This window comes from Microbulbifer sp. GL-2 (assembly GCF_007183175.1).
GTDB lineage: Bacteria > Pseudomonadota > Gammaproteobacteria > Pseudomonadales > Cellvibrionaceae > Microbulbifer.
Genome location: NZ_AP019807.1, coordinates 57,672 through 519,044, shown reverse-complemented (window position 1 = coordinate 519,044; position 461,373 = coordinate 57,672). Strand labels below are relative to the sequence as shown.

At 49.3% G+C, this 461,373-nt stretch carries 387 protein-coding genes, 2 tRNA genes, 11 pseudogenes and 1 other annotated feature (2 of these 401 running past the window's edge); of the genes and pseudogenes, 242 read left to right on the top strand and 158 right to left on the bottom strand.

The genetic code is table 11. The features are described 5' to 3' along the window. The 12 genes from GL2_RS02240 to GL2_RS02185 form a co-directional block, all read left to right on the top strand. Positions 1–182, top strand: the final stretch of a protein-coding gene (locus GL2_RS02240; protein WP_143729100.1) for a hypothetical protein. It extends 949 nt beyond the left edge of the window; the window shows 182 of its 1,131 coding nt (coding positions 950–1,131); its start codon lies beyond the left edge, outside the window; the stop codon is at positions 180–182. Beyond that, the gene (locus tag GL2_RS02235) at positions 179–571 is read left to right on the top strand and encodes an adenylyltransferase/cytidyltransferase family protein (RefSeq protein WP_143729099.1); all 393 of its coding nucleotides are present in this window, start codon (positions 179–181) and stop codon (positions 569–571) included. Before GL2_RS02240 ends, GL2_RS02235 begins: the two co-directional genes overlap by 4 nt. 60 nt (positions 572–631) lie before the next feature. Beyond that, positions 632–1,567, top strand: coding sequence for a UTP--glucose-1-phosphate uridylyltransferase GalU (gene galU, locus GL2_RS02230; protein ID WP_143729098.1), 936 nt, complete (start codon positions 632–634; stop codon positions 1,565–1,567). A gap of 17 nt (positions 1,568–1,584) precedes the next feature. Further along, a complete protein-coding gene (gene galE, locus GL2_RS02225) occupies positions 1,585–2,622 on the top strand; it encodes a UDP-glucose 4-epimerase GalE (protein WP_143729097.1) in 1,038 nt (345 codons plus the stop codon). Positions 2,623–2,808: 186 nt separating this feature from the next. Then, complete coding sequence (locus GL2_RS02220) at positions 2,809–3,369, top strand: sulfotransferase (protein ID WP_143729096.1); 561 nt, start codon at positions 2,809–2,811, stop codon at positions 3,367–3,369. Between the two features lie 154 nt (positions 3,370–3,523). Then, a complete protein-coding gene (locus GL2_RS02215) occupies positions 3,524–4,672 on the top strand; it encodes a glycosyltransferase family 2 protein (protein WP_143729095.1) in 1,149 nt (382 codons plus the stop codon). 184 nt (positions 4,673–4,856) lie between these two features. Further along, entirely contained in the window at positions 4,857–7,046 is a 2,190-nt protein-coding gene (locus GL2_RS02210; protein WP_143729094.1) for a glycosyltransferase, read from the top strand. A gap of 222 nt (positions 7,047–7,268) precedes the next feature. Beyond that, positions 7,269–8,957, top strand: coding sequence for an SLC13 family permease (locus tag GL2_RS02205; RefSeq protein WP_232053740.1), 1,689 nt, complete (start codon positions 7,269–7,271; stop codon positions 8,955–8,957). Between the two features lie 49 nt (positions 8,958–9,006). Beyond that, on the top strand, positions 9,007–9,939 hold the full coding sequence (locus GL2_RS02200) for a glycosyltransferase family 1 protein (protein ID WP_232053739.1): 933 nt from the start codon (positions 9,007–9,009) through the stop codon (positions 9,937–9,939). Between the two features lie 104 nt (positions 9,940–10,043). Continuing rightward, complete coding sequence (locus GL2_RS02195) at positions 10,044–11,981, top strand: capsular polysaccharide biosynthesis protein (RefSeq protein ID WP_370452092.1); 1,938 nt, start codon at positions 10,044–10,046, stop codon at positions 11,979–11,981. Positions 11,982–13,135: 1,154 nt separating this feature from the next. Continuing rightward, positions 13,136–14,380, top strand: a complete 1,245-nt coding sequence (locus GL2_RS02190) for a capsule biosynthesis protein (protein ID WP_143729091.1) — start codon at positions 13,136–13,138, stop codon at positions 14,378–14,380. A 205-nt stretch (positions 14,381–14,585) separates the two neighbouring features. Continuing rightward, complete coding sequence (locus GL2_RS02185; protein ID WP_143729090.1) at positions 14,586–16,349, top strand: DEAD/DEAH box helicase; 1,764 nt, start codon at positions 14,586–14,588, stop codon at positions 16,347–16,349. An 89-nt stretch (positions 16,350–16,438) separates the two neighbouring features. Here GL2_RS02185 and GL2_RS02180 read toward each other — a convergent pair whose 3' ends face one another. Together GL2_RS02180 and GL2_RS02175 are read right to left on the bottom strand one after the other, a co-directional pair. Beyond that, the gene (locus tag GL2_RS02180) at positions 16,439–16,978 is read right to left on the bottom strand and encodes a cytochrome b (protein ID WP_143729089.1); all 540 of its coding nucleotides are present in this window, start codon (positions 16,976–16,978) and stop codon (positions 16,439–16,441) included. Positions 16,979–17,051: 73 nt separating this feature from the next. Continuing rightward, positions 17,052–18,020 (bottom strand): LysR family transcriptional regulator, encoded by a 969-nt coding sequence (locus GL2_RS02175; RefSeq protein ID WP_143729088.1) that lies wholly within the window; start codon positions 18,018–18,020, stop codon positions 17,052–17,054. A gap of 152 nt (positions 18,021–18,172) precedes the next feature. Here GL2_RS02175 and metE point away from each other — a divergent pair, with 152 nt between their 5' ends. Beyond that, positions 18,173–20,407: a 5-methyltetrahydropteroyltriglutamate--homocysteine S-methyltransferase gene (gene metE / locus GL2_RS02170; RefSeq protein WP_143732763.1), complete on the top strand. Its 2,235-nt coding sequence runs from the start codon at positions 18,173–18,175 to the stop codon at positions 20,405–20,407. Positions 20,408–20,499: 92 nt separating this feature from the next. Here metE and GL2_RS02165 read toward each other — a convergent pair whose 3' ends face one another. Both GL2_RS02165 and pepQ read right to left on the bottom strand, forming a co-directional pair. Then, positions 20,500–22,548, bottom strand: coding sequence for an amidohydrolase family protein (locus tag GL2_RS02165; RefSeq protein WP_143729087.1), 2,049 nt, complete (start codon positions 22,546–22,548; stop codon positions 20,500–20,502). A 188-nt stretch (positions 22,549–22,736) separates the two neighbouring features. Beyond that, entirely contained in the window at positions 22,737–24,050 is a 1,314-nt protein-coding gene (gene pepQ, locus GL2_RS02160) for a Xaa-Pro dipeptidase (RefSeq protein WP_143729086.1), read from the bottom strand. An 83-nt stretch (positions 24,051–24,133) separates the two neighbouring features. Between pepQ and purU the strand changes: the two genes are divergently transcribed. From purU to GL2_RS21640, 7 genes are all read left to right on the top strand, one after another. After that, a complete protein-coding gene (purU, locus tag GL2_RS02155; RefSeq protein ID WP_143729085.1) occupies positions 24,134–24,970 on the top strand; it encodes a formyltetrahydrofolate deformylase in 837 nt (278 codons plus the stop codon). A 74-nt stretch (positions 24,971–25,044) separates the two neighbouring features. Then, positions 25,045–25,455, top strand: coding sequence for a hypothetical protein (locus GL2_RS02150; protein ID WP_143729084.1), 411 nt, complete (start codon positions 25,045–25,047; stop codon positions 25,453–25,455). 118 nt (positions 25,456–25,573) lie between these two features. Then, positions 25,574–26,305 (top strand): AraC family transcriptional regulator, encoded by a 732-nt coding sequence (locus GL2_RS02145; protein ID WP_143729083.1) that lies wholly within the window; start codon positions 25,574–25,576, stop codon positions 26,303–26,305. Positions 26,306–26,701: 396 nt separating this feature from the next. Beyond that, the gene (locus tag GL2_RS02140; protein ID WP_172621029.1) at positions 26,702–27,214 is read left to right on the top strand and encodes a TonB-dependent receptor plug domain-containing protein; all 513 of its coding nucleotides are present in this window, start codon (positions 26,702–26,704) and stop codon (positions 27,212–27,214) included. Between the two features lie 38 nt (positions 27,215–27,252). Continuing rightward, on the top strand, positions 27,253–28,818 hold the full coding sequence (locus GL2_RS22090) for a TonB-dependent receptor domain-containing protein (protein ID WP_143729081.1): 1,566 nt from the start codon (positions 27,253–27,255) through the stop codon (positions 28,816–28,818). Positions 28,819–28,886: 68 nt separating this feature from the next. After that, positions 28,887–29,522: a TonB-dependent receptor domain-containing protein gene (locus GL2_RS22085; RefSeq protein WP_143729080.1), complete on the top strand. Its 636-nt coding sequence runs from the start codon at positions 28,887–28,889 to the stop codon at positions 29,520–29,522. 207 nt (positions 29,523–29,729) lie between these two features. Beyond that, positions 29,730–31,205 carry a glycosyl hydrolase family 18 protein gene (locus GL2_RS21640; RefSeq protein ID WP_197736512.1) on the top strand — a complete coding sequence of 492 codons (1,476 nt, stop codon included), beginning with the start codon at positions 29,730–29,732 and terminating at the stop codon, positions 31,203–31,205. Positions 31,206–31,787: 582 nt separating this feature from the next. Here the strand turns inward: GL2_RS21640 and gcvP are convergent. From gcvP to GL2_RS02105, 3 genes are all read right to left on the bottom strand, one after another. After that, positions 31,788–34,679 carry an aminomethyl-transferring glycine dehydrogenase gene (gcvP, locus tag GL2_RS02115; protein WP_143729079.1) on the bottom strand — a complete coding sequence of 964 codons (2,892 nt, stop codon included), beginning with the start codon at positions 34,677–34,679 and terminating at the stop codon, positions 31,788–31,790. A 1,924-nt stretch (positions 34,680–36,603) separates the two neighbouring features. Then, on the bottom strand, positions 36,604–36,960 hold the full coding sequence (locus GL2_RS02110) for a hypothetical protein (protein ID WP_143729078.1): 357 nt from the start codon (positions 36,958–36,960) through the stop codon (positions 36,604–36,606). Between the two features lie 3 nt (positions 36,961–36,963). Continuing rightward, positions 36,964–37,539 (bottom strand): hypothetical protein, encoded by a 576-nt coding sequence (locus GL2_RS02105; protein WP_143729077.1) that lies wholly within the window; start codon positions 37,537–37,539, stop codon positions 36,964–36,966. A 311-nt stretch (positions 37,540–37,850) separates the two neighbouring features. On the opposite strand from GL2_RS02105, the gene GL2_RS02100 reads away from it, so the two are divergent. The 28 genes from GL2_RS02100 (at position 37,851) to GL2_RS01965 (ending at position 81,628) form a co-directional block, all read left to right on the top strand. Next, on the top strand, positions 37,851–58,079 hold the full coding sequence (locus GL2_RS02100; RefSeq protein WP_143729076.1) for an RHS repeat protein: 20,229 nt from the start codon (positions 37,851–37,853) through the stop codon (positions 58,077–58,079). Then, positions 58,076–58,573: a hypothetical protein gene (locus tag GL2_RS02095; RefSeq protein WP_143729075.1), complete on the top strand. Its 498-nt coding sequence runs from the start codon at positions 58,076–58,078 to the stop codon at positions 58,571–58,573. The genes GL2_RS02100 and GL2_RS02095 overlap by 4 nt, the downstream gene beginning before the upstream one ends. Positions 58,574–60,112: 1,539 nt before the next feature. Then, positions 60,113–61,255, top strand: coding sequence for a tetratricopeptide repeat protein (locus GL2_RS02090; RefSeq protein ID WP_143729074.1), 1,143 nt, complete (start codon positions 60,113–60,115; stop codon positions 61,253–61,255). A 46-nt stretch (positions 61,256–61,301) separates the two neighbouring features. Then, positions 61,302–61,568 carry a flagellar biosynthesis protein FliQ gene (fliQ, locus tag GL2_RS02085; RefSeq protein ID WP_143729073.1) on the top strand — a complete coding sequence of 89 codons (267 nt, stop codon included), beginning with the start codon at positions 61,302–61,304 and terminating at the stop codon, positions 61,566–61,568. Further along, positions 61,568–62,332 (top strand): flagellar biosynthetic protein FliR, encoded by a 765-nt coding sequence (locus tag GL2_RS02080; protein ID WP_143729072.1) that lies wholly within the window; start codon positions 61,568–61,570, stop codon positions 62,330–62,332. The genes fliQ and GL2_RS02080 overlap by 1 nt, the downstream gene beginning before the upstream one ends. After that, the gene (gene flhB, locus GL2_RS02075; protein ID WP_143729071.1) at positions 62,332–63,441 is read left to right on the top strand and encodes a flagellar biosynthesis protein FlhB; all 1,110 of its coding nucleotides are present in this window, start codon (positions 62,332–62,334) and stop codon (positions 63,439–63,441) included. Before GL2_RS02080 ends, flhB begins: the two co-directional genes overlap by 1 nt. Next, on the top strand, positions 63,434–65,509 hold the full coding sequence (locus GL2_RS02070; RefSeq protein ID WP_197736511.1) for a flagellar biosynthesis protein FlhA: 2,076 nt from the start codon (positions 63,434–63,436) through the stop codon (positions 65,507–65,509). Before flhB ends, GL2_RS02070 begins: the two co-directional genes overlap by 8 nt. After that, positions 65,509–66,225, top strand: coding sequence for a flagellar hook-basal body protein (locus GL2_RS02065; RefSeq protein WP_143729069.1), 717 nt, complete (start codon positions 65,509–65,511; stop codon positions 66,223–66,225). Before GL2_RS02070 ends, GL2_RS02065 begins: the two co-directional genes overlap by 1 nt. Before the next feature lie 32 nt (positions 66,226–66,257). Then, a complete protein-coding gene (locus GL2_RS02060) occupies positions 66,258–67,022 on the top strand; it encodes a flagellar hook-basal body protein (RefSeq protein WP_143729068.1) in 765 nt (254 codons plus the stop codon). An 8-nt stretch (positions 67,023–67,030) separates the two neighbouring features. After that, positions 67,031–67,978 carry a flagellar basal body P-ring formation chaperone FlgA gene (flgA, locus tag GL2_RS02055; protein ID WP_143729067.1) on the top strand — a complete coding sequence of 316 codons (948 nt, stop codon included), beginning with the start codon at positions 67,031–67,033 and terminating at the stop codon, positions 67,976–67,978. Beyond that, positions 67,975–68,643: a flagellar basal body L-ring protein FlgH gene (locus tag GL2_RS02050; protein WP_143729066.1), complete on the top strand. Its 669-nt coding sequence runs from the start codon at positions 67,975–67,977 to the stop codon at positions 68,641–68,643. Before flgA ends, GL2_RS02050 begins: the two co-directional genes overlap by 4 nt. A gap of 10 nt (positions 68,644–68,653) precedes the next feature. Continuing rightward, entirely contained in the window at positions 68,654–69,805 is a 1,152-nt protein-coding gene (locus tag GL2_RS02045; protein ID WP_143729065.1) for a flagellar basal body P-ring protein FlgI, read from the top strand. 15 nt (positions 69,806–69,820) lie between these two features. Beyond that, a complete protein-coding gene (locus GL2_RS02040; protein WP_172621028.1) occupies positions 69,821–70,195 on the top strand; it encodes a flagellar basal body protein in 375 nt (124 codons plus the stop codon). A gap of 2 nt (positions 70,196–70,197) precedes the next feature. Continuing rightward, on the top strand, positions 70,198–70,596 hold the full coding sequence (gene flgC, locus GL2_RS02035) for a flagellar basal body rod protein FlgC (protein ID WP_143729063.1): 399 nt from the start codon (positions 70,198–70,200) through the stop codon (positions 70,594–70,596). After that, positions 70,596–70,889, top strand: coding sequence for a flagellar hook-basal body complex protein FliE (fliE, locus tag GL2_RS02030; protein WP_143729062.1), 294 nt, complete (start codon positions 70,596–70,598; stop codon positions 70,887–70,889). Before flgC ends, fliE begins: the two co-directional genes overlap by 1 nt. A 13-nt stretch (positions 70,890–70,902) precedes the next feature. After that, positions 70,903–72,327 carry a flagellar basal-body MS-ring/collar protein FliF gene (gene fliF / locus GL2_RS02025; RefSeq protein WP_143729061.1) on the top strand — a complete coding sequence of 475 codons (1,425 nt, stop codon included), beginning with the start codon at positions 70,903–70,905 and terminating at the stop codon, positions 72,325–72,327. Positions 72,328–72,678: 351 nt separating this feature from the next. After that, positions 72,679–73,473 carry a FliH/SctL family protein gene (locus GL2_RS02020; RefSeq protein WP_143729060.1) on the top strand — a complete coding sequence of 265 codons (795 nt, stop codon included), beginning with the start codon at positions 72,679–72,681 and terminating at the stop codon, positions 73,471–73,473. Beyond that, complete coding sequence (locus GL2_RS02015) at positions 73,474–74,805, top strand: FliI/YscN family ATPase (protein ID WP_143729059.1); 1,332 nt, start codon at positions 73,474–73,476, stop codon at positions 74,803–74,805. A 38-nt stretch (positions 74,806–74,843) separates the two neighbouring features. Next, positions 74,844–75,299 carry a hypothetical protein gene (locus GL2_RS02010; RefSeq protein ID WP_143729058.1) on the top strand — a complete coding sequence of 152 codons (456 nt, stop codon included), beginning with the start codon at positions 74,844–74,846 and terminating at the stop codon, positions 75,297–75,299. 1 nt (position 75,300) lies between these two features. Next, complete coding sequence (locus GL2_RS02005) at positions 75,301–75,924, top strand: hypothetical protein (RefSeq protein ID WP_143729057.1); 624 nt, start codon at positions 75,301–75,303, stop codon at positions 75,922–75,924. A 2-nt stretch (positions 75,925–75,926) separates the two neighbouring features. Further along, entirely contained in the window at positions 75,927–76,337 is a 411-nt protein-coding gene (locus tag GL2_RS02000; RefSeq protein WP_143729056.1) for a flagellar hook capping FlgD N-terminal domain-containing protein, read from the top strand. A 5-nt stretch (positions 76,338–76,342) separates the two neighbouring features. Continuing rightward, positions 76,343–77,524, top strand: a complete 1,182-nt coding sequence (locus GL2_RS01995; RefSeq protein ID WP_172621027.1) for a flagellar hook-basal body complex protein — start codon at positions 76,343–76,345, stop codon at positions 77,522–77,524. A 33-nt stretch (positions 77,525–77,557) separates the two neighbouring features. Beyond that, entirely contained in the window at positions 77,558–78,277 is a 720-nt protein-coding gene (locus tag GL2_RS01990; protein ID WP_172621026.1) for a FliM/FliN family flagellar motor switch protein, read from the top strand. A gap of 18 nt (positions 78,278–78,295) precedes the next feature. Next, a complete protein-coding gene (locus GL2_RS01985) occupies positions 78,296–78,607 on the top strand; it encodes a FliM/FliN family flagellar motor C-terminal domain-containing protein (protein ID WP_143729053.1) in 312 nt (103 codons plus the stop codon). Next, positions 78,604–79,023: a hypothetical protein gene (locus GL2_RS01980; protein WP_143729052.1), complete on the top strand. Its 420-nt coding sequence runs from the start codon at positions 78,604–78,606 to the stop codon at positions 79,021–79,023. Before GL2_RS01985 ends, GL2_RS01980 begins: the two co-directional genes overlap by 4 nt. Beyond that, on the top strand, positions 79,013–79,774 hold the full coding sequence (gene fliP / locus GL2_RS01975) for a flagellar type III secretion system pore protein FliP (RefSeq protein ID WP_197736510.1): 762 nt from the start codon (positions 79,013–79,015) through the stop codon (positions 79,772–79,774). Before GL2_RS01980 ends, fliP begins: the two co-directional genes overlap by 11 nt. An 11-nt stretch (positions 79,775–79,785) precedes the next feature. Further along, positions 79,786–80,496 carry a sigma-70 family RNA polymerase sigma factor gene (locus GL2_RS01970; RefSeq protein WP_143729050.1) on the top strand — a complete coding sequence of 237 codons (711 nt, stop codon included), beginning with the start codon at positions 79,786–79,788 and terminating at the stop codon, positions 80,494–80,496. Between the two features lie 163 nt (positions 80,497–80,659). Next, positions 80,660–81,628, top strand: coding sequence for an IS30 family transposase (locus GL2_RS01965; RefSeq protein ID WP_143729049.1), 969 nt, complete (start codon positions 80,660–80,662; stop codon positions 81,626–81,628). 310 nt (positions 81,629–81,938) lie between these two features. Here the strand turns inward: GL2_RS01965 and GL2_RS01960 are convergent, their stop codons facing one another. The 3 genes from GL2_RS01960 to argS all read right to left on the bottom strand — a co-directional run bounded on the left by GL2_RS01960 (position 81,939) and on the right by argS (position 86,380). Beyond that, positions 81,939–83,411 carry a nucleoside hydrolase gene (locus GL2_RS01960; RefSeq protein ID WP_143729048.1) on the bottom strand — a complete coding sequence of 491 codons (1,473 nt, stop codon included), beginning with the start codon at positions 83,409–83,411 and terminating at the stop codon, positions 81,939–81,941. Positions 83,412–83,592: 181 nt separating this feature from the next. Beyond that, positions 83,593–84,480, bottom strand: coding sequence for an SDR family oxidoreductase (locus GL2_RS01955; protein WP_143729047.1), 888 nt, complete (start codon positions 84,478–84,480; stop codon positions 83,593–83,595). A 163-nt stretch (positions 84,481–84,643) separates the two neighbouring features. Continuing rightward, positions 84,644–86,380: an arginine--tRNA ligase gene (gene argS, locus GL2_RS01950; RefSeq protein ID WP_143729046.1), complete on the bottom strand. Its 1,737-nt coding sequence runs from the start codon at positions 86,378–86,380 to the stop codon at positions 84,644–84,646. Between the two features lie 146 nt (positions 86,381–86,526). Between argS and sbcB the strand changes: the two genes are divergently transcribed. The 4 genes from sbcB (at position 86,527) to GL2_RS01930 (ending at position 91,493) form a co-directional block, all read left to right on the top strand. Further along, positions 86,527–87,978: an exodeoxyribonuclease I gene (gene sbcB, locus GL2_RS01945; protein ID WP_172621234.1), complete on the top strand. Its 1,452-nt coding sequence runs from the start codon at positions 86,527–86,529 to the stop codon at positions 87,976–87,978. A gap of 111 nt (positions 87,979–88,089) precedes the next feature. After that, positions 88,090–89,106, top strand: coding sequence for an aspartate carbamoyltransferase (locus tag GL2_RS01940; RefSeq protein ID WP_143729044.1), 1,017 nt, complete (start codon positions 88,090–88,092; stop codon positions 89,104–89,106). Positions 89,107–89,225: 119 nt separating this feature from the next. Next, positions 89,226–90,650 carry a nodulation protein NfeD gene (locus GL2_RS01935; RefSeq protein ID WP_143729043.1) on the top strand — a complete coding sequence of 475 codons (1,425 nt, stop codon included), beginning with the start codon at positions 89,226–89,228 and terminating at the stop codon, positions 90,648–90,650. A gap of 78 nt (positions 90,651–90,728) precedes the next feature. Next, complete coding sequence (locus GL2_RS01930; protein WP_143729042.1) at positions 90,729–91,493, top strand: slipin family protein; 765 nt, start codon at positions 90,729–90,731, stop codon at positions 91,491–91,493. Between the two features lie 171 nt (positions 91,494–91,664). On the opposite strand, the gene pgi is transcribed toward GL2_RS01930, so the two are convergent. From pgi to nhaC, 4 genes are all read right to left on the bottom strand, one after another. Beyond that, positions 91,665–93,287, bottom strand: a complete 1,623-nt coding sequence (pgi, locus tag GL2_RS01925) for a glucose-6-phosphate isomerase (protein WP_143729041.1) — start codon at positions 93,285–93,287, stop codon at positions 91,665–91,667. A gap of 316 nt (positions 93,288–93,603) precedes the next feature. Next, complete coding sequence (locus GL2_RS21375; protein WP_157533369.1) at positions 93,604–93,798, bottom strand: hypothetical protein; 195 nt, start codon at positions 93,796–93,798, stop codon at positions 93,604–93,606. Positions 93,799–94,295: 497 nt separating this feature from the next. Beyond that, complete coding sequence (locus GL2_RS01920; RefSeq protein WP_143729040.1) at positions 94,296–95,342, bottom strand: DUF3549 family protein; 1,047 nt, start codon at positions 95,340–95,342, stop codon at positions 94,296–94,298. Between the two features lie 21 nt (positions 95,343–95,363). Further along, positions 95,364–96,830 carry a Na+/H+ antiporter NhaC gene (gene nhaC, locus GL2_RS01915; RefSeq protein ID WP_143729039.1) on the bottom strand — a complete coding sequence of 489 codons (1,467 nt, stop codon included), beginning with the start codon at positions 96,828–96,830 and terminating at the stop codon, positions 95,364–95,366. Between the two features lie 323 nt (positions 96,831–97,153). Between nhaC and GL2_RS01910 the strand changes: the two genes are divergently transcribed. The 6 genes from GL2_RS01910 (at position 97,154) to GL2_RS01885 (ending at position 104,579) form a co-directional block, all read left to right on the top strand. Further along, complete coding sequence (locus GL2_RS01910; RefSeq protein WP_143729038.1) at positions 97,154–98,323, top strand: 1-acyl-sn-glycerol-3-phosphate acyltransferase; 1,170 nt, start codon at positions 97,154–97,156, stop codon at positions 98,321–98,323. A 97-nt stretch (positions 98,324–98,420) separates the two neighbouring features. After that, positions 98,421–100,559 carry an ATP-dependent DNA helicase DinG gene (gene dinG / locus GL2_RS01905; RefSeq protein WP_143729037.1) on the top strand — a complete coding sequence of 713 codons (2,139 nt, stop codon included), beginning with the start codon at positions 98,421–98,423 and terminating at the stop codon, positions 100,557–100,559. An 8-nt stretch (positions 100,560–100,567) separates the two neighbouring features. After that, positions 100,568–100,984 (top strand): YqcC family protein, encoded by a 417-nt coding sequence (locus GL2_RS01900; protein WP_232053738.1) that lies wholly within the window; start codon positions 100,568–100,570, stop codon positions 100,982–100,984. Positions 100,985–101,285: 301 nt separating this feature from the next. Continuing rightward, the gene (locus GL2_RS01895; protein ID WP_172621025.1) at positions 101,286–101,978 is read left to right on the top strand and encodes a RimK/LysX family protein; all 693 of its coding nucleotides are present in this window, start codon (positions 101,286–101,288) and stop codon (positions 101,976–101,978) included. A gap of 54 nt (positions 101,979–102,032) precedes the next feature. Next, entirely contained in the window at positions 102,033–103,565 is a 1,533-nt protein-coding gene (locus tag GL2_RS01890) for an inactive transglutaminase family protein (protein WP_143729034.1), read from the top strand. Between the two features lie 9 nt (positions 103,566–103,574). Continuing rightward, on the top strand, positions 103,575–104,579 hold the full coding sequence (locus tag GL2_RS01885) for an alpha-L-glutamate ligase-like protein (RefSeq protein WP_143729033.1): 1,005 nt from the start codon (positions 103,575–103,577) through the stop codon (positions 104,577–104,579). Positions 104,580–104,643: 64 nt separating this feature from the next. On the opposite strand, the gene GL2_RS01880 is transcribed toward GL2_RS01885, so the two are convergent. After that, positions 104,644–105,804: a fatty acid desaturase gene (locus GL2_RS01880; protein WP_143729032.1), complete on the bottom strand. Its 1,161-nt coding sequence runs from the start codon at positions 105,802–105,804 to the stop codon at positions 104,644–104,646. Between the two features lie 1,325 nt (positions 105,805–107,129). Here GL2_RS01880 and GL2_RS01875 point away from each other — a divergent pair. Beyond that, the gene (locus GL2_RS01875) at positions 107,130–108,977 is read left to right on the top strand and encodes a hybrid sensor histidine kinase/response regulator (RefSeq protein ID WP_232053737.1); all 1,848 of its coding nucleotides are present in this window, start codon (positions 107,130–107,132) and stop codon (positions 108,975–108,977) included. A 71-nt stretch (positions 108,978–109,048) separates the two neighbouring features. Here the strand turns inward: GL2_RS01875 and GL2_RS01870 are convergent, their stop codons facing one another. Then, entirely contained in the window at positions 109,049–109,852 is an 804-nt protein-coding gene (locus GL2_RS01870) for an inositol monophosphatase family protein (protein ID WP_143729031.1), read from the bottom strand. Positions 109,853–109,987: 135 nt separating this feature from the next. On the opposite strand from GL2_RS01870, the gene trmJ reads away from it, so the two are divergent. From trmJ to tsaA, 22 genes are all read left to right on the top strand, one after another. After that, positions 109,988–110,779, top strand: coding sequence for a tRNA (cytosine(32)/uridine(32)-2'-O)-methyltransferase TrmJ (gene trmJ, locus GL2_RS01865; RefSeq protein WP_143729030.1), 792 nt, complete (start codon positions 109,988–109,990; stop codon positions 110,777–110,779). A 105-nt stretch (positions 110,780–110,884) separates the two neighbouring features. Continuing rightward, positions 110,885–111,361: a Fe-S cluster assembly transcriptional regulator IscR gene (iscR, locus tag GL2_RS01860; RefSeq protein WP_143729029.1), complete on the top strand. Its 477-nt coding sequence runs from the start codon at positions 110,885–110,887 to the stop codon at positions 111,359–111,361. Between the two features lie 63 nt (positions 111,362–111,424). Beyond that, positions 111,425–112,639 (top strand): IscS subfamily cysteine desulfurase, encoded by a 1,215-nt coding sequence (locus tag GL2_RS01855; RefSeq protein WP_143732759.1) that lies wholly within the window; start codon positions 111,425–111,427, stop codon positions 112,637–112,639. Positions 112,640–112,666: 27 nt separating this feature from the next. Continuing rightward, positions 112,667–113,089, top strand: a complete 423-nt coding sequence (iscU, locus tag GL2_RS01850) for a Fe-S cluster assembly scaffold IscU (protein WP_143729028.1) — start codon at positions 112,667–112,669, stop codon at positions 113,087–113,089. A gap of 41 nt (positions 113,090–113,130) precedes the next feature. Next, a complete protein-coding gene (iscA, locus tag GL2_RS01845; protein WP_143729027.1) occupies positions 113,131–113,454 on the top strand; it encodes an iron-sulfur cluster assembly protein IscA in 324 nt (107 codons plus the stop codon). Between the two features lie 125 nt (positions 113,455–113,579). After that, the gene (hscB, locus tag GL2_RS01840; protein WP_172621024.1) at positions 113,580–114,110 is read left to right on the top strand and encodes a Fe-S protein assembly co-chaperone HscB; all 531 of its coding nucleotides are present in this window, start codon (positions 113,580–113,582) and stop codon (positions 114,108–114,110) included. A gap of 78 nt (positions 114,111–114,188) precedes the next feature. Beyond that, on the top strand, positions 114,189–116,060 hold the full coding sequence (hscA, locus tag GL2_RS01835; protein WP_143729026.1) for a Fe-S protein assembly chaperone HscA: 1,872 nt from the start codon (positions 114,189–114,191) through the stop codon (positions 116,058–116,060). Positions 116,061–116,110: 50 nt separating this feature from the next. Beyond that, positions 116,111–116,449, top strand: a complete 339-nt coding sequence (fdx, locus tag GL2_RS01830) for an ISC system 2Fe-2S type ferredoxin (protein ID WP_143729025.1) — start codon at positions 116,111–116,113, stop codon at positions 116,447–116,449. A gap of 31 nt (positions 116,450–116,480) precedes the next feature. After that, positions 116,481–116,675, top strand: coding sequence for a Fe-S cluster assembly protein IscX (iscX, locus tag GL2_RS01825; RefSeq protein ID WP_143729024.1), 195 nt, complete (start codon positions 116,481–116,483; stop codon positions 116,673–116,675). 197 nt (positions 116,676–116,872) lie between these two features. Next, positions 116,873–117,301: a nucleoside-diphosphate kinase gene (gene ndk, locus GL2_RS01820; protein WP_143729023.1), complete on the top strand. Its 429-nt coding sequence runs from the start codon at positions 116,873–116,875 to the stop codon at positions 117,299–117,301. 63 nt (positions 117,302–117,364) lie between these two features. After that, entirely contained in the window at positions 117,365–118,483 is a 1,119-nt protein-coding gene (rlmN, locus tag GL2_RS01815) for a 23S rRNA (adenine(2503)-C(2))-methyltransferase RlmN (RefSeq protein ID WP_143729022.1), read from the top strand. A 271-nt stretch (positions 118,484–118,754) separates the two neighbouring features. After that, positions 118,755–120,689, top strand: coding sequence for a cytochrome-c peroxidase (locus tag GL2_RS01810; RefSeq protein ID WP_143729021.1), 1,935 nt, complete (start codon positions 118,755–118,757; stop codon positions 120,687–120,689). Between the two features lie 720 nt (positions 120,690–121,409). Continuing rightward, positions 121,410–123,353: a cytochrome-c peroxidase gene (locus GL2_RS01805; RefSeq protein ID WP_232053736.1), complete on the top strand. Its 1,944-nt coding sequence runs from the start codon at positions 121,410–121,412 to the stop codon at positions 123,351–123,353. Positions 123,354–123,715: 362 nt separating this feature from the next. Then, the gene (pilW, locus tag GL2_RS01800; RefSeq protein ID WP_143729019.1) at positions 123,716–124,495 is read left to right on the top strand and encodes a type IV pilus biogenesis/stability protein PilW; all 780 of its coding nucleotides are present in this window, start codon (positions 123,716–123,718) and stop codon (positions 124,493–124,495) included. Next, positions 124,485–125,450 carry a RodZ domain-containing protein gene (locus GL2_RS01795; protein ID WP_143729018.1) on the top strand — a complete coding sequence of 322 codons (966 nt, stop codon included), beginning with the start codon at positions 124,485–124,487 and terminating at the stop codon, positions 125,448–125,450. Before pilW ends, GL2_RS01795 begins: the two co-directional genes overlap by 11 nt. 101 nt (positions 125,451–125,551) lie before the next feature. Further along, positions 125,552–126,664 carry a flavodoxin-dependent (E)-4-hydroxy-3-methylbut-2-enyl-diphosphate synthase gene (gene ispG / locus GL2_RS01790; RefSeq protein ID WP_143729017.1) on the top strand — a complete coding sequence of 371 codons (1,113 nt, stop codon included), beginning with the start codon at positions 125,552–125,554 and terminating at the stop codon, positions 126,662–126,664. A 57-nt stretch (positions 126,665–126,721) separates the two neighbouring features. Next, on the top strand, positions 126,722–127,984 hold the full coding sequence (hisS, locus tag GL2_RS01785; RefSeq protein ID WP_143729016.1) for a histidine--tRNA ligase: 1,263 nt from the start codon (positions 126,722–126,724) through the stop codon (positions 127,982–127,984). 69 nt (positions 127,985–128,053) lie between these two features. Further along, the gene (locus GL2_RS01780) at positions 128,054–128,767 is read left to right on the top strand and encodes a tetratricopeptide repeat protein (protein ID WP_143729015.1); all 714 of its coding nucleotides are present in this window, start codon (positions 128,054–128,056) and stop codon (positions 128,765–128,767) included. Next, positions 128,767–129,930, top strand: coding sequence for an outer membrane protein assembly factor BamB (bamB, locus tag GL2_RS01775; RefSeq protein ID WP_143729014.1), 1,164 nt, complete (start codon positions 128,767–128,769; stop codon positions 129,928–129,930). The genes GL2_RS01780 and bamB overlap by 1 nt, the downstream gene beginning before the upstream one ends. A 145-nt stretch (positions 129,931–130,075) precedes the next feature. Beyond that, positions 130,076–131,470 (top strand): ribosome biogenesis GTPase Der, encoded by a 1,395-nt coding sequence (gene der / locus GL2_RS01770; protein WP_143729013.1) that lies wholly within the window; start codon positions 130,076–130,078, stop codon positions 131,468–131,470. Positions 131,471–131,609: 139 nt separating this feature from the next. Further along, positions 131,610–133,073, top strand: coding sequence for an NAD-dependent succinate-semialdehyde dehydrogenase (locus tag GL2_RS01765; protein ID WP_143729012.1), 1,464 nt, complete (start codon positions 131,610–131,612; stop codon positions 133,071–133,073). Positions 133,074–133,127: 54 nt separating this feature from the next. Further along, complete coding sequence (gene tsaA, locus GL2_RS01760) at positions 133,128–133,826, top strand: tRNA (N6-threonylcarbamoyladenosine(37)-N6)-methyltransferase TrmO (RefSeq protein ID WP_143729011.1); 699 nt, start codon at positions 133,128–133,130, stop codon at positions 133,824–133,826. A 190-nt stretch (positions 133,827–134,016) separates the two neighbouring features. Here tsaA and GL2_RS01755 read toward each other — a convergent pair whose 3' ends face one another. Beyond that, positions 134,017–134,709: a phosphatase PAP2 family protein gene (locus tag GL2_RS01755; protein ID WP_143729010.1), complete on the bottom strand. Its 693-nt coding sequence runs from the start codon at positions 134,707–134,709 to the stop codon at positions 134,017–134,019. Between the two features lie 311 nt (positions 134,710–135,020). On the opposite strand from GL2_RS01755, the gene GL2_RS01750 reads away from it, so the two are divergent. Continuing rightward, positions 135,021–135,845, top strand: a complete 825-nt coding sequence (locus tag GL2_RS01750; RefSeq protein ID WP_143729009.1) for an MBL fold metallo-hydrolase — start codon at positions 135,021–135,023, stop codon at positions 135,843–135,845. Between the two features lie 237 nt (positions 135,846–136,082). On the opposite strand, the gene GL2_RS01745 is transcribed toward GL2_RS01750, so the two are convergent. After that, positions 136,083–136,871 carry a trans-aconitate 2-methyltransferase gene (locus tag GL2_RS01745; protein WP_143729008.1) on the bottom strand — a complete coding sequence of 263 codons (789 nt, stop codon included), beginning with the start codon at positions 136,869–136,871 and terminating at the stop codon, positions 136,083–136,085. 151 nt (positions 136,872–137,022) lie between these two features. Here GL2_RS01745 and GL2_RS01740 point away from each other — a divergent pair, with 151 nt between their 5' ends. Beyond that, entirely contained in the window at positions 137,023–137,511 is a 489-nt protein-coding gene (locus GL2_RS01740; RefSeq protein WP_143729007.1) for a GFA family protein, read from the top strand. 95 nt (positions 137,512–137,606) lie between these two features. On the opposite strand, the gene GL2_RS01735 is transcribed toward GL2_RS01740, so the two are convergent. After that, on the bottom strand, positions 137,607–139,184 hold the full coding sequence (locus tag GL2_RS01735; protein WP_172621023.1) for a di-heme oxidoredictase family protein: 1,578 nt from the start codon (positions 139,182–139,184) through the stop codon (positions 137,607–137,609). Between the two features lie 1,500 nt (positions 139,185–140,684). Between GL2_RS01735 and GL2_RS01730 the strand changes: the two genes are divergently transcribed. Beyond that, positions 140,685–141,713: a glycosyltransferase family 1 protein gene (locus tag GL2_RS01730; protein WP_143729005.1), complete on the top strand. Its 1,029-nt coding sequence runs from the start codon at positions 140,685–140,687 to the stop codon at positions 141,711–141,713. A gap of 38 nt (positions 141,714–141,751) precedes the next feature. Here the strand turns inward: GL2_RS01730 and GL2_RS21635 are convergent, their stop codons facing one another. Continuing rightward, positions 141,752–141,964 carry an alpha/beta fold hydrolase gene (locus tag GL2_RS21635; RefSeq protein WP_197736509.1) on the bottom strand — a complete coding sequence of 71 codons (213 nt, stop codon included), beginning with the start codon at positions 141,962–141,964 and terminating at the stop codon, positions 141,752–141,754. 274 nt (positions 141,965–142,238) lie between these two features. Continuing rightward, the gene (locus tag GL2_RS21630; RefSeq protein ID WP_197736508.1) at positions 142,239–142,631 is read right to left on the bottom strand and encodes an alpha/beta fold hydrolase; all 393 of its coding nucleotides are present in this window, start codon (positions 142,629–142,631) and stop codon (positions 142,239–142,241) included. Between the two features lie 128 nt (positions 142,632–142,759). Between GL2_RS21630 and GL2_RS01720 the strand changes: the two genes are divergently transcribed. The 6 genes from GL2_RS01720 to GL2_RS01695 all read left to right on the top strand — a co-directional run bounded on the left by GL2_RS01720 (position 142,760) and on the right by GL2_RS01695 (position 150,741). Then, complete coding sequence (locus tag GL2_RS01720; RefSeq protein WP_232053735.1) at positions 142,760–144,721, top strand: protein-disulfide reductase DsbD; 1,962 nt, start codon at positions 142,760–142,762, stop codon at positions 144,719–144,721. 19 nt (positions 144,722–144,740) lie between these two features. Beyond that, on the top strand, positions 144,741–145,367 hold the full coding sequence (locus GL2_RS01715) for a thioredoxin family protein (protein WP_197736507.1): 627 nt from the start codon (positions 144,741–144,743) through the stop codon (positions 145,365–145,367). Positions 145,368–145,383: 16 nt separating this feature from the next. Then, complete coding sequence (locus GL2_RS01710) at positions 145,384–145,887, top strand: protein disulfide oxidoreductase (RefSeq protein WP_232053734.1); 504 nt, start codon at positions 145,384–145,386, stop codon at positions 145,885–145,887. Positions 145,888–146,071: 184 nt separating this feature from the next. Continuing rightward, positions 146,072–146,887 (top strand): MBL fold metallo-hydrolase, encoded by an 816-nt coding sequence (locus GL2_RS01705; protein WP_143729002.1) that lies wholly within the window; start codon positions 146,072–146,074, stop codon positions 146,885–146,887. Between the two features lie 123 nt (positions 146,888–147,010). Then, positions 147,011–147,682: an aspartate/glutamate racemase family protein gene (locus GL2_RS01700; RefSeq protein WP_232053733.1), complete on the top strand. Its 672-nt coding sequence runs from the start codon at positions 147,011–147,013 to the stop codon at positions 147,680–147,682. Between the two features lie 533 nt (positions 147,683–148,215). Continuing rightward, the gene (locus GL2_RS01695; RefSeq protein ID WP_143729000.1) at positions 148,216–150,741 is read left to right on the top strand and encodes a TonB-dependent siderophore receptor; all 2,526 of its coding nucleotides are present in this window, start codon (positions 148,216–148,218) and stop codon (positions 150,739–150,741) included. A 128-nt stretch (positions 150,742–150,869) separates the two neighbouring features. On the opposite strand, the gene GL2_RS01690 is transcribed toward GL2_RS01695, so the two are convergent. The 18 genes from GL2_RS01690 to GL2_RS01605 all read right to left on the bottom strand — a co-directional run bounded on the left by GL2_RS01690 (position 150,870) and on the right by GL2_RS01605 (position 169,584). Beyond that, complete coding sequence (locus GL2_RS01690) at positions 150,870–151,328, bottom strand: hypothetical protein (protein WP_143728999.1); 459 nt, start codon at positions 151,326–151,328, stop codon at positions 150,870–150,872. 84 nt (positions 151,329–151,412) lie between these two features. Then, positions 151,413–152,954, bottom strand: coding sequence for an NADH-quinone oxidoreductase subunit N (locus GL2_RS01685; RefSeq protein WP_143728998.1), 1,542 nt, complete (start codon positions 152,952–152,954; stop codon positions 151,413–151,415). Next, a complete protein-coding gene (locus GL2_RS01680; RefSeq protein WP_143728997.1) occupies positions 152,951–154,528 on the bottom strand; it encodes a NuoM family protein in 1,578 nt (525 codons plus the stop codon). Before GL2_RS01680 ends, GL2_RS01685 begins: the two co-directional genes overlap by 4 nt. Next, entirely contained in the window at positions 154,525–156,363 is a 1,839-nt protein-coding gene (gene nuoL / locus GL2_RS01675) for an NADH-quinone oxidoreductase subunit L (protein ID WP_143728996.1), read from the bottom strand. The genes GL2_RS01680 and nuoL overlap by 4 nt, the downstream gene beginning before the upstream one ends. A gap of 1 nt (position 156,364) precedes the next feature. Continuing rightward, positions 156,365–156,682, bottom strand: a complete 318-nt coding sequence (nuoK, locus tag GL2_RS01670; protein WP_143732756.1) for an NADH-quinone oxidoreductase subunit NuoK — start codon at positions 156,680–156,682, stop codon at positions 156,365–156,367. After that, positions 156,672–157,196 carry an NADH-quinone oxidoreductase subunit J gene (nuoJ, locus tag GL2_RS01665; protein WP_143728995.1) on the bottom strand — a complete coding sequence of 175 codons (525 nt, stop codon included), beginning with the start codon at positions 157,194–157,196 and terminating at the stop codon, positions 156,672–156,674. Before nuoJ ends, nuoK begins: the two co-directional genes overlap by 11 nt. 86 nt (positions 157,197–157,282) lie before the next feature. Beyond that, entirely contained in the window at positions 157,283–157,801 is a 519-nt protein-coding gene (gene nuoI, locus GL2_RS01660; protein ID WP_197736506.1) for an NADH-quinone oxidoreductase subunit NuoI, read from the bottom strand. A gap of 40 nt (positions 157,802–157,841) precedes the next feature. Then, positions 157,842–158,798 (bottom strand): NADH-quinone oxidoreductase subunit NuoH, encoded by a 957-nt coding sequence (gene nuoH, locus GL2_RS01655; RefSeq protein ID WP_143728994.1) that lies wholly within the window; start codon positions 158,796–158,798, stop codon positions 157,842–157,844. Between the two features lie 7 nt (positions 158,799–158,805). Continuing rightward, positions 158,806–161,646, bottom strand: a complete 2,841-nt coding sequence (gene nuoG / locus GL2_RS01650) for an NADH-quinone oxidoreductase subunit NuoG (protein ID WP_143728993.1) — start codon at positions 161,644–161,646, stop codon at positions 158,806–158,808. Between the two features lie 93 nt (positions 161,647–161,739). Next, positions 161,740–163,014, bottom strand: coding sequence for an NADH-quinone oxidoreductase subunit NuoF (nuoF, locus tag GL2_RS01645; protein ID WP_143728992.1), 1,275 nt, complete (start codon positions 163,012–163,014; stop codon positions 161,740–161,742). Further along, positions 162,992–163,558, bottom strand: coding sequence for an NADH-quinone oxidoreductase subunit NuoE (gene nuoE / locus GL2_RS01640; protein WP_143728991.1), 567 nt, complete (start codon positions 163,556–163,558; stop codon positions 162,992–162,994). Before nuoE ends, nuoF begins: the two co-directional genes overlap by 23 nt. A 139-nt stretch (positions 163,559–163,697) precedes the next feature. After that, positions 163,698–165,503, bottom strand: coding sequence for an NADH-quinone oxidoreductase subunit C/D (gene nuoC, locus GL2_RS01635; RefSeq protein WP_143728990.1), 1,806 nt, complete (start codon positions 165,501–165,503; stop codon positions 163,698–163,700). A gap of 52 nt (positions 165,504–165,555) precedes the next feature. Further along, positions 165,556–166,203: an NADH-quinone oxidoreductase subunit B family protein gene (locus GL2_RS01630; RefSeq protein ID WP_143728989.1), complete on the bottom strand. Its 648-nt coding sequence runs from the start codon at positions 166,201–166,203 to the stop codon at positions 165,556–165,558. Positions 166,204–166,222: 19 nt separating this feature from the next. Continuing rightward, positions 166,223–166,636 (bottom strand): NADH-quinone oxidoreductase subunit A, encoded by a 414-nt coding sequence (ndhC, locus tag GL2_RS01625; protein ID WP_143728988.1) that lies wholly within the window; start codon positions 166,634–166,636, stop codon positions 166,223–166,225. Between the two features lie 403 nt (positions 166,637–167,039). Further along, positions 167,040–167,342 carry a hypothetical protein gene (locus tag GL2_RS01620; RefSeq protein WP_232053732.1) on the bottom strand — a complete coding sequence of 101 codons (303 nt, stop codon included), beginning with the start codon at positions 167,340–167,342 and terminating at the stop codon, positions 167,040–167,042. Further along, positions 167,276–167,485: a class I tRNA ligase family protein gene (locus GL2_RS22265; protein WP_143728986.1), complete on the bottom strand. Its 210-nt coding sequence runs from the start codon at positions 167,483–167,485 to the stop codon at positions 167,276–167,278. The genes GL2_RS01620 and GL2_RS22265 overlap by 67 nt, the downstream gene beginning before the upstream one ends. A 471-nt stretch (positions 167,486–167,956) precedes the next feature. Then, entirely contained in the window at positions 167,957–168,385 is a 429-nt protein-coding gene (locus tag GL2_RS01610; protein ID WP_143728985.1) for a hypothetical protein, read from the bottom strand. Positions 168,386–168,954: 569 nt separating this feature from the next. Next, entirely contained in the window at positions 168,955–169,584 is a 630-nt protein-coding gene (locus GL2_RS01605; RefSeq protein WP_197736505.1) for a GrpB family protein, read from the bottom strand. A 1,022-nt stretch (positions 169,585–170,606) separates the two neighbouring features. On the opposite strand from GL2_RS01605, the gene GL2_RS01600 reads away from it, so the two are divergent. Next, positions 170,607–172,016, top strand: coding sequence for a YdgA family protein (locus GL2_RS01600; protein ID WP_143728984.1), 1,410 nt, complete (start codon positions 170,607–170,609; stop codon positions 172,014–172,016). Positions 172,017–172,275: 259 nt separating this feature from the next. Here GL2_RS01600 and GL2_RS01595 read toward each other — a convergent pair whose 3' ends face one another. The 21 genes and pseudogenes from GL2_RS01595 to GL2_RS01480 all read right to left on the bottom strand — a co-directional run bounded on the left by GL2_RS01595 (position 172,276) and on the right by GL2_RS01480 (position 193,463). Continuing rightward, positions 172,276–172,509, bottom strand: a complete 234-nt coding sequence (locus tag GL2_RS01595) for a DUF5062 family protein (protein ID WP_143728983.1) — start codon at positions 172,507–172,509, stop codon at positions 172,276–172,278. 702 nt (positions 172,510–173,211) lie between these two features. Next, positions 173,212–173,667 (bottom strand): DMT family transporter, encoded by a 456-nt coding sequence (locus GL2_RS01590; protein ID WP_143728982.1) that lies wholly within the window; start codon positions 173,665–173,667, stop codon positions 173,212–173,214. Between the two features lie 1,284 nt (positions 173,668–174,951). Further along, a complete protein-coding gene (locus GL2_RS01585) occupies positions 174,952–175,380 on the bottom strand; it encodes a DUF4124 domain-containing protein (RefSeq protein ID WP_172621022.1) in 429 nt (142 codons plus the stop codon). A 461-nt stretch (positions 175,381–175,841) separates the two neighbouring features. Then, on the bottom strand, positions 175,842–176,120 hold the full coding sequence (locus GL2_RS01575; RefSeq protein ID WP_143728979.1) for a hypothetical protein: 279 nt from the start codon (positions 176,118–176,120) through the stop codon (positions 175,842–175,844). Between the two features lie 743 nt (positions 176,121–176,863). Continuing rightward, positions 176,864–177,946 (bottom strand): annotated as a pseudogene (locus tag GL2_RS01565) (IS3 family transposase); the annotation flags it as partial. A 119-nt stretch (positions 177,947–178,065) separates the two neighbouring features. Then, on the bottom strand, positions 178,066–178,686 hold the full coding sequence (locus GL2_RS01555; RefSeq protein WP_143728976.1) for a class I SAM-dependent methyltransferase: 621 nt from the start codon (positions 178,684–178,686) through the stop codon (positions 178,066–178,068). A 549-nt stretch (positions 178,687–179,235) separates the two neighbouring features. Beyond that, positions 179,236–179,922 (bottom strand): DUF1963 domain-containing protein, encoded by a 687-nt coding sequence (locus GL2_RS01550; protein WP_143728975.1) that lies wholly within the window; start codon positions 179,920–179,922, stop codon positions 179,236–179,238. A 621-nt stretch (positions 179,923–180,543) separates the two neighbouring features. Beyond that, the gene (locus GL2_RS01545) at positions 180,544–180,789 is read right to left on the bottom strand and encodes a VF530 family DNA-binding protein (protein WP_143728974.1); all 246 of its coding nucleotides are present in this window, start codon (positions 180,787–180,789) and stop codon (positions 180,544–180,546) included. A 523-nt stretch (positions 180,790–181,312) separates the two neighbouring features. After that, positions 181,313–181,516, bottom strand: a complete 204-nt coding sequence (locus GL2_RS01540; protein ID WP_143728973.1) for a cold-shock protein — start codon at positions 181,514–181,516, stop codon at positions 181,313–181,315. Between the two features lie 631 nt (positions 181,517–182,147). Next, positions 182,148–182,450 (bottom strand): DUF6559 family protein, encoded by a 303-nt coding sequence (locus GL2_RS01535; protein WP_143728972.1) that lies wholly within the window; start codon positions 182,448–182,450, stop codon positions 182,148–182,150. Positions 182,451–182,640: 190 nt separating this feature from the next. Further along, entirely contained in the window at positions 182,641–183,123 is a 483-nt protein-coding gene (locus tag GL2_RS01530; RefSeq protein WP_143728971.1) for a YcxB family protein, read from the bottom strand. Between the two features lie 659 nt (positions 183,124–183,782). Beyond that, entirely contained in the window at positions 183,783–184,205 is a 423-nt protein-coding gene (locus GL2_RS01525; protein ID WP_143728970.1) for an N-acetyltransferase, read from the bottom strand. Between the two features lie 69 nt (positions 184,206–184,274). Continuing rightward, a complete protein-coding gene (locus GL2_RS01520; RefSeq protein WP_143728969.1) occupies positions 184,275–184,748 on the bottom strand; it encodes a hypothetical protein in 474 nt (157 codons plus the stop codon). 673 nt (positions 184,749–185,421) lie between these two features. Next, a pseudogene (locus tag GL2_RS22260) lies at positions 185,422–185,876 on the bottom strand (DMT family transporter). Between the two features lie 704 nt (positions 185,877–186,580). Next, positions 186,581–187,171: an RNA methyltransferase gene (locus tag GL2_RS01510; protein ID WP_143728968.1), complete on the bottom strand. Its 591-nt coding sequence runs from the start codon at positions 187,169–187,171 to the stop codon at positions 186,581–186,583. Positions 187,172–187,983: 812 nt separating this feature from the next. Beyond that, positions 187,984–188,448: a DUF4262 domain-containing protein gene (locus tag GL2_RS01505; RefSeq protein ID WP_143728967.1), complete on the bottom strand. Its 465-nt coding sequence runs from the start codon at positions 188,446–188,448 to the stop codon at positions 187,984–187,986. A 261-nt stretch (positions 188,449–188,709) separates the two neighbouring features. Further along, positions 188,710–188,907 carry a hypothetical protein gene (locus tag GL2_RS01500; RefSeq protein WP_143728966.1) on the bottom strand — a complete coding sequence of 66 codons (198 nt, stop codon included), beginning with the start codon at positions 188,905–188,907 and terminating at the stop codon, positions 188,710–188,712. Positions 188,908–188,963: 56 nt separating this feature from the next. Further along, complete coding sequence (locus GL2_RS01495) at positions 188,964–189,377, bottom strand: hypothetical protein (RefSeq protein ID WP_143728965.1); 414 nt, start codon at positions 189,375–189,377, stop codon at positions 188,964–188,966. An 833-nt stretch (positions 189,378–190,210) separates the two neighbouring features. Further along, positions 190,211–190,936: an SIMPL domain-containing protein gene (locus GL2_RS01490; protein WP_172621021.1), complete on the bottom strand. Its 726-nt coding sequence runs from the start codon at positions 190,934–190,936 to the stop codon at positions 190,211–190,213. A gap of 812 nt (positions 190,937–191,748) precedes the next feature. After that, complete coding sequence (locus tag GL2_RS01485; protein ID WP_197736502.1) at positions 191,749–192,243, bottom strand: hypothetical protein; 495 nt, start codon at positions 192,241–192,243, stop codon at positions 191,749–191,751. Positions 192,244–193,034: 791 nt separating this feature from the next. Next, positions 193,035–193,463, bottom strand: coding sequence for a hypothetical protein (locus tag GL2_RS01480; protein WP_143728963.1), 429 nt, complete (start codon positions 193,461–193,463; stop codon positions 193,035–193,037). 712 nt (positions 193,464–194,175) lie between these two features. Between GL2_RS01480 and GL2_RS22255 the strand changes: the two genes are divergently transcribed. From GL2_RS22255 to GL2_RS01460, 4 genes and pseudogenes are all read left to right on the top strand, one after another. Continuing rightward, on the top strand, positions 194,176–194,475 hold the full coding sequence (locus tag GL2_RS22255) for a transposase (RefSeq protein WP_143728962.1): 300 nt from the start codon (positions 194,176–194,178) through the stop codon (positions 194,473–194,475). After that, positions 194,472–194,900 (top strand): IS3 family transposase, encoded by a 429-nt coding sequence (locus GL2_RS22250; RefSeq protein ID WP_143728961.1) that lies wholly within the window; start codon positions 194,472–194,474, stop codon positions 194,898–194,900. The genes GL2_RS22255 and GL2_RS22250 overlap by 4 nt, the downstream gene beginning before the upstream one ends. Before the next feature lie 28 nt (positions 194,901–194,928). Next, positions 194,929–196,091 (top strand): IS3 family transposase gene (locus GL2_RS01465; protein ID WP_143728718.1). Its coding sequence is split into 2 segments (ribosomal slippage): positions 194,929–195,187 and positions 195,187–196,091, totalling 1,164 coding nucleotides; the frame shifts between segments, so codons are not numbered across the junction. A gap of 28 nt (positions 196,092–196,119) precedes the next feature. After that, a pseudogene (locus GL2_RS01460) lies at positions 196,120–196,596 on the top strand (IS3 family transposase); the annotation flags it as partial. A 188-nt stretch (positions 196,597–196,784) separates the two neighbouring features. On the opposite strand, the gene GL2_RS01455 reads toward GL2_RS01460, so the two are convergent. From GL2_RS01455 to GL2_RS01430, 6 genes are all read right to left on the bottom strand, one after another. Next, a complete protein-coding gene (locus GL2_RS01455) occupies positions 196,785–197,438 on the bottom strand; it encodes a DUF4279 domain-containing protein (RefSeq protein ID WP_143728960.1) in 654 nt (217 codons plus the stop codon). An 857-nt stretch (positions 197,439–198,295) separates the two neighbouring features. Further along, on the bottom strand, positions 198,296–199,021 hold the full coding sequence (locus tag GL2_RS01450) for an SIMPL domain-containing protein (protein WP_172621020.1): 726 nt from the start codon (positions 199,019–199,021) through the stop codon (positions 198,296–198,298). Positions 199,022–199,859: 838 nt separating this feature from the next. Next, on the bottom strand, positions 199,860–200,114 hold the full coding sequence (locus GL2_RS01445) for a hypothetical protein (protein WP_143728958.1): 255 nt from the start codon (positions 200,112–200,114) through the stop codon (positions 199,860–199,862). Between the two features lie 312 nt (positions 200,115–200,426). Further along, positions 200,427–202,073: an AAA family ATPase gene (locus GL2_RS01440; RefSeq protein WP_143728957.1), complete on the bottom strand. Its 1,647-nt coding sequence runs from the start codon at positions 202,071–202,073 to the stop codon at positions 200,427–200,429. 797 nt (positions 202,074–202,870) lie between these two features. After that, complete coding sequence (locus tag GL2_RS01435; protein WP_143728956.1) at positions 202,871–204,043, bottom strand: hypothetical protein; 1,173 nt, start codon at positions 204,041–204,043, stop codon at positions 202,871–202,873. A 114-nt stretch (positions 204,044–204,157) separates the two neighbouring features. Next, entirely contained in the window at positions 204,158–204,580 is a 423-nt protein-coding gene (locus GL2_RS01430; protein ID WP_143728955.1) for a hypothetical protein, read from the bottom strand. Between the two features lie 839 nt (positions 204,581–205,419). Between GL2_RS01430 and csrA (GL2_RS01425) the strand changes: the two genes are divergently transcribed. Further along, positions 205,420–205,608 carry a carbon storage regulator CsrA gene (gene csrA, locus GL2_RS01425; RefSeq protein WP_143728954.1) on the top strand — a complete coding sequence of 63 codons (189 nt, stop codon included), beginning with the start codon at positions 205,420–205,422 and terminating at the stop codon, positions 205,606–205,608. A 142-nt stretch (positions 205,609–205,750) separates the two neighbouring features. Here csrA (GL2_RS01425) and GL2_RS01420 read toward each other — a convergent pair whose 3' ends face one another. From GL2_RS01420 to GL2_RS01395, 6 genes are all read right to left on the bottom strand, one after another. Beyond that, the gene (locus tag GL2_RS01420) at positions 205,751–206,005 is read right to left on the bottom strand and encodes a hypothetical protein (protein WP_143728953.1); all 255 of its coding nucleotides are present in this window, start codon (positions 206,003–206,005) and stop codon (positions 205,751–205,753) included. A gap of 100 nt (positions 206,006–206,105) precedes the next feature. Further along, positions 206,106–206,468 carry a hypothetical protein gene (locus GL2_RS01415; RefSeq protein WP_143728952.1) on the bottom strand — a complete coding sequence of 121 codons (363 nt, stop codon included), beginning with the start codon at positions 206,466–206,468 and terminating at the stop codon, positions 206,106–206,108. A 412-nt stretch (positions 206,469–206,880) separates the two neighbouring features. Further along, positions 206,881–209,655, bottom strand: a complete 2,775-nt coding sequence (locus GL2_RS01410) for a valine--tRNA ligase (protein ID WP_143728951.1) — start codon at positions 209,653–209,655, stop codon at positions 206,881–206,883. Positions 209,656–209,802: 147 nt separating this feature from the next. Further along, positions 209,803–210,621, bottom strand: a complete 819-nt coding sequence (locus GL2_RS01405) for a hypothetical protein (RefSeq protein ID WP_143728950.1) — start codon at positions 210,619–210,621, stop codon at positions 209,803–209,805. A gap of 15 nt (positions 210,622–210,636) precedes the next feature. Next, complete coding sequence (locus GL2_RS01400; protein ID WP_232053731.1) at positions 210,637–211,119, bottom strand: DNA polymerase III subunit chi; 483 nt, start codon at positions 211,117–211,119, stop codon at positions 210,637–210,639. A 59-nt stretch (positions 211,120–211,178) separates the two neighbouring features. After that, complete coding sequence (locus tag GL2_RS01395) at positions 211,179–212,645, bottom strand: leucyl aminopeptidase (protein WP_143728949.1); 1,467 nt, start codon at positions 212,643–212,645, stop codon at positions 211,179–211,181. Between the two features lie 190 nt (positions 212,646–212,835). On the opposite strand from GL2_RS01395, the gene lptF reads away from it, so the two are divergent. Next, positions 212,836–213,972, top strand: coding sequence for an LPS export ABC transporter permease LptF (lptF, locus tag GL2_RS01390; RefSeq protein ID WP_143728948.1), 1,137 nt, complete (start codon positions 212,836–212,838; stop codon positions 213,970–213,972). Next, positions 213,959–215,020 carry an LPS export ABC transporter permease LptG gene (lptG, locus tag GL2_RS01385; RefSeq protein WP_143728947.1) on the top strand — a complete coding sequence of 354 codons (1,062 nt, stop codon included), beginning with the start codon at positions 213,959–213,961 and terminating at the stop codon, positions 215,018–215,020. The genes lptF and lptG overlap by 14 nt, the downstream gene beginning before the upstream one ends. Before the next feature lie 6 nt (positions 215,021–215,026). On the opposite strand, the gene GL2_RS01380 is transcribed toward lptG, so the two are convergent. The 3 genes from GL2_RS01380 to GL2_RS01370 all read right to left on the bottom strand — a co-directional run bounded on the left by GL2_RS01380 (position 215,027) and on the right by GL2_RS01370 (position 217,198). Next, the gene (locus tag GL2_RS01380; RefSeq protein ID WP_143728946.1) at positions 215,027–215,518 is read right to left on the bottom strand and encodes an RDD family protein; all 492 of its coding nucleotides are present in this window, start codon (positions 215,516–215,518) and stop codon (positions 215,027–215,029) included. A 76-nt stretch (positions 215,519–215,594) separates the two neighbouring features. Next, positions 215,595–216,020, bottom strand: a complete 426-nt coding sequence (locus GL2_RS01375) for a hypothetical protein (protein ID WP_232053730.1) — start codon at positions 216,018–216,020, stop codon at positions 215,595–215,597. A gap of 464 nt (positions 216,021–216,484) precedes the next feature. Next, positions 216,485–217,198, bottom strand: a complete 714-nt coding sequence (locus GL2_RS01370; RefSeq protein ID WP_172621019.1) for a bifunctional 2-polyprenyl-6-hydroxyphenol methylase/3-demethylubiquinol 3-O-methyltransferase UbiG — start codon at positions 217,196–217,198, stop codon at positions 216,485–216,487. An 83-nt stretch (positions 217,199–217,281) separates the two neighbouring features. On the opposite strand from GL2_RS01370, the gene GL2_RS01365 reads away from it, so the two are divergent. Genes GL2_RS01365 through GL2_RS01350 form a run of 4 tightly spaced genes read left to right on the top strand, consistent with a single transcriptional unit; the run spans position 217,282 to position 220,685 of the window. Beyond that, positions 217,282–218,916, top strand: coding sequence for a GMC family oxidoreductase (locus tag GL2_RS01365; protein WP_143728943.1), 1,635 nt, complete (start codon positions 217,282–217,284; stop codon positions 218,914–218,916). Further along, complete coding sequence (locus GL2_RS01360) at positions 218,913–219,752, top strand: putative RNA methyltransferase (RefSeq protein WP_143728942.1); 840 nt, start codon at positions 218,913–218,915, stop codon at positions 219,750–219,752. Before GL2_RS01365 ends, GL2_RS01360 begins: the two co-directional genes overlap by 4 nt. A 53-nt stretch (positions 219,753–219,805) precedes the next feature. Further along, a complete protein-coding gene (gene tadA, locus GL2_RS01355) occupies positions 219,806–220,261 on the top strand; it encodes a tRNA adenosine(34) deaminase TadA (RefSeq protein ID WP_143728941.1) in 456 nt (151 codons plus the stop codon). After that, positions 220,236–220,685: an ion channel gene (locus GL2_RS01350; RefSeq protein WP_370452088.1), complete on the top strand. Its 450-nt coding sequence runs from the start codon at positions 220,236–220,238 to the stop codon at positions 220,683–220,685. Before tadA ends, GL2_RS01350 begins: the two co-directional genes overlap by 26 nt. A 5-nt stretch (positions 220,686–220,690) precedes the next feature. Here GL2_RS01350 and GL2_RS01345 read toward each other — a convergent pair whose 3' ends face one another. Further along, the gene (locus GL2_RS01345) at positions 220,691–221,446 is read right to left on the bottom strand and encodes a glycosyltransferase family 25 protein (protein ID WP_172621018.1); all 756 of its coding nucleotides are present in this window, start codon (positions 221,444–221,446) and stop codon (positions 220,691–220,693) included. 671 nt (positions 221,447–222,117) lie between these two features. On the opposite strand from GL2_RS01345, the gene GL2_RS01340 reads away from it, so the two are divergent. Further along, positions 222,118–223,320, top strand: coding sequence for a multidrug effflux MFS transporter (locus tag GL2_RS01340; RefSeq protein ID WP_143728939.1), 1,203 nt, complete (start codon positions 222,118–222,120; stop codon positions 223,318–223,320). Between the two features lie 45 nt (positions 223,321–223,365). Continuing rightward, complete coding sequence (locus GL2_RS01335) at positions 223,366–224,016, top strand: SGNH/GDSL hydrolase family protein (protein ID WP_143728938.1); 651 nt, start codon at positions 223,366–223,368, stop codon at positions 224,014–224,016. Between the two features lie 101 nt (positions 224,017–224,117). Here GL2_RS01335 and GL2_RS01330 read toward each other — a convergent pair whose 3' ends face one another. Continuing rightward, positions 224,118–224,621, bottom strand: coding sequence for a lactoylglutathione lyase family protein (locus tag GL2_RS01330; RefSeq protein WP_143728937.1), 504 nt, complete (start codon positions 224,619–224,621; stop codon positions 224,118–224,120). Between the two features lie 95 nt (positions 224,622–224,716). Between GL2_RS01330 and GL2_RS01325 the strand changes: the two genes are divergently transcribed. From GL2_RS01325 to GL2_RS01310, 4 genes are all read left to right on the top strand, one after another. Beyond that, complete coding sequence (locus GL2_RS01325; RefSeq protein WP_143728936.1) at positions 224,717–225,586, top strand: LysR family transcriptional regulator; 870 nt, start codon at positions 224,717–224,719, stop codon at positions 225,584–225,586. A 103-nt stretch (positions 225,587–225,689) separates the two neighbouring features. Then, positions 225,690–226,451, top strand: coding sequence for a nucleoside deaminase (locus tag GL2_RS01320; RefSeq protein ID WP_143728935.1), 762 nt, complete (start codon positions 225,690–225,692; stop codon positions 226,449–226,451). Between the two features lie 380 nt (positions 226,452–226,831). After that, positions 226,832–227,638 (top strand): hypothetical protein, encoded by an 807-nt coding sequence (locus GL2_RS01315; RefSeq protein WP_143728934.1) that lies wholly within the window; start codon positions 226,832–226,834, stop codon positions 227,636–227,638. 20 nt (positions 227,639–227,658) lie between these two features. Then, entirely contained in the window at positions 227,659–228,555 is an 897-nt protein-coding gene (locus tag GL2_RS01310; RefSeq protein WP_143728933.1) for a fatty acid desaturase family protein, read from the top strand. 115 nt (positions 228,556–228,670) lie between these two features. Here the strand turns inward: GL2_RS01310 and GL2_RS01305 are convergent, their stop codons facing one another. Beyond that, positions 228,671–229,573 carry a LysR family transcriptional regulator ArgP gene (locus tag GL2_RS01305; protein WP_143728932.1) on the bottom strand — a complete coding sequence of 301 codons (903 nt, stop codon included), beginning with the start codon at positions 229,571–229,573 and terminating at the stop codon, positions 228,671–228,673. Between the two features lie 103 nt (positions 229,574–229,676). Between GL2_RS01305 and GL2_RS01300 the strand changes: the two genes are divergently transcribed. Beyond that, complete coding sequence (locus tag GL2_RS01300; protein ID WP_232053729.1) at positions 229,677–230,315, top strand: LysE/ArgO family amino acid transporter; 639 nt, start codon at positions 229,677–229,679, stop codon at positions 230,313–230,315. A 166-nt stretch (positions 230,316–230,481) separates the two neighbouring features. On the opposite strand, the gene GL2_RS01295 is transcribed toward GL2_RS01300, so the two are convergent. Both GL2_RS01295 and GL2_RS01290 read right to left on the bottom strand, forming a co-directional pair. Further along, on the bottom strand, positions 230,482–231,603 hold the full coding sequence (locus GL2_RS01295) for an acyltransferase (protein ID WP_143728931.1): 1,122 nt from the start codon (positions 231,601–231,603) through the stop codon (positions 230,482–230,484). Positions 231,604–232,003: 400 nt separating this feature from the next. Next, a complete protein-coding gene (locus GL2_RS01290) occupies positions 232,004–232,846 on the bottom strand; it encodes a DUF4396 domain-containing protein (protein WP_143728930.1) in 843 nt (280 codons plus the stop codon). A 507-nt stretch (positions 232,847–233,353) separates the two neighbouring features. On the opposite strand from GL2_RS01290, the gene GL2_RS01285 reads away from it, so the two are divergent. Then, complete coding sequence (locus GL2_RS01285) at positions 233,354–234,004, top strand: class I SAM-dependent methyltransferase (RefSeq protein WP_143728929.1); 651 nt, start codon at positions 233,354–233,356, stop codon at positions 234,002–234,004. 212 nt (positions 234,005–234,216) lie between these two features. Here GL2_RS01285 and GL2_RS01280 read toward each other — a convergent pair whose 3' ends face one another. Continuing rightward, positions 234,217–235,242 carry a patatin-like phospholipase family protein gene (locus tag GL2_RS01280; RefSeq protein WP_143728928.1) on the bottom strand — a complete coding sequence of 342 codons (1,026 nt, stop codon included), beginning with the start codon at positions 235,240–235,242 and terminating at the stop codon, positions 234,217–234,219. A 722-nt stretch (positions 235,243–235,964) separates the two neighbouring features. Here GL2_RS01280 and GL2_RS01275 point away from each other — a divergent pair. Beyond that, complete coding sequence (locus GL2_RS01275; RefSeq protein WP_143728927.1) at positions 235,965–236,972, top strand: DUF3667 domain-containing protein; 1,008 nt, start codon at positions 235,965–235,967, stop codon at positions 236,970–236,972. 467 nt (positions 236,973–237,439) lie between these two features. After that, positions 237,440–239,389 (top strand): aconitate hydratase, encoded by a 1,950-nt coding sequence (locus GL2_RS01270; protein ID WP_143728926.1) that lies wholly within the window; start codon positions 237,440–237,442, stop codon positions 239,387–239,389. Positions 239,390–239,457: 68 nt separating this feature from the next. On the opposite strand, the gene GL2_RS01265 is transcribed toward GL2_RS01270, so the two are convergent. Then, positions 239,458–240,402, bottom strand: coding sequence for an alpha/beta fold hydrolase (locus GL2_RS01265; protein WP_143728925.1), 945 nt, complete (start codon positions 240,400–240,402; stop codon positions 239,458–239,460). A 178-nt stretch (positions 240,403–240,580) separates the two neighbouring features. On the opposite strand from GL2_RS01265, the gene GL2_RS01260 reads away from it, so the two are divergent. After that, on the top strand, positions 240,581–241,300 hold the full coding sequence (locus GL2_RS01260; RefSeq protein ID WP_143728924.1) for a YafY family protein: 720 nt from the start codon (positions 240,581–240,583) through the stop codon (positions 241,298–241,300). A 269-nt stretch (positions 241,301–241,569) separates the two neighbouring features. Here the strand turns inward: GL2_RS01260 and GL2_RS01255 are convergent, their stop codons facing one another. From GL2_RS01255 to GL2_RS01240, 4 genes are all read right to left on the bottom strand, one after another. Continuing rightward, positions 241,570–241,986, bottom strand: a complete 417-nt coding sequence (locus GL2_RS01255; RefSeq protein WP_143728923.1) for a hypothetical protein — start codon at positions 241,984–241,986, stop codon at positions 241,570–241,572. 56 nt (positions 241,987–242,042) lie between these two features. Further along, the gene (locus tag GL2_RS01250; RefSeq protein WP_143728922.1) at positions 242,043–242,567 is read right to left on the bottom strand and encodes a hypothetical protein; all 525 of its coding nucleotides are present in this window, start codon (positions 242,565–242,567) and stop codon (positions 242,043–242,045) included. Between the two features lie 137 nt (positions 242,568–242,704). Then, a complete protein-coding gene (locus GL2_RS01245; protein ID WP_143728921.1) occupies positions 242,705–243,178 on the bottom strand; it encodes an NYN domain-containing protein in 474 nt (157 codons plus the stop codon). A 707-nt stretch (positions 243,179–243,885) separates the two neighbouring features. Then, positions 243,886–244,200, bottom strand: a complete 315-nt coding sequence (locus tag GL2_RS01240; protein WP_232053728.1) for a hypothetical protein — start codon at positions 244,198–244,200, stop codon at positions 243,886–243,888. Positions 244,201–244,314: 114 nt separating this feature from the next. Between GL2_RS01240 and GL2_RS01235 the strand changes: the two genes are divergently transcribed. Beyond that, the gene (locus GL2_RS01235) at positions 244,315–244,596 is read left to right on the top strand and encodes a hypothetical protein (protein WP_143728919.1); all 282 of its coding nucleotides are present in this window, start codon (positions 244,315–244,317) and stop codon (positions 244,594–244,596) included. Positions 244,597–244,820: 224 nt separating this feature from the next. On the opposite strand, the gene csrA (GL2_RS01230) is transcribed toward GL2_RS01235, so the two are convergent. Both csrA (GL2_RS01230) and GL2_RS21370 read right to left on the bottom strand, forming a co-directional pair. Beyond that, complete coding sequence (gene csrA, locus GL2_RS01230) at positions 244,821–245,009, bottom strand: carbon storage regulator CsrA (protein WP_143728918.1); 189 nt, start codon at positions 245,007–245,009, stop codon at positions 244,821–244,823. A 1,361-nt stretch (positions 245,010–246,370) separates the two neighbouring features. Then, on the bottom strand, positions 246,371–246,523 hold the full coding sequence (locus tag GL2_RS21370; protein WP_172621017.1) for a hypothetical protein: 153 nt from the start codon (positions 246,521–246,523) through the stop codon (positions 246,371–246,373). Positions 246,524–246,823: 300 nt separating this feature from the next. On the opposite strand from GL2_RS21370, the gene GL2_RS01225 reads away from it, so the two are divergent. From GL2_RS01225 to GL2_RS01215, 3 genes are all read left to right on the top strand, one after another. After that, the gene (locus GL2_RS01225; protein WP_143728917.1) at positions 246,824–247,066 is read left to right on the top strand and encodes a hypothetical protein; all 243 of its coding nucleotides are present in this window, start codon (positions 246,824–246,826) and stop codon (positions 247,064–247,066) included. 68 nt (positions 247,067–247,134) lie between these two features. Then, the gene (locus GL2_RS01220) at positions 247,135–247,383 is read left to right on the top strand and encodes a hypothetical protein (RefSeq protein ID WP_143728916.1); all 249 of its coding nucleotides are present in this window, start codon (positions 247,135–247,137) and stop codon (positions 247,381–247,383) included. A 536-nt stretch (positions 247,384–247,919) separates the two neighbouring features. Further along, positions 247,920–248,594, top strand: a complete 675-nt coding sequence (locus GL2_RS01215; RefSeq protein WP_143728915.1) for a hypothetical protein — start codon at positions 247,920–247,922, stop codon at positions 248,592–248,594. Positions 248,595–248,897: 303 nt separating this feature from the next. Here GL2_RS01215 and GL2_RS01210 read toward each other — a convergent pair whose 3' ends face one another. Further along, a complete protein-coding gene (locus tag GL2_RS01210; protein WP_143728914.1) occupies positions 248,898–249,383 on the bottom strand; it encodes a GNAT family N-acetyltransferase in 486 nt (161 codons plus the stop codon). Positions 249,384–250,073: 690 nt separating this feature from the next. Here GL2_RS01210 and GL2_RS01205 point away from each other — a divergent pair. The 3 genes from GL2_RS01205 (at position 250,074) to GL2_RS01195 (ending at position 253,093) form a co-directional block, all read left to right on the top strand. Then, complete coding sequence (locus GL2_RS01205; protein WP_143728913.1) at positions 250,074–250,373, top strand: hypothetical protein; 300 nt, start codon at positions 250,074–250,076, stop codon at positions 250,371–250,373. Positions 250,374–250,770: 397 nt separating this feature from the next. After that, positions 250,771–251,772 (top strand): helix-turn-helix transcriptional regulator, encoded by a 1,002-nt coding sequence (locus GL2_RS01200; RefSeq protein ID WP_143728912.1) that lies wholly within the window; start codon positions 250,771–250,773, stop codon positions 251,770–251,772. 292 nt (positions 251,773–252,064) lie between these two features. Continuing rightward, positions 252,065–253,093 (top strand): CAP domain-containing protein, encoded by a 1,029-nt coding sequence (locus GL2_RS01195; protein WP_143728911.1) that lies wholly within the window; start codon positions 252,065–252,067, stop codon positions 253,091–253,093. A gap of 362 nt (positions 253,094–253,455) precedes the next feature. Here the strand turns inward: GL2_RS01195 and GL2_RS21785 are convergent. Together GL2_RS21785 and GL2_RS21365 are read right to left on the bottom strand one after the other, a co-directional pair. Beyond that, positions 253,456–253,583: pseudogene (locus GL2_RS21785) on the bottom strand (IS481 family transposase); the annotation flags it as partial. 71 nt (positions 253,584–253,654) lie between these two features. Continuing rightward, positions 253,655–253,831 (bottom strand): hypothetical protein, encoded by a 177-nt coding sequence (locus GL2_RS21365; protein ID WP_172621016.1) that lies wholly within the window; start codon positions 253,829–253,831, stop codon positions 253,655–253,657. 544 nt (positions 253,832–254,375) lie between these two features. On the opposite strand from GL2_RS21365, the gene GL2_RS01190 reads away from it, so the two are divergent. From GL2_RS01190 to GL2_RS01180, 3 genes are all read left to right on the top strand, one after another. After that, a complete protein-coding gene (locus GL2_RS01190) occupies positions 254,376–255,233 on the top strand; it encodes a hypothetical protein (RefSeq protein ID WP_143728910.1) in 858 nt (285 codons plus the stop codon). A 30-nt stretch (positions 255,234–255,263) separates the two neighbouring features. Then, positions 255,264–255,530 carry a hypothetical protein gene (locus GL2_RS01185; protein ID WP_143728909.1) on the top strand — a complete coding sequence of 89 codons (267 nt, stop codon included), beginning with the start codon at positions 255,264–255,266 and terminating at the stop codon, positions 255,528–255,530. Between the two features lie 77 nt (positions 255,531–255,607). Continuing rightward, positions 255,608–255,856 (top strand): hypothetical protein, encoded by a 249-nt coding sequence (locus GL2_RS01180; protein WP_143728908.1) that lies wholly within the window; start codon positions 255,608–255,610, stop codon positions 255,854–255,856. A gap of 93 nt (positions 255,857–255,949) precedes the next feature. On the opposite strand, the gene GL2_RS01175 is transcribed toward GL2_RS01180, so the two are convergent. From GL2_RS01175 to GL2_RS01155, 5 genes are all read right to left on the bottom strand, one after another. Next, positions 255,950–257,071, bottom strand: a complete 1,122-nt coding sequence (locus GL2_RS01175; RefSeq protein WP_143728907.1) for a PIN domain-containing protein — start codon at positions 257,069–257,071, stop codon at positions 255,950–255,952. Positions 257,072–257,311: 240 nt separating this feature from the next. Next, on the bottom strand, positions 257,312–257,809 hold the full coding sequence (locus tag GL2_RS01170; protein ID WP_143728906.1) for a macro domain-containing protein: 498 nt from the start codon (positions 257,807–257,809) through the stop codon (positions 257,312–257,314). Continuing rightward, entirely contained in the window at positions 257,785–258,066 is a 282-nt protein-coding gene (locus tag GL2_RS01165; RefSeq protein WP_143728905.1) for a hypothetical protein, read from the bottom strand. The genes GL2_RS01170 and GL2_RS01165 overlap by 25 nt, the downstream gene beginning before the upstream one ends. A 13-nt stretch (positions 258,067–258,079) precedes the next feature. Continuing rightward, positions 258,080–258,415, bottom strand: coding sequence for an HYD1 signature containing ADP-ribosyltransferase family protein (locus GL2_RS01160; protein WP_143728904.1), 336 nt, complete (start codon positions 258,413–258,415; stop codon positions 258,080–258,082). A 598-nt stretch (positions 258,416–259,013) separates the two neighbouring features. Further along, positions 259,014–259,100, bottom strand: a tRNA-Leu gene (locus tag GL2_RS01155). 179 nt (positions 259,101–259,279) lie between these two features. On the opposite strand from GL2_RS01155, the gene queA reads away from it, so the two are divergent. From queA to secF, 4 genes are all read left to right on the top strand, one after another. After that, positions 259,280–260,353, top strand: a complete 1,074-nt coding sequence (gene queA / locus GL2_RS01150; protein ID WP_143728903.1) for a tRNA preQ1(34) S-adenosylmethionine ribosyltransferase-isomerase QueA — start codon at positions 259,280–259,282, stop codon at positions 260,351–260,353. Further along, positions 260,350–261,486 carry a tRNA guanosine(34) transglycosylase Tgt gene (tgt, locus tag GL2_RS01145; RefSeq protein WP_370452087.1) on the top strand — a complete coding sequence of 379 codons (1,137 nt, stop codon included), beginning with the start codon at positions 260,350–260,352 and terminating at the stop codon, positions 261,484–261,486. Before queA ends, tgt begins: the two co-directional genes overlap by 4 nt. A 205-nt stretch (positions 261,487–261,691) precedes the next feature. Further along, positions 261,692–263,560, top strand: a complete 1,869-nt coding sequence (secD, locus tag GL2_RS01140; protein WP_143728902.1) for a protein translocase subunit SecD — start codon at positions 261,692–261,694, stop codon at positions 263,558–263,560. An 11-nt stretch (positions 263,561–263,571) separates the two neighbouring features. Beyond that, entirely contained in the window at positions 263,572–264,573 is a 1,002-nt protein-coding gene (gene secF / locus GL2_RS01135; RefSeq protein WP_143728901.1) for a protein translocase subunit SecF, read from the top strand. 139 nt (positions 264,574–264,712) lie between these two features. Here secF and GL2_RS01130 read toward each other — a convergent pair whose 3' ends face one another. The 3 genes from GL2_RS01130 to pyrC form a co-directional block, all read right to left on the bottom strand. Then, positions 264,713–264,907 (bottom strand): hypothetical protein, encoded by a 195-nt coding sequence (locus GL2_RS01130; RefSeq protein ID WP_143728900.1) that lies wholly within the window; start codon positions 264,905–264,907, stop codon positions 264,713–264,715. A gap of 150 nt (positions 264,908–265,057) precedes the next feature. Further along, positions 265,058–265,732, bottom strand: coding sequence for a ribonuclease T (gene rnt, locus GL2_RS01125; protein ID WP_143728899.1), 675 nt, complete (start codon positions 265,730–265,732; stop codon positions 265,058–265,060). 94 nt (positions 265,733–265,826) lie between these two features. Further along, on the bottom strand, positions 265,827–266,858 hold the full coding sequence (gene pyrC / locus GL2_RS01120; RefSeq protein WP_143728898.1) for a dihydroorotase: 1,032 nt from the start codon (positions 266,856–266,858) through the stop codon (positions 265,827–265,829). A gap of 318 nt (positions 266,859–267,176) precedes the next feature. Here pyrC and GL2_RS01115 point away from each other — a divergent pair, with 318 nt between their 5' ends. From GL2_RS01115 to GL2_RS01070, 10 genes are all read left to right on the top strand, one after another. Then, positions 267,177–268,397: an argininosuccinate synthase gene (locus tag GL2_RS01115; protein WP_143728897.1), complete on the top strand. Its 1,221-nt coding sequence runs from the start codon at positions 267,177–267,179 to the stop codon at positions 268,395–268,397. Positions 268,398–268,552: 155 nt separating this feature from the next. Next, a complete protein-coding gene (gene ccoN / locus GL2_RS01110) occupies positions 268,553–270,007 on the top strand; it encodes a cytochrome-c oxidase, cbb3-type subunit I (RefSeq protein WP_143728896.1) in 1,455 nt (484 codons plus the stop codon). An 11-nt stretch (positions 270,008–270,018) separates the two neighbouring features. Then, complete coding sequence (gene ccoO, locus GL2_RS01105; RefSeq protein ID WP_143728895.1) at positions 270,019–270,636, top strand: cytochrome-c oxidase, cbb3-type subunit II; 618 nt, start codon at positions 270,019–270,021, stop codon at positions 270,634–270,636. Positions 270,637–270,654: 18 nt separating this feature from the next. Continuing rightward, complete coding sequence (locus GL2_RS01100) at positions 270,655–270,888, top strand: cbb3-type cytochrome c oxidase subunit 3 (protein ID WP_143728894.1); 234 nt, start codon at positions 270,655–270,657, stop codon at positions 270,886–270,888. After that, positions 270,888–271,796 carry a cytochrome-c oxidase, cbb3-type subunit III gene (gene ccoP / locus GL2_RS01095; RefSeq protein WP_143728893.1) on the top strand — a complete coding sequence of 303 codons (909 nt, stop codon included), beginning with the start codon at positions 270,888–270,890 and terminating at the stop codon, positions 271,794–271,796. The genes GL2_RS01100 and ccoP overlap by 1 nt, the downstream gene beginning before the upstream one ends. A 139-nt stretch (positions 271,797–271,935) precedes the next feature. Beyond that, positions 271,936–273,354 (top strand): cytochrome c oxidase accessory protein CcoG, encoded by a 1,419-nt coding sequence (gene ccoG, locus GL2_RS01090; protein ID WP_143728892.1) that lies wholly within the window; start codon positions 271,936–271,938, stop codon positions 273,352–273,354. 86 nt (positions 273,355–273,440) lie between these two features. Beyond that, positions 273,441–273,965, top strand: coding sequence for a FixH family protein (locus tag GL2_RS01085; RefSeq protein WP_143728891.1), 525 nt, complete (start codon positions 273,441–273,443; stop codon positions 273,963–273,965). Next, positions 273,962–276,409, top strand: coding sequence for a heavy metal translocating P-type ATPase (locus GL2_RS01080; protein WP_232053727.1), 2,448 nt, complete (start codon positions 273,962–273,964; stop codon positions 276,407–276,409). The genes GL2_RS01085 and GL2_RS01080 overlap by 4 nt, the downstream gene beginning before the upstream one ends. A 15-nt stretch (positions 276,410–276,424) precedes the next feature. Further along, entirely contained in the window at positions 276,425–276,604 is a 180-nt protein-coding gene (gene ccoS, locus GL2_RS01075) for a cbb3-type cytochrome oxidase assembly protein CcoS (RefSeq protein WP_143728890.1), read from the top strand. A 3-nt stretch (positions 276,605–276,607) separates the two neighbouring features. After that, on the top strand, positions 276,608–277,348 hold the full coding sequence (locus tag GL2_RS01070) for a sulfite exporter TauE/SafE family protein (protein WP_143728889.1): 741 nt from the start codon (positions 276,608–276,610) through the stop codon (positions 277,346–277,348). Between the two features lie 70 nt (positions 277,349–277,418). On the opposite strand, the gene nadC is transcribed toward GL2_RS01070, so the two are convergent. After that, the gene (gene nadC / locus GL2_RS01065) at positions 277,419–278,273 is read right to left on the bottom strand and encodes a carboxylating nicotinate-nucleotide diphosphorylase (RefSeq protein WP_197736501.1); all 855 of its coding nucleotides are present in this window, start codon (positions 278,271–278,273) and stop codon (positions 277,419–277,421) included. Between the two features lie 490 nt (positions 278,274–278,763). Between nadC and GL2_RS01060 the strand changes: the two genes are divergently transcribed. From GL2_RS01060 to GL2_RS01025, 8 genes are all read left to right on the top strand, one after another. Further along, positions 278,764–281,148: a DUF1631 domain-containing protein gene (locus GL2_RS01060; protein WP_143728888.1), complete on the top strand. Its 2,385-nt coding sequence runs from the start codon at positions 278,764–278,766 to the stop codon at positions 281,146–281,148. A 169-nt stretch (positions 281,149–281,317) separates the two neighbouring features. Then, complete coding sequence (gene ampD, locus GL2_RS01055) at positions 281,318–281,878, top strand: 1,6-anhydro-N-acetylmuramyl-L-alanine amidase AmpD (protein ID WP_143728887.1); 561 nt, start codon at positions 281,318–281,320, stop codon at positions 281,876–281,878. Positions 281,879–282,018: 140 nt separating this feature from the next. After that, a complete protein-coding gene (ampE, locus tag GL2_RS01050) occupies positions 282,019–282,894 on the top strand; it encodes a regulatory signaling modulator protein AmpE (protein WP_143728886.1) in 876 nt (291 codons plus the stop codon). Positions 282,895–283,118: 224 nt separating this feature from the next. Continuing rightward, the gene (locus tag GL2_RS01045) at positions 283,119–284,519 is read left to right on the top strand and encodes an aldehyde dehydrogenase family protein (protein ID WP_232053726.1); all 1,401 of its coding nucleotides are present in this window, start codon (positions 283,119–283,121) and stop codon (positions 284,517–284,519) included. A gap of 108 nt (positions 284,520–284,627) precedes the next feature. Beyond that, positions 284,628–285,614, top strand: a complete 987-nt coding sequence (locus GL2_RS01040; protein WP_143728884.1) for a threonine/serine dehydratase — start codon at positions 284,628–284,630, stop codon at positions 285,612–285,614. Between the two features lie 17 nt (positions 285,615–285,631). Next, entirely contained in the window at positions 285,632–286,207 is a 576-nt protein-coding gene (locus GL2_RS01035; RefSeq protein ID WP_143728883.1) for a YbhB/YbcL family Raf kinase inhibitor-like protein, read from the top strand. 95 nt (positions 286,208–286,302) lie between these two features. After that, positions 286,303–287,670, top strand: a complete 1,368-nt coding sequence (locus GL2_RS01030) for an AmpG family muropeptide MFS transporter (protein ID WP_143728882.1) — start codon at positions 286,303–286,305, stop codon at positions 287,668–287,670. A gap of 324 nt (positions 287,671–287,994) precedes the next feature. Further along, the gene (locus GL2_RS01025) at positions 287,995–289,272 is read left to right on the top strand and encodes an AmpG family muropeptide MFS transporter (RefSeq protein WP_143728881.1); all 1,278 of its coding nucleotides are present in this window, start codon (positions 287,995–287,997) and stop codon (positions 289,270–289,272) included. Between the two features lie 38 nt (positions 289,273–289,310). On the opposite strand, the gene GL2_RS01020 is transcribed toward GL2_RS01025, so the two are convergent. Continuing rightward, complete coding sequence (locus GL2_RS01020; protein ID WP_143728880.1) at positions 289,311–289,646, bottom strand: MGMT family protein; 336 nt, start codon at positions 289,644–289,646, stop codon at positions 289,311–289,313. 232 nt (positions 289,647–289,878) lie between these two features. Between GL2_RS01020 and GL2_RS01015 the strand changes: the two genes are divergently transcribed. Both GL2_RS01015 and GL2_RS01010 read left to right on the top strand, forming a co-directional pair. After that, positions 289,879–290,910, top strand: coding sequence for a YdiY family protein (locus tag GL2_RS01015; RefSeq protein ID WP_143732747.1), 1,032 nt, complete (start codon positions 289,879–289,881; stop codon positions 290,908–290,910). Positions 290,911–290,994: 84 nt separating this feature from the next. Beyond that, positions 290,995–291,756 (top strand): SDR family oxidoreductase, encoded by a 762-nt coding sequence (locus GL2_RS01010; protein WP_143728879.1) that lies wholly within the window; start codon positions 290,995–290,997, stop codon positions 291,754–291,756. Positions 291,757–292,094: 338 nt separating this feature from the next. Here GL2_RS01010 and csrA (GL2_RS01005) read toward each other — a convergent pair whose 3' ends face one another. Next, a complete protein-coding gene (gene csrA, locus GL2_RS01005; RefSeq protein ID WP_143728878.1) occupies positions 292,095–292,283 on the bottom strand; it encodes a carbon storage regulator CsrA in 189 nt (62 codons plus the stop codon). A gap of 1,710 nt (positions 292,284–293,993) precedes the next feature. Between csrA (GL2_RS01005) and GL2_RS01000 the strand changes: the two genes are divergently transcribed. The 3 genes from GL2_RS01000 (at position 293,994) to GL2_RS00990 (ending at position 296,117) form a co-directional block, all read left to right on the top strand. Then, on the top strand, positions 293,994–294,419 hold the full coding sequence (locus GL2_RS01000) for an SRPBCC family protein (RefSeq protein WP_143728877.1): 426 nt from the start codon (positions 293,994–293,996) through the stop codon (positions 294,417–294,419). A 67-nt stretch (positions 294,420–294,486) separates the two neighbouring features. Further along, positions 294,487–294,969, top strand: a complete 483-nt coding sequence (locus GL2_RS00995) for a hypothetical protein (protein ID WP_143728876.1) — start codon at positions 294,487–294,489, stop codon at positions 294,967–294,969. Between the two features lie 290 nt (positions 294,970–295,259). After that, positions 295,260–296,117, top strand: a complete 858-nt coding sequence (locus GL2_RS00990) for a hypothetical protein (protein WP_232053725.1) — start codon at positions 295,260–295,262, stop codon at positions 296,115–296,117. A gap of 28 nt (positions 296,118–296,145) precedes the next feature. Here the strand turns inward: GL2_RS00990 and GL2_RS00985 are convergent, their stop codons facing one another. Continuing rightward, a complete protein-coding gene (locus GL2_RS00985; protein ID WP_143728875.1) occupies positions 296,146–297,087 on the bottom strand; it encodes an IS110 family transposase in 942 nt (313 codons plus the stop codon). Between the two features lie 319 nt (positions 297,088–297,406). Between GL2_RS00985 and GL2_RS00980 the strand changes: the two genes are divergently transcribed. The 17 genes from GL2_RS00980 to GL2_RS00900 all read left to right on the top strand — a co-directional run bounded on the left by GL2_RS00980 (position 297,407) and on the right by GL2_RS00900 (position 309,116). Continuing rightward, positions 297,407–297,589 (top strand): hypothetical protein, encoded by a 183-nt coding sequence (locus tag GL2_RS00980; protein WP_143728874.1) that lies wholly within the window; start codon positions 297,407–297,409, stop codon positions 297,587–297,589. Positions 297,590–298,373: 784 nt separating this feature from the next. Then, positions 298,374–299,231, top strand: a complete 858-nt coding sequence (locus tag GL2_RS00975; RefSeq protein WP_143728873.1) for a PD40 domain-containing protein — start codon at positions 298,374–298,376, stop codon at positions 299,229–299,231. 92 nt (positions 299,232–299,323) lie between these two features. Further along, positions 299,324–299,782 carry a hypothetical protein gene (locus GL2_RS00970; protein ID WP_143728872.1) on the top strand — a complete coding sequence of 153 codons (459 nt, stop codon included), beginning with the start codon at positions 299,324–299,326 and terminating at the stop codon, positions 299,780–299,782. A 101-nt stretch (positions 299,783–299,883) separates the two neighbouring features. Beyond that, complete coding sequence (locus GL2_RS00965; RefSeq protein ID WP_143728871.1) at positions 299,884–300,651, top strand: SIMPL domain-containing protein; 768 nt, start codon at positions 299,884–299,886, stop codon at positions 300,649–300,651. 148 nt (positions 300,652–300,799) lie between these two features. Next, on the top strand, positions 300,800–301,330 hold the full coding sequence (locus GL2_RS00960; RefSeq protein ID WP_143728870.1) for an AAA family ATPase: 531 nt from the start codon (positions 300,800–300,802) through the stop codon (positions 301,328–301,330). A 104-nt stretch (positions 301,331–301,434) separates the two neighbouring features. Continuing rightward, positions 301,435–301,911 carry a hypothetical protein gene (locus GL2_RS00955; RefSeq protein ID WP_143728869.1) on the top strand — a complete coding sequence of 159 codons (477 nt, stop codon included), beginning with the start codon at positions 301,435–301,437 and terminating at the stop codon, positions 301,909–301,911. A 148-nt stretch (positions 301,912–302,059) separates the two neighbouring features. Then, complete coding sequence (locus GL2_RS00950) at positions 302,060–302,419, top strand: GNAT family N-acetyltransferase (RefSeq protein ID WP_197736500.1); 360 nt, start codon at positions 302,060–302,062, stop codon at positions 302,417–302,419. Between the two features lie 148 nt (positions 302,420–302,567). Further along, positions 302,568–302,906, top strand: a complete 339-nt coding sequence (locus tag GL2_RS00945; protein ID WP_143728868.1) for a hypothetical protein — start codon at positions 302,568–302,570, stop codon at positions 302,904–302,906. A gap of 62 nt (positions 302,907–302,968) precedes the next feature. Then, positions 302,969–303,274: a hypothetical protein gene (locus GL2_RS00940; protein WP_143728867.1), complete on the top strand. Its 306-nt coding sequence runs from the start codon at positions 302,969–302,971 to the stop codon at positions 303,272–303,274. Between the two features lie 103 nt (positions 303,275–303,377). Then, entirely contained in the window at positions 303,378–303,608 is a 231-nt protein-coding gene (locus GL2_RS00935; protein ID WP_143728866.1) for a hypothetical protein, read from the top strand. Between the two features lie 99 nt (positions 303,609–303,707). Continuing rightward, positions 303,708–303,965 carry a hypothetical protein gene (locus tag GL2_RS00930; RefSeq protein ID WP_197736499.1) on the top strand — a complete coding sequence of 86 codons (258 nt, stop codon included), beginning with the start codon at positions 303,708–303,710 and terminating at the stop codon, positions 303,963–303,965. Positions 303,966–304,106: 141 nt separating this feature from the next. Then, the gene (locus GL2_RS00925; RefSeq protein WP_143728865.1) at positions 304,107–304,574 is read left to right on the top strand and encodes a DUF3291 domain-containing protein; all 468 of its coding nucleotides are present in this window, start codon (positions 304,107–304,109) and stop codon (positions 304,572–304,574) included. Between the two features lie 651 nt (positions 304,575–305,225). Next, positions 305,226–305,786: a dihydrofolate reductase family protein gene (locus GL2_RS00920; protein ID WP_143728864.1), complete on the top strand. Its 561-nt coding sequence runs from the start codon at positions 305,226–305,228 to the stop codon at positions 305,784–305,786. 119 nt (positions 305,787–305,905) lie between these two features. Then, positions 305,906–306,451 carry a type II CAAX prenyl endopeptidase Rce1 family protein gene (locus tag GL2_RS00915; protein WP_172621015.1) on the top strand — a complete coding sequence of 182 codons (546 nt, stop codon included), beginning with the start codon at positions 305,906–305,908 and terminating at the stop codon, positions 306,449–306,451. Positions 306,452–306,816: 365 nt separating this feature from the next. After that, entirely contained in the window at positions 306,817–307,404 is a 588-nt protein-coding gene (locus tag GL2_RS00910; RefSeq protein WP_143728862.1) for a GNAT family N-acetyltransferase, read from the top strand. Positions 307,405–307,525: 121 nt separating this feature from the next. After that, entirely contained in the window at positions 307,526–307,966 is a 441-nt protein-coding gene (locus GL2_RS00905; RefSeq protein ID WP_143728861.1) for an SRPBCC domain-containing protein, read from the top strand. 697 nt (positions 307,967–308,663) lie between these two features. Next, a complete protein-coding gene (locus tag GL2_RS00900) occupies positions 308,664–309,116 on the top strand; it encodes a hypothetical protein (protein WP_143728860.1) in 453 nt (150 codons plus the stop codon). A 643-nt stretch (positions 309,117–309,759) separates the two neighbouring features. On the opposite strand, the gene cfa is transcribed toward GL2_RS00900, so the two are convergent. Further along, the gene (gene cfa / locus GL2_RS00895) at positions 309,760–310,905 is read right to left on the bottom strand and encodes a cyclopropane fatty acyl phospholipid synthase (RefSeq protein ID WP_143728859.1); all 1,146 of its coding nucleotides are present in this window, start codon (positions 310,903–310,905) and stop codon (positions 309,760–309,762) included. 143 nt (positions 310,906–311,048) lie between these two features. Between cfa and GL2_RS00890 the strand changes: the two genes are divergently transcribed. From GL2_RS00890 to groL, 3 genes are all read left to right on the top strand, one after another. Next, entirely contained in the window at positions 311,049–311,516 is a 468-nt protein-coding gene (locus GL2_RS00890) for an FxsA family protein (RefSeq protein WP_143732744.1), read from the top strand. A gap of 214 nt (positions 311,517–311,730) precedes the next feature. Further along, entirely contained in the window at positions 311,731–312,024 is a 294-nt protein-coding gene (locus tag GL2_RS00885; protein ID WP_143728858.1) for a co-chaperone GroES, read from the top strand. 48 nt (positions 312,025–312,072) lie between these two features. Then, a complete protein-coding gene (gene groL, locus GL2_RS00880) occupies positions 312,073–313,713 on the top strand; it encodes a chaperonin GroEL (RefSeq protein ID WP_143728857.1) in 1,641 nt (546 codons plus the stop codon). A gap of 170 nt (positions 313,714–313,883) precedes the next feature. On the opposite strand, the gene GL2_RS00875 is transcribed toward groL, so the two are convergent. Then, positions 313,884–314,615 (bottom strand): DUF4886 domain-containing protein, encoded by a 732-nt coding sequence (locus tag GL2_RS00875; protein WP_143728856.1) that lies wholly within the window; start codon positions 314,613–314,615, stop codon positions 313,884–313,886. Between the two features lie 358 nt (positions 314,616–314,973). Between GL2_RS00875 and GL2_RS00870 the strand changes: the two genes are divergently transcribed. Beyond that, positions 314,974–315,438, top strand: coding sequence for a hypothetical protein (locus GL2_RS00870; protein WP_143728855.1), 465 nt, complete (start codon positions 314,974–314,976; stop codon positions 315,436–315,438). An 83-nt stretch (positions 315,439–315,521) separates the two neighbouring features. Continuing rightward, the gene (locus GL2_RS00865; protein ID WP_143728854.1) at positions 315,522–317,699 is read left to right on the top strand and encodes a LamG domain-containing protein; all 2,178 of its coding nucleotides are present in this window, start codon (positions 315,522–315,524) and stop codon (positions 317,697–317,699) included. 128 nt (positions 317,700–317,827) lie between these two features. Here the strand turns inward: GL2_RS00865 and GL2_RS00860 are convergent, their stop codons facing one another. Continuing rightward, positions 317,828–319,471 (bottom strand): HAMP domain-containing sensor histidine kinase, encoded by a 1,644-nt coding sequence (locus GL2_RS00860; RefSeq protein WP_172621014.1) that lies wholly within the window; start codon positions 319,469–319,471, stop codon positions 317,828–317,830. 118 nt (positions 319,472–319,589) lie between these two features. Then, entirely contained in the window at positions 319,590–320,267 is a 678-nt protein-coding gene (locus tag GL2_RS00855; protein WP_143728852.1) for a response regulator transcription factor, read from the bottom strand. A gap of 852 nt (positions 320,268–321,119) precedes the next feature. On the opposite strand from GL2_RS00855, the gene GL2_RS00850 reads away from it, so the two are divergent. Both GL2_RS00850 and GL2_RS00845 read left to right on the top strand, forming a co-directional pair. After that, entirely contained in the window at positions 321,120–321,914 is a 795-nt protein-coding gene (locus GL2_RS00850; protein ID WP_232053724.1) for an SDR family oxidoreductase, read from the top strand. A gap of 19 nt (positions 321,915–321,933) precedes the next feature. Next, on the top strand, positions 321,934–322,932 hold the full coding sequence (locus GL2_RS00845) for an AraC family transcriptional regulator (protein ID WP_143728851.1): 999 nt from the start codon (positions 321,934–321,936) through the stop codon (positions 322,930–322,932). 112 nt (positions 322,933–323,044) lie between these two features. On the opposite strand, the gene GL2_RS00840 is transcribed toward GL2_RS00845, so the two are convergent. The 4 genes from GL2_RS00840 to GL2_RS00825 form a co-directional block, all read right to left on the bottom strand. Then, entirely contained in the window at positions 323,045–323,350 is a 306-nt protein-coding gene (locus GL2_RS00840) for a hypothetical protein (protein WP_143728850.1), read from the bottom strand. Between the two features lie 176 nt (positions 323,351–323,526). Further along, the gene (locus tag GL2_RS00835; protein WP_143728849.1) at positions 323,527–324,972 is read right to left on the bottom strand and encodes a coniferyl aldehyde dehydrogenase; all 1,446 of its coding nucleotides are present in this window, start codon (positions 324,970–324,972) and stop codon (positions 323,527–323,529) included. 215 nt (positions 324,973–325,187) lie between these two features. Continuing rightward, positions 325,188–325,451: a PepSY domain-containing protein gene (locus GL2_RS00830; RefSeq protein WP_143728848.1), complete on the bottom strand. Its 264-nt coding sequence runs from the start codon at positions 325,449–325,451 to the stop codon at positions 325,188–325,190. Between the two features lie 47 nt (positions 325,452–325,498). Further along, the gene (locus tag GL2_RS00825; protein WP_143728847.1) at positions 325,499–325,930 is read right to left on the bottom strand and encodes a hypothetical protein; all 432 of its coding nucleotides are present in this window, start codon (positions 325,928–325,930) and stop codon (positions 325,499–325,501) included. A 141-nt stretch (positions 325,931–326,071) separates the two neighbouring features. Between GL2_RS00825 and GL2_RS00820 the strand changes: the two genes are divergently transcribed. The 6 genes from GL2_RS00820 to GL2_RS00795 all read left to right on the top strand — a co-directional run bounded on the left by GL2_RS00820 (position 326,072) and on the right by GL2_RS00795 (position 333,836). Further along, the gene (locus GL2_RS00820) at positions 326,072–327,031 is read left to right on the top strand and encodes an extracellular solute-binding protein (protein ID WP_197736497.1); all 960 of its coding nucleotides are present in this window, start codon (positions 326,072–326,074) and stop codon (positions 327,029–327,031) included. A 140-nt stretch (positions 327,032–327,171) separates the two neighbouring features. Then, complete coding sequence (locus tag GL2_RS00815) at positions 327,172–328,866, top strand: iron ABC transporter permease (RefSeq protein WP_143728846.1); 1,695 nt, start codon at positions 327,172–327,174, stop codon at positions 328,864–328,866. 422 nt (positions 328,867–329,288) lie between these two features. Next, positions 329,289–330,233, top strand: coding sequence for an N-acetylglucosamine kinase (gene nagK, locus GL2_RS00810; protein ID WP_143728845.1), 945 nt, complete (start codon positions 329,289–329,291; stop codon positions 330,231–330,233). Between the two features lie 58 nt (positions 330,234–330,291). Continuing rightward, the gene (gene nagB-II, locus GL2_RS00805; protein ID WP_143728844.1) at positions 330,292–331,290 is read left to right on the top strand and encodes a glucosamine-6-phosphate deaminase NagB-II; all 999 of its coding nucleotides are present in this window, start codon (positions 330,292–330,294) and stop codon (positions 331,288–331,290) included. A 29-nt stretch (positions 331,291–331,319) separates the two neighbouring features. Further along, the gene (gene nagA, locus GL2_RS00800) at positions 331,320–332,450 is read left to right on the top strand and encodes an N-acetylglucosamine-6-phosphate deacetylase (protein WP_143728843.1); all 1,131 of its coding nucleotides are present in this window, start codon (positions 331,320–331,322) and stop codon (positions 332,448–332,450) included. 51 nt (positions 332,451–332,501) lie between these two features. Further along, positions 332,502–333,836 carry a sugar MFS transporter gene (locus GL2_RS00795; protein ID WP_143728842.1) on the top strand — a complete coding sequence of 445 codons (1,335 nt, stop codon included), beginning with the start codon at positions 332,502–332,504 and terminating at the stop codon, positions 333,834–333,836. Between the two features lie 118 nt (positions 333,837–333,954). Here GL2_RS00795 and GL2_RS00790 read toward each other — a convergent pair whose 3' ends face one another. Then, positions 333,955–335,004, bottom strand: coding sequence for a LacI family DNA-binding transcriptional regulator (locus GL2_RS00790; protein WP_143728841.1), 1,050 nt, complete (start codon positions 335,002–335,004; stop codon positions 333,955–333,957). A gap of 420 nt (positions 335,005–335,424) precedes the next feature. Here GL2_RS00790 and GL2_RS00785 point away from each other — a divergent pair, with 420 nt between their 5' ends. After that, on the top strand, positions 335,425–338,046 hold the full coding sequence (locus GL2_RS00785; protein ID WP_143728840.1) for a TonB-dependent receptor: 2,622 nt from the start codon (positions 335,425–335,427) through the stop codon (positions 338,044–338,046). Between the two features lie 163 nt (positions 338,047–338,209). Here GL2_RS00785 and nagX read toward each other — a convergent pair whose 3' ends face one another. After that, positions 338,210–339,331: a transmembrane glucosamine N-acetyltransferase NagX gene (nagX, locus tag GL2_RS00780; RefSeq protein WP_143728839.1), complete on the bottom strand. Its 1,122-nt coding sequence runs from the start codon at positions 339,329–339,331 to the stop codon at positions 338,210–338,212. A 223-nt stretch (positions 339,332–339,554) separates the two neighbouring features. Beyond that, positions 339,555–342,917: a glycosyl hydrolase family 18 protein gene (locus GL2_RS00775; protein WP_232053723.1), complete on the bottom strand. Its 3,363-nt coding sequence runs from the start codon at positions 342,915–342,917 to the stop codon at positions 339,555–339,557. A gap of 628 nt (positions 342,918–343,545) precedes the next feature. Here GL2_RS00775 and GL2_RS00770 point away from each other — a divergent pair. Continuing rightward, positions 343,546–346,275, top strand: a complete 2,730-nt coding sequence (locus tag GL2_RS00770; RefSeq protein WP_143728837.1) for a family 20 glycosylhydrolase — start codon at positions 343,546–343,548, stop codon at positions 346,273–346,275. A 156-nt stretch (positions 346,276–346,431) separates the two neighbouring features. On the opposite strand, the gene GL2_RS00765 is transcribed toward GL2_RS00770, so the two are convergent. Both GL2_RS00765 and GL2_RS00760 read right to left on the bottom strand, forming a co-directional pair. Beyond that, the gene (locus GL2_RS00765; protein ID WP_143728836.1) at positions 346,432–347,532 is read right to left on the bottom strand and encodes an ABC transporter ATP-binding protein; all 1,101 of its coding nucleotides are present in this window, start codon (positions 347,530–347,532) and stop codon (positions 346,432–346,434) included. A gap of 855 nt (positions 347,533–348,387) precedes the next feature. Next, entirely contained in the window at positions 348,388–349,068 is a 681-nt protein-coding gene (locus GL2_RS00760) for a DUF6629 family protein (protein ID WP_143728835.1), read from the bottom strand. A gap of 1,909 nt (positions 349,069–350,977) precedes the next feature. On the opposite strand from GL2_RS00760, the gene GL2_RS00755 reads away from it, so the two are divergent. The 4 genes from GL2_RS00755 (at position 350,978) to GL2_RS00740 (ending at position 354,825) form a co-directional block, all read left to right on the top strand. After that, on the top strand, positions 350,978–352,237 hold the full coding sequence (locus GL2_RS00755) for a hypothetical protein (RefSeq protein WP_143728834.1): 1,260 nt from the start codon (positions 350,978–350,980) through the stop codon (positions 352,235–352,237). Positions 352,238–352,457: 220 nt separating this feature from the next. Then, positions 352,458–352,859: a hypothetical protein gene (locus GL2_RS00750; protein ID WP_143728833.1), complete on the top strand. Its 402-nt coding sequence runs from the start codon at positions 352,458–352,460 to the stop codon at positions 352,857–352,859. A gap of 414 nt (positions 352,860–353,273) precedes the next feature. Next, on the top strand, positions 353,274–353,498 hold the full coding sequence (locus GL2_RS21615) for a hypothetical protein (protein WP_197736496.1): 225 nt from the start codon (positions 353,274–353,276) through the stop codon (positions 353,496–353,498). 409 nt (positions 353,499–353,907) lie between these two features. Next, positions 353,908–354,825: a vWA domain-containing protein gene (locus GL2_RS00740; RefSeq protein WP_143728832.1), complete on the top strand. Its 918-nt coding sequence runs from the start codon at positions 353,908–353,910 to the stop codon at positions 354,823–354,825. A 610-nt stretch (positions 354,826–355,435) separates the two neighbouring features. On the opposite strand, the gene GL2_RS00735 is transcribed toward GL2_RS00740, so the two are convergent. Continuing rightward, positions 355,436–356,635, bottom strand: a complete 1,200-nt coding sequence (locus tag GL2_RS00735; protein WP_143728831.1) for a pyridoxal-dependent decarboxylase — start codon at positions 356,633–356,635, stop codon at positions 355,436–355,438. Positions 356,636–356,850: 215 nt separating this feature from the next. Here GL2_RS00735 and GL2_RS00730 point away from each other — a divergent pair, with 215 nt between their 5' ends. Further along, positions 356,851–357,819: an IS30 family transposase gene (locus GL2_RS00730; RefSeq protein WP_143728830.1), complete on the top strand. Its 969-nt coding sequence runs from the start codon at positions 356,851–356,853 to the stop codon at positions 357,817–357,819. Here the strand turns inward: GL2_RS00730 and GL2_RS00725 are convergent. Continuing rightward, a complete protein-coding gene (locus tag GL2_RS00725) occupies positions 357,781–358,311 on the bottom strand; it encodes a GNAT family N-acetyltransferase (protein WP_232053722.1) in 531 nt (176 codons plus the stop codon). The two genes, GL2_RS00730 and GL2_RS00725, sit on opposite strands and share 39 nt — an antisense overlap. A gap of 95 nt (positions 358,312–358,406) precedes the next feature. Next, a complete protein-coding gene (locus GL2_RS00720; protein WP_143728829.1) occupies positions 358,407–359,006 on the bottom strand; it encodes a thiamine biosynthesis protein ThiC in 600 nt (199 codons plus the stop codon). A gap of 447 nt (positions 359,007–359,453) precedes the next feature. On the opposite strand from GL2_RS00720, the pseudogene GL2_RS00715 reads away from it, so the two are divergent. Continuing rightward, a pseudogene (locus tag GL2_RS00715) lies at positions 359,454–360,392 on the top strand (IS110 family transposase). A 37-nt stretch (positions 360,393–360,429) separates the two neighbouring features. Here GL2_RS00715 and GL2_RS00710 read toward each other — a convergent pair. From GL2_RS00710 to GL2_RS00700, 3 genes are all read right to left on the bottom strand, one after another. Then, positions 360,430–361,713 (bottom strand): S41 family peptidase, encoded by a 1,284-nt coding sequence (locus tag GL2_RS00710; protein WP_143728828.1) that lies wholly within the window; start codon positions 361,711–361,713, stop codon positions 360,430–360,432. An 81-nt stretch (positions 361,714–361,794) separates the two neighbouring features. Next, a complete protein-coding gene (locus GL2_RS00705; protein WP_143728827.1) occupies positions 361,795–362,307 on the bottom strand; it encodes an ankyrin repeat domain-containing protein in 513 nt (170 codons plus the stop codon). A gap of 66 nt (positions 362,308–362,373) precedes the next feature. Further along, positions 362,374–362,706: a hypothetical protein gene (locus GL2_RS00700; RefSeq protein WP_143728826.1), complete on the bottom strand. Its 333-nt coding sequence runs from the start codon at positions 362,704–362,706 to the stop codon at positions 362,374–362,376. Between the two features lie 286 nt (positions 362,707–362,992). On the opposite strand from GL2_RS00700, the pseudogene GL2_RS00695 reads away from it, so the two are divergent. Further along, positions 362,993–363,934, top strand: a pseudogene (locus GL2_RS00695) (IS110 family transposase). A gap of 966 nt (positions 363,935–364,900) precedes the next feature. Here the strand turns inward: GL2_RS00695 and GL2_RS00690 are convergent. The 3 genes from GL2_RS00690 to GL2_RS00680 all read right to left on the bottom strand — a co-directional run bounded on the left by GL2_RS00690 (position 364,901) and on the right by GL2_RS00680 (position 367,836). Beyond that, a protein-coding gene (locus tag GL2_RS00690) for an IS3 family transposase (RefSeq protein ID WP_143728825.1) occupies positions 364,901–366,117 on the bottom strand; the annotation gives its coding sequence in 2 pieces (ribosomal slippage) (positions 364,901–365,829 and positions 365,829–366,117; 1,218 coding nt in all). Further along, positions 365,723–365,839: a sequence feature (AL1L pseudoknot), on the bottom strand. It overlaps the preceding gene by 117 nt. 250 nt (positions 366,118–366,367) lie before the next feature. Then, positions 366,368–367,225 (bottom strand): zinc-dependent peptidase, encoded by an 858-nt coding sequence (locus GL2_RS00685; protein WP_143728824.1) that lies wholly within the window; start codon positions 367,223–367,225, stop codon positions 366,368–366,370. After that, complete coding sequence (locus GL2_RS00680; protein WP_232053721.1) at positions 367,222–367,836, bottom strand: DUF4440 domain-containing protein; 615 nt, start codon at positions 367,834–367,836, stop codon at positions 367,222–367,224. Before GL2_RS00680 ends, GL2_RS00685 begins: the two co-directional genes overlap by 4 nt. 135 nt (positions 367,837–367,971) lie before the next feature. Between GL2_RS00680 and GL2_RS00675 the strand changes: the two genes are divergently transcribed. Next, positions 367,972–368,736, top strand: a complete 765-nt coding sequence (locus GL2_RS00675; protein ID WP_143728823.1) for an ABC transporter substrate-binding protein — start codon at positions 367,972–367,974, stop codon at positions 368,734–368,736. Positions 368,737–369,199: 463 nt separating this feature from the next. Here GL2_RS00675 and GL2_RS00670 read toward each other — a convergent pair whose 3' ends face one another. The 3 genes from GL2_RS00670 to GL2_RS00660 all read right to left on the bottom strand — a co-directional run bounded on the left by GL2_RS00670 (position 369,200) and on the right by GL2_RS00660 (position 370,911). After that, entirely contained in the window at positions 369,200–369,628 is a 429-nt protein-coding gene (locus GL2_RS00670) for a DUF427 domain-containing protein (RefSeq protein ID WP_143728822.1), read from the bottom strand. Between the two features lie 98 nt (positions 369,629–369,726). Further along, the gene (locus GL2_RS00665; protein WP_143728821.1) at positions 369,727–370,632 is read right to left on the bottom strand and encodes a LysR family transcriptional regulator; all 906 of its coding nucleotides are present in this window, start codon (positions 370,630–370,632) and stop codon (positions 369,727–369,729) included. A gap of 202 nt (positions 370,633–370,834) precedes the next feature. After that, positions 370,835–370,911 (bottom strand) — tRNA-Arg (locus GL2_RS00660). Between the two features lie 336 nt (positions 370,912–371,247). Between GL2_RS00660 and ftsH the strand changes: the two genes are divergently transcribed. The 3 genes from ftsH to GL2_RS00645 all read left to right on the top strand — a co-directional run bounded on the left by ftsH (position 371,248) and on the right by GL2_RS00645 (position 377,429). Beyond that, positions 371,248–373,179, top strand: coding sequence for an ATP-dependent zinc metalloprotease FtsH (ftsH, locus tag GL2_RS00655; RefSeq protein ID WP_143728820.1), 1,932 nt, complete (start codon positions 371,248–371,250; stop codon positions 373,177–373,179). Between the two features lie 705 nt (positions 373,180–373,884). Then, on the top strand, positions 373,885–376,173 hold the full coding sequence (locus GL2_RS00650) for a TonB-dependent receptor (protein WP_143728819.1): 2,289 nt from the start codon (positions 373,885–373,887) through the stop codon (positions 376,171–376,173). Positions 376,174–376,451: 278 nt separating this feature from the next. Next, on the top strand, positions 376,452–377,429 hold the full coding sequence (locus GL2_RS00645) for an NAD(P)H-quinone oxidoreductase (RefSeq protein ID WP_143728818.1): 978 nt from the start codon (positions 376,452–376,454) through the stop codon (positions 377,427–377,429). A gap of 33 nt (positions 377,430–377,462) precedes the next feature. Here GL2_RS00645 and GL2_RS00640 read toward each other — a convergent pair whose 3' ends face one another. Together GL2_RS00640 and xseA are read right to left on the bottom strand one after the other, a co-directional pair. Beyond that, positions 377,463–379,766, bottom strand: coding sequence for a transporter substrate-binding domain-containing protein (locus GL2_RS00640; RefSeq protein ID WP_143728817.1), 2,304 nt, complete (start codon positions 379,764–379,766; stop codon positions 377,463–377,465). A 57-nt stretch (positions 379,767–379,823) separates the two neighbouring features. Further along, complete coding sequence (gene xseA, locus GL2_RS00635; protein ID WP_143728816.1) at positions 379,824–381,176, bottom strand: exodeoxyribonuclease VII large subunit; 1,353 nt, start codon at positions 381,174–381,176, stop codon at positions 379,824–379,826. 172 nt (positions 381,177–381,348) lie between these two features. Here xseA and guaB point away from each other — a divergent pair, with 172 nt between their 5' ends. Together guaB and guaA are read left to right on the top strand one after the other, a co-directional pair. Beyond that, on the top strand, positions 381,349–382,836 hold the full coding sequence (gene guaB, locus GL2_RS00630) for an IMP dehydrogenase (protein WP_143728815.1): 1,488 nt from the start codon (positions 381,349–381,351) through the stop codon (positions 382,834–382,836). 88 nt (positions 382,837–382,924) lie between these two features. Beyond that, on the top strand, positions 382,925–384,502 hold the full coding sequence (gene guaA, locus GL2_RS00625) for a glutamine-hydrolyzing GMP synthase (RefSeq protein WP_143728814.1): 1,578 nt from the start codon (positions 382,925–382,927) through the stop codon (positions 384,500–384,502). 383 nt (positions 384,503–384,885) lie between these two features. On the opposite strand, the gene GL2_RS00620 is transcribed toward guaA, so the two are convergent. The 7 genes from GL2_RS00620 to GL2_RS00590 form a co-directional block, all read right to left on the bottom strand. After that, complete coding sequence (locus GL2_RS00620) at positions 384,886–385,668, bottom strand: RNA methyltransferase (protein ID WP_143728813.1); 783 nt, start codon at positions 385,666–385,668, stop codon at positions 384,886–384,888. Further along, positions 385,665–386,534, bottom strand: coding sequence for a Rossmann-like and DUF2520 domain-containing protein (locus GL2_RS00615; protein ID WP_143728812.1), 870 nt, complete (start codon positions 386,532–386,534; stop codon positions 385,665–385,667). Before GL2_RS00615 ends, GL2_RS00620 begins: the two co-directional genes overlap by 4 nt. After that, the gene (locus GL2_RS00610; RefSeq protein ID WP_143728811.1) at positions 386,534–387,292 is read right to left on the bottom strand and encodes a pyridoxine 5'-phosphate synthase; all 759 of its coding nucleotides are present in this window, start codon (positions 387,290–387,292) and stop codon (positions 386,534–386,536) included. Before GL2_RS00610 ends, GL2_RS00615 begins: the two co-directional genes overlap by 1 nt. Before the next feature lie 3 nt (positions 387,293–387,295). Continuing rightward, positions 387,296–387,886 carry a peptidylprolyl isomerase gene (locus GL2_RS00605; RefSeq protein ID WP_143728810.1) on the bottom strand — a complete coding sequence of 197 codons (591 nt, stop codon included), beginning with the start codon at positions 387,884–387,886 and terminating at the stop codon, positions 387,296–387,298. 140 nt (positions 387,887–388,026) lie between these two features. Then, positions 388,027–388,707, bottom strand: a complete 681-nt coding sequence (locus GL2_RS00600) for a TIGR04211 family SH3 domain-containing protein (protein ID WP_232053720.1) — start codon at positions 388,705–388,707, stop codon at positions 388,027–388,029. Between the two features lie 31 nt (positions 388,708–388,738). Beyond that, a complete protein-coding gene (locus GL2_RS00595; protein WP_143728809.1) occupies positions 388,739–389,038 on the bottom strand; it encodes a YciI family protein in 300 nt (99 codons plus the stop codon). A 39-nt stretch (positions 389,039–389,077) separates the two neighbouring features. After that, positions 389,078–389,803 carry a VC0807 family protein gene (locus tag GL2_RS00590; protein WP_143728808.1) on the bottom strand — a complete coding sequence of 242 codons (726 nt, stop codon included), beginning with the start codon at positions 389,801–389,803 and terminating at the stop codon, positions 389,078–389,080. Positions 389,804–389,937: 134 nt separating this feature from the next. Here GL2_RS00590 and GL2_RS00585 point away from each other — a divergent pair, with 134 nt between their 5' ends. The 5 genes and pseudogenes from GL2_RS00585 (at position 389,938) to rluB (ending at position 394,963) form a co-directional block, all read left to right on the top strand. Continuing rightward, positions 389,938–390,975 (top strand): PHP domain-containing protein, encoded by a 1,038-nt coding sequence (locus GL2_RS00585; protein ID WP_232053719.1) that lies wholly within the window; start codon positions 389,938–389,940, stop codon positions 390,973–390,975. Positions 390,976–391,097: 122 nt separating this feature from the next. Beyond that, positions 391,098–391,721, top strand: coding sequence for an L-threonylcarbamoyladenylate synthase (locus GL2_RS00580; protein ID WP_143728807.1), 624 nt, complete (start codon positions 391,098–391,100; stop codon positions 391,719–391,721). An 80-nt stretch (positions 391,722–391,801) separates the two neighbouring features. Next, positions 391,802–392,659 (top strand): annotated as a pseudogene (locus tag GL2_RS00575) (ScpA family protein); the annotation flags it as partial. Between the two features lie 241 nt (positions 392,660–392,900). Continuing rightward, on the top strand, positions 392,901–394,109 hold the full coding sequence (gene scpB, locus GL2_RS00570) for an SMC-Scp complex subunit ScpB (RefSeq protein WP_143728806.1): 1,209 nt from the start codon (positions 392,901–392,903) through the stop codon (positions 394,107–394,109). Beyond that, a complete protein-coding gene (rluB, locus tag GL2_RS00565) occupies positions 394,106–394,963 on the top strand; it encodes a 23S rRNA pseudouridine(2605) synthase RluB (RefSeq protein WP_143728805.1) in 858 nt (285 codons plus the stop codon). The genes scpB and rluB overlap by 4 nt, the downstream gene beginning before the upstream one ends. Positions 394,964–395,028: 65 nt before the next feature. On the opposite strand, the gene GL2_RS00560 is transcribed toward rluB, so the two are convergent. The 3 genes from GL2_RS00560 to GL2_RS00550 all read right to left on the bottom strand — a co-directional run bounded on the left by GL2_RS00560 (position 395,029) and on the right by GL2_RS00550 (position 397,915). Continuing rightward, positions 395,029–395,733, bottom strand: coding sequence for an SRPBCC family protein (locus tag GL2_RS00560; RefSeq protein WP_143728804.1), 705 nt, complete (start codon positions 395,731–395,733; stop codon positions 395,029–395,031). Positions 395,734–395,821: 88 nt separating this feature from the next. Beyond that, a complete protein-coding gene (locus GL2_RS00555; RefSeq protein ID WP_143728803.1) occupies positions 395,822–397,198 on the bottom strand; it encodes an ATP-binding protein in 1,377 nt (458 codons plus the stop codon). 12 nt (positions 397,199–397,210) lie between these two features. Continuing rightward, positions 397,211–397,915, bottom strand: a complete 705-nt coding sequence (locus tag GL2_RS00550) for a response regulator transcription factor (protein ID WP_143728802.1) — start codon at positions 397,913–397,915, stop codon at positions 397,211–397,213. 165 nt (positions 397,916–398,080) lie between these two features. On the opposite strand from GL2_RS00550, the gene GL2_RS00545 reads away from it, so the two are divergent. From GL2_RS00545 to GL2_RS00535, 3 genes are all read left to right on the top strand, one after another. After that, on the top strand, positions 398,081–398,551 hold the full coding sequence (locus tag GL2_RS00545) for a Spy/CpxP family protein refolding chaperone (protein WP_143728801.1): 471 nt from the start codon (positions 398,081–398,083) through the stop codon (positions 398,549–398,551). A 215-nt stretch (positions 398,552–398,766) separates the two neighbouring features. Beyond that, the gene (locus GL2_RS00540; protein ID WP_143732739.1) at positions 398,767–399,318 is read left to right on the top strand and encodes a flavodoxin; all 552 of its coding nucleotides are present in this window, start codon (positions 398,767–398,769) and stop codon (positions 399,316–399,318) included. A 6-nt stretch (positions 399,319–399,324) separates the two neighbouring features. After that, positions 399,325–399,702 carry a hypothetical protein gene (locus tag GL2_RS00535; RefSeq protein WP_143728800.1) on the top strand — a complete coding sequence of 126 codons (378 nt, stop codon included), beginning with the start codon at positions 399,325–399,327 and terminating at the stop codon, positions 399,700–399,702. 125 nt (positions 399,703–399,827) lie between these two features. Here the strand turns inward: GL2_RS00535 and GL2_RS00530 are convergent, their stop codons facing one another. From GL2_RS00530 to map, 9 genes are all read right to left on the bottom strand, one after another. Beyond that, positions 399,828–401,783 carry a S9 family peptidase gene (locus GL2_RS00530; RefSeq protein ID WP_172621013.1) on the bottom strand — a complete coding sequence of 652 codons (1,956 nt, stop codon included), beginning with the start codon at positions 401,781–401,783 and terminating at the stop codon, positions 399,828–399,830. Between the two features lie 112 nt (positions 401,784–401,895). Then, on the bottom strand, positions 401,896–403,950 hold the full coding sequence (locus GL2_RS00525; RefSeq protein ID WP_143728798.1) for a S9 family peptidase: 2,055 nt from the start codon (positions 403,948–403,950) through the stop codon (positions 401,896–401,898). Positions 403,951–404,282: 332 nt separating this feature from the next. After that, complete coding sequence (dapE, locus tag GL2_RS00520; protein ID WP_143728797.1) at positions 404,283–405,416, bottom strand: succinyl-diaminopimelate desuccinylase; 1,134 nt, start codon at positions 405,414–405,416, stop codon at positions 404,283–404,285. A gap of 97 nt (positions 405,417–405,513) precedes the next feature. Beyond that, complete coding sequence (gene dapD, locus GL2_RS00515; RefSeq protein WP_143728796.1) at positions 405,514–406,545, bottom strand: 2,3,4,5-tetrahydropyridine-2,6-dicarboxylate N-succinyltransferase; 1,032 nt, start codon at positions 406,543–406,545, stop codon at positions 405,514–405,516. A gap of 19 nt (positions 406,546–406,564) precedes the next feature. After that, positions 406,565–406,909 carry an ArsC family reductase gene (locus tag GL2_RS00510; RefSeq protein ID WP_143728795.1) on the bottom strand — a complete coding sequence of 115 codons (345 nt, stop codon included), beginning with the start codon at positions 406,907–406,909 and terminating at the stop codon, positions 406,565–406,567. A gap of 2 nt (positions 406,910–406,911) precedes the next feature. After that, positions 406,912–407,580: an endonuclease III gene (nth, locus tag GL2_RS00505; protein WP_143728794.1), complete on the bottom strand. Its 669-nt coding sequence runs from the start codon at positions 407,578–407,580 to the stop codon at positions 406,912–406,914. A 56-nt stretch (positions 407,581–407,636) separates the two neighbouring features. After that, positions 407,637–408,809, bottom strand: a complete 1,173-nt coding sequence (gene dapC, locus GL2_RS00500) for a succinyldiaminopimelate transaminase (RefSeq protein ID WP_143728793.1) — start codon at positions 408,807–408,809, stop codon at positions 407,637–407,639. Positions 408,810–408,838: 29 nt separating this feature from the next. After that, positions 408,839–411,550, bottom strand: a complete 2,712-nt coding sequence (locus GL2_RS00495) for a [protein-PII] uridylyltransferase (protein WP_143728792.1) — start codon at positions 411,548–411,550, stop codon at positions 408,839–408,841. Between the two features lie 81 nt (positions 411,551–411,631). Next, complete coding sequence (gene map / locus GL2_RS00490; protein WP_143728791.1) at positions 411,632–412,402, bottom strand: type I methionyl aminopeptidase; 771 nt, start codon at positions 412,400–412,402, stop codon at positions 411,632–411,634. Positions 412,403–412,710: 308 nt separating this feature from the next. Here map and rpsB point away from each other — a divergent pair, with 308 nt between their 5' ends. The 16 genes and pseudogenes from rpsB (at position 412,711) to rnhB (ending at position 429,303) form a co-directional block, all read left to right on the top strand. Further along, on the top strand, positions 412,711–413,457 hold the full coding sequence (rpsB, locus tag GL2_RS00485; protein ID WP_143728790.1) for a 30S ribosomal protein S2: 747 nt from the start codon (positions 412,711–412,713) through the stop codon (positions 413,455–413,457). Positions 413,458–413,570: 113 nt separating this feature from the next. Then, on the top strand, positions 413,571–414,434 hold the full coding sequence (tsf, locus tag GL2_RS00480; protein ID WP_143728789.1) for a translation elongation factor Ts: 864 nt from the start codon (positions 413,571–413,573) through the stop codon (positions 414,432–414,434). Positions 414,435–414,598: 164 nt separating this feature from the next. Then, positions 414,599–415,336: a UMP kinase gene (gene pyrH / locus GL2_RS00475; RefSeq protein WP_143728788.1), complete on the top strand. Its 738-nt coding sequence runs from the start codon at positions 414,599–414,601 to the stop codon at positions 415,334–415,336. Then, entirely contained in the window at positions 415,333–415,890 is a 558-nt protein-coding gene (frr, locus tag GL2_RS00470; RefSeq protein ID WP_143728787.1) for a ribosome recycling factor, read from the top strand. Before pyrH ends, frr begins: the two co-directional genes overlap by 4 nt. Continuing rightward, positions 415,890–416,645, top strand: coding sequence for a polyprenyl diphosphate synthase (gene uppS, locus GL2_RS00465; protein WP_143728786.1), 756 nt, complete (start codon positions 415,890–415,892; stop codon positions 416,643–416,645). Before frr ends, uppS begins: the two co-directional genes overlap by 1 nt. A gap of 128 nt (positions 416,646–416,773) precedes the next feature. Further along, entirely contained in the window at positions 416,774–417,619 is an 846-nt protein-coding gene (locus tag GL2_RS00460) for a phosphatidate cytidylyltransferase (protein WP_143728785.1), read from the top strand. Positions 417,620–417,739: 120 nt separating this feature from the next. Continuing rightward, the gene (gene ispC / locus GL2_RS00455) at positions 417,740–418,924 is read left to right on the top strand and encodes a 1-deoxy-D-xylulose-5-phosphate reductoisomerase (RefSeq protein ID WP_143728784.1); all 1,185 of its coding nucleotides are present in this window, start codon (positions 417,740–417,742) and stop codon (positions 418,922–418,924) included. 57 nt (positions 418,925–418,981) lie between these two features. Next, positions 418,982–420,337: an RIP metalloprotease RseP gene (gene rseP, locus GL2_RS00450; RefSeq protein ID WP_143728783.1), complete on the top strand. Its 1,356-nt coding sequence runs from the start codon at positions 418,982–418,984 to the stop codon at positions 420,335–420,337. 116 nt (positions 420,338–420,453) lie between these two features. Then, positions 420,454–421,746: pseudogene (gene bamA, locus GL2_RS00445) on the top strand (outer membrane protein assembly factor BamA); the annotation flags it as partial. A 44-nt stretch (positions 421,747–421,790) separates the two neighbouring features. After that, positions 421,791–424,376: an outer membrane protein assembly factor BamA gene (gene bamA / locus GL2_RS00440; RefSeq protein ID WP_143728781.1), complete on the top strand. Its 2,586-nt coding sequence runs from the start codon at positions 421,791–421,793 to the stop codon at positions 424,374–424,376. A 68-nt stretch (positions 424,377–424,444) separates the two neighbouring features. Then, positions 424,445–424,960 (top strand): OmpH family outer membrane protein, encoded by a 516-nt coding sequence (locus GL2_RS00435; RefSeq protein WP_143728780.1) that lies wholly within the window; start codon positions 424,445–424,447, stop codon positions 424,958–424,960. Positions 424,961–424,973: 13 nt separating this feature from the next. Further along, positions 424,974–426,035 carry a UDP-3-O-(3-hydroxymyristoyl)glucosamine N-acyltransferase gene (gene lpxD, locus GL2_RS00430; RefSeq protein WP_172621012.1) on the top strand — a complete coding sequence of 354 codons (1,062 nt, stop codon included), beginning with the start codon at positions 424,974–424,976 and terminating at the stop codon, positions 426,033–426,035. A gap of 86 nt (positions 426,036–426,121) precedes the next feature. Next, positions 426,122–426,559: a 3-hydroxyacyl-ACP dehydratase FabZ gene (gene fabZ, locus GL2_RS00425; RefSeq protein ID WP_143728779.1), complete on the top strand. Its 438-nt coding sequence runs from the start codon at positions 426,122–426,124 to the stop codon at positions 426,557–426,559. Between the two features lie 70 nt (positions 426,560–426,629). Next, the gene (lpxA, locus tag GL2_RS00420) at positions 426,630–427,409 is read left to right on the top strand and encodes an acyl-ACP--UDP-N-acetylglucosamine O-acyltransferase (RefSeq protein WP_143728778.1); all 780 of its coding nucleotides are present in this window, start codon (positions 426,630–426,632) and stop codon (positions 427,407–427,409) included. Between the two features lie 113 nt (positions 427,410–427,522). Continuing rightward, the gene (gene lpxB, locus GL2_RS00415) at positions 427,523–428,689 is read left to right on the top strand and encodes a lipid-A-disaccharide synthase (RefSeq protein ID WP_143728777.1); all 1,167 of its coding nucleotides are present in this window, start codon (positions 427,523–427,525) and stop codon (positions 428,687–428,689) included. Further along, positions 428,686–429,303, top strand: a complete 618-nt coding sequence (gene rnhB / locus GL2_RS00410) for a ribonuclease HII (protein ID WP_143728776.1) — start codon at positions 428,686–428,688, stop codon at positions 429,301–429,303. Before lpxB ends, rnhB begins: the two co-directional genes overlap by 4 nt. Positions 429,304–429,325: 22 nt before the next feature. On the opposite strand, the pseudogene GL2_RS00405 reads toward rnhB, so the two are convergent. Both GL2_RS00405 and GL2_RS00400 read right to left on the bottom strand, forming a co-directional pair. After that, a pseudogene (locus GL2_RS00405) lies at positions 429,326–430,596 on the bottom strand (HlyC/CorC family transporter). Positions 430,597–430,691: 95 nt separating this feature from the next. Continuing rightward, positions 430,692–431,492, bottom strand: a complete 801-nt coding sequence (locus GL2_RS00400) for an inner membrane protein YpjD (RefSeq protein WP_143728775.1) — start codon at positions 431,490–431,492, stop codon at positions 430,692–430,694. Between the two features lie 204 nt (positions 431,493–431,696). Here GL2_RS00400 and ffh point away from each other — a divergent pair, with 204 nt between their 5' ends. The 6 genes from ffh (at position 431,697) to GL2_RS00370 (ending at position 436,410) form a co-directional block, all read left to right on the top strand. After that, positions 431,697–433,109, top strand: coding sequence for a signal recognition particle protein (ffh, locus tag GL2_RS00395; RefSeq protein WP_143728774.1), 1,413 nt, complete (start codon positions 431,697–431,699; stop codon positions 433,107–433,109). 153 nt (positions 433,110–433,262) lie between these two features. Next, complete coding sequence (rpsP, locus tag GL2_RS00390; RefSeq protein ID WP_143728773.1) at positions 433,263–433,502, top strand: 30S ribosomal protein S16; 240 nt, start codon at positions 433,263–433,265, stop codon at positions 433,500–433,502. Positions 433,503–433,524: 22 nt separating this feature from the next. Then, positions 433,525–434,064, top strand: a complete 540-nt coding sequence (gene rimM, locus GL2_RS00385) for a ribosome maturation factor RimM (RefSeq protein ID WP_143728772.1) — start codon at positions 433,525–433,527, stop codon at positions 434,062–434,064. A 12-nt stretch (positions 434,065–434,076) separates the two neighbouring features. After that, on the top strand, positions 434,077–434,832 hold the full coding sequence (gene trmD / locus GL2_RS00380) for a tRNA (guanosine(37)-N1)-methyltransferase TrmD (protein WP_143728771.1): 756 nt from the start codon (positions 434,077–434,079) through the stop codon (positions 434,830–434,832). Between the two features lie 89 nt (positions 434,833–434,921). After that, a complete protein-coding gene (gene rplS, locus GL2_RS00375) occupies positions 434,922–435,272 on the top strand; it encodes a 50S ribosomal protein L19 (RefSeq protein ID WP_143728770.1) in 351 nt (116 codons plus the stop codon). A gap of 385 nt (positions 435,273–435,657) precedes the next feature. Next, complete coding sequence (locus tag GL2_RS00370) at positions 435,658–436,410, top strand: DsbC family protein (protein WP_143728769.1); 753 nt, start codon at positions 435,658–435,660, stop codon at positions 436,408–436,410. A 53-nt stretch (positions 436,411–436,463) separates the two neighbouring features. On the opposite strand, the gene aspA is transcribed toward GL2_RS00370, so the two are convergent. The 3 genes from aspA to GL2_RS00355 form a co-directional block, all read right to left on the bottom strand. Then, positions 436,464–437,930: an aspartate ammonia-lyase gene (gene aspA / locus GL2_RS00365; protein ID WP_143728768.1), complete on the bottom strand. Its 1,467-nt coding sequence runs from the start codon at positions 437,928–437,930 to the stop codon at positions 436,464–436,466. 123 nt (positions 437,931–438,053) lie between these two features. After that, positions 438,054–438,869 carry a helix-turn-helix transcriptional regulator gene (locus tag GL2_RS00360; RefSeq protein WP_143728767.1) on the bottom strand — a complete coding sequence of 272 codons (816 nt, stop codon included), beginning with the start codon at positions 438,867–438,869 and terminating at the stop codon, positions 438,054–438,056. Between the two features lie 143 nt (positions 438,870–439,012). Continuing rightward, positions 439,013–440,029 (bottom strand): type I asparaginase, encoded by a 1,017-nt coding sequence (locus GL2_RS00355; RefSeq protein WP_172621011.1) that lies wholly within the window; start codon positions 440,027–440,029, stop codon positions 439,013–439,015. Between the two features lie 386 nt (positions 440,030–440,415). On the opposite strand from GL2_RS00355, the pseudogene GL2_RS00350 reads away from it, so the two are divergent. The 14 genes and pseudogenes from GL2_RS00350 (at position 440,416) to GL2_RS00290 (ending at position 455,623) form a co-directional block, all read left to right on the top strand. Beyond that, a pseudogene (locus tag GL2_RS00350) lies at positions 440,416–441,737 on the top strand (homoserine dehydrogenase). Between the two features lie 90 nt (positions 441,738–441,827). Beyond that, positions 441,828–443,239, top strand: a pseudogene (thrC, locus tag GL2_RS00345) (threonine synthase). Positions 443,240–443,288: 49 nt separating this feature from the next. Then, entirely contained in the window at positions 443,289–445,016 is a 1,728-nt protein-coding gene (gene recJ, locus GL2_RS00340) for a single-stranded-DNA-specific exonuclease RecJ (protein WP_143728765.1), read from the top strand. 79 nt (positions 445,017–445,095) lie between these two features. Continuing rightward, a complete protein-coding gene (locus tag GL2_RS00335) occupies positions 445,096–446,007 on the top strand; it encodes a DMT family transporter (protein ID WP_172621010.1) in 912 nt (303 codons plus the stop codon). 8 nt (positions 446,008–446,015) lie between these two features. After that, positions 446,016–446,645, top strand: a complete 630-nt coding sequence (locus tag GL2_RS00330; RefSeq protein ID WP_143728763.1) for a LysE family translocator — start codon at positions 446,016–446,018, stop codon at positions 446,643–446,645. 32 nt (positions 446,646–446,677) lie between these two features. Beyond that, positions 446,678–447,130, top strand: coding sequence for a hypothetical protein (locus GL2_RS00325; protein WP_143728762.1), 453 nt, complete (start codon positions 446,678–446,680; stop codon positions 447,128–447,130). Positions 447,131–447,192: 62 nt separating this feature from the next. Then, on the top strand, positions 447,193–447,588 hold the full coding sequence (locus tag GL2_RS00320) for a MerR family DNA-binding protein (RefSeq protein ID WP_143728761.1): 396 nt from the start codon (positions 447,193–447,195) through the stop codon (positions 447,586–447,588). 97 nt (positions 447,589–447,685) lie between these two features. Beyond that, positions 447,686–448,781 (top strand): peptide chain release factor 2 gene (prfB, locus tag GL2_RS00315; protein WP_143728760.1). Its coding sequence is split into 2 segments (ribosomal slippage): positions 447,686–447,757 and positions 447,759–448,781, totalling 1,095 coding nucleotides; the frame shifts between segments, so codons are not numbered across the junction. 72 nt (positions 448,782–448,853) lie between these two features. Further along, positions 448,854–450,338, top strand: a complete 1,485-nt coding sequence (lysS, locus tag GL2_RS00310; RefSeq protein ID WP_143728759.1) for a lysine--tRNA ligase — start codon at positions 448,854–448,856, stop codon at positions 450,336–450,338. 254 nt (positions 450,339–450,592) lie between these two features. Then, positions 450,593–451,522 carry an outer membrane protein gene (locus GL2_RS00305; protein WP_232053718.1) on the top strand — a complete coding sequence of 310 codons (930 nt, stop codon included), beginning with the start codon at positions 450,593–450,595 and terminating at the stop codon, positions 451,520–451,522. Between the two features lie 525 nt (positions 451,523–452,047). Further along, positions 452,048–453,295 (top strand): HlyD family secretion protein, encoded by a 1,248-nt coding sequence (locus tag GL2_RS00300; protein ID WP_143728758.1) that lies wholly within the window; start codon positions 452,048–452,050, stop codon positions 453,293–453,295. Beyond that, positions 453,253–454,860 carry a peptidase domain-containing ABC transporter gene (locus GL2_RS00295; protein WP_232053717.1) on the top strand — a complete coding sequence of 536 codons (1,608 nt, stop codon included), beginning with the start codon at positions 453,253–453,255 and terminating at the stop codon, positions 454,858–454,860. The genes GL2_RS00300 and GL2_RS00295 overlap by 43 nt, the downstream gene beginning before the upstream one ends. Beyond that, positions 454,785–455,438 (top strand): ATP-binding cassette domain-containing protein, encoded by a 654-nt coding sequence (locus GL2_RS21780; RefSeq protein ID WP_232053716.1) that lies wholly within the window; start codon positions 454,785–454,787, stop codon positions 455,436–455,438. Before GL2_RS00295 ends, GL2_RS21780 begins: the two co-directional genes overlap by 76 nt. Before the next feature lie 41 nt (positions 455,439–455,479). Further along, entirely contained in the window at positions 455,480–455,623 is a 144-nt protein-coding gene (locus GL2_RS00290; protein WP_143728757.1) for a class IIb bacteriocin, lactobin A/cerein 7B family, read from the top strand. Positions 455,624–455,802: 179 nt separating this feature from the next. Here GL2_RS00290 and GL2_RS00285 read toward each other — a convergent pair whose 3' ends face one another. From GL2_RS00285 to GL2_RS00270, 4 genes are all read right to left on the bottom strand, one after another. Beyond that, on the bottom strand, positions 455,803–457,584 hold the full coding sequence (locus tag GL2_RS00285; RefSeq protein WP_143728756.1) for a hypothetical protein: 1,782 nt from the start codon (positions 457,582–457,584) through the stop codon (positions 455,803–455,805). A 282-nt stretch (positions 457,585–457,866) separates the two neighbouring features. Further along, positions 457,867–458,478, bottom strand: a complete 612-nt coding sequence (locus GL2_RS00280) for a TPM domain-containing protein (protein WP_232053715.1) — start codon at positions 458,476–458,478, stop codon at positions 457,867–457,869. Then, positions 458,478–459,230, bottom strand: coding sequence for a YgcG family protein (locus GL2_RS00275; RefSeq protein ID WP_143728754.1), 753 nt, complete (start codon positions 459,228–459,230; stop codon positions 458,478–458,480). The genes GL2_RS00280 and GL2_RS00275 overlap by 1 nt, the downstream gene beginning before the upstream one ends. A 19-nt stretch (positions 459,231–459,249) precedes the next feature. Continuing rightward, a complete protein-coding gene (locus GL2_RS00270) occupies positions 459,250–459,864 on the bottom strand; it encodes a LemA family protein (RefSeq protein ID WP_143728753.1) in 615 nt (204 codons plus the stop codon). An 86-nt stretch (positions 459,865–459,950) separates the two neighbouring features. Between GL2_RS00270 and GL2_RS00265 the strand changes: the two genes are divergently transcribed. The 3 genes in view from GL2_RS00265 to GL2_RS00255 are tightly spaced (at most 14 nt apart) and all read left to right on the top strand, a layout consistent with a single transcriptional unit that may run on beyond the window. Further along, positions 459,951–460,487 carry a YaeQ family protein gene (locus tag GL2_RS00265; RefSeq protein WP_143728752.1) on the top strand — a complete coding sequence of 179 codons (537 nt, stop codon included), beginning with the start codon at positions 459,951–459,953 and terminating at the stop codon, positions 460,485–460,487. A gap of 14 nt (positions 460,488–460,501) precedes the next feature. Then, complete coding sequence (locus GL2_RS00260; RefSeq protein ID WP_143728751.1) at positions 460,502–460,984, top strand: YajQ family cyclic di-GMP-binding protein; 483 nt, start codon at positions 460,502–460,504, stop codon at positions 460,982–460,984. A gap of 11 nt (positions 460,985–460,995) precedes the next feature. Then, positions 460,996–461,373, top strand: the start of a protein-coding gene (locus GL2_RS00255; RefSeq protein WP_143728750.1) for an esterase-like activity of phytase family protein. The gene runs 558 nt beyond the window's last position; 378 of the gene's 936 nt are visible here — the first part of the coding sequence; its start codon is at positions 460,996–460,998; the stop codon falls past the right edge of the window.

Genomic DNA, 461,373 nt, shown 5'->3' with positions numbered 1-461,373 from the left:
AAGATATCTTTCCGTTAGCATCAGCTTGCTTACATAACGTAAATGTTTCGATACCACGTAATGCTGAGGCGTGTCTTGTAAATAATTATGGGTCTGAATGGCGATATCCAGATCCGGCTTGGCGGTTTGATTGGAATCAGGCTTATTCAGACTATATGTTCCTACTCTCGGGGGAAAAATGAAAACAGTTATTACATTCGGAACATTTGATGTTTTTCATGTTGGTCACGCAAATTTGCTTCAAAGGGCGGCTGCGCTCGGTGATAGGCTAATCGTTGGTGTTTCGACAGATGCTCTCAATATGGCTAAAAAGGGTCGAAATCCTATATATAATCAGAATGATAGGATGAAAATAATTAATAGTTTGCGGTATGTAAATTTTTGCTTTGAAGAGGAAAGTCTAGAAAAGAAGGCGCATTATATTTCACTTTATAATGCTGATGTTTTAGTGATGGGTGATGATTGGGAGGGGAAATTTGATCATCTGAGATCCCTTTGTGAAGTTTGTTATCTACCGAGAACACCATCAATTTCTACTACAGAGATTATTGAGGTAATAGGCTCCAATTGACCCTCTAAGCATATTAGTCATTGTCGATAAGTTAATTTTTTATTGCTTGGTATTTCAATTATGAAAGCAATTTTACCTGTCGCCGGCCTGGGAACCCGTATGCTGCCGGCCACAAAGGCTATTCCCAAAGAAATGCTGCCTATCGTCGATAAACCGCTTATTCAGTATGTGGTCAATGAGGCGGTTTCGGCCGGTATTAAACATATCGTGTTGGTTACCCACTCCAGCAAAAATTCTATTGAGAACCATTTCGATACCAGCTTCGAACTTGAGGCCACTCTGGAGGCCAGAGTCAAGCGCCAGCTACTGGAGGAGGTGCGGTCCATCTGCCCGAAAGACGTCACCATCATGCATGTACGGCAGGGTGAGGCAAAAGGGTTGGGGCACGCGATCCTGTGTGCTCGGCCACTGGTGGGTGATGAAGATTTTGCTGTGCTGTTGCCGGATGTCATTGTCGATGATGCGGCATCGGATCTTTGCCACGATAATTTGGCGCAGATGTTGTCGCGTTTCAAGCAGGACGGTGTTAGCCAGGTGATGGTGGAAACAGTTCCGGCAGAAGAGGTGCATAAATACGGTGTGGCCGATTGCCGGGGCGCAGTACTGGCTCCGAATGCTTCCCAGCCGATGACTGCCATTGTGGAAAAGCCTCCCACGTCGGAGGCGCCGTCGAATATGGCTGTGGTGGGGCGCTATGTGCTATCTCGCAAGCTGTGGCCACTGTTGGAACAAACAGCACCCGGTGCTGGCGGTGAAATTCAGCTGACCGATGCCATTGCTGAGTTGATGAATCTGGAATCGGTTGAAGCGTATCGGATGGTGGGTAAAAGCCACGATTGCGGTTCTAAGCTGGGCTACCTGAAAGCGAATGTGGAGTACGGCCTGCGACACCCTGATTTGGCGGAGGAATATCGGATCTATCTGAACACTCTTATCCAGTTCGGGAAGAAGGCTTCGGATGGTCCGGCCGAACACCAACAGGAAGCTGTTGCGTGATAGAGAACGGGAAAACTATGAGTAAGCTAGTTTTGGTTACCGGCGGCGCCGGCTACATAGGTTCGCACACCCTGGTTGCGCTACAAGAAGCGGGGTTTGACGCGGTGGTTATCGATAACCTGTGTAACAGCTCCGAGGTGGCGTTGCAGCGGGTGGAGACAATTACCGGTAAACCGGTTCGCTTCTATCGAGGGGGTGTGGGGGACCGCGTGCTGCTGGATCAAATCTTTGCTGAGAACGCAATTTGTGCCGTGATTCACTTTGCTGGTTTGAAGGCGGTGGGCGAATCATCACAAAAACCCCTCGAGTACTACCAGAACAATGTCGCCGGCAGTCTCGTGTTGCTGGAGGCCATGCGCGCATCCGGTGTCAAACGGTTGGTGTTCAGCTCATCGGCTACTGTCTACGGTAGTGAGGCCCCGGTGCCTTATGTAGAAACCTTACAAACCGGGAGCACCAGTAACCCCTATGGCACCAGTAAGTGGATGGTAGAGCAGGTTCTGCGTGACGCCGCCAATGCGGACCCGGAGCTTTCTATCGCATTACTGCGCTACTTTAATCCGGTTGGTGCTCACCCGTCAGGCCTGATCGGAGAAGATCCCCAGGGAATTCCCAATAATCTGTTGCCGTATATCGCCCAGGTCGCTGTAGGTAAACGCGAGGAGCTGTCGGTATTTGGCGGCGATTACCCTACACCAGACGGCACCTGCCTGCGGGACTACCTACACGTAGTGGACTTGGCCTTGGGGCATGTACGGGCGCTGGAATGGCTGGCGGATCACACAGGTGCAGAGGCATTTAATCTTGGGACTGGCCAGGGTACCTCGGTGCTGGAAATAGTCCGGGCTTTTGAGCGGGCTTCAGGTGAGTCTATCCCCTTTCAGGTTGCGCCACGTCGTGCAGGTGATTTGCCGGCTTTCTGGGCAGATGCATCCAGAGCGGCCAGGGAGCTGGGCTGGGTGGCGAGCCTGGGACTGGATGAGATGATGGCCGATACCTGGCGTTGGCAGAGTGAAAATCCCCACGGTTACCGGGCAGTGGATGAGGAAGGGTAGGTGGGAACTGCCGCGTCGCTAGATATCTGTTTGTATAGTGTACGGCTTGTATATCTGGGGCTGGAAGGGCTTGGGGCATCCCTCGTAAATTTTTAAACTCCCCAGCTCCCACTTTGTGATCAAACGCGCTATCAGCTTTGCACAATATAGTTTTATATTTAATTCGCTTTCTTAGATTTTATTGGTATGAAAGTATTTCAGATTGGCTTTAATAAATGTGGTACAACAAGCCTGAATCAATTTTTCTTACGCAATGGCTATAAAGCCATTCACTGGGACTATGGGAATTTAGCTCTGCAGATTGAGGAGAATTTCCTGCATGGGAGGCCACTACTGAGTGGGTATGAGGAATATAATTTCTTTAGTGATATGGAGCTGGTTTCAAACCATTGCTTGTATGCCTTTGAGAAGTATTATCAGGAATTGGACCGTCAGTACCCTGATTCTCTTTTTATATTGAATACACGTCCTGTCAATAAATGGGTAAATAGCCGACTTAACCACGGTGAAGGTAGTTACCTTCGAAGATTCAAAAAAATTTATTCCTGTGGTCAAAAGGAGGTTGTGCGCCGTTGGAAAAACGATTGGCATAGACACCATTCTAACGTTTTACAATATTTTTATGGGCGCGAAAATTTCCTTCTGTTTGATATTGAAAAAGATAGTGGAAATGAATTAAAGAGATTCATTGGCTGCTCGGAGGTTAATGCCTCGTTTTACAGGCATGACCATAGAACTGCTTGTTAGTGTTGTTGCAATGCTGCTTTAGAGGGTGGGACCTGGAGATTTTTTGATTGTTGATCTGGGTTGCTATCCCTGTTGGAACTCAAATTTTTATGATGACCTACTCCGTAGTTCTATACGCTGTGTTGCCAGTTGGAAGCAAATTTTGGGAGTGCGAATGAAGTTTGGGATCGCTGCAATTTTTAAGAATGAATTTGAATATATTCTTGAATGGATTGTTTATCACCAGTTAATCGGTGCTGATGCCTTTTATATTGCGGATAATATCAGTGACGATGGTTCCTCACAGTTGTTAGAGGCATTGGACTGCTTGGGTGTGATAAATAGGGTGTATTTTCCCAGGGTAGGGGACGGCGGTCCACAGATGCCAGCCTATAATCACATGTTGCGCCGCTTTGGCAGTGAAGTCGACTTACTGTGTTTTATCGATGCTGATGAATTTCTCGTCAGTACCAATGGTAGTGAGCTAAAGGATATTTTAGCTAAATTTTGTGGAATGGAGGATGCAGGTGCTCTGGCTCTCAATTGGCGAAACTTTGGGTCTTCCGGTCATAAGTTTAAGGGTGAGGGGCTGGTAATTGAACGCTTTACACGTGCCTCAAAGCAGGATCACGATTTTAATCGCCATATTAAGACCATCCTGAAGCCTTCCATGGTGGAGAAAATGCATGTCCATGAGTGCGTTCTTAGATCTGGGCATTATTATTCCGGGAGTCTCCATCCAACAGTCTTTGAGCATGGCGAGTCGTGTGAGCCGAAGACAAGCAGGGTTTCGTATGAAGGGATTAGAGTTAATCATTATGTAGTTAAGTCCCGTCACGAGCATGTTATGAAAAAGGAGCATAAGGGCTCTGGAGCAGGCAGTGCGGATAGAAAGAAAGGCGAAGCTTATTTCAAGGCGCATGATTTGAATGACGAAGCTGATGAAATACTGCTTTGCTATGTCAGTGACGTGAAAAAAGGAGTGGCGGCCTTGAGAGAACGGGTGGCGACGGAAACACCTTACCTCTGTTATGGAAAGGCATTTGTAGATGTTAAACCGGAGCTGGTTACCGGTTGGGCTACAACGGAGTTTGATGGCTCTTTAAAAATCCGGCTGCTGATCAATGGTGACGAGCACCTTGTAGATGTGAACCGGGGAAGGCCCGATGTTGTACGTAAGGGGCTCTCTGAGCGCTTGCACTGTGGTTTCAGTTTTAAACCTGGCAAGGCTATAACTAACGAGGACAAGGTCGAGGCATATATCTACGGTACGACTGTTAAGGCAAAGGTTAATTATACGCTGGACACGGCAGCGGCGCTTTAAAGGCCCGATACAGTCCTATACAGGTAGTTGATTTTGGAAGCCATGGCTTTCGGGCACACATAAATGGCGCTGTGAAGCGCACTGATACATAACGGGATTCGTTGTGGTATTTAAATTTTTAAAGTCGTTGTTTCAAATTGATCTGGCTTTCAGGCTCAAGCCCGGATTTGCGATTGAACAGATCATGGATACCAGTGCAGATTTTGACTGGCGCGCCAAGGGCGAGGATCCTCAGTTCCTGGCCAAGGGCAGTGCTCTCCGCGCTGGTTGGTATATGGTTGAAATTGACCTGCGACACAACTTGTCTTCTGTGGATGCAAAAATTTATTTTGATTACGGACATGGTTTCAGTGAGCAGGACAGCATTTTTATCCCTATAAAGTCTGGCAGGGTTACCAAGCGTGTTATTTATCTGCACGCCCGGACTTGCGCACTACGATTTGACCCAATGGAGTCTAGTGGATTATTCAGTGTGCAACATTTTCAGTTCGTTAGGCTCCTACCATGGTTTGCATATGATCGCTTAGCTCAGCGTCTAGCCAATATGCACTTTAAGTTTCGTAATCTGGGAAAGAAGAATGTACTTCGGTGTATTCGTGAGGAAGCCTGTGAAGGCAACCATTCCTGGAGGGATTTGGCGTTACAGTACTATGCAAGGACCTTCGTGAAGAGGCGGCAAGTCTGTGATTACGCAGAATGGATTGGGAAAGTAGAAACCAAAAGGCTGGGGTCCCCTGCGGGCACAGTGGATTTGGCTGATACTGACAGGAGGCCGCTGATTTCTATCGTAGTCCCCACTTTCAATACCGATACTGACTTGTTGCGCGCTTGTATAGACTCTGTGCTTGCGCAGACTTACAGCAAATGGCAGCTCTGCATTGCTGATGATGCCTCCTCAAAATCACAAGTAAAGGCATGTCTACGAGAATACCAGATACATGACACTCGTATCGAGGTAGTGTTTCGGAAAAGTAATGGACATATTTCTGCTGCTAGCAACAGCGCCTTGGCATTGGCAAAAGGTGAATATGTTGCGCTGCTGGATCACGATGACACTCTAGCACCGCATGCGCTGCAGAGAGTGGCGGAAGCGATTGCAGAAAATCCACAGGCGCAGTTGTTCTACAGTGACGAAGACAAAATTGATGAGCAGGGTAAGCGTTTTGATCCTCATTTCAAGCCGGGTTGGAATCCGGACCTGTTGCTGTCACAGAATTATATCTGCCATTTGACAGTATTGAAGTTGGCCCTTGTTAACCAAGTGAATGGCTTTCGCCCAGGGGTTGAGGGTAGTCAGGATCATGATCTGTTACTGCGTTGTATGCCGGATCTGCATGCTGGCAATGTGGTGCATATTCCGGAAATACTCTACCACTGGCGGGCCATTAGTGGTTCAACTGCACAGGAGGGTAGCGCCAAAAATTATGCTGCCACAGCAGGATTGAAAGCGGTGACCGACTATCTGGAAAGTGAGCGGCTGCAAGCAGTGGCTGAGTCGGGTATAGCTCCGAATAGCTACCGGGTACGCTGGAACATTCCGCAGCCGGCACCGTTAGTAAGTCTACTAGTTCCCACGCGAGATGGTTTGGATATTCTCAAACCCTGCGTGGAGGCGATTCTCTCCCGAACAGACTATTCGAATTATGAATTGCTGATCCTGGATAATCAGAGTCGCTGTGAGGCGACATTGCGCTTCCTTGAGGGGGTGAGCGACTCCGATCCGCGTGTATCTGTACATCGCTGGGACCATCCGTTCAATTACTCTGCGATCAACAATTTTGGAGTAGGTCTGGCAAAGGGCGAGATTATCGGATTGGTCAATAACGATATCGAACCGATCAACGATGACTGGCTGACAGAAATGGTAGGCCAGGCCCTAAGGCCCGAAATTGGTTGTGTGGGGGCCAAGCTTTACTATCCCAATGACACCATCCAGCACGGTGGTGTCATACTGGGAGTTGGCGGCGTCGCAGGGCACTCTCATAAGTATTTCAGCCGCAGTGAATACGGCTATTTTTCACGCCTGCATTTAGTGCAGAACCTTTCCGCAGTAACGGCTGCTTGCCTGCTGATACGCAAAGCGGTATTCGAGGAGGTGGGTGGCTTGGACATGGACAATCTGGCCGTGGCCTTTAATGATGTGGATCTGTGCCTCAAGGTGCGCGAGGCAGGTTACCGTAATTTGTGGACGCCCTACGCGGAACTCTATCATCACGAATCGGTTTCCCGTGGTGCCGATAATACTTTGACCAAGCGTCGACGCGCGCAGCGTGAGGCGGAGTATATGCGCAGTCGCTGGGGTGACCTGCTGGATACTGACCCGGCCTATAACCCCAACCTTACTCTGGTGCACGAGGATTTTTCGCTGGCATAAATATGGAATAGTTCAGCGCTCTAATTGTATTTAGAGTGGAATTTTTTGGCGTAGGCTGGGAGCCATTTGCACTGCTTATAAAATACTGCCCCTTTGGTCATGGTAGTAGAGCGCTTGGACCCGGCAGTATAAATGCACCAGATTTGGCATAATCTACCATCGCCACAGACCCATTTAAAAAATAGACTCTCGCACTGGTAACCAGAACGACGCCCCAACTTTATGACTTTTTCCCAATTATTTGTTGCCGGTATCTTCACCCTGGTCATCGGCTCCCTGATTTTCACCCGTTTCCGCCCGTCGCTGGTTTTTACCTCGGCCGCTGGAGCATGCTTCCTGAGTGGGCTGGTACCGGCAGAATCAGTACTACAAAAGGGTGCCAACCCGGGCTTGGTGACATTGATTACGCTGTTATTGGTGTCGGTGGGGCTGGAGAAAGCGCGTTGGCTAAGGGCGATTTCCGAGGGGCTGATCAATGGTTCGTTGAAGGCCAGCTTGCTACGGCTTACCGCCGCAACGGCGTTGAGTTCGGCCTTTCTTAATAATACCGCGGTGGTGGCCGCATTAGCATCCAGCATCAAGGGGCAGCGGCGTTTACCCGCGGCCAAGTTGTTGTTGCCACTTTCCTATGCGGCCATTCTCGGCGGCACCCTCACCCTGATCGGCACTTCCACAAACCTGATCGTGAATAGTTTTGTGTTGGACCGAGGCCTGCCCAGCCTGGAGTTCTTCGCTTTTCTGCCGGTGGGACTGGCCGCAGCTCTGGTGGGATTGGCGGTACTGTTACTGTGTAATCGTCTACTTCCGGAGGGGACAGTAACTGAGGAGCCGGTGACTGAATACCTGCTGGAGGCGGAGGTAGTGGCCGATTCACCTCTGGACGGCAAAAGCGTCGAGCAGAATCGTCTGCGCCGCTTGGAGACGCTCTACCTGATCGAGATAGTGCGTGGAAATCAAGTGATCAGTCCGGTGGCGCCGTCGGAGGTTATTCGCTGCGGGGACAAGCTGATCTTCAGTGGTGATGTACGCGACCTTGGGCGTTTGCAGGATATTGAGGGCTTGCGCCTTTTTGCGCTGGAAGATGAGAAGCTGGACCTGAATCTCACCGAAGTAGTGATTACGCCCAGTTCCAGCATACTCGGCCAATCTCTTAAGGGCTGTAATTTTCGTACGCGTTTTGATGCCGCAGTAGTTGCTATGCGCCGCGGTGGTGAACGGCTGTCGGGCAAGCTGGGGGAGATAGAGCTGCGCGCAGGAGATGCACTGTTGCTGGCGGTTGGGCCGGACTTCCGGCACCACCTGAATATTGATAAGAATTTCTATGTAATCAGTGGCACCGAGGTTCGTCGGGACCTGTCCCGACGAGACAACTGGTTACTGGGGTTGGGCTTTGCTTTGGTAGTGGCTGGAGCAGCGCTTGGCTACTTCTCGTTACTAAAGGGGTTGGTGGTGCTGCTTGGCGGCATGATTGGTCTTGGTATCGTATCGACCACAGAGTTACAGCGACGCTTTCCTTTTCAAATATGGTTGATTATTGCCAGTGCCCTGGTATTGGCGGAAGCTTTTGCCGGCAGCGGCTTGGCAGATACTCTGGCTGGAGGCCTGCGGAATCTGTTTTCTGACTGGGGGCCGCTGGCCGGCCTGGTGGGAATATTTTTACTGACTTTGGTGTTGACCGAATTGATGACCAACAATGCCGCCGCTGCTCTGGCTTTCCCTCTGGCCTGGAGCTTGGCAGAAAGCTTTGGGGTGAGCTGGATGCCCTTTGTAATGGCAGTGGCCTATGGGGCCAGTGCCAGCTTTTTGACTCCCTTCGGTTATCAGACCAACCTGATAGTACAAAACCTGGGGGGTACCACCTACGGGATTTCCTGCGTGCTGGGTTGCCCCTTACCATTGCTTATTCATTGACTGTTCTGGTTTTAGTGCCAATCGTATTTCCCTTTGAGAGTTGAAGCCTTTGAAATCTGAATTGGATAATACGAATCGTTGGTTGGTCGTTGAAGAGGGGCCAAACCCCTCTACGGATTATTTTGTTCTGCCTTATTTACGTAAGAAAGGAGGGCAAGTACAGAGACTGCTTTTCTGTGATCTGCCTGGTGGCGGTGAGCTAGAGGGTGTTGGGATTATATTTGTACGCTATATTCCCAGGCAGTGGCAGTACCTGGTTCGTAAAAATCTAAGCAAGCTGTCCGCGGTGCATTTATTTATCGATGATGACTTATTTGATTGGTCAGCTTTTGCTGGTCTGTCCCCCCGGTATCAATTGAAGATTTTGCATTACAGCTGGTCGCGACAATGGTGGCTGAAGTCAATAAGCGCCGGTTTGTTGGTTTCAACGCCATATTTGTATCATAAGTACCAACAGTGGTCTCCTGAATTACTACAGGCGGAGCCAATGGATGTGAAAAGGGATCAATCCTTAACCATTTTTTATCATGGTTCAGCATCTCATATTGGGGAGATTCGTTGGCTGGTTCCGGTATTTCAGGAGGTAATCCAGAGAAATTCACATCTGAATTTCGAAATTATCGGTGATGGGCGTATAAATAAGCTCTTTCGAGGGGTATCTCGTGTACAAGTAATACACCCTATGAAATGGCCAACCTATTTATCCATGATGCGAAGGCCTGGTCGCACTATTGGATTGGCTCCGCTGCTTGATTCGTCATTCAATAAAGCCAGATCCTACACCAAGTTTTTTGATATCACACAGGCGGGTGCGGTGGGTATTTATGCGGAAGGTGAAATCTATGGCCGGGTGATTCGTCATCAGAAAAATGGCTTACTTTTGCCAATGCAAGCATCCGCCTGGGTGGAGGCTATTTTACGCTTAGCAGAAGATAAACCTTTGCGGGAAAAATTATTAACCGGAGCGGAACAGTGTCTTTAATAGGATATTGCTCGTTCGGACTTCGCCAATTACATAACCTGGAACATTTTCTGGGGGCTCCCTGTCAATATGTGTTATCAAAACCTGGCAGGAATGTTACCCAAATGGTTGGTTGGGGGCTAAAGGCAACTGCGGCTAAGGCACAGCGTATGGCTGGCCGGGCAAACCTACCTTATGCCAGTATTGAGGATGGTTTTTTACGCTCTCTGGGATTAGGTGTAAATGGAGCGCAACCTCACAGTCTGATTGTTGACAATACAGGCATTTATTACGATGCCTCTCGCCCGAACGATCTTGAATCACTGATCAAAAATGCTCGTTACACAACTACAGAGTTAGAACGAGCGGTGAAAGGTCTTAACCTTTTACGAGGCCATCGGTTGTGTAAATACAATACCTCTATTGACACTCCCTTGAATTGGTCGGTGAACCAATCTCGTGTATTGGTTGTTGATCAAACAAAAGGTGATGAATCTGTCCGTGGAGGATTGGCTTCGGAACAGCATTTTAAGGAAATGCTGGAAGGCGCTATCTTTGAAAACCCTAAAGCTGAGATTGTTGTAAAGATTCACCCCGATGTGATTACAGGAAAAAAACAAGGCTATCTAAGGGATCTGGCTGAGGAAAAAGGTTGTAGGGTAATAGCCGAGGATATTTCACCCTGGGCGATATTTGACCGAGTTGAAAAAGTCTATGTGGTGAGTAGTCAGCTGGGATTGGATGCCCTTATCGCAGGTAAAGAAGTACATTGTTATGGCCTGCCTTTTTATGCCGGTTGGGGGTTGACCAAAGATCGTCAAAGTTCAGAGCGTCGCGGTATTGAGCGTACTCTGGCAGAAGTTTTCCATGCAGCATATTTGCAATATTGCCGATACATTAACCCTTACACTGGTCGAAAGTGTGAATTTGAAGATACAGTTAAACTGATAGCGGAACAAAAAAGGCAGTGGAATCGGTTCAGGGGGAATTGGCAGGGTATTGGGTTTTCACCCTGGAAGCGTGGGTTTATCCCCAGGTTTCTTGGAGGTAAGGCCAGGGTGGACTTTTCCAGGCTACATACGCAAGTGCAAAAGCTGGAAGCCAACACCAATATTTTGATTTGGGCAAATCGAGCATCAAATAGCTTGAAGGAGGACTGTAGTAGTTCGAATTTAAATTTGTGGAGAGTGGAAGATGGTTTCCTGCGCTCTGTCGGTTTGGGGGCAGATTTGGTCTCCCCTAACTCTTTGGTCTTCGATTCCCGAGGTATCTATTTTGATGCCCGATATCCCAGTGATCTTGAGTTTTTGTTAAATACAGAAAATTTTTCAGAGCCCTTATTGGAGCGTGCTAGAAAGCTCTGGAAGATATTAGTTGAAAAAGGCCTGACAAAATATAACGTTAGCGGTAATAAAGTAGTCTCTAGCACTGATATTTGCAAAAATAAAAAAGTGATTCTAGTTCCTGGGCAAGTAGAAAGTGATGCATCCATCGCCTACGGCTCCCCAAAGATAACGACTAATTTTTCACTGCTTGAGAGAGTGAGAAGGGATTGCCCTGGTGCATATATTATCTATAAACCACATCCTGATGTAGTTGCTGGGGCACGTATTGGTGCGTTGCCGGCAAGTGCTCAATCTCTGTATGATTCCTTACTGGAAGATGGTGATATTTCCTCACTTCTGGATGATATCGATGAGGTGCATACACTTAGTTCACTTAGTGGTTTTGAGGCTTTATTACGCGGGATCAGAGTTGTGACCTACGGATTGCCCTTTTATGCAGGCTGGGGGCTCACAGAAGATAAACTTATTAACAATCAAGAGCTGATTGAGGAAGACTTACTTGGCTTTAGAGTTCGTCGACAGCGTAATCTAAGTCTGGATCAGCTAATTGCTGCGACTTTGTTACTTTATCCAGTGTATATAGATCGAAATACTGGAGAGTATATTGATGCGGAAACGACAGTAGAGCTATTGCAGCGAGAGCGAGTGTCTGATAGGCGGGAGAACAGTTTTTTGAAGCTGTTTCGTTGGTATCGGAATAGGTTTCTACGTTATTGAATTTAGTGCTTTCCTTGTTTTTTTTGTAGGACTTGATGCCGGTTGTTCTATTAATTTCCTGACTTGTTAAAGAGGTAAATGGCTACTGTCATCCAGGTATCTATAGCTGATTTTTTTGAATTTATATCAGTTAAAGGAGGGGGGTAGGCTGGTGGGTATTTATCTTTCCTATAAGAGCGGTTGAGGATTTTTACTTCATTATAGTTTATATTGTTTCTATAGTTTCCTCCTGGTTCTTATCTATTACCATCGTTGTTATCCCGGCGACTTAATGGTTGGTAGCAAGGCGATGTCGGCTTTCATTCCATTCTCGATTTTTTATATTGCCAGCTATATGTTTTGTTTGTAGGTGTCAGCTTGGTTTTTATTAATAAAAAAATCATTGCTGCTGAAAGATAGCTTTTGGTAAGCAGGGTTGCATTATGAGGCGTTGCTGGTTTTCAGGCGTTTTTAAATTTCAACACAAGATTTACGATTGCGTAGAAGCTCCCGTTTGCTTTGTGCAATCGATTGCGATTTTTTGTTTTTATTCGTAGGTATTTTCGGGGGCGATTTCAGGTGTGTTGCAGAGCCCGGGGGTTAACGGCTTACTTTCTTTGATGTCGAGTATTTCACCTGGATATGCCAGTAATTTTTCTTTAGGAGAGGCGAAGTGTTTACTGTATTCGGGTGTGATGGCATATTTTTCCCCATGCTATAAGATCTCCATTTTGACGCTGCTGATATTTGGCGGGGAAATAGCTCAATCTCAAATTTTTATAAGTTCAACTCCAATTAACCTGTAATTAAGTGACGTTGATGATTAGCCGCGATTTTTATTCACCGGCCTCTCTTCTGAAACCGCTTCTATAGTTGATGAAAATAAGTCCCCTAATATTTCTTAGTATATCACTTGCGTGTACAGAGGAGCTTCTGGGGAAAGGGGTTGCTTACTCGTGTATCTATTGTTGGCCAGTCAGCCATGCCGAGTGGCACCCAAGAGAGGGCTATAGGAACTTGACTTTTGATGAGAAAATGCCTCACTGTGCAGTGTCTGCTAATTTAGGTTTTGTGGTATTGAAATGCGTAGGCAAGTTTCCATTCTCACCTTCTACACTTGCTTGCCAACAAGTTGTATTGCGCCAGCTTATTGATACTCAAGAATAGGTCAATTTATGTCTGCTGCAGTATTCCTACAGGGACCTCACGGCCCCTTCTTTGCCCGGCTGGCAAAGAAGCTGTCTGAGTATGGTGTGGTCACCCACAAAATCAATTTAAACGGTGGTGACCGTTACTTTGCCTGGGCTGACTTCCAGGTAAACTTCACAGGCATTGAGGATGACTGGCCATTCTTTTTCCGCCAGTACCTTCTGGAGAATGGAGCCAAAGCCGTGTTCGTCTATGGGGACTGCCGGCGCTATCACGCCAGAGCTCGAGAGATCTGTAAGTCTCTTCAAATTCCCTTTGCTGTATTTGAGGAGGGGTACTTACGCCCGGATTTTGTCACGCTTGAATGGGGCGGTGTGAATGCTTTTTCTCAGATGGACTGGTCCGAAGAAGCGATTAAGCAATATAAGCCCTGCGGACGCCAGCGGGGAGCTCCAATAGGGCAGACATTTTGGCATCGGGCACGGAACGCAATCTTATATTACCTGGCAATGCGCTTGGCGCAGCCTGAATTTCCTCATTATCGGCATCATCGCAACCGTGACTGGCTAGGGGAGGGTACGAGCTGGCTGCGCAGTTTTGCCCGTAAAGGGGTCTATAAGATCGCCGAACGTAAACTGACACCTCGGTTAACCACCGATCTAAGCCAGCGCTTCTTCCTGTTTCCCTTGCAGACTCGTGATGATTTTCAGCTGCGGGAGCATTCTGATTTGCTCTCTATAGAAAATGCTATTGATGTGGTGTTGAAATCATTCGCTGAAAATGCCGCCGGCGACACTGTGGTGGTCATCAAGCACCACCCAATGGACCGGGGGTTTTGTCATTATCAGAAGCTGATTGATGTGTTGGCGCGACGGTATCAGATTGTTGGCCGGGTTATCTATTGCCATGATTTGCACCTGCCAACTTTGCTGGATCATGCCAGGGGAGTTGTGACGATCAATAGCACGGTAGGTATCTCGGCGCTGTTGCACAAGGTTCCTACCAAGGTGCTTGGCCGAGCACTGTACGACATACCGGGAATAACACACCAGGGCAAGCTCGCCAACTTTTGGTCAGAGCCAGAGGCGGTGGATTTCGCCTATTTTCAACGTTTTCATACCTACCTCTATGAGCTGACTCAGGTCGATGGCAGTTTCTCCAAAGATATCGACATGACCATTGAAGGGGTGCAAAGAAACCTTGAGTCAATCGCTGCACTCGCTGTTCCACAGGCGCCGCACAGTGAAGCGAACGGAACGGATGATGGTTGAAACCCGGATCTTTCAATAAGCGCTGTTGCCATTGCCTCTTTCCCGTAGCTAAAAGGTGGGGGTAGATGTGAAGTCACAGTTGGAGCGGTCACTATTTGTTTAAAAAATAGGCTGATCTAAGTCGGCTAACCTGTTAGACTGCGCGGCCTTTTGACCCGCCGCTCCGGTCCCGCGATAGGGACTTTGGCTTCAAGTGAATTCCGAAATGACCGATACCCCAAAACCGGCCGGCTTCGACCAGCTGGGCTTGCCGTCTGAAATCCTCAATGCCATCGAAAAGCTTGGTTATGAGACCCCATCCCCAATTCAGGCGCAAACTATCCCTTCTTTGATGGAGGGCCGCGATGTACTGGGCCAGGCGCAGACCGGCACCGGTAAAACTGCTGCCTTCGCCTTGCCACTATTGTCCCAACTGGACCTTAAAGACCGCCGCCCTCAGGCTCTCGTACTGGCACCGACTCGAGAATTGGCAATCCAGGTGGCTGAGGCGTGCCAGTCTTATGCTTCCAAGCTGAAAGGCTTCCACGTCGCCCCCATCTACGGTGGTGCAGATTATCGTGGCCAGATGCAGCAGTTGAAGCGCGGAGTGCAGCTGGTGGTGGGAACCCCGGGCCGGGTGATGGACCATATGCGTCGTGGCTCCCTGGACCTATCCAACCTGCGTACTCTGGTGCTGGATGAAGCCGATGAGATGCTGCGTATGGGCTTTATTGATGACGTGCAGTGGGTGCTGGAACAGATTCCTGAAGAGCGTCAGATCGCTCTCTTTTCTGCCACTATGCCCAAAGAGATTGCCCGAATTGCCCGCGAGCACCTGCAGGAACCGGTTGAAGTCAAAATACGTGTTAAAACTGAGACTGCCGAGACTATTCGCCAGCGCTACTGGCCGGTAGGCGGCCTGCACAAGCTGGACGCACTGACCCGTATCCTCGAAGCAGAGCCGGTGGATGCCACAATCATTTTCGTTCGCACCAAGAACAGCACTGTGGAGCTTGCGGACAAGCTGGCGGCGCGGGGCTTCGCTAGTGCCGCTCTGAATGGCGATATGGCGCAGAACCTGCGTGAAGGGGTGATCGACAAGCTCAAGAAAGGCAAGCTCGATATCGTTGTAGCCACCGATGTGGCGGCGCGTGGCCTGGATGTAAAACGCATCAGCCATGTAATCAACTATGACATCCCCTACGATACGGAAGCTTATATTCACCGTATCGGCCGGACAGGCCGCGCCGGTCGCGAAGGTGATGCCATCCTGTTTGTGGCTCCGCGTGAGCGCCGCATGTTACGGGTTATCGAAAAAGCGACCAAGAAGCCTATCGAGAAGCTGGAATTGCCCAGCGCCGACGCAGTCAACAGCGCCCGCATGCAGCGTTTCCGCGAGCGTATTACTGCGACCCTGGAAGGCCAGACCGACTTGGCTCCCTACCGTCAGCTGGTAGAAGAGTTCCTGGCGCAAAACGATGTGGACCCGTTGGATGTCGCCGCAGCACTGGCTTCGATGGCCCAGGGTGACCAGCCACTGCTGATCAAAGAGCAGGAGCCCAGGCAGCGCCGTGAGAGACCTGAGCGCGATGCAGACTTCGAAGGGCGTGGACGCAAGAAAGGCGGTTATGAGAAAGACCGCAAGATGCCCCCACCGGATGAAGGCCTGGAGCGTTACCGTATCGAAATCGGTCGCGAGCAAGGCGTAAGACCGGGCAGTATTGTTGGTGCAATCGCCAATGAAGTAGAGCTGGATAGCTCCTACATTGGCCGGATTGAGATCTACCCGGATTTCACCACAGTAGATCTTCCCTCTGGAATGCCCAAGGAAGTCTTCCAGCACTTGAAGAAAGTGCGTGTGGCTGGAAAGCCGATGAAGATTTCCCGTTTTGACGAGGCCGGTGCAAAGCCTAAGGCTAAGCCAAAAGGCAAGCCCAAGGGTAAGCCGAAGAGCAAGCCCAAGTTCAAGCGGGAAAATAGCGGGGAGTAATTAAGCCCCATAAAAAAACGGCGCAATTAGCGCCGTTTTTTTATTTGATCAACCGCTAAGGATTGATGCTTCTTCCCAGTCTTCCCTCTCTATCGCTGTGGCAGCATACGGGTCAGGGTTGTGTCGCGCTTTACAAAGTGATGCCACAGGGCTGCGGCGATATGCAGGCCAACCAATACCAGCAGTGCCGGCCACAGAACGTCCTTGTGCAGGAAAGCGAGCTGTTTGCCCAAATCTGGATTTTTCTCCAGCAGGCGCGGCAGTGCGAAAAGGCCAAAAAATTCAGTATCGCGGCCAAACAGTTGGCGCATGACAATACCGGAAACCGGCATAGCCAAAAGAACCAGGTAGAGAGCGCCGTGTGTCAGTTTGGAGAGGGCTTTCTGCCAGGTGCTTCCCTGGATCTGTGGGCGCTTGTGACGTGCACGCCAGTAGAGGCGCACAGCTAGCAGCATCAATACCGCGACACCTAATGAGAAATGCAGGCGTACAAACCAGCCGCGCATGGGATCTTCCCGGTCGTAGAACTCATGTAACTCCACGGCCCCCCAGACGGCCAGAAGTAGAATGACAAACAGCCAGTGCAAGCCCTTGCTGACGGAATTCCAGCCTTCGCTTGATGTTGACATAGGTAAATCTCCTGTAAAAACTCTGCCCCATTGAGGGCTGATCGTATCTGGTGGGTGTGTGTACCCACTCCCGTTATATCTCTGTGGCTGATCCGGCCTGTCGACTCTCGGATCCAGTGGCGGCGCGTATGCCCTTCAAGTGGGAAAAACAGGTATCCCGTGCGGTTTGCAGAAAGTCGGCCAGGTAGGCCTGCTCCAGCATTTCTTCACGCACCGCAGCATACAAAGTACTCCAAAGGCCCTTTTCCCCCAGGCGCAGTTGTGCAATAAATCCCTTTTGCAGGTACTCATGCAAGGCCCAGTCGGGCAGGGCACAGACACCGCGGCCACTGGCCACCAGCTGCACCATCATAACTGTCAATTCAGCCGTGCGCACATCTTCGGGCTCGATGCCTGCCGGGTCGAGAAAATACTGGAAGATATCCAGGCGTTCGCGCTCCACCGGATAGGTAATCTGCACTTCTCCATCTATATCCTCGGGGGTGACCCAGCGTCGTTTGCCATTCTGTAATAGCGGGTGATTACGGTTTAGCGCCAGGCACATTTCAAAACTGAACAGCGGATAGTAGTGAACGCCTTTCAGCTCCGTATCCGGGTTGGAGGTGACCACCAGATCAAGGTCGCCGCGTACCAGCGCCGGTAGCGGAGCGAAGTGAAAGCCGCTGCAAAGGTCCAACTCTACCTCGGGCCAGTCATCGCGATAGGTATTTAGTGTTGGCATCAGCCACTGATAGCAGCTGTGGCATTCGATAGCGATATTCAGGCGGCCCGACTGCCCTGAGGCCAGGCGCGCCAGATCTCTCTGGGCGACGGCTACTCGCGGTAGTATGTCGTCGGCAAGTTGGAGTAGGCGCAGCCCGGCACTGGTAAAACGCAGTGGGCGTGATTTACGGACAAATAGCGGCTGTTCGTGTCGTTCCTCCATTTCCCGGAATAAATGAGACAGGGCCGATTGGGTCAGGTGCAGTCGCTCGGCAGCCCTGACCAGGCTGCCGGTCTCACGCAAAGTGCAAAGGGCGCGTAGTTGGCGCAGTTCAATCATCTTTAGATTTATTCATGTTAATTGCAAAAAATATGAAATTGATTGAATAACATTGTGCCTACACAATCAAGTCTGAATTATCGCGGAGGGTGTGGCCGGATCTGGAACCGGCGATGCTCCCCCTCACAGGAATGGACTTGGTAATTAGAGACATGGCGCAGGCACATATTCTTGGCTATCCCCGTATCGGGGCCAATCGCGAACTGAAAAAAGCCCAGGAGGCATACTGGCGTGGGGATACGCCTCAGCAACAGCTACTGCAGGTGGGAGCGGAAATCCGTCGGAGCAACTGGCAGGCACAGAGTGATGCCGGCCTGGATTTGGTGACGGTGGGTGATTTTGCCTGGTACGACCAGGTGCTTAATCACTCTCTTATGTTTGGAGTGGTGGCCGATCGCTTCTCTGAAGGTGCCGCCGGCAACAAGCTGGACCAATACTTCCGTTTGGCACGTGGTCGTGCCCCCTCAGGACAGCCGGTGGCTGCCAGTGCCATGACCAAATGGTTTGATACCAATTACCATTACTTGGTGCCTGAATTTTCAGCTGGGCAGGTATTTTCCCTGGACAGTGAGTGGCTGCTGGAAGAAGTGCGCGAAGCCCAGGCCCAAGGTCACAAAGCTAAACCGGTAGTCATCGGCCCTTTGACTTATTTGTGGCTGGGAAGGGGTGTTGATAATGCTTTGTCACTGCTGCCAGGCCTGTTGCCTTGCTATGCCAAGCTGTTGTCACAGCTAGCCGATCTGGGGGTGGAGTGGGTACAGGTTGATGAACCAATTCTGGGCTTGGATTTGCCGGATGAGTGGCGCTCAGCATTCAACAGTGCTTATGAGGAGCTCCGTACAGCTTCAGGTAACCTGAATTTGCTGCTGGCAACGTACTTTTCACCACTGCGGGAAAACCTGAACCTTGCCTTCTCGTTGTCGGTGGAGGGAGTACATATTGACTGTGTGCGTGCACCTGAAGAATTAAATACTGCAGTGAAACATACTGGTGAGAAGCAAGTGCTGTCTGTCGGTGTGGTGAATGGGCGTAATATTTGGCGTGCCGATCTGGAGAAGTGGCAGCGCACACTGAAGCCTCTGGTGGAGAAGCTTGGCGACCGCCTGTGGATCTCGGCCAGCTGTTCACTGTTGCATAGTCCGGTTGACTTGAATACCGAAGTCACTCTCTCAGTAGAGCAAAAACAAAAGCTCGCCTACAGCCGCCAGAAACTGACTGAGCTGGCGCAGCTGCAGCAACTCCTGAAACAAAATATTAGTGCGGTTGCAGACAACCCGAAACATGACGGACAGAGTTGTCCGGTTGCTGAGCAGCTGCAGGGTACCTGGCGGGGACAGCGCTACCTGGAGCGCGCACCGGTACAGGCTGAGCGCTGGCAGCTGCCCCTGCTACCCACTACGACTATTGGATCATTCCCCCAGACTGATTTACTGCGTAAGGTTCGCCGCCAGCACCGCAATGGTGAAATCAGCGAGGGGGATTATCTCGATCATTTGCGGGCGGAGATTGCCGAAGCAATCCGTCGCCAGGAAATCCTTGGCCTGGATGTTCTGGTTCATGGCGAGGCCGAACGCAACGATATGGTGGAATATTTTGGGGAGCAGCTGGATGGTTTTGTACACACTGGCAACGGCTGGGTACAGAGTTACGGTTCCCGCTGTGTGAAGCCGCCGATTATTTTCGGTGATATCTCCCGCCCACAGGCCATGACTGTGGAGTGGAGTAGTTATGCGCAGAGCCTCACCAATAAGCCGGTGAAAGGTATGCTGACAGGTCCGGTGACAATTCTAAACTGGTCCTTCCCGCGGGAGGATATTCACCGCAGTGAGAGTTGCCTGCAAATTGCTAAAGCACTGCGTGAGGAAGTCTTGGATCTGGAAGCTGCAGGCATAGGTATTATCCAGATTGACGAGCCGGCCCTGCGTGAAGGCGTACCGCTGAGAAAGTCTGGGCACACAGATTACTTTTCCTGGGCTGTAGGCTGCTTCCGTTATACCTGCAGTGAGGTGAAAGCGGAAACGCAAATCCATACTCATATGTGCTATAGCAACTTCAATGCAATTATGGATGCGATTGTGTCTCTGGATGCGGATGTGATTACTATCGAATCTGCACGTTCCGACTTACGCCTACTCACTGCTTTTGCCGATAGGAGCGATGGCTATCCCAATGAAATTGGACCGGGTGTATACGATATTCACTCCCCCAATGTGCCCGAGCGGGCAGAATTAGTGGATCGCTTAAAGAAGATTGCTGAGGTAGTACCGGTGGAGAGGCTTTGGGTGAACCCGGATTGCGGCCTCAAGACCCGCAGTTGGGCAGAGGTTGGGTCATCCCTGTTGAATATGGTGGAGGCTGCGCGGGCAGTGCGATCCGAGCTGGCCTGATACAGGGTAGCGGCATTGATTGTCGAATTTACCTGGTAAAAAAACCGGAAGAGGTATTTCTCCCGGTTTTTTTATAGGCGGGCCAATAATTTCTAGTCTTTTACGGCAACAGTTGTAGTGCCATTTAACTCAAAAGGCACTGAGGGGTGGAAGGGTTTAATACCCAGAGCCTTATACAGCTCATCCGGGCGATACAGGTTTTGCCCCTCAATTACGAGAGCTGCACGGCGCAGAGCGGTAATATCCTCAAGCGGGTTGCCCTCCAGCAATACCAGATCCGCATTCTTCCCTACAGAAATACTACCGGTGTATTTATCAGCCCCCATTACCTGAGCCGGGATCAGGGTAGCGGTGCGCAATACATCGATGGCTGGAATACCGGATTTGGCATAGAGCTCTAATTCTCGCAGCAGGGTGAAACCGGGAATCCCATCGGAGCCGGCGACCATGGTGACCTTGTGCTCGTGCAGTTTACGCACCATATCCAGCAGGGCCTCTGCAGACATATCGTAGGCATGGCGGTGCTCCGGTTTTACGTCCAGCTCTGCGCCGACAAAATAGCGGCGTATATTGGCTGGCAGGTGCTCGGCAACATTGGCAAATTCCGGGTCCATCTTTCCGGGCTGGCGTAAAAGCATGGATTTAAAAACGGTGGTAGTAGCATCCACAACGGTGCCCTTTTCGGCCAGCTTATCCAGAAATGCCGCTACTTCTTCGCTGTCCAGGTCAAGTTCATGGGCGTGCTCGCCAATCTCGGTGAAGCGTAGTCTTTTACGGGTATCGATCTTGCCCATAAAGTTGAGGAACAACATGTTGATATGCTGGATCTCATCGAAGCCAGCATCGATAGCTTCCTCGGCAGTCATAAAGGCCGGAATATGGCCGGACAAGCGCATATCTTTACTGTGGATATGCTCTGCCAGTGGGGCAATCCACTCGGGCTCCATGGAGCTGTAAGTTTTGATCTGCTGATAGCCTCGCTCTGAATACCAGTCGACGATCTCCTTGGCTTCTTCCAGGCTGTTGGCAGTTTTGCCCATGCGCATGGCGTTTTCGCTCTCCCGGTCCATAAAGCCTGCGCGGAACATATCACCGCCGATGATCTGTTCGGATTCATAAAGTTCGGAGATTCGTGTCACGGCTTCATGAGTATTGCCTATATCGCGCACATTGATAATACCTGCAGCCATATTTAGGGTGCCATCGGTTGCAGATAAATGCGCATGCATATCCCACAGGCCGGGAATCAGGGTGTGGCCCTTGGCGTCAATCTTGGTGACGCCTTTCATTTTAATTGGGCGACTGCTGATCTTACTGATCTTGCCGTCCTCCACCAGGACATGGCGCTGTTTTTGCAGCTTCCCAGCTTCTACGTCCACCACATTCACGTTGCTAAGCAGGATGGGCTGTGAAGAGGTATGGGTATGTTTGACTGCAATATCCTGCAGGTATTTATCTGCAGCGGCTACTTGGTGTTTCTTGAGGACTTCCAGATGGGATTTGTCCCATCCCTCGCGGAGAATCGCAAACCAGCCGCCTTCGTCAGCGGCAAATAACTCGCCTTCTTCATCATACCAGCTCAATTCAGGGGTAAAGCCCAGTCCACTCACGCCATATAGGTAAACCTTTTTCTTTTGTGGTCCTTGCTGCACTGTTAATTCGTCGAGTTTGTGCAGTCGCGCCTGCCCCTGAGGTAGCAGGGGGATGATATGGTCTTCATCAACAAGTAAGGCTTTTACCAACTGGGTTTGTACGGCCAGAGTACTGTTTTTGGGGATATAAAATTGGTCTTCAGAAGTTTTTGCGCTGCCATTTTCATCCGAACCTTTCCACTTGGCTATGCCGTCTACCAGGAAAAACTCTTCATTAACCGGCGCGCCAAAAGGACTGATACCTTCAATCGTAAGTTTTTCCAGCATTTCGCTGTCACCGATGGTAAAGCTTTCTTTTAAACTCAAACGGCGATTGTTCCAGCCAAGTTTTAATTCTCCAGTAACTTGGTTACCGTCTTGCTCGATAATTTCAGAGCCGGCAATGCCTTCTTTATCATAAAATTTATATTCGATAGATTTTGCGTAGGACGGATTGGCTGTCGCCAATAGGGTTGCTGTGACAACGGCTGAGAGTCTGGATATTTTCATGATTAAAGCCTTCCCTTTCTTTTGTTTGGGGGGCAGGTTGGCTTTTTTTTAGCGACTGGGCAATAGTGGGGGACTGTTTTTTAATACTTGCTTCAATATATGCGATGGAGTGAAAACTAAGTGCGGCAGGACGTTGGGGGTAAGCGGTGGGGTATCCACCGCCTATAACTCGAGCTACTTTCCGAGGCTCAAAACCCTATGAAACCATCTCGGGAAAGGTTCACGTTACCTTCAGCGCGTACAACGATGTTATCTTCAATTCGCACTCCTCCGTAGGGGCGGAAGTCTTCCACTTTATCCCAATTTACCTCAGCGGCGAGATCAGTTGCTTTTAATTCATCCAACAGGCTATCGATAAAGTAGAGGCCGGGTTCAATAGTAAATACCTGGTTTTCCTCAATCGTACGACTGGTACGCAGGAAGGGGTATTCTGCAGGTGGGGGTGTAGTGCCACCTTCGGGCCCGCTTTGGAAGCCACCTACATCGTGTACCTGCAGACCGAGGAAGTGCCCCAGGCCATGCGGCATAAAGGGGCGAGTTAGCCCGGATTCCACCGCGCCCTCTGCAGAAGTTTTGATCACTCCAAACTGTGCCAGTAACTGACCTACTTTCAGGTGGCACTGCCGGTGAAGGTCGGGGTAGGGCAGGCCCGGCTTGAGGCCATTGACCAGCTCCAGCTGTTTCTCATCCATGGCGGCCAGTAGCTGCGCAAATTCGCTATCAGCGTAGGCATAGGTACGGGTGATATCGGAGCAGTAACCGTTGCAGTCGGCACCGGCATCTATCAGGAAAGTCCTCAGTTCAGCTTCCGGTAGGCGCTGGGTGGAAAGGTGGGTGTAATGCAGTATGGCTGCGTGTTCATTCAGGGCGACAATATTTCCGTAGGGCATACGGTTCTCGCCCTGACCGGCAGCACTCAGATAGGCCTGGTTGATCTCAAATTCACTGGCTCCGCTGCGGAAGGCCTGTTCAGCAGCTTGGTGCCCAGCTACCGCAATACGGTTTGCTTCGCGCAGGCAGGCAATCTCGTAAGGTGTTTTGTAGGCACGCGCCCAATGCAGGTGGTTGATCAGCAACTCGGGATTGTCACTGCCTAAGGGCCAGCCCTGGAGCCTGTCACCCTCACCAATAAAGGCGGTATTCTCAGCATTTAGGAACTCTTTGGCTTCTGCGGGCTTACTCAGCAACTCTATATCGTAGAACTCGCTCCAAAAAGTCTTGGGAGCGGGGGGTACATAGTGCCAAAAGTCTACGGGGCGGTAGAACAGTAGTTTGGGCTTTTGCCCGCGCCGATAAATCACCCAGCTATGCGGATTATCAGTGACAGGCACCAAGGCTTTGAAGTGGGGGTTGACCTTGAAAGGGTAAGGGTTGTCATCCAGAAACTGCATCTTTGGTGCACCACTGTACACATTGAGGCTGTCGAAGCCGCATTCCCCCAATATCTCATCGTACCGGCGGCTTAGTGTGGCGATATGATCTGCGTAAAGGTTTTTATCCATGTTCTCCCCGGGATGGATCGCTGAATCTACAAGTCGGCATAGTGTATAGTCTGAAGTCTGGATATTTGGCCTGAAATTCGACCATGGAAAAGAAGATACTGCTGACTGATTGCCCCGATGATAAGGGGCTGATCGCGAAGATTACCAATATTTGCTACAAGCACCAGCTCAATATCATTAAGAATGACGAGTTTGTAGATCGGGAAAGGGGCCGCTTCTTTATGCGCACCGCCCTTGAGGGGATCTTCAACGATACGACGTTCCTTGAAGACCTGGATATGACCCTGCCCCAAGGCGCCGAGCGGCTCCTGGTGTCTGCTGAGCGCAAGCGGTTAGTGCTAATGGTCACCCGTGAGCCCCATTGCCTGGGGGATATTCTGATGAAATGCTATTCCGGTGCGCTGGATGTGGAAATCACAGCGGTGATTGGTAATCACCCGGATCTAGCGGGTTTAGTACAAAAATTTGATATTCCATTCCACTGTGTGTCGGCTGAAGGGCTGGATCGCAGCTCACATGAGCAGCAGGTTGCTGCGCTGGTGGATGAGTACAATCCCGATTACCTGGTTTTGGCGAAATATATGCGTGTGCTCACCCCTGAATTTGTGGCCCGCTACAGTGGTCGTATTATCAATATCCACCACTCTTTCCTACCGGCCTTTATTGGTGCCAAACCCTACAGGCAGGCCTATGAGCGCGGGGTTAAAATTATCGGAGCTACTGCCCACTTTGTTACCAATGATTTGGATGAAGGGCCGATTATCGAGCAGGATGTGATCCATGTAGACCACGCTTATTCTGCAGAGGCAATGGCGGATGCGGGTCGGGATGTGGAAAAGCAGGTACTGTCTCGAGCCCTGCAGCTGGTACTGCAGGAGCGTGTGTTTATCCACGGAAATAAAACTGTGGTTTTCAAATAGAATAAGAAATGGGTGAGGTGAGGGTGAACCCTCCACATTTAAGCACTTTTGAGAAATTGGAGAGCGTCTACACGATGACTAATAATAAAAATTCTAACTGGCTTCCCCAGCCAAAGATAATGGTTAGTCTGGTGGTTACCTTATTTTTTGCAGCTTGCTCCAACCAAAAACCAATCCCGGGAATGAAGGACTCTTTCAATACTGAAATAGCACCTAATGGTGCAAAGCGTTTTACATTTACTGTAGAACGAAAGCGGCGTGATATTCTCGTACCGATAGAAGCCAACTCAGATTCTCAGCGCCGTATGCAAAGGCAACCCATAAGGCGGGGATCTATTCGCCGCGTAGAAGAGTACTTTGATTGGGCGCTAGAACAGAAAATGCTGGAAACAGGCTTTTGCGAGCAGGGGTATTTTGAGATTGAGCGAACTATTTCAGAGTATGGTGGCGAAGTAAGGGGAGAGTGCAGGGAAGGGGCTTTCTAGTAGCTGGCTTATATTTTACATTCAAAAAGGTGTATTAGGTAAATGGTTTACAGGAGGAATATTCAATAAGTGGTTCAGTTGTTGTTTCGGTTTAGTACTAAAAGTGTAGATAAGAATAATGAAGTACGAATCAATACTAGAGCAAGTCTCTACGCAGCAGATTATAGAAGTCTTTGACCTTATATCAGATATTATTTTCTGGGTAAAAGACGAGTCCGGTTATGTAGTCCATTGTAACCGAGAATTTATTGAGCACGTCGGGTGTAGATCTTTACATCAGGTGGTGGGGCGTTCGGATATGGATTTCTCCCCTTCTTACCTTGCTAAAAACTATATGCGCGATGATAAAAGGGTGATAGCGGGAGAGACGATCACAGATCGCCTGGAACTGAATATTGGTAAGTCCGGAGAATTAGTTTGGTTCACCACTTCGAAAAGGCCACTAAAAAGCCCCAGCGGAATAATTATAGGCACTTATGGAGTGGCTAGGGACCTGAAGGAAACGGTTAAAACGCTTTCTCGTATGGATAAACTAAAAAAACCCGTTGAATATATAAAAAATAATTATAACCAGTCAATTACTGTGGAGGATTTGGCAGAAGTGGCTAGCTTATCTGTAAGTGCGTTAGAGCGGCGTTTCAAAAAGTACCTGGAAAAGACTCCGATGCAGTTCGTCCGGGAAGTGAGGCTGGAGAATTCTCGCCGCATGTTGATAGAAACACAAAATCCCATATCAGAAATCGCATACCGGGTTGGTTTTACCTCTCATAGTTACTTCAGTAGACATTTCAAAGGTATGTTCGGCCAGCTCCCAGCTAGTTATCGTGAAGAGCTTCAGTCTCAGATTTAGAGATTAATCAAGCGAAGTATCCTTTGTTAATTTAGAGTGGCTGCCAATTTACCACTATCCTTGCAGGCTGGCAGCCGCCTATTTCATTTCCTTCAATAAAGCCAATTTTCGAATCCGATGTGATCACTTATCCTTAAAAACATGTGGTAATCCAGTCTTTGTCCAGATCTGTCTGTCCGCCTCAATTCTCCGCTATATCTAAAAACGCCGATTTTGTGTCATTACTGTCCCAGTTTTGATTACCTCTTCATCATTGTTTTTTCTTAGTGTTTTAGTGCTCAACAAATGAACTGTCTACTTGGGGTTTAGGGTCCCCTGGCAGTTATGCGCCAGCCCTCAATTAGGGGGCTGGCACTTTTTGAACCGCTGAGAGAAAAAATAGAAAGTTGGGATGCTATGAAAACAATTAATAAGAACAGCCGAGATACAGGGAATACCTGGACCAGAGAATTCAGGCGAAAATCCATAGTCTCTGCTATCTCGCTTGTAGTGAGTAGCATGGCGATCGCGGAAGATACTTCCGATTCTGATGAGAGAATAGAAGAAGTTCAAGTAATTGGAATCCTTGAGAGCTCTACCAGAAACCTCGAGATCAAGCGGGATTCCAATGCGATTGTGGATGCAATTACCGCGGAAGATGTGGGTAAGTTTCCTGATAAGAATGTTGCGGACTCTCTCCAGCGGGTTCCCGGGATAACCATCACTCGAAGCGGCGGTGAAGGTAACAGAGTTAGTATCCGTGGTACTAGTGATGAGTGGACTTTGACTCAGCTTAACGGGAATTATATTGCCACCTCTGATGGTGGAGCGCCATCTCGCAGCTTTAACTATACTTTGATGCCTTCCAATATGATCAGTAAAGTGGAGGTTTACAAGAGTCCGGAAGCCAGAATAGATGAGGGGGGATAGGCGGTACAGTTATTCTACATAGTCGCAAACCATTAGAAATGGATGCAGGCGAAGGAATAATATCAACAGAAACCACTTATTCAGATACAAATGAAAAGTGGGAACCTCAATACAGTGCGTTTTATTCTTGGAAAAATGAGAGTGAAACATTTGGGATTCTAGCTAGTTATACTAAACAGGATAGAACCGTTACTTCTATTGAGAACTATGCAAGTCATTGGCGTTTCCATTCTGACACAGTTGAAGGGGCCGAGCGTCCGGCAATAGTTGAGCAATCAACGGCTGGTGATGAAAATCCTGTAATTTACAACAATGTATGGGCTCCTAGAGCGATGGGGATTGGCAATCATGAGCAGGACAGAACCCGCGATGGTTACCAGATTACTACCCAGTGGCGACCGACTGAGCGTTTGGAGTTCGCCTTTAACTATTTTGGGTCTCAGTTGGGGTACGACACACGCAGTCAGAGCCTCACATTAGCGGAATGGAATGATAATCATAACCCCTATTACGGTATTGTGTTGGAGGGAGATACCGTAGTTGGCTATGGTAACGGTGATAATGGCTTTCTTAATGACGATAATTGGGGCGATGATGATGTCAATGGTGGGGTAAAAGTCGAGCGCGGTTTGATGTCTCCCCAGTTGACAGGCCAAGATAGTTATGGTGAGTCTGAGTCCCAAACTTTCGACTTTGAAGTAGTGTACCAAGGTGACTTCTATACTGCAGCGATAAATGTTGGACGTAGCTCAGCTGAAGGCGGTGTTTCCGAACGGATCATGGCTAATATGGATGCTCGTAATGGCTCCATAAATAGTTGGTACTGGAGCATTGCTGATGGTAAGCCAAGTTATGAAATTTCTACTGATCTCACATCAGATAGAGAAGCATATCCCTACTATGATTGGTTCAGTTCTGATGCCACTCAAAATAGGGACCGGGAAGACTATTATCAGCTAGATCTTGGATTTGATACGGATTGGGGCGGGATCACCAAAGTCTATGTGGGCACAAAATACCGTGATCATGAGGCCAAATCTCTAAGAGATACTTTCTTATGGGATGATGGTATCTCAGATAATGGTGGTTATCGTGGATGGTTGTCTGGAACCGAATGGTTCCACAACCCTGATTTCCATCCGGACACTTCTATTCTTTTGGGTAGCGGAGTGGTCGATAACAGTGCGGGTGGAACTGGAGCTATTGATTACCTGCCATTTGATATTGATGCACTGAAAGAGTATGTCAGTGATAATTTTACGCGTACGGTTGTTCCTGTCCTATCCGGTACTTACACCATTGAGGAAAAGATATTCTCCCTTTATGCTCAGGCAGACTTTGAATGGAGTGCTTTCCGCGGTAACTTTGGCGTCCGCTATGTTAATACAGATTTAACCACTTCGACATATGACGACATTATTGGTCAAGAGACTGATATTACCAATGCTAATAATCGCAGTGCTGATAGCGACAATTTCTTACCGAGTTTAAATGTTGCATGGGATCTAACTGAAGATCTAGTACTGCGATTTGCGGCTGCGAGAACAATGTCGCGGGTTAGTTATGCAGATTTAGGGCAGGCAGAGTCTTATGGCCCCCTGTAAATATCAATTCCCCGGATTCCTGGACTGGCCGCGGGAGCGGCACCTCCACTAATACAGGATTGGAAGCCATGATGTCCAATCAGTTTGATTTGGGGATTGAGTGGTATTACGCTGATGGCTCTGCACTTGGTGCTACTTTGTTTAGCAAAGACATCAGTAATCTTCCTGTCACTACGACTGAAGTTGTCTTGCGTGAACACAACTGTTGTAACGGGCTGATCGAAGTCGATATGAGCACTAAAACTGGAGGTGCGGAGGCGACCTCGCAGGGTCTTGAGTTATTTGCACAGCATGCATTTGAGAGTGGTTTCGGTGTAATGGCTAATTATACCTACACCGATACGAGTACCTCTGATGTCTTTGTTGATGATGTAGAGACTGACGCAGAAATTCCCGGTACGGCGAAGCACCAGTACAACCTTTCCGGTTATTATGAGAATGATATGTACAGTGTCCGTGCATCCTATAATTGGAAGGATGATCGGGCTGGTGGTCTTCATCAGGGCTACAATTTGTATGATAAAGCCTATGGGCAGCTTGATATTAATGCCAGCTATAACCTTAATGAAAACCTTAATTTCACGGCATCTATTATTAATCTAACGGAAGAGAAAACAGAAGGTTTCTGGAAGCAGGAAAACCGAATGACCTATTACAATTACTCTGGGCGTCGCTTATATATCGGAGCTAATTACAAATTCTAATTCCTCGTTGATCGCGCTTTTCGAGCATAACGTTATTCGCTATGCTCGATTTTTCTACTTCTGTAAGGTGGCAAATACACAAGGTCATCTTTATATCGTGTTTTTTTGAGTTTACCTGCCTGTATTTCTCCAATTTTTTCTTGGGGATTGGCGTACTCGCCGGTATGGTTGTTGTGTGTAAATTTAATCTATATCTTTTGGTGGTCATTGTTTTTCATCAAGAATTATCTGAAGAGTTTGCTGCTTTCGAAAATTGTAAATAATATATTTGTACCAATAAGAACCATTGGTTATATTTGGTGTGCGATGGTCATTTTTACATTCCATCTCTCCAAAAAATTAATAATAAATATGGGGTTTCATATGAAACAACAGTGTCAAAGGGTGATGCAATTTGCATGCGTCTATATTTTTTGCCAGGCCAGTGCACATGCGGATATTGAAGTGGTTAGTGCTAATACTTGCCCTTCAGGTGCTTCAGAGGTGAGTTATGCTGAGGCACTAAACTATCCTGATGATTTTTGTGCTTTGCTTAGTAGTGGTGATGTGGTGGGGCTGTCAAATGGGGCCTCAATTGAGCATGTCGGCTCTAGTTGCCAGCTCTCTGGTAGCGACAGTCGTCAACTAATGAAAACACTATGTAAGTCTCAACCCTCTACTCCACATGTTGTCAGTGGGAGTAGCTGTACATCTGAAGCAAGTCCGGTTACTTACCTTGAAGCACAAATCTATAAAGATGAATTGTGTTCAGTACTGGGTGATTGGGAAATCGCTAGTCTGGCCGACAATGCTTCTATGGATGGAAGCGGTTACGGATGTAGTTCACGTAAAAATGAAGTTCGAACTTTGGGTTCTACATTATGTAAATCTGATGCCCCTACGCAAAGTGAGTCATTACCAAAAGTTGCTTACGTAGAAGTAAATAGTAATGACATTGGCAATGCCGGTTGTTTCACAGAAAGTGATGGTAGTCAGCTATTTGATATTGCTGTAATTTTTGCCGCGAACATTAATTATGATGGCCAAAAGGCGGTTTTACATTTCAATGATCAGGTATCGAATCTGCTCAACAACAATTTGAGCACGATCCAAGGTTTGCAGGATAAGGGGACAAAAGTTGTACTCAGTGTGCTTGGGAATCATCAAAATGCCGGCTGGTCCTGCTTTGCCAATGAACAGTCCGCAGATGATTTCGCCCAGCAATTGAAAGATGCCGTAGACCAGTATGGATTGGACGGTATTGATATTGATGATGAATACTCACAATGTAGCCAAACTTATTCTGACTCTTTGGTTAAGGTTACCAGCGCATTACGTGAAAAAATGCCCAATAAAATCATTTCTAAAGCGCTTTGGAGTGACACTGATGTATTTCAGGCTGAATGGAACGGTAAGAAGTTGGGCGATCAGTTAACCTACGGTTGGGAGATGAGCTACTGGCAGGGTTCAAACTGTACTTCGCGCATCCAGAAGTACATAAATCTGGGTGTTGATAGATCCAAGCTTGGTGTTGGTGCTTCTACTGTATTGAATAGTGCTTCTGCAGCGAGCGCTTTAGCATCATGTAATGAGAATAATAACCTTGGTGGCGGCACTATGATTTTTAATGTTACTAAAGATTCCTCGGGTTATTTGTCCACTGTATGGCCCGGTACTTCAGAGGTGCCTAACTGTCTCAAATAATGAAATGATTGTTTGATGGACACCCCGTGGATTTGCTGTAACCGGATGAAGCGGGGAGTTTCCAGTTGGCTACTTTGTAGAAGCTATGGTGTATGGCTTTGCTCCGTCTGAGAACATTGCCTTGGTCTGGCTTTTCAATTTCCTGCAAGGACGGCAACGAACAGCTGAAGTTTCGAAGCCTCCTTTGGCGACTTTATGCCACCATTTTTATTCCTTGGCTGTCCATACTTCACCTGAGCCGCAGTCTTTACATTGGAAGCCCTGGTCCGGGCAGTAGAGAAGAATATCAATACATAAACAATGGTATACGAAACTGTCCTATTTGCCGGCGAAGCCCAGTCAGGAATGGGGGCACTGTATTGGTCAAGGGCCTTTCCCTGCTATAATTTTTCTATTCTTTTTCGTCGAGCTTTTCTAATCTTGCCTCTTCTCTGTGCACCGCTTTTGATAGGGTATTCCTTGCTGTCAATTGAGGGGAAAGGGAGCGCATTGCAGATGGCACTATATCTAATTAGCAGTGTTAAAAACGAAAAAAGCGGGCATAAAGCCCGCTTTAAAATCCACCTGTAAGAGTGTCGGATTTTACTCAGCGTAGCTCTCAATCGGTGGGCAAGAGCAGATCAGGTTACGGTCGCCGTATACGTTGTCGATACGGTTAGCAGCAGGCCATACCTTGTGCTCTTTCAGCCACGCCGCTGGGCGCGCGGCGATATCGCGGGAGTAGCTGTGGGTCCACTCATCGCTCATCACGTCCTCAAGGGTGTGAGGGGCGTTGTGCAGCGGGTTGTCTTCAGGGGTGTACTTACCGCTGGTTACGTCTTCCACTTCCTGGCGAATTGTTACCATTGCCTCGATAAAGCGATCCAGCTCACCTTTGGACTCACTTTCGGTAGGCTCGATCATTAGGGTGCCGGCTACCGGGAAGGACATGGTGGGGGAGTGGAAACCGAAGTCCATCAGGCGCTTGGCGATATCTTCTTCGGTGATGCCGCTGGCTTCCTTGAGCGGGCGCAGGTCAACCAGGCACTCGTGGGCCACAAAACCGTTGGTGCCGGTGTAGAGCAGGGAATAGTGCTCGCCCAGTTTCTTGGCTACGTAGTTGGCGTTCAGGATCGCCATTTCGGTAGCCTGCTTCATGCCTTGCTTACCCATCATACGGATATACATCCAGCTGATCGGCAGGATGCTGGCAGAGCCCCAGGGTGCGGCGGAGATGGTGCCGTTCTCCAGGTTGGTTTCCGGTACTTCAGTCACCGGGTGGGCTGCCAGGTAGGGCTTCAGGTGTTCGCCAACAGCGATAGGGCCCATACCGGGGCCGCCGCCACCGTGAGGAATACAGAAAGTTTTGTGCAGGTTCAGGTGGGATACGTCACCACCGAACTGACCCGGAGCCGCGACGCCGATGAGGGCGTTCATGTTGGCTCCGTCGATATAAACCTGGCCGCCAGCCTGGTGAACCAGGTCGCAAACTTCTCGGATACCTTCCTCGAACACCCCGTGGGTAGATGGGTAGGTGACCATCAGTGCGGCAACGCGGTCGCCGTGCTCTTCGATTTTGGCCTTCAGGTCTGCGATATCCACATTGCCTTTATTATCACAGGCAACCACAACCACTTTCATGCTCACCATCATGGCGGAAGCCGGGTTGGTGCCATGGGCGGAGGCGGGAATCAGGCAGATGTCGCGCTGGGTTTCGCCCTTCGCTTCGAAGTACTTCTTGATCGCAACCAGGCCAGCGTATTCACCCTGAGAACCGGCGTTGGGCTGCAGGCTAACCGCATCGTAACCGGTACAGGCGGATAGCATCTGCTGTAGCTGACGGAACATTTCCGCGTAGCCTTCCGCTTGGTCTACTGGTGCGAAGGGGTGCAACTTGCCGAACTCGGGCCAGGTAACCGGAATCATCTCGGCAGTGGCATTCAGCTTCATGGTGCAGGAACCCAGGGGAATCATGGAGTGATTCAGGGCGATGTCCTTGGCTTCCAGAGACTTGAGGTAGCGCAGCATCTCGGTCTCGGAGTGGTAGCTGTTGAACACCGGGTGGGTCATAAACTCGGTATCGCGAACCAGTGAGGCGGGTACACCCAGGGAGCCTTTGCTGGCGATCTCGCTATCCAGGATGTGCAGATCGATGCTGTGCTCAGTGCCGATAAAGGCGTTAATCAGGTCGGACACATCTTGCAGGGTGGCGGTTTCGCTCAGGCTTACACCCAGGGCGTCCTCGCCCACTTTACGCAGGTTGATCTCGGAGGCCAGAGCGCGCTGGTAGATTTCTTCCTGCTTGGTGCCAACGGTGATATTCAGAGTATCGAACCAGCTGTCGTGGGCCAGATTGAAGCCTTCCTGCTGTAGTGCGGAAGCGAGGATATCGGCCAGGCGCTGGATGCGGGCGGCGATAGTCTTCAGGCCTTCGGGGCCGTGGTAAATCCCGTAGAAAGCACTCATCACTGCCAGCAAAACCTGGGAAGTACAGATATTGGAGTTGGCTTTCTCGCGGCGAATATGCTGTTCGCGGGTCTGCATGGCCATACGCAGTGCGCGTTTGCCTTTGCTGTCTACGGAAACACCAATAATGCGGCCTGGTGCGGAGCGCTTGTAGGCTTCGCGGAAGGCAAAGAAGCCAGCGTGGGGACCACCGTAGCCCATGGGAATACCGAAGCGTTGGTTACAGCCAACAACTACGTCTGCGCCCATATCACCCGGTGCCCGCAGGGCTACCAGGCTCATCAGGTCTGCGGCCACGGTTACCAAGGCGTTGGCTTCGTGCACCTTGGTGATGATATCGGTCAGGTCGCGTACGCGACCGGTGCTGCCGGGGTATTGCAGCAGCGCACCGAACAGCTCGGCGGGGATATCTTTCTCCACATCGCCTACAACTACCTCGAATCCGAAGTGCTCGGCGCGGGTTTTAACTACGGCGATGGTCTGCGGGTGGCAGTCCTGGTCCACAAAGTAGACGTTGGATTTATTGCGCTTGGCCTGGCGTTTACACATGGCCATGGCTTCCGCAGCAGCTGTGCCTTCGTCCAGCATGGAGGCGTTGGCCAATTCCATACCGGTGAGGTCCATGATCATCTGCTGGAAGTTCAGCAGACCTTCCAGACGCCCCTGGGCAATTTCCGGCTGGTAAGGGGTATAGGCGGTATACCAACCCGGATTCTCCAGCACATTGCGCAGGATCACATTGGGGGTAATGGTGTCGTGGTAACCCATACCAATAAAGGTGCGGTAGACCTTGTTGCGCGCCGCGATATCTTTCAGCTCTGCGATGGCCTCAACTTCATTGATCGCATCGGCCAGATCCAGCTCATCGGTCTTGCGAATGGCTTCGGGCACGGTTTTCTCGATCAGCTCTTCGAGGCTGGCAACTCCAAGGGTTTCCAGCATGGCCTCTACCTGTTTGGCATCGGGGCCAATATGGCGATGGATAAAGGCGTCGTGTTGTTCCAACTGCTGCAGCGATGGTTGGGTCATAAACTTCGTTCCTGTAGTCGCAGGGAGTCGTCGCGGTGCGCTCGCGGTTAAAAATAGCACCTGGCCTCGATACCGCTTTTCCTGTGGAAAGCCTCGGGCCTCCGAGTTGCGGATAGGCGAGGGTAACGCTTGGGAAATCGGTTTGCTGGCAGCCCCAGAGTCGCAATAGGAAACCTGAGGGGAAGCCGGGCCATAGCGGCAGGCGCGCATCTTAGCAACCGGGGCGAGTAGGGGCAATCTGCGGGATTTTAACGAGGAAACTGCTAAATTTGGAGGTGAAAAGTGGGTTTAATCCTGTGAAATGGGGAGTGGGGAGATTTTGTTCTACGCATGGCTGAGCAGATTTGATGGTTGACCATCCCCCTAATAGACCGCTAACTGCTAATGGTATGCTGAATACTTTGCGTCTTCCCTAAGATTTTTCTATTTACTCAATAAGCAAACCATCTTAGCTATTTCTACAGATTGGCCAGCTCCTTATTGAGAGCGACGTACTAGCCATCAAGAACTGCGATATGGATGATGCCAAAGCGATCATGGATGCAGCCTGTGGAATGAGGCCTGTATTAGATGTTGTTTGACCTGGGTTTTGAATCTTTCAATCCACCGAATGACTGGGTATCTGCAGTGGGATAAAGGAGTGATTAAAATAGAAAGAAGTTTCGACGATATAAATAACCCTGAGGGGCTGAATCGCTTCCCTGCAAGTAGGCAATCCCCCGAAGGGGGAAGGTTTCAAGGGCAATGCCAAGAGCAAATGCAACTGGCAGAGTTGTAACTAACTCCCCAGGGGGCTTTCACCATATCACCCACTATGCGGGTGGTTGCTGATTGGGAAAACATATTTGCTGGCCTAGGTGCTGAACATGAAGATAAGTATGCATGAAAACTTGAATTCAGACTAAAAAATAACCTTTTTGTTGCCTGGAATATTTTGCAGGCTGGAAACTGATTTTTCAGGGCTTCCTAAGATCGATTTCGCCATGAAAGTGCAAATCGACCACCAGCGGAATAACGTAAGCCCTGAACAAGTTGCCGGGCGCATGGGCACTTGAGAAGTGCAACAAAACAGTCAGCTGTTCAACCATTTTCACTGTGTTAGTTGGCTCAAATGGTGGCTGCGCCTGCCGTGAATAGGCAAGCCCTATTGCGAGCGCACGGGCCCTGAGGCGGAAGTGAAGCTCATTTCAGAGCGTATCGATATTGAAGAATATCTAGTGATTGTTGATTAAAATACAGAGCTTGGGTACTCGGAAGGCGACATAGTTTACGGGTAAGATGGCCACCTAGTGGCATTGGTAGAGCAAACCTCTACGCTACTGCTTGCTCGCAGGGTTCCAAACAGAAGTAAGCATGCTATTAAGCGGATGCTGAAGCCATATCAGATAGTGGGTAAAACCATAAGCTTGGACTACGGTGGCCAATATGCGGCCGTGAGTCGATTACGTGGAAGCTAGTCTGGAATATATATTTTTCTAAGCCGTACTATTCGTATGAGCATGGATTGAGCGAAAATACAAATGGGTCACTGAGGAGTTTCTTCTCGAAAGGTATGAAAATTGACAAGCTGCCGAAAATTTAGAATTACGATACGGTATTTCGCATCAATACCCGGCCACGAAAAATGTTAAATTATTGGAGTACGCTGAAGTGTTTAGCAGGCAGGCGTGTGTCGCTTTTGTTGGCAATCTAGCTTATAGATCATGATGAGCATCTTCTGTTCCTGGCTAACCTAGACGATAACTTTGGGATTTATTGGTAACCACATATCCTTTTAATCTGCGTCCCCAGAATTTATGCAGGTTGGAGGCTGGTCGTAAGTTATAAGTATGGCGGAGGCGTAGAAGATGGAGCGAAGATATATTTTTTGTGGAGTTTTCTGATAGGGGAGCTGTCAGCTTTAGTTGATGCTCAGTTAGAGGGGTTACTTTTTTTCTACTATATTTTGAATCAGAATTTCTAGCTGTGAGTTTATTTTTCTATTGGAGCTCATGGTTTCAGTGATTGATTTAATCATTGACTGCAAATTTTCAATAGGGATTTTTTGCTCAAATTCTTCAGCGAGTACTGTGCTGATTAAATTTTTCTTTAAAGACTCTAGATTCTCTCCTTGTTTATGGAGTTTTATTATTTTATTTTTTAATATCTCATCAGTGCTCAATATACCTGAGCTTGATTTTTCTGAGGCTTCGTCCTTTGATGAAGATTTTTTTCGTTGTCGGGGTGGTGCGTTTAGTTTGTTTAAAAGGGTTGTGAGGTTTTGGTCTGTAGTTATTTTCATGGGTTAATTTTGGCTGTATTTAGAAAGAAGCATTTTATTTACGGCGCTGTTTTCGTTGTTTTTTATCTGCGGCTTTTCTTGAGGGGAGCCTTGATTGGCTGTGGCCTCAATGATTTTCTCAATGTCTTTGTTTAGAGCCGGGTTTTCGCTATTTTCGGCAATCCCTCCTCGTAATAATTCAATCCCCTCTTCGGTGTTGCCGTCAGCTATTGCTAAAAGCCCCCGCGCGAATTCTTGAAAGTAGCTGGGAGAGTTTGTTGAATTAACGAGATGACTCCATACCTTCTTGGCCTCACTAATTTCTTGCGTCACTAAATAGAGTTGACCCAGTTGGAAATGTGCGATCCACAACTCTGGAGCCAAAGAGATAGTAGTTTGCATTCCCTCAATAGCGCGATCATACAGTTTGATTTCAGCATGCTCTGCTGCGAGGAACAGGCGTTTTGCGGGATGATCTTCAAGTGAGATACTGCGTTTTAACAGCTCAATAGCTCTTTCATGGTACTTGAGGTTACTTGCTTCAAGTGCGCAGTGGAATAGCTCTTCAGCGTCAAGTTCGTCGTTGATTCTTAATGACATGGGTATCTCCTGTTACTCGATTACATTCTACCTGCCATATTCCATCGCAGCTAGCCTTCTTGCCTAAGTAAAATTTTCTTTTCTTTGTTTGTTGGTATGCCTCGCATTTTGAGATTTTTTGCGTGGACAGTAAGTCACACCTTTTGCAGTAGTCGTGAATCGCTGCTCGCCAAAATTTATTTAAATTTCCCCTGCACGATTCCCCTCAATCTCCGGATATATATCTAAACGACATCAAAAACTTGGTGCTAAGCCGAGTAAACAAAGCCTGTAGATGTGCAGGTTAGACAGGATATATCTTAGGGGGAGTTATGGTCGCCGTTATCAGCGGAGAAGCACTGGGTCTGTTTAATAGCATAAAGACCGGTGTGGGTTCGGCGAACTTTGGACAGGGACGTGAATCTATCTACGTCAATGCATCCACTGGCAACCTGGTGTTGCGCCAGCAGGATGAGTTTGTTGCGGCCTCTGGCCTGGACTTGTCCCTGTTGCGTACTTACAACAGCCAGGGGCAGTTGGATGGCGATAACAATGACGGCTTTCGCTTTAACTTCTCCAATCAGCTGACTAATTTGGTTGGTACGCCCAACCAGCCCGGTAGCCAGATCACCCGTATCAGTGGCGATGGTGCCGAGACTTTATACACCTACGATGCCAGCCTGCAGGCCTATATCTCCCCTGATGGTGCCGGTGCACACGACCAGATTGTGTTCGACAGTGGTAATAATCAATGGGTGTGGCGTGAAGGCTCCAGTCGCACCGAAGAGGTCTACGGCAATATCAATGGCAACTGGAAACTGGTGGCCCGCGTCGATGCCGAAGGCCGCCAAGTAGCCTTTGGCCACAACAGCAGTGGTTTGGTGAACAGTATTACCGATGCCGCCGGCCAGACACTCGCGATTACTTATACCGGTACCCGCGTTACCGCAGTGACCGTCAGCAGTGATGGCGCCACTGAGCAGCGCCTGCACTACAGCTACGATACCCAGGGCCGCCTGGAAACTGTCACCGTCGACCTGTCCCCGCAAGATAGCAGTATCGCCGACGGTAATGTGTACACCACTACTTATGGGTACCATGATGACAGTACCCGCGTCGCTTCAGTTCAGCAAAGCGACGGTACCCTGATGCTCTTTTACTACACGAATGTAGATGGGCAGGGGGACTACCGTATCTCCGAAGTGCACACTGGCCGGGTAAATGCCAGTGGCATGGCGCAGGAATTTGATAACAGCGACCGCCGTATCACCACCTACAGCTACGACCTGGCCAATCGCAAAACGACGATTACTCAAATCAGTAATCCGGAAGCGGCAGTGAGCGGCCGGGTTGGTATTCAAACCGAACTGACCTTCGACAGCGCCGGGCGCATCACCGAGATGAAAGCCCCCGCCGACCAGAGTGGCGTGCGCGAACTGACCCAGTACAGTTACGATGCCGACGGCAACCTGTTGAGCCTCACCGACCACAGCGGCGATACCACCGTCTATGAATATGACAGCCGCGGCAACCAGACCCTGGTACGCGACGCCCAGGGCAATACGGTCGAACGGGAATACGACAGCTATAACCAGCTGAGTAAAGAAACGGTCTACCTGCGCCCGGACCCCGATGGCGATGGTGCCGAGCAACCGGCCGAAGCTCGTGTCACCCACTACGTCTATGATGACCAGCAGCGCCTGCGTTTTGTGATTGGCCACGACGGCACCGTCCAGGAAACCCGCTACAGCGATGCCGCACAGAACGCCGAGCACGGCATTCCCGCCCGCACAGTAAGTGCCATTACCTACTTGCAGCACGGCTACTTCGACCAGTTTGATGCCGCCAACTACAGCGAAGCGAGTAGCGGAAACCCCGTCGACTTCACTTATGCCAGCCTCAATAGCTGGGTGCAAAATACCCAGGGCGATATCCAGGCCAACAACCTGCACAACGCCACCCGCAGAAGTGACACCCGCCTGGATTTCCGCGGCCAGGTCTACAGCATCACAAGCTACAGTCAGGTGGGCAGCAACGGACAGGGGATTGCCGACGGCAGTGAATCCACTCAATACACCGTCTACGACGCCAACGGCCAGCTGCGCAGCACCATAGATCCCCGCGGCAGCGGGCAGGACTCAAGCACCTATAAAGCCAGTTATGTCTACGACGGCCTCGGCCGCCTGCTCAGCAGCACCGATGCCGAAGGGCACACCAGCATCACCCTGTACAACGACGCGCAAGCCCAGGTGATCAGCACCGATGCCGACGGCCTGCAGGTCACCCGCAGTTACGCCACCAACGGCAGTCTGATCAGCGAAATCCGCCACGACACCACCAATGGCAATGCCACCCTCGGTGAAACCCGTTACTTCTACGACACCCTCGGGCGTATCCGCGCCACCCAGGACGCGATTGGCGCTATCAGCCACAGCCTCTACGACGACAAAGGCCAGATGGTAGCCGTGATCAGCGCCTCCGGCGCCATCACCGAATTCCACTACGATACTGAAGGCCAGCAGGTACAAAGCACGCACTACGCCAACCGACTCAGCGGCAGCCAATTGCAGAGCCTGCTGCAGAAAGACAATGACGGCAATGTGATTGGCATTGAGCAGAGTGTCACCCTGGCAGACCTGCGCCCAACTGCCGTGCCCGGCAATGACCGCAGTACTTACCAATACTACGATGACGCCGGTCAGGTGCGTTTCTTTGTGGACGGCGAAGGTTACCTGAGTGAAACCCAATACAATGCCCAGGGGCAGGTGCTGCGCACCACCCAGTACGGTGTAAAAATACAAAATCCCCAGGGAGAGACCACCGCAACCCTAGCGGCTAACTACGCAGCCAGTAATGCCAACCTCAGCGTTACCAGCGACAGCGCCACCCAGTGGGTAGACCCGCAGCAGAGTTATGCCCAGGCAGACAGCCTCGGTTTTAACCAGCGCAGTATTGTCAATCAAAGTGGCAGTATCGACCTCAGTCAATCCGCCACCACACGCCCGGCGCAAAATCCCTACGTCCTGAGTGGCACCACTAATGCGCGGGTCGAAAATACGCAAATAGAAAGGGTGAGTGGCAGTGCTATTACTACTGCCTATACCCGCCTGCCGGTACAGCCCTATACTTATGCCAGCACGGCGATTGTTGCAGAGCAGTTTACGGATACTGATAGCCGCACGTTGAGTGTGGCCAGCCCCCTCACGAGCCGGAATCCACAGTTGGAAGGAGATTTATCATTCTCCACAGTGGCTCTACAAAATATTGGTGGTGCACAATCGCAAAGTAAGACGGTTACCATTTACCGTGAGCACACTAATGTAGATTCAGCAAGTAGCAGCACTAAACTTAAATCTGGAACATTTACTTCCCGCTCTACAACGAGTGGAAGTGGAACTACAAGCCGTTTTAGATATTGGAAAATAAATGTCGCGGTTACTCGGTCCGATGCTTCGCTACCATCTGGTTATGATGGAACATTTTCTTATACGGTTAGTTCTACCAGCTGGGATGGGAGTGTTGACCTTACAAAGCTTTATGGCGATAACTTGCCTGCAGGAAAATATACTGTAAAAGTTATTGCTGAAGAATACAGGCAGGCCTGGAGGTGGAATGGCGGGGATAGAGCATGGGAGCCTGTTATTGGTGGGCTGAGTGCTACAAATAGCTATACTCAAACAAAAACTTATAATGTAGGAACTCGTTTAGTTTGGACTGATCCAACTTATGCTCAGGGTAAAATCACTAAATTTTATTATAAGAGCGGTAGTGGATCTTGGATAGCTAAGAGCTTTTCATCGAGTGGTCATACAAATACAGTTAGTTTTGATAACCCAAGTAGTGGTACCTTTAGCTATCGAGTAGATTATTATTCCGGTAGCGAGGTGATGCTCCGTGGTGAAAATACTTTTACTACTATCGCCACTTCAAATCAAAGCAAGAGCACAATTTTTCGCGCCCAAGTAAAATCTGTTTCTGGCTCGACTGCTGTCAATAAATATTCTTCGGCAACAAATATTAAATCTATTAAGGCTGTTTCAAAAAACCAGGAAACAGGGCAAACCTATACTGCCTGGACTTACCCACAAGATATTTCTGGTGATGGTTTTAATTGGGATGGGAAAGTTAATTTACGTATCGGGGGGGCGTTGCCGTCTGGGAAGTATGATGTAACCCTCTCGATAACTACATCTGACAACAAGACTTCTACTGATACGCTTGTGTATGAATCAGGGAAGCAATATTTTTATAATTCCACAGAAGTTACCTGGCCCGCCTCCACCCAGCCAGATGGTGCCGCAGCAGTTTTTAAATATCGTGTAAATGGCAGCAACGATGATTGGACCAGTGTTTCCCCAACTGTAGAGGGTGCCAATCACATTGCGGATCTCGGCGTGATAGGTGATACGGGGATAAAAACAACTTATGAATACCTGATCGAGTATGTCGACGGCAATCAGGTGGTGAAGTCGGCTGGTGGAACTTTTGCTGTTGATAAAGATGGTAAAACCACCGATAGCAGTTCTGCCACTGCGAACTTTAAGTTCGCCTCCACTAAATATGTCCAAGTGGGTACTGCATCCAGTGTTTCCGGGTATTTTTCTGAAGGTACAGCAGCATCGGTCTCCCGCGCCGATATCGTGGTGCGGGATAAGGTTAGCGGTCAGGTTATTTATAGCGGTACCGATTACCCGGCGGATTATTTAGCCTGGCTCAAAGCGGAAAATCCCAGTAACTATACCTATAACGGTAACCTCAATATTTCTGCGGACTTTGTCCGTCACAGCTTTAACACCAGCCAGAATATCAATAACAAAAATTGGCAGATTTACGACAGCACTCCAGCTGGTGCGACCCTTAATAGCGTGTATGACAGCACACTAAAGCGCAATGTTATCGAGATCTCCGGCGATGGTACCAGCAATGGTTTCCGCACATTGCAGGGTGGCCAAATCGATGCCTGGAATATCACCGATGGTACCAAGGCTCGGGCGGAGCTGAATCTGTCCGGCGAAGCAATTCTTTATTATCGACTGGAGACTTCAAAGGGGCCGGCCTATGTAAGCTACAGTTCCGGTGTGCAGGAACCTTATATCAATTTTTCCTCTTCATCCAATACGACCTATTATACCTTCCCGCTGGAAGATAAATATCTGGATGGCAACTGGCATACCTTCGAGCGGGATATCCTCGCCGATGTGGCCTTCCTGGATCCGGCTGCCGAGGTGCAGCAGATTAAAGCCTTTTATATCCGTGGCAATGGGCGGATAGGCACCATTGAAGTGGATACCCATACGCCCACCGGCAAGGGGGAACTGGGGAATGGCCGCTACGAAGTGGAAGTCACCACTTATGACCTGCACGGGAAAAAGGCTGGCACCAACACCTTTGACTATGAAATCGGCACCCAAACCGAACACCACCCCACCAGTTTCCAATGGCCGGTAAGCTCGCGCCCGGTGAGCAGTGATAAAACTATCTTCGAATATGAAGCATCTCCCAATGTCTGGAAGTCGGTGCCGGTATTAGAGGACGGTGCCAACCTTAAAGTCATTCTCGGTGATGTGGACGATGGCACGATTGCGGAGGGCACCTATAATTTCCGTATTCGCTACGAGCAAAACGGAATTGAAGTTAAAAAGACCACAGGCAACCCGTCGCTGACAGTGGGCAAGGGCTCTACCAAAGCCAGCAGTTTCGATTTCGAGTACAGCGTGGTCTCCCTGCAAAGTGGCAGTGGCCACGCCATTCAGGGTTACCCGGTTTTTATTGGCAGTGATCCCGCTCTCAATAAAATTGTCGCACAGGTTAAAAATAGCAGCGGCCAGTTGGTATCCACTGCCGAGACCTTTCCGCAGCTGTTTGGCAACTACAACGGCGAAGTCAATTTGGCTATCGGCTCTGAATTGGCTGCGGGGCAGGCCTATAGTGTGACCTTGGCCCTGCACTACGACGACGGCAGCAGCAGTGTGAGAGCGGCTTTCCCGGTGGAAGTGGGGGAGCAGCCGGTACAGGACCGGGTAATCCAGTGGTCCGAGTCCGTCTATACCCCTGTTGCGGGCGAAGTTACCCGCTTGGAATACCGCCGCGTAGGCGGTGATAGCAATATGCTTACTCATCGCTTCAACGGAAGTGACAGTGTGGATGCCAGTCACTGGCAGATTGTCGATAACGATCCCCCTGGGGCCACCGCTATTAAAGTCTACGATGCTGATTTACAGCGCGATGTTATTGAAGTCTCTGGAGACGATGTTAATAACGGTTTTATATTGAGTAAAAATCCGCAGTTTGAAAGCTGGAATATCACCAACAGCACTACAGCAAAAGCAGAGGTTAAACTCTCCGGAACTACCCGGCTTTACTACCGAATCGAGACCTCGGAAGGTACGGCCTTTGTGCAGTACAGCTCAACGGTAAGCAAGCCGTATATCCACACATCCAGCTCCGATACTAATTTTTATATTTTCCCGCTGGATACCAAATACCTGGACGGCAACTGGCAGACTTTCGAGCGGGATATTGCTGCAGATGTGCTCTACCTGGACCCCGATATCACCGTAAACGAAGTTGACTGGTTCATGATACGCGGTAGCGGCCGTATCGGCACCGTAGAGATTAAAACCAATATCCCGAGCAGTGACAGCAATGCCTGGCACAGTGCCGACCTGCTGCAGCACGGCAGCGACTTCACCGCCAACCTGGGCTATGAACTGTCCGGCGACTACGAATACCGTATCGCCACCTACCGCGATGCCGACGGCAACGGTCTCAGTGATAACGATCGTTTATTGCGCACCCTGTCCGGCACCTTTGCCGCCAACGACAGCGGTACCAAACCCGCCAGCTGGGCCGTGCCGGGCTATGAGCGCAGCAGCGCCGAAGGCTACGCCCTTGAAGGCTATCTGAGCGCCGCCGAAGCGGCGGATATCGCCTATCTGGAAACCGTGGTAATCGACAACGCCACCGGTTCCCCCATCAGCGCGCAGCCCACACAGACCTGGATCGACCCCGCCACCCTGCGCGACGGCTCCTTTGCCGGGCGCCTCAACCTGCTGGTGGGCGAGACCCTGGCCGATGGAGATTACAGCGTGCAGGTGACCCGCCACTATATCGGCGGCAGCAGCCAAGTGGATGCCAGCTTCCAGCAGCAGGTGGGGCGCCAGCTGCAGTCGGTGACCAACCCGCAACTGAGCCTGGGGCTGGACGAACCCTATGCTGCCAGCGGAGTGAACCTGTCTATCCGCCCGCTGGGCAGTTCTAACTGGGAGAGCCTGTCGCTCGACCCAGCCACAGGCGCGGTGGAGCTGGACAAGGCCAGCCACCCCAACGGCGTCTATGAATACCAGTTGTCCTACACCCTGGATGTGGGCGGCGCCCCGGTGAGCAAGAGCGGGGTGGGGCGCTTTACCCTGGCCGCCGGCGAGAGTTATACCCAGGCACTCAGTGCCGCCGCCACGGGGGTGGACCTGGCAGATGCGCGTATTGAGCGCAGCTTCTACGACGATGCCGGGCGGGTCTCGGCCACCCTGGATGCGGAGGGTTATCTAACCGAGTACCGTTATAACCGCGCCGGCCAACTGGTATCCAGCACCCGCTACGCCAACCGCGTGGCGGATTACGACCAGAGCAGTCACTGGCTCAACAGCGGCACCTTGCAGACCCTGCGCCCCGCCGCAGATCCGGCGGCGGATCGCAGCAGCTACTGGCTCTACGACGGCCAGGGCCGCGAAGTGGCCGAGATCAATGCCGAAGGCTATGTCACCGAGCACAAATACGATGTAGCCGGCAACCGGGTAAAAAGCCTTCAGTATGCGGACTCGCTATACGACCTCAATGAACTGAATAGCGCGTTGGCCTCGGTGGACAACGACCCGGCCCGTCTCTCTTTGGGCAGCGACCGCGGCCTGGGACAGGTGCGCCCGCTGACTTCCAGCGACGACCGCATCAGCGAATGGCGCTATGGCGGGCGCAACCAGGTGACCCACGCCACCGATGCTTCCGGCAACACCAGCACCTTTACCTATACCGCCGGCGGCCAGCTGGCGAGCAGCCGCAGCGGCATTATTGCCAGTGGCTCCATCCTGGATAACTACCTGGACAACTACCAGGGCGACCCCACCTTCAGTGCCAACGACAGCGAGGCGCGGGATTACCAGTTTGAGTACGACGTACAGGGCCGGGTGATCGCCGAGCGGGATCACCAGGGTCGGGTGGTGTTGAGCCACAGCTACGATGACAGCGGTCGCCGTATCAGCAGCACCGATGCCAATGGCTACACCACCCACTTCGCCTACAGTGCCGACGGCCTGCTGAAGTACAGCCTGGCACCGGTGTTCAACCCCGGTAACAACGCCCTCGAATGGCAGTTGAGCAGCTTTAGCCACAACGCCTTCGGCGAAGTGACCGGCACCCGCCAGTATGCCAGCCGCCTCAGCAATACCGCGCTCAACAACCTGGGCCTGGCCGGCGACGCCGCCACCCTGGACAGCCTGGCGGCCAGCCTTGTCGCTGGTGAAGACACCGTCACCAGCACCGTCTACACCCAGCGCGGCCAGGTGGACAACAGCACGGACGGCGAGGGCTTTGTCAGCACCTCCCAGTACAACGCCTTTGGCGAACGCACCCGTTTAAGTCGGGCGATTGATGTTGCCAACAGCCGCCAGGCGGTCACGGACTTCAGTTACAGTCGCCGTGGTGAACTGGAAACGAGCAGTGCGCAACTGAGCAGTGGTCCCTTCGCCAGCGTGGGCACCAATACGGTGTACAACGCCTTCGGCGAAGCGGTATCCAGTACCGATGCGCGCGGTTTTAGCACCGACTACGCCTACGACCGCCTGGGACAATTGGTGACTCAGACCAATACCCTGAAACAGCAGACCCACTTAAGCTACGACGCCTTCGGCCGGGTACTGACCCGCACCGATGCGCTGAACCGCAGTACCCGCTACGAATACGACGACGCCAGCCGCAGCCAGACTGTCACCACTCCAGAGGGAGTACAAACTCGCACCGTCAACAATATCCACGGTGAGACCTTCGAAGTCTCCATCAAAGTCGGGGACAGCTGGCTGCGCCAGGTGCGCTATGACTACGACACTCAGGGCAACCTGACCGGTACCACCGACGCCCTCGATAACCGTGCCCGCAGCGAGTACAACGCCGCCGGCCAGCTCACCGCCAGTGTCGACGCCAGTGGCGTGCGCACCGAGCTGACCTATGACCCCCAGGGGCGGGTACTGACCCGCACCCAGGATGTGGGTGGTCTCAACCTGACCACCACCCAGCGCTACGGCCACCGCTATGAGGAAAGCGTGGACGCCAGCGGCAGCGTGACCCGCACCGAGTACGATAAAAATGGCCGCGTGAGCCGGGTGATTGTCGATGCCAGCAGCGATGGCTCTGGCCTCAACCTGCTGACCCAGTACCGCTACGACGGCCAGGGCAATGTGCTGCAAGTGCAGGAGGGCAGCCTCAGCGGGGGTATTGATGGCAGCGCCACGATCAAGCGCACCACCGCCTACAGCTACGACGAGCTGGGCCGGGTGTTGAGCGAGACCCTCGATCCCAATGGCCTCGCCATTACCACCCGCTACGAGTACGACCAGGCCGGCAACCGCACCGCGATAACCAACGCCCTGGGGCACAGCACCTACTTTGTCTACGACGAACTGGGGCGTGAGCGCTTTGTGTTGATGCCACACTCAGCGGATGGCACTTGGTATACCGCTAGGGAAAGGCAGTACGACGCCGCCGGGCAACTGGTTGTTAGTACAGAGCATCACGGCGCCCTCAGGCTGCCGGCGACCCTGGATATCCCCTCGGTGGCAGCGATATATAACAGCATCACTGGCTGGGACCGCACCACCCGCTACGTCTATAACGACGACGGCCAGCTGACTCACACTATCGACGCCCTTGGGTATGTGACGGAGACGGTGTACAACAGCAGTGGGCGCGTCAGCGCCGTGATCCGCTATGCCGACAGGATAGATCCGTCCAGCGAAACTGTGGCCGACCTGGTGCGCGACAGCAGTAAAGATCGCGAGACCCGCTACCAGTACGACGCCGCCGGCCGCCAGACCCACACCCTGCGGCTGTTCGAACAGGGCGGGGTGCAATACGCCTATGTCACCGAGAGCCTGTACAACAGTCGCGGTGAAGTAGTCGGTGAGATCGCCTACGCCCGTGCCCTGAACCTCGCCAGCGAGACCACTGCCCAGCTGAACGCGGAAGCCGCAGACAACCGCCACAGCACCTTTATCTACGATGCCGCCGGTCGCCGCACCCATACTGTCGACAGTCTCGGCCATGTCACCGAGACCCGCTACGACGATAGCAACGATACCGAGACGGTGATCCGCTACGCCAACGGCATCAGTGTACCCGCCGCCAGCAGCTGGACGGACCTCAGAGCAACGGACCTGGGCATCAGCGCCAGCAGCCAGCACGACCAGGTGATCGTCACCCAGTTCGACGCTGCCGGGCGCAAGGCCAGCCTCACCGAGAAAGTGTGGGCGGATGGCGCCCTGCGGGATTACGTTGAAAGTTACCAGTACGACGCCCTCGGCAATCGCACCCAGATCAGCGACCCACTGGGCTACAAGACTTACCTCAGCTACGACGCCGCCGGCCGCCTGACTCACAAGCAGGTCCCAGCCAACGGAACCCAGGGCTATCTGTCCACCTGGAGTTACGATGCCCTGGGGCAGGTGTTGAGCGAGACCCACTACAGCCAAGCGGTGGCGCAAAACACCGACCCCAGTGCTATCAATACCAATACCCTGGCCCACGCCCAGGATCGCAGCAGCCAGTACACTTATTTATCCAGCGGCAAACTGCATACAGAAACCGATAGTGCCGGGGTAATCACTGAGTATACCTACACCACCTTCGGCGAAATCTGGCGCACGATTGAGGCCAAGGGTCTGGCCGAACAGCGCGTGACCTTCCGTAGTTTCGACCAACTGGGTCGCCTGATGGAAGAGACCAGTGGTCTGCCAGACTGGGAACAGAGCACCATAGACAACCGCCACAATCTCACAGAAGCGGAGCTGGGTGCCGACGAGCAGGTTGCGACAACCCGCTTTGGCTATAACGCCTTCGGCGAACTGGAGAAGCTGGTCAGCCCCCGCGGCCCCGGCTATATCAGCCAGCAGCTGCACGACCAGCTGGGGCGCAAAGTGGGTGAGATCGACGCCCGCGGCGGCAGCACCCAGACGGTGCTGGACGCCTTCGGCAATATCGTCGCCACCACCGACCCCAACGGCAATACCGGGGTCTTCCTGTACGACGCCAACAACCAGCTCACCCACCAGGTGACCCCGGATGGTGCCGTTACTACGTACAGTTATGACGCCTTCGGCCAGGCCGTGGACGTGCGCACCTATGCGCAAAAGCTGGCCGACAGCACCGATATCGCCGCTCTCAACCGCGCCGGTTTGGACGCTTTACTCAGCGGTTTACAGGATGCTGTGCGCGACCGCCACAGCGTCAGTGTGTACGACAACCGCGGCCAGCTGCTCACCAGCACCCAGTACGGCTACGACCTGATCAACGGTCACGCCACCGCCAATGTCACCACCTATAAATACGACGCTGCCGGCAACCGCACCGCCATGATCGACGCCCGCGGCGCGCGCACGGATTATCTCTTTGACGCCCAGGGGCGGGTGACCCAGGAGACCGGGCACGAGTACTACGCCACACTGACCTCGCATCAGACCAGTACCACCCTGGTGCGCGCCATTACCAAGTACAACTACAACGCCTTCGATAAGACCTTCGAAGCGGAAGGCTATTACTGGGATGTCAGCGCCGGGGAGGAGAAGGCCTCGGTATACGGTATCCAGAACCGCTATATGCGTTACGACCACAACGGCCAGCTGCTGACACTGCTGGGTCCCGCCTTTATCGGCACCACAGGCAACGCCCAGAGCAGTGCCGACTTCGACGGCACTATCGACACGGTGCCGATGCGCACGGTGACCGAGCGCCGTTACGACGCCCTCGGCCGCCTGGTGTATGAAGGCCAGCGCGGTCTGCAGAATGCCAGCCTGAACGACGACGGCAGCGCCAGCGGTGTCCAGCACGGCCAGATCCAGGCCAGCGCCTACCACTACAACCGCCTGGACCAGCAGGTGTACGCCCTGGATACCGACGGCGGCCTGACCTACAACCGCCACGACGCCGCCGGCAACCTGCGCAGCGAGACCCGCTACGACCAGCGTCTCACCATTAACGGCAGCCCCTGGGACGGCAGCCTCAATGGGCTCAACCTCGACAGCAGTGTCGAGCACTGGCGCAGCGACGCCCAGGCTTTGCAGAGCAGCGAGTCCAGCACCGGACGCACGACCCATTACCAGTACAACGCCAACAACCTGGTGACCAAAACCGAATCCGATGCCGGGGTCTTCTTCGACCTCAACAACCTGGTGGCCCCGGACTCCACCAGTGGCGACCAGCAGGAACTGCAAAACGGCTTCAGCCTCGGCAGCACCCAGGGCAGCCAAGCGCTCTACGATGCCAACGGCAACCCCATTATCCAGATCGACGGCAAGGACCAGGCCAGCTTCGCCCTCTACGATGCCGCCGGCAATCGCGTACTGGAAGTAGACCGCCTCGGCTATGTCACCGAGTATATTTACGACGGTCTTGGCCAGATCACGGCACAAACCCGCTACGCCGGCGCCCTCGACTTCGCCAAGCTCGGCGCCCCCGCCGACAACGAAGCCCGCCACGCCTGGCTCGACAACCTCTACGGTGGCAACCGCGCTGCCCTGGTGGCCAATGTTGCCACCGGCGACGAGCGCACCACCGAATATGTGTACAGTGGCCGCGGACTACTGCTGGAAGAGCGCACCAAAGGGGAATCCTTCGTGCGCATCAGCAACTCCGGCACCGCCCTCAATGTCAGCCGGGTCAGCAGTGACCTGGTGACTCGCCATGACTACGACGGCAACGGCTGGGCCACCACCACCGTGCGCTACGACGGCGATGAAAACGCCGCAGACAGCCGTGTGGAAAGTGTTGACTACAACGTGTACGGCCAGCAGGTACAAACCCGCGGCGCCGAGTACACCGACTACCGCGGCCAGAGTGTGCGCGGCACCATCAGCTACCGCTACGACCTGTTCGGCAACCGCACCGCCGAGATAGTGCACAACGACAGTGGTGGCCAGGTTACCAGCCACCACTACAACATGATCGGCAAGCGGGTGGAGACCCGCGACGCGCGGGAAAACCGCGGTGAAGCCAACTACGAAGGCAAGACCCGCTTCTACTTCGACGCCTTCGGCAACGCCGTCTACCAGAGCAAAACACAGACGGATATCGACAACGCCCAGAGCCAGGTCACCACCTGGCTGCAGTACGACGCCCTCGGCCGCGAGATCGCCCGCAGCAACAACGTCGACAAGACCGAGCAGGGCGGCCTGGTGCAGCACGATATGGCCTACAACACCCACGGGCAGATTATCGGCAAGGGCATTAATACCGATGTCCGTGACTCGGTGATTGGTGGTAAATACCAGGAGTACTACGTCTACGACGAACTCGGACGGTTATTTAAAACCAACGCCGACAACGGCTCCCCGCGTATTTACCTGTACGACCAGAACGGCAATGCCACTTTAGAAATTACCGCGATCAACAACAACAGCCTGAGCGGAATCCAAACCGCGCGGCAGGCTATGAATGAACTCACCCAGAGTGAGACCCAGTGGAAGTACAGCCTGTACGATCAGGAAGACCAGTTGATTACCGTAGTGGATGCCCCGCTGGCGACGCCCACTGATAATTCCGATCTGGATGTGAACTGGGACGTGGACAACGACGGCTCTGAAGTGATCAATGCGGTGGACAGCAAAGCGGGCACTAACCCGAGCATCACCAGCACTGGCTCCAGCAAAAAAACCACCAACAGCACCAGTAACTCTACGGTCTGGGTCAGCCTCAACAACAGCAATATGCCCAGCACCGCCGATGCCGCGGTGAATAACAAACACAGCATGCCCGCCGAGCGCGTGCAGAAGACTGTGCGCGATAACAATATTGGCTACGTGGGCAATGAAGGCGAAGGCTATGCCAGCAACCCCGGCGGCGCCACCGCCGTGGACAGCAGCCGTTCCTGGGAGGACAACACCGATGAACTGTTCTACCTGAGCAGCAACGACCCGCGCCTCAACTTTGAAGACCTCGGGCTCACCGCCAAACAGCAAACCGATCTCGCCGGGCTGCTGGGCAGTACCAGCTACCAGCTCGATGGCACCAGCCAGGGCAGCCACAAAGGCTATATCGAACGGGATACCCGGCACTACTACACCAGCCGCCAGGTCACCCTCGACAGTGGCCGAACCATTACCGTGTTTACCAACCGTATCGAAGTGGAAGAGCAGGTACATATCTTTGTGCCCCTGTCCAAGGGCAACACCGAGTACGGCTGGCGCGAAGTGGTGATCACCACCAACACCTACAACTACGACATCACCAGCGACTTCCTGCAGGCGGATGACAGTGCCGCGGACAGCGCCCTGGAAGATGCGCAGAACAACCCCCTGCAGGTCATGCCGAGCCTGGACTGGTCGGTGAACGGCAACACCCTGAGTCTCGACAGCAGCGACGTGGCCAGTGTGTTCGGCAACAACACCAAGGTCAAAGTGCTGGCGAAGAATGCCAGTGGCCAGGTGGTGATGAACAACACCCAGTACAACTGGAGCGATGGCATGGACATCGCGCTCAACAGTAATGCCGCAGCGGTATCGCTGACATTCCTGAGCGCAGATGGGCTGGTATTGCATGCAGTGGACCTCTACAGCAACAGTGCCGACAGTTTAAGTGGCAGCGTGGGTCTGCCGGGGGAAGGGGTTGGCCTTGAGCATCTACCGGAGGTGAATAAGTTCTGGTTGTCTGCCGGCTATCGGTCTTCGAAGCAGGGCAGCTCGAGAAGTACGAGCCTGGCTTACAGTGATTCGGCGCGAGTCAATGAGACGACTTATGCTGCGGTTGGTGGGCAGGGAGCTATCAGTAAGCCTGGGCAAGTTGATACCAAAGAAATGGTAGTCAAGTATAACTGGGCAATCACACACGTCAGTAGCGAATTTCTATTTTTTGATGGTGAGCACGATCGAAATGTTTATCGCTATACATACAAACAACAAGTCAATGTAACTATTTCTAATTTTCCGTCGGTAGCTGGAGCGACGATTAAGGTTGATGGAGTAGAAAGAGAGATTACCGGTAATGGAACATTTACTTTTTCTGGAAGCTCCAGTACCAGCATAGGCAGTACACCGCCTAGCCCTAAGTCAACGGCTGTATCAATAAAGACATTTGGAAGTCAGTGGGGTAGTGCGGTTATTGCTGCTAATACCGTAGGTACAACAAAAACCTCTGATGAATACGTTCGTATTTTTAACCTCGACAGCTCTGCAAAAACAGTAGAGTTTACTGCTGATGGTAAAACCGTAACGGCCAGCGTTGTCAATGGTATGGCCAATGTTGGCACCACTGGTATGTCCAACAGCAGCAGCCTCGCCTTCACCATGAAGGTAAAAAACAGCAGCGGCACGGTAATTAATGAAGCTAAGGGCAATTTCAACAATGCTGCTCCAGCGACCGTTACCAACTTACAAAATAAAATCACCAAAACTGTAAAAACCAACACCTACACCCACAATGTCTCCTCTAAGGGCGACAATTACACCTCAGTCTTTTACTCCCAGACCGGCCTGTACAACCGCGAGGCCATCCGCAATATCGCCTTGCAACTGACCGGTGCCGCCAACGACGAGACACTGATCGCCCACCACGCCAGCTACAACGCCTTTGGCGAGAACGTGGCGTCGATCGACAACAACGGCAACACCACCCTGTACGAGTACGACCAGCGCGGCAATGTGGTGAAGGAGCTGAAGCCGGAAGCGGACGTCTACACCGAGCAGATGACCAAATTCCGCGCCCACACCGCCACCGAATACGGCGTCAATGCCTTTGGTGAAATGGTGATGGAGAAAGTCGGGGCTGAGGCTGCCGCTGGCGCCAGCAGTGCCACCCGCAGCGCTGTTACCAACTACAACACCCAGCACGAACAGGTGCGCCTGCAGGACTATGAGGCCGGCTTATTGATTGCCAGCCAGGACGGCGAGGGCGATTACGACAGTCAGGTCTACGACCAGGCCGGCAACCTCAAGGGCAGCAGCCAGTTGGTGTACCGCGCCAACGAGCGCGGCAACGGCACCAGTGCACTCTACTACCAGGTGGCCTACCACTACGACGCCAATAACCAACTGGTGCGTATGAACCGCTTCCAGGACAGTTCCCTGGCGATTGACTACGGCTACAGCGCCTCCGGTCGCTACGACGAGTGGGACTACGACGAGTTTGGCAACCGCATCCGCCACCGCAACGCCCTCTACGGCGACACTAACCCTGTGCTCTACGCCAGTTTCAACAGCGGTGGCAGTGTCGGCAGCAGCGGCACCGTCGGCCAGGAGACCTACCGCTACGACGGCATGGGCCGGGTACTGCAGTACAAGAGCTACAACGGCAAGATCACCGACTACGCCTACGCCTGGAGCGATGCGGTGAGCCGTAATGTGCTCGCCGCCACCGGCCAGCAGGCCCAGGGCGCCGCCGATCAAGTGCAGCTGGGGGGGTATATCACCGCCATCGCCAAGTCCGGTATGGGCGGCGTGGTGGACACCGACTGGAACCAGTCCTCCCACGAGGATGTACTCAGTGACGCCGTCGACTACTTCGGCAAAGCCGTCTGGCACGACGACCTCGGCGGCCATCGCATCGAATACGCCTACAACTACGCCGGCTGGCTATCGCGCCAGACCGGCAATACCGCCCTGAGCGGCGACGGCACCTGGGAAGCGCGCAACAACCAGGATATCCGCTACACCTACTACCACAACGGCAACCTGTTCCGCACCTACGACTACGGCAACAACGGCCTTGCCGATGGCGACCAGACCGCCGCCAACAGCGATATCGCCCCCGCCGTCACCGAATACCGCTACGACAAAGCGGGCAACCGCACTGGCGAGCTCTACTACCGCTCCAACGACCTGTACAACAACCTCGGCCGCGTGGTGTACCAGCACAGCAATGCCGTCTACGACGAACAGGGTCGTATCACCAGCATCGAAGGCTACGACGAATACGGCAATGCCTACCAGATCGACTACACCTTCGACGCCTTTAGTAACCGCCGCAGCGTCAGCAGTGTTTACGACGGCCGCTACGTCGACAACCTCGACGGCACCATCGACGGCAAGACGCAATCGTTCTACTACACCTACGACAAGAACAACCGCTTCACCCTCACCCTCGGCGAGTTTGAAAACGGCCAGATTGTCCTGGGTAAAACCGGCACCGCCATCACCTATAACGGCCTCGACCAGCGCTATCTCGCCAGCCGCGCCAGTGACGGCAGCATCCGCGAGAAGTACGCCTACGACAGCAACGGCCGCCTCACCACCGTGCATATCGACCAGGGCAGTGGCTTTGTTCTGCGCGCCAGCCGTGTCAACAACGATGCGGGGCAGGTCACCGCCTACTACGAGTACGACTCCGCCGGCAAACTGTCCAGCGCCACCGACAACTACTACAACGCCGACGGTATCCAACTGGGTTACGCCACCACCCAGTACGATGAGAATGGTTTAGCCACCGACGAAGTCATCCGCAGCCGCAACACCTTCCTCGGTGACGGCCAGACGGTGGACACCAACATCACCAGCGCCTACCCCGAAGACGGCGCCGCCCCCACGGTGACCACGCTGTACAACTCCTACGAAAAGTGGGATAGCTACAAAACCAAGTCGGTGGTAATCAGCGCCGACAACAAGGACCTACACCCCAAGCAGCGCGACAGCTGGGAGAACGGCGAAGCCTTCTACACCTACGACTCCAATGGCCATATCCGCCGCGTCTACGACGTGGAAGGTCAGCGCGCCATCGCATATGTCACTGACAAGGAAGGCCGCACCCTGGTGCGCGAAGAGATCAACGACGACGGCCAGAACAGCTACGGCCGCGAGATGCGCCACTTCTACTACTTCAACGGCCACGCCGTCGGCGATGTGGGCAACGACCAGGTACCCAGCCGCTACGACTACGTCAAAGCCCTGGCCCAAGCTGAAGGAGCAGGCAATCGCCACTCCCACAGTAATGGCGACCACGTACAGGCGGTGCAATCGGCGGACTTCGACCAGAACTACCAGCCGATCAACCCCAACTATCCCACGGCCAGTTACTCAAGCTTCGAGGCCCAGGGCGGAGAGACCCTGCAGAGCATCGCCGCCATGGTCTGGGGTGACTCCAGCCTGTGGTATCTCCTGGCCGATGCCAACGGCATGAAGGGCGACGAGGTACTGACCAAAGGCCAGCGCCTCGAACTGCCCAATGTGGTTACCAATATCCACAACAACAGCGATACCTTCCGCCCGGTAGACGGCGCCCTGCAGATGGGGGATACCGCCCCGACCCTGCCGGATGTGCCGCCGCCACCGCCGGTGGATAACGACGGCGGTTGTGGTGCGCTGGGTATGATCCTGGTGATTGTGGTTGCGGTGGTGGCCACGGTGTTGACAGCAGGTGCTTTCGCTGCGGCTGCCGGCGCTAGCATCGGCGGTATGATGACGGCGGGCGCGAGTGCTATTGCCACTGGTAGTCTCGGTTTTGGGGCCGCATTTGTGGCGGGTGCCGCGGGCTCGATTGCCAGCCAAGTAACTGCGATGGGCCTAGGGATGCAGGAGGACTTTAGCTGGAGCGATGTGGCTATAGGAGGCTTTACCACGATGGCAACGGTGGGTGCGGCCGGCTACCTGAACGGAATTGACAGCTTCACCAAAGTGGTCGACGGGGTGAGTAAGCTCAACTGGGCTGGCTCAGCGCTCCTCGGCGCGAGCAATGTGGTTAGCAGCTACGGCATCAACAAAGCGTTTAATAAGGATGTGAGCTTTAGCTGGCGCAACGTGGCCACCTCTGCGGTTACCTCCGGTGTTGCTTCGGGACTAACGGAAGGTTTTTCACAAACCAGTGAATCGGGAGTACTCGGTGGAGTTCTGCAAGCTGGAGGCTCAATCGGAGCCGACGTGGGCCGAGAGCTGACCAGCGCCCTGATCAACGAGTCAGTGCAGAGTGCTATCTGGGGTGACAGTTTTGACTGGGGTGGTGTGGCAATTGCCACTGCTGCCGGAGTCGCTCAAAGCTCGATCAAGCGCTTAGGTGGTGATGGTGAGCCGGTTGCCGGCGGCGGTCTGGATGCGGGTTCAGTTACTAGCAATGAAAAAACCAGTACTGGAGAACAACGTCTTACTGAACAGTTCAGTAGCTCAACAAGCAATATAACTTCCAGCTGGTCAGGACAGGAATTGGTGGTGACTGCTAGCCAAAGTGGTATTTGGGGCAGTGAAAAGGACTACTGGTCTAACAGTTCGGTGATCCAGCGGAATACGCAGGTGATGATGCACTCAGCGCAATTTAATGCTGTGCTGGATGAGAAAACTGCTCAACGTAGTGCACAGGTAGCCGCTCAGCAGGCCTACGCTGAGCTGAGCTTTGCAGAACAATATCAACTGGCGACTCCTACAAATACATGGACCGATGCAGGTTTGATTGCACCTGGTGGGACTGATTTTTCTGATCTGATTGCCTCAATTAACAGTTATTCCGCTTGGCAGCAGGTAAAAGGAGGAATGCAGGTCAGCATAGGTGCATCTGATTCTTCAATATTTGACTGGAGTTATTGGAAAGAGGCTGGGAGTGCACTTATAGAAGACCCTTGGGGTGAATTGGTTGATACAACATACTACTGGAGTGGGAAGCTTAATAGTTTTGCCGATTACTCACCATATGACGATATGCTTGCTGAGTGGGAAGGGTTAAAGACAGGTATACGGCAGGATAATGCGCAGACAGCTATCACTGGTGGTTATGGTTTGACTGGTGCAGTGGCATTCACTGAGTTACCCAGAGAGCTTGGGTTTGGATTGATTGACTCCGGGCTATGGTTAGGAGGCTTAGTAATGTCACAGGATGTTCGAGTCGGAACGCTGGATAGTATTACTGAAACATGGGAAACATCACATACTATTGGAGAGATAGTAAGAAGTGAGACTATAACTGATGTGAGATTCTCCTTAACCAGTACAGAAAAAAGGCTTGGGCAAGAAACCAAATTTGTGGTGGGAACCGATTTTTATGGCTTACAGTTTAAAAATGCAGAGCTTTGGGGGAAGGGAGACAGGTTAAGATATAACGTCGATGAGGTCACAAGGATTGCATTTGACTATAATGGGAACGATAGAAGTGCGATTTTACAAGAGAAAAATATACCGTTGCCTAAAGCTTTTAAAAAACTTAATGCATTTATTCCAAATAAGTCACTGCGTGAGTTAATGAAAGTTGAGTTCGAAACTGGCCTGAGAATGAATATGAGCACATCTAATGTCCGTTCGGCGTTTAACTTTAAGTTCGGATTGCCTAACTTGAAGTTTGCAATTGAGTTGAGAGGTGAAGAGCGAGAGCTTGATGTATGGAAAAGTGAGGAGTGATGAAGTTCTCACTAAAACTGGTTAAAAATGACGGTTCTTTGAGATTGTACGATGGAGATTCTTTTTTAAAAGATTACTCATTCTCGTACGGGTGGACGTCAATTGCTATTAAGAAAGAAGGGCTCTTCTTTGCAGAGATTCACCTCCTCGATCGCGCTATTGAAACTGCGGATTTTGGAGGGTTTGATATAGTTAGATCAAATAAATCAGTATACAAAATGGAAGTGGTTTCAAGGCTGAGAAAAGAATGCTGCTACGAAGTGGATTTGCTGCCAGATGGCGGATTTATGAATTTTTTTAGGTATAGTCATTTTCGAGTAGATAAGAAGGGTGGTGGCGGCTCGATAGTTGTTAAATATCATCCATGGAAATTTTGGTTGCCAATGCAGGTTTTTGCTTGTGTTGAAAATGGAGATGCTCTTGACTTGGCGGTTATTTTTTTGGCTTTCATTTGGATTATTGATGAATACTCGAATCACGGTGAAATGTTTTAGAATGATTGAAAATAATTGGAGTTGAAAATTAATTCTGAATACCCATAGATTAGAGAAAGGCGCCAGCAGCGTTGCTGGCGCTAGTTCCAATGGCTATTTCTTTCTGCTTATAGTTAAGGGGACGTGAAATGCTGCATATCTATGCTTGGGCTTAGAAAAACTGTGACTTTAGAGAAAAAGTGGAAAGTAGTATCGAGAGAATGGGTGGGAACTAGCAGGGGGTGGCAGAAAGGTAGTGTCGACAGGCGCTTATGCCGTGTACCCAGCGCTTTGCCTGCAAGCGTTTCGTACGGCCTCAGCAGACCCTACCAAACCTTTAAAACGGCTTTCAAAATTTCGATTGAGATAGAGCCAGTGTTTTGGCGAGACTCCCAGTCGCTCAAGAATGGGAGGAATGTTCTCAGAAATGGTGCCGCGCTTTCTGGGGTCTAAATGTCGACCACTCCAATCCACTAGCTCTAAATAGTGATCCAGCAGCAAAAGGGTTGCGCCCTGGCTCCATTGTTTATGTCTTTCTTGTCGTTGATAGTAAGCAGAGCGGGAAATAGGAAGGTTCCTAGGGCCGGGATCGTATGTACACAAAATAATCGATCAAAAACGTCTGATATTGATTGACTTGGCAGTAAAAGGTAAAAAGAAAAGCTCGACAGTAATACAGCCGGTACCCCTAGTGTTTGTATACCTGTATAGCGACCAAGCCTAGAGCATCCGCTAATCCCAGTAGTTGCTTTAGCAGTGGTAAGCCGAAAAAGAGTCTGTGCCCAAAGGGAAAGCCGATCCGCATGAGAATCGCCGACCTACTTTCGCGAATCAAACCTTACTTTTGTGGCTTTAATACCTGCGCCCCTAATCTACCACCCCTGGATAGTGGTCCAGCCGTAATATCAGGCTTAAATAGTTAGGATCCAACCGAGATATAATAAAGTGCCCCAGAGGATATCTGCTTTACTAATGATATTTAGTATGAAAAGTGTTTTGATTACAGAGTAGGTGTATACAGATTACACTTCGAAATTGAATAAAAACACCATGTCAAACCACCATGCTATATATAGCGTATCCTAATTAATTAGCCACTTGCACTTGTTCGTAAAATGATCGTGTTTGTATTGAGGAAGTACGGTACAGCTTCACAAGTGAAGCGTAGCGAAGGTTTGATAGAAGCTTTTTGGCTGGAGAACGTAAGCGCGGCTCGTATGGATTCCGTGAGGTGACCAAGAATAGAGAAAATCCCATAAGCATACAACATGTCATATGTGACATAACATTACATGTTTCACTGTTAGCAAGAGTAAAAACAAGTAAATCAAAATTTATCTTCAGCAAAAGACCAGTAAAACAGCCAATTACTCAAATTTAAAACAATAAAACTCTTAGGTTTTGCACAAAAAATAATCACAGTGGTGGTAAAGTGGAGCAAAAAGGTCGCCAATAGATATCTTGTGTTTCAGCTTAATGAAAAATTATTTGCATTTGTAAAGTTTGTGGTACATTACGCCGCTCGGAGGTCGTTAGCGGCTATTTTTAGGAAATGAAACGATGGAAGACTTGAAAAGTAAGATCAATAAGCTTGCTTCTTTTCTTAAAGTAGACAGCGAAAACCAACGTTTACTCATTGAATTGGTGGAAACCTGCTTGAGAGCAGGTGAATTGGAAAAAGCTGAGCATTACTTGCAACAAGGGTTAAGTCACTGGCCTGAAGATTCATCACTATTGTTTCAGAAGGGCATGTTATGCATGTATAAAGGTGAATACAGCGTTGCCATTGAGGAATTCACATCTCAGCTAGGCTCTAAAGTTCCCCAAGATATTGTGAAATATAATATTGCTTGGGCCCAGCTAGCGTTACAGCAGCCACAAAATGCATTGAGCACCCTGGATGGGCTGGAAACATTATCACCTAGGTCCGCATTACTTAAAGCGCGGGCACTGCACTATCTGGGACGTATGGAAGAGGCTGAACAGCTCCTTATCTTTGCTAAAACAAGTGAGGAAACTGCGCTGGAAGCGGAGTCAGTATCAGCCCTGTTAGCTCTAGATCAAGAGGATAGAGAATCAGCGCGGACCAAGGCTGATGCAATCCTCAGCAAGTCTCCCCGGAATGTTGAAGCCAATGTGATTATCGGTATCCTGAATTTAGGTGATGGTGAATTACAGGTAGCAGAGAATCACTTTGCCGTTGCTTTAGCAGAAAAACCATCGAGTGGTAGGGGATGGCTTGGAGAGGGTTTGTTGGCACTACTCCGAGGGGAATTTTCACATGCCACAAATAGTCTGCAGAAAGCTGTCGATAATATGCCAACCCATTTAGGTACTTACAATGCCTTGGCATGGGCTCATATTTGTAATGGGGATTTATCAAGCGCTGAAAAAACAGCGCTGCGCGCTAAAGAACTAGAACCGAGATTTTCTGAGACACTAGGAACACTGGCAATAATTAATCTTCTTAAAGGAGAAAGAAACAGTGCTGCTGTCCAGGCAAAGGTGGCAAATAGATTAAGTGCCAACTCCTTTGCAGGTCGTTTTGCGCAAGCTCTTTTGGAATCAGATTCTGGAGAGCAGGAAAAGGCTGAAGAAATCGTAACACAAATATTGAATAGTGAGGTCAATGAGCAGGGCGAGCGATTAATTAATTCACTTTCTCGCTTTCAGTCTTTGACAGAAACAAAAAAGAATAACTAATGAGCGATAGTAGTTACATCTTTAGCTGTGCTGTAAAGTTACCGGTATGACACCAGAAGTTGCGCTAGAAATGGTCAGAGAAATGCTAGCCACGGCAGGACTGGTATCGTCTCCCATATTGGGCACGGCTCTGGTAGTCGGGATGCTTGTTAGTATTTTTCAAGTGGTAACCCAAATACAGGAGATGACTCTAACTTTTGTGCCAAAAATGCTAAGCATAATCGGCATAATATTTATCTTTGGTACATGGATGTTAAGTACCATTGTTTTTTATACGGAAGGAGTGTTTCGTCGGATCGTTGAGCTGATGTAATGTCAATCCAGGCTGGACTTGATTTTATCGTAAGCATGTTACTTATTGCGTGTCGTATTGCGCCTATCTTTATGGCATTTCCCTTGCAACCAGCAATCAGCCTGCCAGCTCGGATCAGATTTTTTTTAATAATTGCGATTGCCTTGGTTTTAACTCCATTTGTAATAATTAGTGAGATTAGAATTAGCAGTAGCTATGAACTAATTACGATAATGGCAAAAGAGCTAGTTGTAGGCATCACTCTATCTGCTGTAGTAATGGCTGCAATGTCCGTATTTTTAGTTGCAGGAAGATTGATTGATTTCCAGATGGGACTTGGTGCGGCGACACTACTAAATCCACAATCAAACACGCAAAACTCCCTGATAGGAACATTACTCACCTTACTTGGTACTACCATATTCTTTTTGATGAATGGGCATCATGCACTCCTTAAAGGCATTATAGAAACATTGAATATAGTCCCCATAGGGAGCAGTATCCATCCAAATGGATTGCTAGATGCATTTATTGCTTCAGGGATGATGTTTATGTATGGGGCAATTTTGGCTGCCCCCATACTGCTCGGGCTGCTTTTGGTTGATTTGGTTATAGCCGTGTTTGCTCGTACGATGCCACAGGTAAATCCGTATTTTGTTGGATTGCCACTTAAAATATTTCTCGGTTTGTTTATTTTAACCGCCTCTCTAAGTTATTTGATATCACCAATTACCGCGGTTTTTGAGAAAATATTTGGCTACTGGGGGCAAATGCTAGTTCCGTAATGGCCAATAACAATTCATCTTCAGAAAAAACCGAACCAGCTTCTCCGTTTAAGCTAAAAGAAGCAAAAAAAAGGGGGCAAGTCGCTAAAAGTTTAGAGGTAATTTCTCTCTTTACGCTAATTGGGTTTTTGATATTAATAGTGGGTATGGGAGAGTTACTGGCCGGCCAGCTCCTTGATAATCTATCAGGGATGTTGGACTTCTCCGAAGTGGCGAGTGGCAGTGACGAAAATATCTTAGAGTGGGCTAGCCTTCAAATTCAAAGATCCATATTTGTTATTGTGCCAATTATGCTATTGGCGGCGCTATTTGCGACATTAGGAAATATCATTCAAACAGGGTTTGTCTTTTCGGGACATCCATTAAAGCCAAGTTTTGACAAGTTAAATCCCGTTAATGGGTTTAAAAAAATCTTTTCGTTAAAGACATTATTTGATCTTTTTAAAGCACTAATAAAAGTTGCCGTCTTAATTGGGTTTCTATTCTTCTATATTAAAAGTAAATTAAACAGTTGGCTTGCACTGACGAATCATGACCCAAGTTCCGCATTATCTATATTTATTAGCGCGCTCGTAGAGGTGTTGGCTATGTTGATACCGATAATTGCTGCTATAGCCCTGTTAGATTTCTTGTTTTCAAGAAAAAGCTTCTTAAAGCAAATGAGAATGACAAAACAAGAAGTTAAAGATGAGATAAAGCGTAGAGATGGAGACCCGAAGGTTAAGCAGAAAATAAAAGAACTCCAGCAAGAGTTGAGAAGTAAAACTGCGGGCCTGGGAAGTGTGCCGTCGGCAGATGTAATTGTAACAAACCCATCTCATATATCTGTTGCTTTAAAATACCATGAAAGCAGTATGCTAGCTCCTAAAGTAACAGCCAAAGGCAAAGGCAAAACAGCTTTACTTATTCGTGAATTGGCCAGAAAACATAACATTAAAATAATGCAAAAGCCACCATTGGCACGGGCACTCTATAAGAGAACAAAAGTAGATGACTACATACCAGTTGAAAGCTACGTGCCGGTTGCAAAATTATTTGGTGAACTAAGAGAAAAACGCTTGCCCCCAATAGCTAGAGATATTAAAGACCAGGATGCACTCAATGCTTGAGAGAATGTTTGGAACAAAGAGTGAGGTTGCCCTTGTTTTAGGGGTTATCGGAATTCTAGTGGTCTTATTCGCACCAATACCATCAGAGGTGTTGGACTTCCTACTATTGTTTAATTTAAGTACAGCCCTACTTATACTTCTTCTAACTTTTTATATGGATCGTCCAGTAGAGTTTTCTACTTTTCCGGCAATCCTACTAATAGCCACGCTTCTAAGGCTTGCATTAAATATCGCAGCGACCAGATTGATTTTAAGTGATGGTGATGCAGGTGAAGTTATTGGAGCAGTAGGTGAATATGTTGTAGGAGGAAATTACATTGTAGGCCTGGTTGTTTTCTTCATCCTAATTGTTGTGCAGTTTATAGTCGTAACAAGTGGCGCACAACGAGTTGCAGAAGTAGCTGCTCGCTTTACTCTAGATAGTATGCCTGGTAAGCAAATGAGTATTGATGCTGACCTCAACATGGGGCTTATCGATGAGACCGAGGCTCAGAAAAGGCGAAAAGAAATCGAGCGTGAGGCAAACTTCTATGGCTCCATGGATGGTGCAAGTAAATTCGTGAAAGGTGATGCTGTTGCTGGCATTATCATTATTCTTATCGATATTATTGGTGGATTAACAGTAGGAATTGCCCAAATAGGTATGAGCTGGGGGGATGCTCTCCATACCTACACATTAATGACAGTTGGAGATGGCATTGTCACTCAAATACCTGCGTTAATTATATCTACGGCAACAGGAATCATTATTACCCGTGCATCTAGTGACTCCTTTTTAGGTAATGAAATTTCGAAGCAAATAAGTAGATATCCTAAGAGTTTAGTTCTGGTGTGTATTGCATTAGCATGTTTTTCTATCTTGCCTGGGATCCCTCTTTGGCCAATAGGAATATTGCTAGCTATTTTTATCCCGACTCTATTCGTCATTTTAAATAAAAATCAGTCAGAAATTACTGATGATGAACTAGCTGCGGAAAATGCGGAAGAAAGCAGAAACGAAAACGCTGGGTATCACGATATTGTCGTCGAACCATTAGAGATACAATCGGGTTCTGAGTTGGGTGAGTTCCTATCCAAGGATTCAATTTTTATTGAAAAAATTAAGAGCTTTAGAGGACAGTATACCCAAGAGATGGGTGTAATAGTGCCAACATTAAAGGTCTCAATATCACAAAATCTTGAGCCAAACGCATATGAAATCAGATTATTTGGTTCAAGAGTGGCTAAGTCTGAATGCTACGAAAATAAGCTTTTGGGAATAAGTACAAGTAGCAGTATTGATGTCAATGGAATAAAAACTAAAGATCCTTCTTATGGATTACCTGCTGTATGGATCGATAACTCACAACGAAGTCAAGCAAAAGAAAGCGGGCTAACGGTAGTAGATCCGATTACAGTGATATTTACACATTTCAGTGAAGTTATTAGAAAGCATGCAGATGAACTGATAACTAGAAAGGAGACTGAAACACTGCTTTCAAAGGTTAAGATGTCTCAGCCTGGATTATATGATGAGTTAATCCCTGATAACTTATCATTAAGTGATATTCAGAAAATTCTGAAGCTGTTAATTAAAGAGAAAGTGCCAATTAACAATATCGAGCTTATTGCCGAGTCTTTGGTTGATAAATCTCGCTCAATAAAAGATGTCCATATACTTGTAGAGTTGGTTCGCCAACAGCTCGGTCGAGTAATATGTGAGCCTTTACTAGATAGAGACGGTACATTGCAAGTACTCACACTAGAGCCTCGACTAGAGAGAAATCTATCGGCAAGTATTAATAATACAGATGGGGTGAGCAGCTTGGCAGCCGATCCAAGGTTGATTGAAACATTTACAATGAGTATTGCTAAATCGGCAGAGCAAATGATTAACTCCGGAAATAAACCAGTATTACTATGCTCCGGAAAACTACGAGTGCATATGCGGCAGTTGATAGAGCGCTTTATGCCCCATATGTCAGTTATCTCGTTAAATGAGGTACCAACAAACATACAGGTAAACTCATTTTCTATCGTGAGAGCTAATCAAGATGAAAAAAACAAAAGAGAGCCAATAGAAGCGTAATGGAAGGAATTAATACAATTTTAAATGCTATGCAGTCTGATCTTAGAAAACTTAATTCAATCGGACATAATTTGGCAAATGTTGATACAAATGCATATAAACGTATTGTTGCAGATTTAGAAGTACAGTCGATAGATTTGGGCGGCAAGCAAGTAGCTATCACGGCAAGTAATAATAAAAATATAGCCTCGAGTTCCCGAGTTGACTATTCAAATGGAGCCTTAAAATTTACTGGCCGAAGCCTAAATATGGCAATAGAAGGTGATGGTTACTTTCAAGTCCGAGATAATGTAGGAACATGGTTAACTCGACAAGGAGAGCTAAAAGTAGATAGCGAGGGATATCTCACACTGCTTGATGGATCAAAACTTCAAGGAATTGATGGGGATATTCAAGTCCAACCAGGAACAATTGAAATAAGAAATAACGGAGAGCTTTACCAAGAGGGAGATCAAGTTATTGCTAAAATAGCTGTAGTTGATGCTTCGGATAATATGTTGCAGGAAATAGGTAAAGGAAAATATTCAAGTCCCTCAGTTTCTTTGCTTGAGCAACCGTCGGTTAGGCAAGAATTTCTCGAAATGTCCAATGTAAACCACTTACATGAAATGGTCAGTTTGGTAGAGCTTACTCGACATTTTGAAGGAAGTCAGCAAGTACTTCAGGGATATAGCACCATGATGGAAGAGCTAGTATCTAAAGTCGGTAGAATTTAACAAATATTGATAAATAAAGCCTTGGAAAACCTATGATAGATGCACTATATATTGCCGCGACTGGGATGCGTGCAGAGGCAGCACAAATTGATGCTATATCAAATAATATGGCAAACTTGAATACACCGGCTTACAAGCGCCAGGGAGTCAATTTTGAGAGTTTGATATATCAAACCGAAAAAGTAGGCTCGGTAAATGGGCAGTTACAATCTCAAGGGATGGGGGCTGCGGCTAGTCAAATAACTAGATTTTATGAGCAGGGTGACCTCAAAGTATCTGATGATCAGATGGATATTGCCATATCCGGAAAGGGCTTTTTTGAGGTTGAATTACCTAGTGGATCACTCGCTTATACAAGAGTAGGAAACTTTAAATTGGATGATAACGGTTTTCTTGTAACAGAAAATGGCTATTTATTAGCTGACCGTATTCAAGTTTCACCAGATGCTATAGATATCAATATTTCTGAGTCCGGAGTTGTTTCAGCACGCTTATCTGATAATAGTGAAGAAACCCTTGGCCAAATATCTCTGGCAGGATTTATGGCCGAGCAAGATCTGGATGTTATTACTGGTGGTCTCTATGCTGCAAATGAAGATTCTGGATCAGCATACTATTCGGAGCCAGGCGAGGACGGTTTGGGTTTAGTTCGACAGGGATATATCGAAGCTTCAAATGTTGATCTTGTTGAAGAGATGCTAAGTTTAACTATGGCACAAAGGGCTTATGAGGGAAGTTCACAAGTTATTCGTGCAGCCGATGAAATTATGAAAATCAATAACTCGTTAAGAGTTTGAACATATAAATGAAGCAGTATAAATATGTAGTAATTATTTTTATGGCTGCTTCATTCGCTGTTGCAGAGGAAATTAAAATAAAACTGCATCCTATAATTAATCAAAAAAGTAAAGCAGTTTTAATGAGCGAAATTGGAGAAATAAGTTCTAAGCTAGAGAAAAATAAGGAAATAATAATTCCTGGTGATTTACAAAGAGATTGGACGGAAAGGGGATATTGGGTAGATAAATCTGATTTATCGAACCTAATTATGGCTCTATACCCTCAACATCATTTGAATATCTTTGGCCCAGACAAAGTTAAAGTTAATTGTCCTTTGTTTAATCTGGATATGGATGTCGTCAATTTAAAAGTGAAGAAAGTTTTTCATAGCAAAGTTGAAGCGGGCAGTGAGCTATCAATAGTACCGTATGACAACATTCCCGAAGTCAACCTTTGTGCTGAGCCAGATCAGATAGTTATAAAGAGATTTACAAAGGGAAAAATAAAATCAAGAGAAGCAGTGAATGTATCACTAGAAACCAGTGGTAGAGTTATTTACAACTTCCCCCTTTGGTTAAAAATAGAACACTACGATACAGTGCTACAAGCTGCCAGCTCCTATAGGAAAGGTACCTACTCGGATAGAATTATAGTAAAAGAAAAATACACTGATATAGCTAAATTAACGCACACTCCAATTGAAACCATACCACAAGGGATGCGCCTCAAGAATCATCTCAATACAAGTGAGGTAATAACAACTGATGACTTTGAATTTATACCATCGGTAGAAATGGGAAGGTCGGTAGTGATTTTATCAGTGGTTAAAAACATAACAATAGTTGCCAAGGGTAAGGCCAAATCTGATGGGGATTTAGGTGATTTGATATTAGTCCAGCTAGAGAACGGTGAAAATATGTTCGAAGGTAAGGTTGTAAGAAAAGACACGGTGCTTGTGCAGGGGGAAATGTGAAGAAAGCTGTAAAGGTACTCTTATCTATCATGTTCATTAATGTCTTAATGATAGATAGAGCATACTCTGAATCACTTTTTAGTGATGAAACATTTATCCCGCTAATAGCTGACTACCGTGCAGTAGCGATAGGAGATACCGTTACTATTGTAATTGTTGAAACCTCTCTTGCTCGTGCGAATGATGGAGGAAGTGGTTCCGCAGCGATTTCCGTTGGTGCTGCTGGGCATCTATCCACAACGACAAGAGAGGAAATAGGAGGGGGATCTCTAGATTTAAGTGTTGGCGGATCAAGCGATAGTAGCACAAATAGGGATGGTTTATTTAAGGCTGTTATTACTGCAGATGTAGCGGAGATAAGTCCGAGCGGCAATCTTTTCCTCCACGGAAAACAGCATTTATTAGTCAACGGGGAAGATCAATATATTTTAGTGACAGGTTGGGTTAGCCCCTACCATGTAGATGATAATAATACCGTACTTTCTAGCCGGCTCAGTCAGGCAAAGATCGTATATTCAGGGAAAGATCCGGATAGGGTTAGTATTTGGAGTAAAATTGCAGGTTTTATCTGTTGCCCAGGAGATGGAAAAATCGATGATGATGTATACGAAATAGAAGAAGTTAAAGTTGATAGTAATATAGAAGATGAAGGTTTTGGTAAGTAGAGATATTCTTATGAGAAGTTTCAGGTGGAAACTTTCCTATTCATTTACGATATTGACTATTGCTTTTTTTGTTATGAGCGATGTCAATGCTACGGTACGACTCAAAGAGTTTGCTCGAGTTGAAGGTGTTAGAGATAATGCCTTAGTTGGCTATGGATTGGTGGCAGGTCTTGCAGGTACAGGCGACACGCGTCGTTCAGATGCTACGATACAATCGATAGCAAATATACTAGCCAGATTTAATGTAATAGTTGATGAGCAAGAAATTAGCAGCCGTAATGTAGCAGCTGTTATTGTTACAGCAAACCTCCCTGCTTTTTACCAGCCTGGTGATAAAATTGATATTAATATTGCATCAGTTGGCGATGCACGAAGCCTAATCGGGGGTACATTATTAATGACTCCATTAACGGCAGCCAATGGAGTTATATATGCATTGGCACAAGGACCAATTTCCGTTGGAGGGTATTCATACGGATTAAATGGAAATGTTATTCAAAAAAACCACCCAACAGTAGGTGTAATTACAAATGGTGCAACAGTTGAGAAAGCTGTAAACACGAAGTTGCTAGAAGAAGGTCAGCTTAGTGTGGTTTTGTCCGAACCTGACTTTACAACTGCTGCAAGAGTTAAAAAAGCCATTAAAAATACTTTCCCCTCGCTAAATATTACCACTGAGCATGCAGGTAAAATAATTGTCGATGTGCCCACCAATACTGATTTAATTGATTTGATCGCTGACTTAGAGAATATATCCATAACGCCGGACAGTATCGCTAAAATCATTATTAATGAGCGAACAGGTACCGTAGTTTCGGGAGGCTCCGTAAGAATTGATGCCGTTTCAATATCTCATGGTAACTTGGAACTAAGCATATCTACAGATTATGCTGTGTCGCAACCAAATATATTTTCTATTGGCCTAAATAAGTCAAGTCTAACAGATGAAAGTGGCCAAGGAATTTCTACTGTTGTTGTACCGGATACTAATATCAGTGTTAAAGAGCAATCACTAGCATCAGTATCGCTACCATCAGGAAGCACTGTAAATGATCTTGTTCGTGCTCTAAAACAGATACACGTTAGCACAAGAGATATGATTGCTATCTTACAGGCAATAAAATCTGCTGGCGCATTACATGCAAGACTCATAATTAAATAAATGAAGAATTACGACATGATTGAACTGATTGATAGTATTACTGGAAGTTTACTCAATAAGTCTCTTGATCGAACAGCTGTTGAGAATCGCCTTATTGCAAATAACATTGCAAATATAGATACGGAGGGCTATAGGCCGCTTACTACAGAGTTTGGCCGGTCGTATGAAAAAATAAGACAGGCCCTGAGTGAGAATGACTTTGCTGACTTAGAGAAAATTTCTTCTTCGTGGAAGCCCGCTGAAGAAGTTAGCATTCACCCTACTTACCATAGTGTCAGCCTTGATCAAGAAATGGTTAAACTAGCCAATAACACTTTGCAATTCCAGTCTCTATCTGTCGCAAAAACAAAATTATCTGAAATATTAAAGACTGCAGTTAAAGGAGGTTAGTAATGATAACTGATAGTTTTGCAATAAGTTTAGATGGCTTAGAGTATCAACGCCTAACGGTTGATACCGTAGCGATGAATATTGCTAATAGTACCAAGACATTTAGCAATACCATGGATGTTTATAAGCCTCGGGATGTGGTAGCCAGTACTAATGGGCAGATGGATGTAAATGGCATTGATGGAATAACTGTTTCCGAAAGAAATGTTGAACCCAAACGTATTTATGATCCTTCTCATCCCTATGCTAATGAAGATGGATATATCTTAAAACCAGCAGTTGATAGCGTCGAGGAAATGGTTAGTTTAATGACAGCTGTGCGCGCATATCAAGCGAACATACAGGCCTTAGAAGCTTCCAAAAAGATCATTCAATGGACAATTGATATGAGTGCTAAGTAATGAGTATTGATGCAATTAATCCAATTGGAGAGTTTAAAAAGATTGAGCTGCCATCAAGTTCAGAGGTAAGAAATAATAATTTATACCAAGTTGTTTCGTCAGAATTGCAGCATGTCAGTGAACAATATCGCGTTGCTGAAGAGCAGGCGTTAACGCTTACAGTAGGCAACCTGGATGATGTCCATCAGGTAATGTCAGCAATCAACAAGGCCAAGTTGAGCTTTGAATTGGTAACTCAGGTTCGAAATAAGTTACTTGAGGGTTATCAGGAAATTATGAAGATGCAGGTATAGTGGAATAGTTGTTATGCACATAGATTTTAAATTACATCAAAAGAAAATATTCGCGGGTCTTTTTGTTCTTTCGAGTATTTTAGCTGTTGTGCTATTCCTCTTAATTAAAACTGGTAGTGAAATATTGGTAAGCGATCTACAAAAAGGTGAGCTTAGTAGTGTAACTAGAACGTTAGTAGATAATAATGTCTCCTTTGAAATAGATGAACAAAATGGAGCGATTTCAGTCCCTGATGAGCAAATTCCAGTTGCTCGAATGCTTTTAGCCGAAAATGGGCTGCTTGATATAAAAAATGTTGGTTTTGAAATCTTTGATGATACTTCGTATGGCTTAACTGAGTTTTCCCAAAAAATTTATTATCAGAGAGCTCTCCAGGGAGAGATTGAAAAGTCAATTAAAACTTTAGATGTGGTGCGTAGCGTAAGAGTCCACCTTGTAATTCCGGATAATTCTATTTTCAAAAGAAGTCAAGAAGAGGCTAAAGCTTCTGTAGTTTTGACTGTTAAAAATAAAAATTCTCTTAGACAGGATAAGATAGTTGGGATTCAAAATCTTGTCGCCGCTTCTGTGCCTAAGCTAATGCCTAGTAAAGTAACTATTATGGACTCTAAGGGAAACCTCTTATCCAGTTCTGAATTACTTCTTGGTGATGCTCTACAAAAAGTAGAATTTAAAAGAGAGCTCGAAGAGTATTACATTGCAAAGGTAAACGAAATTCTTTTTAAAGTTGTGGATCAAAAAAATGCAGTTGTAAGTGTTGATTTAACTATCGATTATTCAAAGTCTGAAAGTACCCAGCAAAATTCGCTTCCGCTTATGAATTCTGATTCCGGAGTTTTGGTGAGTAATAAGGTTAGTAGGGAGTATAGAGAAGGCAGCACATCAAAAAGGTCTAACTCTAAGGGGAAAAGTAGCGAAAATGACATTCTATCTGAAAGTATTGAAAATAATTATCAATATTCCAGTGAGTTAGTAAAGAAGCAAGTTAGCCCGGGGCGGATCATAAGAAAAGGCGTATCAATATTATTAACAAGTGAGCTGGGCGAGGGGCAATTGCCGAAGCTGCGAGATTTGGTTGCTAATGCTGTCGGTCTCAATGAAGAAGCTGGGGATCAAATATCAATTGAATTTATTACTTTAGAAAAAACAGTAAAATCTAATTCTGTGTCGAATGCAACCCAAGAGATGGTAGGTGAAACATTAAAGGAGCCAGTAAAGGTTCTCTTGAGAGACTCTCCTTATCAGGAATACGATGTCACTAAGTTCTCATCTATAAAAATATACGTGTATGTTGGTATTTCTTTATTTATTTTGGCGATTTTGTTTTTTATTTTTGGTCGAGGAAGATTGAATTCAGCTGAGCGCCTGGAAGTTTTAGATGATATGAGAACATGGCTCAACGAAAGCTCAAGCTCGAGACATGCTGATGTTAAATAAACCTGCGAAGTTGGCTGCTGTTAGGTATAAATCATTATCCTTTCTAGACCGTATCTGGATACGTTCTAGGTTAAGCGGTGATTGTAAGTTACTTTTAGATAAAGCACTAAGAGACCTGAAGAAATCAGGTGTTAAATCACTGAAGTACAGTGAAGTGAATAACCTGATAGCTGACGAGAGCATAACTGAAGTTAATGATATAGGTTGCCAGCAAGATCGAATTCTTCCAAAGTATGTTTCCTTAGTGGGAACTGGAGGGAAGCAGAAAATATGCTTGAAGGGTGACGTTACACCATACGTATCTGATTTGATTAGCACCAGGTCGGTAGAATATATGACAGGTAAATTTTAATGTCTGATATAATTCGTCGCCCTAAGATAGGTGGAACCCATAAGATAGAATTTTATACGCCCGACGCTAATCCTGTTGTAACGGCAGACACTGAAGCAAAGGATGAAAATATTGAGGCGCAATTTGAACATGAGAAAAAGCTCACAAAATCCCTTAAGCAAGAGATTTTGACATTACAAGAGCTTATTAGTAGGCAAAAATCAGAGCTTGAAGATTTACGAAGTAACTTGCTTGACTTAGAGAAAACCTACGATTTAACAAAGAACGAATATGCAAGAGATATTGAATCCAAATTAAAGCAAGGTTATGCAGACGGTTGGAAACAAGCGGAGGATGAATACAAGCAGCATTTCACTAATGAAGTCGCTAAAAAATCAGAAGAGTTTGAGAAGAACTTGGAGTTGCTGGGCGAACTCTCCCAATCCCAATGGTCAAAAGTCACAGAGATCGTTTCATTACTTGCCCTAGAAGTTTCTTGCAAAATTTTAGGGGTTGAATATGCAAAACAAAGTGGTTTAAGAGCATTTATATCAAATGTAATTGAGGCGCTGCCTAATGAGAAAAAAATAACTATAAAAGCTTCACCACTTGACATTGATCGAATTCGAAGTATACGTAGTGAAATAGAGCATACGTTTAATTGTGAGATTAGCCTAATTCCGGATGATGATCTGCGGTTGAGTGATCTATTAATTGAATATGATGTTGGCGTTCTGGATGGTGGTCTTGAAAGGCAATTAATGGCAATTAAAAAGTCTCTGTCACAAGAATTTAATTGTGAGCAATCTAAATAAATGAACACTACGGCTAGTCTTGTAGAGAGCATTAAAACTACCAACACCATAGGTAAATTTGGCAAGTTAGTTAGTTTTCATGGAACCTATGTATCTGCTACAGGTGTTGCCGCTCGTATTGGCGACCTATGCTATATTTATAAAAAAAATAAAGCTGAAAAAATTCGGTCTGAAGTTGTCGGCTTTGATAAAGATAATATAATTCTTATGCCCTTCGATACAATGACAGGATTAATGCCTGGAGACCGGGTAGAAAGAATAAATAATAATACAAAAAATATATTTAGCGATCGACTGATTGGTAGAGTAATCGATGCATTAGGAGAACCTTTAGACTCTCTTGGTGATATCTCTTCAATTGGTAACGGGGCATGGAAAACTCCCGGCCCAATTAACCCTTTTGAAAGGAAGAGAATTGACACAATTGCTAATACTGGAATCCCGATAATTGACGGATTACTTACCCTGGGTGAAGGGCAAAGGGTGGGTATATTTTCTGGAAGTGGCGTAGGAAAAACAACTTTAATTAATCAGTTGCTTAGTGCTAGTGATACCGAAGTAAATGTAATTGCATTAATTGGCGAACGAGGTCGCGAAGTAACAGAGTTTATAGAATGTATTTTGGGAAAGGAAGGTCTGTCAAAGTCCGTAGTAATCGTCGCCTCAGCCGAACAGCCACCTTTGTGTCGTGTATATGCGGCGCACACTGCAGCCAAAATAGCAGAGTATTTTAGTTATCAAGGTAAGGATGTCTTGCTGACCATTGACTCAATAACGAGATTAGCAATGGCCCAAAGAGAAATTGGTTTAGCCAGGGGGGAACCGCCTTCAGTTAAAGGCTATACGCCTTCCTGTTATTCTATTTTACCAAACCTCATTGAAAAATCTGGTGCTTTTAAGACTAGAGGCACTATCACCGCCTATTATACGGTGTTAGTTGAAGGTGATGACATGAGTGATCCCGTAGCCGACTATATGCGAGGGATCCTAGACGGCCATATAGTTTTAGACCGAGATATAGCCGCTCAAGGTAAATACCCTGCAGTCAACATACAGGAAAGTGTTAGCAGAGCTAAGGGGGCGCTAATCAATGATGCTGAAAAGTCAATTCTCATGCTGATCTATAAATATCATTCATTATTCCATGAGTCTAAGTCAATGATAGATATCGGAGCATACAAGGAAGGTGAAAATGTTGAATTGGATAAAGCTATATATATTGAAGGAAGAATTAATGATTTATTTTATACCGGTAAGTCATTAGATAGAAATACTGTAATGGATGAGCTGAGTGATATTATAAGTTCCGCTAGCCAAAGGGTGTCGAGTTGATTTTATAAAGATAAAATATGATATCTAAGCTAAGGAAAATGGACTGCAAAATCCAAGCGCTTATCACTTATAAGCAGAAGTTAACTAATGATAAAGATGAACTGGCTGGCGTTATTGCTGAAATGAAAAGGCAGCTTGATGATTTTAATTTTCAGAAGGCTAGAGCCTTAACAAGATTGTACGATACTGAAGAATATATTGACTATAAATATCAATCTAAAATTCTAGATTTTAACCTTATCAGCGCTCAAGAATACTATCTGGAAAGTGAGAGCCGAAATATAGACGAGCTTAAGGGTAAAATTGATGATATTGAAAGTTCTATCGCAGAAATAAATAGCGAATACATATCCGTTCAAGCTAGAATTAACGAAATTGATACAAAGATTGTTTACTCTAATAAAAAGCGTGCTCGTTACTATTCCATATATGAAGATTTGTATTTTAGTGACCTTTATTTAATGAGCACAATAAATAAGACGGGATCATGCTAAAATGAACCCAACGAGCATAAAAAAATTTTCGTCTGTAACTATTCCTAAGGAGAGTGCTGAACTTGATAATCGAGAAAAGAATCTAAGGATTAAAGAGTGGGAAAAAGCCCTTATAAATGCGTCTGATTCACACTCAAACTTTACAGAAGTTAAAACTAACACTCTACCGAGTGAGCTTAGACGTGGTGAAATCCTCAGTTCAAGAGAAGTGATATCTAAAACTCTCGGGAACCTTAATGAAATTCATAGGCATATTGCGATAGGAAACTATCAGGTGACAGGTCAAAAAATACACGATCAGGTGAGGAGTATCGAAAGCCCTGTGGAGAAATTGAAATCTGGATCCTCGAGTTTAAATACTCAGGGGGCCACTATAAATACGCAGGGTTACTATAAATCTGTATCGGCGGAGAAAAATTTGACTCGTGCGATAGCAAACAGTTTACCAGAGAGAACTAAAGTACAGCTTGTGACTGGAAGCGGTGGGGTTGAAATACGTATTCGTGATTATCATGGAAATGTAGATGAAATAACACATGCAGTGTTTCAATCTTCAAAAAAATTGAAGTTGATGATAAATAGGTTGGTTATTAATGGTTCTGTTGTTAAAGGAGTGGAGTATTAAATATGTCTATTGATGCTGTTGGCAGAGTTGCAGGGGAGCAACCCTTAAATGAACAGAGTACCGTTAATTTAGATGAATTTATGCGCATCTTTATAACCCAGCTTAACTATCAGGACCCGTTGGACCCTGTTGATAACCGTGAATTCCTTACACAGTTGGCTGAATTCTCCAATCTTGAAATTGCTAAGTCGTCACAAGACAATATTTCAGACTTATTAGAAGTCAGCGCTGTCAGTCAATCTCTAGGTCTACTTGGTAAAACTGTAGAAGTAAATGGTAGTAGCGGTGCAATTATTGGGAGTGTCTCTTCAATTAGATTTTCTGATGGTTTACCCTTGCTTACTCTGACTACATCGGCTAATGAAGTTATCGCAGATTTATCTCCTGCTGAAGTTCGAATTATTAGGGAGTAATGTACATGTCGTTACTTAGTGTTGTAGGTAATAGTTTATCTGGGTTTAAAGCATTTACCAGAAAGTTAGATAACCTGAGCCATAATGTTGCCAATATGAATTCTCCCGGTTTTAAAAAGCAAGACAGTTTTTTTAGGGAGTTAAATGATAATGGACTTGGTGACGGTGTACGATTTTCCGGCACAAAAACTCATTTCAGCCAGGGGGATATTTTTAGTACAGGTCAAAATACTGATTTGGCTATAGAGGGCGATGGCTTTTTTATTATAGAAAACGAAGGTGAATTTCTATATACACGTGCGGGGCAATTTACATTTGTTGATGATCTGCTTGTAGATACTACCACTGGTGGGGCAATTTTGGGGTTATCCGAAAGTGGCGAATTGCAGGAAATTACTACGTCGGAGTGGCAGTCATCAACTTTTTCACCCACTACAGAAGTAAACTTATCAGGAAATTTAAGTTCACTTTCTGCGTCAGATACTGAATTCCCACTTAGTAGTGACCCGCCCATTACGGTCGATGTTTATGACTCTGTTGGAACATTACACTCGCTAACTCTCAAATATAGGAAAGAGGCTTCTGGCGATTGGACTGCAGAAGTTCATGATAGTAATAACAACTTAGTGGGTAGTGGTCTGTTAGGGTTCACTTCTGCCGGGTCGCCGATTGCGGGGGCTAATGAGCTTTTGGTACAATTGGAGCTATCGGATAACCTCACTCATGACATTACGTTTAAAATTGGCGAACCAGGGGAATTTGATGGTCTAACAAGTTTTCCATCTCAAACTGCCAATTTATCTGCGCTGAGTGTCGATGGGCGAGGGGAAGGAGTCTTGCAAAGTACGGAATTTAATTTGAATGGAGACTTAGTTCTAACCTACTCCAATGGTGTAGTTGAGGAACCGTTTACAATTGCACTTGCTAATTTTATAGACCTTAGTTCCCTCGAGGTTTTATCAAATAGTCTTTTCAAAGCTGAAAGCTCACCGGATGTAATAGCAACTGCAGATGAGTCTATTGTTGGAAGTATTAGGTCATCTTCATTAGAACGCTCTAATGTAGATGTTACAGATGAATTTTCTGAAATTATAATTATCCAGCGAGGTTATCAAGCCTGTTCGCAAGTCCTTACTGTTTCTAATCAAATGATTGAAGAATTATATAATAGCTCAAAGGGTGGATAAATGAATTGTAGCAATTTCTATGTTTTTTCTCATATGGAAGAGAAAGAACTTTTTGAGACGCTAAATTCTAACATTTTAAGTCATTCTGAAAAGTGGTTTGGGCATAGCTCTGTTGAGTTTGTGGCAAAAAACGCATTTGAGCTTGAAATCTTAAATGATTATGCCAGTTATGTTTCAGATGGTTTATTTATCTGTTTTCCTGTTGAAAATAAGTTAACCTTGCTCAAAGAAATCGTTAAAACATCAGTTGTTAGCGAGGATCTAGAGCATGCTATAACCTCAAGAGTATTACATGATTTTTTATCCGACTTTTCCTCTAATTTTCCTGGGGTTCAAGAGGTAAATACGTTAGAAAGCAAATTGCCTAAGAACTTACATAGTTATGGCTCTGGGTGGATCGCAGTCGATATTGTTCTCCATAAAGAGTTTTTATTTAGGTGCTACTTGGCTGAAGATGTAGTTAAGAAATTAACAGGAAATCCGAGAGAGTTTTTCCCTAACAATTCAAGCTTTGGTAGTTTTTCATCCTTATTTAAGGGTTTAGAGTTGGAGTTTTCTGCTGGCGTAGGCATGATTCGATTGGGTTTGCAACAGCTAAAAGATTTGGAAGTTGGAGATGTCGTCAAAACTGATGTGAAGATTAACGAGGAAGTAAACTTGATTTCAAGTAACAATCAATTGTACATACGGGGCTATATTTGTGAGAGAAATTCTTGCAGGTCTGTATTGATTAGTGGTCTGAGTGAGGCCTAGTAGGTTAGGGGGTATTTTATGTCTGAGAGTCGTGAAATAGATATGTTGGAGTTATCTGAGTTTAATGAGAGTGATGGAAGTAAGTTATTTGACAGGATAAACCCAAAATTTCTTAAAGGGATTGAGGTCGAAATAAAGGTTGAATTTGGTCATACGAGTATCGCTTTAGAGGAGTTAACCTCACTTTCTATAGGGAATATAGTCAAGTTGGACGCTCCTTCTGAGCAATATGTAGATCTTAAAATTGGGGATCAAATTTTTGCGAAGGGACTGCTAGTTGTAGTTGATGGCTGTTATGGAGTAAAGATTGAAGAGGTCTTTAGAGTTTGATGTCTCGTAATTGCCGTCAATTTATATTATTTTTTCTTCTGATGTCTCTATCGATTGGTGTTTCTTCAGATGAACAAGCTAGCTTTAGTTCTAGTCAGGTTGTAAATTCTCAAGATTCAGCTCTCTTTAAAGAGGATTTTTCATATGTAGACTTGTTACCTAATAATTATTTTGTTGCTATTATTTTATTAGCTGGATTTTTTGTGTTTTTGAAAATTTACGATATTAAGAGGCGGCAGATCTCATTAGGTTCAAAAAACATAAGGGTAATTGAGAAAGCTGTTCTTGACAATAAGTTGGTGGCTTACCTTCTGGTTGTAGATGGTAATAAAGCACTGCTAATACAGCAGCCAGGCGGAGTAGATATAACGTTACTGTCTGGACAAGATGTTTTGGAAGTTGATCGTGCTGCGTAAATTTTCTGTTTTTGCAATACTTATTCTCTACTTTTTATCTCTTGAATCTTTCGCTCAATCTGAGTCAATAAGTTTGGCCGGCGATAAAATTCAGTTCTCAGTTAATGCGGGAGGGGACGAGGGAGATCTAGCTGCACCATTACAAATATTGTTGCTGCTAACTCTACTAAGTGTCGCTCCGGCAATTCTAATCATGTTGACAGCTTTTACACGAATAGTAATTGTGTTGTCAATGCTAAGGCAAGCACTTGCTATGCCTAGCACTCCACCTAATAGTGTTTTAATTAGTTTTGCTCTAATTTTAACTATCTACGTAATGCTGCCAGTTTTTGAGAAAATTAACGATGTCGCTATCGATCCTTACTTAAAGAAGCAAGTTTCTTTAAGTTCTGCTGTTGATTTGGCTAAAGCCCCAATTAAGGACTTTATGATAAGCCAAACACGTGAAAAAGATATAGTGCTTATTTCAGAGTTGTCCGATAGTGATATATCTTATGAACCACAAGATCTAGATTTATCTATTTTAGTGCCGGCTTTTTTGCTCAGTGAACTCCAGTCTGCATTTATTATTGGATTTGTTATATTTCTTCCTTTTTTAATGATTGACTTAATTGTAGCTAGCGTTTTAATGTCGATGGGTATGATTATGTTACCCCCAACTACTATTTCCCTTCCTATAAAAGTTCTTGTATTTGTATTAATTGAGGGCTGGTCACTTTTAGCATATTCATTGGTTGGTAGTTTTACATAGTATGCTTTTCAATGTCTATTGAGGACAATGTATTAACTGAAATGTGGGATACCCTCAGTCGTTCCGGCATGAGTAATGCTCGCACATGGCTTTATGAGTACTATAAGGATTATGGTTACTATATTGCAAAGCGTATATATTCCCGCAGAAAATTTACAGGTGTAGATATTAATGATTTATATCAATTGGCCGATGTTGGGCTGATTGAAGCGATAGATAGATATGATAGAACAAAGAAAGTAAACTTTAAGACATATGCAGCGTTTCGTATTAGAGGTAGTATTGCAAATGGTCTTGAAAGTTATTCAGAAAGGGCGAGCTATTATGCCTGTGTTAATGCAAGGAAACAAATACAGCAAGAAGTAAATTTTTCAGATGAAAATTTTGAAAGTAATTTATTTCAAACATTAATATCTATAACTTTGAACTTGGGTTATTCATATGTGCTTGACGCATATGATTACGTTGACGAGATTGGTAGTAACGAATCTCCGTATACATCCCCAGAGTATAGCTCTTTTTTGTCAGAAATTATGAATAAAGTAGCGAGAATGTCGAATATTCATCAGGATGTTATAAGAATGCGATATTTTGAGGAGGCTAGTTTTTCTGAAATTGGTAGGGCTTTGAATCTTAGTAAAACTAGATCTGCCCAGCTTCATAGCGAAGCTATACAATTATTACGGAAGTCAATCAATAGCAGGCTTGATTTTGAGTGTTAGTTAACATGGGATGTGGTTTAGTTTTAAGTGGATGCCAAATATGTCTATGTTATAGGTATAACTACAGCTATAGTCATACTTGGTTTCGGATAATAAGTGCAATTGGTAAGGGAGGACTCAGCTGGTAGAGTCGGCACCTCTCCCGACCAAGAGAAAGGCACTGATGAGCTACTACCAACTGAGCGAGAACGAACGATACCAGATTTACAGCTTAAGAAAAGCCGGACACTCTCAGAAAGCAATAGCAAAATTGTTAGAGAGGCATCCCTCGACGATCAGCCGAGAGCTGCGACGTAATACAGGCTTACGAGGATATCGGCCAGGACAAGCACATACCCTTGCGGAGCTAAGACGCCAGCAAGCGTATAAGGCACAGAAAGTGACTGATAGCGTGTGGCAACAAATAGATACCCTAACTCGGAAAGAATTAAGTCCTCAGCAGACTGCAAGCTATTTAAGGAGACATACGGGTGTATCGTTACATCATGAGACGATCTATCAACTTATTTATTTAGATCAGACAAATGGTGGAGACTTATACAAGCATCTTAGGGTTGCATCAAAGCCCTATCGCAAGCGCTACGGGAAGTATGATCGACGCGGAAAGATCAAAAACAGAGTGAGCATAGATGATCGGCCAGCAGTTGTTGATCGGATGAATCGGATAGGTGACTGGGAAGGTGATACCATTATAGGCAAGGGACGTGGCGGAGCTTTGCTGACTATGGTTGAACGCAAGACGTTATACACGGTTATTGTTAGATTGACAGGTAAACGATCAGACTTGTTGGCTGAAGCAGCGGTTAGTCATATGGTGAGCATCAAAGATAAAATCAAAACAATTACCTTCGACAATGGTCTTGAATTCTCTGGTCATGAAACGATTGCAGAAGGCTTAGACGCTGAAATTTACTTTGCTCACCCATATTCATCCTGGGAGAGAGGGATCAATGAAAATACTTACGGCCTCATTCGACAGTATTTCCCAAAGGGTACCGACTTTAATAAAGTAACAGACGAGCAGGTTCAATTTGTAATGGATCGCCTGAATAGTAGACCAAGAGCGAGTCGGGGTGAAAGATCACCGAATGAATTATTTATGGGGCTGCAAGATGATCTGCTTGCAGCATAAAGGGGTTGCAGTTATTACTTGAAACCAAGATTAGTTAACTCGGTTCCAAGTTCTACTATCTAATAGTGTGAGTAATCCAAATGTTTGTTTGTCGATAAAGGGATTTCGATTTTTCGGATAAGACCTCTGAGAGATGTGTTCTCAGTTAGTTGTAATTATTTTTCTACTATAATTGTTTTATGCTCTTTCAATGAATGTAAGTGAACGAATCTGGTCAACCTATCATTTATTTCGGAGCCTATTTAAGTATCTGTACAGACTACAAAATACATAAAAGGCTCCACTATATTAGACGTGGTAAAGTTTATTACTACTTAAGACGGCACCTAGCCCCCTTTCGGGCAGAATTAAACCGATCACGTAAACGCTCAATCATCGCGGTACGAGCGGCGTCGTGGTTAATTCCCATGACTACATTCACTTCCAAGCCTTTGCCATTCTCTACAAAAGTAGTTTTGCCCACAGTGGGATCGAAGGTAATTGGGTCGTAGGGAGTCATGCTGTCGGCCAGGCCGGCATTCAGCTGGTCTACTTCGATAAAACCGGGAACCAGATCCATCTCCATAGTTTCAGGTTCCAACAGTACCAGTGCCGCGATTATGTCCCACAGGCGAATAACCGCGTCCATGGCGAAGTCGCCGTTACCCTGGAAATCGCCACCCTCAAATTCGCGAATGGAGCTAAGTAACTGTGAGGTGTAGCAGGCTTCAGGAGTTGCGCGGCGTTCTGCCAGGGCTTCGATGGTGCTGCCCTGTACCTTGGCCATATCGGTGGAGTTGGTGGGTACCAGATAGGTTTCAATATTATTTTCGCTTAGGGCGTCAAAGGCCCACTGCGCGCTCAGGGGGTCGAGTAGAATATTGAATTCCTGGTGGGTGCTGAAGTCGCTGCCGCATCCGAAACTTGGGTGGGAGAAAATATTGCCGCCCAGGTTGCGGGATTTATCGCCGAAGCAGGCCGCTTCGTGATCTGCAGTAAACGGCTGGTAATTTTCGAAGCCGCCGCCCATCATTATAACGCGATCAATTTTAGCCAGCTGCTCTTTATTTGCCTTGCCGAGTACGCGGGCCAGGGTAGTGAGTTTACCGGTATTGAAAACTACTGGATGCTGCTCCAGATTACTTAGGGTCTCCAGGATGATGTCTTCGGCCAGTTCGAAATCAAAAGAAACACCATTGTTGCCTTGGTAGCGGTAGTGATCCTGTTTTGCGCGGGGAATCAGGTGGTCGGTGCCGTACAAAGTGGAGCCGTTATCGCGCCAGGGGCCGGGTACATATTGGCCATAGAGGTTAATACCCATGGTATTACGGCGTTCCAGGTTCCAGGTGCCGGTGGTGAAATCAGAGGAGTTGGGCAGCTGATAGTCATTGCGGCCGGGCACAGCCTTGCCATCATTGACTGGATCGTTAGAGGCCTTTCCGTTAGCTCCATAGGCAACTTCTTCGGTAGCAAAGTAGGCACCGCGAATTACTTTGGTATCGTTGTTGCCCAGCCACTCGAGGATGTTATAAACCGTATTGGCTCCATGGGCGACGGTATTGAAAGAATCCTCTACTACCGCTAACTCCAGGGTATAGCGGGGGTCCTTGGCGATCAACATCAATGCTACTGCATCGTCAAAGTTATTGAAGTCGCCGATCCAAATAATGGGTTGGGCATTTTCGTTTTTGCTGGCCTGATGCAGCTTATTACCGTGGCGGCCACTGTCGGCGTTGCATGAGGCGAGGGTGACAAGACTGCCTAGCACCAAAGCCCCGGCAGAGATCCAGTGTTTAAATTTCATTTGTTCTTCCCTAATGTTCGAGTGGTTTAACCCTGCAATCCAATAGTTCTTCCCTGATCTACTCGACTGCCGCCTTTGCAATACACATTGGATAAATGTGTTGATGTATTACAAAGACCAGTGCTGGCCAGCGGCCGGCAGCGCTACATCCCTATAGCGCTTTTATTTGAAACTGTTTAAATTAATTATCGATAAATGGTTTTAAATTACGGGCCAGTTGCTGTTGCAATGACTCACAGCCTTTTATACCCAAACCTGTAAGCCGGGATTTATCCAGCTGACAATTGTAAGGGCGCGGTACAGAAAAATTGGGCTCGCTATTTGCGTTGAGGTGCTTGGCATTTAGGCCGCAGGTCTCGGCGATAAGTTGTGCGAGCTCATAGCGGGTGCAGGCGGTATCGCCGCTCCATTGATAGATGCCTTCAAATTTTTTGCCGCTACGGATCTTTAGCAGGCATTGCTCCAATACTTCTGCCACCTCCTCGACGCTGGTGGGAAAGCGAATTGCCCAGTGGTCCAATGTGACTGGCTTTTCTTCACGCAGTGTATCCAGCAGGGCGGTAATACCGGATTCTTCCAGGTAGATCACGGGACCAAACAGCCATGGCAACCTTAATACCCAATGGTTACCGTTTTTTAATACCGCTTCTTCTCCGGCCAGTTTACTGCGGCCATAAAAGTTCACGGGATTGGGTGTGTCATCGGCAGAATAGGGTGCGGCACTGCCGTCGAAGACATAATCGGTACTGATATACACCAGCTGTGCACTGATTTCGCTACAGTGCCCTGCTAGGAGCTCTGTGCTGCTGACATTAAGTTGCCAGGCGGTATCTGGATTGTCAGCACAGCGGTCCGGCCAGCGCTCGGCAGCGCAATGAATTACCATGTCGGGCTCAATTTCCTGCAAACAAGCTTTTACTGCGTCGCTATCAGATAAGTCCAGGCGAATTAACTGTTCATCCACCCGGGAAAAAGCGGCTCCGGTAACGGAAAAATCCGGATTGCTGGAAAATTGTTTGAATACACTGCGGCCTAACAGGCCTGAGGCGCCGGTAATCAGGATTTTCACGGGTTACTTTCCTTTAATTAGACCGGAGGGAAAAATGTGGCCGGTATAGAGCAATCGATGGAGCAGGATAGTTGGGCGACAAGTTGGAGAAACCTGCCTGCCCAGGAGCTGCCCGGCTAGCCTGCCTGCATATTTGCCGGAGGTGGCACCGGGCTGGAGCAACTTACATCTGCTCCATCACTTCAATGCCGAGTAGATCGAGGCCGGTAGCGATAGTGCTGGCCACCAGATTACACAATTGCAGGCGACTCTGTTTCTGCTGCTCACTTACGCCTTCTTTCAATACCGGGCAGGCTTCGTAGAAGCTCATATAGGCACTGGCCAGCTCGTATAGATAAGTGCAGAGCACATGAGGGAAAGTGTCCTTGGCTACCTGGTCCAGCACTTCACCAAACTGGCTCAATTTAACCGCCAGGATACGCTCTTGTGGGCTCTCAAGTTGGATATCGCCCTTAAGTGCATTTGGTTCGATACCAGCTTTGCGGAAAATACTGCGCACACGAGTGTAGGCATACTGCAGGTAGGGAGCGGTGTTGCCCTCGAAGCTGAGCATGGATTCCCAGCTGAAGATGTAATCGTTGGTACGGGTTTTACTCAGGTCGGCATATTTCACTGCGCCGATGCCTACTTTGCGTGCAATTTCCGCACAGGTTTTTGCATCCAGTTCCGGGTTTTTCTCGGAGACCAGTTTTTCTGCACGCTCCACCGCTTCGTCCAGCAGGGCCGCCAGTTTTACGGTTCCGCCGGTGCGGGTTTTAAAAGGCTTGCCGTCGTCGCCCATCATGGTGCCGAAGGCGCAGTGCTCCAGAGAGAGGGTCTCCGGCAGGAAGCCGGCTTTGCGCGAGGCGACAAAGGCCTGCTGCAGATGCAGGGATTGGCGCGCGTCCACCACGTAGAGAATGCGGTCGGCCCCTAGTTGATTGGCGCGGTAGCGGATGGCAGCAAGGTCGGTGGTAGCATACAAGTAACCGCCACCTTTCTTCTGGATAATCATCGGGCTGGGATTGCCCTCTTTATCGGCCATCTCTTCCAGAAACACTACAATAGCGCCCTGGTCTTCGACGGCGATGCCACGGTCTAGTAGCTCTTTAACCAGTACCGGCAGGTCGTCGTTATATTGGCTCTCTGCGTAAACATCTTCCTGCTTGAGGGTGACATTCAGCTTGGAGTAGATTTCTTCACAGTGACTGATGGAGATATCGATAAACTGTTTCCACAGTTTCAGGCACTGCTCGTCACCGCCTTGCAGTTTTACGACGTATTCACGTGCGCGATCGGCAAAGCCTTCTTCTTCGTCGAAGCGTACCTTGGCTTCGCGGTAGAAGACTTCCAGATCGGCCAGCGCCACTTCGGCATCGCTATCCGCCAGTTTGTCGGACAGGTGCGCGAGCAACATGCCGAACTGGGTACCCCAATCGCCCATATGGTTTTGGCGCACAACCTTATGGCCCTGGAACTCCAACAGGCGCGCCAGGGCGTCGCCGATGATGGTGGTGCGCAGGTGGCCCACGTGCATCTCTTTGGCCAGGTTGGGGTGGGAATAGTCAATGACTACGGTCTTGGGCTCTTCAACCGAGGCGATATTCAGGCGCTTGTCGCCTTGGGCGGACAATAGTTGCTGGCTCAGCCACTGTTCACTCAGATGGATGTTTAAGAAGCCAGGGCCTGCAATCTCGACCTTTTCGATCATATCGCCCTTGTCCAGTTGCTCAAGGATCTTGCTGGCCAGCTCGCGCGGGTTGGTACCCATGCGTTTGGCAGCGCCCATGGCGCCGTTGGCCTGGTAGTCGCCAAATCCGGCTTTCTTCGCAGGTGCCACGAAGGGGCCGCATTCTTCGGGGATACCGGCGGCGAGCATGGCGGCCTGGAATTTATCGGAGAGGAGTTGGCGAATATTCATAGAGTGAAGCGCTGTCTTAGATTCGTGGAAACGCCGAATTTTAATGGGCGGTGGCGGCTTTGCAACCAGCGTTTGCGGGCTATAGCTGTTAGTCCCAGTTCAAATCTGTGTACAGGTGTCCAGTTGGCGCGGCGGTGAGTGGTATGATGCCGCCAAATTATGGAGGTACCGTGAGTTCAAGCACACTTTATTGGCATGATTATGAAACCTGGGGCGTAGACCCGGGTGTAGATAAGCCGGCGCAGTTTGCCGGTATCAGGACCGACGAGGAACTCAATATCGTCGGTGAGCCACTGATGATTTACTGCCGCCCTTCGGTAGACTGCCTGCCGCAACCGTTGGCCAGCCTGGTTACTGGTATCAGCCCGCAAAAGGCTATGGCTGAAGGTGTGCCGGAAATCGAATTTATCCAGCGTATCCTCGCTGAGCTGGGCACTCCCAGGACTTGTGGCGTTGGCTACAACAGTTTGCGTTTTGATGACGAAGTAACCCGTTACACCCTGTATCGCAACCTGCTCGACCCCTATGAGCGCGAGTGGCGCTCCGGAAACAGCCGCTGGGATATTATAGATATGGTGCGCCTCACCTATGCCCTGCGCCCGCAAGGTATTCAGTGGCCGACCCGCGAGGACGGCGCGCCTTCTTTCCGCCTGGAAGAGTTGACCGCCGCGAATGGTATTGCCCACGAGGGCGCCCACGATGCTCTATCCGATGTCCACGCCACTATTGATATGGCGAGGTTAATTCGCAAGCAGCAGCCGAAACTATACGATTATGTGTTCCGCCTGCGCCGTAAACAGGAAGCGGCGAAAATGCTCGATATGCGCGAGCGCCGCCCACTGCTGCATATTTCCGGCAAGGTCTCTGCTACACACGGTCATTTGACTTATGTGATGCCACTGGCCAGCCATCCGGTTAACCGCAATGCGGTTATCGTCGCCAACCTGGCGATGGACCCGGAGCCTCTGTTCGACCTGGATGCCGATGCTTTGCGTGAACGTCTCTACACCGCCCGCGATAAGCTCCGCGAAGGAGAACTGCCTGTGGGACTGAAGCTGGTGCATTTGAACAAGTGCCCTGTGTTGGCTCCAGCGAATATGCTCGACGACAAGCGCGCTGCCGAACTGGGCATCGACCGTGCAGCCTGTGAAGCCAACTGGCAAAAGCTCAAGGATATGGATCTGACCGAGAAGCTGCACAACGTATTCCTGGATCGCGAATTTCCACAGAAAGATGTTGAAGCTGACCTTTACGGTGGTTTCCTCAGTGATGCAGATCGGGATATCTGCCGCGAGCTTCACCGTGGACTGGCTGCCCGTGGGCCCGAAGCACTGGCCGGTGAAGTGCCATTTAGTGACAAACGCCTGCCGGAGTTGCTGTTCCGCATGCGTGCGCGCAATTTTCCCGAGACCCTGTCCGAGGAAGAGCATCAGCGCTGGCAGATCTGGTGCTTCCAGCGTTTAACTGATCCCACCGTAGGGGCCTCTATCACGCTCGAAGACTACTTCCGACAGCTGTCCGAACTGAGGGTGCAGTACCCGGAGCGGATCCCACTGATAACCGAGCTGGAAAACTGGGGCGATAGCCTGTTGGCCTGACCCTGGCTTTTCCTGTCCGCGGCGTATCCGGGCTGGGCTCTATGGCAGCGCCCGAGTAGAATGCCGCTGGCGAATACCCGGCGTCCACAAGACGCAACCCTTGGAGTAACCATGGACTTTATCGGAGCCAATATTTTATCCGTCAGCCAGTTCGAGCGTGCCGATATAGAGCACGTTTTTGATGTGGCCGACGCTATGACCCCCTACGCTCGCCGCGAGAAGGTGACTCGGGTTCTGGAGGGGGCGATTCTCGGCAATATGTTTATGGAGCCGAGTACCCGTACCCGCCTCAGCTTCGGGGCAGCCTTCAACCTGCTGGGCGGTACTGTGCGTGAAACTGTTGGAATTACCGCCAGTGCCATGGCCAAGGGGGAATCCCTCTACGATACGGCACGGGTGCTGTCTGGCTACAGTGATGTGATCTGTATGCGCCATCCGCAAGAGGGTTCTGTAGCCGAGTTTGCTGCAGCGAGCCGGGTACCGGTGGTGAATGGTGGTGACGGCGCCAACGAGCACCCCACCCAGGCCCTGCTTGACCTCTATACCATCCGCAAGGAACTGGCCGCCCACGGGCGCACCTTGGATGATTTTCGTATCGCCATGATCGGTGATCTCAAGCACGGTCGTACAGTGCACTCACTGTGCAAACTGTTGAGCCTGTTCGGTAAGGTGCAGGTAGTGCTGGTATCCCCGCCGGAGCTGGCCATGCCGGAAGGGGTAGTGGAGAAGCTGAGTGCTGTCGGGCACGCTGTGACAGTCACTGACCAGCTGGAATCTTCGATTACAGATGTGGATATTGTGTATTCCACTCGTATTCAAGAGGAGCGTTTCGCTTCCCAGGAGGAGGCCAACCTGTACCGTGGCCGTTTCCGTTTGAACCGGGAGATCTTTACTCGCAATGCTCAGCCGAATACGGTGATTATGCATCCTCTGCCCAGAGATTCCCGCGCGGAAGCCAATGAGTTGGATACTGATTTGAACGAGCATCCCAGTCTTGCGATTTTCCGCCAGACGGACAACGGTCTGCTGGTGCGTATGGCACTGTTTGCCTTGCTGTTGGGGGTGGAAGGCCAGGTGAACAAGTATGCCCGCGAAGTGAATTGGTTTAGTCGCCGTAACCCGGTATAAGGTTGATTGGCCCCGTTTTCAGATAGCGCCGCTTTTTTCTGTTAATCTGATTAAGTTGGCTCGGCCTGTCTTGCTACTACAGGTCGGGGCACTTTCGCAAACGCATCAGGGAAAGGTGCATGTTGAATCAGAGTTCGCCTGCGGTTTTCTCTCGCAGCATCGCTGTCCTGGCGCTGTTTTTCACGGTATTAATTTGCAAAAGTGCCGCGCAGGAGGGGGCCTTTCCTCATGTCGCACTTCTGTCTATTGATGGCGCCATAGGCCCAGCCACTACGGATTACTTCAAGCGCGCCACAGAGGAAGCTGGTGAGCGCGGCGCAGAATTAATCATTGTACATATCGATACCCCTGGCGGCCTCGACGCTGCTTCCCGCGATATTATTCAGCATATTCTCTCCTCTCCAATTCCTATTGCTACTTATGTCTACCCATCTGGCGCCCGTGCCGCCAGTGCTGGTACTTATATCCTTTATGCCAGCCAGATAGCGGCTATGGCTCCAGCCACAACGCTTGGCGCCGCCACACCAGTGCAGATTGGTGGGCCACCGGGCACGCCAACCCCAGGTGGTAAGCCCCAGGAGAATGAAAAAAAAGAGGATAAAGAAAATAAGGAAGGGGAAAACGAAGAAGGAAAGAAAGAGGAGAAGCCACTTTCTGGAACTGCGATGGAACGCAAAGTAGTCAATGATTCTGTCGCATTTATTCGCGGTCTGGCTCAGCGTCACGGACGAAACGCGGACTGGGCGGAAAAGGCGGTGCGCGAAGCGGCAACCCTGACTGCATCGGAAGCCCTTGAAATGAATGTAGTGGATATTGTCGCCAAGAACGATCAAGACTTGCTAAAACAGATTGCCGGTCGCCAGGTTTCTCTTGATTCCGGGGAGATCACAATATCGGCGGGAATCGCAGAATTACCCATAGAAACCTACGAGCCGGATTGGCGCAACGAATTGTTGGCGCTGATTACCAATCCTCAGGTGGCTTATATTCTCCTGTTAATCGGTATCTACGGCTTGATATTTGAAGGTTATAGTCCCGGTGCTTTTGTGCCGGGGATCGTCGGAGTTATCTGTCTATTATTGGCATTTTATGCGCTTCAGGTTCTGCCGATTAATTATGCAGGACTGGCGCTTATTATTGTTGGCGCACTGTTAATTGTGGCGGAAGTATTTATGCCCAGTTTTGGCGCCCTGGGCATTGGTGGAATTATTGCGTTGGTGATTGGCTCGGTAATGTTGATTGATACTGATGTACCCGGCATGCAGGTTTCGAGAAAGCTGATTGGTGCAATTGCCGGGGTAAGTGGGCTCTTTTTATTGACTTTTTTCCTGGCTGTGGGCAGAAGCCTGCGTACGCCGCGTGTCGCTGCAGACCAGGCTCTTGTAGGGCGTTCTGCGGTAGTCAGTGATGTCACGGAAACTGAAGTACTGGTACATCTGGATGGGGAAATCTGGAAGGCTCAATGTGAAAGTCCTCTGGAGCCCGGTCAACGCGTACGTGTGATCGCTCAGCATGGTTTGCTCCTGTATGTGGAACCAGGTTAGGAATTTGGTTAGATCGACCTGTGGGCTTAAATAATTTCGCCTGCAGATTTCAGGTGGTGAGAACAGGGAGAGAGGAAGATGGTCAGCTATTTTATTGGTCTGCTAGTGCTCGCGGTGGTATTGCTGCTGATGTATGCCATCCGCATCCTGCGGGAATACGAGCGCGCAGTGGTGTTTTTTCTCGGACGTTTCCAAACAGTCAAAGGTCCTGGCCTGATCATTATTATACCCATCATCCAGACTATGGAGCGAGTGGATTTACGCACCGTAGTGATGGATGTGCCCACCCAGGATGTAATCAGTCGCGATAACGTTTCGGTGAAGGTGAATGCGGTTGTCTATTACCGAGTGATTAACCCACAATCCGCCATTATTAATGTGGAGTTTTATCACGAAGCGGTAAGCCAGCTATCCCAGACAACCTTGCGATCAGTATTAGGTAAACATGAGCTGGATGAAATGCTTTCCGAGCGCGACAAGCTCAATGTGGATATTCAAAATATCCTGGACGAACAAACAGATGCCTGGGGTGTGAAAGTCACCAATGTTGAAATTAAGCATATCGATCTCGATGAGAGTATGGTCCGCGCGATAGCCCAGCAGGCCGAAGCAGAACGGGCGCGGCGCGCCAAGGTTATTCATGCGGAAGGTGAAGCCCAGGCGGCTCTGAAACTTACTGAGGCGGCCGATCAACTATCCAAGAATGCCAATGCGATTACCTTGCGCTATATGCAGACGATGATTGACATCGCTGGGGCCAATAACAGTTCAACTTTGGTGTTCCCGTTGCCGCTCGACTTGATTAAGCCATTGCTTAAACATGGTCCAGAGACCAGCAGCTAAGTAACCTGTTGGTTTGTGGTAATGGATTTGGGGTTTCTCTACCCAAATAAATAATGCAGAAAATAGACGAAGAAAAGAAAATTGAATTAAAAGTAATTTATTGAAAATACAAAAAAAGCCGCAGGGTAAATGCGGCCTTTTTTGTGTAAGAAAATGCTCTCCAGAAATTCTTTAAAGTAGCTTCCTCAGCAGGCTGCGGGTAGAGCTATCCCAGTCTTCCGGTATTTCACCGTCGGCAGCTTTATGAATTTTTGAACTCAATTGTTTGCCCAGTTCCACGCCCCACTGATCGAAAGGGTTAATGCCGAGTAAGCAGCCACCCACATAAACTTTGTGTTCATACAATGCCAGCAGAGCACCCAGGTGTTGCGGATCGAGTTTGTCCAGAATCAGCGTATTGCTGGGGCGGTTGCCTGGGATCACTTTGTGGGGGGCCAATGCATGGGCTTCGCGGTGGGTATAGCCGGTTTCTTCCAGCTCCTGGCGCGCCTCGTGCAAGGATTTCCCGCGCAGTAAGGCTTGGCTCTGGCTGATACAGCAAGCAAGTAGCCATCGGTGTTGCTCATGCAATTCTGATGTGGGTTCTTTCACCGCGATAAAATCTGCGGGAATCAGATCGGTACCCTGGTGCAATAGCTGGTGAAATGAGTGTTGGCCGTTGGTGCCCTCGGTGCCCCAGATCACGCTGCCGCTGGGATAGCCCAATGCCTGGCCGTCCTTATCCACGCTCTTGCCCAGGCTCTCCATATCCAGCTGTTGCAGCCAGGCCGGGAACTTAGCCAACCGCTGGGCGTAGGGCAGTACCACCTGGCTGCTGGTGTTCCAGCACTGGCGGTACCAGAACTGTACAAGAGCCATCATCACCGGCAGGTTTTCTCGCAAGGGTGCACTGGCAAAATGCTGGTCCATGGCATGAGCGCCTTGCAGTAACTGCTCAAAAACCTCGTAGCCGCAGGCCAAAACAATTGGCAGGCCAATGGCGGACCACAATGAATAGCGGCCACCCACCCAATTCCACATGGGGAAGATATTTTCCGGGGCAATACCGAAATCCTGTGCCGCAACTATATTACTGCTCACGGCGACGAAATGTTGGGCCAACTGCTTGTCATCACACCCAGCAGCAACCATCCAGCGGCGTGCGGAAAGTGCATTCTCGCGGGTTTCCAGGGTAGAGAAAGATTTGGAGGCAACGATAAACAGGGTTTCCTCCGGGTTGAGGCCCTTGAGGGTGTCACTGAGATCGGCACCGTCAACATTCGCTACAAAATGGACCTGAACCCCTTCCCTGTGCCATGGGCTCAGGGCCTCGACCACCATGCGAGGGCCGAGATCAGAGCCGCCGATGCCGATATTAACAATATGGCGAACAGGCTTGCCACTAAACCCCAGCCAACTTTGGTTGTGGACTTTCTCGGCAAATTGTTTCATCTGCGTACGACAGTCTGTAACCGCGCGCTCGTGATCGTTTTTCGGTTCACCCTGGAAGCGCAGGGCGGTATGCAGGGCAGGGCGATGCTCGGTATTGTTAACATTGGCACCGCTAAGAAGCGCGGAGATCTGGCCGCTCAAATCCTGATCTTCGGCATAATCGAGTAAAAGCTGAAGAGTGTCCTGGCGCAGGTGGTTCTTACTAAAGTCCAGGTAAATACCTGCGGCTTCACAGCTGAAATTTGCTGTGCGCTGTGTATCCGTAGCGAATAGTTCACGCAGCGACCACTTGTATTGTTCAAAGTGGGATTGCAATTGTCGAATAGCGGCGGCGCGACTCAATGCCAAAGTTTCACTTGTCATGGTAATTGCTGGTTAACTCTCTTGTGAGCGGTTTCTTATTTCGAATATCACACAAGCTTATGGGGCTTGATTTTAAAAAGCTGGCAATGCTAACGCATTCCATGCTCCGGGCTGGCGCCCGAGGCGTTACAGTGTATTACAGGGGATTGTTTCAGGTAAGAATGGGTTACCCAAAAGACAAATGCCGCTCGTGAAAGCGGCATTTGGTGGTGATTCATACTAAATAAAGCTTTTGTGTGCAGGTATCTATCAGCTCCGATTTGTTCAAAACCTCATTTAGTATGAATCACCACGCTGGTTCTGCTCAAAAGTGATTTTACTTCACCACTTTCATACAGCGTACTCTGTCTGAAGCCATCCAGCAGTCAGCATCTGCGGGGCAGGCCATTGAAAGAGGAATTTGTTCAGCGCCGGGTGGGCAGTAAGCTGGAGGTGCCGGAGGGCTACAGCAACCTGCTAGAACCAGTGCACTGATAATTCCGATTAAGTACTTGGCTGGAGTGAAATTCATCCCCTAACTCCTTTCCGTTGATGTAGACATTAGCATAGCCAATAAAACGTCACCTGTTGGTCAGCTTTGTAAAATGCTCTCTACAAAGATACCGCCTAGTTGAGTGTAATAGGCGAAGGGATTAAATAGCTGCCAAGCTTAAACTCTGGAAAAAAGTCGTGCCATTTTATTGTGTTTTTGGCCTGTAAAAATCGATTTTTTAGCTTTTGGTCTGATTTTTTGTCTGAAATATTTTCCAGGTTTTTTCAGCTGTTTATCAGTAGGTGAAGGTGTTTGTGAGAGTGATTAATTTTAGAGGTTATTTTATTTTATTGTGGTGCTGGCGTTAATTAATGGCGTGAAATAAAAGGGGGCGCTGTAGGGGTGGATTGGTTTTTTCTACTGAATTTTAATTTTGGTCATGATACTGAAAAGACAATATTCAGTTCCCCGGCAGGGATAGAGGGTGAGGCTAATAAAGGCAGCTCCGTAAAAATAGCGAAACTGCCGTGAACGCACTAGTGGGTGGGCTTGGGGCCGTGCAAAAAGCTGCCGAAGGCCTGGGCCAGGATTTCCTTCCGTGCTGGATCGCGCAATACCGCCAGCAGAGATGCTCGTACCTGGGGAATAAACATCAGGTCGGATAACAACAGGTTAAAGGTACCTTGATCTCCGTTGCCGGCCAGGGCATTGAGCCATAGATTGGCGAATACCGGGTCTTCCAGATCGAGGGCGCAGCGGCTGCCTATCGCCGCAAGTAGCTCTGTGCTTGCAACCGTGTTGGGTGCTTGGAGTAAATGCTGCAGGAATGCCTGGCGCATGCCCTTGGCCGGTGAGTGGGAGATACTGCGTACGGCGGCGGCAATTACGCTGAAATCCGGAGTGTTATCAGTAAGTGCCGCTTTAGCTCGGACTGTGATGGTATCCGCCAATTGGTGATCAATAGACTCGTTTTCCAGGCACTGGCACAAATTGATAAATACTGGCGCTGCGATATTGGGTATTTGACGTAGCAATAAGGCTTTCTCGCTTTCCCAACGGGCGGCTAGATCGGCGATGCCCTGAAGCGCCAGACTTTCCCAGCGTGTTTCCTGTGGATTACGGAAGTAATTGAGTACTGCTTCATAATGTGCGCTAGGCGTGTGTTTCAGCAACAAACCGGTATGGGCGTGAAATGCAGCCTGCCGCTCAGTGGACGGGGTATAAAAGAGGCCACTTTGTTGCAGCAACCGGTCCAGCTGTGCTGCAGATTCAGAGGCCGGCCCCTGTTGCAGCTCCTGTGCCAGTGCTCGCAGCAAGCCATCTCGTGCTTGTAACTGTAATTTGCCCTGCTCGTCGAGAGGGAAGCGCAGGAACCAAACCGCCGGCTCACCACCCTCGGTAGGTTGGAGTAAAAGCCCGGTCCAAGCCTGGCGCAGGTAGGGATGAGGCCAGGGCTTTTGCCCTGCCTCAAAGGCCTCGGCTGTGGACTTGGATACGGACTGCAGGCGCCGACCCAGATCGAACCAGTGCAGGTTGAAGTTTGCCTCTTTTATCAAGGCGCTCAGGGTACCGCTTTCGCTCATAGGGGGTTCTTATCTACTTCCTTAAGATGCAGTGGCCGCGACAGAAATCGGCTTCTGCTTGAAGTGCAGCCAGCCGTAGGCGATTGCCAGCAGTGGGCAAAGGATATTAAACAGGGCATAGGGCAAGTAGGAGAAGGTATAAATGCCCAGTGTGGCGGTCATATAGGCTCCGCAAGTATTCCACGGGATTAGTACCGAGGTAATGGTGCCTGAGTCTTCCAGCGTTCGAGATAAGTTGAGGCCGTGTAGGCCCTTCTCGGCAAAGGCATCGCGGAACATGCGGCCAGGAATAATGATCGCCATATACTGGTCACCAGCGGCGGCGTTCATACCGAAGCAGGTCAGCACAGTGGAGGTTACCAGGCCACCCACAGTTTTAATCCGCGACAGGGTCCAGTTGACGATTACCTGCAGGAAGCCAGCGCGCTCCATGGCGCCGCCGAAGGCCATAGCGGAAGTGATCAGCCACACGGTGTTGAGCATACTGCTCATTCCGCCCTTGGACAGCAGTGCAGCCACATTTTCGTTACTGGATGTGGACTTGTAGCCGTCGAACAGGCTGTACCAGGCGCCCTTTAGTGCTGACAGGGCACCATCATCGCCACCCAGACGGCGAGCGGCTTCCGGTTCGAAAATCAGGGCGATTGCACAACCTACCAGGGAACCGATAATCAGTGTCGGAAAGGCCGGGACCTTGCGCCAGGCCATGGCCAATAGCAATACCAGTGGTAGTAAGCTGACGAGGGAAATCTTGAACTCGCTCTTGAGTGCAGCTAGGAGTGCCTCGATGTCGTTGGCAGAGGCATTGCTTGCTTCGGAAGTAAAGCCAAGGAAAGCAAATGCTATCAGGGCGATCACAAATGCCGGAATCGCGGTCGACATCATGTGGCGGATATGCTGAAACAGGTCGTTGGAGGTTACCGCCGCAGCCACATTGGTTGTGTCGGATAGCGGGGACATCTTGTCACCAAAGTAGGCACCGGAAATCACCGCGCCAGCAGTGACTTCAAGAGATAGTCCCAGGGCGCCGGCAATGCCCATCAGCGCCACACCCAGGGTGCCCGCCGTAGTCCAGCTGGAGCCGATACTTAGGCCCACTACGGCACAGATAATACAGCTGGCTGCATAAAACCATTGGGGGGAGAGGATCTGTACGCCGTAATAGATCATAGAGGGTACGGTACCGGCCAATATCCAGCTACCGATTAATGCCCCCACCGCTAGCAGAATTAGAATAGCGCCGAATACCAGGCCGATGCCATGCAGCATACCGCCTTCCATGTCGTTCCAACTGTGGCCGTTTTTCATTCCCATCAAGGCGACCACACAGGCGCATAACAGCAACGCAATCTGGTTGGGGCCATAGGAAGAGTCGGCGCCATAGAAATACACAGACAGTGACAGCAGGGCGATCAGGACCCCCAGAGGGATCAGCGCATCCAGTAGGCTGGGCGTGCGCGGTTCATTAGTGGGGCTGGCTTGGGACAAGGTGAACTCCTGCTTGACTGCGTGGCTAGGGCCGTATTCGTTATCATTGTTTTTGCCGTCGGCGACGGTTGATCTTCCTATTCTCTCGGCTTGGGGCGGTGAAGTCTACTTTGAATGGTGAATAGAACAGGAGGACCTTTTCACTGACTGAGCCGTCTAAGCATGCTTTCATCACTCCCATCAGGTACTTGATAGGGAGAGGTGCTAGCAGTTCGGCGAGGCTTCCGGTATGTTCTGCGCCGATTTCTTATCCCGGCTACCCTGTGGCCGCACAATAAAATGAGCCTGGGCCATCAGTAGTAGGCCTGGCAGGTAGTGAGTTCATGAGAGCAAGTGAGTTAGACCCCGCTCAATTTGAGGATATGCGCCCTTATCGCGATGATGAAGTGCGCGATGTGCTGGACAGGCTGATCGCCGACCCGGAAATGTCTCATGCCGTAGCGCATTTCCTTTTACCCAAGCTGGCGCGCCTTGAGGGCCCACTGGCCTGGCTGGTCCGCCAGTTCTTGCGCTTTGAGTTCCGCAATGTACGGAATGTGCGCGGTGTGCAGGCGATTGTGGATAAGTACATTGACAAGGTTGTGAGTCGCACGACTTCCGGGCTGACCATTTCTGGGCTGGATACCCTGCCCAGGAACCGCGCTTGTCTGTTTGTGAGCAATCATCGGGATATTGCCATGGACCCGGCATTCGCGATTGTGTCCATGTACAAAGAGGGGCATGAGACTTCGCGTATCGCCATTGGCGACAACCTGCTGAGCAAGCAGTTTGCCAGCGATATCATGAAGCTCAATAAGTGCTTCACAGTCAAGCGCAGCTCCGGCAGCCGTCGTGAGAAACTGGCGGCGGCAAGTCAGTTATCCAATTATATCTACTACTCCATCGTCCATGAAAACGAGCATGTGTGGATTGCTCAGCGCTCGGGTCGGGCCAAAGACGGTATGGATCGTACCAACCCGGCACTCGCGGCTATGTTTGCTATGACCAAAGACCGGGAGACCCCCTTTGCCGAGTATTGGAGAAAACTGCATATAGTGCCGCTGTCAATCTCCTATGAATGGGATCCCTGCGACGGCCAGAAAGCAAAAGAGCTTTATATCACTGAGCACAAGGAAGAGTATAAGAAGGCCAAAAATGAAGACCTTGCCTCTATCGGCAAGGGGGTCATCGGCCAGAAAGGCCGCGTACACACCGCCTTCGGCACCCCGATAGAGGGGGACTTCAACGATGTGAACAGTCTGGCTGAAGAGATTGACCGGCAGATTGTCGGCAATTACGTACTGCACCCTACCAACCTGATCGCCTACGAGATGATTTATGGTGATGTTTCCGGTCTGCCAGTAGGTTACCCATCCAGGCCCTGGAAGCCGAGCGATTACGAGGAAACCCGTGAGAAGTTTAAGGCGCGGATGGCGAAAATTGATAAACGCTGGCGCGACAAGGCTATCCTGGCCTATGCCAATCCGGTGGTATCGCGCCTCGCATTTGAGTAACCGCTGGCAGGGCTTGGTTGGGTAGTGGTGGCGAGAGGGCGCTTAGTGGATAATAGCGCCCCCTGCGCCACTTATTAGCGGATAGATTTTATTCCCCGTGCTCAACGACAAACACAAAAGCGCCATCCAGGTTGCCTACAGTCAATTCCTGTCCAACCGTGGGCTCAAGGCCCGTTACGGGCAGAAGCTTATGGTGGCGGCTATCGCCCGCACCCTTGGGGCAATTACACAGAATGCCAGTGGAGAACGCGACGCAGAAAAGAGCGATGGCGAGCATATCTGTGTCGTGGAAGCCGGTACCGGTACTGGCAAGACGGTGTCCTATCTTCTCGCTGCTATTCCCCTGGCCCAGGCCCAGGATAAAACACTGGTAATTTCTACCGCAACAGTGGCGCTGCAAGAGCAGATTATCTTCAAGGATCTGCCGGAAGTAGCGCACCACAGCGGACTCAAGTTTGAGTACAGTTTGGCCAAGGGGCGCGGTCGCTACCTGTGCCTGTCCAAGCTGGATCAGTTGCTTTCCAGTTTTTCAGCCAGTGGCACCGGTGTTTCTCTTGGGCTCTACGAAGATGAGCTGCCCCAAGTGGAGGCGGAGAGTGTCGCCCTGTACCAGAAGATGACCGACAGTCTGGCTGCCGGCAGCTGGGATGGCGACCGCGATAACTGGCCGGATACAATTGAAGCCGACGACTGGAGCCGGGTAACCACCGACCATCGACAGTGCAGCGGCCGTCGCTGCCCCCATGTCACCAATTGCAGTTTCTTCCGCGCGCGCGAGAGCTTGGGCAAGACCCAGGTAATTGTCGCCAACCACGACCTGTTGCTGGCAGATCTGGCCCTGGGTGGTGGTGCCATACTGCCGCCACCGGAAGAGACGATTTATGTGCTCGATGAAGCACACCACTTGCCGGACAAGGCCCTCAATCATTTCTCTCACCACAGTCGAGTCGGCGCTTCTACCGGCTGGCTGGATCAGGCCAATAAAGCGCTTGGGCAGATGCTGGGGGAAATTGGCGATGGTGCGGAACTGGACCGCTGCGCAGAGCAGCTTCCGGCGGTGCTGACTTCCGCCAAGCAGGGTCTCGAGCAGATGTGGCCTCTGATTGAGGAACTGTGCGAATTCGAGGATGAGCGCGGCAACACCACGCGACACCGGTTCGAGGGCGGGGTAGTGCCGGACGCTATGGCACAGTTGGCAGAAAAGCTGCGCGAGGACTTCGACGAGCTGGAAAGCCTGTTCAATAAGATGTTGCAAACAGCCCAGCGGATGCTGGAAGACGCCCACTCGCCTGTGCCGATCGTGGACCTGGAGCGCTGGTATCCGCAGTTGGGTAGCTGGTATGGCCGCGCCGAGGCGAACCTGCAGCTCTGGGCGAATTACGCCCGTCCTGATGCCAGTGGCGCATTGCCGCAGGCGCGCTGGGTCACTCTGGTGGACTGGGGTGGTTCGACAGATTTCGAGGTGTGCAGCTCGCCGATACTGGCGGGCAAGACCCTGGAATACAGCCTGTGGCGGCGCTGTTATGGTGCAGTACTGACCTCGGCCACGCTGACAGCACTGGGTAAATTCGACCGTTTGCGTATGCGTGCCGGCACCCCGGAAAATGCTAGCTATCAAGTGGTGCCTAGTCCCTTTGATTTCTCCCGCGCCACCCTGCAGGTACCGGCCAGCGCAGTGGATGCGGGCAAAGCCGACCAGCACACCGATGCTGTGATCGATGCGCTGCCGGATTTACTCAAAGACAGCGGTGGCTCCCTGGTGCTGTTTTCCTCCCGCAGGCAGATGGAAACCGTGTACGAGGCGCTACCCGGTACCTGGCGTAACCGTATCCTGATGCAGGGACAGAAGTCCCGTCAGCATTTGCTGGATAGTCACCGTGAAATTATTGATGGCGGTGGCAGCAGTGTCCTGTTCGGGCTCGCCAGTTTTGCCGAGGGGGTGGACCTCCCCGGAGATTATTGCCGCCACGTGGTAATCGCCAAGTTGCCTTTTGCGGTGCCGGACGATCCTATCGAGGCGGCCCTGGCAGAGTGGATTGAGGCCAAGGGCGGTAATCCCTTTATGCAGATTACTGTGCCCGATGCAGCGCTAAAGCTGGTGCAGGCTTGCGGGCGCCTACTGCGCGCGGAGGGAGACACCGGCACTGTAACCCTGCTGGATAGACGGGTTGTTTCCCGGCGCTATGGCCAGGCGATACTCAATTCACTGCCACCGTTTACTCGTCATATCGAATAACCTGTTTAATGGCCCTACTTTTACTCGCAGCAGAATTAAGAGCGGCGGGGTGTGGGAATCTTTTTGCTGCCCGGGCCGGGCAGCCCGAGGTACTGGATCGCATGCAAGCTATTTACTCCGAAGTCGCCGATCAATTGTTGCAGCTTGAGGGGGAGTTGCGCCGTTTGGAATTGTGGCAGGGGGAGGCGCCACCGGCAGAGGCCCTGGCCAGCACCGAGCCCTTCTGTGTAGATACCCTGACGCTGCCGCAGTGGCTGCAATTTATCTTCCTGCCGCGTATGCAGATGATGATCGAACAGGAGGTGCCTCTGCCCCGCGAATGCGGCATTGCGCCTATTGCCGAGGAGTTTTTCAAAGGTCGTGGTGGAGCCGCAGAGCTGGTCGCGATCCTTGAGGCGATTGATCAGCGCCTACAGCGCGGCTAATTGGTGGGGCGAAGATACCCACCCGGTATTACCTGTCAGGTGTCGGATATTCAGTTCTCTCCTGACCCAGTGAGGTTGTCTGTCTGTTATCCGTCACTGGATCGCAAAGATCTGGCGCGCGTCACATTGTGGCGCTTGCATAGTCCGTCTAGAGGAACATCCCTGTTCACTGGGCTGTGTCATAGGCTAATATCGACTTTTTGCCTGGCGTGGGCAGGAATTTCTCCGCTTGCTGCCGTGAACACTGAAGAGACGGTGTGGTCGGATTGGAATGCTAATGGGGCTAGAGGTAATCGTTAGGATGCAGAAATTTTCCCTTCTGTGGTTATTGGTGGCGGCCCAGCTGATGGTGGGCTGCCAATCACTGTTGTATCCCGGTCAGGAGCGCCCTCAGGCGTCGCCAGCAGGGGCGCAGGCGACGGAGCCGCAGAGTGAAAGGGCACACTGCCCAGAACCCGTAGAAGTGATTTGCGCCAAGCCCGAAGTCAGGGTTGTAGAAAAGGTTATCGAACGAAGCGTAGAAAAAGTAGTCGAAGTGCCCGTTGCCAAGGACAAGTTGGTGCTCGGAGCTGTGGAACAGGTCTCTATCGAGCCCTCTGGCCTGGTAATAGAATCCATTGTCGATACAGGTTCACCGACTTCCACCCTGCGTGCCCAGGCATTGACCCGCTTCGAGCGCGATGGCGAAGACTGGATCAGAATCCAGCTGGCCAAGGCGAAAGGTGATGACAAAGCCAAGCCCGTCTCTGTGGAATTGCCGATCAAGCGGCATATTCGCGCGACTAGGCTCGGCTTTCCAAGCCAGCGTCGCCCGATTGTGGAGATGAACCTCACCGTGGGGGATGTCACCCACATGGTAGAGGTCAGCCTGACAGACGAGGGCGGCACTGATGTTTTGATGCTGCTGGGACGCAATTTCCTCAAAGATGCCGCGGTTGTCGATGTGAGCCGTCGCAATGTCCAGGGCCCACCCCGCATGTCTGGGGGCAAGTAGGCCGAGTTAAAAGTTAGGTTCCAGTTGGAATCGTAGATTTACGGGGAAGGGCGAATGTCGCCGCGTGTCCAAGTTTATGTCATTGCGGCATTGCTCGCATTGATAGGAGCGGGTCTCACCGCTTACAAGCATTTCGAATTGGGTTTTCCACTGTTACCGGGTGAATACCGCACGGTCTGGACCATTGAGGCCAAAGTGGGCTTTGATGCTGAAGGCGGACCAGTGAAGGCGGCTCTAACCCTGCCGCGCGAGCAGCATAATATGGAAATCCTCGGGGAGACATTCAGCTCCTCCGGTTTCGGTTTTTACATCGCACGTGAAAATGATGAATACCGGGCTATTTGGACACGCCGCTCAGCCGAGGGCGCCCAATCGTTGTTCTACCAGCTGGACGTTTACCAGACACCCGGCGCCGCCCTTGAACAACCCCTGAGCCTCAGCACTGAAGTGCAAAAACCTTTCCTCGGTGCTCGTGAGCAGGAAGCGGTGCGTTTGGCGATCAATTCGCTGGTGGAGCAAGCCCGCGAGCGTTCCTCTGATGTTGAATCCTTTACTACCCAGCTGCTATTTGAATTGAATGACGATGGCAACCAGGACCGTAACCTGGTCTTCCGTCATTATGCCGATAGCTCATTAGTCGATGTAGCTCTGTTGATGCTGGCTACTGCTGATATCCCCGCCCATCGAATTCGCGGCCTTTACCTGGAGGATGATCGCCGCCGGCTGGCTCCCGAGGATCTGCTCGAAGTATACGATGGTAACCGCTGGATCGTATTTGAACCCAGCAGTGGCATGCCCGGTGTACCGGAGAACTTCTTTATCTGGCAGCGCGGTGGCAAAAGCCTGCTGGATCTGGAAGGTGGCCGCAATTCCCAGGTGACCTTCTCTGTCATTGCCAACGATGTGCCCGCGCGAGATGTTTCCATGCGCAGTACCAGCCAGGATAAAGAGGCTCTGGTGGACTTCTCTATCTACAGTCTGCCCATTGAACAACAGAGTATTTTCAAGCTGATCCTGCTGGTGCCGGTGGGTGCTCTGGTGGTGGTATTGCTGCGTGTCTTTGTGGGGCTGCGCACCTCTGGCACATTTATGCCGGTACTGCTCGCGATTGCCTTTATTGAAACCCAGCTGATTACCGGCCTGGCAATCTTTACCCTGATTTTGATCCTTGGGCTTTGGGTGCGCTTCTATTTAAGTCGGCTCAACCTGCTACTAGTGTCGAGGATCGCTGCCGTGGTGGTCACGGTGGTGCTCATAATGGGGGTGATCAGCGTGGTCAGTTTCAAGCTCGGTATTGAGCAGGCACTGACGGTGACCTTTTTCCCGATGATTATCCTGGCCTGGACCATCGAACGTATGTCGATTGTGTGGGAGGAGGATGGACCCTATGAGGTGATTGTCCAGGCCGGTGGCAGCCTTTTAGTGGCGGTGTTGGCCTGGTGGGTGATGACCAACCGCTATGTGGAGCACTGGACGTTCAACTTCCCTGAACTTTTGTTGGTGTTGCTGGGCTTTATTCTGGTGGTCGGCAACTACACCGGTTATCGACTCAGCGAGCTGATGCGCTTTCGGCCACTGGTCAAGTAGGGGATTGCCATGCTCCACTTTTCTTTTAAACATCTGATCAACAAAGTACGCGGCGGAATGGTTTCACCGCTGACTCTGCATGATATGGGTGTGCTGGGCATGAACGCGCGCAATATCAATTACATTGCGCGCTATAACGACCGCAAAAAATTCCCCATCGTCGATGACAAACTGAACACCAAACACGCTGCCAGGCGCGCTGATATCCCAGTACCGGAACTGATTGAATCCTTCGAAACTCCGGCCAGTCGCAAACGTGTTATGGAGGTGATTGATCCCCTCTGGAAATTTGTGATCAAGCCGGCACGAGGGTCTGGTGGCAAAGGGATTTTGGTGATTGCCGGACGCAATGGTGACAAGTACAAGAAAATTTCCGGGTCGGAAGTTGAGGCGCTCGATATCCTGCGCCACGTCAATAATATCCATAGCGGCCTTTATAGCCTTGGTGGCAAGCCCGACCGGGTAATGGTGGAAGCCCTGGTTGATTTTGATCCGGTCTTCCAGGATTATTCTTTTGAGGGCGTGCCGGATATTCGAGTGATTGTATTCCGCGGTTTCCCGGTGATGGCGATGCTGCGCTGCTCCACACACGACTCTGACGGCAAGGCCAACCTGCATCAGGGTGCTGTGGGTGTGGGCATCGACCTGGCTACCGGGCGGAGTTGCCACGCAGTACAGCGGGGGCTGCGCATTAATCGCCACCCGGATACCGAAGTGCATTTCGATAAGCTCAAGGTACCAGGTTGGTATGACTTGGTGCGTCTGGCCGCGAGTTGTTACGAAATGACTGATCTCGGTTATCTGGGCTGCGATATTGTCCTGGACCGTGAACGGGGCCCGCTGCTCTTGGAGGCCAATGCCCGTCCCGGCCTGGCGATCCAGGTGGCCAATGGTGTGGGCTTGCGCCAACGCTTGAAGTTCATTGAAGAGCTGGACGAAGACATGCTCAATAAGAATGTGGATGAGCGCGTGGCATTTTCGATGCGGAAATTTACGGCGGATACGGTTGATTGATAAATCCGGCGCAACCATCGGTTGCGCTCTGCGGCCCATTTTAGTGGTAATACCTGACCTGCTGTTAAGTCGTGGCTGCTGACTCTATCCGGAACTGCTTCATTAAAGTGCGCAGGCGCTTGCTTTGCATTTTCAGGCTGTACTCCACCTCTTTAATCTTACTTTGAATGGTCACCAGCTTCCATTTCTCTGCGAGCTGCTCACCATGACATTGGGCGCTTTGTAATTGCAGTTTTTTCCAGTGGTCCATGCTTTTGGAAAACTGTGTCGACTCATTTTTCAGGAGTTGCAGCCACTCCTCCTTGTGCTCGCTAATCGCAAGTTTTCTCTCGGCTTGTCTGAATTGTACGCTGAGCTTTGCCTTTTGAATCTGTATCGGGGATGCAATTTTCAGATTGTAGGTAATCCGCAACCAGCTCAATAATTTGATTACCCATTTAGTCGGGTCGTAGTGATACCAGTGAATGCCATTGCGATAGTCAGTTTGAAAGGCGTGGTGGTAATTGTGATAGCCCTCCCCGCATAAAAAAAGGTTAACAAAAGAGTTGTCCCTGGCACTGATATCGTCTTTATAGGGGCGTTGGCCCCACATGTGTGCGAGTGAGTTGACCATAAAAGTTGTGTGGTGATTGACTACCAGGCGGAGAACTCCGGCGAGCAGAAGCATGCCAATAACATCACCAGTGAGCAGACCCAGGACTAAGAGAATCCCCAGGTTCATCGAGATGGCGATGGCGGTATAGTAGTTGTGTTGCCACATTACAATCTTGTCCTGCTTGAGGTCTGGGACATTCTTATAATCGAGGTCGTTACTCGGATATTTTTGCATCATCCAATCGATATGGGAAAACCAGAAGCCGCGCATTGCCGAGTAGGGGTCGCGGTCATTATCATCGGTATAGCGGTGGTGATTTCGGTGGCCCGCAGACCAATTTAGTATGCTGTCTTGTATGGCCGCTGCACTGAACAGGGCGAAGAACAAACGTAGAGACCAATGTGCATCATAACTTCGGTGCGACCACATACGGTGGGTTCCCGCCGATATAGAGAAAGCGCACAGACCACCAAAAATGGCAAATGCTAACCACTGGTACCAGTGATATCCGTACATAACCCCATAAATCGGCACGGCAGTCAGCGCCAGTATGCCGGTAGTGGCAAACAGTAATGTAGATGGCCAGAAGCGTTTTAGTTTGGTGGTGTTTGCTGGATAAACTGTGCTCATAACCTGACTCTTTCTGCGGTTTTACCTCATATTTCTCTAGGCCAGGCTGGTAAAGAAGTGCTAGCCATCCGGTGAAGTACTGCCGAAACGCTTTCTTGTTAGTCCGGGCCGTGCATCAAGCACGTAGCTTGATTTGTCGCGGAGAGTTTGCGGGCCAGTGTAGCAAGCAGGGTTGAAAAGCCTGGATGACTTTTTCACTAAGCTCTTAAAGTAAAGTCCTGTAACGCTATTGAGGTTCAATCGGCATTAATAAAGATCATAGTACTTAGATGGTAGTAGAGTGAGGCGGGGACGGGCTGGTCGATACGGTCGAGAGATGGATTCCTCCGGGGTGTGGAGATATATCCGGTATTAGATAGGTGTTCTGTTGCTGGCAAATTGGCCTGATTGGAAGTGCAAGGCTTCTGGCAGGTATTAGTGGTTGGCTTTCCAATAAAGCGTGCAGGCCGCAGACGATATGGCCTTCGCTGTATCGGTAGTCATTTCCATACTAATTGATAATTTTAATTTCTTTAGGCTGCTGTTGAGCTGGAAGTAAAATAGACAAATATCTTTCCGTTTTACTTTCGCAGTTAGCTCAATTTATCGGGAATATAATTGTGCGGAAATACGATTTTGCTGACATTTTGCCGCTTTGGGGGGCGATAGCATAGCTCTTTGCGGGATGAGCCTGTAGTCGTGCCCAGTTGTTGAATGAACATTGTTTTTTAATTTTCAGCACTGGTTAGTTTTTTTGTTGCATTACATTTGTGTATCTGGAGCTTGATGCTTTTTTTTGGTGCATAAATCAAGCTGGAAGACTTTATTGGTTCACCTTTTTGTGACTTTTGGCAATTGGATGTACAAATACCCCGTTGTGGAAAGTTGGCACAGCGCTTGCTTGGTTTATTAGTGCGGGAAGCATGACCCGCACTTCGGGAAGGATGCACGGGGTTATGGCAAACCGTCTCCTCTGGGTAACTTCCCGTTTTCTCTCATCATCGCTGATTATGGCCCCGCTTTGCGGGGCCTTTTTTTGTCAAAAAGTTGCAGTAACTACAATTCTTTAAGTTTGTGACCTCTTGTAGAATTCCCGCAGATATTAGTGCAGGGTGAATAGACGCCCTTTTCACTACTCGGTATAAATGGCCGGGTATTACCGCAAGCGAATTCCAACAAATTGAGCGCAGTGTGTCCGAGTCCCAAGTTTCAGACCAACCCCCCCTCCTTTCCAGCTGGCAACCTCCGATGAGTTGCATACTCTGGATGCTGTCCGACTTACTCGACAGGCTCATCACCTGCAGGGACTTTTGCAGGATGTCGACTGTGGGTTGTGGGAGTGGCACTTGAAAACCGGGGCTCAGCGGGCCCAAGGAGATATTTGGCTTCTGTTTGCCGATAGCGCCCGGAGTGCCCTGAAATCCCTGTGGACAGGCAGTGAATTGCGGCGGGTTCATATAGATGAGCGCGACCGTATTTTTACGTTGCGCGCGAAAATAAATGGCGTTGGAGGGTATTTTGATACCACTTTCCGTGCCTATGATATTTCCGGTCAGCTGCGCTGGTTGCGGGTGTGGGGGCGGACTGTCAACACCGCTGGTTCCGATGGAGTGGTGGCTATTGGCAGTTGTGCTGATTACAGTGAGGCCCTATCCCAGCGCTACCTGATGAATCTACCTGGAGAACGACCACTGCAGGCGCTCTCAGGGGTTGGAGACGGCTTGTGGGAATGGGACCTGCGCGCTGATGAGATGGTGTTGGATGATGCATGCTGGAGTATTCTCGGCTACGAGGTGAGTCCTATCCGCAGTATTGGCCGTTCGGCGGCAGCGCAGTGGAAGGCCAGGGTACTGTCTGAGGATTTCCCCCGGGTTGAACAGTCCATGCAGGATCATGTGCGCGAGCGCCAGCCCCTCGATATGGAGTTTCGCTTGTGGCGCTCTGACGGCAGTATTGTCTGGGTGCGTTGTCGGGGTAAAGCCCAGCTCAATAGTCGCGGCCAGCCGGTGAGGGTACTCGGTACACTGCAGGATGTCAGTGTCAGCCGCGAGGCCCTATCGCGGGTGGAAAGGGAGTTGCAGCAGCAGCGCGAGGAGAATGCCCATCGCGCAGACCTGCTTTTCAGCTTGAGTCACGAGCTGCGCACGCCACTGAACGCGATACTGGGTTACAGCCAGATGGTGGAGTTGGACCAGACGCTTAACTCTAATCAGCGCCAAAGAATGGGGGAAATCCGCCGTGCAGGGCAGCACCTGCTGCACCTGGTGGGGGATGTGCTGGAGTTGGCCCGCATCGACAGCCGGCGTCTCGGCCCTTCCATGGAATCCATTCGTCCGGCGGAGCTGGTGGCGGAATGCAAGCGCTTGCTGGAACCCCTGGCCGAAACCCGGCGGGTGAGTCTTGTGTTCGAGCCGCTGGGCTGGGAATCCGCCTATATCTGTGCAGACCCGGTGCGTTACAAGCAGGTCGTGTTGAATCTCGCCGGCAATGCAGTGAAATACAACCGTGAAAGTGGCCGGGTTATTATTAATTTTGCTCCTCAGGCTGAAGGTTGGTTACGCCTGAGTATTCTCGATACCGGCAAGGGTATTCCGCCGGAGCGGCGTACCGAGGTATTTGAGCCGTTTAATCGGTTGGGGGAGGAGAAAGGGCATATCGAAGGCACTGGTGTGGGTCTTGCAATCGCCAAACGTTTGACAGAAGCCATGGGTGGGCGTATTGATTTCGACAGTCACGAGGGGCAGGGGTCGGTTTTTTGGATTGAGTTTCCAATGATTGATGCCCCGGATGCGCTGATGTCTTTCTCGACCCAGCCGGAGCTGCCACCAAGGTTGCCGGAAGGACGATTGCTGCTTGTGGATAACCGTCCTGCTGCCGCGAGCAGATTGAAAGATATGTTGAAAGGCAGCGAGCAAATCCAGTGTCTGGTGGCTTCGGATGTCGTAGAGGCAATTTTTATCGCGCGTACTATGAACCCCGATGTGCTGTTATTCCACAGCGAGGTGCCGGGAATGTCGGCTGCGGATCTGGTGCGAATCCTGGAAGAGGATATTTCTACCAGGGCGACGCGCTTTGTTATTGTTGGTGAAAACCCAACCGGGGAGAGTCACCCGACGCTGCCGGATCAATTTGATTTTATGCAGTTGTCGAGGTTGCTGGTGGAAACCCTTACTCGAAAGGGCCGACCTGCCTGAGAGCTCTTGTGATTCAGTGGCAAGGCCAGGGATTTACCCGGTTGGTAGCCGGGTAAATCCCGCGGATAGAATTAGCGAATTCCACCCATATGCTTGCCCACGATTTGCACCAAAGGCTTGAAGACTTTAGGGGTCGCGCAAACCAGGTGGCCCGAGTCGAGGTAGTCCTCTCCTCCGCGGAAATCGCTGATCAGGCCACCGGCCTCTTTCACCAGAAGTGAGCCAGCAGCGATATCCCAGCTGTTCAGGTACATCTCCCAGAAACCGTCAAAGCGGCCGGCCGCAACATAGGCCAGATCCAAGGCGGCGGCACCGGGGCGGCGGATGCCGGCTGTTTGCCCGGCAATTTCCTTCAATGCGGAGAGGTAGGGATCGATATTTTCCAGGGCGGGGCCATTGAAAGGCAGGCCGGTGCCGATCAGGGCGCCGCGCATCCCCTGGCGAGGTGATACGCGAATGCGACGACCATTCAGGGCCGCGCCGCGGCCGCGGCTCGCGGTGAATTCCTCACGCTTGATGGGGTCGAGCACCACTGCGTGCTCAATGCGACCGCGATAACGGCAGGCGATGGAAACCGCGAACTGGGGAACGCCGTGAATAAAGTTGGTGGTGCCGTCGAGGGGATCGATGATCCATTCGTAGTCGGGCTCGGCGCCTTCCAGCAGACCGCTTTCTTCGGCGCGAATGCTGTGCTTGGGGTAGGCCTTGCGCAGGTGGTAAATGATCTCCTGCTCACTGGCTTTGTCCACTTCGGTGACGAAATCGTTGCGCGTCTTTTCCTCGAATTTCATCAGGTCGCCGCGCTCCCAGGCCCGTTCGATCAGTTCTCCGGCCTTGCGCGCTGCGCGCAGGGCAATATTTAGCATGGGTTCCATAACTATTCCGCACTAAGTGGTTGATGGGGTTAAAAAGCAGGCCGCAGGTTGACTGCGGCGGACGCGATTGTAGGGATTCCCATCCATTTTTGCTACACTCGCGCGCCCCCATGACACCGAATTATTGTTTTCAGTATGGCTAAGTCCCCCGTAGATACGACTCCGCTCAAGGCGCTCGACAATGTGCGCGTAGTCCTGGTTAACAGTGCCCACCCCGGTAATATCGGCGGCGCGGCGCGAGCCCTGAAGAATATGGGCCTGAGCCAGTTGTACCTGGTGGCACCGCGAGAATTCCCCGCAGCCAACGCCGTCTGGCGCGCGGCCGGAGCGGCAGAGCTGCTCGACAGCGCCGTGGTGGTAGACACACTGGAGGAGGCCGTTGCGGACTGTGGACTTGTAGTCGCAACCAGTGCCCGCGAGCGCCGTATACCCTGGCCGCTGCTGACCCCGCGCCAGTGCGGCGAACGCGCAGTGAGCGAGGCGTCCAGCCATCCAGTCGCACTGGTGTTTGGTCGTGAGGACCGCGGCCTGACCAATGAGGAGCTGCAGGCCTGTAATTTCCATGTGCATATTCCGGCGAATCCGGAGTACAGCTCTCTCAATCTGGCCACGGCGGTGCAGGTGTTGGCGTACGAAGTACGCATGGCTGCCCTGGAAGCCGAAAAGGGTGGGGCGTTGAGCTATTCCGACTGGGACCGTCCGCCGGCCAAGGCCAGCGATATGGAGCTTTATTTTGAACACCTGCAGCAATCTCTTGGCGAATTGGGCTTTATCGACCCCGATAACCCCCGCCAGACCATGACCCGCCTGCGCAGACTGTTCAGTCGGGTACGCCCGGATGATATGGAGCTGGGTATCTTGCGCGGTATGTTGACGTCCATCCAGAACCACATCCACCGCACTGGTGGCAAGGGGCGACCAGACTGAGTAAATACCCGAGTTGGGCGGGGGGTTATATACTTGACTGTAGTGCTGGGTTATTCCATACTCGCGCCCCGTTGGAAAAGGGCTGTACATCAGTTGGGAGCTGATATGCGTTTGACTACTAAAGGCCGCTATGCGGTCACCGCCATGCTGGATCTGGCTCTGCATGCAGAGCGTGGACCGATCAGTCTGGCGGATATTTCCAAGCGCCAGGGCATTTCCCTGTCTTATCTGGAACAGTTGTTTTCCCGTCTGCGCCAATCCGGGCTGGTTTCCAGCGTGCGTGGCCCCGGCGGAGGTTACCGCCTTGCCCGTGATGGCGAGGAAATTTTTGTCGCTCAGATTATCGATGCGGTAAATGAGTCAGTGGACGCCACCAGCTGTGGTGGCAATGCGGACTGCGCTAACGGCGAGCAGTGCCTGACTCACTACCTCTGGTCTGATTTGAGCGACCAGATTCACGGCTTCCTGAGTGGTATCAGTCTGGCCAATCTGGTAGCTCGTGCAGAAGTTCAGGAAGTGGCGCGCCGGCAGGATATGCGCGATGCGCCGGAAGAACGCGTCGCTGTACTCGGCGGACTGTAAGTACCGGTCCAGTCTGGACCGGGCGGGACATTTTGAGATTTATTGAGCGGAAACGGTATGACTATGAAGCTTCCCATCTATTTGGATTATTCGGCTACCTGTCCGGTGGACCCGCGCGTCGCCGCAAAAATGGCGGAGCAGCTGACGATGGAAGGCAATTTCGGGAACCCGGCTTCCCGTTCCCACCTGTTTGGCTGGAAAGCTGAGGAGGCGGTGGAAAATGCCCGTCGCCAGGTTGCGGAATTGATCAACGCTGATCCGCGCGAGATTGTCTGGACCAGCGGTGCGACCGAGTCCGATAATCTGGGGATCAAGGGTGCGGCCCACTTCTATCAAGGCCGTGGCAAGCACATCATTACTTCCAAGATTGAGCATAAGGCGGTCCTGGATACCTGTCGCCAACTAGAGCGTGAAGGCTTTGAAGTGACCTACCTGAATCCGCGCGAAGATGGCATTGTCTATCCGGAGCAGGTAGAGGAAGCACTGCGTGAAGACACAATTCTGGTGAGTCTGATGCACGTCAATAACGAGATTGGCGTGATCAACGATATTGCTGCAATCGGTGAGCTTTGCCGCTCACGCAAAGTGATTTTCCATGTGGATGCTGCACAGAGCGCCGGCAAACTGCCGATTGACCTGCAGGAGATGAAGGTGGACCTGATGTCCTTCTCCGCCCACAAAATTTATGGTCCCAAGGGTATCGGTGCCTTGTATGTACGCCGCAAGCCCCGCGTGCGCCTGGAAGCGCAGATTCACGGTGGTGGCCACGAACGCGGTATGCGTTCCGGTACCCTGCCCACCCACCAGATTGTCGGTATGGGTGAAGCTTTCCGCATCGCCAAAGAGGAAATGGTTGAAGAGGGCGAGCGCCTGACGGCTCTGCGCAACCGCTTCTGGGATCAGATCCAGGATATGGAAGAGGTACATATCAACGGTTCTGCGGAGCAGCGTATACCGGGCAACCTAAACGTCAGCTTTGCCTTTGTTGAGGGCGAGAGCCTGATCATGTCCCTGCGCAACCTGGCGATTTCCTCTGGCTCAGCCTGTACATCCGCCAGCCTGGAACCCAGCTACGTACTGCGGGCCCTGGGTGTTAACGATGAACTGGCACACAGCTCCCTGCGCTTCAGCTTCGGTCGCTTTACCAGCGAGCAGGATGTCGATACCGCTGCGACAGAAGTGCGCAAAGCGGTGGAGAAGTTGCGCGAACTGTCGCCCCTTTGGGATATGTACAAAGACGGCGTAGACCTGAACAAGATTGAATGGGCCGCTCACTAAGCGCGCGCAAGAGTTAGGAGAATAGTCATGGCCTATAGCGATAAAGTAATTGATCACTACGAGCACCCCCGCAATGTCGGACGAATGGATGACAAGGCGGATAACGTGGGTACCGGCATGGTGGGCGCACCCGCTTGTGGTGACGTGATGCGCCTGCAAATCCAGGTTAGCGAAGAGGGTGTCATTGAGGACGCCAAATTTAAAACCTACGGTTGCGGCTCCGCGATTGCTTCCAGCTCACTGCTTACCGAGTGGGTGAAAGGCAAGACCATCGACGAAGCCGAGCAGATCAAAAATACTGCCATTGCCGAGGAGCTGGCTTTGCCACCAGTGAAAATTCACTGCTCGGTACTGGCGGAAGATGCGATCAAGGCCGCAGTGCGTGATATTCGTGAAAAGCGCGGCGATTCAGCCGATGCCGGTGAAGCGAAAGAGTCCGCAGCGGGTTAATCCGACCGGGCCGCGTGCCCAACAGCAGTGAAGGTATTGTTTTGGCTATTACCATGACCGAGGCCGCCAAGGCTCATATCAAGAGTCAGCTGGCCAAGCGCGGCACAGGTATCGGCATCCGGGTAGGTATTAAGACCGCCGGGTGTTCGGGCTTGGCCTATGTACTGGAATTCGTCGACTCGGCAGAAGCCGGGGACGTGGTGTTCGAGCAGGACGATGTAAAACTGATTGTCGATCCCAAGAGTTTGGTTTACCTCGACGGTACCCAGTTGGATTTCGTCAAAGAGGGCCTGAACGAGGGCTTTACCTTCTCCAACCCCAATGTCAAAAATGAGTGTGGCTGCGGCGAGAGTTTCCACGTCTGATCGGGGCTCGTTACAGCGAGGCCGGGTGCGCTGCGCATACCGGCCTTTTTATTGGCCCGGTAATGACTGCCGGGCGGGGCGTCGCCGCCCAGTTTTTAAGGCCTAGTGCCGGCAGGTGAACTGAGATGGCAACCAACCTGACCCATTTCGAAATATTCGGGCTCGAGCCCGCCTTTGATCTCGATCGCAACGCACTTGCCGCGCGTTACCGGGAATTGCAGCGGGAATTCCATCCCGACAAATATGCTTCCAAATCCGAGCGCGAGCAGCTGCTGGCTATACAGATGGCAGCACAGATTAATGAAGCGCACACCATTCTGCGCAACCCGGTTCAGCGCGCCGCCTACCTGCTCAAGCTGGCCGGTGTGGAAGTACCGCCGGAGCAAACCACAGCCGATGCGGAATTTCTGATGCAGCAGATGCTGCTGCGTGAGCGGCTCGAAGAGGTGCGCGAACAGCCCAACCCAGCGGCTGCCCTCGAAGAGCTTGCCGAGGAAGTTAGCGGCTTGTTCCTGGGCGAGCAGAGGCTTTTTGCAGAGGTGTTTGCCGCGAACAGCTTGGCCCTGGCTAAGGACTCTCTGCTCAAGCTGCAATTTCTGGTGAAATTGCAGGGGCAGGTAGAGGAGATGGAAGCCGACCTGTCTGGTGATTACTGAGCGACGACAAAGAATAACCTGGGATATGGCACAGACAGTGCCTTCGCAACGCCATCCTGATGATAGAAGAGATAAGCAATGGCATTACTGCAGATTTCCGAACCGGGACAGAGCCCTGATCCCCATCAGCGCAAGCACGCCGTAGGGATCGATCTGGGCACGACTAATTCATTGGTGGCGACAGTGCGTAGTGGTTCGGCAGAGGCCATCGCCGATGAGCAGGGTAAGGTGATACTGCCCTCAGTGGTGCATTACGGCAGTGACGTTATCACTGTTGGTGCCGAGGCTCGCAACCGCGCGGCGCAGGACCCCTACAATACCATGATTTCCATCAAGCGCCTGATGGGGCGCGGGGTGGCAGATGTCAAAAGCCTCGGTGAGCAGTTGCCCTATCACTTTGCCGATAGTGATGGAGGAATGCCCTCTATCGAAACGGTGGCTGGCCCGGTAAACCCGGTGCAGGTATCTGCGGAGATCCTCAAGAAGCTGGCCCGGCGTGGTCGAGAGGCTCTCTACGGCAGGGAGGGCGGTGAGCTGGATGGTGCAGTGATTACTGTGCCGGCTTATTTTGATGATGCCCAGCGCCAAGCCACCAAGGATGCAGCCAGGTTGGCGGGTCTCAAAGTGTTGCGCCTGCTAAACGAGCCCACTGCTGCGGCAGTGGCTTATGGCCTCGATAAGGGTGAGGAAGGGGTGATCGCGGTCTACGATCTCGGCGGAGGCACCTTCGATATTTCTATATTGCGCCTGTCCCGCGGCGTTTTTGAAGTGATGTCCACCGGTGGTGATACTGCACTCGGAGGCGATGATTTTGATCGCACCATCGCCGCGTGGATCGCGGATCAGGCGGGCCTGGGTACAGACCTGGATGCGGGTACCCAGCGCCAGCTGCTCGATAGTGCCTGTGCCGCCAAGGAGTCCCTGGCCACTGTGGAGCAAGTAGAGGTGAGCTATGCAGATTGGCAAGGTGTGCTCGACCGGGCAACCATGGCCTCGCTGCTGGATCCGCTGATCGATAAAACCCTGCGCGCCTGTAAACGCGCTCTGCGCGACGCCGCGATTGATGTTGGGGAAGTGCAAGAGGTGGTACTGGTAGGCGGTTCGACCCGAACCCTACGTGTGCGGGAGCGGGTCGAGGCTTATTTCGGCCGCGCGCCCCACGCGGATATTGACCCGGACCAGGTTGTTGCCATCGGCGCTGCATTGCAGGCTGACGTACTGGTGGGAAATAAGTCCGGCGATGATCTTTTGCTGCTGGATGTGATCCCACTGTCCCTCGGTATTGAGACCATGGGCGGACTCACTGAGAAACTGATCGGGCGCAATACCACTATCCCGGTGTCAAAAGCCCAGGAATTCACCACTTTCAAGGATGGCCAGACTGCCATGGCGATCCATGTGGTTCAGGGCGAGCGGGAACTGGTGAGCGATTGTCGCTCCCTGGCGCGTTTCGAACTGCGTGGTATACCGCCGATGGTGGCGGGTGCAGCGCATATTCGTGTGACTTTCCAGGTAGATGCTGACGGCCTTCTGTCAGTCAGCGCCATGGAAAAGAGCAGTGGTGTCAGTGCGGATATCACCGTCAAACCCTCCTACGGACTGGAGGACAAGGATATTGCGCAGATGTTACAGGATTCCTACGCCCATGCCGCTGAGGATATTGCCCTGCGCGCCCTGCGCGAGGCCCAGGTCGAGGCGGAGCGCACGCTGGAGAGCCTGCTGGTTGCATTGCGCGAAAATGGCGCCCAGTTGCTTGGGGAGGGCGAACTGAATGAACTCGAGCACGCCATGGAAGCCCTGCGCCTGGCTCACAATGGCGGTGATGCGGAGGAGATTCGCAAGCGTATGGAAGCCCTGAATAAGCTGTCCGAGCCCTTTGCCGCACGGCGTATGGATGCGTCGATCAAGCGCGCCATGCAGGGGCACAGCCTGGATGAATTCGATAAATAAGCGGCCGGGGCCAGGCCCCGTCGGATTGAGACCATAGAGAGTCAGTACCCATGCCGAAGATTGTATTTTTACCCCATGCCGAAATCTGCCCTGAGGGCAAGGTTGTGGAAGCGGAGAGCGGCGTCAGCGTGATTGATGCAGCGCTGGCCAACGATATTGAAATCGAGCACGCCTGCGAGAAAGCTTGTGCTTGTACCACATGTCACGTGATCGTGCGCGAAGGTTTTTACTCTCTGGAGGAGCCCGATGAGCTGGAAGAGGACCTGTTGGACAAGGCCTGGGGGCTGGAGCCCGAGTCGCGTCTGTCCTGCCAGGCGATTGTTGATGATGAGGACCTGGTGGTGGAGATTCCCAAGTACACCATCAACCAAGTTTCAGAAAAACACTGACCAGCACGGGTATTAAAAAGGAAGCCAAATCATGAAGTGGACTGACATTCACGATATCGCCATTGAGCTCTGTGATACTCACGAAGATGTAGACCCACTCACGGTTAACTTTGTCGACCTGCGCAACTGGGTGATGGCGCTGCCGGATTTCGATGACGATCCCAGTCGCTGTGGTGAGAAAGTTCTGGAGGCCATCCAAGCCGCGTGGATCGAGGAGCGCGATTAGTTGACGGGGTTTGCCGGGTATTGGTATTGGAGTACAAAAGTCGATCAATACCCCGTATAATCCGCCGGCCGCGAAATGCGGTGATCAAAAATTAAGTACCCCCGGCGGGTATGAAAGGAATATCACGGAAGAGCAACTGAGCAGGTTGCTCTTTCTGTATGTAAGTTCAGTTACAAAAATTCAATTTGGAGATAACCATGGCCCTGGAGCGTACCCTTTCCATCATCAAGCCAGACGCAGTAGCTAAAAACGTAATCGGCGAAATTGAGAGCCGTTTTGAGAAGGCTGGTCTGAGCATTGTTGCCATGAAAATGCTGCACCTGTCCCGCGAAAAAGCCGAAGGCTTCTACGCTGAGCACAAAGAGCGTCCTTTCTTCAAAGACCTGGTTGATTTTATGACTTCCGGTCCGGTTGTTGTGCAGGCTCTGGAAGGTGAAAACGCAATCCTCGCCAACCGCGAGCTGATGGGCGCTACCAACCCGAAAGAAGCCGCTGCCGGCACTATTCGCGCTGACTTCGCTGACAGCATCGATGCCAACGCAGTACACGGTTCCGACTCTGCAGAGTCCGCTGCCCGTGAAGTAAGCTACTTCTTCGCTGACGACGAAATCTGCCCGCGCGCTTAATTGGCGCGTTGCAATCGCACCGGTCCGTCCAGACCGGTGCAGCTTTTCCCCGAGGTGAAATGAATGACCACAGAAAAAACCAACCTGCTCGGCCTTTCTGTAGAAAAGCTGGCCGCCTTTTTTGAATCATTGGGCGAGAAGCGCTTTCGCGCTGTTCAGGTTTTAAAGTGGATTCATCAAAATGGGGTAGATGATTTTGCTGAGATGACTAATGTCAGCAAGGCCCTTCGCCAGAAACTGGCGGATGTGGCTGAAATCTGTGCGCCGGAAGTGCTTGAGCAATGGGACTCTGCCGACGGTACACGCAAGTGGCTGATTAAAGTATCCGGTGGCAATGCCATCGAAACGGTTTATATCCCCGACGGTGATCGCGGCACCTTGTGTGTCTCCTCTCAGGTGGGTTGTTCCCTGGATTGCAGTTTCTGCGCGACCGGAAAGCAAGGATTTAACCGCGATTTAACCGCAGCTGAAATAATTGGACAGGTTTGGATTGCATGTAAGTCTTTTGGTCAACTGGATCCGAAAGGACCGCGCAAGGTGACCAACGTGGTTATGATGGGCATGGGTGAGCCATTGCTCAATTTCGATAATGTTGTCGATGCCATGAACCTGATGATGGAAGATAACGCCTACGGTATCTCCAAGCGCCGTGTAACCCTATCTACCTCTGGCGTAGTGCCGGCCCTGGATCGCCTTGCCGATGTCACTGATGTAAGTCTGGCGATTTCCCTGCATGCGCCCAACGATGCGTTGCGCAATGAACTGGTGCCGATCAATAAAAAATACCCGATCGCCATGCTGTTGGATTCTGCCAAGCGCTATATAGATCGTATGCCGGATACCCATCGTAAGATGACCATCGAATATACGCTGATGCGCGAGGTCAATGATCGTCCTGAGCACGCGGAGCAACTGGCGGAGCTGTTACGCGATGTGCCAGTAAAAATTAACCTGATTCCCTTCAATCCTTTTGAGCTTTCCGATTATCAGCGCGTGAGTAATAACGCTTTACGACGCTTCCAGCAGATCTTGCTCGACAAAGGTTATACAGTAACGGTGAGAACCACTCGCGGTGATGATATTGATGCAGCTTGTGGCCAGCTGGCTGGCAGTGTAAATGATCGCACGCGCCGCTCAGAGCGCTATCGTAACGCCGAACGCCCTGTCCGTATTGTTGGCTAACAGCCATATCCACTCAGGGCCGGCTTGCTGATGAATAGCAAAAGTCCGCACCGGCCCCTGTAGCTTCTACCGATCTTACTGGTTCTTAATTGCAGTATCGGTAGGAGAAATTACTTTCATTTTTTCTATGTCTTTCTACACAGCAATGGCTTTTGTGTCTTGCTGATATCGCGCCTATTCAATTTATTTTTATTGGTGTCAACCAAATCACGTGACTCTGCGTTAACAGTCCAGAAGTTTTAAAAATGAATGGAAGTGGCTGCTATAACTTATGAATGCTCAGAAACTGGATTTAAGTGCGATTCCCAGAGTCTTGTCACGACTCTTTTTCCTATCTCTCTTTTTAGTATTGCTAGGTTGTGGTTCTGGGTCGTCCGGTAGTGACGATAATTCAGTGGAGGATGCTGTTGGGGGTGTTGGGGGCTCTGGATCGGATGGCGATACAGAAACTGGCAGTGGAGATGACTCTGATGCTGATGGAGAAACAGATCCTGATAGCGGAGAGGGTAATGCTCCTCAGGAATTGATAGGGAATGCGTTCTCGGGGACCAGTATTGGGCTTTCGTGGGAGGGGGCAGGGGAAATTTATTTTATCTATCGTGATAATACAAAAATTGCAGAGACCTCCAATAATTTCTTTGTGGATCAGGGGCTGTCAGTAAACACTGAATATACTTACTCGGTCACAACGAGCCCAGTGGATGATGTAGTTGAGACGACCAGTGTGGCTGCTAAAACCCTGGTGAATAATACTAACTCAGGTCTCGACAATGGTGCTGAAACCATCATCGTCAATGATCGTATTGCTAACTTTTCTGAGTGTAACAATGCCCGTAGTGTAGTCGACTTGTTGGATGAAGATCTGGATAGCTGTCTTCAGGCGATGCTGGAACTCAATAAGATGGCTGTACACTTGGAAGATATGCGGGCATTTGCTGCTCGGGTTAGAAGTGAGCAAGCCCCGGCAATGATTGAGTTGGGTATGCGTCTGTTTCATAGCAAGAGCCTGAGTGCTAATAGCGATGCATCCTGCTCCTCCTGCCATCATCCCGCAATTGGTTGCGGAGGAGATGATTTGTCGATGCCGATCGGTGTCAATGCGGTAGATCCAGCGTTACTGGGGCCGGGTCGGTCTGATGGTGTGAATGATGTCCCTGTTGTTCCCAGAAATGCACAGGCTACCTGTAATTCAGCACTTTGGACACGAGGGCTTTTCTGGGACAACAGGGTTGCTATTGTCGGTCGAGGAGTCAGTACTGGGTCGGAAGATGTGAATAATAATACCGAAGAAGCCGTAGGTACTGGTACCCTGGCTCTACTGATGGCCCAGGCACATTTTCCGGTAACCGCTGCTGCTGAAATGGGGGACATTACCCAATTTGGATACGACAATACTGCTGATGACGGCTTTACAGCTTATCGTGAAGATATACTAGCAGCAAATATGGATGCTGAATCCTGGGGTGATTTATTTATAGCGGCTTTTGGTGATGCGGATATTAGTTTCACTCGTGTAGCTGAGGCAGTTGCAGCTTATGAAGCGGTTCAGATATTTATTAATAATCCGTTTTTTGACTATGTGGATGGTAACCCTGAGGCAATTAGCAATAACGAAAAACGTGGGGCTATCACTTTTATGGCAAGTGATTCCGGTTGTACCTTTTGTCACGCTGGTGCATTTTTTACTACTGAAGCGCCTTTGCCGGGAAACTATCCACAAATTGGTATCGGCACGGATAGTAGCGGTGCCGATGAGGGTGCTGAAGGACGTACAGGATTTGGCGCCTTCCGTGCCCCGACATTGTTAAATGTGGCAATCACTGGGCCTTGGGGGCATAACGGTCAGTTCTCGACTTTAAAGAGAAATGTTGAACACTATCGGGATCATGGGGAGTCAATTGCTCAGTACTTTGCCAATAGTGAAATGTGTGAGCTGGAGCAATTTTCCGGTCTGCAGGATTGTGCCACAAAAGTAGCTCCAAATGGATTAGCGTTGTCAGAGAGAATCCTTGCAGGTAATGATGAGTTTTCCAATAATCTCAGTGATGAAGAAGTTGACCTCATAGTGCAATTTCTGGGGACGCTAACTGACCCGGATGCTGCCAATACCGAGTCCAATGCAATTCAGGCCTTGATACCTCCCCGTGATGGTGGCCCAGATGGAAAGCAGCTGGATGCAAAAGACCAGAGCGGAAAAATTTTATGATTTACAATTCGCCTGAATCTTTAGTGAATTGAGTTGCATAAAAACTCTATGCAGGGGCATGGAGAATAATAATTCTTCTGTCCTCTATTGCTCCTCAAATTCATGAGTTCTAACTCCCCCAGGAATATAAACTTCCATTGGGTTGCAGAGGCCACCAATTGTGCATTAGTTGGCACCGCTATTGTGTCATGGGTTTCTTGAGTTGAGGAAAGGTTCTCATAGTCTGAGATTACCGTGCCTGCGACAGTAGTTTGCGACACTCTCTACAGAACTCTCCGGAGAAAGGCGCTACCTTAATTACATATATACCCCGAAAGCTGGAAATTTACTTCTTGAAGATGTGGCTGCATAGTCGGTAGTTTGAAATTGTACTTATTTCTTGCATGCCATAACGATCATATGGTTTTTCTCGGTAAATTGAATCGGCCTGGGATATGCGAAACCAGGTATTTTTTAAAAATACCTGGGCGGGTTTCTGGATAAAGTTTGTGTCCTACTGTAATTATTACTATGTGCTCACTTAATAGGGCTGAACCTCCGATCTGTTAATTAGGCAAATTACTCAAACTACAATCATTTTTACCCCAATCTCCTTGTCGGGAGTCTGGGAAGATTAGCTTTTGGTGCCGCTTGGGGCACTAGCTTGTCCATTGCCTGTCCAGATTATTTCAAAATGTATTTTATTGGTGGGGTCGATCAGGCTTTATGGAAACTCAAAGAATGGACAATGATGTGTCTTTCGCGATATTGCTGCGGCTATTGATCCTGCCGCTCTTTTTACTGGCAGTGGGCTGCAGCTCGGGTTCGTCCGGGGGGGATGACAGCTCATCATCGGATACCGTAACCGATGGCAGTAGTGGCGATACGGGTTCCGATGGGGATAGCGGTGGCGATGGCGGCTCCGGTACAGGCACGGGAGGCGATACTGGCAGCGATAATGATACGGGAGGTGACTCCGGGCAGGGAGGGGCTCCGTCGAAGCTGATCGGCAATGCTTTTTCCGGTACCAGTATCGGCCTTTCCTGGGAGCGTGACGATGTAATTTATTCCATTTATCGCGACGGGGAAAAAATTGCCGAAACCAATAATCACTATTTCGTTGATCAGGGGCTGTCGATCAATACCGAGTACGCCTACGCAGTAACTGCAGGGAATATCGGCAACGATACTGATGTGTCTCGAGTCAGCGCAAGAACTCTGCTGAATACTACCAACAGTGGTCTTAGCAGCGGTGCGGACATCGAGGTGGATAACGATCGTATTTCCAACTTTGCTGAGTGCAATAATGCGCGCAGTGCTCTGGACTTGCTCGATGCGGACCTGGACTCTTGTCTGCAGGTCATGCTTGAACTTAATAATATGGCCGAGCATCTGGAGGATATCAGGGCTTTCGCTGCCCGAGTTCGCAGTGAGCAAGCCCCGGCTATGGTGGAGTTGGGTATGCGCCTCTTTCACAGTAAGAGCCTCAGTGCCAGCAGCGATACCTCCTGCTCGTCCTGCCACCAACCGGCGATGGGGTGTGGTGGCGATGATCTCTCCATGCCTGTTGGCGTCAGTGCAGTGGATCCAGCTCTAGTGGGACCGGGTCGCTCGGATGGATTGAATGAGGTCCCTATTGTAGCGAGAAATGCGCAGCCAACTTGTAATGCAGCACTTTGGACCCGGGGTCTTTTTTGGGATAACCGCGTGGCTATTACAGATCGTGGGTTGAGAACAGATTCCCGCGATGTCAGTAATAATACCGAGGCGGCCGTGGGTACCGGCACTCTGGCTTTGATGATGGCCCAGGCGCACTTTCCGGTTACCGATGCCGCAGAAATGGGTGATATCACCCAGTTTGGCTACGACAGTACTTCCGATAGCGGATTTACTGCCTACCGCGAGGAGATGCTGGCGGCGAACCTCGACGGCGCCAGTTGGGGCCAATTATTTAGCGCTGCATTTGGTGATTCCGCGATTAACTTCAGTCGCATCGCCGAGGCCATAGCGGCCTATGAAGCGGTACAGCTATTTATCGATAACCCTTTCTTTGATTATGTGGATGGTGACCAGGATGCCCTCGATAGCGATGAGAAGCGCGGGGCCATCACCTTTATGGCCGCTAACTCCGGCTGTACGAACTGCCATGCAGGTGCCTTCTTTACCAATCAAGGGTTGAGGGCTGTGAGTTATCCACAGATAGGTGCCGGCAAGGACGAGAGCGGCAATGGTGCTGACCTGGGAGGCAATGGGGCGGGCAGCTTCCGCATACCCACCCTGCTCAACGTCGCTGTCACCGGTCCCTGGGGGCACAATGGTCAGTTCGCCACTCTGAAAAGAAATGTTGAACACTACCGTGATCGGGCCAGTTCAATTACCCGGTATTTTGCTAACAGCGAAATGTGTGAGCTGGAGCAATTTGCTGGCTTGCAGGATTGTGCCAATAAAGTGGCTCCCAACGGCTTGGCGCTCACCCAGGATATCCTTAACGCGAATGGAGGGGGCGGAGCCAATAACCTGAGCGATACAGAGATTGAACTGTTGGTGAAGTTCTTGGGGGCGCTAACCGACCCAGATGCCGCGAATAACAACTCGAATGCGATCCAAGCCCTGCTTCCTCCCCGTGACGGTGGACCGGATGGCAGGCAGCTGGAAGCGAAGGATCGGGCAGGCAACGAGCTTTAGAAGTCAGGTAGGCAGATTTATTACACAAAAGATAATTGGCGGTCTTGTGATACGCTCGCGATCTAAGAAGGGGCAATTTATTTGGGCTAAATGGAATTCATTGGGATTACGGGGCTGCAACGGACGGTGCTTTCCGGCAGTATAGGGGGCGGGAAGCACAGGTGTAGGGGTGTATGCAGCCGGCGGGGTTCTGTGCAAGGCATCTATTATTTGTCAGCTGCCTAAATGACAGTTTTTGGGTCGTTTTCCGGCTCACTCGGGATTGTAATACCGAAATGAATACGGGCCTTGTCAACCTACGCCGCCAGTCACTGCGATCCCGCCAGAATAGATAAACAAAAAATAAATTTACAGGTGATGTTGTGTCTGCGAAATCTCTTGGCCTGCCGTTTTTGGGGCTGTTTCTCACCGTGTTGTTGGGGGGGTGTGTAACGACGGGGCTGCCTGAGCGTAAAGAAGTTAATCTGGATAAGGCTCTGGAGACCCATGTCCAGCTGGGGCTGCGCTACCTGCAAAGCGGTGATAACCGCGAATTAGCCCGCCGTCATTTCAACAAGGCACTGGAGCTGGGCAGGAAGAACCCTCTGGCCCACCATGGCCTGGCGTTGCTGTATCAGGCGGATGGTGAACTGAAAGTAGCCGAATCTCATTTTAAGAAAGCCCTGCGTTACGGTGATAACTTCCCCATGGCGAGCACCAACTACGGGGTTTTTCTCTACAAGCAGGAACGCTATAAAGAAGCACTGGAGCAGTTCCGCCATGCCTCCACAGATCTGACCTATAACCGCCGTTTCTTCGCCCTGGTGAATTACGGCCGCACTGCTGGCCGCCTTGGAATGGTAGAGGAGGCTGAGCGTGCCTATACCCGCGCACTGGCCCTGAACGCGAATTTGCCCGTGGCCCAGCTGGAGTTAGCGGAGCTGAAATTCGAGGCTGGCGACTATACGGTGGCCAAACAGTACCTGGATAAATACAGCGAGAGAAATCGTCAAACACCGAGATCTCTGTGGCTGGGCATCCGCATCGAAAAGGTTTTTGGTAATCGTGACAAGGAGCTCAGTTACGCGCTTGCCTTGAAGAATTTGTACCCGTACTCTGCGGAAACACTGAAATATCAGGAGTTGAGTGGTAATGACGGATAGCAGTTCTGCGCACCGCGATAGCGGTGACGCTGTATCCCCGACACAACAGTCCCCCATCTCTCCCGGCGGCATACTTCGTGCAGCGCGCGAGAATGCGGGCCTGTCCCGCGAAGAGTTGTCCCAGCGCCTGTGTATTATTGACAATACGATTGAGTGGCTGGAGGAGGATATTTTTGAACGCCAGCCCGAAATGGTTTATGCACGCGGCTATATCCGCAATATCTGCCGGGAATTGGGCGTGAATTCGGAGCCGGCTCTCACTGCCTATGAGGGGGCGCGCCCCCAGCCACAAGTACGCAGCCAAGGTCGCCGTATAGAGGTCAAGGCGGATGCCTTGCGCCCGGCGCGCAAACGCGGGCACGGGTTGCTGGCAATGTTACCTCTGCTCGCTGCTGGTGGTGTGTTCTGGTGGCTCTATGGCGGCCCCGTGACTATCCCCAGTGTGCCCATGCCGGCGGCGCTGAGTGAAGAGGCCCCTCTCAGTCCTTCTGAAACTTCAATACAAAGTGTGAGCTCCCCAGTACTGGAAAATAGCGCAGGCGATGAGGGTGGTGTCACGCCACCTCAGGAGGAGCCCGCTGAGCACGGCGTTCTGGAGGTGGCCTCTGAGCCTCCTGCAGAATCCGCAGCTGCTTTTGTCAGTCAGCCGGAGGTGAACACAACTGAACCCGCGCAGGAGCTTGCCACTGAGGTGGCGCAGCTGGACCAGAAATTACAGGGCGCTCTGCGCCTCAGTTTTGATGAGGACTCCTGGATAGAGGTCAAGGATGCCGGTGGTGTGGTGCTACTGGCCGGAGTACAGGAAGCCGGTACCTCCAAGGAGCTGGATGGGCGCGCGCCCTTTGAGGTGATGCTCGGTAACGCTGGGGCCACTAAAGTCGTCTACCGTGAACAAACCATTGATAGCGACCCTATTGGTAACCGCCGTACCCGACGCCTGATCGTCGGTGATTGAAGTCATCTTCGCGGTTTGGGCGCGAACCCTGTAGGTTTGCGCCCAATCTCTCTATAATCTCCCCCTCGATTTTTCAGCTGCAATACTGCCAGGTCAACTCTATGCAATTTGAATCTTCCATTGTCCGCCGCAAGTCGCGCCAGATCATGGTAGGAGACGTACCTGTCGGAGGCGATGCGCCGATATCAGTGCAGAGCATGACTAATACGGAAACCTGCGATGTGGCGGCCACGGTGGGCCAGATCCAGCGTTTGGAGAAGGCCGGTGCCGATATTGTGCGTGTATCCGTGCCCAGCATGGAGGCTGCGGAGGCCTTCGGGGAAATTAAAAAGCAAGTGAATGTCCCCCTGGTTGCAGATATTCACTTCGATTATCGCATCGCATTACGCGTCGCCGACCTGGGGGTGGACTGCCTGCGCATCAATCCCGGTAATATCGGCCGCGAGAAACGTATCCGCGCAGTGGTGGATAAGGCCCGCGATCTGAATATCCCGATTCGTATTGGTGTCAATGCAGGCTCCCTGGAAAAGGACCTGCAAAAAAAATACGGTGAGCCCACGCCCGATGCCCTGGTGGAGTCGGCTCTACGTCATGTTTCGATTCTCGACAGCCTGGATTTTCAGGATTTCAAAGTCAGTGTTAAGGCCTCGGATATTTTTATGGCCACCGCTGCCTATCGCAAACTGGCGCAGCAGATCGAACAACCCCTGCACCTGGGGATTACCGAAGCCGGCGGTCTACGCGCGGGCACGGTGAAATCTGCGATCGGCCTTGGAGCGCTGTTACTCGACGGCATTGGCGATACTCTGCGCGTATCACTGGCTGCCGATCCAGTGGAAGAGGTTAAAGTGGGGTGGGACCTGCTGAAGAGCCTGCGTCTGCGCAGCAAGGGGATTAACTTTATTGCCTGTCCCAGCTGTTCCCGCCAGAACTTCGATGTGGTGAAGACCATGAACGAACTGGAAACACGCTTGGAAGATATCACCACCCCGCTGGATGTAGCGGTGATCGGTTGTATCGTGAATGGGCCCGGAGAAGCGAAAGAGGCGGATATCGGTCTTACTGGTGGCACCCCAAGTCATGCTATTTATGTAGACGGGCAACCGGATCGCAAATTTAAGAATGAAAACCTGGTGGATGACCTGGAACGCCTGATTCGCGACAAGGCTGCAGCCAAGGCCGAGCGCGAGGCAGATATCATCGCCAAGGCGTAGTGGGCATCAACCCCGTACGCACTACCCAATAGTTGAGTTAAAAATTAAGGAACAGCGTTGAAACAGCTTCGCGCAATTCGCGGCATGAACGACCTGATGCCGGAACAGTCCCCGGTCTGGCAGTATGTGGAAGCCACCCTGAGTGAACTCTTTGGCCGCTATGGCTACAGTGAAATTCGCACTCCCACTCTGGAGGCGACCCAGCTGTTCAGCCGCGCCGTGGGTGAGGCTACCGATATCGTAGAAAAGGAAATGTACACTTTCGAGGACAAAAGTGGTGATAGTGTCACCCTGCGCCCGGAAGGTACTGCTGGCACAGTGCGGGCGGCGATCCAGAGCAATTTGCTGATCCAGCCACAGCGCCTGTGGTACTTCGGCCCCATGTTTCGCTATGAGCGCCCGCAGAAAGGCCGCCTGCGTCAGTTCCACCAGTTTGGTGTTGAGGTATTCGGTATTGATGGACCGGATATCGATGCGGAAATGCTGGTTATGACCGCGCGTTTATGGCGCCAGCTGGGGATCAGTGAACATGTAACCCTGCAGCTTAACTCCCTGGGCAATTCCGATAGCCGCGCCGCCTATCGCGATGCGTTGGTAGCCTACCTGAACGAGCGTCGTGAACAGCTCGATGAGGATAGCCAGCGTCGCTTGGAACGCAATCCGTTGCGTATTCTCGATAGTAAAAATACGCAAACTCAGGAACTGCTGGTAAATGCCCCCTGTCTACTGGACTTCCTCGATGAGGAATCCGCTGCCCACTTCACCCAGCTGCGCGAATTGCTGGATGCGTCGGGGGTGAAGTATGAGATCAACCCCAAGCTGGTGCGCGGTCTCGATTACTATGGCAAGACTGTATTTGAGTGGGTGACCGATAGCCTCGGTGCCCAGGGCACAGTTTGTGCTGGCGGCCGCTACGATGGTCTGGTGGAGCAGATGGGTGGTAAACCTACCCCTGCAGTTGGCTTCGGACTCGGTGTTGAGCGCCTGGTACTGATGCTGGAGACCCTGGAAGTATTGCCGGAAAGTCTGACCCAACAGGTGGATGCCTACCTGGTGGCGGTGGGTGATGTACAATCAGCCGCCTTGGCCGCGGCGGAGCAGTTGCGCGACGAACTGCCATGGCTACGATTGCAGGCACACTGCGGTGGCGGAAGTTTTAAAAGCCAAATGAAGAAAGCGGATAAAAGCGGTGCCGATTACGCACTGATTATTGGCGAGGATGAGGCTGCACATGGTCAGATTACAGTGAAATACCTGCGTTCCGACCAACAGCAACAGACTCTCCCGTTGAAAGAGCTGGCGGCGTTGCTGCAGGGCTGATCAAATACTCAGGGTGGCGGAGGCCCCCGCCGGGAAAGTTAGAAAACCACAGGAAAGGCGATTTACCCAATGTCTGAGCATCTTACCGAACAAGAACAAATAGAAACGATAAAGCGCTGGTGGGCGGAAAACGGCAGGGGCATCGTTACCGGCGTAGTCCTCGCTCTCGCCGGCTACTTCGGCTATCAGTGGTGGCAGGGTGACCAGCGCGCCAATGCCGAAGCCGCTTCTGACCTGTACCAAAATTTTATTGAGGCGGTATCTGCCAACAATAACCAGCCGGATAACAAGCAGCTGACGACAGCAAAAACTCTTGCTGAGCAGCTGAAAAACGAATTTGGCAGCCGCATCTACGCCAGCCAGGCATCATTGCGCTTGGCTGCCATTTCTGCAGATAGTAATGATTTGGAAGCTGCGCAGCAGCAACTGCAGTGGGTGATCGACAATACCGGGGAGACTGCCCTTGAATTGCTGGCCAAGCGCCGCCTCGCGTCTGTGATAGCTGCGCGCGGCAATCCGGATGAGGCCCTGAAATTGATTGAGGGCACTGTACCTCCGGCGTTTGCTGCGCTCTACTCTGAAACTCGTGGCGATATCCTGAAACAGAAAGGGGATAATGCCGGCGCTTATGCCGCGTACGAGAAGGCAATTTCCGAGTTGCTGCCCGAGCAGGCCGGTAGCACCCAGTTACTGCGCCTCAAGGCCGATAGCCTAGCCGTTACTGGTAAAGAAGGTGCACAGGAACAGAATCAAAGTGAGCCAGTACCAGAGGGAGATGAGTAATGGGATTTCTCAATCGCGCTGCAGGGCGTACAGTTGCAGTGGCCCTGGCGATCGCCCTTGCTGCCTGTGCCTCCAACGATGAAAAGGAAGATGTCGATCCGGTAGAACTGGTGGAAATCACCAGCAGTGTCGAGCTGCGCGAAGTCTGGTCAGCGAGTATTGGCGATATCGACGAGAAGCGCTACGCCATGCTGCAGCCGGGCCTGGCCGATGGCAAATTAGTTGCTGCCAACAGCGATGGTGAAATCATCGCATTTGAACGCAGTACTGGTCAGACCCAATGGGAAACTGACCTGGATATCGAATTGAGCGGTGGTGTCGGTGTCGGCCTGGGTGTTGCCGTAGTGGTGGACTATCGCGGTCGAGCCATAGCGCTGGACTTAAACAGCGGTGCAAAACTTTGGAATTACCAAGTCTCTGGAGAGGTGGTTTCCGCACCTGCAGTCGGTTCCGGGGTTGTGGTTTTGCAAACTGTAGATGGTAAGCTGGTTGGCCTGGATGCGGGCACTGGTGAGGAATTGTGGAACCACAATACCATTCTTCCGGTGTTGACCCTGCGCGGCACTGCGGCACCGGTAATCAGCGGTGGTTTGGTGCTCGCCGGACTAGATAATGGCAAGTTGATCGCCCTGGACGCCCGTGACGGTATTCCCCGCTGGGAACAGCGCGTGGCAATCCCGCAGGGTTCTGCCGAGCTGGAGCGGGTTGTGGATATCGACGGCTCACCGGTTGTACGCGGTGACCTGATTTTTGCAGCCAGTTACCAGGGGCGTGTTGTCGCTCTCTCCAAAGATGGCGGGCGCGGTCTATGGGCGCGCGATGCATCCACACACCACGCGGTGGCAGTCGGTGGTGGCCATGTCTACCTGAGTGGTGCTTCCGGCAACGTCAACGCCTACAATGTGGGCACTGGTCAGATTGTTTGGACCAACAGTGAATTGCTGCGTCGTGAACTGAGCGGGCCGGCTTATTTCCAGGATGTTGTCGTTGTCGGTGACCTGGAAGGTTACCTGCATGTTCTCGACCCGAATACGGGACAAATTATCGGTCGTGAACAGGTCGATGGCGATGCGGTTCGTATCCCAATGCTGGTGGATGGTGATCTGCTGTTTGTCCTCTCGGACGACGGTGAGCTGGTTGCCCTGCGCCTCGCTCAGAGTTAAAAACGCACAATATTGATGCGGCGGGCAGTATGTCCGCCAGTGGGCCCTCGGGCCCGCAAAAGGAGCCTGCTCCGCAGGCGAATTGAAATCGCCCGCCTTGTGCGGGCGTTTGTATTTATTTATTAGGCTAAAAGCCAGAATTTGTATGCTGCCAGTAATCGCCCTGGTCGGGCGCCCCAACGTGGGCAAATCCACACTGTTCAACCGTCTTACCAAGAGCCGCGACGCTTTGGTAGCCAACTACGCCGGCCTCACCCGTGACCGCAAATACGGCGAGGCGGAAATTGACGGACACAAAGTGCTCCTCGTTGATACTGGGGGGATCAGCGGTGGGGAAGAGGGCATCGATGCCGCTATGGCCGAGCAGTCCATGCAGGCTATCGAGGAGTCGGATATTGTCTTGTTCCTGGTGGACAGTCGCGCCGGTCTCACTCCAGCTGATGAAATGATCGCCGAACGACTGCGCACACGTTCCAAGCCAACCTTACTGGTGGCGAACAAGGTCGATGGGGTCAACCCGGATATTGCCCTCGCGCCATTCTACGAGCTGGGAATTGGTGAGCTTTTCCCAACTACTGCTACGCACGGTCGCGGTGTGCGCACCCTGATGCAGCGTGTGGTGAAGGATCTGCCTGAAGTGGTGGAACCCGAGGAAGCTGAAGAGGCCACCGGGATCAAGATCGCTATCGTCGGTCGCCCGAATGTGGGTAAATCCACCCTGGTGAATCGCCTGCTGGGTGAGGACCGTGTTGTAGTTTATGACCAGCCAGGTACCACCCGCGACAGTGTTTATATCAACTATGAGCGCGACGAGAAGCCCTACACCCTGATAGACACTGCGGGCATCCGCCGACGCAAGAATATCAAGGAGTCGGTAGAGAAGTTTTCGATTGTGAAAACCCTGCAGGCAGTGGAAGACGCTAATGTCGTGGTGCTGGTGGTCGACGCCCGTGAGGGCCTGGTTGACCAGGATATGCACCTGATGGGCAGTGTGATCCAAGCCGGTCGGGCCCTGGTTGTGGCGTTGAATAAGTGGGATGGACTGGAGGCCGAGCACCGCGACTATGTGAAAGCGGAGCTGGAGCGACGTCTGCGCTTTGTGGAGTTTGCCGATGTGCATTTTATCTCTGCGCTGCACGGCACAGGTGTCGGCCACTTGTACGAATCCATAGAAGCGGCTTTTCAGAGCGCAACAGATAAGCTGTCCACCAACCACCTGACACGTATCCTGCAGTGGGCAGTAAGTGAGCACCAACCTCCCATGGTGCATGGCCATCGTATCAAGCTGCGCTACGCCCATGCTGGAGGCCAGAACCCACCGGTTATCGTAATCCATGGCAACCAGACGGAACAGGTACCGGCCCACTACGTACGCTATCTGGAAAAGACTTTCCGCAAGGCCTTGGAACTGCATGGTACTCCGGTGAAAGTTGAATTCCGCACTGGTGCGAATCCCTATTCGGATAAGAAAAACAAGCTGACAGACCGGCAGAAAGCCAAGAAACGTCGCCTGATGAAGTTTGTAAAAAAGAAAAAATAAATTCTCAGAGCGTCGGCCGGTCTTTGTGTCGCAAATCCCCTCGCAGTGATGCACTGTGAGGGGCGCATTACGGGTTAATATCGTAAGCAGTTGATTCCCGCTGAAAGGGGATCTGGCAAGACACCATAAGGAGATGGCAATGCTGGAGCTGACTAACCCCGCGCTACTGCGCACCCAGTCTTATATTAATGGCCAGTGGATCGATGCTGATTCCGGTGCCACTTTTGATGTCACCGACCCCGCCACCGGCAAAGTGGTTGCAAGCCCCGCTGATCTGGGAGCCGATGAGACCCGCCGCGCCATTGAGGGCGCAACTGAGGCCTGGCCTTCCTGGATGGCAACTCCGGTTAAGGAGCGGGCCAGAATACTGCGCCGCTGGTATGACCTGATTATTGCCAATACCGAAGATCTGGCCAGAATCCTCACTGCCGAGCAAGGCAAACCCCTCTCCGAGTCGCATACTGAAATTATCTACGGCGCCAGCTATCTCGAATGGTTTTCCGAAGAAGCCAAACGTGTTTATGGCGACGTGATAGCTCCGCCTGCCAGCGACCGCCGCATTGTAGTTATCAAGCAGCCGGTGGGTGTTACCTGTTCAATTACGCCCTGGAATTTCCCCAGTGCGATGATTGCCCGCAAGATGGCCCCGGCCCTGGCCGCCGGTTGTCCCTTTATTGCCAAGCCCGCTCAGGAAACACCACTGTCCGCCCTGTCACTGGCTGTATTGGCAGAGGAAGCGGGTATCCCCGCAGGAGTTTTTAATATCGTGGTTGGGCAGAATGCACCAGCTATCGGTGCCGAAATGACTTCAAATCCCTTGGTGCGCAAGTTTACTTTTACCGGCTCCACTGCTGTGGGCAAGTTATTGCAGGCCCAATGCGCCCAGACCATGAAGAAAACTTCCATGGAGCTGGGAGGCAATGCTCCATTTATTGTTTTTGATGATGCAGACCTGGATGAAGCGGTAAAAGGCGCCATCATCTGTAAGTACCGCAATGCAGGCCAGACCTGTGTGTGTGCCAACCGGATTTTCGTGCAAGAAGGAGTTTATGAAGCATTTTTGGGTAAGTTTATAGAGGCGGTTAATAATCTCACCGTGGGCAATGGTGTTGATGCGAAAACCGATGTTGGCCCAATGATCACAGCCAAAGCGGTCAAGAAGGTGGAGTCTTTAGTAGAGGATGCGTTGCAAAAAGGTGCGCGGACCCTGGTAGCCGGAGGGCCAAGTCCTATGGGCGATCATTTCTACAACCCAATGGTGCTAGGTGATGCCTCTGACAAGATGCATCTATTTAGGGAGGAAATTTTCGGCCCGGTTGCGCCACTATACAAATTCTCTACTGAAGAAGAGGCAGTGCGAATGGCGAATGATACTGAATTCGGACTCGCCTCATATTTCTATTCACGGGATATTGGTCGCATCTGTCGTGTATCTGAAGCATTGGAGTACGGCATGGTGGGTGTTAATGAGGGTATTATCTCCAATGAGATGGCACCTTTCGGCGGCGTAAAGGAATCTGGCCAGGGGCGAGAGGGTTCCAAGTACGGTATAGAGGATTACCTGGAAGTAAAATACCTGTGCATAGGCGGTATTGATAAATAAATACCTATAACTAGTTTAAAATGCCCAGCTGATTTTTGGCTGTCTGGAATTTCCATGGTTGTTGAGCCTATCGCGCGCGTGCATTCCTGCTTTGGTGAAAAGTTTGGCGTTCCCCGGCAGCCAATGCTCGCCAATGCCAGCCGTGCCAGCATTGAACTGTTGGCGCCGCTAAATGTGGCGGATGCGGTGGCGGGGCTCGAAGAGAACAGCCATATCTGGGTGGTATTCCAGTTTCACCAAGCTGCCGGGCAGTGGTCGGCCAAAGTTCGCCCCCCGCGGTTGGGGGGCAATAAAAAGCTGGGCGTGCTCGCCACCCGCTCACCGTTCCGTCCAAATAATATTGGTCTTTCTGTAGTCCGCCTGTTGGAAATACGAACCTCACCAAAAGTGGAATTAATTGTTGCTGGTGCGGATTTAGTGGACGGAACCCCGGTGCTGGATATCAAACCCTATGTGCCCTACGCAGATGCGCTGCCATCGGCGGAGAGCGCATTTGCCGATACAGCGCCAGAATTGATCCCGGTATATATCCCCGAGGAAATTCTGCAAAAAGCTGAGGCATTTCGTGATGATTGGGGAACGAATCTACCGTGTTTAATCGAACAGGTGTTGGCCCAAGACCCCCGCCCCGCATACCAGAAGAGGGACCCGGAGCGTATCTATGGCATGAAATTGTGTAGTTTTAATCTGTGCTGGCGTTATACACAGGCTGGAATTGAAGTGATATCCTTAACGGAGCTGCCCTCAGGTTAGCTAGGGCGCTGTTTGCAGTAATTTATAGAGGCCTTGCCAGCGGCTTTTTCTATTCCAGTAAGGCATTAGAGCTGTCGTATAGTTACTCTGTATTACTCGTTGCTTATTTGGAACAACCAAGTTACATTCCTTGCGCCTTGGTAAGCGCTTTTATAGTCAAATTAATGGTATCAAGCGGTATTAACAGACCCTAGATTCTATGCTTCCAGGATTTAAATCCAAAAAACAAGAATAAACCGATACAGGCCCAATAGACGAAGATCAGCAGGTTGTGTCCCTTTACATATTTCAAGAGATTAATCAGGGCAGGTGACAGGTGGATCGTCAACACACCAACAGCTGAACCCAGTGCCAGCCCGGCCAGAGTATCACTTGGGTAATGAACTCCCAGATATGGCCGTAAAAATATCATGGCAACAATGAGCCAACCAAGCAGTAGCACCGCCGGCCAGCCAAATTGGCTGCAAATTACAATTACACTGACCGATGTCCAAACTACATGACCGGAAGGAAAACTTTCTATTGCTTTAGAGGCACTCCCTGGATCTCTATTGTTAATTTGAATTCCCAGTAATTTTTGCAGATTTTCATCAGCATATGGGCGCAATCTTTTAAAATGTCGTTTTAGAGGAGTGTACAGGAGGTTGCTGATGATCAAGGCAAACATTAACAATATGGAGATGTTTTCTAAGGCCAGGCTGTTATAAAACTCTCCCGCAGCAGCAAAAAAGAATACACTGAGCATCCAGAAGGGGGCATCCCCTGTCAGCACCAAAATATCCAAAAGGTTGGACTTCCTGTAACTGCGCCGGTAGGCCCATTTGAGTAAATTCTGATCCAGGCGAACCAAAGCACTTCCTGCACTTCTAAAAATTTTCTTCATGGTGTCCCCAGGTAAGCATACAGCGCAGAACTTAGAGTTGATCCTCCAGCGACAGCAGGTTGGAGTTTGGCGCTCTAAGCAAGCTTGTAAAGACACCTCTTATAAAATTGAGGGGAGAACAGTACATTGATAGTACTCGTTAATATTTAGACTGGTCAGACATATAACTTACTGGAATTACTACAAGAATGCCCCGGGGTTCTTTGTGTGCAATTTTGAGTAGTAATATGTCACCCGATTTCAAGGGATTTGCAATATCATCCGCCCTATATTCGCATAAGAATAGCGCCCATTGATTTAGAGGGTACCCCATGTCTGTACGTGAATCTTTTCGCTACCAGGATCTCGATGCACTGCGTGTTGGCCGCTTTAATATGGGAGTCAATACCACATTTGTTGTCTACAGGCTTAAAGGCACGGTTATCGACACTGGTCCCAGTAACCAGTGGCGTTATGTCAAGCCCTTTATCCAAAGTGGCCCTATCAATCAACTTCTGCTCACCCATCACCATGAAGACCATAGTGGCAATGCTGGGGTTATCCATCGCCTGACTGGCGTTCAGGCTCTGGCACCGGAGCAGACCATCGGGATCCTGAAGAAAGGATTCCGAATTCCTCCTATGCAAAAACTCTTTTGGGGCACTGCGGGAAAGGCTGAGGCGGCACCATTGCCGCAAGAGATTTCTATTGGCAAGGAAAAAGTTGTCCCCCTGTTTAGCCCAGGTCATGCCAAGGATATGACTTGTTATCTAATACAGGAGCGTGGCTGGCTCTTCAGTGCAGATCTATACATTGCTAATTATCTAAAATTCCTTCGGATCGATGAGCATATACCTACTCTATTGAAAAGTATCAAGGGTGTACTTGACCAGCAATTTGACGTAATTCTTTGTCCACATCGTGGAGTAGTAGAGAAGGGCTGGCATCAGCTCAATGAGAAGTATGAATTTCTGCTCAATCTTACTGGTGAATCACAAGAGCTACAAAAAAAGGGGCTTTCACTGGAGGAAATTACTCTGCGCTTATTGGGCAAGGAAGGTTTGGTCAGTAAGCTCACCGGTTATAATTTCTGCAAGAGGAACTTGATTGCTTCCTGTTTGGCTGTTGATCTCTATGAAATGCCTCGCTTCCAGTAATTGAGAGATGATTTGGGGTTGGGGTGGAGCTGCTTTCTAAGGGCTGCACCTTGAGTTTAATTGTTCAAATTTGGTTTTCTGCTAAATATCATTTTCAGGTTTAAAATACCTTAAATGGAGTTGGTAGAATTTGAAGGGTTGGTTTTAGGAGCTCATTATTGAAGGGGATCTTTCCCGTTGCGAGTGGGTGATTTATACGCTTATTGAGAGCCACGGATTACCTAGTTTTATTCACTGTTATTTTTCCGCCTCAATTATAAAGCGTTTGATTCTAACTCCTGCTCGCTTCTGCATCCTGAAGTCTATCTTTTTATAATATTTATCCATTACTTGTTGTGCAAATTGCTCGCGTAGAGGGTTTTCCAAGTGACGAAACTGTGGCACCCAAGAGAGGAAAAAGGAGGATAGCTTGTTAGGTGTCTCGAAATTTTCCACATGATAAATTTCATCGATCCTTGAAATGTAGAAGCCTGGATTTTCAATGTAATTTTTCATGTCATTCAGAGAGTAATGGTTGTAGGGGTCTACAAAGTTTACGAAATGATTGTGCCATTGAGCAGAGTTCTGAAATTCGGAAACGGTACCCCAGAAATTTTCATGGTCAACCTGAAAGCCGGCTACGACCTTACCGCCCTCTTTTAAATGCTTGTAGAAGCCATCCCATACCTTTTGCTGGTCCGCTACCCAGTGCAGGCAACTGAAAGAAAAAATAAAATCAAACTGTTCTTCAAGCTGAATTTCATCGGCGCTCATTTGTTCGAAGGAAAGGTTAGGGAGGCCAGTGTGGACTTTGCGGGCGAATTGAATCATGTCTTTGGTAAGGTCTACACCGATAATCCTGCCATTGTTGAGACGTTCGGCCAGGTAACGGGTGATTTTGCCATCGCCACAACCCACATCGAGAATCATTGATGCATCTTGATAATTACAGCGCTGAATGGCCTCCATAGCTTGGCGCCACTGCATGATGGAGGCCTTTACATATTCTTGAGCAAGCCATTTATCGTGTCTGACCGGCTTATCCATTACTTTGGCACCCTATTGCTTACTCAGCGAGAGGTTACAGTCTAGTCCAGGTACACTTACCAGATTAGGTATATGCAATTTTCTATTCTGGTAACAATGCATATCTGGATTAATCACGCGATGAAGAATAAGTTCACAGGGAGGCTTTAGAGTGAAACTTAAAGGTTCTTGCCATTGCCAGTCGATACAATTTAGCTTGAATTCTAGCCAACCCTATCCATTTAATCGCTGCTATTGCTCTATATGTCGAAAGACTGCTGGAGGAGGGGGCTATGCCATCAATTTGGGGGGAGATTTTAATTCAATGCAGGTAGAGGGGGAGGAATTTCTATCGATTTATCAAGCCATGGTAGGGGGCGCCAAGCGAGGAGAAATTACTGAAAGTCCTGCGCAACGCCATTTTTGTTCCCGGTGTGGCAGTGCACTTTGGCTTTGGGACCCGCGCTGGCCTGAGCTTGTACACCCTTTTGCCTCGGCTATAGATACCGAGCTGCCTGTTCCCCCTCAGCGCACTCACATGATGCTGAAGTATACGAAACTATGGATTGAGCCAGATATCCGTGAGGGTGATGAGGTCTATGATGTTTATCCTGAAGAATCCCTGCTGCAATGGCATGAACGCCATAATCTGGATGTGTAGGTATTGATGCAGTAATAGGGGAAGTAAAAACAGTTTGATGAAAGGCGCGGGGCGAGCCATTGGCCGCCCAGCCGCATCATATTGTTCTGGTTATACTATTCGGGTGCTAGGTAGAGCACCAGGTTATCAAGGAAGCTCAGCAGGTTGGCTTTTTCCGCATCGCTCAGGTCATTAAACAGCGCTTTGCTGGATTCCGCTTCGCCGCCGTGATAGAGAATGGCTTCGGTCATGGTTGTGGCTCGTCCATCGTGCAAGTAAGGTGCGGTGGAGCCAACTCCCCAGAGATTTTCCGTCAGGAACACCGAAGCCCCCACATTGCCTTCGTCGAACTCCTCCGCCATGGCTCTGCCCATATCGTGGCGTTTGAGGTCACCATACATGCGAATAATAGCGCCGCCGTTTTCAGACTCCTCAAACTGGCCCAGAGTCTGGCCTGATGCTAGCTCCTGGGGATTGTCGAGGATATCGGTTAACAGGTTGAACTGCAGGGATTTTGCGGGTAGCCCAGCAATATCTCCGGCTGGGTAAGTCTCATCACGGAAGCTTGCATGCTTAGACGGCTCATAAAATACCGGGGAGGCCACTTCCATTTCCGGGCTGTGGCAGGAGGCACAATCGATAGAGTTGAAGATCTCTTCGCCATTTTGAATGCTGGAGATATCGGATTCACTGAGAGGGAGGCCATAGGTGTCCTGTTCCTCCTCACTGAGTGTGTTGATCACACTATTCAGCTCTATCTTAGTAACAGGGCGGGGTTGGGCTGCATTGTAGATTGCCAGTGCGGTGATATCTCCCACACTGAGTTCATTATTCACAGAATCAAAGTCACTGTCTGCATCGCCAACCAGCTCAGTGGCCTGCATTCCCAATTCTTGGTGAGCGGCTCCACGAACAAAGGCGCGAACAAAGCCTGTCAATCCTTTCCACTCAAATGGACGAACAACCAGGTCTGTATCTATGCCGACCAGATTATCGTAATTAACTTCCTCACAGGACACCTGAACCTGGCCAAAACTGACTCCCTTGGCCACCATCTCTACAGTGCTGTCCTGCTCTGAGTCACAACTTTCAATGACAGCCTCATCTCGTAATGTGTGTAGCTCGGTTGTCATTTCCTCGGCTACCAGCTGTACCGCACCCATTCCAAACAAGTGCGGTGACTGGCGTTCGATAAAGCCCTTTTGCTTACGTTCCGGGTCCATGCGAATTACATTGTCATTTACACCGCCGCCACCGTCGGCGACGGGAACATTGTGGCAGCTGATACAGGAGTCGCCATTGGGGCCGGTGGCCCTGTGTGGCAGGATGTTTGCCCAAGCCATCGGGCCTCTTAAATCTGGTCGTGGAAAGCTGGTAAAGCGCTTGCCATTGCCCACGTTGACTCCCACTCCATCCAGTGCGTTGTAATTTATTTCGAATAGCTCGTCCCCTTCTTCAAAAGCTTGTATATAGGCTTCCAGAGGGTCCATAGCTTCAAGCTCGGCCTGGTTAATATGCCCCCCAAGATGTACCTCTACAGCACCGGCCTCAAGAATTCGAACCGTATTAAAAATTTCACTGAAGTCGTAGGGTTGTTGCCTGGGTTTTCTAAGGGGTTTTCTTGCATTTTTAGGTACTCGATTTTTATCGTGCTTGGAACCGAAGTCTGCAAGAACCGGAGTTGATACAAACATGAGGGCGGATATTGCTATGAAAATAGGCAATAGGTTCTTTTTAGAAATCATTGATTATATCTCCCGGTACTTGTTGGACGCGAATGGAGCAATACTGCCTATGCCAATATGCGATCAAGGAGACTTCGTAATAAGCACCACTTTGGCGGCCCAGTCAGCAAAAGAAGTTTATGCTAACTAAAATTATTAAATGGAATACATAAGTCTCATAAGGCATATTTTAATAGAATTAAAACGCATCCATGCTGGTCATGTGTATACCAAATTTCGTAACCAGAGGCTCAAAAAGTCGGGAAGTAAACAGAGGAGGCTTGTAAGCCCGCTTAGCAGGTTTAACCTTGTTCCTGTCGCCCAGAAATAAATCCCGAGTATTTATTTTTGCCCATAACCCACTGTGTTTTTGCACAGGTATGTTGTTGTTTGGTGTTTCTTAGTTGCCGTTTACTGGCCAGGAGTTCCCGGTTGCTCATGAAATATTTCCTGGGAAATGAAATTGTGATTTGGTGACATTAGGAAATCTGCCACATTTCTGTGTTCTCCCTGAGCGCCAAAATATAACTGTGTAAGCAGTTCGGATAGGGGTTTAAGCTGGCGATTTTATTATTAAATTCATGTTTTTAATTTTTGTAATGGATAATTTTTAAAGTATGGGTAACTTTCAGTTGTATATCATTATTCGATTTATATTGTTTTCGTGTTCTTTTCTTGAGTTCATTTAAGCGTCTTGTTTTGGGTTGATTGGCACTCTTTCCATTTGTTATCTGCCTTTATCATGGAGGGAGCTCTGGAGATTCTTGGGCGTTAGGTCGATGTGAATGAATTTGGCGCTAAATTCCTCTTATTGGCGCCTGTTAAGTCTAGCCTGCCATATATTTCAATATACAAAGAGTGAGATAGTTAATATTGCCATGGCTGCTATAGTTGCGTGAGCGTAATAGGCGCTGATTGCTCATTATGGGTTTATTGTGTGCTCCTTAGCGATCAGTGAGGTGAATAAAATAATAGGTGGATTGTTTAATTTTCACAATTCAGTATTGATTATTATTTTAAAGGCTGGTTTAGCTTCTTGTGGGTGTGTTTCTGATGGTTGAGGAGGGTGAGATTTATGTTTGGTCATTTTTTTGTTGCATTAAGGTGAGTCGCAGTCAAGTAATCATATATATGTGAAGAGTAGAAGCCTTTATTTTCATTGTTTAAAGGTCGCTTCTCATGTTTCTTTCTTGCAGTTTTTTGAATGCAGGCTTTTTTCAGATTGATAGTCATGAAATAAATGTCTAGCAATGCTGATTAAGTGTAATGGTTTTTCTACGCTGGGTGTGTGCTCAGCAATAGTTAACTGTATGAAGCTCAAAGAGCGTATCAAGAAGAAAGTTCATTCTGTAATCAGAAAAATGTCCGATAAATCATAGTGATAGCTGTTGACCTGGAGATGTGTTGCAAGGGAAGTGTTGGAGCTTAAATGGATATATTGTCGTTTGCTGTTGTTAGGGGTTGTCAGGTATGAAGATATTAATTGCCACGGATACCTATCCGCAGCAGCTCAATGGTGTTTCCCGCGTCCTTGATAAGACCTACAGGGAGCTTAAGAAACGTGGGCATGAAGTTAGAATTTTATCTGCGGATGATTGTACTGCATTTCCATGGCCAGGATACCAGGAAGTGAAAATAGCGGTTTTTCCTGGGCGGCGAGTTGCCAGAATTGTGGATGATTTTTCTCCAGACGCAATTCATATAATGACAGAGGGGCCAGTAGGTTGGGCGGTGCGTGGTTACTGCAAACAGAGGGGGTTAAGGTTCACAACCTCTTGGCTTTCCAGACTTTCAGAGTATGTTTCTATTCGATATAAAATACCTGTGAGCTGGCTGCATAACCTGTTGCTTCGATTTCACCAGTCGGCTGCACAGACAATGGTAACCACAGATGGTATGGCTAGTGAAGCAAAAATTATGGGGATTACTCGTGTTTGCTACTGGCGTAGAGGCGTTGAGTTGGAAAAATTCAGGCCTGTTCAGACAACTATTTTTGAGGACCTTCCCAGGCCAATTATGCTGAATGTAGGGCGCGTAGCCATAGAGAAATCACTCGATAGATTTTTATCCATTGACTTGCCGGGGACCAAGGTGATTGTTGGTGACGGTCCCCAATTAAATGCATTAAAAAGAAAGTTTCCCGCAGCTGTTTATCTTGGCGTGCGTGAAGGTGAGAAACTGACGGAATGTTATAGCGGTGCGGATGTTTTTGTGTTCCCTTCTTTAACAGATACCTTTGGTCTGGTGAATCTGGAAGCGCTGGCTTGTGGTTTACCTGTTGCCGCTTATCCGGTCACTGGGCCAAAAGATATTATTGGCAATGCCCCTGTTGGCGTCTTGCATGAAGATCTTAAAGTGGCCATCAAGCGAGCACTGTTACTCAATGGGGAAGACTGTATTGCTCATGCCAGAACGTTTACTTGGGACGTGGCTACAGAGGACTTTATTTCCAGTCTGGTGCCGGCCAGGATGGAGCAACCGGCTGCTGTTGAGTTTTAGTCTATCAGTGATTTCTGTAAGAGAATAAGTTTAAACGTTTAAATGCAGGCTTTTAATAGCTCTGCCCAGCAGTCCCTGCGCACGAATCCATAGTGGCCTACTCCGGGCCAGGTATGTATGCTGCTGTTTGGTAATTTATCGTGCAATTTTTTTGGCATTTTAATGTCAATGATCTCATCAGCGTCACCGTAAAAAATCTTTACGGGGGTTTTAATATTTTCCAGCTCAAAGCCCCAGTCCCAAAGTGCCATAATCATTTCATAGAGGCCTTCCCCCCCTGGGCCATGCCAGCGGTGAAAGATGCCTCAAACATGGCTTTTTGCTTTGGGTCTTGAAGCAGGATGTCTGCATCCGAGGGGTCGTCCCGAGCACACATCAGCATAAAGCGATTGATATTCCTGGTTGCACTGCGTGCTGAAAAGCTGCACATCCATTTTATAAGGAATGGAAATTTGTGGAGTCTGGCTATTAATTTCAGATCCTTGTTCTTTAATAGCCTTGGCATTCCCGTTTCACCAAGCGGTACTACTGGAGAGGCCAGGGAGATTTTGGTAACTCTTTCTGGAAGTCGGTAGGCAATAGAGAGGGCATGAGGGCCGCCCCCGAATGCCCGACTACAGAAAACTGATCTATCTGGAGAAAGTTGGCCAGTGCTTCCATATCATTTCCCCAGTCCACCATCTTGCGACCTCTAAAAGGAGAGGAACCACCAACCCCTGGCTGGTCAGCGGCGATCACTCGAACTCCCAGGGAGGCTGTCAGGGTGTTATCGGGGTTGCGAATTAATCTGGAGTCGGAGAAGCCATGATTAAAAATTACCGGAATACCGTTGGGATCGCCGTAAACATCGTAGGCAAGCTTGCGACCATCTTTCATTTGCAGTATCTGCATGCCAGATTCCCACTCGGTCTTGTCCATCTTGTGATTTAATCCCTGAGATACAGAGTATAGTGTTGTAATAATTCCTGGAATATTGCCACTGAGAGGCGAGCTCTTTGATCGATATGAGGAAGTTTCCGATATATGTTCTGGGTTTGTTGCTCTTAATGGGTGTAGCTCAGACCGTGGCTCAGGAAAGCACTTCTGGGGAGCATGTCACCGTCCGTTGGTTAGCGCCAGCAAGTTTTACGGCGCAAGCCAGCGAAAAACTTGGCTTCTATTTCGAAGTGGATCCCGGCTGGCATGTGTATTGGCGTAATCCGGGAGACTCGGGTGCAGCACCACGTTTCAGAATAAAGCCAGATGGGGCCAGGGTAGGGCCCATCGAATGGCCATTTCCTGTTCGTCTGAAGATTGAGCATTTAACCAACCTCGGGTATGCGGGCAATGTTGCCTATCTCTTCGATATAACTCCAAAGCAGGGAACAAAGGTGGTTTCCCTCACTGTGGAGCTGGAATGGTTGGTGTGTAAGATTGAGTGCATCCCTGGTTTTGGCACTATGACATTGTCTCGCCCAATAGCTGATACGGCGCCTTGGCTACCGGCAGACCTGGCTCTGAGGGATTACTTCGCTGAAAAAATTCCTCTGCCGGGCGTCCAAAGTCCCTGGCTACCGGTCTCTCTCTCGGCACAGGGAGAGGAGCGGATACACCTTTTGCTGCAAATGGCGGGGACAGCTAAACCACCCGAGGTCTTCCCCCTCAATGGCGATCTGTTTACGGGTGCCAAGCCGAAACTACAGCGGGAAGGCGGGACCCTGGATTATATCTTTGAGCGCCTGCCCGGTGCCGCGCTAAGTGAAACAGCCGGTTTTGTCTTAAGTGATGGTAGCCGTGCCTGGCAGTTGGATAGGGTTGCTTTTGGCGCGGCTATGCCTGAGGCACCGCAGCGCCCCTTGTGGTTGTTAATCCTGGCCGCCCTGGCGGGTGGGATTATTTTGAACCTGATGCCCTGTGTGTTTCCCGTACTGTCTATCAAGTTGTTGGGCTTGGTCAGGGAGGGACATAGTGACAGTGGAAGGCTGCGTGAAGGACTCCTGTATGCTGCTGGAGTCCTTACAACTTTTGCGGTGCTGGGAGTCCTGCTTTTGGTGCTTCGAGCCTGGGGGGCGGCTATTGGCTGGGGATTTCAGCTACAGTCTGCCCCTGTGGTAATGGGTTTAATTTTATTGTTTTGGTTAATGGCCCTGTCTTTCAGTGGTGTGTTCGAGTTTGGACATCGACTGGTGAACCTTGCAGGAGTCAGCCGTGGAGGCACCTTCGCCACAGGTGTGTTGGCGGTGTTTGTAGCTGCGCCATGTACAGGGCCCTTTATGGGAGTTGCATTGGGCACTGCGGCGATACTACCAGCCGTTGAGGCAATATTAATTTTTCTGGGTCTCGGAGTAGGGCTTGCGGCTCCATTTGTTTTGCTCTGTGCCAGCCCCGTACTTTTGAATCGGTTGCCGAAGCCGGGTCCCTGGATGGAAAAGCTGCGTCAGTTCCTGGCTTTTCCCCTCTACGCCACTGTAATCTGGCTGCTATGGGTACTGGGGCGGATGCTCGGCGAGGGTGGTTGGCTAATCGGTGCTTTATTGTTATTGGCGATCACTTTTGTCCTATGGCTCGGATACAATTTTTCCCGCTTTGGTCGTATCTGTGCATGGGTGCTGCTATTGATCTTTTTGGTGACTGGCTACTTGGCTTTGAATCGGGGGAATGGAGAAGCGTCAGGGGATATTGTCAGCTGGCAGGAGTATGACCGGTTGCTGTTAGAGCAGGCTCTGGAAGTGGGGCGTCCAGTATTCATTGACTACACTGCGGCATGGTGTATTACCTGCCAAGTAAATAAAAAACTGGTATTGGATACATCTGAAGTGCAGCAGTTATTTCAAATGAATAAGGTTTTACTACTGCGTGCGGATTGGACCAGACAGGACCCGGAAATTACTGAAAGCCTGGCTGCTTTGGGGCGTAATTCAGTGCCAGTATATGCCTGGTATCCAGCAGGCTCGAAAGAGCCACAACTTCTACCTCAGATACTGCAGGAATCTATGATCACCGATTTATTTAATGGCAATAAAAACTGAATAGAAAGGAGAACTGGCTATGAATGTAAATTTTCGTACTCGCGGTCTTGCGGTGATGGGGTGCCTATTTATTTTGTCTCTGCTTTCTTCCATTGTTTCGGCGGCAGCAGTTCCCGGCGAAAAGGCTCCGGATTTCTCCGTCATAGATGCGCAGGGGGATAAAAGTTCACTGACGGATTTTACGGGACAGTGGTTGGTGATTGAATGGTTCAATAAGGACTGTCCCTACGTAAAAAAACACTATGGGAGTGGCAATATGCAGTCCCTGCAGAAGAAATATACTGACCAAGGCGTCAAATGGTTGACGGTTATCTCCTCTGCGGAAGGCAAGCAGGGATATCTCGCGCCGGACAGAGCGCTCAAAGTAGCCAAATCCCACAATTTAAACGCCAGTAGGCCTTTCCTGCTCGACACTGGTGGCGATATGGGCCGTGCGTATGGCGCAAAGACAACACCACATATGTTTGTTATTAATCCACAGGGGACAGTAGTCTACGCAGGAGCAATTGATGATAACGACTCAGCCAGCCCGGCAGTGATTGCCAGCTCCCACAACTATGTCTCTGCTGCCTTAGATGCATCCCTGAAAGGTGAAGCTATCTCGCGTGCATCATCCAGGGCCTATGGTTGCAGTGTGAAGTATTAAAGAAGGAGTGACCGAGGTGCGAAATCATTGGTTTCGGCTGGCGGGAAAGTTTTCAATTTTTATCTTGCTGGCGATTCTGGTGACAACAGCTGTCGCTTATTATCAGCAGCGGGATATACCCAAAGAGCAAGCGCCGCCCCTAAAAGGTCGGACACTCCACGGTAACCTTCTGGATTTACAGCAGATGACAGCCCAGGGGCCGGTACTTATCTATTTCTGGGCATCCTGGTGTCCCTACTGTCGCATCGTTTCCCCGAAAATTTCCGAATTGGCCCGTGAGCACCAGGTTATTGGTGTTGCCATGCAGTCGGGGTCGGAGGAGGTTGTGGAAGAGTATATGCAGCGCTACAACCTGAAGTTTCCCACCATTAATGATCCTGGGGGCGCAACCAGTGCGCTTTGGGGGGTGAGGGTTACACCGACTATGGTTATTGTTGGGAGTGATGGAAAGATCGCCTGGGTTACCAGTGGAACCACATCCAAACTCGGACTGAAGCTTCGTCTGGAGTTGACTGAGTAGCGGGCTTCCCGCATGCGAGGAGGCGGAACCCTAGAGTGTGGTTTGATGTTGGAAGGTTCCTGGGAGGTACCCTGAGATGTTATCAATTCTTTTAAGGATCCCAAACGGGCAACCAATTAAATGGCGCAATTTGCCTTTTCTTGGGTGAGGCCTCTATAGCTGCTTTTCGTTGTCGGAGGGTCGTGTGTCGGTTATTGATTCTTTTGACTACAAAGACCTGGATGCCCAAAGGGTTGGCAGGTTTGACTTTGGAATTAATACCACTTTTATTGTCTATCGCCTGAAAGACACTATTGTTGATGCTGGCCCAAGCAATCAGTGGAAATATGTCAAATGGTTTGTAAAGAACAAACCATTCAAACAGTTGTTGATAACACATCACCATGAAGACCACAGTGGTAATGCTGGCGCTATCTACAAGCTTACTGGTATACAGCCACGAGCGCCAAAAGCCACTATTGAAATACTGAAGCGTGGCTTTCGTATCCCACCGATGCAAAGGCTAATATGGGGTGCTGCGGGACTGGCTGAGGCTGCCGAGTTACCTCAGGATCTGCGTATCGCTGGTGAACAAGTCATTCCTATTCCGGCGCCAGGACATGCCAAGGACATGACCTGCTACCTGATGCAGGATCGTGGTTGGATATTTACCGCCGATCTCTATGTTGCCAGCCACCTTAAACTGCTGCGAAAAGATGAAAGTATTCCAGTATTGATGCAGAGTATTCGCAAGGTACTGGAGTATGACTTTGATTTGATATTGTGCCCGCACCGAGGGTTGGTTGAAAATGGAAAGAAGCGGTTGCAAGATAAATATGACTACTTGTTGCAATTATCGAGTGCAGCTCAAGAGTTGAGTCGACAGGGGCTTCCTCTTAAAGAAATTACTCGGAAGCTTCTCGGTAGGGAAGGCTTAATGGGGATTCTATCGGGGTATAATTTCAGTAAACGAAACCTTATAGCTTCCTGCATGTCATTCGATGTATCCAAGCACTCCTAATAGACCAACTCCTGTTTCAGGTGGCGGCATTGTTGGTGGTTAATTATGTAGGCCCTAAATAAAGTAAATATCTCCAGTTACATTTAAGGTTTTTTTGTGAAGAAAATAGGATTGTTAGGTGGTATGAGCTGGGAGAGTACCCAGACATATTATCAGTTGATTAACGAGGGCGTTAATCGAAAACTAGGTGGGTTACACTCTGCTGAAATTATTTTATACAGTGTTGATTTTGCGAAGATTGAAAAACTGCAAGGTGCCGGAGAGTGGGAAGAGTCAGGCCAGTTACTGGCTAGTGCGGCGCAGGGGGTTCAAACAGCTGGAGCAGATTGCATACTGATTTGTACCAATACGATGCATAAGGTGGCCTCCCAGGTCGAACTATCGATCGACATCCCACTGCTGCATATTGCCGATGCTACCGCCGAAGTTTTAGTGCAGAGGGGAGTAAGGAAAGCGGGTCTGTTAGGCACCGCTTTTACTATGGAACAGGATTTTTATCGGCAGAGGATTCAAAATAACTATGGAGTGACTGTTATTGTTCCTGAAGCGGAAGACCGAAAAAAAATTCATTCGATAATTTTTGATGAGTTGTGCAAAGGGGAATTGCTGAAAAGCTCTAAGGAAGAATATTTACGGATTATTCAATCGCTTTCGGATATGGGGGCAGAGGCCGTTATTCTGGGCTGTACGGAAATTGGTCTGCTGGTCTCCCAGGACGATACACAGATCCCCCTTCTCGACACTACTCGAATTCACGCGGATAAGGCGGTTGAGTTTGCGCTATCGACATCCTAGCGGCAATCTCACGTCTGTACCCATCTATCCGGGGGCTGGGTGGGTATAAAAGGCTTACTGAAAATTTATTGCTAATTCTTCATGTTTAGGATGACCCTTCAAATTTCAAGAAAATGCGGGCCGAGCATTTCTGAAATTTGGTCTATACAAGGATGGCAGTCTTTCTTGAATGAATAGCTGGACTTATTGAAGTGTGAAATCGAATAAAAACCTATTAAAAGCTATAGCTGTCATAAAAGTCGCAATCGAACAATAAGACACGATTCAAATTGTAAATATCTGTTATTTAGGTGTTTTAATTTTCCATTTTTACTGGCACTTTCTACTTGTGTCACGTTTCTTGCAGTGATTATTGATGATGATAATCTTCGGCCGGTAGGTGAACTGCTTCAGTATGTTATCCGTGGTTTATGGTTTCAGCTTAAAGTGTAATTTTTTTGGTTAGTGTTTTACCGCTATCAATATTAAATGGTTTCAGTTTAATTTGTTGATGTGGCCTGGAAGATAAAACAGATAATTAACAGGGTAATTTCATGAAAGAAAACAAGAGACGCTGGCTGGCGTCCTTTGGTGCGCCATCGCTTTTGGCGATGGCGATTGCCGCGGTATCCAGCCCCGTTACCGCTGAGGATGCACTTCTTGAAGAAGTGATCACAATTGGTACCCGAGTTGAAGGCCGCTCGGCTACAGACTCATCTGCTCCGATAGATATTGTAACTGGCGATGAGTTTGTGAATCAGGGAGATGGCGATCTCAATAACCTGTTGCGCAATGTTGTGCCTTCCTACAATGTGAATGCCAAGCCGATCTCCGATGCTGCATCCATTGTACGGCCGGCAAACCTGCGTGGACTGCCGCCTGATAGCACCCTGGTGCTGGTCAATGGCAAGCGCCGTCACCGCGCCTCTGTAATTTCTTTTCTCGGCAGTGGTGTTTCCGATGGTGCTCAAGGGCCAGATATTTCTGCAATTCCAGCGATTGCCCTGAAGCAGGTGGAAGTATTGAGGGATGGTGCAGCCGCGCAGTACGGATCGGATGCCATAGCCGGTGTGATTAACTTTCAGTTGAAGGATGCTGCCGAGGGTGGCTCGGTGGAGGTAAAGCATGCGACTACCGCTGAGGGGGATGGTGATCAGAGCATGGTTTCCGCTAACTTCGGTTTGCCGTTGACGGACTCCGGATTTGTGAATTTCAGTATGGAGTATCGTGAGCAGGACTCCACCAGCCGTAGTGTTCAGCGTGATGATGCAGCGCAGCTGATTGATGATGGCAACACCTTTGTTGCTAACCCCGCGCAAATCTGGGGCCAGCCAGAAGTTAATGATGATACTAAGTTTTTTGTTAATAGTGCTATCGAGTTAAGTGAAACCGCCGAGTTGTATGCCTTTGGCAACTATGCGAGTCGTTCAACTGATGGGGGTTTTTATTACCGTAATCCGGAAACTCGGGAGGGTGTTTTTGCTAAAGAAATACAGCTGAATGAGGATAGGGATGGAGATGGTGAGCTTGATAAGGTGCTAGTCCCTTTAATCGGCGATCTCGATCCGAGCAATGGAATTGACAGCTGTGAAGGTTACTCAGTTTCAGAAGCTCACGATAGCGATGAGTGTTTCTCCTTTACAGAAATGTTCCCCGGAGGATTTACCCCGCGCTTTGGCGGTGATCTGGAAGATTACTCCATGGTTTTTGGCCTGCGCGGCGAGCTTGCCAATGGTATTGGTTATGATGTCAGTGCCAGCAGGGGGCATAATAAGGTAGATTTCAATATCTACAATACTGTGAATGCCACTATGGGGCCGGATACACCTACCAAATTCAGCCCCGGTGGTTATGCGCAAACGGAAACAAACTTCAATATCGACCTGACCAAGGCGACTGAATTCGCTGGCAAGACATTGTATATGGCCGGTGGCTTCGAATGGCGTGAGGAGGAATTTGAAGTCAATATGGGCGATGAGGCTTCCTGGACAGTCGGACCTTTGACTGAGCAGGGTTTCCTTATTGGTTCCAATGGTTTTTCCGGTTTTGGACCAAAAGTTGTCGGCACATTTGATCGCGATAATATCGCGCTCTATACCGATTTCGAACTGGAGGCCACAGAAAGTCTACGTTTGGGCGCTGCTCTACGCTGGGAAGACTTTTCCGATTTTGGTGATACCTCAAACTTTAAGCTGTCTGGCCACTATGAAGTTAATGAGATGTTGGCTCTGCGCTCCACAATCAGTACTGGTTTCCGTGCACCTACACCTGGCCAGTCAAATATCAGTAATGTCACGACGGCATTCACCGATGGACAATTGGCGAACCGCGGGACTATTCCTCCAACCAATCCCATTGCTGAGCTGAAGGGGGGTAAACAACTGCAACCGGAAGAATCTGAGAGCTTCACTTTGGGGGCTATTGTTTCGGCTGGCGATTGGGAAATTACCCTGGATTATTTCCTGATCGCCGTAACTGACCGTATTACCCAGTCCGCTAATCAGGAGCTAAGTGACACCGAGCGTGCTCAATTGGTGGCAGATGGGATTAGTGGTGCGGACTCGCTCCAGTACTTCCGTTTTTATACGAATGACTTTGATACTAAGACCAAAGGCATTGATCTTGTGGCTACTTATCCATTAGGTGATGCTACGGACTTGAGTTTCGCCGCAAACTGGACAGATACGGAGGTGACGGACTTTAGTCCAGAAACCATGGATGATATGCGTCTCAGACAGCTGGAGGATGGACTGCCAAATGTTCGTGGTAATGCCACGATTAACCATGTTGGTGATGGTTGGCGTGGACTGGTTCGCCTCAACTACTACGGTAGCTATTGGGAAGCTCATCTGGACGATTACAGCTTACCCGTTGATGCCGGAGATGAGTGGACGGTCGATATTGAAGGGGCATATGACTTTACTGAGTCCTTGTCTCTGATAGCGGGTGCTGAGAATCTGTTCAACAACTATCCGGATAAGAATCCACACTCAGGCGTTGCTGGTGCGCAGTATCCAGAAACGGCACCCATGGGGTTCAATGGTGCGCTTTACTATGTACGTGCACAGTATGACTTCTAGGGACTTGGGTTTGGTTTCATAACCTATGTAAGTATCAGGCTCAGTCAGTTTACTGAATGAGCCTGATACTTGGACCGCCTGCGAAGGTAAAGAAGCTCACCGAGGACTGTGGGCTTCCTTATGGAATATTACATATCCCAGAGGGAATTGGTGGCCATTGAAAGAGTGATACGCTCTTTGTCCTGAATCTGCTTCAAGTCTTCGAAAATTTCCTTAACTTCCATTGACTCAATGGCTCCGTAAACCGCTTCATATAGACTGGAGAAATAGCGGTCTACCTCACGGCCCATATTATTAATTTCTTTAATGCTTGGCGGATTGCTCAACGGCAAGTGACGAATAAAGTCTTTTGCACTTTCTTCATGTGTGTATTGCAGCCATGTCTGCATTACTTTCTGCTGTGCAACTTCTCCATAATTAGCAAGATTTCTGGCCATGCGCTGCTCATGCTCAAGCATGTGCTTCAATAAAAGTTGCGTTCGGTAGTCGTCAGATTTATCCAGCAGCTCATCATAGAGTTCTGCCATGTCCAAGTGAAATTTTTCAGCATCTTTGATAATTTCGAATGCCTGTTTGAATGTTTTCATAGGTTTGCCCTTCGGTACCTGTTGGCTTTTTAATGGGCAGGAAAAACAGGTTTTGCGCTTTTACAGCCATACCCTACTGTATCGTTATAGTGCATTTATCCAGTTGATCAAGATCTGGGGAAATATGCCAAATACAAGCAATGCTGCAGTCAGGATAATCAACAACAAATTTCCCGAGGTGGCAATTTGTACACTGCTATTGGACTTGTCAGAAAGTACATTATCCCGCTGAACCATGGTCAGTAGTAGGCGTAGATAGTAGAAAAGCCCCAATGCACTACCAATTACAACACCTGCCAGAAGTACCCACATCTGACCTTCTACACCGGCAGTAAAAATATAGAATTTTCCGATAAAACCTATGGTCAGTGGAATTCCGGCTAGTGATAAGAGCATCGCTGCCAGACAGCTGGCGAGCCAGGGGGAACGCCATAGTAATCCCCGGTAAAAATCGCGTTGGTAGGGATCTTCTGAGTTTTCACCTGGATTTTCTGGAAACTCTCCTTTGAGGATTTTTTCCTCTACTGAATCTGCCACCAAGCCCACCACAGCAAAAGCCCCCAGAGTGGTGATAATGTAGGCTACCAGGTAATAGATTACTGCCTCGGTTCCAAAGGTACTCTTGCCAATAATAAAGGCAACTATCAGGTAACCGATATGACTGATGGAGGAATATGCCAGAAGCCTTTTAATATTAGTTTGCATTAAGGCTAATAAATTCCCGACCAGCATACTGGCCACAGCCGCTATGGATAGCATATCAATCAGTATCTGACTTCCATAGAGGTCCAGGGTATTAAAAAACCGGAGAAGGAAGCCAATAACTGCACCTTTACCTACAGTAGCAATAAGGGCAGTTGTGGGGGTTGGGGCGCCCTGGTAAACATCTGGTGTCCAAATATGAAAAGGTACCAGGGATAACTTGAAAGCTACTGAGATTAGAAGAAGCGTAATCCCGGTGGCAAACAGGGTGGATGTTTGTGAAAGTTCAGCCATATGGGAAGCTATCCCAGAAAAACTTAAGGATCCGCTTGCACTGTAAATCAAGGCAATACCAAATAGCCCGAGCGCTGTGGATAAGGCAGATAGGAGTAAATATTTAATGGCTGATTCGAGTGATTGAACCTGCTCCCTTTGTGGAGAGAGATCACCGGTTACGGCAAAGCCGAGCATGGGATATAACGCCAGGCTAATCAGTTCTAGCCCCAGGAAGAAAGTGGCAAAGTGACTGGCAAAGACCAGAGTAGTGGCTCCGAGCATAGCCAAAAGCAAGAGGATATAAAACTCTTCCGGATAACTGCCGGAATTCCCCTTTGGATTGCAGCGCAGACGAAGATAGCTGTACCCCATTATGCTCACTGCAATTGCTGTCAAAAGCAGTAGCAATGCAAAAAATAGTGCGGTGTGATCTACCAGTAGTAGGCCAGTAACCTGAATGGAACTTGCCCCTGTGGATAAGGTGGCTCCGACCCAGAAACATGAGGCGCTGGCGAATAATAAAGTGATGATGGTAGTCAGTAGTGCCCCAACATGCCCTCGCCAAAATGAAACCTGCAGCAAGAGAATAACGATTCCCGCACTCAATAACAGTAGAGGCAGTATCCCGAAGAGTTCTTGAGCATTCATGGAGACTTATCCTCTCGTGAGCTTGGGGTTTCCCTGGCTTGCACCTGGGAGGACAAAAGGTTGACGTTCGGTATGATCGTTTCAATTTTTGTCAGTGTCTGGACAACCGTGGGTTCAGAAATATTGAAGATGGGTTGTGGACGCAGTCCTATCACAATCAGAAGTAGGGCGAGAGAAATCAGGGCGCAGGATTCCCGCAGGCTTAAGTCCATTGTTTTTTCTTTTGGCAATTGACGCTCAAGCTGTTTGTTGAGATTGCCAAAGAAGACCCTTTGCATCATCAGCAGTGCGTAAAGTGCAGCCCCAATCAGGCCAGTTGCGGCGAGTACTGTAATCCAATGGTTGCTGCGGAAGCTTCCCACCAATACGGTGAATTCAGCAACAAAATTTCCCAGTCCTGGAAGGCCGAGAGAGGCCACAGCAAAAAACAGGGCTACGGCTGACAATTTGGGTAATACTGTCCATACTCCGCCCAACTGATGCATATCCCGAGTGTGTAGTCGGTGCTGCAGTGCCCCAACCAAGGCGAAGAGCGCCGCGGTACTAAGGCCGTGCGCAATCATCTGCATTACCGCGCCCTGTACTGCAATAGTATCCATGGCATAGAGACCGAGTAGCACAAATCCCATATGACTGACACTCGAATAAGCCACCAGCCTTTTCATATCTCTCTGGGCGAATGCCAGTATGGCACCATAGATAACGCTGATTGCACCAATGGTCATCGCCACTGGTGCAAATGCCATGGAACTTTCGGGAAACAGTGACAGGTTAAACCGCAATAGTCCGTAGGCGCCGGTTTTTAGCAGGATGGCTGCAAGTAAGATACTGCCGGCGGTTGGTGCCTGGGTATGAGCATCCGGTAGCCAAGTATGAAATGGCAGTGCCGGTAGTTTCACAATAAAAGCAATAAAGAATCCCAGCATTAACCAATACGCTGCGGTTGCTGTGAGATCAGCTGCGAGTAAGTCGTTATAATTAAAAGTAAGCTGACCGGAGTTCTTGTAATGAATATAAGCCAACCCGACTATTGCTATCAGCATTAGCAAACTACTCGCCTGAGTAAAGATAAAAAATTTGATTGCGGCATAAATTCGCTTTTCATAACCCCATACAGCGATCAGGAAGAGCATTGGAATCAGCATTACTTCCCAAAAGAAAAAGAACAAGAATAGATCGATAGCGGTAAAGACCCCTATAACCCCGGCGAGCGTCCATAGAAAATTGAAATAGAAAAATCCGCGGCGGAAATTGATATCATTCCAGGTCATTATTAGCCCGAAAATACCCATTGCTATTGTCAGGGTCAGCATTAAAAAGCTCAATCCATCAATTGCAAGATGAAAACTGATGCCAAACCTGGGAATCCAGTTAACTTGTAAGCTGTCCCACCAGGGACCACTCGAAACTGATTGTGGACTGCTTAGATAAGACCAGTAACTGAAAAGCAGTAGAGCTGCCAATAGCAGGCTAAGCAGGCTGATCCAGCGTCCGCCCCTCTGTAAATAGCGTTCCGCAAGCCAGGCAATAATGCCTCCTGCGAATAGGATAATTATGATTGCCAGTAATGTCATAGGGCCACCAGGAGAGCGAGGAACAGAATGGAACCTGCGGCAAAAGTTGCCAGGTACCAACGCACCTGACCATTTTGAGAAGAGCTGAGAAGATTATTTAGCTGCTGGCTAAGTGCCGCTGTGCCTTTGTACACACTATCGATAATGTCGTTGTGATTCAGGCGTGCCAAGGTTTTAAAGGGTTTGACCAACAGATGATCGTAAAGCCAGTCGAACCCCCAACCGCTGAACCAGAACTGCATAACTTTGGAACGTTTTTCGCCGATACTTTTCTCTTTCCGGGACAGCATCCATGCAATAGCCAGACCGATTAATGGCATGGTAATGGCAACGCCCTCTACCCAGGCGGCCGGGTGCTCCTTTGCTTCCACACCAAATACCCCCTGTAGAGGAGGTGTAAGCAACCCTCCAAAAAGGGCGAGAGTAGCAAGAATTGCAAGTGGAACACTCATTACCTTAGTATTTGCATCCTTACAGCTAGATGAGGCAGAACCCTCATTTCCCGCGAAAACCAAAAAGAGAACCCGAAAACTGTAGATACCTGTTACCAGGGCACCGAGAATGCCGGCGAGCCACAGGCTGTTAAAACCCTCGCGGAACTCCCAAGCCCGCAACAATATCTGGTCCTTGCTATAAAAACCTGAGGTAAAGGGTAGAGCGGCAAGACAGGCGCAACCGATTGTAAAGCAGATAAATGTAAAGGGGATTTTTCGATAGAGCCCGCCCATTGCAAATATATTCTGCTCGTGATGAAGGCTCAGGATCACAGAACCGGCTGAAAGGAAAAGTAAGGCTTTGAAGAAAGCATGGGTCATCAGGTGGAAGATAGCTCCAGACCAAGCGCCAACGCCTAGCGCCAGAAACATATAACCGATCTGGCTGATTGTGGAATAGGCAAGCACTCGCTTGATATCACTCTGCGCAATAGCGCTGAAGCCTGCCAGTAGTAAGGTAAGTGCGCCGACAATGGCTACAGCGGTCATTGCAGTTTCCGATAGCATATAAAGCGGATGCATTCGGGCTATCAGGTAGACTCCAGCTGTCACCATTGTGGCTGCGTGAATCAGGGCGCTGACCGGCGTTGGGCCGGCCATGGCGTCCGGCAACCAGGTTTGTAGTGGTAACTGAGCGGATTTACCTACTGCACCACCGAGTAGCAGAAGGGTGGCGATAGTGATTATTTGGGGGTTTGCTCCCGAGCTATCTGCGGCTGAAATCAACTCTGGGATATTAAGCGTGGAAAACTCGAAGAAAAGAAGAAACAGCCCGATCGCCATGGCGGTATCGCCAATGCGGGTGACGATAAAAGCTTTCTGTGCGGCTGCACCATTGGCAGGATCTTTGTACCAGAAACCAATCAGCAGATAGCTGCATAGGCCGACACCTTCCCAACCCAGGTAGAGTAAAACCAGATTATCAGCCATCACTAAAATTAGCATGGCACATACGAAAAGGTTCAAATAGGCAAAGTAGCGTCGAAAATCGGGATCCTCACGCATATAGCCGGCGGAGTATAGGTGTATCAAAAAGCCGACACCGGTAATGATCATCAACATAACCAGTGTGAGCCAGTCTACATGAAAATCAAAACCCAGCCGCAGGTTATCTATCAACATCCATTGCCACAATTTGATACTAACCACTTCGGCAGGGTTTTGCCAAAAAACTGTTGCCGCCACAATAGCGGTTAATATCGCTGCAGTGCCGACACTGCCAACACCGATAGCAGCGATAACTTCCTCTGGTAATTCTCTGTGATAAAACAGCGGAATAGCCACCAATACGAGGAAACCAATAAATGGTAGAAGTGGCACCCAGGCCAATAGCCCCTGCATATTACCCCCTCAATTCATTTAATTGGTCGATGTCAACTGTATGTTTGCGATGGTAAAACTGAAGTACCAGTGCAAGCGCTATGGCCACCTCTGCTGCTGCCAGGGTTACCACGAATACGAACATGACCTGCCCATCGGCATTGCCCCAGTGGGCACCGGCAACGACAAACATTAAGGCTGAGGCGTTGGTGCAGATTTCTACAGACATCAGCATAAAAATGATATTGCGTCGCATCATTAATCCCGCAAGACCGAGACAGAAAAGAATCGATGCTAAAAGCACACCAGCCTCAAGTCCTGGAGCAGTTTCAAATGGCATCATCAGCGCCCCCTGTATCAATTTTTCTGCGTCGGGCGAGGTGGAAAGCACCTACCAAACCGGCCAATAACAACATTGATGCCAGCTCTACCGCGAGTACGTAGTGACTAAACAGTGCGATTCCTACTTGTTTGGGTCCGATATAGTGAAAGGCCTGGGTAGAAGAGATTTGACCACTGCTAACCAATAAAATCAGCTGAACCAGTAAAAGCGCGGACAGTAACGCTGGACCAATCCAGGTAGTTGGCTGAAGCCAGGCTTGTTCTTGCATGACCGTAGAGTCGCCCTGGTTGAGCATCATAATTACGAAAATTATCAGTACCATGATGGCTCCAGCATAAATAATTACTTCCAATGCTGCTGCCAGGGGAGCACCAAATTGGTAAAAAATAACAGCAACTGCCAGTAGGGACGTCACAAGATAGAGGAGTGCGTGTACGGCATTCCTGTGAAAAATAACCATGGTGGTGGAAATAATCGCGATCGCCGCAGTGAGATAAAAAACAAAATTCATTCAGACTCTCCCTCTAGTTTTGCCCTTTTTTCTTTATTGCTTGGGCGCTTCCCTGCAAGGTGGAACATCAATATGATTATTTTGTATTACAGGTTTAGGCTTTTGATATTAATTGGTTCAGCTTCATTTTCAGCCTCACCTTTATCCTTTCCAGTTATGGCCTTACCCGCTACCTGATAAAAGCTGTAATCGTGATACTTGCCAGGACCGTTAATTAGAAGATCCTCTTTTTCATAAACCATATTTTGTCGGTCGTATTCACACATCTCAAAATCCGGGGTCAGCTGTATAGCATAGGTGGGACAGGCGTCTTCACAGAGACCACACATAATGCAGCGAGAAAAATTGATACGGAAATACTCTGGTCTCCAACGCCCATCAGGGTCTTCAGTTTTCTGTAAGGAAATACAATCGGGTGGGCAGGCTACTGCACAGAGATTACAAGCTACACACCGCTCATCCCCATTGGGGTCACGGGTCAGGACGATTCTTCCGCGATATCTGGGCGCCAGGTAGGGCTTTTGATCAGGGTACTGCACCGTAACGTTGCGCCTAAAAAGGTGCTTAAATACCAGCCACATACTGCGAAGTTGGCTCGCAATCATTGCTTTTCTCCTGCCGATATTTCCAAAAGTGCACCTTCTGCTATGCGATCCATAACAATACCCCCGCAGTGACGAGTAAATTTACCAATGCCAGTGGCAGCATAACTTTCCAGCCAAATTTCATTAGCTGGTCGTAGCGTGGGCGTGGTAGTGATGCGCGCAATAATATAAATATTCCAACCATGATCGCAGTTTTTAGGCCAAACCAGATGATGGGGGGCAGCCAGGGGCCATGCCAGCCACCCAGGAAGAGTGTGGTAATCAGTGCGGAAATTAGGATTACTGCGAGATATTCGCCTACGAAAAACATACCAAACTTCATACCGGAATATTCTGTGTGAAATCCGGCTGTGAGTTCATGTTCAGCTTCGGGAAGATCGAAGGGGGTTCTTCGGCTCTCAGCAATACCGGCAATGAAAAACACAACAAACCCAACAAATTGGGGAACAATAAACCAAAGTCCTTCTTGCGCATTGACAATATCGCGCAAGTTAAAGCTGCCTGACATCATCACAACACCCATCAGGCTCAGCCCCATAAAAACCTCATAGGAAACGGTCTGTGCAGCAGCACGCAGGCCGCCGAGCAGGGCATATTTATTATTGGAAGCATAGCCCCCAAGAATAATGCTGTATACCGCGATGGAACTCATCGCCAATACAAACAGAAGGCCAATATTCAGGTCCACTACACCAATACCTGGTGCCATTGGCACCACGGCAAAGGCGATTAACATAGTGGCCATAACAACGGTGGGTGCCAGTACAAAGACAGGAATATCCGCGAAGCGGGGAATAAAATCCTCTTTAAAGAACAGTTTGATCATATCTGCAAGTACTTGCAGTGTACCGAAGGGACCCACACGGTTAGGACCGGGCCTGTCCTGCCAAAAGCCGAGTAAACGTCTTTCACCCCAGGTCAACACCGCTGCGAGTATCACTGTAGCGATCAATACTCCAAAGATATTCAGTAGTGTTATCCAGATTGGTGTGCTCATTGCTCAATCAACTCTCTGTAATGGCTGGTGTTTCTGCAGGGCGCAATGATGCGAATCCAGGCAGAAGAGGAGACAGGGTTTCGAAGTCCGGTAGCCCAAAAGGGATACCAACAGTACCTGGCGGGATTGTGGCGCTTATACGCACTTCAGCCCGATAGGCACCGCATTGCGTTTCCAGTTCAACCAGCTCCCCAAGATTAATTCCGGTAGTTTCTGCATCCATATGGTTAACCAGCACAAAGGGGGCCTCAATGACTTCAGATATTCCCATCGCCTGGTTGCTGAGTTCCTCGGAGCCGAACAGTCGATAAACAGGTAGCATCTGTACACGATTGGGAATATCAGGCAGTTCCTGTTTTGTGTCTGAATGTACGCTCCAATCTGGCATTTCCTGTTGAGGCCGATCAATTCTGATTCCGGAAGGGCCGCCCCTGCGTTCACCACCAACAACTTCCTGAAATTTGAATATCGATTGATTGGAGTTCCAGCCAGGCGACCAGATATTGGCCTGTAGTGGTGATTTGTTCGGGTTATGGATCCCTTCCATACTGAAGCTCATAGGTGCATCGGGATCTTGGACTGGAGGGGCTTCAGAAACATGTTCCTCTGCATAAATTGCTGTGCGTCCACTGTAACGAGCACTTTGGCGAGCGACCTTTAGCCCCTCGATACGGAAATCTTCGTCTGGGCCCAACGTATCGAGAACTTTTAATACGCGAAATTCACGGGCAATTGCATCGCTAAGATCGGTACTGTGTTTCCATTTGATCATTATCGATAAACTATCAGATTTTTCTTTGCAGAAAGTTACGGCATCCACCAGCCAGCGCCAGCTTTCCTGAATAAATCCCTTACCTTCATAAACCGCGTAGAAGCGTTGAGCCAGTCCGTTATTATTAACAAACGTGCCCTGGGATTCCGCTGTCGCTGTAGCGGGGAAAATCCAGTCGGCACGCTTGGTTGTCGGGTTCAGCAGGGTATCCAACAGGAGTACCTCTTCAACCTGGGAAAATATTTTCTCCAGGGATTTTTTGTCCATTCTCCGGTAGAGGTCATTTTCCAAAATAATCAGGGATGTAGGTAGATTATTATTCTGGGTCTTCTCCAGGGTTTCGAGCAGATTTTCCAGATTGCCTTTACCATTTTCGAAAAATTGGGTAATGCCCAAACTGTTGACCTCATCACAGGCAAGGTAGAGCATGGTGGGCGTTTTTTTATAGTCACCTAGGGCTTTTGCGACCTGCGCAGCGCCTCGAAGTGTATCTGAGTGTTTGCTGGATGTACCCGAGATAATTAATGGATGTTTGGCACTGCGCAGTATCTCTGCCGTGTGGATAACAGTTTCTAATAATGGCGACTCAAGGCCTTGCGGAGGGATTGCCGGATCAATTATTGCCTGTGCCAGGTTTCGAGCAAATAATGCCACTTTATCTGGGGATTCAAATATAGTCTTGGAGGTGATATCCGTCAGATTGCTCAACTCAGTTCCAACAAAAATAATCGGGCTGTAATCGCCCTCCAACTGCCTTACTGAAGAGTCCTGCCACAGAGGAATTTTCAAAGATTGCGCCTGCTCTTTCTGGCGGTTTCGTGCAGCCTGGCGCAAAGCGAGGGAAATACGCGGTGCAGTATTGTATGTGTCCTCTCCCAAGATCAATATCGCATCGGCACTTTCTATTTCCGGAGTTGTGGGACTATGGATATGACTATCTTGCTGGATAGTATTAACCAGCTGTAATAGCTCCTGATCCCTACGATTGAGACCTGAATAGAAGTTTTCCGGTCCGGTTAGTTGCCGGAGTGCAAAGTTGTTTTCCAGGGACGTTCGTGGGGAACCAATACCAACGATTTTTCTTTCGCCCCGTTGGCGTGCAGCAATTTGTTCTGCAAGATGGAGTACGGCCTTCTGTGGGGAAACCTCCTGGTGCAGGTGATCACCACTTTCTGCTGTGGTGCTGATGACCTCTTCATGACGGGCGGAGAATACCTTTTCGATACGTGTGGCGCTGTTAATATATTCGTAACCAAAGCGGCCACGGTCACATAGGAAATAACCGTTTATATCGTGGTGGTAAAGATTGGTTACTCGCCGCAGCACTGGATCTGAATTGTTGGCAGACTCACGCGCACCGGGTGCGGTGTTGCAGCCTACGGCACAGTGTTCACAGACTGAAGGAGCAGTCTGTAGATCCCATTTTCGCACGAAATGAGAACTGAAAGTCTTGTCTGTAAAGACACCCGTCGGGCAGACTTCCACCAAATTTCCGCTGAAGCCATTTTCCAGTCGTCCTTCCTCCTGCCGACCGAAGTAGACCTGGTGATTTCTTCCTAGCGCCTGTAAATCCTCACCGCCGGCGTAGTCGTTGTAAAATCTCACACAGCGATAACAGGTAATACAACGATTCATTTCATGATTAATAAAAGGCCCCAGATATTGATTATGATGGGTCCTTTTGGTCCCCCGATAGCGGCGCATGGTATGACCTGACATTTCCGTCATATCCTGAAGGTGACATTCTCCTCCTTCTTCACAAACGGGGCAGTCGTGAGGATGATTGGTCATCAGATCTTCAATAACGCTGCCACGGAAATCCTTGGCTTCTTCATTCTCCACGCTGTAAATACCACCTTCACGGACTGGTGTCATACAGCTCATAATTAAACGGCCACGCTGATCTTCGCTGTCTTTGTATTCGATCATCGCGCATTGTCTACAAGCACCTACCGAGCCCATTTCCGGATGCCAGCAAAAATAGGGAACATTGAGCCCCAGAGTCAGGCAGGTACTGAGCAGGTTTTGCTCACCGTCGACCTGGTATTTTTCACCGTCAATAGTGATGGTTGGCATTGCTAGTCCATTATTGTTGTATCGACTATTGTTGTATCAGCATAATTTCAACTACTGATTTTATGCGCCTGCTGCCGGTGGCCTTAGTTTGATTTATGTATAGGGGCAGCAGTGATTGTCTATATGATCGATAAAGTCCTGCTCGAACAGTTTCAACGCACTTTGCAGTGGCTCGGCGGCCCCGGGAGCCAGAGCGCAGAAAGTTTTGCCTGGGCCTATGCGTTGGCACTGTTCGCGAAGCAGGTCGAGATCCTCTGGTAGCCCTTCGCCGTCCTCAATTCTTTGCAGTATTTTCACAACCCAGGGCAGGCCGTCGCGACAGGGAGTGCACCAACCGCAGGATTCTCGGGCAAAAAACTGGGTAAGATTGAGCACCAGTCCTACGGGGCAGGTCTGGCTATCTAAAACAATAATGGTGCCGGTGCCCATTCGACTGCCGGCTTTGCCAATAACATCGTAATCCATCGGCAAATCCAGATGTTCAGGACCGAGGAAATCGGTAGAACCACCGCCAGGCAGGAACCCTTTTAACTCCAGTCCATCCTGCATACCACCGGCGTGTTGTTCGATAATCTCCCGAATTGGGGTACCCATGGGGAGTTCCCAGGTGCCGGGCTTCTTTACTTTTCCGCTGACCCCAAAAACCTTGCTGCCTGCATCCTCGCCACGGCCGAGCCCCCGGTACCATTCAACACCCAATTCCACCAGATGTGGGATATTGCAGAAGGTCTCTACGTTATTTACCACCGTAGGCTTTCCCCAAAGTCCACTCACTTGTGGGAATGGAGGCTTTGCACGAGGGATAGCACGGCGACCTTCCAGTGCATTTAATAGTGCCGTTTCTTCGCCACAGATATAATTTCCAGCACTGCGGTGGACAAAAATTTCCAGGCCGAAGTCGCTATCAAAAATTCGACTACCAAGAAAACCTTGCTCTCTGGCCTCATCAATCGCATGTTCCAGCCGCTCAGCGGCCAGATGGTATTCACCCCGAATAAATATATAACCAATGGTTGCACCTATGGCATAGGCGGCAATAGCCATGCCTTCCAGTAACAGGTGAGGGTCCCGCTCCATCAGTAAGCGATCTTTGAAAGTACCGGGCTCCATTTCGTCTGCGTTGCAGACTATAAATTTCTGCTCGGGTGAGCCCTCACCTCGAGGAACAAAACTCCATTTCAAGCCTGTGTTAAATCCCGCTCCTCCACGACCACGCAAGCCGCCATCCTTGACCAGGTCAATGATGTCATTCGGAACCATGGTGTGGGCCTTACGCCAACCCCGATAGCCACCATTGCCCACATAATGCTCGAGGTCGGCGGCAGTATTCTGGTCGGTAATATTTTTAGTCAGGGGATTTGTCAGCATAGTATTTCTTCTTGTTATCGATTAATTCGTCGATTGCTGATTCATCGAGGTTTCGATGCATTTCCTCTCCAAGCATCAAGACCGGTGCTTTATCACAGTCTCCCAGGCATGGGGTTTCCAGTAGGGTGAATATTCCATCCGCAGAAGTTTGCCCTGCTTTTATATTCAGGGTTTCGCAAATATGTTTTTGTAAACGATCGCAGCCCATAACCCAGCAACTGGCACTTTTACAGAGGTAAATGACCTCTTTTCCCACCGGTTGACGAAAAATCAACTGGAAGTAGGTGGCTACGCTTTCCAGTTGGGCGACAGGAATAGTGAGGTAGTCGGAGATTGCCTGAATACTCTCGTCGGAAATCCATCCACGGTGCTTTTGTACAATTCTCAGGGCCTCCAAACCCACTGAGGACTTATTCTCATAATGGGAGGCCTCCCGGTCTATTTCCTCTTTTTCCTCGGTAGTGAGAACTCCGGATAATTTGTCTGAATCCCTGTTGCTATGCTCCATTACTTCTATTGGTTCCGGTTCTAGTAAGCTGGACATATATGCTTCCTCAGGCGAAATCGCGGAGGCATATGTGAATTGCCTGTGCTGCCCTGGGGCGTAGTGGCACTGGCCAAAAGAACTATTCCGCGCACTGGTCTCCCCCGCTGAATTGCGACTCGTGGCCGCGTTTTATGGTTTATCGGTCTACGTCTGCCATCACAAAATCAATACTGGCAATTATTGCTATCAGGTCAGCGATGAGCAGTCCTCTCGACATCAACGGAATCATCTGTAAGTGTGGGAAAGAGGGAGTGCGTATCCGGGTTCGATATGAAGTGGTGCCGCCGTCACTGATGATCTGGTAGCTGTTCAGCCCCTTGGTGGCTTCTATAGGGAAACAAACTTCCCCGGCGGGCATCACCGGCCCCCAACTATTATTTACAAAGTGCTGTATTAGGGTTTCGATATCCTGCATGGTACGCCCCTTACGTGGAGGCGTAGTGAGCGGGTGATCAGACTTGTAGGGGCCTGAAGGCATATTTTCCAGGCACTGGCGAATGATCCTGAGGCTCTGCCACATTTCATCCACTCGCACTCGGCAGCGATCGAAACAATCACCACCGTCATAGCTGGGAATATCGAACTCGAATTGATCATAACCACTGTAGGGGCGCTTCTTACGCAGGTCCCACTCCAGGCCCGTGGCGCGTAAGCCAGGTCCGGTAACGCCCCACTCCATAGCTTCCGCAGTGTTGTAGACGCCGATTCCTCTGGAGCGCCTTTGCAACAATTTATTCTTGATAACCATGCCATCGTAGTCACGCAGTCGTGCGGGCATATAATCAAGGAATTCCCGCACCATCTGATCCCAGCCCCTGGGTAGGTCTTGGGCGACGCCACCAATGCGAAACCAGGCTGGATGCATACGCCCGCCGGTGATCGCCTCTACGATGCCAAACAACTTTTCCCGGTCGATGAACATGTAAAAAACGGGAGACATCTGCCCGACATCCTGGGCGAAGGTGCCAAAAAATACCAAGTGGCTGGAGATGCGGAAAAACTCGCACATCATCACTCTAATGACCTGGGCACGCTCGGGAACCTCAATCCCCGCAAGCTGTTCGAGAGCCATTACATAGGGCAGGTTATTCATAACCCCACCCAGGTAGTCGATACGATCTGTGTAAGGGACGTAGGTGTGCCAGGCCTGGCGCTCAGCCATTTTCTCTGCGCCGCGATGGTGGTAGCCAATATCCGGCACAGCATCCACAACCTGCTCACCATCGAGTTGCAGGGCGACGCGGAAAACACCATGTACGCTGGGGTGGTTGGGCCCCAGGTTGAGGAACATAAACTCTGAGTCCTCATTCTCACGGGCCATACCCCAGTCTTCCGGGCGAAACAGCAGGGCCTCCTGTTCGCGACGTTCCTTCTCTTCGGACATTGAGAAGGGGTCCACCTCTGTGGCGCGGGCGTGATGATCTTTACGTAAGGGATGACCTTTCCAGGTTGACGGCATCATAATACGGCGCAGATTTGGGTGGCCGCTAAAGTCGATACCAAAAAGGTCCCATACTTCCCGTTCATACCAATTGGCGTTTTCCCACACATTGGTAATCGATGGAACTGATAGATGGGATTCGGGTAAGGCGACCTTAATACGAATAAATAAATTCCGGCTAAACGACAGCAGTTGGTATAGCAGGGTGAAATCACTGGCCGGTTGTTTATCTGGTCCCTCTCCCCGATTTACCCGCAAGCGCTCATCAATCGCACTGAGATCGTAGAGCATGGCAAAGGGACGGGAAATATCCTGTTTGAGGAAACGTAAAAGCGGTATCAGGGATTGAGCATCCACCCACAAGGTGGGCATGTCGTTGCAGCCAGGCTGCAGCCAATAGTTATGCCGGCGATATTCACGATCCAGATCCAGTAAGAAAGCTTGGGCCTCTTTACTGTAGGGGGTCTCGCTGTGAACACTTTTTGCTATGACGCCAGTCATCGGGGATTCCGTTGTTATTGTATTGTCTTGTCTTTCGGCGGCAACAGTACGTCTATACAGTATCCGGTGCGCGTAGAACCTCTGCGCGCATGCGCTCCTCACGATGCAGGTCGCGCTGGCTTTGTTTGGGAATTTTCCTGGAGCCTTGTTCATCCACGACCCAGCTAAAGCTTCGCCGTTCTTCGGCAACCGATTTTTGCAGCAGCGTCAGTCCTTGTAGCAGGGCTTCTGGCCGGGGAGGGCAGCCGGGTACATAGACATCGACAGGCAGGAATTTATCGACACCCTGTACAACGCTATAAATATCGTACATACCGCCTGAATTGGCACAGGAACCCATGGAGATAACCCAGCGCGGTTCAATCATTTGTTCATAGAGACGCTGCACCACCGGAGCCATTTTCAAGAAAAGAGTGCCGGAGATGACAATGAGATCAGCTTGACGTGGGGTGGCGCGAATAACTTCAGCACCAAAGCGAGAAATATCGTGGCGACTGGTAAAAGCGGTGGCCATTTCCACATAGCAACAGGAAAGCCCAAAGTTGAATGGCCAGAGAGAGTTGGATCGCCCCCAGGCGACCAGTTCTTCAAGCTTGCAAAGTAAAATGTTTTTTTTCAGGTCTTCGGCGACATTCCCTTCTTCCATTTTGGGGGAATCGGCGGCAATCACATCCTGAGCTTTGCTTAACTGCCAGCGCATAGTGTATTCCTGCTTATGTTTATCGATGATTTCCGCGGTTAACCAGACTTTTTTGGTGTCCCCCCCATTCCAGTGCCCCCAGGCGCCAGAGATAAATGAGGCCCACCAGTAGGATCACAATAAAAACGGTGGCTTCGATAAACCCAAGCATCCCTGTTTCATAAAATGCGATGGACCAGCTAAACAGATAGATAGCTTCCAGGTCGAAAACGATAAATAGAATGGCAACCAAGTAGTAAGCGACAGAGATTCGTAAACGCGCGCTGCCCTGGGAAATAATGCCCGATTCAAAAGGTTCATCGGTGGCGGGATCTCTGCGCTTTTGGCCTAGGAAATATGAAAGCCCAAGCATCAATACGATTAATGCAATTACGGCTAGGCAATAAACAATCAGCGGCCATACCTCCGGGTTGAGCTGATCTGGATAGTTCAACTTCTTTCTCCCCGATTTTCTGTTGGGCCTCGGCCCGAGTTGATCACTGATATCGTGATGAAATCTACAGCGCTAATAAAAGATTGATAGGGATTGCTTTCGCTCTAATTGAAAGCTGGTTGAATAAATATTTCTTATTCTCTGTTTTTGTGTTCATTCAGGTCACATATGTTGTGGCCCTGTGTATATAACTGATCGTTCACTGTTTATAAATCGTTGCGCCACTCAGCGCCAGTGCGGCTAAGGAACGTTTAATTATTGTTTGTATGGTTTTTATAAGAAGGGGTTCTGTAAAGAAAAGCGCCAGGTGGATTTTTGCGAAAATTGGGCAATAAAAAGAGGGTGAGCCCCCTTATCAGACGTTCAAAGCATTGTAGGGATTAGTGTAATTCTCATCTTTGGATTAAAGGTTGCTAATTTTCACCAGCTGCTGCTGTAGGCGCTCCTGGGTACTTCTCATATCTGTGAGCTTATCCTTTTCTTTGGCGACAACTTCAGACGATGCTTTATCGACAAACTTCGGGTTATTGAACTTGCCCTCGACGCGAGCGAGGTCCTTGGATCGTTTTTCGATCTCTTTTGGCAAGCGTGTGCTTTCAGCTTTGACATCGGCCGGGCCGGCCATAGGCACCAGCAGTTCTATATCGTCCACCACAGCTGATGGGAAATACACCAGTCCTGGATATCGCACATCCAGGAGAAACACATATTTTCGGAGTTTTTCAGTACGAAGTTAACGCGGCCATCTTCAACGCCCAGGGGTTGGGTTTTTACGTACCGCCTCAATAACCCGTAGCTGCAACGCGGCGTAAGCTGTTGGGAGCCTTCATTGACTTGGTACGCCCACATGGGCGTGGACTATTGGGGTGAAAGTCCCCTGTAGGAAGATCACCGGTTAATGGGTTCCATCAAATGCTAACTATCAGCGAATGACAACTGCAACTCTGCGAGGTCTTGTGGGGAGGAAGCCGCTAGAAAAACTACGAGCTGACGAACAGAAACGACCTATAAGGCTTAGCCGGGAGGCGAGGTGGATAAGGACAGCGAAACCAAGTGGTCTAACGGGTGGAGTCAATGATGCAGTTGTGTGGTGAAAGTTCTCGTTCTTATCTGGGGAGATCTGTATTAGCTTGCTGCTGTGAAGCTGTCGGGGTGGCCGCTGACTCAGAAGTAGCGCACTGCCATGACACTCTACTCAAATGAAAAGCTGCTGGACCCTATCGTAGGGTAGAGATTCATTACGGATAGGGAACCGCCCATTACGGACCCGCACGATGGGTGGTGTGGGGGTCGGTATCTAGAAGCTAGCTGCTACCGGATTTAGCCATTTGGTGATTTTGCAAGAGAGTATTGAGCAAAAAACGTTGGTAGAAGGAAAATTGGAATGATCACAAGCCAAAAATCTATCACTGCATCTTCTCCGTAGGATGGGATACCCAATACGTAAGGTGAAATTAGCTCATAAAATAATGCCCATGGAATATATAAATAAAAGAACACCGAGAAAACTGTAGTACTGACAGGTCTTTTTGAGTATGCATAGCAAAAAAGGCTGAAGACGACAATAGGTAAAAATATACCAATATCAATATAGTCAAGGTAATGAATCTCAGGACTTTCGATAAATATGAACGGTATAAGTAGGATTAAAATAAAGTGAATCCAAAAGAATATTTTCCAAAAAACACTTGGTGTTGATTGAGTTTTTCCAGTTTCAACGTTGGATTCTGGAGCTTTATATATTTCCATAGTTTCTTTATTCCTAATGTTGTCAGCAAAGGCGAGCAACCTGTAGCGAGTCCAATACGAAAAGCACATGATTTTGTGCTGGCTTTGGTACGCCCAGCATGGGCGTGGACTAATGGGGTGAAAGTCCCCGGTAGGCAGGTCACCGTTCAATGGGTTCCATTAAATGCGAACTACTAGCGAATGACAACTGCAACACCGCGAGGTCTTGTGAGGATAAAGCCGTTAGCAAAACAACGAGCTGACGAACAGAAACACCCTATATGACTTGGCTTGGAGGCGAGGCGGCCAAGGGCACCGAAGCCGAGTGATCATACGGGTAGAGTCAATGATGCTGTTGTGTAGTGAAAGTTCACGTTCTTATCTGGGGAGATCTCTTTAACTTGCTGCTGTGAAGCTGTCAGAGTGGCCGGTGACTAAGAAGTAGCGCACTGGCATGACACTCTACTCAAATGAAGAGCTGCCCGACACTATCGTTGGGTAGAGATTTATTACAGATAGGAGTCGTCCATTGCAGACCTGTACGGTGTATGGTGTGGTAGCCGCTAGCTAGAAACTACCGGCCACCCGATTTAGCATTGTTTACTTTGCATAGCCTGCTGGATAAATGGCCACTTTTTCTCTGTGTATGCTTCGCGATCCTCTTTATAAGCTGATGCGAGTTCTCGTTTTAACGTTGCGTATTCAGTTGCTATTTCGTTATTTGAGCGTAAAAGTTGGCGAAATTTAATACGTTCCTGCCACAACGGACTTTCATAAGGAACTAGATGAAGGTGATGGGTACGATAAGTATCTGATGGCTTACAAAACCAATGCATGACCTCAGTTTTATATGGCCAGTATTTATAACCACTCCCAACTAGAATATCTATTGCTGGCTTCGATTCACTGAGAGATTTCACACCGAACATAACATCGATCACTGGCTTGGCTACCATACCTGGAACTGCGGTACTACCCACATGTTCAATACTACCGTAAAACCATTTTCCTGCTATGGCCATCAAGTGCTCCTTTTCCCTCTCAAATTTATCCGGCCAAGAGGAATCATACTCTTCGAGAATAACTGGTGCTCTGCTCATAAATTGAAACTTTCCTTGTGATGCTAGCACAACGAACATTTTATATTTATAAGCTACGGCTGATTTTTGGCCGTAGCTTATAAATATAAAATTACGTGTATTATTAACTATTTGAACCACGACACCCCTTTTAGGTATACTGAACATTTCCGATCAATCGATTTTATACTTACATTCAATACCATTCTGCACTACAGAAATATACTCCTCCCCAAAACGAATATTTTTCCATTCGAAATTAAATTTATCTTTGTCGATTACCAATGAGTCATCACTAAGCACGCACTATTTCAATAGTGGAGTACATACTGGACCTCCTTTTGTCCCTGTTGTGGCTGAGACTTGATTCTCTCCGAAACCCAGCTGTTCTACTCTAGTTGGAGAATCTAGGCAAACCCTCATTCCTTTTAGTTTTTCAATAAGCATTGGAGTTGCCAATATGTGTAGTTAGTGCTGCCAGCACAGGCCTAAGCACGCAGTGCGGAGGTCCAGCCCACGAAGTGGGCGGTTGTGCCTGGACTTGGTACGCCCAGCATGGGCCTGGATTAATGGGGTGAAAGTCTTCTGTAGGAAGATCACTGTTTAATGGATTCCATTAAATGCTAACTACTAACGAATGGCAACTGCAACACCGCGAGTTCTTGTGGGGAGGAAGCCGCTAGCAAAACTACGAGTTGCCGAACAGAAACATCCTATAAAGCTTAGCATAGAGACGAGGTGGCCAAGAACGCTGAATTCGGGTGATCTAACGGGTAGAGTAAATGATGACTTCAAAGCTAAATGCAGACAATAATTACAGTCCAAATACGTGGTTTTAGACTTTCGAGCGGCCCAGAAAACTGAATCTCAACTCGCCATTAGTTGCATTTACACGATCCCTTATAAACATAAAAATTTGTACCAATTACAATTAAACATGGCGCTCGCATTTTCGAAGTGGAAAGCTTCCCGCCTCCACCATTACGGACTATATGTAGTGAGTTTCATTAAGTTCGCTTTACATATTTTTGTTAGAGGGACGTCCGTTTTATAGTTTACATCAAGAAAGAACAAATATTTTATATTTTGACTTACAGCTGTCTGTAAATATGAGACAATAATAGACTTAGTTACCAGCCAATTTGTAGTTTGGATTTATCTTAATGAAGAAATTATTAAGTGTATTGCTTCCAGCAGCAGTGCTTACTGGTGTTATTGCACCGAAAATTGCCGGCATTCAACTCGAGTCATCCATTGATGAAATAGTCACCGCCGTGAATGAAAATTCGCCATACACGGTTGAAGTAAAAAACATGGATTCATCCTGGTTTTCAACCCAGACCACCTTTTTGGTAAGCATGGATCTGAGTGCTTTATCGGATGTATCAGATGCCCATGAACTTAAAATTTTTTCTGTAGAAGTAGATTTCAGTGCTTCCCACGGCCCCTTTCGCTTCGGGGAACATGCTGGTTTCGGATGGCTTGGCTGGACGCTAGAAGTTACCGGTGATCAATTACGTGAACATTTGGTTTGGCCTGAGCAAACTCCTTTTTACCAGGTTCATGGCAATATGAATGCTTTAGGTGGTTATTACTATAACGACAGCATTACGCCATTTACTACTGATATTGAAGATCATAAAGCTCAGTTAACTTTCAGTGGTTTTCAGGGTAAAGGGCAATATCAGGATGGGCAACAAACTTACCAGGGGGTTGCCGATAGCCTTACCGTCACTTCTGAGTTAAGGGACTTCAGGGTTGAAAGGTTGACTTTGGATATGACTATGTCTTCCTCCCTTAAGGCAATCTTTGAAAGTGCTTTTTATGATTCTGATACAACAATTAACTTTGATGCCATCAGCTTAAATGATAGAGAAGAAAACGAAAATATTGACATTGCTGACCTATATGTGAAGGCAAGTACTGAATTCAACCAAGAAAAACAACAGGGAAATATGCAGGTTGCCTACGGCTCTAAAAAGGTCGACATAGCTGAATTCCATGGTGAAGATCTGGCCCTTGAGATTGAAGTCGCCAATATCAGCCAAGAATTTTTGAAGTCTTATCAGGATTTTGCCAACTCACTCAATACGCTGCCTGCTGAAGACACAGGAGCTAAGGCTATGGAGTTTATGAGCGCTAATCTGTTATCTTTAGTGGCTGGTGAGCCTCAAGTGAATATTACCAGCTTACGTGGCACTTTCCCGCAAGGCAGTTTTAACAGTAACCTGCATACTAGCTTAGTTGACATTAGCGTGTTACCGGAGCAACCACTAGATCCGGCTTTCTGGCTGTCACATGCCTTAGTTGACGGCAAGCTAAGCGGCGATAAAGCCCTGATTGAATTTATGGCCGTACAAGTGATGAAAGCTCAATTGCAAAATAACCCGCAAACCCAAGGCATGAGTGAAGAGCAGCTGGAGCAAGTAGCTGCTCAACAAGTACCAACCATATTAGCGTCTCTTGAGCAACAAGGTTTGTTAGTATCAACCAATGACGGCTACAGCTCCAATATCAGCCTGAAAGACAGCGAATTTAAGATTAATGAAAAACCTATGCCGCTGCCCCTTTAGCGGATATTAGCCGTTTGTGATTGAAGTGGCTTATCTTAAGCCACTTCATACTCCTTTTCTAAGTTTGACGATTTATCGGTTTTCTTGTGTTAACGGTGTTTATCTAAACTATAAATAAAGCCGGACATGGTTTAGTTTTTATTTGTGATGAAACGTAGGAATATCGGCGCTAATGGCTGCTAACCTATGACTATGACTTTTTAAGCCCTTTTAATATGGCTACCAAATACTTCCTGGTCTTACGATAAAACTCCTCTCTTCACTGCTTTGAGGCCCATATTGCTAACCTATGCATGATAGCCTTCTGTGATATTTTGTCTTCTGGAAGCGGTTGAATTAATTTATCGTGAACTAAAAGACGATAAATATATTCGAGTTTCTCGTGAGCTGAATCGGTAGCTTCAAATTCGACAACGCCTCGCTTGGTGCCATATGCAGTACCGAGTGCTATAGCCTTTTTAACCAACTCTTTTTCGTTTTTGAGTTTCTTCATTATCATCTCTCAAAGAGGTTGTTGATATTACGCGCCTAACGCCCGGAGGCTACTGGCGCCTTTTTTGTCAAGGTTCTGGCAAAAAAGGTGACAGTGGTCGGAGGTCAGATTGTAGGCGCTTGATACGCCCAGGATGGGCGTGGGCTAATGGGGTGAATGTCCCCTGTAGGAAGATCACCGTTTAATGGGTTCTATTAAATGCTAACTACTAGCGGATGGCAACTGCAGCACCGAGAGGTCTTGTGGGGAGGAAGCTGCTAGCAAAACTACGAGCTGACGAACGGAGACATCCTATAAGGCTTAGCCTGGAGGCGAGGTGGCCAAGGACACCGAAGCTGGGTGATCTAACGGGTAGAGTAAATAATACAGTTGTGTGGTGAAAGTTCACGCTCTTATCGGAGGAGATTTGTTTATTTCGCTGGTGGGAGGCTGTCAGCATGGCCGCAGACTCATAAGTAGGTACAACCCGATAGCCACCATCGTGGGGATAGAAAAAATGGAGGAACACAGCTGCGCCTCGGTCAGTAATGGCCAAGGTGATTGAACAGAAGTCAGCCGACGGCATAGTGGTCGAATGAAGATCTGCTTAACACTATCGTTGGCTAGAAATTCATTACGGATAGGGAGCCCCCACTTCGTACACGCACGATGAGTGGTGTGGGGGCTGGTAGCTAGAAACTACCGGCTATCCGATTTAAGTGCTTATCGTCGTGCTACCAGTATGACTCCTAGAACAATGAGAACAGCTCCGCAAATCCTTGTGATAGATAGCTCGATTTTTGGGTACCCGAGCCATCCATTATGATCCAAAACGATCGAAGCTATAACTTGACCGCAGACAATTGAAATTGCCAATACTAGCGCACCTAACTTTGGAGCAAGAAATACAGACATTGCGATATTAAAAGCGCCAAAAGCACCACCGAGCCAAGCCCACCACGGCAAAGCAGAAATCGATTCTTTCGTAAACCAGCTTTCATTTTGAAAAATTGAGATCGTCCCCAAAATTATTGTACCGATTAAGAACGAAATAAATGCAGCTTGAATAGGCGAATTCAAAGCTATACGAAGCTGCGAGTTTATTCCTGCTTGGGATGCTAGTGATCCTCCAACTATAAGCGCAAAAACTAGCAGCGCATATGTACTTAAACTATTCAAATTTCATCACTCTTTACTACTTGCAGCACTTAACGTCCGTATTTGCGGTTGGTTTGGAGCGCAGTGGAAAACCAGTCCCAGACCATGCGCTTGGTACGCCCAGTATGGGCGTGGATTAATGAGATGAGAGTCTCCTGTAGGAAGATCACCGTTTAATGGGTTCCATTAAATGCTAACTACTAGCGAATGGCAACTGCAATACTGTGAGGTCTTGTGAGGAGGAAGCCGCTAACAAAATTACGAGCTGACGAACAGAAACATCTTCTAAGGCTTAGCCTGGAGGCGAGGTTACCAAGGACACTGAAGTCGGGTGATCTAATGAGTAGATTAAATGACGCAGTTGTGTAGTGAAAATTCACGTTCTTATCTGGGGAGATCTGTTTAGCTTGCTGCTGTGAAGTTGTCGGCGTGGCCACTGACTCATAAGTAGGCCCAACCCGCTAGGCATCATCGCGGGGATAGAAAAAGTGATGGAACACAGCAGCACCTCGGTCAGCAATGATCTAGGTGATTAAACTGAAGTCAGCAGACGGCATAATAGCCAAATACCAAGATTAATAACTTGGACAGGGTGAAGCCTGAACCTAAATACACAAGTTAAAAGACAGGCTAGCCTATCGATATGTTTCCAGCCGGATAAAGTTGAGGTAGCGCACTGCCATGACACTTAACGCAAATGAAGAGCTGTTCGAGACTATCGTTGGTTCGAGATTCATTACGGAGGATAGGGAACCGCCCATTTCGGACACGTACGATGGGTGGTGTGGCGGCCGGTAGCTAAAAACTACCGGCTACCCGATTTATGTTTTACTTGTAGTGAGCGCATATAGTAGTCACTTTGGCACCGTTTGAGAAAGTCACTCTCTGACTGATATTTGCCACTTCTACCGATGGACTTAATTTGAAGTATTGATTTCGGCTTTGCCATGCACTCATGGAGTAACATTTTGAAACCCATTCAAGGTTACATAGAACTTCAAAAGGTTCTTTTGAGCTAACTCCACTGCAACCTTCCTTTCCGAATTTGCACAGTTCGGATTTATAGAACATTGCCTTGTGAGTAGGTGGGTGTTGCATAAGGCATAATTTTTCATATTTTTCGATAGGCTTCTCATTTTTCTTGACTGTGAAACTATCCGCGAAAGCACAAGAAGAAAATATTAAAAGTAATACTATAATTCTCATGAATTCCCCTTGGAAACATAACGCCGCAACACGCGCAAGCGTTTTTGAGGTCCTTCCCAGCGTAGCGGGGCATAGTGCTTGGTTTTGTTATGGCCTTTACTATTTGTTAGCATGTTTCAGTTTATTAAATAGTGGATTCGGTTTGTTTGAAGCCTTAATTTCAGCATGGCCTAGAGTGTTGCCTTTAGGCTCGACGTATTTCATTAGCACTACTGGCATATTGCTTACATTATTTGCCAGCTTTATGAACTCATTGGAGGCTGGCTTTGTTGTAAATTCGTACTTAATAGTTACATCTCCATCCTCTCGGAGTACATCAATTATCTGTATTGATGTTGGCTTCTCTGATCGAAGACGGCTTACCCAGTCGACGCTGTTGGACTTTATTGTAATTTTTTCTTGGATTGCTCCATCAGCGCATGGCTTATCAGAGAAACCAAGTTTTCCGTCTGGTTGCATACACTTATAAATTTCCGCTGAGACAGCAAGTGGAAATAGTAATAGCAATGTTGAAAATATGTACTTCATGTTAAATTTTCTATAAATCTTGGCGTAAGCCATAATGTTGTAAGTAGAGGCTGAGCGTTAGCGACGTCCACTGCCTTGCCTTGTTAAATTGTGATCTATTCTTCAAGCTTCGCATTAAATTCCTGCCGGTAGGCTCTATTTGTTTTTCTGTGTTTCCAAGTTTCAATTGATTTGGAGGCAGCCTTGACCCATCTAGGATCTCCCGTAGACTCAACAACAGAAATATTATCAACTGAGCCACTTGGTAGAGCGATATATTTTAAATGTAGATATCCTTCCTCCAACTCAGTAACCCTAGGAGCCTCAACATGAGGGAAAAATGCCCCTTGCTCGTGAGTGCATCAAGTTTCACCCGCTATGGAGCCAAGTGACAATACTAGAATTAAGTAAGTTAATTTCTTCATAGCAATTTAGCATCTAAAGCACAGGAGCGGCTTTACTGCATCCAGAGCCTTAACCTACTAATTTTGTCTCCTGACAAACCTAAGTTCATCATTGTTTTCTGTATCAGTGAACAGAAGTCTATCACTGATATTTTCTGGCTCTTGGAGGAAATTCCAGCAGATAGCAATCGAACCTTCTGCCCACTCAGGTTTTTCGTCTAAAAGCCATTGGCATTCTTTAGTTGCCTCATTTGTATCAGCAATATAAACGACTGTAGCTTGAATCCAGGTTTCACCTTCATTGTTTTCGACAATGTCGTATAGTTCTACTGATTCGCCAGATATGTATTTCATCATATTTCTAAGTTATCGCCAAGCTCACCCACGGAGGCACGATAGCGCTGGAGGTGGGTGCGGCGCCTTGGTACGCCCAGCATGGGTGTGAACTAATGGGGTGAAAGTCCCATGTAGGAAGATCACCATTTAATGGATTCCATTAGATGCTAACTACTAGCGAATGGCAACTGCAATACCGTGAGGTCTTGTGGGGAGGAAGCTTCTAGCAAAACTACGAGCTGACGAACAGAAACATCCTCTAAGGCTTAGCCTGGAGGCAGGTGACCAAGGACACTGAAGTTGGGTGACCTAATGAGTAGATTAAATGACGCAGTTGTGTAGTGAAAATTCACGTTCTTATCTGGGGAGATCTGTTTAACTTGCTGCTGTAAAGCTGTAAAGCTGTCAGCGTGTCCGCTGACTCATAAGTAGGCCCAGCTCGCTAGCCACCATCGCAGGGATAGAATAAAAATGGCCGAACACAGCAGGGCCTCGGTCAGTAATGATTACGGTGATTAAACAGAAGACGGCAGGCTGCATAGTAGCCTAATGCCAAGATTAATACCTTGGACTGGGTGAAGGAGTGAACCTAAATCCATGAGTTAAAAGACAGAGCTAGCCTATCGATATGTTTCCAGTCGGATATAAAGTTGAAGTAGCGCGCTGCCATGATTCTCAACTCAAATGGAGAGCTGCTCGACACTATCGTTGGGTAGAGATTCTTTACGAATAGGGTGATCCTACCCATCAACAACGGACACACCACTGTAGTCTATCTTTATATACTCAAATACGGTTTCTCGCATGAGGCACCTTGTAGGAAAGCGGTTACCATGGATTGCTTCTACCTTAAGTGAGTGGAAGAACGTTTCTGCACAAGCATTATCATAGCAATTACCTTTGGCGCTCATGCTGCACCGCAGATCATACGCTGTAATTAAAGATTGATAATCTTTAGAGCAATACTGGCTTCCCCTGTCAGTATGCACGATAACAGTCGTAGGTTTCTTACGTCGCCATAAAGCCATTTGAAGGGCGTCACAGACCAATGTAGCCGTCATCGTTTCTGACATCGCCCAACCAATAACCAACCGACTATATAGGTCTATCACTACAGCCAGATATAACCAACCTTCTTCCGTTCGTAGGTAGGTAATATCCCCAGCCCATTTCTGATTCGGCACTTCAGCATTAAAGTTCTGCTCGAGCAAATTTGGAGCTACTGGCAGACCATGTTTTGAGTAGGTTGTGGCTTTATATCTCCTGCCTGCTTTAGCCCGTAGGCCCTGTCGACGCATGCTGGCAGCAATTGTTTTCTGATTATATTTACTCCCCTCACTGGCCAACTCCTTCGTCAGACGAGGGGCGCCGCTACGTTCTTTGCTGGCTATAAAGCGCTGCTGTACCAAGCTATCGAGCTGCATTCGGTACTGCTGGTACTTGGATTGGTCAGCCGATCTTGACACCCAGTTATAAAAGCCACTGCGAGATACGCCCAATACCTTGGCCATCGCTTTGATGCTGAATTCATGCCTGTGCTTTTGCATGAAGGCGTACCTCATTTCAGGCTCTTTGCAAAGTACGCTGCGGCCTTTTTTAAGATCGCCAGCTCCTCTGCCTGCTCAGCCAGCTGCCGCTTAAGTCGAGCATTTTCTGTGGCCAGCTCTCTCTCGGCTTTGATGTAACTTAGCCATACTTCGCCATCCGTAAATCTGGGAAGGGTGAAATCCAAGCTGTTTAGCGGCAACGCTTACCCCGACCTTGAGCGCCAGTGCTAGGGCATCCTTCCTATACTCCTCTGAATATTGTTTACGAGTGGTTTTGGTTGGTTTATTTGATCTTGTCATAGAGCACCTCTGCTGCGTAGTTTATCGCTTAAGAGAGTGTCCATCGTTGGTGGGTAGGATCAGGGAGCCGCCCATTGCGGACCCACACGATGAGTGGTGTGGTAGACGGTAGCTAGAAGCTACCGTCTACTGGATTTAGTTTTTTTTCTGGCTACGATGGAAAATATATGCCAATGATGCGGTGTACCATCTGTAGTTTCTCCTGAAAGGTCATGTTCAGTCCACTTTAATAGCTCAAATTTACCGAGGTGTTTTTTAATCTTCGATTCATTCATAACTAGAGTATCACTCCAAAATGCTTCCTTATCATACTCAGGCCCAGCCATTGTGTCTTTCGGCCCCAGGAATGAACCGCAAAAGATTCCACCTTCTGTCAAAGAGTTAGTTATTTTCAACCAAACTGACTCAAAATCTTTTTCAGGACAAAAGAAAAGACTGGCATCAGCAACTACCAGCGAGGACTCAGGATAATTGAAAGTATTAAAGCTATCCCTTGATAGAATAACCTGCTCATCATCTTTGAATCGTTTACGACATCTAGATATAGATTCATTCTCGATATCAAAGGCATGAACTGTGAAATCATTACTGCGCAAATAAGCTATATCAGATCCTGCTCCACAGCCACAATCAACAGCAATCCCTTTTCCTTTTACTTTGCTAAGAGCAAAAATTAAATCTTCACGAGTATCACTATGTTCGGTTGAGTCATAATAGTTTGAGATTTCTCTCGTTGACATTCCCTATCTCCGATGAGTAGAAAATCTAACGCCGCCAACAGTGGTCGAGCGTAGCGAGGTCCAGCCCCGAAGAAGCGATGCTGAACTTTACTTGGTACGCCCAGCGTGGGCGTGAGCTGATGGGGTGAAAGTCCTCTATAGGAAGATCACCGTTTAATAGGTCCATTAAATGCTAACTACTGGCGAATGGCAACTGCAACACTGTGAGGTCTTGTGGGGAGGAAGCCGCTAGCAAATATGAGTGGAGGAACAGAAACATCCTATAAGACTTAGCCTGGAGGTGAGGGGGCCAAGGACACCGAAGCCGGGTGATCTAGCGGGTAGAGTCAAAGATGTAGTTGTGTAGTGAAAGTTCATGCTCTTAACTGGGGAAGTCTGTTTAATTTACTACAGTGAAGCTGTCAGGACGGTAACAGACTCATGTATAGGTCTAACCGGTTCGAGACTATCGTTAAGTACATGGATAGGGAACCGCTGATTACGTACCTCCGCGATGACTGGTGTAGTAGCCGGTAACTATAAATTACCGACTACACGATTTTGAGCTACTCAACAACATTGCCAGAGAAACTTACCAATCGTTCCCTCTTTATTTATGAATGCGTATGAAACACCGGAGTCTCCAAAATTGATACTAAATGGAACTTCACACGAATCTAGCTGCATAAGAAGTGACCAGTCGTCCGTATTTCCTGGAAATTCGTCACCTTGAAGAAAGCTGGGTGTCCCACCAATTTTATTTCCTCCCAGCTTATTACAGTATTTTTCATAGTCCTCGTCAGCTAGGTCAAAGCGTTCTGCTTCTGGAATGAACTCTGGGTCTTTTGAGGCTGAAAGATCAACAGCTAATTCGATGTCTATTGGGTAAAGACCAGTTTTCCCCTTTACTTCAACATAGTCCTGTAAAGTTGGTCCAGTGGTGATATTTCGTACCTTTATTTGAGGCTTACCACCCGGTTGAATAATTACTGCATTCTCGCCACCATCTGGCTCCCATGTTCCATCAACGTACTCATCATCATCTGTCATGAAGATATAGGCCACTTTTCCTTCACAGCCTGGAAATAGATCATTTGTAAGTTTGATCTGACAAATAAAGCGCATGGGAGAATCTATTTCAGAGCTTATTGGCCATTGAGCTTCCTCAAGCCAATTAGGCTGACCGCCAAATTTTGTAACAACATCAGAAATCGGTAATTCAGTTACTTTGAATTTTATTGTATTCCGAGTAATCATACTTATCCTTGTGTACTCTAAACCCTTGCTAATAGGCAGCTGAAACTCAGTGTAGGCTGTCCCGTGGAAGCGGAACGGAGTGTACTTGAGTAACTTGGTACGCCTAGTATGGGCGTGAACTAATGGGGTGAAAGTCCCGTGTAGGAAAGTCACCATTTAATGGGCGCCATTAAATGCTAACTACTAACGAATGGCAACTGCAACACTGTGAGATCTTGTGGGGGAAGAAGCCGCTAGCAAGACTATGAGCTGGCGAACAGAAACATCCTATAAGGCTTAGCCTGGAGGGGCACCGAAACGGGGTGGTCTAAGGGTAGAGTCAATGGTGCAGCTGTGCAGTGAAAGGTCACGTTCTTATCTGGGGAGATCAGTTTAACTGGCTGCTGTGAAGTTGCCAGCCTGGCCGCTGACTCAGGAGTAGCGCACTGCCATGATACTCTACTCAAATGAAGAGCTGCTCGATACTATCGTTGGGTAGGGATTCAACGGATAGGGAACCGGCCATTGCGGACTGGCACGATGGGTGGTGTGGGGGCTGGTAGCTAGAAACTACCGGCTTTCCGATTTATGCGCCTGTCCCTGCCTAATCACAGCGACATCTATGTGGTTACCAAATAGTGCTTATTTACGATTACCCCACGGAGATTTATTTTCAAAAATTGAGATATACAGATTCTCGACTTTATCTCGCGCCCACTGGGTTTTGCGTAAAAACTTGAGCGAAGACTTAATTGATGGGTCGCTCTTAAAGCAATTGATATTAATCCTATCTGCCAAACCATCCCAGCCATAATGCTCCTGCAATCGTGTAACAACTTTCTCAAGAGTAATACCATGTAGCGGATTATTTGGTTGTTCTTTACTCATTCTTCAATCAATACCCTATGTTTAATGACGCGAGCAGGGCGTGAACTAATGGGGTGAAAGTCCCGTGTAGGAAGATCACCGTTTAATGGGCGCCATTAAATGCTAACTGCTAGCGAATGGCAACTGCTACACAGCGAGGTTTTGTGGGGAGGAATCAGCTTGTAAAGCTATGAGCTGACGAACAGAAACATCCGATAAGGCTTAGCCTGGAGGGGAGGTGGCCAAAGGCAGCAAAGCTGGGTGATCTAGTAGGTAAAGTAAATGATGCCGATGTGTAGTGAAAGTTCATGTTCTCATCTGGGGAGATCTGTTTAGCTTGCTGCTATGAAGCTGTCTGAGTGGCCGGTGAATCAGAAGTAGCGCACTGTCATGACACTCTACTCAAATGAAGAGCTGCTCGACACTTTCGTTGGGGAGAGATTCATTACGAATAGGGAACCACCCATTGCGGACCTGCACAATGGGTGGTGTGGGGGCCGGTAGCTAGAAACTATCGGCTACCCGATTTATGCTGTTATTTATCTTACAGCGACTTTACATTGTTAGCGCACGGCCCTTTTTGCCCTTGCCCCACAACATATTCTACTTTTTGCCCTTCATCCAGAGATTTGAAACCATTCATTTGAATTTCTGAATGGTGAACAAATAGATCTTTGCTTCCATCATCCGGAGTAATAAAACCAAAACCTTTGTCACCATTGAACCACTTTACCGTACCTGTGCTCATACTAAATATTACTCTTTTTGGGTGATTGCTATTACCTATCTTCGTTATCACCATCACGAAAAAGGTTTCTTAACTATATTTACACATACGCCCAGCACAAGGGCGGCCGAAACAGAGCGAAGCGGCGTGTAGGCCGTCCTGCCCGTTTTTTTTGCTGGGCTTACGTGCTGCTGCTTGGTGCTCCCAGTATGGGCGGGAACTAATGGGGCCCATTAGATGCTAACTAAAAGCGAATGGCAACTGCAACACTGAGAGGTCTTATGGGGGGGGAGCTGCTAGTAAAACTACGAGCGGACTAACAGAAACATCCTTTAAGGCTTAGTCTGGAGGTGAGGTGGCGAAAGACACCGAAGCCGGGTGATCTAGCGGGTAGAGTCAATGACGCGGTTGTGTAGTGAAACTTCAGGTTCTTGTCAGGGGAGGTCTGTTTAGCTTACTGCTATGAAGCCGTCAGCGTGGCTGCTGACTCAGAAGTAGCGCACTGCCATGACACTCAGCTCAAATGAAGAGCTACTCAATACTATCGTTGGGTAGAGATGCATTACGGATAGGGTGTCGCCCACTGTGGACTCGCCGATGGGCGGTGTGGGGGTCGGTAGCTAAAAACTACCGGCTACCCGATTTAACTACCTCAATCTGTGCCGCCGCCATCCATACCATGTGAACCGCCACCAAAGTCAGAGCCAACAGATGTAACATCGTTACTACTAAAGTTTGCATTTCCGTAAAAATGTAGATTTCCTACTTCTCCACGCATTGCTCCGTAATCACACGCCTCACCAATTTCATGATGATATGCATCAAATTCCTTCTTTGAGCAAAAAATTGAAATCGCGTAACAGGTATAAATAATTGAGAGCCCTGATCTCTCAATCGTAGCCCTTACTTGTTTTGGGCGATACCTTTTAGATTTTCCATAATCTTTCGCTAGCAACCTAGGCAATTTCCGCAAGTACGATTTTATCACTCTATTTCGTTTTATTCTTTGGATGAATTGCATTACGTGTTCCTTGTGCACATTTAACGCCTTGCCAATCGGCGGCCCTGTAGGGTCGTCGCGTTTGGGTAACTTGTTATGTGTTGTATTAGCTGCATTGTAGGCACGATTTAAATTTTTATTGAAATCAATGTTTACCCTTAATCTTGGTAACTATCTCATTAATTAATTCAGCTGGTAATAACGATTTAGACAAGTACTGCTGCCCCCCAGATTTAGCTACCAAAATAAGCCCTAATTCGGTTTCAATAATATGTTCGATATCTGCCCACGACAGGGCTGTTTTCGTATAAGGATTCTGTGTCTGGATTCCATCCTTATCTATGGTTAATTTCACTTCACTACCGGCACTTTTCCCAAGCATCTGCCGTGCTAACCACCAAGCTCGTCGATATCGAATGTGAATCAGTTCCAGCACGCCTAATGCAATTAACGTGCAACTTGCGATCTTAGGTTGCTCAGTAAATAACAGTAATCCCGTACCAGAAGATAATAGTAATGTAGGAAGAAGATAGTTGGGCTTGACATTTTTCCCATAGGGTAGAGACTGATCATAGCATTCGGCAAGGTAATCTCTAGATAAGGCAAATTGAGTATTAAAAGGCTGCATAAAAACAACTTATTGTGTCTGGTAAATTTGTCGTAGCACTACAGTGAGTGTCAGGATGATTCTTTAAGCTAATGTCAATTACGCCACATCTCTCAATAAGATCCGACTTAGCCCCACATAACGTCTTTAGCAACGGCAAATTACGGAATCGAAGGCGTAGTAATTTGTCCGCTTGCCTAAATTTGGCACGCCCAGCATAGACGTGAGCTAATGGGGTGAAATCCCCCTGTAGGAAGATCACCATTTAATGGGTGCCATTAAATGCTAACTATTCGCGAATGGCAACTGCAATGTTGCGAGGTCTTGTAGGGCGAAGCGGCTAGTAAAGCTACGAGCTGATGAACAGAAGCATCTTATATGGCTTGGCCTGGAGGCGAGGTGGCCAAGAACACCGAAGCCGGGTGATCTAACGGGTAGAGTCAATAATACCGTTATGTAGTGAAAGTTCACGATCTTATCTGAGCAGATCTGTTTAGCTTGTTGCTGTGAAGTTGTCGGCGTGGCCGTTGATTCAGAAGTAGCGCACTGCCATGACACTCAACTCAAGTGAAGCGCTGCTCGACACTATCGTTGGGTAGAGATTTATTACGGATAGGAATCACCCGTTGCAGGCCCGCACGATGGTGGGGCCGGTGGCTAGAAACTACCGGCTACCCGATTTATATGACTGTAAGCGTCATTTGGTAAAATTTATCATCTTCGCTCTCTATGACAAACCCTAGGCGACCATAAAGTCTATATGCTGGACTACGTTTAAATACTCGTAGATCAATGAACCCGAGTTGTTTTTGCCTTGCAAGCTCGGTTACCTTAGAGATAACTAAAGCGCCTAAACCTTTGTTTTGTTGGTTAGATACAACTTGAATATCTCGCAGTTGACAGCGATTGTTTTCAAATGAGAGTCTAACAACTCCAAAAACTCCATCATCATTCACTAAATCATAGTTCTCAAGATTTTCAATTGCACTGCGTACATCTGATAAAGTCCAGTCAACGCCATACATGTCATAGTACTCCTGCATGTTGGCAAGAGTAAGTTTTGCAGATTTATCCAAGTCTTGGGTTTTAACAAATTTTGTCATTGGTCTAGTCAAAACGCCTCAATAATTGAGCGAGGCTAAGCGTGGTATTGTGAGTAAAGCGAACCATGCTTAGCAGAGTCCGGTTGATTGTTTAGTTAGTGCTGAGGCCATACGGACCTCTATAATTTTTAAAGCCGCTTTATTATCGATTTTTTTCTTCAATTCGGACAGGCATCTAGTACCAATGCGTTTATCTGCAGCTAGAAGTATATTGACAAGCCCCCAGTAGTCATTTTCAAAAACCTTATTCATAATTTCGTCTTTAAAGGTATCTATGTATTCACGAATTAGATTTGATATATCTGGAATGTCAGTTCCATACGGATACCACTCCGACGGTTTTCTCTCTGGATGTGGCTTACCCACAAAATATTTAGGATAATCCCAGATGATATCTTTTCCGAGAGTTATCCAGTAGCGCGGACAATTCGTACTTCCCATTTGTGAGTCCATTCGATAGGAACGACATTGTAGTTGCAATTTCAGCCCTTCTGCACGAAGAAGATAAAACTCTTTTTGTAACTTACTCCATGGTTTAGACATTCTTCACTCTTGGTAGCACTAATGTCCGCAGTACGGGCTCCCAACTTGTTGCGAGTCCAGCACACAAAATGCGCGATTATGCCGGCGCTTGGTACGCCCAGCATGGGCGTGGACTACTGGGGTGAAAGTCTCTTGTAGGAAGATCACCGTTTAATGGGTTCCATTAAATGCTAAGTACTAGCGAATGGCAACTTCAACACTATGAGGTCTAGTGGGGATAAAGCGGCTAGTAAAGCTATGAGCTGAAGAACAGAAACACTCTATAAGGCTTTGTCTGGAGGCGAGGTGCTCAAGGACACCGAAGCTGGGTGATCTAACGGGTAAAGTAAATGATGATGTTGTGTAGTGAAAGTTCACGTTCTTCTCTGGGGAGGTCTGTATAGCTTGCTGCTGTGAAGCTGTCAGCGTGGCCGCTGACTCATAAGTACGCCCAACTCGCTAGCCATCCAAGATGGGAGTAGGAAAAAGTGGTGGGACATAGTAGCGCCTCGGTCAGTAATGGCCAAGGTGATTAAACAGAAGTCAGCCGACGGCATAGTGGTCAAATGAAGATCTGCTTAACACTATCGTTGGCTAGAAATTCATTACGGATAGGGAGCCCCCACTTCGTACCCGCACGATGAGTGGTGTGGGGGCTGGTAGCTAGAAACTACCGGCTATCCGATTTTAGTGCTTATCGCCGTGCTACCAGTATGACTCCGAGAACAATGAGAACAGCTCCGAAAATCCTTGTGATAGATAGCTCGATTTTTGGATACCCGAGCCATCCATTATGATCCAAAACGATCGAAGCTATAACTTGACCGCAGACAATTGAAATTGCCAATACCAACGCACCTAACTTAGGAGCAAGAAATACAGACATTGCGATATTAAAAGCCCCAAAAGCACCACCGAGCCAAGCCCACCACGGCAAAGCAGAAATCGATTCTTTCGTAAACCAGCTTTCATTTTGAAAACTTGAGATCGTCCCCAAATTACTGTACCGATTAAGAACGAAATAAATGCAGCTTGAATAGGCGAATTCAAAGCTACACGAAGCTGGGAATTTACTCCTGCTTGGGATGCTAGTGATCCTCCAACTATAAGCGCAAAAACTAGCAGCGCATATGTACTTAAACTATTCAAATTTCATCACTCTTTACTACTTGCAGCACTTAACGTCCGTATTTGCGGTTGGTTTGGAGCGCAGTGGAAAACCAGTCCCATACCATGCGCTTGGTACGCCCAGTATGGGCGTGGATTAATGAGCTGAGAGTCTCCTGTAGGAAGATCACCGTTTAATGGGTTCCATTAAATGCTAACTACTAGCGAATGGCAACTGCAATACTGTGAGGTCTTTTGGTGAGGAAGCCGCTAGCAAAACTATGAGCTGACGGACAAGAACAGCATCCATGGCTTAGCCTGGAGGAGAGGTGACCAAGGGTACCGAAACCGGGTGATCTAGCGGGTAGAGTCAATGATGCAGTTGTGTAGTGAAAGTTCATCTTCTTAAGTGAAAAGTGGTGGGATATAACAGCGCCTCGGTCAGTAATGATCACGGTGATTCAACAAAAGTTGGCCGACGGAATAGCAGCCTAATATCAAGATTTATACCTTGGATATGGTGAAGGCCTGAACTTAAATCCACGAGTTAAAAGGCAAGGGTAGCCTACCGATATGTTTCCAGTCGTATAAAGTTGAGGTGGCGCACTGTCATGACACTCAACTCAAATGAAGAGCTGCTCGACACTATCGTTGGGTGGAGATTCATAACGGATAGGAGCCGCCCATTGCAGACCTGCACGATGGATGGTGTAGGGCCGGTAGCAAGAAACTACCGGCTACCCGATTTAGGTGCCGCGGCTTGCTCGCTTGTATTTTTCCTGATGCTTACGGCGCTGCTTAGTAATTTCATACAGTACAATTCCAGAAGTTGTTCCTAGATTCAGGCTTTCAATCATTCCAAACATTGGAATGGATACGCAGAAATCACTGTTTTCTACTGCCAAATCGCTTATACCTCGAGATTCGTTACCAAACCATACGGCCAATTTCGGCTGTGTATAATCGGCCTCATGTAGTATAAAGTTGTCTTTTCCTTTTACATGAGGAGAGGTGACGATGGAGGTGAACCTATTATTGGCCAAGTGGGCTAAGCACACCTCTGTACTGTCAAATCGCTTTACAAAACTCCATTTTATTGCAGACACAGACGGTTTTGAAAGTGATTTTCTCTCTCTCATTTCCTGCCAATCATCAGGCAGTGAGTTACGCGGATCAACGATATATGTTTTCTCTACACCTAAAGCATTGACGTTTCTAATAACTGTGCCAATATTTTTCATATCTATTGGGCATTCGAGAACAGCAATTAGATTCTTACAGCGGTGAGGCTTAATTTCATCAGCTCTCTTTCGAGCTTCACTTTTCTCTAGTTCCATATTCTCGAAAATCTCAGATAGTTTGCCTGACGCCTGACGCCTGACGCCTGACGCCTGACGCTTAAAGCACCTGTAGCAAAACCAAAGCGGCGGTCCGGTGCCTTTATTTGGTACGCCAAGCATGGGCGTGGACTAATGGGGTGAAAGTCCCATGTAGGAGGATCACCATTTAATGGATTCCATTAAATGCTAACTACTAGCGAATGGCAACTGCAACACCGTGAGGTCTTGTGGGGAGGAGGCCGCTAGCAAAACTATGAGCTGACGAACAGGAATATCTTATAAGTCTTAGCCAGGAGGCGAGGTGGCCAGGGACACCGAAGACGGGTGATCTAGCGGGTATAGTCAATGACTCAGTTGTATAGTGAAAGTTCACCTCTTATCGGGGAGGACTATTTAACTTGCTGCTGTGAAGCTGTCATGGTGACCGCTGATTCATAAGTAGGCCTAATCCGCTTGCTACCTCGCGGGGGTAGAAAAAATTGTGGAACACAGCAGCGTCTCGGTCAGTAATGATCAAGGTGATTAAGCTGAAGTCAGCCGACGGCATAGTAGCCAAATGCCAAGATTAATACCTTGGACAGGGTGAAGGCCTGAACCTAAATCCATGAGTTAAAAGACAGGGCTAGCCTACTGATAGGTTTTCAGTCGGCTAAAGTTGAGGTGGCGCGCTGCCATGACACTCAGCTCAAATGAAGAGCTGCTCGACACTATCGTTGGATAGAGATTCATTATGGGTAGGGAACCGCCCATTGCGGACCCGTATGATAGGCGGCGTAGGGGGGGTAGCTAGAAGCTACCGGCTACCCGATTTAAATTTCTTTAAGCAATCCATCATCGTTTAGAATTGGTTGTGCCCACTTGTAATAATCTGATTTATTTTCATTCCAAGGCCAAACCCCATCGGTAGTAGGCCATATCATCTGAAGTACTTCAAAATCGTCTCCATCATGCAGCCACAGCCCCCACCCAAAGTACTCTTCAAAGTGTCTTTTTGCTACTTTTACAAAACACACATCAAAGTCACCAAGAAAGTCTGAATAATACTTCCCTGGTTCAAAGACTTCGCCCTCAAGAAGTCGATTTTTATAGTTATTCGCCATAGAATGAGCTAGCTCAGACTTTAGCCCCATAATTAGAACATCAGGCTTATTTTGCTGCTTATTTATGCCGATAGAATATGTAAATGAAGGCTCACCATCTCCTTCCATCACATTAAGAACATGGCATCCATATTCTTCAATATCATCAAGTGCCTTTTGATCTCTCTCATCCATCTCAATACTTCTTTTGAAATTTAACGTCCCGCAAAGGCCCGTAGCATACTGCCTGTGATTGTTAGTATGAATAGCCCACTATAGCTGAATATTTACCTCCAAGCGAATGGGCGAACTATCACGTGGTGGTTTAGGAAACTTGTTATTCGAAAACCAGATTACCACGCACGATGAGTAAGGATGTATAGGGCGAACTTCGACCATTTTTGCTCCCCCCTCTCGATCTATAGTGGCGACTAGCTGATAGTATCCTAGGGTTGCTCAAACTTCTGCTGACTCACGGAAGCACTCGCTATCCGCATCCCATGTACTTTCTCTCACCAATACTTCGTATTCCTTACCTTCTTCAGATTGCATTGCAGCTTTAGCGAAGAGAATTCTTGCATCAAAATTTTCAGCATAAACTGCGCCTGAAAAAGTAAGCAATAAGATCAATCTAAATATTTTAATACTGACCATTGCTAACCCCCAAAGCAGCGACTTATTTGCTACTTTTGTTTGTTATACGAATTTTTCTATTCATTAAATGAGGCTATTAAGGATTGAAGTTGCTCAATAGAAAGTAAGCTCCCTGCTTGGTCCTCAATGGTAACTCCATTATATCTCATATTCATGCTTATAGCAGTTGCAAACGCAGCTTGAGCCTCTAATGAATTATGCCCAAAGCTAATCTGATAGATATTGCCATTTTGTATATCTTTAGGGATAACACTTTTAAGTGGCTCTGGGGCTTTAGATACTGAAAAAATATATATCTCGAACCCCGTAGCTTTGCCATCTAAAGTAGCAGGCAAAAATCCTGAATGGTTATTAATATCGATTTTCTCACTTAACTCTAATACATGATCTATTTCAGGTTCTATTGAGTTAATTTCTTTAATATTTGGTTCCATTTCAAGAGCCAAAATAACAAATAAGCTCATAGACATTTTTTTCTCCATTAACTCGTATAACGCTTCAATAACCTGCAGCGTTGTGGCGAATCCACGCTTTTAGCTGTTAGGTGCCGTAGGTGCGTAGTTAATTGCCTTGGTACACCCAGCATGGGCGTGGACTAATGGGGTGAAAGTCCCTTGTAGGAAGATCACCATTTCATGGGTTCCATTAAATGCCAACTACTAGCGAATGGCAACTGCAACACCGGGAGGTCTTGTGGGGAGGAGGCCGTTAGCAAAACTATGAGCTGCGAACAGAAACATCCTATAAGACTTAGCCTGGAGGCGAGGTGGGCAAGGACACCGAAGCCGGGTGACCTAACGGGTAGAGTCATTGATGCAGCTGTGTAGAGAAAGTTCACGGTCTTATCTGGGGAGATCTGTTTAGCTTGCTGCTGTGAAGCTGTCAGGATGGCCCCTGACTTATAAGTAGGCTCAACCAGCTAGCCACCATCGCAGGGATGGAAAACAAGTGGTTGAACACAGCAGCGCCTCGGTCAGTAATGGCCAAGGTGATTAAACAGAAGTTAGCCGACGGCATGGTAGCCAAATGCCAAGATTAATACCATAGGCAAGGTGAAGACCTGAATCTAAATCCACGGGTTATAAGGCAGGGCTAGCCTATCGATATGTTTTCAGTTGGATATAAAGTTGAGGTAGCTTACTGCCATGACGCACAACTCAAATGAAGAGCTGTTCGACACCATTGCTAGGGAGAGATTAATAGCGGAAAGGGAGCCGCCCATTGCGGACCCGCACGCTGGGTGGTGTGGGGGCTGGTAGCCAGAAACTACCGGCTACCCGATTTACACTTTTTATCACTTAAGCTAGTTAAGTTCATATATTGCGGTAATTCTTTGGCCCACTTTAATATATTCCGGTACCGCCATAACTAAGTCCATACCGTAAGAATTTGGGGCCATAGCCAGTGCATATTCTTGGGGGTTGTACTCTAAGGAAAATATAGCGTACGCCTGACCAAAGTTTTCCTCTGTAGTTATACCGTATACACTTTTCACCTTTCTAGATTGGGCTTGGGCAAGAGCATTAGCTTTTTTCCGAGCTTTTGCACTAAGCTCAGTTATCATTTTCTCTTTGTACTCTTCTTCTTTAGACGTCTCAAAGAGTGCATCTATATTTTGAACACCATCTAGCCGGATCAGTTCATTCATAAGGCTGGGGTATTTATCGAGGTTCGTTAATCTCAAATTGAATCCTTGCTGTACCTCATAACCCAAAACTTCCAAATTATAAGCTCCGTCTTTTCTAGCTCGCTTTGTGTTTTTATCAATTTGGGTTGACTCTAAACTTGAAGTGGGTACCCCATGCTTTTTAAGAGCCTCCAACATCAGCGCTGAAAATTTTGTTAATTGCTCCATAGCTCTATTAGAGGATTGTTCATAAGTCAATATACTAAAGCGTACTTTTACCACATCGGGCTTTACTTCCCGCTCAAGTTTCTCCGTGACAATAACGAACGGGAAGTCAGGTACCGGATTTGCAGTAACTGCCAATGACATAACAAGTGATAAGGCCGAGACAATAAATTTCATGCACGATTCCTTTTTGAGTTGTAACGCCTCAATAACCCGCAGCTGGAACATAGCGGAGCGGAGTGTAAGCTGTCGGATGCTGAAGGCGCGTAATTAATTGACTTGGTACGCCCAATATGGGCGTGGACTAATGAGGTGAAAGTCCTCTGTAGGAAGATCACCATTTAATGGATTCCATTAAATGCTAACTACTAGCGAATGGCAACTGCAACACCGTGAGGTCCTGTGGGGAGGAAGCCGCTAGCAAAATGCGAGCTGATGAACAGAATTATCCCTAAGGCTTAGTTCATCGGTGAGGTGGTCAGGGGCACCGAAGCCGGGTGATCTAATGGGTAGAGTCAATGATGCAGTTGTGTAGTGAAAGTTCATGTTCTTATCTGGGGAGATCTGTTTAGCTTTCTGCTGTGAAGCTGTCAGCGTGGTCGCTGACTCATAAGGCCCAACCGGCTAGCTATCATCGCGGGGATATTGAAAAGTGCTGGGACATAGCAGCGCCTTGGTCAGTAATGGCTGAGGTGATTAAACAGAAGTTAGCCGACGGCATAGTAGACTTATGCCAAGGTTAATACTTTGGACAGGGTGGGGGCCTGAATCTAACTCCATGAGTTAAAAGGCAGTGCTAGCCTACCGATAGGATTTCAGCCAGAGTTAAAATTGAGGTTGCGCACTGCCGTGACACCCAACTTAAAACCTGCTCGACACTTTCGTTGGCTAGGGATTGATTTCGGATAGGGAGCCACCCATTATGGACCTGCATGATGGGTGGTGTGGGGGCCGGTAGCTAGAAACTACTGGCTACCTTATTTAAATGCTTATGCAGCATAGGCTTTAATTGCTGCACCGAGAATAACGCCTGCTAAACCAATTGCACCACTTATCCACCACCTTGAATCTTTCTTGTGGTCCAGCTCGCCGCCATGAAGATTAATCGCAGTATTTATAAGAGTAGAGATATCTGAGTTGGTTAATGGAGTTCTGGAAATTCTTTTCTTTTGGTCATCTGTTAGACCCTTGTAGGCTTCCCTGGATATCTTTGTCTCTTCGTCTACATCGTATAATTTTTGATAGTTTCTGCGCCATACCAAGGATGCTCTTTCCTGTTTGCTATCAAGTCGAAAGAACTCGGGGTGCTGTTCAAAGATAGCTTTCCAATAATTCCCTAGATCTTCCTTGCCCTCAATACGATCGGCCCAGCCAGAAAAATCTAATTTGTAGAATTTATAAGTTCCCATAACTTGGATTGCGGCTATTACATCTGCGAGCCGGTTATCGTTTTCAGTATATGGATTTTTTTGATTCTTACTCACATTCATCCTTTGGCATTTAACGCTGCCATAAAAGGCGAGCAACTTGTTGCGAGTCCAGGCCACAAAGTGGCTGATTTCCGATGGTCTTGGTACGCCCAGCATGGGCGTGGACTAATGGGGTGAAAGTCCGGCGTAGGAAGATCACCGTTTAATGGGCGCCATTAAATGCTAACTACTAGCGAATGGCAACTGCAACGCCATGAGGTCTTGTGGGGAGGAAGCCGCTAGCAAAACTATGAGCTGACGAACAGAGCATCCTATAAGGCTTAGCCTGGAGGTGAGGTGGGCAAGGACACTGAAGCTGGTTGATCTAACGGGTAGAGTCAATGATGCAGTTGTGTAGTGAAAGTTCACGTTTTTATCTGGAGAGATCTGTTTAGCTTGCTGCTGTGAAGCTGTCAGCGTGGCCGGTGACCCATAAGGCCCAACCCGCTAGCCATCATTGCGGGGATAGACGAAAGTGGTGGGACATTGCAACGCCTCGGTCAGTAATGACCACGGTGATTCAACAGAAGTTAGCCGACGGAATAGCAGCCTAATACCAAGATTTATACCTTGGATATGGTGAAGGCCTGAACCTAAATTTATGAGTTAAAAGACTGGGCAGCCTACTGATATATTTCCAGTCGGATAAAGTTGAGGTGGCCCTCTGCCATGTCACTCAACTCCAATGAAGAGCTACTTGATACTATCGTTGGGTAGCGATTCATTATGGAAAGAGAACTACCTATTGTGGGCTTGTTCGATGGGTGGTGTGGGGGCCGGTATCTAGAAGTTACCGGCTACCGGATTTAGGCATTTGGTGATTTTGTAAGAGAGTATTGAGCAAACAACGTTGGCAGAAGGAAAATTGGAATGATCACAAGCCAAAAATCAATCACTGCCTCCTCTCCGTAGGACGGGATACCCAATACGTAAGGTGCAATTAGCTCATAAAATAATGCCCATGGAAGAGATAAATAAAAGAAAACTGAGAAAACTGTAGTACTAACAGGTCTCTTTGAATATGCATAGCAAAAAAGACTAAAGATGACAATAGGCAAAAATATACCAATATCAATATAGTCAAGGTAGTGAATCTCAGAACTTTCGATAAATACGAACGGTATTAATAGGATTAAGGCAATGTGAATCCAAAAGAATATCTTCCAAAAAACACTTGGCGTTGATTGAATTTTTCCGATTTCAACATTGGATTCGGGAGCTTTATATATTTCCATAGTTTCTTTATGCCTAACGCCGCAAGCAAAAGCGAGCAACTTGTTGCGAGTCTAGTGTCCAAAGCGCTCAATTTTGGCTGGCTTTGGTACGCCCAATAAGGGTGTGGACTAATTGGGGTGAAAGTCCCATGTAGGAAGATCACCATTTAATGGATTCCATTAAATGCTAACTACTAGCGAATGGCAACTGCAACACCGTGAGGTCTTGTGGGGAGGAGGCCGCTAGCAAAACTATGAGCTGACGAGTAGAAGCCTCTTATAAGGCTTAGCTTGGAGGCGAGGTGGCGAGGGACACCGAAGACGGGTGATCTAGCGGGTAGAGTCAATGATGCAGTTGTATAGTGAAAGTTCACCTCTTATCAGGGAGGCCTGTTTAACTTGCTGCTGTGAAGCTGTCATGGTGACCGCTGATTCATAAGTAGGCCTAATCCGCTTGCTACCTCGCGGGGGTAGAAAAAAGTTGTGGAACACAGCAGCGTCTCGGTCAGTAATGGCCAAGGTGATTAAGCAGAAGTCAGCCGACGGCATAGTAGCCAAATGCCAAGATTAATACCTTGGACAGGGTGAAGGCCTGAACCTAAATCCATGAGTTAAAAGACAGGGCTAGCCTGCTGATATGTTTCCAGTCGGATAAAGTTGAGGTAGCGTACTGATCCTACCCACCAACGACGGACACTCTGTTAAGCGATAAACTACGCAGCAGAGGTGCTCTATGACAAGACCAAATAAACCAACCAAAACCACTCGTAAACAATACCCAGAGGAGTATAGAAAAGATGCCCTAGCCCTGGCACTCAAGGTCGGAGTAAGCGTTGCCGCTAAACAGCTTGGGTTGCATCCTTCCCAGATTTACGGATGGCGCAGTAAGGCTAAGCTACATCAGAGCCGAGGAGATTCCGAGAGAGAGCTGGCCACAGAGAATGCTCGACTTAAGCGGCAGCTGGCTGAGCAGGCAGAGGAGCTGGCGATCTTAAAAAAGGCCGCAGCGTACTTTGCAAAGAGCCTGAAATGAGGTACGCCTTTATGCAAAAGCACCGGCATGAGTTCAGCATCAAAGTGATGGCCAAGGTGTTGGGCGTATCTCGCAGTGGGTTTTACGACTGGGTGTCAAGATTGGCCAACCAATCCAAGCACCAGCAGTACCGAATAGAGCTTGATAGCTTGGTACAGCAGCGTTTTATAGTCAGTAAAGAACGTAGTGGCGCCCCTCGCCTAACGAAGGAGTTGGCTGGTGAGGGGAGTAAATATAATCAAAAAACAATTGCTGCCAGCATGCGTCGACAGGGCCTACGGGCTAAAGCAGCCAGGAGATATAAAGCCACAACCTACTCAAAACATGGTCTGCCAGTAGCACCAAACCTGCTTGAGCAGAACTTCACTGCTGAAGCGCCGAATCAGAAATGTGATCCTACCCACCAACGACGGACACTCTCTTAAGCGATAAACTACGCAGCAGAGGTGCCCTATGACAAGATCAAGTAAACCAACCAAAACCACTCGTAAACAATACTCAGATGAGTATAGAAAAGATGCTCTGGCACTGGCGCTCAAGGTCGGGGTAAGCGTTGCCGCTAAACAGCTTGGGTTGCATCCTTCCCAGATTTACGGATGGCGAAGTAAGGCTCAGTTACATCAGAGCCGAGGGGATGCCGAGAGAGAGCTGGCGACAGAAAATGCTCGACTTAAGCGGCAGCTGGCTGAGCAGGCAGAGGAGCTGGCGATCTTAAAAAAGGCCGCAGCGTACTTTGCAAAGAGCCTGAAATGAGGTACGCCTTCATGCAAAAGCACAGGCATGAATTCAGCATCAAAGCGATGGCCAAGGTATTGGGCGTATCTCGCAGTGGCTTTTATAACTGGGTGTCAAGATCGGCTGACCAATCCAAGTACCAGCAGTACCGAATGCAGCTCGATAGCTTGGTACAGCAGCGCTTTATAGCCAGCAAAGAACGTAGCGGCGCCCCTCGTCTGACGAAGGAGTTGGCCAGTGAGGGGAGTAAATATAACCAGAAAACAATTGCTGCCAGCATGCATCGACAGGGCCTACGGGCTAAAGCAGGCAGGAGATATAAAGCCACAACCTACTCAAAACATGGTCTGCCAGTAGCTCCAAATTTGCTCGAGCAGAACTTTAATGCTGAAGCGCCGAATCAGAAATGGGCTGGGGATATTACCTACCTACGAACGGAAGAAGGTTGGTTATATCTGGCTGTAGTGATAGACCTATATAGTCGGCTGGTTATTGGTTGGGCGATGTCAGAAACGATGACGGCTACATTGGTCTGTGACGCCCTTCAAATGGCTTTATGGCGACGTAAGAAACCTACGAATGTTATCGTGCATACAGACAGGGGAAGCCAGTATTGCTCTAAAGATTATCAATCTTTAATTACAGCGTATGATCTGCGGTGCAGCATGAGCGCCAAAGGTAATTGCTATGATAACGCTTGTGCAGAAACATTCTTCCACTCACTTAAAGTAGAAGCAATCCATGGTAACCGCTTTCCTACAAGGCGCCTCATGAGAGAAACCGTATTTGAGTATATAGAGATAGACTACAATCGAAATCGCCTACACAGCGCCAATGGCTATCTCAGCCCTGAGGCGTTTGAGGAACAACTAGTCGCTTAGTAGTGTGTCCGTTGTTGATGGGTAGGATCAATGGGCCGGGGATATTACCTACCTGCGAACAGAAGAAGGTTGGTTATATCTAGCTGTAGTGATAGACCTATATAGTCGGCTGGTTATTGGCTGGGCGATGTCGGAAACGATGACGGCCACATTGGTCTGTGACGCCCTTCAAATGGCGTTATGGCGACGTAAGAAACCTACGAATGTTATCGTGCATACTGACAGGGGAAGCCAGTATTGCTCTAAAGATTATCAATCTTTAATTACAGCGTATGATTTGCGGTGCAGCATGAGCGCCAAAGGTAATTGCTACGATAACGCTTGTGCAGAAACATTCTTCCACTCACTTAAAGTAGAAGCAATCCATGGTAACCGCTTTCCCACAAGGCGCCTCATGAGAGAAACCGTATTTGAGTATATAGAGATAGACTACAATCGAAATCGCCTACACAGCGCCAATGGCTATCTCAGCCCTGAGGCGTTTGAGGAACAACTAGTCGCTTAGTGGTGTGTCCGTTTTTGATGGGTAGGATCATACTGCCATGACACTCAGTTCAAATGAAGAACTGCTCGACACTATTGCTGGGTAGGGATTTATTACGGATAGGGAGCCGCCCATTGCGGACCCGTACGATGGGTGGTGTGGGGGCCGGTAGCTAGAAGCTACCGGCTACCGAATTTATGGGACATCTCCTACTCGATTTCATTTCCAGTTATATAAGTATCAACATCTAGTTCCAAGTTGAGCGAGCTGAGTCGATGTAATATTTCTAGATCCAGGTGAATACCCGCATTTGCGCTTATATATTGATGCCTACAGATAGAAATATAGGCTTTTGAATTTTCAACTAACTTGCGAATCGCTCCTGATGACCTTTCTAAATCTATAAGTAAATTAAGCAGCTTCTCCTCAAGACCATATGCTTCATTTACGATCGGCTCGTAAGAAACTCTCGAAAATTTGTATACTCTCTTTCCACTTTTATCAATATCACCTTTAGACCAGCCAGTTAGGGAATTATATGGAAGGTAGCTCGACAACTCATCGTATCCCAATGCTTCCGATGTAGCTGTTAAATATACCCGGTGACCAGACTCAATCCATACCCACTCCACTTGTGGAGTATCCCCTTTAGAAAGGTTTACTACGATAAAAAATTGCTCTTCCTTTATAAAAAAATAAACGGCAATAGAGTCATTGATATGGTCTAAATCAATCCTCGCTACACGAGGAACTTCGTTTTCAAGCTCAACCTCCATAACTTGAAGGTATTGCTTCGTAATCTCAAATGTAGGCTGCCTTAATTCCTGAATGGCTATAGATACATATTTTTTTGAATCTATCATTCTATAAATTTACTCTTGATAGTAAGGCCCCATAATGCCGGCAGTAGCCACCGGAGGTAAATGCCATCTTTTGTGTAGCTCCACCGCACAAAAGGTGGCAGTTGCCTGAGGTCGATTGCCTACGCTTGATACGCCCAGCATGGGCGTGGACTAATGGGGTGAAAGTCCTTCTGTAAGAGGATCACCATTTAATGGCTCCATTAAATGCTAACTACTAGCGAATGGCAACTACAACACCGTGAGGTCTTGTGGGGAGGAGGCCGCTAGCAAAACTATGAGCTGACGGACAGAAACATCATACATGTCTTAGCCTGGAGGCGAGGTGGCTAGGGGCACTGAAGCCTGGTGATCTAACGGGTAGAGTCAATGATGCAGCTGTGCAGTGATAGTTCACGTTCTTATCTGAGGAGATCTGTTTAGCTTGCTGCTGTGAAGCTGTCAGCGTGGCTGCTGACACATAAGTAGGCCCAACCCGCTAGCCACCATCGCGTGGATAGAGAAAAAGTGGTGGAACACGGCGGCGCCTCGGTCAGTAATGGTCAAGGTGATTAAACAGAAGTCAGCCGACGGCATAGTAGCCAAATGCCAAGATTAATACCTTGGACAGGGTGAAGGCCTGAACCCAAAATCCACGAGTTAAAAGACAGGGCTAGCCTACCGATATGTTTCCAGTCGGATAAGTTGAGGTAGCGCACTGCCATGACGCACAACTCAAATGAAGAGCTGTTCGACACCATTGCTAGGGAGAGATTCATCGCGGAAAGGGAGCCACCCATTGCGGACCCGCACGCTGGGTGGTGTGGGGGCAGGTAGCCAGAAACTACCGGCTACCTGATTTACAGTTTTTATCACTTAAGCTAGTTAAGTTCATATATTGCGGTAATTCTTTGGCCCACTTTAATATATTCCGGTACCGCCATAACTAAGTCCATACCGTAAGAATTTGGGGCCATAGCCAGTGCATATTCTTGGGGGTTGTACTCTAAGGAAAATATAGCGTACGCCTGACCAAAGTTTTCCTCTGTAGTTATACCGTATACACTTTTCACCTTTCTAGATTGGGCTTGGGCAAGAGCATTAGCTTTTTTCCGAGCTTTTGCACTAAGCTCAGTTATCATTTTCTCTTTGTACTCTTCTTCTTTAGACGTCTCAAAGAATGCATCTATATTTTGAACACCATCTAGCCGGATCAGTTCATTCATAAGGCTGGGGTATTTATCGAGGTTCGTTAATCTCAAATTGAATCCTTGCTGTACCTCATAACCCAAAACTTCCAAATTATAAGCTCCGTCTTTTCTAGCTCGCTTTGTGCTTTTATCAATTTGGGTTGACTCTAAACTTGAAGTGGGTACCCCATGCTTTTTAAGAGCCTCCAACATCAGCGCTGAAAATTTTGTTAATTGCTCCATAGCTCTATTAGAGGATTGTTCATAAGTCAATATACTAAAGCGTACTTTTACCACATCGGGCTTTACTTCTCGCTCAAGTTTCTCCGTGACAATAACGAACGGGAAGTCAGGTACCGGATTTGCAGTAACTGCCAATGACATAACAAGTGATAAGGCCGAGACAATAAATTTCATGCACGATTCCTTTTTGAGTTGTAACGCCTCAATAACCCGCAGCTGGAACATAGCGGAGCGGAGTGTAAGCTATTGGATGCCGAAGGCGCGTAATTAATTGACTTGGTACGCCCAATATGGGCATGGACTAATGGGGTGAATGTCCCAAGTAGGAGGATCACCATTTAATGGTTTCCATTAAATGCTAACTACTAGCGAATGGCAAATGCAACACCGTGAGGTCTTGTGGGGAGGAAGCCGCTAGTAAGACTACGAGCTGGTGAACAGAAACATCCTATGAGGCTTAGCCTGGAGGCGAGGAGGCGAGGAGGCGAGGAGGCGAGGAGGCCGGGGGCACCGAAGCCGGGTGATCTAACGGGTAGAGTCAATGATGCAGTTGTGTAGTGAAAGTTCACGCTCCTATCTGGGGAGATCTGTTTAGCTTGCTGCTGTGAAGCTGTTAGCGTGGCCGCTGACTCATAAGTAGGCCTAACCCGCTAGCTACCATCGTGGGGATAGACAAAAGTGGTGGAGCACAGCAGCGCTTCGGTCAGTAATGGCTGAGGTGATTCAACAGAAGTCAGCCGGCGGCATAGTAACCAAATGCCAAGATTAATACCTTGGACATGGTGAAGTTCTGAATCCAAACTCCATGAGTTAAAAGACAGAGCTAGCCTACCGATATATTTCTAATCGGATAAAGTTGAAGTAGCGCACTACCATGGCATTCAGCTCTAGTGAAGAGCTGCTCGACACTATCATTGGGTAGAAATTCATTACGGATAGGGAACCGCGACCCGTACGATGGGTAGTATGGGGGCCGGTAACTAGAAGCTACCAGCTACCCAGTTTAGTATATTTATTCCTCATCTGATATGTCGTAACACGATATTGCAAAATCTATATCAAGTTTTGCTATTGCCGACAACTCTTCTCTGCTAAAGCCAAAATTGCATTGATCTTTATAGAAGTAACCTGCATAAATTCTTGTCTCTTCAGCACCACATTCATATAGCTGTTTAAGGTTTACTTCGAGGGCTCGAATTATCCACATCAACCTATCTTCATATGGTATTTCGGCGGGAACTTCTAGCTGAGCAGTACCATAGGGCACAGGCTTACCTCGATAGCGCCCCCTCGGAGATATCTCACCTCTAATTTGGCTTGAAGTCTAAGCCCTGTGACATTCTCTGCTTCCTTTGGAGAAAATTTCTCTCCTCGAAGTAGAATGCTCAATCTAAGTTCTGAGATCATTAATTCAAAACTCCTATCAAAAAAGACCGCAAATGGGTAGGCAAATAACCAGAGTCCACTGCCATGACACTATCGCTGGGTAGATATTCATTACGGATAGGGTGTCGCCCATTGCGGACTCGCACGAAGGTTGGTATGGGGTCCGGTAGCTAGATACTACCGGCTACCCGATTTAGGAGCCTATTGCACCAAGTAATGATTGCTGTAATTGGTTTAAAATTTCAAATTCACTTGGCTTGAAATTTCTTTTTAATGAGCGCATAAGGTCATCTCCATTTCGACATCCTGCTTTTGGTGCGAGCTTATTTAAGAGCTCTTTACCTGGGAGCAACAATAGCGCAGCAGTGATATCTCTATCATTAATAGTAGAGTCAATTCTTGTTATCTCTTCCGTAAGCATGCTTTGCAATGTTTCTACATCGCATATTGCGATAGCTTTTTTAACTTCTTCTTCGGCCGCCCCCTTTAACTCCTCTATTAACTGGCCTGTACTTTCTGATTTTGCGAGGACTTTTTTAGTTAAGCTGACACCTAGAGTTATTTTTGATTTAGAAAATACCCTCTTAGCAGCTATGCTAAGTTTCGAGGATTCTAAATTAGAAAAAATATGATCTTCTACTTCTGATGAAGTCAACTCTTTCTTTTGAGAACCTATTCTATTGCCAATAGCAACTATAACCTCTGGTATGCAAAGGAATGACTCAGCCTCATGAAAAGGCAATGGTATGATCCCTTGGTTTTCAAGGTTAGACAAATATTCTGGTGAACGATAATCTGAGTCTATTATGCCTACAAGCGATATTTTTGTTGAAATTTTTGACCACAGCCCTGACTTTCCGACAATGTCGATTACGTCTGTACACCCTCCACCAGGATAAATTTCAATTGAGTTATCTTCGGTTAACCACCTATAGAAAATTGAATCGTATGATTTATCGTGGCCTTCCGTAACTATAACTTTATTAGTCGAAAGAATTCCAGGCAGCCCCCCTAAGAAAGCTGAAAGCTCTACTCTTTCTAGATCTTCAAAACTATCAACGCGCGTAATTTTATCGGCATCATCACTTAAAACATATACAGCATTAACATTCTCTCTTAGTGCAAAATTGATACTATGAGATGCGTAAATGAATATTTTTTCAGGATATTCATTCTCTATCAGAGTCCAAATTCTTTCCGCTAATTCAGGGTGCAAATTCAACTCAGGCTCATCGACAATAATTATTTCATGATCTTCATTAAGCCCAATAAAATCAGCCAGAATTGAAAATACTTGTTTTTCGCCATCAGAAAATTGAGACGGGCTATATTCAACTCCATTTTTGTTGGCAATTAATCTTCTTTCCTCAGTATTAAATGTAAGTTCAATAAGCGGGAATATTTCATTGAACATTTCAAACATCTTATCTAATGGTGGCTGGCTCCTGGTTGGGCAGTCCCCGATTGAGCCTGATTCAATCCATTCTTCAACAGCATCTGAGTGTCTAGTTTTTTCTTCTTGCCCTTGTTTGTCCAGCACTATTAACGCATCAAAAACTCTATCAGCTAAGGATGATTTTCTCTTATTCTCGTGTTGAGTTTTAGCTTGATTGAGTCGGTCATACTGCTGGAAGTTCTGCCGGCTTAGTTGGAGAGTGTCGTTAATCTTTATTGTTCGGCCACCCTCAACGTACACGAGATTGTTCTGACCTTGATTTATAAAATGTTGCCGAATTTCATTGAGAAATGTTGATTTCCCAGCACCATTTGCGCCAAGAAAGACGTTTACAGCTGAGAATTCAAACTCAAATCCTTCGTATTTTTGTGAAATATACTTCATTGTACGTTTTCCCAATGGTTCCTAATGCTAAAAGCACCTGCGTCAAAACCAGAATGAAGCTGAGGTTTTGACGTCGGCTGCCTTTGCTTGGTACGCCCAGCATGGACGTGAACTAATGGGGTGAAAGTCCCCTGCAGGAAGATCACCATTTAATGGGTTCCATTAAATGCTAACTACTGGCGAATGGCAACTGCAACATTGTGAGGTCTTGTGGGGAGGAAGCCACTAGAAAAACTATGAGCTGACGAACAGAAGCATCATATAAGACTTAGCCTGGAGACGAGGTGGCTAAGGACACCGAAGCCATGTGATCTAATGGGTAGGGTAGATGATGCAGTTACGTAGTGAAAGTTCATGTTCTTATCTGGGGAAATCTGTTTAGTTTGCTGCTGTGAAGCTGCCAGCGTGGCCGCTGATTCATAAGTAGGCCCAACCTGCTAGCCACCATCGCGGGTTAGATAATAGTGGTGGAAAACAGCAGCACCTCGATCAGTAATGACCACGGTGATTAAATATAAGTCAGCCGACAGCATAGTAGCCAAATGCCAAGATTAATACTTTGGGTAGAGAGAAGGCCTGGACCTGAATCCATGGGTTATAAGGCAAGATTAGCCTACCCGATATGTTTCCAGTTGGATAAAGTTGAGGTGGCGCATTACCTTGACACTCAACTTAAGTGAAGTGCTGCTCGACACTATCGCTAAGTAGAGATTCATTACGGATAGGGGGCCGACCATTGCGGACCCGTACGATGGGTGGTGTGGGGGTCTGTAGCTAGAAACTACCAGCTACCCGATTTAAATTTTTTCACAAATGACACCTAGCTGTTTCTTTAAGTCTCTGCCGGTTGAAGCAATGGTACACAGCTTTTCTTTTCTATGCTCACTAAGAAATATCTTTCCAAGTCGTTGCAAATGCATTATTTCTGAAGGCTTAACAGGATACTTCATTAAGCCACCTTTAAATGAGCTCTTGAAATGCCAATGATTGAAGTAAATGAAAGAGTGAAATTCATTGAGATTCTCTTTGCTTAAATACTCCTCAATTGGTAAGTCACGATACTTTGTTAGAAGTTTCTTATATGATTCTTTACTATCACAAAGGTTCTTATAGCATTCATAGTGAATGTCATCATATGCCTTTATGGATTCGCCTGCGTATTTCTTTAGTCTCACACCATAATTTAATGGCGAAATTTCCTCTTTCCACCATTCAGAGAAAAGCGACGGATAAAGATCAATTTCTAGTAACGTGTTTACACAATTAAACTCTTTCATTGGGTTATAAAAAGTCATATTAAATTGAATGCTTTTTTTCTCCGCATAAGCCAAGCATACTGAGTCCAATATCTGCATTGAGAATTGACAAAGAAGTTCATATATATCTACGACTTCATCATATGAGTTCGCTTTGTTAGAGAACTTAACATGAAAGAACCATTTCCTTGTTATTCCTAGGCATTCGTTCAACGCACAGTGTTCTAAATCCATAAACGCCATGCTATGAAACACCAGAAGATCATGGAAAACCTCATCTGTATCTTTCATCGCCAAATCCCATGAATAGTCTCCTGGCCGCTGTAAATCCCCCGTGCCAATCTTTGCAACATACTCTTGGCTTGATCTAATCCTATAAAGACAAGTTATTATCGACTCAGCAGGAAACACTAGTGCCTGATGAGCACTCACATCACGTAACCTTTTTAGAATTTCATATTCTCTTTGGTTTTGTTCTCTAAAGGTCTTTACAGATTCTCTCAGCCAGTCTGGAGAGTTCTTGATTGAATTTTCGATAAAGAAAAGCAATGATCTCAATGAGTTATTCAAATTCAAAATAAAGTATTTAGGCGTATGATATGACTCATCTAATACCAGCTTGTTTTCATGTACTATTTCGATATTTTGAACTAAATCAGGATGCTCTTTTGCCATCCCTTCAAAAAACAATGAAGACTTCTCTAATTGGAACACCTTATATCCTTGATAAATTTAACGCTTTGCTAAACGGCAGTCGAAACGTAGTGTAGACTGTCCGGTGAATGGCGCACCTTTGCGTCCGAATGAATTTGAACAACCTGTTATATTTTATTTGATAGGTTTTATAGCGTTAGGAATTTTAGGCTCATATTTTTTTGCAGTTCTTGCTGCTGGGTCTTCAATATCCTCTGAAGGGAATAGTACTGGAACTGCGAATTGGACGCGGCTAGCAAGGACGTTTTTTGAGCCTTTTTCACCACCTATATCACCACCAAGAATTCCAGACAGTACCTTAACTTTTGCCCCACCCTTCGCAGAATCTTCAGCGGTGATTGCAATATCAAATGCTACAAGCTGGGAAAAATTATTGTTACGATTATCCCAGGTAGAGTTATTGTTTACAGCTTCACTTTTTCTCATGAGACCACCAGGGTTAACCGACGCACCTAAATTCTTAGTTTTTTCCTGAGCATCTTTGATACCATTGACTATAGAAACTAGCGTTTCCGAAACAAATTCCTTTAGATCCATAAACTCACCTTGAAATATAACAGTGTATTCAAAAGCAGCCGCATTATATCACTAGTCACCATATCCCAAGACGAGAAAACACCTCTAGTCAAAAAAAACATATAAATCAATATGTTAGCCTGCACAGGAGTAGAATTACTTTAGTAGATATATTGCGGTTGCTCTTGATTTTCGATGTTGGCAGCGGAAGAAAATAACAATGTGTATAGAAAGGCAGCAAAATGAAGCCGCTGTGGATGATCTATTGTTTCAGGATTTCAAAGTGAGTTACGGGGAAGAGTGCTAACCTTAACGGCCATTTTTATACGCAACTGAATGTTTCAAAGCGTGAACCACCAAAAATATAGGCACAGAAATAATCTTATTGGATTTTATTCAGTTTGTTTTAGTGTCAAAGCTGCGTAGAATCGGTGGATATTTATCGATATTTGGATCGTCATTGAGCAGCCTTCTAAAGGCCGATGACCAAAGAGATTCAAAGTGCCCAAGAATTTTCTAAAAGAACCATTCCCTCAAAGGAGTACGGTAGCGTGACGTAAAAGTAAGTAAAAGGCGCTGACCCAAGGTGCGCTAACACCAGGGGCCAGCTAACCAAATTGATACTCTAACTATCAAAATGGCTATATGGATCATACGCTAGAAACCCGCTCGTCTTCAATAAAGTGGAGTTCATTCAGTAGTTTGGGGCGTGTCCCTTGGCTCTGGAAGCGTTGCGTCTGCCTTTTCTACCTCTATGCCTACCGTTCTCGCGCCCCACCTGATACTTCCTTAACAGTTACTTTCAAATCCTTCCATTAAGGGAGGTCTACGTATGGTTTGAGTATTCATAGGAAGCAATTATGTTGATCTTAAAGCGCCGGACGGGTGAAAACTTGCGGATTGGAGCGAACGTTTCAATTACGGTATTGGAAGTTAAGGGTAATCAGGTAAAGATAGGCATACGTGCCCCCAAATCACTACCGGTTCACCGTGAGGAAATCTATAGGCGTGTCCAAAAGGAGAGGGTGCTGGGGGATGGAGGTGGTTGAGATTACGGGGCGCCCTAAGTAAGGGCGCGCGTTGGCGTGTTCAGTCCGCTGGGTGATAGGGTTAACGTTCTAATAACTGGCAGATGGAGCGTATCGTAAGCTGCCCGACGCGTGTCTTTCGCGCGTGAAGTTTATTAGCTTGTTATAAGCTATCATGTACCTCTCTCTTATTTTCAAGATCTTCACCACAAAATGGGCAGTATCTTATAAGGAGGTGATGAGAGCACATCTGTGAGCCAACTTCCCCTTCATAACCATCCTCAATATCAAATTCAGTTGCAGATTGCCACTGCGAAAGAACCCAACCCCACTCCACCCGATTAATTTTTTGATAGAAAATTTCAGCATCTTCGTACTGATTTTGCCTACAACTATGTTTTAATTTTTCTTTGATCATATGGATTTATAACGCCGCAAACACGGGCTGAAATGGAGCAGCAAAACTGTGGAATGTAGGTCTAGCCAGCCAGCTTTGCTGGCGATAGTACTTGGCTTTGTTATGTATTTTTGCGCACCTTGTCGAAAAAGAACAGTGGCAATGCTATTACGAGTACTAGCGACCATGTATACAAGAATAATGCAGCAATACTATGTGCTGCCGTGATATACATGGCAACTTGCTTATTTGCACTAAAGAATAGAATAAAGCTTGTTACTAGGCCGACAGTTATTGAGGTAAGTGTGTATATAAAGAGCCAAGTTCCAGACTCACTTGGAGTTAATGCGTACTTCGCAGAATCCATTGCCAACTGAATTGAATCTGCGCAATCAGGGCGAACCGAAAATAGATAAATAACCCACATGCCCACTAATGTAGCTGGCGCTAGTAGGCCTATAGCCCCGGCAATCTTGCTATCCATTTCTCGCCTCGTGTGAATAACATTTATATAGTAATCATTCTGACGACTATTATCATGATTACCAACCTGTATTCAATCAATCAGGATCTTTTATAAAATATCAGCCAAACCGATCGGAAATCATGTTGATTTCTTATTAGTTACTTAGGAGGGTTGCAAAATTGAGCGGTTCCTGAAGCGTTTCACCGCGCTGTAGGTCGTATACCACTTCGGTAAAGCTGATTTTAGAGCTGACAAACCCATAAGCGGTGCAGATACATTGAGCACATACTCGGGTTCTAGAGTTGATAGAAAATCGAAAGGCACTAGGGCAAGAAGGGGTTGCTTGATTTATATCAAAAAAAAGAAAAGGGGGCAGAGCCCCCTATTTTAAATCAGATCCACTCTTTATCGGAGCAGATTACCAGAACTATTAAAGGTTGCTGATTTCCTCAAGTTGCTGTTGCAGGCGCTCTTGGGCCCCTTTCATTTCCGCGAGTTTGTCCTTCTCCTTGGCAACAACGGCTTCGGGGGCTTTGTCCACAAACTTGGGATTGTTGAGCTTGCCTTCAACTCGTGCGAGTTCTTTGGAAAGTTTATCAATCTCCTTTTGTAGACGGGCACTCTCGGCTTTAACGTCGATCAGGCCAGCCATGGGTACCAGCAATTCCATATCGCCTACCAGGGCGGTGGCGGAGGCTGGTGCAGCTTCTCCACTTTCCAGCCAGGTGATTTCTTCGAGGCTGGCTAGTTTGATCAGCAGGCTGCGGGCTTGCTCCAGCAGTTCTTTGTCTCGGCTGGAACCGCCGCGCAGGATCAGTGGGATTTTCTTCGCTGGGGAAATATTCATTTCACCGCGAATATTACGCACGCCTTCAATAACCTGCTTCAACCAGGCAACGGCCGCTTCCGCTTCTTCGTCGATCTTGCTGTTATCTGCTTCCGGGTACTGCTGCAGCATAATGGTGTCACCGTTGGAACCGGCGAGGGTTTTTACACGCTGCCAGATTTCTTCAGTGATAAACGGCATCAGTGGGTGAGCCAGACGCAAAATGGTTTCCAGTACGCGGATCAGGGTGCGGCGGGTGCCTTTCTTCACTGCGTCGGAGGCGTTGTCGTCCCATAGTACCGGCTTGGACAGTTCCAGGTACCAGCTGCAGTACTCACTCCAGATAAAGTCGTACAGTGCCTGGGAGGCGAGGTCGAAGCGGTAGGTGTCCATGGCTTCGCGCACGGTGATTTCGGTGCGCTGCAGTTGGGAAATAATCCAGCGGTCGGCGATGGTCAGTTCAAAATCCGTGCTGCCATCTTGTCCACAATCGTGTTCTTCACAGTTTTGCAGAACGTAGCGGGAGGCGTTCCAGATCTTGTTACAGAAATTGCGGAAGCCTTCGATACGGCCCACATCAAACTTGATGTCGCGGCCGGTGGAAGCCAGTGAGTAATAGGTGTAGCGCAGGGCATCGGTACCAAAAGCAGAGAAACCTTCGGGGAAGTCCTTGCGGGTTTGCTTTTCGATCTTCTCGCGCAGGTGCGGTTGCATCAGACCAGAGGTGCGCTTCTCTACCAGGGTCTCCAGGTCGATACCGTCGATCAAATCGATGGGGTCGATCACGTTGCCCTTGGATTTGGACATCTTCTGGCCGTGGTTGTCGCGCACCAGGCCGTGGACATATACGGTGCTAAAGGGCACTTCCTTCTTGAAGTAGAGGGTCAGCATCATCATGCGCGCGACCCAGAAGAAAATAATATCGAAGCCGGTGACCAGTACTGAGCTGGGGTGGAAGGCTTTCAGTTCTTCGGTATCTTCTGGCCAGCCCAGGGTGCCGAAGGTCCACAGGCCGGAGGAGAACCAGGTGTCGAGTACGTCGTCGTCCTGGCGCAGGCTGATGTCGGCGCCCAGGTTGTGCTTCTCGCGTACTTCCTCTTCGCTGCGGCCAACGTAGACTTTGCCTTCGCTATCGTACCAGGCGGGGATGCGGTGGCCCCACCACAGCTGGCGGGAAATACACCAGTCCTGGATATCGCGCATCCAGGAGAAGTACATGTTTTCGTAGTTTTTCGGTACGAAATTAACACTGCCATCTTCAACGGCGGCGATGGCTTCATCGGCCAGGGGCTGGGTTTTTACGTACCATTGATCGGTGAGCCAGGGCTCGATCACGGCGCCGGAGCGGTCTCCGTGAGGTACCTTCAGGGTGTGGGGCTCTACTTTTTCCAGCAGGCCGAGGGCGTCCAGGTCATCGACCACCTGTGAACGCGCGGCAAAGCGCTCCATGCCCCGGTATTTTTCCGGCACTGCGTCGTTCAAGTGGGCGTCGGCATCGAGGATGTTAATCATCTCAAGATTGTGTCGCTGGCCCATTTCGTAGTCGTTGAAGTCGTGGGCCGGGGTGATTTTCACACAGCCGGTGCCGAATTCACGGTCGACGTATTCGTCGGCAATAATCGGAATTTCACGGTCTGCCAGGGGCAACTTGATGGTCTTGCCAATCAGGTGCTGGTAGCGCTCGTCTTCCGGGTGTACGGCTACGGCGGTATCGCCGAGCATGGTTTCCGGGCGGGTAGTGGCGACTACCAAGTGGCCGGAGCCGTCGGAGAGCGGGTAGCGGAAGTGCCACAGGTGGCCCTGCTTCTCTTCGTTTAATACTTCGAGGTCTGAGATTGCGGTGTGGAATTTCGGGTCCCAGTTCACCAGGCGCTTGCCGCGATAAATCAGGCCGTCTTCATACAGCTTGATAAAGACTTCCTGTACCGCATTGTAGAAGCCGTCGTCCATGGTGAAGCGTTCGCGGGACCAGTCGGGGCTGGCGCCCAGGCGGCGCAGCTGGCGGGTAATGGTGCCGCCGGACTCTTCCTTCCACTCCCAGACCTTCTCAATAAACTTGTCGCGGCCCAGGTCGTGGCGGGATACGCCTTCGGCGCCCAGCAGGCGCTCTACCACCATCTGGGTGGCGATACCGGCATGGTCGGTGCCCACTTGCCACAGGGTGTTGTCTCCCTGCATGCGATGGTAGCGAATTAGGGCGTCCATAATGGATTCCTGGAAACCGTGACCCATATGCAGGCTGCCGGTGACGTTCGGCGGCGGGATCATAATGCTGTAGGGCTTGGCCTCAGTATCCCCGGAAGGCTTGAAGTAGCCGTTCTCCTCCCAGGTTTTGTACCATTGCTGTTCGATGGCGTTGGGCTGGTATGTTTTGTCCATGCGGGCGGGAAACCTTGTGTTTAACTGACTGCGTGCACAGCGTTTTGGCTCAGGATAGTCTGGTGCTTGCTCGGGCTGCGCGGAAAAGGCGGGAATTATACCGCCGGGGTCTGATGGGCAAAAGGCAGGTTTTGCCTGTATTGGTAATCAGTCCCAGACGCCCAGCTCGTCGACGACTTTTTCGATCTGAGCACGTAGCTGTCGCTCGAGTTCTGGTAATTGTTGTGCGACTAATTGTTCAACCAGAGCCTGGCGCTGTCGCTCTTTCTCTGAGGGCTCCAGCTTATCCGCAGGGCCTTCCCGCTCACTCATGGCCTGGGCCATCACCAGGGCCTGGGTGCGTGTAGTCGCACTGGTGGTATCTACTGGTTCAGTCTTTGGATTGTCCAGGCTTTCCCCTGCGGGGACCTTGCCTCCGGTAAGGCGCGCGCGAATATGGGCGGGCAGGAAAGGGTTATCCACCGCCGGGGCACTAGTCTCCTGCGGTGCATCCTCACTGGTTTTGGATGTCCCATCAAAAGTGGCTTCTGGTTCTGCCAAGCCGGTGTTCCTCTCTGCTGGAGGCAGTTTCTGAAGAGGTTGCAGCAATGCCAGGTCTGACTCAGCCAGCTGGATTTCGCTCTCCGTGGGTGCCAGCTCTTCAACCGGGGAGAAAAGGATGGGCAGGTCGGTAGTATCTGTGAGCACTTCCTCATCTTCCTCTTTCGTCCGCGCAGGTTGCTGTTGAGTCTCTGTGATCGCAAGTGAAGACATTACGACCGGCTCAGCGGATAACGTAGGTACCTCTACCTGGGAGGGCTCGGGTGTTCGCTGGCTATTGGGACTGGCTAACTGGTTAAGCAGTGGAATTTCATCAAGGTCATCACTATTAAGGAGATCGTGAAGCGAATTCAGCTCGTTGAGCAACTCGCTGGGCTGCTTACGCTGCTGTCCGCGCTGCTTTTGTTTGTTTTTTCGACCGGACATGGCAATAGTGAGTGATTACATGCTTTGATTGATCTTGTGGGATTGTAACGGATATCCGCGATCACGGAAGTGACCAAATCGTAAACGTGAGCGCTGTAGTGTATCCGGTTGTTGCACAACAATCTCCGCAAGACGATCAAAGCGGCTGAACCACTTGGGTACCTTGCTGCATAAATTAATGAGCAGCCCATGGTGAGTACCAGGGTCTTCCCCACTATTCAGCTCAACGGCTGATTGCTGTTCTTCGTTTTGGAAAGCGTGGGGCAGGAAGCTATCTTCTCGGTAAGTCCATAGCAGCTGGTCAAATTGAGCGGCACGCTCGTGGTTATCCACAGCAACAAGGACACGCAATCCGCTGCGGTAGGCTTTTTCCGCAAGGCGGCAGGCGAAAATATCCGCTTGTTGGGGCTGGTCGGAGGAGAGGATATAAAAATCGATACGGGTCATCGGGAGTGCCGGTAAAATTCTTGCCTGTGCCGAGATGACAAACGGCTCCATTGGAGCCGTTTCGCCAGCCACCCACTGCAAAGTGGACGGCTATTGTGCGCTTTTACTGCTTATTTTCCCAGCAGGTATTCCACCAGTAGCGGAACCGGGCGGCCAGTGGCACCTTTGGCTGCACCGGATTTCCAGGCACTGCCGGCGATATCCATATGCGCCCAATTGTAGTCCTTGGTAAAGCGCGAGAGGAAGCAGGCAGCTGTGACAGAGCCTGCTTCGCGGCCGCCTATGTTTTGCATATCGGCAAAGTTGGAGTCGAGGGAAGGCTGGTATTCATCCCACAGCGGCATCTGCCAGGCGCGGTCACCGGTGGTTTCCCCAGCCTTGATCAGCTCCTTGGCGAGCTTCTCATTATTGGCGTAAAGCCCGCTGGCGTGGTGGCCGAGAGCAATAACACAGGCGCCGGTCAGGGTAGCGATATCGATAACGGCGCGGGGTTTAAACTTGCCGGCATAAGTGAGTGCATCGCAGAGTACCAGGCGGCCTTCGGCATCGGTATTCAGAATCTCGATGGTTTTGCCAGACATGGAAGTCACAATATCGCCGGGCTTGCTGGCGCCGCCGCTGGGCATATTCTCTGCAGCGGCAACCAGTCCCACCACGTTAATAGCGGGTTGCAGCTCCAGCAGGGCGTTCATCACACCGAAGACACTGGCGGCGCCACCCATATCGTATTTCATCTCATCCATAGACTGGCCGGGCTTGATACTGATACCGCCGCTGTCAAAAGTGATGCCCTTACCGACGAGAACCACCGGCTTGTCACTGGCTTTGCCACCTTTGTAGTTCATGGCGATCAGGGCTGGAGGTTGGTCGCTGCCTTTGGACACACTCAGGAAGGCGCCCATACCCAGGGCCTTCATCTTTTTCTCATCGAGCACAGATGTGCTGAGTTTTGTATGTTTTTTGGCCAGTGCGCGAGCTTCGCTGGCCAGGTAGTTGGGGGTGCAGAAATTACCTGGCATATCACCCAGCTCACGGGCAACATTGCTGCCTACAGCTTGGGCAGCACCAACTTCAATGCCTGCCTGAATGGGCTTGAGCTGCTTGCGCTCCAGGGCATGCACGGCGAACTTGGTCAGGGGATAGGGCTTGGCGTCAGTCTGGCACTGGGTGAAACGGTAGGTGGCCAAACCAGCGGCCAGTGCGATTTGTTGTGCCTGCCAGGACTTGTCTGCGCCGTCTACATCCAATTCACACAGATAGCTGACGGCGTCTTTGAATTTCTTTACTGCAGTGGCACTGTTCATGGCCATCTTGCGGAACTCAGCCTGGGTGAGCGAACTCTTACCGGCACGGACTACCAGCACACGATCGCTGGGGCCTTCAATCAAATCGATTAGTTGGGTGCTGCCTGGCTTGGTGCCGAGGTCGCCGCGCTTGAGAATTTTGCCAATCATTCCCCCGGTGAGCTTGTCGAGGCTTTTTCCACTGTGGGAAAGGCTGTTTTTGACATCTGCCGAAATAATGGAGCAGGCTGTGCGCTGTTTGGAGATATCCAGGACCTTGGCGGAGAACTGCATTTTTCGCTTTCCTTAAAATCTGACAATAGATTGCATGGCTCAGGGCCGAGACATAGCAAGAATTTTTAGTAATAATGCGTCGCACAAGTTTAACCCGCCCGTCTTCGGATTGCTGTACCCCGGTTGAAAACTTGTTCATTTTGAATCCAGACTTCATCACACCGCTGTCACCAAGGAATACGTTCGCCCTGTGATTATTTTTCGCTACCTCTGCCGCGAGCTGCTGTATGCCACGCTGGCAGTCAGCGCTGTCCTGCTTTTAATGGTGATGAGTGGCCGATTTGTTAAATACCTGGCGGAGGCTGCCGCGGGTGATATCTCGGCTAATATCCTTTTCTCTCTGATGGGCTTCCGCCTACCGGGTTTCCTCGAACTCGTTCTTCCGCTGGGACTGTTTGTGGGGATCTTGCTGGCCTATGGGCGCTTGTATATAGAAAGTGAAATGACGGTGCTGCACGCCTGTGGTTTCAGTGAGTGGCGACTGCTCATGTATACCCTCGCACCGGCACTGATGGTGGCGCTGTTTGTGGCTTCGATGAGTTTGTATTTCTCCCCTGCGGGTGTTGCACGTTCTACCAACCTGCTCAATATCGAGAAGGCTCGCAATGAATTCGATCACCTGGTGCCGAAGAAATTTATCTCTACCAGTGGTGGTCGCGCGGTCTATTACGCAGAGTCTCTCAGTGAAGACAAGTCCACCATGCAGGATGTCTTCCTGGCGGAGCTCAGGGATGCTGAAGAGGAAACTGAAGCAAATCACCAGGTGGTGACCCGAGCGCGTGAGGGGGTTCAGCAAATCGACCCCGAGACAGGATTGCGCTATCTGGTACTGCGGGATGGTTATCGCTATGCGGGGGTGCCCGGGAAGCAGGAATACCGGCAAATGGAGTTTGCCACCTATGAGGTGCTGCTTGAGTCCCCGCAGCTGCGTAACCGTTGGCGCGACCAGATGGAATCTGCCTCCACTTTGCAGCTGCTGAAAAGTGATGATCCCAAAGAGAAAGCATTTCTTTATTGGCGTTTCAGCCTCCCGGTGCTGGTGCTTGTTGTTGCCGTATTGGCTGTGCCGCTATCCAGAACAAACCCCCGGCAGGGGCGTTTTGCCAAAATGATCCCAGCAATACTCTTGTACCTTGTTTATCTGGTGACCCTGCAGGGAGTTCGCGGTGCTATCGAGGATGGCAAGTTTGCTAACCCGTCTGTAATTTGGCTGGTGCATCCGCCGTTCCTGTTGATAGGTTTGTTGCTCCTGGCTGTGAGGAACTGGCGGCGTAAACCCAAGTTGCGCGCAGAAGGGGTAGAGGGAGCAACTGATGCTAAGGCTTGATTTGTATATTGGCCGCACCGTTGCCCTGGCTGTTGGCGCGGTACTTCTCGTTATCCTGGGGCTCGATATTGTATTCGCCATTGTTGACCAATTGGGCGAATTCAAGGATGGCTACGGTTTTGCTCAGGCAGTGCAGTATGTTTTGTGGAAGCTCCCCGCTCGGATATATGAGCAATTGGGTTTTTCTGCGTTGGTGGGATGTATGGTTGGCCTGGGCACCCTGGCAGGAACCAGTGAGTTGACAGTGATGCGTGCTGCCGGGGTATCCATTGGACGCATCGCCTGGGCTGTGATGAAGCCGATTATTCTGCTGATCCTTATCGGCCTGGCGCTGGCAGAATTTGTTATCCCCAAAACAAATGTGATTGCGGAGAGCAACCGGGCTCGTGCTCTCGGCGAATTGGAGGCCACCGGCCTGGAGAGTGGCCTGTGGCTGAAAGATAGCGGCGAATTTGTGCACTTCAATGCGGCGCTACCGGATGGCGACTTATACGGAGTAACCCGATACCAGTTTGGCAGCGACCAGGAACTTGAGCGGGTGGAGTTCTCCGAGCGTGGTCAGTTTGAAGGAGATAAATGGCAGCTGGAGAATAGCCGAGCCACCAGCTTTTCGGCTGAGAATACCCAGAGTGAGCTTCTGCCGACGAGTCGCTGGAATGCCGAGATCTCTCCAGAGTTATTTGCCCTGATAGTGCCGTTACCCTCGGACCTTTCCCCCCGTGACCTATGGACCTATGGCACCTTCCTCGACCGCAAGGATGAGGATTCCAGTCGCTATTGGCTGCAGTTCTGGAAGAAGCTCCTGCAACCGCTCACCATCGCCAGCCTGGTGATGGTGGCCATATCCTTTATCTTTGGCCCACTGCGTGAGGTAACTACAGGCCTGAGGGTCTTTACCGGCATCATTGTCGGCATTGTCTTCCAGACTGTGCAGGATATGCTCGGGCCTTCCTCGCTGGTTTTTGGCTTTCCGCCACTACTAGCTGTGCTGGTGCCAATTATCCTGTGTTTTGCCGTTGGCTGGTTACTTCTCAAGCGGGCTCGCTAAGGCCGCTTATTTTTTCTTTTTAGGCAGCAGGCGCACTTGGGACTCTGAGATCAGGTCGTGCCAGCTGGCCTTGTCAGATCTAGCCCAAGCAGAAAAGTAACCGAGGCCGAGACAGGCCAGAGACAAGGGTGCCACTATGGCGCGCAGTATACATTGGCGCCAAGTGAGCTGGACTCCGTCCGGGTTGGCCAATATCAGGCGCCAAGCTCGCATGCCAACAGTCTGCCCGGCCACACGCCAGGACCAGAAAAAGTAGCCGGTGATCACCGCAACCGCACCCAGCTGATAAATTGGGCCGCCAACGCAAGGGCTGTAATCCATAGTTTCAGGTTGGCAGTTCAATCCTCCAATCGCCGATGCCACAGGCAGGGCGATAAAGCCATAGACCATCATCAACCCCATCAAAATCAGTAAATCGTACATCAGGGCCGCCAGGCGCCGTCCGACACTAGCAATAGGCAGTTCGGTAAAGGTGGTTGGGGTATTTGAAGTGCTCACGGCTATCTCCGCCAAGTTCAGATGGCGGAGATTCTAACAAACCTGGAGCGAGGCAAGGATAGGTTGATGGCCAGTGTTAAAACTCATACTCAAAAGAGACTTTGAATTTGTCATCGGAGATGCTGACACCATAACCGAAGGAGCTGCCGATTTTGCCCTTGTTGTCGGTATAGCGCAGTAGACTGTTTTGTACAGTACGCTTATTACGTTGTTTATAGGTTTCCCAGCCCATCTTCAGGATTTTTGATAGTGCCCTGCCACCGGTGGTAGGGCGGAATTCATTGGGGTAGGTATGCATTTTCAACCATTGGTAATTGAGACGTCTCTGCATACTGTTCATGGAGTTGTTGCGTAGGAAATCCGCGGCTTGAAATAAGTCCGCGTTGTCCATGGCAAAAGCACTGTCAGTGAAAAATAAACTGCCAGATTGTGTGTTCAGGGCTTGTTGGGAATCTGGAATAAACAGGTCGTCGGCGGAGCAGATACAGCAGGCAGGAAGCAAGAGCAATCCAACGGTTGATGGTAAGATTTTTCCCTGTCTGATTCTGAAACTGCAGAGTACCATTCTTTTTACCCCGGGGTGTTACTTCTCATTTGGGTCGCGGCAAGCGGTCGTTAAATTTATTATGGGACACCTGTATCAAAGTGTTTTCCTATGGAAATTAGGCGGCTCTTACAACTCCACTTACTGGACAGTCTCAAAATGACAGTTTCTTCCTTGGAAGCCGCATGGACTGGGCACTCTCCCATTTTTGTCCAAGCAGTCGCAGCCGTGAGTAGCGGGACGCCAATGTTTTTTTATTATTATTTTGATATTGCCACGTCAAAGCTGATGAAGAATTGATCTTGAGAATGGGCTTATGATCTCTCTTGAATAGCGGGAATTTTCCTTCCAAGGCAATATATGGCGTTTCAAACTTCTATACTGAGCTTTTAGCGTCACGCTTTACAAAGTGGCTATTGTCGTTAGCCCGTCCTAGGTGCTGTGAAGTGTTGAGTCAGCTCGCCGTACAGTATCAACGAAGCCGGTTTACCCGTAGCGGGGTTGAGGGGTTCTTTAAGAGATACCAGGGCAAGGCCGTTTTGGATGAATAGCTGAACCCAGCTGGATGTAGTGCGAAAATACCAGGGTGCTGCCTCTTTGAAGTTCCCGTCTATACCTGCCCAGGAACCTGGCCTCCAGCTATCTATGTAACTCTGTTCGCCACAGCTAACCAGGGGGTGTAGTGTCTGGACCAACAGATGGCCACCGGGGTTGAGCAGTGCGCGAGCCTTTTGGAAAAAGGTTTTTGTGGCTGTTTCACCGATCAGGGAAAAATTGCACACCACCAGGTCGAATTTTTGCGGCAAGGCGCCGGTGTCAAGATCTTCATAACTGGCAGTCATAAATTGTTGACGGCCCTCACTGCGACTCCTTGCCTCAGCGATTAGCTCGGGTACAGCATCAATGCCCCATACCTCGATCCCCTTTGCCGCCAGGACGCGAGCCAGCCAACCCTCACCACATCCAACATCCAGAACACTTGTGGGACTGCGCGCCAGGATAGCGTCGATGATCGCTTGATTAGTGATTAATTCCCGGCTGGGAATGGCTGCCCGATCAATCACTTTCACCCACTCTTTGGCATTTTCGTGCCAGCTTTGCAGGATTTTTTTATCGCTGAACTCGTAATCCTTCACCTTTGGTCCTTTTAGTCTCTGTAATTTTTTTCTGGTTGAGTGTACCGTCATGACAAATCCAGCTGCAAAGGTGCTGAGGTCCCATGTCCACTCAAATGGTGTTTGATTATGTGATCGTAGGTGCCGGCTCTGCCGGCTGTGTATTGGCTAACCGTTTGAGTGCTGATGAGCAACATCGGGTCTGCCTGCTGGAGGCGGGCCCTCCGGATCGCAGCCCTCTGATCTCCATGCCCCTGGGGATAGGTATGCTGCTTTCGGGAACCGGCTATAACCTTCACCACTTTACAGAACCCCAGGAACACCTGCACGAGCGGCGCTTGTTCTGGCCTCGTGGTCGTACCCTAGGTGGCAGCAGTTCCATTAATGCGATGGTTTATATTCGCGGCAATGGTGAAGATTATGATGCCTGGGAAGCCGCCGGCAACCCAGGCTGGGGGTGGCGTAGCATGCTGCCTTATTTCCTTCTGTCTGAAGGTAATGAGCGTGGCAGCGATGCCCATCACAGTGGTTATGGCCCGCTTTCAGTTAACGACCTGAAGTGGAAGACTGAGTCGGGACAAGCATTCCTGCGGGCAGCACAATCTGCCGGACACAGGTTAAATGATGATTTTAACGGCAGCCAGCAGAGTGGAGTCGGGTTTTACCAGGTAACCCAACGTCGCGGGCGCCGTTGTTCTGCCGCTGCGGCCTATTTACATCCGGTCAAGAAACGCCCGAATTTAAGGGTACTGACCCGCAGCCCGGTGGCGCGCCTGATATTGAAGGGCGACCGGGCGGTGGGAGTGGAGCTGCTTAACGGCAAAAAGATCCTGGCAAATAAGGAGGTTTTACTCAGTGCGGGGGCCATCCAGTCTCCGCACCTACTATTACTCTCAGGTATCGGCCCCCAGGAGGAGCTGCGCAAGTTTGATATTCTGCTGCAGAATCACCTGCCCGGGGTGGGGAAGAACCTCCAGGACCATTTGGATATTTCTCAGGTGGTGAAAACCTCGGCCCCAGTCACTTTTGCAAATGACTTGTGGGCGAAACTGAAGCACGCTACGCGCGCGCCTGAGTGGTTCTTCCTGAACCGTGGGCCATTAACCAGTAATGTTGCTGAAGCTGGGGGCTTCGCCAGTTCAACCTTGGCCAATGGCTGCCCGGATATACAGTTTCACTTCACTGCAGTGCCATCCTTTGATCACGGTTTTACTAAACAGCCGGGGTATGGCTACACGATGCACGCATGTGCACTGCGCCCTAAAAGCCGTGGGGAAATCACCCTCAATACTGAGAACCCCAAGGCGCTGCCGAGTATCCAGCCAAATTATCTAAGCGAACCAGATGATATGCAGGTGATGGTGGAATCCTTCGAGATGACTCGGGACATCATTAACCAGGAAGATTTGCTGCGCTATCAGGAACGGCTGTTGTTGCCCGATCAAAAGCTCACCAACAAGGCCTCTATCAAACACTATATTCGTCAGCATGCTGAGACAATTTATCACCCGGTAGGCACGTGTAAGATGGGTAATGATGATCTTGCGGTGGTCGATACCGAGCTAAAAGTACGCGGCATAGATGGACTGAGAGTTGTGGACGCCTCCATAATGCCCACCTTAATCAGCGGCAACACCAATGCGCCGGTGATCGCTATAGCGGAGAAGGCAGCCGACCTTATTTTGCGGCGTACTCCGCCAACTATGATGAAGAATACACAAGTTCAGGAAGTTGAATGATCTGGCAATGTCCTCTTTGTGCGAAGCCATTGACGCTGGGGAAAGAAGCCTGGCACTGCAGTAACCGGCACAGTTTTGATCGAGCACGAGAAGGTTACGTCAATTTGTTACCCGTCTATCGCAAGCGCCGCAAGGAGCCGGGAGACTCTGCAGATATGTTGCGTGCGCGGCGTCGTTTTCTCAAAGCGGGTTACTATCGTCCATTGGTAGAGGCAATTGCGGCTCTGCTGCCTCATAAGCCAGGCCGTAAACTGTTGGATATTGGCTGCGGCGAGGGATATTACCTGCGTGAGTTGGAGTCTGCTGGCTGGCACGGCCATGGGCTGGCCGGGGTGGATATCTCCAAGTCCGGTGTGCGTATGGCGGCAAAATCCGATAGTGCTGCCCAGTTTGTTGTGGCTAGTAACGTCAACCTGCCGGTAGCTTCGAACAGCGTGGACAACTTGCTTCGCATTTTTGCACCGGCACCGGATGGTGAGATGTTGCGGGTGTTAAAAAAAGGAGGGCAGCTGCTGGATGTTGCACCGGGACCGGATCATTTATGGACCTTGAAAGGCCAATTATACAAAGAACCGCGCAAGCACCCCGCACCGAAGCTGGTTGAGGGCCTCTATCCCGAGGTGGATATGCGCTGTTGCTTTCCTTTTGAGTTGCGCGGACATGAAGCTATTGCCGACTTTCTCGCCATGACTCCATTTGCCTGGAAGGGCTGCCGGGAAGCAAGAGCGGAACTGGAGCAGCAGGATAGCCTGGTACTGGAAGCGGACTTTATTGTACGCCGCTTTATCAAGCGCACGTTAGTTGGTGAGGGAACTGCTGCCGTTTGGCGAAAATGATTTTACCCAGGGTAGTTGCAATCATGGGTAATAGAGGTAATTAGAAGAGATTTATGGCAACACCAAAAGACTATATGTTTATGCGCAGGGCCCTTGAGCTGGCAGAGCTTGCCGCTGAGCGCGGAGAGGTGCCCGTGGGGGCGGTGCTGGTACAGGATGGCAAGGTTATCGGTGAGGGTAGCAATCGCCCGATCGGAAACTGTGATCCCAGCGCTCACGCAGAAATTGTCGCACTGCGCCGTGCTGCTGAAGACAAACAAAACTACCGTCTGCCAAACACTACGCTCTATGTGACGATTGAGCCCTGTACTATGTGCTTTGGCGCACTTGTTCATGCCCGTGTCGGTCGCCTGGTATATGGTGCCAGTGAACCCCGAGCTGGAGTTATTGAGAGCCAGTTAAAATTAGGGGAGGCGGGTTTCTTCAATCACAAGATTGCCGTTGAATCGGGAGTTATGGCGGAGGAAGCAGGAAAACTGGTGCGTGAGTTTTTCCATGATCGACGTTGAGCTGGCTCTTGCATTTGTAGTGAACAGCATGATTGTTGCAATCGTTGTGCTGATTCACCACGAGGTTCTCAATGCCCTGGTTCATCTGGGGCGCTGGGTACCAGTTCGACATAATTTTGCCATAGTGCTCGGGGTATTTGGTGCCTTGCTTGCCCATGTGGCGGAGATCTGGCTGTTTGCCTACGGCTACTATTTCATGGTCAATTCGCCCTATTTTGGTACCTTGGTGGGTAATTTTAATGGCAGTCTGCTCGACTGTGCTTACTTCTCCTTTACCACTTATACCTCTCTTGGATTTGGGGATATTGAGCCCCTGGGACACTTGCGATTCACTGCGGGGCTTGAAGCATTAACCGGGCTGGTGATGATTACCTGGACGGCTTCTTTTATGTTCCTGAAAATGCAGAGAGTCTGGGATATGTAGCCCGGCTACATTTTCATCCTTGCGGTGCGTCCAGGCTTTTCTTTTGGTTTTTGCGCCGGATAAAAGGCCCTGCGATGGCGTTGTAAGTAAATGTGTCGCCCGGCACTGCGCCACAGTTTACCAAAGGGGTGCAGCCAATAAAGCCAGCGTGCAACTCTTGTCCGACCTACATTGGATTTTACGATACTGGAGGTGTGCTCTGTTTCCCAGAGTAAATGGGGCTCGACACCGTATAGCTTGAGATCAAACTGCCAGAAGTGATCAAACACCTTATCAATAGGCTCAAAAATACGATTGGCGTAGCCCAGCACTTTTTCCATGCCCTGGCGGTTAATCAGGTACCCCTGGGCGCCACACCAGCCGCGCTCGGGGCGAACCAGTATATGAATGCCATCATTTAATTGTTTGATTACTTTGCGCTTGCGTACCTTAAGACCCATTAGGCGGATCATTTCCATCTCATCAGGCAGGCGCTCAAGTTCTGCCAGCATCGCGCCGAAATCGGGTTCCAGCTGTACGTCGTCCTCCAAGATGCAGACCCGGTTGAGGCCAGCATGATAGGCGTGGCGGATTGCGCGCAGATGTGCCAGGTAACAGCCGATTTCCGAACTCTTCAGTTCACACAGGTGACGCCACCGAGTTGTAGCATTGCAAATTATCTCATCGGCTTCGAGCCTTGGCGTTCCGGCACGACCATCGACACCGCTAACCAGACTGGTTCGCAGCCGCTGGAACTTGAGTGAGCCTAAGAGGCCGTACACCGCTTCTCCCTCAGGTTTGAGGGTGATAACCCAGCAGGGAGTCTGGGCGATAAACAGGGGAATTTTTTGAGGCTTGCGCTGTAGCGTTGGGCGGCTGCGTAACGGTAGTCGCTGCTTATGGCGCTGTCGCGAAAATTGGAGTTGTCGAAGCCGACTTGGTTTTATCACAGCTACTGGCTAGAAGGTACTGGGCTCAGAGGAGTGAACATGATCTCCATAATCAGTCGTTGAACACTGTGCGTAGCTACTAAGGTTGGGCATAGTTACCTCTCAAACTTTGGGTCAAGCTGCAATCCACCGCGAATTCTTGGCAGAGTCGTCGCTATTTCATGCACTCTCAGGAGAAGGCATGCTTAATTGGAGGGCTCTGTTGCCCACTAAACTGGGGTCAATCCCATGGCATCGGGGTTTCACAGTGGATATTAGTGTTTGACTCAAAAGTCAGTGCATTACATGGACCGTTACAGCTGCTAGCTTTACAGATTAAAATTTGTTGCTTGCTGCTCTGATCAAGGTCTCAAGCACTGATCCGGTCAAATAGAAAGGAGTATTACCCGGTGGTTTCCCACGTTAAAAAGGAAATAGTCAGATACTTTTGTTACTAAATAAAAAGTAAGAGATGGGCCGGTTTCCAGTCAATAAAAGCTCTAATAGGCATTGAAGAAATTTATATGAAGTCTGATTTAATCAAGATGGCGCTGATCCTGGGACTGTTAAGCTGTGTTGGCCCGATCGCTATCGATATGTATTTACCGGCCCTGCCGGATATTGCGGAAAGTTTCGGCGCGCCTATTGAGGCGGCACAATATACCCTGATGTCTTATTTCATCGCCTTTGGGGTTTGCCAGCTTTTTTATGGGCCCGCTTCCGATATGTTTGGACGCAAGCCGCCACTGTATTTTGGCTTGCTTCTTTTTACCCTTGCCTCTGTCGGCTGTGCTGTAGCCCCAACTATCGAATCGCTGATCGCACTGCGCTTTTTACAGGGGGTGGGGGCCGCTTCGGTAATGTCTATCCCACGAGCGGTTATTCGTGATTACTATACTGGTGCGCGCGCTACTCGCCTGATGACAACGGTTATGCTGGTGATTTCCATTTCCCCGATGCTGGCACCGTTGATAGGCAGCATTCTGATAGTTCCTTTTGGATGGCGCAGTGTTTTTATCCTGATTGCATTGCTTACTCTCGCCAGTTTATTCCTTGCGGTGAGCAGCTTGCCGGAGACGCTTGAGCGGGAGCATCGTGTCCCATTCAGCTTCAGTGCTATGCTGGGTGCTTTTGCTACACTGTTCCGCGACCCTATCTTTGTGGGGCTAACCTGCATAGGTGGGTTGGGGATTGCCAGTTTCTTTTCTTTCCTGGCAACGGCCTCTTTTCTTTACACGGGATTTTATGGGCTGACTCCTACAGAGTTCAGTTTGGCATTTGCTCTCAACGCCTTGGGGTTCTTTATCTCGAGCCAGTTTGCTGCAAACCTCGGGGTGCGTTTTGGCTCAGTGGCGGTGGTCAAGTGGGCAACAGCTGGTTTTGCAATTAGCTCCTTGATAATGAGTACCGTGATTTTTGCCGGCTTTGACCAGTTCGTTCTACTGGTAGCAATGCTGCTGGCGACCAACGTATTTCTCGGTCTGGTTATCCCCACCTCGATGGTACTTTCCCTTGAGGACCATGGGCCTATTGCCGGCACCGCCGCAGCATTAGGTGGTGCTTTACAAATGTTGCTGGGCGCCCTGGCGATTGTATTAACCAGTTTGGTATTTGATGGCACACCTCAGCCACTGACGGCGGCAATCGCAATCTGTGGTATGACCGCGCTGATCATATCGCGGTTGACCCTGCGCGGCATTGCGCATCTGGCAGTACCTTCGAGCTGAGGAGCTGATAATTGTTTTTCAATGGCTCTATGGAGTTATGTGAAAATGGAAAATATATTGGTTTACTCTGACAGCGTTTCCTGGGGGGTTATTCCAGATACCAGGAAACGCATGGACTTTCATTTGCGTTGGCCCGGTGTGCTTGAGCGAAGCCTGAAAGAAAAAGGCTCCGATGTACGAGTGATCGAGAATTGCCTGAATGGTCGTAAAACCGTATGGGAAGATCCGTTTCGTGAGGGCAGGCGGGGTGTTGATGGTCTGGCTCAAGTGATAGAAATGCACTCGCCGCTTAAATGTGTCCTGCTCATGCTGGGGACCAATGACTTCCAGGATACACACGATAATAAGGCCTGGATGGCTGCGCAGGGAGTAGCAAAACTGGTGTCAGTAATCAGGCAGGCCCCCATTGAACCGGGTATGTCGATCCCCAAAATATTGATTATTGCCCCATTGGCTATCAATAACCCCAAGGGCATTATTGGGCATAAATTTGCGGGGGCTGAGCAACGCTGCAAGGACTTTCCCGGTGAGTTGGAGAAAGTCTCCAGGGAGCTCGGCACACATTACCTGGATGCCAATACCCTGGTAAAAGTCAGTGATATCGATGGTATTCATCTCGATGAAGACCAGCATATGGTCCTAGGGCAAGCAGTGGCTGATTATCTGCAAAAAATTAAAGTTCTAAGCTGGCCTTGATAATGTACCGTAGATAGTGAAGATGCCTCAATAAGAATATCTAACGGCACCGGGGGAACTTCCGGTGCCGAAATCAAAGACAATCTTTGTGGAGCTTTAAATCAGGTGTAGGCACCACTACTGTAAATAAGCTCGTAGCTGTGGCTATACAATTCCAGGATATTGCCAAAGGGGTCCTCCATATAAATCATCCGATAAGGCTTTTCTCCTGGGTAGTAATACCGAGGCTTAGGCATACGCTTTTTACCGCCTGCAGCGACTATCTTCTCCGCCAGTGCCTCCAGATTAGGATCCTGTACACAGAAGTGGAATATTCCCGTCTTCCAGTATTCAAAATTATCCTTAGGATTTTCCTGGTTGGGAAACTGGAACAGCTCTATGCCGATGCGGTCCCCGGTCGATAGGTGCGCAATACGAAATTTACCCCACTTGGCGCCAAAGACATCGGTACACATTTCACCAATAGCGCTGTGATCCTCAATAATTTCAGTTGGCGGCATAATCAAATACCAGCCCATAACTTCTGTATAGAACTTGACCGCCTCTTCCAGGTCTGGCACTGAAATGCCGATATGGGAAAAGCTCCTAGGGTAAACATTCTTCATTGGTCTTTCTCCGGAATTTGTTTCAAATATTAAGTTACCGTGTTGTTATCATTACGTATAATTATCATAGATGATTATTTTGAGTAAATTTTGTAATGATTAATCCTGTGTGGCTACGTAGCTACTGCACACTGGTGGAGGTGGGGAGTTTTACCCGCACGGCGCAGCGTCTGCATATGACTCAGTCTGGTGTCAGTCAACACCTGCGCCGGTTGGAGGGTTTCCTGGGGTTGGCGCTGATTCAGCGGCAGGGAAAGCAATTTTCCCTCACAGAGGCTGGTGAAAAGCTGTATCGCGAAGCCCAGGATATTGTTGATTCCCTTTCTACCCTTGGGCAACGTCTTGGCGAAGACCCCGCTTATGAAGGGCAGGTGAACATTCAGTCCCCCGGAAGTGTTGGACTCAGACTCTACCCCAAGCTGCTGCATTTACAGCAGGAACAGCCAAAACTCACCATTGATTACCGTTTTGCCCCCAACGATGGAGTAGAGGAATCCATACTTGATTACAGGGCAGATGTTGGCTTTATGACTAGACCTTCAACACTGACAGAAATTGCGAGCCAGTCTGTAGGTAACGAGGAGCTGTTTTTGGTGACCTCCACGTCAGTTGAGAAATTGGATTGGAGTACTTTGTTGCAGTTGGGATATATCGGCCACCCGGATGGAGCCCATCAGGCGGGATTGTTACTGGGTGCGAATTTTCCAGAATTTCAACATGTAGATATGTTTACATTGAAGGGATTTTCCAACCAAATTAGTCTAATCCTTGAGCCTGTCAGTATGGGCCTGGGTTTTACCGTACTGCCTGCCCATGCAGTAAATGCCTTTCATAAGTTTGAGCAAATTAAAATTCATCGATTGGAGCATTCTGTTAATGAGGGGTTATTCCTGGTTACCCGCCGCCATAAAGCAATACCGGCACGGGTTCAAACTGTGATTAATACAGCCGCGGAGTGGCTTTAAACGCTTGAGATATTTCGGGAATTTCATACCGCGTTTTATTTCTAGTTTGTGTTTTTGGCTGATTGCTTTGGGCGCTCAGGCTGAGCCGCTGCCCGACTCACTGATGCAGCAGGAAAGAGACGAGATCCTGATGTTACTCGCGTACTCGATTGTCTATCTGGATTGGGTTGTTCCAGAAGAGAAACCAAAGCGTGGTTACAATATTGCCGCGGTCCTTTATGACAATGCCCAGGAAAGAATTGTAGGGATACAACGCAATGCTGTCGGCTTGTGTCGCGATAAAACCCAACATGCAGAACTAAGAGTGATGCAGCAATGTATCAACAGTCAATGTCGAGGCAAAGAAACCAAATATCTGCGGAATACGACGATTTATAGCACTCTGGAGCCCTGCATGATGTGCGGGGGAATGATGATTTTTCTCGAGGTTCCCAGAGTGATTTACGGCCAGAAAGATCCGGATTTCGGTAAAAATATTGAAAGGTTACAGCAGAATTACCGTACGGACTGTGAGTATAAAATCGAGCCAGGCAAGTATATGGAGAATATTTGTAAGGTCGATGTTCCCGCTAACTACAGGGCCAGGCAGATTGTCCCAATACCATCAACCCTGCTACAGAGAGCCCAGCTGGAAGGGGAGTTTACCAGCTATCGTTTATTATCTGGCAGTGGGATTACGGATTTTTTGATGAGTGCTGGAGCTAAGGATATTTACCGCACCGCCCACCAGCGTTTGAAGCATTATAAACCTGAATATCAGGAGAACAACGACGTAATTCAGGAAAGCCAAAAACAACTGAAGAAATTGAAGGATAATCCAGAAGAGATGAATCGATGTTTAGTAGGCGGCACTCACCAGCATTAGTGTTGAGGGGTATTAGGGATAGAGTCCATTTTTATTGCTCATTCTGCTGAGATTACTTTCTGGTGCTATGAACCGCTTAACCCCGAGTCAAATTTAATCAGTTTTCTATGTTAAGGGGTATGCGGAAGATAATCACATCCTTCTATCAGTTAATCCAAGGGAAGAAAATAGCTGTGGTATGTGAGTAGATACACTGTATCTCCTGTCAGCGTAATAACACCAGTGGCCAAAGTGCTGATAACGGCTGCAACGATAAATACCATTGAGGTTGACTTAAGCGACTTTTAGCTGTTATTGGAATTACAATTTACAGCACATGTGGTTTAATCCCGTAATATTACAAGTCGGTACCTATTAAGGTTATTATCGTAATATTCATTATGTATCAGTTTGCCTATGAACCCACCCCAAAAAATGTCCTGTTGGACTTGATGGGTGTCAATAAACGACATGAACTGGCAACCAGTCAGCTGGGTTTCATATCCGATGCATTTGATATTTCCACCAATAATCTGCGGGTAACATTAAATAGATTGGTGAGTACCGGCCTGATTACTCATGATGGCCGTGGGGTGTACCGTTTGACGGAAAAAGCGCTGGCTAAACGCGTTTTTATTAACCGCTGGCAAAAAAACATTTTTCATTATGATAATTGGGATCATCGCTGGCTCGCCTGCCATCTGCCCAAAAAAACGGCTCGTCCTGTTCGCAAAAAGTCATTGCTGGTTTTGGAATGGTATGGGTTTGCTGCCGGCCTGGATCACCTATGGGTACGCCCGAATAACTTAACGCTCAATCATGCGGAAATAACCACGGCTCTGGCCACTCTTGGCCTTGAAGAAGACGCATATTGCTTTGTCTTACAGAGCGTGCCGGACTCTCTGGTTAGTCAGTGGGCACGTCAATTGTGGGATATTGAACGGCTCGATAACGAATACGATGCTCTCATACAGTCGCTAGAGAACAGTTACACAGCGTTGGCATCGAAACCTGTCAATGCATCGCTATCCGAAACCTGCCGTTTGGGCGGCGAGGCCATCCATCGTTTGGCGGTTGATCCACTGTTGCCAAAAGTGATCAGACCGCAAAAGAAGTATCAGCAGCTGAAGAGTATCGTGCGCAAATACGATCGCGTTGGTCGCAATATTTGGCTGGAACAACTGAAGAAGTTAGGAGTTGACACATAATCTAGGAAAAGGGCCCCGTAATGGATATTCCTATTAGTAAAGAAGAACTCAAGCCGTTTTTGCAGCGTAGTGACGCCAAAGCCTGGTGGGTAGTGGTGAGTGCCTGGCTAGGAATAGTAGGTATTTTTATTGTTGCAGCTCTGCTGCCACACTGGCCAACCTATATTCTTGCAGTGTTCTTGCTTGCGGGGCGGCAACAGGCCTTGGCGGCTATTATGCACGAAGCTGGTCATAAAACGCTTTTCGCAACCCGCTCCTATAATAATTTTGTCTGCAAGTGGTTGTCCTCACCATTTTTATTGATGGATGGTGACACCTACATTAAAAGCCATTTGAAACATCACCGTATGGCTGGAACAGAGCATGACCCAGATTTGCCGAACTATAAAGCTTACCCTGTAACTAAAAAGAGTCTGGTGAGAAAGTTCGCCAGGGATTTTTTAGGAGTTACAGGGTTGAAGGCCAATTTATATTTGTTTTTGAGCGGGCGAGATTTATTAAGCCGAAAAAAACGAGTAAATTTTCAACTAACACGTGGCCTATTTGTTAACGGTGTTATGTTTACCGTGTTGTGGATGTCAGGCTTCCCGCAGCTTTATCTATTATGGGTGGTAGCCTACCTGACTGTATATATGGCTATTATACGAATGCGTCAGATCGCCGAACACGCTGGTGTTAAAGACCTCTATCACCTGGAACCAAAATACAATACGCGTTCGATCCCAAGGGGTGTTTTGGGTTTTCTGTTTGTCAGCCCTACCGATGGTCTGAGTTATCACTGTGAACATCACGCCTTTATGGCGGTCCCTACTTATAACTTAAGAGCTTTGCATAAATTATTGAAGGATCGCGGTTATTATGATGACGTAGAGCAGGCCGATAACTACTTAGGTGTTTTGAAGCAGGTAGTAAGGTAATGAGTCCTTGCTATTGAATCCTTGCTCTGTGCTTCTCCCCATGGATTTTTCCACAGCGCTTGGGAAGACAGGAGTATCGATGATATTTGCTTATTTTAACGACAACACTGTGCACTCACTGGTGCAGGGCATTATGGGCATACTTAGCCAGGGTATTAGTAATTTGCTTTATCAGGCTGGATTTTAGGTTCCAAACGTGCCAGTACAGAGGAATCTTCAGGTGCTGGTCAGGTGTAAGCTTTATCAAGGTTCCCCTTTTCAATAAATCGGCAACCTGAATATCCGGTGCCATTCCCCACCCAAGCCCCAATGTCAGGAAATTGAGAAATCCCTTTGAGGAAGGGATTTCGTGTGAAGGGAATTGGCCTGCCTCTATCCCCCAGAATTGCTTTAGATAGCGGCTTTGTAATTGGTCCTTGTAATTGAATTCAACAGCAGGGGCATAGCGGAATTCATCCACATCTACCGGATCGGAAAAATACTGTTCCTTGAAAGCCTGTGTGCATACCGGGTAGTAGGCCATATGTCCCAACAGCAGGGACTGGCATCCCTGAAGGTTACTGGTCACGGAGCTGATACAGCCGATAACCTCACCGTTCTTCAGCAGTTCATGAGTGGCATCCTGGTCATCTACCTTCAAATCTACGAGCAGATGCTGGGAGCGGATTAGGGGGGTAATGGCCTTTAAAAACCAGGTATCCAAACTGTCTGAATTGAGAGCAATACGAACTTTGTTCTGGTTGCTATAGCGGGTCTTACTGCCCTCCGGATCTATGTCTTCCAGCAGCTCATGCTGCAGCAGGTTCATTTGCTGGTAATAGCCCATTACTTTCAGGCCGGCTTCCGTCGGGCGTAGAGGAGTGGATCTGATCAGCAGGGCCTGCCCAACCTGGCCTTCCAGGGCCTTAATACGCTGGGAAACCGCAGATTGGCTTACATGTAGTAAGGATGCGGCCTTGTCGAAGCTCTGCTCTTCAACCACAAAAGCGAATGCCTGGAGCTGTTTGAGGTCTAGCATAAGATTTTCTTATGTTGGCTTAAAATAATTAAATTTACTTATTTTAGCTTCACTCTTAATCTTTAGCTACTTTCCAAGTCCGCAACCCCGCGGGCAAGACACATTGACTACAGGAGGCACCGTGGTTTCTGGATTGTTACTGGCCCCTCTCGCAAAGGGCTTTTTGACCACTATCAGCTTAATCATGGCAATTGGCGCACAGAATGCGTTTGTCCTGACGCAGAGTATTCGTCGCCAGTATCATTACAGCATTGCGGCGCTATGCGTCTTGATGGATATCGTACTGATCAGCTGTGGTGTCTACCTGGTCGCGAACCTGGCGCAGGCTGAGGGTAACTGGATGCTCTGGTTAACCTGGTTGGGAGTGGCCTTCCTGGTTGGCTACGGCGCTATGGCATTTCGCTCCGCTCTAACCAATAAAGGGCTTGAGGACAAGAAGGAATGGGTTAAATCGAGACGCTCGGCTCTGATCACCGCGGTAGCTCTTACCTTGCTAAACCCCCATGCCTATGTGGATACCGTAGTGCTGATCGGGTCGGTCGGTGCCCAGTATGCCGGGGAAGGTACTCTGTTCTTCGTGATTGGTGCCTGCAGTGCCTCGGTACTTTGGTTCGCGCTGTTGTCAGTAGGTGGCAGTATGATGCAGCCGCTGTTTAAGAACCCGAAGACTTGGCGTGTGCTGGATGCTCTGGTGGGCATTATGATGTGGTCGATTGCTGCCAGCTTGCTTTGGGCTAGCTAATTTTACAAAAAGTTATCAATCGATGTGAAATTGGGGTCTACCGATTTATCTCGTAGGCCCCTATATGGGCCCTTATAGAAGCTAAACCAGCTTCAACTCCAGTGAAGGGACACAGTTGTATGGACCTTCATTAAATATACGGTTTTTCAGAGTATTGGTGAATGGGTTACGTTCTTATGGCAACTTTCTTACTTTCTTGTTGTTGAGCACTTTCTGCATCTTGAGCACTGGTACTTAAAGTGCGCCCCAACTTGACAAATGGCCTTTCAATCAGCCAGTAAATCAAGGTTGCCAGCGCTATACTGGCCAATGTTGTTACAGACAGATAAACGGATAAAGGGAAGCCTGAAAAAACTTGGCCCCAAGGCTGGGATATAGACCATTTCATCACGTATATTATGCATAAGTGAAATAAATAAATGGAATAGCTGATTGTTCCCAGGGTGGCGAAATGTCGTATGGAATTTGAAGGTAATGATATTACTGAGAGGAAAATACCCAGAGCAATTAGGTGCGATAGTCCAAAGCGAACGGGCTCACTACTAATGGAATTACCGAAAAGGTGCAAGCTTAAAACCAGTATGGGGATCGAGAACGTTGAAGCTATAGCCAATACAGCATAGTGATGAAACCTCTTGGTCTCAAAACAGCAACGGAGTAAGGCTCCACAGAACATTACAGCTATACCATAAGGGATATAAGTGATTGTTACCGGTAGTTGTAGCTGTAAAGCTGGTGAGTGTTCGAAAAGCTGTAGACAGATAAATAAAGACAGCGCCGCCCAACAAAGCAATAAAAGGTTCTTTGGATTCCCTAGTCGTTTAAGGGCAAACATCATTGCACATAGTAAGTAGAAAATAAGCTCTGCAGTAAGGGTCCAGTATAACTTCTGCACATTTTCAAAGCCCAGAAGTCCTTGCAGCATAGTGGTATTTGCCAAGATAGCTACTGACGAGAAAATATGGTCAGCAAATAGCCATGTAAAGCCAACTGCGATAATGAGAGAAACCCAGTACGTAGGGTAAAGCCGAAAGAAGCGTCGTATAGCAAAACTCTTTAGAGGACGATTCGCTTCAAGCAGACTATGAGGAATGACATAGCCAGATAACAAAAAGAAGCAGAGTACACCTATTCTGCCAAAATCCAACTGGCTAATAAAATTAGCGAGGCCTGTCCCATGCAAGGCGATATTAGGTATTTGAATGAATACTTCGCTACTATGCTGCCAAACAACCAAAAGGGCTGCCAGTCCACGTAGGGTATCAAGATTAAGTAAGCGCTTACTCATGGTTGACAGCCTCTATCCCTGGCCAATCGTAAGAAGCTGAACACTTCTTGTTACTACTCTATTACTATTGCTATAAGTGAATTGACCAAAAGCTAATAGCCAATCAAAAGGCTTTTATTGGTAACTACTTTCCTTTGATACTACCATAAATCAACAAGATGTAGCTCTATCCAATTTTTCCTTATTGAATGATTATGAAGTTCTCCGATGACCCTTTTTTGCGAAAGAGTTAGTGATAAGAATCAAACTTCTGATCTGATGAATATATTGATAAGTATGTCTCTGACGAATCAAAATTTGCCTTTCGACTTAAAGAAGAGAAAGTGACGTATGGAAATAGATCACTTCTTGTAACAATATTTTTTCATCCAATTTTTTCAAAGTTGTGAGCCTTTTTTAATCAAAATCGTAGAGGTACAAACTGATTCGTTATTAGAATTGTAAATAGAAGAAAAATAAGGGTGCACGCTACCCAAATGATTGCAATTGGAAGAGGCAGGGTGCGCATTGTCATACCATGTTCTTTATGGTTCTTATCGGTGGGATGGCTTTCAAGCGAGCAGTGTCCTAAATGAGGTGCTGGCCCATCACGCCCTGGTAAAGTCATACACCCATGTTTCAAGTGGTTTTTAACCAAGTAATAGTTAATAGGGTAAGCGATTATTCCACCGACGATAGTTGCAAGGCTCATTCGGAACCAAAATATAGCATTTGTGGGGTCTTCTGAACCGGGCCATAGCGAAGCTAGTATTATCATAGTTGGAATCATTCCTCCCATCACCATATTCATAGAAACAGTCTCGGCGAAGAATGTTTTACGTACAGCTTTTAAGTAGTTTCCCTGATACATACCACGCATCATCAGTGCTTGGAAAATAAATAGCCCGCAGATAAATCCGGCAATGTATTCAATAGTGGCATCCCAGCCATTAGTGAGTCCGAAAATAGGAACTATTGACGCTGCAATCACGATTCCAGTTGCATCGCCAGCCAGGCAATGCATCTCACTGTTTACGCTTTGCTTCCATGTTGCTCGAGTAAAGGCATCGTGGGCGCCAGGGAAGGGCCGACGACAAGTAAGAAGATAGAGTATTAACCCGACAACACCGGTATATACCACCACCAGTATCCATGCCATACGTTGTACCCAGCTGGTCGGCGCGTTGGTGATGGAATCCCAAACGACAAAGATCACACTTATAGCCGCGAAAATAAACCAGACAAGCATAGCGCCATTTAGCATGCCAAATTCTCTTTAAGGATTAGGCTGGTATTTAGTAGTTTAATTGAAAGTTACCGGTTTTGAGAATTTGGATGGGTATTGGCTGTATCCATTCGCAGTTACATATTTATATATCGCACTTATTTCTTCAGGACTATAGTGCTACAAGATAATCTTGGAAGATATTAGGGTAATACTTGAAGTTCATCATTTGATATAGAATTGTATTTACCTGATTGATCCACCAAATGATTTGGCTTAAGCTTGACCTATTGAAATTACTTAAGATTAGCTGCTTTTACACTTTGATTTGACCTGGGTTGGTATATTGTTGCTTGGGCTGTGTTTTGAAAAATTTGATGGCAAGTTGTGTGAGCAAGGCAACAACAAGTTAAAAAAAATTTTGAATACTAAGCGGCGATGTAAAAACCAATCGAAAAAACTGCTGTTAATTTCTAAAATAATTGAAGTTTGTAAGTGCATAAATACTATTTATGTACTCTACAATAGGTACTAAGTGGAGAATAAATGTCTAAAGATCCTAAACTGGTCGCGGAACAACTAAGGAAGCCATCTGGTGCTTTAGCTTCAGATACTGCATTGCAGATGAACAAGGCTAATAAAGCAACGAACCTGGCTGCACTAGAGTTGCTTAATGTGGTAGATCATGACCATATTCTTGAGATTGGGCCTGGCAATGGCAAGTTTGCAATAGATGTGCTTCGTAAGGGCTCCAGTATTCGCTATACGGGAATCGATTGGTCCAGTGATATGGTTGTGAGCGCGAAAACTCTTAATTCTAAATATATTGAATCAGGACAGATGGACTTTAAAGTTGGAACCTCGGAGAGGTTGCCGTTTGCCGACAGCCAGTTCGAGAAGGCGATTACTGTCCACACCATCTACTTTTGGGAATCTCTCAAAACACATTTGTCTGAAATACGCAGAGTACTGGTACCTGAAGGGAAATTTTGTTTAGCTTTTGGGGATAAGTCTTTTATGCAAAGTTTATCATTCACACCGTTTGGGTTTCAGCTTTTTGATGAAAGCGACATTCGAGCTCAATTAATTGAAGCTGGCTTTAGGGTTCTATGTTGTGAAAGGCATATTGAATATGGAGAGAGTAATACTGGTGATCTAGTAGAAAAGTTAATAAATATTATTTTATGTGAGACTTGATTCAAAAATCATATAGGGCTAAAAAACTTGTCATTGCTGCTAATTTTTTTAGGCATGATTTCAATGAAAAATAAGTTATGAAGATCCAAGCACAGAGTTGGTATGTTTTGAGTAGTGGTAAAGTTCATGAAAAGGTTGTTAAGTTTGGTCTCTATTTGATAGGGTACTTAAATGATTAGTTATTGGCTTAGCTAATTTGGTGTTGATAGGTATTAGTATCTTTGCTCATATTGATGAATATCTTGTGTGTTCACCAATGTCTGAGCAATGTCATCTAGCAATTTATCATAGTGCTTTGCATTTCTTTCACCAGACTTCTTCAATTCTTTCAAGTTTTTGAATGATGCATCATCCAGTGCGGGATTGGCATCATATAGATCTGGCTGAATTCGATAGTATTTTGTGTTTTCTACGGTAGATGAAATTTGTTTCAGATAATAATGCGTCATTTGGGCTCCGCCACTTAGTGCGATATCTATCGCTGGTCTCGCCCAGTTAAAAACCCCCCAATTTTTTACCTCTTTGTATTTGTAGCTTATTAGCTGTTTACCAGTGCCAAGAGATACAATAATCATATCCTTAATACCTCCCACACCGCTAAACTTAATGGCCTCTGAGTAGGCGCATAGTGCAGGGTCACTGGCTACCATACCACCGTCTACCAGGACATATTTTTTGTTAAGTGGCGGCAGCGAATAAATACGTGCAGGTTCAAAGTAGGTTGGAGCGGCAGTACTGCCTCTTAGTAAATCTCTTACCAGAAAGTCTTCATCTCTCACTATGGCGCAGTGTTGCCTAAAGATAACTTGCTCGCGCTTTTTAATATCATAGGAGATGAAACAGGTGGGTTTTAACAGTTTGCTTAGCTTTGTTTTACCAAAATACTTCTTTAATATCTTTTCTAGTTCATGTGTTGAGTATTTTTCTCCCTTAAGTAGTCTCAGCTTGTTCAGGTAAGGCCAGATTCCAGTATCAAACACCTTACCTCCTTCTTTGAGGTAGATATTAACAGCTTCCCGGGCTGAGAATTTGGGTTTTCCTTCCTTGTTGGGGCAAATATAGGCTGCGCCTAATATTGCGCCAGTACTTGTTCCCGCAATCAGGTCAAAAAAATCTCCTATTCTGGCGCCGGGATTGCCTGATTTTACTTTCAGCTTACTCTCAAGAGAGACCAATATCTCACCTGGCAGTATGCCTCTTATCCCCCCTCCATCAATAGATAGGATTCTGATCGCCACTGTTAACTCTCCTAGGCTCTAATAGTTATGTGCGACTCTAGAAAGATAGCACTAGGATCATTAGTTCATGCTTTAAATAAAAAGGTCGATTAAATGTATATCTAAAGTGGTTATCGACATTAAAAATTTCCAGTTTAATATTGTTACTTTACTTGTGAGTTGACTGTATTAACTTTAAAGAAGATTGATATGTGTATGGGGGAGGAAGTGACCATCAGAAATCTTAAAAAATATATAAAATTTACCCTTTTCTTTTACAGGAGTTGGTTATTTCACCCTGTGACTGATAGCCGTTGTCCCAACATTCTATGAGCGGGTATCTTCAGGTATTGGAAGCCCTTGGTTTGCTAGCAAGCGGGCAGTATCTAAATTGAAATCAGGGGAAATAGGTCGACGTTGTCTTCTCAATCAATAGCGATATCTCAGTCGGCAACATCATCATTTAAGTGGGTATCCGGGTTTAGCGGAGTGCAACAAAGTACAAGTTTATTGTTTAGAGCTGGTTACCCTAGTATGAAGAAGTTGCCTTTTACCAGTGATTGTTGGAATGGAAATGATCTAACCACTTAGGTGATTATTCTGGTCATGCAGTATTCGATATGGTTAATTATTGTTCATTTTGGTGGGGTGTTTTGATACCATTGGCGCCTTAACGTGCATACGATAGTACCAGGTATGTAATGACCGACTAGTTCTCGGGGAGGCATCAAAGGGTAGATGTAATGAAGACCTCTGACACGGCAGACTCATACGCGGACCCCAAGTTACGCTGCGCTAACTGCGATACAGAGCTGATGGGCCCACATTGCTATGCTTGTGGCCAGCCGGTCGAGGGAATGGTTCGACAATTCTCCAATGTGATTGGCGACCTTTTGAGCACATTGTTAGTTTTGGATTCCCGTATTTGGCGTACTTTGCCATCCCTATTATTTAAGCCGGGGTTTCTTTCTTCAGAGTATTTTGCAGGGCGTCGTGCACGTTATGTAAGCCCTGTACGTCTATTTATCTTTTTGTGCCTTACATCTTTCCTTATGATTCGCCTTGGTAGCGATTGGGCCATTGACGTCAGTAGTGTCGAGATGGAGTTGGCACAGGTTAATAATATTGAGAGTAAACATAATGCCACTGAGGAAGGAGCTAATAATGCGGAGCGGCCTAGTTCAAAGGGCATTGAGACAGCGCTGAACAAAGCGATTACTAAAATTGATCAGGAGGTCCTTCAAAGCATTAGCTTGCCAGAATCCTGGATTGACTGGACTAACAAGGAAATAGTCAAGGCCAGAAAAAATGTCATTCGGGTATCAAAGGACCCAAACCATTTCAAGAAAGCTTTTTTTAGTGCGCTCCCCTCAAGTTTACTTATTATGGTTCCCATATTTGCCTTGTTGCTTTGGGTTATCTATGCACTTAAAGGCCGTTTGTATATGGAGCATTTAATAGTTACGCTCCATAGTCATGCGTTTATTTGTTTTTCCTTATTACTGGCAACTCTGATGATGGATGCTCAGGAGTGGCTTAAAAATTTCAAGTGGATCGAAGTTGCACTTTCTTGGGGGTTACTATTTTTGCTTGGATGGATTCCTGTTTATCTGCTCATAATGCAAAAAAGAGTTTACCAGCAAGGTTGGCTAATGACATTATCTAAATATATTGTTATAGCCATTATATATCCAGTTCTACTAGCTTTTTTTACAACAATGACGGCTCTATATAGTCTCGCCGAATTGTAAAAAAGATGTTTCGAGCTCATCTGGTGAATGTAATGACCGCTCTTTTTTTGGAAGAAGTGAAATAATCTAAAATTCCCTCTTATCTTCTTCTAGACAGAATACAACACAATACATCAAATTCACCGAGAAAAATTTCATTCTTTAATGGACATCCTTACCTCATAATTTAACTTGGAAATGTAGATGTTTACTTTTTATCCTAGAGATAAGACTAGTCAACAATTTTATCCGTAGAGTGCCATATTGGGGATATGATCAGTCCCTAATAAATAGGGGGTGAAAAAGGCTGATATTTAAGGTGCTGAATAGACCAGAATACCTTCTGGTTGGCAGAAGGCTATCGCCCTGACGCCTATTTAGCCCAGTAGATACGGCAGAATATAATATCTATCAAATGTCGAACTACAATGACCATGGCCTGGAAGCGCCATAGATGGAGCTTCCGAACTTAAGGAAGGGTACCCATTATGGCTATGAACCTCGCACAGAAACTGATCAAGAGCCATCTCGTGAGCGGTTCATTGGAACCCGGCAGTCCAATAGAGATAAAGATTGACCAGACGCTGGCTCAAGATGGCACCGGCACTCTGGTAATGTTAGAGCTAGAAGCGCTTGGTTTATCGCAAATCAAGACTGAGCTTTCCGCACAGTATGTAGACCACAACCTCCTACAGACGGACTTCAAAAACGCTGATGATCACCTGTTCCTGCAAAGCGCCTGTCGCAAATTTGGACTTTGGTTTTCACGTCCCGGTAATGGTGTAAGCCACCCGGTACATATGGCTTGCTTTGATATCCCCGGAAAGACGTTACTTGGCGCCGATAGCCATACATGTGCGGCCGGCTCTATGGGCATGCTGGCTATTGGTGCCGGTGGCTTACAGGTGGCCATGGCTATAGCTGGCGTTCCCTTTGCGCTGAAAATGCCGAAAGTGCTCGGTGTAAAGCTTGAGGGTGAATTACCGCCATGGGTCAGTGCCAAAGACATAATCCTGGAAATGTTGCGCCGACAAACAGTTAAGGGCTGTGTGAATAAGATTGTCGAGTATCACGGCCCAGGCCTCGCCAATCTGACCGCGATGGACCGTCATGTGATTGCCAATATGGGGCAGGAGATGGGTACCACTGCCAGTGTTTTTCCCGCCGATGAAGCTGTGAAAGCCTTTCTCAAACAGCAGCACCGAGAAAGCGATTTTGTAGAAATGAAAGCCGATGAGGGTGCGAGCTATGACGAAGAGGATACTATCAATTTATCTGATCTTGAGCCGCTAATCGCCTGCCCATCCAGCCCAGATAAAGTGGTAACCGTACGTGAGGTGGCGGGCCGCCCTATTTACCAGAGCTATATTGGCTCTTCTGCTAACCCGGGGCTGCGGGATTTCGCCATACCAGCGCGCATTGTCGCAGGTCGTCGTTTAGCCGACGATGTCTCTTTTGATATCAACCCAACCTCGCGCCAATTGCTCGAAGAGCTTAGCCGGAGTGGCGATCTCACAAAACTACTTGAAGTTGGTGCGCGCTTGCACCAAACAGGCTGTGGCGGCTGTATTGGTATGGGGCAAGCTCCCGCCACTGGCCGTCTCAGTCTACGAACTGTGCCACGTAATTTCCCTGGTCGATCCGGCACAGCAGATGACCAAGTCTATTTATGCAGCCCTGAAACTGCCACTGCCAGTGCACTGAAGGGCGTGATCACCGATCCTCGTGACCTGGACATGGACTATCCCAGCTTTAGTGAGCCGGAATATCTGCCAGATATAAGACCATTACTTCAACCACCCCAAGAAATCCCTGTAGCAGTTGAACTGATTAAAGGTCCGAATATCAAACCGTTACCAAACTTTGATAAGCTTCCGGACATCTTAACGGGTCCGCTATTACTGAAAGCGGGTGACAACGTCTCTACGGATGAAATACTGCCTGCCGGAGCGGAGATTTTACCTTTGCGCTCAAACATACCCGCCATTAGTCGCTATACATTTTCCCGTATCGATGAAAATTTTTACCAGCGGGCGATAAAATTAAATGGTGACTGTTTCGTTGTTGGTGGTGAAAATTATGGGCAAGGCTCCAGCCGTGAACATGCAGCGGTATCTTCACGGTTTCTTGGCGTAAGGTGCATAATCGCAAAAAGCATGGCTCGTATCCATCGGCGTAATCTCATTAACTTTGGTGTGCTGCCACTACTTTTTGAGAACTTTGATGATTACGACCGACTTGAGCAAGATTCAACTCTTGAGATTGACAAGCCAATAGCACAATTGAAGTCAAACAATTCTGTAAAGCTTTTGATTAAGTCATCTGGCGAGAGTATTAATCTGCGCAGTGACCTGTCAGCGGATGAAATTGAGGTGCTAGAGGCTGGTGGCATGATTAATCAAGTACGAGAAAAGTATCTGAGTAATGGAAAGTCGTAGATTTTACTACATCCATAAATTACTCAGATAATTTCAGAGATATTTTTTATATCAAGTGGGCTTTTGAGCTAAGTGGCATCCTGTTGTTCTAGCCACTTTAAAATTATCTGATTTGTTTCTTCAGGTTTCTCCTGTTGAATCCAATGGCCGCAGTCGAGGTTGATTATATCAACATTGGGAACGAACTCTTTTAGGTTTTGGGCTTTGGGGATCAAATCTCGATCGCCGTAAATCATGAGTGCTGGCTTTTGAATGATTGGGTCTACATCTGCCAAGATTTGCCAATTGCGATCAAGATTTCTATACCAATTTATACTGCTCATGAACCCTGTTTTCTCAAATGCGGAAATAAAAACAGCCAGTTCGCTATCACTCATTAAGGGCTCGCCAAGTGGCGCTTCTGCTCTGGCGAGATCGATCATCATCATTCCAGGCTCTGGTGGTGCTGGAGGTACGTTCTTGCGGAATATATTGCGAAGGAACTGGGAAGTATTTGCGTCTAACACAGTGTCCGCAATGCCTGGCTGTCGGTTAAAGTGAACGATGTAATAGTCGCTTCCTAGAAATTCCTCCATAAACTCGACCCAAGGCTTTTCAGTGCGAGCCTGGTAGGGTAAGGCCATGTTTATAACTTTATTTACCCGGGTTGGATATAATAGCGCAAGCCCCCAAACCACCATTGCCCCCCAATCATGGCCGATAAAGGTGGCATCTTTGTATCCATAGTGGTCAAGCAGTGCGACGAGGTCATCCGACAAGTTTTTAATGTCGTAGTCAGTTACGCCGGAAGGACGGGATGAGTTGCCATAACCCCGCTGGTTTGGAACGATAACATGGTAGCCCGCTGCGGCTAGTGCGGGCACCTGATGGCGCCAGGAATAGGCATGCTCTGGCCAGCCGTGACAAAGCACAATTGGGTTTTCCGTACTTTGCTGGCCTGCTTCAAAGACTTCTAACTCAACGCCGTTGATTGAAATAAGAGTGGGCTTAGGGAAATCGGTTAGATTAAACAATTTACTTCTCCTTTCTTGGATGGCTCAAGTAACGCCGCATATACCGGATGGACCCTTTCTCTCCCTTGGGATTACGGGTGTGCGTTGTAATTTCAGAACTCCATTGCTGAAATGAACGGCCATAGATTAAAATCCAATGGTGCCAAATAATGTCACCATTTAATCATATTCTTACAAAATGAGTGTTCGCCTTCGACAAGACGCCATCGTGCGCAGCCTTCGCCGAAATGGTACTTCTACGATTGCTGACCTAGCAGAAGAGGTCGGTGTATCCAGGCGTACAGTGTTGCGTGACATTAGCGCACTGCGCGATGAGGGCTTTGTTATTCATTCTGACCCTGGTCCTGGGGGCGGCCTGCAACTAGACCCGCAATCGGTTCAAACCACAGCGCGTCTCTCGGTTGCCGAAGTCTTTGCTCTTCTTATCAGTGTTGCATCAATGCGTGCGGCCGGGAATTTACCTTTTTCAGGTCTCGCAGATGCCGGTCTTGCCAAAATAGAGAAAGCTTTGCCACCGGACAAAGTGCGTGACTTACGCCGGTTTTTGGACTGCTTATATATCGGTAAGCTTTCACCGCAGGTAGACATCTCAAATATTCAAGAGATGGAGCCCGCCCTGCTACCCACTTTTGAGGCAGCTTTTCTCCAACGGCTACAACTAAGTTTCCAGTACTGTGACGCAAAGGGGTCTGTAACCAGCAGGGTTGTTGAGCCACAAGCTATGCTCATTTTACCACCACTATGGTATTTGGTAGCTTGGGATCCCGCACGCAAAGACTTCCGCCATTTTCGAATGGACAGGATCAGTAAGCCGGAATACCTTGAAGGCAAAACATTTCGGCGGCGACATGTGTTATTCGAAGATAATGTCTCCCCAATTCGTCATTTGCCTCGCTAATCTTATTCGTTATGAAAGACAAAATGGTGTCTTAAACCAGACTCGTTTTGCAGAGCTAAGAGAGATATCGATATAAATAGGTGTATTGATACTCACCACTTAAAATGTATTTCAATATATTTTTTCGATAGAAGTCGCTATCTAATAGTTAGTAGTTGTGATTATACCGGCTCATGATTAAGTTAATCGAGTATTAGTAACGAATTTGCAGGGGCAGTTATATAGAATTATTTACATATACTAATATCTTTATTGGTTGCTTTTTCCAGCTATGTAATCCCGCTTCGCGGCTGATGATTGAGAAATAATACGAGATTTTTAACTGATGTAACCTGATTAAAGTAGGGGTTTTGTTCAGGGTTCCCTGTATCTATGCCTAATCGGTCAGCGACTGCCCAATATATATCATCCAGGTCGTCTGGATGCATATTGTATGTACCCTCGAACATATCATTGGCTAGAATTGGGAAAGGTTTCCCATTTAAATTACCTAGATAAAGCTGAACCTCATTCCAAACTTCACGCATAATCTTTGTGTCGACGTTACGGCAGTCAAAAGATTTGACGTACTGACAGATGTTTGCTTTCCCACGTTCTCTGGATAGCTTTTTCATTTTGATATGATTAATAACAGCATAAATCACTACACTAAATAATAGTGCTCCGATTACGTATAATGTGTTCATTCACTTTCCATTTACACTTACCCTTTTAACTAAAGGTGCCTATCTGTATCACGCGGCTATGGAGCTTGTGCCGGAATCCTATAGATCACATATTGACGCCCACGATACTCTATACCTTTTGATAGATAAAGCCATCTAGATACGGCGACTTCCATGGGTTTGTCCCACGCTTTGTTTGAGGAACCTTCGATCTTTATTTTTCTGGGAATGAGTCCTCTACCTTCTGATTTCGAAATCTCTGCTAATTCAAACGAAACCACTATACATGCTGGTAAGTACTTGCCATTCCCTTTAGGAAGCACAGGTATGGTCTTTATTGTTGGCGTGGCCTTAGATTCTGGTATATCAAGATCTAAGTTTGGGCAAACATCTACATTCTCAGTTGCTTGAGTAACCATGGAGAAGAGGATTAAACCTGTAATCAGTAAATTCTTCACTTTGTTAGGTCCTTGACTAGAGCGTACTAATCGGTAGTCTGTATGAAGCCAGCTGGAAGTACTTTTTCTTTGTCCTCCAGGATAGAGTTTTATCCTTAAATTACAAAATTGGAAAGGATGTTGCTTTGAGCGCAATTGTTTCAAATGAGTTGCTAATCATATGTATATTTCACATTGAGCAGTTATCGCTTGATGTAGCGTATTAGCCCTCATTAAGAAGAAAAGAACGCAGTAGATGACTACAGTTGCATATGAGAGCCATCTACTGTTTTAGATAGTAATTAGAGTAACAGCTTATTTTCAATTGGGGTGAATTTACTCGCTGCATTAACCAATGAGGCAGCTGTCAACTCTGGTACGCCATATACTTCAACTTTCTTGCCTCGGTCTAATCTAAGTTTATGAGCAAGAATGTCAAAGTCACCATCTCCCGAGACTAAAACTATAGTATCTACCAGGTTTGAATATTCTATGGCGTCAATAGTTATCCCTACGTCCCAATCACCCTTGGCGGAGCCATCGGATCTTTGCGTAAAGGGTTTTAATTTCACTTCAAAACCAATAGATCTCAAAATATTTTGAAATTCATACTGTTTTCTGTCGCCACGGTCGATGGCATAAGCCGCCGCCTTAACCACTTCTCTTCCCCCCGTCACTTCGGACCAAAACTTATTGTAATCAAAGTTTCGTTTATAGATTTGCCTGCATGTGTAATAAACATTTTGTACATCAACAAGTATGGCAATTTTTTCCATTTGAGAATCCAGTAATATTGAGAGGCCTAATGCTCAGAATGGCGATATGACCTGCTGGCTCATTTGTGCACACTTTATGCTGTGAGCTTTTCATATTCAAGTAACAATTGTTTACCCAGGCCCGGATATAGCTACTCTCGGTTATCAGGCTAAACTACTTGGAATAGGGTGCCTGTCCTGATATCTATGCTGATACCCTTATAAGGCATCCAATCTAAGTGTTTTAAATTGCTACTACCATTAGAGAGTTCTGCATTGATAAGTGAGATACCACTTACCCGCTGCCCAGCAACTCTTAGGTAATACACTAGCTAAATTTAATCACCCTATTTGAGTATCTGCGTGAGATTCCACATAGCGAGTGTGAAAGTGCCTCTCAGCGATTTTACTCGTAAAGCTGCCGAGTTACATATGGTATTTCTATATGCTGACTTAACGGGGAGGTGGGTGCATCTGATAATATAGATAGCCTCAAAATGGTCGATGCATCCTGAAGCTAGAGGCCGCTACTTTTATGTTCGTTTTAAGGCGCGGATAGAATGGTGAAACATTGACGGCGTACTTAGTTTTCCAGACTGATAGTGAATCAAAAGCAGTACGAAGAACATACTGTCGCTCTTGTATTCTATTTAAGATAAGTGTTGCATCAGTTTTATATTTGCTAGCCTGACTTCCCTCGGCTATTGTCATTGCTCCCTTTGACACAATTAATCCTCCATTGAAAGCTCTGATGCAAAACAGCCGAATACGATCCCCCCAGTCTGCCTGGCTTCCTCATAGGACTCCTTGGTCTCGTAATCTTCATCAGCTTCAGTATCCCACTGCTGGCTATCATATGTAGCCACCCTGGAAACTTCCTCCACTAACATGAAGTCTTCTTCAAGTGTGGCGGTCAATCGAGCTACAGCATTTTCTCTAGATTCGTCCGGAACAATAGAGCGGCCAAAATAGAAAGTGCTACCATCTTGGGGTAACGAGCTTTGTGGCAAAACTTTTACTTTAGTATCAATTACCCAGAACATAGACATCCTTCTTGATATTGCAGGGATGGAATTAAAACACCAAATAGTACACAGATTATCTAGTGATATTTCAACCAGATCAATAACACCCTCTTGCAGCTTGCAGCTTGCAGCTTGCAGCTTGCAGCTTGCAGCTTGCAGCTTGCAGCCCAAATAAATCAAATTTATTTAAATATCGCATTGGTTCAATTATCCTTGCCACTAGACAGCCTCATCGTTTGTAGCATTGGGATCGAATACTTTAAAAAAGTGTTTAATCAATCGGCCATGCCTGTAGATAAAAGCGGAGTATATTTGCCATTGGTTGCCAGAGTGGTAGCAATCTGTGGCTCAATGAAAGTGGCAGAATCAGCAAAAGAGTTCCGTCACCGTTATGAACCGGATATATTTAATTGACAACTGAATATAAACCTGATGATCGCTCGCATAGCAAACTACTCCTGTGGGTGCCCGCTTTGCGGGCTTCTGCGGAGTGTAGTCTCAGGGCCAATGTTTCCCTTCCTGGGTGTATGCTTGTAAGGAATATCCATTGGAACCTTATACAGAACTATAAAACCGCAGAGCTATTCGCTATGGAATTTAGATTCATGGAGTAGGCCATCACAGGGAGAGTCTGTCAGTCAACGATCCCCATTGCCCATCTCCCGTTCCCTCTGGATACGCATATAAATTTCTTCACGGTGAACGGACAAGGACTTGGGGGCCTCTATCCCCACCCTCACGTGATTACCTTTGATATCTAAGACTACGATTGAAACGTTTGCTCCAATCCTGAGGTTTTGGCCAATCCGACGAGTTAAAATTAACATATCTATTTCCTATTGATACTTAAACCATGGGGAGACCTTCCGCTGTGGGAAAGCTTAGAGAGTGCCGTTTTGAGGCAATACGAGGTGGGGCGCGGGAACGGTAGGCGTAAAAGTAGAAAAGGCGGATACAACGCTCCCAGAACCTGAAAAAGCCTTTCAAGTTACTGAATGTGCTCCACTTTATTGAAGACAAGCGGGTTTCTAGCGTATCATCCATTACAGCCACTTTGATAGGTTGCTTATCAATTTGGTTAGCTGGCCCCAGGTGTTAGCGCACCTTGGGTCAGCGCCTTTTACTTACTTTTATGTCACGCTACCGTTCTCCTTTGCGAGATTGGGCCATTTACAAAGTTTTAAGCCTTTTGATTCCGAGTTATTCGCTAATAAAAGCTTGCTCAGTTATGGCCCAAAATATTGATAAATATCTATTTACCTTACGCATTTTTGACACTGAATACAATCTTAATAAATTCCAATAAGATCATTTTGGTGCCTATCTTCCTATACGCATTTGCTATTGCACGGTTTTTAGATTGTTGGTCTGATCCAGGCTTGATTACTACTGTTAGATTTACATTCGGAAGAGGTTGGGTGGACCAAGATAACTGGAATCAGTAATCTAAATTTTAAATGCATTCCCTGATTTATTGAGTAGATAAGAATTTATAGAATCTATTGCATAGCTTCTTTTCTTCTGGGTCAATTTATGGCTGCTTGCTATGCAACTAGATTGTGGTCTGCATTTAATGAGGTGTTTAGTGGTTAGCTAATTAAAGTATTCTTATTTCAACTCTAAGTTACTGAAGCTCAAAGCGCGATGCAGGTTTATCAGCTGCTCAGTTTACAGTTATGGTACAGCCGATGCTTTAACTTCTGAAAATTGTAAATATCGAAGATATGATTAGTAGAGAGATAGAAAACCGACTGCTGAAAATCAAACAACTAATCAGAAAATTGAGCACTTTGGGTAAAGACTGCTCCTTGTTTGGTGCAAAATGTTGGAAATATGATTTCCGCCTTTTCTCAGAGCAAGAGGTTTATAGTATCGAACAACAGTACAATATTTTTCTACCGCAGTAATTTCGATACTTTCTACTAGAGATTGACTTTGGGGAAGCAGACTCGTACGGAGCTAATGAAGACGGTTTTCCTTACTGCTACCAGGGTGATGAAGATGAGTACCCAATAACGCCTGGTACCATTGATATTGTGCAAGTCGACTACGGTATTGAATTTATGTTGGTAATTCATAGCCCCCATCGTGGGGAAGTGTGGATAACCCAGAGCTACCGCGAACCACAGCCATTCTCTATCAGCTATCTGGATTAGTATGAAGCTGGCTGTCTAAAAATCCTCAGATGTTAGAGGCATAGCAATCCACTCTCAAAGACTGATAGCCAAAGCGCCTCCAGATCACTAAAGCCAATCCTTTGAGCCTGATAGTTAACCAGACCCACATCTACGAGTACATCCACTCCACTTAACGCCAGAGCAGATTGGATGATCAAATCCATGCACTACTTACTGCTGATTCTTCGGTTAACGCCTACCTGACTATTATTCGATCAAAAGAGGTTTCTGATCGCTTTTTGTACTGCATATGGTGGATAACCTGATAAAGGTAACCTGCGCTATTACCGCTACTGCGGCGAAGTACGCGCACAGCACTACAGACAGCGACAACCCACCAATGACCAAAATTCCTGGCTAGGCTGGGGCTTCACTGGGAAGAAGGGCACGCGGGCTATCTTGACAGACCCTGAGCCCTGTATCATATACTGTATGTATATACAGTATTCCGCTTGGAGGTAGTCATGGGAACCAGAAACATCATTTTCGACGGAGAGCCGATCCGGATATGCCGCTATCGGTCGGACTATGACAACCGACCAATGTACGCCATCTGTATTCTTAACTATACAAAGTATGTACGCAGCTTTTCGGTTTCTGTGGGTGTAAATTTGCGTGAAGAACTGGAACTGACTCTAAGGCAGATGCGGGAAGTTGAGCGCAGTATGGCTTGGTTGGAATCAGAATTTAAGGAGTTGAGTGCTTAATCTGGCGTTGCTCTTAGCACTATTGAATGGCTAACGGATGGCCAGGGAAACTTAACCGGAGAAAGGACATGGGAAGAACGATCAATAGGTTTGCAATCTTTGCCGAGCGTATTCATTTAATGAATGGCGGTGCAAAAAGTTTTAGAGGCTCCGCTCCAACTGATGAGGCGGCAGTGGAGCTAGCAGCGGAAATTGCTAAATCCGAGAAAGCGGAGTTTTATTCCTGGCTACAAATCCTTGATATTGTGACTGGGAGCTATACCGAGTACTCAATCAAGAGAGGTGGTGTATTGGAGGAAAGGGAGTGCCAAGAATAACAAGAGCCTGCTAATTAGGGGGCTGCACTTGTGTCAGTCTTAGATTCGAAGAATCAGGGGAAGAGGTGCGAGTGTATCGGAAAGATTGACAAGTGATTATAAGAATGATGAGGGTATTTTATAGTTTAGGCTAAGGCAGATCCTGATTTGAAACAATTCTGTATGAACAGCATTGGTAACCAATGGTTAAGTTAAGTGGTTCTGCAGCGATACAGTTAGATAAATTCAGAGTAGAAATTGATTAAAATCAATTCGAAATTGGAAAAGCGTTTTATACATAATGAGAAACATAGTGGTGGTTGAATGTAGATCCTATAGCGTTAGGGCATTTGTGGATATCTACATTTCTATACCTGATTGGATTTTATGAGCAGGTTACTGGCTATCAATAACCAATCGACTGCGTGTTTACAGAAAAATAATTTCACTTTCGACTTGCTCTACTCAGGAAATTGCCATCTAATAGTTTGCATATCCAGAAGGGACATAACGTGGTAAAGCTATACCGTTGCCGGTATTTATAGGGAGTATCAAAAATGGCAAACCGTTCTTATCTGTACAGTCTCAGCAACCAACCAAAATCCTACTCAGACCGCCCCGACACTATCTCGGGCTTATCTGAATGGCCATACAATATTCCCTTCACTTATCGTGTGCTTATGTCTGGGGACCCAAAATTGTGTGCATCACTGGTGTCAGATGGCTTTGACGATGATTCACCAGATAATAAAACTCAGCTTTATGCTATCAGTAGTGACTTTGCGCCAGGATTCGCGCGGTTAAAAAAATTTATTGAGGTTCTGCGAGTGATCGGGAAAGAAATTCCTGATCTGCACGATTCAATGCTAGATGAAATATTAGAATTTCTTGAAGAACATAAGGATAGCTATCTACTACTTGAGACTATCGAGCTAGACTGCATGGATGAAAGTGAAGAAGCAGTCCTGCGTGGCTACGTTGAAGGCGAAATTAGTGCTTGCCGAGAAGCTGGAGCTGCTATTGATGTACTGCCAGAAGACCCAGAGGTATCTGCCGATATTATAATAAATGCAGCGAAAAACAAGTCAGAAGCTGCCCCAAATGCATTTTGCGGCCTCGAGTTCAATGATAAGTTTGACGATATTGAGAGTGAGCTACCTTTAGGTCTGTACTGGAGTGATATTCTTTATTATGAATTAGAAAATAAAGAGGAATTTGAGGAGGCTCTCTGATAATTGAATCGGGGGCATAAATATCCTTATGGTAGTACTGAGTCAAGCTGGAAGGTTTGAATTTTTTTGTTAGTGGGGGGCGACCTCGTTATTAGGCCAATTCAGCGCTTTTTCTTTCTCGATATAATGTACGATATAGTAGTGGTTATTCATTACTGCATATGCAGCGCTATCAATAGAGAGGATTGAAGCCAGATTATGCGTCCTAGGTTTAATCCTCTTATGGCGATACTCTTTGATCCCTATTTTTCCTTCAGGCATAGGGTTCTTCTTATAAAGGAAATCGCGTAAACCATACACCTGTTATGCTAGCCACTTAAACATAACATAAGCATTAACAAAGCCCATTTTTTTATGATTGAATGCTTTGGGTAAAGTGCCAACAGTTTCAAACCCTAATCTTTCCCACAGGGCGATCGAAGCCTTATTGGTGGATACAACGAGATTAAACTGTAAGGCTAAATAGCCATCGTCAACGGCAAAATCTATTGAATGTTGAGCCAAGCTATGACCCACACCTGCCCCCCTATTTTCCGGGCAAACAATATAACCAGCGTTTGCAATATGAGAGCCCAAACCTGATTGATTGTCCTTAAGGTGATAGCTGCCAACCACCGTTTCATTAATAACAGCGACAAACGTATGTTTTGGCTTTTTAATCCAATAATCCCAGGCTTCACTCTCGCTAGTATCTGGGCTGTTTGGAAAAGTCTCTCCTTCCTGGAATACAGATTTTAGTATCCCCCAAACTTCACTCCAGTCACTGTCCCTAAATTCTCGAATTTCCATTTTCTAACTCTTTATTTATATGCAAGTGTACTAATTACCAGAATTCTGGACACCCACCAAATAGAAAGTATAAACCGCTAGTTCCATTGACAAAAGAGTAAAATTTTACAAAATTTTGGATGTTTATACATGTTGATATATGTGTAAATTATGATTATACCGTGAAGCATTCAGATATCTCTTGTTGCAACACCCTATTATCACTGAGCTTCCCGCTGTTTACAGCGTGCATTTCTTTGTGGTAGAGATATTAAATCTGGAAAAGATAAAAAGCATCGGTGCGAATGGATTGAAAATCGTATACATAAGTTGGTCGAGGTTTTTGCGCTGGATATTGCCGCCTATGCAGTGATGAGTGATCACTACCATATATTGCTCCACATCGATACGAAAGCTGCTGATTAGTGGTTTCTCGTTGAGCTAATTAACCGCTGGCAAAACCTATTCAGAACTCCCAGTTTGGTCCAGCGCTATCTTCGAGGCGACACCCTATATCACTGTGAAGTAAGAAAGCTAAAAGAAGCCATATCCCTTTGACGGAAGCGTCTAATAGATATCAGCTAGTTTATGCGCTGTTTAAATGAATCTATCGCTCCGCTATGCCAATGCGGAAGACAACTGTACAGGCCGCTTTTGGAGGGTCGTTTTAAGTCGCAGGGTTTACTGGATGAAAGATCCCTAACCACCTGCATGGCTTATGTAGACCTCAATCCGATCCGTGCCAATACCGCTAAAACACCTGAGAAGTCTAATTATACTTCGATTCAACAGCGTATTAGTGCGGCAGCCTCAGGCAAGCAGCCCAAAAATCTATTTCCATTTGTCGGCGGTGAGCGCTTGAGCATGTCGAAAAGGCTACCCTTTCAGCTGGACCATTATTTAGAATTGATGGACTGGAGTGGTCGGCATTTAGTCCCAAGAAACGAGTTTGTATTAGCGAAAACGCGCCTTGAAAGAACGATACCAGATCAAAGTTCTCAATTGACCTAGCTATTAAGCTCAAGTCATTGCGTTACAGAGACGGTATGGGGCTTGTAAGTACACCAAGTTTTATTTCGCCATGAAGGTACAAATCGACCATCAGCATAAAAAATGCTAGCCCCGAATAAATTGTTGGGTGGCTGTAGCGTGGGAAATGTGAGAAAACGGTCAATTACTTAACCATTTATCTCTGGATAACTCATCTGAGTAGGAGGTTGCGGCTTCCACTCAAAGTCAGGTGGCAAAATTTAGCGTGCCACTATAACCACAACTCTATGTTATGTGAATTGATAGGCTCCAGGTTGACTATAATTTTGAAATAATACTAATGATAGAAGATAATGCTTTGATTTAGTCGTCACTTTACTGGCTAATTTAATATGTTTGAGGCTGGTATGGGCAAACAATGAAGACACTTTCACAAGACCAATTTAAAAGAAGCCTTAATGTAAGCACTAATTTATTCGGAGTAGATGAAACCGATTACTACGTTCGTAAATACGGAATTTCTCTAGAAAGTGAATGCTCCATTGATACTAGAATACCCATTCATATTGAAACTGAGTTCTTTGAACGGTCTGCGAAACGAATTGGGGACCCAGTGTTTGGGCTTACTTGGGTAGACTTTTCTTGTAAGTTCGCCGATTCCGGAGTAATCGAGAGAGGAAAAGTATGTATAGATGTTTATGATACTGTAATTCAGGGGTGTAGATTATTGCCCTACGTCAGTGAATCTATTCTCTATAAACTTGTTCCCTATGATAGCCACCATAGCAAATTAATTGCACATTTAGATGAAAGCTGTATATATCATCAAGTTGATGCTGCACTGTTACTTTGGATAACGATAACCAGAGACGAGTATTCACAACGTACAATTGAGCCTAACCGTCGTGATCCTGATTTCGTGGAGGTTCATTTATCTCACTCTTGTCCTGTCGGGTATCGATCGAAATACGCCGATGCTTACCAAACAGATCTAAAGTTTAATCAAGAGCTTAGTGGTATTGTGATAAGCAATCAATTTCTGAACAGTAGATTAAGGGTTGAACTTGATTCAATAAAGCGTGCTGTACAGATGGAGATTGCTTTATCCGATATTAAGCACGGAAAGCGTAACTTGGCCGACGCAATTTATCGCTCATTATTAGCCATGGCGCCTTACAGTATGCCGACAAGAGAAGAGATTGCAAATCATTTTAACATGAGCCTTCGAACCCTTCAAAGAAAGCTCGCTGAAAGCAACACTAACTTCAAAGAAATTGCAGATAAAACAAGAAGGGATAAAGCATTCGAGCTGATGAACCGGGATGTTTACAGTGTTTCTGAAATAACACACCTGCTCGGCTATTCAGACTTGTCAGCCTTTAATAAAGCATACAATCGATGGATTCTATCGAACAGTTAGCGAATCGTATCATTATTAACATGTTTTGCTTTCTCTATCATTTCACTTTCCTAGCTCGGACCTACATTGCTTTTGTATTGCTTGTATCAAAGTTTAAAGGCGCATTGGCAAATACTTTATTTGATGGCTATGTGAGCGGTATCAAAATTTAATCTGTTATTTCGTGCCAATCTCGATGGGCTACCCATTCCTTAAGCCAGTCTTTGATACCATTGATTGACTCGATAACGTCCTATTTTGTTGATGTTGTGATCGAACAACTAACACAACATCACCCACGGAGATCACTGATATGAAAACTCGCTGGCTGAAGATCGCCACTCTATCGCTGAGCATATTATTGCTAATATCCTGTGGTGGATCAGGTAGTAGTGATGATTCTGACAAACAGAACGGCAGCGCCCCGGATATCAGTGATCCGATCGATGGGAACAATGAAGGAGAAAATAACGAGGGAGAAAATAACGAGGGAGAAAATAACGAAGGAGAGAACAACGTTGATAACCCTCCTTATGAAGGGGAAGTTTTAGTACACAATTTTACCTTATCGGAAAAAAGAGCGCTACTTGATGCTCACAATGAATACCGAGCTAAGTGTGCGAACGGTGAAGCAGGCCTAAATTCACCAGTCAATGCCGCCAATATGGTTAAAGTATCTTGGGACCCTGCTTTAGAGGAAATGGCAAGAGAAAGAGCGCAGGCCTGTTGGTTTGGTCATTTCGGCGGCCCGGAGGCAATAAGAAACGCTTATAATAGCGTTCGGCACTTGACATCATTTAATAGTGAGGGGCTTGCAGCTACAAAATATGCTTCGGAAAACGTTGCATTGTATCCTGGCAATCCTCCGGCTACAAACTATGGCTCAGATACTTGGGTGGCTGCAGTAAGAGAATGGTATTTAGAAAGTGGTTCCTATGACTGGGACACTAACGGGTGTCATGGAGAATATTGCGGTCATTTGGGGCAAGTTTGCGAAGCTAATACTCGATACATAGGTTGTGCCGTTGCCAATTGCCCATCAATTGGAGGGCGCGACTCTAGTGATTATAACGATGGTGCACTTCAACTAGTTTGCACTTATTGGCCTGCACGGGACATTGGTCAGTTACCCTTTGAAAATGGCTATGGTTATCCTTGGTGTACTGGATGCGCTCAAAAGGACATGAATCAGTGTTTTAATAATATGTGTGTTGGCGGTAAGAGCACTGAGTATGAAGCAAACGGCGGGACGAATGATGATATAGATCAATGTACTGATGGCCTAGGTCGTGAAGAACCGCTTTGCAGAAAGAACGATGACTCGACCCCCCCACACCAGTAACTGAGTTTAATTCACAAAAAGTTGGCAATCATCTACACCTTAGCTGGAGTGGTTCTACTGATGACCACCAATTGATTCAATATCATATAAGTAGAAGCCCTGAGTTCGAAGGTACTGATCACTTTAGCAGGTGGAGTAAAAAATATGTATTGTCCACGTCAGAGTTCATAGATAAAAACCCTCCAACTTCAGGTACCGTCGAATACACCATCACACCTTATGATTTAGCAGAAAATCAAGGTGTCTCCAAAACGTTTTCCATTACGTTAAACTAAGTTTTTATAGTTTAGACTTGATCTGACAGTTACCGGTTTTTCAGAAGGTGTTCTGTCAGGTCAAATTCAGTTTAAGAGTTTTTCCTTTCAGGTGCCTTTTCCAACTTCAAGTGTTGCCATTGGTGTGCGGCCGCAACACTTTTTACGCTGATGGGTGCGATCATTATTGAAATTTACGAGCATTCGTCTAGATCCTTTTGAAGCTCCTCTATAGATCAATAGATCTTGCGAAGTAAAGATGAATCGTGGTGGCGTTTTGCCACCTTTTTTGGTTTTTGTCCTTTCATTAATCCAAGTCATAAACAAAAACTTCAACGTCTTTTGATACCACAGACCCTGTTATGATGGGTTCTATTTCTTCCCAATGACCGCTCACAAACCCACAGCCAATTCTAGGCATATGAATTGATGCAGACTTTTCCTGGGCATAATCAACCACCGTCAAATAGATTCCCCAATCCATTACGAATGGAGATCCTAAAGCAATTCAGTAATGTCCTTTCAATATTCTGCTGAGGCATAGCTCACTCACATCTCACAAGTTGATGATACCGCAGTCTCAGCCCGGCTAAAGGGGTGAGGGGGCGGCCGCTCCTCCTCTCAAATTAAGGTGTTACAGGTGTGCGGGTGTTACAGAATGGCTGTAGGCCGCGCATGGTTATTAGCTTTGCACTGTCACACCTTTCTGTTACCCCTAAAATATTACAGATGAAAAGTGTAACGGCTTCTTCTTTTTTCCAGTAGCTAGGCCTCGTTTCATAGCACAGACAACTGACTTGGACTTACCAACGATACTGTCTGCTAAAAGCTGTACTTTAAACTTCAGAGCTAAGCCAAGCGCAAGGGCCAAGATAATCAGTGCGTGGTGCAAAGGAAGCAAAGAGTGCGCAATATTCAGTTCCGCAGGGGCACTAACAATGGATATCTAGTTATAAGCAGCTGGAGTATGACGAGCACCTTGTTCTCGATAGGGATCTTTAGCAGTTGTGGTGGCAATCAGTGACCCCATGGAAAAGTCAGAATTAGCGGAAGAGTTCCGCCCACGTTATGGGGTGGATGTGCATGTGTTGACCCCTGAAGGCAAAGCCGATGAGCGCTTGCCTATTTTCCGTAGTGTACCGCTGCCACTGCAATATGCAGGCAATGAGCGTGGGGCCTTTGGTTTCCCGCAACCGGGTACGGTGGTTGAATTGGCTTTTGCTTATGGCCAACCAAACCAGCCATTTATTCGCACGGTGTTATCACACGGGGTAGGACTTCCAGCGCTCGACCGTGAGGATTTAATTTGGCAGCAAAGCGATTCAGTGCGGCAAAAGGTGGGCGCCAGCGCAGAGTGGAGCCGGGAAACCCACGGCGATATACGCGAAAAATCATTACGCAGAATTACCGAGGCCGCCGAAATTAAAGCGAGCTGCGACAGTGAATACCGACAAGTGCGGGAACATTCTGTAGAAGAGGTGGCTGGCGTAAAAATAATTGAAGTCCTTGGAGCTTTACGTTTCTTATCTGCTGGCGGCCTGAACTTATCCGCGCTGGACAATCTAAATATTACAACAGCCAGTGATATTAATATTTCAGCGGGCCGCGATTTAAAGGAACAGATCGGAAATATTCGCGAGTCAGTTGCCAAGGTTCGCCAAACCATCAAAGTAAAAGACGGCGGCAAGGTTTGGTTAGGCAGTGAATCTTTAAATGTACTCAAAGTGCTAGAGGATTTAATTGGCGTAGTGTCTGCCCTGGCCGCTACCCTGGCGACGCACTCACACCCAGGGAATGGCCAGAAGCCAACCCAAGAGGCGGCAATTAATGGGCACAAGAGTAATGCGGATAGTTTGAAATCTCAGCTTAGCGCGGTGCGGGCTTAAGCTGGTTATACACTTAAAAGGAGAGAAGTTATGAAAAATAAGGTAAACAGATTTGCAATTTTCGCTGAGAGAGTCCACCTGATGAATGGTGGTGCGAAAAGCTATAGAGACTCTGCGCCAACTCAAGAGGCAGCAAAGGAGCTGGCGGAAGAAATTGCTAAATCCAAAAAAGCGCAGTTTTATTCCTGGTTGCAAATTCTGGATATTGTGACAGGCAAGTTTACTGAATACTCGATTGAACGGGGCGGGGTACTGGTGGAACGATGCCCAGATACTGAATACCAGCTCAAAATTTAACCTACCCTGGTTGGGGTTGACAGCCCTTGGTTACTGTAATCTATACTGTATAGGTATACAGTAATCAGGGGGCCGCTATGGGCACTAGAAATATTTTTTTTGATGGAGAGCCAGTACAGATCAATCGTTATCGGTCGAGCTATGACAATAGACCGATGTACGCTATTAGCATCTTGAACTATAAAAAATACGTTGGAAGCTTTTCTGTTGCCGTGGGCGTGAATCTGCGAAAGGAATTAGAACTAACGCTTACGCAGATGCGGGGGATTGAGAGAAGTATGGATTGGCTGGCAACCCATACTGAGGGGGCTGGTAAAGAAGGTTAGGGCTGAGCCCCCTGAATCTCTTATATTACTGAATTGGAGTATTAAATTTTTCTATGGTGAAGAACGCATCCTGCAAATATCAACTGCAAAAAATCATTGGTCACTACTTGGTTCGAACTTTGACTCAATAACTTTTGTATCAATTATCTCCATGTTAGTAAATCTCTTATTTACAGTAATATTTGATCTCCAAGAGATATCGAAAAATATTTCATGAGTCCATTCGTATAATTCTTCATCAAAGGCTGATTGCCCTTCATAGGTTCGAGTATATTTAATTTTTGAAATCCATATATATGTATTTTTTCCTTCAATCCTTTGGAATTGAGGTCTAGTTATTACACCGAATATTCCCTTTCCGGTGGGAGCCCATGTTCCATCAGAATAGAATCCATCTTCAGAATCCTCAATGACTAGCCGCTCAGGGTTGCTAAATTTATTTTTAAATTTCTCTTTAAGCTGATTTGTGAGGTTACCCGTATAGACAAGGCTATTCTGGTTGCCTTTTTCAAAGAATTTTTTGCTTGCTCTTATAACAACTGCCTTTATAAATGATTGCTCCAAGCTCTCCTTTTCTAGTCTTAGATATGCTTCGAAGTCATCAAGTGTTTCAAAGGCTGAAAATGTCTCATCGTTCTTAAGTCTATCTTCAGATGCCTCCCTCAAAACCCGATCATTTGTAATAAAGACTATTTTTTTTCCAGTTTCAGAATTTGAGTGCTCAATTACAGTTTCCATTATTAGCGCATCCCTAAAGCCCTTCTCTTCTTCTTCTTTTTTGTCGTTGTGAGTAAATGGAGGTGTGCGCCATATAGCTGATTCGATCATGTTCTTCCAGTCAATCGAATCTACAGGCGTAATCAACTTTTTATATTTTTTTTGTTTTGCCCATTTTTCAAATCTTTTTTTCACCTCCTTTTTAACTCTGGCTTCACTTGCTCTATGAGAGAATTGTCCTCCAGTAAATGAAGATAGCTTGGTAAATGAATTGTTTGCGCGCTCAAGTGTTTTTAGTGCAGCTGTAGTTTGTTGGAATAGGATTTCACCAATTACTACTTCTGGTATAAGGAGCTGTAGGTTAGCCTCTGCTGCATGTTCGCTCCAAAATCTGTCGAACTCATCATTAACCACATTTGATTTGTCTGAATCGAAAAGGATATTTGTATCGATAATTACCGAATGCGGATCAATATTTTTTTTAACTATTGTTGACATGACCTTTTAAACCATAGTTTTACTAATACTGTGCTAACTTGTGGAGCTGCGAATGTGTCAGAATTTTTGAAGTGTTAGGTGTAAATTAAAGAATAGGTTGTCATTCCTGTGTCGGACTATTTTCAATCTTTATAGTGGTGGTGTGCAGCTCTCTTCAAATTTGCCTAGTGTAGACATTTCTCAATTGGTGAAATGAGGAATGAGGTGGCGTTATGCCACCTTTTGGTTTTTGTCCTTTCATTAATCCAGGTCATAAACAAAGACTTCAACGCCCTTTGATACCACAGAGCCTGTTATGATGGGTTCTATTTCTTCCCATTGACCGCCCGCAAGTCCACAGCCAATTCTGGGCATATGAATTGATGCAGACTTTTCCTGGGCATAATCAGCCACCAATGAAAGCCCCTCTCGAATTGAATCGTAGCGAACTGGTGCGGGAGCTGTTTTATTTCTGGGTGAGCGAACACCATGTTGCCCAATGATATTTGCCACTGTTAGTGCTTCCGTTACTGTAACGAATTGAACATCACCAAGTTGTGGTCTGAGGTTTCCAGTGAACCAAGCTTTGTATTGGCGTTCTGGTTCTTTCCACCTTTTACTAATCGCCAATACAAATCCTCGCCCCCACTTTCCTAAGTCATTACATATGTGAGTAATTATTGCGTGCCCCTCAGTGCGAGGGGCAGTGGCATCACCTTTTACATAATGTATGCTCACTTTTCTGTAGCTTCCTTCCATTTGGCTTCAAATTGCTGAGGTGTGATGGTTTTTATATCAAACTCGGCCTGATTGGCAATTTCATTTAAAGGAGGTACAGCTGCAATACCGAGTTTCGTAGTTTTTGATGAGGCTTTTTGGGAGGCGAAGCCTAGTGATCCATCTTTGAATATTTCTACTTTTCTAGTCTCAAAGCGATCGTTGTTGAGTTCACTGTAGAATTCTACTGGGTAATTTTCTGGGCTGTTATGCCACTTTGAATAAATATAAGAAGACATGAGTTACCTTGATTTAATTTTTCCCATGGCCGGTCAGCCTTTCAGTAATGTCCAAGGGTTTTGAGTTTGGTATCAAGTGGACATGCTCTCGTCCATAAATGACGCTCAGCCCCTTCACATTAATATTGATGTGATGAGTGAAGCGGTGCCCCGCCCATGGGATATTAAAAAATATCATAGATAGTTGCCCCGGCCTTTTGCTGCCAGGAGTTATATCACTAAGGTATTGGCCATCGCCGAAGCGGGCATCTTTTGGGTTGTTTGCCTTTAGTGAGGGGCGAATGGATTTACTTTCAAGGATTCCAGAATAACCGGCTTCATTTGTGTAGTGATAAAGGATTCTATCCATAGAAAAGACCTTAGCGTTCGTTGCAATTGCTTATGGTACGAAAGTGCCGCTACGCATGTAGAGCGGTGTTCCAGCTCAGACTCAGATATTGTGATGCTTTTTGGGAGGCTTGCGAAGCCCTTAATGGCTGAGAGGTACTAGTTCAGGGGAGGGGATATGAGGGGGCAGTCTTTTTCATTTTCGTTCATTCCTGATTGGCGGAGGTAGGGAGAGCTGGGATGGCAGAATCCCCTTAGAAATAGTGGATTTTCTTGTGGTCTCAGCCCACTTCGGTTGTTTTTTGATCTCTCAAAACGGCCGCCAGTCACTCCTCCCCACGCCTGCCGATTTTGGGCGCTCTTTTAGTTGATGAAATGAGACTGGGGGCCTTGGCTTGAGCTGGTACGGGGTTTGGGAAAGAACTGGATTTCACTCTTTGAAGAGTTGTGAAGAGAAGTGAAAGGAAATTGCACAGCCGGAAGGCTTGTAGGGTAGCGAAGTGTCAACGTGATTTTGCGTTGACACTTTGGCGCTAAAACCAACAAAAAAGTCTTTTACAAAGTTGTCTACGCAGAAATGAAAAACCCGCGAAAGCTATGGCTGACGCGGGTTTGAGAGATGGTACCAGAGGCCGGACTCGAACCGGCACGCTTTTAAAGGCGGGGGATTTTGAATCCCCTGTGTCTACCAATTTCACCACTCTGGCACTTTCGCTGCTCGACCTTGGGGTCGGTGCGAAGAGGGCGTGATTATAGCAATGCTTTGGCCGGGGTCAACCAGTGATTTCAATGACTTACAGCATTTTCTGTCGCGCCAGTTAACAGCTCCTAAAATTTCCTATAACCTTCGCGACCTCTCCATTAGTTTCTAGATTTCCAGGATTCCATGCAGCGTCAGGACTTTGACTTTCATCTGCCCGATGAGCTGATCGCCCGCGCGCCTACTGAAGAGCGCCGCGGCAGCCGTCTTTTGTGTCTGGATGGGCCCAGCGGGGCCATTACACATCGGCAGTTTCCAGATATTCTCGACCAGGTACAGGCAGGTGACCTGATAGTCTTTAACGATACCCGGGTGATTCCGGCACGTTTGTTCGCGCAGAAGGAGACTGGCGGTAAGTTGGAAATCCTGGTGGAGCGGGTGCTCAATGAGACAGATATCTGGGCCCATGTGCGCTCCAGTAAGTCTCCTAAGCCCGGTTCCAGCATCGTTCTTGAAGACGGCACCCGTATAGAGGTTACTGGCAGGAAGGATGCGCTGTTTGAGCTGTCCTTCCCAAAAGAAGAGGGTGTGCTGGCGATTTTGGATCGCCTCGGCCATATGCCGCTGCCTCCTTATATTGATCGCGAAGACGATGCCAGCGATCGGGAGCGCTACCAAACCGTATACGGCCGTAATGCCGGTGCTGTGGCGGCGCCGACGGCGGGGCTGCACTTTGATGATGAGATGATCGGTGCGTTGCGGGATAAAGGTGTCGAGGTTGTCTTCGTGACCCTGCATGTGGGTGCCGGTACTTTCCAGCCGGTACGCGTGGACAATATTTATGAGCACCAGATGCACAGCGAAGTGCTAGATGTCTCCCAGGAAGTGGTGGATGCGGTAGCCGCTTGCCGCGCTCGCAATGGCAGCGTGATTGCGGTGGGTACCACCAGTGTGCGCGCGCTGGAGAGCGCGGCGCGCGGTGGTGAGTTGCAGACCACGGTGGGGGAGACAGATATCTTTATTTACCCCGGTTATGAATTCCAGGTTGTGGATAAGTTGGTCACCAACTTCCATCTGCCGGAATCCACCTTATTGATGCTGGTGAGCGCCTTCGCGGGGTACCAGCATACGATGGCCGCTTATAAGGCCGCAGTTGAGGAGCGCTATCGCTTCTTTAGTTACGGCGATGCGATGTTTATTACCCGCGATCCCAATGCCAAAAAAGAAGAAGTAGCACCAACGAAAGGAGATACCCAGTGAGCCGCGAAAGTTTTATGCAGTTTGAAGTGGATACCACTGATGGCAAGGCCCGTCGTGGCCGCTTGCGTTTCCCTCGCGGTGTGGTGGAAACCCCGGCGTTTATGCCGGTGGGCACTTACGGCACCGTGAAAGGCATGTTGCCGAGGGATATCGAAGGGATCGGTGCACAGATTATTCTGGGTAACACCTTCCACCTGATGCTGCGCCCGGGTACCGAAGTGGTGAAAGCCCATGGCGACCTGCACGACTTCACTCAATGGTCTGGCCCTATCCTCACCGACTCCGGCGGTTTCCAGGTATTTAGCCTGGGTGAATTGCGCAAAATTACGGAAGAGGGTGTTTCTTTCCGCTCGCCGATCGATGGCAGCCCGGTATTCCTGGACCCGGAAGAATCCATGCGTGTTCAGCGCGACCTGGGTTCGGATATCGTGATGATCTTCGATGAGTGCACCCCATATCCGGCCACTACCGATGAAGCTCGCAAATCTATGGAGCTGTCCCTGCGCTGGGCGGAACGTTCCAAAAAGGCCCACGGTGATAGTCCTTCGGCACTGTTCGGTATTGTGCAGGGCGGTATGTTCCCGGAATTGCGCGATGTGTCCTTGCGCGGCCTCACTGAGATTGGTTTCGATGGTTATGCCATTGGCGGTCTGTCGGTGGGTGAGCCGAAAGACGAGATGATCAAGGTATTGGATCACCTGGCGCACAAGATGCCGGAGGACAAACCACGCTACCTAATGGGTGTGGGCAAGCCGGAAGATATTGTCGAGGCGGTGCGTCGCGGTGTGGATATGTTCGATTGCGTAATGCCCACGCGGAATGCGCGCAACGGCCACCTGTTTACCTTTGAAGGTGTGGTGAAAATCCGCAATGCTAAGCATCGCCACGATACGGGTCCGCTGGAAAAAGAGTGCGATTGCTACACCTGCGAGAACTTCTCCCGTGCCTACCTGCATCACCTGGATCGCTGTGGTGAAATTCTCGGTGCGCAGCTGAATACGATTCACAATTTGCGCCACTACCAGCGCCTGATGCAAAAGCTGCGAGATGCCATTGCCGCCAATGAACTGGAGGCTTATGTCGCGGAGTTCTACCGTGGTCTTGGCCGCGAGGTTCCGGCGCTGGAGGCCTGATAAGGCGTCGCTTTTACCCTGTCGGGGGTGCTGCTGGTCTCATTGCAGCACCCCTGTAATTTGTCCGTTCCCCCGATCCCCGTATAATCAGCCCCACTTTTGTCGGCGGCTGTGCACCTTGCAATCTGTCCACTGCGCCCACATATCCAGGCAAATTGCCATGATTTACCGGCCCTCGGGGTCACACTAGAACAATGAGAACAGCATGAATCGCTACCCGATCTGGAAGTACTTTCTGATTCTCGCGGTTGTGGCCTTTGGCCTGATCTACGCCGCGCCAAATCTCTTCAAGCCGGACCCTGCCGTGCAGATTTCCGGGCAGTCCAGTGCCATGGCTTTGGGGGAAGATGCCCTCACCAAGGCGCGTAAAGCTCTGGATGAAGCGGGTATTGCGCACTTTGGTGGAGAGGTGGGCGACAAGGCGATTTTGATTCGCCTTGAGTCCCAGGATGAGCAGCTGCCAGCCAAGCGTGCGATTCAGGAAGCCTTGGGGCACAGTGATTACGTGGTTGCCCTTAACCTGGCCTCCACCACGCCCCAGTGGTTGAGCGATATCGGCGCCAGCCCGATGAAGCTCGGTTTGGACCTGGCCGGTGGTGTGCACTTCCTGATGGAAGTGGATACCAACACCATCGTCAAAAACAATATGGAAAGCTACGCGCAGGACGTGAAAACCAAACTGCGTGCTGCCAAGGCTCGATACCGCAGTGTTGACCTGATTGACGACCGTGAAATTGTGGCGCGCTTCCGTAGCGATGAGCTGCGCAACCTGGCGCTTTCCACCATGCGCAAGGAGTATCCACAGTTACAGCTGCGCGAATCTGGAAGTGGCGAAAACCTGGAGATCCGCGCCACCCTGTCTGAGCAGGAAATTAAGGATCTGGAGGACTACGCCGTATCCCAGAACCTCACTACCCTGCGCAACCGGGTGAATGAGCTGGGCGTGGCCGAGCCTATCGTGCAGCGCCAGGGTCGCAACCGCATCGTAGTGGAACTGCCCGGTGTACAGGATACCGCTGAAGCGAAACGGATTATTGGTAAGACTGCCAACCTTGAATTCCGTATGGAGGCCCGCCCCGATGAGCTGGTCACCAATAAAGAGTACTTCGAGTACCGCAACGAGGAAAAGCAGCAGATGTATGGCGGCGCCTGGTTAGAGCGCAAGATCATTATCAAAGGTGACAGTGTTACCAATGCCCGTGTCGGCTATGACGAGAGCGGCTTCCCCCAGGTGAATATCACCCTCGATTCCCGCGGTGGTGAATTGATGCACCGCGCGACCTGGAAGAATGTGGGGCGCCGTATGGGTACCCTGTTTATCGAAACCCGCTTCACCCCGCAGACCCGGATTGATGCGGAAGGCAATGAGGTTGTCGAGCAGGTCAGGACCGAAGACAAGAAGATCATCAGTCTGGCCACCGTACAGAGTGCGCTCGGTAAGCAGTTCCGTACTACCGGCCTGGACAGCCCGGCAGAAGCCCAGGAGATGGCCCTGTTGCTGCGCGCCGGTGCCTTGGCGGCTCCCATGTACTTTGTGGAAGAGCGTGTGATTGGTCCATCTCTGGGGGCTGATAACATCAAGGTTGGGGTGCAGTCAGTTCAGATCGGCCTGTTGGCGGTGCTTATCTGTATGCTGATTTCCTACCGTGTATTTGGCCTAGCTGCGAACCTGGCGCTGGCGGTTAACCTGATCCTACTGGTGGCGGTGATGTCGATCCTCGGCGCTACCCTGACGCTTCCGGGTATTGCCGGTATTGTTTTGACAGTGGGTATGGCGGTGGATGCCAATGTGCTTATCTTCTCGCGAATACGGGAGGAGCTCAGGAATGGCATGCCGCCACAATCGGCGATTACCGCCGGTTTTGATAATGCCTACAGCACTATCGTGGATGCCAATATTACTACCCTGATTGTGGCTGTGATTCTTTACTCAATTGGCTCAGGCCCGGTACAGGGCTTCGCGGTAACCCTGTCTATCGGCATTCTTACCTCCATGTTCAGTGCCATCATGGGCACACGGGCAATTATTAACTTGTTCTACGGCGGTCGCCGTGTGCAGAAACTCTGGATTTAAGGGGACTGGCCATGATTGAGACCAAAGTGGAAAACGGTAAGATCACCGAGTACATGGGCAAGCGCGTTTATGACTTTATGCGCTGGCGCAAAATTGCCGCGGTAATTTCGGTTGTCCTGGTGCTGGTATCGATAGGTATTCTGGCGGCCAAGGGCTTGAAGTTCGGCCTGGATTTTACCGGTGGTACCCAGGTTGAAGTGGGTTATGAGGTTGCGCCGTTCATTACCGATGTGCGCGACCAGCTGGAAAATGCCGGCTATGACGGTGCCACAGTGGTGAATTACGGCTCCGATACCGAGCTGATGATCAAGTTGCCCCCTGAGGTGACCGAAGAGGAAACCCAGATCAGTGCCACTGACCAGGAAGCCGTAACTCCGATCGGCGATAAAGTGGTAGATGTGCTGCGTGCGGGCAGCGATGGTACTGTCACCCTGCGCCGTGTAGAAATGGTGGGGCCACAAGTTGGTGCTGAGCTGCGCGATGATGGCGGCCTGGGCATGCTGGTGGCACTGGCTCTGGTGATGATCTACGTAGCCCTGCGCTTCCAGTACAAGTTCTCCTTTGGCGCGGTTGCGGCATTGGGGCACGATGTCATTATTGTGCTGGGCTTCTTTGCCTTGATGGGGTTGGACTTCGATCTAACCGTGCTGGCTGCGGTGCTGGCAGTGATCGGTTACTCACTGAACGACACCATCGTGGTATCCGACCGTATCCGCGAGAACTTCCGCAAAGTACGCAAGGCTGAGTCTGAGGAGATTATCAATATCTCTATCAGTCAGACCCTGGGTCGTACCTTCATGACCTCTTTTACTACCTTGCTGGTGCTATGGGCATTGCAGTTCTTCGGCGGGGAGCTGATCCATAACTTCTCCCTGGCGTTGATTGTCGGCGTGGTTGTGGGTACTTACTCTTCTGTGTACGTAGCTGCGAACGTGCTGATGGGGCTGAAGATCTCCAAGGAAGATCTGATGCCACCAGTGAAGGAAGGTGCTGAGTTGGAGGAGATGCCCTGATTCAGGCCTGACCTTAAAGTCAAAAGGCCGCTTCGTGCGGCCTTTTTTGATGACCCCGGTTGCGATGCTTACAGACGGTAGGTGTTGGAACCGGGGTTTTTCAGTTGTGAGGCAGGTGGCAGAACTGTACAGCCCGGAATTAGCTTCGGGGCTTCTTGCCCAGGGTAATATGCTTGGGCCCGGAGGTATTGGTCTGGCCGCTGACTCCCTTGGGGATCTGCTCGATCTCTCCGCCCTTTGCCAGAAAAGCCTGCACCTGCGCGTCAATACTCTGGCTAGTCTCTAGGGGAGTAGGCTGCTTGCGACTGGAAGACGAGGATGCTTTTTTGGCCACGATAACTGTCCGGTTTTTTGTGTAGGCCAGTCATCATACAGGGTTTTGCACAAAAAATCACCCAAACGCTTAAGCGCTGCACACAGCGTACAGTTTGCCGTCGGGTGTGACGGCAAAGTTGTCGTGAAAAGGTAATCTGACTCGCGGGTGCTATTCCGCTTCCTGCTCCGCAGTCGCTTCGATGGCCAGCGGCCAGCCGCCCATCTCCCGCCACTTATTGACGATTCCACAGAACAGGGTTGCGGTTTTCTCTGCATCGTACTCGGCGGAGTGAGCGCAGCTGTTATCAAACTCAATACCGGCTACCTGGCAGGCTTTGGCCAGCACCGTTTGACCGTAGGCAAGCCCGGCAAGGCTGGCTGTATCGAAGCAGGAAAAGGGGTGAAAGGGGTTGCGCTTAATCCCGGTCCGCTCAACCACTGCGTTGACAAAGCCCAAATCAAAATGGGCATTGTGGGCAACCACAATGGCGCGGGTGCAGCTGTGTTTTTTTACTGCGCTGCGGATTTTGCGGAACAGTTCGGGCAGGGCGATTTCTTCCGGCCATGCCTCACGATCGGGGGACTCCAGATCAATGCCAATAAAGTCCAGGGCCGACTGCTCCACGTTGGCGCCCTCGAAGGGTTCCAGGTGAAAGCTGTGGGTCTCAAAGGGGAAGAGGTTGCCTTCCTCATCCATATCCAGGATAACCGCCGAAATCTCCAGCAGGGCATCGGTGCGCGCATTAAAGCCGCCGGTTTCCAGGTCGATAACAACCGGCAGGAAGCCGCGAAACCGCTGGGCGAGGGGGCTTTTGGGTCCTGTTGGTTCTTCCGCGGGAGTCACTTTGGGTCCTTGTAAATCTCAGTTGTGTCGGGTGTCTGTATCCGGCGGGGCTGGGTATCAGCGGGCTCTGGGCCCGCGAAGGCTCAAGCCGGAATTATACGAGTTTCCAGTTCAGGGTTTCACCGGCAGCCAGGGGGATCAGTTTTTCACCCCCCATAGCCAAACTTTCCGGTAAGTCCCAAGGCTGCTTCACCAGGGTAATGGTGCCTTCATTGCGGGGCAGGCCGTAAAAGTCAGGGCCGAAATTACTGGCAAAGCCTTCGAGCTTATCCAGTTTGCCCTCGCGCTCAAACGCCTCCGCGTACAGTTCGATAGCGGAGTAGGCGGTATAGCAACCGGCACAGCCGCACTCGTGCTCTTTTTTGTGGTGCGCGTGAGGAGCCGAATCGGTGCCGAGGAAAAACTTCGGGCTACCGCTGGTGGCCGCCTCTATCAATGCCGATTGGTGCTCGCCGCGCTTTAGGATTGGCAGGCAGTAGAAGTGCGGACGAATGCCGCCAACCAGCATGTGGTTGCGGTTATATAACAGGTGGTGGGCGGTAATCGTCGCCGCAACACCTTCACGGGCATTTTTAACAAACTCTACGGCATTTGACGTAGTGATGTGCTCAAGCACTATTTTAAGTGTGGGAAAATCGTCTACCAGGCGTGATAGGGTTTTCTCAATAAAAACATGTTCGCGGTCGAAAATATCGATATCACTGGTGGTTACTTCCCCGTGCAGCAGCAGCTTCATGCCGCAGGCCTGCATTTCCTCCAGGGCGGGGTAAATATTGGTGATATCGGTGACCCCGGAATCGGAGTTGGTGGTCGCGCCGGCTGGGTACAATTTGGCTGCGATCACACCGGAGGCGTGGGCCTGACGGATGACTTCGGCATCGGTCTTATCGGTCAGGTAAATGACCATCAGCGGCTCAAAAACGCAGCCGGTTGGAATCTGCGCACGGATGCGCTCGCGATAGGCCTGGGCCATGTCGGCGTTGGTGACAGGTGGTACCAGGTTGGGCATCACAATTGCGCGGTGAAATTGTCGGGCGGCATCGCCAACGGTGCGTTCTAGAGCGCTCCCGTCACGCAGGTGAATATGCCAGTCGTCGGGGGCGCGAAGAGTGATTTGCTCCGTCATGGTACTCCGTAGTCTTGAACGCTGTAGTGAGTCGTTGTGCGGCGCGCATGCTACCCGATACGGGGTGAAATTGCGATGCACAAAAAGATTGAAAATTAATCAATTGTGTCGACAAGTGCCTTGGCGCTAGTCGATCGCGAGCAGAGGCGCTACAATCGCGCCCCGATAAACAGTGTGGGTATTATTGTGCCCATAATACCGACCCTGGGTATACCTCCAAGAATAACTCCCCCAGACCGACATTAATTCGCGCAATAGGCGATCCATATCGCTGTGCCTAATGTTGTGATGGCGTGTTCCCGGCAGCAGAGGATAGCAATGAGCAAAATCGAGAAGGTAGTACTGGCATATTCCGGCGGATTGGACACGTCGGTGATTGTGCGCTGGCTGCAGGAAACTTACGGCTGTGAGGTGGTAACTTTTACTGCCGATATCGGCCAGGGTGAGGAAGTCGAGCCGGCGCGAGCCAAGGCCGAGGCCCTGGGCGTTAAAGAGATTTACATCGATGACCTGCGCGAAGAGTATGTGCGCGATTATGTCTTCCCGATGTTCCGTGCCAACGCTATTTACGAGGGTGAGTACCTGTTGGGTACCTCCATTGCGCGCCCACTGATCGCCAAGCGCCTGATTGAAATTGCCAACGAAACCGGTGCTGATGCCATTTCCCATGGCGCTACTGGTAAAGGTAACGACCAGGTGCGCTTTGAATTGGGCGCCTACGCATTGAAGCCGGGCATCCAGGTGATTGCGCCCTGGCGTGAGTGGGACCTGAATTCCCGCGAAAAGCTGATGCAGTATTGCGAACAGCACAAAATTCCGGTGGACTTCTCCTCTGGTAAGAAGAAGTCCCCTTACTCAATGGATGCCAACCTGCTGCATATCTCCTATGAGGGCGGCAACCTTGAAGATCCGTGGGCGGAAGCCGAAGAGGATATGTGGCGCTGGAGCGTAAGCCCTGAGGCTGCGCCGGAAGAGCCCACCTATATCACTATCGCTTTTGAAAAAGGCGATCCGGTAGCGATCGACGGCGAGCGGATGAGCCCGGCGGTTCTATTGGAAACCTTAAACAAGATGGGCGGCGCCAATGGTATCGGCCGCCTGGATATTGTTGAAAACCGCTACGTGGGTATGAAGTCCCGCGGCTGTTACGAAACCCCAGGCGGTACTATCTTGCTGAAGGCCCACCGCGCGATCGAATCGATCACCCTGGATCGCGAAGTGGCGCATATGAAAGATTCCCTGATGCCGCGCTACGCTGACCTGATCTATAACGGCTACTGGTGGTCACCGGAGCGCCGCATGTTGCAGGCTGCGATCGATGAATCCCAGCTGGTGGTGAACGGCGAAGTGCGTCTCAAATTGTACAAGGGCAGTGTGAGTGCCGTGGGCCGCCGCTCTGCGGACAGTCTCTTCGATGAGCGTATTGCGACCTTTGAGGATGATGCCGGGGCCTACGACCAGAAGGATGCCGAGGGCTTTATCAAGCTTAATGCCCTGCGTCTGCGTATCGCAGCCGGTAAGGGAAGAAAATTGATTTAGTTGATTTAGATCATTCTTGGCTAGTGCGGGGTGCGCTTAAATCCTTATCTGGCCAATAAAGTGACAGTTATGTTCATGCATGACTGCCGCAGACCATGCGGTGGGCCAGTCCCGCTCAGTGGAACCGATTTTAAAAAAGCAACGGAAGTTTAAACATGACGACAACGGTGGCAAAGACCGGCCCTGTGCCGGACTATGACTACAATATCGTGCGCCAGTTCACCATCATGTCCGTGGTCTGGGGCATTTTTGGTATGGGCATGGGCGTATTGATCGCAGCCCAGCTGGCCTGGCCAGAACTCAACGATTTCTGGCAGCCTTTCTCACACTTTGGGCGCTTGCGGCCACTGCATACCAACGCGGTAATTTTTGCCTTTGGTGGTAGTGTTCTGTTTGCCACCTCTTATTACGTGGTGCAGCGCACCTGCCAGGTTCGTCTGTGGGGCGGTTGGCTGATCCCCTTCACCTTCTGGGGATGGCAGGCCGTTATCGTAGCGGCGGCAATCACTCTGCCAATGGGTTTCACTTCCACCAAGGAATACGCTGAACTCGAGTGGCCGATTGATATCCTTATCGCCCTGGTTTGGGTTGCCTATGCGCTGGTGTTCTTCGGCACCATCATGAAGCGCAAGACCTCCCACATTTATGTGGCGAATTGGTTCTTCGGTGCCTATATCATCACTATTGCTGTGCTCCATATTATTAACAATCTGGAGATCCCTGTTGCCCCGTTCAAGTCTTACTCTATCTACTCGGGCACCAAGGATGCAATGATCCAGTGGTGGTATGGCCACAACGCAGTAGGGTTCTTCCTGACTGCTGCCTTCCTCGGCATCATGTACTACTTCGTGCCCAAACAAGCTGGTCGACCGGTTTACTCTTACCAGCTCTCCATCGTGCATTTCTGGGCACTGATCTCTTTGTATGTTTGGGCTGGTGGTCACCACCTGCACTACTCAGCGCTGCCTGACTGGGCCCAGAGCTTGGCGATGGTTATGTCCCTGATCCTGCTGGCACCCTCCTGGGGCGGTATGATTAACGGCATCATGACCCTGTCCGGTGCCTGGCACAAACTGCGTACCGATCCGACTCTGCGCTTCCTGGTGGTATCCCTGTCCTTCTACGGTATGTCCACCTTCGAAGGCCCGATGATGTCCATCAAGACTGTGAACGCACTGTCCCACAATACCGACTGGACTATTGGCCACGTACACTCCGGCGCATTGGGCTGGGTTGCGATGATCTCTATCGGTGCCCTCTACCACCTGGTTCCAGTACTGTGGAAGCGCCGCGAAATGTACAGCATCAAGCTGATCAACGCGCATTTCTGGCTGGCGACTGTAGGCACCGTACTGTACATCGCCGCGATGTGGGTGAACGGTATTACCCAGGGCTTGATGTGGCGTGCATTTAATGCCGACGGCACCCTGACCTACAGCTTTGTGGAAAGTGTGGTTGCGAGCCACCCGGGTTACGTAGTGCGCTGGCTGGGTGGAACCATGTTCCTCGTGGGCATGCTGCTGATGGCTTACAACGTTTACCGTACGGTTACCCAGAAAGTAAACGATTCTCAAGCCGATAACACCGTTCGAGCTGTACCGGCGGCATAGGAGAGCAGACAGTGAAGAATCATGACCTCGTAGAAAAAAACATCGGCTGGATGATCTTTTTCACCATTGTTGCCATCAGCTTTGGCGCTCTGGTGGAGATTGTTCCGCAGTTCTTTACCAAGGCTAACTACACGCCCCTGCCGGGCCAGAAGCCACTGACCGCACTACAGCTGGAAGGCCGCGATATTTATATCCGTGAAGGCTGCCACGTGTGTCACACCCAGATGGTGCGTCCACTGCGCGCCGAGGTTGAGCGCTATGGACACTACTCCATGGCCGAGGAATCCGTGTACGAACACCCCTTCTTGTGGGGCTCCAAGCGTACCGGTCCCGACCTGGCCCGTGTGGGTGGCCTTTACTCCGACGAGTGGCAGCGCGCTCACTTGTACAACCCGCGCAGTGTAGTACCTGAGTCCATCATGCCGGCCTACCCCTGGTTGTTCGATAACGTGGTTACCGGTAATTACACTGCGCGCAAGATGGAAGCACTGCGTCTCGTCGGTGTGCCCTACACCGATGAAGATATCGCCAACGCTGCCGAGCCATTCGCCGGAGGTAAGGTGAAGGAAATTGATGCTCTGGTCGCTTACTTGCAACAGCTGGGTACTCTGGTCACCCAAAAACGCTAATAGCGAGGAAGGAAGCTCGTGACTATCGAAACTTTGCGGGAAATCGGACTGGTTCTAGGCTCTCTGGCTTTTCTGGCTATCTGCTGGTGGGCCTTCTCTCCGAAGCGCAAGAAGCGCTTCGAAGAAGATGCCAATTTGCCATTTGCCGATGATGAGCAACAGGCCGATAAGGACGCGTCGGCCGCTCAGAAGGATGAATCCAAATCCGGGGAAGAGCCCGGAACTGAACGAAAACAGGGGCAGGACAAGTAATGAGTACATTCTGGAGTTTGTGGGTAATTGTGCTCACCATCGCCAATCTGGCGTTGATTACCTGGGTACTGTTCGCCAACCGAAAAGTTGCAGTGGACGACCAGGCTGAACCGGAAAATAAAACAACGGGCCACGTGTACGATGGCATTGAGGAGTATGACAACCCTCTGCCCAAGTGGTGGTTCTTGCTGTTTATTGCCACGTTGGTGTTCTCCGTTGGATACTTGGTGATCTACCCGGGTATGGGTAACTTCAAAGGTGTGAGCGGCTGGTCTTCTGTTGGTGCGCTGGAAGCTTCCCAAGCCAAGGCCCAGGAGAAGTTTGATGAGCACTTTGGCAAGTATCTCGATATGCCTATCGAAGAAATTGCCCAGAGTCCTGAAGCGATCAAGATGGGTTCCCGTATCTTTGCCAACAACTGTGCCGTGTGTCACGGGGCGGATGCCGGTGGTAACTTCGGTTTCCCGAACCTGACCGACAACGCCTGGTTGTATGGCGGTACCCCGGATAAAATCCTGGAGACCCTGAATAACGGCCGCCAGGGCATGATGCCTCCGCAGGGTCCGGTGATTGGAGAGGAAGGGGTTAAGAATGCTACTGAGTATGTTCTTTCCCTGAATGGCCTCGATCACGACCAGGCTATGGCTGCCAAAGGACAGAAGGTATTCAATACCGTGTGTATGGCCTGCCACGGTATGGACGCCAAGGGCAACCAGCTTCTCGGTGCGCCGAACCTGACCGATGACCTTTGGTTGTACGGCAGTGATCGTGAGCAGATCCAGCACAGTATCCGCAGCGGCCGAAGCAATATGATGCCTGCGCAGAAAGATAAACTGCGCGAAGACAAAATCCGCCTGGTGGCGGCCTATGTCTACCACTTGTCCCAGCAGGACGAGGAACAGCAGTAATCGAATAAGGCCCGGCTATGCTGGGCCTTATTTTTTTTGAAGGAACTCCGGGTGATGCAGGGACGGAGATAAAAGCCTCAACATAAGTGGCTGACTGTTGCCGGCGTGCAGATAATGCCCGTGTGAGAGTGAGGTTTTTGTGAGTGACTTGATTCCCACCCGCGAGGAGCAGGAAGGTAATGGCGAAGTCCGCTACCGAATGCTCTATGAATCGGATGACAAAATTTATATTCGCCATATCCGCGGTATTTACACCCGGATTCGCAAATATACCGGCCTGCCGCTATTGTTGGCCTTCTTCTTTATCCCATGGATCAATATCGACGGACGTCAGTCAGTCTTTTTCGATCTTCCTACCCGTCAATTTCATATTCTCGGCACTACCTTTGGCCCTCAGGATGGCTTCCTTCTCGCCTGGCTGCTGATTATTGCCGCTTTTGCCCTGTTCGCCATTACCACCTGGATGGGGCGAGTCTGGTGTGGCTTTACCTGCCCACAGACCGTCTGGACCATGATGTTTATGTGGGCCGAGCGGGTTTGTGAGGGTGACCGCAACAAGCGTATGAAACTCGACAAGGCGCCCTGGAACGCAGAAAAGGTCCTGCGCAAGGGGGGCACTCATTTCATTTGGCTGCTGATCTCCCTGGCAACAGCGCTGGCTTTCGTCGGCTACTTCTATGGTATCCGCGAGCTGGTGGTGGACCTAGCTACCTTCAAGGCCCATCCACAGGGTGTTTTCTGGGTCGCCTTCTTTACTTTTGCCACCTATATGAACGCCGGCTTCCTGCGCGAGCAGGTGTGTAAGTACATGTGCCCCTATGCGCGTTTCCAGTCGGTGATGTATGACCAGGATACCCTCGCGGTTTACTACGATGCCCAACGGGGGGAGACCCGCGGTCCACGCAAGAAAACGGTGGATTACAAGGCAGAGGGTATGGGTGACTGCATCGACTGTTACTGGTGTGTGCAGGTATGTCCGGTCGATATCGATATTCGCGATGGCATGCAGTATGAATGCATTAACTGTGGTCTATGTGTTGACGCCTGTAATAGCGTCATGGACAAGATGGGCTACGATCGCGGCCTGATCCGCTTTACCTCCGAGGATGAGCTGGAAACCGGTAAGACCAACTTCCTTCGTCCGCGCCTGTTTGGGTACGCACTGGTCCTGCTGGCAATGATGGGTTTGTTCTCCCACCAGGTTGCCACGCGCAGCCCGATCGAAGCCGAAATTACCCGCGACCGCGGTGCGCGAATGTACCGGGTATCCCAGGGACTGGTGCAAAATGTATATACCGTGAAGATCAACAATATGGATCAGGCGGCACACGAGTTCACTATTCGTGTAGATGGCAACCCGGATTACGACTATTCGGTTCGCAAGCCGCGTACGATCTTCCTGGAGGCCGGAGAGATTTTCTCCGTTCCTATCCGGGTGAGTGTACCCAAGGCGCAGTTGAAAGAGAGCAAGCACGATATTGATATCGTGGTGCAAGCAGTCGACAACCCTGAGTTGACCGACAAGCACCGTACGGTATTTATTGGTCCCAAGCAGTAGACGGGAAGCCGTTCCCGTTGCAAAGTACGGGCCCGCCCAGGCGGGCTCGACTTTTCTGCATAAAACGGTAATTTTTTGGTAACGTGATGAATGAACCAACGTCGAAACCCTGGTATCGGGAATTCTGGGCCTGGATGGTCCTGGCACCGCTGATTACAGTGCTGGTAGTGTCCTCCATTACTGTCTCCATAGCCGTGCGCCACGCTGACGACCAGGTTACGGACAACTATTACAAAGACAGCCGAATGTACCATTTCTCCGCAGAGCAGGATCAGCGCGCAGAAGCGCTGGGGTTGGCGGCGATGGTACAGTTCCAGCGTGATGCTAGTGGGGTGGTTGTCGAACTGAATGGCAATACCGAATACCCGGAGAAGCTTTTACTTACCCTCAGCCACCCGATAGAAGAAGATCTGGATCAGCATATTGTGTTGTCTCAGCTTTCCGTGGGTCGCTATTCGGGTTCTGTACCTGTCGAGCTGAAAAACCGCTGGTACCTGCGCCTGATGCCAGAGCTCAATCCTAAGCAGCACAAGAGTGCCGAGTGGCGCTTGAAGGGCGAAATTAATTTCGACCTCGGCGAGGCTGTGCCCCTGAACGCTGCGAGTCAATGACGTCCTTGCCCTGTTACCACTGCGGGCTCCCGGTTCCCGCTGGCAGTAACCATTCGGTTGTGATCGAAGGGGCTGCGCGTGAGATGTGTTGCCCTGGCTGTGAAGCGGTGGCGACCGCGATTGTTTCCGGAGGCCTGGACGGTTTCTATCGCTACCGGGAAAAGCAAAGTGACCGACCGGAGCAGACCCAGCCGCGCGATCGCTGGATTGCCTATGATCTTCCAGAAGTGCAGCAGCAGTTTGTCCACGACTGGGATGACGGCAATAACATGGCGGCTCTGCTGATTGGTGGTATCACCTGTGCTGCCTGTGTGTGGCTGATAGAAAAGCACCTGGGGCACATGGAAGGGGTCGAGAAAGTCTCGGTCAACGCCAGCACCCAGCGTGCGCAGATCGTGTTTAACCCTGAACGGGTAAAACCCAGCCAATTATTTGAGGCGCTGGAGCGTATCGGTTACCGCCCAGCACCCGCCACCGCAGCCAACCGGGAAAATGTTATTCAGACCGAGCACCGCGCTGCCCTTCGTCGCCTGGGAGTTGCGGGCCTCGGTACCATGCAGGTGATGATGTTTGCCATCGCCCTGTACTTTGGTGCTGGTAGCGATGGTGTCGGGGAATTTGAGCGCTATTTCCGCTGGGTATCGCTTCTTGTGGCTACTCCCGTAGTCCTCTATGCCGCGCGCCCATTCTTCAGCGCGGCATTGCGCAGCCTGCGCGCGCGCCACCTGAGTATGGATGTACCGGTCTCCCTTGCTATCGGGCTGGCCTATGGCGCCAGCTTTTATGCCACAGTCTTCGGCACCGGCGATGTGTATTTTGAATCCATCTCCATGTTTACCTTCTTTTTACTACTCGGTCGCACTGTGGAGATGCGTGCACGCCACCGCGCCGGGCTTGCCAGTGGCGGTCTGGCCCAGCTGCTGCCAATGACCGCAGCCAGGTATGACGGCGATCAAATAGTCCATGTGCCGGTGGCCGCACTGGCGCCAGGCGAGCGGATTCTACTGTGTCCCGGCGATACGATTCCCGCCGATGGTGAAGTGTTGGAGGGGGAGAGCGGTGTGGATGAATCTCTGCTCAGCGGTGAGTCCGCTCTGCAGCAGAAGTCCGTGGGCAGCCCCGTATATGCGGGCAGTGTGAACGGCGACTCCAGTCTCACCGTGCGTGTGACTGCAGCGGGAAAATCCACCCGTTTGTCAGCTATTGAGCGCCTGGTCGAGCGTGCCCAGCTGGACAAGCCCGGCCAGGTAGCCCTGGCAGATCGGGTTGCCGGTATTTTTGTCGGGGTCGTATTGCTCGCGGCCCTGGGAGCTTTCGCGGTCTGGTGGCAGCTGGACCCGAGTCGGGCCTTCTGGGTTGCCCTATCGGTTCTGGTAGTGACATGCCCCTGTGCGCTGTCCCTGGCCACGCCGGCGGCGCTGGCCTCTGCAACGCTGCGCCTACAGGAGCTGGGGCTGCTGGTGGCCGGCGGTAATCTTTTGGAAGTCCTGCCCCGTGTCAGCCGCGTAGTGTTCGACAAGACAGGCACTCTGACCCGGGGTGAACCGCGAATTCTGCAGATTGAATTGTTGCGTGACGGCTGGACAGAACAGCGGGTTAAGGATGTGGCCGCTGCACTCGAATCGCAAACCCATCACCCGCTGGCCCGTGCATTTCGCGCCTGGCGCGGTAATCTGACAGCAAGTCACCTCAAGGTATACACCGGTCGAGGGCTGGAAGGGCAAATTGACGGGCTCAACTACCGCCTTGGCCGCGCTGATTTTTCTGCGCCACAAGCGCAAACCCCGCCCCAGGGTGAGGGGCAATGGCTGTTGTTGGCCGACGCGAGTGGCCCGCTTGCCTGGATTGCCCTCGGTGACAAACTGCGTGACTCGGCGAGCGATGCGGTGCGACAGCTGGGTAGGCAGGGGTTGTCGGTTGAATTGCTGAGTGGTGATCAGTCCGGAGAAGTCCAGCGCTTGGCTGCGCAGGCTGCGATCGAACATTTCCGCGCTGGCGCATCGCCCGAAGACAAGCTTTCCCACATGCAGCAGTTGCAGGCCCGGGAGGAAAAAGTCCTGATGGTGGGTGATGGGCTCAACGATGTTCCGGTGTTGTCGGGTGCCGATGCCTCGGTGGCGATGATGTCCGCAGCCGATCTGGCCCAATCCCGCGCCGACGCCATCCTGTTGAACGGTGATCTGCGGGTGCTGCCCCAGGCAATTGACCTGGCACGTAAGTGTCGCCAGGTGGTGCGGCAGAATTTGGCCTGGGCTTTAGGCTACAACGCCATTGCGCTTCCGCTGGCGGTTTGTGGTCTGGTGCCGCCCTGGGCGGCTGCCATCGGCATGTCAGTCAGTTCGCTGGTTGTGGTTCTCAACGCCCTGCGCTTATCTCGCGCAGAGGCTCCGATTGAAAGTGCGGGCACCCAGGCATCCCACCTGGAGCCGGGCCTTACTGATTAAAGAGAGGAGTGAATTGTGGACAGTCTTTATTTCCTGATCCCTATTGCGGTGGCGTTGGTCGCCTTCGCCATCAAACTCTTTTTCTGGGCGGTGAACAACGGCCAGTACGATGACCTCGAGACAGAGGGACGGAGAATACTGTTTGAGGATGACCTGCAGGATCAGTCAGCGGCAGATGTAGACAAGGAGAAGTAGCCAGTGGGGGATTGGGGTTTTTTTGCGGCTGCGCTCGCTATCGGTTTTCTCGGCAGCAGCCATTGTATCGGCATGTGTGGGGGTATCTCAGGCGCGCTGGGAATGGCTGTACCCGGCAGGCAGACTGCCTGGGTGCAGCTCGGTTCATACCAGCTGGGACGGCTCGGCAGCTACACGTTGATGGGTGCCCTTGCAGGCGCCCTCGGCGCAGCGGTGCTGCCGGCGCTGACACCACTGCGTTTTGCCGCGGGTATCATGTTGATTGTCATGGCGCTCTACGTGGCCGGCATCTGGCGCGGTCTGGTGTGGTTGGAGAAGGGCGGCAGCTATTTATGGCGCTATGTGCAGCCTCTTGCGGCGAAGCTGTTGCCGGTGCGTTCCGCAGGGCAGGCGGTTGCCCTCGGTTCATTGTGGGGCTGGCTCCCGTGTGGTCTGGTATACAGCGCGTTGACCTTCGCTCTGGCCCAGGGTAGTGCCGAGCGCTCGGCATTGGCGATGTTCGCCTTTGGCCTTGGTACTTTACCGGCCATGCTGGCCACCGGTGCTGCCGCCGTGCAAGTGCGTAAAATTGTGCAGAAACCGGGGGTTCGCCTGGGGTTTGCCGCGGCAATTTTGCTATTCGGTTTGTGGACGATCTGGGGTGCTCTCGGCCATGGAGGCCATGGTGACCACAGTAATCATGGGGCTATGGGAACAATGGAGTCTCCACAGGTGGAAGAACAGGAGCAACATCACCACCATTAAAGTGAATTGGCGCCGCTTGAGTGCGGCGCTGGCGATTGGTAATCAGCTGGTACTTGTGAATAAGCGGAATTTATAGATCGATGCGCAGGGAAAGATCAATCGCACGCAGGTGCTTGGTCAGGCTGCCAGAAGAGATATAGTCAACATCCAGCGCTGCCAGCTGCTGAATCCTGTCCCGGTCAACACTGCCGGAGATTTCTATCTTGGCCTTGCCCTTGGCCAACGACAGGGCGGTGCGGGTATCGGCATCATTGAACTCATCGAGCATGATGACATCAGCACCGCTGTTCAGCGCCTGCTTCAGCTCCCCTATAGTCTCCACTTCTACCTCTACCAGTGCGCCGGGTTTAATAGCTCTGGCCTGGGTCACCGCCGCATCGATACCGCCAGCTGCGGCGATATGGTTTTCCTTGATCAAAAATGCATCGTACAGCCCGATACGGTGATTGTGGCAACCACCGCACAGCACCGCGTATTTCTGTGCGCTGCGCAGGCCGGGAATAGTTTTGCGGGTATCGAGAATCTTGACTTCGGTATCGGCAGCGCGGTCTGCGAATTCTGCTGCAGTAGTTGCGGTGCCGGATAGCGTCTGCAGGAAGTTGAGGGCGGCGCGCTCGCCGGTGAGGATTGCACGGGCGTTGCCGTCCAGTTCAAACAGGACTGAATTTGCCGCTACCCTGTCGCCATCCTCAAAGTGCCAGCTCAGCTTTAGCTCAGGGTCCAGCTGTCGAAAGACCTCGTCTACCCAGGCGCGCCCGCTCATTGTGCAATCCTCACGGGTGATCACGCGTGCACGGGCACTGCACTCGGCGGGGATCAGCTGCGCGGTGATATCTCCGCTGCCGACATCCTCGTCCAGCGCTATGCGCACGGACCTTTCCAGGTCGGTCATGATGTTTGGGATGGCGGAGTCTTGTGGCTGCATTGGGGAACCTCGATAAAAACGCGCGGGCAGTTTACCAAAACAGACCGGCTTTGGGTCGCCCAGCGAATCTGTACGGTTACTACTGTGCACAATTCTCAGGTAGCAGCTGCCCCCACATTTCGCTGTGACAAGCGTCTCAAATATGTCGCTAAAGTGTGTAACTGAGGTTGGTAACACGAGTAGAATCGGCGGAGTGAGAGAATCGCTCTCTGCGGGAGCCGTCGCTGAATTCGTTAGTCAAATTGACTATATTAATGCGTTTAAAACCTGAGCAAAATCAAGAAGTTGTTAGATTTGTGGGTGCATTATCTCGAAAGAATTTTGTCAGTGGTGCACCCGTGTGGTTATTGAACCTTGTGGGCAGCCAATATTGAGGGCGGCGGCAAGGTAAACAGCAGGGCCTGGTGAATTACGATGGCTTACCCAGCCGAAAAGAATTCAGCCAGTTAGTGCGCAAAACGCCGGTCGGCATGCGAAGGACCTCTTGGAAATGAGTGAATCCAGCAAGGTAGTTTCCCTTTCAGAGAAAAGTGCGAGGCGCAATAGCGCTTCTGTGGGTAAGCCCGCGGTACTGCCCTCGACGGTTGCGCTGTTAAAGGAAAAAGCCAGTGCCCAGCTGTTTGAACGCGTCAAGGCGCTGTTTGGCAAGGTGGATGATTCACTTTTCTCAATGGCGGAGCGGGCCCACGGCCAGGAAGAGCAGGATGGATTGTTCCAGGCGCTGCGTCTGCTGCGAGTGGAGCGACGTAATATTGCTGAACGCTTTGTCAGCAATGTGCAGCGCGCTTTCCAGATCCGCCAGGAGGAGCAGGCCGAGCCAGCCTTTGCCCCGGACAACCTGTCCCTGGTACACAATGACGACCTCGAGCAACTGGTGGCCGCCGATACCATGGTGGCAAATGCCAAGCGCGATTTCGCCGAGCCGCTGACGGAATTGTGCCTGCGCCTGGATACTCTCTATGCGGTAAAGGTATACGACAAGAACAATCCGCTCGGCCCGGATGTGATCTGCGACGCATTTGTGGAGGCTATCCAGGAGCTGGACCTCTACATCCGCGCCCGCCTGACGCTGCTGAAAAAATTTGAGCAGGTCGTTATGCAGCACCTGCGGGATTTTTATGAATTCTGCAATCAATTGTTGGTAGAGCAGGGCGTGTTGCCCTCGCTGCGGGAACAGCAGCGCGCGGCGCGACAACGCCCGGTCTACCCGGCAGGGCGCGGTCCCGGCAATCCGGCGGCGGTTCCTGCCGCTGGTGTTGGCAGCGGCGCAGATGGCACTGCCCAGGTCGCACAGGGCGTCCCTGTCAGTGGTCACTTTGCCCCGGGGCTGGTGCCGGCCACTGCGGGCATGGCACCCATGCCCGCTGGGGATCTGCTCACTCACCTGGGTGCTATGCAAAGCGGGGCTCATTACCAGGATTCCGGTCAGGCCCAATTGTTGAATGTTGGCGATCTGCTGCAGCAGCGCCTGGTGGACTCAAACCAGGCAGCTTCGCTGGCAAAAGTGGATAGCGATGTTATCAAGCTGGTGGAAATGCTGTTTTCCTTTATTTTGGAAGATCGCAGTCTCGCCACACCGATCAAGTCCCAACTTGGCCGCTTGCAGCTGCCGCTGCTCAAGGTTGCGATTGCCGACAAATCATTCTTCAGTAAAGGCGGCCATCCCGCGCGCAAACTGCTTAATGAGCTTGCCGATGCTGCGACTGGCTGGCAGGCCCCTGATAACTTCGAATCCGATCCTTTATACACTGAGATCTCACTGATCGTAGAGCGGGTTCTCAGTGAGTTCGATCAGGACATCAATATTTTTGCCACGCTGCTGGAGTCTTTGCGCGAGTTTATTATTCGCGAACGCAAGCGTGCGGAAATGCTTGAGCGCCGGGTTGTTGATGAGGCCGATGGCCGGGCAAAAACCCAGGCTGCACGCGCCCGTGTGGCTGCGGTAATGGATGCACTGGTAGCCGAGCGGGACCTGCCGCCAGTGGTCCAGGACTGGCTACAAAAAGTCTGGAATAACGTCTTGTTCCTCACCTGTGTGAAAGAGGGCACTGAGAGCGAGGCCTGGAGTCGCGATGTGCGCACAGCACGTGATCTTGTATGGAGCGTGCAGGCGCCAATGCCAGATTCCCGCAAGCAACTACTGAGCCTGTTGCCGGTTTTACAGGAGCGTTTGCGCGAGGGTATCGAAGCCCTCTCCTACAATGCCTTCGAGGCGCGTTCCATGTTTGCTGGGCTGAAGGAAATTTATCGCGATCGCTTTGCCTTGGCGCAGCGTCTCACTGAGGAGCGGGATCAGCAGGTTAAAGAGCAGGTGGCCCGTGAAGTCAAGGCGGCTGCCGCGGCGGATCAGGCAGCGGAAATTCCCCAGGCACTCGTCGCCGAGTCCCTTCCCGAAGAAGCCGCTGTTTCAGAAGCTGCTGAGCCGCAGCCGGTTGTCGATATAGATATCGAACCGGTAGCCGAGGAGACCCTTGACGCGCAGGAAGTGGCTGTACCACAAATGGAGGAGCTGGAGCAGGCTGTAGCCCGGGCGGAGGTGGCGGCAACCTCCAAGGAACAGGAAGGGCTCGCAGCCCTCAGAGAGGATGACCCCCATTGGCAGATGACTTACCGCTTGGCACAAGGTAGCTGGTTTGAGTTGAAGCGTTCCGAAGAGGAGCAGTTCCGCTGTCGCCTGGCTGCTGTTATCCGCGATATCGACCAGTTTATTTTTGTGAACCGCAATGGCGCCAAAGTGGCAGAGTTTGCTCGTCTGGAGTTGGCCCATGCACTGCGTTCCGCACAATTATTGCCGTTGGACGACGGTATGTTGTTTGAACGCGCTCTGCAGTCGGTTATCGGCAACGTACGCAAGAAGCGCAGCGAACAGCGTTAAGTTTGACTATAGGTTTCTCCGATTCCCGACAGACCCTTGTCTGTGGCTCGCTTCTGTCGCGATAGCTATCTAAAGCGATTGGCATATCGATCAACGCTTCCATAGAATGGTAACTGCTGAAGCCCTGGGATAGATCGGGGTGGTAGTGCGTTGGAACGGAGATCGCAGATTGAAATACCAAGTGGATTCTGGCTGGTTATCCGGAGCGCGTCGGGTTCCCAGTCCTCACTGCAACAGCCGGCCCGCAGACTGTCCAGTGGATCTTTTGGTGGTCCACAGCATCAGCCTGCCACCGGGGCAGTACGGTGGCCCCTATATCGATGCTTTTTTCCTGGGCCAGCTGGATATTGATGCACATCCCTATTTTGCAGAGATTGCTGCACTGCAGGTCTCAGCACACATCCTTATTGATCGCGACGGTATCGTCACCCAATATGTGCCCCTCGACAGGCGTGCCTGGCACGCGGGAAAATCAGAATTCAAGGGGCGCGGCAACTGTAATGATTTTTCCATTGGGATCGAACTTGAAGGCTTGGATACGGATATTTACACTGATGCCCAGTACCACGCGCTGGCAGAAGTGAGCGCGGCCATTATGCAGGCCTATCCCGCCATAGGTGTAGATAGAATAGCCAGCCATTCCGATATAGCACCTGGGCGCAAACTGGACCCTGGTCCCGGCTTCGACTGGGAGCGCTACCTGAACGAACTTGACAGGCTTGTTGAGTAGACACTTATTCAAGTGACGCTGGTATTACCATCCTTATGACCTTTAAAATCAAACCGCCAATGTGAGAGGCGGGCGGATTCCCTTTGCGCTGCCCCTTTGGCGGTACACCTTATTTTGTCTATGGCTGACGCGGCATCACTATGACTTTGCTAATTGTTTTATTCACTTTGGCTTTGGTACAGATTTGGGGCTCTGGTGAGCCTTTACACCGCGATGGATGGTTCGATAAATGGTGTGCGCGAATAGCTCAGATACCAACGCTGCAGGCCAATGGAGGCCTTTTGCTGGGGGCCAGTATTCTACCTCCTGTTTTGTTGGTGGCGCTGTTGATGGCGGTTGTAGAGTCCAGCGCAGGCGGTTTGGGTGTGCTTTTACTTGGCGTGCCACTGTTACTTTATTGTCTGGGGCGGGGCAATTTTAACGATACCCTGAGTACCTACCTGCGCAGCTGGTACCGGGGTGACCTGAAAGGCGCTACGGAAGCTGCTGCCCCTCTATTGCAGGATATCCACGAAACACCAGCCGATGGTAAGTGCCTGCATGAACAGGTCTTTCGCGGAGCTGCCTACAGTGCTTTTGAACGGCTCTTTGCTGTGCTTTTCTGGTTTATTTTACTCGGTATACCGGGCGCTCTATTGTTTCGCCTGAGTGCACTCTTTGCAGAGCGGGCCCGTGAGACACAGTGGGAGGCAACTACAACCCACTGGCTTTGGCTATTGGAGTGGCTGCCGGTGCGTATCATGGGGCTCAGTTTCGCCATTGTGGGTAATTTTGCCGGCTGTTACCGGGCTTGGCGCCAGTGCCTGATGTGTCGCGAGAGGGATACCGCGCAAGTTCTTGAGGCCTACCTCGAAGGCGCGCTGGGGGGAATTGATGCAAGTGAGTGCAGCGCTACTGCCGACCTCTCCCAGGTCCAGCGCCAGAGTGGCGCAGAAATTGAGGGATTGCAGTCCCTGCTTTCCAGAACTTTGCTGCTGTGGATTACTGTTCTGGCATTGGCGGTCTTGTTTGCCTGATACCTTGTTTACCTGGTACAGGGATGCCGCTCTGCACCAGCCAGTCTGAGTAAATTGTTCTCAATTTGATTCATTTTTTAGGAATAATTCCAGGGTCTGCTTGACTTTTAACCACCTTTCCAGATGATTGCGCCCGCAGCAGCACACCGGGGATCACCGGGTAGCGGGCAGCTTATACTCATTGAGGGAAGAAGGGTTTGAATGTTTCATTACTGGAAGTGCAAATGTTGTCAGATCTGAGTGCTGCAGATGAAAGGGCCTCCGCGGCAATAGTCGCTGGGTTAAGAGCATATTTCCGCAGTGGAAGCACTGCTGAGCTGGCCTGGAGGCGGCGCCAATTAAGCCAGCTGCGCAACATGCTTTCTGAAAATGAAGCGCGTTTTATTCAGGCCTTGCAGCAGGACCTGCACAAGGCTCCCCAGGAAGCCTACCTGACCGAGATTTCATTTCTTTATAGCGATATTGACCACACTCTGAAGCATCTTAAAAAGTGGGCTCGACCTCGTAAGGTCTCTTCGCCACTACTCACCCAGCCTGCGAAAAGCTATATACAGCCGGAACCCCTCGGTGTGGTGTTGATCATCGGGGCCTGGAATTACCCACTACAGCTTTTACTGTCGCCCCTGGTGCCAGCCATTGCTGCCGGGAACTGTGCAGTAGTCAAACCTTCAGAGCTATCCCCAGCAGTTTCCCACCTGGTTGCGGAGCTGTTGCCCCAATATCTGGATAATGATGCTTTTGCCTGCGTTGAGGGAGGCGTGGCCGAAACTACGGGCCTTTTGGAGCAGCGCTGGGATCACATCATGTACACCGGTGGTGGCCGTGTTGCCAAAATCATCATGAGTGCAGCGAGCAAGCACCTGACACCGATAACCCTGGAACTCGGTGGCAAGAGCCCCTGTATTGTGGCCGATGATGCGGATATCGACGTGGCCGCGCGGCGCATAGCCTGGGGCAAGTTCACCAATGCCGGGCAGACCTGCATCGCTCCAGATTATGTGCTTTGCACCAAGCATACGGCCGACCGACTTGTTCCCGCGATCCAGCAGGCGGTGCGGGACATGTTTGGTGAAAACCCGCGTCAAAGTACTGACTATGGACGCATAGTGAATACCCAGCACACACTGCGGCTGGCAGATCTGCTCGGCGCTGGAGAAGTGATTTTTGGCGGTGATGTGGATGTGGATGAGCGCTATATGGCACCAACTCTGATGCGCTGTGTAAATTTGCAATCACCGGTGATGCAGGAGGAAATTTTTGGCCCGCTGCTGCCGGTCATTGAACTGGATGACTTTGGAAAAGTGGAGACATTTGTCAACGAACGTGAAAAGCCGCTCGCGCTGTATGTCTTTACCCGCAGTGATGCCATTGCCGAGCGGATTCTTTCACGCTGTAGTTCTGGCAATGCCTGCGTTAATGACTGCATGATGTTTATGCTGGCCCAGGATCTGCCATTCGGTGGGGTGGGTGCCAGTGGTATGGGCTGTTATCACGGTGAGCATGGATTTAGAACCTTCAGCCACTACAAGGCAGTGATGAAGCGCAAGAATATTCTGGATGTCGACCTGCGTTATGCGCCCTATACCGAGCGAAAGTTCAAGTGGTTGAAAATGCTGCAGCGATAGTATGGCCAAGAAATTTACAGCAAGTTATTGGTGAAAAGGGAATTTTGCTGGTTTTTAGGGACGCTGAATTGGTACATTCGACAATAAATTTAGAAGACCAACAGAGCCATGCCCTCGGATAGCAACGACCTGCCAACCAGTGCTGATATTTTTTGTGCTGCACAAACTGTCTCCACAACCGTCCATCGAACTCCCCTGATAAGCTCACAACTGCTCAATCAGCTGGGTGGTGCCAATCTTTGGTTCAAGTGCGAGCATCTGCAAAAAGTGGGTGCGTTTAAAGCGCGTGGCGCTACCAATGCACTTTCTCTCCTACCTGAAGGAACTGAATTGGTGGCCACCCACTCCTCTGGTAATCATGGCGCGGCCCTGGCTTGGGCTGCAGCGGAACAGAGCCTGCCCTGTATTGTTGTTATGCCGGAAACAGCACCGAATGCGAAGCGCGCGGCTGTTGAGGGCTATGGTGCGAAAATAATTACTTGTGGTCCCAGCCTGGCAGACCGGGAAGCGGCACTGCAAAAAGTGGTACAGGAAACGGGTGCCCATATAGTGCCGCCCTATGACGACAGCCGGATTATTGCAGGGCAGGGCACGGTTGCCTTGGAAATTGTGCAGCAATGCCGAGAGCAGGGCTTTACCCCCGATGTGATTGTGGCTCCTGTGGGAGGTGGCGGTTTGCTCGCTGGTATTGGCCTGGCGATGGCTGCGCTGGCTCCGGATGTACTGGTAATCGGTGCCGAGCCAGCCGGTGCGGATGATGCCCAGCGCTCCCTGCGCGGCGGTGTCCATATTACTACCCAGCAGCCAAACACCATTGCTGATGGACTCCGTACCACTCTCGGGCAACGAAACTACAAGGTGATTCGCCGTACTGTGCGGGATATTGTGACAGTTTCGGAAAGTGGTATTGTGCGGGCAATGCAACTATTGTGGACTCGCACCAAGCAAATGGTTGAGCCCTCTGCGGCAGTAGGGTTTGCGGCCGTACTTGAGCATGGTGCGCGTTTTCGCAACAAAAATGTCGCGGTTGTATTGACCGGTGGCAATATGGATCTGGGCAAGGTCTCAAACCTGTTTGCCAGTGTCGAAGAATAAAAGTGAGAGTATTGGATATGAACCTAGGATTTCACTGCTTGAATTACCGCAAGCTAGCCAATTACTTTGTAGCATCAGTATTTTTTCTGGTGGCTGCCGCCTCCCAGGCTGGGCAGCTGACACTCTCTTCCGCTTCATTGAAGCCCGGCAAAAAAATGCCGTTAGCCCATGTATATGCTGGCTGTGGTGGAGAAAACCTCTCCCCACAACTGAGCTGGGAAGGTGCCCCGGAAGGCACCAAAAGTTATGCGATAACGGTTTACGATCCCGATGCGCCAACGGGCAGTGGTTGGTGGCACTGGGTAATCTTTAATATTCCGGCAGACGTTACCAGCTTGCCAGAGGGCGCCGGTGACCTGAAGAATGGCTTGATTCCCGAAGCCGTTCAGGGTCGCAATGATTACGGAAACCCCGGATATGGCGGCGCCTGCCCACCTAAAGGACACGGTGACCACCGTTATCGCTTCCGCGTATATGCTCTGAAAGTGGATTCTTTGCCGCTGGATGAAAATGCATCTCCTGCAAAAGTGGGCTTCAACGTGAATGCCAACAAATTGGCAGAAGCAGAACTTGAAGTTCTATGGGGCCACTGAGTTAAGTCGCCTCTTAACTATTGGCCAATACGCAGGCAATTTGTCTGCGTTGACTCGTTATGGTCGGTTACAGGCCACCAAGAGAAAGGTAGATTATGTCTCAGCAGCAACTAACATGGGGGCAGGCATTAAGGGCGTACCTGAAGCCCCGTGTGCTCACCATGTTTTTCCTGGGCTTTTCTGCCGGCCTTCCACTTTTATTGGTATTTTCTACCCTGACCGCCTGGCTGCGGGACTACGGTGTTAGCCGAACAGCGATTGGTTTCTTCGCCTGGGTGGGAATCACCTTCTCGATCAAGGTGCTCTGGGCACCTATTATCGACTTTTTGCGCTTGCCTTTTTTTACCGACAGGCTGGGTAAACGTCGTGGCTGGATGCTGGTATCCCAACTGGGTATCGCTATTGGCCTGGTGGGAATGGCCAGTGTTAACCCCCAGCTCTCCCTGATGCATGTGGCGTTGCTCGCCTTGTGGGTTGCTTTCTGCTCGGCTTCACAGGATGTGGCAATCGATGCTTATCGAATAGAGGCTATGGATGATGACTATCAGGGTGCCATGGCTGCCAACTATGTATTTGGTTACCGGGTCGCAATGTTGGTTGCTGGGGCTGGATCGTTCTTAATTGCTGATCATTACAGTTGGTCTAGTGCTTATCTTGCGATGGCGGCTTTGATGGGAGTTGGGGTTATTACCACCTTGATAATTGCGGAGCCCGATCATAGCAAGGTGAACAAGGAGGCCGATGAACTGCAGAGCGAGTGGGCGGAGCGCCTGTTGGGCAAGGGGGAGCACAGTCGACTAAAGCAGTGGTTTATTCGGGCCGTAGCCTGTCCCTTTATTGAGTTTTTCAAGCGTAATGGTCGCTTTGCATTCGTATTATTACTGTTTATCGGTATTTTTCGCTTGAGCGATATTGCGATGGGGGTGATGGCCAATCCCTTCTATTTGGATTTAGGTTTCACCAAAACGGAAATCGCAGAAATCAGCAAGCTGTTTGGATTCTTCTGTACGATTGTCGGCTCTTTTCTCGGCGGACTTTTAGTGGTGCGCTATGGCGTCTTGCGCCCCCTGATCCTCGGAGCGGTGATGGTTGCCTGCACCAATTTACTGTTTGCCCAGCTCGCATTGATTGGGCCCGATAAGGCATGGCTTGCCCTAGTGATCAGTGCAGACAATATCAGTGGGGGTATCGCCAACGCTGTTTTAGTCGCCTATCTTTCCAGTCTCGCCAATAAGGCATACACCGCCACTCAATATGCGTTGTTCAGCTCCCTGATGACCTTGCCTGGCAAATTTATCAGTGGTTTCTCCGGAATTGTGGTGGATGCCCAGGGTTATGCTCACTTCTTTGTTTACGCTGCGATAATGGGTATTCCTGCCATCTTGCTCTCTATCTATTTTTGGAGGCGGGAACAGCGTGAGTGGGGAGAAGAAGAGTCACAACCCAGTTCTGGAACGACGTGAAGATAGTCCTTTGGTGCCCCGTGAGCTGCTCAGTTTAAGGTAGCTCTACTGCAGGGGCGTAGGCCTTGCGATTGAAGTGACCCTCCCTGTATTTCAGCTGTAAACCCTCTCTCTATTCCTCATCGGATAAGTGCCCCTCTGCGGGCATTTTCTCTGTCTTGTGTCTATGGTGGTTGTATTGCTTTTCCACTTGAGACTGGCGCTATTTTTGATTTCCCACGCAAGTCCCGGAAGTGCTCTGGCGTCACTATTGGCCACCTATACGGTGGCCGGAGAGAGCCATAGTCTCCCTGAATGATAATCTGCAAATAAAAGCGACAAACTATGGCCCACGAAACAGTTCGGGAGGCGGTATTCAACCGGCGCATGCTGATCTGTATCGGTACTGGCTTTTCCTCCGGAATGCCGCTTTTTGTACTGATTCAGTTGGTTCCGGCCTGGCTGCGTTCCGAGGGCGTAGACCTGGCAACTATTGGCATTTTCGCCCTGCTGGGGTTGCCCTACACCTGGAAGTTCCTGTGGGCGCCGTTAATGGAGCGTTACGCCTTCCCGCTTTTAGGGCGGCGCCGCGGCTGGATGTTGGTGATGCAATTGCTGCTGATTGTTTTTATCGGCACCTTGGGCATGTTCAGTCCGCAGTTCAATATCTGGACGATTGCTGCTCTGTGTTTTGGCGTCGCTTTTTTCAGCGCCAGCCAGGATATCGTCTTGGATGCGTTTCGGCGGGAAATATTGCCGGATCATGAGTTGGGACTTGGGAATTCCTTTCATGCTAACGCCTACCGGGTCTCAGGCCTGATACCGGGTTCTCTCAGTCTTATTCTTTCGGATCACCTGGCCTGGAATCAGGTATTTTGGATAACCGCATTATTTATGTTGGTTGCAGTATTCATGACCTTGATGGTTTCGGAACCTCAGCACCCGGCTGCGCCACCCAGGACACTGCGCGAGGCGATCGTATTGCCGTTTGTAGAGTTTTTTAATCGCAATGGGGTAAAACATGCTGTGCTGGTACTCGCCTTTATGTTTCTTTACAAACTCGGCGATAACATGGCAACGGCATTGGCGACGCCGTATTACCTGGATATGGGTTACACCAATACAGATATTGGCATTGTGGCTAAAAATGCAGGGCTCTGGCCCGCGGTGATCGGAGGATTTTTCGGTGGGTTATTGATGGTACGTATTGGGATCAATAAGTGCCTGTGGATATTTGGTGTTGTTCAGTTGGTGTCTATTTTCGGGTTTATGATTTTATCCGAGGCCAACGGAGATCTGGTGGGAACACCGGGCTTTAAGCCGAGTCTATGGTTGCTGGCAATCGTGATTGCTTTTGAATACTTGGGCGTTGGTCTCGGCACGGCGGTATTTATCGCTTTTATTGCCCGAACAACCAGTAAATTGCATACGGCTACCCAGTTTGCCCTGTTTACTGCACTGACCTCGCTACCGAGGACTTTTGCCAACGCCTCTACCGGGTATCTGGTTGAAACTGTAGGTTGGACCAATTTCTTTCTTTTGTGCGCTGTGCTGGCAATTCCGGGGATGCTACTGCTCTTTTTTGTCGCCCCTTGGAATGGTGATGCTGCAGAGGAAGCCTGAATCCTACCTGAGATGGTTGTTTTCCTGGCTTGGGTTGCTCAGGGTTTCCAGCGATACTTGGCCATATCCACGCGGCCCTTCAGCAAGATAATACCCTCATGTTCAAGGCGTTTACGCTGCCGGGAGGCTCCGGGTTCGGGCAGCGAGATCCGCCCCTGGGCATTGATCACCCTGTGCCAGGGGAGCTTGGTATCTTTAGGCAGTTTTCTTAAAATTTGACCTGCTAGTCGAGCTGCCCGGGGATATCCTGCCATTTCAGCAAGGTCCCCGTAAGTGACCACCCGGCCAGAAGGGATCGAGGCCAGAACCCGGTATATTCTGGCGAGTGCGCTGCTATTTGTTTCTGGAGCGTTGAAAGGGGGTTCTACAGGCACAAAATCCTCATTTCTTTGTGAGTTACTATATTTTGCCGCCAGTTTGCCGTATTTGTCGACGAATAGGCTATATAAGAGCTCTTATGAAAACCGGGGCATCATAGTGTTGCAGCGCAAAAGGGGTAGTAATGGCGTGCCACATTTGTGACAGTTGTGGCATTATTGTCCTTTGAATAGCGCTTTTTATCGCGATTTTGGCCGTAAGCACATCCAGAAACTTCAAGGTTATCCTGTGGTTCTATCGACACAAATTTCCCGAATTTTTGCCCGAACACTTCTCTGCCTTGCCCCCCTGCAGGTATCTGCGGGCGTACTCACCCTTGAAAATGGCGATCGTATTCAGGGTGAGCTGGTTCTCGTAGACACAGAACAAGTGGTATGGAAGTCCGAAACCTTTGGCGAGGTGAAGGTGGATAAATCCCAGGTGGTATCCATGGATGTGGATATTGACCTGAAGGTTGCCGGGCGCGAAGAACCCTGCACTCTTGCGGGCCACCACCAGGAGCAGTGGGAACTGTATTGCGCAGAAGGGGGTGGTTGGTTAATCGATTTCCCAGGTGTGGAACGCGCAGAACCCTATCCGCATTTTGTCAGTAACCCGATGGCATTCAAGGGTAATGTAAGTGCAGGAGGGGTCTTTGAGTCTGGTAACCGCGAGCGGGAAGACCTGGATGCGAATATCAACCTGGATATACGCTATGGTGATTTCCGACACCTGATCGGAGCTCTATACCAAAACCAGGACAGTGAAGACGATGGGGCGCTGGAAAAGTACCAGCTGGCCTATGACCTGCGCTGGATTTTCGCAGAGAAGTGGTTTGCTGTAGCAAACACCGCCTGGGAACATGAGGAAGCGCGGAACCTGGACCTGGGTACTACCATGGGTCTCGGTCTCGGTTACCAGTTTTTCGAAACAGACAAGACAGAATTTTCGCTGGAAGGTGGTATCAGTAGTCTGCAGGAAGATTTTATTGATGCGGAATTAAGTGAGAATCAGGACGACCAATATGTGGCGGGTCGTGTTGCGCTGGATTACCGTTATAAATTTTCCCTGGGACCGGAAATCTATTTTAATCAGGAGACATTACAGTCTTTTGATCACAGTGATGACTACCAGGCAAATGCCACGGTGGGAGTACGTACCCCGCTGGTTGAGGGCGTACTGATGGAAATTGGCTACCAGTGGCAGTATGACAATACACCATCGCTGGAAAGTGAAAAAGAAGATACTAAAGTAACCGTCGGCGTCGGTTATCAATGGTAATACCCTGAAGGTATAGCTGTTGATAAATCGGGAAATCAGGCGTTAAAGAAATAAAATTAAAAAAGTTCAGATGAGGAGTTCATTATGCAGATTGCCGGCAGTATTGTGGCGATTACCGGTGCGGGCCAAGGGTTGGGAAGAGCCATGGCTGTTTATCTGGCGGAGCGCGGAGCCCGCTTGGCACTGATTGATGTCAACGAAGAGGGTTTAAAGGAGAGTGTTTCCTCCTGCGAACAGTTCGGCGTAGAAGCGCGCAGTTACGTGATGAATGTCGCCAATGAAGAGGAAGTTGATAAAGGCTTTCTGCAGATTGCTGAAGATTTTGGTGGCATACAGGTATTGATCAATAATGCCGGTATTATGCGTGATGGCATGTTGCTTAAGTGTAAGGAAGGAAAGGTTACTGACCGTATGTCCCTGTCCCAGTGGCAGTCGGTAATCGATGTAAACCTGACCGGTGTATTCCTTTGTGGCCGCGCTGCTGCTGGCATCATGGCAGAAAGCGGCAAGGGCGGAGTGATGGTGAACATCTCCAGCCTATCCCGTGCCGGCAATATGGGGCAGACAAACTATTCTGCTAGTAAGGCCGGTGTTGCCGCCATGACAGTAACCTGGGCCCGTGAACTGGCCCGCTATGGTGTGCGTGTAGCCGCAATTGCCCCCGGCTTTATCGGCACAGATATGGTTGCGCAAATGCGTCCGGAAATTCTGGACAGCTTGGTGAAACAGGTGCCTCTGCGACGCCTGGGCGAACAGGATGAGGTGGCTTCAACTGTGGCGTATATCCTGGAAAATGACTATTTTACCGGCCGAGTCATAGATATTGATGGCGGTGCACGTATTTAGTGATTAAGTAATTCCAGATAAAAAAGGGTGAACATTGTTCGCCCTTTTTTATTGCCTTTCCAATAGAGATCTAGGGCATTTCTTGTAAAACAAGTAAGCCAAAAAAGAGATGGTAATCGTGACAAAGATGGATGCCATTTCATAAAATATGATTTGATCCAGAGATAAATGGAAGTCCCATGCCCCGAGATAAAATATGTTTCCAAGGAGGAACCGCTTACATGGGAGCAAGCGCTTTTATAGTAAATTGAATAGCAGTGAATGCATCCGCTAATCAGTTTGTTGCTCTGCCTCACGGGGGCTCCCGGTGAGATCTCATTTCCGAAAAAAATTGTTCCTCAATGAGTTCCATTCTCGAGTTCCTGCTCTTTTTGGATGCGTATATAAATTTCTTCACGATGAACGGGTAGGGATTTGGGTGCATGGATTCCTATTTTTACCTGGTTACCCTTAACCTCCAGAACTGTAACTGAGACATTGCTTCCGATTCTTAGGTTCTCGCCAGTCCGGCGCTTTAAGATCAACATAAACATTTCCCTTTGAGACATGAATCATGGGTGGGTACTCCCCAATGGGGTGGCCAAGAAAGTAATGCTTAAAGGGAGTGTGAGGCGGGGCACGAGAACGGTAGGCACAGAAGAAGAAAAGGCGGACGTAACGCTCCCAGAGCCTGGAGAATCGCCCCAAGCTACTGAGTCTATACCACTTTATTGAAGACGAGTGGGTTTCTAGCGTACTATGCATATAGCCACTTTGATAGTGTGATTATCAATTTGGTTAGCTGGCCCCTGGTGGTGCAACACCTTGGGTCAGCGCCTTTTACTTACTCTTACGTCACGCTACCGTTCTCCTTTGAGAGGGGGTTCTTTTAGGGAATTCTTGGAGCTTCTTTCTGGTATGGGCTTTGCAGAAGCTTGTTAATCACAAATCATGATACTGGTAAATATTTATCGATTTTACGCAGTTTTGAAATGAAAAAAACTTAATAATATCCAATAAGATAATTTTAGCGCCTATATTTTATTATTCACTTGCTTGGAAAAGTTGAATTACCTATTGAAGGGGGGAATAACAAACATAGCCGGCTATGTACCAAACCTCGGCCACAGGCAACTCTTCCCTGCAAAAGTAGCCTCGTACCAAGTCGATGACATGCTGCATCTTGATAGATTTAAAAGCATCTTTGTCGATGCGGAGTTTTTATTATTGCCAATACTTAGAATCTGCCAGTCGATCTCAGAGAAATGTGAGGCTGCATGTCGATACCGGTCTATCCAATATTCAATGATCGAGGTTTTATAGGGGGTTAAGTAAGAAGAATCACTTTATCCAGTGAGCATAGGTTTACTCTATTCGGTACGATATCCCCTTTTTCGAATATACTGACACAGCATATCCATAAATCTATCAGTTTTAGCCGCTAATCTGTGAAAAATATCCTTAGGAGCGCTCCTCTTGTGCTGCATTGATATACAGTATTTGCCATTTTTATCTGCTGTAAACATCAAGTGCAGTGTTGTGTCGTGCGGTTAGGGATGAATATATTTTTTCCCTAAAATTCTCTGGAGGCAATGTCTGGTCAATGCACAACAGGTGACTATGCCTTTCGTTAATTATTTTCAGCTCTCTGTAAATAAGAGGAAGGTGGGCTATTTTCTCACGTATGAAAATAGGGTAGTGAGGGCGCGATGTCGTCTGCCTCAAAGATAACATACCCTTAATAAAGGTGCCGCCGCTGTGATTCGTAGAGGCGGAGGCTTAGGAAGCGGCTTCCATCCTTGGAGAGGCTACTTTTTTATGACCCGAAAAGCTCATTTTTTGTTCTTTTTGGGTGTGGGCATAGGTTTCTTCACGGTGCGCGGATAGGGGGATGTCGGAGGGAATTCCCATCAAAGGCGCCCACAAGTTATTAGTTAAGGGAGTTTTGACAGTTGAATCTCGCTCTGCATATCAGAATTCAAGAGCAGCCTCTTCTATTCCTGGAAGAAGATCGATAACTCATTGATTCGTAACGACCTCCCATAAAGATATATAGCAGCGAAAATATAGAATTATATAGAAGCTGCTATATATCTTTTTTAAAACATCTGTGCCAGTTAAGGGTAACTTATTGATCTTCAACGCCTTTTTGGACGATCTTGGTTGGCAGGCTTTGGAATTATAGAGAAGGGTGATATAAAGATGCTGCTTTTGAATTAACTGTTAGTTGCCCGCAAAGATTAAAGTTAGGAGAAAGAATGAAGATCACGATTGAGACAGAAGTAAATGCACCACTTCCTGTTGTTTGGGATGCTTGGGTTAACCCTGAAGACATTGTCCAATGGAATTTCGCACTAGATGAATGGTGCTGCCCTAAGGCAGATATAAATCTGAACGTAGGTGGAACATTTAACTATCGAATGGAAGCAAAAGATGGGTCTATGGGTTTCGATTTCGAAGGTTCCTTTACCAAAGTTTCACCTAGGGAAAGGATACATTTTACGCTTGATGATGATCGAGCTGTAATTGTTGAATTTACTGAAACGGCGAACGGAGTAAGAGTTGTTGAATCTTTCGAGGCTGAGGATGAAAACGCAGCAGAGCAACAAAAGCAAGGCTGGCAAAGCATCCTTAATAATTTTAAACGCCATGTTGAAAGTAAAAGCAACAAACAAGGCCATTAACTACGCGTCTTCGGCGCCGGACGCTCACCCCTCGCGCCGGTTGTGGCGGCGTTAGCAGTCACGAATAATGAACTTTAGTAGTCACCAAAACAATTTGATCTCAAAGATTGAGAGTGCTCTTTCCAAGAGTAAGGTTGGTCTTGTAAGTGACTTCAAGCCCATACTTAGCCAAGCTAAATCTTTGTATAAAACAGATGACTTTGATTTTTGGCTTAAGACTCTTGGGGAAACAGAAATCGATCAATTGCCTATGACCAACTGTGGCCATAAAGAAGCAGTTGGAGCTAGTAAGTGGCTGCGAAAGGAAAACAAAAATCGAGTAAAAGGAACGATTCTCTACATTTGTGAGTCATTATTTACCTATTCTCACGAAGATGAAAATTGTGAACTGCAAGGTATCTTTCATTTCTATTACAGCACTTCCGAGAAGTGTATCTTTAAAAAGAGTGAAATGGGTATCCTTGAGGGTGTAAGCGAGGTAGAGCCTGGTTCATACCGTATTGCAAAGGCTTCTGAACTAGATATACAGGTTGGTGAGCTATATGCGTAGCCCCACTGCCTACAAGGTGCTGTTGTCGAACAATTTTTCCGCTGCACTCCAAACTTGCCGCAAAGCACGGCGTTAAGTTTCCGAGCTGGGAACCGTTACTTATGAGGAAATATGACATGATGAGTCTTATATTCATTTTGGTCCTTACGAGCATGATTATTTGTGCTTCGATCGCGCGAAAACGTCATTTAAATGGATTATTCTGGGCTTTTATAGGGGGACTTCTAGGGCCTATCGCCATTCCATTTGCCTTGGTCGCAAAACAAAAAAATGATGGGGTTTAGGTAAGGATGCTTTTTTCTAGAATTCGGTCGTCACGGTCTATTTATGGTGCCCTTGCTATCGCTTTTTCAGCTTTAGTTGGCTGCTCAGACTTTTTTCCTGTGGAGAGGCAATCTCCAGCAAAAGAAGACTTTTTAACTTTGGGCGGAGATGATCGGATTCTGTACAAGGAAGGGATGGAAGACCAAGCTTTACTGATTCGGAATGTGCTAGATGAAAAAGTCAAAGATATCGAAATAGTGCATGGAAAACCATTCATCAATCCGCCAGTCGTTCATCTTTGCGATACAAGGGAGTGCTTTGCTAAATATACAGGAATTGATAGCGGTATTTTAGCTGCGGTGAGTTCGAATGGCTTATTTTTAAAGTCTTATGTAGTCACTCATGAAGATTATTCACGATGGCTGGCACATGAGTTATCACATTTGCACCTTCGTCAACAAATATCGACCTTCAGAGCCAGTTTTATACCTCAGTGGTATCAGGAAGGTTTGGCTACGTTTGCATCGAATGGCGGTGGAGCTAATAAGGTTAGCCGAAAAAAAGCCTTAGAGTACATTTATAACGGAAAGCACATAGTCGTGGTAGACGAAAGTTCTCTTTTCAGCGACCCTTGGCCTTTAAACTATGTTGTGGCGAATGATGATTGGCCTAAACCTTGGTACCAGCAACATATGAACTACCGGCAGGCTTCCCTATTCTATGAGTTTCTGCACCCAAATGGCGGGATTGAGCTTATTCGTGCTCTGGAAAATGGGGAGACATTCAACGATGCATTCAAATCAGTTTACGGTAAAAGTCCAGAAGAAATGTTTGCTATTTACAAGAGTAGTCTAACTAAAAATAAGGTTCACGAAAACATTTAACAAGTGACTATGGTTCTTCGTCAAGCTTTTAAGCCATATTTTCATCCCAGTATGTGTTGTTTTTTACCATCGTATTCAGAATGGTAAGTTGCTTTCTCATACATGCAATGAGGGCCACTTTCTTAGGCTTGCCAGCGTCGACTAAGCGTTTATACATTGGCTTTAATTTAGGATGGCACTGGATGGCCGACATGATGGAAACAAACAGAACTGTGCGTACGCGATGCCTTCCGCCTCGAATATATCTCTTACCCTGGAAGCTGCCGCTATCTCGGTTCATTGGGGCGATACCAACGAGTGCAGCAATCTCTTTTCGGTTCAGTTTTCCCAATTCCGGTAGTTCGCTCATCAGGGTGTAGGCCAACACATTCCCGACCCCTTTAGCACTTAACAATAGGTCACGTTTTTGTCGCCACTCGGCAATACTGCTAACGAGTTTATCCAGCTGCTTGTCGATTACTTCTAACTCTTTTTTAATGGCTTTCAATATGGCTTGAATAGGTTTGTGTACAGATTTAGGCATTCGCTTAAGGCGGTTCTTTTGCATGGTGCCCATCTCCAAGCACTGGCTTCTTACAGCCAGTAAGTCACTGATATTTCTCAATTTTTCAGGTTTTATCGACGATAGCCTCGGCTTCATTGCCTCCCCAAAGTGAGCAATGTCGACAGCATCCAGCTTGTCAGTTTTGGCGAGTCGCCCCGCTGACTTTGCAAAGTTTCTTACCTGCGAAGGATTGCAAACAACTATCGGCAATCCTGCTTTGTGGGCAGCACAGACAAACTCCAGTTCAAGCCTTCCTGTGGACTCGATAAGTACTCTTTTGGGTTTAAGGGGTTGTAGTTGTTTAATGGCGTCCTTAATACCATCCTTATCATTGGTAACACTAAAGAATTGGCCAGTTGGTCTCACAAAGATATCGAGCTGTTTGCTGCTAGTATCGATACCGACATTGATCTCTTGAGGTTCCATAAGATAAGCTATCTCCGCCTTGCTATTCGGGCTCGAGGCCCACATGACTATTCGAGTTATGCCTAGTGAGTGCTTATCACGTTCATACTTGTTATCGGTCTTTTACGAACCGGCGCTGCAGCGAACTGTGATAAACAAGGCCTTCGGTGGCCGCCGAAGGTGGGTCTCAATTTACCCGTTAGCGAAAAGGGTTTTCAACATCAGAATCGGACAAGAACAACCATACAAGGCGCTGCAGTTCGTTACGGGCTTTCAGCCCTCCAGCGGACGTTATATTTTTGTTCAGAGTTAAACTTTTATCAGCATAGGGAAATGGTTTGTGAAAGAAGGAATTGAAAAAGTTAAAAGTGAGATCAACTCAAAAATTTTATTTTGGAACAATATAAAAAGTCGCAAGCTTAAAGCTGCTTTAATCGTGGTGTTTGTTGGAGTAGTCTTCTTAAAAATTTATACAACCGTTTTTACTTTCGATTGGTTTACAAACTTAATTCAATCGTTGTAGGCTTGTTTGCAAATATAACAAGCGCCTCAACAAGGACAAATATTGGTTGGCTCCTACACTGCGATCCGAATTTTAGCCAATCAGCATTTGCCTGTTAAACGGGCGTTAAGTGTCAGAAAGAGTTGAAGAAATTACTGCTAGGAACATTATTATTATCAGCTTTCGTTCAAGCAGAAGAAGAGAGAGTTTCCATCTATCTGCAGTTCGAAGAGGCTTATATGAGCAACGATGTTTCATAGTTTTCGCCCTGGCTCAGTGATAGCTACAGCATAAGCCAAACTTTGCACATACCAGGTATTGGCTCGGATACAAGGCCTGTCACCAAGAATCAATTATTGGCTTCAATGAAGGCAGTAGGCAAACCTAGCTCAATGCCACGCTCCACAGCTGAACAAACAACTATTGAGCCCCGCAGTAAAGCATCTTTTTGCGGTAGCTCCCAAACAATTGCCAAAACTGTGGTTGGTGGTAAAAACTACGAAGAAAAGGAGGTGCGTAAAGTTTGTTTCCAAAAACAGAGCTCGACATACAAAGCAACATCCCAGAACATAGATGTTCATTACCGTGCGTTGTAAGCGCTTAACAAGCGCCAGTACATTCAGGCACTCCGTGCCTTGGACTCGAAACAAGTTTCTCGTCTGTGTGGCGAGTGTTATGCGTTTGCGCGTAATAAGGTAGTTGACTTTGGCAGTACGAACTAAATAAAGTCATACAGAAGTTAGCTAGTGAGGGTGTTTTAATTAAATGGTAGTATGCCTAACCACAGCTAAAAAAAGGATAAATTATGAGGCGTTTTGTATTTGCAGCTATTTTTATGCTTTCTTTCCTAGCTATTAATGGTAAAAGCTATAGTCAAGATGATTTGACAATCTTGGAGGGGCCTTATATTGGTCAAAGTCCTCCGGGCTTAGTCCCTGAAGTTTTCGCTCCGGGTATTGTTTCAAAAGACCATGGTGACTGGACTGGTAGCTTCACACCAGACATGAAAGAATACTACTTTGGTCGGTATAATAACAAAACAAAAAAATCTACAAAAATTGTCTTTAAATACGCGAACGGCCAATGGCGTGAGTCCGAGATAGACGTAGATGTAGGTGGCTTTATTTCACCTGATGGAAATACCATGCACGATGGCAATCAATATAGGGAACGTATTGATGGTGATTGGTCAGAATTAAAAAGTCTTGGTTCAGTATTTGAAAAAATTTCTATCATGAGTCTTACTGTTTCAAATAATGGTACTTATGTATTTGATGAAAGAGACAGGGTTGGAACCCTTCGTTATTCTAGAATAGTAGATGGTGAACGTGAAGCTCCGAGACCTTTCGGTAAAGAAATAAACACTGGAAAATGGACGGCTCACCCCTTCATTGCTCTGGATGAGTCTTATATTATTTGGGATAGTGAGAGACGCGGTGGATTTGGTGGAGTGGATTTGTACATTAGTTTTCGAGAAAAAGATGGCTCTTGGGGTGCCGCCATCAACTTCGGCGACAAGATAAATACAAGTGGCGCGGACTCGGGAGCGAAGGTTACACCAGACGGGAAATACCTGTTTTTCAATAGGCAGATTAGCGCTGACGATTACGATGTATATTGGGTAGATGCGCAGATTATAGAGACACTCAGGCCCAAATTCTGATGGATAATAAGCGACACCACTTCGGCCGCTATGCGGCCCAGACCTCCGCAAGCGTTGCTTGCTCCGGCCGGTGTGCCGGGTGTTAGGCATCTATGTTCAGTGCAATGAATCAACATAAGTATCTCGATCTGATTGAGATACAAGAAACCTATAAAGATTGTCTCAGGATAGTGATAGCTGAGGCTGGTGTATCTGAGACTGCCCCGAAAATATCACTGGAAGAAGAGCCAAATGAGGATCTACGAAAGATATTAAACGAGAGTAAGCCCATAGAGGTAACCGACAGCAGTGCTCGCTATGAAATTATCTTTGAAGATTATATAGCATATGCAGTAACGAACGAAAGCTATGCTGGTGGCATCGAAGAAAAATTCGAAGGTAGACTTGCACGGGTTTATTCTGAATCAGCGTTTCTAAACTACATTGGCCAAGGCACATTCGCTACAACGGAGTATCCTGGCCCATTTGTACATTATGGCTTTTGCTGTCTAAACCAAATCATAGATGTTGTTTCAGAAGAACCACCAATGGTGAAATTAATCAATGCCTAACAAGCGGCCGCAGCCTCGGCCAGTAAGCTGGCCTGGGCTCACAAAGCTACGCTTTGTTCGCCGATGCGTCGGGCGTTCTGTGGAGTTATAAGGTAAAGTTTATGAAAAAATTTTTGATTTATCCTCTAACTTTAATTTTCTCTGGTTCTGTCTCCGCGTTTACAGAGTTGAAGGGATCACCTGAAGAACTTAAGAAGTATTTAAAGCCTGATGTCAGTACGGTAAGGATTGTAGGTAGTGCAGAAGAAAGCGCATACGCTGATATCGCTAACGCAAATTTGATAGTAAAAACTGAGAGTAAATCGTTTTCAAATGCTATTGGTCTAAATGTGAGACTAAGAGAAAAAATTGTATCTGCATTTGTACAAGCTGGTGTTGATCCAAATGATATTAAAACGTCAAAATTTTCAACATCTCCTCAGTATGGTTGGTTTGGTAAAGAGCCAAGTAGCTATGAAGTAATTAACAGGATGTCTATTTCTGTAACATCTGAAAAACTATTACAGGAAATTGCTAAGGCCGCAGACCAATACCAGGAGGTTACTTTTTCTAGTACCACTTTTGAACATTCAGAAAAAGAGCATTTTGAAGAGTTGGTTCTTTCCGCAGCTATCGATGATGCCCTAACGCAAAAAAAGTACTACGAAAAGAAACTTGGTTTAAAGCTGAAGCCAGTCGATTTCCAGCATGGGAGTGTTGTTCAAGACCCAACTGAGGGCTCATTGATGTTGGAAGAGGTTGTAGTAACCGCGCAAAGGATGCCTGCGAAATATAGTAGTAGTGCTAGAGTTAGGGAAGTTGTTCCTACCTTTGATGAAGTAGGTTATGAAGCAGATGTTACCGTTATATTTGAAATCGTTGAGCAGTAGCGATTCCACAGAACAAAGCGTTGCAGGGGGCTCCCAAAGCTATGCACCTTTTGTGTGGATTGCTTCGATCACAGTTTCACACAACCAGTGCGCCGCTTTTGGTGATCCCTGTACACGGCGTTAGAAAACAATTGAAATAAAATAGAATATGAAAATTGCTATATCAGGTTCGCATTGCACAGGAAAGACAACTATTTTAGATGATCTCGGTGGTTCGCTTGATAACTTTGAAATTATAGAGGAGCCATACATTTTGCTTGAAGAGAAGGGGCATGAATTCAGCGACTCACCAAGTGAAGATGATTTTATAGCTCAGTTAGACTATTCCATTGAATTGATAACAAGTAGTCAGAACAATAGATTGTTTGAACGTTGTCCATTAGATTTCGTCGCTTATATAAATGCTATAAATAATAACTCGGTATCACTAGAAGAATACCGTGAACAAATTCTAGAAGTGATGGAGCTAATAGACATTGTCATTTTTGTTCCAGTGGAAAACCCTGATAGAATTAGATGTCCTGAATCTGAAAACCCAGAACTGAGAAAGGAAGTCGATATTCAGCTTCAAGATTTAATATATGAATTTGAAGGTTCTAATGAGTTTCAAGTTATTGAGGTTGGGGGAAGTCATAAAGAAAGAATCAAGCAAATTACGTCATTCTTAGACTCAATCTGAATTTTTCTAACAAGTCGTTCCAGCTGATTCAAATCCGCCGCCGCTTCGCGTCTCTGGATTCGGTCAGCTGAACTCAGCCTTAACTGTCAGAAGGAATTGACCTAATGAGAATTGTCTGGTTTTTATTTTTACCCGTATTGTCATGCTCCGTAATCGCTGATCCAAATAACGATTTTGAGAAGCTAAAGTCTCTAGTTGGAGAGTGGGAAAAAGAAGGTAGTGATAGCAGTAATTTCTATATCTCATTCCAAAGTAGCGCTAATGGTAGTGTGCTTATGGAGAACTGGATTTATAAAGGTGCTTCTCATTCCTTTACCATGTATCACCTAGATGGAGAGAGCTTGCTTGCTACACATTATTGTCCGCAAGGAAATCAGCCTAGATTGAAACTCCAACAATCGAGTGATCCAAATAGCATTTCCTTTGAATTTCTTGATGCTACAAACCTTAAAACTCTTACGGATAATCACCAACACTCGCTTTCTTTTAAGTTTCTAGATAACAATACAGTCATAAGAAATGAGAGCTACAGTAAAGCTGGCAAGCTAAGTCCAACAAGCTTGAATTTAGTCAGGCGGTGAGGCCAGTTAACTAGTCCGGGCAATTTGCTCTGGGCATGCGACCCTTCGCGGGACAGCTTACATTGTGTGCCGGTCGCTGTGTTCCCATTTTCACGCAAAAGACGTACAAGGTAAGCTGCCCCTGCCGGCGGCGTTATGTGGTTCAATCATGATAATCAAATTCGCTAAAAAATTAGATATTGAAAAGATATTGCCTATCTTCAGAGAGCTGGAAGAGTATTATTTTGGTGATAAAGCAGCTTCATTGAATGAAATTAGAGACTACTTTCTAAACAAGGTCTTCTCAGAAATTTCAGGAGTACAAGTCCTACTCGCAATGGATGAGCCAGAAAAAGTAGTTGGTTTCGCAACCATCTCTGTTTTATTCCCTGCTCCAAAGCTTTCAGGCCAAATCTATATGAAAGATCTATTTACATCTTCATCATCAAGAGGTCTAGGAGTTGGCAGGCAGCTTATGAGATATATTGCAAAATATGCTCTTGAACATGGTTGTAATCGTCTTGATTAGACAGCTGAGAAATCAAATCCAGTAGCTGGTGAGTTCTATGCTGCGATTGGTGCAGAGGAAGTGAAAGAAAAGCAATATTTCAGGTTCGAGGGTTCTGCTCTCAACAGCTTCGCAACCACCACATAACAAAAAAATTCAGGTAAGGCCTATGGAGCACCTGATTTGGGCGTTAAATTGCCTTATGAAGATGTATCCGACCTACATCGAGAACAATCGATTGTATTCTTTCGAAATCGAGAACCTTTTCTGTGGTAGGAGGAAGGCGACCAGAATTGTAGAAGGCATTCAGGGTGTAACGATAACCAAACGCCCTAAGAGATGGTTCTCCTGGTTCCGAGAAGATATATTCTGCGAGTTCGAGCTTGATGGCGTGAAGTTCCAGATTGATGAACCCTTCGGAGAAAATTCTAGATATTGGATTGGCTCACTTCAAAAGGAGAATAGTAAGCCAATTGAAATCGTACTTGAGGCATTTAATGCAGCGTAATCGGCAATTTAATAAGTCAAACCTAGGGGTTTTAGATTTAGGGAGTATCCTCAGAGACCTGTATGGATATTGAAGACGAAAAATACGTATTTGATAACATCTGGTGTGCCTTTGAAGATGGGTACTTTATTTCGTCTACACCAGATATAAATTGGGCGGTATTCTTCAGGATCATTGAGAAGCAAGTCTACATGTACAGTCTAAAAAACGTGGGATGGTGTACTGAGGAACCTGACGAGATCGTTGGATTATTAGAACACATCTCGGTTGGTGACAGAATTGACAATTCAGTTTGCTTGACGATAGATCGTAAAGAAAAAGTACTTGAATTGAAAGCTGGTCGAGCAAAACACTATTATGGACGGTGATATGCATCGATTTCAAGTACAAAATCTAACAATCGGGTGCAGCGGACCCACAAAGCCTGCGCCTTCACAGTCCGCTGACCTGGGCATTATAAGCAATAGAAAAATGGAATCTGAAGAACTGAAAAGGAAGATTGATGTGGTCGCGACTTCTTGCATGCAGCTTTCCAGAGAGTTGCAGTCTATCGACGCACATTTAAGCCTGAATATGGATAGAAAAGCGATTCGAGAAATAATTGCGAATCTCTATTGGGCGGCCGAAAATTCTACCGTGGTTGGGCTTCACCAAATTGGAGAGGCGCTTGACTATAATATGGTTACCTGCCTCCATTATTGAAATTAATTGTAACCAGCGCCGGTACAAATACGTGCTTTGGGCTAGCAACAAGTTGCTCGTCTGTGCGGCGGGCGTTATGTATAAGCAGAGAACATAGTTATGGATGAGTTAATTGGAGAGATTGGGAAGGGATTTTTCCGGGGTGTAGGATATATCTTGGCGGAAATTTTCTTCGGCACCATCTGCTACTGGATTGGCTGGCCTATCTGTAAGCTTGTCACGCTAGGTCGTTACCCTTCACCAAAACAAGTTATCTATCTAGAAGGTAATAGCGGCAATAATTATGCTTTTTGGTGTAGTGCAACTGGCCTTGTTGTATTAGTTGCAGCAGGCTTGTTTACTGCGGGGCAATTTTAAAATACTCAAAATACATAATAAACAGCAGCACGACCACCCACAAACTACGCGGGCTGGATGGCCTGCGCTTCGCTTCGGCCGTCCGTGTGCTGAGCGTTATACAGTTTCATTCCAGATCAACAATTTTTTTAGAGAAGAATAATGAAAGACTTCAATCTAGCTCAAATAAATATTGCCCAATCCAAAGCTTCTATGGAATCTGAAACAATGAGAGGGTTTGTTGAACGATTGGATGAAATAAATGCTTTAGCAGATGGCTCCAAAGGGTTTGTCTGGAGACTTCAAACTGAAGAGGGTGATGCAACATCAATTCAAGCATTTGATGATCCAATGATTATTGTAAATATGAGCGTTTGGGAAGATCTTGAATCACTGAAAAACTATGTGTATAAATCTGCTCACGTAGAGTTAATCAGAGATCGTGACGCGTGGTTTAACAAAATGAAAAGCATGCATCAGGCTTTATGGTGGGTGCCAGTAGGTCATATTCCGACAGTCAAAGAGGGTACAGGGAGATTGTCAATTCTGCAAAGTAAGGGCCCGAGCAGTGAAGCCTTTACGTTTGCTAAGCCTTTTTTAAATCTCTCCAAGCTGACGGACGCAGTATAACAAAAATATCAGCGGACATGCCTTCTTGTTTGCCACTGAATCTGGCATTAATCCAAAAAGGAATTATCAAATGTATAGATATTTGGTTTTTTCCCTGATTCTATTTTCAAGCCAGGTTAGAACAGATTACGGATATATATAGTGGCAATTTAAATGACGATGGTGTAGTAGATAAAATTATATTTGGAGCATCAGCAATGTTTGGTAATTGCTGCGGGCCTTTTATGATCTATCTAAGTAAGACGAATGATCATATATAAGTAAGGTTGTAGCGTTTCACCCGAAGGCAATTGCTTTTGAGAAACATGAATCCGGTCGCAATAATCTATGGGGCTATTGGAGGTGTGGCGCGCAGCAAGGAACATTATTCAACCTAACTTTGGATGGTGAATTCAAGGTGGAGAGTATCACTATAAACCCAGACGGTTCTTAGCTTTCATCGAGTATATATTCTACGGTTTTTGGTAAAAGATCTTTATTAAAAATGGAAAGAGTAGAGGGCTACATTCCACCAGATTACCCATGGGGGAAGGGGTAGTATTTAACAAAGAGCAATTTTCTCCCGTAAAAGGCGCAGGCTGGGATGGCCTATACCCTGCTTCGCTCTGTTTCAACCGCCGACGTGCGCGGAGTTAGCCGGAGACTGGCCGTATGGGATTCTTGATATTCAGTATTAATGTTACGCTGGACGGGTGCGTCGATCACCAGGAAGGTATCGCCGACGACGAGACACACACTTACTTTACACGCCTCATGGATGAGAGCGGTGCGATGCTTTGGGGTCGAGTCACCTACGAGATGATGGAGAGCTACTGGCCGGCGGTTGCGCGCGGCGACATGGGAGAATCACTCGCGATTCGCGAGTGGGCGCTCAAGCTGGAGGCAAAGCCGAAGTATGTGGTATCGTCGACGCGAAAGGACTACCCATGGAGCAATAGCCACCATATCGCCGGCGACCTTCGCATGAGTGTGCAGAAACTCAAGGACGAGACCCCTACTGGTGTGCTTCTTGGCAGCGGCAAGCTCGCGACAGTACTTGATCGACTGGATCTGATCGACGAGTACAAATTTCTCGTCCACCCTAGGATTGCTGGGCACGGCCCGACTCTGTACCAGAGTGGGCTGCCGAGCGCGCGCCAGCTCGAACTGGTCTCGGCGAAACCACTACAGAGTGGCGTGGTCGCTTTGCACTACCGGCGTGTCCGCGGCTAACAAACCGGTAAAGAACGACAAAAATATGTCGTCATGCCTTTTGCAAAAGGCGCAAAAGCCAAGTCAACATACTTTTGCGCCTTACCAGGGGTGTTAGCCGTTGAAAATGCGGAGATATGATGAGCGACAGAAACCAAGCATTAGTCTTCATCGTCTCAGTGCTTGCAATTAGTTGGAGCTTTGAGGCGTTTATCATCGCCAGCGGGGGTGTCAGAAACTTCGGCCCGCTCTGGATAGTCGCCCTGATGTGCATCCCTGGCGCTCTTTCCATATTACTGAGACTCATCCTGAAATCTGGATATGAAGATGTCAGCTTTCGGATCGGAAAGGGACGCTACTACGTCTATGCCGTCGCAATTCCATTCCTATTAGTATTGCTAACGGGTCTGGTATCTGCAGCCATCGATATCCGGCAATTCTCGCTGGTATCATTTGAACAACTGATCCGACTCAGCCCTGTTCTACTGTCCGTCTTAGTGCTTGGCTTGATTGGTGCATTTGGGGAAGAGCTCGGATGGCGCGGATTCCTGTTGCCAAAGTTGGTAGGTGGTGGCGTTAAGAACCCCTATCTCGTCAGCGGACTTGTATGGGCGTCCTGGCATCTGCCACTCGTTGCTTACGGAGGTTTCTACCAGACAGAATCGATAACGACATTGATTTCTTGAGGTTCCTTAAATAACCTATCTTCGCCTTATTATTCGGGCTCGAGGCCAAGATGATTATTCGAGTTATGCCTGGTGAGTGCTTATCGCATTTATAATGGTTATCGGTCTTTTATGAGCCGGCACAGCGGCGAACTGTGATAAAGAATGCCTTTGGTGACCGCCGAAGGTGGGTCTCAATTTATCCGTTAGTGAAAAGGATTTTCAGTATCAGAATTAGAGAAGAGCAACCATACAAGGCCAGCAGGTTCGCCCAGTTCCGTCAGGGTTAGGCTGTCCTGCCTACGCGGCGCGGTTCGCATTCAAATGCTCCGCCCGTCCCTGTTGGAAACGTTATTTGAGTCGTACGTTTAACCAGAGTGGCTGAGATGAATGTGAACTATAGACAAGGAAAGAAGGAAGACAGTTACCGTATCGCGGAGCTTGACTATAAAGCCTCAGATGGAGCTTTAGAGTACTTATTCCATGAATTAGTACCAAATACGTCATCTGTCCAAATACTATCTGATGGCTTAGAACAAGATATTTATCCACATACATTCCGCAGTTGTATTGTTGCTGAGTCTGATCAAAAAATCATCGGGATGGCTTTGTCATATCCCGCACAATTTCATTGTATAACTGATGAATTAGTGAATTTTTTACCCCCAGATCGTTTGGAGAGGTTTCGTGAATTTTATTCTACCAGAGCTGAGGGGAGTTATTTTCTAGATGCTATGTGTGTTGAAAAAATATACAGAGGGGCTGGAGTCGGAAAATTACTACTCGAATATACAAAAATAAAAGCAAGCAGTGAAGATTATGCTGAGTTAAGTCTTATAGTATTTTCTGATAACACAAAAGCTATTAAATTTTACAAGAAACATGGATTTAAAAGTATTAAAAAGATAAAACTGGAGCCTCATAAGCTTATTCCCCATGATGGAGGCTGTATATTGATGACGTGCACACTTTGAAAGTATCATATTACTGCGGCAGCACTATGGCCGTTTGGACAAACAAGACGCAGATGCATTTTACCTGCCTATGTGTGGGGCATTTTACACAACACAATTCAAGTAGATCGGAGTTATGAGCATGACTGACGACAGAACGTTGCGAACTTCAAGAACCTTAGCTTTCTCACCTAATGAAATCTATAGCGCTTTTGCATCTGCTGATTTATTGACAGCATGGTGGGGACCTGAAGGATTTACTAATACTTTCGAAGTGTTTGAGTTCACTGCTGGCGGTTGTTGGAAATTTATAATGCATAGTCCGGATGGTATCGACTACCCCAATGAAAGTTTCTTCGAGGATTTAGTGCCCAATTCCAAAATTGTGATCCATCATGATTGCCCTCCAAATTTTAAGCTTACTATACGCCTGATCCCTGAAGGTGATGGTACATATTTAACTTGGGAGCAAGTTTTTGAAAATGCTGAAACAGCACAAGCTGTAAAGGCAAGAGCTGGCTCTGCAAATGAGCAAAATATAGATCGTCTGATAAAGGTCCTTAACGAAAGCGTCAGTGCATAATAAACTACTGTTAGGTTAAACCTGATCTACGCTTTAATTTATCCTAGGAAATTGAGTTATTTTTCTTCACGTATTTGCGGGTTGATGATGAAACCGGAATTTATAGAGCTAGATAATTTGATGCTTGTGGGTGTTGAGACTTTTGGTAACATTGAAGGTGGTGGTCCTGCAGAGATGTGGGAGATTCTACGATCAAATCTCTTGGAGGCAAAGGATAGAATAAATAAGTCAGTATCTTTTGGTATTGAATCATATACGAACGAAATGGAGTCAAAAGGTAAATGGTGCACTTCACTGCTAGATCTTCAAATTACTCCGCGGTTTCTCGGTCTATATGCACTGAGTCTGTAGCATTACACGAACAGGAAATCCTATCTTAAGCGGAGATGCGTGCTTTGTGATTTATTGAATTAAATTTTGGTAAATAAGATTTTTTTATGAGAAAAGTGGTTTGATTAGGTGTGAGAGGAGGGTGGCTGACGTCAATTGAGGTTGGTTTAGAATATTATTGGTTCGAATGTGGCGAGAAATATTGATGGTATTAAGGTTTTACTTTTCAAATTGGAGGGGGCTGCCCTGTTGCTAGTAAATGCTAGCAAGGTGATATTAAGTGTCAGGCAAATTATGTGCGGCTGGGGTGGTTGACTTATACTGCTGGTCCTGCCGCTCCAAAGCTATAGCTCTATAGGCCGAAACCATGATGCAATTTTCAGAATTGGCAATAAAAATTTTAGCGGCATATCTCGTTCTAAATAATTTGGGGAATGTTTTGCCGTTTATCATTACGCTAAAATCTTCGGATAGCGGACAATCAATACCCATTATTTCCGTTGCTGGATGGGTGGTAATTCCATTTGTCATTGGCATAGTTCTCTGGATTTTGGCTCCTAAGATAGCTCGTAAAACCATCGTCTCGAGCGATGGGGATGCCGCCATTTCAGAGGCGGGGTTGGTGGTGGCTGGCACATTTCTTATAGGAGTTTACTGGGCTCTAAAGTCCGTGGGTGTTGTTGTTGGCCAGCTTTTTTCTCTGGGAACTATTAATTATGGATACGTTGCTGTATTTATAATTTCTTTAGTGCTGGTTTTAGGTGGAAGATTCGTTGTGACTATGTACCACAGATTACGCACAGCAGGCACAGGTTTATAATTAGGCGCTACACCGAATTGTTAATATTTAGACCCTTTTCCTGGCCGCTGCTCCCCCACCTCTGCACATAAGTGCATCGAATTACCCGGTGCAGAGGGTATCGCTGATATTCCTTCATTTATCACTCTTTATGAGCCGGTACTGTAGTGGACGGTGATGAACAAGGCTTTCGGTGGCCGCCGAGGTTAGATCTCAATTTACCCCTAAGCGAAAATGATTTTCAATATCAGAATCAGGAAAGAACAACTATACAAGTAGAGGCGGCTGACAATAAAGCCGTCGCTTCGCTTTAGTTCTGCCGATGAATTTCAGACTAATCACAGAGCTGGAGATTTATATCAAAGCCAACAGTGCGGAGAGTACAAATCGATAAAGGTCGCCAAAACTTGCGTGTGATATTCTGGCTTCTGTCGAACGAGCAAGATAATTTTTATTAAATTAACCGCATGGATCACTAACAAGGTAAGTGTTGTTGTATTAGATGTTCGAAGAACCGAAGGTTAGCCAAAATGGTCGCGGTAAGGCTCGAATGAATCTCCCGGTAGTGGCTTCGCCTAAGTGTCACTACCGAGAGGTTTATGTACTGGAACCACAATATGCTAGTTAACAGTAACGCTCGACATTTAATCGGGGCCATCCCTATCTAGCAAATGCGTTCCACACCACCGGGCTTGTTGTTTGACAGCATCCACTGCCATAACTGCATTCTACGGACCCTAAATGATGCGGCACACATTAGAAGATAGTAGCGCCACATACGATAGAAGCGTCGGCCATAGCGGTCGGCAAAACGGGGCCAGTTGCGTTCAAAATTTTCATGCCAGGCCATCAAGGTCTTATCGTAATCCGGGCCGAAGTTATGCAGGTCCTCACAGGTTAGTAGCCCTTGGGCGGCTTTGGTGATTTGACTGGCTGCCGGTATCTCTCCATTGGGGAAAATATATTTCTCAACCCAGGGGTCGGTATGGACGGGTCTGGCTTTACCGATGGTGTGGAGCAGTAAAATTCCATCTTTTTTCAGGCAGCGTTTTGAAACCTGCATGAATTCCCGGTGGTTTTTGTGCCCTACATGTTCAAACATACCGACACTGGCAATCCGGTCGAAGGGTTCATCCAGTATTCTATAGTCCTGCAGGTGAACGGTGATCGGCAGGTTGGCATAGCGCTCGGCGACATAGGCTCTCTGTTCGCGAGATATGGTTACGCCAACACATTCCACCTGGTATTTCTGTGCGGCGTAGCCGATCAGGCTTCCCCAGCCACAACCGATATCCAGTAACCGCATTCCCGGTTCAAGCTGAAGCTTGCGGCATATCAGGTCCAGTTTTGCTTCCTGGGCCTCATCGAGGGTCTCTGCATCCTTCCAATAGCCACAGCTGTACGTCAGGCGGCTGTCGAGCATGGCTGCATAGAACTCATTACCCAGATCGTAATGGTGTTCACCCACCTCAAAGGCGCGGCGCCGGCTTTGCAGGTTAAGGAGGTAGCTGCGCAGGTAAGGCCAAATATTGCGCCAATTACTGATATGACGGCTTAGATCCGCATCCAGAAGCCGGTAAATAAACTGGTCCAGTGCTTGTACATCCCAGTCCCCGCGCATATAGGTCTCTCCCAACCCAATACTGTGGCGGGCGACTATCTCATCGAGTGCTTCCTCCCTATGGAGCTGGATATCCCAGGGCCTGTCACCGTTTATCCGGATGTCGGCTTCGGCCAAAATTTCATCAACAAAGTGGCGATTGCGGCCAATGGCCGGCACCTCTATGGCGTCCTGCTGCTCGCTTGCCATTCAAGCCTCCCTCTCTCCTGGTTATCGTGGGGTTGATTGTGGCGCCCTTGAATAATTTGCCTCCCCACTCCATTTAATACAGCATGTTGAAAATGTCCCAAGCCCTAGATCAACCAGGGGCTTCTACATCAGGAATTCTCTCTATGCGTCCCTTGCTGCTTCTATTTATAGTCCTACCTGTGCTTGAAATGTGGGTACTGATCACCGTTGGGAGAGAAATCGGCGCCTTGCCCACCATCGGCCTGGTATTTCTGACCGCCATCATTGGTGTAACCCTGCTGCGTCGCCAGGGGCTTTCTACCTTGGCGCGCGCCCAGGAGAAGATGCGCACCGGTGATATCCCTGCCCAGGAGATGGTAGAGGGTATCTTTCTCGCCGTTGGTGGCGCACTACTGTTGACTCCTGGATTCATTACCGACTTCCTGGGGTTTGCCTGCCTGATACCTGGCTTGCGTCAACTGCTACTGGGGAGAATTTTACGCCATGTCACTATTGTGCAGCCGGGTGGTCCACACCAGCCCCATTCCTCCAAACGTGGCTCCGATACCATCGAGGGTGAGTACTCACGGGATAAACAGAACTCTGTGGATCACAAGCGCCCCAAAGACTGATTTGGTTAAATAGTGCACATTTTTGAGTTTCATTCGGCACTTTTATAGTTTTTTCACCAAGGAGTGTTGAAATCCATTCTTGCGCCCATAGATAGGGTTCAACTGAGATTTAAGCCCCGCCTCTGGGAAACAGGGAGGGGTGAGGTTACTGGCCCTTTGGGCCGGTACCGCCAATGTTGGAAAACCTTAAAAAGACTCAATGGAGAACTTATCCATGAATATTCGTCCTTTACACGACCGCGTCGTAGTACGCCGTAAGGAAGAAGAAGCGATGTCAGCTGGCGGTATCGTGCTGCCAGGCGCTGCCAAAGAAAAGCCAAACCAGGGTGAAGTGGTAGCCGTGGGTGAGGGCAAGCAGCTGGACAATGGCGATGTTCGCGCACTGTCTGTCAAAGTAGGTGACACTGTTGTATTCGGTCGCTACGCCGACAGCAATACCCTCAAGGTGGATGGCGAAGAGCTGATCATCATGAGCGAAGGTGACATCTACGGCGTGTTGGAAGGCTAAGGCCAGCCTTTAACTTTACTCGCAAAAAGAATTTGAGGAACAAGAATCATGGCAGCTAAAGACGTAATTTTCGGTGACGACGCTCGTCAGAAAATGCTGAAAGGCGTAAACATCCTGGCAGACGCCGTAAAAACTACCCTGGGCCCTAAAGGCCGTAACGTAGTCCTGGACAAGTCCTTCGGCGCTCCTACCGTAACCAAAGACGGTGTTTCCGTAGCCAAAGAAATCGAACTGCAAGACAAGTTCGAGAACATGGGTGCGCAAATGGTGAAAGAAGTTGCTTCCAAAGCTTCTGACACTGCGGGTGATGGCACCACTACCGCTACCGTACTGGCTCAGGCAATCGTAACCGAAGGTCTGAAATCTGTAGCCGCAGGCTTCAACCCGATGGACCTGAAGCGTGGTATCGACAAAGCGGTAGCCGCAGCGGTTGAGCACATTGCTGGCCTGGCCACTCCTTGTGCCGACACCAAGTCTATTGCCCAGGTAGGTACTATCTCCGCGAACAGCGATGAGAGCGTTGGTACCATCATTGCCGAAGCTATGGAGAAGGTTGGCAAAGAAGGCGTAATCACCGTTGAAGAAGGTTCCGGTCTCGAGAATGAGCTGGACGTAGTTGAAGGCATGCAGTTCGATCGCGGCTACCTGTCTCCTTACTTCATCACCAACCAGGAAAACATGACTGCCGAGCTGGACAGCCCGTTCATCCTTCTGGTAGACAAAAAGATCTCCAACATCCGCGACCTGCTGCCCCTGCTGGAGCAAGTAGCCAAGGCTTCCAAGCCTTTGCTGATCATCGCTGAAGACGTAGAAGGCGAAGCGCTGGCAACTCTGGTTGTCAACAGCATGCGCGGTATTGTTAAAGTAGCGGCTGTTAAAGCGCCTGGTTTCGGCGACCGTCGCAAAGCCATGCTGCAGGACATCGCTATCCTGACTGGCGGCACTGTAATTTCTGAAGAAGTTGGTCTGGAGCTGGAAGGTACCACTCTGGAGCACCTGGGTACTGCCAAGCGCATCACCCTGTCCAAGGAAAACACTGTGATCGTTGACGGCGCTGGTGATGTTAAAGACATCGAAGCTCGCGTTGGCCAGATCCGTGCACAGATCGAAGAGTCCTCTTCCGACTACGACAAAGAGAAGCTGCAAGAGCGCGTAGCCAAGCTGGCTGGCGGTGTTGCGGTAATCAAAGTAGGCGCCGCTACCGAAGTGGAAATGAAAGAGAAGAAAGCCCGCGTTGAAGACGCTCTGCACGCTACCCGCGCTGCAGTAGAGGAAGGCGTTGTTCCTGGCGGTGGTACTGCTCTGGTTCGCGCTATCCAGGCTATCTCTGTAGCTGGTGACAACGAAGATCAGAACCACGGTATCGCAGCTGCTCTGCGTGCTATGGAAATGCCTTTGCGCCAAATCGTAGCCAACGCTGGTGACGAAGCCTCAGTAGTTGTTGACAAGATCAAGCAAGGCGAAGGTAACTTCGGCTACAACGCTGCTACTGGCGAATACGGCGATATGCTGGAAATGGGTATTCTTGACCCAGCTAAGGTAACCCGCTCTGCAATGCAGGCGGCAGCTTCTATCGCTGGTCTGATGATCACCACCGAAGCCATGGTTGCAGAAATTCCGGAAGATAAGCCGGCTGCTCCTGACATGGGCGGTATGGGTGGTATGGGCGGTATGGGCGGCATGATGTAAGCCGGCCTTAAAGCCTTTCAAAAAAGCCCCGCATTAGCGGGGCTTTTTTTTTGTCTTGGAAAGGCTGAGATAGAGTTGGGAAGTTTCAAAGTTGCTGACTTTTTATGTGGAAGTGAACTGTGTCCCGATGGAGTTGATGGAATAAGTTCAGACTAAGAGCTGTAAAGATGTCAAATGGACTCTAGTTTAAATTCCAGTGTATTAGTCTGCCGTATAAGAAATTCAGTTGTCTCCTTAGGTAAGCCGTTTAGATCTGCGGAAATCAGTTGCGATGAATCTAACAAGTGGGAAACAAATACAGCAGCAGAAAGGTATATGCCATTATGATTGGGGTGACTCCCATCATGAGTGTACAGGTCGATATCAGAATCTTTGGTGGATATGACTGATTCCCAGGCAATGCCAACCGGAATAATTTTTGAGGAGGTTAATTTGGCCATATTCTGGTAGCCCTCCAATAGACGGGCTTGCATTTCGCTGCGGGTATCATCGGGAATATTGTGAATATCTCCATGCTTACGGCCCCAGGTGAGGAAAAGCAGAGGTTTGGCACTGGCCTTCCGGATTTCCTTAACAAGCTTATCGGCGTAGGGATAAATCTCTTTACGTCTCTGCTCTTCAGCGAAAGAGGGGAGCTGGCTTTGCTCCTGTAACACTATGTAATCCCATCGTTTTTCACGAATAGCTTCTAAAGTTACTTTGGATTGAGAGTGTTTCTTTAGGGTCCAACCTCCAGGGGTAATGGATCGGTAGTTAATTAGTGTTCCATTATTACGGGCGATCAACTGGATTATTGGGGGAAGTGGTTGAGTGTAGCTGTTGCCGATAAAAAGAACAGAAAGATATTTGTTAGCATTCTGGTTGCTCTGCTTTTTTTGTGCTGCTAAAAAAACAACTCCCATTATTCCTAATAGAACAAAAAGTAATACCTGAATCTTCTGATGACCTTGTAACTTTATCATTGGGGCAGCCTTGCCATTAAAAGATTTTCAAGGTAAATCAACCCAGAATTTATTTCTGTGAGCCTCGTTTCAAAGTTTCGTGTTTTTCTGCTTATAGCTCAATGGTTCTTTATGGAAGGCCAGCTTCGGATGTGGCTTTATCTTATTTCTGATAATGCAATTGAAGGGGCTTTGACATACAAGGAATACAACCCGGCTATATCCGGAGTTAGATTACATCGAAGTAATCTTCGATCCAGCCTGACGTTAAGCTGTTCTCTTAGACTTATCTGTCAATAAATGAGAGGAAGGAGTGGGAATGTTACTGTCAAAAGGTAACCTTGTACTGGCTGTTTGTATCGCAGTACTTGGCTGTAAGGATTCGGATAGCACTAGTGGAGTTCAGGTGCCTGAGCTTGAAAGCCCACAAGTAGACATGAGTCATACATCGGCTGGTTTCTTTGCATATTATACTCGTGTGAGTTCACCGGATATTCCGGAAAAGATCACAGGTCCCTATGCCGATATCATTGTAAATCTCGAAGGGAAAGGTAGACTAATTTTATCCCGTGATAATAGCTACCGGCCAGTTTGGTATTTTGGGAATGGTTCTGCACCGATAGAACATTTGGCCGCTATCCCAGATGAGGCGAATACTCGCTTTGATCAATCAAATGACTTTTCCTATGTCCGTATCTTAGAGCAGTCAGACAAAAAAGTTGTTATCCACTGGCGCTACTTCCCGGAAGCGGATGCTATGAAAGGGAGGGACCCCGAGGGGTAGTCCACGAGATACTAACGATTAGTTCTGATGGTAATGTAACCAGGCTATACCGGCCTGGCACTGATAATGTCACAGATTGGGATATGGGTAAGGGCGCTGTCCTGCAAACTATGCGGCTCACAGAAAACGGTATTATTGATGTTAACAATAAGCCTGGAGAGCTAATGGTAGATACCATTCAGAAGGGGGCAAATCCAATTGTAAACCACGTACTTCCTGGCCAGCCCAGGGCTCACTGGAGGTTTGATGAGGGGGAGGGTAGAAGTACGGTCGATAAAATAAACTTGGCAACTGGGTATATTGATAGCCATGGCCGTGATTGGGTAGGGGGGGTATCCGGTTCGGCATTACTGTTTGACGGTTATAGGTCCGCTGTGGTGGTTGCCCAGGATGAAGTGCCTGTATTTAATGACTCTATTTCTATTGAGGCATGGATCAATCTAGCTGCTTATCCCTGGAATAATGCTCCTATTATTCACCAATCAAGTGGTGTTGGGGGGCAGGGATATTATTTTGGGGTAAATTCCAGTGGCAACCTTTTGTTTACCGCGAATGGTGAAACTCTGGTTTCGGACAGCGTAATTCCGACTAATCAATGGGTTCATGTGGGCGTTTCTGCAGGCAGTAGTCTTTCGCTCTATATCAATGGGTTAGTAGATAAAAGTCAATCTTTAGGGCTTAAACTATCAGTTCCTGATATGCCATTGATTGTTGGAATGAATAATACAGCTTTACCGGCCACTGATGGGGTAAGGGAAGGTGAGTTAAATGAATACAACCATTTCTCAAGCCTATTTGGTATTGAGGGAGCAATAGACGAAATTGCCATTTATGACCAACCTCTTACTGCTAAGGATTTTAGTGATAGCTATAATGGATTTATATCAGCGCAAAAGGAAACTCCTGACCCCAGTGTTACGAAGCGCCAGTTGCCTGACTTGGAAAAATATCCACAAAAATTTGGTGGGGTTTATACCAAACTAGATTTTCATGATGCTTGGGATAGCTTGTGGAGGGTTACAGAAAATGAGGATATTGTTGTCCGTTTTGATAACAAGCCAATTAGTTATGTCTATTGGCGAGGGACATCACATGGCATGAACCTGGTGACGGACAACCGATGGATGTCTGACCAGAGTGTAGAGCTGGTGATTCCCGATCCAGACGACCCTGAAACCCCAGCTTCAGTCAATCCGATTGTCTCTTTAGCTGAGCATATGTCCGATAAGGCAGCCTTACGCACCCATGTTCGCATGATTGAAAATACGTCTGCACGGGTTAAAGTCCACTGGCGGTATGCAGCGGCGGACGTGTTTGACTCACTGGTTATGGATACTGCTTACATTGATGAAGTGCATACGATATATCCCGATGGAGTGGCAATCAGGGATGTTTTTTATCATCCTGTAGCTGATGAGGGCGGAATTGAGTTTTACCAAGATTTTCAGTGGCTATTAGGGCCCGGTCAAAAGGCTGAGGACTTTTTGAATTATAATGCAGTTTCGATTGCAGGGCTTAAGGGTGACAGTTCTGATGTGATTTACCCCATATCTCTGAGTCAACCGAGTGATGGCGGGGACCCTACTCCTTTGCCCGGTAACATAGCGGTATTGAATAGCCAAACGAGCTGGAAAGTTTTCGGTGTAAGCCAGGCTGGAGGCTTCTTTCCATCCTCTAACGAAGAAAGTTCCAAATATATTGATTTCTTGGGAAGTGTTTTTCCCTTTGCTGGTCCGTGGAATCACTGGCCGGTAGCTCAAATTCCTTCTGATGGTCGGTTTTCTGTTGCCAATGACCGCGTATCACATTTTGCTGTGGGCAACCTGGAGGCTTTTGAGTATGGAACAGGTTCCATGATGTATGGCTTTACACAGGGAACAGCGTCTGATTTACAGGGGCTGGCAAAGTCATGGATTTCACCACCGAAAATCGATCCGACTAAAGGTGTTGAAAACAATACAGTGACTTTTGAAACGGATGAAAGGGCTTATCACATGACTGCTGCGAAATCATCGGAGGTGATATCCCTGATCGCAAAGGCTAGTGATACTAATCCTCTGGTAAATCCCGTATTGGTAATTCATCGGTGGGGGTCGAATAAGCTCCCGGAAGTTAGATTCAATAGTGAAGTTTCGTCCGGGGTAAAAACAGGTATCATTAGAGATACTGATGGATCTCCAACCTTGATTGTATGGCTGCCTGTATCGACAAGCCAAGACTCTGCGATTGAGATTATACGTAATTCTGTTAGTGGTGATTAATTCTTAGAGAGAAAGCAAAACAGCTATCCACAAGGGTTGCTGTTTTGCTTTAGTAAGAATTTTTTATATGTTAACTGTAAACTCCAGGCTTTTTGAGTAACATCCTGCCGCCATTTTTATGATCGTTGCTATACAGAGATTTCCATTTTTTCTGACCCTGGGAATGTATGGCTGGGTGAGCGAGTAGTTGATGGAATATCTATTTTTACAAGTAGTCCATTGCAATTTTGTAGGCTGATCTTGGCTTTGTGTAAATTGCAAACTGCTATGACCAAGCTTAACCCCAGCCCATTGCCTTTCGTACGCCTATGTGATTCCAGGCGGTAAAAACGCTCAAACACCTTTTTTTGGTCATCTTTTGGAATTCCTGGGCCGCTATCATGCAATTGTAATTGAAGATAGCTGCGATCCCCCTCGGATCGAGCTGAAAGCTTAACACGTAGATTACCACTTTTTGGTGCGTATTTAATGACATTATCAAATAGGTTCGCAATAGACTGTAGCCACTGTTCCTTGTCTCCATAGATTACATATTGATCATCAAGTAGACTGATTGAAAGATCTATCCCTTGATCCTGGAAAATAGGTTCATAGACTTCAACTAGAGTATCAATGACTCGATGTAAAGAGAAATACCGGAATGCAGATATTCGGGCGCCTTGCTCTACTTGTGAAATCCTCAGCAGGGCATTGAAGCACTCTATGATCTGATCGTTTTCTTCAATAATAGCTTCAAAAGTCTCTTTACCTGGTTTTTCCATATGGAGTAATAATTCGAGCTGTCCTCGTAGGCGAGTAAGCGGGGATTTTAAATCATGTGCAATGTTGTCAGAAACCTGTTTTACGCCAGTCATCAACTGTTGAATTTTATCCAGCATTGCATTGATATTGAGCGCGAGTTGATCGTAGTCGTCACCATTGTTATTAAGTGAAATCCGCTTGTTAAGATCTCCAGCTATAATCTGGCTGCATACTTGGTTGATATCGCTTATTCTTTTGACAGCTCTTCGCGATACAAGATATCCACAGGATAAGCTGATGATTATGGTAATTAAAAATCCATAAAATATAATTCTGTTTTGAGTTTCCAGTAGCTGGTATTCCCGGGTGAAATTTTTACCCAGTAATAAAGTTCCGCCATCACTTAACTGAGCAGCCTGCATAAGGCATACATACGGTTTGTGGTTGTCTCCAAGAGCTGGAGCTATATTTGAAATCACCGTGTAGGCAGATCTTAATTGTAAGTTTCCTGGATTATAACCATCAATATTGCTGAGAATGCTGTTTCCCTTTGTATCTAAAAGTTGTACGCACAGGTCTTCAGTGTCAAGGAAATATTCAGCCTCAATATAATACTTTGCAAGTGACGTTGCATTCTCGTTAATGTTCTCAGCATATTCTGGCCAATCTTCAAATCTTTCATTTGTGAGGTTGTCTATATATTCATGAAAATCTTCAGGGAACTCACTATTAAGGAGATACCACACCAAAATAGAAGGGATTTTTTCCAGTGGTGGACTGATATCCTCCCCCAGTGCGAATAATCTACCCCGAGCTGCAAGATCTTCCTGTTTGCTTAAACCCTGCTTTGCTAAAAGAATTTTAAAATGAGTTATATAATCTATGGTGAACTTTGATGGCGAGCTGTTGTTGTAGATAAAATGTTTTGGCTCAATTTTTTTAAATTTAGGGTAAAGTTCTGGATGAAAAAATTCTTGGTCATTGATTTCTATAATAGAGTCGTTAACTATACCCTCTACTTTAGAAAGCATGGGCTTCGTTAAGGAGTGCTTTGTCAGTAAATAAATGGTCAATAGTGAAATACTGGAGCTCAGGCAGACACAGCTGATAGTGATAATTGCCAGTCGAAAACTTGAGCTCCTATGCAGCTTAATCTTTTGCGCGAAGGACATATCCGGCCCCCCTTACAGTATGAATAAGGGGTTTATCTGTTGGTTGGTCAATTTTTCTTCTGAGTCTGCTTATATGTACTTCAACTACGTTGGTTTTAGGATCAAAATGGATATCCCAGACTTGTTCCAGTAGCATTGTTTTTGTAACAATTTGCCCTTCATGACGCATAAGGTATTCGAGTAGTTTGAATTCTCGTGTTAGTAGTTCTATATCACGGCTTTTGCGAAGTGCTTGCCTGGTTAACAAATTCAATTTTAGGTCTGAAACCATGAGCGACTCATTTGGGCCTGACTGAGGTCGACGTCTACCAATGACTTCGACTCTGGCCAAAAGCTCAGCAAATGAAAAGGGCTTGGCTAAATAATCATCACACCCGTTGCGTAAGCCCTCTACACGATGGTCAACTTCTCCAAGGTTACTCAGCATTAAAACTGGGGTGTCTACCTCCATCCCGCGTAGTGCCTTTAATAATTTCAATCCATGTAAACCTGGAAGCATTTGATCAAGGATTATGACATCAAAGGGCTCGGTACTAGCCTGCAAAAGCCCTGTTTTTCCATCATGACTTAGCTCAACGCGATGCCCTTCCTGGTTCAGCCCTTTTTGCAAGTACAGGCTCAAATCAATGTCGTCTTCAATGATGAAAATGTGCATAAAATTATGATTGGTAATTGTTTTGTTTGCTGATTTTTTCTGGCTGCGCTGTTTTGGATTTTATGTTACTAATCCTTCGCCTACTATCTAATTAAAAAGGGCAGCCTAAGAAATGGCCGAAACTGATATGGTTGTTCGTTGTTGTATCAATTCCAGACAGCAGATCAAGGTTGTTGTTTAATATAAATGACATTTTTTTAACTCCTGCATTCAGCTCTGAAGTGCAGCTTATCAATAGTGCGATTGAGCCTGGATATATTGTGTTTGGTGTCATTTGCCCGTTTGACACTCAATAAAGTGAATTATATTCTATTCTTTCTATTTTTTAAGCTTATACATTCTTGTCTTGATGTTTTTTTGTAATTTTATCCCAAAAAAAATCATGCGAAGTTGCGCTCGGTCTATTATCGGCACTTTAAGTCATCACCTGCTTATTCTTCCTCGAATGATGGCTTGTCCAATAGATAAGTTGCTGGATTGTCAACTTAAACGATACACGTCTATCCAGAAAAATTTCAGTGAGTTCCAATCATTTAATTCATTTCTTGGCTGGGTGTTGATATGGAACACGGTATCGTCATCTGCCTTGCCAACTAACAAGCTGCTAAATACAGTATCAAGCGGAAGCTATGACTATCAGAAAGGATCGGTAAGAGTGTAAGGGCTTTCTTGTCGCAAGAGTTTCGATAAGTTGAAGCATAGTACTTTCTCCTTTGCTTATAAGTAGATTTTTGTTTTTAATAAATTAGTTAAGTGAGAGTTTTATGCCTATGGCTATTGGCGTGTTTGGATAGCCAACTGGCACGATTGGATTCTTTGCTGTCATCATCTGATTATATACTGGCCATAACATTGACATCTGGGGAATTGGTATATGAATACGGCATTGATCACAGGAGCCTCGGGGGGATTGGTCTTGAGTTGGCCAGGATACATGCGGCTAAGGGTGGGGACCTGGTTTTGGTTGCTCGCTCTGAAAGTAAGTTGTTACAACTAAAGCAGCAGTTGGAGAAAGAATTTGGTATTCAGGCGATGGTTATCGTTGAGGACCTATCTGACCCTATGTCGGCACAGAGAATCTTTGAGCGTACCCAGCGGGAGGGAGTGGAGGTCGGTACCCTGATCAACAATGCGGGATTCGGTGGGCATGGTCTCTTCTATCAACGAGACCTGGAGGCCGAGCAGGGTATGATGCAGGTAAATATGGTCTCCCTATCCAATCTAACGCATTTCTATATCAAAGGCATGGTCAGCCGCAATAGCGGACGTATTCTGAATGTTTCCTCTACCGCTTCCTTTATGCCTGGTCCTTTGCAGGCCGTTTATTACGCTACCAAAGCTTATGTGACCTCATTTAGTCAGGCCTTGGCGGAGGAATTGAAGGAGACCGGTGTGACGGTGACGGTTTTGTGCCCTGGTGCTGTAGCTACAGGGTTTGTGGCAGCAGGTAATCTTCATGGGGTAGAACTCTGGAAGAGTGCCCGCTCGGCAAAGTCCGTTGCTACTTGCGGCTACCAAGCTATGGAGCGCGGAGATTTGGTGGCTTTCAATGAGAAAAAGCTAAAGCTATTATTGAATTGGATTGTACCTTTGCTGCCCCGTAAAATGGTATTGAAAATTTCACGTCAGGCGATGGAAAAGTCGTGATCGCAAACAGGCTTTAGTGATGATCAAGCGCGCTGCTAAATTTCTGGTCCCTCATAGCTGGAAATTGATGTTACATGATATGAATATCGATTCAGCCCTGGCTTTGGCTTACGCAGGGTTGCCGGCAGATTTATTGCAGCGGGAGTCTGTGGCCCTCACCCCGACGGAGTACTTTCGTTTCTGGTCTGGTCTTGATCAGGCCTCGGTAGAGACGCCTCTGCCACTTTTGTTGGCAGAGCACCTTACTGTCGAATCTTTTGAACCTCCTGTTTTTGCCAGTCTGTGCAGCGCAAACTTGAATCAGGCTTTGTTGCGGATTCAGCAGTATAAACCTTTGATAGGTCCATTGGATTTGGATCTGGAGATCACTGAAAAGCATACCAGGCTGAGTTTGCAGTGCTATGGTAGCGATGGTGAGATCCCCCCTGCATTGGGATTGAGTGAGTTGGTCTTCTTTACGCACTTGGGCCGCCTGGGAACCCGGGAAAAAATCCAGCCATTGGAATTAGGCCTTCCCCAGTTACCGAGAGACCAGGAACCCTATTTATATTTTTTTGGTTGTTCACTCAAAAAATCGAACGGTGTGAAGATTTGTTTTTCTGCGCAAGATGCCAACAAACCATTTCTGACTGCCAATTCAGCTATGTGGAGTTTCTTTGAAGGAAAATTGAGCCAGCAGCTAAAGGACTTGGATGGAAAGGCGAATATGATGGACCGGGTAAGGTCAGTACTGATGGAACTATTGCCAGCAGGAGAGAGTTCCATAGAGGCAGTTTCTGAGCGTTTGGCAATTAGTAAGCGAACTTTGCAGCGTAAACTTGGTGAGGAAGATCAAACTTTCCAGTCTGTATTACAGGCTGTCAGGTCCAGCCTGGCTGATCATTACCTTGCCAGGTCCAGCCTTCATCTGGTTGAAATTTCCTTTATGCTTGGTTTTAAGGAACCCAACTCATTTATCCGAGCCTACAAGGGCTGGAAGGGAATGACACCACTTCAATATCGTGATTCGATACATTGAACCGAATTGAGTTTTTTCAATTTTATTTAACAAAATTTAAATCTGCTGCGACCAAATTCCTTACAGAGATATGGTCTGAGCATTTTCTCAATAAGGAATTTTTTTTAATTCATTACCTGGCTGGACGATCAGCAAAAATAATTCCATTGTCGGGGTTGACCTCCAGGGCTCTCAATTCTCCCTGATAGACAGCCCGTATCTTCCAGCGACCACCGACAAAGCGCATACTGGTTATCGGTTTGAACCCCAGGCTATAGAGTTTTGCTCTAATAGTGGATGGGTCCAGTGCGATAACCGATGGTGTGGCCCCATAAAGATCCGGGCTGTCGTAGATCGGGGCTGGTTTATTGGGGTCCAGGCCCGGAGGAATTGGATTGGTCAGATTGCTGACGAGCATGACAGTTGCGATAAAACTCATGCGTGGCTCCACACTTCAAAAAAGCCATATTCTTAGTGTGGACAGAGGATGATCACAACGCCAGTGATTTATGATGAATTTTTGAGAAGAAATTATAAAAATACCCCGGCAATGTATTTTGCCGGGGTATGATTAGAAATACATCTTTCAGCCAGATTTTCCAGTATGTAGGACTGTTAACGAGTCATCTTTAGCATTAGGTTCAAGATTTTGTTTGTGAAATTCCCGTAGGGAGGCCGCATCAGTTTTAATAGGTCAATTGGTCCCTGTTGGTAGATCGGGCGCAGCTTGGAAAAGGTGAGGAACCCTTCATGACCGTGGTAGTGTCCCATTCCGCTCTCACCAACGCCACCAAATGGAATATCGTGCTGACCAACATGTAATACACAGTTGTTAATTGATACACCACCAGACATAACCTGTTCTATATAGCGATTTTGCAGGCTTTTATCGTTGGTATAAGGATATATTGCCAGTGGCCGCGGGTGGGCATTGATATAGTCGATGACTTCCTCAGGTCTTGAGTAGGTCATAATTGGTAGTAGAGGCCCAAAGATTTCGCGCTGCATTGCCAGCATATCGCTGTTGACGTTTACCAGAATATGCGGTGGGAACTTGCGTAAGCTATCGTCTCGTTTGAGCTGTCCTCCACTCAGATCGTATACCTTAGCTCCTTTGTCGACAGCATCATCCAGGGTCTGCCACAGACGTTGGTGAGCAGCTTTATCGATAATGGAGGTGTAGTCAGGGCTTTGCCAGTTAGGAAATCGCTTCTTGACCAACCGGGTTGCATGCTCGATAAAATTATCCAGCTGATTTTCTGGCAGGAAAAGGTAATCCACATTTACACAGATTTGCCCTGCGTTCACCATTTTCCAGTGGATCAGCCGCTCTGCCGCTTTTTCGATAGGAAAATCTGGAGCAATAATAGCCGGAGACTTGCCACCCAGTTCTAAAGTGACCGGAGTAAGATTTTCCGCAGCTGAGCGCATCACCGCGCGACCTGTGTTACTGGAGCCGGTGAAGATCAGGTGATCTAACTTGAGACTGGAAAAGAGCGGACCTATTTCGCCGTAGTCGGGGATAAAAGTGAGCTTTTCCTTAGGAAAATATTTAGGGCTGATCTCCTTCAATAACTCAGCCAACCGGCATGAGTTAGTGGACATCTTGACCATCGCGTGATTGCCTGCGGCGAAAACATTAGTCAGCGGGGAGATGCTCAGGTTAATTGGAAAGTTCCAGGGCACTATCACTCCGATCACCCCCAGTGGTTGGGGGACTACGGTATTTTTTGATAAAGGATACGCTTTGAGGTCAACATGGCGCCGCCGGGGTTTCATCCACCTCTTGAGATTCTTGATCGCATCTTTGATGCCTGTGAGCGCTGGGTAGATTTCCAGGAGAATTGTTTCTTCCCGGGAACGGCTTCCGTAATCTGAACAGATGGCCTCTACAATGGCCTCCTGTTGTTCCCGAAGCATTCTTGCCAGGGTTTTCAGGTCCTGGACTCGTTGCTGGTAACTGGGTACCGGATTGGCGTGATAGGCTCGGCGCTGGCTATCCAGCTGATTCTGGAGTAGTGCCTTATCTGCATCCTGCCGGGTAAGGGTCTGGATGGTCATTTTATTATCCTGTGGCGTTTATCTTCGATCAGATTAACCGAATAATTGCCTGGGAGATTGACCAATCGCGTCAGCGACTTGACAAAATGATCGCTGTTACGTGCGTTCCAACCAGTATCACATGGATATTGCCCGGCAAAGGATTGCCCCAAGAATTATTTGGGGCAATCTCATCGAGGCAACTAGGCCTAAGTAAGGGCGTCAACTACCGATAATTAGCTATCTGGTTTGTCAGACAGGATCTCGGCGGAGTTGGGGTCCACTTCCAGTTCGTGTTTCTGGTCGCCTTTGTAGGCTTCGACTTTCCAACGGCCTTTGTCCAGGTCAACCTCAACAATAGGAGTAAAACCCTGTTGCTCCAGCTTGGTCAGCACGGTGGAAAGGGCCATGGCGCCCGGGGGCGGTTTTTCATCGGCGATGGCTGGGTGAATTGCTGTCGCCGCGATAGTGGCCAGTATCAGCTTGTTGATGGGCTTCATGGTGATACTACCTCGCTGTAAAACCCTTATCTTTACTATCCAGTCCCCTACTGGGTTTGGCTTTCGGTCTGGGTGAGGCGTTTTTGGATCGCATCACACCACTCGGTGCTGCCGGGTATAACGCCGCTCAGGTTACCGCCTGTCAGCATAGTCACCGCTGCAAACCATTCATCGCTGCCAACGGCGGGTAAGCCGGATGGATACAGCTTTGCCATATCGCCATTTTGTTTGCCAATAATTTGTTGCTGGACCCAGGCGAACCACTCAGGTGTGCAAACCGAAGCACTGGCCCCTGGCGGGGTGGAGCCTTCAGGGGGAGGGGGTTCCGTCGGAGGCGCGATCGGTTGCTTCATGGCCTCACTGGCTGACTGGTCTGCGGCTGGTGAAGCTTCCTGTTCGGAAGCATTTCGCTTATCTGCCTGGGGGCCGCAGCCGTTAAGAATAAGAACTATGGCGAACAGGGGGATAAAACGGTACATGGGATCTCTGCAGGTGACCGACTTGCTCCTAAGCATAGGAGGGATCTTGCGACTTTGCTGAGTACAGAACTTCCAGGTTGACATTACCCTTCACTCAAATGAGAATGCTTCTCAAATCAAGCTGAGGGTGATATGACTCCCATGTTTACCAGATCTTTTTTTCAAAAAGCGATTGCAACTGTTGGCCTGGTTGGCGCCATTGGGGCCAATGCTGCGGAGCAAGTGAATATTTACTCCTATCGCCAGCCTTTCCTGATTGAGCCGATACTGGAGGAGTTTACCGAGAAGACTGGTATTGAGACCAAGGTGGTGTATGCCAGCAAAGGGCTCAATGAGCGGTTACAGCGCGAAGGGCGCAATAGCCCCGCCGACTTGGTGCTCACCTCCAACACCAGCAGTCTGATGGACCTGCTTAACAAGCAGTTGACCCAACCGGTAAATAGTGAAGCCCTGGAAGACAATATCCCGTCACAATTCCGTGATAAGGCCGGCAACTGGTTTGGCTTGACTACCCGGGCGCGTTTAATTTACGCCTCCAAAGACCGCGTTAAGCCGGGTGAAATTACTCGCTACGAAGAACTGGTAGACCCCAAGTGGAAGGGCCGAATCTGTACTCGCAGCGGCAAGCATCCCTATACATTGTCCTTGATCGCTTCAATGATCGCCCACCATGGTGAGGCGGAAACCAAGCAGTGGCTGCAAGGCGTGAAAGCGAATCTAGCGCGTAAGCCCCAGGGCAATGACCGCGCTCAGGTAAAAGCGATCAGCGAAGGTGTCTGTGACCTTTCCCTGGGTAACAGCTACTACTTCGGCAAAATGATTACCAATAAGGAGCAGCCGGAACAGGTGGATTGGGCCAAATCAGTAAATCTGATCTTCCCTAACCAGAAGGATCGCGGTACCCATATGTTTATTTCCGGTGCGGCGCTGACCAAGCATGCCCCCAACCGGGATAATGCCATCAAGCTGCTGGAATTCCTCAGTGGTGTCGATGCCCAGTACGTATACGCTGAGAAGAACTATGAGTTCCCGGTACGCCCCGGCACCCCACGCTCCAAGCTGATCAAGGAGTACATGGGGAGTTTAAAGAGGACAACCTGAGCCTGACCGAAATCGGTTCAAATGTACCCGCAGCATCGCGCCTGGTAGACGAAGTGGGCTTTGACTTCTAAAGTGTGACCTTTTTACTGACTTGTAAATCGCGGTCCCGCCGAAAGGTGAGGGCCGCGATTTTTTTATAGATGACCTTTACTGCACTGATTTCCCGCGCTTACTCGTCCGGCTCTCGCTGGTTTCTCCTTGTTGCCATTATTGCCATATTGGTAGCTCTACCCGTGCTATCCATTTTCTGGCTGGCTCTGTTCCCGGAAGAAAATATCTGGCCCCACCTGTGGGAAACCGTGCTCCTGCACTATGTCTCCGCTACTTTGATTCTTGCCCTTGGGGTGGCTGTACTGACACTGTTAGCTGGAGTGGGCAGTGCCTGGCTGGTATCCATGTGCCAGTTTCCAGGGCGTCGCTTTTTTGAGTGGGCGCTACTGTTGCCTTTTGCGGTGCCCGCCTATGTGATTGCCTATGTATATACCGATCTGCTGGAATATGCCGGGCCAATACAAAAGGCCCTGCGTGAGTGGTTTGGATGGCAGACCGCGAGGGATTACTGGTTCCCGGAAATACGCAGTATGGGGGGCGCCATCACTATGTTGTCGCTGGTGCTCTATCCGTACGTCTATATGCTCGCGCGTGCGGCGTTTCTTGAACAGTGTGGCAGTATCCGCGCTGCCAGTCGCACCCTTGGGTGTTCTCCCTGGCAGAGCTTCCTGAGGGTATCCCTGCCCATGGCGCGGCCGGCTATTGCGGTGGGTCTTTCTCTGGTTTTGATGGAAACCCTGAATGATTTCGGCACAGTGGACTTTTTTGCGGTGCGTACCTTAAGCGTAGGTGTTTACGATACCTGGTTAAGCCACGGCAACCTGGGTGGTGCGGCGCAGATTGCCAGTAGCACCATGTTATTTGTGGTTTTATTAATTGCACTGGAGCGCATTGGCCGCGCACGGCAAAAACACTTTGTGCAGTCACCGTCTTCCAATCGCGACCGCTATAGGTTGGGCGGTTTGCGCAGTTTGGGGGCCGCATTATTTTGCTGGCTTTTGCTGATTGGTGGTTTTGTAGTGCCGCTTTTTGTCCTGGCTGGCTATGCCCTCGGAAATTTTTCCAGCTACTGGACTGACGATTTTATTGAGATTGCTGGTAATAGTCTGTTGTTGTCAGCCTGCGCAGGGCTACTGTCCGTTTTTCTAGGCCTTTTGCTGGCCTATGGCAAACGACTGCAACCGGGCAGGGCGCTTCGAATTTTGGTGGGCTTTTCCAAATTGGGATATGCACTGCCGGGAGCGGTAATGGCTATCGGTGTTTTGATCCCTCTGGCCGCTTTCGATAATGCTGTGGATGCACTGCTGAGAGAGCATTTCGGCTTTTCCATGGGGCTCCTGCTGAGTGGCAGTATCTTCGCCATTATTTTTGCTTACACCGTGCGCTTTCTGGCGGTTTCCACTGGAGCAATTGAAACCAGTCTAGAGAAAGTAACCCCTTCAATGGATCGCGCTTCCCGGGCATTGGGGCGGAACAGTTGGCAAACCCTTTGGGCAGTGCATTTTCCATTGATACGCGCTGGCCTGCTGACCGGTGGGCTGGTTGTATTTGTGGATTGTATGAAGGAGCTACCGGCAACATTACTGCTGCGTCCCTTTGGCTTCGATACGCTTGCCACTTACGTTTACCAGTTCGCTGCTGATGAAATGCTCGAGCGCTCAGCGCTGGGAGCCCTGATGATTGTGCTGGTGGGTTTGATTCCTGTTGTTTTGTTAAGCCGGGCTATTGGCTGGCGGCGAGAGGGTGCTGCTGAGCTGCTTGAATCTGAGGCACCGACAGTTTGAAAGGCCCGCATATGGGCCTTAAAAAAATCAGACCGGATTATTTACAAAAAAAGCCCAGGGGTTGGAACCAAGCACGATGATGGGGATTTCAACATCGCGTCCCTGCAGGTTGGCGTTGATCCAGTGACGCTCCCCGGTGCTCCGTTGCTGAAGGTTGTCGGCACCCAGTTGCTCAGGTAGCCTTTGAGCAGCAGCGGAGCCAGCTCAACACCGACGGTGTTGGAACCCGTCATACGAAACAGGGCAACGGCGGGTATGCAGGCAGGAAATTTTAAAAAATTGATGACAACGCTGTCATTGATCTTGTAGTATGACTACATAGTTAGCGCGGGAGCGTATATTGCAATTCTGGCGTTATTTCCGGGGGACTGGGAAGCCCGGATGTAGTACATAACAATACAAATTCTTAGAGGCCGTTTCTGATGGCTGCGTTGGGAGATAGGGAAATTCTTTATATTGGTATTGATGGAGGCGGCAGCAAGTGCCGTGCTTCAATCCTCGACAGTGATAATCGGGTGTTGGGCACAGGGGTATCAGGCCCCGCGAATCCACTCCACGGTTATGCGCAAACAATAGATTCGATTGTGCGTTCCGCCACGCTTGCGCTTTCTGATGCAGGCCTTCCGCCCCAAGCGCTCGGTGAACTCGTCGCCGGTGTTGGTCTTGCGGGCGTCAATATGCCTAGCCTCTACAATGAAATGGATGCCTGGGCGCACCCCTTCAAACAGATGTTCCTCACCACTGATCAGCACTCGGCCTGCCTTGGTGCGCATCGTGGTGGTGATGGGGCGGTCATTATTGCCGGTACCGGCTCTTGCGGTTACGCCTGGGTCAATGGTGAGGCTCGTCTTTTGGGCGGCCATGGGTTTCCCCATGGCGATAAGGGCAGTGGTGCCTGGATGGGGATGGAAGCGGTCAAGTACCTGTTTCTGGCCCTGGATGGTCTCGCCGAAGACTCCCGCTTGAAAGATGAATTGCTGTCATCGCTGGAAAGTGCCGATGCCCAGCAAGTGTTTGAACGCATTGGTGGAAAGTCCTCCAGTCATTATGCGCGCCTTGCGGTGCCGGTGGTGGAGTATGCGGAAGCTGGCGATCCGGTTGCGCTGGCGATCGTGCGTGATGGTGCAAGTTATATCAGTGACCTTGCGGACAAATTATTGGAAATGAATGCTCCACGGCTTTCCCTGATCGGCGGTGTTGCACCGCGTCTGAAGCAGTGGATGGCTCCGCATGTTGTGGAGCGTGCGGCGGAAGCCCTGGATCCGCCAGAGTTTGGCTGTGTTTATTTTGCTCGCCAGTGTGTTGCCGAGGCGGCGAGTGGCAGTGCCGGTGCTATCGAAGCTGATGGAAAAGCAGTATTCGGATGATTAAAAAGATTGGTACGGAATTGAATTTTCCCGCTGAGGTCGTTAAGGGAGACAGATCATGGCGATGACGATTATGGAAACCGAGGCCCGTGAAGCCCCGGATTGTATTGCAGAACAGCTGCAGAGTAATGCTGCGGTAATGGCCCAGCTGGGTGAACGCCTGCGCAACAAGCCGCCGCGGTTTGTCATGATCGTGGGGCGTGGATCCTCTGATCATGCAGGCGTGTTTACCAAATATCTAATTGAAATCGAGACAGGTACGCCGACTTTCGCTGCGGCGCCCTCGGTATCCAGTGTCTATGGGCGCACGCTCAAACTGGAAGATTCCTTAGTCATCGTTATTTCCCAGTCGGGCCGTAGTCCTGACATCCTGGCTCAGGCGAAGATGGCCAAAGAGGCCGGCGCCTATACCGTCGCTTTTGTGAATGACGAATCGGCCCCGATCAAAGATATTGTCGATTTGATGGTGCCGTTGAAAGCCGGGCCGGAAAAAGCGGTCGCAGCGACCAAAAGCTATCTGGCGACGTTGTCCGCGGTGCTGCAGTTGGTAGCCAACTGGAAGCAAGACGAAGAGATGCTGAAGGCTGTTGATGAACTGCCGCAGGCGCTGCGTGATGTGGTTTCCGCGGAGACCCAACTGCGCCCGGAAGATCTCGCTGCGGTGAAAAATCTGGTTGTGTTGGGTCGTGGACCGGGTTATGGCATTACCTGCGAGCTGGCGCTGAAGCTAAAGGAAGTCTGCAATATCCATGCAGAGTCTTTTTCCAGTGCGGAGTTCTTACATGGGCCGGTAACCCTGGTTGAGCAGCAGCTGACCGTGATCAATGTGCCGATTGAAGATGAATCCTATCAGACCCATAGCGAACAAATCGCAGATATTATCCGTCGCGGTGGCACCCTGATTAATCTGCATGTGCCTTCAAAAGGCATACACCCACGGGTTGCTCCGCTACTTCTGTTACAGCGTTTCTATATTGATGTAGCGCATGTTGCTGTTAGCCGTGGGATTAACCCGGACGAGCCGGCAGGTCTGAAAAAAGTCACCCGGACGGTCTGAGTTCGACCGCTAGAGCAGGGGGGTTGCGCATGGTTCAGGTGTTGCTGGCAGAGCGTTTGTTCGATGGTGAGCGGGTTCTCAATGATATCCCGGTCTCAATCAATGCCGATGGCAGAGTCGCTGCGATAGGTGGTGACGTGCCGGCTTCTGGCGCGGAGCGCTTGCCCGGTACCCTGGCGCCGGGCCTGATTGATGTTCAGGTCAATGGTGGTGGGGGTGCATTGTTTAATAATGAGCCGACGGTGGCATCGTTGCAGAAGATGGCCGGTGCGCATGCCGGCTTTGGTACCACGGGTATGTTGCCGACACTCATCACTGATGAGGTTGAAATCATGCAGCGCGCGGCGGATGCAATTAGTACAGCCTTGCGTAAAAAAATACCCGGCATTATCGGTGTGCACTTTGAGGGGCCGCATCTCAGTACCCCGAAAAAGGGTACCCATGAGGCGCGTTTTATTCGAGGCCTCAGCCAGGCAGAGCTGGATATTTATGCACGTGACGACCTGGGTGTAAAAGTCGTGACGCTGGCGCCTGAAAATGTTGCGCCGGAGGATATCCGCAAACTGGTGTCGCTGGGGGTGCATATATGTCTTGGGCACTCAAATGCCGATGGGGCGACAACCACTGCAGCATTGGAAGCGGGGGCGAGCGGATTTACCCATCTGTATAACGCGATGTCGCCGTTCCAGTCTCGGGAACCGGGTGTGGTCGGAACGGCGTTGATCCGTGATGATGCGTGGTGCGGTCTGATTGTTGATGGCCATCATGTCTGTGCGGATGCAATTCGCCTGGCTCTGAAGGCCAAGCCCCGGGGGAAATTGATGCTGGTGACAGACGCCATGTCGCTCGTCGGTAGTGAAGAGAGCAGTTTCCCTTTGTTTGAGCGCGTGGTGACCCGCGAGGGAGACAAGCTGACTTCGACTACCGGAGAGCTGGCAGGCTCTCACCTCGATATGATCGGTGCCGTACGAAATATTCGAGACTGGTGTGATGTGCCATTAGAGGAAGCGCTGAGAATGGCCTCCCTTTATCCGGCGACGTTCCTCAACGTGGAAGGTGGCCGACTGGCAGTGGGTGCGCCGGCAGACATGATTTTACTGGATAGCGAATTGCAAGTACGCAGGACCTGGATTTCGGGCAGGGAGGTTCACAGCATTTGAAGTTTTTTTCGTAATACGTTCAAACAACAATAAATATAAAAGGTACTTCTTATGGAATCCGCCGTTAGTGTTCAAAGAGAGACGCGCAGCAGCCTGTTGCCTATGGCAATTATCGGCATGCTGTTTTTCATTTTTGGTTTTGTGACCTGGCTGAATGGCTCGCTGATGCCGTTCCTGAAAGTGCTCTGTGATCTCACAGAATTCCAGGCGCTGTTCGTTACCTTTGCGTTTTATATTGCCTACACCGTCATGGCGTTGCCCATGTCGTTTATTCTGCGTAAAACGGGCTACCGCGATGGCATGGCCATTGGCCTCGCAATCATGGCAGTCGCTGCGCTGATTTTTATTCCGGCTGTGCAAACCGGTAGCTACCTGGTTTTCCTGGTGGCTCTGTTTGGCCTGGGGGCTGGCCTGACCATTCTGCAAACGGCTTCAAACCCCTACGTGGTGAAGGTGGGGCCTGCTGAGAGCGCGGCCATGCGTATCGCCATCATGGGCATTATCAGTAAAAGCGCGGGTGTGCTCGCACCTTTGGCCTTTACAGCGCTTGTTCTGTCTGGCCTAACTGATTTCAATAGTGAATCACTGGCCGAACTGTCTGCGGCTGAACGGGAAACCCAGCTGGCGGAAGTTTCCAGCCGCCTGATCATGCCTTACATCTACATGGCGATTGTCCTGTTCGCGTTGGTTGGACTGGTGAAGTTTTCCGGTCTGCCGGAAATCGACGAAGATGACGCTGCCGAAGCTGGCCAATCTGAGGGAAGCTTCCTCGATATTCTGCGTTACCCCCAGGTTGTACTCGGCTCTCTGGCGCTGTTCGCCTACGTTGGTGTCGAGGTTATTGCGGGTGACACCATCGGCCTCTATGGCGAAGGTCTTGGTTTGTCCAATTACGCCGCCCTCACATCCTACACCATGGTGTTTATGGTGATCGGTTACACCATTGGTGTTGTAGGGATTCCACGCTTTATCAACCAGCAGCAAGCCCTGTTCGGGTCGGCGGTGGCTGGCAGCCTGTGTGTGGTCGGTGTGCTGTTAGGTTCTCAGGAAAGTACTTTACTGGCCGATATCCTGTGGGGGTGGAGTGGTATCGCTCCAGTAGTTCCTGACACCATCACTTTCGTTGCCCTGATGGGGCTGTCGCACGCACTGGTGTGGCCTGCCGTCTGGCCTCTCGCCCTGGAAGGTCTTGGGCGCCTGACCGCGCAGGGGTCTGCGCTGTTGATTATGGGTATCGCCGGTGGGGCCATTATCCCAACCTTTGGTTTCGGTCCTCTGTCTGAAATTGCCGGTGAAGTGCGCACGGGCTACTGGGTAGCGCTACCGTGCTACCTGTTCATCCTTTTCTATGCCCTGAAAGGGCACAAGATACGCAGCTGGAAATAATTCCGCTGCATGGTGCATCAGTCACATTGATTCTCGTCGTTGTATCTCCTTGGCTCTCGTGAACCTGCCCTCCTTTAAGGAGGGCTTTTTTTGGGGGAGGAGGTAAATGTTGGAAGGATCAGCTACCCGGTGCGCTTCCGCTCGAATCACGTACGACGAGCTCGGGGGTGAATTCTCGTTGAACCCCCGCTTCCTTGCTGGCGCTGGCGTTCTCGCCGGATGTTTTACCGCGCGCTTTGCTCAGCACGAGTGCGGCAGCACACTTGGCGATTTCGTTGTTGGGCTGGTGCGCCGTTGTCAGTTTCGGCCAGGTCTGCCTGGAGAAAGGGCTATCTTCGAATCCTACGATGGAGAGCTGGGACGGGATGTCGACATTCATTAATCGAGCGGCAAAGAGTGCGCCGGCCGCCATTTCATCGTTGCTGGCGAAGATGGCACTGGGTGGGTTGTCAGTACCAAGCAATGTTTTGGCACCCTGAACGCCGGAATCAAACGAGTACTCTCCTTTGAGAATCAGGGATTCGTCCACTGGGAGGCCAGCTTCCTTCATGGCCTGTCGATACCCGTCAAGACGACTGTGGGTGGAAATGTGTTCTTCTCCACCGCAGAGGAAGCCGATGCGCTTGTGGCCGAGCCCGATGAGGTGGCGGGTGATATCAAACGCGGCGGCGGAGTCGTCTACCTGAATACAGTTGTCCTGGTCCTTTACATCCGCGGTTTTGGAAACGATGCGTACGTAGTCTACGTCGAGATCCTGGAGTGTCTCGATCACCGCCGGTGTTTCTGAAAAAGGTGGAGTCAAAACGATTCCGGCCACCTTTGAGTGTTCGACCAGATTTTTCAGTTCATCGTGGACCGATGCCGACTTGGAGTTACTGGGATGGATCAGCAGCTCATAGCCCTGGGCCTTACAGGCATTGAGGATACCGTTTTGCATGTCGATCACATAATAGGCGTTCGGGTTGTCGTAAATAAACGCGATGGTATATGTCCGGGAGCTGGCCAAATTGCGGGCGGCCAGGTTGGGCTGGTAATTCAGGGCCTCGACCGCATCCTCGACCTTCTTTTTGGTTGCGGGGCGCACTGAGGGCTCGTTATTGATGACCCTGGATACGGTTTTTATGGATACCCCCGCATGCGCGGCGACGTCGTTAATGGTGGCTTTCATGGGGTCGTCTGGTCCTTGAACTGTTTCATCGGCGCTTGTCGTTGCACCGCTGGTCTGTCCGCCATCCTAGCAGAAATGACCGGAAATTCGCCGTGAGTAGCGTAAGCAGGTGCTGGGTTTGATGTGGATGAAGCTTGCGAAACTGCTACCCGGATTTTCCGTCCTTGAGCTAACTGCTTTCAATTAAATGGTTTTGGTATCTACGAAGCGCGGAATGTCGTTACATCAATCGCTCGGACCGAAGGTTTTTTTACTCCAAAGACGGTAGCAATTCCGGGTAATCCTGTGTATCTTCGATAATTTAGAATGACAGCGCTATCATAACCCTAAATGACAGCGCTATCATCCTGCGGTACGAGGTGAAACAAAAAAAATTACTCACAACCTTCATATCAATAATAAGCAAGGAAGGGGAAATCGATGCTAAAGCGCAATCAACTCGCTCTGTCTATCAGTGCGGCTGTACTTAGTGGTGGCTTGATGGCTCCGCTGGCTATTGCCCAGTCGGATGAAGCTCTTGAGGAAGTCTCTGTAACCGGTATTCGTGGCTCTCTCCAGGATGCCTTGAGCACAAAGCGAAATGCTGGTGCAATTGTCGACGCAATTTCTGCGGAAGACGTCGGTAAGTTCCCGGACAAGAACATCGCTGAATCTCTATCCCGTATCACGGGTGTGGCGGTAAGCCGCGAGTTCGGTGAAGGGGAACGTGTTTCTATTCGTGGTGCGGGCCCAGATTACAACCGTACAACCCTGAACGGTCAATCCGTCGGTACTGCTGACTGGTTCATTCTGGATAATCCGTCTCGCAGCTTCAACTTTACCCTGCTGCCATCCACTTTGATCTCCTCCCTCGAGGTAACCAAGAGTCCGCAGGCTTCTCAGGACGAAGGTTCCTTGGGTGGTACCGTTAACGTACGTACTCACCGCCCCCTTGACCTCGACGCGGGTCAGGCTGCGATTGCAGTAGAGAGCATCTACTCCGAAACTTCGGAAGAGTATGACCCGAGTATTTCTGGCCAGTACTCCTGGAAGAACGATAGCGAAACCTTTGGTGTGTTGGTATCTGCGGCCAAGCAAGACCGCACTGTCCAGCGTTCCGGTTTTGAAGTGCTGTCCTGGACCGACGAAGCCACTCCTGGCGTAATGGTTCCCGGTACCATGGGTACCCCGACTTTCTTCCAGGAGCGCGAGCGCGAAACTGTATTCCTGTCTGCTCAGCTGCGTCCGACCGACGAGCTGCAGCTGACTCTGGACGTGCTGGACACCAGCATGGACGCGGATAACATGAATGCCAACTGGCTGGTATTCGCAGGAGACAATGCGGTCGATCATGCAACTAATGGTCAGCTGAGTGGCAACAGTGTCGTGGCCTCCCAGGTTTCTGGTGACGGCCGTGGTGTTGTGAACTGGATCAACCGCGTATCTTCCTCTGAATCTCAGTCCTATACCCTGACTGCCGAATATGAAACTGATGTATTCAGCTTGGATGTTGTTGCCGGTAATACTTCTGCCAAGGGCGGTACCTATCGCGAGACCTCTTGGGAGTATGGTTGGTCCGGTGGCGACTATGAGTTTGACCTGAACGCTCCATCTCTTGACTCCAATCCAGCGCCTAGTGATGCAGATGCCTATGCCGCTGGCTGGATCTGGGGCGGTGAGCGCCCGACCACTGATGAAGAAACTTACTTCCAGGTAGATCTCGAGCTGCCGATCGCGGCGGGTGCATTTACTTCTATCGAGACGGGTGTCAAGGTTCGCAGCGCCGAGCGTACCCAGCAGCGTATCGTATACAGCTGGCATGGTCCTGAGACTATGACTGGCAATGAGGATCTCGCTGGCTCATACCTTGATTATATCTTCGCAAATTGCCCGACTTTATCTTCTTGTGGTTTGAACTCTGGCGGCGTTGTGAGCTTTGATACACCCGCCGGTGGTAACTCCACCACCGCACTGGCGCAAATGCGTGACGTGATGGAACAAATTGCGTTTGTTGGCTTGAATGGTGTCAGTGCCGATTACGCGCGCTCTCTCGAACTGGCAAATAACTGGGCAGTAGAGGAAGATATTTTTGCGGTATACGTTCAGGCGAATTTCGAGGGCGACAACTACCGCGGTAACTTTGGTCTGCGCTATGTGTCTACAGAGCAAGCCTCTTCAGGCTACGAGTTCAGCAGCGATTCCTGGGGCTTCCAAACGGTTGATCGCGATTGGTTGAACCCGTCTTACCTGGCCTGGGTCGCGGAAGATAACGACTACAGCGAAATCCTGCCGAGCTTTAACATTGCTTATGATCTGAATGACGATATGGTGATTCGTACTGCGGTTGCCCGTGTTATGGCTCGTCAGAATTGGAACCAGATTTCTCCGTTCGAGACCTTTGGTGCTCTGAATGCACCGGACCCGCAGGGTCAGGCCGGTAACCCTCAGCTGGAGCCGTTCCTGGCGGACCAGTTAGACGTTTCCTACGAGTGGTACTACGGTGATGTGTCTGCGTTCTCCGCAACGACCTTTATTAAAAAGAACCACAGCTACCTGGCTCAGGAGACCTTTACCGAAGCGCGTTACGATGAACAGACTGATACCTGGGTTGACGTTGACTTTAGTCGTCCGGTGAATGGCGATGGTGGCCTGGTCGCTGGTGTCGAGCTGGCTGTGCTGCACGACTTCGACAACGGCTTTGGTGTTCAGGCGAACTACACCTACACCGATACTGGTTCCGATAGTGTTGTTGGTATCTCCGATACCATGGCTAACCTGATGGGTTACTACGAAAACGATACCTTCGGTGCGCGGATGATGTACAACTATCGCTCTGAGTGGAGCAAGGGCTTCCATTGGAACGGTAACCCACTGTCCAATGACGCGTTTGGTCAGCTGGATGCAAGCTTCTCGTACAACGTCACTGACAACGCACAGATCACTCTGGAAGCAGTGAACCTCACCAATGAGCAGGTCGTGGAGTACAGCGAATATGAGGATCGTCTCATGTCCCTGTATGAAAATGGACGTCGTTTCGTTGTGGGAGCACGATACAACTTCTAATCGAAGTTGAACGGAAAAAGCCGGGCATTGCCCGGCTTTTTTGTCGCTGCATTATTGTAATTATGGGTGTTGATGAATATGAATAGCAGTATTTTTATCCCGAATGACCCGTACTTTGATAGTGTCGCAAGCAGGGAGTGGAGCAAGGCCTGATGGAGGCTCCTTAGGGGCTGATAAACAGTTTTCGTCGGTAGAGCCAGTGGAGAATAATCCACTGTACCGCCAGCACACCGATAACAATCACCAGGTTCCCGGCATCTGCAGAAGAAAATACAGAGGCAATGCCGCCAAACAGGCTTTTGCTCGTGTAGGTCCAGTTCATCAGGCTGCTGGCCATATATACCAGAATGGCATTGCAACCGATCACAGCAAACAGAGTGGTAAACAAGCGCCACTTCCATATATCCGCAATCAGATAGAAGCAACCGAGGAACAGCAGGCTGCAACCAATGGTGACGAGGGTGAAAGATCCCGTCCATAAGTCTTTGTTCACCGGGTAAATCAGGTTCCAGGTCCAGCCGAGTGCGAATAGGGTGATACCCGCGAGGAACAATCCCTTGAGCAGTTTACCTGGCCGGTCTCCGTGCAGATGCAGCCAGCGGCCGGCAAAAACGCCAGCGAGAGCATTGGCGACGGCGGGCAAGGTAGACAGTAGCCCTTCAGGGTCGTACGGCTTGCCTTGATAAGTGATGCCCGGCAGGCAGCATTGGTCTACTGCAGCGTTAATTGATCCCGAGATACTGAAATCCCCCAGCCCGAGTTGCAGGAGCCAGTAGCCAAACAGGATACCCGCAAAAATCAGGTATTGGGCGATGGGGCGACAGTGCCAGACAATCAGTGCGGCAAAGAACCAGGCAAAGCCAATGCGGGCGAGAACACTGGCATAGCGTATTTCGGACAGGTCGGGGGGAACACTTGCGCCCCAGCCGTGGTTATAAAGCACCCCGAGACCCACAAGAATCAGCAGTCTTTTGATCGCTTTTTTGTATGCGCTCTGGCGTTGTTGTGGCGGCTGGCCCCGCAAGGTTTTATTGGCCAGACCGAGGGTAACTCCGGAAAGAAAGATAAACAGTGGGAAGATCAGGTCATACAGGGTAAATCCATGCCATGTACTGTGCTGCATCTGCGCCTGTCCCCATGCAAAAGCACCGAGCCCGGTCAGGGACAGCAGCGGGGCGAACAGGGATTCGCCCCCAATAATCCAGAACATATCAAAGCCACGCAAGGCATCGACGGATGCCAGGCGCCTGTGGCTAGTGGGAGAGTAGTTGGTCTGTTGTTGCATGCTACCGCTTGATTCCGTACCAGGATTCATGAGTGCGAGGCAGTCATTGTTACGCGTGCAGTTCGGGAAGTTGCGCTTACGAGCATGAGAAAAATTCCTTGGTCAAAAATAAAAAGGCCCCGGAGACCGGGGCAAGTACAGGAGTAATAACCTGTAACGTCTTCAGAGAGAAATTGGCAACATCCTGTTGTAACAGCGGAGGGCTTCCTGCCCCCGCTAAAACTCAGTTCACGTTGCAGACAAATTCCCAGCTGCCATCGGGGCTTCCTGGAACCGAATTTGTCCACCACTTGGCTCGGTATACGCTGTCGTCATGAATGACTTGTTGACCGCCGCTGGCGTGATCGCCGGAGGGCCACTGTGGATAGGTCACCAGTCCGCTGGTATCGATACCGGCGTCGGCGCAGCTGGTCCCTCCGCTGCCTCCGCCAGTGCCGCCGTCGCCACTACCCGCAGGCGTCGCCAGAGGCAGTTCCGGATGCTCGAATGCCAGTGCGTACGTTGTACCGTTCACGGTGGCTGTGTAGGCCTGGGGGCCTGAAACGGGCAGGTAGTAATTCAAGGTCATATCCCAGGTCTCGCCATCGGCAAGATCCTGCCAACCCGGCAGGGCGAAGCGCACGCGGTGGAATTCGTTCTCAAGTCCACCGACATTGCCGCCACCGGAATTGGCGCCATCCTCGATGACCTCAAGACCGGCACCGCTCTGATCGGTAATGATGTTGGATGTCGACGTCGGCATATCGAACTCAAATACAGTACCGCCGGGCAACACACCACCGGTGTTATTGGTGATGTACAGCTTGGGGTTCAGCGGGTAGTTCTGGTCGCCGAGTTTAAATCCGGAAATTTCAATGCCCACATCGATCGCTTCGGACGGAGTTACGCGATCACTGCGCTGCTCGCGATAGGGCACCGCACTGGCAAATTTGTCGTAGGCGAGGGTCGTCAGGGTGGAGCCCATATAGTACTCACCCTTGGCGGCATCCCAGTCGTAGTCACCGGCGAGTTCCCAGAACATGATGCCACCAACACCCTGGTCGATAACGTACTGTACCTTCGCGTCCATCGACTCTTCGTCTTCCGTGGAGATATACACATTCTTAGTGCTGTTCCAGAGCCACGGCGCTTCAGACACAGCATCGTAGTTACGTACGTAAGTGCCGACAAACGCATCGTCCGGGTCGCCTGCTGGATCGAGCCCGTAGTCCGTGACATAGGAACCGAGAATGCCATTTTCCAGATTTTTGGCATGCCACATGGGGTTGGAGCCCGCGCCCATTTCCACGCCGTTTTCGTCCAGGTCGTGCCACATGTTGTCGATGCCAATGGCGCCATAACCGCACTTGGCAGAGCCGCCGGTACCGGTCGGACAGTCGGACTGGTTTGGCAGTGCGGCAGAGCCGCCCAGGCCGTTGTTGCCACCGCTAACGCCCTGCCAGCCTCGGGTGTAGTAGGGAATACCGATATTAATGCGGCCCGGGGACATGGATCCGCGGAAGTACTTCACTGCCCAGTCGATATTCAGGTAGCCAATACCACCATACTGGGAAGTGGAGTAAACACTCGCTGCGGCCAGTTCCGGATCTTCACCGTTGTCGAACAGTGCGGAGTTATGGCCCACGTATTCATTCCACGCGCCGTGCAGGTCGTAGGTCATGATGTTGACGTAGTCCAGATACTGGGTGATCTGCATGGTTTCCATGCCGCGCAGCAGGTATCCGGAAGACGGCGAGGCGATGGTCAGCATGTAGTGGGTGCCATCTTGCTCACCCGCGATGTCCAACTTTTCACGCAATACACGCATCAGCTCCTCATAAGATTTCATGAGAGAACCGCGTAGCGGATTGGCGATGCCAAAGTCCAGCGGGTTGCCGGCATCGTTCATTGAGGTGGGATATTCGTAATCGATATCGACGCCGTCAAAGCCATACTGGCGGATAAAGTCCACGGCGGAGTTGGCGAACGTTTCAATGCCGGCATGGTTGATGCTGCCATCGCCATTGGTGGTCATGGTATAGAAACCACCATTGGCAACACGATCACCAGATTCGTTGAAGTAACCACCGGTTTCTGCCCAGCCACCGACGGAAACGAGGGTGCGCACTTCAGGATGCTGCTTTTTAAATTTATTCAGCAGGTTGAAATGGCCCTGATAGCTGAAGTCCGTATCCATCTCTGCGCCACTGACGCCAGGCCAAGTCATGCCGGTGGCAGGGTTGGCGGGATCGGCAGTATTGCCAACGGATACTTCGTTGCTGTCATTGATATGGGCGAAAGCGTAATTAATGTGGGTGATCTTGTCCCAAGGGATATCGTTCACCAGGTAGGAGGGCTGTCCATTGGCACCGTTTCTCCAACTGGTGAAGTAACCAATGATCCGGCGCGGATGATCGGCCCCCATGATCTCCCGGCCTTCCTCGGTATAGATATCGCAGTAGTCCGGTGCTGTCCCGGGGCTGGTAAACAAGCCATCGGGACGACAGGGGAAGTCTCCCGCTACGGGTTCACCGTTTACGGTGATTGAAACCTGCGCGGAGTCAGTGGACTGGTTAGCGGTATCGAATGCTCTCGCGAAAACGGAGGCGCTGCCGGGAGTGGCGACCCAATCGATACTAAACGGCGCACTGGAATCTTCGCCCACTTTCTGTCCGGCGACAAAGAACTCCACTTTGGAAATCGCACCTTCTGTATCGCTGGCTGTTGCAGTGATGCTGACACTGGTGCCTTTATCAAACACGCTACCGTCGACGGGATTATCCAGTGAGACCGTTGGAGGATTATCGGGTGTGGTGACGTTAATACTGGCTGAGGCCGATTGGGTGCTCTGGCCATCGTTGTCAGTGGCCGTTGCGTACAGGACATGGCTGCCTTCGGTCGCTGTCCACTCGATCGCGTAGGGTGCACTGGTGTCACTTCCAAGGCTGTTACCGTCGACGAAAAACTCTACCGAAGTGATGCTGCCATCTGCGTCACTGGCGCTGGCGGTGAGGGATACAGTCGCACCGGTATCCAATTGCGTACCGTCTATCGGGTTGTCGAGCGAGACGACCGGGGCTTGTGGACCGCTCGCGCTAACGGTGATGGTGACGTCCGTAGTAAACGCGTCCTGTCCCGCGTCGTCCACTATGCGTGCGCGCAACACCGGGTTGCCGGCAACGGCGGTCCAGCTGGTCTGCCAGGGCGCGCTGGTATCTGTACTGATAGAGGTACCATCGACGAAAAATTCCACGCTGACGACCTGGCTATCGTCGTTCGCGCCCACGGTAATGATAACGCTGTCATTTTCGCTAAATGTCATACCGCTGGTGGGGGCGGTGATGGAACCGGCTGGGGGCTGGTCAACAGCACCCTCACAGGCGCCCTTTAGCGTCCATTCCTGATACTGGCCGGAGAACTGCTCCGGGTTCTGGTTCTGTGTCCACCAGTTGGCCCGATAAGCGTTGCTGTTGTACTGGACTTCTGCACCACCGTTGTAGGCGGTTGCGGCATCCCAGTCCGGGAGGCCTGTACAGTCCACGGCATGCGCCTGGCCTGAGGCAAAGATCGCCACGGCAAGGCTGCCGAGCGCGAGAAAGTGTTTCATTGGGTTCACCTTGAGCAAATTATTTTTGTTGTTGGCCATCGGCAGTTAGGTGACGCGATTGCCAAAATGACACCGCTGTCAAAATATCATCGCTTATGGGGAATCGCAATGCAGAAAAGGATGAATTACTACGGGGTAAAGAGAATTAAAATGAAAGTTCCGCCACTGGAGTTGATATGAGACCCGTATCACCATCAAATCAGAACATTACGAGAATATGACTGAGGCAAGACATTGCGTCTTGTCCCCGGGGAAATACGGTGTGATCAACCTGAATCAAGGGGAGAAAACGAGTGGTACTGGTAGGTTGCTTTTCTACATCAAGCAGGGGCTTTACCGGTGGTGATCATTAGGGTTCATCGACCAGCTCGCCAGCTGTAAGGGAGGCGCACGAATAACAAAGTTAAATGGAAGCCTACATGAAGCCAATCAATCTATTGAGAAACCCAGCCCTTCTGGTGGTAGCAATCGCTGAAGCGTCTGCTTCGGCAATATTAACGGGTGCCTGAGATCTACCCGGCCGAGTACCGCTTGTACGTGAGGCAAGTTCACTGGTTGACAGCGTTGTCTTTTTCGTTATTGTGGATCCTGCAATCACTGGTGCCATAACAAATAAAAAAGGACTCCCATGCTTTGCGCTATCCTCTCCCTAAATAAGACCAAGCTAAGAATTTCAGTCTTTTCCCTGGCCTTGGGATTGACGATCGCCCTGACCGGTTGCGGTGGGCACGACAATCCGGAACGGGGTTCGGCCCGGCAGATTGCCGAAGATTTCTCGGTGCAGTTGGAAGTGCTCACCAACTACCAGGCGGCTGGTGACGAACTTGCAGAGCGTTGCAAGCGCGAAGGTGGCAGCGGGGCAATTTGCTCGACCTACCGGATATCGCTGACCAACGCCGGCGAGGCCGCTTTGGCACCGGGTGCTTCGGAATGGAGTCTCTACTTCCACAGTGTGCGCCGCACTCTGGCGCTGATAAATCGTGACGATTTGCGCCTGGAGCATGTCAAGGGAGATCTGCACCGTTTGGTACCGCTGGCCCATTTCCCTGGGGTGGCACAAGGGGAGACGCTGCAGCTCGATTTTCTCGCCGAGTACTGGTTCCAGTTCGAATCTGACTTTATGCCGCGCCTGTTTACCGTCGATGCGAACGGACAGGCACAGGTTATCCAATCCACCGACTCCAATAGCATTGCCGAACTGGTACTGCCGATTGAGAAAAACCACCCCGAGAATTGGAAGCGGGCATCCACGGATGCCAATGTCCTGGCGACCGCAACCAGTCGGTTTGAGGAGTTTTCCCGGCGTGGTGTTCAGGAAGGTGATCAGTGGCAGTCCCGTATTATCCCCAAGCCCCTGAAGCTCGAAAGTCGTGGTATTGCCGTTGATATCAGTGCGGGTCTTTCTGTGGATGGGGGGGCGTTATCGACGGCGACCCTCAACGTTATAAAACAGCGTCTGGATGCCTTTGGCCTCGTTGGTGAAGGCGCCGGAGCCTATCCCGTATCAGTGGTGATCGATACAAAGTTGTCTGCGAATACTGCAGAATCTTACCGGCTTGAGGTGGGTGAGACAGGCGCTTTGGTGACCGCTGCGGACCAGTCGGGCGCCTTCTATGGACTTCAGTCATTACTTGGCCTGATCAATGTACGCGCCGGCACGCTGATGACAGCCCGGGTTGAGGATGCACCGCGTTTCCCCCATCGCGGGCTCTTTCTCGATGTAGGCCGTAACTTCCATAGCAAACCGCTGGTGCTCAAGCTGCTCGACCAGATGGCGGCTTATAAACTCAACCGTTTCCACGTCCACCTGTCTGAAGATGAAGGCTGGCGCCTGGAAGTGCCCGGTCTACCTGAACTCACCGAGATTGGCTCTCGCCGTTGTTTCGACCTGGAAGAGAACCAGTGTCTTTTACCCCAGTTAGGCTCTGGCCCTAATACGGATAACAATGGCAGCGGCCATTTCAGTGTCGAGGACTACATCGAGATTGTTCGCTATGCCGGTGAGCGTCATATCGAGGTGATCCCCGAGTTTGATATGCCCGCCCATGCCCGTGCTGCGGTTGTTTCGATGGAGGCGCGTTATCGTCGTCTGGTGGAATCAGATCCGGAAGCGGCTGCGCGCTACCGACTGATTGATGCAGAAGACAATAGCCGTTTCCTGTCGGTCCAGTTCTACGACGACAGCTACGTTAACCCCTGCATCGACTCCACCTACCAGTTTGTGGGCAAAGTGATGTCTGAGGTGCAGGCGATGCACGCGCGCGCAGGCTATCCGCTGCAAAGCTGGCATTTCGGTGGGGATGAGGCCGTCAATATTTTCGCCGGTGACAGCTTTGAAGATGCGCCAGGGCAGGACCCCGCCAAAGGAGACGTTGACGCTGGTGCTCGCAAGCAGCCGTGGTCGGGCTCCCCTCAGTGCCAGAAGCTGGTTGCCAGTGGCGCGCTTGCGGACATCTCGGAGCTGGGTAGCTACTACGCGCGCCGTGTTGCCTCTCTGGTCCATGATGCGGGGATTTCCACGCTCGGCGCATGGAATGACGGTGTTAAAGCTGTAAAAGATGCCGGCGAGGAACTTGCGACAGAAAACAGCTATGTCAACTCCTGGGCCCCGCTGTTCTGGGGTGGTGGTGATGAAAGCTCGCATTTCGCCGCCGTAGGATTTGACGTGGTGCAGTCTCACTCCGACTTTCTGTACTTCGATATGCCTTACGAGGTCGATCCGAAGGAGCTTGGTTACTATTGGGCGTCACGCCATACCGACACAAGGAAGACTTTCAGTTACACCCCCCTGGTGACGGCCCAACTGGCAGAAGTATCTACTGATCGCGATGGCAATGCCTGGTCGGCGAAAGCGGCAGATGAAAGCTTTGCCAACAGCGTACGAGGTATACAGGGGAATCTGTGGAGCGAAGTGGTGCGCACCGATGCGCAGGTGGAATATATGATATTCCCGCGGCTGCTGGCCCTGGCCGAGCGGGCGTGGCACCAGGCATCCTGGGAGTTGGATGCGGTCCCGGGGCAGGAGTTTTCTGCTGAGAGTGGTCTCGTTGATGTTGCCGCTTTGGAGGCGGACTGGAGAGGGTTTGCAGCCGCGCTGGGGCACAAAGAGCTATTCAAGCTGGATCTTACCGGGATAGGGTATCGCATTCCGGTGCCAGGAGCGTTGAATGACGCAGGGCACCTAAAAGTTGCCCAGGCCCTCCCAGGGCTGGTCACCGAATACTATGATGGTGAATCCTGGCTCCCCATCACATCCGAGACACCAGCAGAGAAAGTAGATGCCATTCGAGCGCGTAGCGCCGATGGCCGCCGCGTCAGTCGCGCTGTATCTTTCAGTGGTGTGGAAGAGGCATTGTAATCTTCCAACTCTTGGGCTCCGGTGCGGGGCCCTTCCTTCCGCACCTCTCCTTTCACTCGATACTGTTCCCCCGGAACGCTTTATCGCCACCATTCTTAGCAGGAGTTCAACCCCGAGACCTGACCCGAGGGATTGCAGCATGATGATGATTGGTGATCAGGCGGGGAAAACCAGTGCGCGGGCCACACGGGCTGGAACCGATGCACCACTGTGGAGTTCGGGCTGGGCGGGGAGGCTGGCTTCTACGGTTTGGCCGTCGGTCAGGGTTAACTGATAGAGACACTGTTCGCCAAGAAAGTCGCGCTCTGCAATCGAGACCGGCACGGCGTACTCGTGCTCCCCTATCTCGATGTCTCCACTGCGAACAAAAACCTTCACCCGGGTACCAGGTTGAAGAGTGTTCTCCGTTGTATTCATCAAGCCCATCGGGGTTTGTACCAGCCGGCTGCCAGTGACCACTCCGGTTAACAGATTGCCGCTGCCGGTCAGACGGGCGACGTCGACATTGGCGGGTGCCTGATACACTTGCTCCGGTGTATCCCATTGTAACAATTGCCCCTCTCCCATGACGCCCAGCTTGTCTGCGGCGACAAACGCTTCGTTACGGTCGTGTGTTACCAGCAGGGCCGAAGTCCCCGTTTGCTTGAGGATGTGACGTACTTCACTGGCGAGACTGCGGCGCAACTCGGTATCCAGGTTGGAGAAGGGCTCATCCAGAAGCAACAGCTTGGGGCGTGGTGCCAGCGCTCGAGCCAGAGCGACACGCTGCTGCTGGCCGCCGGATAATTGGTGCGGATATTGTTGCCCGAAGCCTTCGAGCCGGACTAGCTGTAGTAGCGATTGGGTGCGGGATTGCCGCTCGCTTTTTGGCATCGACTGGATGCCGAAGGCAATATTCTGCTCAACAGTAAGGTGTGGGAAGAGGGCATAGTCCTGAAATACCACCCCAATTTTCCGCCGCTCTGCTGGAACCTGTATCTCAGGGGAGGAAATCACCCCCCCAGATAATTGAATACTCCCCTCTGTAACCGGCTGAAAACCGGCGATGGCGTGCAACAGCGTGGTTTTGCCGCAACCGCTGGGGCCCAACAAACAGGCAATCTCCCCTGCCTGTAAAGCAAAGGAAACTGATTCAATAACCACCTGCTCGCCGTAGCGGCACTGTAGGTTTTCAATAGAGAGTATGGGATGCACGGGTTTTCCGGTAGTTTGGCTTTTAAACACTTTGGGCAGCTTTTGGGTGCAGTTGCTGATCATAGTTATCACTAAACTAACCGGTAATCAGCCCAGAGTGAAGCATACTTTTAGCAGTGCAGCGGAGGCTCGTTTGTAGGACCAGAGGTTGGGTGTTTTTTAAGCAGATGGGCTGTTAAAACACCCACCATAAACCCCGTTTGTTAATGTATCCATTCTCGTAGATATTGAGATTCGTCTATTCCAGAATCACAGTGATCAGCTGAATAGTATCGATATCTAATTGTAAAATAAGCCGGTCCAATTCAGGTTATACCATCGGCTACAGCATAGAGATCTTGAGCTGTCTAATGCTTATTGGCAAAGGTTTACTTTAATGCTTTGCTTTACCGCCAACCATGTTGATCACTTTTAGAACTCCCCCCGAATAACCGCTTAACAAAACCGGAAAAAATATCTGCAACTATATCCTCTTTGTCGATAGAGTCCTTTTCTCGTAGCCTCTCTGCCTTTTTGTCCAGTTGTGTGGCCGTATAATAATTATTGTCTATTCTAGCGTTTTCAGCCTGTGCTTCTAGCTCATTAGCTTTCGCACTTCTCTCATATATGTTAGAGGTAGGAACACACCCGGAAATGAATATAATTGACAGAGTGAAAAATAGTCTTTTCATGCTAGGCGAAACAAATTTGAGATTCATATTATTTTAATGGCAGGTGTTGGCTTGTATAGTGTTGCCAGCAATATACCATAGTTGGATGCAATAACCCTTTATACGTTTCTTGCCATATCTTTTAAAGTTCTCTTCTTACCCATGGTACACTCCCGTGTTAGGTTGAAACCTAACTATACAGGGTGTCTACTAAACGTGGGTAGGTCTTACCCTTAACACTGCGGCCAAATTCACTTTGCCACTACAATCATGAAGTTTGTTTTTTCATCTTTGCTTTGTGGTCACTTATTAATAGGAAATAAATCCATAAGGTCGATATCGCAGCAAAGAAACACCAGGTTGATACCCAGGTTTCACGCTGAGTTAAGTAGACGATAACACCGAGTAGCATGACAAGTGCCCAAAACTTTCTAAAAATTTGATTGCTCGATAATAAAAATAAAAAACCAAGTGAAGAATAAATAATATGTCCTGCTGTAATGGAGAACAACCTGTCATTGGACGTAATGTAACATAGGCTATGCCCACATATACTCGTTTTTACTAAATGTCTTGGTCCTGTTTCTAATAGGATAGGTATCCAAAGGTATAACCCAAAAACAAAACCTATGATGATTAATATAATAAAAAAAATTTTTTTCCATTTTTTTGTCTCAAGGCTATAGGCTACGATGGGTATCCAAATGAGCCAGAAAAATAGAGCAAAAAATAAAAATAAAATAGAGGATGCTTTCGTCAATGATATTAGATTTTCATTGTACCCAATCCATACCACGCCTTCACTCGCTTGCTGTAGCGCAAAAAGGAGAGGGGTGATCGCGAGTAACAAATAAGTTTTATCATTTTTTATAGCGTGTGTTGTACACAGGACGCCGCCGACAAGAAGCAGTGCAGCTGATCCGAATGATGCTGTGGCTGAAAAACACATAAGGGTATTCTCTGTATATAGAATAATGTATTTTAAGCCAGGGTCTTATAGCTTAATGTACAATATAACAATAGCTTTAACCTAGAGAAGCAGTTTACCTTCGCTAATTTGTACTAAACTCTTAAGTTCCTCTTTGAAGACTATACCAACTTCAGGGCTTTCAATTTACCCTATGAATGAAACCGAAAATATCAACAAAGATGCACCGAGTTTGCCTATGGAAGCCGATGCTTATACAGTAAAGTCTATGTCGAATGGAAGCCACATGCTAGTGTGACGCCGCTGAGTCACTTGCCATTCTTTATTCAGCTATTAACGTTGGTCATCGTTATGTCCCATGGGTTGGGGGCAGTTCGTTGCATATTAGATTAATAATGCTCCCACTAAATAAAATCTAATTGGGGCACTATTCTTATTGGTACTCTCCGGTCATACACGTTACGCGTAATTAGCGAGGATCGCCAATGACCCCAAGATAACGGAGTTATTGGATATGACTAAGGTGGTTAGCGATGACTCAGCCTGCCGTGCCTTGCTCAAACTGGCAGAAAAACTTGCTAAACAATGGTTGTAGTAATATTTGCTTAGAAGTTATCGTCCCCTATTAACGTCACCTGGGATTTTAGACGCGTATGCCTCAGTTAAACCGATCTACGGTAAACAAGAACTGGCAGTCAAAAGCTAACACGAACATAAACCTGTTTTTCCTTGTCATACTTATCAAAATTATATGATCGAGAAGTGCGACTCATTTTTGATGTTGAGGTCAAGGTGGGCAATCAAGGCCATTTGAATCACACATGGTCGGATTATTGGTCATGCTCGATTGCAGGGTAGAAATTCATAACGGATATGGAACCGCCCATTGCGGACCTGCAGGATGTGTCAGATTTGGTCTAAACTAACTCATATGATAGCCGGAGCCGGATGCAGTAACTCGTTATACATTTCTTGTTACATACTTTAAAGTGCCTCGTTCTGCCCGGCTAAGTACGGGTTTACACCATTTTTCTAACCTAGCTCCCTATCTCTTAAAGTTCTTGCTTGCCTCATCTAATGTGAGGCAGACAATAAGATCTGAGTTTATATCCAAGGAAAATCCATCTCAATTGCACATTCATAATCATCTTCTCAGAAGCAAACTGGGCAAATCAAACACTTATCCGGCTCTACAAGTGAATAGTAATCGCAGCATCCACACTGGATTGGATGATCGCCTATTTAAAATCAGTGAATTTTATAAAAGCTACATTTGGCTTCACTCGCAAAACGTATAATGCCGCCGGCCCGGAGTAGTTGACAACGGGCTGCAGCGTGGCGCTCTCGATATGGTTAGAGGGCCTCTGGAATGGCGGCCACCCCTTTTACTGAGGGTGTACTTGCGCGAACTTTGAAAAAATTGGCGGTGTCGATAGTGAGAACGCCTACCAGGCACTGGCTGAGCTACTTGAGTCTGAACACTGGCCGGTATCGAGACGGAAGAAGTGAGGAAGGGCCATCTCACAGGAATGGCGGATTGATGGCGTATTGCTATTGGAGGAACAGTAGGTAGGTTACTCCGCGGCGATGGCGATTCCGAGTGGGTGATTGGAGCCCCCGTTTGAGCCCGAGAAGGTGGTGGAGGATGTCAAGTTATGCAAGATTATCGATTCAACGAGAAGCACCTCTTATCGTAAAAAGCAACAAATGTTGTTTTTCAAACTTTACTCCTAGTAGTTTAGTTATTTCATCTTATGGCAATTTATCAGTATGCGGTAAAAATTAAGTCTCCAGTTGGTAGCCGTTTTAACAACAAAGCTTTAAATGTCATACCTCTGTTGCCTTTTGCGTATAAACATAGGATGTTGCGCGTGAGAAGCTGTTACGGAGAGAAGTCAGGGCTTGTCGATAGAAAGTAGAGGATTTACTTATGAAGACATTAACCCCCATCGCCGCAGCTATGTTAGTAGCATTTAGCGTAAATACTTTTGCGGATAATAATGCCGCCATACTATTTCAGGTTGGCAGTGGCAATATGGCCGCTACTGATCAATCAGGGGTGACTGTCCACAATAACCTAATTGTGCAGACTCAAATTGGAGATTCTAATGATTCAGATGCATCTCAAACTACCGGTACTAATAACAGCGTGACAACGCATCTACAAGTTGGAGAATCAAATTTCACAATATCTGCTCAACAGAATAGTACTTCGCTTAGTAGTATTTTGATCAATCAAACAGGTGAAATGAACGAAGCTGAGGCTGAGCAAGATGGGGTCACGGCTAGTAGTGCTCTTGTCAATCAAGTGGGCTCTATGAACAAAGCTGGGGTTTTCCAAGACGAGGTTACGGTTAGTAGCGCCCTTGTTAATCAAGTAGGTTCTATGAACGAAGCTATGGTTGAGCAAGAGGCGGGAGTGGTTGCAAGTATCAATTCAGTCAATCAAGTAGGCTCTATGAACGGAGCTGTGGTTGAGCAAGAGGTGGGAGTGGTTGCAAGTATCGCTTTCGTAAATCAAATAGGCTCTATGAACGGAGCTAACGTTTTCCAAGAAGAGGTCACGGCTAGTAGCATTTTTGTCAATCAGGTGGGCTCTATGAACCAAGCTGATGCTATGCAAGTGGAGGGAGGAGTGGTTGCAAGTATCATTTTAGTCAATCAAGTAGGCTCTATGAACGTAGCTGAAGTTGATCAACGGGCGGGAGTGTTTGCAAGTATCGGTTCAGTCAATCAAGTAGGTTCTATGAACTTAGCTGAAGTTTTTCAGCAGGATGGAATGATTACAAGTAGCGCTTTTGTCAATCAAGTAGGCTCTATGAACGAAGCTGAGGTTGCTCAAGAGGTGGGGGTGGTTGCCAGTATCGCTTCAGTCAATCAAGTAGGCTCTATGAATGACGCTGATGTTTTCCAAGAAGAGGTCACGGTTAGTAGTGCCCTTATTAACCAAGTAGGCTCTATGAACAACGCTGATGTTTCCCAAGAAGAGGTCACGGCTAGTATCGCCTTGGTCAATCAGGTAGGCGCGATGAATGATGCGACTATCATGCAAACAGATGCTGCTCTTAGCTTTGCTTCGACTACCCAGATAGGCAGTAACAATATGCATACAACAACCCAAACCGGTGTTGGTCAAACCGCTATAGCCGTACAGATTGGTATCGGTAATATGGGCACTATTGTCCAGTAGCAGTTTCCCCCTCCCCACTTGCATGACGACCTCTTAAACAAACTGAGAGGTCGTCATGCGCCTGATTCTACTTACTATATTTCTTCGAAGTTAGCTAAAGGAGGTGATTTAAAAATCCTGGCTGATGAATTTTTGGTATTCAAGCACCTATTATCGATGTAGGTGATATGTTGTAGTGGATGCAGTACAGGGTAGTGCCCAGATCTAGCTAACTCATTTCATGCTTAGCATTAGCTATTTCGAAAGCAGCCAAGTAACCTTTAGTGTTCAATGTCTTACTGCCTTGCCTGGAGCCAATCCGAATTGTTTTAAAAAATTAAGCTCACCTTGCGAAGTTCGTGATTCACTGTTTGAAAACGCAGAGTATCCTCAGGCTCAAGGTGTAGATACTTGGGTGCTAGTATCAGGCCTAATTAATCTTCCTGGCCTGAGAAGTAATTTGTATGCTATTCGTCAAGGTTTGTTTATGGAGCGCTATCGCGATTATATTACGCTCTCAAGCTTGGATGGATTTAGTAAAGCCAGTCAGCAACTGAAAAAGACAAATCCTCATCTCTTATTGATTGGTCAACTTAAAACCATTGATGATGTTGGGAATTTGAGTCACCGGCGAATTGCATAGAAATAAAGCCCATTTTTTAGCTGCTTGTCACTCCTAGTTATGTGTAGACTTCGTTTTGTCGGATAATTAAGGCGGTTGAGCGCATTGTATCAGTGGGATGATTGTGCTTGATTAGGTGATATAGTGAAAATGAAGGAAATTGATAATGATAACTAAGATAGGTAAGTAGTTCAGCGGAATACTATTACTGGTGGTTGTGGCAGTTTCAATCTTTGCTGTCAACGCGATTTATTTTAAGCCGTGGTCTATCATTGTTTTTTATGAAAGGGCATTTTTTAAAATTCAAGGAACCAATCCGGAAAATCTCACTATGTACGGTGTGCTTGAGCAATTCAGGTATTGGAAGGGTTGAGGATCCGAGAAGCAAGAAAAATCCTACCGCCACGCTTTGTAATCGATAGAGTTTTGAGGGAAATGCAGGGGTTTATTGGTGTGCCAGCCCATGAAAACATTCTGTATACTTCGCTGGAAGAACGTTTAAATAAGATTGTGGAACTTCCAGAGCATGAGCGCATTCGTATACTCGGTAAGGAAAAGGTACTAATTGATACTAAGGTACTAATTGATACTAAGGTATACCCCGCTTACAAATTAACTCTGTCACAAATTGGTCAAAGAAGAACCCTGATTCTGGTATAAACAGTAGAAGCAATTGCGACTAAATATATTTCTCATGACCTGTGGCGGACTAATAATCCGAGACTATAGCGTAGGCTATTCAGCCTTGCTGGCGGTGCAGTGGGGCATTGAAAAGGTACAACAACTTACATCAAGCTTTGTCGTGCCAAATCTACAGTCAGCTTGCAGGTATAATTGTAATAGATAGGGCTCTTTATTAAGGTGATGTAGAAATATTCCATCTAAAGTTTGTTCTGGCAATAAATTTGCGACCAACCGTTTTGTAAAATTAAAAACTCGAGGTTTTGGTTATTGTTTAATTTTTTTCTTGCGCTATAGTTCGCCCTGCTTGGTGATATCAAATTTAAATTATTTAAATTTTTTACACTTTGCATCTAATGTTAAGCCACTCTAGGGAGCAGAGTAAAAAATGAAGACATCTAAAAAGTTATTAGACAAGAAAAATTTAATTGGGATTCTTGGTTCTCTTACCTTTTGCTCAGCATTGGGTATCTCAACGAATGCAGCAGCTTTGGATGTAGTTATTATCTTGGATACAACTGGCAGTACGGGGGCATTGTTGCCTAACTGGCAGGCCAATATGGAAGCCAGCATTATTAACCCTATCAAGGCGGTTGATCCGAATGCTAGGTTTGCATTGATCTCACATTTGGATTTCCCATTTAGCCCTTACGGTGTTACAGGAGAGTATGCTTATAGAGTTGAATCTCCATTGAACTCAAATATAGCGCCACTTTTAACTGCATTAAGCAGCCTGACCTCAGGGTCTGGTGGTGATACTAAAGAATCTCAACTAGAAGCAATCTATCAAGCGAATACGGGGCTTGGTCTGGATCTGAATGGTAATGGATCATATACCGATACAGGGGATATTCTGCCTGCGCCACTGGGGTTCAATCCTTTAACTAACTCTTTTACCATTCACTTTACATCTCCGTTGGATTATCACAATGATCCTCTTGAGCCAAACTATCCTTATACTGGCGTTGTAAATAATCCTGCAGATTACAACGATGCCCTGGCAGCGTTGGCCGCAAATAATAATACTTATTTTGCGTTAACTCCTAATCCCCTATTAGCAACCGGCAGTTCTACGGCTTTAGATTTTTCAGGGAGTTCTGCAGGGGCAGCGCTTACATTAGATTCAACTTCTACTGCTGAACGACTAGCAGCAGCAACTGGAGGAGAAGTTCTTGGTGTAGGCAGTGATCTTTCTGGGGTTGAGGAGGCAATGGAGGAAATAATAGATATTGTACGTCCTTGCCCACCAGGAGAAATTCCTGTCGAGCTACCCATCGGTGTTGCTTGTGTACCAGAAGCTAGCTGAGTTTCTTTATTAGCCCTTGCTTAAGCTGGGATATTTTTCCTGGCAATACTGCCTTCAACGGTAGCGAGGGGTTATCAGGAGCCGATCTCTGGTGAGCTTTCTTTAAGCTAGAGGTTGGCTCCGTTTATCTCCAAATCTATTGTGCTCAGAGGCTCCCCAGATAGCCGCTATCTTTCCTTTACTGTTAAACGGTAACCATATCGTATTTAAAGGTTCATAAGACCAGGAATTTGCGCCAACAACACGGGGCTATTGATCACCAGCTTTATGCCATTAGGGAACTCCAATACACCCAGATTTCCCGTAGTGGCCACAGGAGATCTGATATCCACAAGAACAAAGTCAGGGGTATCAGGCACCGAAGTTTGTTCAGATAGTTTGCGATACTAGTAGAGGAGCAGGCTGTAGTTTATGTTGTGCTTACGAGCATAGCCGCGCTTGGATTGAGAGCTTTTTTCGTAGGCTCTGATACGGTTTTACCACTGGTGCTGATTCATTGGGCTTTACTCCAAAGTTGATGCAGGGGATATCATGACAGGCCGCTAAAGCAATTTGAAAAATGTGCTTCGTGTACCGCTTACGTTAATTTGCTTTGTTGTACTATATTTCACTATAGTGCCTTCAGAATTGTAGAGACAATTTCATGAATATCCGCTAATGGATTTGCTGCAACTGATCGAAGCCATTTTTCATCATCGAGTATGCAAGTAGAAAACATGCCTTCTGGTAAACGCTGATAAAGCTCATCAGTATTTAAAGTGAGAGGACGGAAAACTGTTATTCCTGTTATTGGTGTTGTCCATAAAGAAATACGATTTTCTTGGCTCAATTTAGCTGCAAGCAAAGACGCCATTGACATTGCGTGATCAATACGATCAGAAATACCCTTTTTTCCCCAGGCAATCATAGTGGCCAGCAGCGGTATTGCAGATGCGCCTCGTGAACCCTGAACTCCGATATTTGGAGCAGCCAAATAGCCTCCACCAAAACTAATTGCTGAGTTTGCCATCTCTAGCTCTCGGAACATGATCAAAGCTGAGTCTTTTGGCTGGAAAAACCATTTATGAGTAGAAACCGCTATAGAATCTGCCTTTTCTATACCATCAAGCAGAATTGCATGACTTGGACTTAAACGTAATGGACCAGCCCATGCAGCATCAACATGGCTCCATCTGGCTTGACCGATCAGTTTCAGTGAATCTATTACGCCCGTAGCCGTGGTTCCAGCCGTTAGAACCAAACAGGCCTTTGAAATATCGCCTATCCTATCAGGATCAATTTGACCCTCTGAATTGGTTGCAATCTGCTCGTAAGGCAGACCTAGTATCCTTGCAGCTTTCTCAATACTTATATGTGCAGCCTTTGAAGCAACGATTTTCTCTATTTTTCTCGTATCTCTTGCAGCCCATAGCGCTGTAAGGTTTGCGACTGTAGAGCCGGAACACATATGGCCGCCGCTCATGCCAAAAAATGGAGCCAACCACTCAATCACTTTTCTTTCGGCTTCAATAGCAAATGGTGCTGTTGCGGGGTGCAAAAGATTCTGGTTAAGACGAGAGTTCCAAAGTGTTATTGCCCATGTGATCCAAGGGGTGGGTGGGTCCATATGTGCGAATGCGTTGGGACTATCAAGGTAAGTTGCACTACCTAATACATGAGGCGCAAGAAGATTCAATGTTTCTAATTCACCTATGCCATCTACTGAAAAAGAACCTGGTAATTCATCTTGTTTAGAAGGTGGGTGACGAAGCAATTCAATTGCATGTTCCAGCCCTGCATTTGGAGCAAAGCTTTTATCCTGTTCTGTCATTCAGAGATCTCGCTTTTTTGCATAACGCCTAGCGCAACGGCGAAGGAAACGCAGCGTAGCGTAGTGAAGTCGGATTAACTGGTTTTTTAGGCTGGTTTAGGTAATTCGTAGATATCTCTACTCAAACCATCTTGGTTTCGGATAATAAGTGCAATTGGTAAGGGAGAGCTCAGCTGGTAGAGTCGGCACCTCTCCCGACCAAGAGAAAGGCACTGATGAGCTACTACCAACTGAGCGAGAACGAACGATACCAGATTTACAGCTTAAGAAAAGCCGGACACTCTCAGAAAGCAATAGCAAAATTGTTAGAGAGGCATCCCTCGACGATCAGCCGAGAGCTGCGACGTAATACAGGCTTACGAGGATATCGGCCAGGACAAGCACACACCCTTGCGGAGCTAAGACGCCAGCAAGCGTATAAGGCACAGAAAGTGACTGATAGCGTGTGGCAACAAATAGATACCCTAACTCGGAAAGAATTAAGTCCTCAGCAGACTGCAAGCTATTTAAGGAGACATACGGGTGTATCGTTACATCATGAGACGATCTATCAACTTATTTATTTAGATCAGACAAATGGTGGAGACTTATACAAGCATCTTAGGGTTGCATCAAAGCCTTATCGCAAGCGCTACGGGAAGTATGATCGACGCGGAAAGATCAAAAACAGAGTGAGCATAGATGATCGGCCAGCAGTTGTTGATCGGATGAATCGGATAGGTGACTGGGAAGGTGATACCATTATAGGCAAGGGACGTGGTGGAGCTTTGCTGACTATGGTTGAACGCAAGACGTTATACACGGTTATTGTTAGATTGACAGGTAAACGATCAGACTTGTTGGCTGAAGCAGCGGTTAGTCATATGGTGAGCATCAAAGATAAAATCAAAACAATTACCTTCGACAATGGTCTTGAATTCTCTGGTCATGAAACGATTGCAGAAGGCTTAGACGCTGAAATTTACTTTGCTCATCCATATTCATCCTGGAGGAGAGGGATCAATGAAAATACTAACGGCCTCATTCGACAGTATTTCCCAAAGGGTACCGACTTTAATAAAGTAACAGACGAGCAGGTTCAATTTGTAATGGATCGCCTGAATAGTAGACCAAGAGCGAGTCGGGGTGAAAGATCACCGAATGAATTATTTATAGGGCTGCAAGAAGATCTGCTTGCAGCATAAAGGGGTTGCAGTTATTACTTGAAACCAAGCATCATTAAACTTTGCCCGCCTAGCTTTTTTTCCACCTAGCCTTTCTACTAAGGCACGTGCAGTAATATTCTCATCATCCATATAGGTTTCTACTATATTCCATTTGAACTCGTTATAAGCGTGCAACAAAGCTGCATTAGATGCCTCTGTAGCTATACCTTTTCCGCGCCCTTCGGGTGTTACCCACCAAGTAAGTTCTCTAGGCCAGTCTTTACCTTGCCAAAAACCACACTTTCCAATATAGCTATTATCTGATTTCAACTGAATGGCCCAAACACCAAAGCCAAGTAAATGCCATGATCCTAGGTCGGCTTTCAATCTAGCCAAAACTTGCTCTTTTTTAATGGGCCCGCCATACATTTTCGATGCTTCTTTATCTGTATAAAATTCCTCATATGCTCCAAAGCACTCTATGCTTGGAGGAACTAATCTGAGCCTTTTGGTCTCTATTATTGGTATCATACTTTTCTCTTCAGTCTAATGCCTTAAGCCGTGGGCCGAAAAGACGCTAGGATTTTTGGTCCGTTGCCTAAACTTGTTAGAGTGAATCTCACACATTAGTTTTCGCGGACAAAATTCATCAGACAGAGCGCTAAAAGCAAAGTTGCAATAACGCCTGATCCTCCAGCAATAGCAGAGGGCAAAAAGGCATCTCGTCCAAACGCAATCAAAATTGCATTAGCGAATATGGCAACAACGCCAACCAATGCAGTCACACCTCCCAATGCCTTGCTATTACTATGCATTTTGGCGATTCCGAAAATGAGTGCAGCAAAGCCTAACAAGAGCTTTGCTGCGTAATAGATCATAAAGGACAAGGCTACAACTGCCCCTGCTGCAGTTCCAAGCGCGTCAAGTTGACTAGCGGCTTCGCGAAATGGTCCGAACATAGTAAGACCAATGCTAACCTGGACTACATTCAGTACTGCGCTGAACGCAATAGCGGACCATCCAACTTGATAGTTACTAGCTTGCACCATTGCGGCTCCGGCAAATGCTGAGAGAATAGTGAAGAGTAAACCTTCGAGCCCCCAAAGAATTTGCCGTGGGGCGTTAATCTCTGCAATGTAGAGAGCAGTATAAACTGTCTGCGTAAGCGCCAGTACCAACAGCAGATATGATGTAATTTGAATAGTTTGTTTATTAGTAAAATTCATAGTTACATTCCTCGTATTTTCTGTGCCTGGCTTTTACTTTTAGGGCGACGGTTGTATGTAACTATCGCTCCAATATAATCTATCTAAAGTTATTAGCTGATAGCCGATTAGTCCAATTCATCAGGTTCCGTCTAACGTCGTCATCGCCCACCGGAAGTAGCTGGTGCTTTTTGTGCTCGGAACGAAAGGTGACAGTAGTCGGAGTTCCGTTGTCTGTCCTTGTATGGTTGTTCATGTCTGATTCTGATATTGGAATTCCTTTTCGCTAACGGAAAAATTGAGACCCACCTTCGGCGGCCACCGAAGGCCTTGTTTATCACAGTTCGCTGCAGCGCCGGTTCGTAAAAGACCGATAACAAGTATGAACGTGATAAGCACTCACTAGGCATAACTCGAATAGTCATGTGGGCCTCGAGCCCGAATAGCAAGGCGGAGATAGCTTATCTTATGGAACCTCAAGAGATCAATGTCGGTATCGATATTAGCAGCAAACAGCTCGATATTTTTGTGAGACCAACTGGCCAATTCTTTAGTGTTACCAATGATAAAGGTGGTATTAAGGACGCCATTAAACGACTGCAACCCCTTAAACCCAAAAGAGTACTTATCGAGTCCACCGGAAGACTTGAACTGGAGTTCGTCTGTGCTGCTCACAAAGCGGGATTGCCGATTGTTGTTTGCAATCCTTCGCAGGTAAGAAACTTTGCAAAGTCAGCGGGACGACTCGCCAAAACTGACAAGCTGGATGCTGTCGACATTGCTCACTTTGAGGAGGCAATGAAGCCGAGGCTATCATCGATAAAACCTGAAAATTAAGGAATATCAGTGAGTTACTGATTGTAAAAAGTCAGTGCTTGGAGATGAGTACAATGCAAAAGAACCGTCTCAAGCGAATGCCTAAATCTGTACACAAACCTATTCAATCCATATTGAAAGCCATCAAAAAAGAGTTAGAAGTAATCGACAAGCAGCTGGATAAACTCGTCAGCAGTATTGCCGAATGGCGACAAAAACGCGACCTACTGTTAAGCGCTAAGGGGTCGGGAATGTGTTGGCCTACACCCTGATGAGCGAACTACCTGAACTAGGAAAATTGAACCGTAAAGAAATCGCCACACTCGTAGGAATCGCCCCAATGAACCGAGATAGCGGCAGCTTCCAGGGCAAGAGATATATTCGAGGCGGAAGGCATCGCGTAAGCACAGTTCTGTTTGTTTCCATCATGTCAGCTATCCAGTGCCATCCTAAATTAAAGCCAATGTATAAACGCTTAGTCGACGCTGGCAAACCCAAAAAAGTGGCTCTCATTGCATGTATGAGAAAGCAAATTACCATTCTGAGTACGATGGTAAAAACAACACATACTGGGATGAAAATATAGTTTAAAAGCTTGACGAAGAATCATAGTCACTTGTTATGCAATTTATTGCACATCATTATCCCTGGCTTTTCGAATAAGTGAAGTGATATAGGCCAACTGCTTATCTTTTCCTGTAGCGTAGCTTTCCCAGTCATTAATTATGTGGTGATCTGGAATAACCCCGTTAGTTGAGTTATTTTGAAATCGGTACATCCTTTTCGAATATTGTACGTATCGTTTCGAATTAGGCAGTGTAAAACCATCGGCATCTTGGTACCCAATTGGATTTGCGCCAGTTGGTTCACCGACTAACGTTGCATTTAGTATACTCCTGTACTGTGCAGCATTACTCATTCCTGCTGAATATGTATGCCCACCGATAAGAACATAAATTCCATTATTCCAATTTAGGCCATCTACCAGAATTAGGTGATTTGCTAACAGCAATCCTAAGAAAAAGTCACCACCGCCATTTTCTCTTAAGTCTATAATCAAATTCTGAATGTTATTTTTGTTTAGATAGTCTTCGACATCCTCAGCAAAAGATTGCATTTCACTGCGGGATGGATAGTTGGAGAAATGCAGGTAAGCGGTCCTCAACGGTCGATTAACAGAGAGCCACAAACCATCTGTTTTCTTTATATCTGGATGAGAGAATATGCCCCTATCGAGGCTTAGTCGATGTATGACATCTGACATAAACTCATTCATTGAAATTGCATTAGCATTAATATTTATTCTTGATTTATTTTCATCGAAAAATGTGAAAGTGGCATGCCCAAGAGCAGAAGTTATGTGCAACCCGTAAAGTAACTCAGATACATTGAGATGCCATCGATAACCAGAACGAAGTGAGTATTTATTTTCAACTCCTTGTATTACCGGGTTAATTTTGTCCAATACTTCATCTAGAGGCACTCCATCAATAGCGATAAGTTCGTTACCCAACAAGTTTTTAAACTTTGTACTCGCGGCCATAACTCGTATTTTACCGTCTACCCACTCTAACGAGAAAGGATAGTGTTCATGCGGTCCGCCCATTGCAGAAAACTGAGTATGACCGTCACCGATAGATCGCGTTATACCCATCATCTCGACCATAATTTCATGCTTATTTAAACTGGATAGCTTGTTAGTCAGATCTTCGATTTTTTGGTTAAAGACTACATTATTTATAGAATGATAAAGATTTATATGCTTATCTTTCAGAGTGCTTTTGTAGTAATCAATATCTTCCTTCCATAATTCAGAGTTACTTTTTTCATTAGTTATATCAACACGTTTAACCGACATCCCTAGTAAACAGATAGTAATGAGTAAGAAAGCTAATATGATTGTTTTATGCATTAACTTAGATCCTTTACCGCCTCAATTTGCGGCGAATGGTAGTGAGTCCGGGCGCGATCAGCGCCGTACAACATTGACTTGTTATGAGTTTGCTGCACATTTTATATACTCACGTACTTTTTTACTTAGGTTGAAACATTCCGAGAACCATACACCGCCTAGTTCTGAGCCATCTTCTTTAACAACAGCTTTTGTATTACACCCAGCTTCAACTAATGCTTCCAGCATGCGCAGCGATTCTCTGCAACAAGCCCTAAGAAAGGGGGTTTTGTCCATATAAGTACGAAGCTCTATATCTGCACCTGACGAAATTAAGAGTTTTACAATTGCGACAGACGTTGATTCATCGTGATGTACCGTATCAATTAAACAGTGTATGGGCGACTCCCCGCACGTATTTACGAAATTCGGATCAGCTTCGAGATTCAAATAGTGCTTGACGTACTCTACTTGCTTATTCTTGCATGCAGCCAATAAAAGAGTATCGCCAAATGAATCGACTTCATCTATATCCCCATAAGGCCCATAGCATTCGTCAATATCACTTGGTGATAGTTCTTTTAATTCCGATTCATAGCGCGCATTCTGAATCATGGTTTACTCATAACGCGCACAAAGTAAGACGTCCCACGGAGGCCCGGAGCAAACTGCCTGTGTTTGTTAAGGCTTTCTGAGATGCTGCCATATATAGAAACCACCCACTAACGTACCAACGGGAAAGTTGACAATGCTAACCATTGAAAATGGTAGAGCTAAATTTACTGCGAATTTAGAGTCTTTAATGACCAAAAAACCTGCAAAGATACCGACAATATTTACCAATGCAAAAAGCAGCAAAAATGTTGCGGAAAGACCAATAAAGCTGCCGGGATGGCTCGCGATAGCCTCTCCGAATTGCCCGAACATAACAGAAAATCCAGTAAGTAAGCCAATGGCCATGAAGACTGAGTAAATTATTATCATCCATCCCGCAATCAATTGTTCCTTGCTCATCTCTCCATCCTTGGGCTAGAGCCTTAACGCCCAGCGTTGGCTGTCGCTCTGCCGCTGCTTGTATGGTTGTTCTTGTCCGATTCTGATGTTGAAAATCCTTTTCGCTAACGGGTAAATTGAGACCCACCTTCGGTGGCCTCCGAAGGCCTTGTTTGCCACAGTTCGTTGCATTGCCGGCTCATAAAAGACCGATAACAAGTAGGAACGTGACAGACACTCACTAGGCATAACTCGAATAGTCATGTGGGCCTCGAGCCCGAATAGCAAGGCGGAGATAGCTTATCTTATGGAACCTCAAGAGATCAATGTCGGTATCGATACTAGCAGCAAACAGCTCGATATTTCTGTGAGACCAACTGGCCAATTCTTTAGTGTTACCAATGATAAAGATGGTATTAAGGACGCCATTAAACGACTGCAACCCCTTAAACCCAAAAGGGTACTTATCGAGTCCACAGGAAGGCTTGAACTGGAATTTGTCTGTGCTGCCCACAAAGCGGGATTGCCGATAGTTGTTTGCAATCCTTCGCAGGTAAGAAACTTTGCAAAGTCAGCGGGGCGACTCGCCAAAACTGACAAGCTGGATGCTGTCGACATTGCTCACTTTGGGGAGGCAATGAAGCCGAGGCTATCGTCGATAAAACCTGAAAAATTAAGGAATATCAGTGATTTACTGGTTGTAAGAAGCCAGTGCTTGGAGATGAGCACCATGCAAAAGAACCGTCTCAAGCGAATGCCTAAATCTGTACACAAACCTATTCAATCCATATTGAAAGCCATCAAAAAAGAGTTAGAAGTAATCGACAAGCAACTGGATAAACTCGTCAACAGTATTGCCGAGTGGCGACAAAAACGCGACCTATTGTTAAGCGCTAAAGGAGTCGGGAATGTGTTGGCCTACACCCTGATGAGCGAACTACCTGAACTAGGAAAATTGAACCGTAAAGAAATCGCCGCACTCGTAGGAATCGCCCCAATGAACCGTGATAGCGGCAACTTCTAGGGCAAGCGATATATTCGAGGCGGAAGGCATCGCGTACGCATAGTTCTGTTTGTTTCCATCATGTCGGCCATACAGCATCATCCCAAACTAAAGCCAATGTATAGGCGATTAGTCGACGCTGGCAAACCTAAAAAGGTCGCTCTGATTGCCTGCATGAGAAAGCAGATTACGATCCTGAATACGATGGTGAAAAATAACATCTATTGGGATGAAAGTATGGCTTAATAACTTGACGAGCAACCATAGTCACTTGTTAACTCATGGAATCCAGCTATCGAAAGTAGCAAATTAGCGACTCGGGAGAATTGCTGTTCGACGTATGCCTCATTCCGCAGCCCATTCCAACGTAATACAATCCTTTTCTTGCCGCCATAAGCAGCCTCTAGAAATACATCGGCACCATCAAATCCTATAGGACAACGGCTTAATTCCGAATGATGGGAATCATAATGCGCGAATGGGTCTTTTCTGAAATCACAATATTTTTCCACTAGGCTTTCGTAGCTATCTAATTCAAATAGCTTTAATGCCTTGAACTCAGATACAACTCTAACAAAATCATCCGTGCTTATGGAGTACTCGCCATTAAGGTCCAGCGTACGATCATGCCGATGGTAGATTGTTACGACTTTTGGCTCATCGCACGATGGGATTACGACGAGACGGAATGCTGCACTATATTCAGGACTCAACCCACACAGGGGCGACTCACCTAGTTGTGATATCCGCTCTCTATAGTGGTCAGGTTCGTCGGAACTCTCGCAATTGACGCCCGCAGTGAGACTCGACGCGTAGAAAATAGAGATAAGTAATATCAACGTACGCATAATTTTATAGAGTTAACGCCTCAATCTTGGGCGGTGCCGCGTAGCGGTGACGTCCCATGCATTGACTTGGTACGCCCAGCATGGGCGTGGACTAATGGGGTGAAAGTCCCCTGTAGGAGGATCACCATTTAATGGACTCCATTAAATGCTAACTACTAGCGAATGGCAACTGCAATGCCGTGAGGTCTTGTGGGGAGGAAGCCGCTAGCAAAACTACGAGCTTACGAACACAAACATCCTATAAGGTTTAGTCTGGAGGCGAGGTGGCCAAGGATGCCGAAGCCATGTGATCTAACGGGTAGAGTAAATGATGCAGTTGTGTAGTTGAATCACCCCGGGTTTTTCAGAGGCAATTTTATTTGAGTCATGCCGCTTGGCCAGACTCGACTTGCTGATAATACCGGTTTTCGTATTCGGCTGGAGGCATATCGCCAATTGACCCTAGAATGCGTCTATGGTTAAACCAGTCGACCCAGGTCAAGGTTGCGTGCTCAACCTCATTCAACCCTTTCCAGGGACCTGCTCTGTGAATGATTTCCGCCTTGAATAAACCGTTAATGGTTTCTGCCAGTGCGTTGTCGTAGGAATCGCCGACGCTGCCGACTGACGCTTGGAAGCCCGCTTCAATAAGCCGCTCGGTATATCGGATCGACAGGTACTGACTACCTCGATCACTGTGATGGATAACGCCGCGGGGCTTACCTCGTGCCCACAGTGCCTGCTCCAGAGCATCAAGCACAATGTCGGTTTGAAGGTTCTTTAACACGCGCCAGCCAACAATGTAGCGGGAGAATACGTCGACAACGAATGCGACATAAACAAAGCCAGACCAGGTTGCAACATAGGTTATGTCGGCCACCCAAAGCTGGTTGGGGCGCTCCGCCGTAAACTCGCGATTTACCAGATCCAGCGGCTTGTCAGACAGCTCATCCGGGATAGTCGTAACACAGTGTTTGCCTCTTCGGACGCCTTCCAACTGCAGCACCTTCATCAACCGTTCAACTGTGCATCGGGCGACTTTTACATCCTCACGGTTAAGCTGCTTCCAGATCTTGCGAGCACCATAGACGTGATGGTTTTCTTCGTAGACCCGCTGGATCTCAGGCTTTAGCTCATCGTCACGTTGAGCACGCACACAGCATTGCTCTGGATTGTCTTGCAGATGCTTGCAGCGGTAGTAGGTCGACGGTGCAATCGGCAGAACCTCACAGATTGACTCGACACCGTGCGCCTCACGCTCCTGGTCAATGAATGCCACCATTACTTCGGTTTGCGGTCGAGCTCCGCCTGGGCGAAAAAAGCGGCTGCCTTGCGCAAAATTTCGTTAGCACGCTTCAGTTCGCGGACTTCGCGCTCCAGCTCTTTAAGGCGGGCCGCATCACCACTGGTGGTGCCGGACTTGGTGCCGTTGTCGACTTCTATCTTGTTGACCCATGCTCGTAGAGTCTCAGGTGTACAGCCGATCTTGGAGGCGATAGATGTAATCGCTGCCCAGCGTGATTGATGCTCATGCTCGCTGGTCAACACCATGCGAACTGCGCGTTCCCGTACTTCGGGGGAGTATCCAGGTCGTTTGCTCATAGGCTAATTCTCTCAAGAAACTTAGCCTCCGAGAAACCCGGGGTGATTCATATTTTTAGGTGAGTTACGCTCTACTTGTTCTTGAAGATAAAGCATGCCTTCCCCTTTTTTCGTAAATAAAGGAAGGTTCCTCCTTGGCTGAAAAATAAATATACAGAAGATTTTTGCAGGTGTGCTTTGGTGAAAATAGTAAAATTATCTTACCTGTTGGGTCAGGTTTTATTGGGCTTCCAAGTGGCCTTCGGCTACTTTATAGGCCTGGACTTTTTGAGGCTTTTCCACCTACAAGGGTGGCGGGGTCCAGGCGGTAGAATTGGCTTAGTTCTCTGTAGAGTTTTGGGTGTAAAGCCCGCATAGCGACAGGGATTGTGTAGAAGCTTTCAGTGGCTACTGCAAAAAATTCGGCTGGAGATTGAGCGCCGTATAAATCCAGTACCGAGGGAGTATCTCCGGGGATCTGTCCAAACTCGGCCCTTTGTCGGAGGCGATGAAATTCCCGGCTCATCACCTCTGCCCAGTTAGCTCCTTCGTTCGTCTTCTCAAATAGGGGACGTCCATCAAAGTAACCATCTTCTTCATCTACCTTATGGGCAAATTCATGTAGAGCAACATTATGCCCCCGCTGTGGAAATCGCAGGTCCTCCTCCAAGTCTCCCCAAGAAAGTACAACTGGTCCCCGGTAGTGGGCCTCACCCTCACGCGCACTGCGCTTGGCTGTTTCTACGAAGCCCTCTCTACGGGTCTCGTGGGCCACATAAGTATCCGGGTAGAGCAGCAGGCTGTACAAATTGGGGTAACACTCATTCTTACGTCCCAATAGCAGTAGGCAGGCATGTGCGGCAATTGCTACTCGCATCCGTTCGGTAACCTGAAGGCCATCAAAGCCGACAAATTCCTTGTCGTGGAGGAAGAGGACAATATTGCCTCTCAATTCCTGTTGTTGGGTGGTATTCAGATAGTGATATAAGGGCAGTGTCTCTTGCAGCAGTTGCAACTGTTCCCGAGTTAGTTCTTGCGCTCGGCGGTACCTGATGCGCCAGCGGCGATAGAAGAGGGGCACAAGCCAAACTGTCAGGGCAAGCAGAATAATAATGATAAAAGCACTCATAAATTTATTGCCGGCTGTTTGGCTGAGATATTTTCGCCTATTTTAAACGCTTCACAAGGGGTGCCCTGGTGGTATTTCATTTGCCACTGTTCGTTGTTGAGTACCCAGGTAGAGGCGCGTTTGCAAAAATCGGAATAGTTTCCCTGTCGGTCACAGTGAGCGGTGCGATAAAGTAATAGACGTACAGATTCAGAGAGTAGTGTGCATTGGTAATCTTGGCTGTGGATTTGCCACTCTCTGTTTTCCTCAGACTTCATTATTGCAATAATCATGTTGAAGTCATAACTGCTTCCGGATTTTCCGGTTTCACGAAAATCTGGGCTTAATAATTTCTTCACTGCTACCTGATTTCTACGGACTTCTACGCAATGTAATGCAGTTTCGTATCTAATCAATTGCTCCATATCTGGCATCATTTTTGGGTTACCTGTCAAATTTAAATCAATAGAAATTGGGTATACCATTTCGTGTACTTTGCAAGTTTGACTTCTTGGTCCCTCAAAAAATTTGGATCTTAGATAAGGAATTGGTGACTCCAGCTCACGGACCAGTTTTAGTTTCAATAACTTCTGGATTGGGGGCATAGGCGCAGCTTTCAAGCCTTTGATCATTAAAATTTGCTGATGAGGTCTAGTCGTAGTGCATAAAATTTTTATCAGCTAGTTGATTGTCGCGGCTTGATAAATAGTCTTAAAGCGCTAACACTTATGGCGTCTGAGTGATTTTGCGTCGTTTTGGAGAAGGTTATGCGTATGCGTTCCTTAATTGCTGTTCTTGTATTTATGTTTGGCGCCTTGGCGCAAGCGATCGCCCAGTCGGGCGGTACGCCTCTGAAAGTGGCAATTGCCGGTGATGCCCCCCCTTATGTGATCAACAATGCTAGCAGTGGTTTGGAAGTGGATATTGTGCGGGAGGCGCTCCCGGGGTATTCATTGAGATTTATGCAGATGGGCTTTGCGGAAACCGCTCCAGCACTAGAGCAGGGTAAAGTACAGGCTGCAGTCAATGTGATGAAAAAAGATGATGATCTTTTTTATTCCAATAATATGATCAGCTTTGCTAATTACGGTATTACCAAAGCCAGCGATAAAATGAAAATTGACAGTATTTCGGACCTTGCCGGTAAGAAAGTCATTACCTGGCAGGGTGCTCCAATGGATTTGGGGCCAGAGTTTGAAAAGATGTATGGTCCAAATGGTACACAGCGCCAGAATATTGTTCAGGCGCCGACCGCCTCCGACTTGGTTGCGCAGTTTTGGAAGATGAAAGATGTAGTGGCGGTTGTGGATATGGAGCTGTTCAAGTATTTCAGTAATAAAATGGGATATAAAATGGATCAGGTTAACCTTTTCCAGATTTTCCCCCTAATGACAGATTTTCGTGTGGGATTCCGCGATCAAAAGGTGCGAGATGACTTTAATCGCGGCCTGGCAGAGCTGTGTCGTACCGGTCGCTTTAAGGAGTTGTTGAAGAAATACGATGTCGTGCAAAAGCAGGATGTTTGTAAGTAATTTTTTCTTGGACACCTATAAGAATTATGGTGCGCAAAAAGAAAAAAAGGCCGGGATTTTTGCTCGGCCCTTTGATGCCTGTAAGGCTTGGCGTCATTGTGCCAAATTTATCAGTATTCCACTCAAAGGTTCTGCAGTTTCTCTCTTGCCGTGGTAGCTGAAGGGGCTGACTTTAGGGGGTGCTGAGCAATAATGAGCTGGTCTCCCGGGTTTTATATATTCTGGATAGTAAGATCTTAAGAAAGATTGAGTACACCTCCAATTAGAAGTGGGATACATGTACCTGTCTGTATCGAGCTATATTGTTGGCGGAAGGGTTCCAGGCTAAGTATCAGCGTGTTTATCTGAAGGTTATGGATTTTAGAGTTCTTAAACAATAAATGTTGAAAAGAATACGGTGGTGAAATTCAGCTTCGGTCTCCTGGCTTTCTTTTCGGTAAACAATTTGCCCTTATGGATAGGGTTAACCACGAGTCATGTCAACCTTACTGGAGTAAAAGGCGACGTGCTCTTTTAGGGTGATACATTCCTCATATGGATCTTTATACTCCCAGGCGGCATCAGTAATATTCTTTCCATTGGCCTGAATTGACCAGTAATTAGCTCTCCCTTTAAATGGGCAATAGCTGGTAGTTTTACTTTCCAAAAGCACCTGCTGGTTTACATCACAAAGAGGAATGTAAAATACTTCGGGTAGGCCGGACTCCTTTACAGAAAGAGCCTTAGCGGTTGTTGCTACTTTTATCCCTTTGGCGCGTATTTCCAAGTTTCCATTTAGTGGTGAAATTTCCACTTTGTGATCAGGGTTTTCTTTAAAACCTGGAGCGGGATGGGCCATGCTATTCAGTCCTCCAATAGTCTTAATGTTGTATTTTGGGTTGAGCCCTTTCATAGCGCATTTGGGGGGGATTACCAGCGTAGGGTAAAGTTAACATGAGGCAAATATTAACTGCAGTATATAAATGATTTTACTCTGAGCTCTGTTTTAATTCAGGAGCCCCTACTACATAGCTGGTAGATCCTTTCCCTGATCCAGATATGTGCCGAGCTATAATGTGTGCGCTCATGCCACGCCATTATTTTATTGAACCCTGGAACTTCGAATGGCAGCTTAGCCGTCGTGAGGCCGTCGATATCCTCGATGAGTTTTTTTGGTACAACCGCACAGAGTTCACAGTTTTTCAGGATTTCTATCAAGGATAAAAAGCTGGGGACTGAGACCGAAACTTGTCTTTGCTTGCCCAGGGAGTCCAGAACAGTGTCAGTTATTCCATGGAAGGTGTTGCCGGAAAAGGAAACAATTCCATGTTTCATGCTGCAGAAATTATCTAAAGTCAGCGTCTTTTTGTGGGCCATTGGGTGGCCCTCTGCCAAAACACAGATATAACTTTCTTCAAATAGTGTTTTTGCCCTCAATTCCTTGTGCGCTGCATCGGGTGTAGTGATTGCCAGGTCCAGCTGGCCCCGCTCCATTAGGGCAAAGGTTTGCGTGTCATTTACCATTTGGATAGAAGTTTGAATATTTGGGGCTTCTTCCTGCAGTGCACAGATTAATGGTGTGACAATGGTCTTTAGAGCGTAGTCCGTGGCGGCAATGGAAAACGTCATGGTGCTTTCCTGTGGATTAAAGGTTGAAGGTGCCAGAATGCTCTCTATTTCGCTCAGAACTTTCTTAATAGGAGCTGCCAGTTCCAAGGCCCGTGGTGTGGGGTTGATTCCATGTTGTGAGCGAATAAACAGGGGGTCATTGAGGCTGCTGCGCAATCTCGTCAGCATGCCGCTCACAGCTGGTTGGGTTACAGACAATCGCTCTGCCGCCCGGGATACATTGCACTCATCCATCAGGGTATCAAAGGCTCTGAGAAGGTTTAGGTCGATATTTCTGATATTTGCCATTGCTGCTCGCAGTCACAAGCTTCTATTGGGGGGCATCTTGTCGACACCCTCAATTCTGTGACCTTATAAGGTAGTTTTGGATTGGGTTTCTAGTATCCGCCTCTGAATTTAAAAAGAAAGGTTGGCGGAGGTGGGTTCTAGTTGGGAGCTATCGGCAAAAAAAGAAAAAGGGCTTATATCTTGCGATATAAGCCCTTTTGTATGGCGCGCTCGGGAGGATTCGAACCTCCGACCGCCTGGTTCGTAGCCAGGTACTCTATCCAGCTGAGCTACGAGCGCGTTGTTGTTGCGAACTATAGTCAGTTGATCTTGCTGAGTCAACTGATTTTTAAAGGAAAATTCCTTAAAAATCCGCTAGTTACCGAACTTCTCTAACTTCCTGAGGAATGGCTTGGAAGTTCGATAGGGCGCGCATTCTGCCGTGTGGCGAGGGAGTTTGCAAGTCCTGTTGTTAAAAATAGTGGCAGTGGCGCCTTTGGGGATGTACTCCTGGGGTTGAAGGTGAGGGCGAGGCGCTGAATCCGTCCTTGCTGGCGGGGATCTATACTTAGTGCTCGAGCCCATGGCGGCTACTCCTTTATTGGAACCCGCTCGTCCCAGATTTAGTGAGACTCTATGGCAATGGCAGACGACCAGGATAGGGGGCAAAAACTGCCGCCGGAGGAGCCGCAATCACCCATATCGGGCAAACCCTTGCAGCAGAGCCCTCTGAGTTGGCTGCAGTATGGGGTTCTGATCTTTCTGGTTATTATGACCTTTCAGTACTGTTCCAATGGGCGTTTGGGCACACCCAGCGAGGCCCTTGCTTATAGTGACTTCAAGAACGCGGTAAGTGATGGCAAGGTCGCCACAGTGGTGTTTGAGGGTGAGCGCATCATAGGGACTTTCAGACGACCTGAGGGTGAGAGCAAAGTTGAAAAAGGCAAACAGGAATCGCTGCGCTTTAACACTACTTTGCCTTCGGTACAGGATCCTGAGCTGCTTCCTTTATTGGAGAAACAGAAAGTAGAGATCCAGGCGAAGTCGTCTCAGGGTGGTTTCTTACAGCGCCTGCTGATTCTCCTTTTACCCTGGGTTCTGATTATTGGCTTGTTGATCTGGCTGGGGCGACGGATGCAGGAAAAAATGAGCGGGGCTGCACCCGGTAGTCCTTTCGGCTTCGCTCGCTCTCCTGCCAAGCGCTATGAGCGGAGTGAATCGCAGGTAACTTTTGACGATGTGGCGGGCCTGAGTAATGCCAAGAAAGACCTGCAGGAAATAGCCGGTTATCTCAAAGATCCGGAACACTACCGCAAGCTGGGGGCTAAAATTCCCAAAGGTATACTCCTGATGGGCCCTCCAGGCACAGGAAAGACGCTGATGGCCAAAGCCCTGGCGGGGGAAAGTGAGGCTCCATTTTTCAGTATCAGCGGTTCAGAGTTTATTGAGATGTTTGTGGGTGTTGGCGCATCGCGAGTGAGGGATATGTTTGCCGACGCAAAGAAAGAGGCACCTGCAATCATCTTTATCGATGAGATTGATTCTGTTGGGCGTGCTCGGGGAACCGGTCTTGGGGGCGGGCATGACGAACGCGAGCAAACCCTCAACCAGATACTGGGGGAAATGGATGGCTTCGATCCACAGGAGGCAGTGGTTGTGGTCGCGGCTACCAACCGGCCGGATGTGCTGGATGCTGCGCTCCTGCGCCCAGGTCGATTTGATCGCAAGATTACCCTGGATTTACCGGACAAGGTAGCCCGTGAAGAGATACTGCAAATTCACTCCCGGGAGGTTCCTTTTGTTGAAGATGTGGATATGGAGCACTTGGCTGCCCTGACTGCGGGCTTTGCCGGGGCAGACCTGGAAAACCTGATTAATGAGGCCGCTTTGTTGGCCGGTAGGGAAAACAGGTCGGCGGTGGATATGGACTGCCTGCTACGCGCTAGGGATAAAGTGGTACTCGGAGGCGAGCGTGAAATGGTGATGGGTGAAGAGGATAAAAAGACTGTTGCCTACCATGAAGCTGGCCATGCACTGGCTGCAACATTACTCCCCAATGCGGATCCCTTGGAAAAGGCCACAATTATTCCTAGAGGGCACAGTCTTGGAGCAACGGAGCAAATTCCTGCCGAAGAACACCACAATATGCGAGCCAGCTATTTGAGGGACCGCATCGGGGTAATGTTGGGAGGTAGGGTAGCTGAGCGGGTCGTCTTTGGCGAGGTAAGTACCGGGGCAGAGTCGGATCTGAAGCAGGCCACACGTTTGGCACAGCATATGGTTACACACTGGGGGATGAGTGAGAAGCTGGGGCCTGTGGCCTTTCGCCGCGGAGAAGAGCATATATTTCTGGGCAAGGAAATGGCTCAGCAGAAAGATTTCAGTGAGCATACTTCTGAGATTATTGACGATGAAGTTATTGCACTGGTAAGCGGCATAGAGAGGGAGGTCGAACAACTTCTGGGGACACACCGTGGGCAGCTGGATGCTCTGGCAGAAGTGTTGCTGGAAAAAGAAACCCTGAATGCGGTGGAAATATACAGGGTTATTGCGCAGGCAGGCGGTTAAAATTTATTGCCACACCAATTATTCAAAAAATTATTTATAAATTTTACAAATAACACTCTAGACTTGGTGGTCGAAAAATTGATTTTTTTGAATAGTTGGTCATATTTCTTTGGTGCCCAGGTATTACTGGAATATTCAAAAGTACCACTTGTTACTTTTTCTCAACTAAGTTCGCATGACATATTTTGTTGACTGCTTGGTCTCATGGAGTGATATTAAATAATGATTTCAGTTGGTGATGATCTGGTTTGTGAATTGATGAGGTTTTTTCGATATTTATAACAAATATCAATTTTTCCTTTTGTCTGCTGGTTTAAAACGGCAGGACAAGCTGTATTTTTGCCTTATTTATAAGGTATTCAGGTTTTCGAGGGAGGGAAATGTTTTCGCACTTAAACGGTGCGTTTTACAATTTTTCTACTCGTAACTTTTCTATTTTGTTGTTGAAGGCGAACTTTCCAGACTAATTGAGTTATTTTTATCGTTATCCACGATAAATAGACTTCCACCCGTCGTTATGAGCCTGTAATCTGTCTGCGTCACAGAAATCATGCAAACTCTGTGTCTCTTTATCAGCACGGTCTTTGATCGGAGTCTCGTTAAAGTCGGAATCTCATTTAGAGGGTAGAGCGGCGAGACCAGGTGGTACCGATTGCGATAAGTCCGTTGTTGTAGATAAAAAAAATAAAACAATGGAGAGAAAACATGGGAAGTCCGTCAAGACTCAAGCAGCACTCTGCTCTGCTTTCCGCCTGTTCAGTAGCAACTCTTTGGTTAGCCAGTGGTGCAACCCCTAGTTTTGCCGCTGAGGGTTCGGTTAGTACTCTTATGGAAGAGGTGCAAGTTACCGCGCGCAAACGCGCTGATGCGGAGATATTGCAAGAGGTACCGGTAGCGGCTACGGCTTATTCAGGCGATCAACTGGAGGCCTTACACACCAAGGACCTGCAAAGTCTCTCATTCAAAATGCCCAACGTTCAGCTGGAGGATGTGGGTACCGTTAAAAATACTGCAAACTTTACCGTGCGCGGCCTCGGCATTAACAGCTCCATTCCATCTATTGACCCCACTGTTGGGGTTTTTGTCGATGGTATGTACCTAGGGGTAAACGCGGGTGTTGTTACCGACCTATTTGACCTTGAGGGCATTGAGGTCTTACGCGGCCCCCAGGGGTTACTGTTTGGTCGTAATGTTACCGGTGGTGCCGTGGTAATCAAAACCGCGCGCCCTACAGAAGAGTTTTCATCCCGGGTCAAGGCCTCAGTAACAGACAATCTGGATACCGTAACGGCGGGCTCTATCAATGGGGCTATCGCAGACTCAGTAAACGGGCGCCTAACGGTTTATTACAATGATGACCGGGGTTGGTTCGAGAATGTGGCAACTGGCAATGATAACGCCGGAGCTTCCGACAGTTGGTTTATTCGTCCAAGCTTTAGTATCCAGCTCAATGAAACAGCCGAACTGTTGGTGCGCATGGAGCATGGCCGTATGGATTCTGACGGTGCGGTAGCCCAGAATCGCGGTTATGAGTCGACCATGGTTCAGACCCAAGACGGCCAACAGCCGGCTCCAAGTGCAACAGTACTAGCTGCTCTATTAGGTATTGATGATTGGGATAATGGTAAGGGCTCGTTTGAAGTAGCACAGGATGAGGAGGGCTACCAGAAGGATGAGTGGAGCCAGATTATTACCGAGTTTAATAAGGATGTCGCCTTCGGTGATGGCACCATCACCAATATCCTGGCCTGGCGTGAGTATGAGGCTCGGGGTATGGGGGATATCGATTCCCTGCCGATTATAGGTTTTCATGCTGACTCCAGCGTGGAGCAGAGCCAGCTCAGCAATGAGTTGCGCTATGCCGGCCGTTTTGGCCGCACAGCTCTGACCACTGGAGTTTACTGGTTCAGCCAGGATGTTACCTACCTGGAAAATCGCCTTTTGCAATTGGGCGAAATAGACTGGACTGGTGGAGGCACCCAAGATCACAGTACCTACGGTGTCTTTGCCCAGGCGGATATTGACCTGAATGAATCCTGGGTGCTGACTCTAGGTGGGCGTTATTCCAGCGAAGAAAAAGATGCCAAAATTGCCTCAATCCCCCTGAATTTCTGTTCGCTGGATGGATGTGCAGCCTACGACTTTGAGGACAGCGAGAGCTGGAATGCCTTTACGCCAAAGGTTGGATTACAGTGGACTGTATCTGAAGATACCCAGCTGTACACCTTCTGGACCAAGGGCTTCCGCAGTGGTGGTTACAATTTCCGTAACGCAGGCATTAATCCAAGTACCCGTAAGCCCTATACACCACAGGTAACCGATCAGGAAGAACAAAGCAGCTTTGAAATTGGTGCCAAGGTAGATTGGTTAGATGGGCGCCTACGCACCAATATGGCGATATTCCACAACACGATTGACGATATGCAGCGGGAGGAAAATCTTCCTGATGCGGTCACTGGTGTTGCCCAGATTATCCGCAATACTGCCGATGCTACTATTCGTGGAGCTGAGTTGGAGGCAATGGCAGCTTTAACTGAGAACCTGCTGTTTACCTTTAACGTCGGCTACGTGGATGGCGACTATGACAAGGTTTTGGGTGACCTCAATGGTGATGGCGTAGTAAATGATGTAGATCTGGGCCTGGAAATTCCCCGCCTGGCTCCATGGACATATGGCGTTGGCTTTATCCATGATCTGCAACTAGGCGGCTTTGGCAGTTTGACCTCCCGCGTAAACTTTAATCATCGGGATGCGGCGCCTTATACCGATGATAATCGAGGAATGCTGTCCGAAGTCGATATGCTGGACTTCAGTATTGGCTATACGCCGGATAGTGGCAGTTTCACTGTCTCCATGTTCGGTAAGAATATGCTGAATGAGGTTACAGAGGGTAACAACACCCAACTGCCTCCAACTCTGGGAGGAATTGGTGCGAGCTTTACTCCGCTCAATAAAGGACGTGTTATGGGGGTTGAAGTTCTCTATGAGTTCTAGGTTGCCATAGCTCCCCATAGTACTGTCCCTTTCGGGGAAAGGTATGATTCGCTAAATTGGCTGCTAGCGGCGGGGTCGTTTTTCGAGAAGTTCTATTGTTCTTCTCGGTAAACTTCCTGGCCGCTTTTGGTTTTACAGCCTATAAACTTGTCCAGCCCTCATCTGTGATAACAGTACTTCAGTACTGGTACCTTGATAGTTCCTCATAATGCCCCATTAATTTACCTTGAATAGCTCTCGGGCAAACCCAAAAAAGAACAGTTTTGAAGGAGTGGATAATGCGTGCAATTGATCTGCCGGAATATGGTGGCCCGGAAAAGTTGCAGGTGGCCGACCTGCCCCAGCCTGAACCAGCTGCGGATGAAGTGCTGATTCGAGTGTCTGCTGCCGGTGTGAACCGGCCCGATATTGTACAGCGCAATGGTCACTACCCAGCACCGCCAGGTGCCTCGCCAATCCTGGGGCTCGAAGTGGCGGGAGAGGTAGTTGCAGTTGGGAAAGAGGTAAAGCGGTGGGCGTTGGGAGATAAAGTTTGCGCCCTGACTAATGGTGGTGGTTATGCTGAATTCGTGGTGGCGCCAGAGGGGCAGTGCCTGCCTATCCCGGGCGGATTAACAGAGGTTGAGGCTGCGGCCCTGCCAGAGACCTTTTTTACTGTCTGGAGCAATGTGTTCGACCGGGCCAGGTTGCAGAGCGGAGAAATCTTACTGGTGCACGGGGGTTCTTCCGGGATTGGCACTACGGCCATTCAGCTGGCTCATCATTTGGGTGCCCGGGTTTTTGCCACTGCGGGATCGGCAGAAAAATGCGGGGCCTGTGAGAAACTGGGTGCTGAGCGGGCAATTAATTATCGTGAAGACGATTTTGTAGCGGTGGTACGCGAGGCTACCGAGGATCACGGTGCCGATGTAATCCTGGATATGGTCGGGGGAGAATACATAGAGCGTAATATTCGCGTGGCCGCTTACGATGGTCGAATCGTCAATATTGCCTACCTTCAAGGCTCCAGTGTTGAGATCAATATGCTACCGGTAATGCTCAAGCGCCTGACTCTGGCCGGCTCCACACTGAGGGCCCGTTCTGCAAAAGTGAAAGCGGATATTGCCTCTTCACTGGAATCCAAAGTCTGGCCGTTGATTGAAGCGGGAAAAGTACGTCCGCAAATTGCGGCTCAGTTCTCCCTTGAGCAGGTTGCTGACGCGCATCGTTTACTGGAGTCTGGCAAGATAATCGGTAAAGTCATTTTAAAAATTTAGAACACCCCTTTTAATGATTATTCTCTCCACTGTTCAGCGCGATGGAGGAGGGGATACCTGCACTATCATTCCCCTCGGTGTATTTTCTGGCGAGCAAAATCTTTCGGGTATTTGATGTTGTGATGGTTGCATGGATACATCGTCGCTCATCATCTCAACATAAGCCTTGTAAAGGTTGCTGATATTACGTACATATTGCACCGGCTCTGAGCCGCGCACATAGCCGTATCGTGCCCGCTTGAAGTACTGGGGCTGAGCCAGTTTAAGCATCGCTACTTCGACATTATCGAACCAGATATTTGGGTCCAGCCCCAATTGTTTGGCGAGACGCTGGGCATCCAGTAAGTGTCCATAACCGGCATTATAAGAGGCCAGGGTAAACCAGAGTTTATTTACTGTGGGCAGTGCCGGGTCAAATCTGTCTCTGACCCAATCCATATATTTTACGCCCGCTTTAATACCACGCTCAGGTTCAAATAGTGGTGGAGGGAATCCCATTTCCTCCGCGGTAGCCGGCATAACCTGCATCAGGCCCTGGGCGCCCACCGGGGAAACTGCTTTAGGGTTAAAGTTACTCTCCTGCCACATCTGCGCGACGATCATGCGCCAGTCAAAATCGTATTTAAAAGAGGATTCCTTGACCAGGTCATCGTAAGGAGACAGGTTTTCTCCAGGAATAACCCGTGTGCTAACTCTTTGCATGAAGCGCTTATTGGGTTCGAAGTATGCAGCGTATTGTTTCTTATACTTGTCAGTTTTTCGGTAGCTCACCAAAAACTTGTTAAGGTTTTGCAGTAAATGCCAATTCTTACGAAGAACCAGCCAGCCCTCTGGAGTTGGGTCGCCGAGCACTGCACCTAGTACCAGGTTGGGTTGCACTGAGGCTTCAATTTTTGCCCGTCCCGAGTGGGAAATAGTGGCATCCACCAAACCTTCGGCAATCATTGAGAATATCTGCGACTGAGAAATATCCGGTGGCGCTACCCGGACCTCTACGTCTATGCCGGCACTCTGCAGGGTTTTAGCCGTTTCAATAAATGAGGAGTAGGCGCGCAAGGTTAATTTACGCCCATTCAAATCCTGGATTTGTTTAATGGGTGGGCTGTCTTTGCCGCTCACTACTTGCTCGGTTGATTCGACCACAGGCTTTGTAAACACCATCCCCTCTTTTTCCACGGCTGATGTGATATTCAGCTCCGCTCCGGCGAAGTCACCGCGACCGGCCCTGAGCCAGTCTGCCAGGCTTTCTTCATAAGGCACCACGATAACTTGCAGTTGGAGCCTGTGTTTGTCTGCAAAAGCCTTGGCCAGGTCGTAATCAAAGCCCATTAACAGCCCCTTCCACAGGAAATAAGTGGTGGGGCCGTTGTAGGTTAGCAGGCGGATTACCCCGGACTTTTTAATTCCCTTCCAATCGGTAATACGCTCCTCCTGTGCCTTCACTAAATTTCGGGTTAGAAAATTGTCAACTGTGGATTGCAGGCGCCTGGAGGTTTTACGCATTCCCCAGGCAATGTTCTGCGATTCGCTGACATAAGCACCAAGGCGTAAGTCATCGCGGTAATCGCGTAGATATTCCGCGGAGAAATCCTCGAGAATTGCTACCCGATTATTTTCCCGGTTTATCATGTCAATGAGCCCGTCGCGGTTGCCGTGGATTTTAAATTCCCTCACTGCCAGGTTCGCATCTGGGTACTCCGAAATTAACTGTTGTGCGGTTTCCATATTGGCAGAGCCCTGAGGCACGATCAGTTCAACGTTTTTGAGTTTACCTGGATCGCTAATATCCGGACCGGAGGGTCCGGTAACCAGTTGCTGGCGGGATTGGCGAACGGGTACGCTAAAGTCAATTTCCTCTTCGCGCGCCTCGGTCACAGTCAGGTTGTAAGCAATTACATCGGCCTCACCGGCGATGAGCATTTTGATGGCATCATCGGGGCTTTCCGCCTTGATCCACTTTGCCTCCAGTCTCAGTTTGTCGGCCAGTTTATTTGCCAGCTCAAAATGGCGCAGACTTACCACCCCACCGCGGGGCAGCATATTTTCTGCAGCGCCGGTCAGGTTAACAAAGCGGATGGTGCCGCGTTTTTTAATTTCGCGCAGGTCACCGGTTTCGATGTAGTTGACCTGTTGCTCTTTAGCCGGAGTGATAGGGGAAGTGGTTTCTTGTGGCGTTAGGTTTTCTATGGCCGCAGAGGCGCCGCCCGGACCTGTAAGCCCGCCTTCCTTACCTTCTTTGCTACAGGCTGCAATAGCCAGTAACAGTACTGATAGGAAAATTACAGCCCAACGGATAGGGCTGATTGCACTGTAACCAGATCCCATAGATCGCTCCATAAGCTCTCTACAGGATGATTATAGTGTCGTGCCCAAGCCCCTAATCTGTGGCGGATTTTAGTCCTCGATATTTTCTACTCTTGCGGAAAAATTCCCGCGGGCCAGCTTGATATTGACCTTTTGGTCTGTTGACAGGTTGCTGCTGTCTTTGATGGCTTTGCCCTCAGTATCCATGGCGATGGCGTAGCCACGCTGTAGAACCGCCAGTGGGCTCACATTGTGGAGCAGTTTTGCCAAGTGGCTGAGTTTGTCGCTGCTGTGCTTCAAACGCAATTCTGTGGAACGCTGAAGGCCGGCCGCCGCCTGCTGTAAATGCTCGCGCTTTTCTTTGATACGCCGATGAGGTTGGCAGTGGGCTAATGCCCGATGTGCTGCTGTCAGTTGAGCGCGGCGCTGTTGGATTTGCAGTTGCCCTGCTGCAAATAGACGCATCTCGAGGTGATCCAGTTGCTGGGCGCGGTTCTGTAATTGTTCGCGGGGATGGCGAAGGCGATTGCGCCTTAACATGACCTGCTGCTGCAGGTGACGCATCTGGTGCTGTAGCGCCCGATATAACCGAATACTGTTGTTTTCGAGCTCCTTAAATAACTCAGCGGCATTGGCGCTGGCGATCTCCGCTGCTGCCGAAGGGGTGGGCGCACGGACATCGGCGACGAAGTCTGAGACTGTGGTGTCGGTTTCGTGACCCACGGCGGAAATTGTGGGGATGGGGCAGGCTGCCAGTGCCCGTGCTACAACTTCCTCGTTGAATGGCCACAGATCCTCCAATGAGCCGCCACCTCGCCCCACAATTAACAAGTCGTGGCGGCCGCTGTGACCGGCTTTTTTAATGGCTGAGGCTATTTGCTGTGCGGCTCCCTGGCCCTGCACGGCCACCGGCCACAAACCGATTTCCGCAGCCGGGTGGCGACGGCCCAGAACATGAATCATGTCGCGGATGGCGGCGCCGGTTGGTGAGGTGATGATGCCGATATTGGAGGGCAGATATGGCAGGTTGCGCTTGCGTGCAGTGTCGAATAACCCCTCGTCCTGCAATTTTGCCTTGAGCTGTTCCAGCTGCCGCATCAAGGCACCAAAGCCGGCTTCTTCCATATGTTCGACGATCAGCTGGAATTCTCCGCGGCCCTCATAAAGGCTTACTCGCGCACGGATTAACACCTCACGGCCATTTTGCGGCTGAAAGCTCACACTGCGGTTGCGGCCGCGGAACATGGCACAACGTACCTGGGCGCGAGCGTCTTTTAGGCTGAAATACCAGTGCCCGGAACTGGGGACTGTGAAATTTGAAATTTCCCCACTGATCCATAACAGGGGCACATTGCTCTCCAGCAGGTGCTTTACCTCCCGGTTCAGGTCGCTTACCGATAGAACACTGCGTTTCTGATTCGGGACTGGGGAGCTGGATTGCATCTGGGCCTCACAGGAAAAAACTGGCGGAGCAATATTGCAGTATCCGCCATACAGGTAAAGTGCTTTACTCGATAAATCCACCTTTCAGCGAATTGGCAATTGCGCTTTGGGCGCTGAGAGGTATAATCGCGCCGATACCCAATCCCGCCTATTCGAGGTTTGAGTGTCAATAATGTCTGAATCCAATCTGCGCATAGCGCGCGAAGCCCTCACTTTCGACGACGTCCTACTTGTGCCCGGTTATTCCGAGGTGACTGCCAAGGATGTCAGTTTGAAAACCCAGCTGTCCCGAAACATCACCCTGAATATTCCTATTGTGTCTGCTGCTATGGATACAGTGACGGAAGCGCGCCTGGCTATTGCCCTGGCTCAGGAAGGTGGTATCGGTATCATCCATAAAAGCATGTCTATCGAGGAGCAGGCGCTCGCGGTACGTGCGGTAAAAAAATTCGAAGCCGGTGTGGTAAAGGACCCAATTACTATTGAGTCTGATGCCACAGTGCGCGAGCTGATTGCTCTTACTACTCACCACAATATCTCCGGTGTTCCGGTGATGGATAGGGGTAACCTGGTCGGTATCGTTACCAGCCGCGACGTGCGCTTCCTCACTGACCTGGACGTGAGCGTGGCCAGTATCATGACTCCGAAGGAGCGCTTAGTTACTGCCCACGAGGACGCCTCCTCTGATGAAGTGCGTGAGTTATTACACAAGCATCGCATTGAAAAAGTATTGGTAGTAAATGATGACTTTGATCTGCGCGGCCTGATTACTGTTAAAGACTTTAACAAGGCCGAGCAGTATCCGAATTCTTGTAAGGATTCCGATGGCCGCCTACGTGTCGGTGCCTCCGTAGGTACAAGCCCTGATACGGATGACCGTGTGGCGGCCTTGGTTGAGGCAGGTGTGGATGTACTGGTGGTCGATACTGCTCATGGACACTCCCGCAATGTGCTCGATCGTGTGCGTCGTATTAAGGATATGCATCCACAGGTGGATGTGATCGGCGGCAATATCGCTACTGGCGATGCTGCCCGGGCACTGGTTGAGGCCGGTGCCGATGCAGTCAAGGTCGGAATTGGTCCTGGTTCTATCTGCACCACTCGTATTGTGACGGGTATCGGTGTACCCCAGGTTACCGCAATTTCGGAGGTTTCCACCGCGCTTGAGGGTACTGGAGTACCTATGATTGCCGACGGTGGTATTCGCTACTCTGGCGACATTTCCAAAGCGATTGTAGCGGGGGCCTCCTCCGTAATGATGGGCTCCATGTTTGCCGGTACCGAAGAGGCGCCGGGCGAAGTGGAGTTGTACCAGGGACGTACTTATAAGTCTTACCGCGGTATGGGCTCTCTCGGTGCTATGGCGCGCACCCAGGGTTCCTCCGATCGCTATTTCCAGGATGCCAGCAAGGGTGCAGAAAAGCTGGTGCCTGAAGGCATCGAAGGGCGAGTTCCTTACAAGGGCCCGCTGTCAGCCATAGTGCACCAGATGCTGGGTGGCCTGCGCTCTGCTATGGGCTATACCGGCAGCATGGATATCGAAACCATGCGCACCCGCCCGGAGTTCGTGCGGGTAACAGCCGCCGGCATGGGGGAATCCCATGTGCACGACGTGCAGATTACCAAAGAGGCGCCCAACTACCCGGTGGGCGGACGCTAAACCTCCCTGGTGAACAACTTTCAGTACCGAGCCGCAAACGGACCTTTTAGGTCCGTTTGCCGTTATTCTTTCTGTTAATGAGTCAATCATGAGCCAAGATATCCACTCCAGCCGAATTCTGATCCTCGACTTTGGGTCCCAGTACACCCAGTTGATTGCCCGTCGCGTGCGCGAGCTGGGTGTTTTCTCCGAAATTCGTGCCTTCGATATGAGCGAAGAAGAAATCCGCGCATACAATCCCAAAGGCATTGTTCTGGCCGGTGGCCCCGAGTCTGTGCCGGAGGCGGGCTCTCCCCGTGCACCGGAAGTGGTGTTCAACTTGGGAGTGCCGGTGCTGGGCATCTGTTACGGCATGCAGACTATGGCACACCAACTCGGCGGCACAGTGCAGGGCAGTGAAGTGCGCGAATTTGGCTACGCCCAGGTAAAAGCGGAAGGTGCTTCCAAGTTGCTGCGCGATATTAAGGATCACCTCAACGATGATGGCGAGGCGCTGCTGGATGTGTGGATGAGCCACGGTGATAAGGTTGTGGCAATGCCTGAAGGCTTTGAGTTGATGGCCTCTACCGATTCCTGTCCTATCGCCGGTATGTACTCAGCGGAAAAGAACTTCTTCGGTGTGCAGTTTCATCCGGAGGTCACTCACACCCTTCAGGGCATGCGCATTTATGAGCACTTTGTGATCGATATTTGCGGCTGTGAGAAACTGTGGACACCGGCCAATATCATCGAGGATTCCATCGCCAAAGTACGTGAGCAGGTTGGCGATGACAATGTACTGCTTGGACTATCTGGCGGAGTTGATAGCTCGGTTGTGGCAGCGCTGTTGCACAAGGCTATCGGCGATCAATTGACCTGTGTCTTTGTGGATAACGGCTTGCTGCGCAAAAACGAAGGCGACCAGGTCATGCAGATGTTCGCCGATAACATGGGTGTGCGGGTGATCCGCTCTGATGCGGAAGAGGATTTTCTCTCGCGCCTGGCAGGGGTGGATGAACCCGAAGCCAAGCGCAAAATTATCGGTAACACTTTTATTGAGATATTCGACCGCGAAGCCTCCAAGCTGCACAATGTGAAGTTCCTGGCTCAGGGTACCATCTACCCGGATGTGATCGAGTCCGCCGCGGCCAAAACCGGTAAGGCTCATGTAATTAAGTCCCACCACAATGTCGGCGGCCTGCCGGAAGATATGCAGTTTGAGCTGGTGGAGCCCCTGCGCGAACTGTTCAAGGATGAGGTGCGTAAGATCGGCCTGGAGCTGGGGCTGCCCTACGATATGGTTTACCGTCACCCGTTCCCAGGTCCTGGCCTGGGTGTGCGTATTCTCGGTGAAGTTAAAAGAGAGTACGCCGATATTCTGCGCGAGGCGGATGCGATTTTTATCGAGGAATTACACAAGGCGGACTGGTACCACAAGACCAGCCAGGCGTTTGTAGTGTTCCTTCCAGTGAAGTCTGTCGGTGTGGTGGGTGATGGCCGTCGTTATGAGTATGTGGTGGCGCTGCGTGCAGTGGAAACAGTGGACTTTATGACTGCTCGATGGGCGCACTTGCCCTACGAGCTGATTGAGAAGGTCTCCAATCGTATTATCAATGAAATTGAGCATATTTCCCGCGTTGCCTACGATGTGTCGAGCAAGCCGCCGGCAACTATTGAGTGGGAATAAGTAAGTAGGTATTTTCCTGTCTCTGACTGGGGTGCCTGGCACCCCAGCCCCACTTTTTCCCCGCCAAGCGTGCCACTTTCCACAGCGGTGTCTACTCCTTCTATTCCGGTCATTTACTCCGGGTACTTTTCAAACAAGATTCGCTTTCCCTTATAACCCATTGATTTTTTGAATGTTTCCGGCTTTGGTTATTTTTTCTTCAGATTGTCATAATGACGCAGCCATGGGCCTTTGCGCGTAGTGCTTTGTAGTTAGTCACAGAGATATCCACAGAAACTGTGAGTAGCATTATCCGGTGGATAAGATGATCTCTGCTGTTGTGGAGAAGTGTGTAATTTGCCGCTTATGGTGGGGTGCAGGAGGGTTAGGGGCGCCCTTGCCCCTCAGAGTTGACGGCGGAAGCTGATCAGGGCAGCGGTGACCGCCACATTCAAGCTCTCTACGTGATTGTGCATTGGGATACGCAGCAGCTCGCTGCATTGCCTGGAAACGGCATCGCTGACACCATGAGTCTCATTGCCGAGGACAAAAATAGTGGATGCTTCCCCAGTAACCTCTGCCAGGGTCATGGGTGCATGGGAGGAGAGGCCACAGACGCGGGCTCCCGCCTTGCGGAAATCTTCCAGGGCATCCGCGAGGGTCTCACAGCGCAGGATGCGGGTTTTAAACAGGGTGCCAGTGCTGGCCTTGATTACCAGCGGGTCGACCTGTGCGCAGCCCTTGCGCGGCAGGATTATGCCGTCCATACCTCCAGCACAGGCTGAGCGGATAATCATACCCAGATTCTGCGGATTGGTTATGCCGTCCAGTGCCAACAACTCATAGGGCTTTTTTTCATTGTCCCCCTGTTGTTGGCGTAGAAAAGCTTCGCAGGTCCCATAGTGCGGTAGGGCCAGGTCAAGGGCCACCCCTTGATCCTGACGAGAGTTTTTAGAGATTCGTGAGAGCCCTTTGCGGTCCCAGTGGGCAATTTCAACCTCACGCTCTGCAGCCAGCATCTCCATACGGCTGATCAACTGGTCGCGCCGGTTGCTGTTGGCCAAGTGTAATTTGTGCACCGGCAGGCTGGGATCTTCCAGAGCCTCAAGCACCGGTTTGCGACCGTAAATGGTCAGAAGACTGTCGTAGAATGCTCTTTTTTTTAGGTACTCAGAGGAGTCTTTCACCGCATTGGCTCACTCAATAATTCAATCAAACTGGCCGCGCTCTCATCTGACAGCTGGCCGCGCCGCGCCAACTCTACACAGGCGAGTCCCAGTTGGCGATAGTGAAATGCTAGTTCCGGGTCCACAGAGGCCAGGCTCTCCACCTGGGTGGCGACAGTTTCCAGATCCCCCCGCGCAATAGGGCCTGTTAGGGATCTCTCAGGGCCCAGAGTCATATTGTTTTGCGCAGTTTGCAGCACGATGGGTTGGAGGAGCTTAAGGGCGTTGTCCCGTTCAATACCCGCTGCGGCAAAACTGCGCAGGCTGAGGTCGACTAATGCGGTCAGGTAATTGCAGGCAATTACCGAGCCCGCGTGGTAGAGAGATTTATGTCGGGCCTCAATAGTTAAGATTTCACAGCCAATCGCAGTGAAGGCATTTTCCAGCGCGCTGACAGCGAGATTGTCCCCCTCCAGCGCGACACTACTGCCGGCAAGGGAGTCCAGGGAGCGAAGGGGTTCGGCGAAACTGTGCACCGGGTGAGCGCTGGCAATAGAGGCTGGACGTAGAACTTCGAGAACCTCTGAGCTGAGTGCGCCGCTGCAATGGAATGCGATAACTCCCTCCCGTTCGCTGAGCTTGTCAGCGAGCCGCTCGGCAATCATGGCGATCTCGCCATCGCTGCAGGAGATCAGCCAGTAATCGGCCGCGGCCATGGATTCAATCGTGTCGGAGGCCTGGCCTGCGCCGATAAATTCAACCGCTGCGAGCGCGCTATCATAGCTGCGGTTGTAGATGGACTGAACCCGGAATAGATTCTCTTGTTGCCACAGGCGCCCAAGGGTTTTCCCCAGGCGGCCTGCACCAATAATATTGAGTGTCTGCATTAGTTCCCGGCGAGGCAATCGAGATAGGCTTTTACCGCATTTTCAAGCCCCATGCCGATGGCGTCTACAGTCAGGGCATGGCCGATAGAGACTTCCTGTAACCCGGGCAGGGTGCGGTAGCGGGGCAGATTAACCAGGTTGAGATCGTGACCCGCATTGATGCCCAGTCCCAGCTGAAGTGCGTGCTCGGCGGCGGCGCAGTGGGTGGCAAAAATACTGTCCACCTCCGGGTTCTGTTTGGCGGCAGCTTCTGCGTAGGGGCCGGTATACAATTCAATGCGGTCGGCACCAATATCCTTGGCCAGGCTGATCTGCTCCAGGTCGGGTTCCATAAACAAGCTCACGCGGATTCCAGCGTTCTTTAATTTTACGATCTGCGGGACCAAGCGTGGGCCATCGAGTTTAAGGTTGAAACCGTGGTCTGAAGTCAGCTGGTCATTGCTATCGGGAACCAGGGTGCACTGATCGGGCTGGTTCTCCAGGGCCAGCTCTACCAGACCGGGATAGTCCCCCATATGTGCGGCGAAGGGATTGCCCTCAATGTTGAACTCCACGTCTTGCCTCTCCCGGCACAGAGCGGCCAGCGCGCGTACATCGCCTGGGCGGATATGGCGTTGGTCTGGGCGCGGGTGTACGGTGATGCCCTGGGCTCCGGCGTCGAGACAGACTCTGCCGTGGGCCTCGACATCGGGGAAATTACCCTCGCGGGAGTTGCGGATCAGGGCAATTTTATTGAGGTTTACGCTGAGAGCTATCACTGCTTATTCTCCCTTGGTGTTGTTGGCGACAGTTTTGTCACCGACATCGATTCTTTTTGCGTCGAGGATGCGGATCGGCACATTAGGTGCGCTTGGGTGCTGTCGGTAGAGGCCTCGGGGTTCCTGCACAATTTTTTCCACTACATCCATACCTTTGATGACTTTGCCAAAAACTGCGTAGCCCGCTTTGTTTTCTTTGGCGTCCAGCCTAGTGTTATCCACTAAGTTTATAAAAAACTGTGAGGTTGCACTGTCGGGGTCGTTGGTCCTCGCCATCGACAGGGTGCCGCGCAGATTTTGCAGGCCATTCGCGGATTCATTGACGATGGCGTCGCGGGTTTCCTTCTTCTGGAAATCAAAGGTGAAGCCGCCAGCCTGCACTACAAAGCCGGGCACTACCCGGTGGAAAATAATGCCGTTGTAAAACCCATTTTCAGTATAAGTGAGGAAATTTTTCACAGTGGTCGGAGCTTCTTTGGCGAATAATTCAATGCGGATTACGCCCAAATCAGTCTTCAACTCTACCTGTGGATTTTTGGCCAGTGCGGGCAACGCAAAGAGTACACAGAAAATCCATACAAAAAGTTTACGCATCGTCCTTGTCCTTTGGATTTATTTTGAGAGTCAGGCTCAACGGCTGCCCGTTCCATAATCGGATATGGGTGTCCAGGGGGCGGCGAATGCCGCAGCCCCGTGTCTTTATAGTATGCGATTTCTGTGCTTGGGAGTGAAGGTCAGTTGGCCCACTCGGAGTGGCGTTTACGAGGGCGAAGATGGGGAGCTGCCATTGCGAGTAAGGCTCCCAGCAGCACAGACAGGGCACCATAAAAATACCATTTCTGGGATTCACTGCCGGACAGTCGTTGGATCTCTGCTTCTGCCATCGTCTTTTCCTGCTTGAGCAATTCGTGCTGGTGCAGGAGTTTCTGGTGGCGCTCGTTCAGGGATAGGGCGTCTGCAGACAGGGTCTTGAGTGACTTCAATTCTGCGGCAAGTTCTTGTGCCTGTTGCTGGGCAGCACTCAGAGAATTGCTCAACTGGCCATTCTCCTCTTCCAGGCGGCGTACTTCACCACCCAGATTACCCTCCATTTTCTCAAAGCGGGCCAGGTTGGCTTCGGCACTGGCCAACTTGAGTTTTGCTACCGGCTCAGATACCAAATACTGGCGCCTGACCCAGCCCTCAGTGCCATTAGGAGTGCGTACTTTTGCCCATCCATCTGACGCGGCATCCTCCAGCACAGTAAGCTCTGTGCCGCTGGGCAGGCCCCGGTGCAGGATACGGAATCCATTGCCTTTGCCGGAGCGCATGGGCACATGTAACTGGTCGGTGATATAGCGAGTCTCTGCACTTGCTGAGGTCGGCACCACATTGAGCAATGCCACAGCGAGTAGGCCCGAAATGAATTTTTTCATGGTCATACAGCTTTTATTTTTTGTGTTGTTATCAGGGCAGCACTAATTTAAAGGGTTTGACAGTCACTGATGCGTAGACACCGGCTTCGATATAGGGGTCGTTGTCGGCCCAGGCCTTTGCATCCTCCAGGGATGAGAATTCTGCAACTACCAGGCTGCCGCTGAAACCAGCTTCGCCGGGCTCCTCACTGTCCACTGCCGGGTGCGGGCCGGCCACCAGGAGGCGGCCCTCATCCTTTAGGCGGTCGAGCCTGGCCAGGTGATCAGCGCGGGCTTTTTTGCGCAAAGGGAGACTATCGCTAACATCTTCACTGATGATTGCGTACCACATTGTGAATCTTGCTCTTGTTGGTTTGATAGAAAGATATTGTTATTGGGCGATCATTACTTCTTCCAGTTTCAGCCCGGTAAGTTTGCCGATACGGGAAAACAGAAAAAAGAGAACCAGCATTAAAATGATGGTTGCAGGCAGTGCGATTACCGGGTAACTGAGAGCGGTCATTTTACCCAGCTCTTCGTTGAAGGCCTCGGTGCCGGGAGGACTCTGCATAATCACTTTTGCGAGCACGTAATTAAGCACTGAGGAAAGGAAGAATGACCCGGCAATCATCCAGGATGCCTGTTGCAGGGTGCGCTCGAAGGCACCCTGATTGCCATTACTCGCCAAGCTTCTGGAAATTTTGGAGGTATCCAGGATCTGGTCGTTGTAAAGCAGTGTTTTCACCAGTGGCCAGCGGGTGTACAGGGAGGCAACGGTCGCTATCCCCAGAAGTCCTGGGATGGCGGCTTCCTTGATGGCAATATATTCCGGGTCCAACTCCAACAGGCTGATACCACCGGTAAGCAGAATGCTGATAATACCCAAGGCAGAGAAAAAATTGACTTTGCCTGAGCGGATCAGGTCGCGAAGTCCGTAACCGAGGGGGAATGCCAGTGCGACCACCAGGGCCCACTTAGTGCCCAGCCACTCGTCGCCGGACAGCTTGGTCAGAACCAGTGTGGGGATCACGATATTGAGCAGCAGGTTGCCGAGGAGGCTCTCCTTCTTCTTGGGCTTTTGCTGCGGCGCTGGCGTGGTCGAATTCGTTTCGGTCATACTCTATTCCGGTGATAATGCCCGTGGGAAGTCAAAACTGAGGGCATATTTCTATGATCCTCTGCTACAGAACTCTTTCCCACTGACAATACTGCTGTCAGACTCCGGCCCCTCGTGGTCGCAAAGACTGACCGATGGTCCGGGCCTTATCCCTGAAAACGCCGGGTGCCGCTGTGACAGCATTGCCGGGTAATTGTTCCAAAATAATGGATACTACGACTATTCCCATCGCTAAACTGAGCACCAAACCGAGTGAGAACCCGCTGTTGAGAACCCTGCCAGCTGAACTGAATACAGACCTTGTCGATCTGCACTGTCACAGTACCGCTTCCGACGGTATTTTAAGTCCTGCACAGCTGGTGTCGAGGGCGAAATCCCAGGGTGTGACACTGATGGCACTCACAGACCACGATACCGTCGACGGTGTGAGTCAGGCACAGGATACCGGTGACCAGATGGGCATCATAGTGTTGCCGGGTATTGAATTCTCCTGTCTTTGGGGGCGACGCCCAATTCATATTGTGGGTCTCAATGTCGATCCAGCATCGGAGAGGCTGTGTGATGCCATCGCTTTGCGTGAAAAGCTCCGCCATGAGCGCGCAGAGCGTATTGCTGAGCGCCTGCACAAGCGGGGATTCGAGGGGGCTTTGGAGGGAGGGCGTGCTATTGCCGGAGAGTCTGTACTGGGGCGCCCGCATTTTGCCCGCTGGCTGGTCGAGGCGGGACATGTGGAGGACACTGCACGGGCTTTCAAACGTTATCTGGGGGCAGGTAAAGTTGGAGATGTGCGAGTAGCGTGGCCGCAATTAGCGGAAACTGTTGAGACCATACATGCAGCTGGCGGCAGCGCTGTGCTGGCACATCCGCTCAAATACGGGCTCACCCGCACCCAGCTGCTTCGCCTGCTCAAGGAGTTTTCAGCCAGTGATGGCGACGCGGTAGAGTTATTGTGTGGTCGCCAGAACCCGACCCAAACCAGGGAATTGCGCACATTGATGTCCACAGTCGCAGCAGAATCCGGTGGCTCGCAGTTGCGTTGCTCTCTGGGTAGCGATTTTCACCAGCCGGACCAGTCTTGGCGGGAGTTGGGCTGTGTGCGCCTACCGGAAGACGTCGAGCCGGTGTGGAATCTGTGGCACACTCTGCACCGGGATCGGTCCAGTCATACTTAATAGAGCCTAATCGAGCATCCTTATCCAGGGTGAGAGGCTGGAAATATTGTCGAGCCGAGATCCCCGCGGACCAGCCATCGTCCGCAAAGAGGTTTCAAATCAATAAAGGCTTGGGGGCTTTTGTGGCGCAGTTTTTTCAGATTCATCCGGATAATCCTCAAGGGCGTCTGATTGCTCAGGCAGCGGACATTGTGAATGCCGGAGGGGTAATCGCTTATCCTACCGATTCCGCCTATGCCATTGGCTGTCGCCTGGGGGAAAAAATGGCAGTGGAGCGAATTCGCGCACTGCGGCAACTGGATAAACATCATAACTTCACCCTGATGTGCCGGGACCTGTCTGAGTTGGCCACCTATGCCAAGGTGGATAACCAGATGTTCCGTCTTCTCAAGAACCACACGCCGGGGTCTTATACATTTATTATGCCGGCCACTGCTGAGGTACCACGGCGTTTGATTCACCCAAAGCGCAAGACCATCGGCATTCGGGTTCCTGACAATGCGGTGACTCTGGCACTGATTGAAGCTGTGGGTGAGCCTTTGATGAGCTGCAGCCTGATTATGCCCGGCGATATGCAGCCCCTTACCGATCCCTACGATATCCGTGACACCCTTGAGCACCAGGTGGAGCTGGTGATTGATGGGGGCTTCTGCGGTATGGAGCCTACCACTGTGATAGATCTCACTGGTGACGAGCCTGAACTTATCCGCCAGGGCTGCGGAGCGACAGACGAAATTTTGGGCTGATTTACGCTGCGCTGTGTATAATCGCGCGTTTGCGCTTTTGAGGGTGGGGCAGGGTGTCCAGTGAAGAATTACTAGCCGAGGTGGAGGAGCAGGTGCTTGCCGAAGTTTCGGCGAGTGATAGTGATACCGCCGAAGTTCCCTCGGAAGCTTCGCCCACCCAGGCCGGACACGCGGAAGATACACCCTTAGCGCTGGTTTTAGGGGAGGCTTTTACCGATCTTCCGCCAGACCTGTTTATTCCACCAGATGCTCTGGAAGTAATCCTGGAGGCCTTCGAAGGTCCCCTGGACCTGCTTCTATACCTGATTCGCCGCCAGAATTTGGATATTCTCGAAATCAATGTGTCAGACATCACCCGCCAATATATGGTCTATGTGGAGATGATGACATCGATACAATTCGAGCTGGCGGCCGAGTATCTGGTGATGGCAGCCATGCTTGCAGAGATCAAGTCGAGAATGCTGCTGCCGCGACCTCCGGCGGCTGAGGAAGAAGAGGCCGAAGACCCCCGCGCCGCGCTTATTCGCCGTTTGCAGGAGTATGAGCGCTTCAAGAATGCGGCGGAGGATCTCGATGAGATTCCGCGTATGGGGCGTGATATTCACCAAGCCAGTGCCGATGGCCCAGACCGAAGTATTACCCGTCCCGATCCAGATGTGGACCTCAAGGAAGTACTTGTCGCCCTGGCGGATGTATTGCGTCGCGCAGATATGTTTGAGAGCCACCAGGTCGAGAGGGAGAAGCTTTCTACCCGTGAGCGCATGACCCAGGTGCTGGATCGAATTCGCCACGGTCAGTTTGTGCCCTTTGTCAGTCTGTTCACGGTAGAGGAAGGCAGGCTTGGTGTGGTGGTTACTTTCCTTGCAGTGATGGAGCTGGTGAAAGAGTCCCTGGTGGAACTGGTCCAGAATGAGGCCTTCGGCCCTATTCATGTACGAACTGCAGGCAGAAGTGATTTTGACAGTGACGATGGCCCTGGTGAACACTCCGAGGGTGTTGATTACAGTACAGAAGGCGCTAGCAAAAATGTCGGGTTTGATGGTGGTGAAATACTCACTGTTGAAGATGAAATGCCCACAGCAGAGATAGCTGAAATACCAAAAGAAGAGTTACCGGGTGCGTAAAAGTAAAACGCGCCGGAAAAATTTCCGTGAAAGTACCAGAGTTAGAAATTAGAAGATGACAATCGCTCCGGAATTACTACGCAGAATTGTAGAGGGTGCCCTACTGGCGGCAGGACAGCCTCTGAGTGAGGAAAAATTGTTATCGCTGCTCGATGATGAGGAGCAGCCCTCCAAAACCACCCTGAGAGATGTTCTCGAGGAGATAGCGCAGGATTGTGCTGGGCGTGGATTTGAATTGAAAAAGGTAGCTACAGGGTGGCGCTTCCAGGTTCCTGAGGGCCTGGCCCCCTGGGTTAATCGCCTGTGGGAGGAAAAGGCGCAGAGGTATTCTCGTGCGACTTTGGAAACCCTGGCAATTATCGCCTATCGCCAGCCGGTGACCCGCGGTGATATTGAAGATATTCGCGGTGTTGCGGTGAGTTCGCAGATTGTCAAAACACTACTTGAGCGCGGTTGGATCAAGGTGGTTGGCCAGCGCGATGTGCCAGGAAAACCGTCGCTGTATGCGACTACAAGGGAGTTTCTCGATTATTTTAACCTGGGTTCCCTGGACGATCTTCCAACCCTGGCTGAGATCCGGGATATAGAAAGCCTGACTAAGATTCTTGAATCTGAGGGACTGTCGCCGGAGGAAATAGCAGCTGAAGGGATTGGTGGCGAAGTCGATGAAGGCCAGGAAAGTGCCGGCGCCGTTTCTATCGGGGTGGAAGATGCAGGGGTGCAAGAGGAATCCTTTGAGTCTGACGAGGCTGCAGAAGAGACATTGGCTGATGAGATGGTCGGTGACATTGGCGACGAGGAGGAAGATGCCGCTGAAGATGCTCTGGTTGAAGCGCTGGTCGAGGAAATTGTCGCAGAAGCGGATATTCCAGCCGAAATAGTTGAGCCGTTGTCTCCGGTAGAGCGGGATGAAATTGATGAAGAGATAGAGGTTGGAGGCCAGGATGGTACTGTGCAGGCCGCGGTGCAACTGGTGACGATGAAAGTTGAGCGGGAGCAGTCAGAAACGGAATCAGAGGATGAGGATACCGTTGATACGCGTGATACTGAGACAGACCTGCGAGAAGAAAAGAGCAAAACTGAACAGCTGATTGAGGCGGGAGCGCAAAGCACAGCCCCGATAGCGGCAACACTGCCGCCGAGCAGTCTGTTTGGCGATAACGACACAGCGAGTGAGCCTGGAAGAGAAGAGCAGGCCAAAGGAAATGCTGGAGTCGATGAAGATTCCCAAGATGTAGTGCAAGTGGAAAACACCACCCCATGAGTGATGGCAACTCGCCAGCAGGCGAAAAATTGCAGAAAGTATTGGCGCGTAGCGGCCTGGGGTCGCGGCGTGAGATGGAGCGGGCGATTGATGCCGGCCGCGTGACGATAAATGGAAAAGTAGCGGAGCTCGGCGAGCGGGTTACCGATCATGATCATATCGAATTTGATGGCCGACGCTTGCCCTCGACAGAGGAGAATCGCTGCCGGGTCATACTGTACAACAAGCCGGTTGGCGAAATTTGTTCGCGCCACGACCCCGAAGGACGCCCAACTGTTTATGATCGCCTGCCGAGGCTGAAAACAGGGCGCTGGATCTCTGTGGGGCGCCTGGACTTCAATACCAGTGGTCTGCTGCTGTTTACCAATAGTGGTGAACTGGCCAACAAGCTGATGCACCCTTCATCGGTGATTGATCGCGAGTACCTGGTGCGAATTCAGGGCGAAGTGGATGATGAGATGAAAAGGCGGTTGGTCAAGGGGGTGCTACTGGACGACGGCAATGCGCGCTTTACCGATATTGTCGAGAGTGGTGGCGAGGGCAGGAACCGCTGGTTCTACTGTGTCGTTATGGAAGGGCGCAACCGTGAAGTACGACGCCTGTGGGAGTCCCAGGGAGTGCGTGTGAGTCGCCTCAAGCGTGTGCGCTACGGCAGTGTATTTATCCCCTCCCATGTGCGTGTCGGCCAGTGGATTGAGATGGAGCCCCGTGAAATTGATGACCTGTGTGTTACCGCCGGCCTACCCAAGCTTGGCCAGCGCCCACTGACCCAGGGGGAGAAGCAGACTCTGGAGCGCCAGCGCCGCAAGTTGCGCAAGTCGCCGGTACCGGCGCAGCGCCGCCCCAAGACCTGAACTGTATCGAGAAAAAGCCCGCGATTAGCGGGCTTTTTTATTGAGTGACAGTAAATTGGTAGAAATTAATGTTCATTTTCCGGGGTTTCCCCAGCCTCTTCCTGCTGCTGGTTTTGCATTTCCGACTGTATGCCCTGGGGGCCACCTCCCATGGCATCATCCACATCCGAGGGAATATCCGAGACGGAATCTGTGCTGTCACCGCTTTCCGGGCTACTGCTGGCAGGTGTATCACTCTCAACTGTACCGTCACTCGACTCCAGCAAATTCTTGAGTTTGGTTAGCCCCTGTTCATAGGATTCACCTACCATTTTTTTCACAGCCAGGCCCATCCAGCGCTCCCTGGGGCCACCGCCAGTATCGCTGTTAAAGCCCCAGGTAACCCGGGTGCCATCACCCTCTGCTTGCAGCTTGAACTCGGCCTCCGCTGTACTGCCATCGCCAAATGCCAGTTTGGTGCGGACCATGGAGTTCGGCGTGCTGGCGATGATAGTTTGGCTGCCGGCGCCCTCCTTGGAGTTCTCGCCGCGCCAGCTCATTTCGGCGCCCACGCCCTCTTCGGGTCCACTGTAATCGTATTGCATCGATGGGTCGATATTCCGCCAAGGGGACCAGCTGTTGAATTTGCGAAAATTGTTAACGTAGGGAAAGACGACTTGGGGGGGCTTGCCGATATAAACGCTACGTTCGAGGATCACTTCGCGTGGGAACAGATACCCGGCGAGCAGTAACAGTACCAGGAAGACCAGGATGTAGATGATCCAGCGCATAGCGGGTTCCTTGGCTATTGGCGGACGCACAGCGGCGAGCGCCAGCGGATTGCTGGCGATAGACTGGTTATAGCAGTTTCAGCGCCGCTTAATCGTCAGTGATATGCAGAAGTGGCAGCCGAATCTCGATACACAGGCCGGCACCGGCACTATTGCGCGCGGTGATACTGCCTCCATGGTGCAATAAGGTGCGCTGGGCGATAGCCAGTCCCAGACCAAAGCCACCACTCTCCCGGGTGCGGGCGCTGTCCGTACGGTAGAAGGGGCGGAATATAGCTTCAAGTTCATCCTCATCCACTCCAGAACCTGAGTCGATTACGGAGATACAGCACGCGTTCCCGGTTTCCCTGACCAGTACCCGTACAAGCCCACCCGAGGGGCTGTATTTGATGGCATTGCGTAGAATGTTCTCCAGTGCTGCGGTGAGGGAACTGCCGCGTGTGGCGATCAGCAATTCTTCGCCATTAGTGCTCACGTCGAAGCTCAGGTCTTTCTCCTCTGCTTCACTGTGCAGGTCATCCATTAGTGCTGAGAGCAGGCTATTCAGCTCGACAACATCATCTAATGGCCGTTGCTCCTGGCTGCTGATCGGCAGGGATAGTACATCGGCAATAATATCTTCCAGGTAATCTGCAGCTTTGCCAATCTTGTCGAGCTCAGTATCGAGTCCCGCCACCTGCTTTTGGCGAGCGATGGCCAGAGCCACCTGGAGCCGCGCCAGTGGCGAACGCAGCTCATGGGAAACATCCTTGATCAGGCGGCGCTGTTCAGACATGGACCCCTGTAGCTGGGCGGTCATGGAGTCAAAATCCAGTGACAGGTCGGTCAGTTCATCATTGCGGGTACGTAAACTCGGGGCTACGCGATAGTCCAGCTCACCGGCGGCGACCCGCTTGGTGGCAGCCCGCAACTGTTCCAGGGGGCGACTCAGGTAACTGGCTAGCCAGTAACAGGCGATTCCGGAGGCGACCATGGAAAGCAACAGCATGGGCCAGAAGTTGCGCCACAGAAAGCGCAGCAGAAGCCCCTCCTTGCTGTCCCCGGCGACCAGGGCTATACGCAGCGGGTCGCCGGTCCGCAGTGGGAGGAAGAAGCCCACCGTGGGTTTGTTGTCCACCAGCATGTGCGCTTCGCGATTGCGGTAATCCAGGCTGTTGATCAGTGGTTCCATACCGGCGGGGACAGGGCGACCCAGCAGGTCATTGCCCAGGTGGTCCACTGCGTAGACTCTCCGCTTTACCTTTTTCGGAGCCCGTTCCAGCCAGTGCTGGAACTGCTCGGGGCCGTGGCGGCGGGCAATACGCATATTGCGCATCACTTCGCGGAACAGTGCAGGTCCCTCCCAGCGCTCCTCCTGACGGGGGTCGCCGAACTCGCCAAAGTGGGTAATGTAAATGGCGGCGACCACCATAACCATGGCGGTGATCCATGCGCCAAAAAACATTTTCCAGAAGAGGCTGCGCATTTCAGATATTACCTATTGCTTGCCCTGGGTGAGCATGTAACCGGCGCCACGGATATTGATAATCAGGTCGCGACTGGCCCCCTTATCGGCAAGCTTCTTGCGGATATTGCTGACGTGTACGTCGATTGAGCGGTCATAGGGCATTAATTTGCGCCCCAGTGCACTCTCAGTCAGGATCTCTTTAGCCACAACATCTCCGGCCTGTTGTACCAGTACTTTAAGAACAGAAAACTCGGCCCCAGTGAGGGATAGGGCCTGATCTGCCCAATAGGCTTGGTGCTCAGCTGGCAGAAGGCGCAGTTGCCCACTGTTGAGGCTATCGTCACTTTCCTCTGCCTCGACCCGGCCGCGGCGCAGTATCGCTCGCAGGCGTGCTGCAAGCTCGCGCGGATTGCAGGGTTTGGGCAAGTAGTCGTCGGCCCCCATCTCCAGGCCCACAATCCGGTCCACGGTATCGCCCTTTGCAGTGAGCATGATGACGGGAAGGGAGCGGCTTGTGGGGGATGCCTCCTCACGCAGTTTGCGCAGAACATCAAAACCATTGTGTACCGGCAGCATCACATCCAGCACCAGGGCATCAAAATTTTGGCTCTGCGCCAGCTCCAGCCCGCGGCCACCATCGTTGGCCGCAGTTACTTCAAACCCCTCGCCGGTGAGGAACTCCCTCAGCAGGTCGGTCAGTTCTGTGTCGTCGTCGATCAGAAGGATTCGGCTCATGGCGTTCTCTCAGTAGCTGTGGGGCCATTATATGCAAAGCACTGGCGCTAGTTATCTCGTCTTCATGGGCTTTTTACCGTTCTTAACAATTGTTTACTGCGGTTTGCCCCTGTTTACACAGGCCACACTTACTATGAAGTCATTGAATACAAACGAGAGGACGAAATGATGAAGAACTGGAAGCTGGCGGTAAGTAGTTTGGCCTTGGCGGGTGTTTTGGCCTTCCCTGCTGCAACAATGGCCTACGGTGGAGGCGAGGGGCACCACAAGCGCGGTTTTGAGCATATAGCCCGTGAGTTGCAGTTGACCGAAGGGCAGAAGGCCCAGTTAAAAGCCAACCGAGATGGCACCCGAGAGGCGAGAAAGGCCCAGCGTGAACAGACGAACGAACTGCGCAAGCGGATCCACGCTGCCATTGAGTCCGGTGCTGATCAAGCTACAGTGGATCAACTTGGCGCTGAACTGGGCAAACTGAAGGTTCAACAGATGCAAAATCACTATCAGATGCGCCAGCAATTTGAGGCGATTCTCACCGAAGAGCAGAAAGCCAAGTTTGAAGAACTGAAGGCTGAACGTAAAGAACATCGTATGAAGTGGCGTAAAGACCGCCTTGAGCGCAGATCTTCAGAGTCCTGACCTCAGCTATTGGCAGCTTGTGCGATCCGCCGGGTGCACCCTTCCCCAGAGGCCCGGTAGGTTCATAACCCCTTGCCCCCTTCATCGGGGGCTTTTTTCTGTCCTTCCCCCCAACTTCTCCAGGTCAGCTTGCTGCATCCATCCATTGCTGGGAGAATACGCCGCCCCGCAAATAGGTATCTAGTGTGGCCCGGTAAGGGCGGAGAGGAATGACTGTGAGCAAAATCGGCTTGTTTTATGGCAGTGACGAAGGCAACACCGAATCCATAGCCCTGCGCATTCGCGCCCGTCTGGGGGAGGATAGTGTCAATCTGTTTGATATTGCCGATGTCACTCAGCTGGATATCGCCAACTACGAACAACTGATTTTCGGTATTCCCACCTGGGACTTCGGTCAGATCCAGTCCGACTGGGAGGAATTCTGGGAGGATGTACAGGAAATTGACTTCAGCGGCAGGACGGTTGCGCTGTTCGGCCTGGGTGATCAATTCGGTTACGGTGATTATTTTCTCGATGCCATGGGCATGTTGCACGATGTGATTGTCGGGCGGGGGGCAACAATTATCGGTTTGTGGTCCACTGAAGGCTATGAATTTGAGGCCTCCAAGGCGGAAATTGAGGGCGAGGGCAAGTTTATGGGCCTCGCTATCGATGAAGACCAGCAGGAAGAGTTGACCGCCGAGCGTCTTAACCTCTGGTGCAAGCAAATTGCTGACGAGTTTACTCTTGCTGGTGGTGCTGACAGCGTCATCGAGTTGGATGATTAGAATTGCATGCAGCAGGCAATCCCCTTTAAAGAGTTCTGGGCTTGGTTGGCCGAGCACCCCAACTGTATCCTTCGTGCAGGTAGTACAGACTCAGTAGTTTACGATGATGATGACTACCATTGGCTCTTTGCTGAAGAGGATGCCCATACCTTGCTTATCCAAGTTATGCGAGGAAAGCGCCCTGTAGCAGAGTTCTTTGTTGAGCCTGCTCATGTATCCTCTGTTCGAGTCAGTGCTGGGGAAAGAGGGGAATTTAATTTCGATTTGGTTACCGAAATTCATGGACAGGTGCAGGTAATTTTTTATTTTGTATTGTCACATGGGCTGGAAGAGGCTGCAGATAAACCCGATGAGGAGCAGCGGAGTTCCGGGCGCCTTCATTAGGGAATCGATAAGTCTACTTCCGGCATGGTTCGTAGGCTTTGTAGATCTTGTCTTTATTAGGCTAGAGGAAGCTCCACTATCAGGAGGTTTTTCCACCTGATAGTGGCTGATTAAGTGAGCAGCAGCTAGCCTTCACCAGGTTGTCTTTCTGTGGCACCGACCCCGATATGCTGATCGAGAAAGCTCAGGATCTCAGTATAGAGTTTCATATTGTTTTCCTCGCTATAAAAACCATGGCCCTCGTTAGCAACAATTAGGCTCTTTGCTGGTTTTCCCTCCTTTGCAAGTTTCTCCAGTAGCTCCTCAGCATGTTCAACAGGTACGCGCTCATCTTTTTCTCCATGCACAATAAACAAAGGGAGATTGAGTTTATTGGTATTGTGGATTGGGGAGTTTTCCCTAAGGAAGTTCTTATCTTTACTTAGTTCCCTTTTTAGGTAGGCGAGGCCTCTATCTCGACGCTTTATGTCTCCTTTCTTGTACATCATCTCCAAGTCATATACTCCCACATAGCCAATGGCACATTTGTAGAGTTCGGGATACCTGATTGGATTCATCAGGGCGGAGTAACCACCAAAGCTGGCACCATAAATACAAATTCTCTCTGGGTCTGCATAGCCTTTATTTATTGCCCAGTTAACCGCATCGGCGATATCCTTTTGGATTTTTCCTCCCCACTCGAGTCTGCCTGCCCTATAAAAATGACTTCCATAGCCTGTAGAGCCACGGAAGTTTACCTGGAGAACCAGGTAGCCATTTTGAGAGAGGATCTGTGCTTCCTGGTCATACCCCCAATAATCGCGGGCGTGAGGTCCACCGTGGGGTAGAACTACCATAGGTTGGTGTTCATTGGAACCTTGTGGGAATGTGAGATATACCCCGATCTTTAGACCATCTTCGGTGTTGAAGTCATCGGCCAGCATAGGCTGGAGCTGTTCAGGGTTTAGCCAGTTCGCAGATGAAATAAGAAAATCCACTCTTTTGGACTCCATATTCACTAGAAAGTAGTCGTTGGGCAGGCGGTCGCCATGAACTTTCAGCACCCCAAGACTCCCATCGGAGGTAAAGCTGGTAAACGAAATATGGTACCCCTCAAAAGCTTTTTTGAGTCCGCGGAAAAAAGCAGCAAACCCCTCGCTTTCGCTAAAGAAGTGCTCTACTGGATAGTCAGGGTGCAAATAAATCCCGACCGGTTTGTAGCTGCCAGGAGTACGAATTACGCCATGGATATCAGAAACTTCATGTTGATACACAACTGAATACTTGTCAGTACCGGGTTTTAACTTGATGAGCTTCTCAGTTTGAGCTTCTTCACTGAGGGTTAGGTAGGCCTCACCCGCTGCGCGATCAAAACCTATTGGTGTCGCAGTATCCAGTAGAGGGTTGTTTATTCTTTCCCATCCCTGTTTTGTCCTGGAATACAGCTGACTATCTCCTTGTTCATCGATGCCATCGGCAAATAGCAAGTTTCCTTTTTGATCTGTATATGCACGCCCCCAGGCCTGGGGAAGGCGGGAAATTCGCTTTTTAACACCGTTGTATATATTGAGTCTCAATACTTCGCCAACAGATTCTTGATTATCTGCCCAGGGGTGTGTGGAAACTAAGATTTCTTTCTTTTTATCTATAAGTGGATCAATGAGAGTGGCGTGTGCAAAGGTGGTCTCTGCTTTTTTAAGGCGAGACCCAACTTGGCGTTCGCCGGCCAGGTGGCCAAAAATATTCTTGCCCTTAGAGCCATCATAGTTAATTGCAAATAGCGAACCGTAAAAAACAGGTGTCTCTAACGCAGCCTTGCGCGATACGACTTCGGCCACAATACGCTCATTATTGGCCCAGTAAAAATTACCGACCTCTTCCTTGCCGCTAAAACGTAAAGAACCTGTGACCTGAAGGGGGTTAATGGACATGAAAATAAGCACCCGTTCACCGTTGTGTAATTTTTTTACGGCTAAATGGGTACCTGTGGGCGAGATTTTAACTTCCTGAATATCTGCATGGCGTACCAAGTCTGATAAGTCGACTTGTTGGCATATTGAAAGGGTTGGCCAGAGGAAAAGAAGAAATAGAAATCTACGCATTATTAAAATCCTTGTCATTGAGGTTTTTAATTATGAGTGACAAGGGAGCTAAAAGAAATGGTAAAGGCGGGCCTTCAAATGGCCGCCTTTACCAATTGGTCAGGACAATGTACTAATTACTTGCTAAGTCTTCGCTTTCCCGCTCAGGCTTATGTTGGTCAAACCAGTACAAAATAGCAGCAACTTTCGCAATCATCTGGCTGGGCCTCGCGGCAATACTGTGAGATGCGCCCGGAACGCGTACCATAGCAGCTTCCACATCGTTCAGCTTGAGTGCCTGGTAGAACTGCTCTGTCTCGGACATTGGGGTGCGGTAATCCTCCTCTCCGGTAAGCAGCATGGTTGGTGTGGTGACATTACCTACATAAGTCAGGGGTGAGCGGCGACGATATTCCTCGGGTTTTTCCCAGGGCATACCTGAGAACCAGTATTTAGTGAAGAATCTGGAATAATCCGCAGTCAAGACGAAGCTCTCCCAGTTGATGACCGGTTTGGCAACCACTGCAGCTCGGAATCGATCGGTCTTACCGATAATCCAGGCGGTCAGGGTGCCGCCTCCGCTGCCGCCGGTAACAAATAGCTGCTCCTCATCAATATAACCCTGGTTGATTACTGCATCGACGCCGGACATCAGATCGTCGTAATCCTGACTCGGGTAGTTGTGGTGGATCAGGTTGGCAAATTCATGCCCGTAGCTGGTGGAGCCTCGTGGATTTGTGTAAAGAACCACATAGCCGGCGGCGGCAAAAAGTTGTACCTCGGCGGCGAATCGGGGGCCATAGTTAGAGAAGGGGCCTCCGTGAATTTCCAGCAGAAGTGGATACTTTTTCTTCGGGTCAAAATTGGGCGGGTAGGCGATCCAGCCTTGTATGCTACGGTCATCAAAACTGGACTTATATTTGATTTCCTCTACATGGGCCATATTGCGCAAGGGCATCAAGTCGCTGTTGAGGCTGGTCAGTGTTTTTACTTTACCGCTGCGGGCCAGTGCCAGTTCTGCTGGATGTTGTGGGTTAGTTTGCGTGTAGGCAATATCTCCCCGCTTGGATACTGCGAAGTTGCTCCCGGAGTAGGGGCGCCCCAGTGACAGTCCACCGGCATCGCTGACAGCCAGAGTTTCATTGTCACCAATTTTCTTGATGGCAATTTTTGTGGAGCCGTGATCATCGTAGCTATAGGCGATACGTTTGCTATCACCCAGCCAGTGGAAGCTGGAAATACTGCGGTCTTTGACGGTTTGAACCTTGCGGGACTTGCCACTATTGAGATCAATGATACGCAGGGAATGCTGTTGGTATCCGAGCCGTTGGTCTTCGAAGCCCAGATAAGCGAGTTTTTTTCCATCGGGAGACATCTGCGGGTGGTGATCGGGCCCAAACCTCTCTGTTATCTGCTCAAAATTACCATTCTTGAGATTAACTTTGTAAATTTCCGAGTTCATCAGCTCGATCTCATGATCGGGGTGACGGTTTGCGGAAAAATAAATAGCGTCGTTGTTTTTACTCCATGCGAGACTGCTATTGTGGTCGTATTCGCCACTTGTGAGCTGACGGGGGGTGCCGCCGTCACGGGGAATTACAAAGACCTGGGTGTGCCCCTGTTTGAGGTAGCCCATACCGTCTGCGCGATAAATGCTACGATCGATGAACTGTGGCGGCTCTGCCCATTTTGCACCTTCAGGAGCTCCGGGAAGTTCAACCGGCAAAGGCCTGCTCTCTGGTACAAACATAGTGAAAGCAATTTGCTTGCCGTCCCGTGACCACTGAATATTCGAAGGGGCTTTGGGCAGATGGGAAATCTGCAGGTTTTGGCCGTTGTCTAGCCATAATAGGTGGATCTGCGGGCTGCCGCTGCGGGTGCTGACAAAGGCAATTACCTTGCCGTCCGGGGACAGGCGCGGTGAATAATCAGAGTAGTCACCTGAGGTCAGTGGGCGGTGGTCTTTACCATCGGTGCTGATACGCCACAGGTTGGCTCGTTTATTGTCCGCCATCTTATTCATAGAATTACGGACGTAGTAAATACTTTTTCCATCGTTACTGAATTGTGGGCTGCTGGCGTACTCGAGATTGAACACATCCTCATAGCTGAAGTTGGGTGTCAGGTCGCTGGCGGCTGCGGGGCTGGCAATAAATATTGCGCCGACAAGTTTTAATAGCCGATTCATGATCTGCGGGCTCCTCCTCATTTTATTGTAGTCAGGTGGAGCATACCGCAGGTGAAATCGGGGAGGGGGCCAATAAGCTGACCTGCGTATCCAGTACGATAACCCGTGGGGCATCAGCGGGCTTGTAAGCCTGCTATTGCTAAAAGGTGAGAGTTGCTCACCAAATTTTCATCTTCCATTTCCCATCAGGTTAGTGCTGATCAAATCAGTAGAGAGCATGGGCCACTTTGAGATTCTTTTGCCAGACTTTATTAGTTTTTGGAGACGCTCGAAAATAACTTTTGGGAATATTGCCTCATTCAAAGGTTGGGCTCGTTTGGAGGCTGGTGGGCTTATGCAAGAAGTTCTTTTAGCGCTTCCCGATAAATTTCCTTGAGCACATCCAGATGGCTGGCTTCGACTCTCTCATCCACTTTGTGAATAGTTGCATTGACCGGCCCCAGCTCAACTACTTGCGCTCCGGTCGGTGCAATAAAACGGCCGTCGGAAGTACCCCCGGCTGTCGATAATTCAGTTTCCTTCCCGGTAATTTTTTGGATAGCTTGTTCCACAGCATGTACTAGTGGGCCCTCGGCAGTGAGGAAAGGGTGCCCAGACAAATTGAAATTAGCTTCATACTTTAGGTTGTGCTTATCCAGAATTGCGCAGGCACGGGCTTCCAGTTCTTCGGCGGTGGACTCCGTAGAAAAACGCCAATTACAGAGTAATTCCACTTCACCGGGAATCACATTGGTTGCTCCGGTGCCCCCATTGATATTGGAAACCTGGAAACTGGTGGCGGGGAAAAATTGATTGCCCTGATCCCACTTTTCTGCGGCTAATTCGGCCAGCGCGGGGGCCAGGGTGTGAATTGGGTTTTCCGCCATGTGGGGGTAGGCAACATGCCCCTGCACACCGGACACCTTCAATTCCAACCCCAGGGAGCCGCGTCGCCCATTCTTGATGATATCTCCTACGCGCTCGCTGCTGGAGGGCTCGCCCACAATACAGCAGTCAATTTTCTCTCCCTGCTCTTGGAGCCACTCAACAACCTTGACGGTGCCGTTGGTAGCTGGGCCTTCCTCGTCGCTGGTAATCAAAAAGGCGATGCGCCCGCTGTGGTTCGGCTGTTGATCGATAAATTCTTCACAGGCCACTACCATTGCAGCAAGCGAACCCTTCATGTCGGCCGCGCCGCGCCCATAAAGAAAACCATCGCGAATTTCCGGTTCGAACGGGGGACTGCTCCAATTCTCCTCTGGGCCGCTGGGCACCACATCAGTGTGGCCCGCGAAGGCAAGTAGCGGGCCGTTATTTTGCCCGTTGCGCACTGCCCAGAAATTATCGGTATCCCCACGTCGCAGCTTAGTTACCTCAAAGCCAATTTTCTCCAAGCGCTGGATCATCATTTCCATACAGCCTGCGTCTTCAGGGGTTACGGAGCGACGCCGAATAAGGTCGAAGGCGAGTTGCAGGGTGGGGGTCACGAAGCATTCCTTATTTTTGGATGAGTAAGGCCGGACAGAGAGTTATAACGGCGGCAGAAACTTGGTTGCGCGGGGCTTGGCCCCGCAGTGCTCAAAATTAATTGCTGTGTAGCGCTTCGTTGAGCTCAATTGCACTCTTGTTAGTCAGGCATTCCACCGCACCATTAGTGGAATTCCTGCGGAACAGCAGATCAGATTTTCCAGCCAGTTCGCGCGCCTTAATATATTCAACAAGTTTGCCGCTGTCGTCCAGTAGGGCCACCTTGGTACCGGCGGTGATGTAGAGGCCCGCTTCTACAGTGCAGCGGTCCCCGAGAGGGATACCGATACCTGCGTTGGCGCCAAGTAGGCAATTGGCACCGACGGAAATGATAATATTGCCACCCCCTGACAGGGTGCCCATGGTGGAGCTGCTGCCACCCAGGTCAGAACCTGCGCCGACAAACACACCTGCTGAAATGCGGCCCTCAATCATGCCAGGCCCCTCTGTGCCAGCGTTAAAGTTCACGAAGCCCTCGTGCATTATGGTGGTGCCTTCGCCAAGGTAGGCACCAAGACGTACGCGGGCAGTATGGGCAATACGGACTCCGGTGGGGATCACGTAATTTGTCATCTTGGGAAACTTGTCGACACAGGATACTTCCAGGTGTTCTCCTTTCAGCCGGGCTTCCAGTTGGCGCTGGGGTAGCTCTTCCAAGTCGATCGCCCCCTGGTTAGTCCAGGCCACATTGGCCAGTTTGCCAAAGATGCCGTCAAGCTTGGTTTCGTGGGGCCTCACTAAGCGGTGGGAGAGCAAGTGCAGCTTCAAGTAGGCTTCGGGGAGAGATTGAGGTGCTTCGTCGGTCGAGAGTACCACTGCAGCAAGTGGTCGTTGGGTAATAGTGAATTGCTGCAGGATGTCCGCCTGCTCGGTAGCGCCCAGCTGCCGTAGCTTCTTTTCCAGGGGGTGCAGTTGGGCAGGGTCCAGCGACAGGCTGAAATTGCCTTCGCCGATATTCAGGGTTTCTTTGACTGCTGCAGCCACATCTGCATCGGGTTTCAGCAGCGGTTTTGGATAGTAAACTTCCAGCCAGTCACCCTTGTTGTTACAAGTACCAACGCCAAAACCAATGCTATACATATCGCTCATAGTATTTCTCCTAATTGGATCAGCCGGCAAGTTGGGTGAACTCGGCCTCTTTAAAACCGAAGTGGGTGGTATCGCCACTGGTGGTTACCGGGCGTCTGATCAGAGTGGGGGTCTCACTGGCGAGTGCAAAGGCTGCGTCATTATCCATGCCGTTTTTCTGTTCGTCCGTAAGTGCACGCCAGCTGGTAGAGCGGCGGTTCAGTACTTCCTGCCACCCAAATTTATCCAGCCAGGTTTTCAGGGGCACATTGCCCATGCCGTCTTCGCGGAAATCGTGAAATTGGTAATCGATCCCGTTCTTTTCCAGCCATTTGCGGGCCTTCTTTACAGTGTCGCAGTTTTTAATTCCGTACAGAGTAATCACAGTTACGCCTTTTGGGTTTTCTTGGGGTTTTTGCGGTTGGGGTAACAAGTGGTGCAGATTTCACATACGGTGCCATCGCAGCCCCGTGCAGAGCAGTATTCCCGGCCGTAGAAAATAATCTGCAAATGTAATTTATTCCACTTTTCCCTGGGAAACAGTCGTTTTAGATCCTTTTCTGTTTGGGTGACATTTTTCCCGCTGGTGAGACCCCAGCGCTGGGCGAGGCGATGAATATGAGTATCCACTGGAAAGGCAGGGTGGCCAAATGCTTGTGACATTACCACGCTAGCGGTCTTATGGCCGACTCCTGGTAGGGTTTCAAGTGCAGCCATATTTTCAGGCACAGCGCTGTGGTACTCGTTGACCAGAATCTGTGACAGTTTACTGATGGCTTTGGATTTTTGTGGGGACAGCCCGCATGGGCGGATGACTTCCTGGATTTTTTCCACTGGCACCTGTGCCATATCTACGGGATTGTCAGCCAGTAGCCAGAGTGCCGGGGTGACCTGGTTGACGCGCTCATCAGTGCATTGTGCGGATAGCAATACGGCCACCAGCAACGTATAAGAGTCATTGTGGTCGAGGGGGATGGGGGTTTCTGGGTAAAGTTCTTCAAGACGCTGTTGGATAAAATCCACGCGTTCCTGCTTGAGTAAGTTTTTTACTGCCATTCTTTGTTGTGCCTGGGGGCTCCTGGAGTGTAATTCTTGTGTTTGGGTGCAATGCCCTAGCTGCAAAATGTCTTGAGTCGCCGAGCTGCCTCCACGCATTCATCAAGGGTCGCAACTAGAGCCATGCGCACATATTCGTCCCCCGGGTTAAGGCCCTCGCTCTCACGGGCAAGGAATGAACCAGGCAGGACAGTGATGTTCTGTTGGCGAAACAGTTCGCGGGCAAAGTGCTCCCCATCACCGACACGCGGCCACAGGTAAAAGCTTGCCTGGGGGGCGCTTACTTCGACGCAGCCGTCAAGGATATCGAGTACTGCATCAAATTTCTGCCGGTAGAGTGAGCGATTTTGCTGTACGTGCTCCTCGTCCTGCCAGGCGGCGATGGATGCGTATTGGTTTGGTAGTGGCATGGCACAGCCGTGGTATGTGCGGTAGAGCAGAAACTTTTCCAGCAGTTGAGCGTCACCGGCAACAAACCCAGAGCGCAGACCGGGGAGATTGGATCGTTTCGACAGACTGTGGAACACCACGCAGCGGCGATAATCGTTGCGGCCTATTTCCTTACAGGCTTGCAGTAGCCCACTGGGCGGTGATGCTTCATCGAAGTAGAGTTCCGAATAGCACTCATCCGAAGCGATGGTGAAATCGTAGCGATCAGCCAACTGTATCAGCCACTGTAGTTCAGCTGTTTCCAGTAGTGCTCCGGTAGGATTACCCGGCGAACAGATATATAGCAGTTCGCACTGATGCCACACTGACTCGGGAATAGAGGCGAAGTCAGGCTTAAAGCCGTTGGCAGAGACACAGTTGATAAAGTGTGGCTGTGCTCCGGCAAGCAGTGCCGCCCCCTCGTAGATTTGGTAAAAGGGGTTGGGCATCAGGACCTTGCTGCCCGGCGACACCATTGCTTGGGCGAAGGCGAAGAGTGCCTCACGTGTGCCGTTTACTGGGAGTACCTGGGTGTCCGCACAAACCCGGTCTAGGTGGAAACGCTTGCACAACCAGTCTGCGATTGACTTACGTAGAGGCTCCAGGCCTTTGGTCAGCGGATAGGATGCAAGCTTATCGAGATGTCGAATCAATTCGCTGCGCACAAACTCTGGTGGGGTATGTTTCGGTTCGCCAATAGAGAGGGCAATATGCGGTTTGTCCGCTGCTTCCAGGCCCGCTTTGAGGGCGTGCAGTTTGCTGAATGGGTAGGGCTGCAACTTTTCCAGGTTGGGGTTCATGGCAGTCTTGTCCGCTCTCTGAATGGTTGTTATTGCGGTGCTGTGTGTTCGTCCAGCTCCTGGCAGATTGCCTCTTCCAAAGCTCGGTTAGCTTCTTTGCCGCACAGGGGGCGCCCTTCGGCATCGGTGATGTGGAAGATGTCCTCTACCCGCTCGCCGAGAGTAGAAATCTTGGCGTTGTGCAGGCGCAGGTCGTGGGCGATAAAAATACGTGCAATGCGCGCAAGAAGGCCGGGCCTGTCAGCGCTGGTTATTTCCAGTGTGCTATAGAGGTCCCCGGGTTCGGCGGACAAGTGCGCCTGGCTCTCCAGCTCGAACATCTTCAGGCGGCGTGGAGTGCGTCGCTGGATTACCTTGGAGTAGTCCTCTACCAACGCCAGCTCCTGCTGCAGCGTTGTTCGAATTTGCTGTAATCTCTTTGGTTCGTCAAGCAGCGGCTGACCGGATTCATCCAGTACATAGAAGGTATCCAGCGTATAGCCCGAGGCGGAGTTATACAGGCGAGCATCGTGCACGCTCAGGTTGAGCATATCGAGCCCGGTGACAGCGGCGGCGAAAACATTGGCTCTATCCGGGGTGTACACGAATACCTGGGTGGCGCCGTCATGTTCACCAGGGCCCGAGTTACGAGTCAGCACCAGGGTATCACTTTGCTCCAGCGGGGCATTGCTATGCAGCTCATGGATAGCTGCGGTGTGCCAGGTAATGTTATCGGCACTCTCGCGCACAAAGTAATCTTCGCCCATCTGTGCCCAGATATTTTCTACCGAGACTTCTGGGAGACCCATGGCACACAGCTTTTCCAGTGCGAGGCTGCGGGTTTCCTCAATGATTTCCTCGCGGTCGATCGGGTTTTCCAGGCCGCGGCGAAGGGCGTGTTGGGTAGCTTGATAAAGTTGGCGCATCAGGCTGGCGCGCCAGCTGTTCCACAGTTCTGGATTGGTGGCATTGATATCGGCCACCGTTAGAGCGTAAAGGTAGTCCAGGTGCTCGCGGTCGCCGACTTCGCGGGCAAAGGCGTGCACCACCTCGGGATCACTGATGTCCTGCTTTTGTGATACCTGGCTCATCAACAGGTGCTTCTCCACCAACCAGCAGACCAGTCGGCGATCGCGTGCAGGCAGTTGATGACGTTGGCAGAACTCAGCGGCATCTACCACGCCCAGCTTGGAGTGGTCTCCGCCTCGGCCTTTGGCGATATCGTGGTAGAGACCGGCAATGTACAGTAATTCCGGCTGGCGCATACGTTCGAGTATGTCTGCGGCGAGAGGAAATTTCTCACGCGCCTCCGGGCTGCGAAAGCTGCGCATATTGCGCACAACTTGTAGAGTGTGGGCATCCACGGTGTAGATATGGAATAAATCATGCTGCATTTGGCCTGTAACCCGCCCGAATTCAGGCAGGTAGCGCCCGAGAATTCCATAGCGGGTCATACGTGATAGCTGTGAAGAAAGTCCGCGAGGAGAGCGAAGTAACTGCATAAACAGTTCGCTGTTGGTGGGGTCGGAGCGGAAGTCCTGGTCGATCAAGTGCCGATGTTCATGAATCAGCCGGGTTGTAGAGGCTCGTACCCGGGTAATCTGTGGGTTTCTTGCCATCAGCACAAAAATTTCCAGCAGGGCTGAGGGATACTTGTTAAAAACCTGCGGGTGGACAACCTCAATTGCACAGTCGCGAATCTGGAAGCGTTCATTGATGGGGGTGAGGTTCTGCCCACCGCCAGGCGTTGAGATGGCTTCACCGAGGTATTGTAGTAATACGTCATTGAGTTGACGCAAGGCCATCACAGTCCGGTAGTAGCTGTGCATAAACTGCTCGACTGCCAGCTGGGTGTCGCTGTCCTCGAAGCCAAACTGCTTGGCCAGCTCTCTCTGGTAGTCAAACAATAGGCGTTCTTCGGCGCGGCCGGCGAGGAGGTGCAGGCCGTAGCGCACTCGCCATAGGAAGCTCTCGCCGGACTGGAGGATGGCGAATTCCTCTTCGGTAAAAAACGCTTTGCCCTGCAGCTGCTTAAGGGTGCGTACCCGGAAAAAATATTTAGCTACCCAGGAGATAGTTTGGATATCGCGCAGCCCGCCGGGGGAGTTTTTGATATTGGGCTCAAGAATGTACTCTGCCGCCTGCTGGCGGTTATGGCGCTCCTCCTGCTCGGCAAACTTGGCGTGGAAAAATTCCTCCATGGGCCAGAGTTTCTTTTGTTCCAGTGAGGATGCCAGTTGCTCTCCGGGTGCGGTGTCGCCCACTATTGTGCGGGACTCCGTGAGATTGGTCATCACGGTAATGTCCTGTTCGGCAAGGTCCAGGCATTCTTCCACGCTGCGTACAGAGTGGCCGATTTCCAAGCCAAGGTCCCAGAGGAAGGCTACAAACCGCTCAATATTTTCGATTGTGTCTGAGTTTGCAGGAGCGCTGGTGAGTATCAGCAGGTCGATATCTGAATAGGGGTGCAATTCGCCACGACCATAGCCACCAACTGCGAGCAGGCCGATACCGGGCTTCCAATCATGCTGGTGCCAGGCGTAGTGCAGAAGACAATCTATAAAAAGGGCGCGCTCATGTATCAGGGTGCTGACATCCTCCCCCTCACGAAAGCGCTCAGCCATCTGGTGTTCCGCTGCGCCAACAGCATCCTTGAAAACCTGCAGGGGGTGCTTTTCACCGGCGGCAAGATCCAGACGAAATCTGGCCTGATCAAAGAAGAATAGGGGGTGTTCAAAGTGGGGGAGAGTGGCCGGCTGCATGGGATGAGTCCATTTGGCTGTATCCCGCCGCGCTGGCGGCGGGTCTTTGTATCTTTACCGTGGGTCGCGCGAGCGCTGGGGTTAAAGCTGCTCCTCGCTACGCGCGGTTAATACTTCAACCCCATCGCTGGTGACCGCCATAGTGTGCTCCCATTGTGCCGATAATCTACGGTCCCTGGTGATCGCGGTCCAGCCGTCGCCCAGGACGCGGGTAGCGGCCTTACCTGCATTGATCATCGGCTCGATAGTAAAGGTCATTCCTTCTTGCAGCACCTCGCCGGTGCCCGGCTGTCCGTAGTGCATGATTTGCGGTTCCTCGTGGAATACATCGCCGATACCGTGGCCACAGAAGTCGCGCACTACTGAGTAGTAGTTCTTCTCGGCATGCTGTTGAATGACGTGGCCGATATCACCGAGGGTGGTGCCGGGGCGCACGATCTGAATGGCTTTGTACATGCACTCCTGGGTCACGCGAACCAAGCGTTCAGCGTGTGCGGCAGGTTTGCCAACGAAGAACATTTTACTGGTGTCGCCAAACCAGCCGTCCTTAATAACGGTGACATCGATATTGATGATATCGCCCTTTTTCAGCACTTTGCTTTCTGCAGGTATACCGTGGCATACCACTTCGTTGACGGAGGTGCATATGGACTTCGGGAAACCGCGGTAGCCGAGGCAAGCGGGGATAGCCTTTTGCACATTGACGATGTGCTCGTGGCAGCGCCGGTCCAGTTCTTCCGTAGTGACGCCGGGAACGACATACTCACCAATCATCTCCAGGACCTCTGCAGCGAGGCGGCCTGCGATGCGCATCTTGGCAATTTGTTCCGGGGTCTTTATGGCTGAGGTCATGCGTGTCCTTAAGTCTGTAGGTTAAGGCGGGCCGCGCCCACCGCGGCGCGATATTGTAGCGGATTGCCGGCAGCTCGGCATAGTTCACCGGAGTCAACCAAATCGGGCCTGCTCAGCGAGGCCCTTGTGCACGCCAAATTGCTGCCTTTCCTTCACTCGGACCCGGGATTGTGGTATAAAGCGCGCCGCTCTGGGATGCTCCCGGGGTGAAAATGCCGCACACGCATCGGCACATGTGTCTGGGTGCCTCGAAAGGGGTTGACGCATGGGATGTGTGGAGGATTAACCCGTACATTTAGAGGTTTATTATGCCGCAAGTAAGTATGCGCGATATGCTGCAGGCTGGTGTTCATTTTGGTCACCAGACCCGCTACTGGAACCCGAAGATGGGTCAATACATCTTTGGTGCCCGCAACAAGATTCATATCATCAACCTGGAGCACACTGTACCGGCTTTCAACGAAGCCCTGCAGGTTGTCAAGGGGATGGCCGCTCAAAAGAAAAAGATTCTGTTTGTTGGCACCAAGCGCGCCGCACAGAAATCTATCAAAGAGCAGGCTGAGCGCTGTGGCCAGCCTTACGTCAGCAACCGCTGGCTGGGTGGTATGCTCACCAACTACAAAACCATCCGCGCTTCCATCAAGCGTTTCCGCGATCTCGAAGTTCAGTCCCAGGACGGTACTTTCGAGAAGCTGACCAAGAAAGAAGCCCTGATGCGTACTCGTACCATGGAGAAGCTTGAGCGCTCCATCGGTGGTATCAAGGACATGGGTGGCCTGCCCGACGCAATCTTCGTGATCGATGTTGAGCACGAGCGTATTGCTATCCAGGAAGCCAACAAGCTGGGTATTCCGGTAATTGGTGTTGTTGATACCAACAGCGACCCTATTGGTGTTGACTACGTGATCCCCGGTAACGACGACGCTATTCGCGCAATCAAACTGTACACTACTGTTGTAGCCGACGCGGTACTCGCCGGTGCAGCTGAAGCTGGTAGCGCAGTGAATAAAAATGAGTACGTCGAAGCTAGCGATGACGACGCTGCTGCAGAGTAATTTGCACGGCGAAGTGATGTGACTCAATAGTGTTGCATTGCGAACTCAAAAAGGGGCCCGAATCACGGCCCCTTTTTTCTAATTTTAAGTGACAGAACCTCGAGGAATGAATCATGGCGATTACCGCGTCAATGGTAAAAGAACTGCGCGAGCGCACCGGCCTGCCAATGATGGAGTGTAAGAAAGCACTCACCGCAGCGGATGGCGACATCGAGAAAGCGATTGAAGATCTGCGCAAAGCCTCCGGCCTGAAGGCTGCCAAGAAAGCTGGCCGTACTGCTGCTGATGGCGTTGTTGCTGCCAAAGTTGCTGAAGATGGCAGCTTCGGTGTTTTGGTTGAAGTGAATTCTGAGACTGACTTCGTTGCGCGCGACGAAAACTTCCAAGCTTTTGTTGCCAAGGTTGTAGAAAAGGCGTTTGCTGATCGTCAGCAAGACGTTGCTGCACTGATGGATGGTGAGCTGGAAACTGCTCGTGAAGCGCTGGTGCAGAAGATTGGCGAGAACATCGGTGTGCGTCGTATCCAGCTGGTTGAGGCTCCGGTTGTGGGTGCTTACGTACACTCCAACAATCGTATTGCAGCCATTGTGGCTCTGAGCGCTGGTGAGGTTGACTTGGCGAAAGATGTTGCCATGCACGTTACTGCGGTAAACCCCCAGGTGAACAAACCTGAAGATATGCCTGCGGACGTTCTGGAGAAAGAGAAGGACATCATCAAGGCTCAGCCTGATATGGAAGGCAAGCCTGCTGAAATCGTTGAGAAAATGATGGGTGGCCGCATCAAGAAGTTCTTGAAAGAGAACAGCTTGGTCGAGCAGCCGTTTGTTAAGAACCCCGATGTAAGTATTGGCAAACTGGTGAAAGACGCCGGTGCCGACGTAACTTCCTTCATTCGCTTTGAGGTGGGTGAAGGTATCGAGAAAGAAGAGGTGGATTTCGCAGCGGAAGTTGCCGCTCAGGTTAAGTCCTCTTCCTAATCGAAAATCACGGGTACCAGTTGGTGCTCGTTCGCAGTGGGGTGCTTCCGCCGGGTTATTAAATGGCTCTGGTGGAGCACCCCTCTGTGTAAATGACTGAAATTGTTGTAATGTTCGGCGGCAATACTTGGCCACTAAACAGGTACATTTGAGAGGACCGAAGCATGCCCGGTATTAAGGACCGCAAATATAAAAGAATTCTGCTAAAGCTCAGCGGCGAAGAGCTGATGGGCGATCAGGGCTTTGGTATCAGCCCCAAAGTGCTTGACAAGATGGCCCTGGAAATTGGCCAGCTTGTGGGTATTGGTGTGCAGGTGGGTCTGGTTGTGGGTGGAGGTAATCTGTTTCGCGGTGCGGCACTGAGCGCTGCGGGCCTCGATCGGGTAACTGGCGACCATATGGGGATGTTGGCCACAGTGATGAATGCCCTGGCTCTGCGCGATGCTCTGGAGAGGTCCAATATCTCCTCGCGGGTGATGTCCTCAATCCAGATGAGCGGTATCGTGGATCACTATGATCGTCGCGCGGCAATTCGCTACCTGGAGCGGGGTGAAGTGCTAATTTTTGCCGCGGGAACCGGCAACCCGTTTTTCACTACGGACTCTGCAGCCTGTTTGCGCGGGATTGAGATTGAGGCAGAGCTGGTACTGAAGGCCACAAAAGTAGACGGTGTTTACTCGGCTGATCCAGTGTTGGATCCGAGTGCGACCCGTTACGATCAGCTCACCTACGACGAGGTTCTGGATAAGAAGCTGGGTGTGATGGATTTAACCGCAATCTGCCTCTGCCGGGAACACAACATGCCCGTGCGGGTGTTCCGCATGGATAAGACCGGGGCGCTGCTCAATATTGTCGTGGGCGGTGTGGAAGGCACGCTAATCGAAGAGGAAGTGAAATCGTGATTGAAGATATCAAAAAAGACGCTAAGGCCCGCATGGGTAAGGCGCTTGACGCACTGGCTGGTAATTTCAATAAAATTCGTACTGGTCGTGCACACCCGAGTATTCTCGATGGTATCCATATTTCCTATTACGGTTCTGATACCCCTTTGTCCCAGGTAGCTAATGTCACTGTTGAAGATGCGCGCACTTTATCGGTAACGCCCTGGGAGAAAAACCTGGTTCCTGATATCGAAAAGGCGATCATGAAGTCTGACCTGGGTTTGAATCCCAGTACAGCAGGTGCGGTTATTCGCATTCCGATGCCAGCTCTGACGGAAGAGACCCGCAAGAATTTTATTCGTCAGGCCCGAGGTGAAGCCGAGACTGCGCGTGTATCAATTCGTAATATTCGCCGTGATTCGTTGGCGGAGGTTAAATCCCTGGTTAAGGACAAGGAAATCTCCGAGGATGATGAGCGCCGCGCTAGCGACGAGATCCAGAAAATTACGGATCAGTTTGTTGCTGGAGTCGATAATTCGCTCGCAGCCAAAGAAAAAGACTTGATGGAAATTTAATGAGTATCGGTGGTGCCCAGCTGAGTAGTTCCAGTCCCAGGCATATCGCCATAATTATGGATGGTAATGGCCGCTGGGCGGCCCGCAGGGGGCTATCACCCTCTGCGGGCCATAAGGCTGGGGTTGAGCGTATACGCGATCTCTTATCTGCATGCAGAGGGCGAGGGGTTGAGGCCCTGACACTTTTCGCCTTTTCCAGTGAGAACTGGCAACGGCCGCCTAAAGAAGTGGAGCTATTAATGAGTTTGTTCCACTCTTACTTGCGCAAAGAGGCCCGCCGTATGTGTGATGAGGGTGTACGGTTACGGGTGATAGGCAGGCGTGATCGTTTTTCGCCTCGATTGCAGCGCGCAATTGCGGAAGCAGAAGAGATTACCCGGCAGGGCCGGCAGGGTGACTTGGTTATTGCCGCCGATTATGGCGGGCGCTGGGATATCACTCAGGCGGCGCGCCAGCTGGCAAAACAAGTGGCCAGTGGCGAGCGCTCAGTCGACTCTATTGATGAGCAGGCTCTCGATAGTAATATGCAGCTTGCTGACTTGCCGCCGGTGGACCTGTTGATAAGATCCAGTGGCGAGCAGCGTATCAGTAATTTTATTCTCTGGCAGGCTGCTTACAGTGAACTCTACTTTACAGATACACTGTGGCCTGACTTTGATGAGGCCGCCCTGGATGCGGCAATTGCGGCATTTCAGCAGCGCGACCGCCGTTTTGGTGGTCGTACTGATGAAGGGAACACAGCTGCGCAGGCCTGATCGATATCGGGCCAGAAGCGCGGCTATTTTTTTGTCCGCGTAAAGTTTTTGGGAATATTTCGCCGGGGTATTCCAGGCTGCAATGTGATAGCAGGTTGGAAAGTAGGTCCAGATGAAAGGGGTTTTCGGTGCTAAAACAAAGAATAATTACTGCGCTGGTATTGCTGGTACTGTTTGCAGGAGTGTTATTTTTCCTCCCCATACAGTGGTACACGCTGGTTTTTGTCGCAGTGGTCTTGCTGGGTGGTTGGGAGTGGGCCAACCTATCTAATCTCAATCGTGCCCTGCGTTTCGTATTTCTGGCTCTTTTGGGCGGCACTCTTGTGCTTACAGCCCAGTATGTATTTTCCATGGAGTTCGGCTCACCGGATATAGATCGTGCTCGCCAGATATTGGCAGTGGCTTGCGGTTGGTGGGCGCTTGCTTTCCTCTGGGTGCAGAGCTATCCAGCGAGCGCCATGCTTTGGGGCAATCGTTGGGTACGGGGGATGGTGGGCCTGCTGGTTCTTGTTCCCAGTTGGCTCTCCCTGGTGATCCTGCGCGGGCTCGACCATGGAGCCTGGTTGGTTCTTTATGTCGTGGCTATTGTTGTGGCCGCCGATGTGGGTGCTTATTTTGTCGGGCGCAAATATGGCCGGCGCAAGCTCGCACGGGAGGTAAGTCCCGGCAAGTCCTGGGAGGGCTTTTTTGGAGGCCTTGGGGCTTGTCTGATTCTAGCGCTTGGGACTTCCTTCCTGTTTGAGTTGCCCCTGAAGAATACCCTTCTCTTTACTTTTGGTGTTTTAGTCACTGCCCTTGCCTCTGTGATCGGTGACTTACTGGAAAGTATGTTCAAGCGACACCGGGGTGTTAAAGACAGCAGTCACATATTGCCTGGGCATGGGGGCGTTATGGATAGGCTGGATAGTCTCTCTGCAGCGCTGCCGGTATTTACCATGGCTGCCCTTGCCAGTGAATTACCCAAGTACCTGTAACTGGCGCACCTGCCCTTTTTTATCAGTATTTCGGTTCTATCCCGCCTTGCCCGTGTCGTCGGAGATTGACGGTGCGGAAAGGCTGGTAGTGCCGGCAGTTTTCCAGGTATGAGAGCAACTATGCAAGGCAAGTCTCTACAAACTGTAACCGTTCTTGGTTCCACTGGCTCCATTGGTGTCAGTACGCTCGATGTGTTGGCCCGTCACCCCCAGCAGTATTCGGTGTTTGCCTTGACCGCTAATGAGCGTGTGGCTGAACTCGCTCAACAATGCCGCAAGTTTAACCCCCGCTACGCTGTGGTCACCAGCGAAGATAAGGGCGAGGAGTTGCGGGCTCTGCTGGCTGATGAGACGGATACTGAGGTCTTGTGTGGGCTTGAAGGGCTCTGTCGCGTGGGCTCTGCGGGTGAAGTGGATGTTGTCATGGCGGCTATTGTTGGTGCTGCCGGCCTGCGCCCAACACTGGCGGCTGTAGAGGCTGGTAAAAAGGTACTACTTGCCAATAAAGAAGCTCTGGTTATGGCCGGGCCTGTGTTTCTACAGGCTCTCCAGGCCAGTGGTGCGCAGTTACTGCCAATCGACAGCGAGCATAATGCGATTTTCCAGTGTTTGCCATACCCGTGTGCCAGCTTGGCGGATGCTGGCGTGGAGAAGATACTGCTCACCGGTTCCGGCGGCCCCTTTCGCACACGTGAGACTGGTGACCTGCATAAGGTGACACCTGATGAGGCTTGTGCGCACCCGAACTGGTCCATGGGGCGGAAGATCTCGGTCGACTCTGCCACCATGATGAACAAGGGGTTGGAATTTATTGAGGCCTGCTATCTGTTCGATGCGCACCCTGAGCAAATTGAGGTTGTGGTGCATCCGCAGAGTATTATCCACTCGATGGTCCAATACCGGGATGGCTCTCTGCTGGCACAGATGGGTAACCCGGATATGCGTACGCCAATAGCCCACGCATTGGCATTTCCTTCGCGTATTGATGCAGGAGTGCCGGCCCTGGACCTGATTGCGCAAGGGCGATTGGATTTTCAGACCCCTGATTACCGACGCTTCCCCTGCCTGCGCCTGGCTGAGGGCGCAATTGATGTGGGGGGGAGCGCTCCGACGGTGCTGAATGCGGCAAATGAAGTCGCTGTTGAGGCGTTTTTACAGGGACGGCTTGCATTTACTAGTATTGCAGCGGCTATAGAAAAAGTAATGAATAGCACCCCGGTTGTTGAACTGACAGGCCTGGACGTAGTCGAAGCCATTGATCTCAATGCGCGGGAGTTGGCCAAGCGGACCCTTGGAGGCCTGTAAATGGTCAGCAGGCGTATAATGCCGGGGTTTGTGCATGAAAAGAGACTGTAACTGAGCATGGATTTAATTCAGACGGTAATTTGGGCCCTAGTGGCTCTCGGTGTACTGGTATCCTTCCACGAGTTTGGACACTTCCTGGTGGCACGTCTCTGCGGAGTCAAGGTGTTGCGCTTTTCTGTGGGCTTTGGTCGCCGGCTTCTCTCCCGCTATGACCGTCATGGTACGGAATTTACTATTTCTGCTATTCCCCTTGGCGGTTACGTCAAAATGCTGGATGAGCGGGAAAGGGAGGTTCCCCCTAGTGAGTTGGACCAGGCTTTTAACCGCAAAAGTGTCTGGGCGCGCATGGCGATCGCCGCCGCCGGGCCTGCGGCCAATTTCCTATTGGCAATAGTGCTGTTTTGGGCAGTATTCATGGGGGGCACAGCTGGCCCGGTGCCTATCGTCGAGTCTGTGAAGCCCGACAGTATCGCCGAGGCAGCAGGGCTGGAGTCCGGTCAGGAGATAATTGCTGTCGATGGGGAGAGTACCCCAACTTGGCAGGCCCTGAATTGGCGTCTGGCCAACCGTTTAGGCGACAGTGGCAATATTGAGTTTTCTGTACGCTACCCTGACTCCAATCTCGAATACCACATGGTCGCGGATATAAATCGCTGGCTGTCGGGGCAGGAAGTACCGGACCCCTTGTCTGAGGTGGGACTGGAGCTCTGGACGCCACCGGTAAGTATGAAACTCTACAATGTGGCGAAAGGCAGTCCAGCCAGTGCCGCAGGAATCCGTGCCGGCGATCAAATAGTCGGTACTGATGGGCGAGTCTTTTCCGGCTGGGAAGAGTGGAGCGAATATGTCCGCGCCCGTGCCGGCGTACCTTTGGAGGTACAGGTTGAGCGTCAGGGACAGCGTTTGACGCTGTCGGTCACTCCCGCTGAAGTGGCACTGGATGATGGTAAGAGAATCGGCCGCATAGGAGTGAGCCCGATATCTGAATCCTGGCCCGAGGATCGCGTGCGGGTATTTCACTATGGAGTCGCGGGCGCTTTCTCCAAGGGCGTGCAGGAGACGTGGGATAAAACCCTATTCACCTTGAATAGTTTGAAAAAGTTGATATTTGGTCAACTTTCAACCAAAAACTTGAGTGGACCAATCACCATTGCTAAAGTGGCGGGTACTTCCGCAGAGCGGGGATGGCAGTCCTTCCTGTCATTATTGGCTCTGCTCAGTATCAGTCTCGGTGTACTCAATCTGTTACCCATTCCGGTACTCGATGGCGGTCACCTTCTTTACTACGGTATTGAAGCGATCAAGGGATCCCCTGTGTCAGAGCGGGTTCAGGTGCTTGGCTTGCAGGTGGGGATGGCCCTGGTGCTCTGCATTATGGGGCTCGCGTTATATAACGATATTTTACGCTTGTAATTTGAGAAAAATTCCGACTCCACGGATTAGGGGCGGAAAATTGTGCTGGGGGGTAGTGAGTACTCTTAAAGTGCTGAAGCTCCTGGATTGCAATTAATAGGGCCTGGAATTAGTAGATGAATTACTTCCTGAAAGTGGTTTTCCTCGGCCTGATGCTGGCACAGAGTGCCTTGGCACAGTCGTTCGTGGTCAACGATATCCGCGTGGAAGGATTGCAACGCGTCTCTGCGGGTACGGTTTTCTCAGCACTTCCGGTTCGGGTCGGCGACGAACTTGAAACGCGGGAAGTCCAGAGTGCGACCCGGGCACTGTTCCGCACCGGTTATTTTGAGGACATCCAGATAAGTCGTGAAAATGATGTTCTCGTTGTTACCCTAAGGGAGCGGCCAGCTATATCCAGCATCGAGATTAACGGAAATAAGGCGATTACCACTGAAGATCTGCTGAAAGGTATGGAGGAAAATGGTCTGGCTGAAGGGCGTATCTTTAAACGTGCGACTCTCGAAGGCTTGGCTCAGGAGCTTGAACGCCAGTATGTGGCCCAGGGCCGCTACGGTGCCAGTGTTAACACTGAGGTGAAGGAGTTGCCTCGAAACCAGGTTAATCTTCGTGTAATCGTTGATGAGGGCTCTGTTGCAGCGATTAAGCACATCAATATCGTCGGGAATAAGGCATTCTCCGATGAAGAGCTTAAAGAAATCTTTGAGTTGCAAACTACCGGTTGGTTGTCCTGGCTGCGTAGAGATGACAAGTATTCTCGTGAGAAATTGACCGGCGACCTGGAGCGCCTGCAATCTTACTACCTGGATCGTGGCTATTTGGGGTTTCAGATTGATTCTACTCAGGTATCTCTGAGCCCTGACAAGCGGAGTGTCTTTATTACAGTCAATGTGATTGAAGATGATGTTTATACAGTTAGTGGAGTGGAGTTGGCCGGTGACCCTGTAGTACCGGAGGAAGAGATCAGGCGCCTGTTGCTAGTAAGTGAAGGCCAGACGTTCTCTCAAGTGAAAATGGCCACGACTTCCGATTATATTGCCCAGCGTCTGGGTAATAAGGGTTACGCTTTTGCTGACGTAAGCGGTATTCCAGAAGCAGATAAAGATGAGAAGACAGTAAAAATTGTCTTCTTTATCAACCCGGGTAAGCGCGCTTATGTACGCCGTATCAGTTTCCGCGGAAACACCCGTACTGCGGATGAAGTTTTACGTCGTGAGTTGCGCCAGATGGAATCGGCTTTGGCCTCTTCCGCTCGTATTGAACAATCCAAAGTGCGTCTCGAGCGCCTTGGTTATGTCAAGGTCGTAGACGTTAAAACTGTTGAGGTACCTAGCACCTCAGACTAGATTGATATCGAATACACGTTAGAGGACCCCCCGGACTCTGGGGGAAACGGGGCACTAGTAGGTGCTGTAACTCCTGGATTGCGAATAAAAAGACCTGGAATTAGTAGATGAAAGATTTCCTGAAAGCGGCCTCCCTCGGCCTGGTGCTCCCACTGAGTGCCTTAGCACAGTCGTTCGTGGTCAACGATATCCGTGTGGAAGGGTTGCAGCGCGTCTCTGCCGGTACAGTTTTCTCTGCTCTACCCGTTAGGGTGGGTGATGAAATCGAGTCTGTGGAGATTCAAAGTGCAACCAGGGCATTGTTTCGTACTGGCTATTTCGAGGATATACAGATAGGCCGTGAAAACGGTGTCCTGGTCGTGACGGTACGGGAGCGCCCTGCTATCTCGAAAATTGAGATTAGCGGTAACAAGGCAATCTCCACTGAAGATCTGCTGAAAGGCATGCATGATAACGGCTTGTCGGAAGGGCAGATTTTTAAGCGCGCAACCCTGGAGGGCCTTGCTCAGGAGCTTGAGCGGCAATATGTTGCCCAGGGCCGCTATGGAGCCAGTGTCAAGACAGAAGTGAAGGAGCTGCCGCGAAACCAAGTAGAGCTTCGCGTGATTGTAGATGAGGGTTCGGTCGCTGCGATTAAGCACATCAATGTTGTCGGAAACAAGGCCTTCTCCGATGAGGAGCTGGCGGAGATTTTTGAGCTGCAGACAACCGGTTGGTTATCCTGGTTGCGCAGCGATGACAAATACTCTCGCGAGAAACTGACCGGTGACTTGGAGCGCTTGGAGTCCTATTACCTCGATCGTGGCTATCTTGATTTCCAAATTGATTCGACCCAGGTCTCCCTGAGCCCGGATAAGCAGAGTGTTTTCATTACTGTTAACGTGATTGAAGGCGATGTTTATACGGTCAGTGAAGTGGACCTTGCAGGTGACCCTGTCGTGGGAGAGGAGGAAATCAAGCGCCTGCTCCTGGTGCGGGAAGGGCAAACATTCTCTCAGGTGAGGATGACAACAACTTCCGACTATATTACCAAGCGCCTCGGTAATGAGGGCTACACCTTCGCCGAAGTGAATGGTATTCCCGAGCCAAATAAAGAAGAGAAAACGGTAAAAATCACCTTCTTTATTAACCCTGGCAAGAGAGCCTATGTTCGCCGCATCAGTTTCCGCGGAAACACCCGCACCGAGGACGAGGTTTTGCGTCGTGAGTTGCGCCAGATGGAATCGGCTTCAGCTTCCTCTGCTCGCATCGAGCAATCCAAAGTACGCCTTGAGCGCCTCGGTTATTTCAAGGGCGTAGAAGTGGAGACTACTGAGGTACCAGGCACTTCAGACCAGATTGATGTGGAATATACCGTTGAGGAACAGCCCTCTGGTTCTATTGGCGGTACTCTTGGCTGGGCCCAGAGTAGCGGGCTTGTGCTCGGTGCTAATATTCAGGAAAACAACTGGTTGGGTTCCGGTAAAGCGGTAGGTATCGGGCTCAATGTGTCAACCTATCAGACTGCGCTCAACTTCTCCTATTCTGATCCTTATTTTACACCGGATGGTGTTAGTCGCGGGTTTAATGTTTTCTATCGGGAAAACGACTATTCAGAGGTAAATCTTTCTGACTATAACACCACGACTTACGGTGGTGGGGTTAGCTTTGGCTATCCGGTTTCTGAAATTTCCCGAGTAGGGTTGAATGTAGGCTTTAGTCATCTTGAGTTGTCAGCTTCAAGCAGTTCAGTACAGGAAATCAGTTCCACTCCCGAGCCAGTTGGTTTGACCGGAACTATTACTGCTGCTGAGGCGGATGAGATAGTTGCTGCGTTGAACTCAGATGAAACTTTAGATCTTGCAATGCCACTTACCGATGGCTTGTTTAATGCTAATGGTTTTATCGATCGTTATGGGGATGCATTCAATAACCTGAGCTTAACGGCCTCCTATGCTCGCTCAACCTTGAACCGTGGGATTTTGGCTACTAGGGGCGCATCTCAGAATTTATCAGCAGAATTTACCGTCCCCGGTAGTGACCTGGAGTATTACAAATTTATTTATACTGGTCAGTACTTTCGTCCCTTGACAAAGAGCTTGACTTTGCGGCTGCGGACCCGCCTTGGGTACGGAGATGGCTATGGTGATCTTGATAAGCTTCCCTTCTTTGAAAATTTTTATGCGGGTGGTTTTGGCTCAGTGCGAGGATTTGAGCGCAATACCTTAGGGCCTAGGTCTACTTCTGCTGCCAGTTACCAACCTTTTACGTACGAAGATGAAGACGAAGAATTTGTTTCTGGGTTTGCCCCATGTGCAACAGAAAATGGAGAGATTACAGAAACATGTTATTTGGTTAACGATGATGGCACTTTGGCTACAGAGGCGATCGATAATAAGCCTGACCCCTTCGGCGGCAATATCTTAATAGAAGGTAGCGCCGAAATTATCTTCCCTTTACCTTTCATTAAGGATCAGCGCTCCCTGCAGTCGGCCTTCTTTATTGATGCAGGTAATGTCTTCGACACCAGTTGCGACGAAACCCAGCTCAATTGTTACGATGTAGATTTTGGCAAAATGAATGTTTCTGCTGGTATAGGCTTGACTTGGGTGACAGGCTTTGGCCCACTGACTTTCAGTTTGGCGAAAGCCCTGAAGAAAAATGAGGATGATGATGTGGAAGTGTTCCAGTTCACCCTGGGTAACAGCTTCTGATTTCATTGAGAATAACCTTATTAGGCGCAATGAAGGCGCAAAAAATATAATCAATTGGAGAGACCAAAGTGCTTAAGAATGTAAAAGTTATTGCAATCCTGTTCGCGGGTATAGCTTTATCCGGTACTGCCTTCGCGCAGACTAAGGTGGCAGTATTTAACTTGCAGGCTGCGATCATGAGCACCGAAGTGGCCAAAACAAAAGTTAATTCTTTGAAGACCAGCTCCGAATATTCCAAGCTGCAAAGCAGCGCAGAGTCCATTCGTTCTGAGCTGCAGAAAATGGCTGAGGATGGTCAGAAAAATAGTGTGACTTGGTCAGATGAGCAGAAAACCGAGTACCAGCGCAAAATGAATTTCAAGCGTTCAGATTTTGAGACTACGGTTAAGAAACTGCGCGCTCTAGAGGCCCAGGTAGGTCAGGAAATCCAGGGTTCCCTCGGACCTAAGGCCAAGACGGCGCTGGAAGCGATTATTAAAGAGCAGAATTTGGATTTGGTCCTGGATGCCTCCACTGCTTATTTCGCCAACCCTCAGGTTAACCTGACCGAGGCTGTTGTAAAGCGTATGAATGCAGATAAGTAAGCAATAGCCCTATATGAGACACAATTTGTCCCTGACCCAGCTCGCAAAAGAGCTGGGCGCCGACTTGCGCCTGGCGCCAGGCGTTGATCCAGCCCTAGAGATTACCGGCCTTAATACCCTGCAGGATGCCACCTCTGAACAGTTGACCTTCCTGGCAAACCCCAGTTACCGCCGCTTCCTCAGCGCTACTGAAGCTGGGGCGGTATTGGTCACCGGGGAGTTTGCTGCTGAATGTCCAGTTTCCACCCTGTGCGTGGATAACCCCTACTTAGCCTTTGCTCGTGCAAGTGCCCTGTTTAATACCGCTCCAGAGGCTGAATCAGGTGTACATCCAGCTGCAGTGATTCACCCTAAAGCTACAGTGGATCCTACGGCCAGTGTGGCCGCAGGTGCTGTTGTCGAGGCTTTTGCAATAATTGGCCCTCGCACTGTAGTTGGGGCCAATTGTTTTGTGGGAGAGGGGAGCACCCTGGGGGAGGGAAGCTGCCTGTATGCTGGCGCTATTGTGCATCACGGCTGTCAGATTGGGCGCAACTGTATTATTCACAGTCAAGTCGTGGTCGGTGCTGATGGTTTTGGATTTGCCCCTCACAAGGGTAAGTGGATTAAGATCTACCAGCTTGGCGGGGTGGAAATTGGCGATGAAGTTGAAATTGGAGCCAATACCTGTATCGATCGTGGGGCATTAGGCGACACGGTGGTTGGGCGCGGTGTCAAGATCGACAATCTGGTCCAAATCGCGCACAATGTGCATATTGGTGACTACTCAGCCATTGCTGCGTGTACCGGCATAGCTGGCAGTGCAATCATTGGTAAGAATTGTGCCCTGGGCGGCAGCTCGCGTATTGCAGGACATGTGACAATTGTTGATGGCTGCCAAGTTACCGCCAATACTTTTGTGACCAAATCCATTGAAAGTCCTGGTATCTATTCCGGTGGTTTGCCTTTTTCCGACAGCCAGACCTGGCGCCGTAACGCGGTGCGTTTCGGGCAGTTGGATAAAATGGCTCGAAGGCTAAAGGATTTGGAGAAACAGTTGGAGGACTTGTCCCGCCGAAATGGCCAGGACGAGTGAGCCAGCTGAAATCGAGATAATCAAATTTTGTTTTTGTTGTTTTCGGGGCGTTTAACGCCCCGAAGTGGTTTCTGGGGGCATTTGGAATGATGGATGTATGTGAAATACGCGAGTACCTACCACACCGCTATCCATTTTTATTGGTAGATCGGATTGTGGAGCTCGAGGAAGGGAAATATATCAAGGGTTATAAAAACATCTCCGTGAATGAAGAGATCTTTAACGGTCACTTTCCACAGATGCCGATCTTTCCCGGTGTTATGATCGTTGAATCTATGGCACAGGTGTCTGGGATATTAGGTTTTAAGACTTTTGGCAAAAAGCCTGAAGATGGCTATCTATACCTGTTTGGTGGTGTGGACAAGGCGCGTTTTAAGCGTCAGGTAATTCCAGGTGATCGCCTGGATCTGGAATCTGAGGCTGTTTCCGTGCGCCGTAATATCTGGAAATTCTCCTGTAAGGCCAGCGTAGATGGTGAGTTGGCAGCCTCCGCGGAACTGCTGTGTGCAGTGAAAAAGGTGTAGCTTCCCTGTTTTGCTATTTATTTGATGTTGTAGCGCCGGATGTGTCGCTACCTGAGGAGTAGATTCCAGAATGCAGACAAATATCCACCCCACAGCTATTGTCGATCCGACGGCAGTTATCGGTTCCGGGGTGAGTATCGGGGCCTATTCTATTATTGGAGCCGGTGTTGAAGTTGGTGATGCCTGTGATATCGCATCGCATGTAGTTTTAAGTGGCCCAACCAGGCTCGGAAAAAATAATCGGATCTACCAGTTTTCCTCTGTAGGTCAGGATACGCCGGATAAGAAGTACCAGGGTGAGGATACCACCCTGGTTATTGGGGATAACAATGTTATTCGCGAGGGTGTAACCATTCACCGCGGTACTGTGCAGGACCGCGGGGAGACAACGATCGGCAATGATAACCTGATTATGGCTTATGCACACATCGGTCACGATAGCGTTGTCGGCAACCACACTATATTGGTCAACAATGTTGGGCTTGCTGGCCATGTGATTGTTAAGGACTGGGCGATTTTGAGTGGCTACAGCCTGGTGCACCAGAATTGCACTATTGGCGAGCATGCTTTTCTGGGCATGGGTGCGGCTATTGGTAAAGATGTCCCCGCTTATGTCATGGTTGCTGGCAATCCGGCAGAAGCGAAGACGATCAATACTGAAGGGTTGCGTCGTCGTGGTTTTTCCCGTGAGGATATCTCATTGATCAATAGAGCCTACAAAACAGTCTATAGGCGTGGCCTCACCCTGCAGGAGGCCCTTCAGGCCCTGGCGGAGTTGCGCGAGCAATCCCCGGTGATCCAGCCATGGATTGACTCCCTACAGAATTCTTCCCGTGGCATTGTCCGATAGCCGCAATTGCTTTTGGGGAGGGCAGATATTTTGCACTTCCCGAAATAGTCTTTGGTAACTTTCACGATTTATACGAACACAGAGTTACTTCCGCTCAGGAGGAATTTTTAGGCGTGTCAAAAAATAATAAACCGATCCGTATCGGCATTGTTGTCGGTGAGGCTTCTGGGGATATTCTCGGGGCGGGGCTGATCCAAGCGCTACAAAAGCGCCTGCCCCAGGTTCGTTTTGACGGTATAGCGGGCCCTCGCATGCTGGCCCTTGGAGCTGAATCCCTTTTTCCGATGGAGCGCCTTTCAGTAATGGGGTTGGTTGAGCCGTTAAAACGCCTGCCTGAGCTGTTGAAAATTCGTCGTTCACTACGCCAGCACTTTATGGAAAATCCGCCGGACCTTTTTATTGGTATTGATTCGCCGGATTTTAACCTTTCCCTAGAGGAGTCTCTAAAAGCTGAGGGAATCCAGACAGTGCACTACGTCAGTCCCTCGGTTTGGGCCTGGCGTCGCGGGAGGATTAAAAAGATTGCCCGTGCAGTTGATCATATGCTGACGCTGTTACCATTTGAGGCTAATTTTTACAGGGAAAATCAGGTGCCGGTATCATTTGTTGGGCACCCGTTGGCAGATGATATTCCGCTTCAGGTCAGCGGCGTTACTGCGCGTAAAGAGCTGGGGTTTGATCAGGGTGACAGGGTCATTGCCCTGCTGCCAGGTAGTCGCGGCGGAGAAGTGCGGTTACTTGGCCCTCTGTTTTTGCAAACGGCCCACTGGTGTCACCAGCGCAATTCTGACCTCAAGTTTGTATTGCCCGCTGCGAACGAACAGCGCCTTGCTGAATTGCAGGAGCAGCTGCGGGATTTCCCCGGCCTTCCCGTAACCCTGTTAAGTGGCGACTCCCATAAAGCACTCAGTGCGGCGGATTGTGTGCTGATTGCTTCGGGAACCGCAACACTGGAAACGATGTTGCTTAAAAAACCCATGGTGGTTGCTTACAAATTGGGCAGGATTTCCTATGCCATTGTCTCGCGAATGTTGCACACCCCCTGGGTTTCCCTACCCAATTTATTGGCACAGAGGGAATTGGTCCCTGAAATTCTGCAGAGCAACGCCACGGCTGAGAATCTCGGGGCTGCTTTAATACGCTATTTTGAGGACCCGTTGCTTGGGGATCAATTACAGAGAGAGTTCGATGATCTCCACCAACAATTACGCCGCAATGCCTCTGAGCGTGCTGCGGATGCGGTTTGTGGTCTGTTAAATTCAAGCGGAGATCAGCCATGAACAGTAAGAAAGAACTTCCTCAGTATGTTTGCTCTTATCAGGGCGATTTGCTTGCGGGTGTTGATGAGGTGGGGCGAGGTCCATTGGCTGGGGATGTGGTCGCTGCGGCAGTAATCCTGGACCCCTCCAGACCGATTACAGGGCTGGCAGATTCAAAAAAGTTAAGTGAAAAAAAACGCGAATTACTTTTTGATGAAATTCGAGAGCGCGCGCTGAGCTACTCAGTAGCTCGCGCATCAGTACGGGAAATTGATCAAATCAATATCCTGCAGGCGAGCCTGCTGGCCATGCATCGCGCAGTGGAGCAGTTGCCTGTTCAGCCGGAATTTGTTCTGGTGGATGGTAACAAGAAGCCAGACTGGACTTACCCCTGCGATACAGTAGTGAAAGGTGATAGCCGGGTTGCAGCGATAGCGGCTGCCTCTATCCTTGCCAAAGTGACCCGCGATCGTGAAATGGTAGCGTTGGATAAGAAATATCCAGGGTATGGCCTGGCTGGTCACAAGGGCTACCCCACTAAAGCCCATATACACGCTTTGGGTGAGCTGGGTCCGAGCCCTGTCCACCGGGTGAGTTTTGCCCCGGTGAAACGGTTGCTGATGGACTTTGCCTGATTCAGCCGATTGTGCTGAGAGATCAGCGATCTATTTTCTTAACCCGGGCCTTAGTAATCATCTTGTCGGAGACCTCTTCAATTTCCACCAGGTAATTGAGGATGTACAGGCTGATATTGCCATCTGGAATACTTTCCAGGTGCTCCATCGCCAGGCCATTAAATGTTTTGGGGCCATCGGTGGGTAGGTGCCAACCGAGGGTGCGATTGATATCCCTAATGGATGTGCCGCCCTCAATCATATACCAGCCTTCCCCGGTGGCTACGATCTCTTCGTCGTCGCTGGGCACCTGGCTTGCGGTGAAGTCGCCGACAATTTCCTCCAGTAGATCTTCCAGGGTAACGATTCCCATCACTTCCCCGTACTCATCAACCACCAGCCCCATGCGGCGCTTGGTCTTCTGGAAATTCATTAATAAAGTGGGGAGGGGGTAGCTTCCGGCACGAAGTAGGGTTCATCGGTGAAGGATTTGAGGCGCTCTGCCGTCAGGTTATCGGGGCCGTCGCGCAGAATCTGTGCAGCGCGGCGTAAATGCAGTATGCCGACGACCTTATTGATATCTCCCCTGTAGACCGGCAGTCGAGTATAACTGCTCTCCGCCAGTTGCTGGAGAATTTCCTCGGCGCTGTTCTCCAGGTCGACTCCCATCACCTCATTGCGGGGGATCATAATATCTTCAACTGTGGCCTGATCCAGGTCCAGTACATTCAGGAGCATGCCTTTGTGTTTACTGGGGATCAGGGCGCCGGACTCAAATACAACAGTCCTCAGCTCCTCGGGAGCCAGATGTTCAGCTTCGCTGCCAGCGGTTGTTTCCACGCCGACGAGTCTTGCGAGCCCGTTGGAGATACTGCCTACCAGTAGGACCAATGGGGTAAGCAGCCATAGTAGTGGGCGCAAAATCAAGGAAGCCGGAAATGCAACTCTTTCGGGGTGAAGTGCGGCAATGGTTTTGGGGGTAACTTCGGCAAATATCAGAATAATGATAGTAAGGGCCGCAGTTGCATAAAATACGCCGGCATCTCCATAGAGTTGGGTAAACACGACTCCGGCAATAACCGATGCAAGAATATTCACCAGGTTGTTGCCGATCAGGATAACGCCGATCAGTTTGTCTGGTCGCGCGAGGAGTTCAACTGCCCGCTTGGCTCCGCGGTGACCACTTTTGGCCTGATGTCGCAAGCGATAGCGGTTCAGCGCCATCATGCTGGTTTCGGAGCTGGAAAAGAAAGCCGATATGACAATCAGCAGGGCCAGCAAGCTAAATAGCAGGCCCGGGGGCATCTCGTTCAAGGGAGAACTCTTCTTATTTGGGAGCGGAGATATTGGAGTAGAACGCGGACCTCCGCAAGTTTTCCGGTCACTTTTATGCTGGTTGGCCAGCCGTTTTACCCGCGTTGCAGGATCACTTCCATTACCAATTTGCTGCCAAAGTAAGCCAGCATCAGGGCGGCGAAAGCACTAAGTGTCCAGCGAACTGCGGTATTGCCGCGCCAGCCCCACTGCCAGTGCCCCCATAGCAGGATACTGTAGAGTACCCAGGCAATGATGGAGAGTATTGTCTTGTGCAGTGGGCCCTGCTCAAAAAGGTTGCCCACAAATACAAATCCGGTAATCAGTGAGGCGGTTAGCAGAAGTTGCCCGAATGCGATCAAGCCAAAAAGTAGTGATTCCATACTCTGTAGCGGCGGTAGCAGGCGGGTGGCTCCCACGGGTTTGTGGTTGTGTAGCTGCTGATTCAGGTAGTACAAGTAAATCGCTTGCAGGGTTGCCAGGGTCAGCAGGGAGTAGGCTGAAATCGATAGCAGCGCGTGAACGGCAATGCCTGAAGAAAGTTGCTGGTGTGGTTCAACAGAACCCCAGGTGTGTGATGCTGCGAACTCTGTGAGTGCACCCACAGGAGCAAAGATAAGGATTAACAGGGTTAGCGGGCGCCCCGCGGCCAGAATAAGCAGTAGCAGGTTTACTACCCATGCGATCAGGGACAACATTGCCAGCAGATCGAAGCGGTAGCCTGCTGGTGAGAATAGGATATGCACCAGGGATATCGCATGTGTGACCAGTGCGCCTGCGAGCAGAGCCAGCAAGAGTTTGTTATTTGGCTGACGACCGCGGGCGAGAGCTCCCGCCGCGACCGCAGTTGTGGCGATATATAGAGCGATGGCCGTCCAGTGGGCGAATGCCGCCATTGAGTAGATCCGTATCATTTATTGCGATAGAGGAGGAGTGTGTCACAGCCCGCTTAAACAGGGAAGATCTGACGATATTTCGGCTGTGAGGGTACCTGGGCTATACTGCCGCGCCTCAGACTGGGAGTTGGACGTGGCTCCCTCAAATTTCGCGGCCCACCGCACTGGGGTCCAATCCGCAATCGGAGAAATCGAGACGAATTTATGTTCGATAACCTGAGTGACCGCTTATCGGCGGCCCTGAAAAAAGTCACCGGCAAGGCGCGCCTGACCGATGACAATATCCGCGATACCCTGCGCGAGGTGCGCAAGGCCCTGCTTGAGGCGGATGTCGCCCTGCCAGTTGTAAAGGCCTTTGTTCAGCAGGTGCGCACGGCTGCCGTGGGGCAGAAGGTTAGCAAGGCCCTGAACCCGGGTCAGCAGTTCGTCAAGATTGTTCAGGATGAACTGGTCAAGGTGATGGGAGCGGCTGCTGAGCCTCTTAATCTCGCCGTCCAGCCTCCCGCGGTTATCTTAATGGCGGGCTTGCAGGGCGCTGGTAAAACCACCAGTGTCGCCAAGCTGGCCAAGTACCTGCAGGAGCGGGAAAAGAAAAAAGTGATGGTGGTGAGTGCGGACGTATACCGCCCCGCGGCTATCAAACAGTTGGAGACCCTGGCTGGCGAAGTTGGTGCGATTTTCCATCCCTCTGCCGCTGAGCAGAAACCCTTGGATATTGCCAAGGGCGCCGTTGATGCTGCCCGCAAGCAGTTTGCTGATGTGCTCATCGTCGATACCGCTGGCCGTCTACATATTGATGGTCAGCTGATGGATGAAATTCGCGAACTGCATACCGAATTGAATCCAGCGGAAACCCTGTTCGTGATTGATGCGATGATCGGTCAGGATGCGGTAAACACTGCCAGCGCCTTTAATGAGGCCCTACCGCTTACCGGTGTCATCCTGACTAAAGCCGATGGCGATGCTCGCGGTGGTGCGGCTCTATCCGTACGTCATGTGACCGGCAAGCCGATCAAGTTTATCGGTGTCGGTGAAAAGACGGATGCACTGGAAACCTTCCACCCCGATCGTATTGCCTCCCGTATCCTGGGTATGGGGGATATCCTGTCTCTAATCGAAGAGGCAGAGCAGAAGATTGATAAGGCGAAAGCAGAAAAGTTGGTTAAGAAGGTTCAGAAAGGCAAGGGCTTTGACCTGGAAGACCTGCGCGATCAGCTTCAGCAAATGCAAAATATGGGTGGCTTTGGCTCCCTGCTCGAGAAGATGCCGGGAATGGGCGGTGTCGCTCAGGCGGCCCAGCAGGCTGATATGGGCAAGGAGTTCAAGCGTATGGACGCGATCATCTCCTCTATGACACCCGCTGAACGCCGTAATCCAGAATTACTGAATGGTTCGCGCAAGCGTCGCATTGTCGCTGGTTCCGGCACCCAGTTGCAGGATCTGAACCGTCTGCTTAAACAGCACAAGCAGATGGGGAAGATGATGAAAAAACTCAAAGGCGGTGGTATGGGCAAGATGATGCGCGGCCTTGGTGGTATGCCTGGTATGGGGGGCGGAATGCCCGGAGGTATGGGCGGTTTACCTAGTGGCCTGCCGCCAAGCATGAAGAAAAAATAGTATCCCTGGCCGCTGTGGTGGCCCGATCGAACGCTATACAAATCTATGGCGGTACATTAGAATACGCCGCCTTTCGCTGGGTGAGCTGCCGGCGGAGTTGTATAGGTGGCTGCTAATACAGCCATCCAGTAATTGAATCTACAGGAAAGTTACATGGTAACCATTCGTTTGGCTCGTGGCGGTGCTAAAAAGCGCCCGTTTTATCACCTGACAGTGACCGACAGCCGCAAATCTCGCGACGGTCGTTTTATTGAGCGTGTTGGCTTCTTTAACCCGGTTGCCCGCGGTCAGGAAGAGCGTCTGCGTATTGACCGTGAGCGTGTTGAGTTCTGGCTGGGTCATGGTGCGCAGGTTTCCGACCGTGTCGGCAAACTGCTGAAAGAAACCGCTTAATTTGCACGTTAGTGGTGCGCCTGTGACGAATAACGGAGAGATCACCGATCAATTGGTCACTGTTGGGCGCGTAACTACCGTTTATGGTGTACGTGGTTGGGTGAAGGTGTATTCCTATACCGAACCAATGGACAATATCCTGCAATTCCCCAAGTGGTGGTTGCGGGGGCCGAAAGGTTGGGAAGCCCTCGAAATTGATGCTGGCAAGCGTCATGGCAAGGGTTTGATCGTACATGTGAATGGCATAGATGACCGCGATCTTGCGGCTCGGCTCTGCCAGCGTGATATTGCTGTTGCGCGTGACTTGTTACCGGAATTAGGGCAGGGCGAGTATTACTGGCACCAGCTCGAAGGTTTGCGGGTAATCAGCCGCTTTGCGGGTGAAGAGCACGACTTTGGCATTGTCGCACGCATGATGGAAACTGGTGCCAATGATGTGTTGGTGGTGCGTGGAGGAGTGGATAAGCGCGAGCGTCTGATCCCCTATTTACCAGATCAGTTTATTGCGGATATAGACCTGGAAGCCGGTGTGATTACCGTCGACTGGGATCCAGCTTTTTAAGGCGTTGGAGCGATGGCGAAAAGAATCGCTCTGGTGAGCATTTTTCCGGAAATGTTTGCTGCATTGACCGAGTATGGTGTCAGCGGACGGGCCGCTAAAGATGGCCTGCTGGAAGTACGCTGCTGGAACCCTCGGGAATTCACCAGTGACAAGCACCGCACTGTGGATGATCGCCCATATGGTGGTGGTCCCGGAATGGTGATGATGGCTGAACCCCTTTATCAGGCTCTGGAGGCGGCACGCACCTGGGCTGGAGAAGAGGGTGGGGCTGTACGTACTATCTACCTGTCTCCGCAAGGGCGGCAACTGGATCAGCGCGGGGTCGAAGACCTTTCCGCTGCTGGCAATCTGGTTTTACTGGCCGGGCGCTATGAAGGGGTGGATGAGCGTATCGTCGAGTCCTTGATCGACGAAGAGTGGTCTATTGGTGACTATGTTCTAAGTGGTGGTGAACTGGCTGCTATGGTGATGGTGGATGCGATCACCCGCTTGATTCCCGGCGCTCTCGGGCACGATCAGTCTGCGGTTGAGGACTCTTTTTCCTCTGGCTTGCTGGATTGTCCCCACTACACCCGGCCCGAACAGTACCGGGGAGTAGCGGTACCGGAAGTGTTGCTCTCGGGCAATCATGAAAGAATACGCCGCTGGCGTCTGAAGCAGGCACTGGCGCGCACACAGCAGCGTCGGCCCGACCTTCTGGAGGGGCTGGAGCTGAACAAGGAGCAGAAGCAGTTGTTGGAGGAAATCCAGCAGGAGCAGAAGTCCTAAAAAATTTGATGCCGGATTCGCCGGGAGGCGAGAGTAGTTCGGTGAACTAGCTGAGAAGCTACACAAACTCTATTTGGGAGCAAATCCAAATGACCAATAAAATTATTCAGCAGCTGGAGCAGGAACAGCTGAAGAGCGAAGTACCTCCCTTCGCACCGGGCGACACTGTAATCGTTCAGGTAAAAGTAAAAGAGGGTAACCGTGAGCGTCTGCAGGCGTTCGAGGGTGTGGTAATTGCCAAGCGTAACCGTGGCCTGAACTCCTCCTTTACCGTACGTAAAATCTCCCACGGTGTTGGTGTTGAGCGTACTTTCCAGACTCACAGCCCGTTGGTTGACAGCCTGAAGGTGAAGCGTCGTGGTGACGTGCGCCAGGCCAAGCTGTACTACTTGCGCAGCCTGACTGGTAAAGCGGCCCGTATTAAAGAGAAACTCAACTAAGTCTTTCTCTTACAGCTCACAAAAAAGCCGGTGTCTTGTGGCACCGGCTTTTTTGTGCCTGGTATTTTTCCAGAGGGTTGACTTTCCAGTCTATGCTGCAATGCATTCTCTCTCCAGGAGGCTGCCTCTCTGTTGGGGCGGATATTAAGGTTCGTATAGTTAGTAGATTGCTGTAATACAGGGGATTCCCTTGCCGGCGATGTCAGTAGATTATTGGTTTCAGCTGCCTGGCTCACAGCCTGACTATTTGAGCGTAGTCCCCGCTGCCTGAATATGTTAAAACGCGCCATAGTAAGCCGGAAACGGTAAACAGCTGCCATACTGGCTGGAACTGAGGCTCGGCGTTTAAGTCCAAGCCTACTGAGAATTTAAGGAGCAATCGGTAATGACGCTAATCAAGAAGCCGCTGGCGCTGGCTGGTGCACTGCTCGGCCTATTGGGACCTGCGGCCCTGGCGGAAGTCGATGCGAATGTTGCAAAGACCATCAAAACACGCCTGGAGGCCGGCAACCCCAAGGCCACTTACGGCGAAGTACGTGAGAGCCCTATTAAAGGCCTCTATGAGGTGGATGTAGATGGTGGCAACACTACTCTATTTGTCTCTCAAGATGGCAGTCATTTCATCTACGGCGATTTGTTCCAGGTGAAAAATGGTGGTGGGCTCGCTAACCTGTCCGAGACACGCAGAACCGGTCATCGGGCCAAGGTAATGGGTGACCAGAATGTCGAGGATATGATTGTGTTCTCGCCCAAGGGTGAAACCAAGGCGAGTATTTATGTATTTACCGATGTGGATTGTGGCTATTGCCGCAAACTGCACCAGGATGTGCCTGAACTGAATAAGCGCGGTATTGAAGTGCGCTACCTGGCTTTCCCCCGAGGTGGATTGCAGTCCCTGGGTTACCGCAAGCTCGCTACCGCCTGGTGTGCAGATGACAGCAACAAGACACTGACCGCATTGAAAAACCGGGAAAATGTGCCTCTCAAGGTTTGTAATAACAATCCAGTGGCTGCTCAATACAAACTAGGTAATGAAGCTATTGATGTTCGAGGTACGCCCACCATCGTTATGGAAGATGGTCGAGTGGTACCTGGTTACCTCCCACCGGCATCTTTAGTAAAAGAGCTGGGTATTTAATCCTTTCCTGACTTTGTATTGCCGGCAGCAGTGATGCTGCCGGCAATTATTCACTAAGCCGTGCTCTTCAGCGAAACCTTTCTGGGCTGGGTCATATTTTCTGGAGCCAGAATATCGTTAAGCTCTTCCTCACTTAACAGCCCTTCTTCAAGAATCAATTGTTTGACGCTAGCACCGGTGATCAAAGCCTGCTTGGCGATGCGGGTCGCATTCTCGTAGCCAATAAATGGGTTAACTGCGGTAATCAGGCCGATGCTGTTTTCCACCATTTGCAGGCAGTGCTCTTCGTTGGCCGTAATGCCGTTGACGCAGCGTTGTGCCAGGGTATCCATAGCCTGGGTCATCAGACGCATCGACTGGAGCAGGTTAAAGGCGATAACCGGCTCCATGACGTTTAGCTGCAGTTGACCTGACTCTGCTGCCAGGGTAATGGTCAGATCATTACCGATTACCTGGTAGGCTACCTGATTTACCACTTCGGGAATGACCGGATTAACTTTGCCGGGCATGATGGAGGAGCCGGGTTGCATTGGTGGTAGGTTGATCTCATTGAGGCCTGCGCGTGGGCCGCTGGAAAGCAGGCGTAAATCACTGCAGATTTTCGATATTTTTACAGCGATGCGTTTCATTACACCGGAAAACATCACAAAAGCGCCCATATCGGAAGTCGCTTCAACCAGGTTTTCTGCGCAGATAAAATCAATTCCGGAAATTTCTGACAGAGCTGAAACGACCAACTGACGATATTCGGGGTCGGTATTGATACCAGTGCCAATCGCTGTGCCGCCCATATTGATCTCTTTGAACAGGGTTACCAGCTCTTTGACCCTGGCCACATCCTCACGAATGGTAGCGGCAAAAGCGGCAAACTCCTGTCCAAGGGTCATGGGCACAGCATCTTGTAGTTGGGTGCGCCCCATCTTGATCACTTGGGCAAATTCTCCGGCCTTCTTGTCGAACTCGACACAGAGGGTTTCCATAGACTGTACCAAGTCGTTATAACTAAGCAGTACGGCCAGGTTGATGGAAGTTGGGTAAACATCGTTGGTGGACTGTGACAGGTTCACATGGTTATTGGGGTGGGCCTCTTTGTATTCGCCCTTGTTGTGCCCCAATAACTCCAATGCGCGGTTGGCAATAACCTCGTTTGCATTCATGTTGGTGGATGTGCCAGCTCCGCCCTGAATCATGTCCACCAGGAACTGGTCATGCAGTTTTCCTTCAATAATTTCATCACAGGCACTGGCTATAGCTTTTTGCAGTTTATCTTCAAGATATCCCAATTCCCTGTTGGCCCCCGAGGCAGCTTTTTTGACCATAGCCAGAGCTTTTACCAGGTTGGGAAAGTGGTTGAGGGTAATTCCGGTAATCTGGAAGTTTTCCAGGGCGCGCAGGGTCTGGATGCCGAAATAAACATCCGCTGGCACTTCACGTTCCCCCAACAGGTCGCGCTCAATCCGCGTTGCACTGTCAGCACTGAATACGGGCATGGGTTTCAGTGTATGGAAATCGTTTGTCATGTTAATTCCTGTCTTCTCTTCATCTGCAGGTGGGCGAGCGTATATTGAGAGTGGATTAAGATTTACTCTCTGGATCGCCTCTTGGTTGTTGTAATTTGAGCCTTTCTTAACCGACTCTTGTAGTCAAAGCGGGGTTGCGAAAAAGCTTTGGGGGCCTTCGCTTGTAGAGGCACGGATGTTCTCCCGGATATTCAGATTGATCTCATCGGAATCCGGCCCGAAAACACCGCATAATTTCAATGCGTTTTTGATGCTGATATTGCGCCCCAGGGACTCCAGAACGACCTTTGTGCATACGGGCTCCCGCCTGTCGCTGGCGGAGGCGCCGAGCTTGAGGCCGGACAAATAGCTGACGCGACTTTTGTATGTGGGATAGAGGATGGTTTGGGCTATCTCATTGCGGGTCAGGGCTTCGTAGCCAATCAGAAATATTCGCTCGGAGAGAAAAAAGAGCATGCCTTTGTAATGGGATTTATACCACTCCTCCCTGTCCGGGTAGCGCATGCGCTCAAAGCGCTGGAAATAATAGCCATCCCCGTCGGACTCTATATGTAGCAGGCTGCGGATAATATGATCCGGAAATGTCATTGAGTAGTGGTACTCAAAATAAAACCCCAGATATTTGTCTGCACGGCTCTGGGACTCGCGCATAAGGATGTCTATATCCCGAGTGTAGGGGCGCACCGCCTCTTTAGTGCTTGAAGGTGTACTGCGTACACGAATAATTTGATCAAACTGTTCGCGGGGCATCATAATTTCGTGAGGTTCGACTCCGAAAAAATGACAGATTTTATTCAGGGTGTACTGCGAGGGCTGGGTATGGCCATTCAGGTACTTATTAAATTGCGCTCGATTGATACCCATGCGCCTGCATACCTCGGCAATTGAGCGGTAGAAGCTGCACAGAAGGCGCAGGTTTTGCGAGAAGTCGTTACTCATCGATTGTCTGCTTCTGGTTCCAGTGCGCGGTGAATTCTTTCCAGTGCTTATATATCAGCCATTCTGTGAGTAGACTGGCTGAAGGCCGGTTTAAAACTGCTAAAAAAATTGCCTAAACCGGCCAATACAGGGCTTGGATTAGTTCAGCCCAGTTGAGGAGTGTTCTCCCCGCACAATGATATTTCCATCAATTCTATGATTTTTTCATTTGGATAGCCCATGGCCAGCAAGTGGTTTAATTTCGCAAAGCAGGCTTCACTGGTCATATCCAGACCGCCGATGACACCAGCGCGCAAGAGGGCAGAGCCCGCTGCATACTTGCCCAGGTCAACCTCATTCTCCAGGCATTGGGAAACTGCCACACAGACAATGCCCAGCTCTGCGGCTCTTTCCAGTTGAGCGGTAAAGGCACAGTCATCGGTGGGTGCATTACCAGTGCCGTAGGTTTCGATCACCAGGCCACGGGGGCGGTATTCGATGATCTTGCTCAGGAAAAAGGAGGTGATACCCGGAAATAGCTTAACCAGCACAGCGCCACCATCGACGAATTCCGGAATTTGAAATTGGGTTGTTTTGTCGGGTGTTAAAAGGGCATTGTGGTCGATATTGACTTGTATACCCACTTCGCCAAGGCAGGGGTAGTTTGGACTGGCAAAGGCATCCAGAGAGCCGGAGCTTACTTTGACCGCGCGATTGCCACGTAGCAATTTGCCATTGAAGTAGAGGCAGACCTCTTTAATTTCATCGGAGGCACTGAGCAGCAGAGCGGCAATCAGATTATTGTAGGCATCACTGCGCATTTCCCGCAGGGGGATTTGTGAGCCGGTTACCAGTACTGGTTTAGCCAGACCCTGCAGGGCGAAGGACAGGGCGGAGGCGGTATAGGCCATGGTATCGGTGCCGTGCAACACGACAAACCCTGAGTACTGGCTATAGTTGTCGCGTATCAGGGCGGCGATGCGGTACCAGTCCTTGGGTTGCATATTGGCACTATCCAGTAGAGGGTCGAGCGCCTGAAAATCGTAGCTGGGGAGTTGGCCAATGGCGTCTTGCAGGAGGCGCTCAAGGGCGCTTTCCAGGTCGGCATCCGGTATATAGCCAGATTCACTGCGGCGCATTCCCAGGGTTCCGCCGGTATACAGGATTAAGGTTTTTTTCATCACTCGACCGCTATCTGAGTCAGTTTTCAGGGCGCCCATTTTTCGGGAAAAGGCGCAGTGGATGCAATTTCGCAGGTTGTAGGTACCTGATGCTAGTAGATGCTTTTATAGCATCTACTGAGGATGGTACCTGTTTCAAGAGGTGTTTTAGGGTGACAAAAGTTTCTGCCGGCGCTCTCCTCAGGTAAGCAAAGCTAATGCGCAATTTTGTTGACTTTTTTGTTTGCTGCTCGGTAAGGTTATCGATCTTTTGTTGATTTTATTGGTATTTATTGCGCTGAGCCCCGAAGTAATACTTTTAGTGTGAACACACTGTACCGGGGTGAAATGTGCGGAGGAAATTTGTGAGCGCAACAATTGAAGAAGCTGCAGGGGTGGCGGATCAGGTGGTTGCCGAAAAATCGCAGCGAGCAGTACATATCGGTATATGCGGCCTGGGTACTGTGGGTAGTGGCACGATTAATGTCCTGGCGCGCAATGAGGAAGGGGTGTCTGCACGTTGCGGGCGCCCGGTGATCGTTGAGCAGGTTGGGGCCCGTCGGGATAACCCAGACTGCGAAACCAGTCATTTGAAGGTCACACGGGAGATATTCGACGTCGCCAATAACCCTGAGATTGATATCCTGGTGGAGTTGATTGGTGGCACTACCGTGGCTCGTGAATTGGTAATAACAGCTATCGAGAACGGTAAACATGTTGTCACTGCCAATAAGGCGCTAATTGCTGAACATGGTAATGAACTGTTTGAGCTGGCGGCCCGACAAGGAGTAACGATTGCCTATGAGGCTGCCGTAGCAGGGGGATTCCTATTATCAAATCCCTGCGCGAGGGGTTGGTTGGCAACCGGATACAGTGGCTTGCCGGTATTATTAATGGCACCGGTAACTATATCCTCACGGAGATGCGCGAAAAGGGCCGCAGCTTTGCTGAGGCTCTATCCCAGGCTCAAGCCTTGGGTTACGCAGAAGCAGATCCCACTTTCGATGTGGAGGGTATTGATGCCGCCCATAAGCTGGTAATTATGGCCTCGCTGGCATTCACCATGCCGCTCGCTTTCGACAAAGTGTATACCGAGGGGATCAGTCGTATTTCCAGTGAGGATATTCGTTATGCTGATGAGCTCGGCTATCGTATCAAACATTTGGGTATTGCCCGTCGCACTGACCACGGTGTGGAATTGCGGGTACATCCAACTCTGATTCCCCAGCGCCGCCTGATCGCCAATGTCAATGGGGTGATGAATGCCGTGTTGGTGAGTGGCGACGCAGTGGGATCAACCCTGTATTACGGAGCCGGCGCTGGCGCAGAGGCAACAGCTTCAGCAGTGATTGCCGATATTGTCGATGTGGCGCGCACGCTCGATGTGAGACCGGACCAGCGGGTGCCCGCTGCCGGAGTGGCATTGGCTGAGCAGGGCGATACTCTGGTGCTGCCGGAGGAAGAGGTTGTCACCAGTTACTACCTGCGAATATCTGCTCACGATAAGCCTGGCGTCATGTCTCAAGTGGCCACCATTTGCAGTGAGCAGGGCATCAGTATTGAAGCATTGATCCAGCATGAGCCGACGGAAGGCGAGGAACTGGTGCCGGTGGTGATCCTGACCAGTCGTGCCAGAGAGGCCTGCCTGCGTGAAGCTGTCGCCCAGATTGAATCACTGGAAACAGTTGAGGGTGACGTGGTGCGAATCCGTGTGGAAAGCCTTGGTTGATCCCTGTCCCTATAGTTGTATGGCGCCGCTTCATCCGGAACGGCGCTGGTTTTCTTTAATTCCCGCTAGGTCCAAGAGCGATAAAATACCGTGAAATTTGTCAGCACCCGCGGCCGTGCGCCGTCACTCTCCTTTGCCGATACCATACTTACCGGCCTCGCCAGCGATGGCGGCCTCTATGTGCCCGAGTCACTGCCACAATTTTCTCGCGATGATATTGCTGCGATGGTGGGAATGGATTACGAGCAGCTGGCTTTTACGATTATTCGGCCGTTTGTTGGGGGGACCTGAATGAGCGGGAATTACGGGATATTATCGGGCGCTCCTATAGTCAGGGACAGGGCCAGTTTAGCCACAGGGCGGTGGCACCGTTGGTGCAGGCCGATACCAATGAATGGATATTGGAGCTTTTCCACGGACCTACTCTGGCCTTCAAGGATTTCGCACTGCAGTTCCTCGGTCAGTTGTTTGATCACCTTCTGAAAAAGCGTGGTGAGCGTGTGGTAGTGATGGGGGCTACCTCTGGAGATACGGGATCGGCGGCGATTGAGGGCTGTCACCACTGCGACAATATCGATATTTTTATCTTGCATCCCCACAATCGGGTATCTGAAGTACAGCGCAGGCAGATGACCACTGTACTGTCGGATAATGTGTTCAATATCGCTATGGAAGGCAATTTTGATGATTGCCAGAATATGGTAAAGGCCAGCTTCGCCAACCAGTCATTCCTGCCAGATGGACGTCGCCTGGTAGCGGTGAACTCCATTAACTGGGCGCGTATTATGGCGCAGATTGTCTATTACTTTTACGCGGCACTGCGCCTGGGTGCGCCCAACAAAACGGTAAACTTCTCGGTCCCGACCGGGAACTTTGGCGATATCTTTGCCGGCTATCTGGCGCGGCAAATGGGGCTGCCTATCGATCAACTGGTTATCGCCACCAATGCTAACGATATCCTGCACCGCTGTATCAGTGATAATGACCATACACCCAAGCCGTTGGTGCACAGCCTGTCTCCCAGTATGGATATCATGGTATCGAGTAACTTTGAGCGCCTTCTATTTGATCTCTATGAGCGCGATGGTGCAGCAGTAGCAGAGTTGTTGGCGGATCGTAGTTCACCTATGCATTTGAGCGAGCGGGCCCTGAGACGAGCGAGGGAAGTGTTTTCCAGTCATCGGGTCGACGATTTGCGCACTGTAGATGTAATTCGTGAGCAGTTTGCGGCTACTGGCTATTTGCTAGATCCCCACACCGCAATTGGTGTCGAGGCCGCGCGACGGGTGCGCCGCTCCGCCGACCAGCCAATGGTTTGCTTATCCACCGCACACCCGGCAAAATTCCCTGATGCTGTGGCACAGGCGTTGCCACATACCGAAATTCCCCTGCCGGTCCATATGCGAGACCTCTGGCAGCGCGAAGAGCGAGTCAAGGTGCTGCCCAACGACCTGTCTCAGGTGCATGACTATATGGCAACCATGCTTTCTGATGGTGGCTGACCGCCGGCAACCCGGCCTTACTTTCCGAATAGAAAAAAGCTGAGAGAGAATGAGTACAAGAATTCAGCGACGGCCAGTGGATTTTTCCACTGGCCGTTTTGCTTCTGAGACCCCGCGAATTTTGCAGAGAGTGTTACTCGGACGCGGCATTGTCAGTGAAGAGGCACTGGATCACAGCCTTGCCAGGCTGCAGAAGCCCCAGCTGATGCGGGGCCTGGATACCGCCGTAACGCTGCTGGTAGAGGCCGTTCGGGCCCAGCAGAAAATTCTGATCGTCGGCGACTTTGATGCTGATGGCGCTACCAGCAGCACCCTCGCCGTGCTCGCGCTGGGGGCCATGGGTGCATCGAGCGTAGACTTTCTCGTGCCCAACCGTTTCGATTTTGGTTACGGCCTGACCCCGGAAATCGTTGAGGTGGCCAAAGATTATGCCCCGGATATGCTGGTTACCGTAGATAATGGTATCAGTAGTATTGATGGTGTGGCCGCCGCCAGAGCAGCGGGGATGACAGTGATAGTGACTGATCACCACCTGCCGGGCAGTGAATTGCCGGATGCTGATGCCATCGTCAACCCCAACCAGTCGGATTGCGATTTTCCCAGCAAGAATCTCGCTGGTGTTGGTGTGATTTTTTACCTGCTGAGTCGCTTGCGTACCGCCTTGCAGGAGTGTGGCTGGTTTGAGCAGAGCAGTATAGTTCCGCCAAATATGGCTGAATATCTGGACCTGGTGGCGCTTGGCACGGTAGCGGACCTGGTACCACTAGATCACAACAACCGTATTCTGGTTCAACAAGGTATAGCGCGTATCCGCTCTGGCCGCTGCCGTCCCGGTATTTCCGCACTGCTCGAGGTGGCCGGGCGCGATCAGCGCAGGCTGTCCACCACCGATATCGGCTTTATCCTGGGGCCGCGGATCAATGCAGCCGGACGACTGGATGATATTGGTACCGGCATTCGCTGCCTGTTGACCCAGGACCCGAGTGAGGCTCGAGAGCTGGCCGGGGAGCTGGATATGCTCAACCGGGATCGCAAAGCGATCGAGCAGGGAATGCAGCGCGAGGCGCTAGTGGCGCTGGATGCCCTGCGTCTTGAGGGGGAAATTCCCTGGAGCCTGTGCCTCTACGATGCCAGCTGGCACCAGGGAGTAGTGGGTATCCTCGCCAGCCGTATCAAGGAAAAATTTCACCGTCCGGTGATTGCTTTCGCAGAAGGGGATAACGGGCTGGTGAAAGGCTCAGCGCGCTCCATTTCAGGTTTACATATCCGCGATGCCCTAAGCGATGTGGCCGCAGCCAATCCAGAGCTGATAAGTAAGTTTGGTGGACACGCCATGGCTGCTGGCTTGAGCTTGCCAGCGGAAAACCTCGATGCATTTCGAGTCGAGTTTGAGCGAGTGGTGCGCACCCGCCTGGATGAAAACCAGCTGCAAGCGGTGATCGACTCCGACGGCGGATTGGATATTGCAGAGTTCACACTGCAAACTGCCGCCCTTCTACGCGCCTGTGCACCCTGGGGGCAGGGATTTCCCGAGCCGGTTTTTGATGGGGAATTTCTACTACTACAGCAGCGCATCGTTGGCGAGCGCCACCTGAAAATGGTGGTCGCTCCGCCGCAGGCACCACAGTTGGCTCTCGATGCCATCGCCTTTAATGTGGATACAGACCAATGGCCGCAGGCTACCCAGAGGGTGCGTTTAGCCTACAAACTGGACGTCAACGAATTTCGCGGGCGGGAGTCCCTGCAATTAATGGTGAGCCTGCTGGAGGTGGCATAGGATTCATCTTTTTGAGGGCTGCGAAGTGCAGAAAATCTGTTCGCGGTTGTGATTAAAAACGTGGTTGGAAGTTGAAGAAGTGAAACGTAAACAAGCCCAGGCTGAAATCCTGCTGTTATTGGCCGCGCTATTCTGGGGCGTCGCCTTTGTGCCACAAAAAATCGCTATGGCGGATATAGAGCCGCTGGCCTTTAATGCTTGGCGCTTTATCCTCGGTGGCTTGATATTGGTTCCGATCGTTTACTGGCTGTCCTCCCGCAGGGATGCCCAGCCAGGTGAAGTGGGTGGCAAGCAGGTCAGTCATCGTTGGCGAGCCTGTCTGCCCGGTGGTGCCGTGCTCGGTTTCTGGTTGTTTCTTGGTGCGGCGTTGCAGCAGGTGAGCCTGCTTTACACTACTGCCGGTCGAGCCGGGTTTATTACCGGTTTCTACCTGCTGCTGGTACCAGTGATCGGCCTTTCCCTCGGGCATAAAACCAATCGCTGGACCTGGATGGGTGTTGGCTTGGCCCTGTTTGGTCTTTATTGGCTGGCGGACTTTAGCGAGGAGTCGCAATTGATTGGCGATTTGATGGTGTTCGCCAGTGCCTTTGTATTCGCTATACAAGTATTGTCCGCTGATCATCTGGTGAAACGCTATGATGCGTTGCGTCTCGCCTGTATTCAGTTCCTGGTATGCGGCCTGCTGTCTGCCCTGGCATCGCTCCTCACCGAGGATACAACCATTCAATCTGCGCTGGATGCAGCCTGGCCGATTGCCTATATGATGATTTTCTCCACGGCCCTGGCGTTTACTTTTCAGTTGCTGGCCCAGCGCCATGCGGCACCGTCGCATGCCACGGTGATTATGAGCCTTGAGGCGGTATTCGCCCTGGCGGCAGGCTGGCTGTTCCTCAATGAGGTGTTGAATGCCAGTGAACTAATTGGCTGTGGCCTGATGCTGATAGGGATGTTGGTTAGTCACTACGGTAACCATAGCGGTACACATCACTAGGAAATGCAATGGAGCTGTCTGTACTCGCACTTTTTATCCCGGCCAGTTTTTTTGCCTCGGTGACGCCGGGGCTATGCATGATGTTGGCGCTCAGCCTGGGAATTACTGTAGGGGTGCGTCATACCCTATGGATGATGATTGGTGAGTTAGCGGGGGTGGCTTTGGTGGCCCTGGCTGCAGTGCTTGGGGCCGCAGTGTTGATGGTTCAATACCCCGCTGTATTCCAGGCCTTCAAATATTGCGGGGGAGCCTACCTTGCCTGGATGGGCGTGCAAATGTGGTGCTCGCAGGGGCGGTTGGCCATTCTCGAGGAAAAGGGGCAGGGGGAAGTGCGTGCGCGACCTTCGGCGAAAACGCTGATGGCGCAGGGCTTTGTGACTGCTGTGGCCAACCCCAAGGGGTGGGCGTTCTTTGTTGCCCTGTTGCCGCCTTTTATCGACCAGAGTAAGCCGTTGGCGCCGCAACTTTCTGTGTTGGTTTCCATCATACTGCTGCTGGAAACCCTGTGTTTACTGATTTACGCTGGGGGTGGTCAGGTGCTCAGCCGCCTGCTGCAACGCGCAGAAAATGTGCGCCTGATTAATCGCATCTCCGGTACATTAATGTTGCTGGTCGGAGCCTGGCTGGCATTATCCTGAGCCGGCAGTCTTCGCTTTATGGAGGAAGTTTGATGGTGAAAACAACATTGTCCGCGTTGATAACACTGACCTTGGTATTGGCTATGGCAGCTTGTGGTGGGGCTAAGGAGGAAAAGGCAATGGAGAATCAGGTAGAAAACATCCCTGGCTCCACCCAGCCGGGAGTGACCCCAAGCTCTCCTGCTCCTAAACCGGGGGTGCTGGTGTGGGTTTATCGCAAAAGCGGGCGCAAACAATGTGAGAGTGGAGGCATGACTTTGCAGCAGAGCCTGGCAAAGTTGCGTGAAAATGGCATTGCAGTGCAGGAGTCCCGCTGTGGTGTGCGTACTGACCGGATGTATCCGGCGGTATGCGGTGCCCCGACGGGAGACATATTGCTGCATCTCGTTGGTATGGATGCTTTGGATGCCGCTCTTGAATTGGGTTTCGACCCTGCCGAGCAGGTGCAATACCAGTTTTCCGCGTGCCGGGACAATAGTGCTTAGGACTTGTTGTTAAGGCTCTGTACGATAGCTGGTTATTCCCGGAGTAATTTTAAGTATTCGCAGTGAATATATCCCAGGCAGCCCACAACTCGGGTCTCAGTAGCAAAGCCCTGCGCCACTATGAGGCGATCGGTCTGGTGGTCCCGGCTCGCGGACCCAACGGTTACCGCAAATACACTATGGGCGATGTGGAGACCCTGCGCTTTATCCAGCGGGCCAGAGTCAATGGTTTTTCTATCGGGGAAATACGAGCATTGCTGGAGCTGCGCGATAATCCCGGCCGCCGTAGCCGGGAAACGAAGCAACTGGTCAGTGAAAAACTTTCGCAATTAGAAGAGAAGCTTCGGCAATTACTCGAAATGCGCACAACCCTGCAGGCATTTGAGGAAAGTTGTGCCGGTAATGACTCACCACAGTGTGCGATCTTGGATCAGTTATCCGGTCAAGCCCCAGGTTAGATATTCGGTCGATTTCTCCTCGCCAGTTACTGGCAGGACCCCCACGCGCTGCGGTAGAATGCGCGCCGCTTTTATTTTGTCGGGACACCGAGAATTCATGGAAATCAATCCCCTTCTCAATCAATTAAAAGACCTCGAAGAGCGCACTGACGTTCTTAGGGGGTATCTTTGACTACGCCAGCAAGAAAGAACGCCTGACCGAGGTTGAGCTGGAGCTGGCCGAGCCCAGCGTTTGGGACGACCCCAATCGTGCTCAGGAGCTGGGGCGCGAGCGCTCCTCCCTGGAAACCGTTGTCACAACCATCGAAAATCTAGACGCTGGTATCTCTGACTGCCGCGAACTGCTGGAAATGGCGGTGGAGGAGAGTGATGAGGATTCCGTAGAAGAAGTATCTGCAGAGATCGAAAACCTGCAGCAGCAGCTCGGTATTCTCGAATTCCGCCGCATGTTCTCCGGCGAGACCGATGAGAATAATGCGTACCTGGACATCCAGGCGGGTTCTGGCGGTACCGAGGCTCAGGACTGGGCGGAAATGATTTTGCGCATGTACCTGCGCTGGGGTGAAGCTCACGGCTTCAAAACCACCCTGGAAGAGGTCTCTGCCGGTGAAGTTGCCGGTATCAAGAGTGCCACCGTGCACTTCGCAGGCGACCACGCCTTTGGCTGGTTGCGCACTGAAACCGGCGTACACCGCCTGGTGCGCAAATCACCCTTTGATTCCGGCAACCGTCGTCACACTTCTTTCAGCTCGGTATTTGTCTCGCCGGAAATCGATGACAATATCGAGATTGAGATCGACAAATCCCAGGTGCGTGAAGACACTTACCGCGCATCTGGTGCCGGTGGTCAGCACGTGAATAAAACCGATTCGGCAGTGCGCCTGACCCACACAGAATCGGGTATCGTGGTGCAGTGCCAGAGCGAGCGCTCCCAGCACCAGAACCGCGATAAAGCCTGGAAAATGCTGCGCGCAAAAATGTACGAGCAGGAAATGCTCAAACGCAATGCAGAAAAGCAGGCCATGGAAGACAGCAAGGCCGATATCGGTTGGGGCAGCCAGATTCGCTCCTACGTGTTGGATGACCAACGTATCAAAGACTTGCGCACCAATGTCCAGACCAGCAACTGCCAGGCAGTACTGGACGGAGACCTGGACCAATTTATCGAAGCCAGCCTCAAAGCTGGCCTCTGATTTAAGGTCTCCACTCTCACCGCGCCCCTCGTCGATGAGGGGCAATATCAATCACAAAACTGATAGATCACCATGACTGATATCCAGCAAGACGAAAACAAACTGATCGCCGAGCGCCGTACCAAGCTTTCCGCTCTGCGCGAAAAGGGCAATGCTTTCCCCAACAGTTTTCGCCGCGAGGACCTCGCTGCCGACCTGCAAGCTGAGTTCGGCGATAAACAGAAAGAGGAGCTGGAAGAACTGGGTAAACGGGCGTGCGTAGCAGGGCGGATCCTGGCGAAACGCGGCCCCTTTATGGTGATCCAGGATGTGTCTGACCGCATTCAGCTCTACGCTGATAAAGCTGCACAAAAAGATATCAAAGAGCGCTTCGGAGCCTGGGACATTGGCGATATTGTCGGTGTGAAAGGCACCCTGCACAAATCCGGCAAGGGCGACCTCTACGTCAACTGCGAAGAGTACAGCCTGCTGACCAAAGCGCTACGCCCGCTGCCGGAAAAATTCCACGGTATCGCCGATCAGGAAATACGCTACCGTCAGCGTTACGTAGACTTGATCGCTACACCGGAAGCGCGCGAAGTGTTCCGCGTACGCTCCAAGGTTATCGAGTACATCCGCGACTTCCTGAATGGCCAGCAGTTTATGGAAGTGGAAACGCCCATGCTGCAAGTGATTCCCGGCGGTGCCAGCGCACGTCCGTTTGTCACACATCACAATGCGCTGGATATCGATATGTACCTGCGTATCGCCCCGGAGTTGTACCTGAAGCGCCTGGTTGTAGGTGGTTTTGAGCGTGTTTACGAAATCAACCGTAACTTCCGCAACGAGGGCTTGTCCACGCGTCACAACCCCGAGTTCACCATGCTCGAGTTTTACCAAGCGTACGCGGACTACAACGACCTGATGGACCTCACCGAGAAGATGCTGCGTGGTATCTGCAAGGACGTACTGGGTTCTGCCACTGTGGAATACCAAGACAGCAGCTACGACTTCTCCAAGCCGTTCGTGCGCCTGTCTGTGTTTGATTCCATTCTGCAATACAACCCGGAACTAACTGCGGCCGATATCGACAATATTGAATCCGCCCGCGCCGTTGCTGAGAAGCTGGATATCCCGCTGAAAGACAGTTGGGGCCTGGGTAAGGTCCAGATCGAAATTTTCGAGAAGACCGTAGAGCACCGCCTCGACCAGCCAACCTTTATCACTGAGTACCCCACTGAAGTATCTCCGTTGGCACGTCGTAACGATGACAACCCGTTTGTCACCGACCGATTCGAATTCTTCGTTGGCGGCCGCGAGATTGCCAACGGCTTCTCCGAGTTGAACGATGCTGAAGATCAGGCCGAGCGTTTTAAGGCCCAGGTAGCGGAAAAAGATGCGGGTGACGACGAAGCCATGCACTACGACGCCGATTACATCCGCGCGTTGGAGTACGGTCTGCCGCCGACCGCTGGTGAGGGTATCGGTATCGACCGCCTGGTAATGTTGTTTACCAACTCTCCGTCTATTCGTGACGTACTGTTGTTCCCGCATATGCGACCTGAAGCAGGCGAATAATAGAATCATTGCATTGCTCAGGCAGCATGTTCTGCCGTCGCGTCAATATCCAGGCGCGACGGCAATTTCCCATAGCATCCCCACTCAGTCTGGCCATCCCTGCGTAGCTTTATTTGGCATTCCCGCTTCCGTTTATCGTACTAGTGCAAAAGATGTGACTTTTACGATCTACTCTCAATAAACCCGTTGACGAAACCATTATTACTGCTTTGGGCGATGGAATAATTTGGGAGTTAGGTGTGATAGAAGGCTGGATGGCACGAATAATTTTTTACTGCGTAATTGTGCTTTTCAGCGATATTGCCCTGGCGCAGTCGGAGTTAAAATACCCGTCATCGTTGAAATTAAGGACCACATCAACATCCGCACAGTTTCAGAGGACTCCTGCACACTATACCCCATCATTTTTAGGTGTCTCAGCCCTAAAGAGTGGCTGGCGTTTTGCTATCACACCCTATCTGTTCTTACCCTTGCGTACCAAAGGGCAGTCTACAGTGGCGGGGGCCACTGTAGATATTGATCTCAATTTAAAGAGAACTCTGGAGCTTTTGAATGTCGCTTTCTCTGCGCGTTTAGAGGCATGGAGAGGGCGTTTCGGGTTGGTTTCAGATCTCTATTATGTACACCTCAATTTGGACAAGGGAGTCATAATCCGCCCGCCAAGAAATCCGCAACTGGATGTTGATGTAGATATTGATGCGGATGCAGATGCCCATCAAGGGTGGCTAGCTGCATTTGGTGTCTATCGCGTGTTGGATGGGCGTTTTGCAAAGAGCGGCCGCCATTACTTTTGGGATGCAGGAATTGGCGTACGCTGGAATCGTCTCAGGCAGGAGGTTAAGGTCGAGGTCGGTATCGATATTGCTCCCGTGCCCGAAGTGCAGAACCGCCTGGGCGGGCGCAAAAGTTGGTGGGAGCCAACTGTTGGTACCAGGTTGGGATTTGCCCTTAATGATTGCCTCACGCTAGCGGCACGCACCGAAATAGGTGGTTTCGGGGCTGGCGGTGATGTTTTACAGTGGAACCTATTGGCCGGAATTGACTGGCGTGCTTGGGAAACCACATCACTGCGCTTTGGCTACCAGTATTACAGCATCAACTATTCCAGCAGACTGCCGGATGGGCGTTTTGTATACGATATTGAGCAGCATGGGCCCTATATTGCGGTTTCCTGGCGTTGGTGATTTTTTAATGATTGCCTATTTTTCAAGGTCCAGATAACTTGAAGCAGATGATAGAGAAAGTCTCCCTGCCTCTTTACAAATGACATATTGATGTGAAATGTATATTTGTTTTCGTTCCTTTATGATCTAATCAAAAAATCGACAAGTTGAAAGGTTTGTTTTCTTAACCTTATTGTCAAAAGTTGGGGTTTTGATAAGAGTACCAATTGGTTTGTTGTTCGCGCTTGAGGGTGATATTAGCAAGTGGGGTTTTCCGGTTAATATTAACCGAGATCGTGTTTTGAATAAAAATTATTTATGAGATATTTAGCTTTTAGTAGTGCTGGATTCTTATTGAGTATGCACCTGATTTTTGTCTGCGAGTATGGTGTGTGTTTATATTCTGTAATCTAATGATAAGCTTAATTTTCATGATGCTTCTGGGACGGTTGTTATAATGTTTTTAACTTTATGTCGTTGACAATTTTGTTGCGGAAAGATAAAAATTAAGCCGTAAAATAATTAACCCGCAATAAGGTAATTGTGGTGACAGGATTGTTTCGCCAGCAAGTTTTAGAAAGGCAAGTGGATCGCCTGCATGGTGAGATTTTGCTCCTGCCGCGATTTTCGCACAGTGCTATTCTGACACTGCTTTTAATTTGGGTGGTCGCCGTCTTTATTTGGCTTGCAGTTGGCAGCTATGCTCGTAAGGAAAGCGTACTTGGTTGGCTGGAGCCAGCTTCAGGAGTTGTGAGGGTTTACGCTGAACGCTCCGGCATTATAAAGCAAGTCATGATACGCGAAGGTGATCGGGTAATTAAGGGGCAGCCTTTAATGGTGGTGAACGGCGATAGAATATTGGCTGATGGGAAAAACCTCGAATCTATATTGTTGGAGGAGTACGAGAGTCAAAAAAAGTTAGTCAATGTGCAGATGGAGCGAGGCGATAAGATTTATCGCCAACGACTGTATGATATTGATCAGCGGATTGCCGCCAGTAGTGAGGATCTGGCGTTGCTTGAAAAACAAATGGAATTTCAAGCTCGACATTATGCGTTGATTGCGGAACAGGTTGAGCGATACCGCCTACTCAAGCGCAATGGTCATATTGCCGCTGCAGAAATGGATGTGGTTACTGCTCAAGAGCTGGAGTTATACGTCGACCGCCAGGAGCTTGCACGAAGCCGGGTAAATTTACGCAATCAGATTCAGCAGCTTGAAAGAGATCGCCTGCTACTTCCCGAAGAATACGCTAACAGCAGCGATCAGTTGCGGGCGCACCTATCTGATCTCGCCCAGCAAATTGCCAGATTGCACGGTCAGAGAGCCTATATCGTCAAGGCATCCCGTGCGGGAGTGGTGAGCAATCTGCAAGTGGTTGAAGGCCAGCAGGCACAAACTAATGTTCCGCTTTTATCCCTGATACCGGAGGGGCACACTCTCAATGCGCAATTGTTGGTATCTGTGCGTTCTGCAGGCTTCCTCACTGAAGGCCAGTCAGTGAAAATACGCTACGATGCTTTCCCGTACCAGAAATTTGGTCTCTACTCCGGCACTGTGCTGGAGGTATCTGATACCGTGATTCTGCCTGATGAGCTGCGTCATGTACCTGTTGTTGTGGGCGAACCGGTTTTCAAGGTAACCGCCAGTCTGACTGAATCAACGGTCAATGCATACGGACAGCACTTTCCTCTTAAGCCGGGTATGACTCTGTCTGCCGATGTGCAGCTGTCGGAGCGAAGTCTGCTGGAATGGCTGTTGGAACCCATTTACAGTTTGAAGGGGCGACTGTGATGGAGGTTGGTTCACAATCACTATTAGATCACGGGCGACCGGAAACACTTCTAAGTTTTTCATCTCGCCGCCATTTGCCAGTCATTTTACAGACAGAGGCTGCCGAGTGCGGGTTGGTATGCTTGGCTATGATTGCTGGATTTCACGGTTATGATACGGACCTTACCAGTCTGCGCCGCCGCTTCAATATTTCCAGTCATGGCACTAATCTCAAGACTTTGGTGGATATGGCCGCACGCTTACACTTGGCTGGCAGGGCGTTACGGCTGGAAATGGAAAGTCTGGAAGAGTTACAGCTCCCCTGTGTACTGCATTGGGATATGAATCACTTTGTAGTGCTTAAATCCGTAAAGCGTAATGTGGTTATAATTCATGATCCCGCGGTGGGGGAGCGGGAGCTGACCTCTGAAATGTTTGCTAAGCATTTTACAGGTATTGCATTGGAGCTTATGCCAACAGAAGATTTTAAGCCGGGTGAGGAGCGTCAGCACCTTAAGCTACGCCATTTTTGGTCGGGCATTAGTGGGCTAAAACGTAGTCTGAGCCAGGTGTTGATATTATCTCTGTTATTGCAACTGTTTGCTGTAGTAGCCCCTTTCTATGTGCAAACGGTGGTGGATGATGTCATCTTGCGTGGTGATGACAGCCTTCTCTTGGTGTTGGCCATCGGATTCGGTTTATTGTTGGTGATACAGGCCGGTACCAGTGTCTTACGAGAATGGGTGATTCTGCATATCTCCAGTCGGCTCAACGTGCAAATGGCCGCCAATCTGTTTCGTCATCTAATTCGCCTGCCGATGAGTTATTTCTCCACTCGGCATATGGGCGATGTAGTTTCGCGCTTTGGCTCATTAAATAAGGTGCGAGAGTTGCTTACTACGGGCCTGGTAAGTGCAGTAGTGGACGGTATCATGGCAATGATCACGCTCGCCGCTATGTTCTTTTACGATATAAGGTTAACGCTAATTGTTCTGCTGGCGGTTTTTCTTTATGCCTCTTTAAGGTTACTGTTTTATCGCCCTTTGCGCTTATTAACTGAGGAGGAAATTGTTGCCCAGGCTAGGCATGATTCCCACTTTATGGAGTCTATGCGGGCTATCCAGACCGTAAAATTGTTTCAGCGTGAAAATGATCGTCAGAGCCAATGGCATAATTATCTTGTTGATGTGATTAATAAGGATATTCGCATCACCCGTTGGAATATTAGTTACAATGTCGTTAACCGCTTGCTATTTGGGTTGGAAAATTTGCTGGTGATATATTTTGCTGCACTAGCGGTTATGGGGGATGTGTTTACTATCGGTATGCTCTATGCCTTTATGAGTTATAAGAATCGCTTTGTACAGTCTATGGATACATTAGTTGCAAAGTGGATAGAGTTAAAAATGCTCGGCTTACATATGGACCGTCTGTCCGATATGGTGTTTACCAAAGCAGAGGTAATAGGGGGGGATATGACCGGCCTGCGAATCTTGACCAGGCTGAGCCCTTGCAAGGAAAAATTAAAGTGCACAATCTTACCTTTCGGTATGGTGAAGCGGAGATGCCAGTTTTTCAAAATTTGAACTTCACTATAGAGCCAGGCGAGACTGTTGCCATCGTAGGCCCCAGTGGGTGTGGCAAGACAACACTTTTGAAATGCTTGATGGGCTTGCTGGAACCAACAGAAGGGGAGGTTTTGATTGATGGGCTGCTCGTAAATCATTTGCCATATTTCCGTAGCCAGATCGCCGGCGTTATGCAAGACGATCAGTTGCTTGCCGGCACCATTGGAGACAATATCGCCTGTTTTGAATCTAAGGTGGATATCCAAAATATTATTCACTGTGCAAAAATGGCCTGTATTCATGAAGAAATAATGCGTATGCCAATGCAGTACAACACACTTGTTGGTGATATGGGCACAAGTCTCAGCGGCGGACAAAAACAAAGAATTGTGCTGGCGCGCGCGCTTTATCGTGCACCACGCATCCTGTTCATGGATGAAGCGACTAGCCACTTGGATATTGCAAGTGAAGCTCTGGTTAGCGAGCATATTAAACGGCTCGCTATAACCAGGATTTTGGTTGCCCATAGACCGGAAACGGTCAAGTCCGCAGGGAGGCGGATTGAATTATCCAGTGCATTTTCTGGAGTTACTTAGCCTAACGGAACTACCTTCAATTTAAACTTAGGATTTTACATATGAAAGAGCTAACTGTAAAAGAAATGCAAGAGGTAAATGGTGGCCTTATAAAAACTATTATCAAGATTGTTGATAAAATCATAAATGGAAGCGGCGGCGGTAATGATAGTGAATCTGCAGCCTATTCCTTGGAGTCAAAATAAATTAAGCGGAATTGGTAGAATATTCACGTGTTAATAAATCTGCGCCCATTTGGGCGTAGATTTATAGGGGGGTGGTTGGAGGTGATGTTACTGATTATCTTGAAAGTATCCCTTTGAAATTTCCTCAACGTTTTATTTTCATGTTTGATTTTTATTGTTTACTCGAAAGGTTTAATTTTCTAGCGTACGGAGAGAGATGTAAATGCTGATACTTTCCAATAGTTGTCTGATTGGATGATCTCAATTTTTGCACGGATTTCTCTAGGTTTTTGCTCCATATGTCCCCAGCTTTGATCTTCCACAATGGCTTGCCATTTGCTGGTGATGCTGAATGCTGTGCTCCCATTGATATATAGTTGATCGACATGCTCTATTTTTAGGTTGTTGATAGATTTTAATGAGCCCAAGCTGCCACTGGTAGTTAATGGTTGATATATTTGAGAAAGATTGGCGGTAGTGCTTTCGAAGTTATCGCCATTGACGAGATTGGTAAGTTGAATCTTTAATGTTTCAGTTTGTGGTTCCTCATAAGCGGCAGCTAGCCTTATCAGTAGAGTTTCTGTTATTTCTCTAAGTTCTTTCTTGTTAATAGTGCCAGGCAGAGGCACACGCAGTTCTCCCGGAAGTGCATAGTAAATAGCTCCTGCACAGATAAGCACAATGCCGTAGAACAAAATAGGATGTTTGTTTTTCGCCTCCACTTTTCGGGTGCGTAATGTCAAGATAAGCAAGACAGAAACACAAAAAGCAAACAGTACTGCGATTGGCATTACGGCGCTGGGATTCTCGATAGGCACAGCATCGCTGCTGGGGGCGCGGTAATCATATAAGTAATTGTGCCATTGTATATCTGGGAAGTCTGGTACAACGTGAGTGGGGAAGGGACCGGCAGGGTCCTGGATAAGCGTGGGGACTGAATTTATGGTGTCAGTAAAAATTTTCCAGTCAATATTGATGCTTTGTGGTAACTCTTTCACATGGAATTTTTCCCGGTAGCCAATAAGTAGTGAACCGATCTCTATTGATTCATCTTCGGCTATTTGTGTGTAGCCAACATTGTTCGCCCTGAGGAATACGGTTTCAGTACTTATTGGTAGGGATGTTTCATTGTCGATAGTGGTGGGGTTTTTGTTTTTCAGGTAGTCTAAGGCAATACGACGAATATAATTACGTCTTTCCGTAGTCAGTGGTTGCCAGGCATTGAAGCTTTGTTTAGTCCATAGCAGTAAGTCCCTTGGACGTAGAAGTATTTCATGCCGAATCTGGCGAGGCTCTACGTAGAGGAAAGACTTTAAGGGGTAGCGATTTTTACGGTTGATGCCCTGATTTTCAAAGCGGGTATTCCAAGGGTCTTTCCAGTCTATGTTGAGGGATTCAGGTTGGGATAAGTAGTGGAAGCCGCTTATCGGAGTTTTTCCGTGTCGGCTAGTAAAGCCTATAGTGACTGCTGCTGCACCATCATTATCCAATGGGGGAAGGATTTTTAGGTGGCTCACTCCTTTGATGGGATATTCCACGATTGTCAAAAGAATAATTTTATCTGCCGGCAGATCCGGCATTCTAATGCCTGTGCGAGGGTCAATTTTTCCAGCAAAAGGTGATTTTCTGGGTTTTCTCTCGCCAATGCGAATGCTGAATTGGTTGGGTCTGATTTCATTTTTATTTGTGTAGAGCTTAAAGGCAAGATCTTGCCGCTCTGTAATACTTTTAGCTAATTCATAGATATTCTCTGTTGGTGGTGCTTTAGGCCAGAACACACCGGCATCTGCGGCTGATATTTCGAGATTAATTCTTAGTTTATCCCCATCAATGTCAATTTCAGCGATGTTGGGTGCTGTTTCCGCTCCTGTAAAGCTGGTGAAGTCAGCCTTGCTTAAGGGTGCGCTCAAAAAGAAGAAAAGTATTCCCAAAAGGATTTTTATTGCACTTGTAAGATCATCTTTTTTTGTGTGGGCTCTCATCACATTGCCTGAGCTTTGATAGCGAGATTAATTTAAGTTCACAATCGTTTGTTTAAAAGCAGGTGTCAGCTAATGACTTAACTGCCTCTTCTATTTTTGTTTGAAAAGTATCCTGATTCCGGCTTTGGTAGTATAGATGTTGCAGATGGTCAAAATTCCTGTTCTCATTTCAAAATTGTTGAAATGTTGCAAATATCTCTACTGTGCAGGTGATCGATAATTGTCATGCCTGGATCCACCAGAGGGCGGATTATTATTTTTTAAATCCGTTATTTTCCCTGATCAATAGAGCAAAACTAAGTGGTTGGGTAGTTCATCTTTCACCGTGCTGGAGGGTGCCGCCTCTTTTAATAAATCGCCACATTGCGCGATGCACAAAAGTAGGGCTTCTCCCGCCTTGCCCCGCTTTATTTCCTGTACGAAGCTCTCAATGATGAGTTGCCATTTATCATTGGTAATATGTTGAGCGAGGCCACGATCAGCCAAAAGTTCTACATAGTGTTCGGCCTCGCAGACAAAAATCAAAAGGCCCAGTCGATTTTTGGTGCTATGTAATTCTTGTTCGAGAAATTGGCGGCGGGCGAGATTGGATGCGCGCCAATATTTTATCTTCTTCGGGACTAATTTCATCGTAATGGGGCGCCAGCGAAATAGAACCGTCAGAGTAATAAATAGTAGCCATTGTAATAAGAAGGCTTGCTGGTAACTGATCCACCAGGGCAGGTACTGAAATAAAGGAGAGAGTAGTAAAGTGAGAAATGCAGCCCAAAGGGTTGAGATATACAGATAGTTGTCGGCCTCTTTCGCTACAACGGCCATTATCTCGGCATCGGTATGGGACTCGACCTCCCTGATTGCCTCAGCGACTTGGCGTTGATAACTGCTACTGAGCATTACCATCCTCCCGATGCGCCTCCTCCGCCAAAGCCGCCACCACCTCCGCTAAATCCACCTCCTGCTCCGCCACCACTACCCGAGTAACTTCCGCCAAATCCTCCGGTGCCGTAGTAACCTCCAAAACGACCACGTTTATAGTTGCGCCCATGTACCGCTGAACTGAATACTGAGGTGCTGAACAGATGCAGCATCACCAATATCAGGAATAATCCCACCAAAAAAGCAATACGTCGGTCTTTCTTGGTTTCTATTGGCTCGGCCACGTATTCATTCTTGGAGGCCGCAATAATGGATTGCACACCGGCTTCAACACCATCGGCAAAGTTGCCAACGCGAAATTTAGGTAGAACTTTGGTTTGTATAATATTGGAAGCCAGGGCATCGGTCAGGGCGCCCTCCAAACCATAGCCTACCTCGATTCGAATTTTGCGCTCATTGGGAGCTATTAAAAACAGGATACCGTTGTTTTTATCTTTGTGACCCAGTTTCCACTCGCGTGCCAGCAGGTTGGCGTACTCCTCTATGGTGATCCCCTGTAAATCAGGAAGGATTGCAACTACTAATTGGTTGCTACTATCCGACTCATACTGCTGGATTTGTTCGGTCAGTTGGTATCGCTCATCTGCGGATAACAGCTCCTCCCTATCCATTACACGACCGGTTAGTATTGGTAGTTTTATATCAGCCCAAAGCAGCATCGTTAGCAATGAGGCTGCAATGGCGAAAGTAGGCAGGGCGAGGCGGTTCATAAGTCGGTTGACACCTTGCCTACTGGAAATCCACTTCCGGCGCCTCTTCGGCTCCTTCAGTGGTGGCCTGGTATGTCTCACGTAAGGGCATATCGCGGTACAGAATCCCGTGCCAGATTTTTCCGGGGAAAGTGCGAATTTCCCGGTTGTAGCGTTGCACAGCCTGGATATAATCCCGCCGCGCCACACTGATTCGGTTCTCAGTTCCCTCCAGTTGGGACTGCAAATTGAGGAAGTTTTGGTTGGCTTTGAGGTCAGGGTAGCGTTCGACGACCAACATGAGGCGAGATAGCGCACTGGTGAGCTGGGACTGGGCTGCTTCAAATTGTTGCAGTTTGGCTGGATCGTTGAGTAGATTGCTGTCTAATTGTATTGAATTGACTTTGGCTCGGGCTTCAGTAACCGCCTGCAGAGTTTCGCGCTCATGCCCCGCGTATGCCTGTACGGTTTTTACCAGGTTGGGCACAAGGTCTGCACGGCGCTGGTACTGGTTTTCAACCTGGGCCCAGGCAGCTATTACCTGTTCGTCGTAAGTGGGGATATTGTTGATGCCGCAGCCACTGAGTATGGTTACCAGTAGGCAAATCAGGGCGCAGTGCCAAGTGGGCAGGTTACCGGCAGTAGCATGGGGCATGCGGAATATCCTTATTCTCCCTTGAACCAACCAAGAATAGTCCGCCTTAGTCTCTGTGCTGGGGACGGCACAGAGATGAAGTCGAAATGGCACTAAAAGCAACAATTTTCAAGTCGAAAGTACAAATTGCCGATATGGATCGGGACTACTATGCTGAACACCAGCTAACTTTGGCGCGCCATCCATCGGAAACCGATGAGCGAATGATGGTGCGTTTATTGGCATTTGCGCACAATGCCGCAGACTCCCTTGAGTTCACCCGCGGGCTCTCTTCTGATGAGGAAGCGGACCTGTGGCAGAAGAACCTCAGTGGTGAAATAGATCTTTGGATAGAAGTAGGCTTACCCACTGAGGAGCGCCTGCGCAAGGCCAGTAACCGGGCTGCAAGGGTTTTAGTTTACAGTTATGGGCGTCGTACCGCGCCGGTATGGTGGCATAAGTTGGAGAGTCCGCTCGCACGCTTTGATAACCTGAGAGTTTATCATTTGGCTGCAGAAGCCACTGAACAGCTGGCGGCAATGGCTGAACGTAATATGGATTTCAGTATTACCATCCAAGATGGCCATATTTGGCTGGCGGATGGCACTAATAACGCGGAGATTACTCCGGAAATCTGGAAATAGGAGCAGAGAAATAAATGCCTTCTTTTGATATTGTATCTGAAGTGGACAAGCACCACTTGACTAACGCGGTAGACCAGGTAAATCGCACAGTAACTAACCGATTTGACTTCAAAGGCGTAGATGCAGAAGTGGAGTTGAGTGAATTCTCCCTGGTGGTTCGCGCCGAGGTGGATATGCAGGTAGACCAGATGGTGGATATGCTGCGCAGTGCTCTAATCAAGTGTGACATCGATCCCCTCGCGATGGAGGTAGGTGAAAAAGAGCAATCCGGCAAGCAAGTTAAAGTTGGGGTGACCCTGAAAAATGGTCTCGACAAAGAACTGTCAAAAAAAATCGTTAAGCTGATTAAAGACGAAAAGCTCAAGGTGCAAGCGGCCATCCAGGGTGAGCAAGTGCGCGTTACCGGCAAGAAGCGTGACGACTTGCAACAGGTGATCGCCTTACTCCGTAGTAAAGAGCTGGAGCAGCCCCTGCAGTTCAATAACTTCCGCGACTAATTGGATTTGTAGTGATCAAGTGTTCTCTCTTCAGTGTCGTATGTATATTGCTTTCGCCATTACTGGCGATAGCTGAAGTCAGTCCAGCCAAGTTGCAGGCCAGCTATTGGGTGGACAACAGCGAAGGCCTGGATATTTCTGGTTTAAGCTTTTGTGCTGATAATCTGCTCGCAATTTCTGATAAGAACTCTGCAGAAGTTTATATGCTGAAGTTCCGGGGCGGGGATGCTCATTTGGTATCCCACCTTCAATTAACTGGTCTGGAAATACCGGAGCATGATGAGCCTGGGAATCTCTGGGTTGCATTTAAAGAGCTCTTCCGCTCTGCAAATGAACTGGATTTTGAAGGAGTAAGTTGTGATGAGGATGCAATTTATTTAGTCAGCGAA

What these genes read in the sequence shown, in the direction of transcription:
- GL2_RS01330 (WP_143728937.1), bottom strand. Translation starts at nt 224,621, where the DNA reads ATGAAGAATGTTTACCCTAGGAGCTTTTCCCATATCGGCATTTCAGTG.
- GL2_RS02040 (WP_172621028.1), top strand. Translation starts at nt 69,821, where the DNA reads ATGATTGAACTGATTGATAGTATTACTGGAAGTTTACTCAATAAGTCT.
- GL2_RS01495 (WP_143728965.1), bottom strand. Translation starts at nt 189,377, where the DNA reads ATGTCTATGAGCTTATTTGTTATTTTGGCTCTTGAAATGGAACCAAAT.
- iscU (WP_143729028.1), top strand. Translation starts at nt 112,667, where the DNA reads ATGGCCTATAGCGATAAAGTAATTGATCACTACGAGCACCCCCGCAAT.
- GL2_RS01920 (WP_143729040.1), bottom strand. Translation starts at nt 95,342, where the DNA reads ATGAGCGAAAGCGGTACCCTGAGCGCCTTGATAAAAGAGGCAAACTTC.
- GL2_RS01695 (WP_143729000.1), top strand. Translation starts at nt 148,216, where the DNA reads ATGAAAGAAAACAAGAGACGCTGGCTGGCGTCCTTTGGTGCGCCATCG.
- rpsB (WP_143728790.1), top strand. Translation starts at nt 412,711, where the DNA reads ATGCCGCAAGTAAGTATGCGCGATATGCTGCAGGCTGGTGTTCATTTT.
- GL2_RS00920 (WP_143728864.1), top strand. Translation starts at nt 305,226, where the DNA reads ATGGGATTCTTGATATTCAGTATTAATGTTACGCTGGACGGGTGCGTC.
- GL2_RS01505 (WP_143728967.1), bottom strand. Translation starts at nt 188,448, where the DNA reads ATGGATGAGAGAGATCAAAAGGCACTTGATGATATTGAAGAATATGGA.
- GL2_RS01340 (WP_143728939.1), top strand. Translation starts at nt 222,118, where the DNA reads ATGAAGTCTGATTTAATCAAGATGGCGCTGATCCTGGGACTGTTAAGC.
- GL2_RS01360 (WP_143728942.1), top strand. Translation starts at nt 218,913, where the DNA reads ATGATCTGGCAATGTCCTCTTTGTGCGAAGCCATTGACGCTGGGGAAA.
- GL2_RS01395 (WP_143728949.1), bottom strand. Translation starts at nt 212,645, where the DNA reads ATGCAGTTCTCCGCCAAGGTCCTGGATATCTCCAAACAGCGCACAGCC.
- GL2_RS02090 (WP_143729074.1), top strand. Translation starts at nt 60,113, where the DNA reads ATGGAAGACTTGAAAAGTAAGATCAATAAGCTTGCTTCTTTTCTTAAA.
- GL2_RS01575 (WP_143728979.1), bottom strand. Translation starts at nt 176,120, where the DNA reads ATGATGAAATACATATCTGGCGAATCAGTAGAACTATACGACATTGTC.
- GL2_RS02060 (WP_143729068.1), top strand. Translation starts at nt 66,258, where the DNA reads ATGATAGATGCACTATATATTGCCGCGACTGGGATGCGTGCAGAGGCA.
- GL2_RS01870 (WP_143729031.1), bottom strand. Translation starts at nt 109,852, where the DNA reads ATGGAACCCATGCTAAATATTGCCCTGCGCGCAGCGCGCAAGGCCGGA.
- csrA (WP_143728954.1), top strand. Translation starts at nt 205,420, where the DNA reads ATGTTGATCTTAAAGCGCCGGACGGGTGAAAACTTGCGGATTGGAGCG.
- GL2_RS22085 (WP_143729080.1), top strand. Translation starts at nt 28,887, where the DNA reads ATGATGTCCAATCAGTTTGATTTGGGGATTGAGTGGTATTACGCTGAT.
- galU (WP_143729098.1), top strand. Translation starts at nt 632, where the DNA reads ATGAAAGCAATTTTACCTGTCGCCGGCCTGGGAACCCGTATGCTGCCG.
- GL2_RS00275 (WP_143728754.1), bottom strand. Translation starts at nt 459,230, where the DNA reads ATGAACCGCCTCGCCCTGCCTACTTTCGCCATTGCAGCCTCATTGCTA.
- GL2_RS22255 (WP_143728962.1), top strand. Translation starts at nt 194,176, where the DNA reads ATGACAAGACCAAATAAACCAACCAAAACCACTCGTAAACAATACCCA.
- GL2_RS01400 (WP_232053731.1), bottom strand. Translation starts at nt 211,119, where the DNA reads ATGGAGCCGTTTGTCATCTCGGCACAGGCAAGAATTTTACCGGCACTC.
- GL2_RS01550 (WP_143728975.1), bottom strand. Translation starts at nt 179,922, where the DNA reads ATGATTACTCGGAATACAATAAAATTCAAAGTAACTGAATTACCGATT.
- aspA (WP_143728768.1), bottom strand. Translation starts at nt 437,930, where the DNA reads ATGACAAACGATTTCCATACACTGAAACCCATGCCCGTATTCAGTGCT.
- GL2_RS00940 (WP_143728867.1), top strand. Translation starts at nt 302,969, where the DNA reads ATGGATATTGAAGACGAAAAATACGTATTTGATAACATCTGGTGTGCC.
- GL2_RS01545 (WP_143728974.1), bottom strand. Translation starts at nt 180,789, where the DNA reads ATGAGTAAAGAACAACCAAATAATCCGCTACATGGTATTACTCTTGAG.
- nagB-II (WP_143728844.1), top strand. Translation starts at nt 330,292, where the DNA reads ATGGCGATGACGATTATGGAAACCGAGGCCCGTGAAGCCCCGGATTGT.
- ccoN (WP_143728896.1), top strand. Translation starts at nt 268,553, where the DNA reads ATGACGACAACGGTGGCAAAGACCGGCCCTGTGCCGGACTATGACTAC.
- GL2_RS00265 (WP_143728752.1), top strand. Translation starts at nt 459,951, where the DNA reads ATGGCACTAAAAGCAACAATTTTCAAGTCGAAAGTACAAATTGCCGAT.
- ccoP (WP_143728893.1), top strand. Translation starts at nt 270,888, where the DNA reads ATGAGTACATTCTGGAGTTTGTGGGTAATTGTGCTCACCATCGCCAAT.
- nuoJ (WP_143728995.1), bottom strand. Translation starts at nt 157,196, where the DNA reads ATGAATTTTGTTTTTTATCTCACTGCGGCGATCGCGATTATTTCCACC.
- iscX (WP_143729024.1), top strand. Translation starts at nt 116,481, where the DNA reads ATGAAGTGGACTGACATTCACGATATCGCCATTGAGCTCTGTGATACT.
- nuoE (WP_143728991.1), bottom strand. Translation starts at nt 163,558, where the DNA reads ATGTCCAGCTTACTAGAACCGGAACCAATAGAAGTAATGGAGCATAGC.
- GL2_RS00765 (WP_143728836.1), bottom strand. Translation starts at nt 347,532, where the DNA reads ATGATCAGCAACTGCACCCAAAAGCTGCCCAAAGTGTTTAAAAGCCAA.
- nuoC (WP_143728990.1), bottom strand. Translation starts at nt 165,503, where the DNA reads ATGACTGGCGTCATAGCAAAAAGTGTTCACAGCGAGACCCCCTACAGT.
- GL2_RS01240 (WP_232053728.1), bottom strand. Translation starts at nt 244,200, where the DNA reads ATGTTCTGGGTAATTGATACTAAAGTAAAAGTTTTGCCACAAAGCTCG.
- GL2_RS01765 (WP_143729012.1), top strand. Translation starts at nt 131,610, where the DNA reads ATGCTGGAGCTGACTAACCCCGCGCTACTGCGCACCCAGTCTTATATT.
- trmD (WP_143728771.1), top strand. Translation starts at nt 434,077, where the DNA reads ATGGCGAAAAGAATCGCTCTGGTGAGCATTTTTCCGGAAATGTTTGCT.
- GL2_RS00700 (WP_143728826.1), bottom strand. Translation starts at nt 362,706, where the DNA reads ATGAGCAAGGAACAATTGATTGCGGGATGGATGATAATAATTTACTCA.
- ampE (WP_143728886.1), top strand. Translation starts at nt 282,019, where the DNA reads ATGACTTTGCTAATTGTTTTATTCACTTTGGCTTTGGTACAGATTTGG.
- fdx (WP_143729025.1), top strand. Translation starts at nt 116,111, where the DNA reads ATGCCGAAGATTGTATTTTTACCCCATGCCGAAATCTGCCCTGAGGGC.
- uppS (WP_143728786.1), top strand. Translation starts at nt 415,890, where the DNA reads ATGAGTATCGGTGGTGCCCAGCTGAGTAGTTCCAGTCCCAGGCATATC.
- nuoG (WP_143728993.1), bottom strand. Translation starts at nt 161,646, where the DNA reads ATGCCAACCATCACTATTGACGGTGAAAAATACCAGGTCGACGGTGAG.
- GL2_RS00735 (WP_143728831.1), bottom strand. Translation starts at nt 356,635, where the DNA reads ATGACAGAACAGGATAAAAGCTTTGCTCCAAATGCAGGGCTGGAACAT.
- metE (WP_143732763.1), top strand. Translation starts at nt 18,173, where the DNA reads ATGGCGCAGGCACATATTCTTGGCTATCCCCGTATCGGGGCCAATCGC.
- GL2_RS01295 (WP_143728931.1), bottom strand. Translation starts at nt 231,603, where the DNA reads ATGAGTAAGCGCTTACTTAATCTTGATACCCTACGTGGACTGGCAGCC.
- map (WP_143728791.1), bottom strand. Translation starts at nt 412,402, where the DNA reads ATGACCTCAGCCATAAAGACCCCGGAACAAATTGCCAAGATGCGCATC.
- GL2_RS00545 (WP_143728801.1), top strand. Translation starts at nt 398,081, where the DNA reads ATGATGAAGAACTGGAAGCTGGCGGTAAGTAGTTTGGCCTTGGCGGGT.
- GL2_RS01045 (WP_232053726.1), top strand. Translation starts at nt 283,119, where the DNA reads ATGTTGTCAGATCTGAGTGCTGCAGATGAAAGGGCCTCCGCGGCAATA.
- GL2_RS01890 (WP_143729034.1), top strand. Translation starts at nt 102,033, where the DNA reads ATGTCGCCGCGTGTCCAAGTTTATGTCATTGCGGCATTGCTCGCATTG.
- pyrC (WP_143728898.1), bottom strand. Translation starts at nt 266,858, where the DNA reads ATGACGGAGCAAATCACTCTTCGCGCCCCCGACGACTGGCATATTCAC.
- flgA (WP_143729067.1), top strand. Translation starts at nt 67,031, where the DNA reads ATGAAGCAGTATAAATATGTAGTAATTATTTTTATGGCTGCTTCATTC.
- dapD (WP_143728796.1), bottom strand. Translation starts at nt 406,545, where the DNA reads ATGAGCGATATGTATAGCATTGGTTTTGGCGTTGGTACTTGTAACAAC.
- rseP (WP_143728783.1), top strand. Translation starts at nt 418,982, where the DNA reads ATGGATTTAATTCAGACGGTAATTTGGGCCCTAGTGGCTCTCGGTGTA.
- GL2_RS01160 (WP_143728904.1), bottom strand. Translation starts at nt 258,415, where the DNA reads ATGGATAGAATCCTTTATCACTACACAAATGAAGCCGGTTATTCTGGA.
- pyrH (WP_143728788.1), top strand. Translation starts at nt 414,599, where the DNA reads ATGCCCGGTATTAAGGACCGCAAATATAAAAGAATTCTGCTAAAGCTC.
- rlmN (WP_143729022.1), top strand. Translation starts at nt 117,365, where the DNA reads ATGACCACAGAAAAAACCAACCTGCTCGGCCTTTCTGTAGAAAAGCTG.
- GL2_RS01610 (WP_143728985.1), bottom strand. Translation starts at nt 168,385, where the DNA reads ATGGAAATATATAAAGCTCCAGAATCCAACGTTGAAACTGGAAAAACT.
- GL2_RS01195 (WP_143728911.1), top strand. Translation starts at nt 252,065, where the DNA reads ATGAAAACTCGCTGGCTGAAGATCGCCACTCTATCGCTGAGCATATTA.
- GL2_RS00910 (WP_143728862.1), top strand. Translation starts at nt 306,817, where the DNA reads ATGAATGTGAACTATAGACAAGGAAAGAAGGAAGACAGTTACCGTATC.
- ffh (WP_143728774.1), top strand. Translation starts at nt 431,697, where the DNA reads ATGTTCGATAACCTGAGTGACCGCTTATCGGCGGCCCTGAAAAAAGTC.
- GL2_RS00845 (WP_143728851.1), top strand. Translation starts at nt 321,934, where the DNA reads ATGATCAAGCGCGCTGCTAAATTTCTGGTCCCTCATAGCTGGAAATTG.
- GL2_RS01200 (WP_143728912.1), top strand. Translation starts at nt 250,771, where the DNA reads ATGAAGACACTTTCACAAGACCAATTTAAAAGAAGCCTTAATGTAAGC.
- GL2_RS01895 (WP_172621025.1), top strand. Translation starts at nt 101,286, where the DNA reads ATGCAGAAATTTTCCCTTCTGTGGTTATTGGTGGCGGCCCAGCTGATG.
- GL2_RS01285 (WP_143728929.1), top strand. Translation starts at nt 233,354, where the DNA reads ATGTCTAAAGATCCTAAACTGGTCGCGGAACAACTAAGGAAGCCATCT.
- GL2_RS01985 (WP_143729053.1), top strand. Translation starts at nt 78,296, where the DNA reads ATGTCTGAGAGTCGTGAAATAGATATGTTGGAGTTATCTGAGTTTAAT.
- GL2_RS00830 (WP_143728848.1), bottom strand. Translation starts at nt 325,451, where the DNA reads ATGAAGCCCATCAACAAGCTGATACTGGCCACTATCGCGGCGACAGCA.
- GL2_RS01085 (WP_143728891.1), top strand. Translation starts at nt 273,441, where the DNA reads ATGAATGAACCAACGTCGAAACCCTGGTATCGGGAATTCTGGGCCTGG.
- GL2_RS00495 (WP_143728792.1), bottom strand. Translation starts at nt 411,550, where the DNA reads ATGCAGCCGGCCACTCTCCCCCACTTTGAACACCCCCTATTCTTCTTT.
- GL2_RS01595 (WP_143728983.1), bottom strand. Translation starts at nt 172,509, where the DNA reads ATGAAGAAACTCAAAAACGAAAAAGAGTTGGTTAAAAAGGCTATAGCA.
- tsf (WP_143728789.1), top strand. Translation starts at nt 413,571, where the DNA reads ATGGCGATTACCGCGTCAATGGTAAAAGAACTGCGCGAGCGCACCGGC.
- GL2_RS00995 (WP_143728876.1), top strand. Translation starts at nt 294,487, where the DNA reads ATGAACTTTAGTAGTCACCAAAACAATTTGATCTCAAAGATTGAGAGT.
- GL2_RS02175 (WP_143729088.1), bottom strand. Translation starts at nt 18,020, where the DNA reads ATGATTGAACTGCGCCAACTACGCGCCCTTTGCACTTTGCGTGAGACC.
- GL2_RS00935 (WP_143728866.1), top strand. Translation starts at nt 303,378, where the DNA reads ATGGAATCTGAAGAACTGAAAAGGAAGATTGATGTGGTCGCGACTTCT.
- groL (WP_143728857.1), top strand. Translation starts at nt 312,073, where the DNA reads ATGGCAGCTAAAGACGTAATTTTCGGTGACGACGCTCGTCAGAAAATG.
- GL2_RS00860 (WP_172621014.1), bottom strand. Translation starts at nt 319,471, where the DNA reads ATGCTTTCTAAAGTAGAGGGTATAGTTAACGACTCTATTATAGAAATC.
- GL2_RS01225 (WP_143728917.1), top strand. Translation starts at nt 246,824, where the DNA reads ATGGGAACCAGAAACATCATTTTCGACGGAGAGCCGATCCGGATATGC.
- GL2_RS02220 (WP_143729096.1), top strand. Translation starts at nt 2,809, where the DNA reads ATGAAAGTATTTCAGATTGGCTTTAATAAATGTGGTACAACAAGCCTG.
- GL2_RS00865 (WP_143728854.1), top strand. Translation starts at nt 315,522, where the DNA reads ATGGGTAAGGGCGCTGTCCTGCAAACTATGCGGCTCACAGAAAACGGT.
- GL2_RS00730 (WP_143728830.1), top strand. Translation starts at nt 356,851, where the DNA reads ATGAGCTACTACCAACTGAGCGAGAACGAACGATACCAGATTTACAGC.
- GL2_RS00950 (WP_197736500.1), top strand. Translation starts at nt 302,060, where the DNA reads ATGATAATCAAATTCGCTAAAAAATTAGATATTGAAAAGATATTGCCT.
- GL2_RS01900 (WP_232053738.1), top strand. Translation starts at nt 100,568, where the DNA reads ATGGCCCTACTTTTACTCGCAGCAGAATTAAGAGCGGCGGGGTGTGGG.
- GL2_RS00915 (WP_172621015.1), top strand. Translation starts at nt 305,906, where the DNA reads ATGAGCGACAGAAACCAAGCATTAGTCTTCATCGTCTCAGTGCTTGCA.
- GL2_RS00355 (WP_172621011.1), bottom strand. Translation starts at nt 440,029, where the DNA reads ATGAAAAAAACCTTAATCCTGTATACCGGCGGAACCCTGGGAATGCGC.
- nth (WP_143728794.1), bottom strand. Translation starts at nt 407,580, where the DNA reads ATGGCAGTAAAAAACTTACTCAAGCAGGAACGCGTGGATTTTATCCAA.
- GL2_RS01205 (WP_143728913.1), top strand. Translation starts at nt 250,074, where the DNA reads ATGGCTTATGTAGACCTCAATCCGATCCGTGCCAATACCGCTAAAACA.
- GL2_RS01935 (WP_143729043.1), top strand. Translation starts at nt 89,226, where the DNA reads ATGTTGAATCAGAGTTCGCCTGCGGTTTTCTCTCGCAGCATCGCTGTC.
- GL2_RS00680 (WP_232053721.1), bottom strand. Translation starts at nt 367,836, where the DNA reads ATGATCAAAGGCTTGAAAGCTGCGCCTATGCCCCCAATCCAGAAGTTA.
- GL2_RS01680 (WP_143728997.1), bottom strand. Translation starts at nt 154,528, where the DNA reads ATGACATTACTGGCAATCATAATTATCCTATTCGCAGGAGGCATTATT.
- GL2_RS01885 (WP_143729033.1), top strand. Translation starts at nt 103,575, where the DNA reads ATGCTCCACTTTTCTTTTAAACATCTGATCAACAAAGTACGCGGCGGA.
- gcvP (WP_143729079.1), bottom strand. Translation starts at nt 34,679, where the DNA reads ATGACCCAACCATCGCTGCAGCAGTTGGAACAACACGACGCCTTTATC.
- GL2_RS00705 (WP_143728827.1), bottom strand. Translation starts at nt 362,307, where the DNA reads ATGATTCAGAATGCGCGCTATGAATCGGAATTAAAAGAACTATCACCA.
- cfa (WP_143728859.1), bottom strand. Translation starts at nt 310,905, where the DNA reads ATGGCAAGCGAGCAGCAGGACGCCATAGAGGTGCCGGCCATTGGCCGC.
- GL2_RS00685 (WP_143728824.1), bottom strand. Translation starts at nt 367,225, where the DNA reads ATGAGTGCTTTTATCATTATTATTCTGCTTGCCCTGACAGTTTGGCTT.
- GL2_RS02180 (WP_143729089.1), bottom strand. Translation starts at nt 16,978, where the DNA reads ATGTCAACATCAAGCGAAGGCTGGAATTCCGTCAGCAAGGGCTTGCAC.
- GL2_RS01215 (WP_143728915.1), top strand. Translation starts at nt 247,920, where the DNA reads ATGGCAAACCGTTCTTATCTGTACAGTCTCAGCAACCAACCAAAATCC.
- GL2_RS22090 (WP_143729081.1), top strand. Translation starts at nt 27,253, where the DNA reads ATGGATGCAGGCGAAGGAATAATATCAACAGAAACCACTTATTCAGAT.
- GL2_RS00525 (WP_143728798.1), bottom strand. Translation starts at nt 403,950, where the DNA reads ATGAATCGGCTATTAAAACTTGTCGGCGCAATATTTATTGCCAGCCCC.
- GL2_RS00640 (WP_143728817.1), bottom strand. Translation starts at nt 379,766, where the DNA reads ATGGAGCGATCTATGGGATCTGGTTACAGTGCAATCAGCCCTATCCGT.
- GL2_RS00985 (WP_143728875.1), bottom strand. Translation starts at nt 297,087, where the DNA reads ATGGAACCTCAAGAGATCAATGTCGGTATCGATACTAGCAGCAAACAG.
- GL2_RS01040 (WP_143728884.1), top strand. Translation starts at nt 284,628, where the DNA reads ATGCCCTCGGATAGCAACGACCTGCCAACCAGTGCTGATATTTTTTGT.
- fliQ (WP_143729073.1), top strand. Translation starts at nt 61,302, where the DNA reads ATGACACCAGAAGTTGCGCTAGAAATGGTCAGAGAAATGCTAGCCACG.
- GL2_RS01275 (WP_143728927.1), top strand. Translation starts at nt 235,965, where the DNA reads ATGAAGACCTCTGACACGGCAGACTCATACGCGGACCCCAAGTTACGC.
- GL2_RS00900 (WP_143728860.1), top strand. Translation starts at nt 308,664, where the DNA reads ATGATGCAATTTTCAGAATTGGCAATAAAAATTTTAGCGGCATATCTC.
- pepQ (WP_143729086.1), bottom strand. Translation starts at nt 24,050, where the DNA reads ATGGATAAAAACCTTTACGCAGATCATATCGCCACACTAAGCCGCCGG.
- GL2_RS01305 (WP_143728932.1), bottom strand. Translation starts at nt 229,573, where the DNA reads ATGCTAGACCTCAAACAGCTCCAGGCATTCGCTTTTGTGGTTGAAGAG.
- GL2_RS00595 (WP_143728809.1), bottom strand. Translation starts at nt 389,038, where the DNA reads ATGTGGTACGCAATCATCAGTGAAGATGTTAGCGATAGTCTCCCTTTG.
- nagA (WP_143728843.1), top strand. Translation starts at nt 331,320, where the DNA reads ATGGTTCAGGTGTTGCTGGCAGAGCGTTTGTTCGATGGTGAGCGGGTT.
- ispG (WP_143729017.1), top strand. Translation starts at nt 125,552, where the DNA reads ATGCAATTTGAATCTTCCATTGTCCGCCGCAAGTCGCGCCAGATCATG.
- bamB (WP_143729014.1), top strand. Translation starts at nt 128,767, where the DNA reads ATGGGATTTCTCAATCGCGCTGCAGGGCGTACAGTTGCAGTGGCCCTG.
- GL2_RS00305 (WP_232053718.1), top strand. Translation starts at nt 450,593, where the DNA reads ATGGCACGAATAATTTTTTACTGCGTAATTGTGCTTTTCAGCGATATT.
- GL2_RS00290 (WP_143728757.1), top strand. Translation starts at nt 455,480, where the DNA reads ATGAAAGAGCTAACTGTAAAAGAAATGCAAGAGGTAAATGGTGGCCTT.
- nuoH (WP_143728994.1), bottom strand. Translation starts at nt 158,798, where the DNA reads ATGAGCACACCAATCTGGATAACACTACTGAATATCTTTGGAGTATTG.
- GL2_RS00585 (WP_232053719.1), top strand. Translation starts at nt 389,938, where the DNA reads ATGGTCCGGGCCTTATCCCTGAAAACGCCGGGTGCCGCTGTGACAGCA.
- GL2_RS01030 (WP_143728882.1), top strand. Translation starts at nt 286,303, where the DNA reads ATGTCTCAGCAGCAACTAACATGGGGGCAGGCATTAAGGGCGTACCTG.
- GL2_RS22265 (WP_143728986.1), bottom strand. Translation starts at nt 167,485, where the DNA reads ATGTGGGCGTACCAAGTCAATGAAGGCTCCCAACAGCTTACGCCGCGT.
- GL2_RS01245 (WP_143728921.1), bottom strand. Translation starts at nt 243,178, where the DNA reads ATGGAAAAAATTGCCATACTTGTTGATGTACAAAATGTTTATTACACA.
- GL2_RS00820 (WP_197736497.1), top strand. Translation starts at nt 326,072, where the DNA reads ATGTTTACCAGATCTTTTTTTCAAAAAGCGATTGCAACTGTTGGCCTG.
- GL2_RS01335 (WP_143728938.1), top strand. Translation starts at nt 223,366, where the DNA reads ATGGAAAATATATTGGTTTACTCTGACAGCGTTTCCTGGGGGGTTATT.
- GL2_RS01415 (WP_143728952.1), bottom strand. Translation starts at nt 206,468, where the DNA reads ATGGATAGCAAGATTGCCGGGGCTATAGGCCTACTAGCGCCAGCTACA.
- GL2_RS01220 (WP_143728916.1), top strand. Translation starts at nt 247,135, where the DNA reads ATGGGAAGAACGATCAATAGGTTTGCAATCTTTGCCGAGCGTATTCAT.
- GL2_RS01745 (WP_143729008.1), bottom strand. Translation starts at nt 136,871, where the DNA reads ATGGATAAGCCGGTCAGACACGATAAATGGCTTGCTCAAGAATATGTA.
- nuoK (WP_143732756.1), bottom strand. Translation starts at nt 156,682, where the DNA reads ATGCCATTTGAAACTGCTCCAGGACTTGAGGCTGGTGTGCTTTTAGCA.
- GL2_RS00890 (WP_143732744.1), top strand. Translation starts at nt 311,049, where the DNA reads ATGCGTCCCTTGCTGCTTCTATTTATAGTCCTACCTGTGCTTGAAATG.
- GL2_RS00885 (WP_143728858.1), top strand. Translation starts at nt 311,731, where the DNA reads ATGAATATTCGTCCTTTACACGACCGCGTCGTAGTACGCCGTAAGGAA.
- argS (WP_143729046.1), bottom strand. Translation starts at nt 86,380, where the DNA reads ATGAATATTCGCCAACTCCTCTCCGATAAATTCCAGGCCGCCATGCTC.
- GL2_RS01755 (WP_143729010.1), bottom strand. Translation starts at nt 134,709, where the DNA reads ATGAAGAAAATTTTTAGAAGTGCAGGAAGTGCTTTGGTTCGCCTGGAT.
- GL2_RS01995 (WP_172621027.1), top strand. Translation starts at nt 76,343, where the DNA reads ATGTCGTTACTTAGTGTTGTAGGTAATAGTTTATCTGGGTTTAAAGCA.
- rluB (WP_143728805.1), top strand. Translation starts at nt 394,106, where the DNA reads ATGAGTGATGGCAACTCGCCAGCAGGCGAAAAATTGCAGAAAGTATTG.
- GL2_RS01165 (WP_143728905.1), bottom strand. Translation starts at nt 258,066, where the DNA reads ATGTCTTCTTATATTTATTCAAAGTGGCATAACAGCCCAGAAAATTAC.
- GL2_RS01730 (WP_143729005.1), top strand. Translation starts at nt 140,685, where the DNA reads ATGAAGATATTAATTGCCACGGATACCTATCCGCAGCAGCTCAATGGT.
- GL2_RS02045 (WP_143729065.1), top strand. Translation starts at nt 68,654, where the DNA reads ATGAGAAGTTTCAGGTGGAAACTTTCCTATTCATTTACGATATTGACT.
- GL2_RS02010 (WP_143729058.1), top strand. Translation starts at nt 74,844, where the DNA reads ATGGACTGCAAAATCCAAGCGCTTATCACTTATAAGCAGAAGTTAACT.
- GL2_RS01685 (WP_143728998.1), bottom strand. Translation starts at nt 152,954, where the DNA reads ATGAATGCTCAAGAACTCTTCGGGATACTGCCTCTACTGTTATTGAGT.
- GL2_RS02105 (WP_143729077.1), bottom strand. Translation starts at nt 37,539, where the DNA reads ATGTCATTAAGAATCAACGACGAACTTGACGCTGAAGAGCTATTCCAC.
- queA (WP_143728903.1), top strand. Translation starts at nt 259,280, where the DNA reads ATGCAGCGTCAGGACTTTGACTTTCATCTGCCCGATGAGCTGATCGCC.
- csrA (WP_143728878.1), bottom strand. Translation starts at nt 292,283, where the DNA reads ATGTTGATCTTAAAGCGCCGGACTGGCGAGAACCTAAGAATCGGAAGC.
- GL2_RS02000 (WP_143729056.1), top strand. Translation starts at nt 75,927, where the DNA reads ATGTCTATTGATGCTGTTGGCAGAGTTGCAGGGGAGCAACCCTTAAAT.
- pgi (WP_143729041.1), bottom strand. Translation starts at nt 93,287, where the DNA reads ATGACAAGTGAAACTTTGGCATTGAGTCGCGCCGCCGCTATTCGACAA.
- nagX (WP_143728839.1), bottom strand. Translation starts at nt 339,331, where the DNA reads ATGCAACAACAGACCAACTACTCTCCCACTAGCCACAGGCGCCTGGCA.
- GL2_RS02145 (WP_143729083.1), top strand. Translation starts at nt 25,574, where the DNA reads ATGAAGTACGAATCAATACTAGAGCAAGTCTCTACGCAGCAGATTATA.
- flgC (WP_143729063.1), top strand. Translation starts at nt 70,198, where the DNA reads ATGATAACTGATAGTTTTGCAATAAGTTTAGATGGCTTAGAGTATCAA.
- GL2_RS01500 (WP_143728966.1), bottom strand. Translation starts at nt 188,907, where the DNA reads ATGGTCAGTATTAAAATATTTAGATTGATCTTATTGCTTACTTTTTCA.
- GL2_RS02110 (WP_143729078.1), bottom strand. Translation starts at nt 36,960, where the DNA reads ATGAAAATAACTACAGACCAAAACCTCACAACCCTTTTAAACAAACTA.
- secF (WP_143728901.1), top strand. Translation starts at nt 263,572, where the DNA reads ATGATTGAGACCAAAGTGGAAAACGGTAAGATCACCGAGTACATGGGC.
- GL2_RS01555 (WP_143728976.1), bottom strand. Translation starts at nt 178,686, where the DNA reads ATGTCAACGAGAGAAATCTCAAACTATTATGACTCAACCGAACATAGT.
- GL2_RS01175 (WP_143728907.1), bottom strand. Translation starts at nt 257,071, where the DNA reads ATGTCAACAATAGTTAAAAAAAATATTGATCCGCATTCGGTAATTATC.
- GL2_RS01520 (WP_143728969.1), bottom strand. Translation starts at nt 184,748, where the DNA reads ATGTCTAAACCATGGAGTAAGTTACAAAAAGAGTTTTATCTTCTTCGT.
- fliF (WP_143729061.1), top strand. Translation starts at nt 70,903, where the DNA reads ATGCACATAGATTTTAAATTACATCAAAAGAAAATATTCGCGGGTCTT.
- GL2_RS00650 (WP_143728819.1), top strand. Translation starts at nt 373,885, where the DNA reads ATGGGAAGTCCGTCAAGACTCAAGCAGCACTCTGCTCTGCTTTCCGCC.
- GL2_RS00905 (WP_143728861.1), top strand. Translation starts at nt 307,526, where the DNA reads ATGACTGACGACAGAACGTTGCGAACTTCAAGAACCTTAGCTTTCTCA.
- GL2_RS00785 (WP_143728840.1), top strand. Translation starts at nt 335,425, where the DNA reads ATGCTAAAGCGCAATCAACTCGCTCTGTCTATCAGTGCGGCTGTACTT.
- GL2_RS01910 (WP_143729038.1), top strand. Translation starts at nt 97,154, where the DNA reads ATGAGAGCAAGTGAGTTAGACCCCGCTCAATTTGAGGATATGCGCCCT.
- hscB (WP_172621024.1), top strand. Translation starts at nt 113,580, where the DNA reads ATGGCAACCAACCTGACCCATTTCGAAATATTCGGGCTCGAGCCCGCC.
- GL2_RS02185 (WP_143729090.1), top strand. Translation starts at nt 14,586, where the DNA reads ATGACCGATACCCCAAAACCGGCCGGCTTCGACCAGCTGGGCTTGCCG.
- GL2_RS01455 (WP_143728960.1), bottom strand. Translation starts at nt 197,438, where the DNA reads ATGATAGATTCAAAAAAATATGTATCTATAGCCATTCAGGAATTAAGG.
- GL2_RS01325 (WP_143728936.1), top strand. Translation starts at nt 224,717, where the DNA reads ATGATTAATCCTGTGTGGCTACGTAGCTACTGCACACTGGTGGAGGTG.
- GL2_RS01990 (WP_172621026.1), top strand. Translation starts at nt 77,558, where the DNA reads ATGGAAGAGAAAGAACTTTTTGAGACGCTAAATTCTAACATTTTAAGT.
- GL2_RS02065 (WP_143729069.1), top strand. Translation starts at nt 65,509, where the DNA reads ATGGAAGGAATTAATACAATTTTAAATGCTATGCAGTCTGATCTTAGA.
- dapC (WP_143728793.1), bottom strand. Translation starts at nt 408,809, where the DNA reads ATGAACCCCAACCTGGAAAAGTTGCAGCCCTACCCATTCAGCAAACTG.
- tsaA (WP_143729011.1), top strand. Translation starts at nt 133,128, where the DNA reads ATGGTTGTTGAGCCTATCGCGCGCGTGCATTCCTGCTTTGGTGAAAAG.
- GL2_RS01180 (WP_143728908.1), top strand. Translation starts at nt 255,608, where the DNA reads ATGGGCACTAGAAATATTTTTTTTGATGGAGAGCCAGTACAGATCAAT.
- rplS (WP_143728770.1), top strand. Translation starts at nt 434,922, where the DNA reads ATGACCAATAAAATTATTCAGCAGCTGGAGCAGGAACAGCTGAAGAGC.
- GL2_RS01260 (WP_143728924.1), top strand. Translation starts at nt 240,581, where the DNA reads ATGAGTGTTCGCCTTCGACAAGACGCCATCGTGCGCAGCCTTCGCCGA.
- GL2_RS00325 (WP_143728762.1), top strand. Translation starts at nt 446,678, where the DNA reads ATGGTGAAAACAACATTGTCCGCGTTGATAACACTGACCTTGGTATTG.
- GL2_RS01750 (WP_143729009.1), top strand. Translation starts at nt 135,021, where the DNA reads ATGTCTGTACGTGAATCTTTTCGCTACCAGGATCTCGATGCACTGCGT.
- GL2_RS00360 (WP_143728767.1), bottom strand. Translation starts at nt 438,869, where the DNA reads ATGAGTAACGACTTCTCGCAAAACCTGCGCCTTCTGTGCAGCTTCTAC.
- GL2_RS00295 (WP_232053717.1), top strand. Translation starts at nt 453,253, where the DNA reads ATGGCTGTTGGAACCCATTTACAGTTTGAAGGGGCGACTGTGATGGAG.
- GL2_RS00550 (WP_143728802.1), bottom strand. Translation starts at nt 397,915, where the DNA reads ATGAGCCGAATCCTTCTGATCGACGACGACACAGAACTGACCGACCTG.
- GL2_RS00740 (WP_143728832.1), top strand. Translation starts at nt 353,908, where the DNA reads ATGAAGACATCTAAAAAGTTATTAGACAAGAAAAATTTAATTGGGATT.
- GL2_RS01965 (WP_143729049.1), top strand. Translation starts at nt 80,660, where the DNA reads ATGAGCTACTACCAACTGAGCGAGAACGAACGATACCAGATTTACAGC.
- ftsH (WP_143728820.1), top strand. Translation starts at nt 371,248, where the DNA reads ATGGCAATGGCAGACGACCAGGATAGGGGGCAAAAACTGCCGCCGGAG.
- GL2_RS00285 (WP_143728756.1), bottom strand. Translation starts at nt 457,584, where the DNA reads ATGAGAGCCCACACAAAAAAAGATGATCTTACAAGTGCAATAAAAATC.
- GL2_RS01450 (WP_172621020.1), bottom strand. Translation starts at nt 199,021, where the DNA reads ATGAAATTTATTGTCTCGGCCTTATCACTTGTTATGTCATTGGCAGTT.
- GL2_RS01315 (WP_143728934.1), top strand. Translation starts at nt 226,832, where the DNA reads ATGTATCAGTTTGCCTATGAACCCACCCCAAAAAATGTCCTGTTGGAC.
- trmJ (WP_143729030.1), top strand. Translation starts at nt 109,988, where the DNA reads ATGGCTAAGTCCCCCGTAGATACGACTCCGCTCAAGGCGCTCGACAAT.
- GL2_RS01880 (WP_143729032.1), bottom strand. Translation starts at nt 105,804, where the DNA reads ATGAGCACAGTTTATCCAGCAAACACCACCAAACTAAAACGCTTCTGG.
- GL2_RS01970 (WP_143729050.1), top strand. Translation starts at nt 79,786, where the DNA reads ATGTCTATTGAGGACAATGTATTAACTGAAATGTGGGATACCCTCAGT.
- GL2_RS00750 (WP_143728833.1), top strand. Translation starts at nt 352,458, where the DNA reads ATGCTTAGCATTAGCTATTTCGAAAGCAGCCAAGTAACCTTTAGTGTT.
- GL2_RS21375 (WP_157533369.1), bottom strand. Translation starts at nt 93,798, where the DNA reads ATGAATTTCACTCCAGCCAAGTACTTAATCGGAATTATCAGTGCACTG.
- GL2_RS01410 (WP_143728951.1), bottom strand. Translation starts at nt 209,655, where the DNA reads ATGGACAAAACATACCAGCCCAACGCCATCGAACAGCAATGGTACAAA.
- GL2_RS01805 (WP_232053736.1), top strand. Translation starts at nt 121,410, where the DNA reads ATGGACAATGATGTGTCTTTCGCGATATTGCTGCGGCTATTGATCCTG.
- GL2_RS00955 (WP_143728869.1), top strand. Translation starts at nt 301,435, where the DNA reads ATGAGAATTGTCTGGTTTTTATTTTTACCCGTATTGTCATGCTCCGTA.
- GL2_RS01320 (WP_143728935.1), top strand. Translation starts at nt 225,690, where the DNA reads ATGCAGCAGGAAAGAGACGAGATCCTGATGTTACTCGCGTACTCGATT.
- GL2_RS01010 (WP_143728879.1), top strand. Translation starts at nt 290,995, where the DNA reads ATGCAGATTGCCGGCAGTATTGTGGCGATTACCGGTGCGGGCCAAGGG.
- secD (WP_143728902.1), top strand. Translation starts at nt 261,692, where the DNA reads ATGAATCGCTACCCGATCTGGAAGTACTTTCTGATTCTCGCGGTTGTG.
- GL2_RS01735 (WP_172621023.1), bottom strand. Translation starts at nt 139,184, where the DNA reads ATGTTTGTATCAACTCCGGTTCTTGCAGACTTCGGTTCCAAGCACGAT.
- GL2_RS01525 (WP_143728970.1), bottom strand. Translation starts at nt 184,205, where the DNA reads ATGACAAAATTTGTTAAAACCCAAGACTTGGATAAATCTGCAAAACTT.
- GL2_RS02140 (WP_172621029.1), top strand. Translation starts at nt 26,702, where the DNA reads ATGAAAACAATTAATAAGAACAGCCGAGATACAGGGAATACCTGGACC.
- GL2_RS02150 (WP_143729084.1), top strand. Translation starts at nt 25,045, where the DNA reads ATGACTAATAATAAAAATTCTAACTGGCTTCCCCAGCCAAAGATAATG.
- lptG (WP_143728947.1), top strand. Translation starts at nt 213,959, where the DNA reads ATGCTAAGGCTTGATTTGTATATTGGCCGCACCGTTGCCCTGGCTGTT.
- GL2_RS21615 (WP_197736496.1), top strand. Translation starts at nt 353,274, where the DNA reads ATGCAGGGGTTTATTGGTGTGCCAGCCCATGAAAACATTCTGTATACT.
- GL2_RS00975 (WP_143728873.1), top strand. Translation starts at nt 298,374, where the DNA reads ATGAGGCGTTTTGTATTTGCAGCTATTTTTATGCTTTCTTTCCTAGCT.
- GL2_RS01000 (WP_143728877.1), top strand. Translation starts at nt 293,994, where the DNA reads ATGAAGATCACGATTGAGACAGAAGTAAATGCACCACTTCCTGTTGTT.
- GL2_RS00755 (WP_143728834.1), top strand. Translation starts at nt 350,978, where the DNA reads ATGAAGACATTAACCCCCATCGCCGCAGCTATGTTAGTAGCATTTAGC.
- GL2_RS00615 (WP_143728812.1), bottom strand. Translation starts at nt 386,534, where the DNA reads ATGCAGACACTCAATATTATTGGTGCAGGCCGCCTGGGGAAAACCCTT.
- GL2_RS00555 (WP_143728803.1), bottom strand. Translation starts at nt 397,198, where the DNA reads ATGCGCAGCCTCTTCTGGAAAATGTTTTTTGGCGCATGGATCACCGCC.
- GL2_RS00400 (WP_143728775.1), bottom strand. Translation starts at nt 431,492, where the DNA reads ATGGCGGCATTCGCCCACTGGACGGCCATCGCTCTATATATCGCCACA.
- GL2_RS00835 (WP_143728849.1), bottom strand. Translation starts at nt 324,972, where the DNA reads ATGACCATCCAGACCCTTACCCGGCAGGATGCAGATAAGGCACTACTC.
- GL2_RS02080 (WP_143729072.1), top strand. Translation starts at nt 61,568, where the DNA reads ATGTCAATCCAGGCTGGACTTGATTTTATCGTAAGCATGTTACTTATT.
- xseA (WP_143728816.1), bottom strand. Translation starts at nt 381,176, where the DNA reads ATGCAATCCAGCTCCCCAGTCCCGAATCAGAAACGCAGTGTTCTATCG.
- der (WP_143729013.1), top strand. Translation starts at nt 130,076, where the DNA reads ATGCTGCCAGTAATCGCCCTGGTCGGGCGCCCCAACGTGGGCAAATCC.
- GL2_RS01780 (WP_143729015.1), top strand. Translation starts at nt 128,054, where the DNA reads ATGTCTGAGCATCTTACCGAACAAGAACAAATAGAAACGATAAAGCGC.
- GL2_RS01490 (WP_172621021.1), bottom strand. Translation starts at nt 190,936, where the DNA reads ATGAAATTTATTGTCTCGGCCTTATCACTTGTTATGTCATTGGCAGTT.
- GL2_RS00665 (WP_143728821.1), bottom strand. Translation starts at nt 370,632, where the DNA reads ATGGCAAATATCAGAAATATCGACCTAAACCTTCTCAGAGCCTTTGAT.
- tadA (WP_143728941.1), top strand. Translation starts at nt 219,806, where the DNA reads ATGGCAACACCAAAAGACTATATGTTTATGCGCAGGGCCCTTGAGCTG.
- GL2_RS02205 (WP_232053740.1), top strand. Translation starts at nt 7,269, where the DNA reads ATGACTTTTTCCCAATTATTTGTTGCCGGTATCTTCACCCTGGTCATC.
- GL2_RS00710 (WP_143728828.1), bottom strand. Translation starts at nt 361,713, where the DNA reads ATGCATAAAACAATCATATTAGCTTTCTTACTCATTACTATCTGTTTA.
- GL2_RS00725 (WP_232053722.1), bottom strand. Translation starts at nt 358,311, where the DNA reads ATGATACCAATAATAGAGACCAAAAGGCTCAGATTAGTTCCTCCAAGC.
- GL2_RS02195 (WP_370452092.1), top strand. Translation starts at nt 10,044, where the DNA reads ATGGTTGGTTGGGGGCTAAAGGCAACTGCGGCTAAGGCACAGCGTATG.
- GL2_RS02070 (WP_197736511.1), top strand. Translation starts at nt 63,434, where the DNA reads ATGCTTGAGAGAATGTTTGGAACAAAGAGTGAGGTTGCCCTTGTTTTA.
- lpxA (WP_143728778.1), top strand. Translation starts at nt 426,630, where the DNA reads ATGCAGACAAATATCCACCCCACAGCTATTGTCGATCCGACGGCAGTT.
- fabZ (WP_143728779.1), top strand. Translation starts at nt 426,122, where the DNA reads ATGATGGATGTATGTGAAATACGCGAGTACCTACCACACCGCTATCCA.
- GL2_RS00990 (WP_232053725.1), top strand. Translation starts at nt 295,260, where the DNA reads ATGCTTTTTTCTAGAATTCGGTCGTCACGGTCTATTTATGGTGCCCTT.
- GL2_RS01715 (WP_197736507.1), top strand. Translation starts at nt 144,741, where the DNA reads ATGAATGTAAATTTTCGTACTCGCGGTCTTGCGGTGATGGGGTGCCTA.
- GL2_RS01290 (WP_143728930.1), bottom strand. Translation starts at nt 232,846, where the DNA reads ATGCTAAATGGCGCTATGCTTGTCTGGTTTATTTTCGCGGCTATAAGT.
- GL2_RS02005 (WP_143729057.1), top strand. Translation starts at nt 75,301, where the DNA reads ATGAACCCAACGAGCATAAAAAAATTTTCGTCTGTAACTATTCCTAAG.
- GL2_RS00330 (WP_143728763.1), top strand. Translation starts at nt 446,016, where the DNA reads ATGGAGCTGTCTGTACTCGCACTTTTTATCCCGGCCAGTTTTTTTGCC.
- GL2_RS00605 (WP_143728810.1), bottom strand. Translation starts at nt 387,886, where the DNA reads ATGCGTAAACTTTTTGTATGGATTTTCTGTGTACTCTTTGCGTTGCCC.
- GL2_RS01420 (WP_143728953.1), bottom strand. Translation starts at nt 206,005, where the DNA reads ATGATCAAAGAAAAATTAAAACATAGTTGTAGGCAAAATCAGTACGAA.
- GL2_RS01060 (WP_143728888.1), top strand. Translation starts at nt 278,764, where the DNA reads ATGAGTGAATCCAGCAAGGTAGTTTCCCTTTCAGAGAAAAGTGCGAGG.
- rpsP (WP_143728773.1), top strand. Translation starts at nt 433,263, where the DNA reads ATGGTAACCATTCGTTTGGCTCGTGGCGGTGCTAAAAAGCGCCCGTTT.
- flhB (WP_143729071.1), top strand. Translation starts at nt 62,332, where the DNA reads ATGGCCAATAACAATTCATCTTCAGAAAAAACCGAACCAGCTTCTCCG.
- GL2_RS01690 (WP_143728999.1), bottom strand. Translation starts at nt 151,328, where the DNA reads ATGAAAACATTCAAACAGGCATTCGAAATTATCAAAGATGCTGAAAAA.
- GL2_RS00775 (WP_232053723.1), bottom strand. Translation starts at nt 342,917, where the DNA reads ATGAAACACTTTCTCGCGCTCGGCAGCCTTGCCGTGGCGATCTTTGCC.
- GL2_RS01035 (WP_143728883.1), top strand. Translation starts at nt 285,632, where the DNA reads ATGAACCTAGGATTTCACTGCTTGAATTACCGCAAGCTAGCCAATTAC.
- GL2_RS01540 (WP_143728973.1), bottom strand. Translation starts at nt 181,516, where the DNA reads ATGAGCACAGGTACGGTAAAGTGGTTCAATGGTGACAAAGGTTTTGGT.
- bamA (WP_143728781.1), top strand. Translation starts at nt 421,791, where the DNA reads ATGAAAGATTTCCTGAAAGCGGCCTCCCTCGGCCTGGTGCTCCCACTG.
- GL2_RS00965 (WP_143728871.1), top strand. Translation starts at nt 299,884, where the DNA reads ATGAAAAAATTTTTGATTTATCCTCTAACTTTAATTTTCTCTGGTTCT.
- GL2_RS00260 (WP_143728751.1), top strand. Translation starts at nt 460,502, where the DNA reads ATGCCTTCTTTTGATATTGTATCTGAAGTGGACAAGCACCACTTGACT.
- GL2_RS00870 (WP_143728855.1), top strand. Translation starts at nt 314,974, where the DNA reads ATGTTACTGTCAAAAGGTAACCTTGTACTGGCTGTTTGTATCGCAGTA.
- GL2_RS00840 (WP_143728850.1), bottom strand. Translation starts at nt 323,350, where the DNA reads ATGAGTTTTATCGCAACTGTCATGCTCGTCAGCAATCTGACCAATCCA.
- GL2_RS00930 (WP_197736499.1), top strand. Translation starts at nt 303,708, where the DNA reads ATGGATGAGTTAATTGGAGAGATTGGGAAGGGATTTTTCCGGGGTGTA.
- GL2_RS00945 (WP_143728868.1), top strand. Translation starts at nt 302,568, where the DNA reads ATGGAGCACCTGATTTGGGCGTTAAATTGCCTTATGAAGATGTATCCG.
- GL2_RS02015 (WP_143729059.1), top strand. Translation starts at nt 73,474, where the DNA reads ATGAACACTACGGCTAGTCTTGTAGAGAGCATTAAAACTACCAACACC.
- GL2_RS00280 (WP_232053715.1), bottom strand. Translation starts at nt 458,478, where the DNA reads ATGCTCAGTAGCAGTTATCAACGCCAAGTCGCTGAGGCAATCAGGGAG.
- GL2_RS00825 (WP_143728847.1), bottom strand. Translation starts at nt 325,930, where the DNA reads ATGTACCGTTTTATCCCCCTGTTCGCCATAGTTCTTATTCTTAACGGC.
- iscR (WP_143729029.1), top strand. Translation starts at nt 110,885, where the DNA reads ATGCGTTTGACTACTAAAGGCCGCTATGCGGTCACCGCCATGCTGGAT.
- GL2_RS01405 (WP_143728950.1), bottom strand. Translation starts at nt 210,621, where the DNA reads ATGTCCGGTCGAAAAAACAAACAAAAGCAGCGCGGACAGCAGCGTAAG.
- guaA (WP_143728814.1), top strand. Translation starts at nt 382,925, where the DNA reads ATGAGCCAAGATATCCACTCCAGCCGAATTCTGATCCTCGACTTTGGG.
- GL2_RS01270 (WP_143728926.1), top strand. Translation starts at nt 237,440, where the DNA reads ATGGCTATGAACCTCGCACAGAAACTGATCAAGAGCCATCTCGTGAGC.
- GL2_RS02235 (WP_143729099.1), top strand. Translation starts at nt 179, where the DNA reads ATGAAAACAGTTATTACATTCGGAACATTTGATGTTTTTCATGTTGGT.
- GL2_RS00530 (WP_172621013.1), bottom strand. Translation starts at nt 401,783, where the DNA reads ATGCGTAGATTTCTATTTCTTCTTTTCCTCTGGCCAACCCTTTCAATA.
- GL2_RS00370 (WP_143728769.1), top strand. Translation starts at nt 435,658, where the DNA reads ATGACGCTAATCAAGAAGCCGCTGGCGCTGGCTGGTGCACTGCTCGGC.
- rnhB (WP_143728776.1), top strand. Translation starts at nt 428,686, where the DNA reads ATGAACAGTAAGAAAGAACTTCCTCAGTATGTTTGCTCTTATCAGGGC.
- GL2_RS01185 (WP_143728909.1), top strand. Translation starts at nt 255,264, where the DNA reads ATGAAAAATAAGGTAAACAGATTTGCAATTTTCGCTGAGAGAGTCCAC.
- ispC (WP_143728784.1), top strand. Translation starts at nt 417,740, where the DNA reads ATGCAAGGCAAGTCTCTACAAACTGTAACCGTTCTTGGTTCCACTGGC.
- lysS (WP_143728759.1), top strand. Translation starts at nt 448,854, where the DNA reads ATGACTGATATCCAGCAAGACGAAAACAAACTGATCGCCGAGCGCCGT.
- nuoF (WP_143728992.1), bottom strand. Translation starts at nt 163,014, where the DNA reads ATGCTGACAAATCCCCTGACTAAAAATATTACCGACCAGAATACTGCC.
- GL2_RS00790 (WP_143728841.1), bottom strand. Translation starts at nt 335,004, where the DNA reads ATGAAAGCCACCATTAACGACGTCGCCGCGCATGCGGGGGTATCCATA.
- fliE (WP_143729062.1), top strand. Translation starts at nt 70,596, where the DNA reads ATGAGTATTGATGCAATTAATCCAATTGGAGAGTTTAAAAAGATTGAG.
- GL2_RS01190 (WP_143728910.1), top strand. Translation starts at nt 254,376, where the DNA reads ATGGAAAAGTCAGAATTAGCGGAAGAGTTCCGCCCACGTTATGGGGTG.
- GL2_RS22250 (WP_143728961.1), top strand. Translation starts at nt 194,472, where the DNA reads ATGAGGTACGCCTTTATGCAAAAGCACCGGCATGAGTTCAGCATCAAA.
- galE (WP_143729097.1), top strand. Translation starts at nt 1,585, where the DNA reads ATGAGTAAGCTAGTTTTGGTTACCGGCGGCGCCGGCTACATAGGTTCG.
- GL2_RS00270 (WP_143728753.1), bottom strand. Translation starts at nt 459,864, where the DNA reads ATGCCCCATGCTACTGCCGGTAACCTGCCCACTTGGCACTGCGCCCTG.
- GL2_RS00875 (WP_143728856.1), bottom strand. Translation starts at nt 314,615, where the DNA reads ATGGGAGTTGTTTTTTTAGCAGCACAAAAAAAGCAGAGCAACCAGAAT.
- GL2_RS01630 (WP_143728989.1), bottom strand. Translation starts at nt 166,203, where the DNA reads ATGCGCTGGCAGTTAAGCAAAGCTCAGGATGTGATTGCCGCCGATTCC.
- GL2_RS01080 (WP_232053727.1), top strand. Translation starts at nt 273,962, where the DNA reads ATGACGTCCTTGCCCTGTTACCACTGCGGGCTCCCGGTTCCCGCTGGC.
- GL2_RS00960 (WP_143728870.1), top strand. Translation starts at nt 300,800, where the DNA reads ATGAAAATTGCTATATCAGGTTCGCATTGCACAGGAAAGACAACTATT.
- GL2_RS01810 (WP_143729021.1), top strand. Translation starts at nt 118,755, where the DNA reads ATGAATGCTCAGAAACTGGATTTAAGTGCGATTCCCAGAGTCTTGTCA.
- ndk (WP_143729023.1), top strand. Translation starts at nt 116,873, where the DNA reads ATGGCCCTGGAGCGTACCCTTTCCATCATCAAGCCAGACGCAGTAGCT.
- GL2_RS01720 (WP_232053735.1), top strand. Translation starts at nt 142,760, where the DNA reads ATGGGTGTAGCTCAGACCGTGGCTCAGGAAAGCACTTCTGGGGAGCAT.
- GL2_RS02210 (WP_143729094.1), top strand. Translation starts at nt 4,857, where the DNA reads ATGGATACCAGTGCAGATTTTGACTGGCGCGCCAAGGGCGAGGATCCT.
- GL2_RS00970 (WP_143728872.1), top strand. Translation starts at nt 299,324, where the DNA reads ATGTTCAGTGCAATGAATCAACATAAGTATCTCGATCTGATTGAGATA.
- GL2_RS21630 (WP_197736508.1), bottom strand. Translation starts at nt 142,631, where the DNA reads ATGGACAAGACCGAGTGGGAATCTGGCATGCAGATACTGCAAATGAAA.
- GL2_RS01960 (WP_143729048.1), bottom strand. Translation starts at nt 83,411, where the DNA reads ATGAAATTTAAACACTGGATCTCTGCCGGGGCTTTGGTGCTAGGCAGT.
- GL2_RS01025 (WP_143728881.1), top strand. Translation starts at nt 287,995, where the DNA reads ATGGCCCACGAAACAGTTCGGGAGGCGGTATTCAACCGGCGCATGCTG.
- recJ (WP_143728765.1), top strand. Translation starts at nt 443,289, where the DNA reads ATGAGTACAAGAATTCAGCGACGGCCAGTGGATTTTTCCACTGGCCGT.
- nuoI (WP_197736506.1), bottom strand. Translation starts at nt 157,801, where the DNA reads ATGATTGCGAGCCAACTTCGCAGTATGTGGCTGGTATTTAAGCACCTT.
- GL2_RS01510 (WP_143728968.1), bottom strand. Translation starts at nt 187,171, where the DNA reads ATGGAACTAGAGAAAAGTGAAGCTCGAAAGAGAGCTGATGAAATTAAG.
- GL2_RS01365 (WP_143728943.1), top strand. Translation starts at nt 217,282, where the DNA reads ATGTCCACTCAAATGGTGTTTGATTATGTGATCGTAGGTGCCGGCTCT.
- GL2_RS00675 (WP_143728823.1), top strand. Translation starts at nt 367,972, where the DNA reads ATGCGTATGCGTTCCTTAATTGCTGTTCTTGTATTTATGTTTGGCGCC.
- GL2_RS01430 (WP_143728955.1), bottom strand. Translation starts at nt 204,580, where the DNA reads ATGGATCTAAAGGAATTTGTTTCGGAAACGCTAGTTTCTATAGTCAAT.
- GL2_RS01930 (WP_143729042.1), top strand. Translation starts at nt 90,729, where the DNA reads ATGGTCAGCTATTTTATTGGTCTGCTAGTGCTCGCGGTGGTATTGCTG.
- GL2_RS21365 (WP_172621016.1), bottom strand. Translation starts at nt 253,831, where the DNA reads ATGGATTGGGGAATCTATTTGACGGTGGTTGATTATGCCCAGGAAAAG.
- guaB (WP_143728815.1), top strand. Translation starts at nt 381,349, where the DNA reads ATGTCTGAATCCAATCTGCGCATAGCGCGCGAAGCCCTCACTTTCGAC.
- GL2_RS01530 (WP_143728971.1), bottom strand. Translation starts at nt 183,123, where the DNA reads ATGCAGCCTTTTAATACTCAATTTGCCTTATCTAGAGATTACCTTGCC.
- GL2_RS00720 (WP_143728829.1), bottom strand. Translation starts at nt 359,006, where the DNA reads ATGAATTTTACTAATAAACAAACTATTCAAATTACATCATATCTGCTG.
- GL2_RS01170 (WP_143728906.1), bottom strand. Translation starts at nt 257,809, where the DNA reads ATGGAAGGAAGCTACAGAAAAGTGAGCATACATTATGTAAAAGGTGAT.
- GL2_RS00795 (WP_143728842.1), top strand. Translation starts at nt 332,502, where the DNA reads ATGGAATCCGCCGTTAGTGTTCAAAGAGAGACGCGCAGCAGCCTGTTG.
- GL2_RS02165 (WP_143729087.1), bottom strand. Translation starts at nt 22,548, where the DNA reads ATGAAAATATCCAGACTCTCAGCCGTTGTCACAGCAACCCTATTGGCG.
- GL2_RS01940 (WP_143729044.1), top strand. Translation starts at nt 88,090, where the DNA reads ATGGACTTTATCGGAGCCAATATTTTATCCGTCAGCCAGTTCGAGCGT.
- GL2_RS00760 (WP_143728835.1), bottom strand. Translation starts at nt 349,068, where the DNA reads ATGTGTTTTTCAGCCACAGCATCATTCGGATCAGCTGCACTGCTTCTT.
- GL2_RS02215 (WP_143729095.1), top strand. Translation starts at nt 3,524, where the DNA reads ATGAAGTTTGGGATCGCTGCAATTTTTAAGAATGAATTTGAATATATT.
- purU (WP_143729085.1), top strand. Translation starts at nt 24,134, where the DNA reads ATGGAAAAGAAGATACTGCTGACTGATTGCCCCGATGATAAGGGGCTG.
- GL2_RS21370 (WP_172621017.1), bottom strand. Translation starts at nt 246,523, where the DNA reads ATGGATTTGATCATCCAATCTGCTCTGGCGTTAAGTGGAGTGGATGTA.
- GL2_RS01210 (WP_143728914.1), bottom strand. Translation starts at nt 249,383, where the DNA reads ATGGAAATTCGAGAATTTAGGGACAGTGACTGGAGTGAAGTTTGGGGG.
- GL2_RS01855 (WP_143732759.1), top strand. Translation starts at nt 111,425, where the DNA reads ATGAAGCTTCCCATCTATTTGGATTATTCGGCTACCTGTCCGGTGGAC.
- GL2_RS21635 (WP_197736509.1), bottom strand. Translation starts at nt 141,964, where the DNA reads ATGGCACTTTGGGACTGGGGCTTTGAGCTGGAAAATATTAAAACCCCC.
- GL2_RS02020 (WP_143729060.1), top strand. Translation starts at nt 72,679, where the DNA reads ATGTCTGATATAATTCGTCGCCCTAAGATAGGTGGAACCCATAAGATA.
- GL2_RS01310 (WP_143728933.1), top strand. Translation starts at nt 227,659, where the DNA reads ATGGATATTCCTATTAGTAAAGAAGAACTCAAGCCGTTTTTGCAGCGT.
- GL2_RS00770 (WP_143728837.1), top strand. Translation starts at nt 343,546, where the DNA reads ATGCTTTGCGCTATCCTCTCCCTAAATAAGACCAAGCTAAGAATTTCA.
- GL2_RS00535 (WP_143728800.1), top strand. Translation starts at nt 399,325, where the DNA reads ATGCAGCAGGCAATCCCCTTTAAAGAGTTCTGGGCTTGGTTGGCCGAG.
- GL2_RS01255 (WP_143728923.1), bottom strand. Translation starts at nt 241,986, where the DNA reads ATGAACACATTATACGTAATCGGAGCACTATTATTTAGTGTAGTGATT.
- nagK (WP_143728845.1), top strand. Translation starts at nt 329,289, where the DNA reads ATGGCTGCGTTGGGAGATAGGGAAATTCTTTATATTGGTATTGATGGA.
- GL2_RS01700 (WP_232053733.1), top strand. Translation starts at nt 147,011, where the DNA reads ATGAGCTGGGAGAGTACCCAGACATATTATCAGTTGATTAACGAGGGC.
- GL2_RS00925 (WP_143728865.1), top strand. Translation starts at nt 304,107, where the DNA reads ATGAAAGACTTCAATCTAGCTCAAATAAATATTGCCCAATCCAAAGCT.
- sbcB (WP_172621234.1), top strand. Translation starts at nt 86,527, where the DNA reads ATGCCGCCAAATTATGGAGGTACCGTGAGTTCAAGCACACTTTATTGG.
- GL2_RS01600 (WP_143728984.1), top strand. Translation starts at nt 170,607, where the DNA reads ATGAAGAAATTATTAAGTGTATTGCTTCCAGCAGCAGTGCTTACTGGT.
- GL2_RS00670 (WP_143728822.1), bottom strand. Translation starts at nt 369,628, where the DNA reads ATGAAAGGGCTCAACCCAAAATACAACATTAAGACTATTGGAGGACTG.
- GL2_RS01115 (WP_143728897.1), top strand. Translation starts at nt 267,177, where the DNA reads ATGAGCAAAATCGAGAAGGTAGTACTGGCATATTCCGGCGGATTGGAC.
- hscA (WP_143729026.1), top strand. Translation starts at nt 114,189, where the DNA reads ATGGCATTACTGCAGATTTCCGAACCGGGACAGAGCCCTGATCCCCAT.
- GL2_RS01585 (WP_172621022.1), bottom strand. Translation starts at nt 175,380, where the DNA reads ATGAAGTACATATTTTCAACATTGCTATTACTATTTCCACTTGCTGTC.
- GL2_RS01480 (WP_143728963.1), bottom strand. Translation starts at nt 193,463, where the DNA reads ATGGAAATATATAAAGCTCCCGAATCCAATGTTGAAATCGGAAAAATT.
- GL2_RS02190 (WP_143729091.1), top strand. Translation starts at nt 13,136, where the DNA reads ATGTCTGCTGCAGTATTCCTACAGGGACCTCACGGCCCCTTCTTTGCC.
- GL2_RS00815 (WP_143728846.1), top strand. Translation starts at nt 327,172, where the DNA reads ATGACCTTTACTGCACTGATTTCCCGCGCTTACTCGTCCGGCTCTCGC.
- nuoL (WP_143728996.1), bottom strand. Translation starts at nt 156,363, where the DNA reads ATGCAGGGGCTATTGGCCTGGGTGCCACTTCTACCATTTATTGGTTTC.
- csrA (WP_143728918.1), bottom strand. Translation starts at nt 245,009, where the DNA reads ATGTTAATTTTAACTCGTCGGATTGGCCAAAACCTCAGGATTGGAGCA.
- GL2_RS00645 (WP_143728818.1), top strand. Translation starts at nt 376,452, where the DNA reads ATGCGTGCAATTGATCTGCCGGAATATGGTGGCCCGGAAAAGTTGCAG.
- GL2_RS00560 (WP_143728804.1), bottom strand. Translation starts at nt 395,733, where the DNA reads ATGCGCTGGATCATCTACATCCTGGTCTTCCTGGTACTGTTACTGCTC.
- lpxD (WP_172621012.1), top strand. Translation starts at nt 424,974, where the DNA reads ATGAGACACAATTTGTCCCTGACCCAGCTCGCAAAAGAGCTGGGCGCC.
- GL2_RS00855 (WP_143728852.1), bottom strand. Translation starts at nt 320,267, where the DNA reads ATGCACATTTTCATCATTGAAGACGACATTGATTTGAGCCTGTACTTG.
- nadC (WP_197736501.1), bottom strand. Translation starts at nt 278,273, where the DNA reads ATGCAGCCACAAGACTCCGCCATCCCAAACATCATGACCGACCTGGAA.
- GL2_RS02100 (WP_143729076.1), top strand. Translation starts at nt 37,851, where the DNA reads ATGGTCGCCGTTATCAGCGGAGAAGCACTGGGTCTGTTTAATAGCATA.
- scpB (WP_143728806.1), top strand. Translation starts at nt 392,901, where the DNA reads ATGACAATCGCTCCGGAATTACTACGCAGAATTGTAGAGGGTGCCCTA.
- GL2_RS01440 (WP_143728957.1), bottom strand. Translation starts at nt 202,073, where the DNA reads ATGAAGTATATTTCACAAAAATACGAAGGATTTGAGTTTGAATTCTCA.
- GL2_RS01795 (WP_143729018.1), top strand. Translation starts at nt 124,485, where the DNA reads ATGACGGATAGCAGTTCTGCGCACCGCGATAGCGGTGACGCTGTATCC.
- GL2_RS00590 (WP_143728808.1), bottom strand. Translation starts at nt 389,803, where the DNA reads ATGACCGAAACGAATTCGACCACGCCAGCGCCGCAGCAAAAGCCCAAG.
- GL2_RS00600 (WP_232053720.1), bottom strand. Translation starts at nt 388,707, where the DNA reads ATGAAAAAATTCATTTCGGGCCTACTCGCTGTGGCATTGCTCAATGTG.